Annotated in this window: 548 protein-coding genes, 9 tRNA genes, 93 pseudogenes and 1 riboswitch (2 of these 651 running past the window's edge); of the genes and pseudogenes, 234 read left to right on the top strand and 416 right to left on the bottom strand. The window is 39.8% G+C overall.

The features are described 5' to 3' along the window. From KUH03_RS25375 to KUH03_RS25365, 3 genes are all read left to right on the top strand, one after another. Positions 1-627, top strand: partial view of a bifunctional oligoribonuclease/PAP phosphatase NrnA gene (locus KUH03_RS25375; protein WP_306429159.1) — the 3' portion only. Its footprint begins 207 nt before the window's first position; 627 of the gene's 834 nt are visible here — the last part of the coding sequence; its start codon lies beyond the left edge, outside the window; its stop codon occupies positions 625-627. Between the two features lie 85 nt (positions 628-712). Next, positions 713-1,135, top strand: a complete 423-nt coding sequence (locus tag KUH03_RS25370; RefSeq protein WP_257087357.1) for a hypothetical protein — start codon at positions 713-715, stop codon at positions 1,133-1,135. 47 nt (positions 1,136-1,182) lie between these two features. Then, on the top strand, positions 1,183-1,722 hold the full coding sequence (locus tag KUH03_RS25365; RefSeq protein ID WP_257087356.1) for an FKBP-type peptidyl-prolyl cis-trans isomerase: 540 nt from the start codon (positions 1,183-1,185) through the stop codon (positions 1,720-1,722). Between the two features lie 516 nt (positions 1,723-2,238). Here KUH03_RS25365 and KUH03_RS25360 read toward each other — a convergent pair. The 10 genes from KUH03_RS25360 to KUH03_RS25315 all read right to left on the bottom strand — a co-directional run bounded on the left by KUH03_RS25360 (position 2,239) and on the right by KUH03_RS25315 (position 9,574). Beyond that, positions 2,239-3,069, bottom strand: coding sequence for a hypothetical protein (locus tag KUH03_RS25360; protein ID WP_257087355.1), 831 nt, complete (start codon positions 3,067-3,069; stop codon positions 2,239-2,241). Positions 3,070-3,559: 490 nt separating this feature from the next. Next, a complete protein-coding gene (locus KUH03_RS25355) occupies positions 3,560-3,904 on the bottom strand; it encodes a hypothetical protein (protein ID WP_257087354.1) in 345 nt (114 codons plus the stop codon). Then, positions 3,901-4,362 (bottom strand): hypothetical protein, encoded by a 462-nt coding sequence (locus KUH03_RS25350; RefSeq protein ID WP_257087353.1) that lies wholly within the window; start codon positions 4,360-4,362, stop codon positions 3,901-3,903. Before KUH03_RS25350 ends, KUH03_RS25355 begins: the two co-directional genes overlap by 4 nt. A 79-nt stretch (positions 4,363-4,441) precedes the next feature. Then, the gene (locus KUH03_RS25345; RefSeq protein ID WP_257087352.1) at positions 4,442-4,906 is read right to left on the bottom strand and encodes a hypothetical protein; all 465 of its coding nucleotides are present in this window, start codon (positions 4,904-4,906) and stop codon (positions 4,442-4,444) included. Next, on the bottom strand, positions 4,885-5,529 hold the full coding sequence (locus KUH03_RS25340) for a hypothetical protein (protein WP_257087351.1): 645 nt from the start codon (positions 5,527-5,529) through the stop codon (positions 4,885-4,887). Before KUH03_RS25340 ends, KUH03_RS25345 begins: the two co-directional genes overlap by 22 nt. A 31-nt stretch (positions 5,530-5,560) precedes the next feature. Beyond that, positions 5,561-6,544: a hypothetical protein gene (locus KUH03_RS25335; RefSeq protein WP_257087350.1), complete on the bottom strand. Its 984-nt coding sequence runs from the start codon at positions 6,542-6,544 to the stop codon at positions 5,561-5,563. Between the two features lie 384 nt (positions 6,545-6,928). Then, complete coding sequence (locus tag KUH03_RS25330; RefSeq protein WP_257087349.1) at positions 6,929-7,735, bottom strand: lanthionine synthetase LanC family protein; 807 nt, start codon at positions 7,733-7,735, stop codon at positions 6,929-6,931. Positions 7,736-7,758: 23 nt separating this feature from the next. Next, on the bottom strand, positions 7,759-7,956 hold the full coding sequence (locus KUH03_RS25325; RefSeq protein ID WP_257087348.1) for a hypothetical protein: 198 nt from the start codon (positions 7,954-7,956) through the stop codon (positions 7,759-7,761). Between the two features lie 345 nt (positions 7,957-8,301). Then, a complete protein-coding gene (locus tag KUH03_RS25320; protein WP_257087347.1) occupies positions 8,302-8,877 on the bottom strand; it encodes a type 2 lanthipeptide synthetase LanM in 576 nt (191 codons plus the stop codon). Between the two features lie 235 nt (positions 8,878-9,112). After that, positions 9,113-9,574 (bottom strand): hypothetical protein, encoded by a 462-nt coding sequence (locus KUH03_RS25315; protein ID WP_257087346.1) that lies wholly within the window; start codon positions 9,572-9,574, stop codon positions 9,113-9,115. A gap of 965 nt (positions 9,575-10,539) precedes the next feature. Here KUH03_RS25315 and KUH03_RS25310 point away from each other — a divergent pair. Continuing rightward, positions 10,540-11,640, top strand: coding sequence for a glycosyltransferase family A protein (locus tag KUH03_RS25310; RefSeq protein WP_257087345.1), 1,101 nt, complete (start codon positions 10,540-10,542; stop codon positions 11,638-11,640). Positions 11,641-12,411: 771 nt separating this feature from the next. Here KUH03_RS25310 and KUH03_RS25305 read toward each other — a convergent pair. The 9 genes and pseudogenes from KUH03_RS25305 to KUH03_RS25265 form a co-directional block, all read right to left on the bottom strand. Then, positions 12,412-13,515 (bottom strand): annotated as a pseudogene (locus KUH03_RS25305) (ABC transporter permease). Positions 13,516-13,592: 77 nt separating this feature from the next. Then, entirely contained in the window at positions 13,593-13,736 is a 144-nt protein-coding gene (locus tag KUH03_RS25300) for a hypothetical protein (protein ID WP_257087344.1), read from the bottom strand. Beyond that, entirely contained in the window at positions 13,733-14,386 is a 654-nt protein-coding gene (locus tag KUH03_RS25295) for an HlyD family secretion protein (protein WP_257087343.1), read from the bottom strand. Before KUH03_RS25295 ends, KUH03_RS25300 begins: the two co-directional genes overlap by 4 nt. After that, on the bottom strand, positions 14,356-14,556 hold the full coding sequence (locus KUH03_RS25290) for a hypothetical protein (protein WP_257087342.1): 201 nt from the start codon (positions 14,554-14,556) through the stop codon (positions 14,356-14,358). Before KUH03_RS25290 ends, KUH03_RS25295 begins: the two co-directional genes overlap by 31 nt. After that, a complete protein-coding gene (locus KUH03_RS25285; RefSeq protein WP_257087341.1) occupies positions 14,549-14,812 on the bottom strand; it encodes a TolC family protein in 264 nt (87 codons plus the stop codon). The genes KUH03_RS25290 and KUH03_RS25285 overlap by 8 nt, the downstream gene beginning before the upstream one ends. 112 nt (positions 14,813-14,924) lie before the next feature. Beyond that, on the bottom strand, positions 14,925-15,107 hold the full coding sequence (locus KUH03_RS25280) for a hypothetical protein (protein WP_257087340.1): 183 nt from the start codon (positions 15,105-15,107) through the stop codon (positions 14,925-14,927). Beyond that, positions 15,094-15,255 (bottom strand): hypothetical protein, encoded by a 162-nt coding sequence (locus KUH03_RS25275; protein WP_257087339.1) that lies wholly within the window; start codon positions 15,253-15,255, stop codon positions 15,094-15,096. The genes KUH03_RS25280 and KUH03_RS25275 overlap by 14 nt, the downstream gene beginning before the upstream one ends. 40 nt (positions 15,256-15,295) lie before the next feature. Continuing rightward, positions 15,296-15,613, bottom strand: coding sequence for a TolC family protein (locus KUH03_RS25270; protein WP_257087338.1), 318 nt, complete (start codon positions 15,611-15,613; stop codon positions 15,296-15,298). Next, positions 15,577-15,888: a hypothetical protein gene (locus KUH03_RS25265; protein ID WP_257087337.1), complete on the bottom strand. Its 312-nt coding sequence runs from the start codon at positions 15,886-15,888 to the stop codon at positions 15,577-15,579. The genes KUH03_RS25270 and KUH03_RS25265 overlap by 37 nt, the downstream gene beginning before the upstream one ends. Before the next feature lie 365 nt (positions 15,889-16,253). Between KUH03_RS25265 and KUH03_RS25260 the strand changes: the two are divergent. Both KUH03_RS25260 and KUH03_RS25255 read left to right on the top strand, forming a co-directional pair. Continuing rightward, positions 16,254-16,954: pseudogene (locus KUH03_RS25260) on the top strand (TatD family hydrolase); the annotation flags it as partial. Positions 16,955-17,033: 79 nt separating this feature from the next. Beyond that, positions 17,034-18,052: pseudogene (locus KUH03_RS25255) on the top strand (asparaginase). A gap of 309 nt (positions 18,053-18,361) precedes the next feature. Here the strand turns inward: KUH03_RS25255 and KUH03_RS25250 are convergent. From KUH03_RS25250 to KUH03_RS25150, 22 genes and pseudogenes are all read right to left on the bottom strand, one after another. Beyond that, the gene (locus KUH03_RS25250) at positions 18,362-19,222 is read right to left on the bottom strand and encodes a folylpolyglutamate synthase/dihydrofolate synthase family protein (RefSeq protein ID WP_306429158.1); all 861 of its coding nucleotides are present in this window, start codon (positions 19,220-19,222) and stop codon (positions 18,362-18,364) included. A gap of 2 nt (positions 19,223-19,224) precedes the next feature. Continuing rightward, positions 19,225-19,602 carry a hypothetical protein gene (locus KUH03_RS46660; RefSeq protein WP_306429157.1) on the bottom strand — a complete coding sequence of 126 codons (378 nt, stop codon included), beginning with the start codon at positions 19,600-19,602 and terminating at the stop codon, positions 19,225-19,227. An 11-nt stretch (positions 19,603-19,613) separates the two neighbouring features. After that, a complete protein-coding gene (locus KUH03_RS25245; protein WP_120260060.1) occupies positions 19,614-20,441 on the bottom strand; it encodes an energy transducer TonB in 828 nt (275 codons plus the stop codon). 48 nt (positions 20,442-20,489) lie between these two features. Beyond that, a complete protein-coding gene (locus tag KUH03_RS25240) occupies positions 20,490-20,909 on the bottom strand; it encodes a biopolymer transporter ExbD (protein WP_257087336.1) in 420 nt (139 codons plus the stop codon). Further along, positions 20,909-21,615, bottom strand: a pseudogene (locus KUH03_RS25235) (MotA/TolQ/ExbB proton channel family protein). Before KUH03_RS25235 ends, KUH03_RS25240 begins: the two are co-directional and overlap by 1 nt. 25 nt (positions 21,616-21,640) lie before the next feature. Continuing rightward, positions 21,641-22,021: an SPOR domain-containing protein gene (locus KUH03_RS25230; protein ID WP_257087335.1), complete on the bottom strand. Its 381-nt coding sequence runs from the start codon at positions 22,019-22,021 to the stop codon at positions 21,641-21,643. 68 nt (positions 22,022-22,089) lie between these two features. Continuing rightward, complete coding sequence (locus tag KUH03_RS25225; protein ID WP_257087334.1) at positions 22,090-22,575, bottom strand: hypothetical protein; 486 nt, start codon at positions 22,573-22,575, stop codon at positions 22,090-22,092. Next, positions 22,488-23,057: a hypothetical protein gene (locus KUH03_RS25220; protein ID WP_257087333.1), complete on the bottom strand. Its 570-nt coding sequence runs from the start codon at positions 23,055-23,057 to the stop codon at positions 22,488-22,490. The genes KUH03_RS25225 and KUH03_RS25220 overlap by 88 nt, the downstream gene beginning before the upstream one ends. A 135-nt stretch (positions 23,058-23,192) precedes the next feature. Further along, positions 23,193-23,486: a hypothetical protein gene (locus KUH03_RS25215; protein ID WP_257087332.1), complete on the bottom strand. Its 294-nt coding sequence runs from the start codon at positions 23,484-23,486 to the stop codon at positions 23,193-23,195. After that, entirely contained in the window at positions 23,474-23,983 is a 510-nt protein-coding gene (locus KUH03_RS25210; protein ID WP_257087331.1) for a hypothetical protein, read from the bottom strand. The genes KUH03_RS25215 and KUH03_RS25210 overlap by 13 nt, the downstream gene beginning before the upstream one ends. Continuing rightward, positions 23,973-24,845 carry a hypothetical protein gene (locus KUH03_RS25205; RefSeq protein WP_257087330.1) on the bottom strand — a complete coding sequence of 291 codons (873 nt, stop codon included), beginning with the start codon at positions 24,843-24,845 and terminating at the stop codon, positions 23,973-23,975. Before KUH03_RS25205 ends, KUH03_RS25210 begins: the two co-directional genes overlap by 11 nt. 32 nt (positions 24,846-24,877) lie before the next feature. After that, positions 24,878-25,393, bottom strand: coding sequence for a tol-pal system YbgF family protein (locus KUH03_RS25200; protein ID WP_257087329.1), 516 nt, complete (start codon positions 25,391-25,393; stop codon positions 24,878-24,880). Next, positions 25,387-26,673, bottom strand: a complete 1,287-nt coding sequence (locus tag KUH03_RS25195; RefSeq protein ID WP_373564493.1) for a tol-pal system YbgF family protein — start codon at positions 26,671-26,673, stop codon at positions 25,387-25,389. Before KUH03_RS25195 ends, KUH03_RS25200 begins: the two co-directional genes overlap by 7 nt. Before the next feature lie 203 nt (positions 26,674-26,876). Next, positions 26,877-27,500 (bottom strand): lipopolysaccharide assembly protein LapB, encoded by a 624-nt coding sequence (locus tag KUH03_RS25190; protein ID WP_257087328.1) that lies wholly within the window; start codon positions 27,498-27,500, stop codon positions 26,877-26,879. An 86-nt stretch (positions 27,501-27,586) separates the two neighbouring features. Continuing rightward, positions 27,587-27,865, bottom strand: coding sequence for a hypothetical protein (locus KUH03_RS25185; RefSeq protein ID WP_257087327.1), 279 nt, complete (start codon positions 27,863-27,865; stop codon positions 27,587-27,589). A gap of 412 nt (positions 27,866-28,277) precedes the next feature. After that, positions 28,278-29,212 (bottom strand): annotated as a pseudogene (locus tag KUH03_RS25180) (aspartate carbamoyltransferase catalytic subunit). 73 nt (positions 29,213-29,285) lie between these two features. Further along, the gene (pyrR, locus tag KUH03_RS25175; protein ID WP_257087326.1) at positions 29,286-29,873 is read right to left on the bottom strand and encodes a bifunctional pyr operon transcriptional regulator/uracil phosphoribosyltransferase PyrR; all 588 of its coding nucleotides are present in this window, start codon (positions 29,871-29,873) and stop codon (positions 29,286-29,288) included. Between the two features lie 281 nt (positions 29,874-30,154). Further along, positions 30,155-30,877 carry an APC family permease gene (locus KUH03_RS25170; protein WP_257087325.1) on the bottom strand — a complete coding sequence of 241 codons (723 nt, stop codon included), beginning with the start codon at positions 30,875-30,877 and terminating at the stop codon, positions 30,155-30,157. Beyond that, on the bottom strand, positions 30,835-31,545 hold the full coding sequence (locus KUH03_RS25165) for an APC family permease (protein WP_257087324.1): 711 nt from the start codon (positions 31,543-31,545) through the stop codon (positions 30,835-30,837). The genes KUH03_RS25170 and KUH03_RS25165 overlap by 43 nt, the downstream gene beginning before the upstream one ends. Before the next feature lie 135 nt (positions 31,546-31,680). Beyond that, complete coding sequence (locus KUH03_RS25160; RefSeq protein WP_257087323.1) at positions 31,681-33,033, bottom strand: hypothetical protein; 1,353 nt, start codon at positions 33,031-33,033, stop codon at positions 31,681-31,683. Continuing rightward, positions 32,994-33,830, bottom strand: coding sequence for a hypothetical protein (locus KUH03_RS25155; RefSeq protein ID WP_257087322.1), 837 nt, complete (start codon positions 33,828-33,830; stop codon positions 32,994-32,996). Before KUH03_RS25155 ends, KUH03_RS25160 begins: the two co-directional genes overlap by 40 nt. A 103-nt stretch (positions 33,831-33,933) precedes the next feature. Further along, positions 33,934-34,622 (bottom strand): annotated as a pseudogene (locus KUH03_RS25150) (DUF2723 domain-containing protein). 865 nt (positions 34,623-35,487) lie between these two features. On the opposite strand from KUH03_RS25150, the pseudogene KUH03_RS25145 reads away from it, so the two are divergent. The 3 genes and pseudogenes from KUH03_RS25145 to pth all read left to right on the top strand — a co-directional run bounded on the left by KUH03_RS25145 (position 35,488) and on the right by pth (position 38,073). Further along, positions 35,488-36,443, top strand: a pseudogene (locus KUH03_RS25145) (ribose-phosphate pyrophosphokinase). Positions 36,444-36,836: 393 nt separating this feature from the next. Continuing rightward, positions 36,837-37,432 (top strand): annotated as a pseudogene (locus KUH03_RS25140) (50S ribosomal protein L25). Positions 37,433-37,509: 77 nt separating this feature from the next. Continuing rightward, positions 37,510-38,073, top strand: coding sequence for an aminoacyl-tRNA hydrolase (gene pth / locus KUH03_RS25135; protein ID WP_104383967.1), 564 nt, complete (start codon positions 37,510-37,512; stop codon positions 38,071-38,073). 151 nt (positions 38,074-38,224) lie between these two features. Here the strand turns inward: pth and KUH03_RS25130 are convergent, their stop codons facing one another. The 3 genes from KUH03_RS25130 to KUH03_RS25120 form a co-directional block, all read right to left on the bottom strand. After that, the gene (locus tag KUH03_RS25130) at positions 38,225-40,012 is read right to left on the bottom strand and encodes a TonB-dependent receptor plug domain-containing protein (protein ID WP_257087321.1); all 1,788 of its coding nucleotides are present in this window, start codon (positions 40,010-40,012) and stop codon (positions 38,225-38,227) included. 29 nt (positions 40,013-40,041) lie between these two features. Next, a complete protein-coding gene (locus tag KUH03_RS25125; RefSeq protein WP_257087320.1) occupies positions 40,042-40,203 on the bottom strand; it encodes a hypothetical protein in 162 nt (53 codons plus the stop codon). A gap of 72 nt (positions 40,204-40,275) precedes the next feature. Beyond that, complete coding sequence (locus KUH03_RS25120; RefSeq protein ID WP_257087319.1) at positions 40,276-40,572, bottom strand: BlaI/MecI/CopY family transcriptional regulator; 297 nt, start codon at positions 40,570-40,572, stop codon at positions 40,276-40,278. A 679-nt stretch (positions 40,573-41,251) separates the two neighbouring features. Here KUH03_RS25120 and KUH03_RS25115 point away from each other — a divergent pair. The 18 genes and pseudogenes from KUH03_RS25115 (at position 41,252) to KUH03_RS25035 (ending at position 55,688) form a co-directional block, all read left to right on the top strand. Next, positions 41,252-42,259 (top strand): hypothetical protein, encoded by a 1,008-nt coding sequence (locus KUH03_RS25115; protein WP_257087318.1) that lies wholly within the window; start codon positions 41,252-41,254, stop codon positions 42,257-42,259. 5 nt (positions 42,260-42,264) lie between these two features. Beyond that, positions 42,265-43,280 (top strand): annotated as a pseudogene (locus KUH03_RS25105) (SPFH domain-containing protein). Further along, entirely contained in the window at positions 43,277-43,486 is a 210-nt protein-coding gene (locus KUH03_RS25100) for a hypothetical protein (RefSeq protein ID WP_257087315.1), read from the top strand. The pseudogene KUH03_RS25105 and the gene KUH03_RS25100 overlap by 4 nt, the downstream one beginning before the upstream one ends. 228 nt (positions 43,487-43,714) lie before the next feature. After that, positions 43,715-45,001 carry a citrate synthase gene (locus KUH03_RS25095; RefSeq protein ID WP_108635060.1) on the top strand — a complete coding sequence of 429 codons (1,287 nt, stop codon included), beginning with the start codon at positions 43,715-43,717 and terminating at the stop codon, positions 44,999-45,001. Between the two features lie 334 nt (positions 45,002-45,335). Then, positions 45,336-46,389, top strand: a pseudogene (gene nuoH / locus KUH03_RS25090) (NADH-quinone oxidoreductase subunit NuoH). A 3-nt stretch (positions 46,390-46,392) separates the two neighbouring features. Beyond that, positions 46,393-46,602 carry a hypothetical protein gene (locus KUH03_RS25085; RefSeq protein WP_257087314.1) on the top strand — a complete coding sequence of 70 codons (210 nt, stop codon included), beginning with the start codon at positions 46,393-46,395 and terminating at the stop codon, positions 46,600-46,602. Further along, complete coding sequence (locus tag KUH03_RS25080) at positions 46,593-47,501, top strand: NADH-quinone oxidoreductase subunit J (protein ID WP_257087313.1); 909 nt, start codon at positions 46,593-46,595, stop codon at positions 47,499-47,501. The genes KUH03_RS25085 and KUH03_RS25080 overlap by 10 nt, the downstream gene beginning before the upstream one ends. Next, positions 47,498-47,806 carry an NADH-quinone oxidoreductase subunit NuoK gene (nuoK, locus tag KUH03_RS25075; RefSeq protein WP_104383957.1) on the top strand — a complete coding sequence of 103 codons (309 nt, stop codon included), beginning with the start codon at positions 47,498-47,500 and terminating at the stop codon, positions 47,804-47,806. Before KUH03_RS25080 ends, nuoK begins: the two co-directional genes overlap by 4 nt. 2 nt (positions 47,807-47,808) lie before the next feature. Further along, on the top strand, positions 47,809-49,533 hold the full coding sequence (locus tag KUH03_RS25070; protein WP_306429797.1) for an NADH-quinone oxidoreductase subunit L: 1,725 nt from the start codon (positions 47,809-47,811) through the stop codon (positions 49,531-49,533). A gap of 616 nt (positions 49,534-50,149) precedes the next feature. Further along, on the top strand, positions 50,150-50,632 hold the full coding sequence (locus KUH03_RS46655) for a proton-conducting transporter membrane subunit (RefSeq protein WP_306429154.1): 483 nt from the start codon (positions 50,150-50,152) through the stop codon (positions 50,630-50,632). Then, a complete protein-coding gene (locus KUH03_RS46650; protein ID WP_306429153.1) occupies positions 50,542-51,321 on the top strand; it encodes a NuoM family protein in 780 nt (259 codons plus the stop codon). Before KUH03_RS46655 ends, KUH03_RS46650 begins: the two co-directional genes overlap by 91 nt. Continuing rightward, positions 51,318-51,464: a hypothetical protein gene (locus KUH03_RS46645; protein WP_306429152.1), complete on the top strand. Its 147-nt coding sequence runs from the start codon at positions 51,318-51,320 to the stop codon at positions 51,462-51,464. Before KUH03_RS46650 ends, KUH03_RS46645 begins: the two co-directional genes overlap by 4 nt. Before the next feature lie 6 nt (positions 51,465-51,470). Then, a complete protein-coding gene (locus KUH03_RS25060) occupies positions 51,471-53,021 on the top strand; it encodes an NADH-quinone oxidoreductase subunit N (RefSeq protein WP_257087312.1) in 1,551 nt (516 codons plus the stop codon). A gap of 39 nt (positions 53,022-53,060) precedes the next feature. Further along, a complete protein-coding gene (locus tag KUH03_RS25055) occupies positions 53,061-53,666 on the top strand; it encodes a DUF4254 domain-containing protein (RefSeq protein WP_120260081.1) in 606 nt (201 codons plus the stop codon). Positions 53,667-53,676: 10 nt separating this feature from the next. Next, complete coding sequence (locus tag KUH03_RS25050; protein ID WP_257087311.1) at positions 53,677-54,243, top strand: glycosyltransferase family 9 protein; 567 nt, start codon at positions 53,677-53,679, stop codon at positions 54,241-54,243. A gap of 19 nt (positions 54,244-54,262) precedes the next feature. Continuing rightward, entirely contained in the window at positions 54,263-54,694 is a 432-nt protein-coding gene (locus KUH03_RS25045; RefSeq protein ID WP_257087310.1) for a glycosyltransferase family 9 protein, read from the top strand. After that, positions 54,691-54,993: a hypothetical protein gene (locus tag KUH03_RS25040; protein WP_257087309.1), complete on the top strand. Its 303-nt coding sequence runs from the start codon at positions 54,691-54,693 to the stop codon at positions 54,991-54,993. Before KUH03_RS25045 ends, KUH03_RS25040 begins: the two co-directional genes overlap by 4 nt. A gap of 29 nt (positions 54,994-55,022) precedes the next feature. After that, entirely contained in the window at positions 55,023-55,688 is a 666-nt protein-coding gene (locus KUH03_RS25035; protein ID WP_257087308.1) for a glycosyltransferase family 1 protein, read from the top strand. A 106-nt stretch (positions 55,689-55,794) separates the two neighbouring features. Here KUH03_RS25035 and KUH03_RS25030 read toward each other — a convergent pair whose 3' ends face one another. The 4 genes from KUH03_RS25030 to KUH03_RS25015 all read right to left on the bottom strand — a co-directional run bounded on the left by KUH03_RS25030 (position 55,795) and on the right by KUH03_RS25015 (position 58,815). Further along, positions 55,795-56,007, bottom strand: coding sequence for a hypothetical protein (locus KUH03_RS25030; RefSeq protein ID WP_257087307.1), 213 nt, complete (start codon positions 56,005-56,007; stop codon positions 55,795-55,797). A gap of 188 nt (positions 56,008-56,195) precedes the next feature. Beyond that, the gene (locus KUH03_RS25025; protein ID WP_257087306.1) at positions 56,196-56,459 is read right to left on the bottom strand and encodes a glycosyltransferase family 32 protein; all 264 of its coding nucleotides are present in this window, start codon (positions 56,457-56,459) and stop codon (positions 56,196-56,198) included. A gap of 4 nt (positions 56,460-56,463) precedes the next feature. Beyond that, on the bottom strand, positions 56,464-57,534 hold the full coding sequence (locus tag KUH03_RS25020; RefSeq protein WP_257087305.1) for a glycosyltransferase family 1 protein: 1,071 nt from the start codon (positions 57,532-57,534) through the stop codon (positions 56,464-56,466). 180 nt (positions 57,535-57,714) lie between these two features. Continuing rightward, complete coding sequence (locus KUH03_RS25015) at positions 57,715-58,815, bottom strand: glycosyltransferase family 4 protein (RefSeq protein ID WP_257087304.1); 1,101 nt, start codon at positions 58,813-58,815, stop codon at positions 57,715-57,717. Positions 58,816-59,159: 344 nt separating this feature from the next. Between KUH03_RS25015 and KUH03_RS25010 the strand changes: the two genes are divergently transcribed. From KUH03_RS25010 to KUH03_RS24980, 7 genes and pseudogenes are all read left to right on the top strand, one after another. Next, the gene (locus tag KUH03_RS25010; protein WP_257087303.1) at positions 59,160-59,375 is read left to right on the top strand and encodes a hypothetical protein; all 216 of its coding nucleotides are present in this window, start codon (positions 59,160-59,162) and stop codon (positions 59,373-59,375) included. A gap of 420 nt (positions 59,376-59,795) precedes the next feature. Continuing rightward, positions 59,796-60,323, top strand: a pseudogene (locus tag KUH03_RS25005) (glycosyltransferase family 4 protein); the annotation flags it as partial. Positions 60,324-60,342: 19 nt separating this feature from the next. Beyond that, entirely contained in the window at positions 60,343-61,074 is a 732-nt protein-coding gene (locus KUH03_RS25000) for a glycosyltransferase (RefSeq protein ID WP_306429796.1), read from the top strand. Next, complete coding sequence (locus tag KUH03_RS24995) at positions 61,068-61,343, top strand: hypothetical protein (protein WP_257087302.1); 276 nt, start codon at positions 61,068-61,070, stop codon at positions 61,341-61,343. Before KUH03_RS25000 ends, KUH03_RS24995 begins: the two co-directional genes overlap by 7 nt. A gap of 2 nt (positions 61,344-61,345) precedes the next feature. Next, entirely contained in the window at positions 61,346-61,717 is a 372-nt protein-coding gene (locus KUH03_RS24990) for a hypothetical protein (protein ID WP_257087301.1), read from the top strand. Then, positions 61,696-62,202 (top strand): alpha-1,2-fucosyltransferase, encoded by a 507-nt coding sequence (locus KUH03_RS24985; RefSeq protein ID WP_306429795.1) that lies wholly within the window; start codon positions 61,696-61,698, stop codon positions 62,200-62,202. The genes KUH03_RS24990 and KUH03_RS24985 overlap by 22 nt, the downstream gene beginning before the upstream one ends. Before the next feature lie 19 nt (positions 62,203-62,221). Beyond that, the gene (locus KUH03_RS24980; protein ID WP_257087300.1) at positions 62,222-63,103 is read left to right on the top strand and encodes a DUF6492 family protein; all 882 of its coding nucleotides are present in this window, start codon (positions 62,222-62,224) and stop codon (positions 63,101-63,103) included. A gap of 48 nt (positions 63,104-63,151) precedes the next feature. Here KUH03_RS24980 and KUH03_RS49150 read toward each other — a convergent pair. From KUH03_RS49150 to KUH03_RS24955, 3 genes and pseudogenes are all read right to left on the bottom strand, one after another. Then, positions 63,152-64,194, bottom strand: a pseudogene (locus KUH03_RS49150) (DegT/DnrJ/EryC1/StrS family aminotransferase). A gap of 7 nt (positions 64,195-64,201) precedes the next feature. Beyond that, a pseudogene (locus KUH03_RS24960) lies at positions 64,202-64,602 on the bottom strand (FdtA/QdtA family cupin domain-containing protein). 276 nt (positions 64,603-64,878) lie between these two features. Beyond that, complete coding sequence (locus tag KUH03_RS24955) at positions 64,879-65,445, bottom strand: hypothetical protein (RefSeq protein WP_257087296.1); 567 nt, start codon at positions 65,443-65,445, stop codon at positions 64,879-64,881. A 228-nt stretch (positions 65,446-65,673) separates the two neighbouring features. Between KUH03_RS24955 and KUH03_RS24950 the strand changes: the two genes are divergently transcribed. Next, entirely contained in the window at positions 65,674-66,210 is a 537-nt protein-coding gene (locus KUH03_RS24950) for a histidine phosphatase family protein (RefSeq protein WP_257087295.1), read from the top strand. Positions 66,211-66,257: 47 nt separating this feature from the next. On the opposite strand, the pseudogene KUH03_RS24945 reads toward KUH03_RS24950, so the two are convergent. The 19 genes and pseudogenes from KUH03_RS24945 to KUH03_RS24855 all read right to left on the bottom strand — a co-directional run bounded on the left by KUH03_RS24945 (position 66,258) and on the right by KUH03_RS24855 (position 77,230). Further along, positions 66,258-67,120, bottom strand: a pseudogene (locus KUH03_RS24945) (bifunctional lysylphosphatidylglycerol flippase/synthetase MprF). A 177-nt stretch (positions 67,121-67,297) separates the two neighbouring features. Beyond that, the gene (locus KUH03_RS24940; protein WP_257087294.1) at positions 67,298-67,711 is read right to left on the bottom strand and encodes a hypothetical protein; all 414 of its coding nucleotides are present in this window, start codon (positions 67,709-67,711) and stop codon (positions 67,298-67,300) included. Further along, positions 67,690-67,911 (bottom strand): hypothetical protein, encoded by a 222-nt coding sequence (locus KUH03_RS24935; RefSeq protein WP_257087293.1) that lies wholly within the window; start codon positions 67,909-67,911, stop codon positions 67,690-67,692. The genes KUH03_RS24940 and KUH03_RS24935 overlap by 22 nt, the downstream gene beginning before the upstream one ends. Further along, positions 67,908-68,825: a lysylphosphatidylglycerol synthase transmembrane domain-containing protein gene (locus tag KUH03_RS24930; protein ID WP_257087292.1), complete on the bottom strand. Its 918-nt coding sequence runs from the start codon at positions 68,823-68,825 to the stop codon at positions 67,908-67,910. The genes KUH03_RS24935 and KUH03_RS24930 overlap by 4 nt, the downstream gene beginning before the upstream one ends. A 78-nt stretch (positions 68,826-68,903) precedes the next feature. Then, positions 68,904-69,176: a hypothetical protein gene (locus KUH03_RS24925; RefSeq protein WP_257087291.1), complete on the bottom strand. Its 273-nt coding sequence runs from the start codon at positions 69,174-69,176 to the stop codon at positions 68,904-68,906. Positions 69,177-69,199: 23 nt separating this feature from the next. Then, the gene (locus KUH03_RS24920; protein WP_257087290.1) at positions 69,200-69,967 is read right to left on the bottom strand and encodes a hypothetical protein; all 768 of its coding nucleotides are present in this window, start codon (positions 69,965-69,967) and stop codon (positions 69,200-69,202) included. Positions 69,968-70,181: 214 nt separating this feature from the next. Further along, on the bottom strand, positions 70,182-70,358 hold the full coding sequence (locus tag KUH03_RS24915) for a hypothetical protein (protein WP_257087289.1): 177 nt from the start codon (positions 70,356-70,358) through the stop codon (positions 70,182-70,184). Further along, positions 70,346-70,600 (bottom strand): annotated as a pseudogene (locus tag KUH03_RS24910) (DUF5686 family protein); the annotation flags it as partial. The pseudogene KUH03_RS24910 and the gene KUH03_RS24915, both read right to left, overlap by 13 nt. A 139-nt stretch (positions 70,601-70,739) precedes the next feature. Then, positions 70,740-71,036, bottom strand: coding sequence for a hypothetical protein (locus tag KUH03_RS24905; RefSeq protein WP_257087288.1), 297 nt, complete (start codon positions 71,034-71,036; stop codon positions 70,740-70,742). Beyond that, complete coding sequence (locus KUH03_RS24900; RefSeq protein ID WP_257087287.1) at positions 71,027-71,377, bottom strand: carboxypeptidase-like regulatory domain-containing protein; 351 nt, start codon at positions 71,375-71,377, stop codon at positions 71,027-71,029. The genes KUH03_RS24905 and KUH03_RS24900 overlap by 10 nt, the downstream gene beginning before the upstream one ends. Positions 71,378-71,469: 92 nt before the next feature. Continuing rightward, positions 71,470-71,739 (bottom strand): AcvB/VirJ family lysyl-phosphatidylglycerol hydrolase, encoded by a 270-nt coding sequence (locus KUH03_RS24895; protein ID WP_306429151.1) that lies wholly within the window; start codon positions 71,737-71,739, stop codon positions 71,470-71,472. A 16-nt stretch (positions 71,740-71,755) separates the two neighbouring features. Next, entirely contained in the window at positions 71,756-72,163 is a 408-nt protein-coding gene (locus KUH03_RS24890) for a virulence factor (protein ID WP_257087286.1), read from the bottom strand. A 33-nt stretch (positions 72,164-72,196) separates the two neighbouring features. Beyond that, positions 72,197-72,397, bottom strand: coding sequence for a hypothetical protein (locus KUH03_RS24885; protein ID WP_257087285.1), 201 nt, complete (start codon positions 72,395-72,397; stop codon positions 72,197-72,199). Continuing rightward, complete coding sequence (locus tag KUH03_RS24880) at positions 72,397-72,954, bottom strand: hypothetical protein (RefSeq protein ID WP_257087284.1); 558 nt, start codon at positions 72,952-72,954, stop codon at positions 72,397-72,399. Before KUH03_RS24880 ends, KUH03_RS24885 begins: the two co-directional genes overlap by 1 nt. Before the next feature lie 69 nt (positions 72,955-73,023). Continuing rightward, positions 73,024-73,899 (bottom strand): TonB-dependent receptor, encoded by an 876-nt coding sequence (locus KUH03_RS24875; protein ID WP_257087283.1) that lies wholly within the window; start codon positions 73,897-73,899, stop codon positions 73,024-73,026. A 183-nt stretch (positions 73,900-74,082) separates the two neighbouring features. After that, positions 74,083-75,585 (bottom strand): TonB-dependent receptor, encoded by a 1,503-nt coding sequence (locus tag KUH03_RS24870; RefSeq protein WP_257087282.1) that lies wholly within the window; start codon positions 75,583-75,585, stop codon positions 74,083-74,085. 18 nt (positions 75,586-75,603) lie between these two features. Then, entirely contained in the window at positions 75,604-75,960 is a 357-nt protein-coding gene (locus tag KUH03_RS24865) for a FecR domain-containing protein (RefSeq protein WP_257087281.1), read from the bottom strand. Continuing rightward, positions 75,951-76,613: a FecR domain-containing protein gene (locus KUH03_RS24860; protein WP_257087280.1), complete on the bottom strand. Its 663-nt coding sequence runs from the start codon at positions 76,611-76,613 to the stop codon at positions 75,951-75,953. Before KUH03_RS24860 ends, KUH03_RS24865 begins: the two co-directional genes overlap by 10 nt. Positions 76,614-76,615: 2 nt before the next feature. Then, on the bottom strand, positions 76,616-77,230 hold the full coding sequence (locus KUH03_RS24855) for an RNA polymerase sigma factor (RefSeq protein WP_223582039.1): 615 nt from the start codon (positions 77,228-77,230) through the stop codon (positions 76,616-76,618). Positions 77,231-77,464: 234 nt separating this feature from the next. On the opposite strand from KUH03_RS24855, the gene KUH03_RS46640 reads away from it, so the two are divergent. The 11 genes from KUH03_RS46640 (at position 77,465) to KUH03_RS24815 (ending at position 85,759) form a co-directional block, all read left to right on the top strand. Continuing rightward, on the top strand, positions 77,465-78,451 hold the full coding sequence (locus KUH03_RS46640; RefSeq protein ID WP_306429150.1) for a thioredoxin domain-containing protein: 987 nt from the start codon (positions 77,465-77,467) through the stop codon (positions 78,449-78,451). After that, on the top strand, positions 78,411-79,037 hold the full coding sequence (locus tag KUH03_RS46635; protein WP_306429149.1) for a beta-L-arabinofuranosidase domain-containing protein: 627 nt from the start codon (positions 78,411-78,413) through the stop codon (positions 79,035-79,037). Before KUH03_RS46640 ends, KUH03_RS46635 begins: the two co-directional genes overlap by 41 nt. A gap of 20 nt (positions 79,038-79,057) precedes the next feature. Then, positions 79,058-79,462 (top strand): hypothetical protein, encoded by a 405-nt coding sequence (locus KUH03_RS46630; protein WP_306429148.1) that lies wholly within the window; start codon positions 79,058-79,060, stop codon positions 79,460-79,462. A gap of 37 nt (positions 79,463-79,499) precedes the next feature. Beyond that, positions 79,500-79,997 carry a peptidylprolyl isomerase gene (locus KUH03_RS24845; protein ID WP_077438840.1) on the top strand — a complete coding sequence of 166 codons (498 nt, stop codon included), beginning with the start codon at positions 79,500-79,502 and terminating at the stop codon, positions 79,995-79,997. 625 nt (positions 79,998-80,622) lie between these two features. Continuing rightward, the gene (locus KUH03_RS24840) at positions 80,623-81,459 is read left to right on the top strand and encodes a S41 family peptidase (RefSeq protein WP_306429794.1); all 837 of its coding nucleotides are present in this window, start codon (positions 80,623-80,625) and stop codon (positions 81,457-81,459) included. Positions 81,460-81,667: 208 nt separating this feature from the next. Then, the gene (locus tag KUH03_RS24835; protein WP_257087279.1) at positions 81,668-82,054 is read left to right on the top strand and encodes a hypothetical protein; all 387 of its coding nucleotides are present in this window, start codon (positions 81,668-81,670) and stop codon (positions 82,052-82,054) included. Continuing rightward, positions 82,051-83,136: an MAC/perforin domain-containing protein gene (locus tag KUH03_RS24830; protein ID WP_257087278.1), complete on the top strand. Its 1,086-nt coding sequence runs from the start codon at positions 82,051-82,053 to the stop codon at positions 83,134-83,136. Before KUH03_RS24835 ends, KUH03_RS24830 begins: the two co-directional genes overlap by 4 nt. Before the next feature lie 554 nt (positions 83,137-83,690). Beyond that, positions 83,691-84,071, top strand: a complete 381-nt coding sequence (locus KUH03_RS49145) for a uracil-DNA glycosylase family protein (protein WP_373564492.1) — start codon at positions 83,691-83,693, stop codon at positions 84,069-84,071. A gap of 168 nt (positions 84,072-84,239) precedes the next feature. Next, complete coding sequence (locus tag KUH03_RS49140) at positions 84,240-84,377, top strand: hypothetical protein (RefSeq protein ID WP_373564491.1); 138 nt, start codon at positions 84,240-84,242, stop codon at positions 84,375-84,377. A gap of 648 nt (positions 84,378-85,025) precedes the next feature. Continuing rightward, positions 85,026-85,496: a hypothetical protein gene (locus KUH03_RS24820; RefSeq protein ID WP_257087277.1), complete on the top strand. Its 471-nt coding sequence runs from the start codon at positions 85,026-85,028 to the stop codon at positions 85,494-85,496. A gap of 20 nt (positions 85,497-85,516) precedes the next feature. After that, complete coding sequence (locus KUH03_RS24815; protein ID WP_257087276.1) at positions 85,517-85,759, top strand: hypothetical protein; 243 nt, start codon at positions 85,517-85,519, stop codon at positions 85,757-85,759. Positions 85,760-85,983: 224 nt separating this feature from the next. On the opposite strand, the gene KUH03_RS24810 is transcribed toward KUH03_RS24815, so the two are convergent. The 11 genes and pseudogenes from KUH03_RS24810 to mnmD form a co-directional block, all read right to left on the bottom strand. Continuing rightward, positions 85,984-86,586, bottom strand: coding sequence for a metallophosphoesterase (locus KUH03_RS24810; RefSeq protein WP_257087275.1), 603 nt, complete (start codon positions 86,584-86,586; stop codon positions 85,984-85,986). Continuing rightward, complete coding sequence (locus KUH03_RS24805) at positions 86,559-87,026, bottom strand: metallophosphoesterase (protein WP_257087274.1); 468 nt, start codon at positions 87,024-87,026, stop codon at positions 86,559-86,561. The genes KUH03_RS24810 and KUH03_RS24805 overlap by 28 nt, the downstream gene beginning before the upstream one ends. A 112-nt stretch (positions 87,027-87,138) precedes the next feature. Continuing rightward, the gene (locus tag KUH03_RS24800; RefSeq protein ID WP_257087273.1) at positions 87,139-87,687 is read right to left on the bottom strand and encodes a RagB/SusD family nutrient uptake outer membrane protein; all 549 of its coding nucleotides are present in this window, start codon (positions 87,685-87,687) and stop codon (positions 87,139-87,141) included. After that, positions 87,648-88,589 (bottom strand): RagB/SusD family nutrient uptake outer membrane protein, encoded by a 942-nt coding sequence (locus tag KUH03_RS24795; protein WP_257087272.1) that lies wholly within the window; start codon positions 88,587-88,589, stop codon positions 87,648-87,650. The genes KUH03_RS24800 and KUH03_RS24795 overlap by 40 nt, the downstream gene beginning before the upstream one ends. Before the next feature lie 148 nt (positions 88,590-88,737). Continuing rightward, entirely contained in the window at positions 88,738-89,844 is a 1,107-nt protein-coding gene (locus KUH03_RS24790; RefSeq protein ID WP_257087271.1) for a TonB-dependent receptor, read from the bottom strand. Beyond that, complete coding sequence (locus KUH03_RS24785; protein WP_257087270.1) at positions 89,832-90,602, bottom strand: hypothetical protein; 771 nt, start codon at positions 90,600-90,602, stop codon at positions 89,832-89,834. Before KUH03_RS24785 ends, KUH03_RS24790 begins: the two co-directional genes overlap by 13 nt. Before the next feature lie 18 nt (positions 90,603-90,620). Next, positions 90,621-91,811 (bottom strand): TonB-dependent receptor plug domain-containing protein, encoded by a 1,191-nt coding sequence (locus KUH03_RS24780; protein ID WP_373564490.1) that lies wholly within the window; start codon positions 91,809-91,811, stop codon positions 90,621-90,623. A gap of 41 nt (positions 91,812-91,852) precedes the next feature. Continuing rightward, the gene (locus tag KUH03_RS24775; protein WP_257087269.1) at positions 91,853-92,044 is read right to left on the bottom strand and encodes a hypothetical protein; all 192 of its coding nucleotides are present in this window, start codon (positions 92,042-92,044) and stop codon (positions 91,853-91,855) included. Positions 92,045-92,178: 134 nt separating this feature from the next. Next, positions 92,179-93,288 (bottom strand): FecR family protein, encoded by a 1,110-nt coding sequence (locus tag KUH03_RS24770; RefSeq protein ID WP_257087268.1) that lies wholly within the window; start codon positions 93,286-93,288, stop codon positions 92,179-92,181. Between the two features lie 279 nt (positions 93,289-93,567). Continuing rightward, positions 93,568-94,146: an RNA polymerase sigma factor gene (locus KUH03_RS24765; RefSeq protein WP_257087267.1), complete on the bottom strand. Its 579-nt coding sequence runs from the start codon at positions 94,144-94,146 to the stop codon at positions 93,568-93,570. Positions 94,147-94,257: 111 nt separating this feature from the next. Beyond that, positions 94,258-94,922 (bottom strand): annotated as a pseudogene (mnmD, locus tag KUH03_RS24760) (tRNA (5-methylaminomethyl-2-thiouridine)(34)-methyltransferase MnmD). Between the two features lie 570 nt (positions 94,923-95,492). Here mnmD and KUH03_RS24750 point away from each other — a divergent pair. From KUH03_RS24750 to KUH03_RS24740, 3 genes are read left to right on the top strand one after another with little or no spacing between them, the layout of a single operon-like run. Continuing rightward, entirely contained in the window at positions 95,493-95,747 is a 255-nt protein-coding gene (locus KUH03_RS24750) for a hypothetical protein (RefSeq protein WP_257087265.1), read from the top strand. Then, positions 95,732-96,415: a dicarboxylate/amino acid:cation symporter gene (locus KUH03_RS24745; protein ID WP_257087264.1), complete on the top strand. Its 684-nt coding sequence runs from the start codon at positions 95,732-95,734 to the stop codon at positions 96,413-96,415. Before KUH03_RS24750 ends, KUH03_RS24745 begins: the two co-directional genes overlap by 16 nt. After that, the gene (locus KUH03_RS24740) at positions 96,409-96,669 is read left to right on the top strand and encodes a hypothetical protein (RefSeq protein ID WP_257087263.1); all 261 of its coding nucleotides are present in this window, start codon (positions 96,409-96,411) and stop codon (positions 96,667-96,669) included. Before KUH03_RS24745 ends, KUH03_RS24740 begins: the two co-directional genes overlap by 7 nt. Here KUH03_RS24740 and KUH03_RS24735 read toward each other — a convergent pair. Beyond that, positions 96,596-97,477, bottom strand: a complete 882-nt coding sequence (locus KUH03_RS24735) for a lipid A deacylase LpxR family protein (protein WP_257087262.1) — start codon at positions 97,475-97,477, stop codon at positions 96,596-96,598. The two genes, KUH03_RS24740 and KUH03_RS24735, sit on opposite strands and share 74 nt — an antisense overlap. 582 nt (positions 97,478-98,059) lie before the next feature. Between KUH03_RS24735 and KUH03_RS24730 the strand changes: the two genes are divergently transcribed. From KUH03_RS24730 to KUH03_RS24715, 5 genes are all read left to right on the top strand, one after another. After that, positions 98,060-98,452, top strand: a complete 393-nt coding sequence (locus tag KUH03_RS24730) for a cytochrome c maturation protein CcmE (RefSeq protein WP_257097281.1) — start codon at positions 98,060-98,062, stop codon at positions 98,450-98,452. 154 nt (positions 98,453-98,606) lie between these two features. Further along, positions 98,607-98,993 (top strand): hypothetical protein, encoded by a 387-nt coding sequence (locus KUH03_RS46625; protein WP_306429147.1) that lies wholly within the window; start codon positions 98,607-98,609, stop codon positions 98,991-98,993. Between the two features lie 63 nt (positions 98,994-99,056). Continuing rightward, positions 99,057-100,928, top strand: coding sequence for a cytochrome c biogenesis protein CcsA (gene ccsA / locus KUH03_RS24725; protein ID WP_306429146.1), 1,872 nt, complete (start codon positions 99,057-99,059; stop codon positions 100,926-100,928). Continuing rightward, a complete protein-coding gene (locus tag KUH03_RS24720) occupies positions 100,928-101,689 on the top strand; it encodes a Rossmann-like and DUF2520 domain-containing protein (protein WP_257087261.1) in 762 nt (253 codons plus the stop codon). The genes ccsA and KUH03_RS24720 overlap by 1 nt, the downstream gene beginning before the upstream one ends. Positions 101,690-101,875: 186 nt before the next feature. Further along, complete coding sequence (locus KUH03_RS24715) at positions 101,876-103,432, top strand: FMN-binding glutamate synthase family protein (RefSeq protein ID WP_120260122.1); 1,557 nt, start codon at positions 101,876-101,878, stop codon at positions 103,430-103,432. A gap of 134 nt (positions 103,433-103,566) precedes the next feature. On the opposite strand, the gene KUH03_RS24710 is transcribed toward KUH03_RS24715, so the two are convergent. The 3 genes and pseudogenes from KUH03_RS24710 to KUH03_RS24700 all read right to left on the bottom strand — a co-directional run bounded on the left by KUH03_RS24710 (position 103,567) and on the right by KUH03_RS24700 (position 106,121). Then, on the bottom strand, positions 103,567-104,010 hold the full coding sequence (locus KUH03_RS24710) for a MarR family winged helix-turn-helix transcriptional regulator (RefSeq protein ID WP_257087260.1): 444 nt from the start codon (positions 104,008-104,010) through the stop codon (positions 103,567-103,569). A gap of 286 nt (positions 104,011-104,296) precedes the next feature. Further along, a pseudogene (locus KUH03_RS24705) lies at positions 104,297-105,072 on the bottom strand (amidohydrolase). Positions 105,073-105,154: 82 nt separating this feature from the next. Further along, positions 105,155-106,121: pseudogene (locus KUH03_RS24700) on the bottom strand (polyprenyl synthetase family protein). Positions 106,122-106,213: 92 nt separating this feature from the next. Here KUH03_RS24700 and KUH03_RS24695 point away from each other — a divergent pair. From KUH03_RS24695 to KUH03_RS24680, 4 genes and pseudogenes are all read left to right on the top strand, one after another. Continuing rightward, positions 106,214-106,384 (top strand): hypothetical protein, encoded by a 171-nt coding sequence (locus tag KUH03_RS24695; protein WP_257087259.1) that lies wholly within the window; start codon positions 106,214-106,216, stop codon positions 106,382-106,384. Positions 106,385-106,415: 31 nt separating this feature from the next. Continuing rightward, positions 106,416-106,811, top strand: coding sequence for a glycosyltransferase (locus tag KUH03_RS24690; RefSeq protein ID WP_306429793.1), 396 nt, complete (start codon positions 106,416-106,418; stop codon positions 106,809-106,811). Positions 106,812-106,861: 50 nt separating this feature from the next. Next, a pseudogene (locus KUH03_RS24685) lies at positions 106,862-107,398 on the top strand (glycosyltransferase family 4 protein); the annotation flags it as partial. Between the two features lie 11 nt (positions 107,399-107,409). Next, positions 107,410-107,724, top strand: a complete 315-nt coding sequence (locus tag KUH03_RS24680; RefSeq protein ID WP_373564841.1) for an iron-sulfur cluster assembly protein — start codon at positions 107,410-107,412, stop codon at positions 107,722-107,724. A 120-nt stretch (positions 107,725-107,844) separates the two neighbouring features. On the opposite strand, the gene KUH03_RS24675 is transcribed toward KUH03_RS24680, so the two are convergent. The 3 genes from KUH03_RS24675 to KUH03_RS24665 all read right to left on the bottom strand — a co-directional run bounded on the left by KUH03_RS24675 (position 107,845) and on the right by KUH03_RS24665 (position 109,566). Then, complete coding sequence (locus KUH03_RS24675) at positions 107,845-107,991, bottom strand: hypothetical protein (protein WP_257087258.1); 147 nt, start codon at positions 107,989-107,991, stop codon at positions 107,845-107,847. Next, the gene (locus KUH03_RS24670) at positions 107,976-108,854 is read right to left on the bottom strand and encodes a cation:proton antiporter (protein WP_257087257.1); all 879 of its coding nucleotides are present in this window, start codon (positions 108,852-108,854) and stop codon (positions 107,976-107,978) included. Before KUH03_RS24670 ends, KUH03_RS24675 begins: the two co-directional genes overlap by 16 nt. 232 nt (positions 108,855-109,086) lie before the next feature. Then, on the bottom strand, positions 109,087-109,566 hold the full coding sequence (locus tag KUH03_RS24665; RefSeq protein ID WP_077438826.1) for a cation:proton antiporter regulatory subunit: 480 nt from the start codon (positions 109,564-109,566) through the stop codon (positions 109,087-109,089). Positions 109,567-110,047: 481 nt separating this feature from the next. Between KUH03_RS24665 and KUH03_RS24660 the strand changes: the two genes are divergently transcribed. From KUH03_RS24660 to KUH03_RS24635, 6 genes are all read left to right on the top strand, one after another. Further along, on the top strand, positions 110,048-111,577 hold the full coding sequence (locus tag KUH03_RS24660; RefSeq protein WP_257087256.1) for a SusC/RagA family TonB-linked outer membrane protein: 1,530 nt from the start codon (positions 110,048-110,050) through the stop codon (positions 111,575-111,577). Further along, on the top strand, positions 111,574-113,076 hold the full coding sequence (locus tag KUH03_RS24655) for a SusC/RagA family TonB-linked outer membrane protein (protein WP_257097277.1): 1,503 nt from the start codon (positions 111,574-111,576) through the stop codon (positions 113,074-113,076). Before KUH03_RS24660 ends, KUH03_RS24655 begins: the two co-directional genes overlap by 4 nt. A 75-nt stretch (positions 113,077-113,151) precedes the next feature. Then, the gene (locus KUH03_RS24650; RefSeq protein WP_257087255.1) at positions 113,152-113,754 is read left to right on the top strand and encodes a RagB/SusD family nutrient uptake outer membrane protein; all 603 of its coding nucleotides are present in this window, start codon (positions 113,152-113,154) and stop codon (positions 113,752-113,754) included. Then, complete coding sequence (locus tag KUH03_RS24645) at positions 113,751-114,137, top strand: hypothetical protein (protein ID WP_257087254.1); 387 nt, start codon at positions 113,751-113,753, stop codon at positions 114,135-114,137. Before KUH03_RS24650 ends, KUH03_RS24645 begins: the two co-directional genes overlap by 4 nt. Continuing rightward, positions 114,130-114,336: a hypothetical protein gene (locus KUH03_RS24640; protein WP_257087253.1), complete on the top strand. Its 207-nt coding sequence runs from the start codon at positions 114,130-114,132 to the stop codon at positions 114,334-114,336. The genes KUH03_RS24645 and KUH03_RS24640 overlap by 8 nt, the downstream gene beginning before the upstream one ends. Continuing rightward, positions 114,333-114,707 carry a RagB/SusD family nutrient uptake outer membrane protein gene (locus KUH03_RS24635; RefSeq protein ID WP_257087252.1) on the top strand — a complete coding sequence of 125 codons (375 nt, stop codon included), beginning with the start codon at positions 114,333-114,335 and terminating at the stop codon, positions 114,705-114,707. Before KUH03_RS24640 ends, KUH03_RS24635 begins: the two co-directional genes overlap by 4 nt. 75 nt (positions 114,708-114,782) lie before the next feature. Here KUH03_RS24635 and KUH03_RS46620 read toward each other — a convergent pair whose 3' ends face one another. The 3 genes from KUH03_RS46620 to KUH03_RS46610 are packed head-to-tail and all read right to left on the bottom strand — an operon-like array spanning position 114,783 to position 115,583. Beyond that, entirely contained in the window at positions 114,783-114,953 is a 171-nt protein-coding gene (locus KUH03_RS46620) for a hypothetical protein (protein ID WP_306429145.1), read from the bottom strand. Positions 114,954-114,978: 25 nt separating this feature from the next. Then, complete coding sequence (locus tag KUH03_RS46615; RefSeq protein ID WP_306429144.1) at positions 114,979-115,404, bottom strand: MBL fold metallo-hydrolase; 426 nt, start codon at positions 115,402-115,404, stop codon at positions 114,979-114,981. Positions 115,405-115,424: 20 nt separating this feature from the next. Further along, positions 115,425-115,583: a hypothetical protein gene (locus KUH03_RS46610; protein WP_306429143.1), complete on the bottom strand. Its 159-nt coding sequence runs from the start codon at positions 115,581-115,583 to the stop codon at positions 115,425-115,427. A gap of 277 nt (positions 115,584-115,860) precedes the next feature. Between KUH03_RS46610 and recJ the strand changes: the two genes are divergently transcribed. The 5 genes and pseudogenes from recJ (at position 115,861) to KUH03_RS24610 (ending at position 121,391) form a co-directional block, all read left to right on the top strand. After that, the gene (recJ, locus tag KUH03_RS24625; RefSeq protein WP_306429142.1) at positions 115,861-117,180 is read left to right on the top strand and encodes a single-stranded-DNA-specific exonuclease RecJ; all 1,320 of its coding nucleotides are present in this window, start codon (positions 115,861-115,863) and stop codon (positions 117,178-117,180) included. A gap of 17 nt (positions 117,181-117,197) precedes the next feature. Beyond that, the gene (locus KUH03_RS46605) at positions 117,198-117,371 is read left to right on the top strand and encodes a hypothetical protein (RefSeq protein ID WP_306429141.1); all 174 of its coding nucleotides are present in this window, start codon (positions 117,198-117,200) and stop codon (positions 117,369-117,371) included. 149 nt (positions 117,372-117,520) lie between these two features. Further along, positions 117,521-118,252 (top strand): annotated as a pseudogene (gene lptB, locus KUH03_RS24620) (LPS export ABC transporter ATP-binding protein). A gap of 19 nt (positions 118,253-118,271) precedes the next feature. Continuing rightward, positions 118,272-119,784 (top strand): annotated as a pseudogene (locus KUH03_RS24615) (GH3 auxin-responsive promoter family protein). Positions 119,785-120,321: 537 nt separating this feature from the next. Further along, a pseudogene (locus tag KUH03_RS24610) lies at positions 120,322-121,391 on the top strand (branched-chain amino acid aminotransferase). 138 nt (positions 121,392-121,529) lie between these two features. On the opposite strand, the gene KUH03_RS46600 reads toward KUH03_RS24610, so the two are convergent. From KUH03_RS46600 to pdxA, 7 genes and pseudogenes are all read right to left on the bottom strand, one after another. After that, positions 121,530-121,862, bottom strand: a complete 333-nt coding sequence (locus tag KUH03_RS46600) for a tRNA dimethylallyltransferase (protein WP_306429140.1) — start codon at positions 121,860-121,862, stop codon at positions 121,530-121,532. A 38-nt stretch (positions 121,863-121,900) separates the two neighbouring features. Next, positions 121,901-122,395 (bottom strand): tRNA (adenosine(37)-N6)-dimethylallyltransferase MiaA, encoded by a 495-nt coding sequence (locus tag KUH03_RS46595; RefSeq protein WP_306429139.1) that lies wholly within the window; start codon positions 122,393-122,395, stop codon positions 121,901-121,903. Between the two features lie 100 nt (positions 122,396-122,495). After that, complete coding sequence (locus KUH03_RS24600) at positions 122,496-122,858, bottom strand: plasmid pRiA4b ORF-3 family protein (protein ID WP_257097275.1); 363 nt, start codon at positions 122,856-122,858, stop codon at positions 122,496-122,498. Positions 122,859-123,262: 404 nt separating this feature from the next. Continuing rightward, positions 123,263-123,871, bottom strand: coding sequence for an HD domain-containing protein (locus tag KUH03_RS49135; protein WP_373564489.1), 609 nt, complete (start codon positions 123,869-123,871; stop codon positions 123,263-123,265). A 2-nt stretch (positions 123,872-123,873) separates the two neighbouring features. Continuing rightward, on the bottom strand, positions 123,874-124,239 hold the full coding sequence (locus tag KUH03_RS49130; protein ID WP_373564488.1) for a hypothetical protein: 366 nt from the start codon (positions 124,237-124,239) through the stop codon (positions 123,874-123,876). 11 nt (positions 124,240-124,250) lie between these two features. Beyond that, positions 124,251-124,457 (bottom strand): hypothetical protein, encoded by a 207-nt coding sequence (locus KUH03_RS49125; protein WP_373564487.1) that lies wholly within the window; start codon positions 124,455-124,457, stop codon positions 124,251-124,253. A gap of 341 nt (positions 124,458-124,798) precedes the next feature. Then, positions 124,799-125,852: pseudogene (pdxA, locus tag KUH03_RS24590) on the bottom strand (4-hydroxythreonine-4-phosphate dehydrogenase PdxA). A 166-nt stretch (positions 125,853-126,018) separates the two neighbouring features. Between pdxA and rsmA the strand changes: the two are divergent. From rsmA to KUH03_RS24565, 6 genes are all read left to right on the top strand, one after another. Continuing rightward, positions 126,019-126,798 carry a 16S rRNA (adenine(1518)-N(6)/adenine(1519)-N(6))-dimethyltransferase RsmA gene (rsmA, locus tag KUH03_RS24585; protein WP_120260139.1) on the top strand — a complete coding sequence of 260 codons (780 nt, stop codon included), beginning with the start codon at positions 126,019-126,021 and terminating at the stop codon, positions 126,796-126,798. Between the two features lies 1 nt (position 126,799). After that, positions 126,800-127,204: an FAD-dependent monooxygenase gene (locus tag KUH03_RS24580; protein ID WP_257087251.1), complete on the top strand. Its 405-nt coding sequence runs from the start codon at positions 126,800-126,802 to the stop codon at positions 127,202-127,204. A 242-nt stretch (positions 127,205-127,446) separates the two neighbouring features. Next, entirely contained in the window at positions 127,447-127,680 is a 234-nt protein-coding gene (locus KUH03_RS24575; RefSeq protein WP_257087250.1) for a hypothetical protein, read from the top strand. Next, positions 127,641-127,973: a hypothetical protein gene (locus tag KUH03_RS24570; protein WP_257087249.1), complete on the top strand. Its 333-nt coding sequence runs from the start codon at positions 127,641-127,643 to the stop codon at positions 127,971-127,973. Before KUH03_RS24575 ends, KUH03_RS24570 begins: the two co-directional genes overlap by 40 nt. Beyond that, the gene (locus tag KUH03_RS46585) at positions 127,963-128,235 is read left to right on the top strand and encodes a hypothetical protein (protein ID WP_306429136.1); all 273 of its coding nucleotides are present in this window, start codon (positions 127,963-127,965) and stop codon (positions 128,233-128,235) included. Before KUH03_RS24570 ends, KUH03_RS46585 begins: the two co-directional genes overlap by 11 nt. Further along, positions 128,187-128,870, top strand: a complete 684-nt coding sequence (locus tag KUH03_RS24565) for an NAD(P)-dependent oxidoreductase (protein WP_306429135.1) — start codon at positions 128,187-128,189, stop codon at positions 128,868-128,870. Before KUH03_RS46585 ends, KUH03_RS24565 begins: the two co-directional genes overlap by 49 nt. 82 nt (positions 128,871-128,952) lie before the next feature. Here the strand turns inward: KUH03_RS24565 and KUH03_RS24560 are convergent, their stop codons facing one another. Together KUH03_RS24560 and KUH03_RS24555 are read right to left on the bottom strand one after the other, a co-directional pair. After that, on the bottom strand, positions 128,953-129,573 hold the full coding sequence (locus KUH03_RS24560) for a hypothetical protein (protein ID WP_257087248.1): 621 nt from the start codon (positions 129,571-129,573) through the stop codon (positions 128,953-128,955). Beyond that, entirely contained in the window at positions 129,573-129,818 is a 246-nt protein-coding gene (locus KUH03_RS24555; protein WP_257087247.1) for a hypothetical protein, read from the bottom strand. Before KUH03_RS24555 ends, KUH03_RS24560 begins: the two co-directional genes overlap by 1 nt. A gap of 185 nt (positions 129,819-130,003) precedes the next feature. Between KUH03_RS24555 and acs the strand changes: the two genes are divergently transcribed. Beyond that, on the top strand, positions 130,004-131,920 hold the full coding sequence (gene acs / locus KUH03_RS24550; RefSeq protein ID WP_223581973.1) for an acetate--CoA ligase: 1,917 nt from the start codon (positions 130,004-130,006) through the stop codon (positions 131,918-131,920). Between the two features lie 69 nt (positions 131,921-131,989). Here acs and KUH03_RS24545 read toward each other — a convergent pair whose 3' ends face one another. The 41 genes and pseudogenes from KUH03_RS24545 to KUH03_RS24350 form a co-directional block, all read right to left on the bottom strand. Beyond that, positions 131,990-133,273 carry an HlyD family secretion protein gene (locus KUH03_RS24545; RefSeq protein WP_223581971.1) on the bottom strand — a complete coding sequence of 428 codons (1,284 nt, stop codon included), beginning with the start codon at positions 133,271-133,273 and terminating at the stop codon, positions 131,990-131,992. A 163-nt stretch (positions 133,274-133,436) separates the two neighbouring features. Further along, a complete protein-coding gene (locus KUH03_RS24540; protein WP_257087246.1) occupies positions 133,437-133,973 on the bottom strand; it encodes an ATP-binding cassette domain-containing protein in 537 nt (178 codons plus the stop codon). Positions 133,974-133,988: 15 nt separating this feature from the next. Beyond that, positions 133,989-134,186 carry a hypothetical protein gene (locus KUH03_RS24535; RefSeq protein ID WP_257087245.1) on the bottom strand — a complete coding sequence of 66 codons (198 nt, stop codon included), beginning with the start codon at positions 134,184-134,186 and terminating at the stop codon, positions 133,989-133,991. A 55-nt stretch (positions 134,187-134,241) separates the two neighbouring features. Further along, positions 134,242-134,478 (bottom strand): hypothetical protein, encoded by a 237-nt coding sequence (locus tag KUH03_RS24530; RefSeq protein ID WP_257087244.1) that lies wholly within the window; start codon positions 134,476-134,478, stop codon positions 134,242-134,244. Beyond that, positions 134,475-134,924, bottom strand: coding sequence for an ABC transporter transmembrane domain-containing protein (locus KUH03_RS24525; protein ID WP_257087243.1), 450 nt, complete (start codon positions 134,922-134,924; stop codon positions 134,475-134,477). The genes KUH03_RS24530 and KUH03_RS24525 overlap by 4 nt, the downstream gene beginning before the upstream one ends. 14 nt (positions 134,925-134,938) lie before the next feature. Beyond that, positions 134,939-135,390: pseudogene (locus KUH03_RS24520) on the bottom strand (cysteine peptidase family C39 domain-containing protein). A 498-nt stretch (positions 135,391-135,888) separates the two neighbouring features. Further along, positions 135,889-136,362 carry an energy transducer TonB gene (locus tag KUH03_RS24515; RefSeq protein WP_257087242.1) on the bottom strand — a complete coding sequence of 158 codons (474 nt, stop codon included), beginning with the start codon at positions 136,360-136,362 and terminating at the stop codon, positions 135,889-135,891. Between the two features lie 738 nt (positions 136,363-137,100). Beyond that, positions 137,101-137,286, bottom strand: coding sequence for a hypothetical protein (locus tag KUH03_RS24510; protein ID WP_257087241.1), 186 nt, complete (start codon positions 137,284-137,286; stop codon positions 137,101-137,103). Beyond that, the gene (locus tag KUH03_RS24505; protein ID WP_257087240.1) at positions 137,283-137,531 is read right to left on the bottom strand and encodes a hypothetical protein; all 249 of its coding nucleotides are present in this window, start codon (positions 137,529-137,531) and stop codon (positions 137,283-137,285) included. Before KUH03_RS24505 ends, KUH03_RS24510 begins: the two co-directional genes overlap by 4 nt. Positions 137,532-138,930: 1,399 nt before the next feature. Continuing rightward, entirely contained in the window at positions 138,931-139,365 is a 435-nt protein-coding gene (locus KUH03_RS24500) for a hypothetical protein (protein WP_257087239.1), read from the bottom strand. Beyond that, positions 139,335-139,622 carry a hypothetical protein gene (locus KUH03_RS24495; RefSeq protein WP_257087238.1) on the bottom strand — a complete coding sequence of 96 codons (288 nt, stop codon included), beginning with the start codon at positions 139,620-139,622 and terminating at the stop codon, positions 139,335-139,337. The genes KUH03_RS24500 and KUH03_RS24495 overlap by 31 nt, the downstream gene beginning before the upstream one ends. A 14-nt stretch (positions 139,623-139,636) precedes the next feature. Further along, a pseudogene (locus KUH03_RS24490) lies at positions 139,637-140,187 on the bottom strand (DUF4302 domain-containing protein). Positions 140,188-140,276: 89 nt separating this feature from the next. Next, entirely contained in the window at positions 140,277-140,810 is a 534-nt protein-coding gene (locus tag KUH03_RS24485; RefSeq protein ID WP_257087236.1) for a hypothetical protein, read from the bottom strand. Then, a complete protein-coding gene (locus KUH03_RS24480; RefSeq protein ID WP_257087235.1) occupies positions 140,807-141,700 on the bottom strand; it encodes a substrate import-associated zinc metallohydrolase lipoprotein in 894 nt (297 codons plus the stop codon). The genes KUH03_RS24485 and KUH03_RS24480 overlap by 4 nt, the downstream gene beginning before the upstream one ends. Before the next feature lie 11 nt (positions 141,701-141,711). Further along, positions 141,712-142,317: a RagB/SusD family nutrient uptake outer membrane protein gene (locus KUH03_RS24475; protein WP_257087234.1), complete on the bottom strand. Its 606-nt coding sequence runs from the start codon at positions 142,315-142,317 to the stop codon at positions 141,712-141,714. Next, positions 142,289-143,116 (bottom strand): RagB/SusD family nutrient uptake outer membrane protein, encoded by an 828-nt coding sequence (locus KUH03_RS24470; RefSeq protein WP_257087233.1) that lies wholly within the window; start codon positions 143,114-143,116, stop codon positions 142,289-142,291. The genes KUH03_RS24475 and KUH03_RS24470 overlap by 29 nt, the downstream gene beginning before the upstream one ends. Positions 143,117-143,220: 104 nt before the next feature. Beyond that, complete coding sequence (locus KUH03_RS24465) at positions 143,221-144,090, bottom strand: hypothetical protein (RefSeq protein WP_257087232.1); 870 nt, start codon at positions 144,088-144,090, stop codon at positions 143,221-143,223. Then, positions 144,087-144,755, bottom strand: a complete 669-nt coding sequence (locus KUH03_RS24460) for a hypothetical protein (RefSeq protein WP_373564486.1) — start codon at positions 144,753-144,755, stop codon at positions 144,087-144,089. Before KUH03_RS24460 ends, KUH03_RS24465 begins: the two co-directional genes overlap by 4 nt. A gap of 50 nt (positions 144,756-144,805) precedes the next feature. Continuing rightward, positions 144,806-145,834: a hypothetical protein gene (locus tag KUH03_RS24455; RefSeq protein WP_257087231.1), complete on the bottom strand. Its 1,029-nt coding sequence runs from the start codon at positions 145,832-145,834 to the stop codon at positions 144,806-144,808. Further along, entirely contained in the window at positions 145,831-145,944 is a 114-nt protein-coding gene (locus KUH03_RS24450; protein WP_257097273.1) for a TonB-dependent receptor plug domain-containing protein, read from the bottom strand. The genes KUH03_RS24455 and KUH03_RS24450 overlap by 4 nt, the downstream gene beginning before the upstream one ends. Continuing rightward, positions 145,918-146,097, bottom strand: a pseudogene (locus tag KUH03_RS24445) (hypothetical protein); the annotation flags it as partial. The gene KUH03_RS24450 and the pseudogene KUH03_RS24445, both read right to left, overlap by 27 nt. Before the next feature lie 236 nt (positions 146,098-146,333). Next, positions 146,334-146,765: pseudogene (locus KUH03_RS24440) on the bottom strand (carboxypeptidase-like regulatory domain-containing protein); the annotation flags it as partial. Positions 146,766-147,097: 332 nt separating this feature from the next. Next, positions 147,098-147,178, bottom strand: a complete 81-nt coding sequence (locus KUH03_RS49120; protein WP_373564840.1) for a hypothetical protein — start codon at positions 147,176-147,178, stop codon at positions 147,098-147,100. Next, positions 147,154-148,254, bottom strand: a complete 1,101-nt coding sequence (locus KUH03_RS24435; RefSeq protein ID WP_257087230.1) for a FecR family protein — start codon at positions 148,252-148,254, stop codon at positions 147,154-147,156. The genes KUH03_RS49120 and KUH03_RS24435 overlap by 25 nt, the downstream gene beginning before the upstream one ends. A 57-nt stretch (positions 148,255-148,311) precedes the next feature. Then, positions 148,312-148,827, bottom strand: a complete 516-nt coding sequence (locus KUH03_RS24430) for an RNA polymerase sigma factor (protein WP_257087229.1) — start codon at positions 148,825-148,827, stop codon at positions 148,312-148,314. 380 nt (positions 148,828-149,207) lie between these two features. Then, positions 149,208-149,447, bottom strand: a complete 240-nt coding sequence (locus KUH03_RS24425; RefSeq protein WP_257087228.1) for a hypothetical protein — start codon at positions 149,445-149,447, stop codon at positions 149,208-149,210. After that, the gene (locus KUH03_RS24420) at positions 149,411-150,334 is read right to left on the bottom strand and encodes a DUF4302 domain-containing protein (protein WP_257087227.1); all 924 of its coding nucleotides are present in this window, start codon (positions 150,332-150,334) and stop codon (positions 149,411-149,413) included. The genes KUH03_RS24425 and KUH03_RS24420 overlap by 37 nt, the downstream gene beginning before the upstream one ends. Further along, positions 150,331-150,498 (bottom strand): hypothetical protein, encoded by a 168-nt coding sequence (locus KUH03_RS24415; RefSeq protein WP_257087226.1) that lies wholly within the window; start codon positions 150,496-150,498, stop codon positions 150,331-150,333. Before KUH03_RS24415 ends, KUH03_RS24420 begins: the two co-directional genes overlap by 4 nt. Before the next feature lie 6 nt (positions 150,499-150,504). Continuing rightward, complete coding sequence (locus KUH03_RS24410; protein ID WP_257087225.1) at positions 150,505-151,110, bottom strand: substrate import-associated zinc metallohydrolase lipoprotein; 606 nt, start codon at positions 151,108-151,110, stop codon at positions 150,505-150,507. Between the two features lie 5 nt (positions 151,111-151,115). Further along, positions 151,116-151,394: a putative zinc-binding metallopeptidase gene (locus tag KUH03_RS24405; protein ID WP_257087224.1), complete on the bottom strand. Its 279-nt coding sequence runs from the start codon at positions 151,392-151,394 to the stop codon at positions 151,116-151,118. Between the two features lie 2 nt (positions 151,395-151,396). Next, a complete protein-coding gene (locus KUH03_RS24400) occupies positions 151,397-151,909 on the bottom strand; it encodes a RagB/SusD family nutrient uptake outer membrane protein (protein WP_257087223.1) in 513 nt (170 codons plus the stop codon). Further along, on the bottom strand, positions 151,843-152,352 hold the full coding sequence (locus KUH03_RS24395) for a hypothetical protein (protein ID WP_257087222.1): 510 nt from the start codon (positions 152,350-152,352) through the stop codon (positions 151,843-151,845). Before KUH03_RS24395 ends, KUH03_RS24400 begins: the two co-directional genes overlap by 67 nt. Further along, positions 152,349-152,906 (bottom strand): RagB/SusD family nutrient uptake outer membrane protein, encoded by a 558-nt coding sequence (locus KUH03_RS24390; protein WP_257087221.1) that lies wholly within the window; start codon positions 152,904-152,906, stop codon positions 152,349-152,351. Before KUH03_RS24390 ends, KUH03_RS24395 begins: the two co-directional genes overlap by 4 nt. Before the next feature lie 107 nt (positions 152,907-153,013). After that, the gene (locus tag KUH03_RS24385; protein ID WP_257087220.1) at positions 153,014-154,513 is read right to left on the bottom strand and encodes a TonB-dependent receptor; all 1,500 of its coding nucleotides are present in this window, start codon (positions 154,511-154,513) and stop codon (positions 153,014-153,016) included. Between the two features lie 58 nt (positions 154,514-154,571). Next, on the bottom strand, positions 154,572-155,360 hold the full coding sequence (locus tag KUH03_RS24380; RefSeq protein ID WP_257087219.1) for a hypothetical protein: 789 nt from the start codon (positions 155,358-155,360) through the stop codon (positions 154,572-154,574). Next, positions 155,357-156,025: a TonB-dependent receptor plug domain-containing protein gene (locus tag KUH03_RS24375; protein WP_257087218.1), complete on the bottom strand. Its 669-nt coding sequence runs from the start codon at positions 156,023-156,025 to the stop codon at positions 155,357-155,359. The genes KUH03_RS24380 and KUH03_RS24375 overlap by 4 nt, the downstream gene beginning before the upstream one ends. After that, on the bottom strand, positions 155,955-156,599 hold the full coding sequence (locus tag KUH03_RS24370) for an STN domain-containing protein (protein WP_257087217.1): 645 nt from the start codon (positions 156,597-156,599) through the stop codon (positions 155,955-155,957). The genes KUH03_RS24375 and KUH03_RS24370 overlap by 71 nt, the downstream gene beginning before the upstream one ends. Positions 156,600-156,845: 246 nt before the next feature. Next, positions 156,846-157,661, bottom strand: a complete 816-nt coding sequence (locus tag KUH03_RS24365; RefSeq protein WP_257087216.1) for a FecR family protein — start codon at positions 157,659-157,661, stop codon at positions 156,846-156,848. A 144-nt stretch (positions 157,662-157,805) separates the two neighbouring features. Beyond that, positions 157,806-157,982 carry a hypothetical protein gene (locus KUH03_RS24360; protein WP_257087215.1) on the bottom strand — a complete coding sequence of 59 codons (177 nt, stop codon included), beginning with the start codon at positions 157,980-157,982 and terminating at the stop codon, positions 157,806-157,808. 51 nt (positions 157,983-158,033) lie between these two features. Beyond that, positions 158,034-158,417 carry a sigma-70 family RNA polymerase sigma factor gene (locus KUH03_RS24355; protein WP_257087214.1) on the bottom strand — a complete coding sequence of 128 codons (384 nt, stop codon included), beginning with the start codon at positions 158,415-158,417 and terminating at the stop codon, positions 158,034-158,036. Then, positions 158,354-158,554 carry a sigma factor gene (locus tag KUH03_RS24350; RefSeq protein ID WP_257087213.1) on the bottom strand — a complete coding sequence of 67 codons (201 nt, stop codon included), beginning with the start codon at positions 158,552-158,554 and terminating at the stop codon, positions 158,354-158,356. The genes KUH03_RS24355 and KUH03_RS24350 overlap by 64 nt, the downstream gene beginning before the upstream one ends. Positions 158,555-158,901: 347 nt before the next feature. Between KUH03_RS24350 and KUH03_RS49115 the strand changes: the two are divergent. The 11 genes and pseudogenes from KUH03_RS49115 to mnhG all read left to right on the top strand — a co-directional run bounded on the left by KUH03_RS49115 (position 158,902) and on the right by mnhG (position 164,673). Beyond that, positions 158,902-160,337: pseudogene (locus KUH03_RS49115) on the top strand (proton-conducting transporter membrane subunit). 82 nt (positions 160,338-160,419) lie between these two features. After that, a complete protein-coding gene (locus KUH03_RS24335; RefSeq protein WP_257087210.1) occupies positions 160,420-160,704 on the top strand; it encodes a hypothetical protein in 285 nt (94 codons plus the stop codon). After that, positions 160,668-161,207 carry a hydrogen gas-evolving membrane-bound hydrogenase subunit E gene (mbhE, locus tag KUH03_RS24330; protein WP_257087209.1) on the top strand — a complete coding sequence of 180 codons (540 nt, stop codon included), beginning with the start codon at positions 160,668-160,670 and terminating at the stop codon, positions 161,205-161,207. Before KUH03_RS24335 ends, mbhE begins: the two co-directional genes overlap by 37 nt. A gap of 101 nt (positions 161,208-161,308) precedes the next feature. After that, positions 161,309-161,727 (top strand): annotated as a pseudogene (locus tag KUH03_RS24325) (Na+/H+ antiporter subunit B). Then, positions 161,727-161,894 carry an NADH-quinone oxidoreductase subunit K gene (locus KUH03_RS49110; protein ID WP_373564485.1) on the top strand — a complete coding sequence of 56 codons (168 nt, stop codon included), beginning with the start codon at positions 161,727-161,729 and terminating at the stop codon, positions 161,892-161,894. Before KUH03_RS24325 ends, KUH03_RS49110 begins: the two are co-directional and overlap by 1 nt. After that, positions 161,858-162,082 carry an NADH-quinone oxidoreductase subunit K gene (locus KUH03_RS24315; RefSeq protein WP_257087206.1) on the top strand — a complete coding sequence of 75 codons (225 nt, stop codon included), beginning with the start codon at positions 161,858-161,860 and terminating at the stop codon, positions 162,080-162,082. Before KUH03_RS49110 ends, KUH03_RS24315 begins: the two co-directional genes overlap by 37 nt. Positions 162,083-162,450: 368 nt before the next feature. Beyond that, positions 162,451-162,600, top strand: a complete 150-nt coding sequence (locus KUH03_RS24310; RefSeq protein WP_257087205.1) for a hypothetical protein — start codon at positions 162,451-162,453, stop codon at positions 162,598-162,600. Then, positions 162,597-163,580, top strand: a pseudogene (locus KUH03_RS24305) (proton-conducting transporter membrane subunit). Before KUH03_RS24310 ends, KUH03_RS24305 begins: the two are co-directional and overlap by 4 nt. A 1-nt stretch (position 163,581) precedes the next feature. Next, positions 163,582-164,058: a Na+/H+ antiporter subunit E gene (locus tag KUH03_RS24300; RefSeq protein ID WP_120260162.1), complete on the top strand. Its 477-nt coding sequence runs from the start codon at positions 163,582-163,584 to the stop codon at positions 164,056-164,058. Then, the gene (locus tag KUH03_RS24295) at positions 164,055-164,330 is read left to right on the top strand and encodes a monovalent cation/H+ antiporter complex subunit F (RefSeq protein WP_120260163.1); all 276 of its coding nucleotides are present in this window, start codon (positions 164,055-164,057) and stop codon (positions 164,328-164,330) included. Before KUH03_RS24300 ends, KUH03_RS24295 begins: the two co-directional genes overlap by 4 nt. Continuing rightward, positions 164,320-164,673 carry a monovalent cation/H(+) antiporter subunit G gene (gene mnhG / locus KUH03_RS24290; protein ID WP_223581928.1) on the top strand — a complete coding sequence of 118 codons (354 nt, stop codon included), beginning with the start codon at positions 164,320-164,322 and terminating at the stop codon, positions 164,671-164,673. Before KUH03_RS24295 ends, mnhG begins: the two co-directional genes overlap by 11 nt. A gap of 140 nt (positions 164,674-164,813) precedes the next feature. On the opposite strand, the pseudogene KUH03_RS24285 reads toward mnhG, so the two are convergent. Beyond that, positions 164,814-165,166, bottom strand: a pseudogene (locus tag KUH03_RS24285) (lactonase family protein). A gap of 40 nt (positions 165,167-165,206) precedes the next feature. After that, on the bottom strand, positions 165,207-165,902 hold the full coding sequence (locus KUH03_RS24280; protein ID WP_257087204.1) for a lactonase family protein: 696 nt from the start codon (positions 165,900-165,902) through the stop codon (positions 165,207-165,209). Positions 165,903-166,346: 444 nt separating this feature from the next. Here KUH03_RS24280 and KUH03_RS24275 point away from each other — a divergent pair, with 444 nt between their 5' ends. Continuing rightward, positions 166,347-167,666, top strand: a complete 1,320-nt coding sequence (locus tag KUH03_RS24275; RefSeq protein ID WP_257087203.1) for a peptidylprolyl isomerase — start codon at positions 166,347-166,349, stop codon at positions 167,664-167,666. A gap of 79 nt (positions 167,667-167,745) precedes the next feature. Here KUH03_RS24275 and KUH03_RS24270 read toward each other — a convergent pair whose 3' ends face one another. From KUH03_RS24270 to KUH03_RS24225, 10 genes and pseudogenes are all read right to left on the bottom strand, one after another. Next, positions 167,746-168,333 (bottom strand): nuclear transport factor 2 family protein, encoded by a 588-nt coding sequence (locus KUH03_RS24270; RefSeq protein ID WP_257087202.1) that lies wholly within the window; start codon positions 168,331-168,333, stop codon positions 167,746-167,748. Further along, positions 168,330-168,629 (bottom strand): hypothetical protein, encoded by a 300-nt coding sequence (locus tag KUH03_RS24265; RefSeq protein ID WP_257087201.1) that lies wholly within the window; start codon positions 168,627-168,629, stop codon positions 168,330-168,332. Before KUH03_RS24265 ends, KUH03_RS24270 begins: the two co-directional genes overlap by 4 nt. Before the next feature lie 171 nt (positions 168,630-168,800). Next, positions 168,801-170,265 (bottom strand): annotated as a pseudogene (gene cysS, locus KUH03_RS24260) (cysteine--tRNA ligase). 21 nt (positions 170,266-170,286) lie between these two features. After that, positions 170,287-171,587 (bottom strand): annotated as a pseudogene (der, locus tag KUH03_RS24255) (ribosome biogenesis GTPase Der). Between the two features lie 250 nt (positions 171,588-171,837). Then, the gene (locus tag KUH03_RS24250; RefSeq protein WP_257087200.1) at positions 171,838-172,728 is read right to left on the bottom strand and encodes a RagB/SusD family nutrient uptake outer membrane protein; all 891 of its coding nucleotides are present in this window, start codon (positions 172,726-172,728) and stop codon (positions 171,838-171,840) included. 17 nt (positions 172,729-172,745) lie between these two features. Then, a complete protein-coding gene (locus tag KUH03_RS24245; RefSeq protein WP_257087199.1) occupies positions 172,746-173,381 on the bottom strand; it encodes a RagB/SusD family nutrient uptake outer membrane protein in 636 nt (211 codons plus the stop codon). 10 nt (positions 173,382-173,391) lie between these two features. Next, positions 173,392-173,586, bottom strand: a complete 195-nt coding sequence (locus KUH03_RS24240) for a hypothetical protein (protein ID WP_257087198.1) — start codon at positions 173,584-173,586, stop codon at positions 173,392-173,394. Positions 173,587-173,597: 11 nt separating this feature from the next. Then, the gene (locus KUH03_RS24235; protein WP_257097270.1) at positions 173,598-175,631 is read right to left on the bottom strand and encodes a TonB-dependent receptor; all 2,034 of its coding nucleotides are present in this window, start codon (positions 175,629-175,631) and stop codon (positions 173,598-173,600) included. Between the two features lie 14 nt (positions 175,632-175,645). After that, positions 175,646-175,834: pseudogene (locus tag KUH03_RS24230) on the bottom strand (TonB-dependent receptor plug domain-containing protein); the annotation flags it as partial. Between the two features lie 91 nt (positions 175,835-175,925). Continuing rightward, the gene (locus KUH03_RS24225; RefSeq protein ID WP_257087197.1) at positions 175,926-176,372 is read right to left on the bottom strand and encodes a carboxypeptidase-like regulatory domain-containing protein; all 447 of its coding nucleotides are present in this window, start codon (positions 176,370-176,372) and stop codon (positions 175,926-175,928) included. Positions 176,373-177,121: 749 nt separating this feature from the next. On the opposite strand from KUH03_RS24225, the gene KUH03_RS24220 reads away from it, so the two are divergent. Beyond that, the gene (locus tag KUH03_RS24220) at positions 177,122-177,436 is read left to right on the top strand and encodes a Ran-binding zinc finger domain-containing protein (RefSeq protein WP_257087196.1); all 315 of its coding nucleotides are present in this window, start codon (positions 177,122-177,124) and stop codon (positions 177,434-177,436) included. 64 nt (positions 177,437-177,500) lie between these two features. Here KUH03_RS24220 and KUH03_RS24215 read toward each other — a convergent pair. The 5 genes from KUH03_RS24215 to KUH03_RS24195 form a co-directional block, all read right to left on the bottom strand. Further along, positions 177,501-177,570: transfer RNA gene (locus tag KUH03_RS24215), tRNA-Met, on the bottom strand. A gap of 57 nt (positions 177,571-177,627) precedes the next feature. After that, positions 177,628-177,700, bottom strand: a tRNA-Met gene (locus tag KUH03_RS24210). Between the two features lie 56 nt (positions 177,701-177,756). After that, a tRNA-Met gene (locus KUH03_RS24205) sits at positions 177,757-177,829 on the bottom strand. A gap of 56 nt (positions 177,830-177,885) precedes the next feature. Then, positions 177,886-177,958, bottom strand: a tRNA-Met gene (locus KUH03_RS24200). A gap of 58 nt (positions 177,959-178,016) precedes the next feature. Next, a tRNA-Met gene (locus KUH03_RS24195) sits at positions 178,017-178,089 on the bottom strand. 114 nt (positions 178,090-178,203) lie between these two features. On the opposite strand from KUH03_RS24195, the gene era reads away from it, so the two are divergent. Continuing rightward, positions 178,204-179,082, top strand: coding sequence for a GTPase Era (gene era / locus KUH03_RS24190; RefSeq protein ID WP_223581911.1), 879 nt, complete (start codon positions 178,204-178,206; stop codon positions 179,080-179,082). 51 nt (positions 179,083-179,133) lie between these two features. On the opposite strand, the pseudogene uvrC reads toward era, so the two are convergent. The 8 genes and pseudogenes from uvrC to KUH03_RS24170 form a co-directional block, all read right to left on the bottom strand. After that, positions 179,134-180,988 (bottom strand): annotated as a pseudogene (gene uvrC, locus KUH03_RS24185) (excinuclease ABC subunit UvrC). Positions 180,989-181,161: 173 nt separating this feature from the next. Next, positions 181,162-181,353, bottom strand: a complete 192-nt coding sequence (locus tag KUH03_RS49105) for a hypothetical protein (RefSeq protein WP_373564484.1) — start codon at positions 181,351-181,353, stop codon at positions 181,162-181,164. Then, positions 181,323-181,955, bottom strand: a complete 633-nt coding sequence (locus KUH03_RS49100) for a penicillin-binding transpeptidase domain-containing protein (RefSeq protein WP_373564483.1) — start codon at positions 181,953-181,955, stop codon at positions 181,323-181,325. The genes KUH03_RS49105 and KUH03_RS49100 overlap by 31 nt, the downstream gene beginning before the upstream one ends. After that, positions 181,910-182,257, bottom strand: a complete 348-nt coding sequence (locus KUH03_RS49095; protein ID WP_373564482.1) for a penicillin-binding transpeptidase domain-containing protein — start codon at positions 182,255-182,257, stop codon at positions 181,910-181,912. The genes KUH03_RS49100 and KUH03_RS49095 overlap by 46 nt, the downstream gene beginning before the upstream one ends. Then, positions 182,254-182,943, bottom strand: a complete 690-nt coding sequence (locus KUH03_RS49090) for a transglycosylase domain-containing protein (protein ID WP_373564481.1) — start codon at positions 182,941-182,943, stop codon at positions 182,254-182,256. The genes KUH03_RS49095 and KUH03_RS49090 overlap by 4 nt, the downstream gene beginning before the upstream one ends. Before the next feature lie 29 nt (positions 182,944-182,972). Beyond that, entirely contained in the window at positions 182,973-183,197 is a 225-nt protein-coding gene (locus KUH03_RS49085; RefSeq protein ID WP_373564480.1) for a transglycosylase domain-containing protein, read from the bottom strand. A gap of 515 nt (positions 183,198-183,712) precedes the next feature. After that, positions 183,713-184,192 (bottom strand): 2-C-methyl-D-erythritol 2,4-cyclodiphosphate synthase, encoded by a 480-nt coding sequence (gene ispF / locus KUH03_RS24175; RefSeq protein WP_223581907.1) that lies wholly within the window; start codon positions 184,190-184,192, stop codon positions 183,713-183,715. A 444-nt stretch (positions 184,193-184,636) separates the two neighbouring features. After that, positions 184,637-185,455: a glycogen/starch synthase gene (locus KUH03_RS24170; protein ID WP_120260175.1), complete on the bottom strand. Its 819-nt coding sequence runs from the start codon at positions 185,453-185,455 to the stop codon at positions 184,637-184,639. Positions 185,456-185,576: 121 nt separating this feature from the next. On the opposite strand from KUH03_RS24170, the gene panC reads away from it, so the two are divergent. The 9 genes from panC to KUH03_RS49080 all read left to right on the top strand — a co-directional run bounded on the left by panC (position 185,577) and on the right by KUH03_RS49080 (position 192,135). Then, positions 185,577-186,449 (top strand): pantoate--beta-alanine ligase, encoded by an 873-nt coding sequence (panC, locus tag KUH03_RS24165; RefSeq protein ID WP_257087195.1) that lies wholly within the window; start codon positions 185,577-185,579, stop codon positions 186,447-186,449. Positions 186,450-186,472: 23 nt separating this feature from the next. Then, complete coding sequence (panD, locus tag KUH03_RS24160) at positions 186,473-186,823, top strand: aspartate 1-decarboxylase (protein ID WP_104383850.1); 351 nt, start codon at positions 186,473-186,475, stop codon at positions 186,821-186,823. A gap of 109 nt (positions 186,824-186,932) precedes the next feature. After that, positions 186,933-187,133: a hypothetical protein gene (locus tag KUH03_RS24155; RefSeq protein WP_257087194.1), complete on the top strand. Its 201-nt coding sequence runs from the start codon at positions 186,933-186,935 to the stop codon at positions 187,131-187,133. Positions 187,134-187,614: 481 nt separating this feature from the next. Next, a complete protein-coding gene (locus KUH03_RS24150) occupies positions 187,615-187,860 on the top strand; it encodes a hypothetical protein (RefSeq protein ID WP_257087193.1) in 246 nt (81 codons plus the stop codon). After that, on the top strand, positions 187,776-189,593 hold the full coding sequence (locus tag KUH03_RS24145) for a TonB-dependent receptor domain-containing protein (RefSeq protein ID WP_257097268.1): 1,818 nt from the start codon (positions 187,776-187,778) through the stop codon (positions 189,591-189,593). Before KUH03_RS24150 ends, KUH03_RS24145 begins: the two co-directional genes overlap by 85 nt. Positions 189,594-189,667: 74 nt before the next feature. Further along, a complete protein-coding gene (locus KUH03_RS24140) occupies positions 189,668-189,901 on the top strand; it encodes a hypothetical protein (RefSeq protein ID WP_257087192.1) in 234 nt (77 codons plus the stop codon). A gap of 135 nt (positions 189,902-190,036) precedes the next feature. Next, positions 190,037-190,471, top strand: a complete 435-nt coding sequence (locus KUH03_RS24135; protein WP_257087191.1) for a thioredoxin family protein — start codon at positions 190,037-190,039, stop codon at positions 190,469-190,471. A 393-nt stretch (positions 190,472-190,864) separates the two neighbouring features. Next, positions 190,865-191,254 carry a hypothetical protein gene (locus KUH03_RS24130; RefSeq protein ID WP_257087190.1) on the top strand — a complete coding sequence of 130 codons (390 nt, stop codon included), beginning with the start codon at positions 190,865-190,867 and terminating at the stop codon, positions 191,252-191,254. 782 nt (positions 191,255-192,036) lie between these two features. Continuing rightward, the gene (locus KUH03_RS49080) at positions 192,037-192,135 is read left to right on the top strand and encodes a hypothetical protein (RefSeq protein ID WP_373564479.1); all 99 of its coding nucleotides are present in this window, start codon (positions 192,037-192,039) and stop codon (positions 192,133-192,135) included. A gap of 171 nt (positions 192,136-192,306) precedes the next feature. On the opposite strand, the gene KUH03_RS24120 is transcribed toward KUH03_RS49080, so the two are convergent. The 6 genes from KUH03_RS24120 to KUH03_RS24095 all read right to left on the bottom strand — a co-directional run bounded on the left by KUH03_RS24120 (position 192,307) and on the right by KUH03_RS24095 (position 197,290). Continuing rightward, complete coding sequence (locus tag KUH03_RS24120) at positions 192,307-192,690, bottom strand: hypothetical protein (RefSeq protein ID WP_257087187.1); 384 nt, start codon at positions 192,688-192,690, stop codon at positions 192,307-192,309. A 274-nt stretch (positions 192,691-192,964) separates the two neighbouring features. Continuing rightward, positions 192,965-194,146, bottom strand: coding sequence for an outer membrane beta-barrel family protein (locus KUH03_RS24115; RefSeq protein ID WP_257087186.1), 1,182 nt, complete (start codon positions 194,144-194,146; stop codon positions 192,965-192,967). Between the two features lie 250 nt (positions 194,147-194,396). Further along, positions 194,397-195,323, bottom strand: a complete 927-nt coding sequence (locus KUH03_RS24110) for a hypothetical protein (RefSeq protein ID WP_257087185.1) — start codon at positions 195,321-195,323, stop codon at positions 194,397-194,399. Between the two features lie 276 nt (positions 195,324-195,599). Further along, a complete protein-coding gene (locus tag KUH03_RS24105; RefSeq protein ID WP_257087184.1) occupies positions 195,600-196,091 on the bottom strand; it encodes a hypothetical protein in 492 nt (163 codons plus the stop codon). 441 nt (positions 196,092-196,532) lie between these two features. Further along, complete coding sequence (locus KUH03_RS24100) at positions 196,533-196,796, bottom strand: hypothetical protein (RefSeq protein ID WP_257087183.1); 264 nt, start codon at positions 196,794-196,796, stop codon at positions 196,533-196,535. Further along, positions 196,775-197,290, bottom strand: coding sequence for a hypothetical protein (locus KUH03_RS24095; protein WP_257087182.1), 516 nt, complete (start codon positions 197,288-197,290; stop codon positions 196,775-196,777). The genes KUH03_RS24100 and KUH03_RS24095 overlap by 22 nt, the downstream gene beginning before the upstream one ends. An 838-nt stretch (positions 197,291-198,128) precedes the next feature. Between KUH03_RS24095 and KUH03_RS46580 the strand changes: the two genes are divergently transcribed. The 3 genes and pseudogenes from KUH03_RS46580 (at position 198,129) to KUH03_RS24085 (ending at position 200,631) form a co-directional block, all read left to right on the top strand. Beyond that, a complete protein-coding gene (locus KUH03_RS46580) occupies positions 198,129-198,542 on the top strand; it encodes a nitrilase-related carbon-nitrogen hydrolase (protein WP_306429133.1) in 414 nt (137 codons plus the stop codon). 80 nt (positions 198,543-198,622) lie between these two features. Beyond that, a pseudogene (locus tag KUH03_RS49075) lies at positions 198,623-199,770 on the top strand (NAD+ synthase). A gap of 261 nt (positions 199,771-200,031) precedes the next feature. Continuing rightward, on the top strand, positions 200,032-200,631 hold the full coding sequence (locus KUH03_RS24085) for a DUF4136 domain-containing protein (RefSeq protein ID WP_257087181.1): 600 nt from the start codon (positions 200,032-200,034) through the stop codon (positions 200,629-200,631). 57 nt (positions 200,632-200,688) lie between these two features. Here KUH03_RS24085 and KUH03_RS46565 read toward each other — a convergent pair whose 3' ends face one another. The 3 genes from KUH03_RS46565 to KUH03_RS46555 all read right to left on the bottom strand — a co-directional run bounded on the left by KUH03_RS46565 (position 200,689) and on the right by KUH03_RS46555 (position 201,722). Next, on the bottom strand, positions 200,689-201,096 hold the full coding sequence (locus KUH03_RS46565; RefSeq protein ID WP_306429130.1) for a hypothetical protein: 408 nt from the start codon (positions 201,094-201,096) through the stop codon (positions 200,689-200,691). A 17-nt stretch (positions 201,097-201,113) separates the two neighbouring features. After that, positions 201,114-201,356 (bottom strand): hypothetical protein, encoded by a 243-nt coding sequence (locus tag KUH03_RS46560; protein ID WP_306429129.1) that lies wholly within the window; start codon positions 201,354-201,356, stop codon positions 201,114-201,116. A 66-nt stretch (positions 201,357-201,422) separates the two neighbouring features. Then, positions 201,423-201,722 (bottom strand): GntR family transcriptional regulator, encoded by a 300-nt coding sequence (locus KUH03_RS46555; protein ID WP_306429128.1) that lies wholly within the window; start codon positions 201,720-201,722, stop codon positions 201,423-201,425. Positions 201,723-201,999: 277 nt separating this feature from the next. Between KUH03_RS46555 and rbsK the strand changes: the two are divergent. From rbsK to KUH03_RS49065, 9 genes and pseudogenes are all read left to right on the top strand, one after another. After that, a pseudogene (gene rbsK / locus KUH03_RS49070) lies at positions 202,000-202,916 on the top strand (ribokinase). Positions 202,917-202,988: 72 nt separating this feature from the next. Next, a complete protein-coding gene (locus tag KUH03_RS24065) occupies positions 202,989-203,579 on the top strand; it encodes a glycoside hydrolase family 127 protein (RefSeq protein ID WP_257087178.1) in 591 nt (196 codons plus the stop codon). A gap of 21 nt (positions 203,580-203,600) precedes the next feature. Then, a complete protein-coding gene (locus KUH03_RS24060; RefSeq protein ID WP_257087177.1) occupies positions 203,601-203,780 on the top strand; it encodes a hypothetical protein in 180 nt (59 codons plus the stop codon). Further along, entirely contained in the window at positions 203,768-204,166 is a 399-nt protein-coding gene (locus KUH03_RS24055) for a glycoside hydrolase family 127 protein (RefSeq protein ID WP_257087176.1), read from the top strand. Before KUH03_RS24060 ends, KUH03_RS24055 begins: the two co-directional genes overlap by 13 nt. Then, positions 204,121-204,807 (top strand): glycoside hydrolase family 127 protein, encoded by a 687-nt coding sequence (locus tag KUH03_RS24050; protein ID WP_257087175.1) that lies wholly within the window; start codon positions 204,121-204,123, stop codon positions 204,805-204,807. The genes KUH03_RS24055 and KUH03_RS24050 overlap by 46 nt, the downstream gene beginning before the upstream one ends. Positions 204,808-204,848: 41 nt before the next feature. Further along, positions 204,849-205,160, top strand: coding sequence for a hypothetical protein (locus tag KUH03_RS24045; protein ID WP_257087174.1), 312 nt, complete (start codon positions 204,849-204,851; stop codon positions 205,158-205,160). 4 nt (positions 205,161-205,164) lie between these two features. Continuing rightward, the gene (locus KUH03_RS24040; protein WP_257087173.1) at positions 205,165-205,323 is read left to right on the top strand and encodes a hypothetical protein; all 159 of its coding nucleotides are present in this window, start codon (positions 205,165-205,167) and stop codon (positions 205,321-205,323) included. A gap of 95 nt (positions 205,324-205,418) precedes the next feature. Further along, positions 205,419-205,667, top strand: coding sequence for a hypothetical protein (locus KUH03_RS24035; protein ID WP_257087172.1), 249 nt, complete (start codon positions 205,419-205,421; stop codon positions 205,665-205,667). Between the two features lie 652 nt (positions 205,668-206,319). Further along, positions 206,320-207,160 (top strand): annotated as a pseudogene (locus KUH03_RS49065) (acetylxylan esterase). Positions 207,161-207,435: 275 nt separating this feature from the next. On the opposite strand, the gene KUH03_RS24020 reads toward KUH03_RS49065, so the two are convergent. From KUH03_RS24020 to KUH03_RS23825, 43 genes and pseudogenes are all read right to left on the bottom strand, one after another. Beyond that, entirely contained in the window at positions 207,436-207,795 is a 360-nt protein-coding gene (locus tag KUH03_RS24020) for a hypothetical protein (RefSeq protein ID WP_257087169.1), read from the bottom strand. Between the two features lie 8 nt (positions 207,796-207,803). Beyond that, positions 207,804-208,544, bottom strand: a complete 741-nt coding sequence (locus KUH03_RS24015; protein ID WP_257087168.1) for a right-handed parallel beta-helix repeat-containing protein — start codon at positions 208,542-208,544, stop codon at positions 207,804-207,806. Positions 208,545-208,608: 64 nt separating this feature from the next. Continuing rightward, positions 208,609-209,550 (bottom strand): hypothetical protein, encoded by a 942-nt coding sequence (locus KUH03_RS24010; protein ID WP_257087167.1) that lies wholly within the window; start codon positions 209,548-209,550, stop codon positions 208,609-208,611. A gap of 76 nt (positions 209,551-209,626) precedes the next feature. After that, positions 209,627-209,896: a hypothetical protein gene (locus tag KUH03_RS49060; RefSeq protein WP_373564940.1), complete on the bottom strand. Its 270-nt coding sequence runs from the start codon at positions 209,894-209,896 to the stop codon at positions 209,627-209,629. Beyond that, positions 209,821-210,180, bottom strand: coding sequence for a M28 family peptidase (locus KUH03_RS49055; protein ID WP_373564478.1), 360 nt, complete (start codon positions 210,178-210,180; stop codon positions 209,821-209,823). The genes KUH03_RS49060 and KUH03_RS49055 overlap by 76 nt, the downstream gene beginning before the upstream one ends. 174 nt (positions 210,181-210,354) lie before the next feature. Then, a complete protein-coding gene (locus KUH03_RS24000) occupies positions 210,355-210,669 on the bottom strand; it encodes a hypothetical protein (protein WP_257087166.1) in 315 nt (104 codons plus the stop codon). A 298-nt stretch (positions 210,670-210,967) separates the two neighbouring features. Further along, on the bottom strand, positions 210,968-211,555 hold the full coding sequence (locus KUH03_RS23995; RefSeq protein ID WP_257087165.1) for a CocE/NonD family hydrolase: 588 nt from the start codon (positions 211,553-211,555) through the stop codon (positions 210,968-210,970). Positions 211,556-211,568: 13 nt separating this feature from the next. Further along, positions 211,569-211,922 carry a CocE/NonD family hydrolase gene (locus tag KUH03_RS23990; RefSeq protein ID WP_257087164.1) on the bottom strand — a complete coding sequence of 118 codons (354 nt, stop codon included), beginning with the start codon at positions 211,920-211,922 and terminating at the stop codon, positions 211,569-211,571. Between the two features lie 25 nt (positions 211,923-211,947). After that, on the bottom strand, positions 211,948-212,394 hold the full coding sequence (locus KUH03_RS23985; RefSeq protein ID WP_257087163.1) for a CocE/NonD family hydrolase: 447 nt from the start codon (positions 212,392-212,394) through the stop codon (positions 211,948-211,950). Between the two features lie 333 nt (positions 212,395-212,727). Next, positions 212,728-212,967 (bottom strand): hypothetical protein, encoded by a 240-nt coding sequence (locus tag KUH03_RS23980; protein WP_257087162.1) that lies wholly within the window; start codon positions 212,965-212,967, stop codon positions 212,728-212,730. A 25-nt stretch (positions 212,968-212,992) separates the two neighbouring features. Further along, on the bottom strand, positions 212,993-213,343 hold the full coding sequence (locus KUH03_RS23975) for a hypothetical protein (protein WP_257087161.1): 351 nt from the start codon (positions 213,341-213,343) through the stop codon (positions 212,993-212,995). After that, positions 213,340-214,158 (bottom strand): glycoside hydrolase family 28 protein, encoded by an 819-nt coding sequence (locus KUH03_RS23970; RefSeq protein WP_257087160.1) that lies wholly within the window; start codon positions 214,156-214,158, stop codon positions 213,340-213,342. Before KUH03_RS23970 ends, KUH03_RS23975 begins: the two co-directional genes overlap by 4 nt. A 48-nt stretch (positions 214,159-214,206) precedes the next feature. Continuing rightward, positions 214,207-214,389, bottom strand: coding sequence for a hypothetical protein (locus KUH03_RS23965; protein ID WP_257087159.1), 183 nt, complete (start codon positions 214,387-214,389; stop codon positions 214,207-214,209). A 40-nt stretch (positions 214,390-214,429) separates the two neighbouring features. Next, positions 214,430-214,678 (bottom strand): hypothetical protein, encoded by a 249-nt coding sequence (locus KUH03_RS23960; RefSeq protein ID WP_257087158.1) that lies wholly within the window; start codon positions 214,676-214,678, stop codon positions 214,430-214,432. 323 nt (positions 214,679-215,001) lie between these two features. After that, complete coding sequence (locus KUH03_RS23955) at positions 215,002-215,631, bottom strand: hypothetical protein (RefSeq protein ID WP_257087157.1); 630 nt, start codon at positions 215,629-215,631, stop codon at positions 215,002-215,004. Between the two features lie 11 nt (positions 215,632-215,642). Continuing rightward, positions 215,643-216,281: a glycoside hydrolase family 28 protein gene (locus KUH03_RS23950; protein WP_257087156.1), complete on the bottom strand. Its 639-nt coding sequence runs from the start codon at positions 216,279-216,281 to the stop codon at positions 215,643-215,645. Positions 216,282-216,423: 142 nt separating this feature from the next. Next, on the bottom strand, positions 216,424-216,696 hold the full coding sequence (locus KUH03_RS23945) for a hypothetical protein (protein ID WP_257087155.1): 273 nt from the start codon (positions 216,694-216,696) through the stop codon (positions 216,424-216,426). Beyond that, positions 216,693-216,863, bottom strand: coding sequence for a hypothetical protein (locus KUH03_RS23940; RefSeq protein WP_257087154.1), 171 nt, complete (start codon positions 216,861-216,863; stop codon positions 216,693-216,695). The genes KUH03_RS23945 and KUH03_RS23940 overlap by 4 nt, the downstream gene beginning before the upstream one ends. 223 nt (positions 216,864-217,086) lie before the next feature. After that, positions 217,087-217,230, bottom strand: coding sequence for a hypothetical protein (locus KUH03_RS23935; RefSeq protein ID WP_257087153.1), 144 nt, complete (start codon positions 217,228-217,230; stop codon positions 217,087-217,089). Positions 217,231-217,292: 62 nt separating this feature from the next. After that, entirely contained in the window at positions 217,293-217,457 is a 165-nt protein-coding gene (locus tag KUH03_RS23930) for a hypothetical protein (RefSeq protein WP_257087152.1), read from the bottom strand. A 38-nt stretch (positions 217,458-217,495) separates the two neighbouring features. Then, complete coding sequence (locus tag KUH03_RS23925) at positions 217,496-218,029, bottom strand: glycosyl hydrolase (RefSeq protein ID WP_257087151.1); 534 nt, start codon at positions 218,027-218,029, stop codon at positions 217,496-217,498. Beyond that, a complete protein-coding gene (locus tag KUH03_RS23920) occupies positions 217,987-218,607 on the bottom strand; it encodes a glycosyl hydrolase (RefSeq protein ID WP_257087150.1) in 621 nt (206 codons plus the stop codon). Before KUH03_RS23920 ends, KUH03_RS23925 begins: the two co-directional genes overlap by 43 nt. Next, positions 218,589-218,954, bottom strand: coding sequence for a hypothetical protein (locus KUH03_RS23915; protein WP_257087149.1), 366 nt, complete (start codon positions 218,952-218,954; stop codon positions 218,589-218,591). Before KUH03_RS23915 ends, KUH03_RS23920 begins: the two co-directional genes overlap by 19 nt. Positions 218,955-218,980: 26 nt before the next feature. After that, positions 218,981-219,244, bottom strand: coding sequence for a hypothetical protein (locus KUH03_RS23910; RefSeq protein ID WP_257087148.1), 264 nt, complete (start codon positions 219,242-219,244; stop codon positions 218,981-218,983). 47 nt (positions 219,245-219,291) lie between these two features. Then, positions 219,292-219,609, bottom strand: coding sequence for a hypothetical protein (locus tag KUH03_RS23905; protein ID WP_257087147.1), 318 nt, complete (start codon positions 219,607-219,609; stop codon positions 219,292-219,294). Next, entirely contained in the window at positions 219,582-220,172 is a 591-nt protein-coding gene (locus KUH03_RS23900; RefSeq protein ID WP_257087146.1) for a sugar phosphate isomerase/epimerase, read from the bottom strand. Before KUH03_RS23900 ends, KUH03_RS23905 begins: the two co-directional genes overlap by 28 nt. Then, the gene (locus tag KUH03_RS23895) at positions 220,157-220,933 is read right to left on the bottom strand and encodes a phytanoyl-CoA dioxygenase family protein (protein WP_257087145.1); all 777 of its coding nucleotides are present in this window, start codon (positions 220,931-220,933) and stop codon (positions 220,157-220,159) included. The genes KUH03_RS23900 and KUH03_RS23895 overlap by 16 nt, the downstream gene beginning before the upstream one ends. 174 nt (positions 220,934-221,107) lie before the next feature. Continuing rightward, positions 221,108-221,560 (bottom strand): RagB/SusD family nutrient uptake outer membrane protein, encoded by a 453-nt coding sequence (locus tag KUH03_RS23890; protein WP_257087144.1) that lies wholly within the window; start codon positions 221,558-221,560, stop codon positions 221,108-221,110. Further along, positions 221,488-221,967, bottom strand: coding sequence for a hypothetical protein (locus KUH03_RS23885; protein ID WP_257087143.1), 480 nt, complete (start codon positions 221,965-221,967; stop codon positions 221,488-221,490). The genes KUH03_RS23890 and KUH03_RS23885 overlap by 73 nt, the downstream gene beginning before the upstream one ends. Positions 221,968-221,975: 8 nt before the next feature. Next, positions 221,976-222,692, bottom strand: coding sequence for a RagB/SusD family nutrient uptake outer membrane protein (locus KUH03_RS23880; protein ID WP_257087142.1), 717 nt, complete (start codon positions 222,690-222,692; stop codon positions 221,976-221,978). A 136-nt stretch (positions 222,693-222,828) separates the two neighbouring features. Next, positions 222,829-223,224 (bottom strand): hypothetical protein, encoded by a 396-nt coding sequence (locus KUH03_RS23875; RefSeq protein ID WP_373564477.1) that lies wholly within the window; start codon positions 223,222-223,224, stop codon positions 222,829-222,831. Next, a complete protein-coding gene (locus KUH03_RS23870) occupies positions 223,178-223,621 on the bottom strand; it encodes a hypothetical protein (protein ID WP_257087140.1) in 444 nt (147 codons plus the stop codon). The genes KUH03_RS23875 and KUH03_RS23870 overlap by 47 nt, the downstream gene beginning before the upstream one ends. Positions 223,622-223,755: 134 nt before the next feature. Then, positions 223,756-224,457, bottom strand: a complete 702-nt coding sequence (locus KUH03_RS23865; protein WP_257087139.1) for a hypothetical protein — start codon at positions 224,455-224,457, stop codon at positions 223,756-223,758. Between the two features lie 38 nt (positions 224,458-224,495). Beyond that, positions 224,496-224,846 carry a hypothetical protein gene (locus tag KUH03_RS23860; protein ID WP_257087138.1) on the bottom strand — a complete coding sequence of 117 codons (351 nt, stop codon included), beginning with the start codon at positions 224,844-224,846 and terminating at the stop codon, positions 224,496-224,498. Next, on the bottom strand, positions 224,807-225,289 hold the full coding sequence (locus KUH03_RS23855; protein ID WP_257087137.1) for a hypothetical protein: 483 nt from the start codon (positions 225,287-225,289) through the stop codon (positions 224,807-224,809). Before KUH03_RS23855 ends, KUH03_RS23860 begins: the two co-directional genes overlap by 40 nt. 8 nt (positions 225,290-225,297) lie before the next feature. Beyond that, positions 225,298-226,194: a TonB-dependent receptor plug domain-containing protein gene (locus tag KUH03_RS23850; protein WP_257087136.1), complete on the bottom strand. Its 897-nt coding sequence runs from the start codon at positions 226,192-226,194 to the stop codon at positions 225,298-225,300. Positions 226,195-226,405: 211 nt separating this feature from the next. After that, positions 226,406-227,176 (bottom strand): FGGY-family carbohydrate kinase, encoded by a 771-nt coding sequence (locus KUH03_RS46550; protein WP_306429127.1) that lies wholly within the window; start codon positions 227,174-227,176, stop codon positions 226,406-226,408. Positions 227,177-227,390: 214 nt separating this feature from the next. Next, positions 227,391-227,780 carry an FGGY family carbohydrate kinase gene (locus KUH03_RS46545; RefSeq protein WP_306429126.1) on the bottom strand — a complete coding sequence of 130 codons (390 nt, stop codon included), beginning with the start codon at positions 227,778-227,780 and terminating at the stop codon, positions 227,391-227,393. Beyond that, positions 227,781-229,053, bottom strand: a pseudogene (locus tag KUH03_RS23840) (TIM barrel protein). Positions 229,054-229,133: 80 nt separating this feature from the next. Further along, positions 229,134-231,249 (bottom strand): annotated as a pseudogene (locus KUH03_RS23830) (bifunctional aldolase/short-chain dehydrogenase). 15 nt (positions 231,250-231,264) lie between these two features. Beyond that, positions 231,265-231,420 carry a hypothetical protein gene (locus tag KUH03_RS46540; RefSeq protein ID WP_306429125.1) on the bottom strand — a complete coding sequence of 52 codons (156 nt, stop codon included), beginning with the start codon at positions 231,418-231,420 and terminating at the stop codon, positions 231,265-231,267. Continuing rightward, entirely contained in the window at positions 231,375-231,533 is a 159-nt protein-coding gene (locus KUH03_RS46535; protein ID WP_306429124.1) for an L-rhamnose/proton symporter RhaT, read from the bottom strand. Before KUH03_RS46535 ends, KUH03_RS46540 begins: the two co-directional genes overlap by 46 nt. A gap of 86 nt (positions 231,534-231,619) precedes the next feature. Further along, positions 231,620-232,338: pseudogene (locus KUH03_RS23825) on the bottom strand (L-rhamnose/proton symporter RhaT); the annotation flags it as partial. A 151-nt stretch (positions 232,339-232,489) separates the two neighbouring features. On the opposite strand from KUH03_RS23825, the gene KUH03_RS23820 reads away from it, so the two are divergent. From KUH03_RS23820 to KUH03_RS49045, 24 genes and pseudogenes are all read left to right on the top strand, one after another. After that, a complete protein-coding gene (locus KUH03_RS23820) occupies positions 232,490-232,717 on the top strand; it encodes a hypothetical protein (RefSeq protein ID WP_257087134.1) in 228 nt (75 codons plus the stop codon). A gap of 6 nt (positions 232,718-232,723) precedes the next feature. Continuing rightward, positions 232,724-233,110: a hypothetical protein gene (locus KUH03_RS23815; protein WP_257087133.1), complete on the top strand. Its 387-nt coding sequence runs from the start codon at positions 232,724-232,726 to the stop codon at positions 233,108-233,110. An 8-nt stretch (positions 233,111-233,118) separates the two neighbouring features. Continuing rightward, the gene (locus KUH03_RS23810; protein ID WP_257087132.1) at positions 233,119-233,538 is read left to right on the top strand and encodes a hypothetical protein; all 420 of its coding nucleotides are present in this window, start codon (positions 233,119-233,121) and stop codon (positions 233,536-233,538) included. Beyond that, positions 233,532-234,632, top strand: coding sequence for a DUF294 nucleotidyltransferase-like domain-containing protein (locus KUH03_RS23805; protein ID WP_257087131.1), 1,101 nt, complete (start codon positions 233,532-233,534; stop codon positions 234,630-234,632). The genes KUH03_RS23810 and KUH03_RS23805 overlap by 7 nt, the downstream gene beginning before the upstream one ends. Beyond that, positions 234,607-235,029, top strand: coding sequence for a putative nucleotidyltransferase substrate binding domain-containing protein (locus tag KUH03_RS23800; protein ID WP_257087130.1), 423 nt, complete (start codon positions 234,607-234,609; stop codon positions 235,027-235,029). The genes KUH03_RS23805 and KUH03_RS23800 overlap by 26 nt, the downstream gene beginning before the upstream one ends. A 188-nt stretch (positions 235,030-235,217) precedes the next feature. Next, on the top strand, positions 235,218-235,487 hold the full coding sequence (locus KUH03_RS23795; protein WP_257087129.1) for a hypothetical protein: 270 nt from the start codon (positions 235,218-235,220) through the stop codon (positions 235,485-235,487). 140 nt (positions 235,488-235,627) lie between these two features. After that, positions 235,628-235,879 carry a hypothetical protein gene (locus tag KUH03_RS23790; RefSeq protein ID WP_257087127.1) on the top strand — a complete coding sequence of 84 codons (252 nt, stop codon included), beginning with the start codon at positions 235,628-235,630 and terminating at the stop codon, positions 235,877-235,879. Between the two features lie 354 nt (positions 235,880-236,233). After that, a pseudogene (gene atpD, locus KUH03_RS23785) lies at positions 236,234-237,735 on the top strand (F0F1 ATP synthase subunit beta). Between the two features lie 109 nt (positions 237,736-237,844). Further along, positions 237,845-238,093 (top strand): ATP synthase F1 subunit epsilon, encoded by a 249-nt coding sequence (atpC, locus tag KUH03_RS23780; RefSeq protein ID WP_028071934.1) that lies wholly within the window; start codon positions 237,845-237,847, stop codon positions 238,091-238,093. A gap of 394 nt (positions 238,094-238,487) precedes the next feature. Continuing rightward, positions 238,488-239,378: a branched-chain amino acid transaminase gene (locus KUH03_RS23775; RefSeq protein ID WP_120260204.1), complete on the top strand. Its 891-nt coding sequence runs from the start codon at positions 238,488-238,490 to the stop codon at positions 239,376-239,378. After that, positions 239,362-241,061 (top strand): annotated as a pseudogene (ilvD, locus tag KUH03_RS23770) (dihydroxy-acid dehydratase). The gene KUH03_RS23775 and the pseudogene ilvD overlap by 17 nt, the downstream one beginning before the upstream one ends. A 103-nt stretch (positions 241,062-241,164) precedes the next feature. Continuing rightward, positions 241,165-242,906 (top strand): annotated as a pseudogene (gene ilvB, locus KUH03_RS23765) (biosynthetic-type acetolactate synthase large subunit). A gap of 8 nt (positions 242,907-242,914) precedes the next feature. After that, positions 242,915-243,504 (top strand): annotated as a pseudogene (gene ilvN / locus KUH03_RS23760) (acetolactate synthase small subunit). Then, on the top strand, positions 243,464-243,970 hold the full coding sequence (locus KUH03_RS23755) for a DinB family protein (RefSeq protein WP_306429123.1): 507 nt from the start codon (positions 243,464-243,466) through the stop codon (positions 243,968-243,970). The pseudogene ilvN and the gene KUH03_RS23755 overlap by 41 nt, the downstream one beginning before the upstream one ends. Positions 243,971-244,083: 113 nt before the next feature. Next, a complete protein-coding gene (gene ilvC / locus KUH03_RS23750) occupies positions 244,084-245,565 on the top strand; it encodes a ketol-acid reductoisomerase (RefSeq protein ID WP_257087125.1) in 1,482 nt (493 codons plus the stop codon). Positions 245,566-245,744: 179 nt separating this feature from the next. Further along, positions 245,745-247,139 (top strand): annotated as a pseudogene (leuC, locus tag KUH03_RS23745) (3-isopropylmalate dehydratase large subunit). A gap of 105 nt (positions 247,140-247,244) precedes the next feature. Further along, positions 247,245-247,834, top strand: a pseudogene (gene leuD / locus KUH03_RS23740) (3-isopropylmalate dehydratase small subunit). After that, positions 247,828-248,151 (top strand): ABC transporter ATP-binding protein, encoded by a 324-nt coding sequence (locus KUH03_RS23735; RefSeq protein ID WP_257087124.1) that lies wholly within the window; start codon positions 247,828-247,830, stop codon positions 248,149-248,151. Before leuD ends, KUH03_RS23735 begins: the two are co-directional and overlap by 7 nt. A 145-nt stretch (positions 248,152-248,296) precedes the next feature. After that, the gene (locus KUH03_RS23730) at positions 248,297-248,824 is read left to right on the top strand and encodes an ATP-binding cassette domain-containing protein (RefSeq protein ID WP_257087123.1); all 528 of its coding nucleotides are present in this window, start codon (positions 248,297-248,299) and stop codon (positions 248,822-248,824) included. Positions 248,825-248,870: 46 nt separating this feature from the next. Continuing rightward, complete coding sequence (locus KUH03_RS23725; RefSeq protein ID WP_257087122.1) at positions 248,871-249,320, top strand: ATP-binding cassette domain-containing protein; 450 nt, start codon at positions 248,871-248,873, stop codon at positions 249,318-249,320. A gap of 114 nt (positions 249,321-249,434) precedes the next feature. Further along, positions 249,435-250,494, top strand: a pseudogene (gene leuB, locus KUH03_RS23720) (3-isopropylmalate dehydrogenase). 66 nt (positions 250,495-250,560) lie between these two features. After that, the gene (locus KUH03_RS23715; protein ID WP_257087121.1) at positions 250,561-251,697 is read left to right on the top strand and encodes a 2-isopropylmalate synthase; all 1,137 of its coding nucleotides are present in this window, start codon (positions 250,561-250,563) and stop codon (positions 251,695-251,697) included. A 248-nt stretch (positions 251,698-251,945) separates the two neighbouring features. Further along, positions 251,946-253,191: pseudogene (ilvA, locus tag KUH03_RS49050) on the top strand (threonine ammonia-lyase IlvA). 315 nt (positions 253,192-253,506) lie between these two features. Beyond that, positions 253,507-254,021 (top strand): annotated as a pseudogene (locus KUH03_RS49045) (DUF2911 domain-containing protein). Between the two features lie 117 nt (positions 254,022-254,138). Here the strand turns inward: KUH03_RS49045 and KUH03_RS23695 are convergent. The 20 genes and pseudogenes from KUH03_RS23695 to KUH03_RS23610 form a co-directional block, all read right to left on the bottom strand. Then, entirely contained in the window at positions 254,139-254,555 is a 417-nt protein-coding gene (locus KUH03_RS23695) for a hypothetical protein (protein ID WP_257087119.1), read from the bottom strand. A gap of 69 nt (positions 254,556-254,624) precedes the next feature. After that, positions 254,625-255,272: a hypothetical protein gene (locus tag KUH03_RS23690; protein WP_257087118.1), complete on the bottom strand. Its 648-nt coding sequence runs from the start codon at positions 255,270-255,272 to the stop codon at positions 254,625-254,627. Continuing rightward, entirely contained in the window at positions 255,221-255,619 is a 399-nt protein-coding gene (locus KUH03_RS23685) for a hypothetical protein (protein ID WP_257087117.1), read from the bottom strand. Before KUH03_RS23685 ends, KUH03_RS23690 begins: the two co-directional genes overlap by 52 nt. After that, the gene (locus KUH03_RS23680; protein ID WP_257087116.1) at positions 255,597-255,767 is read right to left on the bottom strand and encodes a hypothetical protein; all 171 of its coding nucleotides are present in this window, start codon (positions 255,765-255,767) and stop codon (positions 255,597-255,599) included. The genes KUH03_RS23685 and KUH03_RS23680 overlap by 23 nt, the downstream gene beginning before the upstream one ends. A gap of 410 nt (positions 255,768-256,177) precedes the next feature. Beyond that, positions 256,178-256,624 carry a hypothetical protein gene (locus tag KUH03_RS23675; RefSeq protein ID WP_257087115.1) on the bottom strand — a complete coding sequence of 149 codons (447 nt, stop codon included), beginning with the start codon at positions 256,622-256,624 and terminating at the stop codon, positions 256,178-256,180. 29 nt (positions 256,625-256,653) lie between these two features. After that, entirely contained in the window at positions 256,654-256,980 is a 327-nt protein-coding gene (locus KUH03_RS23670) for an endonuclease/exonuclease/phosphatase family protein (protein WP_257087114.1), read from the bottom strand. Positions 256,981-257,126: 146 nt separating this feature from the next. Next, positions 257,127-257,348 carry a hypothetical protein gene (locus KUH03_RS46520; RefSeq protein ID WP_306429122.1) on the bottom strand — a complete coding sequence of 74 codons (222 nt, stop codon included), beginning with the start codon at positions 257,346-257,348 and terminating at the stop codon, positions 257,127-257,129. A 106-nt stretch (positions 257,349-257,454) separates the two neighbouring features. Continuing rightward, the gene (locus tag KUH03_RS46515) at positions 257,455-257,655 is read right to left on the bottom strand and encodes a hypothetical protein (protein WP_306429121.1); all 201 of its coding nucleotides are present in this window, start codon (positions 257,653-257,655) and stop codon (positions 257,455-257,457) included. Between the two features lie 150 nt (positions 257,656-257,805). Continuing rightward, positions 257,806-258,351, bottom strand: coding sequence for a hypothetical protein (locus KUH03_RS46510; protein WP_306429120.1), 546 nt, complete (start codon positions 258,349-258,351; stop codon positions 257,806-257,808). A gap of 87 nt (positions 258,352-258,438) precedes the next feature. Then, positions 258,439-260,171, bottom strand: a pseudogene (locus tag KUH03_RS23660) (aryl-sulfate sulfotransferase). A gap of 189 nt (positions 260,172-260,360) precedes the next feature. Further along, positions 260,361-260,977: pseudogene (locus tag KUH03_RS23655) on the bottom strand (RagB/SusD family nutrient uptake outer membrane protein). 404 nt (positions 260,978-261,381) lie between these two features. Then, a pseudogene (locus tag KUH03_RS23650) lies at positions 261,382-261,546 on the bottom strand (RagB/SusD family nutrient uptake outer membrane protein); the annotation flags it as partial. A 5-nt stretch (positions 261,547-261,551) separates the two neighbouring features. Continuing rightward, a complete protein-coding gene (locus tag KUH03_RS23645) occupies positions 261,552-261,983 on the bottom strand; it encodes a hypothetical protein (protein WP_257087113.1) in 432 nt (143 codons plus the stop codon). A gap of 52 nt (positions 261,984-262,035) precedes the next feature. Then, a complete protein-coding gene (locus KUH03_RS23640) occupies positions 262,036-263,859 on the bottom strand; it encodes a SusC/RagA family TonB-linked outer membrane protein (RefSeq protein ID WP_257087112.1) in 1,824 nt (607 codons plus the stop codon). Beyond that, positions 263,856-264,011, bottom strand: coding sequence for a hypothetical protein (locus KUH03_RS23635; RefSeq protein WP_257087111.1), 156 nt, complete (start codon positions 264,009-264,011; stop codon positions 263,856-263,858). The genes KUH03_RS23640 and KUH03_RS23635 overlap by 4 nt, the downstream gene beginning before the upstream one ends. 103 nt (positions 264,012-264,114) lie before the next feature. After that, a complete protein-coding gene (locus KUH03_RS23630; protein WP_257087110.1) occupies positions 264,115-264,822 on the bottom strand; it encodes a TonB-dependent receptor plug domain-containing protein in 708 nt (235 codons plus the stop codon). 702 nt (positions 264,823-265,524) lie between these two features. Next, positions 265,525-266,394 carry an AraC family transcriptional regulator gene (locus tag KUH03_RS23625; protein ID WP_120260223.1) on the bottom strand — a complete coding sequence of 290 codons (870 nt, stop codon included), beginning with the start codon at positions 266,392-266,394 and terminating at the stop codon, positions 265,525-265,527. Between the two features lie 426 nt (positions 266,395-266,820). Continuing rightward, complete coding sequence (locus KUH03_RS23620) at positions 266,821-267,504, bottom strand: S9 family peptidase (RefSeq protein ID WP_257087109.1); 684 nt, start codon at positions 267,502-267,504, stop codon at positions 266,821-266,823. After that, entirely contained in the window at positions 267,501-268,715 is a 1,215-nt protein-coding gene (locus tag KUH03_RS23615; RefSeq protein ID WP_257087108.1) for a hypothetical protein, read from the bottom strand. The genes KUH03_RS23620 and KUH03_RS23615 overlap by 4 nt, the downstream gene beginning before the upstream one ends. Then, positions 268,694-269,221, bottom strand: coding sequence for a hypothetical protein (locus tag KUH03_RS23610; protein WP_257087107.1), 528 nt, complete (start codon positions 269,219-269,221; stop codon positions 268,694-268,696). Before KUH03_RS23610 ends, KUH03_RS23615 begins: the two co-directional genes overlap by 22 nt. A 355-nt stretch (positions 269,222-269,576) precedes the next feature. Here KUH03_RS23610 and KUH03_RS23605 point away from each other — a divergent pair, with 355 nt between their 5' ends. The 6 genes and pseudogenes from KUH03_RS23605 to nrdF all read left to right on the top strand — a co-directional run bounded on the left by KUH03_RS23605 (position 269,577) and on the right by nrdF (position 273,435). Beyond that, on the top strand, positions 269,577-269,810 hold the full coding sequence (locus KUH03_RS23605) for a co-chaperone YbbN (protein WP_257087106.1): 234 nt from the start codon (positions 269,577-269,579) through the stop codon (positions 269,808-269,810). A 35-nt stretch (positions 269,811-269,845) separates the two neighbouring features. Next, positions 269,846-270,043, top strand: a complete 198-nt coding sequence (locus tag KUH03_RS23600) for a class Ib ribonucleoside-diphosphate reductase assembly flavoprotein NrdI (RefSeq protein WP_257087105.1) — start codon at positions 269,846-269,848, stop codon at positions 270,041-270,043. Continuing rightward, positions 270,027-270,254, top strand: coding sequence for a class Ib ribonucleoside-diphosphate reductase assembly flavoprotein NrdI (locus tag KUH03_RS23595; RefSeq protein ID WP_257087104.1), 228 nt, complete (start codon positions 270,027-270,029; stop codon positions 270,252-270,254). The genes KUH03_RS23600 and KUH03_RS23595 overlap by 17 nt, the downstream gene beginning before the upstream one ends. Before the next feature lie 10 nt (positions 270,255-270,264). Next, the gene (locus tag KUH03_RS23590; protein ID WP_257087103.1) at positions 270,265-270,630 is read left to right on the top strand and encodes a hypothetical protein; all 366 of its coding nucleotides are present in this window, start codon (positions 270,265-270,267) and stop codon (positions 270,628-270,630) included. A 14-nt stretch (positions 270,631-270,644) separates the two neighbouring features. Further along, positions 270,645-272,315, top strand: a pseudogene (nrdE, locus tag KUH03_RS49040) (class 1b ribonucleoside-diphosphate reductase subunit alpha). A gap of 133 nt (positions 272,316-272,448) precedes the next feature. Next, a complete protein-coding gene (nrdF, locus tag KUH03_RS23570; protein ID WP_257087099.1) occupies positions 272,449-273,435 on the top strand; it encodes a class 1b ribonucleoside-diphosphate reductase subunit beta in 987 nt (328 codons plus the stop codon). Between the two features lie 202 nt (positions 273,436-273,637). On the opposite strand, the gene KUH03_RS23565 is transcribed toward nrdF, so the two are convergent. The 24 genes and pseudogenes from KUH03_RS23565 to KUH03_RS23455 all read right to left on the bottom strand — a co-directional run bounded on the left by KUH03_RS23565 (position 273,638) and on the right by KUH03_RS23455 (position 288,730). Then, entirely contained in the window at positions 273,638-274,015 is a 378-nt protein-coding gene (locus tag KUH03_RS23565; RefSeq protein WP_257097265.1) for an alkaline phosphatase, read from the bottom strand. Continuing rightward, on the bottom strand, positions 273,967-274,116 hold the full coding sequence (locus KUH03_RS23560; RefSeq protein WP_257087098.1) for a hypothetical protein: 150 nt from the start codon (positions 274,114-274,116) through the stop codon (positions 273,967-273,969). The genes KUH03_RS23565 and KUH03_RS23560 overlap by 49 nt, the downstream gene beginning before the upstream one ends. Before the next feature lie 100 nt (positions 274,117-274,216). Then, entirely contained in the window at positions 274,217-274,528 is a 312-nt protein-coding gene (locus KUH03_RS23555; protein WP_257087097.1) for an alkaline phosphatase family protein, read from the bottom strand. A 213-nt stretch (positions 274,529-274,741) separates the two neighbouring features. Beyond that, entirely contained in the window at positions 274,742-274,945 is a 204-nt protein-coding gene (locus tag KUH03_RS23550; RefSeq protein ID WP_257087096.1) for a RagB/SusD family nutrient uptake outer membrane protein, read from the bottom strand. Between the two features lie 37 nt (positions 274,946-274,982). Continuing rightward, positions 274,983-275,336, bottom strand: a complete 354-nt coding sequence (locus KUH03_RS23545) for a RagB/SusD family nutrient uptake outer membrane protein (RefSeq protein WP_257087095.1) — start codon at positions 275,334-275,336, stop codon at positions 274,983-274,985. Continuing rightward, on the bottom strand, positions 275,329-275,547 hold the full coding sequence (locus KUH03_RS23540) for a hypothetical protein (RefSeq protein ID WP_257087094.1): 219 nt from the start codon (positions 275,545-275,547) through the stop codon (positions 275,329-275,331). The genes KUH03_RS23545 and KUH03_RS23540 overlap by 8 nt, the downstream gene beginning before the upstream one ends. Next, positions 275,537-276,028: a RagB/SusD family nutrient uptake outer membrane protein gene (locus tag KUH03_RS23535; protein WP_257087093.1), complete on the bottom strand. Its 492-nt coding sequence runs from the start codon at positions 276,026-276,028 to the stop codon at positions 275,537-275,539. The genes KUH03_RS23540 and KUH03_RS23535 overlap by 11 nt, the downstream gene beginning before the upstream one ends. Next, positions 276,028-276,375 carry a hypothetical protein gene (locus tag KUH03_RS23530; protein ID WP_257087092.1) on the bottom strand — a complete coding sequence of 116 codons (348 nt, stop codon included), beginning with the start codon at positions 276,373-276,375 and terminating at the stop codon, positions 276,028-276,030. The genes KUH03_RS23535 and KUH03_RS23530 overlap by 1 nt, the downstream gene beginning before the upstream one ends. Before the next feature lie 18 nt (positions 276,376-276,393). Beyond that, positions 276,394-277,581 (bottom strand): TonB-dependent receptor, encoded by a 1,188-nt coding sequence (locus KUH03_RS23525; RefSeq protein ID WP_257087091.1) that lies wholly within the window; start codon positions 277,579-277,581, stop codon positions 276,394-276,396. Between the two features lie 133 nt (positions 277,582-277,714). Then, positions 277,715-277,855 carry a hypothetical protein gene (locus KUH03_RS23515; RefSeq protein WP_257087090.1) on the bottom strand — a complete coding sequence of 47 codons (141 nt, stop codon included), beginning with the start codon at positions 277,853-277,855 and terminating at the stop codon, positions 277,715-277,717. Positions 277,856-277,920: 65 nt separating this feature from the next. Next, complete coding sequence (locus tag KUH03_RS23510; protein ID WP_257087089.1) at positions 277,921-278,601, bottom strand: hypothetical protein; 681 nt, start codon at positions 278,599-278,601, stop codon at positions 277,921-277,923. Next, positions 278,601-279,122, bottom strand: coding sequence for a TonB-dependent receptor plug domain-containing protein (locus tag KUH03_RS23505; protein ID WP_257087088.1), 522 nt, complete (start codon positions 279,120-279,122; stop codon positions 278,601-278,603). Before KUH03_RS23505 ends, KUH03_RS23510 begins: the two co-directional genes overlap by 1 nt. Beyond that, positions 279,107-279,457: a carboxypeptidase-like regulatory domain-containing protein gene (locus tag KUH03_RS23500; protein ID WP_257087087.1), complete on the bottom strand. Its 351-nt coding sequence runs from the start codon at positions 279,455-279,457 to the stop codon at positions 279,107-279,109. The genes KUH03_RS23505 and KUH03_RS23500 overlap by 16 nt, the downstream gene beginning before the upstream one ends. Positions 279,458-279,960: 503 nt before the next feature. Further along, on the bottom strand, positions 279,961-280,077 hold the full coding sequence (locus KUH03_RS49035; RefSeq protein WP_373564476.1) for a RagB/SusD family nutrient uptake outer membrane protein: 117 nt from the start codon (positions 280,075-280,077) through the stop codon (positions 279,961-279,963). 41 nt (positions 280,078-280,118) lie between these two features. Further along, a complete protein-coding gene (locus KUH03_RS23495; protein WP_257087086.1) occupies positions 280,119-281,522 on the bottom strand; it encodes a RagB/SusD family nutrient uptake outer membrane protein in 1,404 nt (467 codons plus the stop codon). Between the two features lie 31 nt (positions 281,523-281,553). Then, on the bottom strand, positions 281,554-282,315 hold the full coding sequence (locus KUH03_RS23490) for a hypothetical protein (protein ID WP_257087085.1): 762 nt from the start codon (positions 282,313-282,315) through the stop codon (positions 281,554-281,556). Continuing rightward, positions 282,312-284,714, bottom strand: a complete 2,403-nt coding sequence (locus tag KUH03_RS23485) for a SusC/RagA family TonB-linked outer membrane protein (protein WP_257087084.1) — start codon at positions 284,712-284,714, stop codon at positions 282,312-282,314. Before KUH03_RS23485 ends, KUH03_RS23490 begins: the two co-directional genes overlap by 4 nt. A 363-nt stretch (positions 284,715-285,077) precedes the next feature. After that, positions 285,078-286,816, bottom strand: a pseudogene (locus KUH03_RS23480) (GMC oxidoreductase). Positions 286,817-286,822: 6 nt separating this feature from the next. Continuing rightward, positions 286,823-286,909, bottom strand: a complete 87-nt coding sequence (locus KUH03_RS49030) for a hypothetical protein (protein ID WP_373564839.1) — start codon at positions 286,907-286,909, stop codon at positions 286,823-286,825. After that, complete coding sequence (locus tag KUH03_RS23475) at positions 286,906-287,091, bottom strand: hypothetical protein (protein ID WP_373564838.1); 186 nt, start codon at positions 287,089-287,091, stop codon at positions 286,906-286,908. The genes KUH03_RS49030 and KUH03_RS23475 overlap by 4 nt, the downstream gene beginning before the upstream one ends. A 23-nt stretch (positions 287,092-287,114) precedes the next feature. After that, positions 287,115-287,309 carry a gluconate 2-dehydrogenase subunit 3 family protein gene (locus KUH03_RS23470; protein ID WP_257087082.1) on the bottom strand — a complete coding sequence of 65 codons (195 nt, stop codon included), beginning with the start codon at positions 287,307-287,309 and terminating at the stop codon, positions 287,115-287,117. Positions 287,310-287,396: 87 nt separating this feature from the next. Continuing rightward, a complete protein-coding gene (locus tag KUH03_RS23465) occupies positions 287,397-287,681 on the bottom strand; it encodes an HAD family hydrolase (RefSeq protein ID WP_257087081.1) in 285 nt (94 codons plus the stop codon). Then, positions 287,617-288,057 (bottom strand): HAD family phosphatase, encoded by a 441-nt coding sequence (locus tag KUH03_RS23460; protein WP_257087080.1) that lies wholly within the window; start codon positions 288,055-288,057, stop codon positions 287,617-287,619. Before KUH03_RS23460 ends, KUH03_RS23465 begins: the two co-directional genes overlap by 65 nt. Before the next feature lie 112 nt (positions 288,058-288,169). Next, positions 288,170-288,730 carry a hypothetical protein gene (locus KUH03_RS23455; protein ID WP_257087079.1) on the bottom strand — a complete coding sequence of 187 codons (561 nt, stop codon included), beginning with the start codon at positions 288,728-288,730 and terminating at the stop codon, positions 288,170-288,172. 359 nt (positions 288,731-289,089) lie between these two features. On the opposite strand from KUH03_RS23455, the gene KUH03_RS23450 reads away from it, so the two are divergent. The 5 genes and pseudogenes from KUH03_RS23450 (at position 289,090) to KUH03_RS23430 (ending at position 293,589) form a co-directional block, all read left to right on the top strand. Next, entirely contained in the window at positions 289,090-289,701 is a 612-nt protein-coding gene (locus tag KUH03_RS23450) for a fumarylacetoacetate hydrolase family protein (protein WP_257097262.1), read from the top strand. A 47-nt stretch (positions 289,702-289,748) separates the two neighbouring features. Beyond that, positions 289,749-290,240 carry a M23 family metallopeptidase gene (locus KUH03_RS23445; protein ID WP_257087078.1) on the top strand — a complete coding sequence of 164 codons (492 nt, stop codon included), beginning with the start codon at positions 289,749-289,751 and terminating at the stop codon, positions 290,238-290,240. Further along, a complete protein-coding gene (locus KUH03_RS23440) occupies positions 290,237-291,433 on the top strand; it encodes a M23 family peptidase (protein WP_257087077.1) in 1,197 nt (398 codons plus the stop codon). The genes KUH03_RS23445 and KUH03_RS23440 overlap by 4 nt, the downstream gene beginning before the upstream one ends. Positions 291,434-291,562: 129 nt before the next feature. Then, a complete protein-coding gene (bcp, locus tag KUH03_RS23435; protein WP_120260235.1) occupies positions 291,563-292,030 on the top strand; it encodes a thioredoxin-dependent thiol peroxidase in 468 nt (155 codons plus the stop codon). A 90-nt stretch (positions 292,031-292,120) separates the two neighbouring features. Further along, positions 292,121-293,589, top strand: a pseudogene (locus KUH03_RS23430) (glycine--tRNA ligase). 145 nt (positions 293,590-293,734) lie between these two features. On the opposite strand, the gene KUH03_RS23425 reads toward KUH03_RS23430, so the two are convergent. The 21 genes from KUH03_RS23425 to KUH03_RS23330 form a co-directional block, all read right to left on the bottom strand. After that, complete coding sequence (locus KUH03_RS23425) at positions 293,735-295,177, bottom strand: hypothetical protein (RefSeq protein WP_257087076.1); 1,443 nt, start codon at positions 295,175-295,177, stop codon at positions 293,735-293,737. A gap of 57 nt (positions 295,178-295,234) precedes the next feature. Then, positions 295,235-295,570 carry a hypothetical protein gene (locus tag KUH03_RS23420; RefSeq protein ID WP_257087075.1) on the bottom strand — a complete coding sequence of 112 codons (336 nt, stop codon included), beginning with the start codon at positions 295,568-295,570 and terminating at the stop codon, positions 295,235-295,237. After that, positions 295,549-296,109 (bottom strand): hypothetical protein, encoded by a 561-nt coding sequence (locus KUH03_RS23415; RefSeq protein ID WP_257087074.1) that lies wholly within the window; start codon positions 296,107-296,109, stop codon positions 295,549-295,551. Before KUH03_RS23415 ends, KUH03_RS23420 begins: the two co-directional genes overlap by 22 nt. Beyond that, positions 296,067-296,711: a M64 family metallopeptidase gene (locus tag KUH03_RS23410; RefSeq protein ID WP_373564837.1), complete on the bottom strand. Its 645-nt coding sequence runs from the start codon at positions 296,709-296,711 to the stop codon at positions 296,067-296,069. Before KUH03_RS23410 ends, KUH03_RS23415 begins: the two co-directional genes overlap by 43 nt. 41 nt (positions 296,712-296,752) lie before the next feature. Further along, on the bottom strand, positions 296,753-296,968 hold the full coding sequence (locus tag KUH03_RS23405; protein WP_257087072.1) for a hypothetical protein: 216 nt from the start codon (positions 296,966-296,968) through the stop codon (positions 296,753-296,755). A gap of 158 nt (positions 296,969-297,126) precedes the next feature. Next, complete coding sequence (locus KUH03_RS23400) at positions 297,127-297,453, bottom strand: AraC family transcriptional regulator (protein WP_257087071.1); 327 nt, start codon at positions 297,451-297,453, stop codon at positions 297,127-297,129. Between the two features lie 180 nt (positions 297,454-297,633). Continuing rightward, positions 297,634-297,984, bottom strand: a complete 351-nt coding sequence (locus KUH03_RS23395) for an AraC family ligand binding domain-containing protein (RefSeq protein ID WP_257087070.1) — start codon at positions 297,982-297,984, stop codon at positions 297,634-297,636. Between the two features lie 65 nt (positions 297,985-298,049). Continuing rightward, positions 298,050-298,313: a thioredoxin family protein gene (locus tag KUH03_RS23390; RefSeq protein WP_257087069.1), complete on the bottom strand. Its 264-nt coding sequence runs from the start codon at positions 298,311-298,313 to the stop codon at positions 298,050-298,052. 5 nt (positions 298,314-298,318) lie between these two features. After that, entirely contained in the window at positions 298,319-298,501 is a 183-nt protein-coding gene (locus tag KUH03_RS23385) for a hypothetical protein (protein WP_257087068.1), read from the bottom strand. A 5-nt stretch (positions 298,502-298,506) separates the two neighbouring features. Continuing rightward, complete coding sequence (locus KUH03_RS23380; protein WP_257087067.1) at positions 298,507-298,824, bottom strand: hypothetical protein; 318 nt, start codon at positions 298,822-298,824, stop codon at positions 298,507-298,509. A 101-nt stretch (positions 298,825-298,925) separates the two neighbouring features. Beyond that, positions 298,926-299,096, bottom strand: coding sequence for a hypothetical protein (locus KUH03_RS23375; RefSeq protein WP_257087066.1), 171 nt, complete (start codon positions 299,094-299,096; stop codon positions 298,926-298,928). A 135-nt stretch (positions 299,097-299,231) separates the two neighbouring features. Then, the gene (locus KUH03_RS23370; protein WP_257087065.1) at positions 299,232-299,579 is read right to left on the bottom strand and encodes a glycoside hydrolase family 95-like protein; all 348 of its coding nucleotides are present in this window, start codon (positions 299,577-299,579) and stop codon (positions 299,232-299,234) included. Next, on the bottom strand, positions 299,573-300,004 hold the full coding sequence (locus KUH03_RS49025; protein ID WP_373564475.1) for a hypothetical protein: 432 nt from the start codon (positions 300,002-300,004) through the stop codon (positions 299,573-299,575). Before KUH03_RS49025 ends, KUH03_RS23370 begins: the two co-directional genes overlap by 7 nt. Before the next feature lie 35 nt (positions 300,005-300,039). Continuing rightward, positions 300,040-300,162 (bottom strand): hypothetical protein, encoded by a 123-nt coding sequence (locus KUH03_RS49020; protein WP_373564474.1) that lies wholly within the window; start codon positions 300,160-300,162, stop codon positions 300,040-300,042. 204 nt (positions 300,163-300,366) lie between these two features. Next, on the bottom strand, positions 300,367-300,858 hold the full coding sequence (locus KUH03_RS23360; protein ID WP_257087063.1) for a hypothetical protein: 492 nt from the start codon (positions 300,856-300,858) through the stop codon (positions 300,367-300,369). A gap of 11 nt (positions 300,859-300,869) precedes the next feature. Further along, the gene (locus tag KUH03_RS23355; protein ID WP_257087062.1) at positions 300,870-301,565 is read right to left on the bottom strand and encodes a glycoside hydrolase family 95 protein; all 696 of its coding nucleotides are present in this window, start codon (positions 301,563-301,565) and stop codon (positions 300,870-300,872) included. A 21-nt stretch (positions 301,566-301,586) separates the two neighbouring features. Beyond that, a complete protein-coding gene (locus tag KUH03_RS23350) occupies positions 301,587-301,838 on the bottom strand; it encodes a discoidin domain-containing protein (protein WP_257087061.1) in 252 nt (83 codons plus the stop codon). A gap of 46 nt (positions 301,839-301,884) precedes the next feature. Next, the gene (locus KUH03_RS23345) at positions 301,885-302,346 is read right to left on the bottom strand and encodes a discoidin domain-containing protein (protein WP_257097261.1); all 462 of its coding nucleotides are present in this window, start codon (positions 302,344-302,346) and stop codon (positions 301,885-301,887) included. Between the two features lie 14 nt (positions 302,347-302,360). After that, complete coding sequence (locus KUH03_RS23340; protein WP_257087060.1) at positions 302,361-302,597, bottom strand: alpha-L-fucosidase; 237 nt, start codon at positions 302,595-302,597, stop codon at positions 302,361-302,363. After that, positions 302,594-303,085: an alpha-L-fucosidase gene (locus KUH03_RS23335; RefSeq protein WP_257087059.1), complete on the bottom strand. Its 492-nt coding sequence runs from the start codon at positions 303,083-303,085 to the stop codon at positions 302,594-302,596. The genes KUH03_RS23340 and KUH03_RS23335 overlap by 4 nt, the downstream gene beginning before the upstream one ends. Then, complete coding sequence (locus KUH03_RS23330) at positions 303,058-303,429, bottom strand: alpha-L-fucosidase (protein WP_257087058.1); 372 nt, start codon at positions 303,427-303,429, stop codon at positions 303,058-303,060. Before KUH03_RS23330 ends, KUH03_RS23335 begins: the two co-directional genes overlap by 28 nt. A 413-nt stretch (positions 303,430-303,842) precedes the next feature. Here KUH03_RS23330 and KUH03_RS23325 point away from each other — a divergent pair, with 413 nt between their 5' ends. Further along, a complete protein-coding gene (locus KUH03_RS23325) occupies positions 303,843-304,331 on the top strand; it encodes an META domain-containing protein (RefSeq protein ID WP_120260243.1) in 489 nt (162 codons plus the stop codon). Positions 304,332-304,551: 220 nt separating this feature from the next. Here the strand turns inward: KUH03_RS23325 and KUH03_RS23320 are convergent, their stop codons facing one another. After that, positions 304,552-305,055 carry a hypothetical protein gene (locus tag KUH03_RS23320; protein WP_257087057.1) on the bottom strand — a complete coding sequence of 168 codons (504 nt, stop codon included), beginning with the start codon at positions 305,053-305,055 and terminating at the stop codon, positions 304,552-304,554. Positions 305,056-305,265: 210 nt separating this feature from the next. Between KUH03_RS23320 and KUH03_RS23315 the strand changes: the two are divergent. Then, positions 305,266-306,460: pseudogene (locus tag KUH03_RS23315) on the top strand (PLP-dependent aspartate aminotransferase family protein). Between the two features lie 119 nt (positions 306,461-306,579). Here the strand turns inward: KUH03_RS23315 and tpx are convergent. After that, complete coding sequence (gene tpx / locus KUH03_RS23310; protein ID WP_257087056.1) at positions 306,580-307,080, bottom strand: thiol peroxidase; 501 nt, start codon at positions 307,078-307,080, stop codon at positions 306,580-306,582. 146 nt (positions 307,081-307,226) lie between these two features. On the opposite strand from tpx, the gene KUH03_RS23305 reads away from it, so the two are divergent. From KUH03_RS23305 to KUH03_RS23285, 5 genes are all read left to right on the top strand, one after another. Further along, positions 307,227-307,433, top strand: coding sequence for an outer membrane protein transport protein (locus KUH03_RS23305; protein ID WP_257087055.1), 207 nt, complete (start codon positions 307,227-307,229; stop codon positions 307,431-307,433). After that, complete coding sequence (locus KUH03_RS23300; protein ID WP_257087054.1) at positions 307,433-308,167, top strand: OmpP1/FadL family transporter; 735 nt, start codon at positions 307,433-307,435, stop codon at positions 308,165-308,167. Before KUH03_RS23305 ends, KUH03_RS23300 begins: the two co-directional genes overlap by 1 nt. Then, positions 308,164-308,445, top strand: coding sequence for an OmpP1/FadL family transporter (locus KUH03_RS23295; RefSeq protein ID WP_257087053.1), 282 nt, complete (start codon positions 308,164-308,166; stop codon positions 308,443-308,445). Before KUH03_RS23300 ends, KUH03_RS23295 begins: the two co-directional genes overlap by 4 nt. Before the next feature lie 6 nt (positions 308,446-308,451). After that, positions 308,452-309,810, top strand: a complete 1,359-nt coding sequence (locus tag KUH03_RS23290) for an SGNH/GDSL hydrolase family protein (RefSeq protein ID WP_257087052.1) — start codon at positions 308,452-308,454, stop codon at positions 309,808-309,810. Positions 309,811-310,031: 221 nt separating this feature from the next. Continuing rightward, positions 310,032-310,448: an OsmC family protein gene (locus tag KUH03_RS23285; RefSeq protein ID WP_257087051.1), complete on the top strand. Its 417-nt coding sequence runs from the start codon at positions 310,032-310,034 to the stop codon at positions 310,446-310,448. A gap of 78 nt (positions 310,449-310,526) precedes the next feature. Here the strand turns inward: KUH03_RS23285 and KUH03_RS23280 are convergent. From KUH03_RS23280 to KUH03_RS23270, 3 genes and pseudogenes are all read right to left on the bottom strand, one after another. Then, positions 310,527-311,626 (bottom strand): annotated as a pseudogene (locus tag KUH03_RS23280) (outer membrane beta-barrel family protein). Between the two features lie 37 nt (positions 311,627-311,663). Beyond that, entirely contained in the window at positions 311,664-312,077 is a 414-nt protein-coding gene (locus KUH03_RS23275; protein ID WP_257087050.1) for a hypothetical protein, read from the bottom strand. A gap of 133 nt (positions 312,078-312,210) precedes the next feature. Beyond that, complete coding sequence (locus KUH03_RS23270; protein WP_257087049.1) at positions 312,211-312,894, bottom strand: carboxypeptidase-like regulatory domain-containing protein; 684 nt, start codon at positions 312,892-312,894, stop codon at positions 312,211-312,213. Positions 312,895-313,007: 113 nt separating this feature from the next. Between KUH03_RS23270 and KUH03_RS23265 the strand changes: the two genes are divergently transcribed. From KUH03_RS23265 to KUH03_RS23250, 4 genes and pseudogenes are all read left to right on the top strand, one after another. Then, on the top strand, positions 313,008-313,334 hold the full coding sequence (locus KUH03_RS23265; RefSeq protein WP_257087048.1) for a hypothetical protein: 327 nt from the start codon (positions 313,008-313,010) through the stop codon (positions 313,332-313,334). A gap of 2 nt (positions 313,335-313,336) precedes the next feature. Next, complete coding sequence (locus KUH03_RS23260; protein WP_257087047.1) at positions 313,337-314,326, top strand: sensor histidine kinase KdpD; 990 nt, start codon at positions 313,337-313,339, stop codon at positions 314,324-314,326. A 55-nt stretch (positions 314,327-314,381) separates the two neighbouring features. Continuing rightward, a pseudogene (locus KUH03_RS23255) lies at positions 314,382-314,740 on the top strand (response regulator); the annotation flags it as partial. Further along, a complete protein-coding gene (locus KUH03_RS23250; RefSeq protein ID WP_257087045.1) occupies positions 314,735-315,133 on the top strand; it encodes a response regulator transcription factor in 399 nt (132 codons plus the stop codon). The pseudogene KUH03_RS23255 and the gene KUH03_RS23250, both read left to right, overlap by 6 nt. A 56-nt stretch (positions 315,134-315,189) precedes the next feature. Here KUH03_RS23250 and KUH03_RS23245 read toward each other — a convergent pair whose 3' ends face one another. Genes KUH03_RS23245 through KUH03_RS23230 form a run of 4 tightly spaced genes read right to left on the bottom strand, consistent with a single transcriptional unit; the run spans position 315,190 to position 316,242 of the window. Continuing rightward, on the bottom strand, positions 315,190-315,357 hold the full coding sequence (locus KUH03_RS23245) for a hypothetical protein (protein WP_257087044.1): 168 nt from the start codon (positions 315,355-315,357) through the stop codon (positions 315,190-315,192). After that, positions 315,333-315,650: a hypothetical protein gene (locus KUH03_RS23240; RefSeq protein WP_257087043.1), complete on the bottom strand. Its 318-nt coding sequence runs from the start codon at positions 315,648-315,650 to the stop codon at positions 315,333-315,335. Before KUH03_RS23240 ends, KUH03_RS23245 begins: the two co-directional genes overlap by 25 nt. After that, a complete protein-coding gene (locus KUH03_RS23235; RefSeq protein ID WP_257087042.1) occupies positions 315,647-315,883 on the bottom strand; it encodes a hypothetical protein in 237 nt (78 codons plus the stop codon). The genes KUH03_RS23240 and KUH03_RS23235 overlap by 4 nt, the downstream gene beginning before the upstream one ends. Then, positions 315,880-316,242, bottom strand: coding sequence for a hypothetical protein (locus KUH03_RS23230; protein WP_257087041.1), 363 nt, complete (start codon positions 316,240-316,242; stop codon positions 315,880-315,882). The genes KUH03_RS23235 and KUH03_RS23230 overlap by 4 nt, the downstream gene beginning before the upstream one ends. 336 nt (positions 316,243-316,578) lie before the next feature. On the opposite strand from KUH03_RS23230, the pseudogene uvrA reads away from it, so the two are divergent. From uvrA to KUH03_RS23190, 9 genes and pseudogenes are all read left to right on the top strand, one after another. Further along, positions 316,579-319,414 (top strand): annotated as a pseudogene (gene uvrA / locus KUH03_RS23225) (excinuclease ABC subunit UvrA). A 207-nt stretch (positions 319,415-319,621) separates the two neighbouring features. Further along, a complete protein-coding gene (gene mutL, locus KUH03_RS23220; RefSeq protein ID WP_257097259.1) occupies positions 319,622-320,923 on the top strand; it encodes a DNA mismatch repair endonuclease MutL in 1,302 nt (433 codons plus the stop codon). Beyond that, complete coding sequence (locus KUH03_RS23215) at positions 320,883-321,500, top strand: hypothetical protein (RefSeq protein ID WP_257087040.1); 618 nt, start codon at positions 320,883-320,885, stop codon at positions 321,498-321,500. Before mutL ends, KUH03_RS23215 begins: the two co-directional genes overlap by 41 nt. Positions 321,501-321,513: 13 nt before the next feature. Continuing rightward, positions 321,514-321,891 carry a rhomboid family intramembrane serine protease gene (locus tag KUH03_RS23210; RefSeq protein ID WP_257087039.1) on the top strand — a complete coding sequence of 126 codons (378 nt, stop codon included), beginning with the start codon at positions 321,514-321,516 and terminating at the stop codon, positions 321,889-321,891. Next, entirely contained in the window at positions 321,879-322,190 is a 312-nt protein-coding gene (locus KUH03_RS23205) for a rhomboid family intramembrane serine protease (RefSeq protein ID WP_257087038.1), read from the top strand. Before KUH03_RS23210 ends, KUH03_RS23205 begins: the two co-directional genes overlap by 13 nt. Positions 322,191-322,199: 9 nt before the next feature. Beyond that, a complete protein-coding gene (locus KUH03_RS49015; RefSeq protein WP_373564473.1) occupies positions 322,200-322,682 on the top strand; it encodes a rhomboid family intramembrane serine protease in 483 nt (160 codons plus the stop codon). After that, positions 322,636-322,896, top strand: coding sequence for a hypothetical protein (locus tag KUH03_RS23200; RefSeq protein WP_257087037.1), 261 nt, complete (start codon positions 322,636-322,638; stop codon positions 322,894-322,896). The genes KUH03_RS49015 and KUH03_RS23200 overlap by 47 nt, the downstream gene beginning before the upstream one ends. Then, positions 322,893-323,075, top strand: coding sequence for a DUF6576 domain-containing protein (locus KUH03_RS23195; protein ID WP_257087036.1), 183 nt, complete (start codon positions 322,893-322,895; stop codon positions 323,073-323,075). The genes KUH03_RS23200 and KUH03_RS23195 overlap by 4 nt, the downstream gene beginning before the upstream one ends. 395 nt (positions 323,076-323,470) lie before the next feature. Further along, the gene (locus KUH03_RS23190; protein ID WP_306429790.1) at positions 323,471-324,073 is read left to right on the top strand and encodes an endonuclease/exonuclease/phosphatase family protein; all 603 of its coding nucleotides are present in this window, start codon (positions 323,471-323,473) and stop codon (positions 324,071-324,073) included. A gap of 95 nt (positions 324,074-324,168) precedes the next feature. Here KUH03_RS23190 and KUH03_RS23185 read toward each other — a convergent pair whose 3' ends face one another. From KUH03_RS23185 to KUH03_RS23175, 3 genes are read right to left on the bottom strand one after another with little or no spacing between them, the layout of a single operon-like run. Then, positions 324,169-324,552 (bottom strand): hypothetical protein, encoded by a 384-nt coding sequence (locus KUH03_RS23185; RefSeq protein ID WP_257087035.1) that lies wholly within the window; start codon positions 324,550-324,552, stop codon positions 324,169-324,171. Continuing rightward, positions 324,540-325,310, bottom strand: coding sequence for a S41 family peptidase (locus KUH03_RS23180; RefSeq protein WP_257087034.1), 771 nt, complete (start codon positions 325,308-325,310; stop codon positions 324,540-324,542). The genes KUH03_RS23185 and KUH03_RS23180 overlap by 13 nt, the downstream gene beginning before the upstream one ends. Beyond that, positions 325,283-325,777, bottom strand: coding sequence for a S41 family peptidase (locus KUH03_RS23175; protein ID WP_257087033.1), 495 nt, complete (start codon positions 325,775-325,777; stop codon positions 325,283-325,285). Before KUH03_RS23175 ends, KUH03_RS23180 begins: the two co-directional genes overlap by 28 nt. A 255-nt stretch (positions 325,778-326,032) precedes the next feature. On the opposite strand from KUH03_RS23175, the pseudogene KUH03_RS23170 reads away from it, so the two are divergent. The 6 genes and pseudogenes from KUH03_RS23170 to KUH03_RS23145 form a co-directional block, all read left to right on the top strand. Continuing rightward, positions 326,033-326,601, top strand: a pseudogene (locus KUH03_RS23170) (hypothetical protein). A 293-nt stretch (positions 326,602-326,894) separates the two neighbouring features. After that, a complete protein-coding gene (fumC, locus tag KUH03_RS23165; protein WP_257087032.1) occupies positions 326,895-328,292 on the top strand; it encodes a class II fumarate hydratase in 1,398 nt (465 codons plus the stop codon). A gap of 105 nt (positions 328,293-328,397) precedes the next feature. Next, positions 328,398-328,826, top strand: coding sequence for a fumarate hydratase (locus tag KUH03_RS23160; RefSeq protein ID WP_257087031.1), 429 nt, complete (start codon positions 328,398-328,400; stop codon positions 328,824-328,826). Between the two features lie 216 nt (positions 328,827-329,042). Continuing rightward, positions 329,043-330,194 (top strand): MFS transporter, encoded by a 1,152-nt coding sequence (locus KUH03_RS23155; RefSeq protein WP_257087030.1) that lies wholly within the window; start codon positions 329,043-329,045, stop codon positions 330,192-330,194. Between the two features lie 69 nt (positions 330,195-330,263). After that, positions 330,264-330,761, top strand: a complete 498-nt coding sequence (locus tag KUH03_RS23150) for an acyltransferase (protein WP_257087029.1) — start codon at positions 330,264-330,266, stop codon at positions 330,759-330,761. 64 nt (positions 330,762-330,825) lie between these two features. After that, positions 330,826-331,215, top strand: a pseudogene (locus KUH03_RS23145) (acyltransferase family protein); the annotation flags it as partial. An 18-nt stretch (positions 331,216-331,233) separates the two neighbouring features. Here KUH03_RS23145 and KUH03_RS23140 read toward each other — a convergent pair. The 3 genes and pseudogenes from KUH03_RS23140 to KUH03_RS23130 form a co-directional block, all read right to left on the bottom strand. Further along, a pseudogene (locus KUH03_RS23140) lies at positions 331,234-331,469 on the bottom strand (copper resistance protein NlpE N-terminal domain-containing protein); the annotation flags it as partial. Further along, positions 331,446-331,616 carry a copper resistance protein NlpE gene (locus KUH03_RS23135; RefSeq protein ID WP_257087027.1) on the bottom strand — a complete coding sequence of 57 codons (171 nt, stop codon included), beginning with the start codon at positions 331,614-331,616 and terminating at the stop codon, positions 331,446-331,448. The gene KUH03_RS23135 and the pseudogene KUH03_RS23140, both read right to left, overlap by 24 nt. Before the next feature lie 371 nt (positions 331,617-331,987). Further along, positions 331,988-332,361: pseudogene (locus KUH03_RS23130) on the bottom strand (DUF3127 domain-containing protein). A gap of 139 nt (positions 332,362-332,500) precedes the next feature. On the opposite strand from KUH03_RS23130, the gene KUH03_RS49010 reads away from it, so the two are divergent. The 12 genes and pseudogenes from KUH03_RS49010 to KUH03_RS23075 all read left to right on the top strand — a co-directional run bounded on the left by KUH03_RS49010 (position 332,501) and on the right by KUH03_RS23075 (position 339,090). Further along, positions 332,501-332,986: a THUMP domain-containing protein gene (locus KUH03_RS49010; protein ID WP_373564472.1), complete on the top strand. Its 486-nt coding sequence runs from the start codon at positions 332,501-332,503 to the stop codon at positions 332,984-332,986. Further along, entirely contained in the window at positions 332,971-333,612 is a 642-nt protein-coding gene (locus KUH03_RS49005; RefSeq protein ID WP_373564471.1) for a class I SAM-dependent RNA methyltransferase, read from the top strand. The genes KUH03_RS49010 and KUH03_RS49005 overlap by 16 nt, the downstream gene beginning before the upstream one ends. After that, positions 333,609-334,247, top strand: a pseudogene (locus KUH03_RS23120) (HD domain-containing protein); the annotation flags it as partial. The gene KUH03_RS49005 and the pseudogene KUH03_RS23120, both read left to right, overlap by 4 nt. A gap of 118 nt (positions 334,248-334,365) precedes the next feature. Next, entirely contained in the window at positions 334,366-334,707 is a 342-nt protein-coding gene (locus KUH03_RS23115) for a glycerophosphodiester phosphodiesterase family protein (RefSeq protein ID WP_257087026.1), read from the top strand. After that, positions 334,674-335,015: a hypothetical protein gene (locus KUH03_RS23110; RefSeq protein ID WP_257087025.1), complete on the top strand. Its 342-nt coding sequence runs from the start codon at positions 334,674-334,676 to the stop codon at positions 335,013-335,015. Before KUH03_RS23115 ends, KUH03_RS23110 begins: the two co-directional genes overlap by 34 nt. Further along, complete coding sequence (locus KUH03_RS23105) at positions 335,012-335,131, top strand: hypothetical protein (RefSeq protein WP_257087024.1); 120 nt, start codon at positions 335,012-335,014, stop codon at positions 335,129-335,131. Before KUH03_RS23110 ends, KUH03_RS23105 begins: the two co-directional genes overlap by 4 nt. A gap of 49 nt (positions 335,132-335,180) precedes the next feature. Then, a complete protein-coding gene (locus tag KUH03_RS23100; protein WP_257087023.1) occupies positions 335,181-335,507 on the top strand; it encodes a hypothetical protein in 327 nt (108 codons plus the stop codon). Beyond that, positions 335,432-335,878, top strand: a complete 447-nt coding sequence (locus KUH03_RS23095) for a hypothetical protein (protein ID WP_257087022.1) — start codon at positions 335,432-335,434, stop codon at positions 335,876-335,878. The genes KUH03_RS23100 and KUH03_RS23095 overlap by 76 nt, the downstream gene beginning before the upstream one ends. Before the next feature lie 375 nt (positions 335,879-336,253). Next, positions 336,254-336,553, top strand: a complete 300-nt coding sequence (locus KUH03_RS23090; RefSeq protein WP_257087021.1) for a hypothetical protein — start codon at positions 336,254-336,256, stop codon at positions 336,551-336,553. Positions 336,554-336,623: 70 nt separating this feature from the next. After that, a complete protein-coding gene (locus KUH03_RS23085; RefSeq protein ID WP_257087020.1) occupies positions 336,624-337,109 on the top strand; it encodes a DUF4197 domain-containing protein in 486 nt (161 codons plus the stop codon). A gap of 129 nt (positions 337,110-337,238) precedes the next feature. Then, positions 337,239-338,499: pseudogene (gene pepT / locus KUH03_RS23080) on the top strand (peptidase T). 27 nt (positions 338,500-338,526) lie between these two features. Further along, positions 338,527-339,090, top strand: a complete 564-nt coding sequence (locus KUH03_RS23075; RefSeq protein WP_257087019.1) for a nitroreductase — start codon at positions 338,527-338,529, stop codon at positions 339,088-339,090. A 147-nt stretch (positions 339,091-339,237) separates the two neighbouring features. On the opposite strand, the gene KUH03_RS23070 is transcribed toward KUH03_RS23075, so the two are convergent. From KUH03_RS23070 to KUH03_RS23010, 13 genes and pseudogenes are all read right to left on the bottom strand, one after another. Then, positions 339,238-339,396 (bottom strand): hypothetical protein, encoded by a 159-nt coding sequence (locus KUH03_RS23070; protein WP_257087018.1) that lies wholly within the window; start codon positions 339,394-339,396, stop codon positions 339,238-339,240. After that, complete coding sequence (locus KUH03_RS23065) at positions 339,368-339,718, bottom strand: hypothetical protein (RefSeq protein ID WP_257087017.1); 351 nt, start codon at positions 339,716-339,718, stop codon at positions 339,368-339,370. The genes KUH03_RS23070 and KUH03_RS23065 overlap by 29 nt, the downstream gene beginning before the upstream one ends. Positions 339,719-339,838: 120 nt before the next feature. Beyond that, positions 339,839-340,386 (bottom strand): annotated as a pseudogene (locus KUH03_RS49000) (RNA polymerase sigma factor). A 303-nt stretch (positions 340,387-340,689) separates the two neighbouring features. Then, positions 340,690-341,848 (bottom strand): annotated as a pseudogene (locus tag KUH03_RS48995) (TonB-dependent receptor). Positions 341,849-341,943: 95 nt separating this feature from the next. Then, positions 341,944-342,219, bottom strand: a complete 276-nt coding sequence (locus KUH03_RS23050) for a hypothetical protein (RefSeq protein WP_257087016.1) — start codon at positions 342,217-342,219, stop codon at positions 341,944-341,946. A gap of 104 nt (positions 342,220-342,323) precedes the next feature. Continuing rightward, entirely contained in the window at positions 342,324-343,115 is a 792-nt protein-coding gene (locus tag KUH03_RS23045; RefSeq protein WP_257087015.1) for a carboxypeptidase-like regulatory domain-containing protein, read from the bottom strand. A 49-nt stretch (positions 343,116-343,164) separates the two neighbouring features. Then, on the bottom strand, positions 343,165-343,410 hold the full coding sequence (locus KUH03_RS23040; protein ID WP_257087014.1) for a hypothetical protein: 246 nt from the start codon (positions 343,408-343,410) through the stop codon (positions 343,165-343,167). A 509-nt stretch (positions 343,411-343,919) separates the two neighbouring features. Further along, a pseudogene (locus KUH03_RS23035) lies at positions 343,920-345,114 on the bottom strand (YeiH family protein). Positions 345,115-345,235: 121 nt separating this feature from the next. After that, positions 345,236-347,016, bottom strand: a pseudogene (locus KUH03_RS23030) (acyl-CoA dehydrogenase family protein). Between the two features lie 134 nt (positions 347,017-347,150). Beyond that, positions 347,151-348,323: pseudogene (locus KUH03_RS23025) on the bottom strand (acetyl-CoA C-acyltransferase). Between the two features lie 54 nt (positions 348,324-348,377). After that, the gene (locus KUH03_RS23020; protein ID WP_257087013.1) at positions 348,378-348,710 is read right to left on the bottom strand and encodes a four helix bundle protein; all 333 of its coding nucleotides are present in this window, start codon (positions 348,708-348,710) and stop codon (positions 348,378-348,380) included. 64 nt (positions 348,711-348,774) lie between these two features. Further along, a pseudogene (locus KUH03_RS23015) lies at positions 348,775-351,196 on the bottom strand (3-hydroxyacyl-CoA dehydrogenase NAD-binding domain-containing protein). A gap of 40 nt (positions 351,197-351,236) precedes the next feature. Then, positions 351,237-351,674, bottom strand: a pseudogene (locus KUH03_RS23010) (MarR family winged helix-turn-helix transcriptional regulator). Between the two features lie 278 nt (positions 351,675-351,952). On the opposite strand from KUH03_RS23010, the pseudogene KUH03_RS23005 reads away from it, so the two are divergent. Beyond that, positions 351,953-352,914, top strand: a pseudogene (locus tag KUH03_RS23005) (isopenicillin N synthase family dioxygenase). 154 nt (positions 352,915-353,068) lie between these two features. Here the strand turns inward: KUH03_RS23005 and KUH03_RS23000 are convergent. The 6 genes and pseudogenes from KUH03_RS23000 to KUH03_RS22975 form a co-directional block, all read right to left on the bottom strand. Beyond that, entirely contained in the window at positions 353,069-353,551 is a 483-nt protein-coding gene (locus tag KUH03_RS23000; protein ID WP_257087012.1) for a PorT family protein, read from the bottom strand. A 198-nt stretch (positions 353,552-353,749) separates the two neighbouring features. After that, positions 353,750-354,225: pseudogene (locus KUH03_RS22995) on the bottom strand (PCMD domain-containing protein). A 23-nt stretch (positions 354,226-354,248) separates the two neighbouring features. Beyond that, positions 354,249-354,407: a hypothetical protein gene (locus KUH03_RS22990; RefSeq protein WP_257087011.1), complete on the bottom strand. Its 159-nt coding sequence runs from the start codon at positions 354,405-354,407 to the stop codon at positions 354,249-354,251. Continuing rightward, a complete protein-coding gene (locus KUH03_RS22985) occupies positions 354,404-355,027 on the bottom strand; it encodes a hypothetical protein (RefSeq protein ID WP_257087010.1) in 624 nt (207 codons plus the stop codon). The genes KUH03_RS22990 and KUH03_RS22985 overlap by 4 nt, the downstream gene beginning before the upstream one ends. A 62-nt stretch (positions 355,028-355,089) precedes the next feature. Continuing rightward, positions 355,090-355,341, bottom strand: a complete 252-nt coding sequence (locus tag KUH03_RS22980) for an MmcQ/YjbR family DNA-binding protein (RefSeq protein WP_257087009.1) — start codon at positions 355,339-355,341, stop codon at positions 355,090-355,092. Further along, complete coding sequence (locus tag KUH03_RS22975) at positions 355,329-355,451, bottom strand: hypothetical protein (protein ID WP_257087008.1); 123 nt, start codon at positions 355,449-355,451, stop codon at positions 355,329-355,331. Before KUH03_RS22975 ends, KUH03_RS22980 begins: the two co-directional genes overlap by 13 nt. 251 nt (positions 355,452-355,702) lie before the next feature. On the opposite strand from KUH03_RS22975, the gene KUH03_RS22970 reads away from it, so the two are divergent. Continuing rightward, on the top strand, positions 355,703-356,077 hold the full coding sequence (locus KUH03_RS22970; RefSeq protein WP_257087007.1) for an ankyrin repeat domain-containing protein: 375 nt from the start codon (positions 355,703-355,705) through the stop codon (positions 356,075-356,077). After that, entirely contained in the window at positions 355,972-356,283 is a 312-nt protein-coding gene (locus tag KUH03_RS22965; protein ID WP_257097256.1) for an ankyrin repeat domain-containing protein, read from the top strand. Before KUH03_RS22970 ends, KUH03_RS22965 begins: the two co-directional genes overlap by 106 nt. 82 nt (positions 356,284-356,365) lie before the next feature. Here the strand turns inward: KUH03_RS22965 and KUH03_RS22960 are convergent, their stop codons facing one another. Continuing rightward, positions 356,366-356,920 carry a thioredoxin family protein gene (locus KUH03_RS22960; protein ID WP_257087006.1) on the bottom strand — a complete coding sequence of 185 codons (555 nt, stop codon included), beginning with the start codon at positions 356,918-356,920 and terminating at the stop codon, positions 356,366-356,368. Between the two features lie 138 nt (positions 356,921-357,058). On the opposite strand from KUH03_RS22960, the gene KUH03_RS22955 reads away from it, so the two are divergent. The 8 genes from KUH03_RS22955 to dnaK all read left to right on the top strand — a co-directional run bounded on the left by KUH03_RS22955 (position 357,059) and on the right by dnaK (position 362,644). Then, on the top strand, positions 357,059-357,439 hold the full coding sequence (locus KUH03_RS22955) for a carboxypeptidase-like regulatory domain-containing protein (protein ID WP_257087005.1): 381 nt from the start codon (positions 357,059-357,061) through the stop codon (positions 357,437-357,439). A 61-nt stretch (positions 357,440-357,500) separates the two neighbouring features. After that, positions 357,501-357,638 (top strand): hypothetical protein, encoded by a 138-nt coding sequence (locus tag KUH03_RS22950; RefSeq protein ID WP_257087004.1) that lies wholly within the window; start codon positions 357,501-357,503, stop codon positions 357,636-357,638. Positions 357,639-357,649: 11 nt separating this feature from the next. After that, complete coding sequence (locus KUH03_RS22945) at positions 357,650-358,351, top strand: hypothetical protein (protein ID WP_257087003.1); 702 nt, start codon at positions 357,650-357,652, stop codon at positions 358,349-358,351. 484 nt (positions 358,352-358,835) lie between these two features. Further along, positions 358,836-359,291: an outer membrane beta-barrel family protein gene (locus KUH03_RS22940; RefSeq protein ID WP_257087002.1), complete on the top strand. Its 456-nt coding sequence runs from the start codon at positions 358,836-358,838 to the stop codon at positions 359,289-359,291. A 50-nt stretch (positions 359,292-359,341) separates the two neighbouring features. After that, positions 359,342-359,737, top strand: a complete 396-nt coding sequence (locus KUH03_RS22935) for an outer membrane beta-barrel protein (protein ID WP_373564470.1) — start codon at positions 359,342-359,344, stop codon at positions 359,735-359,737. Beyond that, the gene (locus KUH03_RS22930) at positions 359,730-360,119 is read left to right on the top strand and encodes a hypothetical protein (protein WP_257087001.1); all 390 of its coding nucleotides are present in this window, start codon (positions 359,730-359,732) and stop codon (positions 360,117-360,119) included. Before KUH03_RS22935 ends, KUH03_RS22930 begins: the two co-directional genes overlap by 8 nt. Beyond that, positions 360,119-360,508 carry a GLPGLI family protein gene (locus KUH03_RS22925; RefSeq protein WP_257087000.1) on the top strand — a complete coding sequence of 130 codons (390 nt, stop codon included), beginning with the start codon at positions 360,119-360,121 and terminating at the stop codon, positions 360,506-360,508. Before KUH03_RS22930 ends, KUH03_RS22925 begins: the two co-directional genes overlap by 1 nt. Positions 360,509-360,739: 231 nt before the next feature. Continuing rightward, on the top strand, positions 360,740-362,644 hold the full coding sequence (gene dnaK, locus KUH03_RS22920; protein WP_257086999.1) for a molecular chaperone DnaK: 1,905 nt from the start codon (positions 360,740-360,742) through the stop codon (positions 362,642-362,644). A 132-nt stretch (positions 362,645-362,776) separates the two neighbouring features. On the opposite strand, the gene KUH03_RS22915 is transcribed toward dnaK, so the two are convergent. The 4 genes and pseudogenes from KUH03_RS22915 to KUH03_RS22900 all read right to left on the bottom strand — a co-directional run bounded on the left by KUH03_RS22915 (position 362,777) and on the right by KUH03_RS22900 (position 366,078). After that, entirely contained in the window at positions 362,777-363,079 is a 303-nt protein-coding gene (locus KUH03_RS22915) for a DUF2459 domain-containing protein (protein ID WP_257086998.1), read from the bottom strand. Next, on the bottom strand, positions 363,066-363,455 hold the full coding sequence (locus KUH03_RS22910; protein WP_257086997.1) for a DUF2459 domain-containing protein: 390 nt from the start codon (positions 363,453-363,455) through the stop codon (positions 363,066-363,068). Before KUH03_RS22910 ends, KUH03_RS22915 begins: the two co-directional genes overlap by 14 nt. Positions 363,456-363,629: 174 nt before the next feature. Then, positions 363,630-364,541, bottom strand: a complete 912-nt coding sequence (locus KUH03_RS22905; RefSeq protein WP_257086996.1) for a sugar phosphate nucleotidyltransferase — start codon at positions 364,539-364,541, stop codon at positions 363,630-363,632. Between the two features lie 91 nt (positions 364,542-364,632). Beyond that, positions 364,633-366,078 (bottom strand): annotated as a pseudogene (locus tag KUH03_RS22900) (helicase HerA-like domain-containing protein). Between the two features lie 302 nt (positions 366,079-366,380). Here KUH03_RS22900 and KUH03_RS22895 point away from each other — a divergent pair. The 4 genes and pseudogenes from KUH03_RS22895 to KUH03_RS22875 all read left to right on the top strand — a co-directional run bounded on the left by KUH03_RS22895 (position 366,381) and on the right by KUH03_RS22875 (position 371,005). Continuing rightward, entirely contained in the window at positions 366,381-366,716 is a 336-nt protein-coding gene (locus KUH03_RS22895) for a hypothetical protein (protein ID WP_223581658.1), read from the top strand. Between the two features lie 181 nt (positions 366,717-366,897). Continuing rightward, positions 366,898-368,432, top strand: a pseudogene (locus tag KUH03_RS48990) (SulP family inorganic anion transporter). 86 nt (positions 368,433-368,518) lie between these two features. Continuing rightward, on the top strand, positions 368,519-369,166 hold the full coding sequence (locus KUH03_RS22880; protein ID WP_120260292.1) for a carbonic anhydrase: 648 nt from the start codon (positions 368,519-368,521) through the stop codon (positions 369,164-369,166). A 171-nt stretch (positions 369,167-369,337) separates the two neighbouring features. Then, positions 369,338-371,005, top strand: a pseudogene (locus tag KUH03_RS22875) (glutamine--tRNA ligase/YqeY domain fusion protein). 54 nt (positions 371,006-371,059) lie between these two features. Here the strand turns inward: KUH03_RS22875 and KUH03_RS22870 are convergent. The 11 genes and pseudogenes from KUH03_RS22870 to KUH03_RS22815 all read right to left on the bottom strand — a co-directional run bounded on the left by KUH03_RS22870 (position 371,060) and on the right by KUH03_RS22815 (position 378,779). Continuing rightward, positions 371,060-372,007, bottom strand: coding sequence for a hypothetical protein (locus tag KUH03_RS22870; RefSeq protein WP_257086993.1), 948 nt, complete (start codon positions 372,005-372,007; stop codon positions 371,060-371,062). Beyond that, a complete protein-coding gene (locus tag KUH03_RS22865) occupies positions 371,992-372,552 on the bottom strand; it encodes a hypothetical protein (protein WP_257086992.1) in 561 nt (186 codons plus the stop codon). The genes KUH03_RS22870 and KUH03_RS22865 overlap by 16 nt, the downstream gene beginning before the upstream one ends. Beyond that, positions 372,543-373,202: a hypothetical protein gene (locus tag KUH03_RS22860; protein WP_257086991.1), complete on the bottom strand. Its 660-nt coding sequence runs from the start codon at positions 373,200-373,202 to the stop codon at positions 372,543-372,545. Before KUH03_RS22860 ends, KUH03_RS22865 begins: the two co-directional genes overlap by 10 nt. A 14-nt stretch (positions 373,203-373,216) precedes the next feature. Continuing rightward, positions 373,217-374,080 (bottom strand): DUF2723 domain-containing protein, encoded by an 864-nt coding sequence (locus KUH03_RS22855; RefSeq protein ID WP_257086990.1) that lies wholly within the window; start codon positions 374,078-374,080, stop codon positions 373,217-373,219. A 307-nt stretch (positions 374,081-374,387) separates the two neighbouring features. After that, a pseudogene (locus KUH03_RS22850) lies at positions 374,388-375,337 on the bottom strand (methylenetetrahydrofolate reductase). A 71-nt stretch (positions 375,338-375,408) separates the two neighbouring features. Then, positions 375,409-375,510, bottom strand: a riboswitch (SAM riboswitch). Between the two features lie 101 nt (positions 375,511-375,611). Further along, complete coding sequence (locus KUH03_RS22845) at positions 375,612-376,106, bottom strand: hypothetical protein (RefSeq protein WP_257086989.1); 495 nt, start codon at positions 376,104-376,106, stop codon at positions 375,612-375,614. Positions 376,107-376,131: 25 nt separating this feature from the next. Continuing rightward, positions 376,132-376,461 carry a hypothetical protein gene (locus KUH03_RS22840; RefSeq protein ID WP_257086988.1) on the bottom strand — a complete coding sequence of 110 codons (330 nt, stop codon included), beginning with the start codon at positions 376,459-376,461 and terminating at the stop codon, positions 376,132-376,134. Between the two features lie 387 nt (positions 376,462-376,848). Then, positions 376,849-377,145 (bottom strand): ribosome maturation factor RimM, encoded by a 297-nt coding sequence (locus tag KUH03_RS22835; protein WP_257086987.1) that lies wholly within the window; start codon positions 377,143-377,145, stop codon positions 376,849-376,851. Between the two features lie 338 nt (positions 377,146-377,483). Next, a pseudogene (locus tag KUH03_RS48985) lies at positions 377,484-378,000 on the bottom strand (30S ribosomal protein S16). Between the two features lie 76 nt (positions 378,001-378,076). After that, positions 378,077-378,229 carry a hypothetical protein gene (locus KUH03_RS22820; RefSeq protein WP_257086985.1) on the bottom strand — a complete coding sequence of 51 codons (153 nt, stop codon included), beginning with the start codon at positions 378,227-378,229 and terminating at the stop codon, positions 378,077-378,079. 121 nt (positions 378,230-378,350) lie between these two features. Continuing rightward, a complete protein-coding gene (locus tag KUH03_RS22815) occupies positions 378,351-378,779 on the bottom strand; it encodes a hypothetical protein (protein ID WP_257086984.1) in 429 nt (142 codons plus the stop codon). Between the two features lie 329 nt (positions 378,780-379,108). Here KUH03_RS22815 and KUH03_RS22810 point away from each other — a divergent pair, with 329 nt between their 5' ends. Genes KUH03_RS22810 through KUH03_RS22785 form a run of 6 tightly spaced genes read left to right on the top strand, consistent with a single transcriptional unit; the run spans position 379,109 to position 385,360 of the window. Beyond that, a complete protein-coding gene (locus tag KUH03_RS22810; protein ID WP_257086983.1) occupies positions 379,109-379,651 on the top strand; it encodes a UvrD-helicase domain-containing protein in 543 nt (180 codons plus the stop codon). Continuing rightward, a complete protein-coding gene (locus tag KUH03_RS22805; RefSeq protein WP_257086982.1) occupies positions 379,617-380,399 on the top strand; it encodes a hypothetical protein in 783 nt (260 codons plus the stop codon). Before KUH03_RS22810 ends, KUH03_RS22805 begins: the two co-directional genes overlap by 35 nt. After that, positions 380,338-381,057: a UvrD-helicase domain-containing protein gene (locus tag KUH03_RS22800; protein ID WP_257086981.1), complete on the top strand. Its 720-nt coding sequence runs from the start codon at positions 380,338-380,340 to the stop codon at positions 381,055-381,057. The genes KUH03_RS22805 and KUH03_RS22800 overlap by 62 nt, the downstream gene beginning before the upstream one ends. Then, positions 381,027-382,466: a 3'-5' exonuclease gene (locus KUH03_RS22795; protein WP_257086980.1), complete on the top strand. Its 1,440-nt coding sequence runs from the start codon at positions 381,027-381,029 to the stop codon at positions 382,464-382,466. Before KUH03_RS22800 ends, KUH03_RS22795 begins: the two co-directional genes overlap by 31 nt. Before the next feature lie 9 nt (positions 382,467-382,475). After that, positions 382,476-383,579, top strand: coding sequence for a hypothetical protein (locus tag KUH03_RS22790; RefSeq protein WP_257086979.1), 1,104 nt, complete (start codon positions 382,476-382,478; stop codon positions 383,577-383,579). Further along, positions 383,564-385,360, top strand: a complete 1,797-nt coding sequence (locus KUH03_RS22785; RefSeq protein WP_257086978.1) for a PD-(D/E)XK nuclease family protein — start codon at positions 383,564-383,566, stop codon at positions 385,358-385,360. The genes KUH03_RS22790 and KUH03_RS22785 overlap by 16 nt, the downstream gene beginning before the upstream one ends. 76 nt (positions 385,361-385,436) lie before the next feature. Here KUH03_RS22785 and KUH03_RS22780 read toward each other — a convergent pair whose 3' ends face one another. From KUH03_RS22780 to KUH03_RS22770, 4 genes are all read right to left on the bottom strand, one after another. Next, complete coding sequence (locus KUH03_RS22780) at positions 385,437-386,225, bottom strand: cupin-like domain-containing protein (protein WP_257086977.1); 789 nt, start codon at positions 386,223-386,225, stop codon at positions 385,437-385,439. 520 nt (positions 386,226-386,745) lie between these two features. Beyond that, positions 386,746-387,516: a uroporphyrinogen-III synthase gene (locus KUH03_RS22775; protein WP_077437140.1), complete on the bottom strand. Its 771-nt coding sequence runs from the start codon at positions 387,514-387,516 to the stop codon at positions 386,746-386,748. A gap of 11 nt (positions 387,517-387,527) precedes the next feature. Beyond that, positions 387,528-387,965 (bottom strand): DUF4271 domain-containing protein, encoded by a 438-nt coding sequence (locus KUH03_RS48980; RefSeq protein WP_373564469.1) that lies wholly within the window; start codon positions 387,963-387,965, stop codon positions 387,528-387,530. Then, the gene (locus KUH03_RS22770; RefSeq protein WP_257086976.1) at positions 387,926-388,498 is read right to left on the bottom strand and encodes a hypothetical protein; all 573 of its coding nucleotides are present in this window, start codon (positions 388,496-388,498) and stop codon (positions 387,926-387,928) included. Before KUH03_RS22770 ends, KUH03_RS48980 begins: the two co-directional genes overlap by 40 nt. A 119-nt stretch (positions 388,499-388,617) precedes the next feature. Between KUH03_RS22770 and KUH03_RS22765 the strand changes: the two are divergent. Next, positions 388,618-389,216 (top strand): annotated as a pseudogene (locus tag KUH03_RS22765) (DNA-3-methyladenine glycosylase I). A gap of 99 nt (positions 389,217-389,315) precedes the next feature. On the opposite strand, the gene KUH03_RS22760 reads toward KUH03_RS22765, so the two are convergent. The 5 genes and pseudogenes from KUH03_RS22760 to KUH03_RS22740 all read right to left on the bottom strand — a co-directional run bounded on the left by KUH03_RS22760 (position 389,316) and on the right by KUH03_RS22740 (position 392,203). After that, positions 389,316-389,855: a phosphoribosyltransferase gene (locus KUH03_RS22760; protein ID WP_121120772.1), complete on the bottom strand. Its 540-nt coding sequence runs from the start codon at positions 389,853-389,855 to the stop codon at positions 389,316-389,318. Between the two features lie 303 nt (positions 389,856-390,158). Continuing rightward, positions 390,159-390,371 carry a hypothetical protein gene (locus KUH03_RS22755; protein WP_257086975.1) on the bottom strand — a complete coding sequence of 71 codons (213 nt, stop codon included), beginning with the start codon at positions 390,369-390,371 and terminating at the stop codon, positions 390,159-390,161. Beyond that, a pseudogene (locus KUH03_RS22750) lies at positions 390,368-390,909 on the bottom strand (biosynthetic peptidoglycan transglycosylase). Before KUH03_RS22750 ends, KUH03_RS22755 begins: the two are co-directional and overlap by 4 nt. 149 nt (positions 390,910-391,058) lie before the next feature. Continuing rightward, positions 391,059-391,745, bottom strand: coding sequence for a hypothetical protein (locus KUH03_RS22745; RefSeq protein WP_257086974.1), 687 nt, complete (start codon positions 391,743-391,745; stop codon positions 391,059-391,061). Further along, complete coding sequence (locus KUH03_RS22740; RefSeq protein WP_257086973.1) at positions 391,718-392,203, bottom strand: hypothetical protein; 486 nt, start codon at positions 392,201-392,203, stop codon at positions 391,718-391,720. The genes KUH03_RS22745 and KUH03_RS22740 overlap by 28 nt, the downstream gene beginning before the upstream one ends. Before the next feature lie 366 nt (positions 392,204-392,569). Here KUH03_RS22740 and KUH03_RS22735 point away from each other — a divergent pair, with 366 nt between their 5' ends. Beyond that, positions 392,570-393,628, top strand: a complete 1,059-nt coding sequence (locus KUH03_RS22735) for an Mrp/NBP35 family ATP-binding protein (RefSeq protein WP_257086972.1) — start codon at positions 392,570-392,572, stop codon at positions 393,626-393,628. Between the two features lie 226 nt (positions 393,629-393,854). On the opposite strand, the pseudogene KUH03_RS22730 reads toward KUH03_RS22735, so the two are convergent. The 8 genes and pseudogenes from KUH03_RS22730 to KUH03_RS46475 all read right to left on the bottom strand — a co-directional run bounded on the left by KUH03_RS22730 (position 393,855) and on the right by KUH03_RS46475 (position 398,506). Continuing rightward, positions 393,855-394,621 (bottom strand): annotated as a pseudogene (locus KUH03_RS22730) (exodeoxyribonuclease III). Between the two features lie 48 nt (positions 394,622-394,669). Beyond that, complete coding sequence (locus tag KUH03_RS46490) at positions 394,670-395,146, bottom strand: peptidylprolyl isomerase (RefSeq protein ID WP_306429115.1); 477 nt, start codon at positions 395,144-395,146, stop codon at positions 394,670-394,672. Positions 395,147-395,162: 16 nt separating this feature from the next. Beyond that, a pseudogene (locus KUH03_RS46485) lies at positions 395,163-395,231 on the bottom strand (peptidylprolyl isomerase); the annotation flags it as partial. Beyond that, a complete protein-coding gene (locus KUH03_RS46480; protein WP_306429933.1) occupies positions 395,201-395,374 on the bottom strand; it encodes a hypothetical protein in 174 nt (57 codons plus the stop codon). The pseudogene KUH03_RS46485 and the gene KUH03_RS46480, both read right to left, overlap by 31 nt. Positions 395,375-395,428: 54 nt before the next feature. Next, the gene (locus tag KUH03_RS22720; RefSeq protein ID WP_120260307.1) at positions 395,429-395,776 is read right to left on the bottom strand and encodes a hypothetical protein; all 348 of its coding nucleotides are present in this window, start codon (positions 395,774-395,776) and stop codon (positions 395,429-395,431) included. A gap of 163 nt (positions 395,777-395,939) precedes the next feature. Next, a complete protein-coding gene (locus KUH03_RS22715) occupies positions 395,940-396,383 on the bottom strand; it encodes a low molecular weight protein-tyrosine-phosphatase (RefSeq protein WP_257086971.1) in 444 nt (147 codons plus the stop codon). Positions 396,384-396,947: 564 nt separating this feature from the next. Then, positions 396,948-398,351: a trypsin-like peptidase domain-containing protein gene (locus KUH03_RS22710; protein ID WP_306429114.1), complete on the bottom strand. Its 1,404-nt coding sequence runs from the start codon at positions 398,349-398,351 to the stop codon at positions 396,948-396,950. Next, positions 398,351-398,506 carry a hypothetical protein gene (locus tag KUH03_RS46475; RefSeq protein WP_306429113.1) on the bottom strand — a complete coding sequence of 52 codons (156 nt, stop codon included), beginning with the start codon at positions 398,504-398,506 and terminating at the stop codon, positions 398,351-398,353. The genes KUH03_RS22710 and KUH03_RS46475 overlap by 1 nt, the downstream gene beginning before the upstream one ends. Positions 398,507-398,736: 230 nt before the next feature. Between KUH03_RS46475 and KUH03_RS22705 the strand changes: the two genes are divergently transcribed. The 4 genes from KUH03_RS22705 to KUH03_RS22700 all read left to right on the top strand — a co-directional run bounded on the left by KUH03_RS22705 (position 398,737) and on the right by KUH03_RS22700 (position 402,585). Next, entirely contained in the window at positions 398,737-399,264 is a 528-nt protein-coding gene (locus KUH03_RS22705) for a hypothetical protein (RefSeq protein ID WP_306429112.1), read from the top strand. Between the two features lie 92 nt (positions 399,265-399,356). Continuing rightward, positions 399,357-399,515, top strand: coding sequence for a hypothetical protein (locus KUH03_RS48975; protein ID WP_373564468.1), 159 nt, complete (start codon positions 399,357-399,359; stop codon positions 399,513-399,515). Between the two features lie 185 nt (positions 399,516-399,700). Beyond that, positions 399,701-400,399 carry a hypothetical protein gene (locus KUH03_RS46465; protein WP_306429111.1) on the top strand — a complete coding sequence of 233 codons (699 nt, stop codon included), beginning with the start codon at positions 399,701-399,703 and terminating at the stop codon, positions 400,397-400,399. Then, the gene (locus tag KUH03_RS22700) at positions 400,396-402,585 is read left to right on the top strand and encodes a DEAD/DEAH box helicase (protein ID WP_306429110.1); all 2,190 of its coding nucleotides are present in this window, start codon (positions 400,396-400,398) and stop codon (positions 402,583-402,585) included. Before KUH03_RS46465 ends, KUH03_RS22700 begins: the two co-directional genes overlap by 4 nt. Positions 402,586-402,595: 10 nt before the next feature. Here KUH03_RS22700 and KUH03_RS22695 read toward each other — a convergent pair whose 3' ends face one another. After that, positions 402,596-403,405, bottom strand: coding sequence for an AraC family transcriptional regulator (locus KUH03_RS22695; RefSeq protein ID WP_257086970.1), 810 nt, complete (start codon positions 403,403-403,405; stop codon positions 402,596-402,598). Positions 403,406-403,677: 272 nt separating this feature from the next. On the opposite strand from KUH03_RS22695, the gene KUH03_RS22690 reads away from it, so the two are divergent. From KUH03_RS22690 to KUH03_RS22675, 4 genes are all read left to right on the top strand, one after another. After that, a complete protein-coding gene (locus tag KUH03_RS22690; RefSeq protein ID WP_257086969.1) occupies positions 403,678-404,727 on the top strand; it encodes an HlyD family secretion protein in 1,050 nt (349 codons plus the stop codon). 6 nt (positions 404,728-404,733) lie between these two features. Continuing rightward, positions 404,734-405,033, top strand: a complete 300-nt coding sequence (locus KUH03_RS22685; protein WP_257086968.1) for a hypothetical protein — start codon at positions 404,734-404,736, stop codon at positions 405,031-405,033. 23 nt (positions 405,034-405,056) lie between these two features. Then, positions 405,057-405,707, top strand: a complete 651-nt coding sequence (locus tag KUH03_RS22680; protein WP_257086967.1) for a hypothetical protein — start codon at positions 405,057-405,059, stop codon at positions 405,705-405,707. Positions 405,708-405,841: 134 nt separating this feature from the next. Continuing rightward, a complete protein-coding gene (locus KUH03_RS22675; RefSeq protein WP_257086966.1) occupies positions 405,842-406,309 on the top strand; it encodes a hypothetical protein in 468 nt (155 codons plus the stop codon). 54 nt (positions 406,310-406,363) lie between these two features. On the opposite strand, the pseudogene gltX reads toward KUH03_RS22675, so the two are convergent. Further along, positions 406,364-407,881, bottom strand: a pseudogene (gene gltX, locus KUH03_RS22670) (glutamate--tRNA ligase). Positions 407,882-408,002: 121 nt separating this feature from the next. Between gltX and KUH03_RS46460 the strand changes: the two are divergent. The 9 genes and pseudogenes from KUH03_RS46460 to KUH03_RS48970 all read left to right on the top strand — a co-directional run bounded on the left by KUH03_RS46460 (position 408,003) and on the right by KUH03_RS48970 (position 412,693). Beyond that, a complete protein-coding gene (locus tag KUH03_RS46460; protein WP_306429109.1) occupies positions 408,003-408,413 on the top strand; it encodes a hypothetical protein in 411 nt (136 codons plus the stop codon). A 2-nt stretch (positions 408,414-408,415) separates the two neighbouring features. Beyond that, the gene (locus tag KUH03_RS46455; RefSeq protein WP_306429108.1) at positions 408,416-408,718 is read left to right on the top strand and encodes a hypothetical protein; all 303 of its coding nucleotides are present in this window, start codon (positions 408,416-408,418) and stop codon (positions 408,716-408,718) included. A gap of 40 nt (positions 408,719-408,758) precedes the next feature. Beyond that, a complete protein-coding gene (locus tag KUH03_RS46450) occupies positions 408,759-408,929 on the top strand; it encodes a hypothetical protein (protein ID WP_306429107.1) in 171 nt (56 codons plus the stop codon). Positions 408,930-408,951: 22 nt separating this feature from the next. Then, positions 408,952-409,227, top strand: a complete 276-nt coding sequence (locus KUH03_RS46445) for an ATP-binding protein (protein ID WP_306429788.1) — start codon at positions 408,952-408,954, stop codon at positions 409,225-409,227. Further along, the gene (locus KUH03_RS46440; RefSeq protein WP_306429106.1) at positions 409,208-409,990 is read left to right on the top strand and encodes a DinB family protein; all 783 of its coding nucleotides are present in this window, start codon (positions 409,208-409,210) and stop codon (positions 409,988-409,990) included. Before KUH03_RS46445 ends, KUH03_RS46440 begins: the two co-directional genes overlap by 20 nt. Continuing rightward, positions 409,929-410,144 carry a hotdog fold thioesterase gene (locus KUH03_RS46435; RefSeq protein ID WP_306429105.1) on the top strand — a complete coding sequence of 72 codons (216 nt, stop codon included), beginning with the start codon at positions 409,929-409,931 and terminating at the stop codon, positions 410,142-410,144. Before KUH03_RS46440 ends, KUH03_RS46435 begins: the two co-directional genes overlap by 62 nt. Positions 410,145-410,424: 280 nt before the next feature. After that, positions 410,425-411,132: an MFS transporter gene (locus KUH03_RS22650; RefSeq protein ID WP_257086965.1), complete on the top strand. Its 708-nt coding sequence runs from the start codon at positions 410,425-410,427 to the stop codon at positions 411,130-411,132. Between the two features lie 175 nt (positions 411,133-411,307). Further along, positions 411,308-411,868, top strand: a complete 561-nt coding sequence (locus KUH03_RS22645; RefSeq protein WP_257086964.1) for a hypothetical protein — start codon at positions 411,308-411,310, stop codon at positions 411,866-411,868. A gap of 77 nt (positions 411,869-411,945) precedes the next feature. Beyond that, positions 411,946-412,693 (top strand): annotated as a pseudogene (locus KUH03_RS48970) (DUF2911 domain-containing protein). Positions 412,694-412,931: 238 nt separating this feature from the next. Here the strand turns inward: KUH03_RS48970 and cdaA are convergent. After that, positions 412,932-413,725, bottom strand: a pseudogene (cdaA, locus tag KUH03_RS22630) (diadenylate cyclase CdaA). A gap of 60 nt (positions 413,726-413,785) precedes the next feature. Between cdaA and KUH03_RS22625 the strand changes: the two are divergent. Continuing rightward, a pseudogene (locus KUH03_RS22625) lies at positions 413,786-414,501 on the top strand (pyridoxine 5'-phosphate synthase). Between the two features lie 132 nt (positions 414,502-414,633). Here the strand turns inward: KUH03_RS22625 and lepB (KUH03_RS46430) are convergent. From lepB (KUH03_RS46430) to KUH03_RS22600, 6 genes and pseudogenes are all read right to left on the bottom strand, one after another. Continuing rightward, positions 414,634-415,269 carry a signal peptidase I gene (gene lepB, locus KUH03_RS46430; RefSeq protein ID WP_306429104.1) on the bottom strand — a complete coding sequence of 212 codons (636 nt, stop codon included), beginning with the start codon at positions 415,267-415,269 and terminating at the stop codon, positions 414,634-414,636. Then, positions 415,266-416,201 carry a signal peptidase I gene (gene lepB / locus KUH03_RS46425; protein ID WP_306429103.1) on the bottom strand — a complete coding sequence of 312 codons (936 nt, stop codon included), beginning with the start codon at positions 416,199-416,201 and terminating at the stop codon, positions 415,266-415,268. The genes lepB (KUH03_RS46430) and lepB (KUH03_RS46425) overlap by 4 nt, the downstream gene beginning before the upstream one ends. A 16-nt stretch (positions 416,202-416,217) precedes the next feature. Next, positions 416,218-416,960: pseudogene (dapB, locus tag KUH03_RS22615) on the bottom strand (4-hydroxy-tetrahydrodipicolinate reductase). A gap of 173 nt (positions 416,961-417,133) precedes the next feature. Further along, positions 417,134-417,856, bottom strand: a complete 723-nt coding sequence (locus KUH03_RS22610; protein ID WP_257086961.1) for a DUF5683 domain-containing protein — start codon at positions 417,854-417,856, stop codon at positions 417,134-417,136. 1 nt (position 417,857) lies between these two features. Beyond that, positions 417,858-418,790: pseudogene (locus KUH03_RS22605) on the bottom strand (ParB/RepB/Spo0J family partition protein). A gap of 29 nt (positions 418,791-418,819) precedes the next feature. Continuing rightward, positions 418,820-419,587 (bottom strand): ParA family protein, encoded by a 768-nt coding sequence (locus tag KUH03_RS22600; RefSeq protein WP_257086959.1) that lies wholly within the window; start codon positions 419,585-419,587, stop codon positions 418,820-418,822. A 358-nt stretch (positions 419,588-419,945) separates the two neighbouring features. On the opposite strand from KUH03_RS22600, the gene KUH03_RS46420 reads away from it, so the two are divergent. After that, complete coding sequence (locus KUH03_RS46420; RefSeq protein ID WP_306429787.1) at positions 419,946-420,173, top strand: NAD(P)H-dependent oxidoreductase; 228 nt, start codon at positions 419,946-419,948, stop codon at positions 420,171-420,173. Continuing rightward, positions 420,128-420,334, top strand: coding sequence for an NADPH-dependent FMN reductase (locus tag KUH03_RS46415; protein ID WP_306429102.1), 207 nt, complete (start codon positions 420,128-420,130; stop codon positions 420,332-420,334). The genes KUH03_RS46420 and KUH03_RS46415 overlap by 46 nt, the downstream gene beginning before the upstream one ends. Positions 420,335-420,663: 329 nt before the next feature. Here KUH03_RS46415 and KUH03_RS22590 read toward each other — a convergent pair whose 3' ends face one another. The 5 genes from KUH03_RS22590 to KUH03_RS22570 form a co-directional block, all read right to left on the bottom strand. Continuing rightward, positions 420,664-421,320: a M16 family metallopeptidase gene (locus tag KUH03_RS22590; RefSeq protein WP_373564467.1), complete on the bottom strand. Its 657-nt coding sequence runs from the start codon at positions 421,318-421,320 to the stop codon at positions 420,664-420,666. Beyond that, positions 421,260-421,859, bottom strand: a complete 600-nt coding sequence (locus KUH03_RS22585; protein WP_257086958.1) for a hypothetical protein — start codon at positions 421,857-421,859, stop codon at positions 421,260-421,262. Before KUH03_RS22585 ends, KUH03_RS22590 begins: the two co-directional genes overlap by 61 nt. A gap of 139 nt (positions 421,860-421,998) precedes the next feature. Continuing rightward, a complete protein-coding gene (locus KUH03_RS22580) occupies positions 421,999-422,235 on the bottom strand; it encodes a hypothetical protein (RefSeq protein WP_257086957.1) in 237 nt (78 codons plus the stop codon). Further along, positions 422,235-423,251 carry a pitrilysin family protein gene (locus KUH03_RS22575; RefSeq protein WP_257086956.1) on the bottom strand — a complete coding sequence of 339 codons (1,017 nt, stop codon included), beginning with the start codon at positions 423,249-423,251 and terminating at the stop codon, positions 422,235-422,237. Before KUH03_RS22575 ends, KUH03_RS22580 begins: the two co-directional genes overlap by 1 nt. 378 nt (positions 423,252-423,629) lie before the next feature. Beyond that, positions 423,630-423,755 (bottom strand): hypothetical protein, encoded by a 126-nt coding sequence (locus KUH03_RS22570; RefSeq protein WP_257086955.1) that lies wholly within the window; start codon positions 423,753-423,755, stop codon positions 423,630-423,632. A gap of 77 nt (positions 423,756-423,832) precedes the next feature. On the opposite strand from KUH03_RS22570, the gene KUH03_RS22565 reads away from it, so the two are divergent. Continuing rightward, entirely contained in the window at positions 423,833-425,053 is a 1,221-nt protein-coding gene (locus KUH03_RS22565) for an acyloxyacyl hydrolase (protein WP_257086954.1), read from the top strand. 78 nt (positions 425,054-425,131) lie between these two features. Here KUH03_RS22565 and KUH03_RS22560 read toward each other — a convergent pair. The 47 genes and pseudogenes from KUH03_RS22560 to KUH03_RS22335 all read right to left on the bottom strand — a co-directional run bounded on the left by KUH03_RS22560 (position 425,132) and on the right by KUH03_RS22335 (position 454,609). Beyond that, a tRNA-Val gene (locus tag KUH03_RS22560) sits at positions 425,132-425,205 on the bottom strand. A 40-nt stretch (positions 425,206-425,245) separates the two neighbouring features. Beyond that, positions 425,246-425,320 (bottom strand) — tRNA-Val (locus KUH03_RS22555). A 9-nt stretch (positions 425,321-425,329) separates the two neighbouring features. Continuing rightward, positions 425,330-425,407, bottom strand: a tRNA-Val gene (locus tag KUH03_RS22550). A 9-nt stretch (positions 425,408-425,416) separates the two neighbouring features. Then, positions 425,417-425,494, bottom strand: a tRNA-Val gene (locus tag KUH03_RS22545). A 138-nt stretch (positions 425,495-425,632) separates the two neighbouring features. Beyond that, complete coding sequence (locus KUH03_RS22540) at positions 425,633-426,343, bottom strand: putative porin (protein ID WP_257086953.1); 711 nt, start codon at positions 426,341-426,343, stop codon at positions 425,633-425,635. Positions 426,344-426,353: 10 nt separating this feature from the next. Continuing rightward, positions 426,354-427,328 carry a putative porin gene (locus KUH03_RS22535; protein WP_257086952.1) on the bottom strand — a complete coding sequence of 325 codons (975 nt, stop codon included), beginning with the start codon at positions 427,326-427,328 and terminating at the stop codon, positions 426,354-426,356. An 8-nt stretch (positions 427,329-427,336) separates the two neighbouring features. After that, on the bottom strand, positions 427,337-427,615 hold the full coding sequence (locus tag KUH03_RS22530) for a hypothetical protein (RefSeq protein WP_257086951.1): 279 nt from the start codon (positions 427,613-427,615) through the stop codon (positions 427,337-427,339). Positions 427,616-427,721: 106 nt separating this feature from the next. Beyond that, complete coding sequence (locus KUH03_RS22525) at positions 427,722-428,537, bottom strand: purine-nucleoside phosphorylase (protein ID WP_257086950.1); 816 nt, start codon at positions 428,535-428,537, stop codon at positions 427,722-427,724. Then, on the bottom strand, positions 428,522-428,938 hold the full coding sequence (locus tag KUH03_RS22520; RefSeq protein WP_257086949.1) for a hypothetical protein: 417 nt from the start codon (positions 428,936-428,938) through the stop codon (positions 428,522-428,524). The genes KUH03_RS22525 and KUH03_RS22520 overlap by 16 nt, the downstream gene beginning before the upstream one ends. 25 nt (positions 428,939-428,963) lie before the next feature. Next, a complete protein-coding gene (locus KUH03_RS22515) occupies positions 428,964-429,275 on the bottom strand; it encodes a hypothetical protein (RefSeq protein ID WP_257086948.1) in 312 nt (103 codons plus the stop codon). Between the two features lie 79 nt (positions 429,276-429,354). Then, the gene (locus KUH03_RS22510; RefSeq protein WP_257086947.1) at positions 429,355-430,092 is read right to left on the bottom strand and encodes a hypothetical protein; all 738 of its coding nucleotides are present in this window, start codon (positions 430,090-430,092) and stop codon (positions 429,355-429,357) included. 37 nt (positions 430,093-430,129) lie between these two features. Beyond that, positions 430,130-430,941 (bottom strand): annotated as a pseudogene (murQ, locus tag KUH03_RS22505) (N-acetylmuramic acid 6-phosphate etherase). A 26-nt stretch (positions 430,942-430,967) separates the two neighbouring features. Beyond that, positions 430,968-431,315, bottom strand: a complete 348-nt coding sequence (locus KUH03_RS22500; RefSeq protein ID WP_257086946.1) for a hypothetical protein — start codon at positions 431,313-431,315, stop codon at positions 430,968-430,970. After that, on the bottom strand, positions 431,275-433,317 hold the full coding sequence (locus tag KUH03_RS22495; RefSeq protein WP_257097251.1) for a glycoside hydrolase family 9 protein: 2,043 nt from the start codon (positions 433,315-433,317) through the stop codon (positions 431,275-431,277). Before KUH03_RS22495 ends, KUH03_RS22500 begins: the two co-directional genes overlap by 41 nt. A gap of 208 nt (positions 433,318-433,525) precedes the next feature. After that, the gene (locus KUH03_RS22490; RefSeq protein WP_257086945.1) at positions 433,526-434,344 is read right to left on the bottom strand and encodes a PQQ-binding-like beta-propeller repeat protein; all 819 of its coding nucleotides are present in this window, start codon (positions 434,342-434,344) and stop codon (positions 433,526-433,528) included. 345 nt (positions 434,345-434,689) lie between these two features. Next, positions 434,690-434,974 carry a metallophosphoesterase gene (locus KUH03_RS22485; RefSeq protein WP_257086944.1) on the bottom strand — a complete coding sequence of 95 codons (285 nt, stop codon included), beginning with the start codon at positions 434,972-434,974 and terminating at the stop codon, positions 434,690-434,692. Then, positions 434,971-435,378, bottom strand: a complete 408-nt coding sequence (locus KUH03_RS22480) for a metallophosphoesterase (protein ID WP_257086943.1) — start codon at positions 435,376-435,378, stop codon at positions 434,971-434,973. Before KUH03_RS22480 ends, KUH03_RS22485 begins: the two co-directional genes overlap by 4 nt. Positions 435,379-435,549: 171 nt before the next feature. After that, a complete protein-coding gene (locus KUH03_RS22475; RefSeq protein ID WP_257098059.1) occupies positions 435,550-435,798 on the bottom strand; it encodes a hypothetical protein in 249 nt (82 codons plus the stop codon). Next, positions 435,771-436,037, bottom strand: coding sequence for a RagB/SusD family nutrient uptake outer membrane protein (locus KUH03_RS22470; RefSeq protein ID WP_257086942.1), 267 nt, complete (start codon positions 436,035-436,037; stop codon positions 435,771-435,773). Before KUH03_RS22470 ends, KUH03_RS22475 begins: the two co-directional genes overlap by 28 nt. A gap of 298 nt (positions 436,038-436,335) precedes the next feature. Further along, positions 436,336-437,148 carry a RagB/SusD family nutrient uptake outer membrane protein gene (locus KUH03_RS22465; RefSeq protein ID WP_257086941.1) on the bottom strand — a complete coding sequence of 271 codons (813 nt, stop codon included), beginning with the start codon at positions 437,146-437,148 and terminating at the stop codon, positions 436,336-436,338. After that, positions 437,145-437,390: a hypothetical protein gene (locus KUH03_RS22460; protein WP_257086940.1), complete on the bottom strand. Its 246-nt coding sequence runs from the start codon at positions 437,388-437,390 to the stop codon at positions 437,145-437,147. The genes KUH03_RS22465 and KUH03_RS22460 overlap by 4 nt, the downstream gene beginning before the upstream one ends. 19 nt (positions 437,391-437,409) lie before the next feature. Next, on the bottom strand, positions 437,410-439,089 hold the full coding sequence (locus tag KUH03_RS22455; RefSeq protein ID WP_257097249.1) for a SusC/RagA family TonB-linked outer membrane protein: 1,680 nt from the start codon (positions 439,087-439,089) through the stop codon (positions 437,410-437,412). A gap of 22 nt (positions 439,090-439,111) precedes the next feature. Further along, positions 439,112-440,854 carry a TonB-dependent receptor plug domain-containing protein gene (locus KUH03_RS22450; RefSeq protein ID WP_257086939.1) on the bottom strand — a complete coding sequence of 581 codons (1,743 nt, stop codon included), beginning with the start codon at positions 440,852-440,854 and terminating at the stop codon, positions 439,112-439,114. A 170-nt stretch (positions 440,855-441,024) separates the two neighbouring features. Beyond that, on the bottom strand, positions 441,025-441,732 hold the full coding sequence (locus tag KUH03_RS22445; RefSeq protein ID WP_257086938.1) for a DUF1343 domain-containing protein: 708 nt from the start codon (positions 441,730-441,732) through the stop codon (positions 441,025-441,027). Next, positions 441,732-441,962 (bottom strand): DUF1343 domain-containing protein, encoded by a 231-nt coding sequence (locus tag KUH03_RS22440; RefSeq protein WP_257086937.1) that lies wholly within the window; start codon positions 441,960-441,962, stop codon positions 441,732-441,734. Before KUH03_RS22440 ends, KUH03_RS22445 begins: the two co-directional genes overlap by 1 nt. Continuing rightward, positions 441,938-442,207: a hypothetical protein gene (locus tag KUH03_RS22435; RefSeq protein WP_257086936.1), complete on the bottom strand. Its 270-nt coding sequence runs from the start codon at positions 442,205-442,207 to the stop codon at positions 441,938-441,940. Before KUH03_RS22435 ends, KUH03_RS22440 begins: the two co-directional genes overlap by 25 nt. 333 nt (positions 442,208-442,540) lie before the next feature. Further along, positions 442,541-443,317 carry a phosphodiester glycosidase family protein gene (locus tag KUH03_RS22430; protein WP_257086935.1) on the bottom strand — a complete coding sequence of 259 codons (777 nt, stop codon included), beginning with the start codon at positions 443,315-443,317 and terminating at the stop codon, positions 442,541-442,543. A 217-nt stretch (positions 443,318-443,534) separates the two neighbouring features. Then, a complete protein-coding gene (locus tag KUH03_RS22425; protein WP_257086934.1) occupies positions 443,535-444,290 on the bottom strand; it encodes a DUF4397 domain-containing protein in 756 nt (251 codons plus the stop codon). Between the two features lie 66 nt (positions 444,291-444,356). After that, a complete protein-coding gene (locus KUH03_RS22420) occupies positions 444,357-444,977 on the bottom strand; it encodes a SusD/RagB family nutrient-binding outer membrane lipoprotein (RefSeq protein WP_257086933.1) in 621 nt (206 codons plus the stop codon). A gap of 11 nt (positions 444,978-444,988) precedes the next feature. Further along, the gene (locus KUH03_RS22415; RefSeq protein WP_257086932.1) at positions 444,989-445,357 is read right to left on the bottom strand and encodes a SusD/RagB family nutrient-binding outer membrane lipoprotein; all 369 of its coding nucleotides are present in this window, start codon (positions 445,355-445,357) and stop codon (positions 444,989-444,991) included. A gap of 14 nt (positions 445,358-445,371) precedes the next feature. Beyond that, the gene (locus KUH03_RS22410; RefSeq protein ID WP_257097239.1) at positions 445,372-445,521 is read right to left on the bottom strand and encodes a hypothetical protein; all 150 of its coding nucleotides are present in this window, start codon (positions 445,519-445,521) and stop codon (positions 445,372-445,374) included. 91 nt (positions 445,522-445,612) lie between these two features. Then, the gene (locus tag KUH03_RS22405) at positions 445,613-445,921 is read right to left on the bottom strand and encodes a hypothetical protein (RefSeq protein ID WP_257086931.1); all 309 of its coding nucleotides are present in this window, start codon (positions 445,919-445,921) and stop codon (positions 445,613-445,615) included. A gap of 95 nt (positions 445,922-446,016) precedes the next feature. Continuing rightward, a complete protein-coding gene (locus KUH03_RS22400) occupies positions 446,017-446,973 on the bottom strand; it encodes a hypothetical protein (RefSeq protein ID WP_257097237.1) in 957 nt (318 codons plus the stop codon). Continuing rightward, positions 446,970-447,839: a hypothetical protein gene (locus KUH03_RS22395; RefSeq protein ID WP_257086930.1), complete on the bottom strand. Its 870-nt coding sequence runs from the start codon at positions 447,837-447,839 to the stop codon at positions 446,970-446,972. Before KUH03_RS22395 ends, KUH03_RS22400 begins: the two co-directional genes overlap by 4 nt. Further along, a complete protein-coding gene (locus KUH03_RS22390; RefSeq protein WP_257086929.1) occupies positions 447,839-448,024 on the bottom strand; it encodes a hypothetical protein in 186 nt (61 codons plus the stop codon). Before KUH03_RS22390 ends, KUH03_RS22395 begins: the two co-directional genes overlap by 1 nt. Further along, a complete protein-coding gene (locus tag KUH03_RS22385) occupies positions 448,021-448,158 on the bottom strand; it encodes a hypothetical protein (protein ID WP_257086928.1) in 138 nt (45 codons plus the stop codon). Before KUH03_RS22385 ends, KUH03_RS22390 begins: the two co-directional genes overlap by 4 nt. Positions 448,159-448,167: 9 nt before the next feature. Continuing rightward, positions 448,168-448,380 (bottom strand): hypothetical protein, encoded by a 213-nt coding sequence (locus KUH03_RS22380; protein ID WP_257086927.1) that lies wholly within the window; start codon positions 448,378-448,380, stop codon positions 448,168-448,170. Then, positions 448,338-448,547, bottom strand: coding sequence for a Plug domain-containing protein (locus KUH03_RS22375; RefSeq protein WP_257086926.1), 210 nt, complete (start codon positions 448,545-448,547; stop codon positions 448,338-448,340). The genes KUH03_RS22380 and KUH03_RS22375 overlap by 43 nt, the downstream gene beginning before the upstream one ends. Then, positions 448,469-449,008 carry a carboxypeptidase-like regulatory domain-containing protein gene (locus tag KUH03_RS22370; protein WP_257086925.1) on the bottom strand — a complete coding sequence of 180 codons (540 nt, stop codon included), beginning with the start codon at positions 449,006-449,008 and terminating at the stop codon, positions 448,469-448,471. Before KUH03_RS22370 ends, KUH03_RS22375 begins: the two co-directional genes overlap by 79 nt. 298 nt (positions 449,009-449,306) lie before the next feature. After that, positions 449,307-449,927: a peptidoglycan recognition family protein gene (locus KUH03_RS22365; protein ID WP_257086924.1), complete on the bottom strand. Its 621-nt coding sequence runs from the start codon at positions 449,925-449,927 to the stop codon at positions 449,307-449,309. A gap of 83 nt (positions 449,928-450,010) precedes the next feature. After that, positions 450,011-450,967 (bottom strand): annotated as a pseudogene (locus KUH03_RS46410) (SusD/RagB family nutrient-binding outer membrane lipoprotein); the annotation flags it as partial. Positions 450,968-451,108: 141 nt separating this feature from the next. Beyond that, positions 451,109-451,567, bottom strand: a complete 459-nt coding sequence (locus KUH03_RS46405; RefSeq protein ID WP_306429101.1) for a SusD/RagB family nutrient-binding outer membrane lipoprotein — start codon at positions 451,565-451,567, stop codon at positions 451,109-451,111. A 161-nt stretch (positions 451,568-451,728) separates the two neighbouring features. Next, on the bottom strand, positions 451,729-452,025 hold the full coding sequence (locus KUH03_RS22355) for a hypothetical protein (protein WP_257086923.1): 297 nt from the start codon (positions 452,023-452,025) through the stop codon (positions 451,729-451,731). After that, positions 452,022-452,231, bottom strand: coding sequence for a hypothetical protein (locus KUH03_RS22350; protein WP_257086922.1), 210 nt, complete (start codon positions 452,229-452,231; stop codon positions 452,022-452,024). Before KUH03_RS22350 ends, KUH03_RS22355 begins: the two co-directional genes overlap by 4 nt. A 261-nt stretch (positions 452,232-452,492) precedes the next feature. Beyond that, positions 452,493-453,095 carry a TonB-dependent receptor domain-containing protein gene (locus tag KUH03_RS22345; RefSeq protein WP_257086921.1) on the bottom strand — a complete coding sequence of 201 codons (603 nt, stop codon included), beginning with the start codon at positions 453,093-453,095 and terminating at the stop codon, positions 452,493-452,495. 4 nt (positions 453,096-453,099) lie between these two features. Continuing rightward, positions 453,100-453,759 (bottom strand): hypothetical protein, encoded by a 660-nt coding sequence (locus tag KUH03_RS22340; protein ID WP_257086920.1) that lies wholly within the window; start codon positions 453,757-453,759, stop codon positions 453,100-453,102. A gap of 112 nt (positions 453,760-453,871) precedes the next feature. Beyond that, on the bottom strand, positions 453,872-454,609 hold the full coding sequence (locus KUH03_RS22335) for a TonB-dependent receptor plug domain-containing protein (RefSeq protein WP_257097235.1): 738 nt from the start codon (positions 454,607-454,609) through the stop codon (positions 453,872-453,874). Between the two features lie 454 nt (positions 454,610-455,063). Here KUH03_RS22335 and KUH03_RS22330 point away from each other — a divergent pair, with 454 nt between their 5' ends. The 6 genes from KUH03_RS22330 to KUH03_RS22305 all read left to right on the top strand — a co-directional run bounded on the left by KUH03_RS22330 (position 455,064) and on the right by KUH03_RS22305 (position 459,353). Continuing rightward, positions 455,064-455,783 carry a carboxypeptidase-like regulatory domain-containing protein gene (locus tag KUH03_RS22330; protein ID WP_257097226.1) on the top strand — a complete coding sequence of 240 codons (720 nt, stop codon included), beginning with the start codon at positions 455,064-455,066 and terminating at the stop codon, positions 455,781-455,783. A 149-nt stretch (positions 455,784-455,932) separates the two neighbouring features. Further along, entirely contained in the window at positions 455,933-456,478 is a 546-nt protein-coding gene (locus tag KUH03_RS22325) for a hypothetical protein (RefSeq protein WP_257086919.1), read from the top strand. Positions 456,479-456,581: 103 nt separating this feature from the next. Further along, positions 456,582-457,349 (top strand): TonB-dependent receptor, encoded by a 768-nt coding sequence (locus KUH03_RS22320; RefSeq protein ID WP_257086918.1) that lies wholly within the window; start codon positions 456,582-456,584, stop codon positions 457,347-457,349. Positions 457,350-457,515: 166 nt separating this feature from the next. Beyond that, the gene (locus tag KUH03_RS22315; protein ID WP_257086917.1) at positions 457,516-457,812 is read left to right on the top strand and encodes a hypothetical protein; all 297 of its coding nucleotides are present in this window, start codon (positions 457,516-457,518) and stop codon (positions 457,810-457,812) included. Between the two features lie 247 nt (positions 457,813-458,059). Next, a complete protein-coding gene (locus tag KUH03_RS22310) occupies positions 458,060-458,668 on the top strand; it encodes a RagB/SusD family nutrient uptake outer membrane protein (protein ID WP_257096672.1) in 609 nt (202 codons plus the stop codon). Between the two features lie 175 nt (positions 458,669-458,843). Then, positions 458,844-459,353 carry a RagB/SusD family nutrient uptake outer membrane protein gene (locus tag KUH03_RS22305; protein ID WP_257096670.1) on the top strand — a complete coding sequence of 170 codons (510 nt, stop codon included), beginning with the start codon at positions 458,844-458,846 and terminating at the stop codon, positions 459,351-459,353. Between the two features lie 32 nt (positions 459,354-459,385). On the opposite strand, the gene KUH03_RS22300 is transcribed toward KUH03_RS22305, so the two are convergent. From KUH03_RS22300 to KUH03_RS22280, 5 genes and pseudogenes are all read right to left on the bottom strand, one after another. Continuing rightward, positions 459,386-459,940, bottom strand: a complete 555-nt coding sequence (locus KUH03_RS22300) for an acyl-CoA thioesterase (RefSeq protein ID WP_257096669.1) — start codon at positions 459,938-459,940, stop codon at positions 459,386-459,388. A 214-nt stretch (positions 459,941-460,154) separates the two neighbouring features. Then, positions 460,155-460,493 (bottom strand): hypothetical protein, encoded by a 339-nt coding sequence (locus KUH03_RS22295; RefSeq protein WP_257096667.1) that lies wholly within the window; start codon positions 460,491-460,493, stop codon positions 460,155-460,157. Positions 460,494-460,506: 13 nt separating this feature from the next. Then, positions 460,507-460,866 carry a family 10 glycosylhydrolase gene (locus KUH03_RS22290; protein ID WP_257096665.1) on the bottom strand — a complete coding sequence of 120 codons (360 nt, stop codon included), beginning with the start codon at positions 460,864-460,866 and terminating at the stop codon, positions 460,507-460,509. Next, a complete protein-coding gene (locus tag KUH03_RS22285; protein WP_257096663.1) occupies positions 460,863-461,201 on the bottom strand; it encodes a family 10 glycosylhydrolase in 339 nt (112 codons plus the stop codon). The genes KUH03_RS22290 and KUH03_RS22285 overlap by 4 nt, the downstream gene beginning before the upstream one ends. Positions 461,202-461,236: 35 nt before the next feature. After that, positions 461,237-461,373, bottom strand: a pseudogene (locus KUH03_RS22280) (hypothetical protein) (its annotated part continues 1 nt past the right edge of the window); the annotation flags it as partial.

The following is a 461,373-nucleotide window of genomic DNA, read 5'->3' as shown; positions in this document are numbered from 1 at the left end:
CAAGCAAAAGGGATCAAATGCATGATTGATCATCATTTGGATCCGGAAGGGTTTGAAGATTATGCATTTTGGGATCCATCTGCAGCTGCGACTGCACAATTGATCTATCGCTTTTTGGTGAATGAGATGCAAGATGCAAACAATATTAGCGCTGATATGGCTACTTGTTTATATACCGGGATTATGACCGATACAGGATCTTTTCGTTTTCGTTCTACCACTTCAGAAATTCACCGTATCATCGCAACGTTGATTGATTGTGGCGCACAAAACTGGGCGATCCACGAAGAAATATACAATAGCTCTTCGGAAAGCCGTCTCAAGTTCCTTGGATTTTGCCTGCTCAACCGTCTTGAAGTTATTCATGAATATAATACGGCAGTCATTCATGTCACCAAAGAAGACCTCAATCAATTTCAGGTCATCACTGGAGATACAGAAGGTTTGGTCAATTACGCACTTTCCATTAAAGGAATTAGATTAGCTGCGTTAATTATTGACAGAAATGAACAAATTAAACTATCTTTGCGATCGATTGGAGAAGTTCCTTGTAATGAAATCTGTAAATTGTATTTCAATGGGGAGGTCACCTCAATGCTTCAGGCGGAAATTCGAAAGATAGCCTAGCTGTTGTGATCGCAAAATTCAAATCGATTTTACCAAATTATAAAGAAATATTAACAAAATAAGATATCGTAACATACATTAGAAAATGAAGAAAGCAATTCTATTTTTCGCGGCTGCCGGTCTTTTGATGACGTCATGCCAAAAATTCAAAAAGGCTGAAGGTGGTCTTGAGTATAAAATCGTGGATGATAATGCAAAAGAGAAAGCAGTATCAGGCGATTTATTAGCAATTGACATTGTACAATCGACAGATAGAGACTCTGTAATGAGCAGCACTTACGAAATGGGTATTCCTCAGATCGTTCAATTATATCCAGATAGTATTATTGCAAAAAATCCTGGAGACCCTACCGGTCTATTTAAATATGTTGGTGAAGGCGATAGCTTGGTATTCAAAATTAATTTGGATTCTATGGCAGCAAAAACACATCAACCAAAACCAGAATTTGCTGACAAGTTTTTAGTTTTCTCAATTAAAGTCAAAAACACTTCAAAAAAGGAAAATTAACAGATCAACAATTAGGCGAACAAGTTCAAAAATATTTTGAAGAAGAATTGAACAAACACAAAACTGCTGAGCCTGCAAAATTGGATAAATACATCAAAGATAAAAGCTTAAAAACAACAAAAACAGCTTCAGGACTTCAATATGTAATTACTAAACCTGGAACAGGAGCAAATGCTAAAGTAGGTGATTCTATCCATGTTAATTATGTAGGTTCATTGACTACTGGAAAAGTATTTGACACGAACCTTCCGGATATCGCAAAGAAAGAAGGTATTTTTATGCCACAACGTCCTTACGAAGCATTGAAATTCCAATTGGGTGTTGACGGTGTTATCCCAGGATGGACTGAAGCATTCCAATTGTTTAACAAAGGTACTAAAGCAACCTTAGTAATCCCTTCATCATTGGCTTATGGCGATCGTCCTCAAGGTAAAATTCCTCCATATGCACCATTGGTATTTGAAGTTGAGGTATTGGATATCAAACCAGGAAAAGTTCCAGCTCCAACACCAGCGGCAACAACGCCAGGTGTAGGCGCACCAACTGCTACTGCCCCTACGGCAAAAGCTCCAGCAGCAAAGAAATAACTCTTTTAAAGATACAAGAGTTTTTTGACTCTTGTATCTTTTGCTCTTTCTCCCTTATGATAAGATTAGATACGTTTTCAAACATATAATAATCCCATTATTATTCAACTCTTCCTAAACCTTATTATAAAAATGCAATATTAAACGATCAGATGCTGGTTATTTAAATTGTTTAACATTTTTATTTGTTTCAATTATAATTTCACTTTCTGCGACATCCACTCGATGAGAAATTAATGCAATCTGTGTTTCCTGCTCCACCGCTTGCTGTATCTAAATCACCTCGATTTAGCAGTCGTCAAATTTTTAAATATCAGAATTTGGCATAGAAATAATCAAACTTCAATCTTTTCGAAGTCTTACAATTTATTAAGCCAGCTGTCAAAAAGTTGGATAAAAGTATTGATACATTAGTATTCCCTAAAGTAGTTAGTGGCGTGATATTATTCACAATCAAAAAATTATTCAGATAATAATCATTACCTTCCAATTCTTCATCTATAAAATAAGATGTATTCAATTTCCTTTTAAAAAGTTCTTTTTATATATGTCATCGATTTTAATAAGTTTGTCGTATGGAATGACCAATTCGAAGTGGTTTGATTTTACGTCCAGGAAAGCATTATAAAATTGCCTATGTTCGAAAATAATAAATGGGTTAATAATGATACATAAATTATTCCCAACGCAATCCAACAATTGCTGTATGCCCCGCAATTTAAACATATAATCTCCAGGTATATTTTCAATTTCCGACTTCTCTTCAGAATAAATACAGAGATTATAATCACAAAAATATCGTTCGAAATATCTTATTTGGACTTCAATTTGCTCCTTCGTACAATTTTCTTGGCATATAAATATAACATAACTTCCGTATAATGATTTCAGAGTACAATTTCTTGCAGATTTGATCGCCTCCACATATTTAATGGTACATTTCGTAAAGTCGTATTTATCCAGGTCATGATCCTCGAAAGGGGTGTAATTGATGTATTTTGATTTATAAAAATAGTGTTCGGATTGTTGTGCTGTAACACCAGCATTATGCAAGATTTTAGTATTATGCCATCTATTTACAGGTTGATAAGGCCAGCAAAAATCCAGCTCGCTATTAATTTCAAGATTAAATCCAAAATAGATACCATTTAACACCATTGACCACATATCGGCACACCACTCCTGTAGTTTTTCAAAATTTACCTCTTTGTTCGAAGCATAATCAATCAGAAGTGACTTGAATATAGGCTTATTATGTTTTATATAATTGTATATCGCTTCACTATCTTTTTCATGTTTATTCCAAAAAGTATAGTTAACACCTCTTATGACGTACTGAGCCCCCAAAATTTTCTATATTCTCTAATCCTTCATCAATAGGTAAGCCAACAATATTACATAAAGAGCTAATGATACTGGAACCAAATGAATTTAAATGCGCTAGCCCTATATAGTCCAACGTATTGGATAGATGCCAATTATAACTATCTGAAAAGTCTTTTCATCTATTTTTTCTCTAAAAATAATATCGGCATCGTGATAAAAATTTGCTTCTGCTCAAGCCATGGATATTGATCAAAATGTTTCTTTATTAAATGTGGTCGTATGGTAGGTGCATAGTAATGATCTTCCCGGGTATCTGGATAGAAAAAAAAGAAGCCAAATCCTTATTTCTTTCAGCTAAATCTAAGACATCGGTATTAGATGTCTCGGATAAAATAACGTGGATATTTTCCTTTGGAATTCCAATCGTGTAAAAATTGTGAATATAGACTTGGATTTGCCAAGCAAAATAAAGATCCGATGGCTGAGCTGCTATATATATCATTGTTGATAATTAATCAAATAAATTAAACACAAAACCAATACTTTGCAAATCAGAACTTTTATAAATTGATTTATCCAAGAATAGTAGAGATAACTTACCATTTACCAAAGACCAGTTACCAGTTGTCATTACCATTAACTTTACTTTCTCAATTATATTATCGTCGTCATAAAGGTCACTTACCTGATATGTCGTTCTTATTAAACTCGAAAGTGATTGCCCTGCGTATAACATATGTTCCATTCTATTTTTTATAACGCTCAAACAAGCATCCTGTTGGGTAATCTTCCAAAGCATTACAAGATTATCAATTGAAAGAAAATCGAATTGTTCGATCGACAGATTCTCGGTCATATTTTTATCAACACTAGAATATTTCCAAATTCCTCATTACCGCTTCGTACAAAACAGGTCGCTGCAAAGAAACAGTTATAGATGAACAGAATATTATCTTCCCGTAATATAATGTCAGATAATTCCAAAATCATTTCTTGCCAAATAGTATGAAGGTCCAAATAATCAAATCCAATATAGGCGTAACAAGTGAAATATTTACTTCTTACCATTTTATTTGCCGAACACTTATATCTATTTGGAATTAAGCTTGTTAAAGTGTTTTCTTCTATTTCAATAAAATCGTTTTCATGAAGAAACTTCAAGAGAACAACTAAGATCCAAATATCCTTGTCATTACACTCTTGATTGTTCTTACATTTATTAATGATGTCCTGAAGCTTCAACATTCCCCTCTCATAGATAGATGTTTCTTCGTTAATCATGCCAAACAAGACCATCGATACACTTAGTCCCAATTCCCTGTAAAAAAATCGGTTTTATGAAAGAAATATCTATTATGTGATAACGCTTCGTCAATTATTTTCCGTAACATAGTTAATTCTCTTCAAAGAATTGTTCAACTTTTTGTTTAAATGCTACAAAAGCATTTATAGTTTTAGTATCATTGATTTTTTGAACGAAATATTCTGTAATATAGAGCCATTTAATAAACCCAACACATCCTAATGACATTAACGACTTTGAAATCATCATAGAATATTGGCTTGCTGCTAGGGCATATTCTAAGCGCGATTGTGGCTCCATTGCACAGAAAATTTTTAATAAGAGTTTCGCTTTGGAATTGATAATAGCAATTTTATATTTATTAAGTATTAGAAAACGGCAAAAGTCAAACAATAAAAACATAAGTTCGGCCTTATTAAAATTGTCATTCGTCCCTTGCAACACAAGCATTCTTTGCTGTAGAGACTTACTAAACCAATAGTACTGATCAACGCTTTTTGTCCATGTCTTAGCATATAATCTAAATGCAGTAGCTAAGTATTGTTCACATACCAAATTAGGTATTTTTCCCTAAATAAATCTCGTAAATAGCAGCTTTTAAACGTTGTGTAATGAGCTAAACCGTAATTATTATATACTCGCTCACAATAAACTCCGATTCTCATATAGGTAGAAGCGAGTAAATTATTCGCATGCAATAACAGTAGATGGTTTTGGCTAAATCCGCGTACCACATCAAGCAGATATCTCAAGGAAGACCTCCGATCGCCATTAAGATCGAAGCATTGTGAAATTTGCAACTTGATAAATTGAACATTCACATAAGTTCCTATATCTGTCATCATTTTTAAATGTTTGAGAACCTGATGGAAAAGGTAATTCGCAATCAAATATTGTTTATTTATAAAACTAACAAATGAACTTATATAGAGTTCAAATGATGAGTTAAGCCTTCTATTTAATAAAAGCGTATTTATATTACCTAAATCTTCGTCATAAAATCTAAACGTAGACAACTCAAATATATCAGTCTGTTTAAAGATACGTGGAAGCTCAATAACTTTTGAAAGATAAAAATTATAAATATCATTTTCATTTTTAGAATATGAATCAAAATCTTTCTTTTCCTGACGTTTGCTTAGAGCAAAAAACAAATTATTCTTATAAGTTTCGGTCATTTTTCGAATATAATTACCTCAATTTCATCAATTAAACGTTCTTTGGTAATAAGACTTTTCGGGCAAGCTCAACCAATAAATTGTCGTCATTAATATTAGGGTTATAATAGAGAGCAAGCAATTCATCCAGCCCAAATTTCCGCCGAATATATTCGCAAACCACAGCAGCGATGGTGTACGAGGGCACATTATTTTTCGCATTAGATATTTCCCTATTATATAGTTTCTCAAAATTATATAATGCCTTTCTATAACCTTCCTGCAATTCCATTCTTCCTTCATAATAGCTTATTTGCGGAGATACTCCACCATATAATGTAGGTATGCCCTCACCCAATATATACCCCATTCCACTTCTTTTTCCTAGTATCAAATGAACAAATTCATGTTTATGGATAGGCGAATCATAGGCATATACAGCATATTTCTCCTCCATATTAGTAAAACCGCCCACATATCCATAATATTTAGTCATATTACTAAGAATATCCATTTCCTCTATATTTGAACACATAAATATCTTAAACTTTTCTTTGTTCTGGCCGGGTCTCAAAACATTATACAGTGAATCCACGGTTTTACTAGCCGAAGTTAAAGCACTTCTGGAAATTGTATGATATGGGGAAATATAAAAGTCGAGATATTCAGTAGGGACATTCTGAAAGCGAGACAATTCGTATGGCAGACAGTTATCGAAAAATAATTTTCCATTAATATCAATAATAAAATATTTGTAAGTTAAATAATGCAGTCCATCCAGTGTAAAAACTTCTATCTTACAATAAGATAATGTATCATTTAGCATTTCTAATTCAGAAATCAACAATTTATTATTTTTCCGTATATCTTTAGGGCTGAAATTTCTAGACACCGCATCAATAAATACTGCATAATTATAGTCTTTTTTTTTGTTGGTATTTTGGGTGCCAGAATTCTTTTGCTTGCTCTCTGTCGCCTGCAAAATAATTACGAATAAAATTAATCCTAGCTTCGATTTTGATATCAGTCGAATCAATTACTTCGTAGACATTCTGTGCTTTTAAATAATTGCCACAAAGTAATATTATATTCCAAAATAAAAACAATAGTATTTTTCTCATCTTAAATTGTTTTATATTTCTACGCATTACATATATAACATCGAAGGTAACGAGGTATTCTTGTAATTTTTCAGTAATCCATAGCCGATCCCTGCAATACCATAAAAAAACCATTTAAAACTTGGTGTTTATTCCATCCCCACATTTAACCATAGATAAATCCTTAACAACATCTGTATATTTTTGTCTCCAAACTTGTGTTATATTGTCTTTTCCCAAGACTGTCTCATAAATCTCCAGAATACCAAAAAATCCGGAACAAAGACTGTGGTCAAGGTCAACATATAACATTCCAACATCTATAAGTATCTTTTGGCTTCTTCAATCTCGAAATGCAAAAAATCATTTGTATAGAAATTTGAAATCAAATGGCGGCTAAGAAGAATTCCTGCGACTCCGCTTGCCCATCCATGATGAACCTCTCCAACAAAATCCTCCGTTTTTTGCCAAAAACCCAGTTCCTTATTATAAAGAGATTGATCATATTTGAGAGCCTCGACACCAGCATCAAAGTATCTTTTATTTCCTGTTAGATCATGAACTTTAAATAGAAAGTAGCTTGTTGATGCTGTACCATGAGCGAAACCACCCCATTTATTAAAAGAAGTTGTTTCCCAGGTAATACCAAAGTTCTTTGCTAGCGAGGATTTCTCAAGTAAATATTCAGCAATTTCTTCAATCAGATATCTGATTTTATGTGGAAAAGAAGACTCCTTTTCAAACTCAATAAGAAGTAAACCGACACCAGTAGCCCCAAAAAGATAATCTCTTTTTTCATCTTTATGAAGTTTTAACTCAATATATTCGATCAACATTCCCTCAGTTTCAGGCGCTAGGGCAAATGAAAACCTATTGTCTATTTGTCGATAGAGCATGCTCATATAGAGTATGGATATTGGAAAATGAAACGTGCCAATGTCTGTCGTAGGATTATCTTTTATTTCATTCCAGCAATCCAAAAAATATTCAACACTTTGATCGTATATTTTCGTTGCACTAGACAAATATCTTTTATCGTCGCTTTCTTTATAATAAGCTAAAAGAAAGAGTCCAATTCCGGGAATACCATTAAATAAGTCGGAGTCCTGAATTCCTTGATTCCACATACTATCTTTTGTAATCGTGTAATCTATATACGTGAAATACCTATCGTTTGAAGCCCCAGATTAAGCAAATATTCAGCTATCGACTCAACAAGATTATCTTTGCCCAGTCCTGAAACAATACCATTTTCAAGTTTCAAATTAACATTTTCATGAATAGTAAACGATCTTTTTATGGTATTTAACTGGATCTGATAATTCTCCTCAATTTCAAAATTTCTCATCTTTTCGATGGCAAAATCCAGCCCAGTCTTATTAAAAATTTTTTGAAAACAATTTCACCATCTGGTCCTAATAGGTCTGTAGAATCTGACCACACCTGAAAAAATGGAATATCCCCATTTAATAACTGATCAATTTCAGATTGAATAACCTCCGCAGGCATATGAACAGGATGGTAACCTCGCCAAAGCATTTCCAATAAATACGCTTCTGCGGTGAAGCTTTGTAAAAAGTCTGTGTAGATAACTTTGTCAAAAGCCGGGTATATATATTGGTATATCGAATCAATACGCGACAGATAATCGGATCACTGCTTTTAATCTGTTTTTCAACAATTTCTTTATTTTTCAAGATAAAAGAGTGCATATATTCAAATCCCGACAAAAATTTTCCACATATTGATCAATTCCAATCTGCTTCGATTTATATATTGGAATATTGCTGTGCCTTTGATGATCTTCTAAAATCGATAACCCGCCATTGCTATACCCAGAATCGTTAATTGTCTCAAACCCAAACTGGGGCAAAAGTCCTGTTTTAAGAATGCCATTTATAAACAATACAGAAGTCTGCGAACTATCTTTATAGTTATTTCCTCGCTGGTATTTCGGATGGAGCAAAATCTCCAAATCAAAAAAACATGGGGTCTCTCCAACGGCAATTATATTATCAACGATTAAGTCTTGTATACCAAAAATATAAGCTAGATAACAGTTGATTCCTTGATTAAAATAAAATGAGCTGGCTTGTTCGACAAACTCCAGTTCTTTCTCGCGAATACCTTTATGCCATGAATAACTCATTTTATCGATTGAAGTAATTTCCACGAGTGATTTTGGCAGGCCCGTCTGCCATAAATTATTCATCAAACTAAAAAAATACTTTTCCCCTGGACGAACGTGCTTTATAGAATACTTCGACATTGTTCTCGAAAATTATTCCGATTGTAGACTGACAATTATTATGAAAATCCCCAAATTTGGCTTGATATCAATTATCTTCGGGTTCTCTAAATCACTTAATAACTCGAGTATAATCTGATCAATATCAGCAGTGAGTCTAGAAAAAAATTATTAATATGCTGAATATAATGATTTAGAATCTTATGAACACGATCGAAAAATACAGGATATTTATCAAATAAATAGTTATACCATTCTATAGATTCGAAGCTTCCAAAACAAATAAACGTTCCGTTTCAATTGTTCGCATGGCTTGAAGTTCATTAATATATATCTTCAATTCTTCCTCTAGAATTCCATGATATGAGTTATAAAACTTTTCAATTATTGAATCTATAACTTTATATATGATCTTATCGTCCGATAGCATCGAACTGGGTCGAATGTAAGTTAATGCGTAATTCGAAAACGGGATAAATAAAAAGTGAAGGGGAGATTCCGTAATAGAAATTTGATCCTTAAGCAAAAAAAAGTCAAATCGTTCGTATAAAAAGAGGACTTCAGCTCTAAAAGCATCCAGTTTCTTCTTTGACTCTATTCCTCTAGGGAAAGTTAGATATTCATCAACAGATAAATACCCTCTATCTTTCAATAATCCTTCTCTCAGTGCTTTAACCTTATTATCGTCAAAAAAACTAGAAATTTTCTCCCAATTCATTCGTATGCAGATATAAAAAAGGATTATAGTTAAAGACAACTTTACTATAATCCTTTAGAATGTTAAATTAATTTAAGGTCGGGTTCCACAGCAAAATGTCTGACAAACACAAGTACCGTCACAACAAACGTCACCACTGGTGGAACTGGAAGAGCCGCCACCGGCATTAACTGAAGTTCCTCCCACGATAAGCATTAATTCTTCATCGCTCAATTCTTTCTGCAAGTCAATTGTTAACTTTTGCTTCTTAATGTTTTTTAGATTTCTCATAATTAAACTGATTTATATATCTAAATATAATATTTTTTTATAATATTAAAACACTATAAGAAAAAAATTAACACAACTATCTCATGACATATAATCAGACAACCCTTTATTATTTTATATCAATTTCAAACCATTAAAGGAAATAAAAATGTTATAGCTCAAAACTCAGTATAAGAATATCCAACTAATAGTGTAATAAATGAAAATTTTTAGCTATATTAGATAGATAGAGATATTTTATAAATCTGTATGCAAATATATTGTTCAAACAAATTAACGAGTACTTAGTAAAATGGGCACATTTAGTCAGGACGTATTTTACCATGTTCATCCGTTAGATTCTGTCAGAGACATCAGTAATATAACTTTTAAAAAAACTAGACGTGATTTCGAATATTGATTGCAATAGTGCAATTATTACTGAATACACTATTTTTATAATCTTATTTAATAATAAAACGCCATCCACATGAACTTATAATCTCAATTAAACAATGTAAAGTGATCTGCCGAATCAGTATATATATTCCAGCCCGGATTGACTGTTCTTATAAAGATAGACATTGTAACTATAAAAGATGTAAAACTAAAAGATAAATTATTAAAATTTCAATCGGTTAATTCAAGATGTTAAACAAATATATGATTGTATGTCAATAGAAAATGAGTATTATATCCCTTCATACAAACTTTCGATGAATGATAACGAAACCTTATCACATTTGAAATCGTATTTGAAAGATGCCATTTCAAATGAGCATGATATCGTATATTTTTATGAAGACGAAGCTATATATCACCATCATATTTTCGAAAATATAAATTTAATCGTGGATCACAGAATTCACTTCATCTCAAATAGAGTGATAACATCAGGTCCTTTGTTACCAATATCAAATAACATTTATTTCACTTATCGACTAGAGAAAGTAAAATCTTTTTACTTAACCTCCCCAATATTTAAATTACTGCTCCTATCAATCGAAGAAAATAGATTCAATAATATAATTGAATTATTAAGTGGCAGCATCCTAAGAAAGTTTGTCATAGGCAGTAAACAGCCTCAGTTATCAGAGCAGGAAATTATTATTATTGTACCATTTAGAAATTGTATTAATTTTATAGATGCGTGCTATGAAAGCTTAACAAAACAAAATTATTCAAACTATCGTATTCTTTTGATAGATGACTGCTCTACCGATGGAACATCAACATATATCGAAAAATTCCGAAATGAGAGAATAACTATTATTAGAAATCCAAAACAGCTATTTGCGATTGAGAGCATTGTATCTGTCTTAGCAAACCTAGCGCCTGAAAGTAAGAGTTCAATTATCACAATAGTAGATGGAGATGATATATTGCTCCACAATTTTGTTCTTCAAACGATCAATTGGTATTATTCTTTTTATCGTTGTAAACTTACCTATGGCTCATATATTTCCCTTTCCAACGGACAACTTCACTCATCAAGTTATTCGAAAGATGATTTTAATAATATAAGAAATGCTCGTTGGAATGCTTCGCATCTAAAAACTTTTCAATACGATCTTTTTCATACGTTACAAAGAACTCCAAATTTCGACATGAATTTTAAAAATGACAAAGGCTACTTTTTAAAAGCTCCGTATGATATGGCGCTCATGTTTCCTCTTTTAGAATTAGCTGGCCATATCCATAGTAAACACATCGAATATCCATTGTATGGTTATAGGATCCATTCAAATAATGATCATATAATGAACAGAAAGGAACAAGAAGATGGAGAGAGAATACTCAGAGAAAAAAGAATATAACTTGCTAGCTGTATTCGAATGACTACTATAAACACCAATATTCCATACGTATTCCATCAAATTATCGGACCCAACATAACATCTACGATCATTACATAGAATCCTGTAAACAAGTACTTACTCATAAATTCGAGTTAAAATTTGGAATGATCTGACAATTGACGAATTTATATCTAAAAATATACTTTTTCCTTTGAAGCTTTCATTAATGCCAGAAATCACGCAGAAGCAGCGAATATTATGTGGATTGGGATATCGAATTATTGGACATAAATACTTTCTTACACGCTCTTCCCTGTACAAAAATCGGGACTTGCTTATTGCCACTATGAATGGGACCCTAGCTTCAGAATATTTTTGTTCGAATATTCACTGAAACTAAAAAAAAATTACTCCCTTTAAAAATAATTGATTGTGTTAAAGTTCAAGGACGCCATAGTACTCGGAACCGTATCGGATGAGAGACAGCTTTGCAAAACAAAACCTACCGTAATGACAGTAATACCTGTCAAAGAAGTATTTGTCTAAGACTATTCTGAGATTCGGAATTCCGTCGAACCGAAACCAAAACGACCACTAATACATTATTGGGTACATTCTTGGATAAAATCGAACATGATGTGGAAAAAAATATTCTACAATATACTCACATCCTAAAATTCAATAAAAACCGAAGTATAAACTGTCTTTTAAGAATTTACGATGCGAGAGAATTTAACAACAAATCAAAATAATTTTATTTCATGTTTCACAGTATTTTATATCTATTGCTTAACTCGACTTTTCACCTAAAGCCTGCTTTAATTTTCTTATCTTCCACCAAAGTACAGCAACCGCCAGTACAAAACTAATAATCATAATAATAGTCAATGCGATTAAGGGTTTATGGGTATGATAGTTTTCAGCATGCTGGATAAATAGCAATCTAAAAATCCGAAGATAATGTGTAGAAGGGATAACATTCGCAATAGCTTGCACCCAACCCGGCATTAGACTCGAAGGCCAAGTAAAACCGCTCAGAATAAAAGCTGGTGTTGCGATCACCATTAATACTTCCGTTGATTTTAGTTGGGACGGTAAAACCATACTCACAAGCACACCTATAAAACATACAGCCAACAAAAACACGAAGGTACACAGTACAAAACGGCCAAAGTCTGCTTGGAGTGGCATTCGATAGTACTTACCAAAAGCCCAATACAACAGCAATATCCCGATAGACATTAAAACATAAGGCAATATCTTTACGAGAATAAGCCCAATCGGATTGGAAACTTTTTGACAAGTTCAGCGAACGTGTTCCCTTCAAATTCTGAAGAAAAGATAGAGCCAAGCCCAATAACAACACTTGTTGCAATACGGTGATAAGTACCCTGGTAGCATAAAATAGAGGTAATTCCCACTTCGAATATTTTGCTTAACTATTGTTGTCTTAAAGGGCTCATACTGTTGGGCGGCCACTTTTGCCGGTACCCCACGCTTCATTTGCGATTGAATCTGTATACCTGCCTTAAGCGTCATCGCACAGACATTGACAGCCATTAAGGCTGTATTTGAAGTTAATGTATTCGCCCCATCAACAAACACGGTCACCTCTGGCAAACGGCTCTGCTGCACACCTGCAGCAAATCCTTTGGGGATATGAACAATTGTCGTTGCATCATATTGAATAGCGACATCCTTAGAATCAAACAAGGAAGGCAATACCTTTGCAACCTGAATACTCTCATTGTCCGAAAGCATATCTATAAATGAACTGCTTAAAGGACTGTTATCTTCATCCACTACGATTACAGGCATTTCGGTCACCTTGCCCTGTTGATAAACATGCCCAACTAAGACACCATACAGTACCGGTGCTCCTAGAAAGAGCATCAGCAGAACCTTATTATTAAAAAAGAGCTTAAACTCCCGTTGAATTAATTCTAGAAATCTTTTCACATCCATTCACTTTAATTCGCTTGGAGAACCACGAGCGTTTTTGTTAACAAATCTTTCGTTCCAGCCATATCCTCAGGGACGATCTTTAATTCAAATACAGCCTGCTGCGGGTCAAAATCAGGGTACGCTGAAGCGATATTGGCATAGGAATTCAATGCCTTGATACTAACGATCTTGGCGGGCACCTTTTATGGTTCAAATAAGGTACTTCAACCGTTACTGTAGCACCTTTTTGTAATTTTCCGATCTGATTTTCAGGCAATGTAAATCTAAAATAAGTAGAACGATCAAGGTATCCATTAACAATTGGATAGCCAGCCATCGCCAGTTCACCAACTTTTAGATTGATTGTCTCGACGCTCATATCCTGCGGTGCAATCACGTATTTCTCCTGTGCAGCAACATTAACCTCAGATACAGCTCCAAGTGCTCTTTCCTTTTGCCCCAAAGCCATCACCTGCTGTTCTTGTCGGGCACCAGTCCTAGCTTCGGCCATTTCTGCCTGTGCAGCAAGATATTGGTTTTTAGCACCTTGATACTTTGCATAAGTCTCATCATACTTCTGCTGAGGGATCAGACTATCCTGCAATAGCGCCTCAAGTCTTCCGATTGACTTCCTCGCAAACTCGTATTGTTCTTTCAAACCATCGACTTTTGCCTGCAATTGGATCAGCTGCCCTTTGGTAGCGCCTTTAACAGCCATATTATATTGTGCATCAGCAGATTGCAGTGCTCCTTTTGCCTGCTCCTCCTTGGCGTCCACTTCAGGAATGCTTAAAATAGCCAAAGTGTCACCAGCATGCACAAAATCCCCTCTGCAACAAAGATCTTCGCGATTTTACCGGGTACTTTTGTGACTACGGTCACCTGCTCTCGCTCCACTTTACCCTCGATGGGTTTTTCTTTCACTTGATTTGTACAGGAAACAAAAATAGACAAGGATAATATCCCATATAAATTTTTCATGTTACTCATGTATAGTTTGTAATAATTTTCCGGATGTGTGTAATAATTCAACTGCAGCATTTCGTTGTTGCAAAACGTTGTTAAAATAACCCAAATTGACTTTATACCAGTCATTTTCTGCTGCCAACAATTCTGTCACATCAATCAATCCCGCCTGATATTGCTTTACGGCCATAGATAAGTTGTTTTCAGCAACCTTCAGCTGTTGTTCACCTACTTTCACTTTCTGATTTCCAGTACCATAGCCAACTTTATTTTTACGCAATAACAGATTTAGTTTTTCTTCTGTATCTTCCTTTTTGTAGCATTAATGGTTTGATCAAGTTTGACCTGTTTGATCTTGTTATGATGCTCTCCACCTGTATAAAGATCCCATTTTACTCCGAGTCCAACCAAGAGATTTGGGCTCCCTTAATCGAATTTAGTGGAAGGTTGACTGTTCCCAATAACGGTTGGTCTTTTACACTCAATTTTGAATTGAATACATTTAAGTAATTTGCCGATCCAAAGGCAAAAACTGCTGGAAGGGCACCTCCTTTTTCCTTTTTATAGGTATTCATAGGCTTTTGATGAAGCCTCCAAGGCCTTAAGTTCTGATCGTTGCTCAACATCATTCGGGATCTCCGATAAAAATATCGGTTTTAATCCATAATGAATTCCACTGACTTCCTGAAAAGGAACACCAGCTTCCTGTTGAATTTTTGACAAAGGAGATCCCGGTTTCCAGCTACCTCAACTTTCTTCTCCTCTAGTTCAAGCAGAGCCAGTTTGAGTTTATCACGATCATAAGGAATAGCCAATCCATGTTGAATTGCTTTATTGACCTTTTCTTGTTCTTTTTTAATCTTTTCTCCGAATCGACAATAAGTTTATCGACTTCGTCTAGAAGCATTAACTGATCAAAAGAAGCGATAATATCTTTTGACAGTGTCTCACGGCTTGCAGATTCTAAATATTGCTGTGCAACGGCCTTCTCTTTTAAGGCCTTTATTCCATTAGGTATTTGTAATCCTGAAAAGATAATTTGTTTCACCGAAACACCCGCATATGCCGCCTGTCCATGCATGCTAAATCCCGTCGCCCCTCAAAAAGCCCTAAATTCAAGAGCGGAACATTCACGGTAGGAATATCCACACTACCGTTGCTATGCACATATCCGTATAGTCCTAAGGCCGATACATGTGGTAGTCTGTTCGCTTTTACACCCTCTGCCTCCAACCGTGCTTTGTCAACTTCATATGCCTTTAGTTTTAGTTCCTTATTTGTTTGGAAGGCCTTTTGAATAATATCTTTTACCGATGGGTCGACCAGCGACTGCGCATGCAGCTTATTTAAACACATAACCGATACAAAGGCAAACAACCCTATGCATAGTTTCTTATTCATCATATGATTCATTTATTCTTTAAAAAATAGGGCAACAACCGTTCTTCTGTTTAACAGCAAATAATAAAGTATGTTTTACCACATGTTATTTTTTCCAAGATAAGAAAAAAGTATAGCCCATATATGACTCAAATTCTCCTTTTTGGTTTTTCCAGCTCAATTATCCGGCAATAAGAGAATCCGTTATTAATTTTCATTTTGTTAATTAATAAGTTATCTTTGGAGAACGAATTGAAATTTTGGTAATGAAGCCTACCTCTTTATTCGATAATAATAAAAGAAGTTTTACCTAATCCGCTTTTGCCTCCACGCAGAAAACTATGTTGCTTACTGATACACATACACACATTTACTACCACGCCGGTACCAATAAACTACAAGAATACTTACAACGTTGTTTAGACAACCATATAGAAAGACTCTTTTTACCAAACGTAAATAGTGCTTCCATCAAACCTGTATTCGATACGGTTGCAGCTTACCCTGAACACTGTTTTCCTATGTTGGGACTACATCCCTGTGATGTTAAGGAAAACTATATAGACGAATTAAACAACATCCAAAAGAGCTTGGAGAATAACAAAGTCCATGCCATAGGTGAAATTGGATTAGATCTTTATTGGGATAAAAGCACATTGGAAATTCAAAAGATGCTTTTCGAACACAAGTGCAATGGGCTAAGGACCTTAATTTACCCATCGACATTCATTGCCGAGAAGCCTTCACAGAATTATTTGAGTTGCTGGAAGAACTTCATGACGAAAAGTTGTTTGGCATACTACACTGCTTCACCGGAACATTGGAGCAAGCCCAGCATGCAATTGACTTAGGTTTTGCGCTTGGCATAGGTGGTGTGGTCACCTTTAAAAAGGCAGGATTGGACAACGTCGTCAGAGAGATCGATTTAAAGCATATTGTATTGGAAACGGACGCTCCTTACCTTGCTCCTGTTCCCTACCGCGGCAAAGAAAACGAAAGCAGCTACCTAGTTTATGTTGCCCAAAAAGTTGCCGATCTACATGCGATGTCGATTGAAGAGGTGGCAGAAATCACAACAGCAAATTCAAAACGTATTTTTGGTATATAATCTATAGAATCCCATGCACAATATCTTTATTATCTACACTGGCGGAACCATTGGAATGGTCAAAGACGAAACAGGCACTTTTGTACCCTTCGATTTTGAACTGATCAAGCGTAATCTCCTGATTTAAGCCGTCTGGATTATAAATTGACCGTACACTCTTTCGAACCGATCATCGATTCTTCCAACATGAAGCCAGAGATCTGGATAGAAATGGCCCAGATCATCAAGGATAATTATGCCAATTATGATGGCTTTGTTATTTTACATGGTTCGGATACAATGGCATTCACAGCTTCTGTATTGAGTTTTATGTTAGAGGGGCTTCAAAAACCAGTAATCCTTTCGGGGTCGCAATTGCCTATTGGAGAGATCCGTACCGATGCGCGCGAGAATATGATGACGGCATTGGAAATTGCTTCCGCAAAACAAGATGGTGTTTCCATTATCCAGGAAGTATGTATCCTTTTTGACAATAAGTTATTCCGTGGAAATCGCTCTTTCAAATATAACTCAGCTAAATTTGAAGCATTCAGATCGCCCAATTACCCCGTGCTCGTGGAGGCTGGCATCCACCTTAAATACAATACGGATGCATTATTGAATAACATTGATAAAGAATTTATCCTACATACCAAGTTAGACAACCGGGTTGCTGTATTGAAACTTTTTCCGGGAATATCCGCACAGACAATCAAATCGGTTCTTGATTCGGATGTAAGATCTATTGTGATGGAAACTTTTGGATCGGGTAATACGACTACAGACAGCTGGTTTCTGGATTTACTAAAAGGAGCTATAGAACAGGGAAAAAATATCCTCAATATTTCACAATGTAAGGTTGGCTCAGTTGAATTGGGGAGATATGAAACCTCACAAGGCCTGAAAGCTATTGGTGTACTCAATGGATATGACCTTACATTTGAAGCTGCAGTAACCAAATTGATGTATCTTCAAGGCGAACTCGAAGATCAAAAAGAAGTTGCGTACTGGGCCGAAAAAGATATTCGTGGAGAATTGACTGTTAATGATTAGAAAAAAGTAACAAAACCTTCATCCTCTCACAAGCATCAACTGCCATGAAAATTGATGGAAGGCTCTTTCTGAACAATAAGCCGAACGTAGCGGGTTCATTGATAACTTAAAGAAAAAATACGAATCAATAAAACCAGATAATTCAGAAAGAAAATACTGTATAAAAATTAAGGAAAAAGGATCATAGACTGTGTAGATTAGCTTAAGCTGACAAACCCAGTATCTCTGATCCTTATTCTTTACATTATAATCCCTTATCTACTGCGACCAAGACTTCAGCCACCACAAAATTACTACCACCCACAAAAATCAGGTCGCCATCTTCATAAGCAGCTTTAGCAGCCACAAAAGCTTCCTGTACTGAGGAGTAGTCTCCCCATGCAAATCAAAGGCCTCAGCCTCCTCACGGAGCAAATCTGAAGGCATTGCTCTTGGCATATCCGGCGCTGAGAAATAATAAGCAGCGTCTTTCGGTAGATACGGTAACATGTGCGATAGATCTTTATCCCGCATAGCACCAATGACAAAGTGTAATTTGTTATAGCTGGTGCTGTTCAGATTTTTTATAACCTCATGAATTCCATCTTCATTGTGCCCTGTATCACAGATTATAAAAGGATCTTTGGATAACTGTTGCCAACGCCCCTGAATACCTGTAGTAGATTGCACCTTTTTCAAGGCTTCATGCACATGAAGGTGACTGATTTGAAATCCTTGCTTACGCAATTCGTCAACAGCCAAAAGAACACCAGCAAGATTCTTCACCTGATAGGAACCTTTGAGGTCAAGTTGATAAATTTCTTCGGCACCATTTTCATCAATAACTTCAATACGCAGGTAATCCTGGTCGACACTCTGCATCTTTGTTTGATACATCTGGGAAGCAAATTGGATAGGAGCATGTTCTACCTGGGCTTTATCCAAGAATACCGATGCTGTTTCAGCAGCATATTCAGAAATCACCACCGGCGTGTTTCTTTTTATAATACCTGCTTTCTCACTAGCAATCTCAGCTAATGTATTTCCAAGCATATTCATGTGGTCAAACCCGATGTTGGTGATTACAGACAGTAATGGCTGGATAATATTCGTGCTGTCCAATCGTCCACCGAGTCCTACTTCAATAACAGCAATATCGACTTTACTTTTCTCAAAATAATCAAAAGCCATCGCTACAGTAATTTCAAAAAAGAAGGATTTACCTCTTCTATCAAAGCCTTGTGGGTTTGAACAAAATCCGTAACAAAATCCTGTTCACACATCACACCATTGACACGGATACGTTCTCTGAAATCCAGTAAATGTGGTGAAGTATAGAGCCCGGTCTTATAACCTGCTTCGCTCAATATAGCCGCAAGCATATGGGATGTAGATCCCTTTCCATTGGTACCAGCGATATGTAAGGTTTTGAATTTTTGCTGCGGGTTGTCCAGCGCGTTGCAAAGTTTGATGGTATTGTCAACGTCTTTTTTGAAGGCCGAGGCGCCATCCCTTGTAAACATAGGTAATCGAGTATATAAATACTCGATTACCTCCTTATAAGCATTCATCTGAATGATTTTTATCTTAATCTAAAATTGAATACAATCCGCCCTGTTTGGGTATCAGGGGCATTAGGCAGTTGATTTAGTCGCGCCCCTCTGACGGCACGTTCACATTTCTCCAACAGAGAAGGATCTGTGATCGTCGTGCCCTTTACACCAGCACGGGCATACGTAATAACACCTTGCTTATTCACTCTGAATTCCACCGCAACCTTTCCAGCTTGCTGGCCATTATCATCAATGCTTGGTCGTTGTGTAAAACTACGGTTTTCAATGGACAACATCATGTTGCCATTGCCTGATCCTCCTTCGCCATAATTGCTAGCCAAAGGATCCCCTAATTTAGAACCTTGATTTCCTGGAGTTGTACCTGTACCGTCGCCAGCACCCTTACCGTTATTTTTATTTCCTTTGAAAAGCGCTTTTGCATTTGCTTGAGGCGCCACTGCTTTCGTTTCTTTGGTCGTTTCAGGCGCTTTTGACACCACCTTCTTTTCGGTTTTTGTTACAGCAGGTGCCTCTTCTAGATCCTGTGTGACAACTGCCTTTTCAGCAACTTGTTGTGTTGGTGTTGGCGTTGGGGTTTCCACGGGGTCTATACGATCTGGGCGCTCATTATTTGCATTGGGATCTACAGAAGGTTCTTCTACACTCATGTAATCATCTCCCATTCCTTCAGGAGAGGTGCCATAGTTGACGATCATACCGCCCATACCATACTCATCCGGTGCTTGTGCTTTAAAGACCACAAAGAAGCCAATCAACAGCAGCGATGCCATGACCAATGTAGATATCCCCAAGGCCTTGGGGAAATTATTTTCTTCATGTTGAAGATGATATCTCATTGTATAAATCTCCTATATTAACATATGAACAATAAACTTCGAAAAAGTTTAATTGTTCCTATTTATCTTTTTTGGTTCCGTTGCCAAGACCACCTTCACTTTCAGACGATTGGCTACATCCATAACCGAAATGACATTTTGGATAGGAACAGTATTATCGACGTAAAGCATAATCGTCAATTCTTCTCCACCAGCCATTTGCGACTGGATAGCCGCCTCCAAGCCCTCTACAGGGACCGGATTTTTATCAATGAAATAGCCCAATTCCTTTGTGATGGATACTGTAAGCGTCTTTTTCGCAACAGATTGTTCACCTGCACTCGACTTTGGCAACAATAGCTTGACCACTTGTGGATTCGAAACCGCCGATGCCAACAGGAAAAACAACATCAGGAAAAACATGATGTCGTTTAACGCTGAAGTATGGACTTCGGCAGATGGTTTATTTTTTCTACTTCGTAAGTTCATTATCTTCCTGGTTCATCCAATAAATCAATAAATTCTACTGCATCAGTTTCCATCCGTAAAATCAATCGTTCAACCATCATATTTAAGATATGATAGCCTAAATAAGCCAAGATACCGACAGCAAGACCCGAAGCTGAAGACACCATTTTCACATATAGACCACCGGATACGGACGCGATGTCTATACCACCCGCCAATTCTACCTCATGAAAAATCCTGATTACCCCAAAGATGGTACCGACGAAACCAAGCATTGGCGCGATACCCGCGATAATACCAAGGATATTGATGTTTTTCTCCAACTTGGCAACTTCTAATTTACCAACGTTTTCAATCGCGCCTTCAATATCTTTGATTGGTCTACCTACACGTAATAGGCCCTTCTGCAACATACGTCCTAAGGCCGAGTTACTGGAACGACATACAGCCAAAGCTGAGTCTAAATTTCCCGATAATACATTTGCTTTCACTTGAGACATCAAACTATTATCGTATTTGGCTGCTCTGCGAATAGTCAGATAGCGTTCAAAAAAGATAACCAACCCAATAAAGAACAGTAATAGGATTGGAACCATTATCCATCCCCTTTGATCATCATATCGATCAAACTCATGTTTTCTGTACTAGCAGCAGCAGGTAACGGTTGTTGCGCAGCTTGATTAAACGTATCTACAGCAGCCCTTGCTGTATCTTGCACTAATGACATAATTATTAATAGTTTTATATAGTTTCTATAATGTTTCTACCCAAGCACCTTCAATTTTTTTCTCTACAGATTTTTGAGCGAGGTCAGCCTCCGCTTTTGTCATGTAGGTATTCAGGATGATTTTCTTTCTATTCCTTTTAAACTTACCCTCTACTGCGCGCGCAGTTTTATAACCTAGGGCCCGAAGACGTTTTGCCTCTTCCTCTGCCTGTGCCATTGTACGGGCAGAACCGATAACGAGCTGATACTTTGGCTGTGCAACAGGAATAGATTCTTTGATAACTGGATCGGCCTGCAAAACCGGAGTTTTTTCAGTTGTTTTCTTTTCAGCGACTACTGCAGTACCTTTTAATGAATCAGGAGTCGTTTTTGCCAGAGAATCTACCTTCTTTAAACTGTCCGCCACTAATGTGTTGGATGTAGTATCATTGATTGGTAAATTATTTTTCTGAACAATTGTATCACCAGCAGGTTTTAAGGCCGGTTGTGTCCCCCAAACAGTGAATTTTTCAGGCCCGGATTTGTATAAAGGACGCCCACTGCAATCATGACCAATACAATGGCCGCTGTTATCCAATACCAGATTGCATTCGAATTGCGCGGTTCCTCTTCATAAATATTGGGAGCATAAGCAGAATTTGCAGCAGCAATAGCACCAACTTCCTTCTCCGCAATTTTCTCATCTTCGGCAACTTCCTGGCTATCGTTCTGGTCAATCGGTGTCGAAACAGCTACAGTATCTAAAAGTTCTGCTTCAACCTTGGCTTTCTCCTCCACGGTATTTTCCGCTAGCGTATCCTGCTCCACGATCGGAGTGATAGGTTCTACCAATTCGGCTACAGATTCAGTCGGTGTAAAATTGTCATCATTTTCTAAATCCTGTGGCTCTCGCTGTTCGTTTGCAGTTTCCTCTTCGGTTTCAACGTCATTCCCAACAACAGCATTTGCCTCATTAACCAATTCTTCAGCGGTTCTGACACTAGGGCTTCGTCTGACTCAGCAAGTCCATGTTCATCTTCCCGTACCGGAATAACCGTTTCAATTTCAGGACCGACTAAATTAACAACGGGTTGAAAATTAAAGCCAGATAAATCTAAAGGCTTAAATACCAAACTTGAACCGTAGCTAATCAATAGACCAAGATCATCCAGTTTTACCTGTCCAAATTGCCCTAAGTCATTTCTTAAGCTGCCCACAGTATCGTCCAGAATTTGCTGCGCCTGCCCCAAACTTAAGTTTTCCTGTTGTTGAATATAATGCACGATATTGAATCCATGTTGTGCAGAATAGTCCAGTTCGACATAGGATATAGGTGGCAAAAACACATTATTCTGTTTATCAAATTGAGCCGGAGAATGAATTCTTTTGAACACACCTATTCCGGGCACGTATACTTCCGCATAGCGTCTTAATAAACTATTGATGTTTTTGCCTAGATTCATTGTTCTATGATTTAAAATGCAAATTTATAATCTTAATTCGTTAAAACGAATAATTAAGACCACCAATTACATTGAATCCCAATCTTGGGTAATACATGTAACGCTGATATTCCTTCCCAAAGATATTATTTGCTTTCACGAAAACACCAAATTGTTTTTAATTCGGTATTCAGCACCAGCATTTAAATCCGCAAAGGAAGCAATCGTAACCTTATGACCACTATCTGCTACACGGCTGCCATCGGTATTATAATCGTAAACATATGCATAAGTATTACCTTGGCTAGAAAGCTCCGCGTCCACAAAGAATTTATCCGAGATATTGAAACGCGCATTGGCTTGCAACCTAAATTTAGGTAAGCCCCATGCCTCTTCTTCATCACTCAGATTATAGTCATCAATAAATACTTTACCGCCTAGGTTAACCAATTGTGATAAGCGTACATTAATCTCCCTTCCAATCCCATATGTTTAGCTTTATTGATCTGACCATCATAGACCACATCAAAAGCCCAAGGAATATATCCACCTTGATTATCGCCAAACGCACTATTTTTAAACAAAGGCAGTCCTTCGATCTGCTTGTAAAATACCTTTACTTTATAACCAAATGTCGCACCCGCATTCCCTTTTAAACCACCATATACATTCAATTTTTCGATGGAGTTGGCAATTCTAACGTTTGGTGCCAAATAAGGGTTTTCCTTTGCAAAGTTACGGAATGAACCTTGTCTCACATTCCCGTTAACACCGGCAAATAAAGAGATATATTCTGGAGCCAAAGAAAAATCGGCTTCCACTGATGGGAAAACATTGAAACGGGATTCGTCACCAAATTCCGAAGTCAGGTTGGCACCCAAAGTTACATTATAGTTATCTCCTTTGAATCGAATGTAAGGATTGATCAAAAACAAATTATTTTTCATTCGCTGTGTCATTTTCGTTTTTGACATCGTTCATGGTCACGCTCACGTTGGCGCCAACATTGAAAGCACTCATGCGTTTATTCAAATATCCCGATAGGGCAAAGGAATTTTCCTTCGCTTTATAAGCATCCTTGAATAGGTAACCATCTACTTTAGCAGAGTAGCTCACAGATTGCTCATTCTTCGGATCAACATTACTTGCTAGCTCACCATTTAAATAAATATCAGTAAATGTTTGTTTGTCTGGTGATGTATTCAATAATGTTGTCCCTGGTTGGTCAAAAGTTTGACCGTAGAAATTCGTACCATATCGATTGTAACCGATTGTACCTTTTACGGTCACGGCATCCAATACACGACGTCCAAAAATACCAATGTCCTGCGTGCTAAATTTCTGACCATCGATATTCCCCTTTTGGCTTAAGTGTTTCGCAAATAATCCAAAACGAGTATTTTCAAACTGCTCGGAAGCTAAATACGCTTCGCCTAAAATGGTATTATAGTTACCCACACCAAATTTGACATAGTTACTGCTGTGTTCAAAAGGTTGTGCAAATGGAATCTCCTGCACATTCAATTGTTTCAGACCTGTATTGATATCTAATTTCTTATCAATAATATTACCATAGTTTAATTTTGGTTGATATTCCCGTTTGTTGGTCATATCAGGACTACGACGGATTTTTACAGCATCTGCAAGAATCGGTTTGTAATCACGAACAACATCAAAAGAATCAATAGTGACCGGTTTTTCAGGATCGTTTTTCTTGCCTGTTTCTTGTGCAAAAGAATTCAATCCCACGCCCATCAAAAGCGCTGCTAAGGTATATTTCTTCACATTTCTATTTTGCAACTTCTTCATTGTATCCTATTTCTTTTTGTTGTTCAATTTATTTAGACGCTCTTTTGCCGCAGGCAAAATATCATCTTTCGCATCGTAATTATCCACAATTGATTCAAGTGTTGCTTTCGCTTGGAATGCATCGCCTTTACCAGCATAGGCATCTGCCATTGTGATAAAGCTTTTGCCACCCAATATTCATAAGAAGAGAAATTGTCAGACAAATCCATTGCCGTTTTGATACAGGCATCGTATTGTTTGTTCTCTAATTGAATGACAGCAACATTGTATTTCGCTTCAGCACCAAATACGGTACGGCTCTTCAAAGCAGCTAAGCTAAACTCTTTCATAGCCTCCGTTTTTTTGTTCTGCTTGATATAGCATTTACCAGCATATAAAAACGCATTAGCAATCTCCTCTTCAGAAGACTTTTCGTAATTCTTAACAGCGTTGGTATAATTTAAAGCTTCCTTATAATCTCCAATTTGGTAATAGGAAACCATCAGGTTATTGATCGCAAAACCATAATTAGACTTATATTCAGAAGTCAGCTCCAGTTTTTTCAACAACTGAGTTGCCTCATTATATTTTTTTGTTTCAAATATAAATTTGATACCGAAATCAATGTACGTTCAGTATAAGGAGAAGTCCAGTCATTCAAGATAATATTGTAATCGTGTAAGGCATCTTCTGTATTTCCCAATGCTGCATTACTTTCTGCACGCACAAAACGCGCATATTTTTCTTGGTTTGGTTTCGGAAACTTATCGAAATACGCATTTACAGCTTCTACAGCGCCTTGGTAATTTCCACGGGAGAATAAGGTTGTTGCTGTCGAGAACGAACGTGAATCTTGCTCAGATTTCGAAACGTCACCCAAATTTGTTCCTGTTGCATATTTGATATATCCAGTCGCATCCCCTTTATCCAGATAGATATTCTCGATCGAGCGCATGGCCTGTCTTGCCTCGTCTGTAGATGCATATTGGTCAACGACACGTTGGAATGTTGCTAGCGCAGCATCATTATTATCCTGGTTATATTGAACCAAACCAATTGTTACCAAAGCACGTGGCACATAACTGCTTCGTGGGTATTTTTCCACCATCGATTGAAGTCCAGAAATTGCCTGATCGCTCTCACCCATTAAGAAACGAGTATAAGGAATTTCAAAAGCAATATCATCCGCATAATTCGAGCTCGGAAATTGTGCGATGACAGCATTCAATGTTGAGATCTTACCATTATTATCTCCCTGTAATCCTTGGATAACACCACGTTGGAACAAGGCATAATCTTGGCTTGGTGCTTTTGAAGAGATCAGCTTATTATATTCCGTCAAGGCTCTACCATAGTTTTTAGAAGAGAAATAAGAGTCACCCAGACGCGCGATCGCATCATTACGGGTATTGATCTCTAAACCTTTTGAACCACCCGAGGCCAAGAAACGTTCAAAATAATTCGCTGCTGTATTGTAGTTTCCATTACGGAAAGCGGCATAGGCTAAAGCATAATTTGCGTAACCGTATACATCTGTTTTATTTGCACCTGGCAAACGTAAGAACTTATTGAAGTTTGTTACTGCTTCACCATATTTACGCACCTCATACATCGCTTCAGCTTTCCAATAGGTCGCCAAGGCGTAGATTTCTTCATCATAACGGTGCTGTTCAGAACGCAGGAACAAAGAAATTGCATTTTCAAAAGCACGCTCGTTATAAAACTCCAAACCTCTGTAATACGTTACTTTTTGGTAAGCAGCATTTGCTTCTTTACCGCGTTTTGGAATAGACTCCAAGATATCGACCGCCTCACGGTAATTTTTCGTACTTAACAAGACTTCTGCCAATAAGGTTTTTGCCTCCTCTTGACGTTTCGATTTTGGATAAGTTTTTAGATATTCCTGTGTAGAAGCCAGAGCAACTTGGTGGAACTCAATTCGTAAGAAAGCTTTGCGTAGTTGAACAAACCCTCTTCTTTCATGGCTGGATCAAAGTCCAGTTTTGATGCTCTAAAGAAGGCATTACGTGCAGACTGTTTGTTCCCTTTTTTTCAAGAAGCTATCCCCAAGGTAATCATAGCAGATTGGTAATAAGCATCAGGCTCTGTCATTTTTTCCAGTTCCGTAATTGCCTTATCGTAATCCTTTAATTTATAAGCGATATAACCGATCTGATAACTATCTTGGTTATTCTGAGTCTTGCCTTGATCTTGTGCCTGGAATTTATCGTAATAATCTTTTGATGTTTTTAGGTCACCTTTAATAAAGTAGGTTGCGGCGATAATACGAAACATCTCAGTCTCATTTTCCTGCTTGGTGCGCGACAAGATTGGCAATGCGTAGTCCAATACATCATCGTAGCGTTTATCTAAGAAATATAGCGCCGTAATGTAGTAAGGATAACTGTTTTCGAATTGTTTGGAACCATTCAAACGCTCAAATTCATTTAAAGCAGTTTTGTACTCTGCATCTAAATAACATAAATAAGCAAAGTAGTAGATTGATGCCTCCTGAAATTCAGTTTTCTGATCTTTTAATCCCTCAAATAATGGTTTTGCTGTCTTATAATCTTTTGTCATAAAAGAAGCATAACCTAATTTAAAGCGATATTCTACATTCTCTTTACCAGCAAGGTTTTTACTATCGATCTTTGTAAACCACTCAATCGCTTTCACATAATCTTTTTTGGCATAATATGATTTACCGATCTGAAAATAAGCAGCTTTAGAATTGGCGCTAACAGGGAAATCTTGAATATATTTTAGAAACGATTTTCAGCATTTGACTCGCCCAATTCCAGGGCGCAAACAGCTTGATAATACCGTACATTTTCCTTTAATAAAGATAGCTCTTCTGTCTCATCCAATTGTAGATTGGATTTCGTCCGTAAGGCCTCTACACGATCAAATTGCGCTGACGCAGAACCAAATTTCCCACGTTCATACAATTCCATTCCTGTTTTGTAAGCCTTGTTGATTTGTTGCCATTCTGTCTGTTGCGCTAATGCTGGCGTCGCCATAACGGTTAGTGCAACTCCCACCTGGTAAATCTTCTTATACATAATATGTGAAACCTAAATATGTTATTTATCTGCAAATGTAAATGAATCTCCTTTCAAACCCTGATAAATTTGCCCTGAAATATAAATTTATCGCCTACTCCGCCGCCATTTAAAGCTTTAAGATCAGTCAAAATTTATTGAAAATCAGTTCAAATCTCTGCAATCCTGGGAGATAGTTTTATTCATTTTACTAAATTATACTTTAATTGAGCTATTTTACACAAAAGTTATTAACATCTGTGAATAATCCAGTATTATAACGGAAATTTTGCACAAAAATATGCCCGACCAAAAATAAAGTCAGGCATAATATTGTCGATTGAAGAATCATTCGATTTGGTTATTCCGCATCGATGACTCTGCCTTATCGGCTCCGCTATTGAAACACCAATTAACCGCGTTGTCCAGCCAATAGGTACAATACTGCCATGCGGACAGCAACTCCATTTTCAACCTGATCTAAGATAATGGAATGCTCACTATCGGCTACATCCGAAGTGATTTCAACCCCACGGTTGATTGGTCCGGGGTGCATAATTGTAATGGGTTTTTCTAAGGAATCCAAAATTTCCTTATTTAAGCCATATAGCATGGAATATTCTCTTAGCGAGGGAAAATAGGCAATATCTTGTCGTTCCAATTGGATACGCAACATATTTGCAACATCGCACCAATTCAATGCTTTTCTCAAATCGTGCTCAACCTTTACACCTAAAGAAGTGATATGCTTTGGAATAAGGGTGGTCGGTCCACAGACCATGACTTCTGCCCCTGTTTTTGAAGACACAGAATATTAGATAGCGCAACCCTTGAATGCGTAATATCACCGATAATAGCAACTTTACGCCCAGCAACATCACCAAAACGCTCGCGTATGGAAAAAGAGTCCAACAAAGCTTGCGTAGGGTGCTCATGTGCCCCATCGCCTGCATTCACAATTTGAGCATCGACATGTTTACTTAAAAACACACCAGCCCCAGCATAAGGATGTCGCATCACGATCATATCAACCTTCATAGCGAGAATATTATTGACTGTATCGATCAATGTCTCGCCTTTACTCACAGATGAAGATGAAGCTGCAAAATTAACGATATCTGCAGATAGTCTTTTTCAGCAAGTTCGAAAGAAAGCCGCGTACGTGTTGAATTTTCAAAAACACATTGGCAATGGTGATATCGCGTAAAGAAGGGACCTTTTGATGGGTCTATTTAATACTTCTTTGAAATTACTCGCGGTATCCAGAATCAATTGGATATCTTTCTCATTTAGATCTTTGATTCCCAATAAATGGCGAGTACTTAATTGTTCTACTGCAGATGACATTTTATAGTATATTCAAGTATTTACTAATCATTTTTTAATCGGACGGTTCGTTCCCAAAGGCCAATTAGAACCTTCAGCCATTTTTACTGAACTTGCTCCTAATCATTACCCGAAGTTTTTTCTCCGTGACCAAGATAATGCTATCCTGATCGTCAGATTCCTTCCAATTCACAATCACTTTCTGTGAATCTATAGAATCAACTTGTATTCCAATATAATCGGGTTGAATCGGAATCTGTCTAGAGAATCGACGATCGACCAAAACAAGCAGTTCAATTCTTCTTGCCCTTCCAAATGCCTGTACAGCATCCATCGCCGCCCGAATGGTACGTCCTGTCCATAAGACATCATCAATAAAAATGACATCTTTACCTTCTACAATAAAATTGATATTTGTGCTATTTGCTAACAACGGACCAGCATTACCTTTTGTACGGAAATCATCGCGATAGAATGTAATATCCAGATCACCGACCAAGATCGGTTTTTCGATCATGCGTTCAAGTTCTTTGACAATACGTTTAGCTAAGAAAGTTCCTCTTGGTTGAATACCTATGACGACAGCATTTGAAAAATCACCGTGATTCTCAATCAATTGACGACATAGTCTTTGAATGGTGATTTGAAATTTTGGTCCGTCTAATAAAATCGACTGTTTCATTATGGGAATGTTTGAGCAAAGCTACACTTTTTTGACAAAAACACGGTTTATACGCCAATTAATTTCAATATTTCAATTCTCCACAGGAGAATTAATAAGCACTAAAGCAACGTGCCATTAGCGCGATTGAGTTACTCCACAGACATCCCTTCCAGAACAATCCAGCTTTTTTTTTCCGCCCTTGACCTATTCGTCCGTTTTCTTTTGATTACCCTACACAAAAAAAAAGAATGTCCCCTCAGTCGCCACTAGCATATAGCCCCTATTAACAGCAGCCCCTTTTAATCATTCTTTTTATTGCCTCGTGCAAAATAATACACAGGCAATCCAATCAATACCAATATAAAACCTGGCCAGGTATACTGTGGTTTATAGATAATGAGTAGTACACAAAATACAGTACCAATCAGGAGATAGATAATCGGTGTTAAGGGGAATAAAAATGTCTTATACGAACGTTCGATTTCAGGCTTTCGAACACGTTGAATAATAACTCCCAATACCGTAATCATATAGAATATCACAATAACGAAAGAGATCATATCCAACAGATTACCATATTGACCGCTTAAACAAAGTAAGGAAGCCCATATCCCCTGCAACCATAGCGATCTAGCCGGCACATCAAATTTGTTATTAGGAATAGCCTGTTTCAGGAATAAGCCATCTTTGGCCATCGTCTGAAAAACTCGCGCTCCTGACAGCGCAAGACCATTGACGCAGCCAAACGTTGATATCATCACCAAAATGGCCATTGCAATCGTACCAGTATGCCCCAGCATCTTTTCAGCCGCTGCAATAGCCACGCGATCATTTGTCGCAAAAGCGATCTCTTCGCGGCTCAATGCAGAAAGATAAATGTAATTACAACAGATATACAAAATCATAACAAGACTGGTTCCGATGACAAGCGCACGAACCACATTGCGCTGCGGATTCACAATCTCGCCAGACACAAAAGTCACGTTCTCCCAGGCAACACTGCTAAATACAGAACCGACCATAGCTGCGGCCAACGCCCCATTAAAGCACCACCGGAAATCCCCATCCAGCCCTCACCTTTCAAATTTTGAAAAGCATCCCAGCTATAAGCCATATTTTCCGAAAAATGATTCTCCTTAATGAGAAACAAGCCTCCTATGATCAATAAAACCAATGCAATAATCTTTGCTGATGTAAAGAAAGATTGTACCGACTTACCACTTTTTATTCCGCGGGTATTGATATACGTCAACAAGAGAATCACGCCCATAGCCAACACCTGTATCCAGGTAATCTTAAACTCTCCACGTTGAAATATTGGTGCGGCATCATTCAATTGGGGGATTAAGTAAGCCGTAAACTTCCCAAAGGCAACGGCAACCGCTGCGATTGTGCCAGTCTGTATAACAGTAAATAAACTCCAACCATATAAAAAACCTATCGGTTTCCCGAAAACTTCCGTGAGATATGTATACTGTCCACCTGCTTTGGGATACATGGAAGAAAGCTCACCATAGCAAATCGCGGCCGCCACCGTAGCAACCGCCGTCAACAACCATACGATTGCCAACCAGTATCCTGAGCCCAGTTGCCGCATCATATCACTCGACACAATAAAGATCCCACTTCCGATCATCGAGCCCATGACCAGCATAATCGCATCCCACAATTTCAGTTGACGTTTCATCATAATATCAGGTTGGTTTTATGCCGTTAAGCTAAGAAAAAATAATCAAAAAAGAGCTGTCCTTTTTATATGCTTTTCAAATTAAATTTTGAGCAACATACAAAAAGGACAGCTCTTTATAAAACAGGGCTTGAACGATTATTCTACACCATATTGTTGTTTATAAGACTTCTCCAGCTCCGTCACTTGTTGTAGCAACTGCTTCTCCGAAGTCGATGCCAGAATGCTCTTATATGCACCCAAAGCACGTAGTGCTGTTCCGATATTTGAATATTCCAGTTCCGCTTTCGTTTGTGCAATATCCTGATACCAACGCATATTTTGTGTCATAAATTTCAGATTGCGATTGACAATCTCATTTGCACGTTTATTCTCACCAGTTTCATACAATACGTTAATGATTGGAATATAGCCCAAAATATCACGCATCAAGTACACACGTTTTGGCATTTTCTCATACGTCTCAACAGCTATTTTACGCGCTTCATCTTTATGACCTTCCATCATTAACTGTGTTGCCGTTCCTCCCATCACGGTATTGGTGATCATGGTGATCATTCGATAGGATTCAGGGTCTAAATAAGAGGCATTCGCCATGTTACCCCATTGATATTTCGTAGTAATATCTTTGAATGCAGATTGTGTATCCACCAAGGTTCCCTCTGCTCCTGCAGGAGTTGCAATAGGCATCAAACGCAAGGCAAAACCTTCTTGTACTAAATATTTATCCAATCCAAGATAGTTGTCATTTGGAACAGTCGCAGCAAAATAAATCGGACGTTTCCAGTTATTATTGAGCAGCACATTCAGCATAGACAACTCCGCTCTAGTAATGTAATTTTTATTATACGTCCAACTCATCGTATCCACAATAGATTCCTGCCATGCTTTTGGAACAACACTATTTTTTAACACCGCTTCTCTATCCACCGGAAGGCTAAAATTTTTAGTCGGCAAGAAGTTCTCAAATTTACCACCACGCAATTCCAATTTATTCTTTTGATCATCAGACAACAAGATCTGCATGACCAAATCAAGATCCACATGACCCGGCACTTTCATATCTTGATAATAGAGTATCTCACGAACACCTTTTTTGAACTTTTCGTTATCAATATTGATCGGTAAGCCATCTGCCTGATTTACCTTTTGTTTCATCTGACGCATATACCAATCAGAACTCAACAAACTTAAATTGACGACCCGAACATCCGGACGATAATTTTCAACTTCTTGCACATACCACAATGGGTAGGTGTCGTTATCACCATAGGTAAATAAAATTGCATTTGGTGCACAGGAAGCCAAGTAGTTTTTCGCCAAATCACGTGCGGTTGTTTTCTCTGAACGATCGTGATCATCCCAGTTTTGGAAGGCCAATAATAGAGGAGCACCCAACAAACAAGCAGCTGTCGCTATCCCTGCAGCTATCTTCCCATCAACCTTTTTGCCTAGGTAATCCGCAATGGCAAATACCCCAGACCAATCCATATCGCAAAGGCATAGAATGAACCTGCATACGCATAATCACGTTCACGTGGCTGAAGCGGGCTTTGATTCAAGTACAATACAATCGCTAGACCAGTGAAGAAGAATAATAAGCCCACAATACCAGCATCTCGTTGTCTTTTACCAAAATGCCAGAATGCACCAATCAAACCAATAATCAAAGGCAAAAAATAATATTTATTGTTTGAAGGATCTGTTTTCAATGAGTCTGGAATAGCATTTTGTCCGCCCACATGCATCTGGTCTACAGGTTTAGCCCCTGAGATCCAGTTCCCCTCAGTGAAGGAACCCTGTCCTTGTTGGTCATTTTGACGTCCGGCAAAATTCCAAAGAAAATAACGACCGTACATGTGTCCGATCTGATAGCTAAAGAAGAACTTTAAGTTATCCCCAAATGTTGGCGATTGTCCTTCAGGAATCTTTAGGTAATCGCGATAATAATCTATATGATTTTGGTCTCTTGAGCTATAAACACGAGGAAATAACATGGTCTTATCGTATTTATAATTCATACCATTCTCTACTTTCGTGTATTTATCACTGTCTTTTCGATAAGTATAAGTTGCCTCAGCATCCACCACTTGAGCATCAAAGGTTGGCCCACTTAATAGTGGTTCACTAGTATATTGCTCCCGCCCCAAATAACTGACAAATGAAAACGCGTTATCTGGATCACTATTATTTAAGGTAGGGTTTGCTTTGGCACGTACCATGATCATTGCAAAGGAACTATAACCGAAGATAATAAATGCTGTACTGATTAAGATCAGGTTCAACATCGGTTTTACTTTTTTGACCGAGTACCAAATACCATAAACAAAAAGAGCAATTACCAATATAAAAACAGATTAAATCCGGTTCCAAAACCCATGCCTAGACTATTCACAAAGAACAAGTCAAAATATGCGGCAGCTTTGACTGTATATTGATGATACCCCATAAAATTAAGGCCAGCACAACCACACCGATCAAGAATGCTTTCGTTGCTCCCGAAGAAGTTACTGTTTTAGAGCGTTTAAAATAAATTACCAAGGCTATAGCAGGGATCACAAGTAAGTTCAATAAGTGAACCCCAATTGATAGTCCCATCACATAGGCTATAAAGATCAACCAACGGTCAGAACCAGCTTCATCTGCATGGTTTTCCCATTTTAATATCCCCAAAAGACAACAGCCGTACAAAGCGAAGACATCGCATACACCTCAGATTCAACCGCGGAAAACCAAAATGTATCCGTAAATGCATAAGCCAATGCGCCGACAGCACCTGAACCAAATATTTTGATCAAGTCAGCTGAAGTATAGGACTCGCCAACTCCTTTTGCAACGACCTTCTTTGCTAGCGCTGTGATCGTCCAGAACAAAAATAAGATTGTCAGACCACTACATACAGCAGATCCCACATTCATCCAAAAAGCGATCCGTGTTACATCACCTCCAGCAAGATTTGAGAAGATGTTTTGAATCATTAAGAATAAAGGTGCCCCTGGCTGGTGCACAATTTGAAGTTTAAAGGCTGAGGCGATAAACTCACCGCAGTCCCACCAACTCGTCGATCGTTCGGCAGTCATGACATATGCTACTGTTGCAATGAGCGCACATATCCATCCTAAAAGATTGTTGATTTTAGTATAGTTCATAAAATGATAACTGTAAAAGTATTATAATACGGCTCGAAAATAAGGATAAGTTAATAAGAAATGAACTTTATTCTGATTTTTTAACACATATTGATTGAAAAAATTTCATTATGCGATGCAATATTGGCTGTAAAGAAAGCAGCACAAAGGCATTCATGCGCTTGACTAGACTAATACCGGTACAAAAAAGCCGCAAGCATGAAGTAAATTTTAGGGCAAAACAAAAATTATTTATTTGAAAATCAAGCCCAATGCACTTTACAGTACATTTTTATTTGCAGAAACAAGAATAGTCCGTATATTTGCATCATCAAATGTGAACGACATCATCACGATAACGAACACTTTGAATTGTTTGTCCGATAGTATAAGGGTAGTACAACAGTTTTTGGTTCTGTTTGTCTTGGTTCGAATCCAGGTCGGACAACAAACAATAGAAAAGGCTTGCAATCGCAGGCCTTTTCTGCGTTATATGCAAGGCTTATTTTTTATAAAAGGTTTAGATTTTTTTAATTTGAATTTTGATTTTTAAAACAAATCTCTATCTTTGCGTCGTCAAAAGAAAAAAGACGGAAACGTTCACTTCTGAAAGACATTGTCCGATAGTATAAGGGTAGTACGACAGTTTTTGGTTCTGTTTGTCTTGGTTCGAATCCAGGTCGGACAACTTTTAAAGTTAAGAGTATATGGATTGTGCAAACAATCCATTTTTTTAATGTTTAACTTTAAAAAATATTAGGGAATAAAAATATTGAATAAACGACAATACAATAACCCAACATAAATATACAAAACCATGCCTTTGCAATTCAACACGGTTAAATTATTTGCAGGTTCTGGCACTACAGAACTAGCCGAGAAAATCGCACAATCTTACGGAAACCTCTAGGAGACAAAACATTATCGCGTTTTAGCGACGGTGAGATTCAACCATTCTACAATGAATCTGTTCGTGGAGCCGATGTATTTATCATCCAATCTACCAACCAACCTACCGACAATCTTTTTGAATTATTGTTGATGACTGATGCTGCAAAGAGAGCCTCAGCGCACTACATCACTGCAGTGGTCCCTTATTTCGGTTTCGCAAGACAAGATCGAAAAGACAAACCAAGAGTTGCTATTGGCGCCAAAATGATTGCCAATCTTTTGACTGCAGCCGGAATTCACCGTATCATGACGATGGATTTACACGCTGCACAGATCCAAGGATTTTTCGATATCCCTGTTGATCACCTAGATGGCTCCATTATTTTTGTTCCTTACATCAAATCCTTAAAACTTCCAAACTTGACAATTGCTTCACCTGACATGGGTGGATCGTACAGAGCGCGTACTTTTGCTAAATTCTTCAATGCAGAAGTTATCATCTGTGACAAACGTCGTAAACGTGCAAATGAAATCGAGTCGATGTCTATCATTGGGGATGTAACGGGTCAAGATGTTGTATTGATCGACGATATCTGCGATACTGCAGGTACACTTTCTAAAGCCGCTGCTTTGATCATGGAGAATGGTGCAAGATCTGTAAGAGCAGTTTGTACACACGCGGTGTTATCGGGTAAGGCCTATGAAACAATTGAAAATTCGGTATTGTCAGAAATGATTGTGACAGACACCATTCAATTGGATCCGGAAAAAGCAAAACAATCAACAAAAATCAAAGTGTTGTCTACGGCTGATTTGTTCGCAAAAGCAATCACTAGCGTCAACCAACATACATCTATCTCAGATTTATTTGACGTTGAATAGTCTTTTTAGTATAGCGTATTAAGATATTAGTATTTAGACTCTGGTATGGTAAGCCTACGGCTGAAATACTGGAGTCTTTTTAGTATTAAGTATTGAGATATGAGTATTTAGATCCTGGTATGGTAAGCCGGAGGCTAGAAAGTTTGTTTTTATTCTTGTCCCACACAATAGCCTCTTAAAACAAGCATCTAAGGACAACCAAGATTACAATTCAACAGCCCCTCCTCAAATTAATATAATAACCGTTCACCACGTTATCCCCAAGATTTGTTTCAAGTCGGCAACTTACAAAATAGCATAAGGGATCTTAGTCCCTCAATATCAGCAGCTATTTTTTTGATAATACCAAAATTAAACTATCTTTGCACCTCAAAATTTATAAAAAATTAAAAGATGAAATCAATTGTTATTAGCGGTTCTGTAAGACAGAACGTAGGGAAAAGAGATGCGAAAGAGTTACGCTACCAAGGTTTAGTACCAGCAGTACTTTACGGAGGTAAGGAACAAACTGCTCTTGCTGTATCCGCAGCTGATTTGAAACCAGTTCTTTACACTGCTGATGTTGTAATCGTAGAATTAAACATTGACGGTCAAACAAAAAGAGCTATCGTTCAAGACGCACAATTCCACCCATTAACTGACCTAGTTACTCACGTTGACTTTTTAGAATTATTTGATGATAAAGAAGTATCATTAAATATTCCTATCAAATTAACTGGAACATCTCCAGGTGTTAAAATGGGGGTAAATTAGTTCAAAAATTGCGTAATTTACGTGTAAAAGCATTACCTGCTAACTTACCACAAGAAATTGAAGTACCAATGGAATCATTAGAAGTTGGTAAATCATACCGTGTGGCTCAAGTTCAATTAGAAAATGCAAAAGTATTGAACAACTCTGACGATACAATCGTTTCAGTTATCATGTCTCGTGCATTGCGTCAAGTTGAACAAGAAGCAGCTAAAGCAGCTAAAGGTGGTAAAAAATAATCTGAACAAGATTTTTATACTACAGAAAGCACCGAAATTCGGTGCTTTTTTGTTTATTAAATTTTTATTTTTGCAACATGAATTATCTTATCGTTGGATTGGGCAATATCGGCAGCGAATACGCCGACACACGACATAACATTGGCTTTATGGTTGCAGACGAATTGGTCAAACAGGCCGGTGCAAGCTTTTCTTTATTGAAATTAGCCTACTACAGTGAATTTAAACAGAGAGGGCACAATGTAACCGTCATCAAACCGACCACCTATATGAACCTCAGTGGCAAAGCGGTTAATTATTATATGCAACAATGTAAAGTGCCTATTCAAAATGTATTGGTGATTGTTGATGACCTCGCGATTCCATTTGGTTCTCTACGTATGAAACCCAAAGGCAGCAGTGCTGGCCACAATGGGCTTAAATCCATCGAACAGCTTTGCGGAGGACAGGTTTACCCGCGTCTACGCTTTGGTATCGGAGATAATTACCCCAAAGGTAGACAGGTCGACTATGTCCTTGGCCCATTTGACAAAGATGAGCAAGCTGAACTGCCTGCGCTAATAGATCATTCTGTCAAAATGATCCAAAGTTTTGTCAATATCGGCATCGAGCTGACCATGACAAACCTGAATACAAAATAAAAGGGACATCAGTCCTTTTATTTTATTCCACCAAAATATTATGGTTACTACCCTTTGGCAGCTTCAGCACGTTTTCTTTCGGCATCAAGCTCAGTCTTGATTGTTTTCTTTATCTTGACGTCCAAACTTTCGCCCTTATCATCTGTTTCTTTTAATTGAGCGGCATTCTTCTTCGTAGTGATAATAATAACTCCATTCCCCCTGCAGCACCGTATAAAGCTGTAGCATTTTGATCTTTAAGAATCGAAATCGATTGAATATCCGAGGCATTCAAATCATCTATGTCTATTAGCTGCACCTGACCGTCCACAATAAATAATGGCTTTTCCTTTCCTGATAACCCACGGAGTCGAACAGCATCTTTACCTACGATAAGTTCGGAAGTCACTGAATGCGTCACTCCTCTACCAGTAAACGTAGTTGCTTTGCCTTGACTCCCATCTGTTTTGGATTTCCCCTCAAATGTTACCGTCTTAACATCCTGCTTGTCTTCATTCGCTTTATAAAAGGCAGCAAGTGGCAGAGTCTCTCCTACTTTATTTTCAGACTTGAGTTCCTTAGCAACTTTACTGACCTTATCCGGATTTTCCCTAGCCCATTTTTTTGTGGTCACTTCAATAACACCATTTTTCCCTTCACGTCCATATTTTACCATAGCTGAAGCATCCTTTAAAACATTAATACTTTCAATATTATTGGGATCAACACCCTTCATATCCTCAGAACTCATCTTAACCCCATCAATCACATACAAAACATCAACAGGATACTTTATCGTATGGGATTTTGTTGTACCAACGGAGTCCTGCTTAACTTGAAAACCCACCACCTTGCCCTGAAGGTTATTTTCAGATTTTTTTGTGGCATTTCCGGCTTTAGTCGTAAGCAACACAACACCTTTTTCTCCTTTTTCTCCATAGATTGCTGTAGCTGACTTGTCTTTCAATACAGTTATTGATTCTATTCGTTCCTGAGCAACTGCATCCAGTTCCTTTTTGCTAACAACTACCCCATCCAACACAAATAATGGATTTCCAATTACGGCAGAAGTACCTCTCAGTCTCAGAGAACCAATCTGATCGCTTAATAAATCAGTTGTATTCTTTGATCGGCTTGTATCGATCTTCACCGTATCCGTCCCCATAACCTCTTTCAATAACTTTCCTGCTTCGCCAGCCATCTTCACTGACAACGTGGAATCCCGCTGTTGATCGTCCAATTTAAGAAGCGTAGTTTCATTAGCCTTTTCAACAACCCCTTCTATGCTGCCCTCCGCTTTGCTTACAGTAAATGCTGCCCCCATTAGTAAGAATATAGGCAAAAGGAAGGCATATTTACTCAGTTCTATCTTGGATGATCTTTTCTTATTCATCATCATAATGCGACGTTTTAATAGTTTAAAATTAAATTGATTGCTCAACCCTATTGAAGTGCCCTTTTTGGACACATTCAACAGGCTATATTGGTACGTCTGTTTGTCAATTCCTTTATTGAGCACCTGTTGATCAGTCAGAAACTCCAAATTTTGGCGAATGGCCCTGCGCATGAACCAGACGAAAGGATTGTACCAACAACACACCAATATCATTTCAAACAATAAAATATCCAAGCTGTGAAGGCCTTTCACATGGATATCCTCATGCTTAAAAATATCTTTCAGTTCAGCATCCATATGCTGCCCTTTATTGACATAGATTTTATTTAAAAACGAAAATGGAACAATAGGAATAAACACATTCCGAAAAAAATATGTTTTCCATTGATCCGCAGTGGAATGAAAATGAATCCTCAATAAACTCAATAATTGAAATAGGAACTTCAGCAATAACAACACTGCCCCCAAAATAAACACCATCTCCACCAATCCCGCCAATGTAAGCTTTTCTTGAACCTCTTGTTCCTCTATATAAAATGAAATCTGCTCACCGACCAAGCCCATGTCTAACCCACGCTGTACAAACAATGATTTTAAATCCAAAAAGGGTAAATAAAAGCAAATAATCCGCCTATTAAAAAATAGCCTCTATTTAATGAATAGAATGTCAAACCCTTCAATAGCCCTACATAACCTAAGTAGATTATGCTCAACAACAGATTGACTTGTATGATATAGGTCAGTAGATTTTCCATTGTATTAAGATTTGTTGTTTTTGATCATATCCATGATCTCCTTAAGTTCGCCCTCAGTCAGCTTTTCCTCTTTCACGAAAAAAAAGAAACCATCTCTTTGTAAGAATTCTTGAAATAATCACCCACAAAAGAATTCATAAACTTAGCTTTATAATCCTGCTCACTGACCATAGGCTCATAACGTTTTGCATTAGCATAACGCACCGCTTTCACAAAGTCCTTACGCTCCAAATTCTTTACTGTCGAGGCCAGTGTCGTATAAGGCATTTTCTCGCCCTTGACATTATCTAAGATCTCTTTAATAAAACCTCCATTTAGGCTCCAGATAGATTGCATTGCCTGCTCTTCTTGTGCTGTTAACTTTTCCATGTCTTAATCTTTCTTTACTATTCTTTCACCAATCTACGAATAATTCGTAAATATCAAAAATATATTTTTATTTATCATGTAACCTATCTAAGCGGGTCATAGCCCAAATATTCTTTGTAACATTACAATCGCTATCATTTCTCGACGTATTTAAAATCAGTCCCATCGAATATAAGTTGACTGGCCGAAAATTTGCTATTCCTTATTTATTATTTATAACTTTCACCTGTAAATCATATTCTTCCAATACACAAATTCCATCTTGGTAGAAATGATATTTTAAACAGCGGTAATTCAAAACAAATACAACAAGATAAATGGCCAAAAGCATCAAAGCGATCAAATGTCCTCATTGTGGCAGCATAAAAGTCAGCACAATACGCCCCGACTATTACAAATGTGACAGTTGTGGAACGGAGTTTTTCTTAGATAGCGATGATATCAATATCAATCACAATTACAACTATCCGCGCAACAACCCGGATCAGTATAAACCAATACGTATCGTATTATTTGCTGTTGTGGGCTTTATTGCCCTCATGTTTTTAATCGGAGCCTTAAGTGCCATTTTTTCTAAAAAACCTGAACCGAATTATTCGACCTATAGTTCGTCCAACACTGCCGACAAAAAGAAGAAGCCATTACCCTGGAATGGAATTATGCCTCAAACGAATTATTTTTGGATAAAAACAATATTCCCCATATTGTCGTGGTGGGCAATGTCCGGAATTCAAAAGCAAGATTTGACGAAGGCAAAGACAATAAAGTCTATATCGGATTATTTGACCCTAAAACTGGTAAAAAGGAATGGATAAAACAATTGATGGATACTCCCGTCGAATTATCGAGTAGCGACGTTAAATTACAGGTCTTTGAAGACCAAAACCTATACATCATCGTCAAATCCAAGTATATCTATCAATTGGACAGAAATAGCCTAACCTACAAAAGTGTTCTTGAAAATTATGTCAAAGATGCACCATCACTCAGCACGGGCATTGCCAAAGTTGAATTTAAATACGAAGATTATGGATCTTCCTATCAAATTATAAACAATGAAGGGCAAAATCTTGCCTATTACCCTTTAATCAATAAATCTATACCGGATAAGCAACTTTACGATGAAAGAAGGAAAAAACTTCCCAATCCAACGACAAAAACGGAATTCACTTTTTCAAGTAAATCCAGTTATTACCCCGAGGAAAAAATTCAGTTAATCCAATACAGTTACCAATATCAATATGGATTTCCCAAAGATAGTCCGCGCTTTTCCTGGGATAAAGATTATGGCGGATCAGGCATTTTTACCGACCGCGATCCTTACAAAAAGGTACTGATCAATCCTTGGCAATTTAAAGGAGCCCGTCTGATTAGCTTTAAAGATTTCACACCGGGAAGACTCTATTTTGAACCTGTCGTGCTTGCTCAGAATGACAAAACACTTTTGATTGCATACAAACCAACACCAGCGGAAGATGATCCTCTACAAATCCAACTATTGGATATTTCTACTGGTGCTATACAGAAAACAATCAGCACAGAACTTAAATCCATTTATGGAAATGGCTCCCTGCTCAAAGATGGTTTTATTGTCAAAGGTTCAAGCGACTATTACTATTTTGATAATAGCGGAAAACAAATCAATAAATTCGAAGGGTATAATCCCAAATTCGACTCATTAAATTAAACATTATGGGACTATTCAATCTTTTTAACAACCAACTATCAGAGGTCATTGAGTGGAAAAATCAAGACCCCCGTGTATTATGGTATAAATTTCCTTCCGAAAGAAATGAAATTAAAAATTCCAGTAAACTTATTCTTGCCCCAGGACAGGGCTGTATCCTTGTTTATGAAGGGAAAGGTGAAAGCTTGCTCACAGAGGCCGGTACCTATAATTTAAAAACGGATAACCACCCTTTCTTTACAACCTTGGCCAGGTTGAGACAAAATTTTGAGTCTGAACACAAGCTGTATATTTACTTCTTTCGTACTGCAGCTATTGTCAATCAGTCTTGGGGACAGGAAATCCAATAAAATACATTGACCCACAATATAATCTTCCAGTGGAAATAGGCTTGAACGGTACTTTTTCTTACATTATCAAAGAACCCGTACATTTCTATAAAAACATCGTTGCCAATCAAAACACAGTCAGCACAGCAGCGATTCAGGATGTTATCAACAATCGGATTCCGCAACAGATTATCGCGCAGATTGCCCAAAAGAAATTGGGTTATAATGAAATCGATAGCCAACTCCCCGTTTTGTCCATTGGCATAAAAGCGGCTGTCGAACAGGATTTTAAAGATCTCGGATTAGAAATTACAGATTTTAAGATCCTAGGAACTCAGTTTGACGCGAACACACAACGTAGAATTGGTGAAATTGCTGATTTGACGACGCAAAATCAGGCCGCGCAGCAAGCAGGCTTGAGCTATGTGGAATTGGAAAAATTGCGCGCGCTCCGGGATGCCGCAAAAAATGAAGGTGGTCTGGCCGGCATTGGCGCACAACTGGGTGTCGGCATGGAGCTGGGAAAGCAATTTGATCTTCAAAAAGAAGATATCAAAGACAATATACAAGAAGAGGGTGATTTTGTCGAAAAACTGCAAAAACTACAATTACTGCTACGTGAAAACATCATCACACAGGACGAATTCGACACACTCAAAAACAGATTCTCAACAAAATATAACCCATCATGAAATACATCTTTGGTATATTATTCACCTTGGTTATCCTATTTGTAGCCACCTATTTTCTATTGGGGCTCTGGGGTATCCATTTCCTGGATGCTGAAAATTTCAGCAAGATCCTATGGACAACAGGTATCCTTACCCTTACATCTATTATTTTGGTCTGCTTCGTTATCTTGCCTTTTTTTTGGTTCGGGCAAAAACGGAAAATATGAGGATAAAGGAAAAGTCGCCCAGCGAAAAATAGATTAACGTTTTAGGTATAATAAGATAGTGTTAAATTTGAATAAACTATTTGCTTATTTGAGTAAATAGTTATTCAATATTATCCAAAATGACGCAATGATGTCATTTAAATTCCAAAAGAACTTTCAGTTTTAAATATCAAATAGTTAAATTTGTGAGATTAGCATACAAAATCAGATATAAGATAACATATAAACATGTCAGATAAAGCATCTATAAATTTAGACGGCACTTCTTATGACCTTCCGGTCATTGTCGGTACTGAAAATGAAAAAGCAGTTGATATTTCAAAATTAAGAGATCTAAGCGGATTTATTACGTTAGACCCAGGATACAAAAACACGGGTGCAACAAAAAGTGCGATTACTTTCCTTGACGGTGAAACAGGTATATTGAGATATAGAGGATATCCAATTGAGCAATTGGCAGAGAAGTCTACGTTCTTGGAAGTTGCTTATTTATTGATCTACGGAGAACTTCCGAAAAAAGAGGTATTGGAAAAATTCAGAGCTGACATCAAAAAGCAAATGATGATCCACGAAGATATGAAGAATTTCTTCGCTGGATTCCCATCCAAATCCCACCCAATGGGCCAACTTTCTTGTTTAGTGGGCGCATTATCAGCATTTTATCCTGAATCTTTAAATCCAAACTTAACTGACGAAGAAGAAGATCAAACGATTATCAATCTTTTGGCTAAAATGCCTACTATCGTTTCCTGGATTCAAAAGAAATCTTTAGGTCATCCAGTAGTTTACCCTAAAAACAATTTGGGTTATATTGACAACTTCTTGAATATGCTATTCGGCGAAGTTAACGACGAAAAAACATTCGATCCGGTTGTCATCGATGCTATGCACAAATTGCTTATTTTACATGCTGACCACGAACAAAACTGTTCGACATCAACAGTTCGTATCGTAGGCTCATCCAATGCGAATCTTTATGCTTCTGTTGCCTCTGGTATCAATGCATTATGGGGTCCTTTACATGGTGGTGCCAATCAAGCGGTAATCGAAATGTTGGAAGCGATCAAAAATGATGGTGGTGATGCTGAAAAATACCTTGCAAAAGCCAAAGATAAAAATGATCCATTCCGTTTAATGGGATTCGGTCACCGTGTATACAAAAACTTCGATCCACGTGCTAAAATTATCAAAAAAGCATGTGACGATATTTTAGAAAAATTAGGTGTTCAAGACCCAGTATTGGATATTGCTAAGAAACTAGAAGAAGCAGCATTGAATGATCAATACTTTATCGATAGAAAACTTTATCCAAACGTCGATTTCTATTCAGGTATCATCTATCGTGCGTTAGGATTTAAAGCAGATATGTTTACCGTATTATTTGCTTTGGGTCGTCTTCCAGGATGGATCGCACAATGGAAAGAAATGCGTGAAAACAAAGAGCCTATCGGCCGTCCAAGACAAGTATATGTTGGACATACCGAACGTAATTACGTTGAGTTCTCAAATCGTTAATTCGATTGATCTCCATAAAAAAAGCATCCCAAGGGATGCTTTTTTTATGGAGATCAGGTTACAGCGTCTATTCAAAAACACTATGCGATAGCATGTTATATAAACAAAATGTGTATTATATTTATGAGAATATCATCAGCCAGCGGCTTACACAATCGAAATCTTAATACTCAAATCTAAATACTAGCATCCCTAATATGTCACGATAATCTACTTGTTAAGTATATTTTAATTTTTCCCTATCGAAATTCCCTGTTTTTCGTTAAGTTTGCGTATTCATTGGACGCTTATTAAAAATCATTATAAATAAGACTTGTTAGATACAATACTACATATCTTGGTTCCCATTGCTATTTTCACCTTTATAGCAGCATTTACCTTATTTGCAGTATATGCCGAACGTAAGATTGCGGGATTTGTCCAAGATCGTCTCGGACCAATGGAAACCGGGAAATATGGCAGTCTCCAGACCATAGCCGATATCCTTAAATTGCTTCAAAAAGAATTAATCACCCCTTCTTTAGCCGATAAAGTTCTCTTTAGAATTGCCCCAATTATTATTTTTGTAGCAGTCTTTACTGGATTTGCTGTTATTCCTTGGGCCAAAGATTTTATTCCAGCCAATACACACACGGGATTATTCTTTATCATGGCTATTATCTCTATTGATGCCTTAGGGATTCTAATGGCTGGTTGGGGATCCAACAACAAATATTCACTGCTCGGATCCATGCGTGCAATTGCCCAAATGGTATCCTATGAAATACCGGTCGGGCTCTCATTGATCACCGTAGTGATGCTAACACAGACCCTAAACCTCAATGAAATTGCTATTGGTCAAGGCATTCTGACCAACGGAAGCATCAAGTTTTTAGGCTTTTGGGAAGTCAATGAGATTGGTGGTTTCTTCGCTTGGAATATTTTTCAAGCCCCACATTTAATTATAACCTACATCATATTTTTTATCGCAACACTTGCTGAATGTAACCGGGCTCCCTTTGATATTCCGGAAGCGGAATCCGAATTGGTTGGTGGTTTTCACACGGAATATGGTGGGATTCAATTTGCCTTTATTTTCCTTGCCGAGTATGCCATGATGTTTTTGGTAGCGATGCTGGGTGTTGTCCTGTTCCTAGGTGGCTGGAATACACCTCTCCCAAATATTGGGGCGATACGATTGGCAGATTGGACAACAGGCCTAGCCTGGGGAATCTTTTGGACCTTAGCCAAGTCATTATTTATTGTAGGGGTACAAATGTGGATTCGGTGGACTTTACCCCGATTACGTGCCGATCAATTGATGAGCTTATGTTGGAAGGTATTGACACCCTTAGCTTTTTATTTGCATGGCAATTTCGGCCATTTGGAGAATTTTAATTATAGCATAAGATATGATATTTAAGACGGCTTCCCACGCATTTCGTACGGCAATCAAAGGATTATCTTTGACTGTCAAACACTTGTTTGGCGCTCGACGTTCGCGTCAGGAATTAAATATCAAAAACGACAACTACTTCGACCGTCAAGAGGGCATTGTCACCGTACAATATCCCGCCGAAAAATGCCTATCCCCGAAGTCGCTCGCTATCAATTGCAAGTAGATATTGATGATTGCATCGTCTGTGACCTTTGTGCCAAAGCATGTCCTGTAGATTGTATTGAAATTGAAGCAATCAAATCACCAGAAGCGATCGGAAAGACTTCAGACGGTAGCGTCAAGCGGTTATATCCAGCCAAGTTCAATATTGATATGGCCAAATGTATGTATTGTGGACTATGTACGGTTGTCTGCCCTACCGAATGCATTGTCATGACCAATGAATATGATCGTAGCTCGCAAAAGCTAACTGATCTGATCTATGGCTTTTCAGACATGACCGACGAACAAGTTGCACAACGAAAAGCAGAATGGACACAATTTCAAGCTGAAAGGAGGCGGCAAAGCAAAAATAAAAGTATGGAAACTATTTTATTTTATGCCTTTGCCACACTGGCAATCGGATCTGCCCTTTTACTGGTAAATCTTAAAAATATAGCCCGCGCCTTATTTCTATTTTTCATTGTACTCTTTGCCATGGCTGGCCTATACCTATTTGCACTGGCAGATTTTGTTGCTATCACACAGATCATGGTCTATGTAGGCGGTGTGCTGATCCTTATGCTATTTGCCTTTATGCTTTCCAACAAAGAACTATTGAAAGATCTTCAAGACAGCAGTGGCTCATTTTTGAGCATGCCCAGGTGGCAAGCAGTTGTATTGGCAATAGGTTTTCTAATACTCATGATCTTTGGTATTGCAGAATGGCATCAGTCCATTCCTACCTGGATCCAACAAGCCAAAGAAAATAATACTGAGATTATTCCAACAGATAATAATATCCAACAAATTGGATTACGGTTTATGACCTTTTATGTACTACCCTTTGAAGTCATATCGGTCTTTTTAATGATGGCGCTTATTGGAGCATCACATTTATCCAGAAAGGAGCGCAACAGATGATTACATTAACGCATTTTTTAGTTGTCAGTGCTTGCATCTTCTGTATCGGCCTTTATACCGTTCTTTCCAAGAAAAATGCCATTATGATTTTGGTAGGTATCGAATTGATGATTAATGCGGCTATTCTAAACTTTGTAGCTTTCGGCAAATACGATAAGGTCAGTTATGGCGGACAGATTTTCGCCCTATTTGCTATTGTTCTTGCTGCTGCTGCGGTTGCGGTTGGCTTAGCATTGGTGTTAAATGTCTATAGACACTATAAAACCATCAATCCGGATGAAATCAATGAATTAAAAGATAAGTAAGAATTGGATCAACTGGCTCACATATCACCTCTATACACAGCACTGTTTACAGTCGCTGCGCCATTTATTGCATTTCTATATCAGGCAGTAGCGGGCAAGCGCGATCAGTCAGGGATTATCTCCTGATCGCCATTATCTTTAGTTTTATATTTGGCGGACTTACCTGGTTAGCAATCTGGAATAATCCAATGGTCTCTGCCCAAATAAACTGGTTTACCATCGGTGAAGCTACTTTTAAAGTCGGCATCCTATTAAATAACCTGAATGTACTCATGCTGTTTCTGGTCCCAACAGTTGCCCTTCCGGTACACATCTATTCGAGAGCGTATATGAAAGGGGATTCGGGAATCCATCGCTATTGGATGTATCTTAGTCTCTTCTGTTTTGCTATGTTGGGATTGGTCGTTATGGATAGCCTATTGCTCATGTATATCTTTTGGGAATTGGTAGGTTTCGCCTCTTACCTCCTTATTGGTTTCTGGTTCACACGCGAAACGGCTGTACAGGCCAACAAGAAAGCATTTATCGTAAACCGCATCGGGGACCTCGGTTTTCTGATCGGCCTAGCCATAATATTTACACAATTTAAAACCCTCAATCTGGTCGACCTTTTTGGTGAAGGAGGTCTTATTTATCAATCTAGCATCACTGGCGGACTATGGGTTTCTCCGGTCAACAGCATGGACCAGATTTGGTTAACGATAGCCGGACTGGCATTTTTCCTTGCCGCTATGGCCAAGTCAGCTCAATTTCCTTTACATGTATGGCTACCTGATGCCATGGAAGGGCCAACATCAGTATCTTCACTCATCCATGCTGCCACAATGGTTGCAGCAGGTGTGTTTTTACTCGCCACCGTATTTCCGTTATTCAACGAAAGCGCTTTGTTGTTTATTGCTATCATAGGTACGATTACAGCGGCTTCCGCTGCTTATTTTGCATTAGGTCAATACGATATTAAACGTATCCTAGCCTTTTCAACTATTTCACAATTGGGCTTTATGATGGTGGGAATTGGGATAGGAACCTGGGATGCAGCATTATTCCATTTGGTCACACACGCCTTCTTTAAATGTCTCTTGTTCCTGTCCGCGGGAGCTATTATTCATGAGATGGCACATCTCAAATCACACAGCCAGCTTGACTTCGATCCACAAGACCTGAGGAACATGGGCGGACTGAAGAAATACATGCCGAAAACTTTTATCCTGATGAGTATTGCCTCATTGGCACTAGCTGGGTTTCCACTCACATCAGGTTACCTTTCCAAAGATAGTATTATCATATCTTCCTTTGAATGGGCTTTGTCAAAAGGCGACTTGTATCTCATTATACCAATAAGTCTTATTACAGTCAGTATTCTAACCGCGTTTTATATTGGTCGCTTAATCCTTAAGGCATTTTTCGGCGATTTTCGAATGCTGGAGCAAGTCAAGGGTAAATTGCATGGAACCGTCCTGCATGAAGCACCAAAAACCATGTTGATCCCTATGTTTATATTGGGTATTTGTTGCCTATTCCCACTATTTTCACTCAATCCATTATCCTACCACGACTCCTGGTTGATGGATGGTCTATTATTGGATGAATATACCTTTGCTCCAAGCCATAGCGCTCACCTGATTATTCCATTGATCTTATTGATCGGTTCCGCCATCAGTTGGACAATCGGCTGGAAATGGTATGTACAACATAAATACCCCTCAACGCAAATAGTTTTGCACTGAAAGCATCGCTCAATCAAGGTTATATCAATGAGCTATACCAATGGATATTTGTTAATGGCACACTAAAACTGGCTCAGTTCTGTTATTGGTTTGATCGCTTTGTTGTAGATGCCCTAGTCGCTTTTATTCAGTTTATCGTCTTATCCTTCTCCCAGTTGAGTGTGTGGATAGACAAATATATTGTAGACGGCTTTGTCAATGCTGTTGCTTCTGTAGCCTACTGGACTGGTAACCAAGTTCGCTTGGTACAGAACGGCAAACTACAGACGACATTGTATTCCGTTTTTCTATTCGTTTTACTTGGTTTAATTTATCTTATATTTTTTTAGGAAATGCCTATTTTATCCTTACTGATATTTTTACCGCTTCTGGCGACGGCGTTTATCCTCGCCCTACCGACACGATATAAATCGAGTTACAAATATATTGCCTTAGCATTTACAGCAGTGCAATTTGTACTTGCGGGCATATGCTATGCAAAATTTGACGCGAGCCAAACAGGGATCCAGGACTTGGCAGGATACCAATTTGTTGAACAACTTCCTGGATTCGTCTGAATCTGGGCGCTATCGGAAAACTAGAAATAGATTATCTCATCGGAATAGACGGTATTTCCATGCCATTATTACTCTTGAGCGCTTTTGTCATGCTGATGGCGATCGGTGCCTCCTGGAATATACAGAAAAGCCCCAAAGGATATTTCGCCTTACTTATGGTACTCAACATGGCTGTAATGGGTATTTTCTGTGCGTTGGATTTCTTCCTGTTTTATTTATTCTATGAGGTCATGCTCCTGCCACTCTACTTCCTGATTGGTATCTGGGGCGGGGCGCGCCGTGAATATGCTGCCATAAAATTCTTTCTCTATACACTCTTTGGTTCGGTATTTATGCTATTGATCATTGTAGGCTTATATTTTTCGGTTATCAACCCCGTAACCGGAGCACATACCTTCAATATGATCTACATGATGAATCCCCAGAACTATTTAGGAGACTCGATCTTCTCTTGGGATGGTTATCAGGAAATATTGGGTATTTCGGCCAGATTGATTGGTTTTGTGGTGCTCTTTTTGCTTTTGCGATCAAAGTACCGATAGTACCATTACACACCTGGCTACCTGACGCACACGTAGAGGCACCAACACCAGTATCCATTATTTTAGCAGGTATCCTGTTGAAAATCGGTGGCTATGGTATTATCCGCATCTGCTATAGCATCTTCCCGGACATGGCTGCACTATCCAATTGGTGGCTTGGACTGATCGGCGTCATCTCCATTATCTATGGGGCATTAAACGCCCTGACTCAAAAAGATTTAAAAAGGATGATCGCCTATTCATCGGTCTCTCATATGGGTTTTGTATTGCTTGGCATAGCCTCATTGACAGCCGAAGGGGTTTCTGGTGCGATGTTCCAGATGATTTCCCATGGTTTTCTATCAGCGGCACTTTTCTTTCTTGTTGGCGTGGTTTATGACCGTGTGCATGATCGAAACATCTATAGCTTCAGAGGTTTAGCCCAGCTCATGCCCAAGTATACCGGCTATGTTGCTATTGCTTTCTTTGCTTCATTGGGTCTTCCTGGGTTCTCCGCATTTATCGGTGAGGCATTTGTTATCATCGGTTCGTTCAATGCGGCGAGTGTCGGTACGGGGCTCCCTCGCTGGATGGCCTTAGCAGGTTCAATTGGTATCCTCTTGAGTGCTGCCTATTTGCTATGGACACTTCAACGGATGTTTTTGGCGAGATCAGGCTCAAAGGTGGCGAATCTTGGGCCAATAAATTGACCGATGTCAACAGCCGTGAACAACTGATTCTATTTCCTACCTTGGCTCTTGCTCTTTTACTGGGTATTATGCCATCCTTGGTATTTAGCAATCTAAATGCAAGTGTATTGAATCTCGTCAGCTTTATCCAACAATTTATTTAAACCCGCATGCTCGCATTCAGTCCATATATCAGTTCATTTATTGATCAAATTATCGTTAGTATTCCCTATTTCAAACCAGAATTAACGCTGATCATTACTTTTATAGGCATTATTATCGCGAGTCTTTTCGTTGATAAATACTGGGACAAAGCATCTTTTACGCTTACAATAGCTGGATTATTGTTGAGTGGTTGTTACCTATTGGGACAAGGATTAAGCCATGTGGAGATGGTTGGATTCTTCGATATGATCCACATTGATACATTCGCAACATCGGCACGCATGATCATCCTGCTGTCGACCCTACTGATTACGATCTTTATTCAACAACGTCATCAGCATGATCGTCCTTTGGGCGATTTGTATGCGGTTGTATTGACCGCAACCTTGGGATTGAACCTCTTGACCATGTCGAGCAACTGGCTGATGATCTTCATCGCAGTAGAGACAGTATCGATCAGTTCTTACATTATGGTCGGTTATTTTTCGTCCAATAAAGTACAGTCCGAAGCAGCGATGAAATATGTCCTCTTTGGATCCATATGTGCTGCCGTTATGCTCTATGGCCTATCGCTGCTTTACGGTTTCACGGGGAACTTAAATTTTGATGCGCCAAGCCATATTGCAGGGCTGATGGAGGCCCCTAAGCTAATGATCAGTATTGCCCTCCTGTTTTTATTGACTGGTATTGGTTTTAAACTGAGTTTTTTCCCGTTTCATGTTTGGAGCCCTGACGTTTATCAAGGGGCACCGACTGTGATTACCACGTACTTAGCGACCGTACCTAAAATTGCCGTTGTCGTCCTGCTATCCAAGTTGCTTGCTGCCTGGCTTGCAGTATCCTTTTATTTCAGTGATTTCTTGGCTTATGTTATCATCATTATAGCTATTGCGACCATGTTGATTGGTAATCTGGCGGCCCTGCGTCAACAGGATGCCAAGCGCATGATGGCCTATTCTTCTATTGGCCACACGGGCATATTGTTGATGGCAGTACTGGTTTATCAAAACAATGAGTCAAACGTTTTGCTGTTCTATTTATCAATTTATGCATTGATGAATATCGCTGTTTTTATATTTATAGACAGCTTGGAGGTCAGTCTAGGCAACACTTCAATAGACTCTTATAAAGGATTGGGCAAACAATCACCTCTATTGTTCACCTCATTTTCGATCGTCTTAATCGCATTGATAGGCTTGCCCCCTACTGCGGGATTTGTCGGAAAGCTACTCATATTTTCAAAAGTATTCGAGCAGTATCAAAACTTCCAATCCTTTGGTTTACTTGCCTTATTAATTGTAGGAGCACTAACATCCGTGATTTCACTTTTCTATTACTTTAAGATTCCGCTGAATGCCTTCTTAAGAGACAATGTAGACCATTATTCGGTCAAGTCCAATCCTTTACTCCTCGGTATTGGTCTATTTTGTACGATTGCCGTGATCTTACTTGGTTATTCCCAGACATCTTACTGTCTCTATTTTAAAAAACATTTTAATTCTTTTCTTAATACTTGGTTTTTCCAATTCATTTTACTGTTTTTATACGGCACCTGAAGTTAAGGATAACTCCATAATATATTTTATATTTGTAACATGATTAGTGCAATAGCAAATCCCATTTTTCAACGTGCTATCCAGGATTACCACGTATACGATCAGATTGATCATCCAATCCAGAATCCGTATGACAAACAATCCCTAGAACATCTACTGTACCTAAAGTGCTGGATTGATACCGTACAATGGCACATGGAAGATGTTGTACGTAATCCTGCCATTGATCCCAAGGACGGTTTATATTGGAAGCGACGCATCGATGAGTCTAACCAGTACCGCACAGATACTGTAGAATATATCGACAGCTACTTTTTACAGAAATATCAAACTATCGAAACACTGCCTTCGGCGAAAATCAACACTGAAAGTCCAGCGTGGGCCATTGACAGACTGTCCATTCTGGCGCTAAAGATTTATCATATGGAGCAGGAGACACTTCGTTCAGATGCTTCTGAAGCGCATATTTCTGCTTGTCAGCAAAAATTGAACATCTTGCTGGAACAACGTACAGATCTTTCACAAAGTATCGACGAATTGTTAACAGCGATTGAATCAGGTGAAAAATACATGAAGGTCTATAAACAGATGAAAATGTATAACGATCCTGAACTGAACCCTGTACTTTATACATCCGGAAAATAAAGACATGTCTTTGCCGCAGCGAATCATAGTAACCCGGTTTTCGGCCATGGGCGATGTCGCCATGGTGGCTTCTGTATTGAAAGAATTTTGTCAACAATACCCCACGGTAGAGATTATCATGGTGAGCCGTCCTTTCTTTGCCCCATTCTTTGATGGCATAAAGAATGTCAAATTTCATGCAATTGAACCCAAGACAACCCATAAAGGCCTTTTGGGATTAATCAGATTAAAAAATGAGCTGGCTAAATATCGTGCGGAAGCTGTAGCTGATCTACATTTTAATTTACGTTCGCGTATATTAGATGTATTATTTTCTCTTTCTGGAATAAAGGTCAAACAACTGGACAAAGGTCGCGCAGAAAAGAAAGCCCTGACGCGCAAAGAACATAAGGTTAAGCATCCATTGAAGCTAACTGTAGAACGCTACGCAGATGTATTCCGTGCTTTAGGTTTTCACTTCGAACTGAGTCACAAATTGGCTTCCAATTTGCAGGATGTCCCAAAGCAGCATTTAGCATGTTTGGCAATTTCGAACGAAAAAAATTGGTATCGCGGCTTTTGCGCAACACCGATATAAAATCCTGTCACTCGTAACGATGGGACAGATCATAGACCATCTGACACATCATGGGTATGACGTACTGCTCTTTGGAGGAGGTAAGGAAGAGTTTCAAATCGCGCAAAACTGGACTGAAAGTTTTCCAAACACCTACAATACCATTGGAAAATTTACGTTGAGAGAGGAACTGGATATCATATCAAATCTGGATCTGATGATCAGCATGGATTCCTCTGGGTTGCACATGGCTTCTTTGATGGGAATACGATGTCTATCACTATGGGGCGCGACTCACCCATACGCGGGATTTACCGGCTATGGGCAACAATATGATGACTGTATCCAAGTGGAACATCCCAACCGTCCGAGTGCTGTCTATGGGAACAAACCTTGTGATTGCGATGGTACAGAGGCGATTGATTTAATTACAGCAGAAATGGTGATCGAAAAAATAACAGCGCTACGATGAGGATAGGATTTGATGCAAAGCGTTTTTTCAACAACGCGTCAGGCTTGGGCAATTATAGCCGGGATCTGATACGCATTTTATCAACGTTTGCTCCGCAAAATGACTATATCCTCTATACACCCAGTACCTCTGTCGAAAGGTATACTGATCTCGTCAACCCTGAGCAGATTAAGACGCCAAAAGGATATATTAATCAAAATTTTCCAAACCTCTGGCGCACAAAAAGAATAGTATCGGATTTGAAAAAGACCAGATCAATATTTTTCACGGTCTTTCTGGAGAAATCCCTGTTGACTTAGCTCCTGCTAAAATTAAATCCGTTGTTAGTATGCACGATTTAATCTTTATGCGTTACCCAAATCTCTATCATCCGATAGATCGTTGGATCTACAAAAAGAAATTCGCGCATGCCTGCCGACGGGCAGATAAAATCGTTGCGATTAGTAAACAGACCAAAAATGATATTGTTGAGTTTTTTAATATTCCGCAAGAAAAAATAGAAATCATCTATCAGGGCTGTCATGAGGCGTTTAAAATTCTAAAAACAGATGCGGAAAAGCAACAGCTTAAGAATAGTTTAGGCCTCCCGGATGAATTTCTATTAAATGTAGGAACGATAGAAGAACGTAAAAATGCACTATCAATTGTAAAAGCGATTGAGCACATCGATATTCCCTTAGTTATCGTGGGCAGAAGCACGAAATACCAGCTTCAGCTACAAGAATTTATCCATAAACATCGGATGGAAAACAGAGTGTACTTTCTTAGTGGTTTGAATATGCAGGAACTTTCGGTTCTATATTCCTCAGCACTTGCATTTATCTATCCATCTATTTATGAGGGTTTCGGTATTCCTATTATTGAAGCCTTATATTCCGGTACACCTGTAATTACGACGGATTCGGGCGTTTTCCAGAAGCTGGTGGCCCAGCTTCGTTATATGTACGACCGCACGATATTGGTCAGATTCAGCATGCAATTGAATCTATTTTAAGCGACAGCAATTTACAGCAGGAAATGTCTGTAAAAGGATTAGCCTACGCACAACAGTTTAACGATGACAATCTCGCTGCACAATGGGAAAAACAATATTTAACACTTTAGTCCTCCAATTTCAAAACAGTTACTACTTTCTGTAGTTTTTTCCAGTGTTGAGACCGGTCTCCATAAATCAATAATTTGCCAAGCTTGTATTTAAATTTCATTATTCCTTTATAGTCATCGGCTACAATGCGATAAGAAACTGTTGGGTCTTCATGGATGATATCATTGACGGCCCTCGTATAAACTGTTGGTCCGGTCATGCCATGCACGTCATGTGGGTATTTATTTTGCTGAATATTTTCAACAATATACTTTATTGTTCGCTCCAGAAAAGGATGTCCTTTTTCAAATACCAGCGCCCATTGCGCAAAAAGATTTTGGTGGTTCTTTTCGCGCGTGATGACGGCTTGGTCATCCTCTTGCAGGTATTTATCTAGATTAACGAGAATGTCACTATCTAGATCCAGGTATACTCCCCATATATATATAAGACGGCATATCGAAAAAAATCAGCTTTTGCCGCTCCGATCTGCAATCTACTATACGCTTTATACACCTCTTTATCAAATGATTCCTTTATAAATGCATCTACGCGCTGGTCATCATAAAACTCATAGCGGTAGCTTTTATTCTTACGTCTAAAGCGCTTGATATATAACTTCGTTAACCAAGGGATTTGGTTCGTCTTAAATGTCTGATAGATTACTTTTGGTATTGCCATTCCCTTATTTCAAAAGTTTCTTATAAAGTTCCCAATATTCACCTGCTGCTTTATCCCATGAAAACTGGGCAGCCCAAGATTTAATTTCAGGTGTACGATCCTCACCATGGATAATATCCATCAGCCTGGATTTCCCAAATTCGATCAAATATTCTGGGTCTGTGGATTCCAAAAAGAAAGCTTCAGGACCACCTATTTCAGGTAGACAGGTATAGTTAGATAGCAGAACCTTTTTACCAAAGGACATGGCTTCAATAACCGGTAATCCAAAGCCTTCTGCAATTGAAGGAAAAGCAAATAAAGCACAATTTTTTAAATAATTATATTTCTCTGCTTCTGTTATCGGCCCAGTGAGCCGCAGACGTTCCGCAACCCCAAGTTTAGCGGCTAAATCAAGGATATATTGATTATAATCTGGTTCTGCTATAATGCCACTAATGATCAATTCCAAATCATTCCCAACCAATAAATAAAGCAACGTATGAAAATTTTTCTTACGGTTTATGGTGCCAATAGAATAAATGAAAGGTTTATGCTCATCACTTTTGTGCGATGGATCTAACTGATCCAAATATTTCTGTTCAATATTATTTCCATTATAAATCACATGAAGTGGCTTTCCTTGTAAACTACAATAATCTGCGAGGTCTTTCTTTACATAATGGGAAATTGCTACAATAACATCTGCTTTATCCAAATTATTCTGCAAGCTTTTTAAATATTTTTTTTTTTTTTCGACCGACTTATTTTCTTTTAGGAAGTTCAGGTCATGGATGGTAGAAAGGACCTTAATTTTATTATTTCGTGGAAAATATGAACTAAGTTGGAACGTAGAATGCCAAAGATCACTATTGGAAAATCGCGGCATACAGAATTTCTGCAGCGATTTTTGCTGATAATAGCTTGCCTTGGAGCCAAAATCTTCATTGGCAGGATTATTTGTATAAAATACCATTGCATAAGGATCGGCCGTCTTGTTCAATAAAGCATTTCCTAGTTGTTTACAAAAGTGATATAAGCCCGTATGAGGATATTTCATCCGTTCGGCATCAAATATAATCTGTTTTTTCTTCATTCGCTATCGTTAAACAAAGATAGGCTGTTCGGTTTGTTTTTCATATTTTTTATCCCAAATCATCATTTAAAATTCTGGGACGGGGTCTACTTATTGAATTATTTTATCGATGGCCGGATAAAAACGTTGCGTTCAAAAACTCTTCTTCCTGTGCTATGGTATGATTACCAGCAAAATATGCTAAACCTTCTTGACGGATTTTATGATAATAAGGCTCATCCAAAAAAGGCGATTGACTGCTGACGCAAATTCCTGCCCGGACTGAGTTACAATACAACCATTCTGTTTTTTATTAAATAAACCATCTATTCCGCGCGGGTTAGTAACGACAGGTAGGCCATAGGACAAGGCTTCTACAACCTTGATTTTTATTCCGGTACCGCTGATCATCGGACATATCGCTACTTTGGAATCTCGATACTGTGCATCTAGATCATCTACCATTCCTAATTTTACAATCTGTTCGGTATCGGGAAAATACCCACATATTTTACCGATCACAACAATCTTTATATTGGCATCGATATATTGTAAAGCATTTTTCAGGAACCAATCCGCTCCTCTAACATTATGTGGGTTATCGCTGGCGATATAGATAAGTTTAGCAGAGGTACTGTCCTCTTGTCCTTCTAAAATATTTTGTTTAAATGAAATGGGAAGCTGCAGTACTGAACGACTAGTAAATTGCTCAAAAATATATTTTTCCTCAACCGAATAGGTCCATATCTCATCAAATTGATTGAGAATCTTGAGTTCGTTCTTGAAGATACCCGATATTTTCGAATGATTTCCTTTATGGCAGGTGGCGTATTGGCCGGTGATAAAATCGTGCGTGTCAATAATCGCCTTTTTGTAATTTTTCAGCTCCTTGATCAGATTTCCCCAATGAACATAGCTGATTATCGCAAAATCATATATTTCATCCTTCGTAATCGACCTAAAATTCTTCTTTAGATACCAGGTTGTAAAATCTATTTTATGTCTAAAGTAATTGAACAATACTTCGGGTATTTTATATTTGAATAAGTACTGAAGAAAAGTCGATCGCGGAACTTTACGGTCAATTATTTTAAGGTTGATTGTGGGATAAGCAATCCTAAATTTTTCAATAGAGGCATCATCCCAATTTCCCCAGAGTCGCTCAGTCACATAGTCTACTGTAAATTCTTGGTTATGGTGATTAAAATAATCAAGCATCTGAGTGAATCGAGTGATATTACCCGCTCGACCCTGATAAGGATTATCTGGCACAAAGTAGAGGATCTTTTTCTTGTTAGACATTTTAGTTTAAGATCTATGAATGTAAAGTCATTTTAACTATCGAAATAGGGTTTACCGATTTCAACTACTTACATGATTGTTATCATTAATAACGGCAATAACAACAAAAATGTGACAATGAAATAAAACAATTCTTCTATAGTTCGACTTCGGTAAAACACAGTAGTAAATATTTAGATATTACGCTAGTTAATTGCTGCTAATGAACACCTCTTTAAAATTCCCATATCCATTGTATAAAATTCCTTTAAATATTTAGTATTTTTATAAGCGATTTTTTTCGAAATAATCTTTGTAAAGATATTAAAACTCCACACCTTATCCCACTAAATAGATCATTGGAAATGCATAAATTAAAAAAATGGGCACTAACGATTTCTTCATTAGTCAAGTATCCCGTTATCAAACGAAAAATAAAAGCTATTGATTCCGAAATAATCTTTATTTTCCCGGTAATGGATATTGGAGGTGCTGAAAGAGTACATATAGAGATTATGAAAACCATCGGAGATAAGCATCCAACCTGCATTATTACAAATCATTCAAAAATAATGATTTGAGGCCAGAATTTGAAGCTGTTGCTCACATTATTGAACTAGAGCGATGGGGGTGGAAAGCAAATTTTCGTAAAAAAATGGCAAAAGAACTAGCCAAAAAAATCAACTCTAATCCAAATAGTGTGGTATTTAGTTCAAATAATTACTTTTTTATGATCTTCTTCCTTATCTAGATGATAACATTTTGAAGATAGATCTTTCACATGCCTTTGTTGGAGAAAATACAGCTTCTTTTGACAACTATTCACTACCTTATATTAGTAAGATAGACAAAAGGATAATCTTAGGCGAAAATCAAAGAAAAAAACAGATCCAATTCTATATAGAAAAAAATATAGACCCCACATTTCAATCAAGGATCAAAATCGTTAGGAATAAGATAGAAAAGCCAAATGATGTTCCAAAAAAGATTATTCGAAAGATCTTACTATTTTATTCATAGCGAGGAACTCATATGAAAAGCGACCAGGGCTCTTAGTTGAGATTGCAAATATCTGCTATAATCTGAAATTACCTTTTAATTTTAAGATAATTGGCGATTTTGAGAATTTTAAGTCAGAAATTTCACAAAATACAGAGATTATTGGAAGAATTTCGGACAGAAAACAACTAAACGAGTACTATAAATCTGCACATCTGATTGCCATAACTTCACTTTTTGAAGGTTTTCCAATGGTCTTACTTGAAGGTATGTCTCTAGGTGTTATTCCAATTAGTACTAATGTAGGCGAAATCGCTTGTTTTATTAGCGAGCAAAGTGAAAATGGTTTTATTATAGAAAATACAATGGACGATAACGACATTATCAATGCTTTTATTGATAAACTAAAATATATTAATGACAATCGCTCTCTATTAAATTGCTTTAGTACGAATGCCATGAAATTGGTAGATGAGGAATTTAGCGAAACTATGTTTAACAAACAGTACAGAGGGTTATTAATTAAATAAAAATGTTAAAAAAGCAGCTATCAAAACACCTCCTATTATAACCGTATTTATGCCTGCCTATAACGCAGGAAAATACATTAAGGAATCCATCTCCAGTATTTTAAATCAGACATATACCCACTTTGAGCTTTTAATTATAAATGATGGATCGACAGATAATACACTTGAAATTATTAGCGGCTTTAGTGATCAGCGAATTCGAGTAATTAATAATGCTCAAAATATGGGGTTGCTGTATACACGAAATCTAGCATTAATAGAGGTAAATACCGAATTTATTGCTATTATGGACAGTGATGATGTTGCAATGCCAGAACGATTAGCAATCCAATTAAAAGAGTTATATGACAATCCAAATATTGCATTAATAGGATCACAAGCATCCATGATCGACGAAAATGGGAAAATTATCCAAGAAAAAATGTATCCGGTAATAGATGAAGAGCTGTTAAAGGCTTCTATTCCCTTTTATAATGCATTTGTCCATTCTTCAGTAATGATAAGAAGTAATGTTTTGAGAGATTTAGGTGGATATAAAGAAGATTATGCTGAAGATTATGATCTATTTCTAAGAGCCGCTACTCAATATCGAATAAAGAATCTACCGGATATTCTTATTCATTACCGAAATCATGTTTCAGGTATATCAAAGGAGCAAGTTGATCAAATGGATGGTAATATCGAGAAAATTAAAGCAAAATATCTTTCTCTTTTACAACTGCCTTCCGAAAAAAATACCAGAAAATGCTAACACCGCCGTTTATATGGGATAATATTGAAATTAATGAATACAAAAAATTCTATATTCAATTGTTTGATCGTATTACTGACTCAAATAAACGTCCACTTTCAGTTCAAAAATTTATATTTGAAAAATGGCATGATGTGATCATGAAAAATGGAGGAAAGGATACGCTCATTTTATTTTTTACCAAACCATTCTTTAATTGGAGTTATTCAACAGTTAAGCAGTTAAGAAGAGCTTTCAAAAATTCCATTAAAAATATACTAGAAAAATAGAAATGAAGATTGTTAAATTTTTAGGAGGCTTGGGTAACCAGCTATTTCAGTATGCTTTCTTTTTGGCATTACAACAGAAGTTTAAGCATGTAAAAGCCGATTTAATAGATTTTGAAGATTATCATTTACATAATGGATTTGAATTAGAGCGTGTATTTAATATCAGCCTTCCAGAGCTAAGCACATTCGAAACAAATATTTATACCAGAAACAATAACAAATGGCTATGGCGAAAATTAAGGCGATTATATAATACAAAACATATCTATATCGAGGAAACGATTCCGTTTTCTTATATGAAAGAAATTTTTGAGGATAAAAAAGCCACTACTATTGGGGATACTGGCAACATATCGAATATATTAATCAAGTAGCTCCAATTCTCCGCCAGCAGCTTAAATTCCCCACCTTGGAGGGCGCTGAAAACATACGTGTACAACATTTAATTCAACAACAGAACGCAATTTCATTACACGTCCGAAGAGGAGATTACCTTCAGGAATCACTATTTAAAGATATCTGTACAGAAGAATACTATCAAAAGAGCATACAGTATATGCTTGAAACAAATGAATCACCACTATTTATAATATTTTCCAATGATATAGACTGGTGCAAAACTCATTTTAAAGATTTAAATGCAATTTTTGTTGAACACAATAGTGGAAATAATAGTTTCAGAGATCTACAATTAATGTCACAGTGTAATCATCATATTATTGCCAATAGCAGCTTCAGTTGGTGGGGTGCCTGGCTAAATGATAGTCCTGACAAAATTGTTGTCTCCCCACGAAAATGGGTAAATGACCCCACTTTAGATACGTCTGGCCTAGTTTTACCAACATTTATTACTTTTTAACTTGTTTTAATTACTATTAATGCAATCATTAGCTAATAATTTACACTACGATGTAGTCATCTGCGTCGGCCCACAACACATCGAAATTGCGAAGATCGTGATCAATCAGGTTAAGCGATTTTTTCAAGCACAACAAATCTATGTCATAACACACGCTTCTCATTTCGAAAAATTTCAGGTTTTAAGTCTATCCAACTTAGTTCTTGTTAACGAAAATGAATTATTTGACCAATTCAATTTTCAATCCGTTGCTGATTTTCTAAAACAAAGAATAAATAATGGAGATCGCGCCGGCTGGTACTTCCAGCAGTTCTTAAAAATGGAAATTTCCAAAATTATCCAAAGTGATTATTATCTGATATGGGATGCAGACACCATCCCATTAAAACCAATCGATTTCTTTGATAAAGAAGAAAGGGCACTTATCCACAAAAGTGAAGAAAATCACAATCCTTATTTTGAAACATTGGAACATATTCTTGGCCTGAAAAAAACAGTCAACTACTCGTTTATATCTGAACATTTTATGGTTCAAACTAAACTGATGCAAAACATGTTACTTGAGATCAGCACAAACGCTGGGAATCAGGCCTGGCCATATTATATCCTTGAAAACATAACCACCAAAGATCTCGCACTTTCGGGATTCTCAGAGTATGAAACTTATGGTAATTTTCTTAATTCAACCTACCCAGACAATTTTCGCTTACGGACCTCACCTTCGGAATTACTAAATACAACCAGAAATGGCAGCATGATTTTGGGCACGCTACCAAACACAAAAGACCTCAATTTTTTAGAGGTCTTAGGTTTACATTATGCGACGTTCGAAATCTGGCAAGATATTAATCCTAAAAAGATTAAAACCAACAAAAGACGTATTGCCTTATTTTTTTCCTGAGAAAAATTCCCTTGATAAAATCTCTGCGAAAATCAATCATAAAAAGATTTAGGAAAACTTATTCATTACCTCAATCACCCTATTAATATCCTCCTCTGTATGGCCGTAGGAAATAGGAAGGCTAAGTACTGTTCGATGAATTTCTTCTGAGATTGGATAGCTTGCTCCGGATAAAATTCCGTTCATAGCTTTCTGTTGGTGTGGAGCTATTGGATAATGAATCTCTGTTCCAATATTGTTATTTAGTAAATACTTTTTTAGCCGATCTCGCTCAGCATGGCGTATAGCGAAAATATGGTAAACATCCTCAAAACCAGCTTGTACGCCTGGAAGAATAAAATCAGATTTTAGTTCTCGTCGATAAATTGCGGCTAATTTCTGTTTATGTGCCGTAATCTTATCCAAATACTTCAATTTTACAGATAAGAAAGCTGCTTGAAGCTCATCAAGCCGAGTTGTAGCCCACTTCATCAAATACATATTTAGCTGAAGAACCATAATTCCGTAATGTACGAATAGATTTATTTAGTTCATGATCTTTACAGGTGATAGCTCCCGCATCCCCAAGGCCCCTAAATTCTTTGTTGGATAAAAGCTGAATGCACCAAAATCGCCAAATGAGCCGGCCTTTTGTCCTTTGTAAATAGCCCCATGCGCTTGCGCACAATCCTCAACAACTTTTAAATCATATTGTTCCGCAAGCAGTAAAATGGGATCCATGTCACACATCTTTCCATAAAGATGTACGACAAGAATCGCTCTCGTACGTACTGTAATAGCAGATTCAATTTTTCTGGATCAATGTTGTAAGTCGTTACATCGGGTTCTACCAAAACTGGTTTTAGGCCAACCTGCATAATCGCGAGTATCGATGCGATATAGGTATTTGCCGGAACAATTACTTCGTCTCCCGGCTTAAAACCAAAATAACGTAACGACAAAACCAGCGCGTCCAACCCTGATGCTACTCCAATACAGTGTTCAACACCGCAATAGCTCGCAAATGATTGTTCGAACTGCGCAACCTCTTTTCCCAAAATATACCAGCCTCCATGCAATACCCTCTGGAAAACTTCGGTATATTCATCCATAAATTCCTTATTGACTTGCTGCAAGCTCTCGTAAGCGATCATGTATAAAATAGGGTTCGTAAATATAATCTGTTAAATCAAAATATTCGGAAGCAAGAACCATAAGAATGGCATCTTCTGAGAAGTCAAACATCTGATGCCAGTCCTTGGGTTCCAAAATCAGGCATTGATCTGGTGAATTCAATTCAAAAACGCGTTCATTAATTCCGTCCTGGTTATAAATAGCACAACTTCCTTTCAGGCAAATTGCCGCCTGTATTGTTTGATGATGTCGATGTCCCCACGGGTAGATCCATCTACACCATAGATATAAAATATCCGCTTCACATCGAAAGGAATTACTTTTTCGATCACCGTTAGATGCCCCCGATCATCGGTGAATGTTTTTAGATCAATTTGGTAAGCCATTATCTTAAAAAGTAGGATTGGTGGTAATAGTGTTGAAATTTTCCGAATACATACAACTTAAACATACGGCGAAGTGAGGTTGTAATGCGCGGAATTCTATCTGTTTCATGAAATTTTAGAGAATGCGATAGTAATCTGATCTCTCGACCAGCATCTCTCAAAACTCTTATATAGGGTTTGTATAAAAATTCTATATCATTGTCGCTAATTGCATATCCTCCCGCTAGTGTAAATGAGTTTTTTCTGCATATTTTAAAGCTTGAAAATGATAGAATATCACAGGAAATAATTGTTGGCTAGCAAGTTCTTTACCCCAAATCTGACCGATTTTTCGTTCGAAATCATATTGCTGAACATTCCAGGGGCTACCCCTCCACCTAAATGTTCCAGGACATGTATGCCTGTAAACATTGTCGTCCATAGATCCAGGTATTTTTGATCGCCAAAACGGCCTGGCTCCCTCCGATTATAGCACCATTCTATACAGGCTGCACGCCACCACTCCAACACTGCTATACCCTCAGATGAATTCTTAAAGTAAACAAACTGGACACAGTAGGTTCCACCCGATTCACTATCCTCATACATTGGCGTATATCGGTGTGGGGTTATAATTACCGACGCACCCTTAGCCTCTTCTATTAACACTATAGGATCAGCATAGAAAAATAAATCGGCATCTAAATAAGTGCAGTTGGATAAACCAAACTTTCGAATGCTATATAAAATAATCGAAGGTGTGCATGTCCAACAATATTCGCCTGCTGTACGTGTAGGTTTTATAGCCAGTAATTGCTCGTCTTCAAAATCTGACAAGGGAATAATAGTTGCTTTGGGAAGCATCAATCTTATCAGTGTATCATAACATTCATCATCAAATGCAAAAATATACAGATGAAAGTCCCGCGCGCACTTTTCAAGCGAACGGTACATAGCCAATCCCCTTGACAGATACAAGGAATTAAATAGGGTGCAAAAATTATTCATATATTATGTACTTTTTCAAAACTTCGTTTATTATTATTTGTATTCATATGCAATACTCGCTTCTCTTCTCTCAAACACAATGAAATGGGGAACAAAAGCGTTAATAGTATAGAATCAAAAATTTTAATCATGGACAACAGTAAAAAACTTTATATCATCCGACATGCCAAAGCCGAAACTATTCCCGGGATAAATGACTTTGATCGTGCATTGACATCCGAAGGCATACAACATGCAAAACAGGTCGCGGAGAAGCTGGCAGCTAAAGTGACACTCAATGAAAATAGTGTCGTTATCAGTTCTCCTGCCAATAGAGCCTTACAGACCGCCCGTGTTTTTTTGGATGTAATGGGATCTCCTTCTTTTGATATTCAAATTGAAGAATCCATTTATGAATGCACCTACAAACACTTACTTTCGGTCATCAATACCATCCCAGATCATATTGATCATGTCTTACTCTTTGGCCACAATCCCACATTGACCGACCTGGTTGAATTTCTAACCAGAAAGTCAGCCTACCTCCGTACTTCATCATTTGCGGAGATTAAACTCGATACCGGTTTTACTTTTCAAATGCTCAGTGGCAATTGTGCCGATCTTGTACAGATCATTGATTAAAATTCTATTCAAAGAACAAATTTGTCTACTGACAATTGATCGTCTTATCACTTCACGGCAGTTGATTTCATAGCCTTATCAATCACTAAAGGCACTGTTATCAAATCCAGATCATGTGAATAAACCACAAACTTCTCCACCCAACAGGGATCGAATTTTTCTTTAAATTCCCTCAAACCTTTGGGTTGACGGAAGTATGTATTATTCTCATATAAGAAGTTGATAAGACGTTCCACAAGCCCTTTCTTCTTGTCGAATCCAGAGAAAGGAGCCAACCCCATATTCAAATACGAATAGCCTTCTTCTTTGCAATACTCCAAAAAACGGATAATTAACACATCCATATTCCCTCCAGGGCATCCTGCAATTTGCGTATCAGATCATAAGTCGCTTCATCTGGAGCATAGTTGGGAATGATATTCAGAAATGCCAAAATCCGACCTTCGTTGTCTTCCAATGTAATTACGTGGCTATTTTTAATCTTTCCAAGATCAAACATTCCCTGTGAGAAAACACGCTCCGAACGTTTCATATCCCTCAACCAATGGTCTGAAACAACCTGCAATTTCTGAAGTAAGCCATTTGACAAAGGAGCGCGATATAAATTGGATACAAATCCCTTCTTTTCAATACTATTTACCGCATTCCGCAATGACTTTCGTTTCTTGCCTTCCAATGAAAAGCTGTCTACATTTACAATAGCTTCCTCGCCGATTAAAAATGATTTCTTCCCTAGCTGTTTGAAAATTCCTAAGTATTTCCCATCAACACGATAGTATGCTGTTTTTAAACTCGATCGACGACAGTACCGCTCAAAGGAATTAATCAGTTCTTTTATCACAGACTCTCTATCCTCACAGACTGGTCCCTCCAGGACAATGGCAAAACCATAACATTTTTTGTAGGCTATAAACCCAGTTTCTTCATCATTCAGAAAAATTTCTTTGTCACCATAGGTCTTAAAATAGTCTACGGAGATTTACCATAACGTTCAAGCAACTTTTGAGCAAGTTCTATTTTCCTTCCACCTCCACTACAGCTGCCTGACAGGGATTGACCAGCCAATAAAATAATGCGGAAAGACTAACTACACTGAAAAAGTTAATAGAATACAAAAATATTGCCCGATAGCAGTCTGCGGTTCGGCTACATCTCCATTCAATAGTACAAAACTGTGTAATGTACTAGCTACTGCATTTACGATCGTAAAATCCATATTGAAATGCCTGGCGTTAAGGAAGTAAAATCCGATGATCCCATAGAGCAACACAACGCCAATAGGCCATAAAACCAAACCTAGATTAGGCATCGTCAGCTTACGGTTGCTCTGTACAAAATAATGTCGCGATGAATAAAGCAACATTAGCAATACCAGAAAGGCAAACCAAGCTTCTTCAAAATCAAGTCCTTTGGATAGATTAGCAACAATGGAAAGTGAACACAATGCAACCGCAACGTACCAGGCCGTACGAAGGCCTTTTAGTAAAAATCCCGAGCACATAACCAGCAAAATGCCAAAAACAGTACTGCGGCATTGGAAAAGTTGAGCGCATCATAGGATATAAACTGTTTGAGCACCGCAATCCGGCTATGAATTGCGGGCGTTAACACCGAAATAATATTGATGATACCCATCGCGAAGATAAAAACCGAAGGAAGTATCCGCACGAAAATATTGTTTTTATTAACGAAGAAGCTCATTCCACCCAATGCAAGCGGCCCCAAAACTCAAATAGACGGTATAACAATGAGATTGAAATAGCCTGCTCTTCGGTGTACCCAAAGCTGCACAAAACTACGACCATGGAAACTTCAATTAGCCCTACACCCTTCATCAGTGGAGAAAAACAATAAACCAATGTTCCCACAGCATAGGTCACAGTACAAGCCAACAAGGAAGTGTCAAAACCGAGCGCAAGCATAGCAATGTATATATGCAATATACCCACAAATTCAATCGCTGTTGCCCAGAGTAAACTTTGAAAAACAGCTTTAAAGTCTACACCATTTTCCCTGAGTTCTTCCCAGATTGTCGCTACCGAAGGAAAATAGCGTACAGTTAAATGAAATGCTTGCCCCTGCTGATAAAATGAGCGGCAATACCATCCAAAGGCAACCAACAACGCCGTAAAAGCGAGCATTATCCCAACCAATTGCAAGTTGAGCCCAGCGATTCCTATAAAAAGAAAAACTACGAGGCAAAGTATAAAGAGAGAAACCAAGCTAATAACTGCATAAATCACTGAGGCAAGATTGGTACTCGAATCAGAGATCCCTTCTTGATTAACCTCCCTCTTGAAAAATGCTAAGGAAGTAAATCCACCTGCAGGTAAGAATACACTAATAAAGTTTCTTTTCAGAAACAAGCGAGTAGCCCCACCAAGTGAAAGTTTTTGTCGCAAAGATTTGAAACTATAGACGTAAACCAACCCCTGCATAGCGATATAGGCTAAAGAAATCACAATACCTACTGCGATCCAAAATAGGGAACTCGATTGGATAAGCTGTAAAGAAGAGGCAAGTTCCTGCCGTTGATTGGCAAAAAAGTATAAGGCTCCAAAGATCATTAATAGTCCCAGAAAGGATTTCCAGATCAACATTTTGTTCTTCATCATGCTACTGCGCTACTGTTGTTTCTTACTGCTATTTATGTAATGACACCATTTCTTGTAAATAGTCCCAATACATTTTTTCTATTTAAAAATCGACACCAATTTTCGCCCGTACACCCCAGGGCGATACCCCGGATTGTCCAGATAGGTAAAACGACGAACCAGATCTACACGCAGGATCTTGAAGATATTACTCAGCCCCACGCTACCTTCCACATAAGCCCCACGATTGAGTGAAAATAACTGCGGTTCGCTGGGATGCTTAGGAGTTGTATCAAAGTTTTTGGTATAGCGATTGGATGCATCCACTCTGCCATAAAGCACTTTTACTGAAGCGATTTCACGAAGGTCCAACTTCTTAAGGAGTGGAATCTTATTCAGAAAAAACCGTTGAAAGAGTGCTGTAGCAACAGCGATGTATATTTATCACTCATAAATTCCATCGAATTCATCAAATTATACGAATTCAACTGATAGGAATAGGTCTGGTTTGCACGATGGATAATCATGAGCGGATAGGGAACCTTGCCAAACTGCACCCCAGACTCGAACACAGCATCTGTAAAACCAAACTGTGATGCGTAAAATCGCTTATTTGCGTTAAAGATAAAACGTTGATAATTGTAATCTCCGCCCAAAATGCCCTTCACACCTATCTGTGCCGCCAATGTAAAAACAGGTTTCCCTGTATTAATGATACGTCTATAGCGTTTTCCCTGATAAAGTTTTTCCTCAGGAGCCCAACGCAGCTCTCCCGTAAAAGCTGAGGTCCACAACTCGTTGTCATGACTCCGTCTGAATGCGCTATGGTCAAACTTGAGAATCCCCGCAGGACTTAAAATCTGATTGAAGAAACCCAGTTTAAACGAAAGATGGTTTTCAAATTCCTGAAAGTATTCCACCTGTCTCCGTTGCAGATAAAACATCTTATCATTTTCGCCCCGTCTAAAAGAAAGCAGAAAATTATCATTGTCAATAAAATTAAGATCCTGCCCCGGTACCTGAACTTCTTTATTCACTTTTACACTGAGCAGCTTAACCGGAAACTTGTACACGGATTGCTTATTAAAAGAATAGGTTGCACCCAGATTATATTTCCATTGCCTATCTCTGGTACCGTATGCTGCATACCCTTCCAATAGCAAGGTTTTACTAAATGCATCAGTTGTATTGCCCCAAACTTAAACCGGCTACCCTCTATTGGATTAAAACTGTAAAATGAAGGAACAGATCCAATCTCAATCACACCACGACCATAGTAGCCCGACATGATAAAAGATCCTAAAGCCATCAGGTTTTTAAAAGACCTGGATTGTTTTAAACTGTCAATATTCGTAAAAGCCTGCTGTTCCAGCTTACTTAACTTTTCAGGCCTTGCCTGTTCCCAATTGACAGCATTGGGGTTCTCAGTCCCCGACCGGTTACACCTTTTACATTCAATGCTAGTTGTAGAGAATCCTGCACAGAGCGAGTGGTTACTTTCTCACCAAACAATCCCATACCATCCTTGAAAATCCCTAGATCTATCCGAAGCACACCTCTACTGAGAAAAAACGGTGCGCTTTATTTTCCGTATAATTTAACTCAATATTCAGACCCCGCACCCAATTGATGTTCGTAGCTTCATTGATCGATAGTTCAGCCTGGTCCAAGGCATAGGTACCATCCAACCGAATATAGATATATCCCGAAAACAACGCATCTTCCTTATTTCGTGGCTCCACCCTAATTTTAACGTGCCATGGCTTTTTCTCTTTTAAAGTATCCACCAGATAATATTTATAAAGGACGGCCCCAGTGTGGCAATGGGGCTTAAAAAGCGTCTATTTCCTATTGACACATCCGTATCATAGATATTTGTTTCGCCGTAGATCTTATCCAGGTATTCATCAATACCATCTTCATCCAGATATTGGTCTACACGTGATTGGTTCTCCCCAATAATACAAACGTATTTCCCTTGGCCTTATCCAATTGGCGCTGTCCGATTTTTTCGTCCATAAATATCGGCACCAATGATCTACCAGGATATTTCAAAGTATCCATACCCTGTTTTAAAAAACCAAAACGTTTCAATAAACGGGATTTATCTACTTTTTGATTCTGGATAGCGAGCGACATAGAAAGCTTCTCGTATTCTCGGTAGTTGCCAATGGCTGCATTCAAAGCATTATTTTCATCGCGCCTTTCGATCACTTTACGGATCAAATCCACCGTTGGATTATGTTTATTTGAGTATTTTTTCTCTTGGGTGCAAGTACGACAACCTCATCCAAGCTTTGTTGCTCATCTTCCAATCGGATGATAAGCACTTTCTTTCCTTGTGCAACACTCATCGGGAATAGCTGTTTTTTGTAACCCACGGCGCTGAATATCAACGTCCAGTTATCGGGCATAGAAGACATTGAAAACTGTCCCTCTTTGTTTGTACCAACAGATTTTGTGGTATTGGAAAGCTTTACTGTTACACCTTGGATTGGTTTTTCGGTTGTAGCGTCCAGGACAATACCTGTCAGTGAAGCTCCTTGTCCAAATATTCGAGAAGTAAAGAACACTAAAATCAATAAAAAACGATATCGCATAAAAAAACCTTGCATCTAAATTCAGTAAGATGACAAGGTTTATCTAAAAAGTCCTAATAAGAATCTTATCTTAATCGAATGGTATTGTATATTGTTTTAAAATCGCGATTGTAGTTATGTGGTCCGGCCAATACATCGACTTTTAGTCCCGCATTTCGGTACATTTTCACAAGATCTTCCTCTCCCTCACGACAAAACACATAAGTAGCCGGAAATTGCTTTAGTTTCATAATTTCAGCGAGCACATCATAGCCATTTGCTTTCTGCTTCCAGTTGAGCATGGTCGAAATTGTTACCTCAAAACTCGCATACTGATCTGGTGATAAAAAAGTCACATGTCTGATCGTTTTTTTAAAGGATCTGAAAAGTTACTGAGGACAAAAGGTAACACACCCGCTGAAAATGAATGACCGATAATGTAGATCTGATCGCAATTCCATTCCTTTTGAAATGATCAATATACCGTTCAAAATCCCGCCCAGCTTCCTGTGGATCTTTCCTCTTCCAAAAATATTTTTTAGCATCAATCACCAGCCGGGGATATCCCTCCTGTGTAAAATAAGCAAGTAAACTCTTGCTAAAATCATTATAGCCACCATCCCCTGTGATAAATACCAGCATGGTTTTCTGTTTATTCGTGTTATCCTTAAGTGGTATTACATAGTTTGGAAGATTGCCTGCCTGGATAAATCCACTCAAACATAAGCAGAAAAACAAAAGCATAAGTAGCCTGACCGCTCTAAATTGTTCAGTTTTCATTGTTGTAAAATGATAAATTGGGTATATATAAAATTATTTGCTGTTTCTAATATCTTTTATCGGGATCGTCTTATAAACTCCATCCATAACATAGAAAAAGCCAAGCGTATTACCTGAAACATTTCCTTCCACATTTGCAGGAACCGCAGACAATAGGCCCTTCCATTCCGTCTCTTGAAAGAGGTTGTAAAGGAATCGTGCATAGCGTGGTGACACAGAAAGCTTAAACACCATCAGACTATCCTTTTTGACATCTCGTAATTATAGGTACGTCCAAGCAATGTATTGAGTACATTAGGGGCTCCTAAGCGATAGCTATAACTAAACGGTAACCGGAAGGTAGAGATATCTTCATTTGAAAAATCTTTCTGAGGTATAATCAACCATTTATTGGAAGTTTTCATACCAAATAGATGTTTGCTGACCTTCACTTCCCAACTGTTATTTATGCCTCTCTTTTCAACTGGCAAAAACGCCTTTTCAATAGGGACAGTTGGCACCAATTGGTCCTGTGCTTCATACACCTTACCGTTCAATGTTATCCGTAACTGAAAGATATTTCCGACTGTATCCTTCAAGTTAAATAGCTCACCCATATAGAGCCCTTCTCCCAATTCTTTGAATTCGATTGTATTTGGTCCGTTAACGATCTGCACAGTAGCACCAGTAACCCCGACAGCCATCCCATTTGAATGCAATCCATCTAATTTTTTCAATTGAATATACTGTTCTTTATACATCGTATTGATCCCACCTTCGACGATCATATCATAGGACTGTCCTGTATCCACCTCTGATTTCTTGCAAGAAAGTAGCAGGCAACAAGCGATAAAAATCAAAAACACTCTCATATTAAAACCTCATTGCGTAACTGATTGATGGTACCCGTCCAGAGAACGAGTTTTTTTGATAGCTAAGTTTCCATTACTATCTTCCGAAAAACTATAATAAAGCGGATTCCGCTGATTAAAAACATTGTATAAACCAAAATTCAATGTATGCCGTGTACCCCGTTGCCGCTGTTGACTAGTTTCCAGATCTACTGAGCAATTCAGATCCAATCGACTAAAAGTGGGCATACGCTGAGAATTACGGCTGGAATAAACGGGTACGTAGATCCCCTCGTATTCCATAAATCCAATTGGATAAGTTAAAGGTCTTCCAGTATGAATTGTATAGAAAGCACTAAAATGAACACTGCGTCCCAAGTCATAAGACAAATTACTCTTAAGCACGTGAGGGATATCAAAGTTAGCTACATATTCCTTCCCTTTGTTGATCCCATTTATCTTGCGGAAAGACCTCGACCAACTATAGAGCATACTAGCCGACAGATCTCCAAAGCGCTGGTTGATGGACAATTCCAATCCATAAGCCCGACCATTTCCCTGTCGCAACTGCGTTTCGATAAAAGGATTGAGAATGAGCTGTGCATGGTCAATCAACTCAACCTGATTTCCCATTTTCTTCCAATAGCCTTCCAAACCAATATTGCCTTTATACATTAATCTATTGACACGAAAAGAAAATACATCCGCATACTGCGGTTTTATATTTGGCCCCGCGGGTACCCATGCCTCCAAAGAGGAAAATGCGAGCTCATCATTTTGCAAGAGTTGCAAGTATTGATAGCTCCGACTATAACCCAATCGTAATGCATAATCTGCTCCCAATTTATATTGTAGCGAGAGGCGAGGCTCCAAACCATAATACGATTTCTTTTTTTTCAGCATCATTTGCCAATGGTTTTGATTGCCCAGTACCAAGAAGATAATAACGTCCAAAAGACGTATTAAAGAAAGCATTTACCCTGGTCCCAATGATAACGCGAAATGCAGAATCTACTTTCCAGTTGAAAGAAATATAACCCGCATAATCATAGGCCTGTGCCCTAAAGATATTATCTTCGTTATTGCTATTTATAGGAGATATCTCCCTGGTTTAAAACGATGCAGTGTCCCCTGAAGTCCAAAATCCAAGGTACGGTCTAAAGCCATAAAATAGGTGAAATCCGATTTCAAACTGAGATCACGTATTCGAGTCAGCCAGATTTGATTATCCGGAGATTCCGGCTTACTGATATCCAACTTATTATGGTAATCGCTGAATATCGCGGAGAGGTTTAGAAACAATCGCGAACTATGCACATGGTTCCAACGTAAGGTTGAGGTCCAATTGCCCCAGCGATTTGTATTTTTATTCGATGAGGTAACTTTATCCTGGCCATAATACCCAGATAAATAGATACGATTTCTATTGTCAAGTGTATAGTTCAATTTGATATTATAGTCGCTGTAGTTACCTTTTACATTGAACAGGCGATAATCCGTATTCAATACATTGGATAGACTGGTCCGTGCAGTAGCAATAAAGGCACCTTTACCTTTTTTAATAAAGGGTCCCTCTGCTCCTAGTCGTGTAACAAGCAAACTGGCTCCACCAAAAACATGGAAATTATTGGCATCACCATCCCTCGTGCTCATATCCATAATGGAGGAAAGACGTCCACCTAAATTTGCAGGAAGTGCATCTTTATACACTTGCGTATTTTTTAAGATATCTGAATTAAAAACAGAGGTTAAACCAAATAAATGCGAAGGATTATAGACCACCGCCTCATCAAGAAGAATCAAATTCTGATCCTTACCACTCCCGCGAACAAATAAATTACTTCCTCCTTCCGTCAATCCGTTGATACCATTTTGCATTTGTAAAACCTTCATAATATCGGCCTCACCTTTATAAAATGCATTTCTGCGCGCTCGAGGCCAGTTGATTTTATCAGTAAAATGACCGGTATATTGGACTATCAACGAAGAATCTATATCCACCACAACCTCATTTAGGCTCAAACCAGCAGGTGCAAGCTTAATAAGTACGTAGCCATCCTCCAGTTGGGAGTTCAATCGAACCGCACGGGTCTTATAACCCAAATAGCTAACAAAACAACTGTAATCTCCTTGCGGAAGCGTAAGTGAATAAAATCCATATTTATTGCTCAGGCTGCTTTTATTCTTCTCAGGGATCATTAAGGTCGCACCGATCAAACTCTCCCCACTTAAACTATCAACAACACGTCCTTTAATGGTAAAATCCTTATCTTCCTTATAGAAAATCAATGCCCGATTGATCATTGTAAAACCGATTCTAGAATCCCTCAGCAAATAATGTAGTACTTCCTCCAGGCTGGACTTATTGAAATTTCTGCCATAGATGATATTTTTATTGAAAATCTGCTCATCGTACGACATTGACAGACCATAGTTTCGATGAATCTCTGTCAAAATCTGAATAATCTCTTTATTTTGGGTGTCAATGGAGACTTGGATATCAGCTAGATTATTTTGACCCAGTGATTTCGAACCAGTCAAAATAAACAGCCCGAAAAAAAGGAGAAAACGATACAGAACAATACCCTTCATATCAATAATCCCTGGTCGCTATTCGTAGATACTATACCCTTTTTTACTCGCTTTCCATTTCACATTTAAAGTCTTGGAAAGAATCTGCACAATTTCATTAAGCGATTGCCCATCGAAATACATACTCAGCTTCCGTGCTTTCAGCTCCTCACCGACCACAATGATATTCGATTGAAAACGCTTTTCAAGATCCAAACAGATATTATCTAAGCGTTCATTTGAATAGCTAAGTTTCTGCGCTACTTTATGATCATTGTCCAGAGGGCCAAGGTCAATCTTTGACAGAGATGCTGTCTCACGTTTAAAAAATCCCTTTTCATTCTTTTGCAGAATCAGTTCTTTTGCTGCAGGTCCTTTTCCGCCACTCAAGGCCACAACCCCTCTTTCACCAAGACTTCTACATCTTCGGCGATCAAATTGATTTCAAAGGCAGTCCCTATATCGCGTACATAATTATTGGCCAGGTCGACCACAAAGGGAGATGTCCTCCCATGCTTCACATCAAAAAATGCTTTTCCTTTTTTTAGTTCTACAAAACGTTTCTGGTCGAACGTACGCTTATTGAATACAGCTTCAGCACCAGCATGTAGTATCATGACCGAACTATCGGGCAATATAATAGGCTCCTCTGCAGCTGACCCATATAATCTGACCTCATAGCCCATCCAGCGATCGAAGTTCAGGTAGCTAGCAAACCCAATCAATAACAACACTGCCGCTGCAACGAGTTTCATCCAGGGTTCCAGATCGTTTTTATAGGAGTAAGTTTTGTTCCTCTTTATCTGTGGTCTTTTTATCCAACTGTTGTTTAAATCTTTCCCATTGATTATTGGCATCCACTTTTTATACTGCTCCAACACTATAAGGTCACTGGATATCATGCTGACTTCATCATATAGCTTACGATTCTCCAGATCCTCAGAAAGCCAACGTTCAAGCAACAGCCTTTCCTCTGCGGAAATAACCCCATCCAATTCTTTCTGGATCAGATCATAAGGAATAAATCTTGAAGTATTGTTTTCTTCCATATCTATAAGATAATAAACTGAACAAAAAGTCCTAATGAAAAAAATAAAAAGCCAATTAAGAGCAACAGGTATGTTCTTTGTTTGGCCAATGCGACCCGAATTTTATCATAGGCAATGGTCAAATGATTTTTAACGGTTTTGATGGAAATCCCCAATTGATCGGCAATTTCCTGCTGCTTCATCTTATCATACTTACTCATCAGAACGATTTTTCGACACTGAGGAGGTAGACTCTCCAGTATACTTTCGATCATCAACAGTTTAGATTCGTATAGCGCAGCGAAATCGGCTTGATCTTCATCGTCCGTCAGATCCAGATCCTTGATATAATCATTATTTCGATCCAGCAGACGTTGATTCTTTTTGAGGTGAGTAAGGGAGAGATTGATGACACTGCGTGATAGATAAGCTCCGAGTGATAGATTAATAGCTAGCTTGCCCGCATTTTCCCATAACATCATAAACACATCGTTTGTCAACTCTTCGGCGATCGCTTCATCTCTCACGTACCGAAAAGACAATGTATACAATTTACGGAAATGGGCTTTATAAATAGTTTCAAAAGCATCTCTATCTTTATGAACTATCTTTTTGAGCAGGTCAACGTCGTTTGACATAGGACTTCGGTAAAGCTAATAATAATCGCATGTAAAAGTAATGAAATTCATCAAATTAACCTGTTCTTATTGAAATGAAAAAATAAAGTTCTTTTCTTGCGAAAACAAGACATTCTCCAAGACAACACGTTAAATAACAATCAGATTTCTTTTTCTGAATATCTCTTCCTAAACGAAGAAACAGAAAGCTATGCTACAACAAAATCTTTCCTCCATTTTCACTACCTTCGTCTTATGGCGAATCAACTGCAGTTTGAAAACTCCCCTTATCTTAAGCAGCATGCACACAATCCAGTGGATTGGATGCCATGGGGAGCCGAAGCCTTAAAAAAGGCGAAAGACGAAAATAAACTTATCATTGTTAGCATAGGTTATTCGGCCTGCCATTGGTGTCATGTGATGGAACGAGAAAGTTTTGAAAATTCGGCTATTGCTCAGACCATGAACAAATTTTTCGTGTCCATCAAAATCGACCGAGAAGAACGTCCAGATATTGATCAAGTCTATATGCTCGCCGTCCAACTGATGACCAATGCCGGCGGGTGGCCTTTGAACTGTATATGTCTACCTGATGGCCGTCCGATTTATGGCGGCACCTATTTCAAACCGCACGATTGGCAGAATATCCTGTTACAAATTGCTCAAATGTGGGAAGAGAAACCTGAAGTCGCTTTGGATTATGCCAATAAGTTAACCAGTGGCATCCAACGAGCAGAGAAACTTCCCATCAACCCCATTCCCGAACAATACACAACCAAAGATCTCGAAGAAATCATCGGCCCTTGGAGCGAAACCTTCGATAAGAAAGAAGGCGGCTATACAAGAGCTCCTAAATTTCCGCTCCCCAACAACTGGTCTTTCTTTTTAAAATATGCTGTACTCACTGGCGATCAAGCTATATTGGATCATGTACATTTTACGCTGAAAAAAATTGGTTCTGGAGGAATCTATGATCAGATTGGTGGTGGTTTTGCCCGCTATTCAGTAGACCACTATTGGCATATCCCTCATTTTGAAAAAATGCTGTATGACAACGGCCAGCTACTTTCGCTTTATGCCGAAGCTTATCAACAAAATAAGGATCCATTCTATAAAAGAATAATCGAAGAAACGGCTATCTGGATTGAGCGTGAAATGCTTGCCCCCAATCATGGCTTTTACAGCGCATTGGACGCCGATAGTGAAGGAATCGAAGGGAAATACTCTTTTTTCAAAAGCTGAATTCGACGAAATTCTGGGTGAAGACGCGGCGTTGTTCATTCAATATTTTAATATCACCGAAGGTGGCAACTGGGAAGAAGAGCGTACAAATGTCCCCATTTGCGCCATTAATGCAGACCAGTTAGCGACAAAGGTCAATATGTCAGCTGACGAATGGGCAGGTTTTTTAAAAATTACGAAGCAAAAACTTTTTGATTACCGCGAACAACGTGTTCGACCGGGACTCGATCATAAACAATTGACGACCTGGAATGCCCTCTTATTGAAAGGACTAATAGACGCTTACCGCAGCCTTGGCTCGAAGCATCTATTAGATCTCGCGCTAAATAATGCCGCGTTTATTTGTGCGGAACTCATTCGGGACAACAATTATTTATTGCATCAACCAAAAGATGAAAATCGTGCAATAGCGGGGTTTTTAGATGACTATGCATTTACAGTAGAGGCCTTTATAGCCCTCTATGAAGCTACATTTGACCTAAAATGGTTGACCATTGCCCGGCAATTGGCAGACAGGGCTATTGCATTATTTTATGATGTGAAGCAAAAACATTTTACTATACTTCGGCCGAAGCCGAAGAACTGATCGCTCGAAAAAGTGAGATCATGGACAATGTGATCCCTTCCTCTTCCTCAACAATGGTGCGTCAGTTGAAGCGCTTAGGTTTGCTTTTTGATAATGAAAATTATACCGCAATAGCTGATCAATTACTAGCTAATGTATTTCCGCAAATCAAGACTTATGGTTCCGCCTATTCAAATTGGGCAATATTATTGCTAGAAGAGATACATGGGATCAATGAGATCGCGTTGACGGGTGAGGATGCACTAGCTTTTCGCAAGGAACTGGATCAACATTATATCCCTAACAAAATTGTGCTCGGCGGCATGGAAGAAAATCTTCCATTGTTAGAGAACAGAATCGGAAAGGAAACAAAAGCATATCTTTGTAAAAATAAGACTTGCAGTCTTCCGCAAGATTCCATAACAGCGTTAATAAATTATATTTAATAAACGGTAGCCTCAGGCTCCCAAAAATCAAAATCAGATGGCTATAAAAGCAAACGACGTCGTAGCATTGACGTACAGACTTCACACAGTAGAAAACGGTGAAAAAGTTTTCGTTGAAGAAACAACTGCAGAACAACCTCTAGACTTCTTATATGGTGTAGGTATGATGTTGCCTAAATTTGAAGAAAACATCGCTGACTTAAACGTGGGTGACAAAATTTCTTTCGAATTGGCACCAGAAGATGCTTACGGTGAAAAAGACGAAAGAGCATTCGCGCAATTGCCAGTAGATATGTTCAAAGAAACAGGTTTACCTCCAGTAGGTGAAGTATTGCCTTTGCAAGATAACCAAGGAAACCAATTCCGTGCTGTAGTTGCAGAAGTAACTCCAGAAATTGTTATTGCAGACTTAAACCACCCAATGGCTGGTAAAACGTTGAATTTCGATATCGAAATCTTAACTGTACGTCCTGCTACTGAAGAGGAATTGTCTCACGGACATTCTCATGGTGTAGATGGCACGCAAGGTCACTAATAAGAGACTTAGATATAAACAGGAAAAGGGCGTCAATTGACGCCCTTTTCCTGTTTATTATAAAATGACATATCCTCGATTTATATGACCTAAACTCTTTAAAATAATTCGACCAATACTAACTGGCCAATCCGCCGACATTTACTTCCAATGAAAATTTTTAAGAAATATATTAAGATCTTATATTTGACCTATGAAAATTTTCAATTGGCCCAAATTAAAGAGCAACAGTTTTATATATCTGACAATAATAACCTTTCTTATAGGTATTTCCTCATGTAAAAAGGATAAAAAAGGACGAAAATATCTCTCCAAAAACAGGATCGAGAACTGAACTAACAATAGATTCATTGTATCTTTATGCAAAGGAAATTTACCTATGGAACGATGCGCTCCCTAGTTATGGCTCCTTCTCGCCCAGAGAGAAATATGCGTATATATCACCGGAAATAAATGCATTAAATAAGGAGTTATTTGATATATCACAGCTAAAGATTAACGAGAACACCAAATTACCTTTTGAATATTCATATGCTGGAATTCCTCGATATAGCTATTTGGAAACGAATTTTAATCGCGATATCAGAGCTGAAACGAAAACGATTTCCAATATAAAAATAATGATATAATAGTTTCTTACAGCAATGATGTAGTATATTTTGCGATATCATCTTTCCCTAAATTGGATATCCTAAAGAAGGATCTAGACAATATATTCATTGATATCGCTGAACGACATCCTTCGACGATCATCCTTGATTTGCGCTACAATAGAGGAGGTTATATCGAAACTACAGAATATCTCGCCAACCTGATTGCACCGAGCAAATTACATGGTAAAATAATGTATTATGAAAAGTTCAATGATATACTAAGTACCGGAAATACCAAAATACTGAAATATCAGCCCTATCTAGATGTTAACGGTAATTACGTGAAGATAAATGGAAGGCAGGCAACGATGGCTGACGTTGATTTTAGTGAAAAGGGAAATACCTATCATTTTAGTAAACAAGGAAAATTAGAGAGTATAGAAAACATATATTTCATAACATCAGGATCAACTGCTTCAGCAAGTGAATTATTAATCAGTATTTTTAAACCCTATTTCAAAGTAAAAACAGTAGGGCAGAAAACTTTCGGAAAACCGGTAGGTTTTTTCCCAATTGATATTGATCGATATTCACTATATCTCAGCAGTTTTCTATTAAAAAATGCGGATGGTTGGTTTGATTATTTTAATGGTATCGAACCAAATATTATTGTAGACCTTCCGAGCAGCCCTATTCTCGGGGATCCAGATGAAATCGGTTTTAGAAGCATACTGTTAGATTTAGGAATGAGTAGGAAACATGCATCTAAAACAAAAGATGCATCGCCAAAAATCAAAAAGATAAAAATAGAAACAAATCTCCTTCCAAAAGAAACACTTTCTATTGAAAATAGATTTAAATTAAAGTAAGACTTATCCTTCCACATAAAAAACTTAAAAACCTATTTAAAAGAAAACAACAACAATCTATTGATAACCCTAAAGTAAAAAAAAATTTTAAAAACATTTAATTTCAAAAATTAAAATAAAGTGATCAATAATATTAAAATATAAATATTATTGCGTTAATTTAAATAAAAATAACGTAATGATGAAAAGAATTAATCTAATTTACACGTTGATAGCTTCAACAATGTTTCTTACTAACTGTAAGAAAAATGAAATTCCGCAAGACAAACTACTCAACAACAATTCCGAAAAGAAAGCCAGCGGTGGCGACGGCAAATGGGATGTTTTGGGATATGGATTAGATGTTACTGGCGATATACTCAATATCAACAGCATATCTGATGCCCCTATTTTTGATATGAAAAAGTTTGAAAATGACTATATACATAGAATTGATGTAAATTCGACTACCGAAAATGGGGACTACTTCTATATTGGAGCATCGGCCTATGACTATTTAAAAGAGATTAGTACAGGCAAATCCTTTGGAGCTGGTGACACTGCAACTATTAAGGAACAGCATCTCCATCAGGAGAAGTCGCTACTGATATATTGAACTTTAAAGGCAGTATAAACAAAAATAGCTCAGACCAAAGCATTAACACGTACTCAAGTAAATATTCATATGCTACATACGAAGTTACACAACGGATAAAAAGAATACGATTCAATCAAGATGTCGACTTAAATTTGCTAATCCAATATTTAACCCCAGAATTTCTAAACAATATTACGAATCAAAATGCTGATGCCCTTGTACAAAGATATGGAACCCATGTGATGTTGGACATTAGTATTGGTGGTCGATTAAGATTTAACTACAGCGGTGCAATTTTTAATGAAAGTAGTTATGAAAACAAGAAAGAAGCTGTAAAATTAGGGTTAGGAATTAGTTTGTTCAATGTTATCGGTTTAAACATCACCTCAAATAAAACGAAAGAAGAAATAACAAAAATTGTCAACGAAACTCGCAGTAAAGAATATACAGGACAATTCTTTGGAGGAACAAACTCAGGCAGGTCAATAACAATTGATAATAATGGTAATTCAAGTGAAACAATTAACATCGCAAATTGGCAGCAAAGCATTACCGATCGAAACGCCGCATTGATTTCTGTAGGTAAAACAATTTTCCTCTATGATTTGATAACCAATCCAACCAAAAAGGCTTTGGTTAAAACTGCTGTCGAAAAACACATTAAAAACGCTCAAGTGAAGCTTGCAGCAATGGAGGTGTATGGTTTCTATAATCAAAGTGCAGGAAGGAATGCTTACTCTCTAGACCCTAATATGCATGATAAATATCCCGGTTCTGGATGGTCGCCCGACAATCAATCATTCAAAGCATATCCCTTCCCATACTACAGCGCTGTCCCGATTTATCAGTTCATGAGCCATACATATAACAACAGAATATTAACACCGAATATAAATTTAAATAAAGCAACTTACCAATATGATGGAATTATGTTCTATGGATATACTTCACAGGTACTGGGATCTATACCAATTTATCAATTTCAATTTCCAACTAGTAAAGGTGGACCAAACTATTTTTATAGCTCAAACCCCAACGCCACAAATGCTTGGCCGGGATGGATTAAAGAAGGTGTTGCTTTCTATGCATTTCCAAATTAAGCTCACCTCGCGTGACAATTACTTAATTAAACTAGGTTAGATATTTACTGAAAACACAAATCTGAAAATAGCCTATTTTTTTAAATGCCTCAAAAAGTCAAGCACTTTTGAGGCATTTTTATTGTAAAAGAAACGATAATTGAGACACACGAAACCAATCGGTTCCCCTTACCCCCAAAACATAGCACTAAAACAACCATCAGTATGTTCATAACATTCCTTCACGAGACATCTGAGCAGTTTTCTACTGAAAAATACAGATGAGTGGCTTAACCATATTGAATCAAATATAATTGTAAGTCTTCCAGTCAGCCCTGTTAAGGGATCCTAATGAATTGATTTTAGGCGTATATGTTTGATAAAGCAGCCCAGAGACGTAAATCAAAGAAGTACTTCCCATCAGAAAAAAACTTCAAAAATTATTTAAATGACAACAACAACCTATTAATAACCATAGATGTGCTTTATTAAAATTTGGTGATATCTTTGACATACCACTCGATCAATACTATTTTCCTCTTTTAAATGACTATCTTTCTGCTAAAGCATCCATTATGGTCACATTTGCTCAAAAAGTAATCACATTTAACAGACAGCTCCATTATTCGGGAAAACTTCCAGCGGATTTTAATGTCATCAACCCCTACCTCGACAATCCTGAGACATTGGTCGTCATGCAGCAATTTTACAATAAGTATTATAACGACAATCTCAAACGTAAATTTATCATTGGGATCAACCCCAGCAGACATGGTGCGGGCGTAACAGGTGTTCCTTTTACCGACACCAAACGATTGTACAGTGCATGTGGCATAAAAATGCAATCTGCCCATACACATGAAATTTCCTCGGTCTTTATGTATGATATGATTGAAGCTTATGGCGGCCCTGAAACCTTTTATAAACAATTTTATATCAACTCCCTTTCCCGCTAGCAATCGTTAGACATACAAAACCTGACAATTGGATTAATGCAAACTATTACGACGATAAACAGCTCTTCGAAATGGTCAGATCATTTATGGTTGAATCCCTAAAAAACATATCAACATGGGACTCGAAACGGAGGAAGTATTTGTTCTAGGAAAAAGAATGCCACCTTTTTGGCAAAAATCAATCAGAAAGAGAAACTATTCGGAAAAATGACCATTTTGGATCATCCGCGTTATATCCAACAATATAAATCAAAAGATAAACAATTATACATTGACAATTATATCCGACTATTAAGCGGCTTGTAAAATGTGGAAAATCATGTTAATTAACTTAAAACCAACATCAATGATGTTGATAAGATGAATTGCAAACAATACGATACACTACGCTAACAAGACAAGTAAAACACATCAAACTAACGTGTATTTAAAATCTAAACAAAATAATAGAATTGTTGAAATAATTCAAATTAAATCAATAGAAATTAAATACAAATACATATAATATATAATTATTTAAAAATTAATACTACACATACGAACCGTTTTTCAGAACGAAGTCCGTGTTATGCAAGCTATTTGACCATCCATCGGGAGGGATTCGGGACATCTTTGGGCCTTATTTGTATCTTAAAGCAGGTAAGAGCATGATCTTACCATAGTGCCACCATCATATATCCGTGTAAGACTCGGACTCACCACGGACTCATATCGCTCGCATCACGTATGCAATCTGACGCAGTGACGACGATGGGTCAAAGCAAGTACGAAACACGATCATAATAACTTGCATGCCGTCGAATCTAATTCCTAACAACTTATCCATTATCAATTTAACAATTGGCCTTCGACAACAATTATCAAATTTAAAATACGTAGCAAAGCCCTATTTTCAATTCGCTAAAAATAAATAATTATTTGTTTTACAGTTACTTAAATATTTAAATTTGAATTATGGCAATAATAGAAAATGGAAATCTGAAAGGCTTAGTTGGAAACGTGGTCTTTCGACAATCGAACGACAAAACAATCGTACAAACAAATCCTCGCCCTAAATCAAAACAGAGTAAAGGGACGAAAATCGCTGCAACAGGCTTTGGAGATACCAGTTCAATAGGGGCGTACATTCGACGTATGATGGCTGAAGTACATGTGGATTTACATGATAGCAGTATGCACAATCGGTTGATTACACACCTTCAAAGAGCATTGGGCCCGAGGGGACAGCTAAGTAAGGAAGAAGCCATACGTAGCCCTAAGATAAACCGCTTGGTTAATTTTCAATTCAACGAAAAATGCCATCTGCAAGACTTTATGCATTTCGATCCAGAATTCAAATTATTGGACAATAAACAACTTACCATCCAGTTCCCAAAATTTGATAAACAAAAGGACTTACGCCAGCCAAAAAATTGTGATCTTTAATCATCAACCTCTCCGTTGCTATGCTCAACTTTGATAAACAACAATATATTCAGGTCCATAGTCCTCAGATCCCCATCAACTTGCATACGCGGCCCAAAATGGTCGAATTAGAACAGCTATCTTTTGATGTAAACGATAAAGATGCTACAACCGTACTGGTTGGTATGAACATCGAATATTATGGATTCCATCGTCAAAAACATCTATTACTAAATAATAAAAGCTTCCACCCAGCCGCAATTGTGGGCGCTTGGTCTATTTGATTACAAGTCATCCGAATCACACAACAATAATCTCACCATACGCTTGCGGGTGCCACGGACTTAGACAGAAGAAGACTACCTAATGGGAATATAATAAACATCAACAGTTTTCGAATTTCTTTAATTATTCATGGTAAAGAACGCAGATGCACATAACTAATAACCCAAAAAGGCCAGAATTATTAAATTCCGGCCTTTTATCATTACTGCGATGCCTAAGCGATCTAATTTATTACTTTATTCTTGGTAATATCATCGTAGATTACCTTAATTTTACCGCCCTCAATGAGCAGCCCTCGGCTACGTCCTTTCAGTCGGTTGGATTCGTTACTGACGTTCACACCGTACACTTTCCCTTCATAAAAACTACTTACATCAGGGAAAATGGTATGCCCTACAAAAATCTGCTTAGCACCATATATTTTCATCATGTTATTCAAATCCTCTTCACCCAACGGATGGTATTTTTCCTCCTTTACCACCATACCACGGTACCATAATGGACCTTCGCTACCAAAAAGAAATGATGCCGCCTCCGACTGCTGCCGCTCTTCTTTCGTGTGGAACAGATAACGGCGAACAGAATCATTGACTGCAGGAATAGTCCATTTTGGATCCAACATTGCCGTACTCAGCCCCGCATGGACAAAAAGATAATCACCTATTTTCTCCATCGTATTCTTGCTCTGCAGCCATCGTCCCAATTCCGTCTCTGATGACCAAAAATCACGGTAGCTTCTACCAATGGAATCCGCTAACACCTTATATTTATCCTGCGTATATTTATAATTCCCACGCATCAACATTTCCTCATGATTGCCCAGCAAAAATGAACCTGTCCACCAGCCTTAACAGCTTCATGTTCCAATTTATAGATCAGCCAAAAAATAGGCAGGACATCTTTTCCCCGATCAAACACATCTCCTATAACGACTAGCTGATTATTTCCAAAAGTCCACCCATAGTTCGCATTAACCACCTTTTGCGCCTTTAAAATAGCATAAAAAGAGGCAAAGTCACCATGCGGATCGGAAAGTACCATGATCTTGTCGCTAGGACGATAAACCTCTTTGGGAACTGTTATAGGATGGCGCGAAACCTCAAAGTGATACTGACCATCTTCGGTGGACACCGAGAAAGGTTCTTTAAGTGAATTATCGACTTGTATCTTTCCATCAACTACGCGTACAGATTTGGTATTCCCCGCTTCGTAGAAGAAATAAGGGCCATCATGTTGCCCCAACTGCTGTTGAGTCTGTGCATGCAACTGCTGAAAACCAAACAATATAAAAAGTAAAAAGTACCTGTACTGATCCAAACTGGATCAGTACATAGGTGTTTAAGATTATATTTCCGATTGTTTTGCATCGTGACGTATTTTAATAGCCGGTATTTTGAACAATATTTGGATTTACGTCTATTTCCCTTCTCGGAATAGCCATCTGCGTTTTGAAGTATGTTCGGTCAAATGACTTTGTCTCAGGTCGCAATAAGGGCGAAACGTGCGCCTTACCTTTACGTTCTATCCGTAGGTTATTACGCATTGCATCAAATAAACGATGACCTTCACCAACGAGCTCACGACGACGTTCTTCCATCACACGGTTCAGGTCTACCGTTCCACTTACCGACTTGGCCGGATTGGCGCGCTTGACAATGGCATTTAAATAATTAAGTGCATTGCTATTATCACCCAATTTCACCGCTGCCTCAGCCGCAATCAGATATGCTTCCGATAGCCGAAGAACCGGAATATCAGCAAATTCAGGATTTTCATTCTCCGCCGTGTTGCCCGGATATTTATTCAAATAGTAATAATCGACCTGCTTGCTGGTATATTTGGTAATCACTTTCTGACGCACATCATTCGGATCATCTTTCAGCAAATTCAAATAATCATCTGAAAGAATAATGTCATTGTAGCCCAAGCGCCATAACAGGTTTCCAATCCCCTCTTTTGAGTCACTGGCCTCCACTTTGGTATTAGACAACTGAAACAATATTTCGCTTGTAAAGTCCTTCGACCACACCGTCGCATATTCCTCATTTTTCCACAATTGGTACTGCCCTTTTTTGAACTTGCCGCAGCTTCAGCATTTTTAATCAATGTGGCTGCCATAGCAAAGGCTTTCGCATTTTCTCCTGTATACAGGTAGGCACGTGCCAATACTTGCTCTGCAGCAAATCTATTCAACTTACCATCATTTCTTGCCGTACTCAACAAGCTGTCAGCACCTTCAAGATCGGTGATAATCTGGGCATATACCTCTTTAACGGTATTTCGAGCCGGTTTGCTTGTAGACACATGCTTCTCCGTCTCAATAGGCACCCCTAAAGAAGCGCCTTGATTTACGGCATATGGCGCTCCAAATACTTTGACCAAGTCAAAATGGGCCATTGCACGCATGGTTAATGCCTGTCCCTTGATGTCCTTGAGCACATCGGTCATTTGGTCGGCAGACACACCATTTACATAGGCCAATACTCCGTTGGCATTACGGATCACACGGTAAGGTTGATACCAAAGTGAGGATGGTGTATTATCCTTATTAAAGTCAAAAAGATAATAACCTGCAGCACGCTTTGTGTCACCATTGGCGAGCATATCCTCGCCAGTGACATCAGCGTAGTACGTCATGCGCGCACCATAATATTCATAGCCACGCATAATATCGTAAATACCATTTAATGCGTAACTCGCCTCATTTGCCGATTTAATGGCCTCCGAACTTTCGGTTGAGGTGCTTGGCTGTGCTGTCTCCAGCCATTTGTTGCCACAGCCTGTCAGCAATGCACAGGACAATAACGCTATTGATACTATATTCTTCATCTCTATTTTATTTTTTCCCATCATACCGATGGGGTGATTACCATGATCATATTTTAAAATTCCTTTCTTCTGAAAAATGAAATTATAATCATGAACGAATCAGTGCTTACTCCTTAAAATTTAACATCCAAACCGAAGGTTACAGTCTTCAATTTAGGGATTCGAAATATACCACTCCATTTACAGGTACTTCGGGGTCGTAGTTTTTATAAGCCGCAAAGGTCAGTAAGTTCATACCGGAACAGAAAGCCCGAATATTACTCACTTTTAGTCTACGGGAGATATGCTGCGGAATAGAAACCCCGAAAGTCAGATTTTTCAAACGGATATGGTCCGTAGAATGCACACGACGTGTATTGGCCACGCTGCTCATGTCATATTTATTTCCGACCATAAACATCTCGATATCGGTTTCATCACCCGGTTTTTGCCATCTCCGCTCGTAATATTTTGGAATATTGTCATAACCCGTTTTACCACCCAACTCCGTTTTCTGCGCACCACTGTCATAGGAATTTCCACCCAATGAATAAGTCCAAGTGAAATTCAGATCCAAAAATTTATAACGGAATGTATTCGTAAAACCACCCACCAACTTGGGATCCGCACTCTTATACAATATCCGCGTTGCAGCAGTATAATCTTCGGTGGTTTCTCTGGAACCTGGATTCGCGGGATCATTGATATAATATTGTGGCACACCTGTTTCCTTATTGATCCCTGCAAATTCGATTAAATAATAGCTATACCATGGTTGTCCAATGCGGTGAATCTGTGTTCCATCCCGCAGTTCCGAACTACCATCAGATAAGGCAATCGTTTTATTACGGTTCATTCCAAAGTTTAAACTCGACGTCCATTTAAATGCCCCATTTCGCAGAATATCTGCATTCAGGTCGAGCTCAATACCCGAATTGCGAATCGTTCCAATATTGCTCAGATAGGATGAGAATCCCGTTGTATAAGATGTAGGAACATCGTTCAACAAATCCGATGACTGACGTTGGTACCATTCAAAGGTAAGCCCCAGTCTTTCAAACAAACGTAAATCCAATCCTATATTGAGGTTATTCTGTTTTTCCCATTTCAGACCCGGATTTCCAATCTGGATCTCCCGCATACCAGGATTGTTCCTGTACGGAAAACCAAAGCCTGTCAAATCCATATAGGTATAAAATTCGGATGGCAAGGTTCCATTGGTACCATAAGAAACACGGATTTTACCGTCACTGATCACATCATTTAAAGATGCCATAAAGTCTTCTTTTGTAAACTTCCAAGCTCCCGACAATGACCAAAATGTCCCCAACGGTTGCTGCGGTGGATACGTGAGCTACCATCCATACGGATACTACCTCCTAAAAAGTACTTGTCATCATAATTATAATTCGCACGTGACAGGTAAGACAGCAAACGCCACTCCATATTAGATCCAGACGCATTTGTCAAAACCGAACCGTTGGACAACACTGTTTTATCCACGGTTGGAAAATTGTCCTTAGCACCATTAATTCCTTCCCGACGATAGGTATTTACCTCATAACCGCCCAATATATCCAGATGATGCTTCTCCGCCAATGTTTTGGTGTAGGTTAGACTATTGCGCCATACCATTTGTTTATAGTCCGAAAAACTTGTGGTCAAGGAACCATTCGTCTTTTCGCCATCCGAGGTGCGAGGATCCGACCAAGAGTTGTAACGCGTTGTTGTATGATCTAAGCTAAAAGTTGTATTAAAAACTAGCCCATCAATAAATTTATAGTTGGCAAAAACCGTATTGAATGAGCGGTCACCTTTTTCCCGTCGGAAATTGTACAAGGAAGAAGCCTTGGGATTACGTGGGCCATTAGAAAAGAAATCCAGGAAGAAAGATCCATCTTCGTTATAAACCGGCTCTGATGCTGTAATCTTATGACGCGAAGAATAGATTGGCGAGGTATAGCCTCCCCTTCGGAATTGACATCCTGTGTAATATTGGAATACAAAATATTGGCCCCAACTCCATCTTTTCACTCATTTTGTACTTGACGTTCAGTCTTCCAGTGAGACGTTCGAAGCCCGACTGATAGGATAATCCCGTCTGATTGGTATACCCCATGGATGTATAATAGGAAAGCTTGCTATCTCCACCCGAAGCAGATATATCTGCATTTCTGAAAGGCGAGTTGCGACGAAACAGTTCTTTTTCCAATCTGCCCAGCCGCTTGTCGGAATAGGTGCATATTTATCAATATTCGCCTGCGCATAATCTTCAATCTGGGTCTCATCCGTTAACTTATCTAAATAGCGAGCTCTATTGCGCAAGCCTTCCAAAAGCATCTCACGTCGTTGTGGCCCATCCATCACTTCGCGAAAATCTGTTGCCTGACTGGATAGCCCATAATCTCCCTTCACTGAAAACACGGGTTTACCTGCTTTACCGGATTTGGTGGTAATTAAGATCACACCGCCCGCCGCACGTGAACCGTAAAGGGAAGCTGCAGCAGCATCTTTAATAACAGTAATTTGCTCGATATCGGAGCTATTTATGGTCGACATGACATCCAATCCAGCATTATTCGACTCACTTGAAGCAATATTTTCGGACATTACGGGTACGCCATCAATGACAAACAAAGGTTTGTTTGAGGCGTTAATGGATCCCATACCACGAATACGGATATCGGTCGCTCCTCCGGGTTGTCCCGATAAGGAGTTCACCTGAACACCGGGTGCATTGCCCTGTAACATGGTTGAGAAGTTTACTGCCGGAACATCTGCCATGCGATCGGTCCGAATCGTCGAAGCCGATCCCGTATAATCTGCCTTCTTAAAAGTTCCATAGCCCGTGACAACTACTTCCTCCAGATTGGATTGGCTAAACTGCAGGCTCACGTTGAGCGTTTCCCCGCTCACTTCAACCTCCTTGCGATCGTAGCCTAAAAAACTGAAAACTAGCGTCGCCCCGCTGTTGGCAGCAATCGAATAATTTCCGTTTTGATCGGTACCGACAGTCGCTTTTGTACCCTTTACGGTAACACTTACACCTGAAAGGACCTTACCTTGCTGATCGGTGACCTGACCATGAATATTCTTTTGCAGCTCAAGCATGTTGTCTTTCGCCGTGCTATGCGAGCGATCAATCGCCAAATCAGTCTTTCCAGCCTTAACAACGATTGATTTTCCCTCCTTAAAATAGGTTAAACCATGTGGAGTAAGGAGCTCTGTCAACGCACGATCCAAAGGAACGTTATTGAAATCAACCGTAATAGCAGGTGTATTATTTACGATTTCTGATTTGCACAGAACAGTATATCCGGTCTGTTTTTGATTTCACGAAATACGTTGACGATCGAACTATTCTTCTTTTTAATATTTACTGTCTGGGCAAAACTTCCGGCATGGAGCTGTCCCAGTGTAAATAAAAGAAGCATAATAATCATTTTCATAATAATGAGGTATTTATACTTTTTCATTACATTTGATTGGTTTGTTAGTTTAATAAACAGTTAAGCGCGTTTCATAAAATTTCGGACCAAAATGTGCTGGGGAAGTACCACCTTCCTCAGCTTTTTGATAGACGAAATAGGATATAGGTAATTTTTGGTTCTTATTTCATCAATCGGACCCTCCTTCCTTCGATTTGAACCTTAATTTTATCATCGGTCATCTTTATGATTTTTAACACTTTATCAAAATTATCAAGTCGTGAAACTGATCCCCATAGTTTCATCTTGGCTACACTTGGGTCAATCTCAATATCAATATCGTACCAGCGTGCTACCTGAGCCAGTGCTGTTCCCAAAGGCTCGTTGTTGAACATAAATTCGTCATTCTTCCAGGCAATACTTTCATCCACAGGTACCTGTTGTACAGAGAGCTCTTCTCCTTGTACCGAAGCTTGTTCCCCTGGCTGAAGTAGCCTTGTCTTTCCTGCAGGAACGGAGACTTTTACTTTACCCTCCAGCAGAGAAACTTTAGACTCCTTCTCTTTTGGAAAAGAATAGACATTGAAATGAGTTCCCAATACTTCCACTTTTTCCTTTGCCGTAACAACGATGAATGGCTTTCCAGCCGCTTTGGCTACTTCAAAATAAGCTTCCCCATCCAGTTCGACCACACGTTGTTTATCCGTAAATTTATTGGGGTAGTGCAGGCGTGTATCAGCATTGAGCCAAACCTTGGTCCCATCTGCAAGGGCGATCTGATATTGTCCACCACGGGGAGTTGACAAGATCATCATGCGTTTTTCATCTTTTGCAGTCGCCAGGGCAACTGAACCATCTGTATAGGTAATCTCATCGCCCATCACAATCCCCACCTGCTGTTGATCAAGTCCGATACCGGTACCATCCGCAAGCTGAAGGGTGGCTCTATTTCCACCGGGAAGAAGATTTTCTGCTAATTTAACCGCATCAACAGGAGTAGCTGGATCCGACGTATCTATCCCATCTCGTTTATTTATTTGCCATATTCCCAGGCCAACAACAGCAATAAAACAAGCCGCGGCAGCGTACCAACCATACTGCATCCATCGGCGTTTGGGCTGTTGATCTACCTGGGCCTCGATTTTATCCATAATATTCGACAGAATCCTTTGTTCTTGCGCCGGATCTGACGTTGAAAACTCTTCATAAGCCTGTAATTCCTCGCGCAAATTTGCCGGATCTTCCAATTTCTTAGCCAAGTCCTGTAATTCCGGATATTTTTCAAGCAGCATGCCTAATTCGGCATGCTCATTAGGAGAATCTCCCCTTTTAGGTAAGCTTGAAGTAATTGAATAATATGATCTATCGTATACATGATGTTCTTTTCATTTCCTTGTTGACGATAGAAACACGAAGCATAAGATTATCTTACAGAAAAAACATAAAAAGAATTAAAATACTGTGTATCAGATAAATATTTTCAAAAAAAAAAAAAAAAGACATTAAACCCTATATTGCATAAGCAATAGATTCTGTTAAACTTTGATTTCCGGGTTTCTACTTGCTGTCTGTTACTTACTGACAAAGGATAGGAATGCAATAAGTGTTAAAGCATCCTTTGCCCCCAAAAGCCCTCTAATCGTACTCACTGCGCGGGAGCGGTTCGTGTATACAGCGGCTGGACTCATCTGCAGCTGGTCTGCAATTTCTTCTACAGTCTTGTCCTCCAGATAAGTTAGGTTAAAGACTTCTTTTTGCTTTTCCGGCAATTTTTCAACTTCATTAAAGATGGCATGTACCAGCTCTGCATGAATCATCTTTGAAAAAGCATCGCGATCATCCGTAAGTAGATCCTCATAATTGGATAAAGGTTCCTGAATACCCTTTGTACGTTTGTCCCGAATAGCGTTGAGACTGGCGTGTTTTGCCGTAATATAAATAAAAGCCCTCAGACTTTCCATGGAATGAAAATCGGATCGGCGGGACCATACCTTGACAAAAACATCCGCTACGATCTCTTCAGCGACATCGACCTCTTTCAGGTAACGCAAAACAAAGAAAAGCAGCTGTTTATAATGCTTATGATAAATAGCCACAAACCCTGTCTGGTTGTCTTCCTTCAAACTGTCTATCAACTGTGAATCTGTCATGAGGTAGTGGAAAGTGAACTATTAGGTTAGCCTTAATATCAAGGCTAAATTAGAAAACACTTTTAGATTATCAAACAGTTAACAATAATTTAAAATAGAACAATAGGCCGTTTAAAGTTTTGTAGCCCGCAACATTTCTCTTTTTCCAGGTGCACCCGGAGCCTTTTCAATGGAAAAGCCCAAAGATTTCATACTGCGTTTGAGATTACCTGTAATGGCATAAGTAACAAAAACACCACCTGGTTTAACGAATTGCGCGACATGCGCCAATGCCACATCGCTCCACATTTCGGGCTGATGTATGGCTGCAAAAGCATCAAAATACACCACATCAAATCTTTTTTCGGATTGGAAATCCATCAATAACGTATGGGCAATGCTGAGTTGTAACCGCTCGTGAATTTGCACCTGCTGCAGCAACGCGGCTTCATAGTTATCCAGATAAGCCGACCAGACAGGTGCAGCTACGTTCTCATTATACCCTGTCTCAGCGATGGTCACCAGTGGTAATGGAAAACCTTCAATTCCGACATAGTCTACCTGATACGACTTGTCCCCAATGTGTTCAGCTGTTTGCAGAAAGTTCAGTCCGGTACCAAATCCCACTTCCAAAATAGCAACCTTTGAAGCCCCGTTTGTTGTACGAAATGATCCAAACCAGTTTTGATAAATACGTGTTTACTTTCCTGAACAGCACCATGCTTAGAATGGTAACATTCACCTATCTCCGCATTGTACAATGTTTTGGAACCATCTGCGGTTGTTACAAAATCCATTTTCGTCATTATATTTTTGATAAAGTAAATATCCCCTACACATCACCCGATCTAACAAGCGGTGCAGCAGACCACCACAACAACAGTGTAAGCCCGTAAAGTAGGCCGTGTTCACATTTCCAGGTTCCACAGCAATAGTGATGGTCTTCTGTAGGTATATCCGCCCAAAGATAAAAAGCTGGCTCAAATAAATCCCAATTAATCTTTATCCAGGCATTATGAAGTGAAACTATCGCGATTTAACTCAAACTGAGGGAACCGAACGAATTGAGTTCACGAATACCCTAAAATACCCATTAACAGCGTAAACGAGTTCATTTATGCCAATACGACTAACACTTATAATTCATTTAAATGGATAGAAATAATAGATAAAAAGATTATTTTAGCGTCATAAACGCTAAACAATCACAGAACCTAATGGAATACTCTACAAAAACTTTTATACAGAACTATGGCAGCATCCTGCTCCTACTTCTTGGCATCGGTATCGGAAGTTTAATTGGGGTCTTTTTCCACATTTTGTGAATAATCTGAAGCCAATTGGGGATATCTTCCTAAATCTGCTCTTTGTCAGCGTCATACCGCTGGTCTTTTTTTGCCATAGCTTCATCTGTAGCCAATATCGAAGGTGACAGCGTATTGGGCCGTATTATCGGCATGATGTCACTCGTATTTGTAATCGGCATTGTGGTTGCAGGTGTAACAAGTGTTATTTTCCTTTACCTATTTCCTGTCAGTTCCGATCTCCTATCGAACAAGCGAAGGAAATCATTGACACCGCCACACAGGACTCCTGGGGCGAAAAAATGGTCCGGTTCCTGACTGTAAGTGAATTTTCCAGTCTATTGTCCCGGCAAAATATGCTGGCCTTTGTTATATTTTCATTTTTAGTGGGGATTGCGACACGTAAATCGGGATCCGCAGCGGATATGTTCCGAAAATTTATCAACTCCGGCAATGCTGTCATGGGCAATTTATTGGTCATGGTCATGAAGCTGGCCCCCATCGGACTGGGAGCCTATTTTGCCTATCAGGTTGGAACACTTGGCCCACAGCTCTTCGGTTTCTATGCCAAACCCATTGGTCTGTACTATATTTTTGGTCTATTCTATTTCTTTACAATATTTAGTTTATTTGCGTTTCTTGCATTCGGCATCAAAGGAGTCAAACGCTACTGGCAAAACAATATCCTCCCCTCGCTGACAGCACTGAGTAGCTGCAGCAGCCTCGCCACCATGCCGGCCAACTTACTGGCTGCAAAACAAATCGGCATACCCGATACTGTTGCAAGCGTGGTCATCCCTTTGGGCACAACGCTGCATAAACATGGCTCAGCCATTGCTTGTATTTTTAAAATTTATATCGCTTTACTGTTGAGTGGAAAGGATTTTTTTGATCCAACCAACCTGATCATGGCTGTAGGGATCACCTTATTGGTCAGCATCGTGGCCGGCGGAATTCCTAATGGGGATATATCGGCGAAATGCTGATCATATCAGTTTATCAGATGCCCACAGAAGTCATTCCCTCCATTATGATTATTGCGACATTGGTAGATCCACTAGCCACCATGCTCAATGCCACTGGCGATACCGTTGCAGCCATGTTGACCACCAGGCTAATCGGACAGAGGCTCTCCGACACGGTCGCTGAAAAACAGTTAGCAGTGGTTAAAACCGATAGGCAAAGAATAGCTGTCCATATTGATGCCGGTGAAACACCGACTTTAGTTCCTTGGAATTGAAAATATAATTAATACCATAATTGACCTTGTGATTGGACCAACTGAACCCTATTCGGTGGCTTAGCATCCAAGGTTCAATCTGGTATAATTCGCCTATAGGATCATCTTGCCCCAGCCCTCCTTGTATCGTTGAATTATAAAAGATCCGGGCCAAACTAGGTTGATAAACAAAGTACCATTCTTTGTCGTCATTACCTCTAGCCTTTGTCAAATGCCCATGTGTAAAGGTCGATGCATGGTACGATTTAAGTTTACCTGCACGGATAGGAATTCCGACCTCCATATTTGTATTGTTCATCCCCAGAGCACCTCTACCCATTATCCCGAGATCAAATGCTCCTGCTTGATCCCGATAAATTCCTTTCAAATATTTCGCCTGCAGATCTACACCAAAGGCATTGCGCAATGCGGTATCCCAGCCCGTAGCTTCATACATTCCAAAAAGATGGTGGATAAACTTTTGTGCACCTTCACCATAAGATCGGGAACCGATCTGTCCCAATTCGACTTTAAGTTCAATCACTTGATCGGCTTTCAAAAAACGAGTCCCTGAGGCGCTCAAATAAAGGTATCCTGCAAATGGTCTGTCATATTTCTTATTCTGTCTACGATAATCTATAATACTAATACCATTGTAGATGCGCTGTCCGACTTCAAAGTCCAATACGGTATTCGAAATCTCTGAAGCCCCTCTTGGTGGTAGTGCAATACGGTAATTGACATTGATACCGTTGGTATAATATCGGTCCTGGCCAATCAATAGATAGACATCATTGTCATTTTGAAGAGAAACCTCTTGATTGCGCAACCTCACCTGCCCAAAAACCAAAAAAAAATGGAAATATAACTCCATATAAGAGCAGTAAAGACCGCAAAGCAACACTCATATTAACAGGCAATTGTAAAATTCATGCGATATAAACTGCAACAAAATATTAAATCTCAACTTAAATTATTCAAAAGCATCCAAATATACCTCATTTTTTCAGGGACAACAACCTATTTAGAACAAATATAAATAATGTCGAAAAGTTGCATTATTCCTTTCTTCGCAAATCTATTTGTAATTTTGCATTCGATTAAGTGTCAGCTTTTGTCAGAATCAATGATTATAAGGGATTCATTGCGATCGATACACAAGCTTTTACTGGGAACATGAAAATCTCCGAAGGTTGGCACAATAGCATAAACAAATCATACGAATGAAACCGTCATCAGTTTTAGTTAGTTCAGATCAGCGTTCGAACAATTGCTCTTGACAGCTTCATTACCGATAAAAACAAATAATACTAATGAAACCATCATGATTTATTCAATCACATCGTGGAATGAGTAAATCTGATAGCTTCATCGCAAACAAAAAACAAATTAAACGGATGAAAAAAGTTCCATCATTCTAATCGCTATTATTGCAGTGGCTATTGCCATGATACTTGTCATCTATACGGATTCAAGTACCTACTCGACATTTACCGAGGCAAAAGAAAAGAAAACAGAACTATATGTGGTCGGCCAGCTCAACAAAGACAAGGTACTTCATTATGACCCGAAAACAGATGCCAACAAATTCAGCTTTTTCATGTATGACAATGAAGGTACAGAATGTGAAGTTGTATTCAGAGGTGCAAAACCTCAGGACATTGAGCGTTCAGAACAAATTGTATTGACGGGCAAAATGGACGGGAATGTGTTTAGAGCGAGTAAAATATTGATGAAATGTCCATCGAAATACAACGATAAATCGGTCGTGACGGAAATCAATGCCACAGCTTTCAATAATTAATTTGTAAAATCAATTTTTCAATGGACGTTAATTACGTTGGTGAGCACCTGCTACCTGGGCAGATCGGACAATTCTTTATTGTTCTTTCCTTTGGTGCCGCACTTTTATCTTGTATCGCTTATTTTTTCGCGACTAAAAACCCTGAAGAGACTTCATGGAAAAAGATCGCCCGCATTGGATTCTGGGTGAATGCAGTCTCCGTCGTAGCAGTCGGCGCAACTTTATTTTATATTATTTACAACCACTTTTTGAATATAATTACGCGTTTGCACACTCTTCGAGAGACTTACCTACCTATTATATCATTTCCAGTTTTTGGGAAGGACAAGAGGGTAGTTTCTGGCTCTGGATGTTCTGGCAGACCGTATTAGGGGCCATATTGCTCTTTAAAGCCAAGAGCTGGGAAACTTCCGTCATGACTTTTGTGATGCTCTGTCAAGCTTTTTTAGCCTCGATGATCATAGGGGTTGAATTACTGGGATTACGTATTGAAGCTCCCCATTCATCCTCTTACGTGATGCGATGGATTTCCCTATACTAAAGCAAGCAAACTATTTGTCCCTAATTAAAGACGGTAACGGCTTAAATCCACTTTACAAAATTATTGGATGGTGATTCACCCACCGACCCTATTCCTTGGTTTTGCTTCCATGATTGTTCCTTTGCTTATGCGACTGGAGCGCTATGGACCAAACGCTACAAGGAATGGATCAGTGCCACACTTCCGTGGGCGCTATTTGCTGTTATGATTCTTGGAGCTGGGATTATTATGGGTTCATTTTGGGCATACGAAGCACTTAACTTTGGAGGCTTCTGGGCCTGGGATCCTGTGGAAAATGCGTCTATTATTCCTTGGTTTACCTTGATCGCCGCAGTTCACGTGATGATCGCCTATAAAAACTCGGGACATTCTTATTTCACCGCGACATTCCTGGCTATGATCAGCTTTGTACTGGTGATCTATGCCTCCTACCTAACACGTAGTGGCGTCCTAGGTGAGACTTCGGTGCACTCGTTCACCGATTTAGGTATGAGTGGGCAGTTGATTTTGTTCAATGTAGCATTTTTAGTAATTATGGTCGTCTTTCTTGTCATTAAGAAGAAAGAGATGCCGATTACCGAAAAAGACGAAGAGATTTATTCGAGAGAGTTCTGGATGTTTATTGGTGCTTTGGTCCTGACTGTTGCCTGTGCACAGATCATCGCCTCCACTTCTATTCCGGTATTTAACAAAATATTCGGCACCAAGGTCGCACCTCCTTTAGATCCAATCCAACATTATAATAAATGGCAATCCGGATTCGCCGTTATTGTCATGATCATGACTGGCTTTACCCAGTTTTTAAAATACAAACGCAGCGATAGCCGTAAATTTTTGGCTTCTACTGTAGCATCTCTCGCTGTAGCCATTATCCTGACAGCAATTATTTCATATTTTACCAAAACATATACCAACCTGATCTATATCCTGATCACCTTTGCCAGCATCTTCTGTATTCTGGCGAATATCCGGGTATTGGGTGATGCAGTCAAAGGTAAATGGAAATTGGCGGGTTCTTCCGTCGCTCATATCGGTTTTGGACTATTACTTATCGGAGCTATGGTTGCCGCAGCAACAAACGAGGTTATCTCTGTCAACAATACGGGCTATATCGCTGTATCTGGCTTTGACAAAGTCGAAAAGCCGGGAGAGAACCTATTCTTAACCGAAGGAGAACCTGTACAAATGGGCGAATATAAAATCACCTATATCGGTGATAGCATTGCTGCGCCAAATACCTATTACAAAATCAAATACGAACGCGTTGATGAGGAAACAGGTAAAGTAAAAGAACAATTTGTACTACAACCTTTCGCACAAAACAATGCCAAAATGGGTGGTTTGATAGGTACTCCAGCAACCAAACATTACATCACGCATGACGTATATACGTTGATTACTGCTGCGGCAGCGGAGAGTCAGGCACAACACTCGAAAACAGCGAACGAAGAGAAAACAGGCTTTGAGGATTACGAAGAACCTGCGACCTATCAAGTCAATATCGGTGACACCTTACGTTACCGCAATGGGTATTATGTGATTGAAGGGCTCAATAAAGAGGCTCAATTGGAGAAAATCCCAAAAGGTCCTAACGACGTCATGGTCGGATTAAAAATAAAAGTGGTTGCGGCGGATAATAAACAATACGACGTACAGCCCATTTACTTGATTAAGGATGGTGGAATCTATGATTTTAATAAAGATGTCACTGATCAAGGCCTTAAATTTAGGTTTACAGGTATCAAGCCGGACAAAGATAAATTGGAAATTATGGTCTATCAAAAGCCGTTACCTGAGAAAAAATGGGTAGTCTTCAAGGCAATCAAATTTCCATACATCAACTTCTTTTGGTGTGGAACGATTATCATGACCATCGGTTTTATCATGTCCATTGTCAGAAGAAATAAGGAAGAGAAACGAAAATTAGCGAAATAATGAACATTGCCATTTTAGGGAGCGGAAATGCCGCAACACATTTTGGACAAGCGTTTCAAGCGCTAGGACACAGGATCGTTCAGATCTATAGTAAAACAAAGGCCAATGCGGATGCATTGGCCTTTGCGCTTCATTGTCCCAGCACAGATCAGCTCAGCCAACTGCAGCGTGATGCAGATCTTTATCTTATCGCTGTGTCAGACCAGGCTATTCCTGCCCTTGCAGAAACGATGCCACAAGACATCAACGGGATTGTAGTACATTGTTCAGGAGCAACGGATCTAAATATCCTGGAGCGATTTAAGAATGCTGGTGTTATCTATCCACCACAATCGCTATCCAAAAATAAAACTATTGATTTTTCGGTGATTCCATTTTGTGTTGAAGGCAATAATGAAGGCAATACGGAGATTTTACTCCAGCTTGCACGTACCTTTTCAACTCGTAGTATCTATTGCAATTCAAAGCAACGGCTAGCAATCCATCTGTCTTCGGTCATGGTCAATAACTTCTCGAATATCCTTTATCAGTTTGCCTATGAGCTATTGGAAGAGCATAATATTTCCTTTGACCTGGTCAGACCGATCATTTTAGAAACGGCAGAAAAAGTACAAAATCATGTTCCAATAACAGTTCAGACAGGTCCTGCAATCCGAGGCGATGAAGTGACACAGCAAAAACATTTGAAATTTATTAGTAATAAACCGGATTTACAGCAAATCTATCAACTTTTATCGCAACAGATTACTAAAAGAAAATAGTTTATTAGAAACAGTTATAAACTTGTCAAAACTTATTCTAGCATAGTAATTATATCCATTTACTTGGGGAACTTTAGTACATTTGCTGTGTCCAAAAGCGCATTTTGGAATGCTAATTGAGCAGTAATATATTCAATTGGACTAAACATTAAAATAGCGAATTAAAACTAAACAATCGTATTTTCTATGGAAGTTAGAAAACTCATTATTTCAATAATGGTTGTGATTAATTTAATCATTGTATCATTTGGCTTTATATTTACATCAAGCTGGTTTTGGTTGTTGATCTTTCCATTCCCATTATTATTGATCGCCCTATACCATAGTTTCCAAACCAAACATGCGATTTTGCGAAACTACCCTCTTGTTGGATACTTTCGTTATATCTTCGAATCGATCCGCCCTGAATTGAGACAGTACTTTTGGGAATCGGATATGGATGGTCGTCCATTCAACAGAAGACAGCGTTCCATTGTCTATCAACGGGCAAAAAATCAACGTGAGACCGTCGCATTTGGTATGCAGACTGATCCACAGGCAGTCGGTAACGAATGGGCTGCACATTCCGTTTTCCCTTGTCATATCGAAAATCACGATTTACGTACGACTGTTGGAAATGAATCCTGTAAAAAGCCTTATAGCTTAAGCGTTTTCAATATCTCAGCGATGAGTTATGGTGCTTTGAGTAAAACGGCTATTACTGCATTAAACAAAGGTGCCGCCTTACAAAATTTCGCGCACAACACCGGAGAAGGTGGTATCAGTGACTATCACAATAACGGTGGTGATCTGATCTGGCAGGTTGGTACAGGTTATTTCGGCTGTCGTAATTCAGAAGGTAAGTTTGATGCTGAGCTATTTCGGGAGAAATCAAACCGTGAAAATGTCAAAATGATTGAGCTCAAGCTCTCACAGGGTGCGAAACCTGGTCACGGAGGTATTTTACCAGCCGCAAAAAATACACCTGAGGTTGCAGCAATACGCCACGTTATCCCTGGTACGGACGTCATGTCTCCTCCAGCACACAGTGCATTCTCTTCACCAACAGAAATGATGCATTTCATCCAGCACATGCGGGAATTATCTGGAGGAAAACCAATCGGATTTAAAATATGTATTGGTGACAAACACGAGTTTATGGACATCTGTCATGCCATGCAGAATACGCAGATCTTCCCAGATTTTATCTCGGTCGATGGTTCTGAAGGTGGTACAGGTGCTGCTCCCTTGGAATTTACGGACAACCTGGGGATGCCGCTTTACGATGCGTTAGCTTTTGTAACCAAAACGTTGATCGCATTTGGTTTGAAAAAACACATCAAAGTGATTGTATCAAGCCGTATTGTTACAGGTTTTGATATCCTAAAAGTGATTGCATTAGGTGCTGACGCCTGCTATAGTGCACGTGGAATGATGTTCGCTTTAGGTTGTATTCAGGCCTTAAAATGTAATGAAGACGTTTGTCCAGTAGGTGTTGCAACGCAACAACCGCACCTGTACAAAGGACTGGATGTTAATGACAAGTATGTACGCGTAGCCCAATTCCATCGCAATACATTGCGCGCTACCGTTGAGATTATGGAGGCCTGTGGTTTCAAAACCTTATCCGAAGTATCCGCAGATAAGTTCTACCGCAAAGTAGATGCGATACGGACCTTAAGTTTCCAAGAAATCTATTTTGGTACGGAAGGAAAACTGGTCAATAGTCATACGGATTTTGAAAGCAAACTTTTCGAAGACTAACCTTTCGATAAATACGATATACAAGAAGCCCTCAGTCGTTGTTAACGCTGAGGGCTTCCTATTTTTTTCTTTCCCCTATTGGTCTTTCGACCTAGATAATTTCATAATCAATGTGATCAGTAATTTATTCAATACTATTTCAGATTAAATAATACACGATGTAAGGCCGTATGAGATAGAGCAATCTGATCATCGGTCAGTCCACCCAAAGCCTGTTCGATCGTATTCGTAGCTTGCTTCATCCCCTCGTCTTTCATCTTCCGGCCAATTTTGGTTAAATAGATCAAATTAGATCGTCTATCATTTTTGTCATTGACACGGATCACCAGATTAAGTCGCTCCAGATTATTGATCAGGCGCGTTACACTCGGTTTATCCCGGAATGTCCGGATAGCTAATTCCTGCTGGGTCAGTCCCTCCTCTACCCACAGATTGTACATAATGCTCCATTGCTCCGAAGTAATACTTAATCCCGCTTCCTTGAGATTACGCTGTAACCTCCGCATCACTGCTATTGAGTACTTTCCAGTCAGGAAATTATAAAAATACTCTTGCGATACTAAATCTTGGTCTAACATATAAATAATGGTTATGGTTGTTTACGCAACTTATGTTGCTAATAAATATCATGCTCAAATCAAAACAAAGAAAACTAAACTTATTTTGGCTAATATTTAGCCTAAATTACGTTTTTCTACAGTTGTGTCAAACAAATTTTATCAACATGCAATAAATAGATGTTAATAAATCATCATAAACGATTTACAGTAGACTGAATTTAGGAATAAAAAGGAGACAAACAAAATAAATTGCTTGTCTTTATACCTAAATTATAAGAAAGATTAATCCGATTTTAAGAAAGAATTATCCGATTGTAAATGAATCTGAATCTCTTAAGAATGGGAATTTTTCCCGAGCTTCCAAGAGGTCATTCGGATTTAATGTAAAGGTATATAGATCTTCATCTTCTGGCTTATAATAGACGACATCACCTAATGGTGATATACACATTGATCCTCCAGAGTAATAGATATCGTTACCATCGTGTCCCACGCGGTTCACACCGACGACATAAGATTGGTTTTCAATGGCACGTGCCGGGATTAGTGCTCTCCAATGTGCAGAACGTTTATCTGGCCAGCTTGCTGTATAAACCAAGATATCGTAAGCCGCATTTTGATTCTTGGACCAAACCGGGAATCGGAGGTCGTAACAGATCATAGGGCAAATTTTCCAACCCTTGATATCCACTAAGATACGTTCATTACCAGGTTCAAAATATTCGCTTTCCTTAGACATGCCAAAAGATGGCGCTTATCGTATTTTACATATTTGCCATCAGGAAACATCCATAAAAAACGGTTGTAGTATTTCCCATCCTCTTCAATGATTAATGAACCTGCAACAACACAGTTTAATGAACTTGCCATTTCAAACAGCCATCTTGTGGTAGGACCATTGGCAGGTTCGGCACATTTCTCAACGTTATTCGTGAATCCCGTATTAAACATCTCCGGTAAGATAATCAAATCTGTTTTCTCACGTAAAGATGAAAGTCGCAACGCCAGATTATTCAGATTTTTTTCAATATTTTCCCAGAATAAATATGCTTGAAATACCGTGATTTTTAAAGGATCCATGAACGTTATCTAAAATTTATTTAATTATTTAGTACAAAATAGCCATTTATTGGCAAAATACGAATTTTAATAGAATTTCTATCTACTGTTGTCTTACCAAAAGATTGTTTGCTAACAGTAATAACGCTTCTTTACGTTCATTTGGTACATCTAGCGCATCCATTTTTTCAAATGCGCGCTGCGTGTATATATCTTTTAATTCATCCGCTACTTCCCGGACCCGATACTTATCATATAAGGTCAGCATATCTTCAACTTTTGTCGGAACGGACTCCACAGTTGAATGTAATAAGTGTTGCATCGTAGGAACATCCTCCTCGGCAATAACTTCCATCAGTTTAACCAATAGAAAGGTTTTCTTATTGATCATAATATCGCCACCGACGATTTTCCCGAAGGTATCCGGATCACCATAGGCATCCAATATGTCATCTTGCAATTGGAAGGCCAAACCAACATTTTCCCAAAATCGTAGATCAATTGTTGTTGTTGCTCGTTCGCTCCGGAAAGAATGGCGCCCAATTGTAACGCTCCGCCCAATAGTACCGATGTTTTCAAACGAATCATTTCCAGATATTCGGGCATAGATAATGATGCACGGCTTTCATAGTCCATATCCAATTGTTGGCCCTCACAGACCTCCATGGCTACTTTACTTAAAATCCGCAAAGTTGCGGGCAAATAAACCGGATTACATTTGGAGATTTCCTCATAAGCCTTCACCAATAATCCATCTCCAGAGAGAATGGCAATATTAGCATCCCATTTTTCATGGACAGTAGTTTTCCTCTTCGTAAAGGAGCTTTATCCATCAGGTCATCATGTATCAAGGAAAAGTTATGAAAAAACTCTACAGCCTTTGCTGCCGGAATAATTTCGTCCATCTCTTGCATACCGAATAACTCGGCCGCCATCAATGTTAGCACTGGCCTAACCCTCTTGCCGCCCAAAGTCAATATATACCGTATGGGATCATATAAATTTGTTGGAGTTTCAGGAAATTGACTTGTCTCTATCGCCTCTATCACGAGCTGTTGTAAGTGTTGCATATATCTTTACGATCGAATCATGCGAATATAGCAATAATCATATAGAAATGGCAATTTTGTGCCGCCAAAGCATTCGGGGCAAAATCGTACATTTGTATAAGTCTTTTGTTATGCGCATCCTAATTATCCATACATATTATCAAACAGCAGGTGGAGAAGACACTGTCTTTCAACAGGAATTGTCACTCCTCTCGCAAGATCACCAGGTACACACCCTGACCTTTCAAAATAAAAAAGCTGGCGAGGTGCCTTACAGACCTTAGGTTCCATCTGGAATATTTTCGCTGCGAATAGATTAAAAAAACAATCCGGGAATTCAGACCTGATGTCGTCCATCTCCACAATACACATTATGCCGCTGGACCAATTCTACTACGTACGATCGCCAAACAAGGTATTCCGCAAGTGATGACCCTGCACAATTTTAGGTTACTTTGCCCTTCAGCAACACTCTATCATCACAATCATCTGTTTCTGGATTCGCTAAAAGAAGAATTTCCCTGGACGGCAGTTAAGGAAAAAGCATTTAATGATTCCGTTATTAAAACATTCCTACTTGCCTTTAACTACTGGTTTCACCGCAAAATAGGTACATGGCAAAAGGTCAATCGTTATATTAACCTAAGCAGCTTTGCAAAGTCGATATTTGTTGACTCGACGTTAAGAGTACCAGAAAAAAGTTTGAAGTAAAAGCCAATTTTGTTTTCCCTTCAACTTTATCGGCAGAAAACCCGCAACCATATTTTATTTATGTTGGCAGACTGTCGGACGAAAAAGGCATATTAAATCTGATTGAGTCCGTAAAAGGAACGAATCTAGCGCTCCACATTATTGGCGGAGGGCCTCTTGAGGAGGAGGTCAAAAAAAGGATAGCAGATCATTCCAACATCAACTACCTCGGATTTAAACCCCGTTCCGAGATTTTACCACTCGTTGCCGTAGCACAAGCCCTTATCGTCCCCTCCATCTGTTTCGAGGGAATGCCAATCACAATCCTCGAGGCCTACTCCGTGGGAACTCCGGTACTCTGCTCAAACCTTGGGCCTTTACCTGAAATGATTATCCCGAATAAAACCGGGCAGACATTTGATCCACACAATAGAAACGAAATTGTAGCTTGCCTAACGCAATGGAATGCCAAACCAACCGATGAAAAAGATGAGATAAGAAAGACCTCTATGGCCTATTATTTTAGTAATTTTACTCCTGATATAAATGAGAGTAAATTATTAGCGATCTATAAAAACGCTATTGAAGATAAAAACATAAACAAATGAGTATTATTGTAATGGATAAACTGGGTTTGGCACCTCAAATCCAAGCGACACTGGAAACGATCTATGATCCTGAATTAAAACCAGCAAATATTGTCGATCTGGGACTTGTCTATGAAATTATTACCAAGGAAGATGGCATAGCAAAAATTGTCATGACACTAACGGCTCCGGGCTGTCCAGTTGCAGGAGAAATCATGAATGAAGTGCAGGAAAAAGTTGCTGGAATAGAAGGTATTAAAGAAGCCTTGGTGGAATTAACTTTTGATCCACCTTGGACCAAAGATATGATGTCTGAAGAAGCAAAGCTTGAACTTGGATTCCTGTAGACATTGTTTTAGAAAATATGAAATGCCTCCAAAAGACTATTTAGGAGGCATTCTTATGATGATGCTATTTTAGATATATCGTGCTTACTAGAGATCAGTGCGAAAAAAATAGCATTAGAATTATCCTGTACTATTATTTTCCAGATCGCTCAATTTCTTCAGCGGTTTGGCTGTATTGGCATCACTTCCAAATAGTAATTTCCATAGATTGCGGGATTCTTTGGTCAAGAGTGGCGACACGATGGAAAGGATCAAAACGTAAACCACAACAAATGATTGGATAACAGGGAGCAAAGCCCCGCTTTCCCGATATTGGCCATGATAATCGAAAATTCTCCCCGTGCAGACAGGGTAAAACCAATGTCAAAAGATGTTTTCGGTTTCATCCCAGAAAATTTCGCGGCAAAATAACCCGAGGCGAGATTACCCATCACAGTTACTAAGGCCGCTATCGATGCCCAAAATACAGCTCCTCCCAGCGACATGATATCTATGGATAGTCCGAAGCTAAAGAAAAACATCGCCCCAAAGAAGTCTTTATAAGGTAGCACCATTGCTTCAATTTTTTTGATATACTGCGAATCCGCCAGTACCAATCCTGCCATTAATGCACCAATAGCCTCGGCAACATGTATGGTCTCCGAAAATCCGGCAACGATAAAAAGCAATGCAAAGATGACCAGTATAAATAGTTCAGAAGTTTTTTCCTTTAACAAACGGTCTATTGCAGGTACCAACTTGCGTCCCAAAACCAAAAAGGCTAAGATAAAGCCCAATGCCAATAGGGAAGTCCCTGCAACAGTCCAAAATGAGCTACTACCTGTCAATATCAATCCCGAAAGAAAGGAAATATGCATGGCAATAAAGAGATCATCAAACATGATCATTCCCATAATAACCTCTGTCTCCGGATTTGCCGTCCGTTTAAGATCAGTGAGGACCTTCGCCACAATTGCTGTCGAAGAGCTCGTCATGATCCCACAAAGGACCATCATCTCCTTAAAAGGCATATCCATCAACCAGCCAATCAACAATCCCGAGGTAAAGTTAAGCAGGACATAGATTGTTCCTCCAGTTACGATGGCTTTACCAGATTTAATAAGCCGATTGACTGAAAATTCCAGGCCCAAATAAAACAGAAGAAATAATACCCTAGCCTGCCCATAAAATCTATAAAGGGTTTGCTTTCGGTAAATGTCAGATCCACCAACCCAATCTGCGGTGCGTGTTGACCCAAAACCATTCCTATAATAATGAAAAAGGAATAACGGAAAACTTAAGCTTGTTGGCAATCAATCCAACAATAGCAACAAGTCCGACAGCGATTCCAATTTCCAGTATTAAGGTGTGTGATAGCATAGATTACAGTAAAATTTCCTTTAAAAGTTTGATATTGTTTTTCTTTCCAGCAATAACCAAGGTCGTTCCTGGAGTAATCAGATAAGATGGTCCGGGATTGATGACCGTTTCGTCGTCTCTAATTCCAGCAATAATGGACGCTCCAGTACGTTGTCGTACCTCCAGTTCACCAATTGTTTTTCCTGCTCCTTCCCATTTGCCCTCTAGCTTGTACCATTCGATACGCAAGTCATCCAAAGCCACTTCAATTGTTTCCAATGCCTTGGGCTTATAGGATAGACCACCTATAATACCCGCTATCTGACGTGATTCATCATCATTGAGTGTCATCACACAACGCGATTCATGTTCTTCGTCATCATAACGATACAGTTCCCGTCGACCATCATCGTGGATCACAACAACCATATTGTCACCCGCATCGGTTTCAATTTGAAATTTCTTTCCAATTCCTATCAGATCGGACTCTCTTACAATAGACATAATCTTCTATTTAAATAAATACCAATAATAACAGCGCAATGCCATTTTACCAAAAACAAATTTAACCAAAAATTCAATCTTAAACGAATCCTCGTCGTGCGACGGTAGGGAATGTGAACATGCAGATTACCCCAAAATACTAAAAAGACCAGAAAAACGAGTTTTTATAGGTTCTATTTTAATTCAAATGAATAAGGTCATCTGCATACCGAGGTTTTTACGCGACTGCAGGCCTGCCTCGAATCTGCAATACTTTCCAAGAACCTGAAAACACAACTACCCTTCTACCGCAAGCAATTTTCAGTCTCAAATCTTCTAGTTAAGATCAAAAAATCCATTATTCCCTTTTTTATTACAAAGATGAATTTCTATAACGTTTTCGTAGTTAGTGCAATCGTTTGTTCAAAGATGCAAAGAAACGGCTCCGCTTAATTTCTTTATACTTGCCGCCAATAAAACTAGCGAATCTAAATTACACACTATGGTCAAAAAGAGTCACCTCATTCTACTGACACCCCTAACAATTCTTTCAGTAGCAACGCCTTTTTATGTAGCAGCGCGTCCCAATAATCCTAAGACTGCCATTGCCCAAGCTGTCCCTCAACAATCCATTTCGGGAAAAGTAGTGGACGAAACTGGAAAACCTATCAGCGGAGTTACAGTATCAGAGAAAGGCAAAACAGCAGCCACCACGACTGGACAAGATGGTAGATTTACACTGGCAGTCACATCACAAAATGCCACATTGGTCTTTAATTCCATCGGATTTATTGCACAGGAATTACCAGCTTCTCAAGCCGCTGAAGTAACCCTGAAAAAATCCGAAGACATGCTGGAAGAGGTTGTCGTTGTTGGTTATGGTAAACAGAAGAAAAGCGACCTTACTGGTAGTGTTGCTACTGTGGAAGCGAAGTCCTTAGATCGGATCAACTCTCCGAATATCGTGGACAAGCTACAGGGCAAGGTTTCTGGCTTAGCCATCAATTCTGGAAATGCTAAACCAGGAGAAACTGCAGCGATAAATATACGTGGTGAAAATTCAATCTCCGCTTCCAACAGTCCATTGATAATTTTGGATGGTATCCCTTTCAGCGGATCATTAGGTGATATCTCCTCGAATACTATTGCTAGCATTTCCGTATTAAAAGATGCTTCTTCTACCGCAATCTATGGATCACGTGCGGCAAATGGCGTCATCCTAATCACTTCCAAAAAGGGTGCTGCCGGAAAAGCACGCATCAATTACAATGGTTATTTTGGATTGCAGAGTGTAGAACGTCGTTTGAAATTGATGAATGGTCCACAATACATTCAATTTATGCGTGACTATCAAGCCTCTAAAGGCAAAACAGGTGATCAGCTTAATCCCGAAAACTACCTTTTTGCGAATGTACTGGAACAATATAAGAAAGGTGAAGAAGTCAATTGGCAAAATGAAGCCTTTAACAGTGCAGCTCCCATTCACGAACATCAGCTCAGTTTTTCGGGCGGTACTGATAAATCCGATTATTATGCATCGGTAAGTTACCTCAATCAGGATGGTGTGGTTAAAAACACACCATACGAACGCTATAATGTCAATCTAAATCTCAATCAAAGCCTAAATTCATGGCTCAAACTGGGTATGACTATGCAAGCTTCACAGGGCAACCGTGATGGTATACAACCCAACTTGGAAAGCGTTGTAAAACTAGCTCCTTATAGCAAAAATCGGGATGAAAACGGTACAGCTGTCACCTATCCAATGTATGCACAAACACTATGGGGTCACCCTTTCGCCGACGAAAATGGTCAATGGGATGAAACTAGACGGACTGTCTATGCAAACTCTTGGTTAGATGTCAAACTTCCGATTGAAGGGCTAAGCTTTAAGTCTACATTTGGTACGAACTACAGAAATATCAATGAAAACTCTTATTATGGTTCAAATACCTTGACAGGTCGCGGTGTGAATGGACGGGGAGAGATAAAAATGATCATTTCTGGGATTGGACATGGGAGAATCTCCTGACTTACGACCGCACTTTTGGTGATCATAAAATTAATGTAGTCGGGCTTTATTCCTCTCAAAAGACCAACCTCAAGACATCTAAAATGACTGGAGATGATTTTGTTTCAGACGCCGGCTACAACAACATGGCTTCTGCTTCTAAAAATCTGAAAATGGAATCCAAGCTGGAGAACACTGCGATGATCTCTTATATGGGACGGATCAACTATTCATTCAAAGATCGCTATTTATTAACTTTAACAGGCCGCTCGGATGGTTATAGCGCTTTTTCTGTTGATAATAGGTATGCCTTTTTCCCTTCTGTCGCTGGAGCATGGGTAATTTCCAAAGAAGGTAATGTACAAGATTACTTTGATTTGTTAAAACTACGAGCTTCGTATGGTAAAAATGGAAACCAAGCCGTATCTCCCTATCAGACGTATGATCGCTTGACGAACGTAGACTACATATATGGATTAGATCCTGTCAAAGGACTCGTGATGAATTTCAATGGACGAGGGAGCAATTTGACATGGGAAACGACCTCTTCCTTAAATGTCGGTTTAGATTTTGGCATTCTCAAAAATCGTCTTTCTGGAACAATTGATTATTATACCTCCAAGACAACAGATCTCTTACTGAGCGAACAGGTCCCAGTGATGAATGGTTACAATACAATTTTGAATAATATTGGTGAAACTTCCAATAAGGGATTTGAGGTCACATTGAATGCTGTTCCCATCAAAAACGACAATTTCCAATGGAATACAACGGCTAATTTTGCGTACAACAACAATAAGATAACCAAATTGCGTGCAGATGGAAAGGATGATTTGACTAATGCCTGGCTTATTGGCAAACCAATACGTATCTTTTATGATTACAAAGTAATCGGGGTATGGCAGGAAGGTGACGATATTGCAAACTCTTATCAGCCAAAAGCGAAAGCGGGTGATGCAAAATTAGCAGATTTAAATAATGATGGTAAAATAGATGCGAATGACCGCACGGTCATGGGCAACAAGATTTCACCTTACACCCTTGGCATCGGTAATGATTTTACCTACAAAAACTTCTCCCTTTCCATTTTTATGAACGGTGCCTTTGGCGGTACAAAAGTGGATGATTTTAAAAATATAGAACGTTTTTTACCGAATAACGGCGCTAATTATCTCGCAGATATGCCTTACTGGACACCAGAGAATCCAAGTACAGACATACCTTCTCCAGGTTACACGCCTGTCAACAACCATACTTATTACATCAATTCAGCCTATTGGCGGATTCGTGATTTGAGTCTGGGCTATACATTTGAAGGCGATTTTCTACAACGATTGAATCTTTCCTCTGTCAGAGCATTTATCAACGCCCGCAATATCTACACATTCTCCAAAATAAAAGGATACAATGTAGAGGCATTGGGTGTCAGTTCAACAACGGGAAATCCAACGACAACAAATATCGCCTACCCTTATCCTGTTGCCCGAACAGTCTCATTGGGATTAAATGTTCAATTTTAAACATCTCTACATCATGAAGAAAAGAAATACAACTTTATATGCATTCCTTGCCGGTATAAGCTTAATCTTTATCGGTTGCAGCAAAAACTTTTTAAACGAAGACACCAGCAGTTTTCAATCGCCAGACAATACCTACATCAATACAAAAGGTTTCGAAACTGGGTTGAATGGCCTTTACTCTTATGCACGGATGGAATTCTGGACCTGGAACGGAAGTATATTCTCTCAGGGGCTACTCCACAGGAGGCTTTACAAGTCGGTACAGACATTGTTGCGATCAAAACCACCGGAACCGATGCAACTTTAGCACCTTTTAGCAATTACAGTCTAAATCCGGCTTCGTCGTATGTTCGCAATTATTGGAAGTATGCCTATGGTTTTATCGGAAATACCAATATTATCTTGGAAGCATTAACTAAAAACACGATCCAATGGACAGATAAAGAGAATGATCCAAAACGTGTAGAAGCTACAGCCCGTTTCTTCCGTGCCTATAGCTATCGTTATTTAGTCAACCTCTATGGAGATGTGCCTTGGGTAGATAAGGTTTCGGCAACGCCGCGTCGCGATTTTACCCGAGCACCCAAAGCTGAGATATTGGCACATATGATTGATGACCTCAAATATGCTGGAGACAACCTCCCGGACAACCCAGGAACTGTACAGGAAGGAAATTGACAAAATGGGCCGCATTACATTACCTTGCAGAGGCCTATATTGAAGCAGGGAAGCCAGATCTGGCCGCTGAAGCAGCTAACAAAGTGATTCAAAGCGGCTATTTTAAGTTGAACGATCAACGCTTTGGAGCTGAGAAAGATAAAGCCGGCGACTATTTTCACGACATGTTTATCGAAAACAATCAAAATCGCTCATCCGGCAATCAAGAAACCATTTGGGCAATCCAATTGGAATACAATACGCAAGGAGGTGGAGACAATTATACGGACTGGAGCAAACGCGCATGGGTTCCTTTTTATTCCCAACAAAAAGGTTTTGTTCTTGCCGACTCACTTGGCGGAAGGGGCTTGGTCACGTACGTCCTACCAATGGTGGTTGGATAGTTATGAAAAACAAGATGTTAGAAATTCTCCTTACAATATCAAACGAGACTGGTATTATAATGATCCTTCCGTTCTTGAACTTTACGGTAAGAAGATTGAGCTAACCGATGCAATCATCGCTTCGGGCAATGTATTTCCAACCATTACCAAATTTTTCTATGGAAAACGGCTGCAAACCCTGCATTTGAAGGCAATATGAAAGATCGGGTCAAAATACGATTGGCAGAAACCTATCTTTTACTGGCTGAGGCATACATGCGAGCGAATAAACCCGACCTTGCAAAAGATGCCATCAATGCTGTACGTGCCCGTGCCAAAGCTTCTCCAATAAATACCTCGGCAATCAACGAAGATTTTATATTGGATGAACGTGCAAGAGAGCTTATGGGCGAAGAAATGCGGAGAATGACATTATCTCGTTTCGGGGCCGATGTTTTCCTACGCCGTGTACAAGCGCTTAACCCACAATCTAAAGACGTGGTCAAGAAAGAATTTATTCTTTGGCCTATTCCACAGGAAGTCATCGACAGCAATACTGGCGCTGCTTTCCCGCAGAATGCCGGATATTAACTCTTACATCAAAGCCTCATAGATCCGAAAGTCTATGAGGCTTTTTTGTTGGCATATCATCCACTTCCGCCCGCACTACTGTGCTTCAACCAGTTTATAACTTCCATCGGGCCGCAGTTGGCTACGGCCAATGGTTATATTTTTGGAGTGATAGAATAAAAAGGTCCAACCTTCTGGAGCTCCTTCTCCCCAATAAGCTTGCCGTAGCTCCTTCGAGCGTCGACCATCATAATCATATTTAGCCACATAATTATGAAAAATTTCCTCAGGCTCAGGTAGTACATCGCCCCGAAAAATAATGTTCTCCTCCAGTGTGGATGTGAAACGCTTGGTGATGTGGCGTATGTCCACCATTAAGAGCATAACTGATTTCAGTATTTACCTGCCCCGCTCCTTCTACCAATACTAAGTTCCCACTTCGTTGGACAACATCAAAAATTTCTGTACGGTAAGAGCTCGAAATCCCAGAATAAGCATCCTCCCATTCTCCCCTTTGCACAATATATTCAGCTTCGGGAAATGCAATGCGAGGGGAACCACCTTCCATACTTACCATACCACCGGCATGATCCTTATGCAGGTGCGACATTAACACGTATTTCACATCATCTGGCTCATAACCCAATTTGCGGATATTGTTGTGCAACTCCAGCACACCACGGTCATCGGTATGCCCCAAACCTGTATCACAGATCACAAGACCTGATTCTGTTTTGATCAAAAAGGATGGACATGGATAAACATGGATCCCGGACGGTCTTTCGGGTCATCCACGGATGGATCAAAGGGAACGAATTTTCTACTTTTATCGACAGAAAAAGAACCTTCATATAGAGAATAAGCCTGCACCATATTTAAAACATTGGGAATATGCACGTTAAGCGACAGGCGGTCAATACCAGGTTTAGGAATTAGGTAAGTCCAGCCTTAAAACGTATATTTACACTTAAAATATTGTGCAAAGATATGCAAAAAAGGTGGGTACTAAAATCTAAAACTGATGTCAAAATAACCAACAAACTGCGCGAGGAATTAAATATCAACGCTGTGTTAGCGGAATTGCTCGTCAACAGGGGAATGGAAGTTTTGACGAAGCGAAACAGTTTTTTAGGCCACAATTGTCAGACTTGCACGATCCTTTTTGATGAAGGATATGGAAAAAGCCATATCTAGAATCATCCAGGCTATCGGTAACAAAGAAAAGATCCTGATCTATGGTGATTACGATGTCGATGGCACCACAGCAGTTGCTGTAGTCTACAGTTTTTTCAGAGAATTTCATAGTCAACTGGAGTTTTATATTCCGGATCGTTATGCGGAAGGTTATGGCATATCTACCCAGGGCATTGATTATGCTGCTGCCAATGGCTTTTCTTTAATTATTGCATTAGACTGTGGAATAAAGGCCATTGATAAAATTGACTATGCCAACACGAAGGGGATAGACTTTATCATTGGCGACCACCATCTCCCAGGTGAAGAACTCCCAAAGGCTTTCGCTGTCTTAGATCCCAAACGTGTAGATTGTGATTATCCCTACAAGGAACTTTCTGGTTGCGGTATAGGCTTCAAAATCATTCAGGCGTTCATCCTGACCAACGGAATGGATATCAATGCTTGTTATCAGTTTTTAGATCTGGTTGCAGTGAGTATAGCATCAGATATCGTCCCAATCACTGGTGAGAATAGAATCTTAAGCCATTTTGGGTTGATTAAGCTCAACACCAATCCCTGCGTGGGATTAAAAGCATTGATTGACCTATCCAATAATAGAACAAAGATTTTTACGGTCAACGACATTGTGTTCCAGATCGGCCCGCGCATCAATGCCGCCGGCCGCATTGACCACGCTAAGGATGCCGTCAAATTATTAATTTCAAAATCCCTACAGGAAGCGAAAGACTTTAGTTCGAGCATTGATGATCAAAACAATGTCCGCAAGGATTTTGACCTCAAAATAACCGAAGAGGCTCTGGCGCTCATTGAAGAAAATGTTGTTCTCAAGAGTCGAAAATCTACGGTATTATACAAATCAGACTGGCATAAAGGTGTAATCGGAATTGTCGCTTCACGATTGACTGAGAAATATTACCGTCCCACTATTATATTAACGGAAACGAATGGCCATATAGCGGGCTCTTGTCGATCAGTAATCGGATTTGATCTATATGAAGCGTTAAACGAATGTGCTGATTTACTTGAACAATTTGGAGGGCACAAATATGCCGCTGGACTGACCATGTCACTGGACAATGTAAGCTTGTTCCAAGATCGATTTGAAGAAGTCGTGGCTCGTAGGATCAGTCCCGAAATGCTGACACAAGAAATTCAGATCGATGCCAAGCTCCATCTGAAGGATATAGACGCTAAATTTTTCCGCATACTCCAACAGTTTGAACCTTTTGGCCCACAAAATGAGTCACCAATTTTCTTGAGTAAGAAAGTGAGTTCAGTAGGGCCGGCTTTCCTGTAGGTACAAATCATTTAAAAATGACAGTTGTTCAGGAAGACTCGCCATCTTTTGATTGCATCGGTTTCGGATTAGCAGAACATATTGATCATATCAATTCGGGGCAGAGTTTTGATATCTGTTATAGCATTGAAGAGAATGTGTGGCGCAATAAGAGAAACTTACAGCTTAACATCAAGGGAATTCGATATTAGCGTTTTAGCGTCTAAATACTTAATACTAAGAAGATATTAAATATATTTACCATAGATTTGCATTCAAATGCTCCAACGGTAAATTCAACATTATTTGGCATTTTGCGGAATAAGTAGAGCAGAAACTAGTGACAAGATAAATCAAGAAGATGATTTTAAAGGCAGAACATCTCATAAAAAATATAAACAACGTACTGTTGTTAACAACGTATCCTTTCATGTTGAACAAGGAGAGATTGTCGGATTATTGGGGCCAAATGGTGCTGGTAAAACGACCTCTTTTTATATGATTGTAGGTTTGATCAAACCCAATGACGGAAAGGTATTTTTAGATGATCAAGAGATCACGCAAGATGCGATGTATCAACGTGCGCAGCGTGGAATAGGTTATTTGGCACAGGAAGCTTCTGTTTTCCGCAAGTTATCCGTAGAAAACAATATCCTCGCAGTATTAGAGATCCACTACCCCAATAAAGAAGAACGTATGGCAAAGTTGGAAGAATTGCTATCCGAATTCAGCTTGCATCGTGTCCGTAAAAACAGAGGTGATCTTTTGTCAGGGGTGAGCGTCGACGTACGGAAATCGCTCGAGCATTGGCAGCAAATCCATCGTTTATCCTATTGGATGAGCCATTTGCAGGAGTTGACCCTATTGCCGTAGAGGAAATTCAAACAATTGTTGCTAAACTCAAAACACGTAATATTGGTATCTTAATCACCGACCACAACGTACAGGAAACTTTATCCATTACGGATAGGGCCTACCTTTTGACCGAGGAAAGATTATGCTTACAGGTACACCTGAAGAAATCGCGGATAATGAACTGGCACGGAAATTCTATCTTGGTCGCCATTTTGAATTAAGAAGGAAAAAATTTTAAAGTATAACGAATACCCTCTATGGCCTTATTAAACTCCATTTTTACTTGGTTCATGAAAAAAGGATTCACCAAATCGAGCTTTTCATGAAATATCCCCACGATGTACAAGAGGAATGGTTCCAAAGTTTAATTTCTACTGCCGAAGCGACGGAATGGGGAAAAAAATACGACTACACGAGCATACTCACCCCAGAAATCTTCAAAGAGCGTGTGCCTATACAGGATTATGACGATATCAAAGGTTATGTAGATCGGATGATCAAAGGTGAGCAGAATATTCTGTGGCCTTCGGATATCAAATGGTTTGCAAAATCATCTGGAACAACCTCTGATCGCAGCAAATTTATACCGGTGAGCGAAGAGGCCTTAGAAGAATGTCACTTCCAGGGAGGAAAGGACATGTTGACGATATACTGTCACAATAGACCTGAAAACCGTGTTTTTACCGGAAAGTCTGTTGTCATCGGTGGCTCATCACAGATCAACAACTTCAGCCCAGACTCCTATTATGGAGATCTATCTTCCATCCTGATCCGCAACCTTCCATTTTGGGCGGAATTCAAACGAACCCCAACATGGAGGTGACTTTAAATCCCAATTTTGAAGAGAAAATTGAGCAGATCGCGCAAATTACCATCAAAGAAAATGTCACTAGTCTGGCTGGTGTACCAACCTGGAATATTGTGATGGCCAAACGTGTATTGGAAATCACAGGCAAAAACAATCTATTGGAAGTATGGCCAAACCTTGAATTTTATGGTCATGGAGGTGTGAGTTTCAAGCCCTACCGCGAGCAGTTCCAAAAACTGATTCCTTCAGATAAGATGTACTATCTAGAAAACTACAATGCCTCAGAAGGGTATTTTGGGCTACAGGATGAATCGGACTCTGAAGATCTTTTGCTCATGCTGGATTATGGGATATATTACGAATTCCTTCCCACAGAACGTATGCATGAGGAAAACCCGACAACCCTGCGTTTGGATCAGGTAGAAATCGGCAAGAACTATGCGCTGATCATTTCCACCAATGCCGGATTATGGCGTTATAAAATAGGCGATACAATCAAGTTTACGTCTTTGTCTCCCTACCGTTTTCAGATATCGGGACGTACAAAACAATATATCAATACATTTGGTGAAGAAGTGATCGTGGACAATGCCGAGCAAGCACTTGCTGAAGCAAGCAAGCTGACAAATGCGCGTATAAAAGATTATACCGCAGGACCCGTATATTTTAGGGATGCCGAAGCGGGAGCACACGAATGGGTCATTGAATTTGACCAGCAACCCAACGATTTTAAACGTTTTTGTGAAATATTGGATGCCAAGTTGAGAGAAATCAATTCAGATTACGACGCAAAACGATTCAAGAACATGGCACTTCGACCGCCAATTGTTCATAATGCACCATCAGATACTTTTTATAAGTGGATGAAGTCGAGAGGTAAATTGGGTGGACAGAATAAAGTCCCTCGATTGAGCAATAATAGAGAATATCTTGACCCGCTTTTAAAGATTTTGCAAGATTGACCGCACGTCTATTCTTGTGGAGATTAGCCAAGATTTTATGATATCTTGGCTAATCCTGTTTTTTAGGGTTTAATTGCAGTTTTATACAAAAACACAAAAAAACCAAGGATAAAATTCACAGAAATACCTTTCTTTTGAATTTCAACATCACGCTGTAACAATTCGAGTTTCACCCGATGTTACTTCATTGCTTTTGTTAAGACGGTGAGTCAATTCCATACTAAGTTTATTTTATGATAAGTGATTTTATAGCGTAAGCGACCCAATGCCCATCTATGGTCGCAGTCTTTATTTCCAAACTTTATGCCACAAATACATGAACCGTATTAATTAACACAAAATTAATACAATTAATTAAAAACAGGTTACCCCTATAAATTTTGTCGGTTTATTTTTCATTTTCATAGGTATAGTGTAGTAAATCGGAGAATGACTGTCCGAAATAAAAGGCATTTTTCCGAACGGGAAATTATCATAGCAAAGTGCAATTTATATTTCAATTTTTCCTAACTTAGCCTAAGTAATATAAAAAATAAGATGAACGCGACAGAGAACTATTCAATTCGCGTAGAGCCAACTCAAAATTCAAGACTCTCGCAAGTAGATTTCGACAATCTAAAATTCGGAAAGATATTATCCGACCACATGCTGGTCGCAGACTATGATGATGGTGAATGGAAAGATGTCAGCATCGTCCCTTACGGAGATATCAGTATCAGTCCTTCTATGTCAGCTTTACATTATGGTCAAGCAATCTTTGAAGGTATTAAAGCCTATAAATTCGCAGATGGTACAGTGAGTATCTTTCGTCCAGACAGGAACTGGGAAAGATTCAACAAATCTGCAGCACGCCTTCAGATGCCTGAGGTTCCTGAGGAAATTTTTATGGATGGTCTGAACAAACTATTGGATATTGATCGCAATTGGGTTCCTGCTAAAGAAGGTTCTTCTTTGTATATACGTCCATTTATGTTCGCTACTGAAGCCGCATTGGGCGTACATCCATCCAAATCATACAAGTTTATCATTATCACGGGCCCAGTTGGTGCTTACTATAGTAAACCGATTAGCTTAAAAGTTGAAACGTACTATACACGTGCTGCTGAAGGTGGTGTTGGGTTCTCGAAAAATGCCGGTAATTATGCGTTGTCGCTTTATCCGACCCAATTGGCTAACGATGAAGGCTACGATCAAATTATGTGGACTGATGCTTCAGAACACAAATATATCGAAGAAGCAGGTACCGCAAACCTAATTTTCCGTATTGGTGATACCATTATCACGCCACATGGCGATACGATCTTACATGGTGTAACCCGTCGTACAATTATGGAATTGGCAGAGAAATGGGGTATAAAACTGAACAACGGAAAGTATCCGTACAGGAACTTATCGATGGTATTAAAGCAGGTACAGTTACTGAGGCATTTGCTGCAGGAACAGCTGCAACGATCACCGACATTAGCCGGATCGGTTTTGAAGGTCAAGACTACAATTTACCTCCAGTTGAGGGCCGTGAGTTCTCCAATAGAGTTTTACATTATCTGAATGAATTGCGTTATGGTAAAGTAGCAGATCCATTTGGATGGAATTACTTGGTAAAATAAACGGGTAATTGCAATAGAAAAAGCAGTTGGTAATCGCCAACTGCTTTTTTTTTGTATTGATCACAAAGAATCTTCAGTTAATTTTTATAGCTGTAGGTCCTCGTGAGAGCATGAAGCTTTTATTGCATCAGATGCTGCTTAACTCATTGCGTCCCCGTCAAGTAGCTTAGCGTTTATGAAATCAATAATCGTCCCTGTTTCATCAGGCTGAAACCACAAAGTATTGCCATATTTTTTAAACCAAGTAATCTGCCGCTTTGCGTAGCGTCTTGAATTTTGCTGGATTCTCTCCACAGCTTCTTCCAAAGAGATATTTCCATCGAGGTAATCAAACAATTCCGCGTAGCCTACCGTCAACAAGGCTGGTTTGCTCCTAAAAGGAACTAATGACTTCACTTCCTCCAACAATCCCATTTCCATCATCCGTTCCACCCGAAGATTAATCCGTTCGTACAACCGCGAGCGTTCCATATTCAATCCGATCGTCAGGATATCAAATGGTCTCTTACTTAGGTCTTTTTGTGATAAAAGGACATGGGTTTACCTGTTGCCTCAAATACTTCCAAGGCGCGAACGACACGCTGTGGATTATCGATATCTGCGATTTGATAATAGGCTGGATCAATTATTTTTAATCGCTCCTTCATCTGTTCAAGCCCCAACTGTGCCATTTCATTGTTGAGTCTCTCGCGTACCTCATCTCCTGCTTTAGGTAGATCATCCAAGCCTTCGCAGAGCGCACGGACAAATAGCCCAGACCCTCCTACCATAACAACCACATCATGTTGTCGGAATAGTTCATCCAACTTGTCTAAGGCTTCCCGTTCAAAATCTCCCGCGGAATAATCTTGGGTAATGGAATGTGAATTTATAAAATGGTGCTGGGCACTAGCCAGTTCTTCTGAATCCGGCTTTGCTGTACCAATCGTCATCTCGCGATAGAACTGCCGGGAATCGGCAGAAATAATTTCGGTCTTAAAATATTGAGCTAATGAAATAGCCATTGCAGTTTTTCCAACAGCAGTCGGACCTACAATGGCTATCAGTGTTTTCTTTTTGCCATAATATTTGCTTCAAATGCTCAAATATGCATTGAAAGCATGTTCAATTAATATTCGTCTTCGTAGCCGCTAGATCCCTCGCGCTCTTCCTCGCCTTCCCCTCTTCGTCTTCATCTTCGCTATCAAAGCCATCTAGTTCATCCTCGTCATCTACACCATATTGTGTATCATCCTCCTCAACATATTCATCCTCCTCAACAGCATCGGATACCGGGAAATTAGCAGCAGTCATTGTTTTAGGTACTTGACCAACAGACTTGAATAAGGCCGGATAGTCTTTACCCGCTTCCTCTTTCAAAATCTTGATCAGCTCCACTTGAAAATCATATGGGCGGTCAAAATTATAGACGTAATAAAACTTTTGGTGAGGATCATCAATAAACTTGCTCAGGCGAATATTCTCCATCAACAAAACTTCAACATCTTTTTTCGCTGGGTCGGTTTAAACGCTATTTCCGTCCCTTTTTCCATTGATCATTGCTCACGTAAAAAGAGGAAGAAGTATCCGTCGCATAACCTGTCGTTTTGTGGATTTCCTCGTGCATGTCTAAAATGTACTTTTCGAAGGCATATCAATTTCACGATATACATCTTCATAATCTTCAAAAGTAACTCTAAATCTATAAATTGCCATCTTCTATGTATTCTTCTTTTTAGCAGTTTAAAATTAATACTATATTTTAAGAATTGGAAATTTCCAACTGGATTTCTTGTTTGACCTCCAAGCCCATGCCTACTGCTTTTTCACTAAATATTGATAAGCTTCAATCCGGGAATTTGGAATCTCGCCTTCCAAAATAGCCTCGCGGATCAAGTTTTTAACTGTCCAACAGCACGTCCGGGCGTTAATCCGAAAAGTATCATAATATCTTCACCACTGATCGGCGGCTGCCAATTTCGGATCTTGTCACGTTCCTCTACATCCTTTAGTTTCTGCTTGACAAGTTCAAAATTTTGGCGATACTTTTTCTTTTTAAACTCATTCTTCGTTGTCACATCGGCGTGGCACAGCATCATTAATGCATCAATGTCATCACCTGCTTCAAATAATAAACGTCTGACAGCAGAATCTGTAACAATATCCTGAGCAAGGACAATCGGACGAAGATGCAATTGTACAAGTTTCTGTACAAATTTCATCTTTTCGTGTAACGGCAATTTTAGTTCAGCAAAAAGCTTCGGTACCATACGTGCACCTCGGTCTTCATGCCCATGAAATGTCCAGCCTAATTTCTTATCAAAACGTTTTGTCGCAGGTTTGGCGATATCGTGCATAATAGCAGCCCAACGCAACCAGAGATCATCTGACAATTCACACACATTATCCAATACTTCCAATGTGTGGTAGAAATTATCTTTATGTCCTTTTCCATCAATAATATCAACTCCATGCAGGTTGTACATAGCCGGAAAAATCAATTCTAATAGACCCGTATCAAAAGGTATTTAAAACCCACTGAAGGTTTAGGTGAAAGAATGATCTTATTGATCTCATCGATAATCCGTTCCTTTGAAATGATCTTAATACGTTCTTTTGTATCAGTAATTGCTGTAATGGCCTCAATGTCAATCTTGAAATTTAGCTGGGTTGCAAACCGGATCGCACGCATCATACGTAAGGGATCATCCGAGAAAGTTTCAATTGGATCGAGAGGTGTCCGGATAATACGGTGTTCGAGATCCTTTACACCATCGAAGGGGTCTACCAAAGTACCGTAATCGGCTTTATTCAACGAAAAGGCCATGGCATTGATGGTAAAATCACGACGGTTTTGATCATCGGTCAATGTGCCATCCTCTACGATCGGTTTCCGGGAGTTCGCTCGGTAAGATTCCTCCGCGCACCCACAAACTCTACATTCAAACCCTCAAAAACGAGCATTGCAGTTCCAAAATTCTTATAGACCGCCACTTTCGTATGAAGCCTTTCACCTAGTAACGTTGCAAATTCAATACCACTTCCCACTACAACAATATCCACATCGTTCTTGAATGGACGCTTCATAATGTAATCGCGCACATACCCCCAATGACATAACACTCCGTATTTGTCTGCTCGGCGAGCTCTTTGATGATAGAAAATATTGGATGTTGTAAATTATCGCACATAGTTAGAACAGCAGGTAAAAAACCAAACAGTTTGCAAAAGTAATACTTTTTTTAGTATTAAGTATGGAGATATAAGAATTGAGATTTTGATCTTACAAGCTGTAAGCCGATACGATTTCTGTTTTATCTTATCACTGGAGAATCATTATGATCCTTAATGAAGGATAGGATTCTCGTCATCTGCCTAACTTGATTTATATAACTTTATAGATCAAAAAATCATCAACTATTACAACCCTAATCTCGATCTTTGGACAATTTGCGGAATGCCAATGGATTTTTAGCAATTCTGCCTGTTCCCTTCTGCGTTTTACAATATGGACTGCAGTGAAAATTGCTTCCACAAATGAGCTTGGTGAAGCCAGGTTTTTTCCAGCAATATCGTAACCTGTACCATGATCCGGTGAAGTACGTACTATAGATAGTCCTGCAGTGTAATTGACACCAGCACCTTTCGCGATATGCTTAAATGGAATTAACCCTTGATCGTGGTACATAGCCAATACCGCATCAAACTTTTCATAAGCTCCTTTTGCAAAAAAACCATCCGCCGGATAAGGGCCAAAACAAAAGATCCCTTGTTCATTTGCTTTTTCTACGGTTGGTCGAATAATCTGGTCATCCTCCGTACCGATAATCCCGTGATCTCCAGCATGTGGGTTAAGCCCTAAAACAGCTATTTTGGGCTTTTCTACCCAGAAATCCTTTTTCAAAGACTCATTCATGAGGATCAACTTTTTCAGTATCGCTTCTTCGGTGATATTCGCAGCCACATCATGTAGTGGAATATGTCCTGTCACTACACCAATGCGTAGTTCATCACAGACCATAAACATCAACACATCATCAGCTTCAACTTTAGCCTGTAAATATTCGGTATGACCAGGAAATTGGAATCCCTCCTGTTGAATATTATGCTTATTGATCGGCGCAGTCACTAAAGCATCTATTTTACCGGCTTTCAAATCCTCAATCGCTCTTTCCAAAGACAAAAAGCATATTTTCCGCCAATTTCGTTCTCCTCTCCCAAAGAGATCTTGACATCTTCCTGCCAGCAATTGATCATATTCGCCCTTTTAGAATGGGCCTGTTCAGCATCATTGATTACATTAAAACTAAAATCGTTTATTCCTACCGCTTTCCGATGAAAAGAGGCAACTTTTGTATTTCCATAAACAATTGGTGTAAAAAAATCGCACATACGTTGATCTACCAGTGACTTGATAACTACTTCAAGTCCAATACCATTAATATCCCCTACGGTAATTCCGATTTTTAGTTTATCACTCATCCTTTTTAAATGCTTTGAATCAAAAATAGGGATTTTTTTTTAGTATTGCGTAGTTAGATATGCGTATTGAGATTTTGGTCAGAGAAGCCTATGGCTTGCAAACTGTCTCTACTTTTTAATTTTGACTTTTTACTTTATAAAGCTTTTTAATTTCTAATTTTGCATCATGAGTACAGTTAGAGCAAAAAAACATCTAGGACAGCATTTTTTAAACGATAAGAATGCCGCACAACGTATTGTAGAGGCATTGGATCCTAAATTGGGTTTCAGCCAAGTACTCGAAGTTGGTCCGGGAATGGGTGTCCTCTCTGACTTTCTATTACAGAAAGAAGAATATGAGACCTATCTGATCGATGTTGATGAGGAATCGATTGCCTATTTGGATGATAAATACCCACAATTGGGGAAAAGATTAATCCATGGCGATTTTCTAAACCTTGATTTTTCGCAATATTTTGGCGAAAAGATGGCTGTCATCGGCAACTTTCCTTATAATATTTCCTCTCAGATTCTCTTCAAAATTCTGGACGAACGTCAACGTGTTGTTCAAATGACAGGGATGTTTCAAAAAGAAGTCGCTGAGCGCTGTACAGCGAAAGCAGGCAGTAAAGAATATGGAATTCTGAGTGTGTTTTTACAAGCTTACTATAAAGTAGAATACCTCTTTACCGTAAAGGCTGGCGCTTTTAATCCGCCGCCTAAGGTACTGTCGGGTGTCATCCGTATGACCCGCAATGACCGCGAGCAACTGGCTTGTGATGAGAAGTTGTTTTGGCGTGTCGTCAAAGCAGGGTTCAATCAACGTCGCAAAACTTTACGCAATTCCCTCTCAGGGGTTGTCCCGAAAGATAAAATGTCAGATAATCCGCTTTATGAGCTGCGAGCCGAACGGTTAACTGTAGACGATTTTGTCAGCTTGACTAACGAGATCGCGAATTGCCTTTGATATGAATTTTGCAGATAACACTTTTATTATTGTTGGCGGTGGGATCGCTGGATTATGTGCCGCGATAGGCCTTCAAAAATTGGGTCTTAAAGCCCATGTTTATGAAAGTGTAGCTGAACTTAAAGGTATAGGTGCAGGTTTTGGACTCGCTGCCAATGCCATGCAGGCCCTAGATCATCTGGGATTAAAAGATGAAATCAGTCAAATTGGACATTATCTGGGTTCCTATAATGTGTTGGATCAAAAGGAAATATTCTGGTCGAACCGAATACCAAATCCATCAGCAAAAAATACAATCAGGACAATTTTGCCATACATCGGGCGGACCTGCACCAGTTTCTTTTATCAAAAATTCCCGATAGTCAGGTTCACCTTGGCAAACGCGCGACTTCCTTTGAACGGTTAGGGGAACAAGTCTGTGTTCATTTTACCGACGGAAGCCAAGCTGTAGGAGCTGCATTACTTATTGCCGATGGTGTACATTCACGATTACGTCAACAATTGATACCGGCCTCAAGCCCCGTTATTCAGGTTATACCTGCTGGCGGGCAACAATAGATAACAGCAGTATCCAACTCAAAAAAGCACTGAAACCTGGGGTTCAAAAGGTAGATTTGGAATGACACCCCTTGTTGGCAATCGTGTATATTGGTATGCCTGCATCAACAGCATACAGCAAAATCCGACGCTAAAAACTGGACCACAGCAGAATTATTGAACAACTTCAAGGAATACCACGATCCTATTCCAACGATTCTGTCCGAGACCAAGGATACCGAACTGATCTGGAACGACATTATAGATATCGCACCATTACAACAGCTTGCTTTTGACAATATCCTTTGCTCGGAGATGCTGGTCACGCCACTACCCCCAATTTAGGACAGGGCGCCTGTCAAGCAATAGAAGATGTTGCGGTGTTGCTGGATGAGCTGAAAACAGCCGCATCCATTCAACAAGCCTTCTCGCGATTTGAAACGCGTCGATTGGATCGCGTCAACTATATCAGTAATACTTCCTGGCAGATTGGCAAAATCGCCCAATGGGAAAATCCCCTTTTGATTGGCATGCGCAATTTTTTTATGAAAATAATGCCCAACGGGCTCAAACAGCAACAATTAAACAAACTATTGTCAGTAGATTTTATGCAAATTAACCGTAATCATGAAGACTAATATTTTGATTGTCGATGACATCCACGAAATTATGTTGGAGAAATTTGCGCAGGCGGGTATCGCTTATGATTACCGCCCCGATATCGACCGTGCAGAAACCGAAAAGATCGTTGCTAACTACTCCGGAATGGTCATTCGTTCGAAATTTCAGGTAGATAAGCCGTTTTTGACTTTGCATCCAACCTCCGTTTTATCGCACGTGCTGGAGCAGGAATGGACAATATCGACGATGAAATTGCCATTCAAAAGCAGGTTACCTTGATTCCCGCCAATGAGGGAAACCGAGATGCAGTGGGCGAACATATGATCGGAATGTTATTGAGTCTGATGAACAATCTCAACCGCAGTGATCAACAAGTGAGAGCTGGTCAATGGTTGCGTGAAGCCAACCGTGGTTATGAGCTTAAAGGTCGTACTGTTGGTTTGATCGGTTATGGCCATAATGGTATGGCGATGGCCAAAAAGCTTTCTGGTTTTGACGTGAAGGTACTGGCTTACGACAAATACCGGACGAATTATACTGACGAGTATGCAGAAGAAGCAAGCATGGAAAATATTTACGAACAAGCCAATATTATTAGTTTCCATATCCCATTGACTGCCGAGACAAAGGGAATGATCGATGATGCGTATTTATCGAAGTTTAACAAACCTATCTTTTTCCTGTTGGGTGCCAGAGGTGAGATTGTACAAGTTCCGGCCGTACTAAACGGTCTTGATAAGGGCCGTATCCTGGGAGCAGCTTTTGATGTACTCCCTGTTGAAAAATTCCCCAAACTTGGGGAACAGACCTGGTATCCCGACCTTATCAGTAGGGATAACGTCATTTTATCGCCCCATGTAGCGGGCTGGACTTTTGAAAGCTATTACAAATTATCAGAAGTTGCTTGCAGATAAGATTATCGCATTTTTAAAGCAGCAGGGCAAATATTAAAAATAAAAACTTTAATCCATCATCGGATGATGAAAGCAATATTACCTAGTAAATACTAAATAAGACTACGATCAAAAATTGGAGCACCAGACTACCATCCAATAAGTAGGCATAGTGGTAGTGATCTTTCGTTTTGAAGACAGCCAGCTTTAGGAGTGCATAAATCAGTATATTGGTTAAGATCAGCCCCAATTTGATCCATAACAGATAAGGAGCGATAAGGATTAAGAGACTATGTAACAGCAATAAAGTATAGGTAAGTCTTTTTGCCTTTTGCTCCCCTAACATATTGGGCAATGTCCTCAAATGATAGTAGGAATCCTGTTGAATATCGCGTATATCAAAAGGTAGTGTGCAAATAATCAAAAATATAAATTTTAGCACACAAAGTGCAACAAGTACCCAAGAGTCTATCCTGTCCCCGATATTGAGCAATTCGACATAAGGAAGCACGACACTACTGCATACCCAAACCAAGGCGATATGGAAGATTTTCGCTCCAGGAACTTGCCGAAGCCCAACTTTGCGATCATGAAAAGTAAACAGCGGCATCCCATACAACAAGCTCAAGATTCCAATAAAACCTAGGAATAAGAACGAATAAATATGGATGTGCAACAAACAGTAACCAAGAATAATTAATGCGATGACATTATTTAGCCACATCACCCACTCGTGATTAAATATCCAGCGCGTGCGGGCAAATTTTGATTCTTTTGGGTTTTGGGGTTTAGACCACCATAAGCTAAAGTTGTAGAGCAATAATGTTGCTGCCCCTCAACCAAGACAATAGACCAATTGATCGGACGTTCAAATATGATATAGGTCAGTGCACATTGAGCCATGGCGGCCAATGCAATCAAAATATTCGTATAAATGCTGATATAGAATATCTTTCTTAGAAACAACATCTGTGTTTAATCTTGCTGCAATATAACAATCTTGATAGATAAAAGTAGTTTAACATTATATTAAACATCAAATTGTTGATAAAATGGGCAAAAACCGCTAAATTGTACACCGAAATTGAGCTATTAAAAACAATTTCGCAACGATAACTTTATAAATTAAAATAATTCATAATAATCCTATAACAATGAGCCTACAAATAAAATCATTTGAAGAATATCAAAGTGAATATAAGCGAAGTGTAGAACAACCTGAGGAGTTTTGGGCGAGCATAGCGGATCATTTTTTCTGGAAGAGAAAATGGAATAAAGTGCTAAACTGGAACTTTGAGGAACCTAATATCAAATGGTTTGATGGTGCAAAATTAAATATTACCGAAAACTGCCTGGACCGTCATATTTATGCGAATGGCGATAAACCAGCGATTATCTGGGAGCCAAATGACCCAAATGAAGCACATCGTATCCTTTCCTATAAACAATTGTTGCAGAAGGTTGAACAATTTGCTAATGTATTAAAGAATAACAATATCAAAAAGGGTGACCGTGTCTGCATTTATTTACCGATGGTTCCTGAATTGGTGATTGCGGTATTGGCCTGTGCCCGTATAGGCGCTATCCACTCGGTTGTCTTTGGTGGATTCTCGGCACGTTCCATCGCCGATCGTATCGTGGATGCGGAATGCAAATTGATCGTTACTTCCGATGGCAGCTACCGTGGTAATAAAACCATTGGACTTAAAAATATTGTTGATGATGCTTTGATGCAATGTGATACTGTAGAGAAAGTCATTGTATTAACACGTACACGTACACCGGTATCCATGATCAAAGGCCGTGATGTATGGTGGGAAGATGAGATCAAGAAAGTGGAAACCCAAGGCAATCCAGCCTGCCCAGCAGAAGAAATGGATGCTGAGGATACCCTGTTTATCCTTTACACGTCTGGATCTACAGGTAAACCTAAAGGAGTTGTACATACCTGTGGTGGCTATATGGTCTACACGGGATACACCTTTATGAATACCTTCCAGTATCAACCAAATGATGTATTTTTCTGTACAGCTGACATCGGTTGGATTACTGGCCATAGCTATATTGTTTACGGGCCACTATCCCAAGGTGCCACTTCATTGATGTTTGAAGGTATCCCAACATTCCCAGATGCCAGCCGTTATTGGGATATTGTTGACAAATTTAAAGTCAATATCATTTACACGTCCCCTACAGCGCTACGTTCATTAATGGCTTTTGGCGATCAGTTTGTAGATAAAAACGATCTTTCCTCACTACGTGTACTAGGTTCAGTAGGCGAACCTATCAATGAAGAAGCATGGAACTGGTTTAATGAAAAGGTCGGTAAAAAGAACTGTCCTGTCGTTGATACTTATTGGCAAACGGAGAATGGTGGTCACCTGATCACTTCTTTAGCTGGTGTTACACCAGAAAAAGCAAGTTATGCGATGTTCCCAATGCCTGGTGTACAACCGGCGTTGATGGACGAAAATGGAAAAGAAATCGAGGGCAATGATGTCACCGGAAATCTATGTATCAAATTCCCTTGGCCGGGTATGCTACGGACGACCTGGGGCGACCATGATCGCTGTAGACAAACGTACTTCTCCACTTACAAAGACATGTATTTTACGGGCGATGGCTGTTACCGCAGTCCAGAAGGATATTACAAAATCACAGGCCGTGTGGACGATGTATTGAATGTATCTGGACACCGTATCGGTACTGCGGAGGTAGAGAACGCGATCAATATGCATGCTGACGTTGTGGAATCTGCTATCGTCGGTTATCCACATCCGGTAAAAGGCCAGGGTATCTATGCTTACGTTATCGCTAATCACCACACGGATGCAGAAGCAACCAAGAAAGATATCATGGAAACTGTTTCGCGCATTATTGGTCCTATTGCCAAACCAGATATTATCCAGTTTGTCAATGACCTTCCAAAGACACGTTCCGGAAAGATCATGCGCCGTATTCTACGCAAGATTGCGGAGGGAGATATCAGTAATTTAGGTGACACATCTACTTTGCAGGATCCGACAGTAGTCGAAGGTATCATACAAGGTGCTGAAGGCCTGAAAAAATAGTTCCACAAGAACCTTTAACAAAGAAAGCCCTGCAATATATTTTTGACAGGGCTTTTTGTTGCAATTCCATCAGTTTTTAAACCTCAAATTTTTTGTCAGATTGTTCCAGATACGTCTAAAAATAGATTTATCTTCGGTAATGATCTCACCATCTCCAAATAACCCAGGTTTAAGTTGGATCAATGGATTGCTACCCGTCGTATCAAGACCAACAGTCGTAAAGAACACACTGTCCCGAATCGGAATATCTGAAATATATTCCACCTTCCCTCTTAAATAACCGTATTCTTCAAAGGGATATCCGTTCACTTTAATCAAAACTTTTTGACCTTTCTTCACTTTCGCTGAAGCAGTTTGGGGCAATAATACCTCGCCATAATATTTTTCACTTTTGGGATTGATATAGAATAATTTTTGTCCGACGGCAACCTGTTGATTTATCTGTAAGAATTCTCCATAAATTAGCTTTCCACTGACGGGGCTCGTCATGACATATTGTTTTTTCCAGTTCTCCGCTTCACTGATAAAGCTATTTAATGCTTGTATAAATTTTTTCTGTTCTTCTCCGATCTGATTTTCAATTTCCGCCAGTTCCTTATTTTTAGACAGGATATTTCCTTCATAACTGATCAAACTATTTTCCATTTGGGGAATAATCTGGCGTTTTGCCAACAACAGCGCTTCCTTTTCCTGAAGTTCGGCAGGACTGATCACCTTCTTTTCAGCCAGTAATTTGTACTTTTCGTATTCTTTCTCTGCCAGATCAAGTTGCTGCTTCTGCAATTCAAAAGACTGACTATTCTTTTTATATTGTTCATTCACATTCGTAACTTCTTGATTGATCACCGACCGACGCTTTTGGTATATTCCTTGATCCCGGGCGGAGACATAACTCAGATAGGAAAGATAGAAGTTTTGATAAGCACCTTGTAGTTCTCCTAAATTGAGATTCTTTGGCTCGATCAATGCCTCCAGATTATAAGTGGCATTCGGTTGTTGACGTATTTGTTGAAGCTTATCCAAAAGCACCACAATCTGATCATGATCTGCTGTGCTCTCTAAATAGGCTAATGGTCCACCTGCTTCTACCCAGTCACCGTCTTTCTTTAAAAGTTTCACCAGACTTCCATTGACCTTAGCAGAAAGGACTTTGGGAGCATCTGTTGTATTAAATCTAATCTTACTATCCACAGTTTCAGGATAACGTATAAATACAGACATCCCCAGAATAAGCAATACTGTCAACAGGATAAATGTTATCCCTCTTCTTAAAAGCCAAGATGGCGGTTTGGCGATAATATCCTGTAAATCTTCTGAATGGATATCTGATTCTATAATCGATGATTCTTTCATAGCTATTTAATTCCCCAATTCCAATTGGTTTCTTACTAATTCGAAATATTTCCCTTTGACGCCGTAAGTTCAGTGTGCGTTCCCTGCTCAACAACATTTCCCTTTTCCAATACGATAATATTATCGGCATTTTTGACGGTGCTAAGTCTGTGGGCAACAACAATTACTGTTCTTTTTGAAAGAAACGGTCAAGGTTTTCAATAATTACCTTTTCATTATTGGCATCGAGCGAATTGGTCGCTTCATCCAAAAATATAAATTGAGGTTCCTTGTACACTGCCCGGGCAATCATCAGACGTTGTCGTTGTCCCTGACTCACTCCTTTACCTGCTGTACCAATTTTGGTCGCCAAACCAAAGGGTTGCTCCGCGATAAATTCATTTAGATTAGCAATTTCAATCGCAGTATCCAACCGCTGCTGGTCTGGAAACTCTTCGTTGACAGTAATATTACGTTCTATTGTATCTGCATATACATAGTTATCCTGTAACACTGCTCCGCATTTATCTCGCCAAAGAGAGAAATCAAACTGCTCTAATCGTTTTCCACCGATAAGAATTTCCCCCTCTTCGTATTCATAAAACCGTAATAGTAATTTTAGAATAGTGGTTTTCCCACTTCCACTGGTTCCTACAATGGCTGTGGTTTTACCGGCGGAAAATTCAAGTTCAGACGATTGAAAATCGGTTCGTTTCAGCACCGTAGTAGCGAAAAGTCAGATTACGGATCTCGATATCCTTTTTCTCTGGCAAATTGTCCAGATAATCCTTTTCACATCTTCCTCGTCTTCCGTTTCATAAATTTCATTAAGCCGTTCCATACTGATCTTAGCGTCCTGAAAAGATTGCATAAAACCGAGTAACGATTCCACTGGGCTACTGACCATTCCTACGATATATTGAACAGCCATCATCCCCCAAGTGTCATATCACCATCAATAACTGCCTTAGCACTGATAAAGGTGATAATTATACCTTTGTCTGATTGATGGCCATAGAACCAATAGATTGGTATTGGGACAGTGCCAAGCTTTTTACTTTAAATTTAAAGAGCCTTGCCTGCAAGGCCTCCCAGCCCCAACGTTTTTGTTTCTGCGCATTATTTAATTTTATGTCTTTGATACTCTGGATCATCTCGACCATATAAGTCTGATTTTCAGATGATATCTTAAACCGCTTATTGTCCAATTCGCGTCTATACTTCATAAAAACAGGATCCATAGCGTATAAAGTATAGTTGCCGCAAAGAATACCAAAAATATGATTTTGTTATAAACAATAAGCAGAGCCCCAAAGATCAGCATATTCACTATGGAAAACAGTGTATTCAATGTACTCCCCGTCAGGAAAGATTCGATTCGTTGTTGATCGGCCATGCGCTGCATCAGATCTCCATGTGTTTTTATATCAAAGAAGTTCATCGGTAACTTCATGATTTTTATAAGTAGATCCGTCAGAATCGAGATATTTACTCGTGTACTGATATGCAGCAAAATCCAGGATCGAATAAATGATACGGCAGTACTACCGACAAACAGCATTAATTGAGCGATCAGTATCAGGTTGATAAAGCTGATATTTTTGGTATTAATTCCTATATCAACGACAGACTGTGTCAGGAATGGGGTGACCAATTGCAAAATGGTTCCCAATACCATCCCTAATATCAGTTGGGTAAAAAGACGTTTATACTTATAAAAATATCTAAACATCTTCCCCATTTTAAGGATAGGTCGGGCTCCTCCTCATCAAGTTGGTAAAACTCAGGGCCTGGGCTCAAGACCAGTGAAAGACCAGAATGCAGTTCTTTTGCCGAGTACCAGTTTTGCACAAATTCCTTACTGTCATAAGTAACAAGTCCAAGTGCAGGATCCGAAATGTAATATTTATCCCGTTTTACTTTATATAGTACCACAAAATGGTTCTGGTTCCAATGCAAAATACAAGGAAGTTCAATTTCCTGAAGCTGTTCTAGTGTCAATCTAACGCCATAGGTTCGAAAACCAAGTTTTTCAGCAGCTTCACTTATTCCCAACAAGTTAACTCCGGTATTTTTGTCTGACAGAGTTTACGAATTTTATGGATAGATACAGACTGGCCGTAGTATTTAAAGATCATACGAAGGCAAGTGGCACCACAGTCCATCACATCCATTTGTTTATAATTGGGAAATTTAGAAATCACGGTTAAGTTATTATTGATATAAAACAAAACAGCACTTAAGAATTAGCAAAACATATGTTTAGATAAAAACAATATATTGATACTAAAAAGCATCATAAGCACTACGATAAATATAAACTTTTTTTCATAATTATCGTTTAGCAAAATACTTTTTAGGATAAATTGGAAAGAGAACAGAGATATCAATAATTTAAGTGACATATCTACTTTGGCTAGATCCGACAGTAGTCGAAAGTATTATACAGGAGGCTGAAGGCCTGAAAAAATAGTTCTGCGAGAACCTTTAACAAAGAAAGCCTCCCAATGGGAGGCTTTTTAGCTTTAAATGAGTTTCTGATTTTTATCTCATTAAATTCAATCGTATTGGCAGTGTATATGCAACACGTACAGGCTTCCCTCGTCGCATTCCCGGTTTCCATTTCCCTAGTTTTTTCACAACACGTATACCTGCTTCCCAGTACCAAAACCCAAATCCTGTTTGACTTTAATATCCTCGACCTGGCCAACTTTATTAATAACAAAACCTATCTCCAAAATACCGCTTACACCATTTTTCATTGCCTCTTTTGGGTAGTCAAAATTATTAGCAACAAAAGTCATCATCTTGTATGTTCCTCCCGGATACTCTGGATTGACTTTATATGTTGTTGAATCATATTGAATAATAGCGCCATCCTCTTTTATTAAAGTACCTGATAATAACCGATCCTGATTATAGTTTTCTACAAAGGAATCTTGTCCGGCCCTTCCTTTCCACTCTCCCTCACGTAAATTATTAACAATTTCACCTTCTTCATACTCCTCTTTTCCTTCTACATTAAAGCGAATACGTCCATTTCCATTCTCCAATGTCTTGTTCTGAAGAGAATCATAATATACAATGTAGATCGGTTTTTTAACCTGCAACTTCTTTTTGTAAAGTTCACTGGGATAAAAACCATCATTTTCAACTTATTATTGGGATATAAGTAAAATGCAGAATCTACGAGTTCTCCTTCATCGGTAAAATTCTCTAGGCTCTTTAATGTACCATTTTCATAGAATTCATATTTTTACCTTGAAATTGGAATGGGTTACGTGCATTCTTACTGACACCGTTGAGTTTGATAGAGTCGTTACGCAGATAATACTCCTCAATTCGATAGATTTTATCTTTGCCCTTGGCATCCACATGGACTGTCCTTAAAAATAGGCAGAATCTTTTTGTTCTGTTTCATCACCATCTTTTTTATGATATGTGGTAAAGGCGATTTGTGCTGAAAGACTCAATCCACACAGATTGAATAGAAGAAAACAAATAAGTTTGACTGACAAATGCAGATAATATTTCATAATAGTTCTTAATATCCGCGCAATTTAATAAATCTCTTAAGTAAATTAGAAATTGACAGGTTAAATAATCATTACCTATATTCAACATAACTACAATTAAAGAAGCTATGTTTTCCACACAATGTTAATAACTATGTTTAAAACCCAAAAACATGACAACCCAATCTTTTCCTCGAACTTAACTATCTCCAATAACGCGGTAGGTCGATTTAAGCTTTAGGCTTATTGAAGTCTTTATATCAGTTAACAAAAAAATAGCCACATCATCACGACGTGGCCAAAAATAAACATATGAATTTAATTAAACAGTTGCTATTTGTATGAGTTTACCGAACTCGCGACCTTCCAGCTACCGGCTTCATTTACCAAGGTAACCAGATCGGTTTTGGTAAATGTTTCGAACTTCATCGTAATCCGCGCCACCATATAATTTTCGGACTCCTCTAGGATCTCTGTATTGGTACTACAGTTTAGTTTTTCACCTTTTTGTTTTTTCAAAAAGAAATGACCTCTGAACGTGTATTGGTACGTCTAGTTTCGCCTTGAATCTTTTGGCTGAAATCGGAAGCGAATAGTTGCTCAACACCACCCGATATACCTTCTGTCATGACAGATACATAGCTATCAATAGCTAAGTCTGCAGTGGATAGGTTCAATGTTTTACCAGGGTTACCTGCAGCCATTGTAAATGTTGATACTGCCATCAAAGCTGCTGCTGCAAATGTCTTTACTAAAGTTTTCATAATCGTTTCTACTTTATATTGTTAGTTTTTTATTGTCTCTTTCCTAGTAGTCGTAGGGATGTTGATTTTGTTGCAACATTTCCTTCAACTTTCATTCTTTAATTTTTTTCTTATTGGCAATGAAGCTATCATGAGCAAAAGGTCCGATCTTTTTATTAGTAAGTTGATATAGCTCATGATGGTTTCTGATTCAAAATTAAGACAACGCAGCCTACGATTTTATTACATTTAGACTAACAAGAGGAAAAAGTCGGCGAATGAGGGGATCGGACGGTAAAAGATAATGGCCGTAGAAAAATTGCATTACATTTAATTCGAGGTGAATTTCTTGTTAAGCGACCTTAATACCTTGATGATCAAGATGACTGTCATTTCCGAGGAAATCATTTCGACAGCATGGCATCCATAACGAATAGCGAAGTAAAGTGTAAGATTACACTCCGAATGCTCGATTTCGCGCTCCAACTTTGACATTTCCCCGAGTATCTGAACGATTTAGTCCTGTAGCGAAACCAATCCGACGGACCGGAGTTTAACATTTTCACAGGCCAGAATGAATTAGTTGCCCGTCAGAATGAACAAGTCTCCTGTTTGTATGGCACTGACTGGAGGATTGTTCGCTTAGATAGGCGTCGAAATGAAACAGACAGAAGAGAAAACGATTCCGCCGGACGGCGAAATGAAAATTCCCCTGACAAAATACCACCAACCTAGGGCGAAACAATCTAGAAACAGGGGCGTATCAACATCTTGTTCCGCAAAATGACACCGCCATAGTGCAATTTGAAGCATTTTCACGCCGTAGTCATCCAAACCATCTTAAAAACAAGTTTTCCACATCGTTATTAACACAATGTGGAAAACTCAGAATACGATGCACTAGACTCTCGTTAAAAACCACCCTGCAAAATCATCGATTTTATCTTTATGAATCAATTTAAACAAAATAGTTACTCAAATAAACGTCAATAAAACTAAATTGGTTAAGTGTGTTAGATATGACAAAACAACGTACTATTCACATATAAAAAAGCCGATTTAGACTTCGCTATATTGCTTGTTTATGGAAAAGAAATAGCATATGATTTTACTAAGGAATCTCCTGAAATAGAGGCATGTTTACTCGAAAGAAACAATAAAAACAGACCGCGATAAATGGAAAGAAGACATTACACTGTTTTAGAAAAATGCAATGATCTTCTGGAAAATAAAAAATTCTGACAATAATAACAACTAGCAGAAATATTGTTTCTCAAACTTATTGTACGACACCCTTAATTAATCACTTACTGAGATCTTGGTTACCTTTACAAAAAACGCCAAGACTACAATTGATATAGTCTTGGCGATTTCTCCATTATAATTCTAATTTATCCACAATTAGCAGAAACAATATCCATTATTGGATCTGCAACTTACCATAAAGCATATTTGTCGGATTAGCGACAGACCGGATTGCCGCTACCGGAAGTTTTACATTGGAATCCGAACTGAAGACCCAATCAAACTTAAATTCCAGTTCTTTTGAACCATCTCCGAATAGATCATCAACAGGTTTTACCTGTGTTGCCCTTGTACTCCAATTATTTCCACCATCAATACCAGTGCGTTTCAAATAAATTCGATCTGCTTCCCGTCTATAGGTATAAGTTGCCGAAGCAATAAACGTTGAGGTTCCAGACGTATAATTGATATAGAAGATGGCTGAACTGCTATTTGTCATTGTAAAGTACATATTGTTAATCGTACGTCCACTTGCCTTGAACAGTTCGTTTACCCGATCAAAAATAGCGACGTTTGCATCTACACCATTGACTTTACCTCTGCTAACCATCTTTTAAACGGTTTACTATTTCCAAAGGCATCCGACACGCTATAAAGTGCGGGAGACGTCTGGCTTTTCAATGTTATCGCGGTATTGTCCGTACTTTCACCCTCAATCGCACTTCCCTTTATCACAAAGCTTCTGATCTGTTTATCCACAATCTTAACGGGCTTAACCAAATTGTAAGATGAAGAGGTTGTGTAATAAGAAGTCTGATAGACACTATCAATTCCACCGGAAGAATTAACGTAGACAAAATTAGCCATCTTACCAACATAATCTATTTCAAGGCTGATCTTTCCCCGCCGGCATTATCAAAGTAAGTAAAGCCGTAGTTATTGTTCAAGAGATTTGTAAAATCAGTATTGAATTTGTTCAATCCCCCATTTAAATAGCTTTCTTGTTCTTCTTTTGAAAGCCTGATCAATGTAAAAGGCTGACGGTATTTTTTACCCGTAAAGAATAGTGTATCCGCATTGTGTCGTTCATAAAGAAACTCAATATCACTTTTAAATCCTGATCCGGCGGCACCGCCGGCATCTGGAGCCGGATCCTGCATAATCGTAATATAATTGTAGGTATCAAAAATCAGCGTTGGTGTAAATAGAGGCGAAACACGATAGGTGGATGATTTTAATTCATTCCCAGAAGAAGTCGAGTAATCACTCAACATATCCACGGTCTGATCATTTTTAAAATTAAAATAGAATCCAAATCCACCTTTTGCTCCGGTAGAAAATCCCCCTTCCAACCATTGGGTGCTTTGACCAATTCATTTCTGATAAAAGTAAGCGTATCGGAAATACGCTCTTCTGGTTTTTGTCCAAACACATTCTCGACATCGTCCTTCTTACATGCTACAGCAAAAAGAAGACAACCCGCCAAAAATTCAAAAATATCCTGTTCATATTATTTAAGTTCTATTGGTCCATAAAAATAATTTGCTGTAGCTCCTTTTCATAAAATCCACCGTAGGTGCGGTATAGTGGATCAGTTGAACTGATTCCAGATGGAAGCCAATCAGCAATAAAAATCCTATTTGTAAAATATGGCAGTAGAAATCGTTCAAAATGATCTTTGAAATATACAGTACCACCATTGCCATGTGCCGTCGTGGTACCTTCCGGCATACGTTTACTAAAAATCACTTCTCCATTACTAGTATTTGATTTAAGATCGAAATCATAATCTGCAAACAACGTAGAAGTCTGTGCGTTATTTAAGTAAGTAACACGAAGTGTCATGATATTATCCGATGAAAAACGCAGCTGTAATGTCTGTGGATAACGTCTATTTCCTGAAGGCTCCTGTGTAGAAACAGCATTTTTAAAGTTGTTCCAGACCGTTTTGAATGTTGAAGATATCCCATATTTGTCATAAATTGGAGAATTCGGATCAAAAGTAATTGTAGCAACTTTATTGGTATTGATCCAATTGGCCAAAGTTTGTGTCAAGTCATTTGGATCTTTTGCATTATATAATGTTTTGAAAGCATTCTGAACTTCGGTTTGTAATACCCGAAAGTCAACATCAAAAGCATCTTTGAAATAACGAACCACAATTTCTTCTTTTTGCGCAATTTCTGCTGGGCAGCTAGTGGTGCTGAAACGACATAATTATCAAACCAGACCTGTCCTTCGACCAAAAGATGAGCAGTCATCTCCGCAAAATCTTCTGAATACTGTCCCCGGGCGTAACGGCTTACAAAACCCAAAGATTTCGCTACCGCATCTGTATTGGACGAGTTCGTCCAATCTGCATAATAATCACCTTTAGTCACAGCCTCAAAATCTGATGGAATAGGCACATTCTGATTTAGAATATGGGTAAATTCATGATGTATTGTTCTTAATTTACGACGTACACCATTATCTCCTTCTACTGTTGCAGAATTGAAGCTATTAACTCCATATAGTGTCACCTTCCGCCCTCCATCAGCTGTACCTAAGGTAACAGATCCATTTGTATTGTAAGAAACCGAGCCATATAATAGGTACTGTTTCGGAGCAAGTGTTTTGATAAATTTATTCCCTGCAACCTTTTGATAAGGTTTCAGATAAAGGTTTAATACTGCCTCCATCATCGGTTTAACTTTATCTATGGCAACCGGGGCAATATCTTTGGAGACATCAGTCAAGTTACGATCAAAACGGTAAATCACTTCTATATTAAAGGGATCCGTCAATTCGCTCATCAGCCATTGATCCACTTCACTGTTTCCCTCGGGATCAGTGTTAAAACTATTCATGTCAACATCCAGCTTATCACTATCTTTAGAACAGGATGTAATTGTCATTATTGCAAGCACACAGCCTGTAATAATATATTGGAAATATCTTTTCATAACATCAATATCTATCTTGGGTTAGCAGGAATTCCAGTATTAATAGCATCTTGAGGAATTTGAAATACTCGTCTTGGATCATTTTTATCCAATGTTTGGAATGTTTCGTTTCCACTTGCTTCTATAAAATTGTGTTTTACAGTCAAGCCATGTCTTAGAATATCCATCCAGCGAATTCCTTCCTGCATAAATGCAATACGTTTTATTTCAAGAATAGCCATGATCACCGCATCTTTATCCGATAAATTACTTATGCCAGCATTAGTCTGAAAATAATCCTTAATTTTCGGAATAGTCAAGGTGTGCGCTGTAGGGTTATACGCATCTATATTGGCTGTACCAAAGTCATTGAGATCCTTTAAAGCCAAATCATAACTTCCTTTTTGCACATATGCCTCAGCACGATTCAATAATACCTCATCGGCAGTTAAAAGCGGTGCCATAATGTAAGGATACCCAGTTCCCGCTTGAAAGTTTGTGTAATAGAATAATTCATTAAACTTGTTTGTCGTATAGTTTGGTGCTGTATATACCCCAAATTTATTGATCAATTTAGCACCATAGACTGTATTACCGGTATAGATATTTTTACCGTCTCCCCAAACTATAGCGCGCATTTCCAGCCCCACTACCGCGCTGAAAAACGGAATATGTATTCGCTAATAGCAGATTCCATGACTTGCTTGCCTTTGTATACTCTTGCCGATATTCCGCATAGGATCTCGGATTTAAATCCGTTACATACTGACGGATATTTCCTTTGAAATTGCCATCTGGATAAACAGCTGAGGCATATTGAATCGCTTTATCCCAGTTACCTTTGAAGAGGTAAAAACGTGTTGCGAAAGCAAATGCTGCCTGTTGCGTAAAATGGTAATGAGGAACTTCGTATTTTGCGCCTTTTAATAGTGATAAACCTTGCTCAAGGTCTTTTTCTATCTGTGCGTAAGTTGATTCTACGGTCCCACGCTCATAAACCGGTCTGGTCGTTGTCTCAGGCTTTAGCGGGTATGGAATTCCTAAGCCCGAATTGTCTCCTCCAATATGATATGGATTGCTAAAGAAAATGGATAGCATAAAAATTGAATATGCTCTGGCTACCAAAGCTTCGCCTTTATATTGGTCCGCGGCGGCACCGAAATTCTCTTTTTCTATCGCAGCCAAGGCTTCATTAGTAACAGCTACTGCACGGTAGCAAGCATTCCAGTACTCAGTTGGCGAACCATTTCCTGTCTCTTGTACGACATTCCAATTGTAAAGACTGATAAAAGGCTCATTATTATGGCCAGCCAAAGCTGCACTTTTATCTTCAGCGTTATCCGAAGCTGTTTCCGCAAACGTATAATAATTCCTATCCGGATAGGCTGTCACCAAAAGCTGTGAAAGCTTCTCCACGGTGTTAATCTGCGTACGCATATCAGTTCTTCTTCGAGGTATTTGTTACAGCTTGTATTCAACACCGAGAGACCTAATGTTAAGAGTATAATTTGTTTATAGTTTCTTTTCATCTTGTTCATTTTTTAGAATCCCAATTTCACGGCCAATGTGTACTGTCTAGGAATTGGCATCGCTACACCACCATTATTAAAAAACTCGGGGTCAGCACCATTCAGTTTTTTATCAGAATATAGTAGGGCTATATTATTTCCCACCAGCGAAATCTGCGCTGTACTGAATCGCAGCTTTGACACCAAAGTTTTGGGCAACTCATAGGATATGGCTACATTTTTTAAACGAATAAAATCGCCCTTGGCAACCCGCTGATCGGAGTAGTTGTATACATTATACGGATAGATCGCATCTGTTGTTGATCCATTCGGTCTATATATCCTGTTATCTGCCGTGAACTTATCCAATATCGCTGGGATATTGGTCACCCTTTCATCTCCGGGCATTTGCCAGCGGTTGATCATATCCTTTGACATGGAATTCATATCAGAATAGGTCGCGGAGAAAGTTGGCTGTAACCGCACATAATTGCCTGTTGCAAATGTGAAGAGTGTCGATAAGGTGAAAGCCTTGTACGAAAAATTATTATAAAATCCACCAGTAAATGTCGGATCTACCGGACCGTGATATTTCAGGTATTTAACATCGGTCGTGTTCTGCAGATAAATATAAGGCTCATTCCGTTCTCCATTTACACCAACGTATGTTGGATAACCATATTGGGGATTTAACCCATCAAATTGGAGTGAAAACAATCCGCGCTGCGCATATCCTTTCATTGGAGCCCCTTCAGCACGAACGAGATTCCAGATGTTCGGGTTTACCTCAAGCTCCGTGATCTTGTTCGTATTATAAGCAAAATTAAACTGGGTTCGCCATTTAAATGACTCTCTTCTTATAGGAGTTCCCGCGATGGTAAACTCGAAACCCGAAGACTTCATTTTCCATAATTCGCATATTTGGTATTTTGGCCACCGATTCCCGAAGTTTTCAAATTACCCAAAAGATCGAAGATATTTCTTCTATAGTAATCCATGGTGATATTCACCTTGTCATTGAACAAACCGATATCAGTACCGACATTGAATTCATACAATTTCTCCCATGTAAGCTGACTATTGGCTAAACTGGAAATATTGATTGATGTCTCCTTTTCATTCTCGTAAGGGCGGTAGGTAATCCGATTATAATATAATGTTGTAGAATTGGAAGCATCGCCCATATTGGCCACTAAACCATAAGTACCTCTCAGACGTAAGGAACTGAACACATCACTTTTATTGAAGAAGTCTTCCTGATCTATGTTCCACGCTCCTGAGATGTTCCAGGTTGGCAACCATCGCACATTACTTGTCGATCCCATTTTATTGGAGCCATCGTATCGAACGGTCGCATTGATAGAATATTTTTCAGCAAAACTGTAGGCCCCACGTAGCATAAAAGCGACGTTTCGATCTTTCCCATGATTCATACCAAAATAAGCATCACCGGTTTCGATCATTTTTTTGAAATATTTATAATTCGGATTCACCAATCCACCGTTTGCAAATTGATATCCTACCCCGTCATAATCCGAATTTTGACGATCAGCCATTCTGATCTCCATTGAGCCAAATAAATTAAGACGATGGTCTTTGTTAAATTGTTTATCGAATTCTAAATTATGTCTGAAATAGTAATTTTTGATATCGTTATTGGTTGTATTGAAGAAACCCCATTAGGCAAAATAACAACGGATGGGTCGTTTGGAAAATCAGGATCTTTATACAAGAAATTATTACCATCATTGACGATTGTATTTGCATTTGCACGAAACGTCGAGGCCATATTGGAGTTCTCCAAGACGGAATGATTTCTTTCAGAAAGCGCGTAACGATAAGCCGCATCAATCGAGTAAACCAAAGATGGCATGATCCGATACTTGATACCACCTTGTATCTTCAAATCAATCATTCGCAGCTGCATATAATTTGTATTCAACTCGTTAATAATGTTGAAAGGAGCATAGTTTCGGGTAAAATATTCTAAACTACCATCTTCATTATATGGTGTTATCAACCTACTGGTATTTAATGCATACGAATAAGGATTGATATCAAAATCTCTTGAGTAAGAACCGTAAACTGGATCCGATTGACGCGTCAATGTACCCGGTGCTTTCTGATCCCGAATTGAACCATTGATCAATAGTTCCGCTGAAAATTTATCTGAGAATTTAACGTTTTGGCGTATATTCCCTGTAAAACGTTTCACATTGTCGACTAAAGTCTGTCCATTATCTCCTGTGTAACTTGTCGAAATATAGGTCTGTGCTTTGCTCGATCCCGAAGTGATACTCAATGAATGTTCTTGTAGTAATGAATTCTTAAAAAGCACATCAAACCAATCCGTATTGGCTTTGGTGTATCTTTCTAAAAATTTAAGTCTTTCGCCCCGAGTGTTTTTCAATGCAAAAGAATCCGTATTTTCATCATAAACATACATTTGATTATACATTTTTGTAAAAACACCCCCATTTGCAGCATTGGCGACCGCAGCGTGGTCCAGATAGCCTTTATTTTCCATTTCCAGCAAAACAGACATCTGTTCGGCCGAATTCATGATATCAAACTGACTATAGCTCGGCTTTAAATAAGTCGTAAATGTTCCAGAATAATTTACTTTCGCTTTACCTTCGGTATTCACCCCTCTTTTGTATTGACCACAATGACACCATTCATGGCACGTGCACCATACATCGCTGTTGCCGCTGCATCTTTTAGAATGGTAAAGGAGGCAATATCATCCGGATTCAAGCCCGCCACCGATGACCCTAGTAAGGTATTGGCATCTCCCGAAGAAAGGGCCTCATTGGAAATATTGACCACATCTTCCAAGATAATTCCATCAACGACCCACAAAGGCTTATTATCTCCAGACAATGAAGTCGCTCCCCTGACGCGAACTTTAGGTGCAGCCCCAAAGGTTCCGGAAACGTTCTGAACAGAAACTCCGGCTGCCTGCCCTCTAACATTCTCGTAATATCGGGGACACCGCTCCGTTCAGCATCCTTTGCATTTATTTTGGAGGATGCTCCCGTGAACAATTTACGATCGATATTTTGGTAACCAGTAGCGACAACATCAACAACATCTAGCTGGTTGTCTAAGGACGTTAAAACTATAGGAACATTTGCCCGGCCATTTACAGCGACTTCCATTTCGGTAAATCCGACATATCTGACAATTAATGTGGCAGTACTGGGGGCATTGATCTTAAATCGTCCCTGTTCATCGGTTTGAGTAGAAACTGAAGTTCCTTTTACAGTTACTGTAGCACCACTCAGTCCTTTTCCGTCTTTATCCCTAACTGTGCCAGTAATAGCTTGCTGTAACGATGCAGTGGATGTATTTGAATTGGTAGATTTTAAATTACTGTTGACAGAGATTGTATTGGCAATAATCTTATAGTCAATATTATTATTTTTCAATACAGCGTTGAGAGCTTCCTCAACAGTGGCGTTCTTGACATTGACCGAAATTCTCGCTTTCGAATTCAGATTTTCACTGTACAATACGCGCAGATGAGACTGCTTGGAGATTGCAGATAATGCCTCTTCAATGCGTGCATTTCGCATGTTTAAGGTGACTTTCTGGGCAGTGCCTTTAGCATGTACACCTGTAACAAATGCGAATAGAAGACATGTACTAATTTTCATAATACGCAGGGGTTTACAAAAACGTGGATCTTGAGGGATCAAGGACCACCTTTTGCTAAATGGTAAGTTATTCATACATTTACACTTTGTGGTTAATTGGGGTTTAATTGTTCACTTTTTAATTTAGGACCTGATAATCACATTTTCTGAACAGGGATGCGCTAACATTCCTGTTCTCTTTTCTAAGGTCTTTTGGATAGGTATTAATTTGTCATAAGCAGCCGGTTTGGGTTTAGTTCAGGATTATATTTCTAGCTTTTCGTTTCTATAATCAATTGTTTTCCATCCACTTCAAATTTGAGGTTACTTACATAGGATAACATTTCCAGCACTTGCGATAATTTAACATCTCGCTCGATACTTCCGGTATACTCCTTATCCAGCTGTACATTTCCCTGAATTTCACATCCAGATCATACCATCTCGATAATTGATGTGCGATATCTACGATCGTTTCCTTCTTGAAATAAAACTCGTTATTGTGCCAGGACAGATCGCGTTGCAAATCCGCCTCTCCCTTGATCAGATTATCCCTTGAAGACCATACATATTCTCCGGGTGATAATTCCACATGCTGGTTATTTCTTATTACTTCAACTTTTCCTTCTGCGAGCGTTGTACGAACCTGCTCAGAATAAGAATTCACATTAAAATGTGTCCCTAACACTTTGATTTCATTCCCTTTGGACTCAACAATAAAGGGTTGATTCGGATTGTGTGCAACTTCAAAATAAGCCTCGCCGTCCAGAAAGACCCGGCGTTCTGTTTTTGAAAATTGCGCAGGAAATTTCAGTTGAGAAAGTGCATTGACCCAAACTCTTGTACCATCAGCCAACGTCATTTTATAGAAACTCGCCTTTGGGACAATTAATGAATTATATTGTACAGGAATAGCTTGATCTGTGCCTTTAACGATCAATTCATTGCTATTGCCAATAAGATTATTGTTTTTAGTCAGTGTTTTCGTAGAATCGTTATTCAGTGGGATTTTTGTTCCGTCAGCCAGCACTAAGATTGCCCCACTTGTCGCTGGCGCAATATCTTGTTTCTGTATAGCAACAACAGGTCTTTCTTTTGGGATATTAGCCGTCAATTCTGTTCGCCATAGTGCAAAACATCCAATTAAAAATGTAAGGGAAGCGGCAATTCCCAAAGACCACTTTCTGATTGATTTTACTCCAGTACGATTTTTATTATTTAGTTTGTCCCAAGCCTTATTCGCATCCAATTTGCGAACAATGGACAAATCTTCCTCTATATTCGTTGCTTGGCGAAAAGATTCCAAAAATTGTTTATTCTGCGGACTAGCATTTAACCAATCATCAAACTGGTTTTGCTCTTCTTCGGTCAAGTTACCACTCAGGAACTTCCGAAGTATTTTTGCAATATGTCCTGTGTTTTCTTTCATATATTACATTAAAGAAACGCAAGACTAAAAAAGGGGTGACAAGAATTTAAATATTTTTTAACAAAAAAATAACAAGCGGATAAATTCAGGGTTTAGGCGTTTTAGCAGCATTTTCATACCGCGTTGTTTTTGAGTTTTCACGGTGTTAATGCTAATTTGGAGTTCTTTAGTGATCTCCAGATTAGACAGACCTTCAAGGTATCCTAACCGAAAGACCTGCTGACAAGAGGCTGGCATTTGTTCAATAATTTTATAGATCTCCTGAATGAGCTCACTATGAATCATATTCAATTCAAGCGCCGTATTATCCTCTTCAGTAAAACCCACTACATTCCAATACTTCTGACGCACCTTTTCATGGCGTATGTGATTATAGCAGGCAAAACGTACCGAACTATACAGATAATTTTTTATTGCAATCTCATTATCACTGACTTGGTCCGTATGTTTAAAATAGGCGATAAACGCATCTTGCACCAGGTCCTCTGCGATCGTAAGATCACCTAATATCTTCCACGCAAAATGACATAGCCCATTGTAATGTGTTTTGAATAATACTTCTTCCTTCTGCATAGTTAGATTACTTCCTCTCCCAGCTATTGTATTCTATAGGTGGATATTTTAGGACATATATGTACATCTTATGAGGATGTTTAATAATTGTGCTATAAAAATGGCTAATATTTTTATTATTTACAAGAAAAATATTTCAAAAGGAATATTTTTCATTTTTCCCTGGGATCACATCGCTCATATTTATTATAAAACGAAAAAGGAACCGCCTTGAGGTGATTAAAAACAAAATATTAGCGAATAGTGAAATATTAAGAGAGATGACAATATTTTTGGATTTTATTGTCACAAAATATTAACGAGACAAAAAGAATCCTCAACAATTTGTTGAGGATTCTTCAATTTAAATCTAAAATTTTTGTTTAGATAAATAGCTATACTTAATTGTTCAATGGATCATCAATATCATCCAACGTCAATTTAAATGTATTACTAGGAATTCCAATATCTGTTAACGTAATAGTTGTCGGTTTCATCGCATCTTCAGAAGTAATCTTAAATGTTCTTCTGTTAAATGGTGTAGCTAACGTATTTATTCCTCCGTTCCAATAAGCACCGGTGAAATTTCCGATCCCATACCCTTCTAGTTCAATATAGACTTGATCTTCAGTTTCTTCCACGGGATCAAGGAAAAAGGTGATACCACCAAAAACGGCTCCATTCTGTAAAACAAAAATAAGCCCTGTATTCCCTGAATACTACCGATATAAGCATTATTGACAATAATTCCATTTTTATCTAATGAAACTTTAGCAGCATTCCAGTAGGTTTTACCCAATGTTCCGGTATTTTTATAGGACATAGACCATAAGTTATTTACGAACCAACGGTTAAGCGGTGTTGGAGCCGGAATTATCTTCAAAGTCTTATCCTTATCCGTATAATACCCATATGGATACGCATTTGTTGGCGCAACATAATCAACACGTTCTACCGATTTCCCTGCTATCGTATACGGCTGATAGAATTCCAAACCACCTGGAACTACTCGAAACGATATATCTTTTGCTGAAGGATCATTTGGATTACTAAATACACGCATTTTCGGATCGAAACCTAGCTCGACAACTTTGTTTCCAGCTGTTTCTAATTGATAAATCTCAAACTCCTTAAATTTGATTGCGGCTTCTTGATAAGATGCAGACATACTCTCAAACTCAGTTCCCTTTAAAGGTAACATCACTAAATGGCTCCCACTTTTCTTTCCTTTCAACACCACTGAATCCGCTGTCGCTTTAAGTACTATAAACTCAAAATCACCACGCATACCACTATCATCTGCTCCAATCCCGCCGTTATCCTTTCCAGGCTCTGAAAACCAGTGAATGTTCTTATTGTAACCGTCAAATGAAAGCACCGGACCTGATTCCGGGTTGACCGAATAGGTACTTGTTTTAAAACCGGAAAAAGGATCAGAAGCGACAATTACTTCTTCCTTAGATATAAATTTACTGAAGATTGTATAACCGCCAAATTCCTGGTTGTTGCTTGGATAAAACTTCATCATCCATCCGGCTTTGTTTGCCTGTAAGACCGTATATGCTGCTGCTGCACGGCTTCAGTCATACGGACTGTCGCATTAGCATCAAATATTCTATCCTCGTCCCGTTTACATGAAGTAGCCAATAAAAACGGAAGTAAGATTAAGATCATTAAATATTTCAATTTCATAATTTCTTATTTTAAAGATGTCTGATCAAAGTTGGGTAAATCCGCTTGTCTAGCTAAAATCTCATCACGTAGCTCATCCAAATTAATATTCCATACATTTTGGAAATAAGTACGTACGATATCAAGTTTTGCTTCGATCAATGCTTTACCTTCTGCTCCGCCACTACTTATGCGTTGGTTCCATTGTGCTGGTGACAAGGTAATGTAATATGAATAAGTCTCTACAAAATCCTCGTTTGGCTCTTTTGAAGCATAAGGAGAAACAAAACCCGCCGCCGCGGCATCGGAATCAATTTCATAGATATCACTCCATGAATCGGAGACATAACTGGCTCCAGTAATCTGTTCAAAAGAAGCGGGATATCCCTTAGTTTGGTGTAAAATATGACCAAATTCATGGTGCATGGTATGAAAATAATATTCATTGAGAAAAGCGACATCTTTCCCCGTTTCCTCGTTCAATTCATTCAACAAATAAAGGGTGATCTTAACACCGCCTTCCGCTGTACCCAATACAAATGTTCCATTATTTCGATACGCAGGCGAGCCAATGTAGTTTAATAACTTAGGAAATATTTTTGATAAAGTCCTTACTCCCTGTAATTTTATCATAGGGTTCAATACCGAGATAAATACAATAATTTGGTCATTCGGACAGAGCTTTCATAGCTCGCTGGACTCAAATTATAATTTAAATCCGACTCCTTTTCAACAAACTTATAAAGTATAGCAATATTATAATCCTTTGTATATTTTTGTTGAATATAATTATCTAATTCATTGCGTTCTGCCTTCTTATCTACAAATATGCTATCCGGGCTCAATTTTTCTTCAGAGCATGAAAATAAGAGCACCGAAAAAAACAACAATACATTAATCTTATTTAATATTTTCATAATTATCTTGGATTAGGGGTTAAACCTGCGGCAATAACTTCAGATGGTATTTGTAAAGCTGCTCTCTTATCCCGTGCAATCAATTTTGTTTCTGTCTCCACAGAAGCCACTGCACCAGATGAACTCAACACACGTCTTTCTACTTCAATACCATAGCGTTTAACATCAAACCACCTCAAGCCCATATGCAATGTTTCTACACGTCGTAAAAAGAGTAGCGCATGGAGCATATTTTCCTGCGTACCAGCCTCAAAAGAAATCATCTTAGGATCCAATTTTTTCTTAGCTGTGGGTATTCTGGCAGAAGAATAATTTATCCCGTTCGCCCACGTATTAATTGTAGCTACATTAAAAGTTGCCGGAGGTCTTACCAATGCATTGTCCACCCATCGCTTCATATCCACGACTGCTTCATCATAACGTTTGAGATGAATAAGTGCTTCGGCTCTTACCAACATTGTTTCTTCCGTTGTAAATGGCGCATACGCTCCACGTGCATATCCAATTCCCGCCACAGGATCCGTATACTCAAACATATAAGAAACACGGGGAATAATACCTTATCTAAATTTGTTCCTGCATAAACAAAAGCACGTAATACATAACCAGTGGAAGCTAATTGTCCATAAGGTCCGGCTGCCATTGTTGTTTCTGTGTCCCCTAGTAGTGCACCATGTGAGTATCTCGATCCAAAAGAATATGGCCCAAATATTACGCCATGCTGTGTCCCTGCAGTTGCTACCATCAGATTAGACTTTTCTTCACTTTTGTTATAGGATATTGCTCCATTTGGGAATCCTCTAGTCCCCACAGCCTCAGCGGCGATCCTAGCGTAATTTCGTTGTAAACTTACTGGATTGACACCTATAGCTGCATTTGAGAAACTGACAGCTTTCTCCCAGTCCTGCATGTATAATGCAATTCGTGCTCTTAAAGCATTGGCAGCTCTGGAATTCATATGATATTTGGGGTAGATCCAAAGGAAGAGTCGTCTATTAATGGAATAGCCTCATCTAAATCCTTGATCAGATGATCGTATACCTCCTGTACTGTATTACGCTGGTATTTTGGATCCAGCACAACCTCAGGTTCTGTCATATACGTGACACCTAAATCTGTTGCTGCATTTTCTTTAGTATAATGCTGTGCAAACAAATTAACAAGTATAAAATGATTGTATGCTCGTACTGCCAAAGCCTCTCCCCGTTGTGGGCTCAAACTGCTGGGATTTCCCATTTCTTGTATTGCTTGTAAGGAGGCATTCGCACTTGCGATTGCTGTATAGCAGGCTTCCCAAACATCTTTAGGCACCTCATCCTGATTGTCAGTGATTTCCTTCCATCGAAACAACTCCTCCATAAAACGTTCTCCATTTGGATTGGTAGGGCCATAATCATCCACATTATCAGATGATAGCTCTGCACTCACTAAATAAGCTGTTTGTGGATATGCGGATACCAATAATTTGTCAATTTTTGCTTCGGTATCGAGTTTTGCACGATTGTCGGGCATTTCATCAAGGAATTTATTGCAAGACGACAAATTCACTCCACAGATCAGTGCAATTGTTATATATATTCTATTATTTCTTTTCATTTTAATTAGATCTAAAATTTCGCTTAAAGTCCTAAACGTAAAGTCAACGTGTATTGTCTTGCTATAGGAGCGGCAACACCACCCGCATTGACAAACTCAGGATCCTGTCCATTTAGCTTTTTATCCGCATACAACAGGAACAAATTGGTCGCGTTAAAACGTAAACCTAAGGAATTTATCTTCCACGCTCTTATCAAATCTTTCGGAAACTCATAGCTCAAAGACACATCTTTCATTCGAATAAAATCGCCTTTAGCAGTTCGTACAGAGGAATAGTTATATGCGCTATAAGCATATCTTAAGTTATTACCATACGCCCTATTCTGTCCGGTGGTAGCAATAATAGGTACATTTGTAAATGCCTCGTCTCCTGCTACCATCCAACGATCCGCAAATTCTTTGGTTGATGCCGTTAAGTCGGAATATTGGTTAGAAAAAACCGGGTTCAAACGCACCACATTACCGAAGGAATAAGTCATAAATACATTTAAACTAAAATTCTTATAACTAAATGTATTTCCAAAACCACCTGTATGAATAGGATCTGTAGGGCCTTCATATTTTAGAAAGCCTATTTTATCCCGTTCCTGAAAATTAATACTGGTAACCGTTTCCTGATTCTCGGTATTTAGGAAAATAGGTAAGCCTTCATCATTCAACCGTACAAATGGAATAGAATATAATCCGCGTACAGGGCCACCCTCAAGAGCAAATCCAGTCCCTGTTATTAGGTCCATAACTTGGCTTCGGGTATCCAAACGTGTTACTTTTGTCTTTACATTTGCATAGGTAAATGTCGAATTCCATTTAAAATTCCGATCACGTAAGATATGTGCAGTCAAATTTAATTCGACACCGTGAGATTTCATATCTGCCACATTTCCAAATTTGGAAATCTGGCCTCCCAATCCTTGTGTATTGATGACACCGATCAAATCAAAATTGTTGCGCTTAAACCAATCAAAATCTACATTAATCCGATTATCCAAAAATCCCATGGATGTTCCGATATTCAATTCGTGTTTTTTCTCGTAAGTCAGTCCATTATTTGCTAAATCAGCGATTTCTAAACCCGATTCCGCATCACCTGCTGTCGGTCTCCATGGGGTATAAGAGCGATAGACAGCGTAGGAGTTTGTCACAGTCGATGGACCTCTATCACCAGTTAAACTATAAGAACCTTTCAATGTAAAATGAGAAAATGTCGGTCTTAAATTTTCAAAGAAATTTTCTTCATGTGCATTCCACGCCCCGGACAGGTTCCAGCTAGGCATCCATCTTGCAGAAGTCGCTTCGCCTAATTTATTTGCACCTTCATATCTGAATGTACCATTCAGAATATATTTTCCTGCATAAGAATAGGTAACATTCGTAAAAAATGCTGCTTGCCTATACCTTATATTTGTTGGATCATTTCTTCCATTTCGATTCACCGAGAAATAAGGGGAATTTTCTTCTTGTCCACGTTTAAATACCCGATAATCTGTAAAAGGGCTTTCTCCTAAGTCATATTGGAGCCCCAACCTCTAAACCAGGTATTATCTCTTTGAGATGAGGTAAGTTCAGAACCGGCAAAAACATTCAGAAGATGATTCTCGTTAAAAGTTTTATTGTATTGCGCAGTAAAACGGAAGAGCTGCTCAAACATCGTATAATCCGTTCGATTATAGATTCCCCCTCAGGTAATACAGAAATCGGTCTTGCATAAGGATCGTCCGGATCGGTATATAAAAATGGGTTATTGTCACGAATTGTCGTGTTTTCAGGTTCAGAAATCCCAGCACGATAAGCCATTGCCTGATTGGACCGATCTTTAACATAATGATGCTGTGTTGTCGATTGGTAACGAACAGACCCAAACGCCCCTAATTCTAACCCAGGAATCACTTTCCATTTCAGATCACCTTGAAAACGCAAATCAGCTACATTTATATCCATGTAATTGTTCTCCAGTTCGTGAAGGATATTAAAGGCAGCATAATTACGCGTATAGAATGTATTGGGATCCAAGGTCCGCGAGGTATTCATCGCATAAGCATAAGGATTAATATCAAAATCACGTTTTACTTGCCCAAAGACAACATCCTTCGACTGCCCTAGGGTACCGGGAGCTTGTTGTTGCCGATAGGAACCGTTGGTAATGATATTTAATTTAAGCTTGTCAGAAATATTATAGTTTGCATTTAGATTACCTGTATAACGATTTACTTTACTGCGTTTTGTCCATCCCGGATCAACTAATGCACTTAAAGAAGAATAATATTGGGATTTCTCTGTTCCCGATGACATGCTGAGCGAGTGATTATGTTGAAGACTAGGTTGAAATAACTCTCCAAACCAATCGGTATTGCGATACTCAGCTTCTTTCAAAAAATTATTGACATTGTGTCTATCCGTAAATAGATCATTCGAATTTCACCTCTTTGTATACGCTTATATAAATCACCATATACACCACTGTTGCTTGCTACGGGCAGATCTGCAAATCCAATATAACCTTTATTGTACATATCATCATATACAGACATCTGCTCCTGAGAATTCATAATATTGAATTCTGAATAACGAGGGGTAGCACGTGTTGTATATTCGCCCGTATAATTTAGTGAACTCCGACCTGCTACTCCTTTTTTCGTTGTAATTACAATTACTCCAGCCATCGCTCTAGCGCCATAAATTGACGTTGCTGAACCATCTTTTAAAATTTGAAAGGATTCAATATCATGCGCATTTAATCCGGCAACGGCGGAACTAATTAACGTCAATGCATCACCCGATGACAGCTCATCTGAATTTACGTCAGCAACATCCTCTATAATAACTCCATCAACGACCCACAACGGTTTTGAACTGCCATAGATAGATGTTGCACCACGCACGCGAATCTTAGGTGCCGTACCGAAAGTTCCGGTTACATTTTGAACCGAAACCCCTGCCACTCTTCCTTCTAAACCACGACTAGGGTCAATCTGTCCGCCTATTTGCGCCGCTTCCCCGAAATCTGTGAGGTCGCCCCGTAAATAGACGTTTATCAAGACGCTGCCCCATACCAGTCACAACGACCTCTTCAATCTGTCTCTCATCCGATGCCAACACAATTGGAACAACATTCCGTCCTTTAACGCCCACCTCAACAGCTCCATAGCCAACATAGCGAACCACTAAAGTGGCTTCCGCTCCAGCATTTATTCTAAAACTACCATCACTGGCTGTCTGCGTAGTGATAGCAGTTCCTTTGACAGTCACTGTTGCCCCAGCCAGCGCGTTTCCATTTTTATCTTTTACGGTACCAGAGACTCCTTGCTGCACAATATTACTTGATCTAGCACCGTCAGTTTTTCCATTAACAGAAATCGTGTTGGCTATTATCTTATAGTCTATGTGATTATTACGCAAGACAGAGTTCAGTGCTTCTTCCACCGAAGCATCTTTCAGATTGACATTAACCCTCGCTTTGGAATCAATATTTTCTCCATAAAATAGCTGCAAATTGGACTGTTTTGAGATCGCGTTCAGCGCTTCCTCAATCCGTGCATTTTTCATTTTCAACGTAACTTTCTGCGCAACGCCATTGGCTTGACTCCGGTCACAAAGGCGAAAAGAAGGCAAGTACTAATTTTCATAATACGTAAAGGTTTGCAAAACCGCGGGTCATGAGGTATCAGTCGCCACGTTTTGCCAAATGGTAAGTTATTCATACATTTACTCTTTGTGGTTAATTGGGTTTACTTAATTCGCTTTTTTAAATTTTTTAGCCTTTTTAATCATCTACGGACAGGGATGCTGCAACATTCCTGTTCTATTTTTTTCTAGGCTATTTGGTTAGGTATTGATCGATTACATAAGCACTCCTTTTTATTTATTTTCTATTGTTAGTTCCTTTCCATTAAGTTCAAACTTCAGATTACATACATAGGTCAACATTTCTAGCACTTCCGAAAGCTTAACATCGCGCTTAAAATTCCCTGTATAAACTTTATTTAATGCCACATCTTGCTTAAATTTAACCTGGATATCATACCATTTGGAGAGTGTGGACGCAATCTCCACAATAGTCTCTTTCTTAAAATAAAACTGATTATTATGCCAGGATAAATCGTGTTCTAAATCGGCTTTTCCTTTACTAAGTCTTCCACCAACAAAATTGGCATATTCACCAGGTTCCAAAAACAAAATCTCTCCCGAATGACTTACTTGTACACGTCCAGAAGAAAGAGTTGTACGCACATCAGCGTTATAGGCATTGATATTAAAATGTGTGCCCAATACTTTGACTTCATTCCCCTTAGATTCGACATAAAATGGTCGTTTTGTATCATGCGAAACTTCAAAATATGCTTCTCCTTCCAATACAACACGACGTTCATTTTTATCAAACTTGACAGGAAATTTGAGTTGTGAATTTGCATTGACCCAAACTTGTGTACCATCTTCCAGAGATAATTTATAGAAATGTCCTTTGGGTACGACTAATGTATTGTATTCGATTGAGGGCTCAGTAGTTGGCATTGCTGTTGCACCAGCCCCGCTATAATAGTTTTTGGATCTATTGTCTTCACCGAATTCTCCAAAGGTACTACAGACCCATCGGCCATCAGTAATAAAGCGCCAGACTGTGCTGGCAAAATGTCCTTTTAAGAACTTTCTTTGCAGCCATTTTACCCGAATCATTTATTTCTTTGTCGCGCAGGTAAAACATTACTGCACCAAATATCATCACGAAAACTGCAGCAATACGTAGAAAAGGCCGATAATTCATCTTTTTGCTATGTCTAACAGCATCTACTTTTCGCCAAGCTTCTCCCTCGTCGAGATCTACAAAAAATTCAGGTCCTGTTCAATATTTTTTGCTTCCCGAAAATCCTCAATCAGATTATCATTTCTTTTATCAGATTTGCGCCAATGCTCAATTGAATCACGCTCAGCAACAGTTTCCTGTCCACGAAGTAACTTTTGAATTAATTTGGCTATGTAATTGGTGTTAGCTTTCATATCTATAGGTTAGAAACCCTATAGAACAATATGGGGTGACAAAATTTAAAATTATTTTAATAAAAAAATAATAAAGGGCAAAAATTCAGGATGCAGCTTGTCCAACAGCATCTTCATACCACGTTGTTTTTGGGTTTTAACGGTATTAACACTGATCTGAAGCCTTTCGGTAATCTCTAAATTGGACAAACCTTCCAAATATCCCAGCGTGAAAATTTGCTGACAGGCAGTTGGCATCTCTTGAATAATCCGGTAAACTTCATTTATTACTTCTGTATGAATTACAGATAGTTCAACAGAATGATCATCTTCTTCTTTAAAACCAACCTGCAACCAATATTTTTCTTTTACCCTCTCGTGTCGGATATATTTTAAACAAGAAAACCGTACAGCAGTATATAAATAATTGCGAACAAAACTCTCCGATTCATCCATACGCTGTTTTTCCCTAAAAATGTAATAAAAGCTTCCTGTACCAGATCTTCTGCAACAGACGATTCTCCTACAAATTTCCAGGCAAAGTGGCACAAGCTTTTATAATGCTGTCTAAATAACTTTTCTTCAGGTCCCATAACGTAAAACGGGTATATAAAACAATTGATTAGTCACGATTGATGGAGTTCGGTAAACTAGTCTAGCGTAAAGATAGAATTTTAATCTTACTTTAACAATTATTAACATGTTTATTACATATATTGCAAAAACACCACATAAAACACTACTTATCAATAAACTACCACCAACCCTTCCCAAGACTATTTCCACCACTGCTTCACTTTCATCCATAAATAAATCTTGCCTTCAACAAAAACAAAACCTCAGTTTTTCGTATTTATTCTAAGCAAAACATGCAAAACGCTCCCGTTTTTCGAGTTTTTTACTATATTGTAGACTTTCAAAAATTTAAAACAAAGACTAAATGCTATTTACTGTTCTATCAGGATTAATAACATCGAGCCTTATTGTTCCATTTGGTAGATTCCTAAAAACCAAATGGGGTTTTATTCTCGCATTTTTACCGGTACTTTTATTTCTGTATTATATAAAACTTGTGGTCCCCATTAGTCAGGGATCCTATTTTGTACAATCGACAGCATGGGTCCCCTCACTAGGCATTAATCTGGATTTCAAATTAGATGGTCTGTCACTGCTCTTTACATTAATGATTACCGGAATTGGAGCTTGCATCTTTTTTTATGCAAATACCTATCTGAAGGGACATAAATACATCGACCGTTTTTTCGGCTACCTCTGCTTGTTTATGTCAGCCATGTTGGGTCTTGTGCTTTCGGATAACATGCTATTGCTCTTTATATTTTGGGAATTAACATCGATCAGTTCCTTTTTTCTAATCGGATTCAACAACGATAATGCTGATTCCAGAAAAAGTGCAATGACCGCGCTATCCATTACAGGTCTAGGCGGTTTCTTTTTACTTGCTGGTTTTATATTAATGGGCAATATCGCCGGCACCTATAATATCACCGAACTTGTGGGCAAGGTTGCATTGATTCAACAACATCCACTCTTTCCGCTTATTTTTGGATTGGTAGCACTTGGTGCTGTCACAAAATCGGCACAGTTCCCATTTCATTTTTGGTTGCCTGGGGCGATGAAGGCACCCACTCCGGTATCTGCATACTTGCACTCAGCCACCATGGTGAAAGCAGGAATATACCTGCTGGCTCGCTTTTCACCGATCTTGGGCGGAAACCCAATCTGGACATATTCACTTATGATCATCGGTGGTATTACCATGCTCTACGCTGCATTTCACTCACTTTTCAGAACGGATCTCAAGGGGTACTCGCCTATTCTACAATATCCGCATTGGGGATCTTGGTTTTCTTACTCGGTCTTGGATCCAAAGAAGCAGTTATTGCAGCAAGTGTATTTATCCTTGTACATGCTTTGTACAAAGCAGCGCTGTTCTTAATTACGGGTATTATCGACCATGAAACCGGAACACGTGACTTAACTGTCTTGCGCGGATTACGCAAGGTCTTAGCTCCTGTCGCTATTGCAGGGTTCCTAGCAGCATTGTCAAGTGCGGGAGTACCCTTGACCTTTGGATTTATCGGAAAAGATCTGATCTACGACGCCACTTTACAAAGTGATTCACAATTATTCTTTTATTTGACGGCTGCCGCAGTACTGACGAACATCCTCCTGGTATCTGCTGGATTTATGGCCGGAATCAAACCCTTTGTAGGCAAATTACCAGAACAGTTTGCCCATGTGCACCTGCCCTATAAATCCATGTGGATTCCCCATTATTGCTTGCTGTATTGGGGATCATATTCGGCTGTATGCCGGGACTTATTGGCGACTGGATCTCCGACCAACCGCAAATAGCATCTTAGCTCAACAGGAAGTTTTTCACCTAAAGATATGGCATGGTTTTAATCTGATACTTTTACTGAGCGCCATAACAATTGTGGTCGGAACACTTGTATTTATTTCAAACCAACCAAGTGCGAAGAAATTGGCTTGGATAACTACTTTTGATAAAATTTCCCCAGAGCATATTATTAAGGTCTGTGCACAGGAGATTGTCCTATTCTCCGCTTTTTTCACAAACAAGATGCACAACGGTTACCTACGTTCATATCTTTTGAAAATCATCTTATTTGCTGAATTATTAATTGGCTATCAGCTATACCTAGGAGGACCACTTCATATCAAATGGGAAACCTTGTCCCCGTCAGCTTTTATGAAGTGACAACAGTATGTATTCTGATTGGCGCTATTGTATTAACGATCCGAACTTCATCAAGGTTAACCGCAGTCGTAGCAACTAGTGTCGTTGGCTATGCAATATGTCTCATCTTTGTTTTTTATAGCGCCCCAGATTTAGCAATGACTCAATTTACGATCGACACCCTAACCGTTGTTCTGTTTGTATTGGTCTTGTTTAAATTGCCTTCTTTTCTAAACTTGGCAAACCGGCGTACCATCATTCGAGATGCAATAGTAGCTATTATATTTGGCAGTATGCTGTCTATGGTCGCTTTACGTGTATTACATGAACCAACCACTACCAATATCAGCAAGTTCTATGGTGATTATGCATACGTACTGGCGAAAGGAAAGAATGTTGTCAATGTACTGCTTGTTGACTTTAGAGGTTTTGATACCATGTTTGAAATTGTGGTATTGAGCATCGCTGCACTTGGAGTGTACAGTTTATTGAAATTACGTCTAAAATCATCTGATAAAGAATAAAAATAAAAGGTTAAAAATTAAGTAAAAAAGAGAATCAGTTGGAATGCCACAGGCTTGCACAACCAAAATCTCAATACTCAAATCTAACTACTCAATACTAAATGAATAGTACCATATTACAAACCGCAACGCGGTATCTCTTACCGATACTTTTATTGTTTTCGGTATTTCTCTTGCTTCGGGGGCATTATTATCCCGGAGGAGGATTTGTAGGTGGTTTGGTTGCATCCATAGCCTTTGTGTTGCATAGTTTTGCTTTTGGCCCTCAAAACACCATGAAGCTCATTCAATACAAACCCTTATCCCTTATTCCCATTGGATTGGGAATTGCTGCTGTGAGCATGTTTCTACCTACCTTTTTGGTTACCCAGTCATGACTGGGCTTTGGCTGGAAGAAAAGATTCCCGTCATTGGCATGATTGGCACAGCTTTATTCTTCGATCTCGGTGTATACTTTGTCGTCATCGGGGTTGTATTAACTATTTTATTCACAATTGCTTTAAATACAGAGGAGGAATAATGGAGCTGATTCTCGTTTTATTGATCGGTATTCTATATGCCGCTGGGATATACCTCATCTTGCGTCGCAGCATGGTGAAACTGTTATTAGGAATTATGTTATTGGGAAATGGGACCAATATATTGATCTTTTGTTGGGGAATATTGTCAAAGGCAAGCCGCCAATAATCGGCCCTGACTTAAAGGTATTTACGGATATTTATGCCGATCCCATACCACAAGCCCTTATTTTAACCGCAATCGTTATCAGTTTTGGACTGACTTCGTTTGCTATTGTACTACTTAAACGCGTTTACGCCTTATTGGGCACAGATGATTTGGATAATTTGAACACGCCTGAGGAAGAAGATATATGATAGACAACCAGATTATTGCCACGGTTATCGTGCACCTTTTATTGCAATTGTCCAGCTAATACTCTGGCGAAAATCTACTGCGCAACGTTTTCTGAGCGTCGGTGGGAGTCTCTTGGCCCTTATTCTTGCATTTAAGTTATTTTTCAAAGTTTATGATGGGGAAATCTTGACCATGAATGCTGCCAATTGAAAGCACCATTTGGAATCGTCTTTGTCGCTGATCTTTTTAGTAGTACCCTGGTCGTCCTCACCTCAATTGCCGGACTTGCAGTTTCGATTTTTTCTTGTGTTGGTGTTGGAAGACAACGTATTTTATATGGCTATTTCCTATTTTTCATTTCTTGATGATGGGATTAAATGGGGCATTTTTGACCGGAGATATTTTTAATCTTTATGTCTGGTTTGAGGTGATCATTATTTCTTCCTTTGTGCTGATGACGCTCGGCGGTCGTAAATCGCAATTGGAAGGCGCCGTAAAATATATGGCCATGAATATATTGGCCTCCACTTTTTCTTGACAGGAATTGGTATTCTTTATGGCATCTCGGGCTCCCTCAATATGGCTGACCTAGCGCTACGTATCCCTAAGATACAAAATCAAGCACTCGTAGAAATTACAGCTACTTTTTTCCTTATCGGCTTTGGAATCAAATCGGCTGTATTTCCGCTGTATTTTTGGCTTCCTTCCTCTTATCACACACCGCCTTCGGCTGTTGCCGCAACTTTCGGTGGTCTATTGACCAAAGTTGGGATTTATGCCTTATTCAGGGTATTTTCGCTATTGTTTATTCCAAACCAATTCACCAAAGAACTGTTGATCATATTGGCAATACTCACTATTTTGACAGGCGCCTTTGGTGCATTGATTAAAACCAATATCCGCAGGTTATTTTCCTACTTGATTGTCTGCCATATTGGTTTTATGATTGGTGGTTTAGGTTTATACAGCAAATGGGCGCTGTTAGGTGCTATTTTTATCTTATTCACGATATCATGGTAAAAACCAACTTATTCTTAATGGCAGGTGTTATTCGACAGCTTCGGGGACCATGGATATGAACAAGCTGGGGGACTATATGCACAATACCCCAAGATTTCATTACTTTTTGCAATCGTACTTTTCTCCTTGGTCGGTATCCCGCCCTTATCAGGTTTCTGGCCCAAAGTCTATCTTTTTAAAGATGCCTTTCAATTGGAAAAATATGCTTTCGCAGGAGCATTGATTATCGGTAGTTTTATTACGCTCTATGTTATTGCCAAAATGTGGGCCCAGGTATTTTGGAAGGATGCTCCCGAGCCTGAGATCATCGAAGATAAATTTGCTGGAATGATAGGCTATAAAAGAACAATGCTACTCTTACCTGTCATAATATTGGCATCAGCATCTCTTTATATCGGATTTAATGCCGAAGCCATTATACATGTCGCAGATAAGATAGCCACACAATTACTGGATACTTCACCTTATATAAATGCTGTATTAGGAGGGCAGAATTGATATGATAAAACAGTTTCTAATGAACCTCATGCTATCTTTTATTTGGGTAGCACTGACAGGATCAATGTATTATACGAATTTCATGTTCGGTTTTTTACTTGGTTTCGCGATTCTTTGGATCATGAACAAAAACGAAGCCGATCAACGTTATTTCTATCGTGTTCCCAAAACGGTGAGTTTTATTCTATTTTTCTTATGGGAAATGATTGTCGCTAATGTGCAAGTTGCTTATGATGTGATCACCCCTAAGTTTTTTATTAAACCAGCGATCGTCAAGTATCCGATGGATGCCAAGACAGATCTGGAGATCAATCTGCTTTCAACTTTTATATCACTAACACCCGGTACGCTTATTTTGGATGTGAGTGAGGATAAGAAGACTCTCTTTATCCATGTTATGTACATGAAGAGCAAAGAACAATTTGTCTCGACCCTAAAAAACAATGTTGAACGAAGACTTTTAGAACTCTTACGATGACTTTAACTACTTACTTCGATTACGTTATCCTACCGATATTAACCTTATCGGTTATTCTGGCTTTTATCCGCTTATACAAAGGTCCGCAGATCTTTGATCGCGTCATTGCCCTGGATCTCATTATCACAATTGGAATTGGAATTATTACAGTCTATAGTATACGTACTTCGCAGGAAGTATTTTTAGATATTGCCATGATTTTGGCACTGATCGCATTTCTAGGAACTATAGCCTTTTCATTTTATTTAGAAAAACAAAGCAATGATGACTGATATTACGTTAGCAATTTTAAGCACCATCGGCGCACTGGCCATATTGTTCGCTTCAATAGGCATATTACGGATGCCTGATTTCTATTTGCGGCTTTCAGTGACCGTAAAAGCAGCAACCCTAGGCGTCGGTCTCTTATTGATCTGCGCCGCAATGACATTTCCGGATGTCTCCGTGACGACTAAAGCAATAGCAATTGGTTTCTTTTTAATCTTGACCGCACCTGTTGCGGCCCACATGATTGGACGAGCCGCTTACATACAGCGTGTAAAGACCTGGAAAGGGACAACCTTAAACGATTTGGAAAAAGAAGGCCAACTGGATTGTCGGAAAGAAGATTTTTAGACTCTTCCGCAGATATTCGTAAAAATATTACCATCAGCAAGAGTTCTTCACAAACAATTAAGGCATCAAAACCCGGTTTTGATGCCTTAATTGTTTAGGACCCTTTCAATGGGAGAGCCTCTCTTCTTTGGCTCGGAATACTAAAATATGATACAGACCGGAGCCGGAACTTTAATTTCCTTGCCCGCATCTGTCAACAACCCAGTCTTTGTATCTCGACTAAACAGTACGATATTATTGGTATACTGATTGGCCACAAGCAAGTATTTTCCGTCGGGAGAAAGATTAAAATTCCGCGGCCCTTTACCCTTTACGGATGTATTGGACAGTTTATTTAAGCCCCCGTCTTTTCCACCGAGAAAGTTGCTATTGTATTTGCGTCACCGCGGTTAGTCGCATATAAAAATTTGCCGTCATCAGAAATTTTTATGTCTGCCCCACCATTTTGTCCCTTGAAGCCCTCAGGGTTGATTTCGTAAGTACTCTGATACATCCAGTCATCACCCTCCTTTTATAACTAGCAACCTGTCCTGTCATTTCCAATACGACGTAAAGAAATTTTTCCTTTTATCAAAAGCGATATGACGAGGTCCTCCACCTGCGGGTGTAAAGAAATCTTCAGATTCTTCAGCGAGACTGTATGCAGTTCCAGATTTATTAACAGGAAATACAGAAATTTGATCTAACCCTAGATCCTGTACATATAAACGATCGCCCTTACTGGAAAAAAAAGTTGAATGCACATGTGGTTTCTCCTGACGGACTGGATCGACACCTTTGCCTTCATGCTGGATCAACCGATTTCTTTTACTCAAGACACCATTTGTTTCGAGATCAAATAGTGCCGCCGATCCGTCGGTGTAATTTGCTACTGCCAATAGATTACCTTTAGGATGCACTTCAACAAAACACGGTGATTCCCCGCCCGTAGGAAGTGAGTTCAGAAAAGTCAGCTGTCCTTCCTTAAAAGAAAAGGCAGACACTGTACCCTCCTGATTTGGAAGTTCATTGACAGCATAGATAAAATTATTATTTCGAGCCAGAAAAGAAGGGTCCTTACTTTCTTGGGTGCTGACCAAGGTGGCTTCACCTGTTTTTGTATCGAAATTATAGATATAGATACCTTTGCTTTCTGTTTTGTTTGTATAGGTCCCAACAAACATTGGGATCTGTTGTGCAAAACTCGCCAAAGGCAGGAATGTCATCAGATAAATAAAAGCTTTTTTCATGTGTATACAATTTATTAAAAATAATTGTTCGAATTTCCCTCGTTGCTCGCTATGTAGCACAAAAAAATAAAGATACCTTCCTAAGTCATTACTATGGTAGATAAACTTGTTAAATTAGGTTAAAACCGCCCTTTCTAATAGGCAAATCCGTATTTTTAGCGAATCAATTTTAACAAGTCTAAAATCTCCTTTTGAAATATTGGGATTATAAAAATATTGTTAAATAAAAATACGAATAATTCATATAATCTGATAATTTTGTGCTGTTGTTCAAAATAGTCTATATTGAACGATAGAATTGAGAGATTATTAGTGATTTAGATGAATCCGCTGTGACATCAATCTGTACAATTGGTACGTGATTTAAAACGGTTCATAGTTGCTTCATCAACGTTTAGAAACATATTATTTAGATGAAAAAAACATATATATATTGTTTTTTTGTTGCTGTTTGTATCAATTCAGGCCAGCCTTGCACAACGTCAGATTATTGACCGTGTAGTGGCAACAGTTGGTTCAGGAATTATTCTGCAGTCCGATCTGGACATGCAATACTCACAATGGCTTGCCCAAGGGAATAAACCTGATGAGAAGTTTAAATGTGGTGTTCTTGAGCAATTGATCATTCAGAAATTACTTTCCCAACAGGCGGTAATTGACTCGATTGACGTCACGGAAACAGAGGTGGATGACAACTTAAATTCCCGTTTGCGCCATATGTCCCAACAAGCTGGTGGCCAAGAGCGTTTGGAGAAATTCCTGAACCGTTCTTTGTTACAATACAAGGAAGAAATGCGTGCAAGTGTTTTTGAACAGCTGAAGGCAAATAAAATGCAACAAAATATCGTGCAGAAAGTGGATGTAACACCATTGGAAGTAAAACGTTATTTTGAGGGATTGAATAAAGATAGTCTTCCCTATTTCAATACAGAAGTTGAAATCGGTGAAATTGTCATGATGCCGAAATTGACCGACGAAGAGAAAAAGGAACAACGGGAGAAAATCGAAGGTATTCGCAAACAGATTGTTGATGGTTCGGATTTCGGAACAATGGCGCGTCTGTACTCGCAAGATCCGGGTTCTGCGCCTTATGGTGGTGACCTAGGCTTCGGTACGCGTGATAACTATGTAAAAGAGTTCTCCGCAATGGCGTTTAAATTAAAACCAGGAGAGATATCACCTATAGTAGAGTCAAAATACGGATTTCACATCATCCAGGTATTGGAAAGACGTGGAGAAGAGGTGCATACCCGCCATATCTTGATGAAAATGAATCCGGGTGCTGCTGCACTGGAACGAACCAAAAATAAACTGGACAGTATCTACAAATTGGTGGTGGATAAGAAATTAGATTTTTACCATGCTGCGACCAACAACTCTGATGCTGAAGAAAGCAAATTTAATGGTGGTATGGTCTTAAATCCACAAGGATCTAGTCGTACAACTTTAATTCCTATGGATGGATTGGAAAAAGCCGTATTTACAACCATTGACCCATTAAAACCAGGGGAGTATTCCAAACCGGAGCAATTCACAGACAAAACTGGAGATGTGGGTTACCGTTTCAATTATTTAAAAACCCGTATCGCACCACATAAAGCAAATTTGGATCAGGACTTCACAAAGATCAAAGATGCCGCGAAAGAAGATAAAGTACGTCGTAACCTGAGCAAATGGTTTGACGACAAGGCGAAGAACACATTCATTGATATCAGTGATGACTTTGACACCTGTGATGAACTCGCAAAATGGAGAAAGAAATAAAATACTTTTTTCTATCATAAAATAAGGCCTGAATATTTATATTCAGGCCTTATTTATTTAATAATCACGTGCGTTTGATTTATTTCTCAAACATCATTTCTATCAGGATATTCCAGTTGGCTTTCTTCACATCATCCTTCGCTAATTCGCTTAACTGCCATACCCGAATATAATTATACTTGACAACTTTATCTTTTTGTCGCACTGTTGCAGTTCCCTTTGTATAGGCAAAATCTCCGCTATAAGAACGTTTGACCTCCTCCGGCACTGTTTCTATCGTCATACGTTGTTTCTTCAGATAAGCCATCATTTTGTCCTTTCCTTCCATTGGACTGGTCCAAGGAAACAAAAAGCGAACATCCTCACTCAAAAATTCTTTATATGCGGTAGGATTGTCTGCCTTAAGGACAGTAGACATCAACTTATCTGTTTCCAGTACAATATCCTCCCGTTGGTTCAGGCGTACTTTAGAGCGATGCTTTAAGTACCAGGAATCAGTTGGTTCAATATATTCCAGGTCAAATTCACCATCCTTACCGTTATTTTCTACTTCGGCACGAATATCGACTAACCACTTGCCTTTCTTGTTACGTTTCCAAACTGTCAAGTACTCACCGTGACGCAGCCTCGCTCCCACTTTCTGAAAATCCAGGGAACCAGATGTCACACCAACTCCAAGCTCTTCGCGACAAGCGCAAAAGTAGGCTGCCAATTTAATACATCTGGAATATTCGGTCTATTATTAAGATAATTGTATGCATTTACCGCTGAAGGAACATAAAATGTGGACTCCTTGTCGATAATAGATAAAAACGCTTGATGCGGTGTAGAAGCTTTCGCTAATGCGGCAGCATCTTTATCTGCCTGCAGTAAGCTACCTACTTTTTCGGGTATCTGTGCGTACAATGTTGTCCCCACTGTACTCATTAACGCAACAATGGATAACCTATTCCAAAAATTCATATGCAAATGATTATTTATCAGGGTTCATCCTAATTATTTTAAATAAACTCATTACACTCGGGTTTTATTTTAGAGGCAACAGGAAATATCTTTTGGTTTCAAAAGTATCTAGACTTTCTAACAATAAATATTCCCTTTAATTCCCTCTTTTTTAATTCGATCTTTTATCTATCAAATCTTATTCCAAAGTGTTCCTTCTTTACTATCTTTCAGTTGGATACCAATTGCATTAAGTTCATCACGGATACGATCCGAAGTGACAAAATCTTTATTTGCCTTCGCTTCATTGCGTAATCTGATCACCAGATTCATCACATCATCAATATCATCTGTTCCAGAAGCTTGGTCATTTCTCAGCCCAAGGATATCCTCCACAAACTCTTTCAAGAAAACTTTTAGTTTTTCCAATCCCTCTTCAGATACCTTTGCTTTGCCGTCATAGATGGAATTGATGATCCGCACAAGCTCAAACAGTTCGGCAATCAAAACCGGACTATTGAAATCATCATCCATTGCCGCATAACATTTATTCCGGATCTCAGCCAGATTGAATGAATCAGCTCCCTTTGAAACTTTTAGTTTATCCAATAGTCCAATAGCACTCATCAAGCGCTTATAGCCCTTATCTGCTGCATCAAGTGCTTCATTAGAAAAATCCAATGTACTTCTATAGTGAGCCTGCAACATAAAGAAGCGAACGGCCATCGGCGAATATCCTCTATTTAACAAAGGGTGGTTACCCGTGAACAATTCACCTGGTAAGAATCCATTTCCTGCAGATTTGGACATCCGTGCACCATTGACTGTCAACATATTGGTATGCATCCAATATTTGGCAGGTGCAGTATGATTACAGGCTTCGGACTGCGCGATTTCGTTGGTATGGTGTGTAGCAGCCAGATCCATACCACCACCGTGGATATCAAACTGATCTCCTAAATACTTCCTACTCATCGCCGAACATTCGATGTGCCATCCTGGAAATCCAACACTCCAAGGAGCTGGCCAGCGCATAATCGTTTCCGGCTTAGCCTTGATCCAAAGCGCAAAATCCAAACGCCCTTTTTCTCATCCTGACCACTCAGCTCACGTGTATTGTTCAACATATCTTCCAATTTACGATTGGTCAATACGGTATAATCATACTGTTGTACATATTTCTCCACATCGAAATAGACAGTACCATTTGTTTCGTAGGCATAGCCGTTATTGATGATCTGTTCAATCATTTCGATCTGCTCCGAAATATGTCCTGTCGCAGTAGGTTCAATGCTAGGGGCAATGTATTAAACAGGCGCAAAACATCATGAAAACCAATGGTATATTTCTGTACAATTTCCATTGGTTCGAGCTGTTCCAATTTAGCCTTTTTCGCAAACTTGTCATCTCCTTCGTCACGATCGCCCTCTAAATGCCCTGCATCTGTAATATTCCGTACATAACGCACTTTATAGCCCAAATGACGTAGATATCTAAAAATCAAATCAAAAGAAACAAAAGTTCGGCAGTTACCTAAGTGCACATCGCTGTAGACGGTAGGTCCACAGACATATATTCCAACGAGGTTGGGGTGAATCGGTTCGAATTTTTCTTTTGTTCGCGAAAGCGTATTGTATAAAAAGAGATTATGGTCCATGTTTGTTATCTGCTTGGAAATCTATTTTTGTCTGAAATATATTTGAATAGGCACGCCTGTAAAATCAAAGTGCTCACGCAATTTGTTTTCGATAAAGCGTTTATATGGATCTTTGATGTATTGTGGCAAATTACAGAAGAAAGCAAACATAGGTGTTCTTCCCGGCAATTGTGTCACATATTTAATTTTGATATATTTTCCTTTTAGGGATGGTGGCGGATAATTCTCGATAATGTCCAACATCACTTCATTCAACTTCGATGTCGGGATCTTTTTGTTTTGTTTGCGTAGACCTTATCAGCCACTTCCAATACTTTTAGGACACGTTGTTTTTCAGTTACGGAAGTAAAGATAATCGGCACATCAGTAAACGGTGCAATTTTCTCCCGGATACGGTCTTCAAAAGCTTTCATGGTCTTGTTGTCTTTTTCGATCAAATCCCATTTATTGACGACAATCACAATACCTTTACGGTTCTTTTCTGCCAGATTGAAGATGTTTACATCTTGAGCCTCTAGGCCATCCTGCGCATCCAGCATCAAAATCGTCACATCAGAATCCTCTAGAGCTTTGATGGTACGCATGACCGAATAGAACTCGATATCTTCGTTTACTTTTGACTTACGACGAAGACCAGCGGTATCAATCAAAAGGAAATTATGTCCATATTGATTGTAGTGAATACGGATAGAATCACGCGTTGTACCCGCCATTGGCGTTACAATATTACGGTCTTTACCGATCAAAGCATTTGTAAGTGAAGATTTACCCACATTTGGGCGACCTACGATCGTATATTTCGGTAAAGCTTCATCTTCTTCTTGCTCCTCTTCAAAGTGAGAAACTACAGCATCCAGTAATTCTCCTGTACCAGAACCAGTAGCAGAAGATATATTAAATACCTCACCTAAACCGAAAGCATAGAATTCGGCTGATTCATGATGCAATTTAGCATGGTCAACTTTGTTGGCAACCACATATACAGGTTTGGAACTTCTTCTGAGAATATCAGCGATTTCATCATCCAGATCAGTAATACCAGTAGTAACATCTACCATGAATATAACGACTGACGCTTCTTCAATCGCGATATATACCTGATCCCGGATTGCTTCTTCAAAGACATCATCCGAACCATGTACAAAACCACCTGTATCGATTACTGTAAATTTCTTTCCGATCCACTCTGCCGTCTCATAATGACGGTCGCGCGTCACTCCGCTAAAGTCATCAACAATCGCTTTTCTACTTTCCGTAAGACGATTGAATAAGGTAGATTTACCAACATTTGGACGACCAACAATTGCAACAATATTTGCCATATTTATTTTATTTGATCCATCCACTATCACAGCAGATGGCACTTTTATGCTAAATTATAGTTAAGGGTACAAAGATACGGATTCAAAAGGGATTATGGAGACAGAAAAAAAAAATGGCTTTACCGTGAGGTAAAGCCATTTATAATTTATAGCAAATATTGTTATGGATTTTGCTTCAAAATACCATGTGTTAATGTAATCTGCTGCTCCGGAATATAATCAATAACTTCGTTTGATTTTGCTTCAACTGTCAAAAAGAATTTGAATTTGCAATATGCGTACCTGGATATCTTCGATCTAGGGTAAATCCATTTCTGAAAACATCGAACTTCCGATGCCCTTCCCAAGCTAATTCAAGCTTGCGTTCTGATAATACGATATCAAGGGCAGTTTTCGTTCCAAGATTCGATGTTGTCCATAATCCCGCAGTCGGAATTCCAGCTCTTTTTCGAATAACATTCACATCGTCTAACGCTTGTTGAGTACGCCCCAATTTCGCATTTGCTTCCGCACGGATCAGATATAATTCCGCCAATCTAGATATCACTGGGGACCAAAGGTGGCCTTGTCCTTCTTGCCCGGAACATTTAAGAATAAAATATTTCAGATAACCATTCCGATCTTCCAATTTCTTATCAATCAACACGGTTCTCCTTTTATTTCCGATTTCAATATAATATTGAAAGGATCCTGCGCCATTAGACTCCTTAATTAAAGCTATTTTGTTATTACCTGAAGTATAGGTATAATCGGAACCATTCTTCTCCACGATCACACTATTATATTTGTAATTATCATCCACATAATAAGCGTGTAACTCATTCGCCTTAGCCACCACTGGCTCAACAAAACTATAACGAACATCTTCAGGATATTTACGAACTTCTTCTAAATAAGATCTGGACGCATACATTTCGCCCCACCCTGCTCCATTTATTGTCGCATACATTGAACCTATTGTATACCATCCATTGTCAGAATAATCTACATCTTTTAGAAATTTGATAGCAAAAATAGTTTCTGGATTATTTTCAGGCGCCGCTTTTGCTATATCTGTATACTTATCTCCTGATAATAGCGTAAACTTGCCCGAATTGATTACTTTATCTGCATAACTTGCTGCTTTATCATTTTCACCCATAAATAAATATACACGAGCTAATAAAGCTTGAGTAGAATATAAACTCGCATAAATATTTCCTTTATATGATTTAAAAGAGCTTCTGCTTTCAGCAAGTCAGAAACAAGTTGCTGATAGACCTCTTTGACAGTATTACGCGGTAACACTTCAAATGGATCCGCATTAAGTTTAAGTGGAACCGCTAAATTTGCGTCAGGATTCTGATTATACGGACGTCCAAAAACATTTGTCAGATAGAAATACATTAAACTTCTTAAATAAAGATTTTCAGCGATAATCTGATCATTCTTATCTGAACTACCTTCTTCTATTTGACCTAAAATATTATTTGTCCCAGCTATAATTTTGTAAGAATTTTCCCAGTAACTATTCACCCGACCATTATTAACGATACGATTATAATTGTAGTTATAGAAAAATGCATCAGTGGTAGTACCACTCAACGCAACCTCATCTGTCGGATATTCAGTAACCCGGTGCCAATTCTCAACCCAGCTCTTTAATGTATGGTAATTACCTAAGTTCAACGCATCGATTGCACCTTCTGTCTTTTCTATTGACTCGTTTGTCAAATCTGTATAAGGCTCCTTATTAAGTGAACAGGAACTCAATAAGAAAAATATAATTGATGAATATAAAAGTTTATTTTTCATGTGATTTAATTTAGAATGTAAAGTTAACACCAGCTATTACACGCTTAGGCGATGGATATTGTGAAGTTGCATCACCAAATAAAGCTGCTTCTGGATCAAGTCCTGTAAACTTTGTTGATAACCACAAATTGTCTGCTGCGAGGAAAACGTTTACACTCTTCAACTTCAGCTTGCTTAATAACTGTGGTTTAAAATCATAAGCCAACGTTACATTCCTTAACCTAAAAAAGACGCATCTTCCAAATATCTAGAAGATGTTTTATTGGAACCACTGTTGTTATTATAGGAAGCCACTGGGTGTGTCGCTTCGGTATTAGTTGGTGACCATCTCGACCAACCATCAGACAAGACCATCTGATTATAAGAAGGGTATGCTCCATCCGAATCAAATAGTTCTCTACCCATATTGTAAGCATATGCCCCATGTAAATAGGAAAAAGTAGCTGTCAGGGAAATCCCCTTATACAAAAAGCTTGTATTTATACCGCCTTGATATTTAGGAGTCGAAGTACCCACAAATTGCAAGGTTGCTTTATTATAGTTCGACGTAGTAGAAATTTCGCCAGTGTTCGCATCCACAACTTCCCATAAAGGTGCACCATTTTCCTCATTAACACCGGTCCATTTACGCATATACCAAGAGTCTATATCACGGCCTTCCGAATAACGTTTGTTCCCAGCAGGTACATCTGTACCATCTTTAAGATTTTTCACTCTATTTTTATTGGTCGCCCAATTAGCTCCTATGTTCCATTGAAATGGACTTTCTGGATCGAGTACTCGTGCATTAATAGCTAACTCAAGACCTTTATTATTAATAGACCCAATATTATACCAATAACCTTCCCACCCAGCAGTAGCAGGAAATCTCACATAGGAAAGCAGACCATCCGTATTTTTATTGTAAGCATCTACCGTTAAATCTATTCGATTAAATAAACCTAACTCTAACCCTAAATTGACATCTCTAGACTTCTCCCAACTAACATTTCTGTTATTATACTGATTAGGAATAGCAGCTGGTTCACCATTATACTGTCCGTTCAATCCATAAAGTGAATATGATGCATAGAGTGAAGTCGGTGTATTACCCACTTCGCCATAAGAAGCTCTCAATCTCAACAGATTAATTTGATCTACATGAAAGAAATCCTCTTTATAAATATTCCATGCTCCACTCAAAGCGAAGAAACCACCATATCGATTATTTGCACCAAAACGCGACGCACCATCTATCCGATAAGACCCTTGAAAATTATAACGTTCGTCGTATTTATAATTTACTTGAATAAGGCCCGATTGAAACGCATAATCATTTTTCGTACCGGATTGAGATAGGAAATTGGCTGCATTATCTATAATTTTAGAACCACCAGATATACCTTTACCAGCCGCACCTACACTCGTATATACATAATCCGAATATTCATATGCCGCTAATGCTGACACTTCGTGTTTACCAAAGTGTTCATTATACTTCAACATTTGATTGAAAAATCGAGTAATACGCTTATCTGAAAATTGAGATACAGAACCTTTGTTTTCTAGACCTGAATTTGATTTAGGATCGGTATATGACATCGTAGTTTGATTATAGTATGCCAAACTATTCATAGACTCAAATGTAAATCTATCCGAAATCTTTAATGAAAAATCAAGATTAGATTGCATATCAAATGTTTGGCCTTCTCCATAATTGTATTGAAGATCATATAGATAATTATTATTATCTCTACCATACCAAAGCATCATCATCACCTTAGTATTTTTCAGAGAACCATCGGCATAAAAAGGCGTATCCCAAGGCATATTAAGATACATGTCATACAATGAATGTTGACGATCTTTATAGCTTGTGTAGGACGCATTAATCTTCGGTTTAAAGGTAAGGTTCTTCGTTAATTTATGTTCGATATTCAGTCTTCCTGTAAGCCTATTATAATCATACCCTTTTACAGATCCTTTTTCATCGTAATAATTCCCACTTGCATAAATAGATGTTTCTTCTGTTTTACCCAAATAGTTGGCACTAAAGTCATTAACTCCGCCATTTTGAGTACCATTAGCCAACCAATCGAAATCAGTCTTCAAAACATCAGAGTTTATACTATTAGGTATTGCATTTTGATTATTAAAGGATTGATAAAGATCCCACATCTGTTGGGAATCCATCACTTTAAATTTCCCTGGATTAAATTTTGAAATCCCTGAAGATAAATTGAAAGAAAATAGATGCTCTCCGGGCTTCAGAGCTCTTTTGGTCGTTACAACGATAACACCACTAGCCCCCTAGAACCGTATTGTGTAGTTGCAGCAGCATCTTTAAGCACAGATACTGTCTCAATATCATTTGGATTTATATTTGGAGTTCCATGCATAATTACACCATCCACAACCCATAAAGGACTAATATTAGAGTTAATAGAATTTCTTCCCCTAACACGGATGTTTGCATTCGACCCTGGTCTTCAGAACCAGAAACAACGTCTACACCTGCAATTTTACTTTGCAATAAAGTAGAAACGTTAGGTGATTTCACATCTTTTAATGTTTTTGATCGATGGAAACTACCGAAGCGGAAACTTCAGTTTTCTTCTGGCGCGAATACCCAGTTACCACGACTTCTTCCAAAGCTTCGTCATTGGTCTCAAGATTAATATTGACAACAGGACCTGCTACTGTCACTTCTTTTGTTTTGTAACCAATACTATTGATTACTAAAATGTCCCCATTTTTAGCTTCAATGCTAAAACTTCCATCTGCTCCAGCAGATATAGATCGTGAAGTACCTTTGACACTAATGGTTGCACCCGCTAACGGGCCTTCTGTCGATTGTATTTTTCCGTTTATTTTTTGCTGAAAAACAGCATTATTCAACAAAATGTTGTGATCCGGAAATTTAAGACCATTAGCCTCAGCCGAATTACCTGCAATAAGTAGAGCCAATGATAACAGACTCAACTTGTGATTGCTAAGAATCTTTGAAATCATAATATTTTAATAGTTAGAGTTTAAAAATTGATTAGCGCACTAATCAAAATTTAGGTACATGATGCTAAAACTAGAATAAGATATGGGGATATCAAAATTAAACAACAACGAAATCGATTGCGCTATTTCAAACAAACGATTGCATAAACATATATTTATAACACAGTCCACTCGATAATTGAGTCATATATATATGCATGCTTAAAACAGTAGACTATTTTCCAGAAAAGACATGGAGGAAAGAGTTTAAGTATAAAGAGGGGGGAAATTGCAAAAAAATCAAAAGATCGACAACCAGCACACCCAAATCAACTTAAATATTTCATAAACCAACATTTACTATAATAAATTAAGTAAAAAAACATTAATACAAAAAAATATTTAAAACTTAATTATAAAAACTTTTGAAAACAAGAATATTTCTATTAAATTAGAAAAAGAAATATAAACAACATAAAAAAATAAGTTATGAAAAATTTAACAACAGTAAAGATAAGGATAATCATCCTATCGATAACATTATTAAATTTGTTATCCGTACAAGCAAAAACAACAGATCCACCTTTTCGAAAAACAAACCTAACGTTGAGCAATGAATTCACATTATTCCAAAATATACAGACTTACCTAGATCCCACGGGGAATTTACTATCGAAGGTGAAATTTTTTGTCCGACTGCCGCAACATACACCTTCGAGTTTGCATTTACTGGTGTTGGTTCATATATCGGCTATTTATCTGATGGAATATTGAGACCTCAGATAGGTGAAAAGGCAAGAAAGACAGTTACAGCCAATCTTCATGCCGGAACCAACCAACTAAGTCTGAAAGTCCTCTTTTCAAAACCAAATCAAAGTGCTTATGCTAGGCTAGTTATCGATAAAATTAATGGACAGAATTTAGGTTCTGAACAAGGATATGTAGATTTAGTCGCACAAGGGACAAGCCAACTCCAAGATCCTCTTTCTGGCAAAGCATATCATTGGGTATGCAAAAAATGTAATATGATTAATTCAGAAGTGTCAAGCAAGTGCATTGGCTGTGGAACTGCAAGATATAATTAAACTGTTTATCCGACCATAGGAAATGAAAAAAGCCAAGGTTTTCACCTCGGCTTTTTCTTTTAGTAGCGGGACCAGACTCGAACTAGTGACCTTCGGGTTATGAGCCCGACGAGCTACCAACTGCTCCACCCCGCAATGTATTTTTAGTTTCTTTAAAAAGAACCGGTCATTGCAACCGGCTCTCTCTTTAGTAGCGGGGACCAGACTCGAACTAGTGACCTTCGGGTTATGAGCCCGACGAGCTACCAACTGCTCCACCCCGCAATGTATTTTTAGTTTTTTAAAAAGAACCGGTCATTGCAAACCGGCTCTCTCTTTAGTAGCGGGGACCAGACTCGAACTAGTGACCTTCGGGTTATGAGCCCGACGAGCTACCAACTGCTCCACCCCGCAATGTATTTTTAGTTTCTTTAAAAGAACCGGTCATTGCAACCGGCTCTTTCCTTTAGTAGCGGGGACCAGACTCGAACTAGTGACCTTCGGGTTATGAGCCCGACGAGCTACCAACTGCTCCACCCCGCAATGTATTTTTAGTTTCTTTAAAAAGAACCGGTCATTGCAAACCGGCTCTTTCCTTTAGTAGCGGGGACCAGACTCGAACTAGTGACCTTCGGGTTATGAGCCCGACGAGCTACCAACTGCTCCACCCCGCAATATATTTTTGAACAAAATTGCTTTTTCTTTTGAAAAAACAAGATTATGATCCTTCCGAATTGGAGTACAAAGATATATTTTGTTTCTTTGTAATCCTAATAAAATTTAGAAAAATGTCACATAAAGCAGGATTCGTAAGTATCATCGGAAAGCCAAATGCTGGTAAGTCCACCCTAATGAACGCTTTAGTAGGTGAAAAGATGTCTATCATCACACCTAAAGCGCAAACGACAAGACACCGCATTATCGGTATTGTAAACGATGAAGACCATCAAATTGTGTTTTCCGACACACCGGGCGTCATCAAACCAAACTATTCTCTACAGGAATCAATGATGAACTTTGTCCAGGGATCGCTTATTGATGCGGACATTATTTTATTTGTGACTGATATCCACGAGAAATACGATGAGAATGACGTATTGGAAAAACTGCGTAAGACGAACTCTCCAGTAGCTGTCCTGATCAACAAAATAGATAAATCTTCTGAAGAAGAAGTAAAAGCCAAAATCGAGTTCTGGCAAGAGAAACTAAATCCAGATACGATCTTTGCTATTTCAGCCAAATTGGATCATAATGTAGCGGCTGTCATGCAGTACATCAAAGATAAGTTGCCGATCCATGAAGCTTACTACGAAAAAGATGAACTGACAGACAAGTCCATGCGCTTCTTTGTTTCTGAGATGATCCGGGAGAAAGTATTCAAATTATACGACAAGGAGATTCCTTACAGTACCGAAGTCATTGTTACATCCTACAAAGAGGAAGCAAATATCACCCGCATCGCCGCAGAGATTATTGTCGAACGTGATTCACAAAAAAACATTATTATAGGCAAAGCTGGTGCAATGATTAAGAAAGTAGGTACCTATGCCCGTCAGGATATCGAAGAATTTATTGACGGAAAGGTTTTCTTGGAACTCTTCGTTAAGGTAATCCCTGATTGGAGAAGCAAAAAGAACTACCTTAAACGTTTTGGCTATGACGATTAATTGAGTATTGAGATAGTAGAATTGAGTATTGAGATTTTGGTTGTGCAAGTCTTAGCTCGATAAGCTCGTTTCACTAAAATATACACGAAGTGCTTTAATCTGTTTCAGATTAAGCACTTTTTTAGGTCCTCATCTGAAGCTTCTTTCACCCTTTTTACCGATTTAAATTCAGTCAATACTTTTTCCACGGTTGTCTTTCCGATTCCAGGAATATTTTCCAGTTCAGAGACAAAGGTCTTCCGACTACGCTGATTACGGTGAAAAGTGATCCCAAAGCGGTGAGCCTCATCACGCAGATGCTGGATTATTTTTAAGGTTTCCGACTTTTTATCTAAATACAGCGGATATTGGTCTCCGGGATAGAAAAGTTCTTCCAGTCGCTTGGCGATACCGATAACTGTTACTTTACGTTCTATCCCCAATAAACGCAAACTCTTCAATGCCGCACCTAATTGCCCTTTACCGCCGTCGATAATAATCAATTGAGGCAATGGCTGATCTTCGTCCAATAATCTCCTGTAACGCCTAAAAACTGCCTCCTCCATGGTCGCAAAATCGTTTGGCCCCTCCACTGTTTTCACATTAAAATGTCTATAATCTTTTTTGAAGGCTTTGCATCTTTAAATACCACGATAGCCGATACAGGATAATTTCCTGGATATTGGAGTTATCAAAACATTCGATATGCTGTGGCAACACATTCATGCGAAGATCTTTCTGCATCTGTTTTAAAATACGTTCCGTACGAATATCCGGATTCAGCTTTTCATATTGCAACAGGCGTTCTTTTCTGAAAAAAGCCACATTTTTCTGAGACAGTTCCAACAACTTTTTCTTCTCGCCCAGTTTGGGAATCGTAAAACGTATCCGCTCATTTTCCTCGATATCCAATTCAAACGGAACAATAATCTCCCGCGACAGGCTTTTGAACCGTTCCCGTATTTCAGGTATCGCCAGTGACAGCAATTCCTGCTCGCTCTCGTCCAAACGGCGCTTCATTTCCAGCGTCTGTGTCTGAATAATAACACCATTCATTACCTTTAGATAATTTACAAAGGCATATCCGTCGTCTGAGGCGATACTAAATACATCCACATTGGTAATCGAAGAATTAACTACGGTCGATTTACTCTGATAATTATCCAGTTTATCGAGTTTCGCTTTAATCAATTGTGCTCGTTCAAAATCCAGTGAAGCTGCTGCTGCTGCGATACCTTCCTTTAACCTATTGGTGACGACAGAAATCTTACCATTTAAAATATCCTTAATATCGCTCAAATTTTGATCATAATCTTCCTCAGACTGATAGCCTTCACAAGGCCCTTTACAATTCCCAATCTGATATTCAAGACAAATCTTAAATTTTCCCTTTCGGATATTCTCCTGCGTAAGCGCAAGGTTACATGTCCGAAGCGGAAATAACTCACGGATCAGATCCAGTACGATATGCATCATACTTACAGAAGGATACGGCCCATAATAACGGGAGCCGTCCTTAATGTATTGCCTGGTCCAAAAAAACACGAGGAAAGGGTTCGTTCTTGATGACAATCCATGGATAGGTCTTGTCATCTTTGAGCATAACATTATATTTTGGCTTATGTTTCTTGATTAGTGAATTCTCAAGCAACCAAGCATCAATTTCGGTATCTACTATAGTAAAAGAAATACGATTGATCTTACGAACCAAAACACGGGTCTTACCATTCAACTGATTTTCATTGACAAAATATGACCCTACTCGGTTACGAAGGTCTTTCGCCTTACCGATATAGATCAATTCATCATGTTTATCAAAATATTGATAGACTCCCGGTCGATGAGGTATCTTCTTTAATTCTTCTCTATAGTCAAATGTCAAAACTTTAAAATTAAAAGTAAAAAACGAACACAGCCTATAAGCCATAGGCTTATCGAACTAGCGCCCTTATGCTTTAATCTTTGAAAAACAAGCTTGTATAACCAAAGTCTCCATACTCAGATCTGAAAAGTCAAAACAAGAAAGTGAAAACAGCTTGTAAGTCTCAGGTTTGTCCAACCAAAATCTCAATACTCAATTCTACTATCTCCATACTAAAATTAAAATCCCAAACGATCATCCTTGAGTTTCGGATCCTCCTTGCTACTTGAGTCTGTAGATCCATCTTCGACATCAGAGCCACCACCGCCCCAATACTGGTTACAGTCAATGACACGGGTCAGTCCACCCTGAGGTTGTTCGAAATCACCTTTTGTATATTTTAAATTTGAATCTTTATAGACTTTTTGCATAAAGAAAGCAAACACCGGCATCGCTGCAGCAGCCCCTGCCCATATTCCATTCGGTCAAAACTGATTCCCCGATCTTCTGCCCCTGTCCAAACACCGGTGACCAGTTCTGGTGTGATACCAATAAACCAGGCATCGGAGTTATCATTGGTTGTACCCGTTTTACCGCCAATCGGATTGGTGAGGTTATATTTCCATTGAATACGTCGAGCCGTACCCTGAGATACCACTTTTTTCAGCATATCCACAATAATATAAGCAGATTCGCTATTCAGGGCTTTCACTACTTTCGGCGCCTTATCATAGATAGGTGTGCCATTTTTATCTTCAATACGTAAAATCGCTGTTGGTTCGATCCAGGTTCCCTGGTTAACGAAAGCAGAATAAGCACCAACCATATCAAAAACAGATGCTTCGTACGCCCCTAAAGAGATGGAAGGATAATTCGGCACGTCACTCGTTATACCCATACGTTTAGTCAATGCAGCTACCTCTGCCGCTCCTACTTCATGTACCAGGTAAGCTGTCGCAAAATTTTGTGAATAAGCTAATGCCTTCGCTAAAGTAATCGGATTTCCTCCTGTGCATTTCCTCTTGGCGTCCAACCATTGTAAGTTTGTTGGTAATTCGGAATACTATAACAAGGTGAATAACCATTATCGATAGCGACCGCATAAGTAAACGGCTTAGCTGTGGATCCAACTTGTCGTGTCCCCATTTTAACCTGATCGTATTTGAAATGGTCAAAATCAATACCGCCGACCCAAGCTTTAATATGCCCTGTTTTTGGCTCCATGGACATCATTGCATTCCTTAGCATCAACTTGTTGTACTTAATAGAATCCATTGGGGTCATCATCGTATCCTTACTGCCCTTCCAGGTAAAGATATTCATCGGAACCTTCACATTAAAGGCTTTTTGATCTCATCATCGTTCAATCCCTCCTCGCGCAAAATGCGGTAACGATCAGAACGTTTCATTCCACTGATCAACAACTTCGCTTTATCACCTTTGAACGGATCTCTATTTTTCCACTGCGCCGAAAACTTTGATTGTAGCTGCTTCATCCATTCCTTTTGGGCATCCTCAGCATACTGTTGCATCGACATATTGATGGTCGTATAGATCTTTAATCCATCACGATCTAAGTCATAAGGTGTACCGTCAGCTCTGACGATCTTAAGATTAGCAAATTCTTTCTTAATCTGATCTTTTAATACCGCCCTGAAATAAGGGCCTAATCCCTCACCATAGTTTGCGATCTTGAGTTCTAGTCCGAGTGGTTTCTCCTTTGCATTAGATGCTTCTTCCGCTGAAATAAAATTGGCGGCAACCATATTATTTAATACCGTATTACGACGTGTTTTTGATTTCTCAGGAAATCTCACCGGCGAATAGGCACCAGGGCCTTTCAGCATCCCGACCAAGAGTGCAGCCTGGTCAGCAGTCAGCTTATCTGGCGTAGTATTGAAATAGGTCCGCGCAGCAGATTTTATCCCAAACGTATTGTATGCACCAAAATCCACTGTATTAAAGTACATCGTAACGATTTCGTCCTTAGTATAATTTCTTTCCAGGCGAACCGCTGTCACCCACTCTTGAAATTTCTGAATGATACGTTTTAGAAAGTTTTTCTGACGGCCATCAGAAAAAGATTAAGCGCCAACTGTTGTGTTATCGTACTTCCCCCTTGCTTATTGCCCGTCAGCGTATGGAAAATAACCGTAAACGTACGGGAATAATCTATCCCTGAATGATCATAAAACCGTTTACTCTGTAGATACGAGCGCTTTAACCAGATACGGCGATAATTCACTGTATTTAACATTCGACCGGTTCTGTACATAATAAGTCCCTAATACTTTATGATCATCCGTAATGACTTCAGACGCTAAATTGCTTTTGGATTTTCCAAATCGCTAAACGAAGGTAATTTTCCGAATAACCCAAGACGTATACTCAATATAAATAGGAATCCAAGGGCTACAATGCCAATGATGATCTTCCAAAAATTGAACGTATATCGTTTAATATCGCCTTCAGTAAGTTGATTTTTTTTTTGATACTCGTTTCATCTATTTACTAAATTTCATGTGCAAATATTATTCACCTATGCTTGTTTTCATTGGCATTTATGAATGTGCTGCATTTTGTATTTAAAGGCTACATGGAATATCCAATCTTTTGATCCGTATGTATCTTTTTTAATTGGATATTTCGCTATTCCCTCTTACATAGACCTCAATATGATTTTAATGTCCACTCTATCAGATAGTGTGCCAAAGAATGCTTCATGGCAAAGGTATTACTAATTCATTCAAAAGTGTACATTAAACCATGAAAATGTTTGCCTATCCGACATTAAACACGTTCAATTAAGCAGACAGCGTAGGCGACAACCCCCTCTTGCCGACCAATGAAACCCATTGTTTCGTTGGTCGTTGCCTTAATGGAGATATCATCTATATCTAGACCGGTCACTTCCGCTAATTTGATCTTCATTTGAGGAATATAAGGTTTGATCTTGGGTGCTTCAAGGCAAAGCATGGCATCAATGTTACCGAGTTGGTATCCTTTGGCCTGAATCAACCCCATACACTCTTTCAACAACAGCAAGCTACTAATCCCTTTCCAACGCATATCTGTATTGGGAAAATGATACCCGATATCTTCCAAGTTTGCTGCGCCCAAAATGGCATCACAGATAGCATGCACCAACACATCAGCATCCGAATGACCAAAAGCTCCAGCATGATGCTCCAATTGTACACCACCAACAATAAATGGGTGTCCTTCTTTTATCTGATGAACATCAAACCCAAATCCTACCTTAATTTTCATTGTTATAATTATATTATGAGCATACGTTTTTCAACGTAATAAATAAACTCGTTCTATGCCGTTTATCCTGTAATAGCATACTAGCATACTTTCCATCTTAAGCTGGTTATTTGCCCCAAGGGCCTATCTACGCTTATGACGCTTCGTTGCTACGAAGATACCATTTTAGTGCCGATATTTTGAACTGGAGTTTTATTATCGGGCATTGTGTCCCTGTAAGAATACGAAGCGTTAAGAAATGTATTAAAATCACCAAAGACCAGGAAAATCGACCATAAGTTCTTTCCGACCAATAAACCAAGCCTAGCAAGCTCATGGATATCTCAATAATAAAATGCAATAAAAACAGACAATTCAGAAAAAGCAAAAGGACTATTTCATCGGAAATAGCCCTTTTAATAATTTATTGTCTGTTTGTTTTACGCAGATCCTCAAGAAAAGGGTCTATGCTTCCACTTCTTCAGGCGCGAACTGATCATACACCTCTCCGAAAGCATCATAGTCCTGATCACCGTTAGGCTCAAAAACCTGAATATCTTTGGATCTCGCGAAATCAACAATCTCAGTATTGACATTTTCATCAGCTACGACAACCATATCCGTAAAATGTAATGCACCTTTATAGATTGCTTCATAACTACCATCGCCGTACACTTGTGCATCTGCAGCTTTAAAAGCACCCTCTGGTGCCATTTCAGCATACTTTGAACCCAATGTGCCTTTAAATTCTTCGTTAAACAAAGAATACATCACTTTTGCATCCTTAAATGTAGGATCATCTTTATACGTTGTTTTCACGTAAGCAGGTACCAAAGCAGAGAACCAGCCATGACAGTGTACTACATCGGGCGACCAGCCTAATTTCTTAACAGTTTCTAACGCTCCTTTACAGAAGAACACCGAACGCTCATTATTGTCTGCAAAGAATTCGCCATGCTCATCACTAAAAACTTTTTTACGCTGAAAGTAGTCCTCGTTATCCAAGAAATACACCTGCATCCGAGCTGCAGGCAGTGAAGCTACTTTAATAATTAGCGGATTATCATTATTATCCACAACAATGTTCAAGCCTGAAAGACGAATCACCTCATGCAATCTATTTCTACGCTCATTGATATTCCCAAAACGAGGCATCAAGATACGGATTTCAAAACCCTTCTCTTGCATCGCTTGAGGCAGTTGACGTGTAATTTCAGAAATTTTGGTTAATTCGAGGAAAGGCGACATCTCGTGAGTAATAAACAATATCTTCGTTTTTGCCATCTCCAGTTATTTTTATTTATTATTTTCGAACAGTAAAATCGGTCTACAAAGGTACAAAAAAATACTTACCATGCAATTTACTATCAATCATCGTTTTATATTCCCAAAATAATATGCAACTTTGCGAACAAAAACTATTCAGCAAAGTGGAAATTTTCAAAACGAAAGCATCCTCCAAGCACATCTCCAAAAAGCACGCTCGGCAGGTAAAAAGATAGCCTTGATCCCCACCATGGGAGCACTTCATGAAGGACATTTATCGTTATTAGATTATGCGAAACCCATTAGTGATATTCGTGTTTGTAGCATTTTTGTTAATCCTACACAGTTTAATGACCCCAAAGACCTAGAAAAATATCCGCGTCCAATTGAAAATGACATCAAGCTTTTGGAATCCGTCGATTGTGACATTTTATTTATGCCAAGTGTAGAAGAAATGTATCCCGACCAAGATGAAAATTGGCATATTGATCTTGGTGAATTGGATCAAATCTGGGAAGGTGAAAAACGTCCGGGTCATTTTCAGGGTGTAACACAAGTGGTCTATAAATTGTTCACCTTAGTACAGCCCGATATCGCCTGTTTTGGACAGAAAGACTTCCAACAAGTGATGGTCATCAAACGCATGATCGAGATCAAAGATCTTCCGATCCAGTTGGCAATCTGTCCCATCATCAGGGATCAACATGGCTTAGCACTGAGTTCACGGAATATGCGCCTGAGCGAAGAAGGAAAAACAAAAGCTCTGGCACTTTCCCGTTCATTACAATATGTGAAAGATCATATTTCGGACAATGCCGGATTACAAGAAATTAAGAATAATGCTTTAGCGATTTTGACAGATACGGCGGGAGTAACCGTCGAATATTTTGCAATCTGCGAAAGCAGTTCCTTACAAGAAGTCCAACAGATTGATCCAAGCAAGCAACATGTTGCGCTGGTCACAGCATGGGTAGAAGGTGTCCGTCTTATTGATAATATGATATTAGCTTAATAAAAAAATTCTACCTTTGCGCCATGGTAATAGAAGTAATGAAATCCAAGATTCACCGCGTGAAAGTCACACAGGCGGAATTGAATTACGTGGGTAGTATCACGATAGATGAAGATTTGATGGACGCTGCAAATATCATCGCTAACGAGAAAGTTCAAATCGTAAATAATAACAATGGGGCCCGTCTGGAAACCTATGTCATTCCAGGACAACGCGGATCGGGCACGATCTGTCTAAACGGAGCTGCAGCACGTCTAGTGCAGGTTGGTGATATTGTTATTATTATTTCATATGCTACAATGGATTTTGAGGAAGCGAAGCAGTTTAAACCATCTTTAGTATTCCCGGATGACAACAATCATTTGATCAGATAGTATTGAGCCACATGCGCAATACTTAATAATAATTTTATCAAGTATACTTATATACTGCTAAATAAAAATTGTATTTTTGAAGCGTTACTCTAACAAGTAGCGCTTTTTTATGCAATCGAAAATAACAAGAAATCTGCGTCAGCTTATCGCATCATTCCAATTGGCTTTGATGTCGCTGATTATTCTTTCGGGTGTTATTTTTATGCACAAAGAGGTAAAATCAAATGGGGAAATCGTGATGCACACGCACCCTTATGATTTTACAAAAAAGAAAAACCACAAGAGACCGACGATCAGATCGATTATCTGAATGTCATTTATCAAAACAATTACGTACAGACCGATTTCATTATTCTCGAGCTTCCTATACCAAAGGAAATTCAGCTAACGGATTATTGTTCGATCTGCCCAGAAGTTACCAACATCACAAGCAGTCCCTATTACCTCCGGGGCCTCCTAGCTTAGCATAACACAATTCATTTTTATTCTGACGTACATCCAGTAAAATAGGTTAAGACAACGCTTTTAGCACTTGTCGTTGTATCTATTTTCAGGTTCGCCGGAACGGAATTAAAGGCTTTGGTTTCAATAGACCATAAGTACAAAAACCGATGTCTTCATTTTAAAAAAGAAAGTGGAAGAATTCCGCTCATATACTTATATCATAGCATCTTAGCAAGTTTCAAGACGAAGGCATGCCCTAGCGATACAATACACCTAATGGACTAGATATGAAAGACTAGTATCTACACCTAAGGCAAAAAAGTATACCCTATGGGAGCTACAAGCTTGTGCAGCCAAGATCTCAATACGAAATACTCAATACGATAAAAATGCTAAAGCAATACACGTTACTGGCTACACTATTGGCCGGAACATCCTCAATATATGCACAGTCACCACTAGAAGGATATTTAATCAATAAAAACCGGGAAGCCATTGCTTCGGGGACATTAGCTATAAAAATAGCAAATCAGCCACCACATCGGACGCTGATGGACACTTTAAATTCAACACCGTTGTTACCCCAAAAGTAACGTTAAATATCTCCGCCGTGGGCTATCGTTCGCTGACGAAGGTAGTCGCTTTGGATACCTTAAAATCACCATTACAGATCCAGCTCGAAGAAGACAACCTTAATCTCGATGAGGTGGTGGTCTCCGCAACCCGTTACGGTGTAAAACGCAAGGATGCACCTGTTGTAGTCAATGTCATCGGCCCCAAACTATTTAATGCTACACAGTCTGTAGCGATGTCTGAGACCCTGAATTACCAGCCCGGCGTGCGCGTGGAAAACAATTGTCAAAACTGTGGTTTTTCACAAGTTAGGCTCAATGGTCTGGAAGGCCCATATTCACAGATATTGATTAACAGCAGAGCTGTATTTTCGGCGTTAAACAGTGTCTACGGATTGGATCAGATCCCCACCAGTATGATCGACAGGATCGAGGTCGTACGTAGTGGCGGTTCAGCACTTTTTGGAGCCAATGCCATTGCCGGAACCATTAATATCATTACAAAAGATCCCGTCGAAAGTGATTGGCAGGTAAAGTCCACCAATTCACTGATTGGAGGCAAAAGCTGGGATAATACCGTAGACTTCAATACATCCCTTGTTGCTGAGGACCTAAATACCGGTGCAACATTTTATGGTATGCACCGTAATAGAGAATCCTATGATGCCAATGGGGATGGGTTTTCGGAGATCACCAAGCTTCGAAACACCACCTTTGGCACCAAATTATTTTACAAACCAAGCGACCTCGATAAAATTACGGTAGATTTTAGCACCGTCAATGAATTTCGTCGTGGCGGAGACCAACTCGATAAAGCTCCGCACCTGACCCAGATTACCGAACAGTTGCAAACCAGTTCTATCGTTGGTGGAATTACTTATGACCGTTATTCCGAAGACTTTAAACACAAGATTTCGGCGTATGGTTCCGTCCAGAAAACCGTTCGTGATAGTTATTATGGCGGACTTGGTGGCGGGACAACACTAGCAGACAGTACGCTAGCATCCAATTCATATGGAAAGACAAACGATATTGCACTGGTTGTAGGAAGTCAGTATACCTACAATTTTGAAAAAGATGTGTTTACTGCAGGTGTGGAGTTCTCCTACAATGACACACAGGATGAAATCCCCGGTTATAAGCGGACAATTGATCAGCAGAATAAAGGATTGGGAACCTATGCTCAATACGAATGGAAGCCCTTTGAGACATTTAAAACCCTGATCGGTGCACGATACGATTATACCTATGTCGATGGCAAATACAGCTTGGCTGGGATAAACCGCAGTTCGGATCAACGTTTCGGAACATTCAGCCCACGGTTAACGATCCTATATGATCTGACAAAAGATCTACAGTTTAGAGGTGGCTACGCACGTGGTTTCAGGGCCCCACAGGCATTTAACGAAGACATGCACGTGACTTCCATTGGTGGCAACCAGGTATTTGTCCTGATCGGTGAAAACTTGAAAACAGAATATTCCAATGCCTATACCGGGTCGTTTAGTTACAATAAGAATTTTGGAAATGTACAAACGAGTTTTCTAGTTGAAGGTTTCTACACCGACCTCAATAATCAGTTTGTCAATGTCATGGCCTCAGAAAAAGATGGCCTAATCATTCAGGAGATGCAAAATGGCGAAGGTGCACGTGTATATGGTTCCAACATTGAAATCAATGTTGCTCCGTCATCGTGGTTATCGTTTCAAGCTGGTGGAACAATCCAACGCTCGCGTTATAAAAAGACCAGCTGATCTACGAAGGTAAAGACGATTCGCACGATATCTGGACAAAGCAATATGTGCGTACGCCCAATGTTTACGGCTATATGAATACAAATCTGAAAGCGACGAAGCGGTTCGCTGTCGACCTGACAGGAGTATATACAGGCAAAATGATTGTACCACATATCCAGCAAGATATCATGACGCTCAAAAACGCACGTGATTTTGTTGAATTAAATCTTCGTCTGGGCTATACACTACCTGTGCACAAGGATTTTAGTATCGAATTTTTTTGGTGGCGTACAGAATATGTTCAACGCCTTTCAAAAGGATTTTGACAAAGGTGCATTACGGGATTCAGACTACATCTATGGTCCTACACGTCCACGAACATATACCTTTGGTCTTCGGGTAGGACATTTTCATTAGGACATGCGTACTGGGACAAATTTCCCATAAACAAAAGGAGAACAATGAAATATTTTAGGAAAATAAGCACCCTGATGATCAGCTTACTTTATCCGCTCTTCCATTTTGGGCAAGAGCGGATAAATTGGGTCAGCTTTGAACAGCTCGACTCCCTGCTGGCTGTAGCACCACGGGAGACCCTAATTTTTATCCATACCGATTGGTGCAGCTATTGCCGAAAAATGGAACGGGAAATATTTACAAAGCCGGATCTTGTTACAGTAATCAATAAAAGTTACTACGCGGTCCAACTGGATGCAGAATCTGTGCAGGAAATTACCTTTGATCAGAGCATTTGGAAAGCAAAATCCGCAAAAAAAAGAACTGGACAATATCATGCGCTGGCCTTACAGCTATTAAGTGGAAAACGAATAATTTTCCCGAGTATTCTTCGATTTGACAAGGAATTTCGCTTAAAAATATACAACAAAAATACCTGAACTCAAAAGAGTTAAATGATTTTTTAGAATAATTTAACATATTTGTGTAGCGAAACCAAGCGATAGTGCGTTTTGAGTTTTATAATTAATACACACTTTAAGAAATTATGAAAAATATCACGAAATTTTTAATGGCATTTTTGTGTCTGGGAATGATCTTCGCGTCTTGTAACAAAGATAACATCGATTATGATGAGTTGAATAGACAACAAATAGAAGCTGCCAGAAAAGAAAAAGCGTAGAGATTCACTTTTAAGAATTCAAGCTCCTCAATTAGAGCAATATGCTAAAACCAAATGGGGTTCAGACGCAAAATATTCTGATTCTACAGGCATTTGGTACAAGGTCGAACTTGCAACGGGCAATACAACCCCTTATACTTATACTGGAAGTATGGGTTACTATGGACCTCAAATAAATACATGGTCTGCAACTTTAAATTTTAGAGGCGAATTAATGAACGGAACTCTATTTGACAAGAATACAGATGGCATTCCTAAAGTCTACAATAATATTAGTCAAGCTATTTCTATCTACAAACAAGCTTGGGTTCAAGCATTTGCTCCTACGATTATTAATATTCAAGGCCAGGATAGAAGATTTGAAGGCTTATTACCTAAAGGATTACAAAAAGGTGATAAGATTAGTTTTATTTCCCCTTCTTACTACACTTTTGATCAAACAGAATACACTGCTGGAAGCGAAAAAGTAACTGTTCCTAAAAACACGCCAGTGGTATATACAATCGATTTGGTAGCTATTGGAGCTGCAACTTCTAATTAATAAAATAGATAATTTATGAAAACCATTCTCATGTTGAGAATGGTTTTTTTGAACACCTCGATGCTATAGTACAAATGCTGTTGCTATCAAAAATTTAGTTGAAGTACTAAGTAATGATCACAGCACAATTTTGTCTAATATTTCGATCTGCCAACGAATGTTAATTACTGTATCAAAATGTTAATTATTGAAGTAACAGCACATGAAAACAAAAAATAATATACATTTGCTAGAGACCATTTTTAAAATCAAAATGTTTTTTTAAAACCATCAAATAACACTATGAAAAAATTCTTATCGCCATTATTTCTAGGAATCGCAGCTCTTGCTTTATTTACTGTTAGTTGTAGTAAAAGCGAAGATGCTCCTGTTTATGACGCAGAGGGGCAATTTAAGACGGATTCTACATTGCTTAAAAATTATGTTGACAGCAAATATCCTAATGCACAATACGATTCAGAAAAGGGAATTTGGTATGAAATTTTAGCCGAAGGCGAAGGAAATTATCAATATAAAATCGTGGACACTCTAAATGCCAAACTCTTTAAAGTTCAGCCAACTGTAAAATATACTGGTAGACTATTAAATGGCAGTATTTTCGACCAAACCGAAACTGATAAAACAGCGAGCTTTGAGATCCTCACCAATACCGGTTATTATTATCCTTTTGAGAGCACGATTATACCTGCTTGGACATTTGCCTTTGCACCAAAGAAAATTGGCGACTTGAAACTAGGGGACTTACCGAAAAAGGACTTCAAAAGGGTTCCAAGATTCATATTATGGTTCCTTCTAAATGGGGTTATGCAAACCGTGCAATGGGAAAAATTCCAGCTAATTCTCCTTTAGATTTTGTTATCGAAGTTGTAGATATAAAATAATCTACTCACTAATAACTACAGAGTCCAATTACCAATGGCCTCTGTAGTTTCTTATTCATATCGATATAAACGATAACCTATTCTTTTATTACACCTAGCAGATAATAAAAAAATTCTCGTACTTCTACTAAATAGGCTTTCTTATCTTCAAATTGACTTTTAACCCTTCACCTACATAACTAGCACCTCCACCTTTAAAAGCCCCCATTTTACGTAGTAAAAATCTAACTTTCCTCCCTTCATATATACTATTGGGTAAATGAAGTCAAAGCTATTGCCAGCATTTGTTACAGGCCCATTGAAATATGGCCCAACTCCAACTTCAGTACTGCTCTCGTAATTTGCTTTTATCCAAATAAAATTACCATCTTCCCCTGTTGGAATATACCTAATAAAAGCCTTAAACTCTATTAAAGAATTTCTACTAGGATCATTGGGATCATAATAATAACCAGTCTGTGTATTTGAATACAAATCCGCAGGAGCAAAGACCCCGCCTTGAAGTTCATTACTGCTACGGAACAAGGTAATGTTACCTGGGAGAACATTTGACATTCCAGAAACAGGCTTTCTACTTGAATCGAAAGATAATATATCAAATTTAACCAGACAATACCAATTACCATCTGCTCCTTTCGTGCTTCCATGATCTTTGAAGCCACAACCCGATCTGAACTATTTGCCAAATATAAAGGTTTGTTAGTTGGGGTTCCTTCGAGCGGTAATTGGTTTTGTTGAGAGAAGCTCTTAAATGAGATCAAAACAAACAAAAAAATACAAAATTTTTCATTAATTAAAATTTAAATTGTTATTAATACTATTTTATAAACTAGGATTTCAAATTTTGAAACTTATAAGTGATATTCAATAGAAAATATCTTCCAATCAGATTTGACCTAGATTCCCTCCTAATCAAGAAATCATTTTTCAAAATCTTGTTTTGTCTCATCTGATTAAACAGGTCAAAAATATTTAAACTGGCCTCTAGCTTGCCTTTAAAATACTTCTGAGATAGCGTTACATCTGTACGGTTATTTTCAAATGAAATTCCGGACGAGTTGATGACATTATAGTTATTACTAATCTCCAAATTAAAAAGAGCAAAATAATTCAGCTTAGCTGTTGTTGAAATGGATTGACTCAGCGTCCGAAAAGTACTAGAAAGTTGATTTTCCTCTGCGCTTATAAAGCTATTGTGATTTAAAGAAAGGTTGTACAAGATATTTGCAGAGAATCCTTCTCGATAATAAAAGGTATTTATATTAGCAGAATACGTAGTTGATTTATCTGAAAAACTCTTATCATTTATGTACCTATCTGTTGCGCTAATAGAATAAGATAATCCGTTTTGCAGGTTTAAATTCGGTATAAAAAGATTGTTTTTAACATAAGTTAATACTAGATTGGAATTTGGACTATTCGTGTTTTTAGAATTAGCATATGATAATAATCTAATCCCTTTAATAAAATCTACTCCCGAAATAGTAGTATCGTTCTTCAAAACAGATAGGTTTTCTATAATCTTATTTCTATTTAATGAAGTTGAAAAGCCTAGATTTAAATTATCAGCGTTTTTAAGTTGATAGTTGGAACTCCAGTTAAAATTAAATACAGATTGATTTTTCAGATCGGGGTTACCAATACTAGAATAATTGTCAGACAATGTTACATTTGTCGGATTTTTTTGGGAAAGCGTAGGATAAATAATTACTTTTCCAAAAGTAAACGTGTTATTTAAACGGGACTTTAAACCTCTAACTATCAAAGAAGAATTATACAATAGGCCTTTGTTCCGCATTGTTGATTTGTGTTCTAAATCATTTTCAAATTTATTGTTCGATCTTTCATAATAAATATTTGTATTAAAATCAAACTTAGATTTTGACCACCTAAATGTTGTCCCAATATTTTGAATTTGATTTTTCAGTTTAACCTCTACCGATTCTGCGGAATTTATTTGATTTGTTGATACAGCATTTGAGCGATTAAGATTATAATATACGTCTCCCAAAAAACCTTGCTAAAATTAAATTTCAAAGATATTTTACTTTGAATATAATCGCTTTTACTGCGACCGGATAAGCTATTGAAAATACTGTCATTTTGATAATTATTCTCATTGACGGATTTGTTTTGTCCAAACGAAGTGCTTGTAACCAAAAAGAGCTGATTTTTATAAAGCTTATAACCAACATTTATTCCTCCATTGTAACCCTCTATTTCAGACGAATCATTCGAAAGAAAATCGTTAGCGGTATCATTTAAATTACTATTACTACTCTTGAATCTATCTTTTGAGCACTCAATGTTACATCAAAATAAAACTTATCGAACACCTGGTTTAATGTAGAATTAACGTTAAAGCTTCGATTGAAACTTTTCTGCACTCTTTCAATACCTCCGCCATTTATCGACGCTTGCAATACGGCTAAACTATCAATATAGTAATCTTTGGAAAGCATATTATTATGAGCATAACCAGCCTTTATAGAAAGGTCTCCATTTTTAAACTTCGTTGTATTTTGAACTGAAATCTTACTATTGACCACTTTATTCAAATTTTCCCCAACATCCGCTCCCCAATCCCAAGAATTGTTATTCAAGTTCAAATCAAACAAAGTGGTTGTATTATTTTTGAAATAAATCGTATTGCCAAGAAAGTCGTATTTCTTCCGAAAATTATATTTCATTGCCATATTTCCTAGCACACCAGATATTTTTCCATTAGGCGTACGAAGATCAATTGAATTAATAACAAGATTCTCATTCCCCCAAAACTTATTCAATGGATCTGTATATGGGTCCAAATTAAAAGAAGAGAGGATACTTGAAGGGAACATTTTCAATAATTCAACCGGAGAAGTGAAATTAAAAACTTGTCCATTGACTTTTATAGTTGTCAGTAATTTCCCTTGATAATAAACACCATCATCTTCAAATTTAAAATTAGGATCGTTTTTTAACAGATCATATGCTGTGGAGAAATTTTTTTCTTTTATATCATCTATAGTTATTGTCCTATAATTCCGAGTAATATTGACAGTATCTAAAATATTTTCCTTCAAACTATCTTGTACACTCGAAATCACTCGTGATAAAATACGAGATTCATTTTGACCAAAACTTGATGCGAGAAAAAGAAAAAAGAAAAAAACAAAGAAAACAGCTTTCATATAAAAACGCATCACTACATAATAGATCAGAATCTAATTATTTTTCAAAGAAACAATGCAAGAGGTCACCTTTATCCCAAATCATTCACAATATCTAGAAATTTGTCATCAAGTTACGAAACAGCCCACATTTCGTAATAATAATCACCTTTTGTTATAACTATTGCAAATATAAATCTCAAAAAAATAAAAGGAATTGCTAAAATGTTGTATCTCATTCGATACAAAATCTATTTCGCATATTAAAAACAGAAGCCATATTATCCAAATATGACTTCTGTTTTCTCAAAATTAATTGCTAGGTCGACTTATTACCAAATCAATTTTCAAAGGTTCTTGGCGCGGCCCTAAATAACCGTTAGGATAAGTTTCCATTCTAACATACCAATTCACAAAGCGACCTTTATATGCAGAGATGGAATATATTATATCATATTCATTACCTCCCATATAATTCGGCAAAGGTATACTGTTAGCTCCAGGATTTGGAACTATCCCAATTTGGGTAGCAGTACCATAATTTGCTTTTAACCATATAAAAAAACCATTTTCACCGGTTGGACCATATTGATTATAACATTTATATTTTGACACCTCATTTCTCCCCGAGATATTTGGGTCATAACTTGTGTAGTGGAAACAACGATAATATTGTTTGTTTGCTGGGTCTGAGGACAAGCCGCTATTATCCAAAATGTAAACTGTGTTATAAAACGATGGAGCCTCATCATAATTAGTAATATCAGGTCTATTATTTTTAACATTTAGCGCTTCTAATTTCACAAGACAATACCAATTCCCATCATTGCCTTTTTTAGCTTCAACAATCTTAGTTGCCCTGAAATTATCAGGGAGCTGTAATTAAACGTGGGATTATCAGTCGGAGCTGGACCAATAGGAGCAGAGGTTTGAGCAAATGTTGTAATAGAAAACAACATTAAAAAATAAATAAATAAAGTGTTTTTTCATAATTAACAAAATTTAAAATTATAGCTAGCTATCGCAAATATAGTTCTCTATTATTAAAAAAACAAAACAACATGAAAAAAAAGAAAACAAAAACCAAGACATAGCTATTAAAACGAAATAAAAACAGTAAAAACCACTTAAACAATATTTTTATTAAAAAAAAGAATACATAAAAAACAAAACAAATAATCAAACAACAACCATTTAAACAGAACAACAATAAAATCAGATTATTAGAAATCAACACTTAAAACATTAACAAAATATTCTAACAAACGAAACTGCATTATACTTCCCCTTCACTACTGGAAAATAGGAGCCTGCAATCTGCTCAAAATAACACACTCCAACTAAAACAATAAGTGCATTCCCCAACTTAGGAATCCAGCCGAACGAAATCTTTATACCCGGAATAGGCCGAACATTGGATAAGGCATGATGATCGGATCGCCAGACTATTGGCTCTATCTGCGCTGGAATGGCCGCACCAAATTCTATCACGGCAAACACCAATTGCACATGTGTACTCGTTTCATAACGTCGAATTCGTTGAGCGGGAATAAATGCTGGTATCGCAACGATACCCTCTCCTTTGTGACATCAAATGATACATGAATATCAGTCAAAACCTGGTCTTTAAACTTGAAATTCCGATTGGTTTCCAATCCACCTAATAATTCTAGCCCCCGCCCAGTGACAATACGCGCTCCTCTCCGATGTACTGGATCTGATTTCAAAACCATAGACATGCGGCTCACAAGCCTATTAAAAAAACTTTTATCTGTACATTGAAACAGAATATCCTGTAATCGCTGCTTTAACAGTTTGCAATTCTTCATCGTTCGTCCAAATTCTTGCGCATTTTCTTTCGTCCGCTGAAAACGGGGATCCGTCTCAATTTGTTTTTTTGTTGCGCCAGTCTTTTTACGTACCAACTGTACTCCTGCACTTTCATAAAAGCTAAGATCTCCGATACTTCCTTTTATTTTAATTATTCCAATTTGTCTTGCCATAGCATAAATATCAGACAAGATCCCATAAGCAATGTCCCAAATGTCCCTAAATGGGGTCAAATGTCCCTAAATGTCCCTAAATGTCCACTTGGAATGTAACATAAGAAAAACACCCAACAACCAAACAGTCAACATATTATAAAACATTTTCAGAAAAGAAACAGCACTAACCACAATGTACAGGTAAAAGCAGGTTTCAGTATACGTACAGTATGGATTAAGTATTCATAAAGTATCACTATGGTACCTATGTAATGATAGGACAGCAATCCTATAACACTAGTTCTAACCTGTGATAAATCTAAATGACGATCGAAATGAGTGAATAAGAAAGGTTTTTAAATAACAAAAGCTCGAAGTGGGGAACTCCGAGCTTTACCTAACCAATTATTAACCTAAATTATGAAAAGTTCTTTATATATTATTTTGTATATATCTTTCTGTTTTGATATATCAAAGGTAAGACACATTTCCGTTCATGTCAAGAAATTTAACAGCATTTAACGTTGTTAAAATTATGTTAAAACAATTTAGCACTATATTACAAGCAAACATGATCTTTTCCATCTGCAATATTTTTAATCATTATGCAAGGGAATCGACAGATTAGCATCATCCGTGCGGATCTGGTGCAAAAGAGATAAATAAACACACTAATGGCATGCATGGATTCTTTAAAAAACAGTGATCAATAAAAGAAACACTTTCAATAAAAAGGAATAAATTTGTAGATAGACACTGCAATGTATTAGGATCTACTATCCCGATAATGAGAACCGGAAACCATCCTGTTTTTTCAAACAACCTTGCGGATCTAATAAAAAAAAAATAAATACGGATGAAAATAGCTTTAGCACAATTGAATTACCATATCGGTAATTTTGAAGCAAATACAGCGGAAATAATTCAAGCAATCAACCAAGCCAAAGAAGCATCGGCAGACCTTATCATCTTTTCGGAGCTTGCTATTGGCGGCTATCCCGCCAAAGACTTATTGCGAAGTAAAGTATTTAAGCAACAGTGTAATGAGGCTATTCACCAGATTGCCGCTCACTGTAAGGAAATTGCCTGTATTATTGGAGCTCCGGTCACAAACAGTGATCCCGAAGGAAAGGAACTTTACAATACCGCAGTATTTATCGAACAGGGTGCTGTTCGAAATATCGTAAAAAAGGCCTGCTACCCGATTATGATGTATTTGATGAATACCGTTATTTCGAACCCAACAAGCGTTTCGACTGCATCATATTGAATGGTGTAAAAATTGCCCTGACAGTTTGTGAGGATCTCTGGGACGACGATGAGGGTGGCAACTCCTACGTGGGTGATCCCATGGCCGAACTCCGAAAAGAGGACCCGGATCTTTTGATCAATATTGCTGCCTCACCATTTTCCTACACGCACTTTGATGAACGTGTCAAAGTACTCTCCCGGCAAGTCAAAAAATCCAACCGTCCACTAATCTATGTGAACCAGGTGGGGGCACATATGGATATTATCTTTGATGGCAGATCACTTGCACTTAGTAATGACGGAACAAAGGTTGCCGAATTAAAACGATTTGATAGTGATCTGCAATATGTCACCTATCATCAAAAAAATATTACCTCAACCACGGCATCCATCAAAGATCCGGTAGCTGAAATTGCATTGATCCATGATGCGTTGATCCTAGGCTTGCGTGATTATTTCCGAAAATCAGGTTTCAAAAGAGCGATCCTCGGTTTATCTGGTGGATTGGACTCTGCCTTAGTAGCGGCTCTGGCCTGTGAAGCCCTCGGCGCTGACAATGTGCTCTCCATTTTAATGCCTTCCGTGTACTCCTCAGACCATTCGATCAAAGATGCCTAGATCTGGTGAACAATACGGGATGCAAACACCATATTGTCCCCATAAAAGATATCGCTTCGGCTTACGAGAACACACTTGCCCCTATTTTTGAGGGCTTAAAGCCTGATACCGCAGAGGAAAACATACAAGCTCGTGCGCGTGCGGTTATCTTGATGGCCATATCCAACAAGTTTGGTCATATCCTATTAAATACTTCAAATAAAAGCGAAGCTGCCGTTGGCTATGGCACCTTATATGGCGACATGGCTGGCTCCATTTCGGTTATTGGTGATGTCTATAAATCTAAAGCGTACGACCTGGCACGTTATATCAACCGCGAGCGTGAGATTATCCCCGTCAATACCATCGAAAAAGCGCCTTCTGCTGAATTACGACCTGATCAGAAAGACTCGGATTCACTACCAGAGTACGACCTGCTGGACAAGATCTTATTTGAGTTGATTGAAAATGAAAAGAGCGGTTCCGAAGTTGTAGCAATGGGATTCGAAAAAACGTTAGTAGAGAGAGTAAGTAAATTGGTTAATAATGCTGAATTTAAACGCTTTCAGGCACCGCCAATCCTCCGGATCAGCCCAAAAGCTTTTGGCTCAGGAAGACAGATTCCATTGGTGGCAAAATATCCATATTAATTTTACAATTAGGATTAAACCATATTTATAGTTTTTTGTCTAACATTAGAGAATAATTCCAGTGCATACAGCACAGACAACAAATTGCCATAATGCTTTGAGTCATAGAAAGGCAGTAAAAGCAGATAGATGAGAAATTAAAACAAGTTAAATAAATATAAAAGTTCCATATAGGCCATGAAACCATCATGAGTATAATGCTTAAAAGCAAAACAGTATATTCATGGTAGATTCATCACAGTTAATAAACAAATTACTACGATGAAAAAGATTCTATTATTTTTGGTGCTTTGCATCGCGCTTGCATCATGTTCGTCTTATCAATATAATACCACTCGGGTAGAAAAGATGGATTTCACTCCTTTCAAAACGTATGCCTGGCTACCGCCGGTAGACTCGCTTTCGAAATCTTATTTTGACAATGACATTGCCAAAACTAATATTTTGGATGCTGCAAATACGGCTTTAGAGGCAAAGGGACTCCAATATTCAAAAGATAATCCAGATTTATTATTCCGTTATATTACCATCGTCAACAACAAAAGCCGTTTGGTCTATGGCGGTGGCGGATATTATGGCTGGGGTGGTCCTTGGGGCTGGTACAGACCATGGTTCTCACCTTACTTTTATGGTGGTGGATATTACCCTGTTGCAAAAGAGCGTTATCGTTATGGTCACCTGATCATCGAGGCTATCGACCGCAAAACAAATGCGGTGATCTGGCAAGCACGCGGTTCGGGTGATGTGGATAATCCTGAAAAGGCGATCAACAACATCAGTAAAGTAGCGAAAGGTGTGATTGATTTGTTCCCCGTAAAAACAGTAAAAAATAAAACAGCACGCCAGCAAAATGGGTGCTAGCTGGCAATAAAAGTAAAAGCCTGATTTCATCAGAAATCAGGCTTTTACTTTTATTCACTAGATCGATGGTCGAAGTTTCAAATAAAATGGAACTTCCACACGGTCCTTTGATTTATTTTTGATCAATTCCGCAGCCAATCGCCCCATCATCTCAAAATCGGTCGATATTGTGGTAATACCGTTAAGGATAAACTTCTTTAATGGCGTTTCATTATAAGAGATCACGCCGACATCAGTACCTATGACCAATTTCTTTTGGATAATCTTGTTCAATAACTTGACAAGATCGTCTTCAATGATATTAATGTAGCAGGTCTCTTTGATCACCTTCTCCCGATGCAGATCGGCAACCAATTCATGCTCAAAGGCGTATTGCTGACAAAACTTATAAAAGCCCTTGATAATGGCTTTTGGAAAATCACTATGATCTGGGAAGACAAGCTTAAGCATTTGGTATTTACTCAAGGATTCATTTGCTTCCTCTAACGCATTATAGATATCCTGTTCATAATTTTCATAGACCGCAGGAAACTCCCCGGAACATCTTCAATAAACTTACCCAACAACATCAATTTCTCCGTGGGGATCTTACGGATAACATCTGGCGCTTTATCCCGTCCTTCTTTAAAATGTGGGAATAGTACATAATGATCATATGTTTTGGTCAGACTTCCCAACAGGGTATTCAAATAGGACAGGTCGGAGTTGTAGACAAAGAGATCCAAATTGGCATAATCCCCCAGCTCGCGTGCAAAGGAGTCATAAACAATCTTTTTGTGTGCTGAGCTTATTTAAAAAAGGGCAATTTTGAGTTTAGACTGCACATCAATTTTATTGATGTAATATCCCTTTCCAGGATTGGAGGCAATGATCTCCTGATGTTTAAGATAGCGATAGGCTTTTTCGACTGTGTCCCGTGATATATCCAAATAGGTACTTAGTTCATTGATCGATGGCAACATATCATCTTTCGACAAGATTTCATTTTTAACAGCATCGACAATCGTATTCGCTAATTGTAAGTATTTGGGTGTGGCCGAAAAATCACTAATTTCCAGTGTTTTTAAAAACTGAGCTATTGCATTGGTCATATTCATGGCTTGGATATCTACATTATAAGCACGATAAGAAACTTTTAGGTTTCAATTGGTATATCCTCCGGTTGAAATTACACACAAAGGAGCCTCTCGTCTCCTCAGTCAGAAGAATACACTAAGATACCTTATATACATCAAAAAAATAGGAAATATCTTCCCTCAACTATCCTGCCCTTACCTGAACGAAAAAAATGGTAACAATAATTAACCAAGACATGAATTCTGTACTTTTGACTAGTAATCAAGTAATAACGCGTAAACCTGATATTTTATGAGCAGAACAAATATTGTCGTGCTAGGCAGTTCCAATACAGATATGGTTATCAAAGCCTCTCATCTTCCTGTACCAGGGGAAACAGTGCTAGGTGGGCAGTTTTTCATGGCCCCTGGTGGAAAAGGAGCCAATCAGGCTGTTGCCGCAGCCAGAGCTGGTGCACAGGTCTCTTTTATTGCCAAAGTTGGGAACGACATCTTTGGTCAACAAGCCATTACCCATTACCGACAGGAAGGCATTCAGGTTGACACAATCTTTCAGGATCCGACAAATCCCTCCGGTATCGCACTTATATCTGTAGATGCCCAAGGCGAAAACTGTATTCTCGTTGCCCCGGATCAAATGCGGCGCTGCTACCACAAGAAGTGCAGGCGGTTCAGAACGTCATCTGCGAAGCTGCAGTACTACTCATACAGCTGGAAATCCCCATAGCTACAATAGAAGAAGCCAGTACGATTGCAACGCAGCACGATACCAAAATTATCTTAAATACCGCTCCTGCACAGCCACTTCCAGACAGTATTTTAAACCGAATTGATATACTGATATTAAACACGTCGGAAGCCCAATATTACACCGAAGTCATGGTTGAAAATTGGGCGACAGCTCGTCTGGCTGCCGATGCGATCAGTCAGAAATGTCCAGGCACTATTATCATTACTATGGGCGCAAAAGGATCACTTATCAAGGAAGAAAACAACTATTTCCAAGTCCCCGCCGAAAAAGTCAATGCAGTTGACAGTACAGCCGCCGGCGATACCTTCTGTGGCGTTTTGGCCAGTGCCATCGCTAGGAATATGCCTGTCCTAGATGCCGTTAGACTGGCTTCAAATGCTGCTGCAATCTCCGTTACACGCCTAGGAGCACAGACCTCTATTCCGTACTGGCGGGAATACAGTACAGCATCCAATTAAAACCTTTTATAATCAATTATTCATCCTATTTAAATCAACATGTCTATTCGTATTTTTTTATCAACAACCGTCTTGCTTCTGACGACCATCCAACTGAGTATAGCACAGCTGATCACAACAGCGGCGATACCGAAAGTAGATTACGTTGTGCCTTCTCAATATGATCTCGCGATTCCTCAAACGGATATACTGAGCGGTTACCTAGGTAATCGTTACCAGCTCAACCTGGAAAAGAGGCTCCTCCAAGTCGATGAAGAGGGCTTATTGGAAGGTTTTCACAGCCGACCAGGAAAGCAACGCTGGATCGGTGAACATATTGGCAAATACCTCGAAGCAGCGGCCAATACCTGGCTTGTCACCAAAGATAGCCGGCTGAAACAACAGATGGACCGGATGTTTCATCGCTTGCTTGAAACACAAGGTGAAGATGGCTATCTCGGCACCTACCTACCCGAAAACCGCTGGACGTCATGGGATGTTTGGGTGCACAAATACGACCTCTTCGGGTTGCTTGCTTACTATGGTGCTGTAGGTGATCCAAAAGCACTAAAGCCGCAACACAAATCGGAGATTTGCTCTACAACACCTTCGGCGATACCCCGGCAAAAAAAATATCCTCAAATCTGGATCACACGTGGGTATGGCAGCCACCTCTGTCATTGATCCCATGTTGGATTTATACCGATGGACCGGAGACAAAAATACCTTGATTTTTGCCGCTATATCATCCGTGCTTACGACTTCGAAGGTGGCCCAGCCATCGTCACCTCCATTTTAAAACATAAACGCGTGGACAAAGTCGCCAATGCCAAAGCCTACGAGATGCTTTCCAATATCGTGGGATTGGTAAAATGTATCGTTTAACCGGCGATAAAGATCTTTTGAATGTAATCAATTACACTTTCGATGATATCAGTGCCAACCGTTTGTTTGTAACCGGTACGTCAAGCGACCACGAACGTTTTCAGGATGATCATTATTTACTGGCAGATACTTCAGCACACATGGGTGAAGGCTGCGTCACCACAACCTGGTTACAGTTCAATACACAACTATTCTCCATTACAGGCGATTTAAAATATTACAATGAAATCGAGAAGACAATTTACAACCATCTACTGGGTGCCGAAAACCCGCAAACAGGTTGTGTGAGCTATTATACGCCACTGATTGGCGAAAAACCTTACCGCTGTAATATCACCTGTTGTCTGAGCAGTGTCCCTCGGGGATCGCACTTATTCCTTACCTGAATTTTGGTCAATTAAACCATATTCCAACCATATTGCTCTACGAGCCGGCACAGATCAAGGAAAAGATTAAAACTTCATCACAACAAACAATTCCGTTGGAGTTGACCCTGACGACTGAGTTTCCGAGAAAAGGCACCGCAACTTTGCAGGTAAACCTCCCACAATCAGCACAGTTCCCACTACAATTACGGGTTCCGGAATGGGCGACAAACTATACCGCAACAGTAAATGGAAAAACCTACAAATCTGAACCCAACCAACTCCTAAAAATAGTGCGTCAGTGGAAGGACAACGATAAAATCAGCATATCTTTTGATATTCGAACAGAAATCGTCAACGGTGGAAAGACCTATCCCGGAAGCTTTACCTTAAAAAGAGGACCACAGATCTTTGCCCTAGATCAGTCGTTAAACCCACAAGTAGATTTCGAAACCGCCAAATTGGTTTACCCCGAAAAGGCGGCGATCAAGCTCACCGAAGCACAGGATAAATTGCCTAAAAATTGGGTGGGTACTTTGGCTTATTCAACCGACATCAGTACGGGTGACAATAAGAAACAATCTATTCTCCTGGTACCCTATGCGGACGCAAGTCAAACCGGTGGTTTTTCTAAGGTATGGATACCAACAACAGGACGATAATAAGCGATAACTTAATAAATTAACGGATCAAATATCACCCTATGTTTATTGTAAGCAGCTATGCACAGGCCATATTTTTCTGCATCATCACAATGCTTTGCTGGGGTTCCTGGGCAAACACTCAAAAATTAGCGAACAAAAACTGGCGCTACGAACTTTTCTATTGGGATTACATACTAGGTATTTTTCTGCTTTCGCTGATCTTTGCCTTTACATTGGGTAGCCATGGCGAGCTCGGCAGGCCTTTTGTCGCGGATTTGAAACAGGCGGAATCCCAGCATATTTTCAATGCCCTATTGGGGGAATTATTTTTAATGCCGCCAATATCCTTCTTTCTTCGGCCATCGCGCTAGCGGGATGGCTGTGGCATTCCCCGTCGGTATCGGGACTGCATTGATTTTAGGTGTACTGATCAACTATATTGCTGCAACCAAAGGAAACCCTACTCTCCTATTCATAGGGGTCATCTGTATCGCTATTGCCATTATCATCAATGCCATTGCATACAAAAAGTAACAAAAACACAGAACAACCGCTCTTCCAAAGGGCTATTATTAAGCCTCCTGGCTGGGCTTCTGATGTCGCTTTTTTATCGCTTTATTGCTTCTGCCATGGACCTTGATAATTTTGAGGCACCTGCAAGCGGAAAGATGACCCCATATACCGCCGTATTTATCTTTTCGGCGGGTATTTTATTGAGCAATTTTATTTTTAACACTTTGCTGATGAAAAAACCATTAAATGGCCCACCTTTGAGCTATAAAGAATATTTCAACGGAAATTTTAGCGTACATACTGTCGGTCTCCTAGGGGTATCATCTGGGGATTGGCAACTCGCTCAACCTTATTGCGGCCGGTAAAGCCGGACCAGCCATTTCCTATGGACTGGGGCAGGGTGCGACATTGGTCGCTGCACTCTGGGGTGTATTTATCTGGCGGAATTTAAAGGTGCCTCCAGGCAGGTCGTTATATTGCTGACGCTCATGTTTATCTTATTTATTATCGGACTTCTGCTTCTTATTGAAGCGGGTAAATAATCTCTTTAGAATCGCTTATCATGCAACAGATCAACAAATTTTTCCTCTCAATACTATTCTTGCTTTGTGTCTTCAGTAGCAGAGGCCAGTCCGAAAAACTAGCTATTGAAATTAAGACTGCCTATGCTGACTGGCTTGCGAAACCAGGAGATCAAGTCATTTTTGATATCAGTATCCAAGCTAACGGGCAACCCTTCAAAGGTGATAGTGTTTCCTATGAGATTGGGCCCGAAATGGTAAATCCCTTTGTCAAAGAACAGATTCGAGATTTTTCAGGACATTTTAAAAGTGACGCTTTTACCTTAAAAAAGCCGGGATTTTTACGCTGTACAGTCGTCGTAACCCAAAATGGAAAGCAGACAAAAAAACTCTGCACCATCGGTTTCTCACCCGAAAAGATTGTGGCAACACAGCATACACCTAATGACTTTGATTCTTTTTGGGATAAGGCTATTTCGAACTCAAATCTGTTCCCATGCTGGCAACGAAGACCTTATTGCCAGACAAAAGCACAGTGGAAGTTGATGTCTTCCGAGTATCTTTCAACAACATCGGAAACAGTAAAATCTATGGAATACTTAGTGTCCCTTCCGATCCGGGCAAATATCCCGCCGTCTTACGTGTACCTGGAGCTGGGGTCCGTCCCTATGGTCCGGAGATTGAACTGGCCTCCAAAGGGATGATTGTGTTGAGCATCGGAATACATGGCATTCCGGTGGATTTGGATTCCGTCGTTTACAAAGATCTCGCTGCCGGGGCCCTGCGTGCATATTATAACAATAACCTCCAGGATAAAGATCAATTTTACTATAAACGGGTTTATTTAGGTTGTATACGGGCCAATGACTATCTATCCTCCCTGCCAGAATGGGATGGAAAAAACCTGATCGTCATGGGGAAGCCAAGGCGGTGCCCTAAGCATCGTAACCACCGCATTGGATAAACGTGTTACAGCGGTAGCTGCACTTTATCCTGCACTATCAGATGTCACAGGTTATCTGCATCATCGTGCGGGTGGATGGCCCCATTATTTTGCCCCCAACAACTACAGCGTTTTGAAGAAGATCAATGGTCTTGAAAATACACTCTCCTATTATGATGTGGTCAACTTCGCTAAACGTATTCGTGTACCGGGCTTCTATTCCTGGGGATTCAATGATGTCGTATGTCCGCCAACTTCCATGTATGCCAGCTACAATGGGATCAGTGCACCAAAAGCATTACGTATCTATAAGGAAACCGGACATTGGACGCATCCCGATCAAAAAAATGAATGGTTCGACTGGATAAGAAAGCAAACCGAAAAAATGAAATAATAACAAAAAACGGAATCTAGTATCATTAGATTCCGTTTTTCCTAAAGTACCCCCAGCAGATATCGATAGTTCTTTTCTATCTTTTTCTAAGTATCAATACATTGGTTTCAATCCCATTTGTCCTTTAACACATCCGTTTTTACCGCTAGAAATATACTCATCTTGCGCAATTTTTAAGCTTCTCCGGCAAGATCTATTGCTCTTGACGGCCAAGTGCAATCCCAACTGTCCTGATAAGGAATTCGTTTATTTCACAAACAGTTAGCACGCTATCGCTATTGTGGCCCAATATGCTCAATGGGAATATGCTGCTGTGTCGCTTGGCTTTGTAAGGTTTTCTTTAAATCTTTTAAATTCATCCTCTGGTAATCTTGCACGAGACTAGGCAGATATTTCGCCGCATTACTTTGATCCCAGGCCAACCATTTTCTTTTTCCTTTTAAAGTTCGTTTGCAATTATAAAAGCGGTTATCCTGAAAAACATTTCCACTTGGTCTCCCGCCACGATCGAATTGTAATGCCAGTTCTGGATAGGCACTGCGATAGGGATCCATTAGATAACGTACACCGACCAGGCGATCATAAAACAGATTGCCCGATCCATATACATTGAGCTTCTTCAACCAGTTTTCCAAACGATTGTCTACACGAACGGCCCACCTTCCCGCAGCAACAAATAAGTTATTGACATACCTGTTATCTGATCCGCCCCGATAAATGCGGATCGCTCGCCCGCATTCACAAAAATATTCCCAACGACTGTTGTTCCACTGGAAGCATCGTCGTGGTATATCCCTGAAGTTCTTAGTTTTTTCGGGATGTTTACCAGCAAATTATACTGGATAAGATTATTTCGCTCCGAAGGATCCCGTCCAATATAAATCGCGCCCTGATCGTCAACTTCCTGTGCCACACGATGGATGTAATTGTATTCAATGGTATGTTCATTACCGTGGATAAGAATGGCCATACTTGGCAGATCGGCGATCTCACAATTTTTGACCACATTCCCTACCCCATAGAGTGCAATTGCTGGGCGGTAGGATTTTTCCAAGCGATTCAAATCCGAGAAAACACAATGTTCAATGCGATTGTTACCTTTGCTGAGTTCCAAACGATTTCCTCCTGATAAGGAAACACCACCGGCGCCCAAGCGATAAAAATGACACCGACGGATCACATTGGACTCTCCACCCTGATGATCAAATGTGGGATGACTATAGATATGTTGATGAAGGTCTCCGATACTGTTATCTTGTGGTTCACCTGAACCTTCATGTTGCATCTGCTCAAAGGGCTTGATTCCAAATCCGACGGCAATACCCAAACTGCCTAAATTACGGAATGTACAGTCTTCGATGAGCACCTGTTTCGTATCGCGCATATAAACCCCCATTCCCTGGATTCTTCAAATTGAATACCTTTGATTTTTACAAATTCAGTTCCGATCAGACTAAAAAAGGTTCTTCCAACACCGAATAGCTCAATTTTGTAATTGGCTTATCCTGCGCGAATGAGAGTGTCCCTAGCTTTCTATCTACATAAAACTCACCCACAGTATCCAGTTCAACCAATAGGTTGACACCATACCATTGTCTATATTTTTTCTTGTAATCAAAGCCATATAAGGTCGGTTCAAGCGTTGTAATGGTCCGTTTCTCCCGGTCAATACTCTTCACACGAACCATATCATCAGCATATCCCCATTTGAAATAACCAGCAACCCAAGGATCATCCTCTTGTGCCCACCGATCAATGCGCGAGTCCTTATACCGAAAAACTCCGCCCCGATGACTCAGATCTTTATTTCGTGGAATAGAACCCGCATCGATAACCTTACCCATGGCAACCATCCCTTGATTGGGCCAACGCGCAAGATGGAAGGCTGTGCCATTGACAAACAACTCGCCTGCGGCATTGCCACTTGCACGGGAGAAACCAACGTTACGCAATTTACCAAGATCCCTTACTCCATGTTGTAGCAGATTTATCTCGTAATAACTGATACCGTCACTTTCCCGTAGCTTATTCAAAGCTGTAGGAGCCAAATCCACTGAACCTTTAAAAGTGACGGATTCTTTACCATAGGCCTGAATCAGGGTGTTATTATCCTTGCTGTCCAGTGAAATTCCATGTACAAAAGCGTACGTTCCTTCCCGTACCTGTATAATTGCCATCCCCTCATGATCCGTAGTTCTCCGCTCCCGAAGCAACTCGATTGCACGCTCCAGGCTTGCTACCGGACGATCCATACTGCCTGTGGATTTATCATCACCGTTCATGGAAACAAACACTTCCAGTTGTGCATAGGCAGCCACGGTAATCAAACTCAGCAAACAATAGACAAATGCGATACGGATGAATCTCAAATAATTATGATGTTGTGTCATAACAGGTCATTTAGTTACCGGGCAAAAGGATCATTGCGATCCATAAGCGACTATATGGTTTTGATAAAGTCAATCATCAACCGCACATACTCATTAAATCGTGTAAAAGGTAATGTTTCATAGCGATCATAAATATCGTGATAGGCAGCGATGCCCCTAGCGTATAGATAAAAATGACGGAACTCCTTCGCATAAAAAGATAGTGGTCACTTCGGTTCATCGGGCCACGTACTTTGACTTCAGGTAGATATTTTTTCTCCTTATTAATGGCTACCAATTGTTCAAATTGGTCTTTAAAGATCGTACCATTGACGACCTGAATTCCATCGTCCCCTGTTCCGGCCATATCAAAATTGAGTAAAAACTTAATTTTCCGCAGATCGATGAGCGGATTATCCGCAAAAAAGTGGAACCGAGCAAACCGCTTTCTTCGCCTGAAAAAGCCAAGAATACGGTATTATATTTTGGTGGATACTGCCGATAGTGGGTCGTCAGATATAAAAGTAGGGCCGTACCACTGGCATTATCATTTGCACCTGTAAATACCACTCGTTTACCGATGGCACCAACATGATCATAATGTGCTGTGATCACAATCAGAGAATCAGATTCGCTCGTGCCCTTTATCATCCCACAGACATTATTGGTCAGGTAATTTTCCTGAAAAACCGCATGTACCTTGAGCTGTATAACCTTTCCTCCAGTGGAATAACACTATTATTTTTCACATAGACAATTGGTCGATTAAGTTGGTTTATCGCTCCGCGCCAAAGCAATTTTTGATCGGTCTGCACCAAAATTCCTTTATAGTACCCCGGAAGCAAGGCGCAGCAAGGTCATTCGAAACTGATCGGCCTTCATCGTTGCTAAGGCGGCACGCTCATCTACGACCAGAAATTTATCCTTGAATAGCGGGTTATGAATCAACTGATCCAAAGCGACAGGATCTGTAGGAACCGTAATTTCGGTCAGCATAAATTTACCGTTGACGGAAGGACTTGCGGCCTCAATCAGTGCCTGCTCGCCCAGCTTGAGTTTTCGGCCATCCACCACTATTTTTACGTCTTTGGGAAAAACATTTGCGGGCATGGAAAAAGGTTGATAATAGTTAGTACCCAAAGGTAAAAGTCCATTTTTTGATATTCAGCAGCAATAAAAGCTGCTGCCTTTCGGTCACCGTCAAATACATAGCCCCTTCCAGCATAAGCCTTGGAGGCTAAAACCTTTACCACGGACCGCGCATAATCAACCTGCGCACACAGCGGGAAGATGCCACTGAGCAAAAGAATAAACAAATAAAAATCTTAGTTTTCATGAGAATTAACAATCGGTAATAAAATAAAGGATGCATATTTACCCTGACAATAAATCCGTTGTTCCTGCTTTTTGAAGTCGGCATCCGACGCCTCATAAATATTCATAAACTGCTGTGGATTTCGATCCACCAACGGAAACCAGGAGCTCTGCACCTGCACCATAATCTTGTGCCCTTTTTGAACACATGTGCTGCATCCTGCATATCAAAGCGAATTTCGTGAATCCGGTTGGGTTTCATCGGCTCCGGATGGGAAAAACTTTTTCTATACTTGGCCCGCATCACCTCGGCGCGAATCAGACATTGACAATCGGAGAGCTTATCGCCTTTTGCATGGGGGTACACATCAATCAATTTAACGACGAAATCAGCATCCGTACCGCTACTACTGACAAACAAATTTGCCTGTATATTACCCATTAATTTAAGGTCCTCAGTCAAAACATCGGTTTCGAAAACCAGTACATCCGGTCGCTGCCCAGCAAAATATTGATCTTCATACATATACTTATACCCTCTTAAAACCGTTTTCTCCCTTGTGTAGGGAACGGGCTTATTGGGATCCGAATAATAGGATACATATGACGAGGGTGCCTTGGCAGCTTGCTGAAAACTCAATTTCATCTCCGTTGTAAAAATAACGGTTGTACCTTGGTACTGACAGTAGGCCAAGTCTCGTGTGTGGACCATTTATTCTCACCGGTCACAAATATGGTAGCTGCAGCCAGCGTATCTCTTCCTTTTGCTTTAAGGTGGTTGACAAAAAGGGTAGTTCGACTTCCTTACGATAATAAACAGCCGTATTCTGGCCAAAGTCCAGGCTATCCAAATTTCGACCCGTACCCTTGGTCCAGGAGCCGTGATACCAGGGGCCCATCACCAGTTTGACACGATCAGGTGCTATCTTCCGCAAAGCCGCATATGTTTTCAGCGGACCGTATAAATCCTCTTGATCAAACCAACCTCCGACCACAAGTACCTGTGGTTTTACTTCACGGATATGGGACAAATAAGCCCGGTCTTGCCAATAGTCGTTGTAATCGGCATTGATCATCATGTCGTTCCACAGTATGCTCTCCCCTTCAAAAACGCGTATTCAGATTTTTGAGCGCTCCAGCTTTGAGAAAAAACGAATAGGCATTGTCTGTTCCATAACCCGAAAAACCTGCTGGTCCTCTGATTCCGATGGAATCTCGTTTCTTTCCGAAAGAGGAAAGGAAGGAAAAACTCCCCATCAACATAAAAGCACCATTGTGATGCCGATCATCTCCAAGAAACCAATCGGTCACGGGCGCTTGCGGAGAGACGGCCGCCAACGCGGGATGGGAATCAATCAATGACATGGAAGCATACATTCCTGGGGAAGAAATGCCCCAAATACCCACTTTCCCATTGGACTTCAACTGTCTGACGAGCCAGTCAATGCTATCGTACGTATCCGTGGATTCATTGGTCTGTGCTGGACTACCTTTGACGGTATAGGGCCTATTGGCAACAAAATCACCTTCAGATTTATACTTACCCCGCACATCTTGGTATACAAAGATGAATTTTTCTTTGCAAACTCCATACTGGGACCAATTGGGATACGAAAGGACTGCTCACCATAGGGCGCGATGCTATACGGCGTACGTGTCATCAAAATCGGATAGCTTATCGAGGTATCCTTTGGCATATAAATGGCCGTATAGAGCTTGACCCCATCCCGCATTGGGATGTAGACCTCCTTTTGGTATAATGTGCATAGACATATACGGAATCTTGCGCTGTATTCTGCGCGGAGACTCTTGTCATTGACAATAAAAAAATCAGTACCCAATAGCATCGCATATTATTTCTTTTTAGCGGATTATAGAATCAGCTCAGGGTTTTATTTTTTTGGAATCCACCGCAACGAGCTCCTTTTTACCTTTTGCCCCCAACTGCTTCACCTGTGACAGTGAGTAACCATTTACATCATCAAAGACCAGCATCGGTCGATACTCCTTGTCTTTTAATCTTAACACGACCCGGTCAAAATGTATATTTTCCGCATGCCGCACATAGAATCCCCATGCTGGAAGTTCTTTAAATTGCGAAAACTCCGGATAAGCTGCCTCCATCTCCGGAATGCTGTCCAGTTCAGCTTTACTTGTCCCCGATAGGCATAATTTGGATTTGATCCCCAGGATAAGTGATTTCTATATTACGGAATATCACATTGCGAATGGGTGCATCTTTTAGCCCGACAATACTTGATGGGGAGGTATTTCTCGGATTATCCTCAATAGGCCCCTCATAAGAGTAACCGCTATCCGGTTTATCTTTTGCGACTTCCACCTTTACATTCTGAATCAGAATATTATTGATAGACCCTATTCTTCCCTTATTCCAACGAGCGCCAATACGCAGATAAAAGGGATTTCCGGTATTAAATGCAGATAAGCTGTCGACAACAATATCTTCCACAAGTCCTCCATCGGGTGTGGCAATTGTCAATGCCGAACGAAAGGTGTCATATACCTTATTATTAATGATCTTGATATTCTTATAGCCCCAGCAGATACAGTTCCAAATTTGATTCCATTAGCACTAGAACGTGCCGTACAGTTTCGGATTTCTACGTCTTCACAGATCTTGGCAGCATCGTGGGATTTTAGGCAGATGGCATCATCCGATGCATCGATAAATGAATTCAACAACTTAAAATTTCGGCAGTCTACAATATCGATACCGTCATTATTCCAAAAGGCCTTGCTATCAACTGTAATGCTGTCAACAACCGTATTGACACATTGATCATAAACCTGCACCCAATCAGCTGAATTTCGGATCGTAATACCATGAATACGCACATTTTCACAAGACCGCATATAAATTGCTTTTGGTCTTCTATTCCGTGGACGATCATAATCCAGCGGATCTTTCAGCACACCACTCTGAATCTGTGCCAACAGATTATAGGCGACCTCCCGACCTTGCCCATCGATGACACCCTTGCCTTTTATCGTCACATTATTCGCCCCATTGGCATAGATCAATGCACAATTGGGCACATCAATATTATAATCGTAAATATTGGTTGAGCCCACCAAAATAGCTCCTTCTTCCAATTGGATATGTACATTTTCTTTCATCACAAGTGTACCTGTAAGATAGCGTCCCACATAAAACCGTAAGGTTCCACCACCTTGCTCGTGAATAAAATCGATCGCCCGTTGAATGGACGTTGTATTGAGTGTTGTTCCATTCGATTTGATGCCAAACAGAGAGGCATTATATTCTTTGGCATTTAAGGTCACCATCCCCCACATAGGAAGATCATGACCATGATGATATTGATTTTCATATTCTTTCCCATTTTAGATAGATTTTCCATTAGCCAGGCGACTGTTTTCTTTCGTCAGCCCCTGGTTTCCTTCGCTTTCGACCAACGCGCTCTCGATGGCCCTAAAAAAGATATTGGACAGGATTACTTTATTGGAATTTCTAACGTATACGCCAATACCACCCGGACAATTAATATCCAGACCCTGGAATGTCACATCTTCACATCGATCGACAAACTGCGCTGCCCCGGCAGATTCAGTTCCATGATACCTTTACCTGAATCTGTTTGGAGTCCTGCAAATAAATCAGACTGATATCTTCAGGTTGATCTGATAATGAGATGTATCCTTTTTGACGTAATGCTGTTAAGTGGGTTTGCAGCAATTGTTGCTGCCCGTCAATAACGCCTTTTCCTTTGATCTGAATATTGGATTGGCCAACAGCAGTGATCAGCGCTCTTTTTCCATTCAGGCTACTGTAGTCGAAAACATTGCTGCTCCCCAACAATACAGCCCCTTCATGTAATTCAATGGAAACGTTGGATTTTAAGCTAAAAGAGCCAGTTAGGTAACGCCCTACATAAAAATGTAATGTTCCGCCGCCTTTTTGGCGATATAGTCTATGGCATATTGAATGGAGCCCGTGTTATTGGTTATTCCATCGGACTTACATCCAAAAAGAGATGCATTGTAATCCTGGGCGAATAACCTAAAACAGCTCGCCCATAAAAAAATTAAAAATAGATACTTTTTCATGATGCGCGATCTAATTGGTTTTGATTTCTTTTGACTGATGTAAATGGAAACTATCCTTCAATACTTGTCCATTTAGATAGGATTTAAAATCCCAGACTCCCCCTCCAGGTCATCGGCGACAATGGTGGGACGATAATCCGTACTCTTTATGCGAAAGGAAACGTTTTTCAGATTGATCTGTTTTGCATGGCGTATATATAGTCCCCAGGCCGGCAGTTCCTTGAATTGCGAAAACTCAGGATAGGCATTTGCCATCTCTGGGATCCCATCCAAGGATTTCGCATCCGTACCACGATAAGCGTAAAGGGCATTTCCACCTCCGGGATAGACCATTTCAATATTTTCAAGGGTAACGTTTTCAATCTTATGATCAGGCAGCCCTATAATGCTTGCCGGCGAAATGTTCCGTGGCATATCTTCGACAGGACCTTCATAGCTATAGCCCAGGTCAGGTTTATTTGCTGGAACCTCAGCATATACATTCCGGATGGTGATATTCTTCATAAAAGGCTTCTTGCCTTTGCTCCAGCGGTCACCGATACGCAGGAAAATAACATTTCCAGTATTGATGCTGCGTACGCCATCCACCAGAATGTTTTCAACAAAACCGCCATCCACCGCAGCAAAGGTAATGGCGGATCGATAGGTATCGTACACCACCAGATTTTTGACAACAAAATTTCGAAAGCCCCCACGGGACACTGTCCCAAATTTTAAAGCACTGGCACTTGAGCGGGCGGTGCAGTTTTCGACAAGTACATTTTCACAGACGGCATTCGCATCATGAGATTTAAAACAGATGGCGTCATCTGCCGCATCAAAAAGCAGTTCCGGATCACCACATTCTTACAGTCCACCACATCGATACCATCATTGTTCCAATACGATTTACTATCTACGTAAATGCCTTCGACATGAAGATCTTCACATTGATCATAAGTCTGGTTCCAGCTTCCTGGATCCCGTAGCGTAATATCCTTTATCACAACATGCTTACACTCGCGGAAGTAAATATTTTCCGGGCGGTTCCACTCGCGCAGGCGATCGAGTTTCAGTTCATCCTGTACAATTCCTTTATGCACGTTCTGAAGCGCATTCATAGCCGTTTGAAATCCACGACCATTGATCGTCCCCTTCCCTACGATGCCAATATTGTGTTGCCGGATGGCATAGATCATCGATTGCCAGTTGACCACTGTATCTTTATGATAATCGAAGGGATTGTTTGACCCCAGTAGGTTTGCGCCCTGCTCGAGATGCAAAGTCACATTGGATTTTAAATAAAACGATCCGGTAACATAATTGCCGGGGTAAAGCGCAATGTTCCCCGCCTTTGTCCGTAATGTAGTCAATGGCAGCCTGAATAGAACGTGTATTAAGCGCCTGGCCGTCGCCATTGATACCAAAATCCATGGCTTTATAATCCTGGGCAACCGCCAATCGAAACGTCAGCGCCTGGATGATAATCAAAAAAATAGGTAATATCTTCATAAGTTAGCTTGTATATAAAGTAACTGGACCGATCAAGCCCATCGATTGCATTTCTTGTTCTCTCCCCTTGCGGTTGACCCAATACTGGGCATTTTCATTGTCCTTGAGTGTTTTCATATAATTCCCCATGGTTGTGGTAATGCGGATTTCGATTTGATTATCGCCCTGCTTGAGGCTCCCTATGAGATTATAGATCCGTCTTCCATACCATTTTACCCCAAGTGATTTTCCATTGACAAAAACTTCAGAGACACCCGCTACACGACCTAAATTCAACAGAACATTGTCCCCGCTGACCAGGAAAACGAACGCCGATAAATGGCCGTTCCCGAAAACCACATCAAACGCTCATCGTCTTTAAAATCAACTAGACGAGATAGGAGAATTTGTTTTGAACCGCCCTCCTGTTTATGCAGCAGCTCAACATTCCACTGGGTAGTCAAATCCAGGGTATTGTTTCCCGTAGTGGACAGCGGTTGCCAAGTATCGCCCCACGGTGCTGATCAAATACAAAAAGATAGGCATCTGTTGGGCCGAGATCTAACAACAAACTATTCTCCTTGTCTAGTTCTACGCGAAAGCGTTTACCACTATCTAAATCCCATAACCAACAATTCTGCTTTCGAATTTCAGGTGCCGTAAACGAAATATTTATAGTGGTACTGTTCAGTCGATGCGCATTTTGGATAAAATAACATTCACTTCCATCATGCGCATATAACGCATCTGCATGACATAACGGTCTGGCTGATCCATCCTTAAATAATGCGGAAGCTGATACTTCCGCATGAGGAGACGGTACCAGTCCATAAAATTATTGTCCTGCGGCTTTTTGACCGCTGTAAAACGATCGGGATAAGATTGTAATCGTTTTAATAGTTGGCGTACTTCTTCATCCTTTTTATGTAATCTTGTAGGCCTAAACTCTGCTGCGGGAGCGTTTCTATCGCGATAACACGTCCTCCAGCTATTACAAATTCCACCAACCGCGACATCGCAGCGGGTGACATACGTTTGATCCCCGGTAGAAACAGCACGCTGTATCGTCTTTTACCATAACAAAGTTTTCCTTTTTCTACTGTGCAGTCCTGTAAAATGATTTCGGTGATATAGTCCGCATTCCCCCATTTTTACTGATGGCTTCCCAAAGCAATGAGGTATAAGGAACATTCAGTTTCTCAGGGAAAGGATCGGTCTGTACACCGTTTTCCGTCCACAGGTCATAGTTTGCTGGTAGAATCGCCATGTCGGCATAATAATCTCCCTGCTGAAGCTGCGAAGAAAGACGGGCTTTATAATCATTTAAATATTTAAAATACGGCCACCAGTTGTTGCGTTCGTTGTAAAAGGAGCCATATTGAATCCAGCCTGGAAAAGGCGCTTCCAGTGGCGAATAATTGAATCCATGCCAGACGGAATGTGTAATACCCGACAAAGCACTCTGATCGGAGCCCAACTTGAGTAGCTCCAGTTGTGTATTAAAAACAAGGTAGGTATTGGTCATTTCCTCACAGCTGACAAGCCGCTTTCCTTTGAGATGTGCTGCCGAAGAAACATACTTATCGATCATGGTATAGCCACGCCCCCGACGGTAATCCTCGTCAGACATCTCCTCCCCAGCTTGTGCCGCAAGTAGTTTGTCGTCCATGATTCTCCTTCTGGAATATCATACTCCAGGCTGCTCTCCAGTGGAAAAAATCCCCGCCCATAGGCTTGCGCCCTTGACTTAACCCCAAGTGAACGACACCAATTGACATAGGTATCGGTAAAACGTTCTTTTAATAAGCATGCTTTGGTAAATTCATAATCAAAACGTACACGGCTCAAGAGCTCGCTGAGCTCTTTGCTTTTCTTGGCACCATAGTTTTCATCCACAACAGCACCCAACCTTCCTACTTTGAATAAGATAAAGGGTAAATAAGGCATCAGATCATATCCTCGCCGGCGCTCAAATTCGACAGCAAAATCATCACACCAATTACATCCCTCCAGCTCCATACTGTCAGTAAACAGCGCCCGCACATAATCTTTTAGTGGGCCGATCTGCTCCTGCATACGGGTAGACATCCGATCCAAATAACGGGTTACAGTCTGCTTATCCATATGATTTAGGATGGATCCAGCTGCTCCTGGTGCGCCATTGATAACTGACGCAAATGCTTTAAATTTCACCAGTACATACAGCACGTAATTACCTGGGGAACATCAATCTCAATTTTATCCGCACTGATCCTGTCCGTATAATCGATCACTTCGGTCATCGATTCCATGGGATCTTTGACCAGTTTGACCGACAGGATCTCTGGGTTTCGCAACGGATTCTTATCCGTGACCGCGGGATCGATCATATTGAAAATATGGTAGGGTCTGACCGCATAACGTGTGGGCCCTTCAATGGATTCACAATGAACCAGTACAACTTGGGCGGTCTCTTCTTCTTTCAGGTCTTCGGAACCAAAAGGCCAACCGGATCCGACAATAAGGTCGGCAGTCAGTCCGATTTTCTTGCTCTCCGTAGCTGCATACTGCACCATATCAATCCATTCTGGACTCAGCCATTTCAGCGAGGGAATCCTAGATCATCTGTTCGCTTGGGAAAAGAAATCGGATTGATCTCCACCCCACCTATCCCCGCCTCTTTGAGTAACATCAGTTCACGACGCAGTTCATTCTTGTTGACCTTATTTCCATTCCACCACCAGCGTACAAAAGGCCTATTACCCGTTGAGGGAGCCTGAAACAAATTAAAATAAGGGTCTGTATCCGCATGGCTATTGCTACCGAAGGCCTTTAAATTCTTGGCAAGAAAAAAAGGAGGCTCCAAGTAGACTGCTCTGCTGTAAAAATAGTCTTCGCTTCATAATATAGAATTTAGGTGATGAGATGCCTCGATAAGTATCTCTTCATCCAAAGGTTTTGCTGCCATTGCCGTTCATTGTCCCTTTCGCGGTTTCCAGACGAAATAAGATAAGGCGGCGGACCGAATTCGGTCGTTATGGTCAAGCAGGATTTGCTTTTATTCAGGTTTATCCATTGTTGCCAAAGGGTCAGGTGGACAGCAACAATATCGCGGTACATCTTCTTTCTGACATCGGGGACCTGCGGTCCCTGTGTATAACCGACCCGTGCATGTATATGTCTCACCTGCGGCAAGATGCGGGCTAGTTCCTCCTGCCGATCTTCCAGCAAACTTTCCGAAACACAAAACCAATGGAAATATCCAAGGTAAGCTTCAGATCCGGATAGCTTTCCAACATTGGTATCACGGTATGCAAGCCATAACTCCACTTATTACGGTGGGTTTCCTGAAAGATTTCGATTCCATACTGCTTTTCGATTCTTTCACATAGGCGCAAACCTTGTAGGACATCGACAGGAGAAAAGTATTCTCGTCCCATCTGTACCGAAATAAATTCAGGTGCAGCATATGCTTTCGCCAACTTCCCATAATAGGCAAGTTGTTCCTCCAATAGTTTAAAATAAGCCGCCGTTGTGTCAAAGCCTTGCAGCACACAAGTGACGATGCTATATTTTAATTTATACTTACTTAGCAACTGCAGCACCGATATTGGGTCTATGTTTTCTCCGAAAGGAAACCACTCCACCCCAGAATAACCCGCTGCCCGAACACGTTCGAGGAAATCTGCCCAAGGAATATGTTCACTTCCCCATCTTGGATAAAAGAAATCCAGTTTTACCATGCTGTATGGTAGATTGGGATTTTGTTCATCATTGTTCAATAAGTCACCCACCTGTAATGTCCCCGATAATCATCCGGTAGGATGTTTGCCTGTCCATTGTAGACATTCCCATCAGGCATATATGCACAGGTCATAGCCCGTCTAAATCCATTGGTCATATTAGGGCCAGCACCATGGATTGTCAATCCATTGTGAAAGGTACAACTGCCCGCTTTAAGCGGTGTTGCCACAGGATTTACCTTTGCCATTTGCGGGTAATGTTCAAAAATTGTCCCCATATTTTTTCCGATACCCAGATTTTCAAATCCCGTATGTTTATACGACTGGGGAACGAAATACATACATCCATTTTCTAGGGTAGAATCGTCCAGAGCAATCCATATCGAGAGCGCTTTACGGTCGAAAAAGGACCAAAAAGGTGTATCGAGGTGCCAAGCTGTAGGATTCGCAAAGGGGCGCTTAAAGAGCGCTTGATCGTGCCAGATGCGGATACCATCAACGCCAGCAAGTTTCGCCGCCATCTCACCGATACGCTTATCCACCATCAGTTCCTTTACCTGATCGCTCGTCTGCCAGAGATTCAATAACTGGTCAAATACTTTTCCGAAATAGTCGGCATCTTTATTAATACCATCATCTTCCCCTACTTTTGCCTCCTTTCCGGGCATCTTCTTTCCGGCACGCTGCTCCACCGCATCGAAAACAATTCTTTGCCATGTTGCTAACTCTTCCGCGTCCAGAAAATCTGCTATAACGATGTAACCATTCTCTTGGTAAAATGCAATCTGTTCTTCGGTCAATTGGTTCTTCATATCATTAAATTTTAGGTTTTATGGAGTTATATTCAGCTACTTCAAATTACGCAAGATCGAACGAAATTGTATCCTGAACTATCCTGCAAATAATCAGCACAGCTTGCATGCCCCAAATGATAAGATCATGCAAGTGTCTGATTATGTAAGCATCATTGTCCCATTTTGATTTGGTTAGTTTTGCACCATTTTATTGTTGTACAACATTTCATCCAATGGAATCTGTAAGGTCATTTTATTAACAGGATAGCTAGATTTATCCACGTGCGTAGGTGATGCGGCACGGTTGATAGCGATATTCCAGCGTTTGTTGTTATAAAATTCGCGTCCTCCTTCGCCCCAGAGTTCTAACCTTGTTTGAAACTGTACCATCTCCAAGGCCGAAAGACCTTGCATGGAAGTATAGTTATCGCAGGTCAATGGCGTTGTCCCAGATTTTGTGCGTGCAGCCAACAAAGTATTGAGTGTTTGTTTCGCACCCTGATCATCCTTATTCTGCGCTTGGGCCTCCGCTTTCATCAGCAGGATTTCCGAACTGCGCATATAGTAACAACTCACACGGCCGACATTCTTTTTGTCATCACTGCCCAGACCGTGGGTAGCAGCAAATTTGAGATTCGTATACAAAGGTATTGTCCTTTTATCGCCATTTGTTGGATAAGTATAATCCCCCAATCTGAAGCCATAAAACAATTTACACGGTAGTCACGATTATCTATTTGGGCATATAAACGGTTGTCTATACGTTGGAACCCTTGACCAATCCCACCATTGCCTTCAGCAAAACAGTTCATCCACCAATTATGCACTGTTACTGCCTCGCCCAGAGCAAAACCAAAAAGTACTTCGGGATTGATGCTGATGTTGAGAAAACCATTTTGCTCCGGCCTCATTTCAGGAGTGGCCTGTGTTCCCTTATTGGTCGCACCGTACATGGCTTGGCTCATCAAGGTTGGGTACTTGCTCAGAATTTCATTGCTGGCACTGATGGTAGTATTCCAATCGCCTGTCCATAACGACACCTTAGCCAACATAAAATTGGCTACACCAAGATCAAAGTCAGAGGGATCTGCTGTAAAACCAATTCCTGCTTCTTTAAATAGTCGAATAGCCTCGTTGATGTCATTTTTAATGAAAGCATACGTTTCGTCCGCTGTGGATCGGGCCTTGCTTTCCTGAACTGGAGAATAAGTATCATAGAGTGGCATGCCCAATTTGCTCTTCCCCCCTGTAGGTAGGCATTCTGATAGTTTTCCATCAGATAGTTGTACGCATAGGCACGTAAGATCAACCCGCGGCCTTTGTATTCCTGCAGTTTTTTATTGGTGCCAACCGTTGTTGGATTAAGATAATTCAGCATTTTATTGGCTGTATTAACCATATTCCAAGCATAGTTCCAGTAAGGTGTGTTTTTGTCGGAAGCATCAGAAATAAAATCCAGCAGATTGTATTCATCCGAACCGAAAATATTTAATAATCTATTTCCAAGAACAATATCATTCCCTTCCAGATTACGCATCACATCAAATCCCTGGTTGCTGCCATAACGTGATTCGGAGGACAGTGCCCCAAAATTGATCAATTTAGGCATATTGTTGGCCATACCACCAAGCACCGCCTGGATCTTCTTTTCGTCACCACTTTCGAGCAGCTTCCGAATCTGTTCATCCGTAATACTATTTGGCGGAGCAATATCCAGATCCTTGCTACAAGAAAACAATAATGTCACTGCCAATGCACATAAAAATATCTTTTTCATCTGTATAATTTTTTATTCAGTTATGATGAAGCTATCAGATTTATTCATCGAGTGTATGTTTTAAGCGGCATTCATGTACTCGCTTTGCTCGGTTTGAATAAATCATGATGGTTTCATAGTCGAATTCATTTTAACATTAAAACTCCAGACTGACACCACCCGAGAATGTCCGCATAGTAGGATAAGAATAGGCCGCCACTTCAAATCCACCCACCAGTGATTGACGTGGATCGATTCCCGAATGGGCCGTTTTCATAAAAAGATTATCCCCTGAAGCGAATATTCTGAGTTTCTTGATCTTCATTTTTGCCAGTACATTTTCCGGCAAAGTGTACCCAATAGTGATATTCTTAAAATTAAGGTACGAAGCACTAAACAGGCCGAGATCACTGTACAACCAGCTCCCTGTGGTAGCACCATTACCATAAGTATTACCATACATCACCATCGGGAATTTTGCACCTGTATTATTTGGTGTCCATGTGTTACCAATAAGTTCGGAAGAGCGCTTTACCGGGATCCTCGCTGACATACAGGTTGTTTCCATATTCTGTGCTGAAAAACTTTCCTCCCAGCTGATAAGCCAAAGCAAGATATAGGTCAAAGTTCTTATAGCGTAAAGAAGTGCTAAATCCGCCAATCCATTTAGGAAGCGCACTTCCCATTTCATATCGGCTTGCTTTTGAATAGTCTGTAGTTGTCAGACTCTCGCCCTCCTTATATCCAGGATAAGTACCCGCATCGACATCGGCTTTGGTGACCTGATGGTAAAATAGCGGTAAGCCTGTAGCCTGATCTACGCCACCGTATTTTAACATATAGAGGTTAAAGAAATCTTTATTTACCCCACGTAAGTAAGTAATATTGGTCACAGCACTGGTTCCCGCAGCTGCCCAGGCATCTGTACCTGCAGTCCAATTCCCACCCAACGCATCTGACCCTACACCATTGGGTACTGCTTTTAATTTTGTTGTATAATGTGTTCCGTTGGTGGATACTGTCCAATTGAAATCCGGCTTCTTAATGATATCAACAGAGAGATCAATTTCAAATCCCTTGTTACCTATTTTTGCTGAATTCGTTGCGATCGAAGACTGTCCTTTGAAATGGCTATTGGCTGGTTCCAGATGGCATTCACCGTAACACGGTTATAATAATCAAGCGATCCACGTACCCGTCCAAGGAAACTAAAATCAATACCCGCATCCATCGTATGGATATTTTCCCAAGTCAATTGATCATTAACATAGGCATTTTGATTTAGTGTAATATTAGCAGGTATGCCAGTTCCATTTGTGGTCTGGGTGTAGGTGGCTGAATAACTCCAGGTCTGATACCCCGAATAATTGGAGATACCATTTTGGTTTCCGATCACCCCATAACTGCCCCGTATTTTCAGGAGATCAATCCAGTTTTTGGCATTTTGCATAAATGACTCGCTATCGATACGCCAACCTCCACCAACGGACCAGAAAGTGCCCCAACGTTTGTCTTTCAGTTTGAACTTCGACGATCCATCCCGACGTACGGAACCCTGGAAAAAGTACCTATCATTGTAGTTATAGTTGATTCTAGAAAAATAACTTTCCATCGTCCGTTTGTCCTCGCCGCCTCCGGGATTAGGGAAGGTACCACCATCATAACGTCCTACAAAATTGATATACGATGGAAATTCATCGATCAAGGAATAAGATGAGCGATAATTGAGTTGCTCGTTTTTGAACGAATCATACTCATGTCCCAACAGTCCCTCAAAATTATGCAAGCCAATTGTTTTTGAATAGTTAAGCAATTGTTGAAGATTCAGGATCGTTGTATTGATGCTGTTTTGCCAAAAGCACCTATACCGGCAGCCTGTCCTGATTCGCTATTCCAATAGCGGGTACGCATTTCGTTGAACTTGTCCATCGAAACATTCGCTGTAAATGTAAAATCATTGAGAAATTTAGCCTGCCCATAAACCCGTGTTGTCCAGTCATCAGATACACGTCGATCCAGATCATTGTCTAATACTGTCAACACATTCGTCGATGAAAGCGCAGCTGAGGTCAGACCAAGTGGAGAATAGGTATCTCCCGCAAGCACATGCACTTTATTTTCTCCATTTTCATTAATCAATGCGCCATTCTGATCACGTGCATACAGCTGAACCAAGGGTTTTGCCCGTTTATAAAACGAAATACATTTGCTGTTGAGCTACCTGGATTCCGTCCAAAGCGTGTCGCTGGCGATTGGGTGGTTCGATTGGAATAACCAATGTTAGCGCCTAGTTTCAACCAGGTATTGACCTGCGCATCAAAATTGGCACGACCGTTATAGCGCTTAAAAGAAGAGCCGCGGATATACGAAGGATCCTCAAGGTATCCGCCAGAAAGAAAGTAACTTACTTTCTCATTACCACCAGAAGCTGACAGGTCGTAATCCTGCCGTAGTCTATTCTCCAGCAAGTAATCGTCATAACGATCGCTAAAAAGCAGACGCGCATTGGGATTTAATTTACCATCCGTATTCACGAGATAAGAACCACTCATGGTTGAACTCGCATCGGCACCCGTACCAGATGGCGTATAAACGGCACCGGGAACATCATATAACATCCAGTTTCCTAAGCTGTTCCGCTGAAATTTAGTAGTTGAACCGATATAATCAAACAGGTGAGCACTCGCAAATTCGGCGGCCTGTTCATGTGACATATTGGGATTCTGCACATTGGTGGTATATCTTTTGAGATTCCCGTTCCATCCACTCCGTAGCGTGCTGAATTATAAATCGAAAGCCAGGCAAATTCATAAATATCTTTTGGATCAGAGATTTTGTCAAACTGGTAGGGACCTACCTGATTGACGCCTAATTTGCCTTCAAATGAAATCCGTGTTTTGCCGGACATCCCTTTCTTTGTTGTCACCAAAACCACACCGTTTGCTCCCCGTGCACCATATAGTGCTGTGGATGCAGCATCTTTCAAGACAGATATACTTTGGATATCCTTTGGATTTAGTGTTGCTAGTGGGTTATCATTTTGCGCGGGCACACCATCGATCACAACGAGTGCATTTGACGTATTCTGACTAGCGGAACCGATACCACGCACCCGAATCCCCATGTCTATCCCCGGTTGACCATCTACCGCTGAAACCTGTATACCCGGAGCGGCCCCTTCCAGCGCCCGGCTGACGGTAGAATTGGATTGCATGTTTAATGCCCTATTATCGATCGTCGATACAGATCCCGTCAGGTCTTTCTTTTTAGCTTCCCCATAAGCTACCACCACAACTTCATCCAGTATCGTATTATCCTCCTGTAGTTCGACACGAAGCGGGGTACCGACAATACCTTCAACACTTTTGGTCATGTACCCCACATATTGGACTGAAAGAACAACCTTGTTGTTACTTACGGACAGGGTAAAATCACCATTTTCATTGGTTGAACTGGCATTTTTACCGCCGACTTCTTTAACCGAGACACCGGCAATGGGCTGGCCATTCTTGCTATTGACCATGACCTTGAATAGTTTTCGCGATCTGGGCAATTAACGTGAACGGCATCCCCATCAGCATTGTCACGCAAAGAACTAATGAGTAATGTTTTAATTTACTTTCCATTCTGATTAGAGGTTTAATTAATTTTGGTTTAATTTGTTCGTAATTCTATATCGAAGTAATAGAAAACAAACTGAATAGCCGTACCGTACTATCCTGTTCTAAAATGATTTACGAAATATTGTGCGACGTAAATAATTTCAATTCCAATAAATTGGCTGGTATGGTAGATGTATTCCAATGTTGATGCATAAGTAGTGCGGCACCCAAGGCTGTCGCTTGGGGCATCGTTGCCGCAAACACCTCAATATCCAGAAACTCGCGAGCCATTAGGCTCATGTATATGGGGTTTTTACTAAATCCACCATCAACGAATATCCGTGATACAGCTGTGCCCTGCAATACTAATTTGGTCGCTGCAACTTGTGCTTTCACCAAATGAAATAACAGGCTATGATAGGCTATTTCATAATTGTCATAACGCTTTAAGTCTATTTTTTCAAAAGACTTTAATTCAGTGGTATGATCTTCAGCTTCCAAACAGGCAATAATGCCCCAGTCAATTTCCATTAATCTGAATTTGGCTGTTGTCACCTGATAGAAATCCGCAATACGTTTTGATTGTATTTCATGTTCATATCCGGCAAATAAGCGCGATGCCTTTACCGGCTTACCCAAATAAGACAAATAGAATAAACAGTCCTGTTGAAGTTCGCTCATCGTCAATCTGGTTTCATTAAAGGGATTCAGGGAAATACACCAGGTCCCGGTAGAAATTAAGACAAAAGGTTCCTGAAAGAACAGAAGATAAGGGATCAATGCTGCAGAGCTGTCATGTAAGCCCACACCTACCAGATAAGATTTCCCTAAGAACGTACTTTCAAATGCCGTATCGCCAGGAAATATCTTCGGAAAGACATTGACCAGTCCTTCATCCTCCACCCATTGGTGGTAGTTATTTTATTGAAGTCCCAAAGTGCAGTATGACAACCTATGCTGGTCAAGTCCGCACAAAGTTGGCCCGAAACCAAGAAGCTTAAATACTGGGGCAGGTGCATCGCATGGGCAATATGCCGAAACAAATCAGGTCGCTCGCGCTTAAGGCGCAAAAGCTGTAAACCGGAATTAAGACTTCCTAATGGCGGGGATGCAGTCTCTAAGGCAAAAACGGTCTCTCCGCCATAAGTATTGTAGAGTTGTTGTTGAATAGCAAATGGAAATTCCTTAAGGTAATTATACAGGGAGTTAAAGGTTTCCCATCGACATCAACATACACCAGACTGGCGCCATACGACGCAAAATTAATTGCACGGATATCAAATTCATGCTTACGCAGCACCTCATGTAGGGCATCAAATATAGATAGACGCAGGCTCTCCAAATTTTCGCAGGGATCCCCATCTTCGTCTACAGTTTCCATAAATCGAGCAGAACGCTCCCAGACTACTTGATAATTTTGATCAAATAAGAGCAGTTTTTTATTTGTTTTTCCAACATCAAATACGGCAACGACAGGTATAGGTTTATTTTCCATGTCGGTTGTCATTTAAAGGCCTGTCGCTACACTATTACGTCCTCTTTCTTCTACCAGTTTTCCCGTATACACAACGTTCTAAATAAACTTATCGGATCGAGTGCAGCACCAGTGCGCAAGCGGGCTTCGGCTAGCAGCGGCCTCACATCTGTACGAAAAGCCTGTTGTAAAATCTCCTGGGCGGCAACAACATCATTTTGGTTTTGAGCCTCCCGAAGGGACTTCCGATCGATCAATAAGGCCTGTGCATAGGCGATTTTAATGGCTTCCACAGATTGTAATAAATCCACCAAAGGATCCTTCAGGTTATGCGAGGCATCAATCATCCATCCCAACCCCGAATCGTGGGCTATTCCTTTTTCATCCATGCCATCAATCAGTTCGCTGAAAATCAAAAACAGCTGGTAAGGTTTCATACATCCTGCCGTGAGGTCATCATCGCCATACTTGCTATCATTGAAATGAAAACCACCCAATTTACCTTCCATCAACAAGAGGGAGACAATCTGTTCAATATTTGCATTGGGAAGATGATGTCCCAGATCAACCAGCGTGAATGCTTTGGGGCCGAGCTTATTTGTCAACAAGAGGGATTGTCCCCAATCGCCAATGGTTGTCGAATAAAAGTAAGGTTCGAAAGCCTTGTATTCGACAAATAACTTCCAATCCGCTGGCAGATGACGATAGATTTCCTGCAGGCTGGAAAGTGTATGTTGAAATGCCTGACGAAAATTCAACTGTCCGGGAAATGATGAACCATCAGCTAGCCATACCGATAAACATTTGGATCCAAGCTCTTCACCATAACGTATCACTTCGATATTATGGTCAATAGCCTGCTGGCGAACAGCTGGGGCAACATGGTGCAATGATCCAAACTTATAGCTGTGTTGCTGCCCCTGTTGATCTTGAAAAGTATTTGAATTCATCGCGTCAAAGTGGATACCCAAACCACTCGCGAATTGTTTTAATCTATTTGCATCCTTGGGGATATCCCAGGGGATGTGCAAAGAAATTGCATCACTCGACCTATTCAATGCATGGAGCAAGCCCACGTCTTCAATTTTTTGTTCTAATGTGGCGGGCTCACCAGCGCCAGAGAAACGTCCAAAACGTGTACCTCCAGTACCTAGTGCCCAACTGGGAATCGCGATCTGAAATTTTTGTAGCTTTTCTAAGATGTCTTCAATGTGTGAAATTTCATGAGAAACAAAGTCAAAGGCACGCCGATGTTTCCCCGGAGCCGGTCATTATGTACTTCAATAGCACATGGGTCTAAAATCATAATAATTGCGTTTTCGGTTTATTTAAAATAGGGTACTGAGTTTCCTTTAGTACAGAAACTCAGTACCGAAGATAGCTAAATTAGCGGACAAATGCCATGGCAACACCACCATCCACATTGAGAACATTCCCCGTGGATTTTGATAGTAGACCGCCTACAAAAGAGAAGCAAGCATTTGCTATATCCTCCGGTAAAATAACTTCATTCAACAATGTCCGCTTGGCATAATAGGCCGGCAGCTCTTCTACACGGATCCCATAAGCTTTGGCTCGACCTTCTGCCCATCCCCGGCCCAAATATTACTATCCGAGATGACCGCATCTGGATTCACGACATTAACACGAATCTTAAAAGGTCCTAACTCTGCTGCACAGAGCCTGCTCAAGTGCAATTGTGCTCCCTTAGCACTCCCGTAGCCGGCATTGTTGGGCCCACTGACCAATGCATTTTTACTGACAATATTAATAATATCACCACCGACACCCTGTTGTTTCAGTATCGGAACCGTGGCCTGTGTCACCAAAAACTGCCCTTTAACCAATACATCAAATAGGAGATCCCAATCCGCCTGACTATGCTCTTCTATAGATTTTGAAATGGACAGCCCGGCATTATTGACGATAATATCAATTCCGCCAAAAGCCAGTAATGTACGTTGTAGTGCCTGCAGGATCTGCTGTTCATCTTTCACGTCCATCGCTACCGAGATAACCGAATCTCTTCCAAATTCGCCGACGAACTCCTGCTCACAGCCCGCAAGACGCTCCGTATTGACATCGGTCAGGACAATGACTGCCCCTTCTTGCACCATTTTTCGCGCGATGGCTTTACCTATCCCGCCGCCGCTACCGGTCACGAAGGCAATTTTACCCGAAAGCGCCTTGGGTTTAGGCATGCGTTGTAGTTTTGCTTCTTCCAATAGCCAGTACTCGATGTCGAACGCTTCCTGTCTCGGCAAGGCCGTGTACGCGCTTATGGCTTCGGCTCCTTTCATCACGTTTATGGCATTCATATAGAATTCGGCAGCGACCCTGGCTGTCTGCTTGTCTTTGGCGAAGGAAAACAAACCAACACCGGGATACAGTACAATCACCGGATTTTGATCTCTGATGGCAGGACTATCGGCGTGTTTACACTGCTCATAATAGGCCGTATACATGGCGCGATAAGCAGTAAACAGTGGTTCAAGTTTCGTGGTGAGTGCTGCGCTATCGTCCAGATTCTCGGATCTATCCAGATTTAATACCAGCGGTTGAATTTTGGTTCGTAAGAAATGATCCGGACAGCTTGTCCCCAAAGGTGCCAATCGTTCCAAATCATTTGAATTGATAAACTCCAAAACGCGTACATCATCTGTAAAATGACCGATCATATGACGTTCGCTAGAACAGAATCCACGCAATATTGGCATCAATTTCACCGCTTGAGATTCCCGTCCGGCCTGATCCAGACTGTCATTCTTTTGACCACCAAACACGGGACCTTTCTTTCCATAATTTTGTTCGAGGTAAGCGGCGCAACGTTCGATCACATCCAACGAATTCACATAACAGGCATAGGCTGTATCACCCCAGGTAAATAAACCGTGCGAACCAAGCATAATACCCCTTATCCCTGGGTTTTCTTCGAGACAGGCCCGTAATTGCAGCCCTAGATCGAAGCCCGGCCGTTGCCAGTCGACCCAGCCGATGGTCCCTTCAAATAACTGCTGGGTAATTTCTTTTCCATCTTTGGCTGCGGCAATCGCAATCGCAGCGTCCGGATGCAAATGATCAATATGTTTGAACGGCAAAAAAAGCGTGTAAAGGCGTATCTATTGAAGGCGCCTTGGAAGCGAGGTCGAAAATACAATGATTGAACAGCTCGACCATTTCATCTTCCTGCTGTATCCCCTTATATACTCTTTCAAGATTATGCAGGCGCTCCAGATACAAAGCAGCAAGTCCCGATTTTTTCAGGGTCCCAATATCACCGCCGGAACCTTTTATCCACATCACCTCGACATCTTCACCAGTCAGTGGATCCACCATATTGACTTTACAGGAAGTATTTCCACCACCATAGTTGGTGATGCGAAGGTCGCGCCCAAAATATTGGAACGGTACAACAGCAATGCAACCTCATCCTCGCCAAGCGATTTTGCTTTTGTTCATCCCATAAATTGTTTACGTATTTGTATGTTTTCACTTCTTCCATATTTATATTTTTACACTAATTTTCCAATGTTTTTGCAAAGCCCACGACACAGATGGACAAGATGATGGTGATTATACCAGCGATAATAGATCGGTGGGTAACCCGGTCGACCCCTTTCCACTCTTTCAATAAAATACCCCAGGCATTTGAAATGAGAATAATAAAGGCCATATGTAAAATCCACGAGCTTGCGCCATTTCCAAGGCGGCTTTCCCCATTCCATAGAAAAAGAACTGCAGATACCAGGTTGTACCAGCCAAGGCGCAAAGCAGGAGATTCCGCATTTTGGGAACTTCTTTTTTGTATACTCCGAAAAGGTTTTATTTTTAAGTAAGAGGTAAAGGCACCAGAGAAAGTTGGTTGTAAAACCGCCCCAAAGGATGACGATATAGGTTACGTTATTTTGATATAAAAATTCTCCTTGTTCCGGATGGTTAGCTTTCCATAGCACATTGGCCACGTCAGCCATCGGCTTTCCCGCCTCAATGCCAAAATTAAAACAGGCGCTCAGAATGCCCGATATAATCGCCACGGTAATACCCAAGCCGAAATTGTAATCGGAGCTCCCTGTTTTCGAAAACGAAGCAAGATGTCTTTCTTTCGATACCCCTGCCTTTCCGCAGAGATAAACACCCAGCACACATAAGGCGAGCCCCAAGAGAATACATAACCCAGCATTACTGGTGAAAAAGTAGTCTATTCCGTGCTTACCCGTTGTTGGATAAATGAAATAATAAATGCTTGGCATTAATGAGCCGAAAACCATGCTTAGACCCAAAATAATGCTGCTTCCCAACGAGACACCTAGATAGCGTACGCCCAGTCCATAGGTCAGCCCACCTATTCCCCAGAGGAGACCAAAAAGAAATGTATAGCCAATAATGCTGTTACTGCTTCCCTTTATAATGTCCATAAAATTGGGTATGGTCAGCATCGCCGCTACAGGAGGAATGATGATCCAAGAAAAAGACCGCCAAGAATCCACATGGTTTCCCAGGACCACCCTTTAACCTTCTTATAGGGTACATAAAAACTTCCTGAGGCAAAACCGCCTATAAAATGAAATAAAACTCCAAAAACAGCATTCATAATAATCGTTTAGGTATTACGAAAACTAAAATATATCATTCCATCGGCTCAACTGTTATGAACTGTTATGGGCTTCTGAGAATACCTTTCTTGTCATTGCATATAAAAAGGATTTTAACTAAGTTTAGCTAGAATTAATACACTGAAATTTTTGAAGAAATATCTTTTATTCCTGGATACCGAAACCTCTGGCTTGCCAAAAAAATGGGATCGAAAATATACGGATAGTGAAAACTGGCCGCATGTACTCCAATTGGCCTGGATTATTTTTGATGAAGAACAGCAAGAGGTCAAACGTAGCAATAAATATATCTATGAGCCATTGATTCCGATCAGTCCGGCTTCTGAACAGATCCATGGTCTTACACCCTCTTTTTGATGAAACATGGTCAAAAGAAGAAGGATGTACTCCGCAAGCTCGCTCACGATATCAAAAATACCAGCCTCAGCTGATTGGCCATTTTCTTTCTTTCGACCTCCAGGTGCTCTGCGCGGAATATCATCGGGTGAACTTACCGATTCCGTTTTATGGGTTGAATTACTTTTGCACCTTGTTACACAGCAAAAATATGTGCGCAACCCCAACATGGTACACCTTCCATTGGCCTTACTACACGAAGCACTGTTCTCCGAAGCCCCTACAGCAATACACAATGCCGAAAAAGATGCTGCGATTACAGCAAAATGCTATTTTGAAATGATGCAGCGGGCAGAGCTCAGTGAAGAGGATATCAGCAAGCAGCAAGGAGAATTCAATAACATCTTATCATGATATCTACTATGAAAAATGCGGAAGACATCCTCGCCTTGCTAAAGTCAACCCACCCCTTTAAAGTACTACCCGAAACTGTTCAGATCAGTCTGATTGAACTGATGTATCCCCACCGTTTCACAAAAGACACTTTGGTCTATCGGCAGAATATTACCGACATGGAAGGCGTCGACCTTATACAGAAAGGTGAGTATGAAACTTTTTTCTTAGATAGTTCGGACAACAAAAGGCTGATTGAAATCCATCATACCCCCTACTGTTTTGGTGGAATCTCGGTATTATTGAATAGAACAAAAGCACTCAAATCTGTTATTGCAAAAAAGGAACGGTCATTTATCGGTTACCACGGAAGAATTTTATTGAACTCTGCAATGCCAATGAAGAATTCTTTCAATTCTTTACCAATTCCTTTGGAAAACGGATGTTAGATGAAGAGTTCGCCCATTTTGTTAAATCACCAGCCAGCTTCGAGGAAAGCTATTTTGCGGCAGATCAGCTCTATTCCCGCAAAATCGAACATATTGTATATAAGGATATTGTTGCTTGTACATCCGACACCCCAATTTATGAGGTTGCACGAACCATGGCTCAGCATAAAGTGAGCTGTGCGTTCATCAAAGATGAGGACCATATCATTGGCTATGTCACCGACATGACCTTGAGAGATCGTGTTATAGCACAGCAGGTCGCTGCTACAGCACCTATCGTTTCGGTCATGGACAACCCCATAGTCAGCATTTCCAATCAGGCCTACCTGTATGAAGCTGTACTTAAAATGTTTCATACTAAGTCTAGGTATCTTCTCGTTGAAAAAGAAGGTAAATACGTCGGCTTTCTAAGTCGCAATCGGCTCCTGAGCGAACAGGGACAATCTCCGCTGGTTTTTATCCAATCAGTAAAGCTTGCTGAAACAGGCGACGAGTTACGTGATAAATGGAACAATGTCCCCGAAATCATTCATCAGTTATTGGCTAGAGGAGTCAATGCCGAAATTGCCAATCAAGTCATCACCACCGTTGCAGACAGCATCGCCTTAAAGGTGATCGAGAAAGTTATCAAAGCAATGGGCGAGCCACCGGCCAAGTTTGTATTTATGGTCACAGGAAGTGAAGGACGCAAAGAGCAGACACTGATGACTGACCAGGACAACGCTATCATATATGAAGACAAGGCCAACGAACAGCGGGAATATGTAAGAGATTATTTTCTAAAATTTGCGCGTGAGGTTTCTGACCAGCTGAATACCATTGGTTTTAGCTATTGTACTGGGGGCTATATGGCTAGCAATCCAGAGTGGACACATTCCCTTTCCCATTGGAAAAACAATTATAAGATGTGGATTGAAGAAAGCATTCCGGAGAATGCGATTAAGTTCTCCACCTTTTTCGATTGTCGGAGGTTATATGGTGATCAGCACATCATAGACCAACTGAAAGACTTTCTGACAGTCGAATTGCGGAAACCCAACGAACGATTTTTTGCGTTCATCGCGAAAAATGCGCTGCAATACGAACCTCCCTGACTTTTTCAAAACAATAAAAACACAAACTATTGGGTCAACAGAAGTATTTAATATTAAAAAAGCAATGACACCCATCGTCGACCTCGTGCGTGTCTATGCGCTGAAAAATCAAATTTATGAAGAGAATACCGGCGGTAGGTTGAAGGCATTGTTAAATCTTGGAATATTTACTCAAGAACAATATGATGAGCTCCATCAATCGTATTATTACCTGATGTCCATTCGGCTGAAAAACCAAACAAATCAGATTCGGATTGCGAAGTTGAATCCAGACAACTATATTGCGATAGAAAACCTAACAAAAATTGAGAAAGCTACATTAAAGGAAATATTTAAAACAATAGGCAATTTCCAATTGGGCATCAAGTTGAAGTTTACAAATAATATTTTCGGATAATAGCGGAACAACCAGGGGCCAGTCGCACATTGAATCTATTTTAGTTTTATTGTCCTTTAATGGTTTACTGAAATATATTTCACTTTCAATTTTCGTTTTTTCAATAATTCCTTATATTTATCACAGGCATATGCTAGCTTTGTAGCTGGAATATCCGAATTAAACTTATTATAATAACGATAAACAACATGAGCAAATTGAGATTAGCATTTGTATTTTTTACGATTTTATTTATTTCATCGTACACTTTATTACAGGCTCAAACTCCTGCAGCAGCGCCAGTTACTGCCACTCAGCAGGCTAATGACGCTTACAAATACAGCCCGGATGGATTAAGAAAAGGGAGTTTGGCAAATCAGTTTGATCACTTAAATTATATATCAAAAAACAATTATGATTTCAAGATGGTCCGCAAAACCAACCTTGATATTGTAAAAAGAACGTTGTTGATACTGTAGCCAAGTTACGCAAGGAAATAAATACACTCAAATCTTCATCCAGCAACTATACCTCCAATACCAAAAACTTACAGGATTCTATTCAGATACTAAAAGATCAGCTTGCGCAGGAACAGCAAAAAACAGATAGTTTTTCATTCTTGGGCATCAATACATCCAAAGGTTTATATAGTACAGTAGTCTGGACCATCATTGGAGTCTTGGCTGTCGCGACCTTTATCTTCCTATTCTCTTATCGGAAAGCCAAGGTTGACACCGTAGAATTTCAAAAAACAGCGGAACAATCGCAAGAAGAATTTGCGACATTCCGTAAAAAGGCGATGGAAAAAGAGCAATTGCTGAAACGTCAATTGCAAGATGAATTAAATAAAAGATATAGTCATAGTCTTTAAAAGACTATACTCGGCTATTCTTTATCGACCTGAAGCGGCGCTTAATCGTAACCTCGCTTCAGGTCGATCACATTTAGATACCATGCGAATCTAATTGTATGTCCATTCGAAAAAGGAAGGGCTGATGTTAAAAAATAGATGACCAATACCTCGGAAAAAGTATATTTGTAGCTTCAAGAATCGAAACTAACAGAATTACAAGAGATAACATTTTGACCTCCATTAATAAAATTGTAATTTAATTGCAAATTCTATTTGTTTTTAAAAACGAATAACCTTATTTTTGCTGACCAAAAAAGAGGCCTTTTATGTCTCTTATATAAAATTGATTAATAAATATTTAGTCCCTATAATATGCCCAAGATTGGTAAAATAGCGCAGATTATCGGCCCAGTTGTTGACGTCAACTTCGCCGACAGTGAAAATCTACCTAAAATTTACGATGCATTGTACATTCAAAAGAAAATGGACAACGTGTTGTATTGGAAGTTCAACAACACTTAGGTCAGGATCGTGTACGTACAATTGCCATGGACGCAACTGAAGGTTTGGTTCGCGGAATGGAAGTTGTTGATACTGGTGCTCCTATCAAAATGCCTGTTGGTGAAGAAATCAAAGGTCGTGTATTCAATGTAGTTGGTGATGCCATCGATGGTATCCAAAATTTGAGTAAAGAGAATGGTCGTCCTATCCACAACGTCCCTCCTAAATTCGAAGATCTATCTACTGAATCAGAAGTACTTTTTACTGGTATCAAAGTTATTGACCTTCTAGAACCATATGCTAAAGGTGGTAAAATTGGTTTATTCGGTGGTGCCGGTGTAGGTAAAACTGTATTAATCCAAGAGTTGATCAACAACATCGCTAAAGGTCACGGTGGTCTTTCTGTATTTGCCGGTGTAGGTGAACGTACACGTGAAGGTAATGACTTATTGCGTGAGATGTTGGAATCAGGTATCATCAAATATGGTGAGCATTTTATGGAAGGCATGGAAAAAGGTGAATGGCCTTTGGACACTGTTGACCACGAATTAATGAAAGACTCTAAATGTACTTTCGTATTCGGTCAAATGAATGAGCCTCCAGGTGCACGTGCACGTGTTGCTTTGTCAGGTTTGACTGTTGCAGAATATTTCCGTGATGGAGATGGCGAAGGTCAAGGTCGTGACGTTCTATTCTTTATCGATAACATCTTCCGTTTTACACAAGCAGGTTCTGAAGTATCCGCACTTTTAGGCCGTATGCCTTCAGCGGTAGGTTACCAACCAACCTTAGCAACAGAGATGGGTTTGATGCAAGAGCGTATCACTTCAACTAAAAACGGATCGATCACTTCAGTACAAGCGGTATATGTACCTGCCGATGACTTAACTGACCCTGCTCCAGCGACAACATTTGCTCACTTGGATGCTACAACAGTATTGTCTCGTAAAATTGCTGAGTTAGGTATCTACCCTGCTGTGGATCCTTTGGATTCTACATCTCGTATCCTTTCTCCTGCTGTTTTAGGTGCTGAACATTATGATACTGCACAACGTGTAAAAGAAATTCTTCAACGTTATAAAGAACTACAAGATATCATCGCCATCTTAGGTATGGACGAATTATCTGAAGAAGATAAATTAACCGTTCACCGCGCTCGCCGTGTACAACGTTTCTTGTCACAACCTTTCCACGTAGCAGAGCAATTTACAGGTTTAAAAGGTGTATTGGTAGACATCAAAGATACCATCAAAGGTTTCAACATGATCATTGATGGCGAGGTTGATGAATATCCAGAGGCCGCCTTCAACTTGGTAGGTAACATTGATGATGCTATCGAAAAAGGTAAGAAATTATTAGCAGAAGCAGTTTAATTTAGATATTAGACCATAGGTATGAGATAATAGACTTTCGATTATCTCATATCTATTTGAAAACCTAAAGTTCTCAAATCTCATATCTCAAATCTTATATCTAAGAATAATGAAATTAACAATTATCACTCCCGACAAATTAGTATACGAAGGCGAAGTAACATCTGTTACTGTCCCTGGTTCTGCGGGCTCTTTCCAAATTTTGAAAGACCACGCGGCAATTGTTTCTACTTTGGAAGATGGAAAAGTAATTATTCAACAAGGTAAAGGTGGACAAGAAGTGTTCATTAAAGGTGGCGTCGTGGAAGCAAAAGACAATGTCATTACCGTGCTTGCTGAAGGAATTATCGGAGATTAAATCAATTGATTTTAAAATATTGAAAAGCTTCCGGTAGAAATATCGGAAGCTTTTTTTTTAAAGTTTTTTTGACAATTTCTTCATTTTAGGAAGAAATTTGCCCTTTGTAACAAAAAATAATTTTTTGATCATGTAGACCAATTTTAAATACGGTATACGACTAACAAAATTTAAAACCGCACAAACCGAATAATAACAGTTTAAAATTTTTTAAAACATGAAAATTTAAAATTTTATTCTAAATAGAAAATTAGCACTTTAGCTATTGCCAATTATTGTAATTCCTGCTACCTTGAGGAAATGAAAATCGAAGGTTTTTACCAAGACCTGAGATAGCATGATTTACCAGCAAAAACCAAAAAGGGAATTATTTAAATAAGGTAAATTTTGGGTTATGAAATATTACGACAAGAACACATTGATTTATTTAGACGGAGCTTTTGTAAAAGCTTCTGAGGCTGCATTGAATCCCTTTGCACAATCGCTTCATTATGGCTATGCTGTATTCGATGGTCTACGCGCGTACAATACCCACAATGGCCCACGTATCTTTAAGGCGGACAAGCATTTTGACCGATTAAAGAAATCTTGTGAAGCGGTTGGAATTCCCTATCAATGGAGCAACCGTGAGCTAATTGACAAATGCTATGAGCTTTTGGCCGTAAACAATTTACGAGAGGCTTATATCCGCCCGCTAGTGCTCACAGGATCCAATATGCACCTGACCTCCTCTACAGAAGCCAATCTAATGATTGCCGCCTGGGAATGGGGACCTTATCTTGGTCAGAACCTGCTCCGTGTGTGTATCTCCGATATCAAAAGACCTAATCCAAAATCTTTTAAAACTGACTCGAAGATATCAGGACAGTATGTAAACTCTATTCTGGCAACAACAGAAGCTATAAACAGGGGTTTCGACGAAGCACTTATGCTTGACCATGAAGGTTTCGTTGCACAAGCTTCCAGTGAGAATATTTTTATTGAGAAAGATTTCAAAATCTATACGCCGCCAGCGAAGAATATATTTCCCGGCATTACAAGGCAGACTGTTAAAAACATCTGTAAAAAGCTGAATTTCGAAGTCATTGAAAAACAATTGACGGTAGAAGATATCTATACTGCAGATAGCGCATTCCTCTGTGGTACTGCAGCAGAAATTATCGGAATCAAACAAGTCGACGATGTGATCTATCAAGAAGAGTGGGAACACAGTATAGGTGCGTCGATCCAAAGAAGATATAAAAATTTAGTATTAGAGAACGAAAATTATGAAGTCATCATCTAACGGCGAAAATGCAATGAACAAATACAGCCGTACATTTACACAAGACGAAACGCAACCTGCTGCTAAAGCGATGCTTTATGGTATCGGTTTGACAGATGCCGATATGGACAAGGCGCAGGTCGGTATTGCCAGCATGGGATATGATGGTAATACGTGTAATATGCACCTCAATGATTTGGCACAAATCGTCAAAAAGGTGTTTGGAACAATGACTTAGTCGGTTTGACCTTTGGCACCATCGGTGTCAGTGACGGTATGAGCAATGGTACAGATGGTATGCGTTACTCGTTGGTCAGTCGTGATGTGATCGCTGACAGTATCGAAACGATCTGTGGTGGTCAATATTACGATGGTCTGATCTCTATTCCTGGATGTGATAAAAACATGCCCGGCGCTATTATCGCAATGGCCCGTTTGGACCGCCCGTCTTTAATGGTCTATGGCGGTACAATTGCACCTGGACATTATAAAGGGGAGGAATTAAACATTGTCTCTGCCTTTGAAGCCTTAGGACAACGCATCTGTGGCAATCTCTCCGATGAAGATTACGAGGGTATTATCAAACATACCTGTCCCGGTGCTGGTGCTTGTGGCGGTATGTATACTGCAAATACAATGGCTTCCGCAATTGAGGCATTGGGAATGAGCTTGCCTTACTCTTCTTCTAATCCGGCAATCTCTGAAGCAAAGAAAAATGAATGTTTAGATGCGGGTAAATACATCCGTACCTTACTGGAAAAAGATATTAAACCTTCCGATATCATGACGCGTAAAGCATTCGAGAATGCATTACGTGCGATCGTTATCTTAGGTGGAAGCACCAATGCGGTACTTCACTTTATTGCAATCGGCAAAGCGGTAGGCGTTGACATTTCTCAGGATGATTTCCAACGTATGAGTGATGAAACACCGGTACTGGCAGATTTTAAACCTTCCGGTAAATACCTAATGCAGGATCTTCAACAATATGGTGGAACTCCTGCCGTAATGAGATATCTTCTGGATGAAGGTTTATTGCATGGCGATTGCATTACTGTAACCGGCAAAACGGTTGCTGAAAATTTAGCTGATGTAAAATCCATTATGGCGTATGATCAGCCTATTATCAAACCGTTGAGCGACCCAATCAAAGCAACAGGACATTTACAGATTCTTTATGGAAACCTAGCTGAAAAAGGTTCGGTAGCAAAAATATCAGGCAAAGAAGGCGAAAAATTCACTGGCCCGGCACGTGTATTCGACGGCGAACATGATTTAGTCGCTGGTATTGCCTCGGGTAGAATTAAACAGGGAGATGTGGTCGTTATTAAAAACGAAGGCCCAATAGGCGCTCCAGGTATGCCTGAGATGCTTAAACCAACTTCATTAATTATCGGTGCTGGTTTAGGTAAATCTGTAGCATTGATCACAGACGGTCGTTTCTCTGGTGGAACGCATGGTTTCGTCGTAGGTCACATTACACCTGAATCCTACAAAGGTGGATTAATCGGCTTGGTACATGATGACGATATCATCGAGATTGACGCTGTTAATAATACAATCAATGTGAAACTTTCTGATGAAGAGATTGCTCAACGTCGTGCGGCTTGGGTACAACCTGCGTTAAAAGTGAGCAAAGGGGTGTTATACAAATACGCTAAAACCGTGGCTGATGCTTCAGAAGGATGTGTGACAGACTTATAGAAAAGTAAACAGTTCAAATTAAAAAAATGGAAAGACTGTCAAGCGTTAGGCTTGCACAAGAATAATCTCAATACTCAATACTAATATCTCAATACTAATCAATATGAGTACACTGGAAATAACAGAAAATAAGGCCGCTAAAGAGCAGCAAACTCCGACACAGATTTCGGGATCAAAAGCTGTTTTGGAAGCCTTATTGAGCGAAGGAGTTGATACCGTATTTGGTTATCCTGGAGGCGCAATTATGCCAATCTATGATGCCCTTTATGATTATACGGATCGTCTGAAGCATATTTTAGTGCGCCATGAACAAGGTGGAATCCACGCGGCGCAAGGTTATGCAAGAACTTCAGGTCGTACTGGCGTCGTCTTCGCGACAAGTGGTCCTGGAGCAACAAACCTAGTTACAGGACTGGCTGATGCCATGATCGACAGTAACCCGATTGTCTGTATTACAGGCCAGGTCTTTGCTTCACTATTGGGGACAGATGCTTTTCAGGAAACAGATGTCATCAATATTACCGCACCGGTCACGAAATGGAACTACCAAGTCACTGACGCAACTGAAATTCCAGCTGCACTCGCAAAAGCATTTTATATCGCCAGCACCGGTCGTCCAGGCCCGGTACTGATCGATATCACCAAAAATGCGCAAATACAATTGTTCGATTACTTCGGTTACGAAAATGCAATCACGTACGCAGTTATAGACCTGCACCACAGGTCCGCAAAGAGTATGTGGAACAAGCTGCTGAATTAATCAACAATGCAAAAAAACCATTTATACTTTTCGGTCAGGGAATTATTTTAGGTAAAGCCGAGGCGGAATTCAAAGCTTTTATCGAAAAAACGGGCATTCCTTCCGCAGCAACTGTCATGGGATTGAGCGCCCTTCCAACGGACCACAAACTTCATGTTGGTATGCTGGGTATGCATGGCAATTATGCACCAAATGTCATGACCAATGAGTGTGATGTTTTAATCGCAATCGGTATGCGCTTCGATGACCGTGTCACGGGCCGATTGGACAAATATGCCAAACAGGCGAAAGTGATCCATTTGGATATTGACCCTGCTGAGATCGACAAAAACGTACAAACTACTGTACCAGTATGGGGTGACTGTAAAGAATCACTTCCAATGCTTACCGAATTGGTAAATGCTGTGGATCATTCTGCATGGTTAGCACAATTCCGTCAGCTTGAACAGGAAGAAATCAAAGAAGTCATCCAAAATGAACTTCATCCGCAAACGGATATCATGACCATGGGTGAGGTAATCAATGTGCTGAATGAATTGACTGGTGGTGATGCCATTATCACAACAGACGTAGGTCAGCATCAGATGGTGTCCTGTCGTTATGCTAAATTTAACAACAGTAAATCCAACGTAACATCAGGAGGACTGGGAACCATGGGCTTTGGTCTTCCGGCTGCGATCGGCGCCTGGTATGGCGCACCAGAGAAAACTGTCGTAGCAATCATCGGTGACGGTGGTATCCAAATGACCATTCAGGAATTGGGAACTATCATGCAGTTTGGCGCGAAGGTGAAGATCATGATCTTGAACAACGAGTTCTTAGGTATGGTACGTCAATGGCAACAACTGTTTCATGACAAGCGCTATTCATTCGTGAATATCACCAGTCCTGACTTTGTTGCAGTTGCCAAAGGATATTATATCGATGGACAGAAAATTTCAGAACGCAAAGATCTTCGCAATGCCCTTCAGACCATGCTTGAACACGATGGTGCTTACCTATTGGAAGTTATGGTAGGAAAGGAAAACAATGTATTCCCGATGGTTGCACAAGGAACATCCGTATCAGAGATCCGCTTAAAGTAAAATTTAAAATGGAAAAACAAGAATATACCATTACCCTATATACAGAGAATTCTATCGGTCTTATCGGCAGGATCTCAACGATTTTTTCAAGAAGAAAAATCAATATCGAAAGCTTGAATACTTCCCCTTCTGAAGTAGAAGGCATACATCGGTTTACCATTGTCATTACAGAGGCTGAAGATGTTTTGCGCAAGCTTTGTCGCCAGCTGGAAAAACAGATTGATATTCTTAAAGCCTACTACAACACCAATGACGAAGTGATCTGGCAAGAACAGGCTTTATATAAAGTCCCTGCAGACGTTGTCAATGAGAAGGTATATGTTGAGCGTTTACTACGTCAATATGGAGCCAATGTAGTTGTGATACGTAACGATTATATCGTTTTCGAAACTGCAGGTCACCGCGAGGAAATCGATAAGTTGACAGAAGAATTAACCAAGTATGGTTTGATCGAATTTGTACGGGAGCACGTATCGCTATCATTAAAGATAGCGCCGGTTTCCACTCCAAATTGGTTCAGTTTGAAGCAAAGGAACCGTCAATTGAAATCGTTGAAAATGAATATCTCGACAAACGGGATGATGTATTTACTATGTAATCAGATGCAAGAAACGTTTAAATTTATCTTACAGGCACGCCAAAAATTCATTGAATTGGTGGATAGCCTTTCCATAGAGCAACTCAACAAAATCCCTACTGGATTTAATAATAATATTATCTGGAATTTCGGACATATCGTCGTGAGTACACAGACTTTAGTTTATGTTCGCACGGGTGTCAAAGCTGACACTTCTTGGGTGAAATACAACGAAGATTACAGAAAAGATACCAAACCCACACGTTTTGTGGAGCAGGCTGAAATTGATGAATTAAAGGCAATCGCTATCCAAAGTATCGAACAGATCGCCAAAGACTACGAAAATGGTGTTTTCGGAGAGATTACTTCTTTTTCTACAGCGACCTATGGTTATCCGATGGACACAGTTGAAGAAGTTATCGCTTTGACCTCTGGCCATGATAATGTTCATTATGGCTATGCTTTGGCACAACGCAGATGCTTATAAATTAAAAAAATAGAAATTAAAAAAAAAAAGAAGAAAGAAAGCTGGTAAGCCATAAGCTTGAAAAACCAAAATCTCAATTCTCATATCTCATTACTCAATACTAAATCAAAACAATGGCAAATTATTTCAACACCTTACCGCTTAGAGAGCAGTTAGAACAATTAAGTCACGCTGAATTCATGGATAATACTGAATTCACCGATGGTGTAAATGCTTTAAAAGGTAAAAAAATCGTAATCGTAGGATGTGGTGCTCAAGGCTTGAACCAAGGTTTAAACTTAAGAGATAGCGGATTGGACGTATCTTATGCTTTACGTAAAGAAGCTATTGAACAAAAAAGAGATTCTTGGAAAAACGCGACGGACAATAACTTCAATGTAGGAACTTATGAAGAGTTGATTCCAACAGCAGATTTAGTCATTAATTTGACTCCAGATAAACAACATACTTCGGTTATCACTGCTGTTATGCCGTTGATGAAAGAAGGCGCAACCCTATCTTATTCACACGGTTTCAACATTGTTGAAGAAGGCATGCAAATCCGTAAAGACATCACAGTAATCATGGTCGCTCCAAAATGTCCAGGATCTGAAGTACGTGCTGAATACCTTCGTGGATTTGGTGTACCTACTTTGATCGCTGTTCACCCAGAGAATGATCCTCAAGGAAAAGGTTGGGCTGAAGCTAAAGCATACTGTGTCGGAACAGGTGGTCACAAAGCTGGTGTATTGAAATCCTCATTCGTAGCGGAAGTAAAATCAGATCTAATGGGTGAGCAAACTATTCTTTGTGGTTTGTTGCAAACAGGTTCTATTTTATCTTTCGACAAAATGATCGAAAAAGGAATTGAAGCTGGATACGCATCTAAATTGGTACAATATGGTGTTGAGGTGATTACTGAAGCCTTGAAACATGGTGGTGTAAGTGGTATGATGGACCGTTTGAGCAACCCTGCAAAAGTGAAAGCTTTCGAGATCTCTGAAGAACTGAAAGATATCATGCGTCCATTGTTCCAAAAACACCAAGACGATATCATGTCAGGTCACTTCAGCAAGACGATGATGGAAGATTGGGCAAATGGAGATGCTAACTTATTGAAATGGAGAGCTGAAACAGGTGAAACTGCATTCGAGAAAACGCCTGCTGGTGATGTTAAAATCAACGAGCAAGAATACTTCGACAATTATACCTTGATGGTCGCTTTCATTCGTGCTGGGGTAGAATTGGCATTTGAAACTATGGTTGAAGCTGGTATCAAACCAGAGTCTGCTTATTACGAATCATTGCACGAAACACCATTGATCGCAAATACGATCGCACGTAAGAAATTGTTTGAAATGAACCGTGTCATTTCTGATACAGCAGAATACGGTTGTTACCTATTTGATCAAGCTTGTAAACCTTTATTGGCTGATTTCATGAAAACTGTTGATACAGATTTAGTAGGTAAAAACTTTAACGAAAACAAAGATGCAGCAGTTGATAATGCACAATTAGTTGTTATCAACGAGATTTTACGTGATCATCCAGTAGAAATCGTTGGCCGTAAATTGCGTAAAGCAATGACTGCCATGAAAGCGATCAAAACTGTTTAAAAATTCATACGAATTATCTGTTTTTTAACGGCCGTATGGAATATCCCAGTGAATTCAATAGACATATGTGCGCTGAAATCATGAAAATTTCGTAATTTAGTATATTAAAACCAAGGTGATATTGAGACATTTACAATATCACCTTGGTTAATATAAAAATAACATAAGAGAGATTAAAAATGTCAAAAACATTAGTAGAAAAGATTTGGGATGCTCACGTCGTCAAGCGTGAAGAAGGGTTTCCGGATATCCTGTATATCGATACCCACTTGATTCACGAGGTTACTTCACCTCAAGCTTTTGATGGCTTACGCAAAAGAGGAATTCCAGTCTTTCGTCCAAAGCAAACGGTAGCTACTGCCGACCATAACGTACCGACCCTCAACCAACATTTACCGATCAAAGAAGAGCTATCGCGCTATCAAGTCGATATGCTGACCAAAAATTGTGCTGAATTTGGTATTGAATTATATGGTTTGGGACATCCTTACCAAGGAATTGTACACGTAATTGGTCCAGAGTTAGGTATCACACTGCCCGGTAAAACCATGGTCTGTGGAGATAGCCATACCTCAACACATGGTGCCTTTGGAGCTATTGCTTTTGGTATTGGAACTTCTCAGGTTGAACAGGTTTTGCGACGCAATGTTTATTGCAGTCCAAGCCTAAAACAATGAAAATTGAAGTCAATGGCACCTTGCAAAAAGGGGTTGGCGCAAAAGATATTATCCTCTATATTATCGCCAAGATTTCTGCAGCAGGTGGTACAGGCTATTTTATCGAATATGCCGGTTCAGCAATCCGCTCTTTGAGCATGGAAGCACGTATGACCATCTGTAACATGAGTATCGAAATGGGCGCACGCGGTGGACTTATTGCACCGGATCAAATCACATTTGACTATGTAGAAGGTCGTGAATTCGCCCCAAAAGAGAAGAATGGGACAGCGCCTTAGCCTACTGGAAAACATTGTATTCAGACGAAGATGCCATCTTTGATAAAGTATTGACCTTTGATGCAGCAGATATCGCCCCAATGATTACCTACGGTACAAATCCAGGCATGGGTATGGGTATTGCCGAACATATCCCAGCAACAAGTGCACAACCTGAATCAGAAAGGCCATCGTATCAAAAAGCCTTAGACTATATGGGCTTTAAAGACGACTCCACGGTCTTGGGTAACCGTGTTGATTATGTATTCATTGGAAGCTGTACCAACTCCCGTATCGAAGATTTACGCGAAGTAGCTTCATTCGTTAAGGGAAAACAAAAAGCACAGGATGTCGAAGTATGGATTGTACCAGGCTCCAAGCAGGTAGAAAAACAAGCCAAAGAAGAAGGTTTGGATAAAATATTTGAAGCGGCTGGATTCCAATTGCGGGAGCCTGGATGTTCAGCATGTTTAGGTATGAACGAAGACAAAATTCCTGCGGGTAAATATTGTGTTTCAACCTCAAATAGAAACTTCGAAGGACGCCAAGGCCTAACGCGCGCACCATGTTGGTATCACCACTGACAGCAGCGGCGGCAGCAGTAACTGGTAAAGTAACAGATGTTAGAGAGTTAATATAGTATTGAGATGAGAGAATTGAGTATTGAGACCCTGATTGTCCAAGCTTTCAGCTTATAACTAGCTCCATTTTTTAATTTTTAATTCTGACTTACTAAATTTTTGATATGAAAAAATTTGAAACATTAACATCACAGGTAGTTCCATTGCCTATTGAAAATATTGATACTGACCAAATTATTCCAGCACGCTTTCTAAAAGCGACCACTCGAGAAGGCTTTGGAGACAACCTTTTCCGTGACTGGCGTTTTGATAGCGAGAATCAGCCTAAAGCAGATTTCGTATTGAATAGCCCTACCTATTCGGGAAAGATATTGGTTGCCGGTAAAAACTTTGGTTGCGGCTCTAGCCGTGAGCATGCTGCATGGGCGATTCAAGACTATGGTTTTGATGTGGTCATCAGTTCGTTTTTTGCAGATATCTTTAAAGGTAACGCCCTTAATAATGGCGTATTGCCGATACAGGTTTCGGAAGAATTTTTAGCGAAAATCTTCGAATTGGTGCACCAAAACCCAAACACAGAAATTATCGTTGATCTCGAAAAACAAACCGTTATGTTGACAGAGACAGGCGATCAATTTGAATTTGAAATCAATCCATACAAAAATCATGCTTGATTAATGGATACGATGATATCGATTTCATCCTTAATCAAAAAGATTTAATTGAATCATTTGAAACAACAAGAAAATGGTAGACCCAGTCGTCCATATTGCCAATTTAACTATTCAACATGGTAAGGATACCGTGCTGCAAGATTTAAATTGGCAAATTTTTCCTGGTGAACAATGGATCCTGGGAGGTCCAAGTGGCACTGGAAAAACAACGCTTGCGAAAGTAATTGCGGGACAACTAAAATATCAGGGCAGCCTATCCTTCCATTTGGATATGGATAGCCCCTTACCAGCTCTTGTGCATTACGTCTCCAATTGGTTTCAATTTACCAATCTGGAGGGTGACCGCAATTTCTATTACCAACAACGCTACAATAAATTTGCAAAAACGATACACTAACGGTTTTTGCTGAATTAAAACATTTTGCAAAGGAACAACAGCTTGCCTTTGAAGATGTAGCACCTTACCTCGCTATCTTTGGATTTGAAAACTTCAAAGATCAACAGTTGATCGAACTTTCCAGTGGCGAACATAAAGGCTACAGTTGGTCAAAGCACTGTGGCTTCAACCTCAGCTATTGATTATCGACCAGCCTTATACCGGATTGGATGTACAATCCAGAAAAGATCTGAATCAGGTCTTTGATCAGCTTGCAGAAAAAGGTGTATCACTGCTGCTGATCAGTAATGATGACGAGCAGCCTGATTGCATCAATCGTTTTGCTGAAATCCAAGATGGGAAAATAGTCATTCGTCAAAACAGTGGTGAAATTTCAAAAGGAATACCACGAAAGCGAAAGGAATTACCTTATTTCTTGCAACAATCACCTAAAGTCTCCGCTCCCATCATGGTAAAGATGAAGCAGATTCATATTTCCTATGGCGAAAAGCAAGTCTTAAAAAACATTGACTGGGAAGTTAAAGCCGGTGAAAAATGGTTGTTGCAAGGACATAATGGCTCCGGAAAATCGACCTTATTAAGTCTGATCAATGGAGATCATCCGCAGGCCTATGCAAATGATATCTACCTTTTGGTAAAAAAGAGGATCAGGAGAAAGTATCTGGGAAATTAAGGAACACCTTGGTATCATTTCTCCCGAATTACATTGGTACTACGATATGAATGCCAATGTAGGACAAACAATCGCTTCGGGGTTCTTCGACTCAATGAGTCTCTATCAGAAATTAGGGTACGAGCAACAGCAGAAACTGGAACAGGTACTTCATTTTTTCGATCTCAAAGAAGTGAAGCATAAAACATTAGGATCTTTACCTTTAGGCCAGCAACGATTAGCCTTACTAGCACGAACCATCGTAAAACATCCAGAATTGCTTATATTAGATGAACCTTGTCAGGGATTAGATCAGGAACAATCGCAATATTTCAATGATGTGATCGATGACCTGAGCAAGAATGGCCAGACCCTTATTTATGTTGGTCATTTCCAAAGCCAATTACCGACCTGTATAGATAACAAGATGGTACTGGAAAAGGGTGAAATTAAATCCGTAGAACGAGTTATCCACAAAAAGAAGCTTTATCAACATAGAAATTGTGGAAAACGATAATTAACAATAGATATTAGACAATAGACATGAGTGGATGGATATTCAAAATTTATAAAAATAGCATCTCAATACTCATATCTCAATACGCAATACTAAGAAAACAATGAAAAAAACATATTAATCATCCCCGGAGATGGCATTGGCCAAGAAGTAACAACATGGGGTAAAAAGTTTTAGAAAAGATTGGTGAAAATTATGGTCATGAATTCAGTTTCGATGAAGCGATCATGGGACACACTGCGATTGAGGCTACAGGAAATCCGCTTCCGGATGAAACTTTAGCGAAAGCAAAAGCATCAGATGCGATCCTTTTTGGTGCGATCGGACATATTAAATACGACAACGATCCATCTGCTAAAGTAAGACCTGAACAAGGCTTATTGAAGATCCGTAAAGAATTGGGTTTATATGCTAATCTTCGTCCTATCCTTCTATTTGATGAATTATTGGATGCGTCGAGTTTAAAGCCTGAAATCCTGCAAGGAACAGATATTCTTTTCTTCCGCGAGTTGACGGGTGACGTTTATTTCGGGAGAAAAACCGCAATGAGGATAATACATTCGCTTCGGATTTGATGAACTACCACCGTTATGAAGTAGAGCGTATCGCGCGTAAAGCGTATGATGCTGCCCGTACCCGTAACAAGAGATTATGCTCAGTTGATAAAGCCAATGTATTGGAAACTTCCCGTTTATGGAGAGAAGTTGTCCAAGAAATTGCAAAAGAATACCCTGATGTTGAAACAGAACACATGTTTATCGACAATGCAGCAATGCAATTGGTTAAGAATCCGAAGAAATTTGATGTTGTATTAACAGCGAATCTTTTTGGCGATATCTTGACAGATGAAGCATCGCAGATTGCCGGGTCAATGGGCATGTTGGCCTCAGCGTCAGTGGGTGATGGCACAGGTTTCTTCGAGCCTATCCACGGTTCGGCACATGATATCGCAGGCCAAAATAAAGCGAATCCGCTTGCCTCAATTCTATCGGCGGCATTAATGCTTGACATTAGCTTTGGTCTTCAGGAAGAAGCTAAAGCAGTTACCAATGCTGTTGCTGAAACACTAAAAGCAGGTTGGAGAACGGGAGATATCGCCAATGCCCACACCGAAGCTTCTAAAGTCCTGGGTACGCAGGAAATGGGTGAAAAAGTATTAGCGTTTATTAAATAGTAATGAGATATGGGTAGGGAGTTTTACTTCTTACGTTTTTTTATAAATCTTTTGAATTAAGAAATTATGTTACACGATCCTAATCATCTTTACATCTTCGACACCACATTACGTGATGGCGAACAGGTACCAGGATGCCAATTAACTACTCCAGAGAAAATTGAGATCGCGAAGGATTTAGAAAAACTAGGTGTCGATATTATCGAAGCTGGTTTTCCTGTTTCCAGCCCCGGAGATTTTCAATCTGTCGTAGCGTTATCCCAGGCGGTGAATGATGTTATTATATGTGCATTAACCCGTGCTAATCAAAACGATATTGACGTCGCTGCCGAAGCATTGAAATATGCCAAGCGCCCACGTATCCATACCGGCATCGGTTCTTCAGATATGCATATCAAATATAAATTCAATAGTACGCGTGAAGAAATTTTAGAGCGTGCGGTAGCGGCTGTAAAACATGCGAAATCCTATGTGGAAGATGTCGAGTTTTATGCAGAGGATGCGGGCCGTGCAGATCTGGAATTTTTAGCTAAAATGATTGAATCAGTGATTGCTGCTGGTGCGACAGTGGTGAATATTCCAGACACCAACGGATATTGCTTACCTGACCAATATGGTGCTAAAATAAAGTATCTCAAGGAGAATGTACGTAATATTGATCAAGCAATCATCTCTGCACACTGTCACAATGATTTGGGACTAGCTACAGCCAACTCCATTGCTGCAATACAAAACGGTGCCCGCCAGGTAGAATGTACCATCAATGGTATCGGTGAACGTGCGGGTAATACCTCCTTGGAAGAAGTTGCGATGATCCTTAAAGTACACAACCAATCTTTCGGTAGCTTAACTTCAAACATCGATAGCCGTATGTTTACCTATCTATCACGTAAAGTGAGTGAAATGATGAACATGCCTGTGCAACCCAATAAAGCGATTGTTGGCCGGAATGCCTTTGCCCATAGTTCAGGTATCCACCAAGATGGCTTCTTGAAGCACCGCGAAAATTATGAAATTATCAGACCCGAAGATGTGGGTCTTGATGAAGCAGATATCATCCTAACTGCCCGTTCAGGAAGACATGCACTTAAACACCATTTAGAGCGCTTGGGTTTCCATCTTGAAAAGATGATCTTGCAGATTGCTATCAACGCTTTTTGGTTTTGGCCGACGAAAAGAAAAATATTTGTGATGATGACCTAAAAGCCTCATCCAAGAAAAGATATAAAAAAGGAAAGGCTGCTGATGCAGCCTTTTTTTATCAAGAACATATTTTTTAAAAGGATTTCACAATCACATGGATAAACTTTTTTGTTCTATTCACGCGTGGTCTTTCTCATAAAAATCAACTAAATTTAAATCAACTTTTAAACACGGTATAGGTAGTATCTCCAGTATAGCGGTGGATACCCCGCTTTCTTTACTACCTTCATTAGACATATCATCTAACTATGGATCTATCAACCCTAAACATCGATTCCGAAGCTACACTTGAGCGCATCAAATCTGTGGTCAATCGTACCCCCTACAATATAATCGGCATTTATCCGAAAAATATGACGCAGAAGTCTATCTCAAAAGAGAAGATTTGCAAGTCGTACGTTCTTATAAATTACGTGGTGCCTACAATAAGATTATTTCGTTGACAGATGAAGAAAGGCAACGTGGTGTAGTCTGTGCAAGTGCAGGTAATCATGCCCAGGGTGTAGCCTTTTCATGTAACAAATTAGACATTAAGGGTGTTATATTTATGCCTGGACCGACCCCTCGTCAAAAAATCTCGCAGACCGAAATGTGGGGTAATGGCAATGTTGAAATTATATTGACCGGTGATACATTTGATGACTGTCAAAAAGCTGCTCTGGCGTACACGGAAGAACATGGTATGACTTTCATTCCGCCATTTGATGATCTCAAAGTTGTGGAAGGACAAGGTACCGTAGCCGTTGAAGCATTGCAGGATCTTCCGGATATGGACGCCATATTTATTCCGATCGGTGGTGGTGGACTAGCTGCCGGAGCAAGCTATTACCTGAAAAGCAAAAACAAAGCGATCAAGTGTTACGGTGTAGAGCCTGAAGGTGCCCCATCGATGCAGGCTGCACTTGAAAACGACGCACCCTTTGAATTAGAGCACATCAACAAGTTTGTGGATGGAGCTGCTGTAAAAAAATAGGAGCGACAACATTCGCCATTGCTAAGCAACTACTCGATGATACACGCTCTATTCCTGAAGGTAAAATATGTACCTGCATTTTGGAGTTATACAATAAAGATGCAATCGTCGTTGAACCTGCAGGAGCACTTTCTGTTGCCGCATTGGAGTTCCACAAAGATGAAATTAAAGGGAAGAAAGTAGTCTGTATTATTTCAGGTGGCAACAATGATATTGACCGCATGAGTGAGATCAAAGAACTGTCTCTACTTTATGAAGGATACAAGCACTATTTTATCGTTCGCTTTCCACAGCGCCCCGGAGCATTAAAACTTTTCGTTTCCGAGGTTCTTGGTCCTAAAGACGATATCACCCGGTTTGAGTTTATCAAAAAAACAGAACGCGAAAGGGGTCCAGCCCTAGTCGGTATTGAGCTCAACAAGCCTGAAGATTACGAAACATTGATCGAACGAATGAAAGAATACAAATTCGATGTCATTGAAATCAATAAAGATCAAACATTATTCGAATATCTGGTCTAAGACATAAAAAGCTGCGATTTAAATGCAGTGAAAAAGAAACACATTTAAAATTAGAGAATGGACCACAGCCCAAAAGTTAGACAAAAAACTTTTGGGCTGTATTATTATGAGCGAACAGACATTTGAAGATAAACTCGTCCTTTTTTCAATGGACTAGCTTGAGTAATAATAGGAAACGGGAACTGTATTTATATTTCCGACAAGATTAAAAATCGGTTTGAACAATTTTCCCAGTCATCTATATCTCTTAAAATTAATACTATTTTCATCACATAAAAATCTTATATTTAAGTGTTTAATCAAAAATAAGCACAGATGAGAGTACTAATTTTAACGATTTTGACCCTAATAGGTCAACTTAGCTTCGCCCAGACAGACAAAAGCAAACGTCCAAGTCCTCCGGACAACACCAAGGTAACAACAACCGATGGTGTTACCATCGACATCAATTACAGTCGTCCTTCACTCAAAGGTCGCAAGCTCGGTGTTGATATTGTTCCTGCCGGTGTAGTCTGGCGTACAGGCGCCAATGAAGCCACTACGATCGAATTCAATAAAGATGTATTGGTTGAAGGAAAAAACTAGCCGCAGGGAAATATGGTCTTTATAGTATCCCTGGAGAACACGAAACAACCCTTATGTTCAGCAAAGTGTGGAATCAATGGGGTACAAAATATGATGCTAAAGACGATGCGCTACGCGTTTCAGTCAGTAATGGCAAGTCCGATAACAGTCAGGAGCAGTTCAAAATAAATGCGACTCCCGAAGGTAATATTTCACTGGAATGGGGAGAATACGTCATTCCTTTTAAGGTCAAAGCAAGTAATTAGCTGACCTATAGGTCTTTTTATAAAAATAGGCTACCGGTCAAACTACGACGGGTAGCCTATTTTTATAGGATCGAAAGGCTTTTATATAGTCAAAAAGCAGTTCGTATGGTTAATCAATTACGTCTTTTCTATAGCGGTCTTAGTTGTTTTATTCAACCCATACTTTACCATAAAGGCATTATACTCTTCCTCATCACGATTCATTTTATCATACCAGTTCTTTTTCAGTATAAGTGTAGTAATACCTAATATCAAGATTGTTGCGAGTAAGCCTTGTCCTTGTTTGATCACAATATACATGGGCACCAAGGTCAGACAACATTGCCATACAATGCCAACGACCACATTGACCATATCCCGTTTAAAATGATCATTCTTCTTGAGATCCGGATATTTCGCTAGGGCTTTTTGATGAATTGGGGCCCACAATCCCCAAGGACGCACACGCACATAAAAGTCTACCAACACTTCCTCTTCGGTGGGTCGGGATAACCATGTTCCTGCAAAACAACCCAATAAAGATAGGACAAACAAAAAGGAAAGAAATACAGTGGCAGTGTATCCGGAAAAACCTGCGGTAATATAATCGCTCGAATATACCTGCTAGCATTCCCCAAAAAATCCGGCACCATTAAAACGCCACCAATGCCATTTCAATACGTTTGCGGCAATATAACCGCCATATAAGGCGGAGACAATCCATTGTAAAACGGAATTTATATTCTGCACATATAAGCCAATAATAGTGCTACAGACGACCACAGTGATTGATACAACATAACTCAGACGGATCTGCTTTTTGGATGAAGCAGACCGGTACATAAACTTCAACAACACGTCATTTACCAGATAAGCCTGAGCAGCATTTACCGTTGAAGCAAATGAAGACATGAATGCCGCCAATAGCCCAGCTAGCAATAGCCCCGTCAACCCAACCTTGCCGAAGCGGCTGATAGCTTTCGGCAGAATAATTTCAAAATCCATCTGATTGCCCATATGTGCAAATTCATCCCGAAAAAACACAAGCGCTAATACCGTGAACCCCATAATCATTAGATACCGTGGGATAAGTAGAATGACCGACACCGAACCACTCATTAAGGCCGCCTCTTTAGGGGATCTACAGGCCAGTATCTTCTGCATGTCATAGTTGGCAGCCGGTCCTGCCATGCTCATAAATATCCCTTTAAATAACATCATCATGACAAATACCGTGAAAAGATTATATTGATCATCGGCGATCCGATCCATGATGGAGGGAAGTAAAGTACTCCAATCCAAATCCAATTGCCAGCCGAAAAAGGTGAATCCCATCCTTCCGGTGTGTTTGCCGCCAATAGTTCAGGGCTAACCTGCTGCATGGCTATAACAGCGATGGCAATCCCCGAAATAATCATAATAGCAAACTTGACCATATCTGCCCACACAATACTGTGCATCCCACCAAGCATGACGTAAAAAGTCGTAATCGCTGTAAAGAAAATACCATACAATTGAGGAGCCATCGCTGGATCAATCGTCAATGGAATAAAGCGAGATACCTGTTCCCATGGAAAAAAACTTCCATGAATTTCCCTATCCCGATAAAGCCGTAACACAAAAACCCATTACCGCAACAATGGCATATAGAATGACGATGGTATAGGCCCCATCAGCTCCCCGACCATGACCAAAACGAGTACGGATCCATTCTGCTCCGGTAAGGACATTGGATCGCCGCAGCCAGACCGACAAATAGACCATCAAAAAATCTGATTAAAAACAGGCCATAACCAAGGGATCCACATGCTTTTTAAGCCATATACAAAAGCAAGGTAGACCATCCACATGGTTCCTGAGATGTCAAACATGCCCGATGCATCAGAAATACCGAGCATGTAATAGGGAAGCGTTTTCCGCCTAAAAATAGGAATCAAGATTCTTGGCGGCTCGCTTTTTAAGGATCAAACCGATTACAATCATCGCAAGCAAATAACTGACGATGATAACTATATCTATTACGGAAATTTCCATGAATATTCTTTTCGTGGTCATCCGCAATCTACAATTATATTTCTATTTCTCCAATTGATCAATCACGACCGAAACAGGGTAGTGATCAGATATCCCCTCCAGTGCAGGACCATTATGAACTTGCACCTGCTTCACATGAGATGCTAAAGGGTCAGACAACAAGATATAATCAAGACGTTCGGAAACACCAGCCAACCGGGAGTCTCCCATTTCCAATTGTAAAGCGTCGCTGCGGGGTAGCTGGCACGTCTGATTTCAGGAAAGACATACCGTCCGATACAATCGTCAAAACCGGCAGCCAGAAAAGTTGATAATACACGATAATCAAATCTACCGCCGTTCATATTGCCATACTGTGGATGCTCCTGATCCCATTTCATCAAATTTGTCTTCAATACAGATTGTGTTTCTAGCCAAATGGCGTCCAATGGGGAATAGGCATTTAGGTCTCCCATAATAATACAACTGTCCAGGCGATTATTCTTTACATATTCCACAATTTGTCTTGCCTCTCCAAGCCGATATTTCCAGGAAAAAGGGCTTAGATGTGTTACGATAAGATCTAAATTTTTGATCTTCACATGCAGCATCCCATGCCAAAACTGATCTACTTGTGCTTTTACAAGTCTGATCGGATAACGTGAGGAAATACCGACAGGGTAACCTTGCTCTTTAACAAAACCGTGTAAGTATGCCCATATGTTTTAGCCAATTGCGCGAGATCTGTTTGCTTAAAATCGACCAGTTCCTGCAATGCCACAATATCAGGCTGCTCTTTTCGCATCCAATCACTAAATTTATCCTTTCGATCCTGTTGCTTCTCAAAACCATTCCAGATATTATAAGAGATAATTTTTAAGGTACCCGATTCTTGAGCCCGCACAGAAAACGCCAAATTGAAAAGACTGATCAAAGCGAGAATTCTAACACAAACATTCTTTAACATAGCATTGGTTTTTTCATTGCACATTTTGTTATCATATATTTCATCGCGCCTTTGCATAACGTGCGCTAAGCATACTATTTTAGGCATACAATTTACGATCATTTCCTTTAACTCGGGTACACTTTGTATTTCTTCCAGATCGAGTATTATTGTGAAAGATGACCAACCCCGCCCCGACTCTTATTGTTTATATAGTGCATATTATGATCAATCAGATTAATCACCTTACGCAATGATTCCGCTGAGCGAAGTCCGTCCGCTGGTGTATTCAGGCAATAATCCAGCAATTTCGTCACAGAAGAAACTGCAACATGTGTCCGCGTATCGCTGGAGGCGTAATAAATATACACGGTACCATCTGCATCCATAATCCAACCGTTACAAAAAGCACATTGGAAACATCTCCCACCCTTTCCTCACCTTCGGGAGCCATGAGATAACCCGCAGGCTCTGCAATTAATTCACTTGGATCCGCTAGGCTCGTGAGATAGAGGTATAATACATAACGTAAGCCCGCTGCAGTACCCTGACTCCGTGTGCAAGGTGCAACCAGCCTTTCTCCGTCCGTAGTGGCGCCGGTCCCTCCCCATTTTTAAGCTCCTTTATCGTATGATAGGAACGTTTATTAATAATCTTTTCCTCCTGGATAACAGCTTTGGTGATATCCTCCACCAAGGCCCATCCAATACCACCACCACTTTTTGCCAGAATAAAATCATCCTGGGGCGTGTATAAAACGCGTATTTTCCTTGCACAAACTCAGGATGCAGCACCACATTGCGTTGCTGACTGTCCGCCTTTAAATTAGGAGACGTTCCCAATGTATCAGATCTTTTGACCGAATGATCCCGGCAGAAGCGACGGCACTAGAAAGATCGCCTGGAGCAGCATCAGACGCACGTCGTTCACTGCAAAAATTCCATAGACCCAGCCGTCATCATGTGCCGTAAGCCGAAGATCATAGACATTGGTTTCATCAGATTCCGAATCCGGAAGTGAGACTGGATGATCCCAGAAGCGAAATTGATCTATTCCATTGTCACTTTCGGCAATTGCAAAGAAAGACTTTCGGTCTACGCCCTCCACACGAACGAATAGCAGGTACTTTCCTTTCCAATAGATTGCTCCAGCATTCATAGTTGAGTTGAAGGCAATTCGTTCCAAAAAATGAGGATTTGTCAATGGATTGAAATCGTAACGCCAGGTAAGCGGAATATGTTCTTTGGTGACAACAGGATTAAAATAGCGTGTAACAATTCTTCCCGGACTGGATAATCCAACGTTTGCTTTTTCTAATAATAAACGTTGTGTTTCGATAATATAAGCTTTTTGGCGTTCAAAGGATTCGGACATAAAATTGCGTAAGTTCAAAAAATAGTTATTTATAAATTCGTTGGATAAAGTGGTATACGTGTTACCCTGTGAAATGCTGTTCCGCTACCGGTAGCTATTTCAAGTTCAAACAAAACTTCCTTTGTCTTCGGATCGATTTCCATCACACGGCCTCCGGTTCCTATGCTTGTTTTTACCCCATACCTGGGAAAAACAAAATATTACCGGTCTGCGGCAGGTATTGTACCCCGATAAAGCTTGAGAAAATGCATTTGCACCTCTTTCCTTACCATAGGACCAAAGTTGTTGCACTGTTTTCTTGGCCGCATCAATTTTATATTCGACCACTCGGCTATAATTATTTACACCCGTTCCAAAATTGGGGATCCAGCTTCGATTATAGCCATTATCAAAGACTAAAATACGATCTTCGGAAAGTGCCACTGGTGTATGAGGGCCCCAGGGCCAGTCAAATCCCGCGATGCTTGCATCACCATTGATGACAGCAGGATCGGTAATAACTGTACCATCTTCGGCAATAGGTTTCAGCAACAACGATTGATAATTGGCACCCCAGAATTTATGTGGTGAAATCATCCATTGAGTCTGTCCTGCGTGATTAAAACGCACAATACCCTGATAACGTAAGGTCGCCAACAAGTCATTTCCTATTTCGGCAATGGAGTTGTTGTGTGCCCAGTTATTTGCCGTCTGTGAAAATGCAGGAGGAGTAATACCGTCGGGTTTTACGTAACGGGTAGTATCCAGTTGCTTGGCCAGATCCCATTCATTGACTAAACTCCTGTTTGGGGATTCAATTCAACGATAAAGTCATTGATACGGGGTTCACCATTAACCAAACGTGCGGCTGTTTTTGTGACAGTTATTAAAAAATTTCCGTTGGCAGCCTCTGTAATTTCATGATGAAATCCAAATCCTAGTTTAGCAAGATCCCATTCCCGCTTCAGATTACCGAACATATCAATTTCCACTACCCTTTGCTGCGCCTGGTCACCCGCAATAAAAGTTCCACTTTTAGTACGTTTGAGGCCAATGGAGTAAGAGAGTCGATTTAGTTCGGGAGATGATTTGAGCTGCAGAAGCCAGCGCAATTCCCCTTCCTGATCGATCATATAAGGAAGTGAAACATCGGCTTCGCTCTGACCTGGATAATGAACCAGATTGACACCCGGTTCCATTTTACCGGCTTGGGCTTTTACAATCTTCCACCTTGGAAAATCCTGCAGACTCAATGCCGCAGTCTGGATATGTATCGTCGTTTTCCCTCTTTCATTGCCTTCCCGATCGGTAAAAATCAGATCGACAACATTATCGTGATCAGGATATAAGCCCAGCACAGGCACACTTTGTCGCGGAATATCGGTATGGCACAAATGTGTAATTGCACCCGCAGCTCCATTTTTTCCTTTCACGGTCACCTTCACACGACCATAAGTAGGTAACCACACATCAACCATCGCCGCCAACGGATTATACCCTGAGGGATTGAGCTTGATCTTTTCAATAATATAATCGAGTGATGTACCTTTCGTCGGAACGACCAATTTGGAACCGTCACTGAACGTCAGATCAGTACGCCAGCGGGTCAGTTCAGGTTCTATTCTTGAAATATCCGCCAATGGAATGTTTATACTTCCTTTTTCAAAATTGAAGATATACTCATCCACTTTCTTCGTGACGTCCAGTAGCAATTCGCCATCCTTGACCTTTACATCTAGGGAAAGCTTAGCTGTTGATTCTACTGCTGTCTCCCGATCTTTCTTACAAGAAACAAACAGCAACACTAAGGTTGCTCCATATAAGAACAAATCTGTAAAAGTACTACCTATTTTTCTCATTGCTATCATACGTTTATGTCGTTAAATTCGAGCTTCTCTAATATTCCAGCAGCAGGAATGCTGCTGCTGGAGAAAAAATTTAGGTTTATGTATGCAGTATTATACTATCAATTACTGCTTTTTGGGGACATTTTTAATTAGATAACTTGCCATGTTCAGTGTCAACCGAAGCCATACGCTATCTCACACCTATCGCCACAATGGATGCTGCTGAATTTTTGAATTTGTATTGATTTCAGCTTCTGGAATCGGTAAATAGTAATGCTTAGGCTGGAAATTATTAGCACCCTGCTTTTTATTATCGACAAAGATCTGTTTCATTTGTACTGGTGTATACCAGCGTTTTAAATCGAAAAAGCGATGTCCTTCGAAGAAAAATTCCAGCTCATTTTGTTTGATCACTTCCTTCATCAACTCATCGGCATTAGCCCATGTTTTATTTGCTAGACCCGCACGATCACGAACACGCTTCAAACTAGATGCAGCTCCGGCTGTGTTTCCATTTTTGCACAGGCTTCGGCATGCAACAACAATACTTCAGCAAAACGGAATACGCGAAGGTTATTATTCCGGTTAGCGGCGTCATACATACTATTCGCTCCGGAGACATTTCTATAAAAGTTAGTATATTTCTTAATTAGGAAACGTCCGGTTTTACCATCAATTGCCGGGAAAGTAGGTTCACCGCGTTGACGTTTAGGTCCAGCATTGCTCCACATAAGGTCGAAAGATTGATTACCAAACCAAGCTCCATCGGTAAGCCCTGTTTCATAATCAGAATATTTCCAAAAGAAACTCGTATACATTCTTTTATCAAAGCGCGTGTCAGAGCCTGCAGGACGCTCTTCGGAAATAAAATCACGAACGACAGCTGCCCCGGCATTAATTTAAACCAAGCACCTGTACCATCTGGTCCAGCAAAATTAGGTAGAACAAACCCCATTGCACAAGAAGCACAATCTACACCCCAATTTCCATCTCCTCCAAATTTGCTATCGTAGACTATTTCCCAAACTGACTCTTTATTAAGCTTGGTTGTTTCCTTGAAATTATCTTCAAAATTAGTCGTCAAATCGTAAGTATAGGGTGCTGTCAATAAGGTTTTCAGTTCGGCTTCCGCCTCAGCATACTGCTTGGTGTATACAAGTGCCTTACCTAGATAGGCAATCGCTGCCCCCTTTGTAATTCGGCCAGCTTCGGCTGCAGATCGTGTTAGCGGTAGATTGTCCTTCGCTATTTTAAAATCTGCAATAACCTGTTTCCATACTTCGGCTTCGGCAGCGGAAGGCTTGCTCGCACCATCTGGATCATCATCTGTTGGCAACAATCTCAAAGGCACATCACCATAATTTGCGGCCAGCAGGAAATAATACATTCCTCTTAAAAAGCTCGCTTCCCGATCAATTCCTTCTTCCTGTTTTCATCCATCGAAACACGTGGAATATTTTTCAAAAATACATTCGCTCTGTTTATCCCATTATATAAGCTACCGAAATCGCTCTCTGGTGTACCTGCCGAATTGAGAAAATTGATATATTCCCAGGTAAATGCTTCTTCACCACTGAGAAACCACATATCATCCGCCCTATTCATCGTTTGATAACCACCATATGCTCCGTAATAGCCTGACATTTGTGAGCGAATTGGCGAATAAATAGTAGCCATGGCAGATTGAGCATCGGATTCAATTCTCCAATAGGTTTCCTCAATAGGTAAATTAGGATTGGTGCGATCCAAAAAATCTGACTTGCAACCTCCTAAGAACAACAAGGACGCTGCTATAACCGTATATTTTTTTATTGAAAAGTTCATCTATATCGTATTTAAAACATAAAATTTATTTATATAACAGATCGATTATCCGTTAAAAATTAGCTTGGACACCAAACATAATGGTTCGTGCCAATGGAAAACGGCCATGATCTGTACCAGCTGTTAATACACCCGATGGTGTTCCATTATCACCATTACTTTGACCTAAATCTGGTGTATAGCCTTTATATTTTGTCACTGTAAACAAATTGTCCCCAGCCAGAAATACGCGTGCATTTTTCAAAGTAGCCTTACTTAGCCATTGGGCTGGCAATGTATATCCTACTTCAATAGTTTTTAAACGGAAGAAAGCTCCGCTCTCAATCCAACGGTCACTGACCCGGCGCTTATTGTCATTTGGATCCTGTCTAGTGTAACGAGGAATGTCGGTATTCGTATTGCTGGGTGTCCAAGACTCTAATAAACGAGCGGAATGATTATTCACTTCGTTGGTTTGTTCCATGCGAGCTCGTGTATAATTATAAATCTTATTACCGTACATACCATCAAAAAAGACAGCCATATCGAATCCTTTATAATCTAGACCTCCTCGAATACCATAGGCAAGACTTGGAAAAGGGCTACCAACATACTGGCGGTCATTATTGTCGATACGACCATCTTTGTTATAATCTACAAATTTGATGTCCCCGGCAGCAGCATTTGGTTGAATTACTTTGCCATCTGCTGATTTATAGGCTTGTGCTTCTGCATCTGACTGGAAAAGTCCATCGGTTTGAATCACCCAGAAACCGCCAATTGGATAACCAACTTTGGCCCAAGTAATTGTTCCCTCACCTTGTGGATTATAGCCACCAAATTCCTGAACATTACCTACTGTAACTGCTTTCACTTTATTTTTCACCGTAGAAGCATTCACGCCAATGTTATAGTTCAATTCTCCAACAGAATTCTTGTATGTCGCTAATAACTCAAAACCTTTATTGCTAATTGTTCCCGCATTCATTACTGGTGTTCCTTTAAGTCCAGCGGAAGGAGGTTGATTGATACCTAAAAGAATATTCTTGGTCTCACGTACGTAATAATCAGCACTGATGTTCAATTTCTTTTGCATAAATGCTAAATCCAATCCAATATTGCTTGTCGCAGTTTCTTCCCAAGTCAGGTTTCGAGGCGAAACCCAGTTAATGCCTGTACTTGCTCCCTGCCACCAGGTACCACCTTGTAAGTAATTGATACCGTAAGTAGTTATCCGTTGTGTAGTGTAATTTGCAATTTCCTGATTACCTAGTCGACCATAACTAGCACGTAGTTTAAATTCATTAACTGTACCTTTTGCTGTTTCGAAGAATTTCTCATTCATCACATTCCAGCCCAAAGCGATAGACGGGAATACCCCATATCGTGCTCCATCTGCGAATTTGGAAGAACCATCGCGACGTATTGTAGCTGTAAGTAGGTAACGGCTATCATAACTATACATTATCCGTCCAAATTGAGAGATCAATGCAGCCTCATTTAGGCTTCCAGAAGTCGTTTGTTCTGTTGGAGAAGCGGCATCAATAGCATCAGTCCCCAATGGGAGATTATTTCTTCCCACACCAAAACCTCGATTCGTATTTTCCTGTGCGGAATAACCCGCTAAAGCTGAAATAGTGTGTTTGTCAAACGTGTTATCGTAATGTAATGTATTTTCGACTAACCATTGATTGTTAAAAAATGCGCTTTCATTGAGAAAAGATTTACGCACATCGGTACCATAGGTATAGGCATCCCCTTTATTATAATTTCTGCCAGTTGTCTTGTTAACCCCAACATTTAATTTATATTTCAGTCCTTTAACAAATAAATCTACTTCAGCATATCCATTGAGCATAAGATCTGTCTGATATACATGTCGGTTAAATAGGTTCAAAACCCCACTGGATTGTCCAAGTTCTTCATCCACGGAGCATAAGTAGCATATCCTCCAACTAAATTGGCATCATAAATAGGTACCAGCGCGTTTTGTCGTAAGATATCTGTAATGGTCAGGTCTGAAAATTTTCGGTCACCTGATTTTATCAAAAGGTATTTCCTACCCGTAAGTGGTTGTTAAAAAAACTGAAGGTATTTTTTGTACGTAAATTGAATGCTTTATAACCGGTAGTCTTCAAAATACCTTGTTGATTTAAATAACCTCCGGACACACTATAGGTAGACTGTTCTCCCCACCCGAAATATCTAGGTTGACCTTATTAACTGGGGCTGTATGAAATACCTCGTCTTGCCAATTTGTATTCGTATTCAGATTTTGCGCTTCCGTTGGTAGATACCCGTTATCCTGTTGAAACTGTTTCCATTGTGGGCCATCCATCAAATCCATTTTTTTAGGAAGACTTTGAATACCCGTGTATGCATTTACGCTTAAAGTCGCTGGAGTTGCTTTTCTACCGCCTTTTGTGGTAATGATAACAACACCATTGGCCGCCCGAGATCCATAGATCGCAGCCGCTGAAGCATCTTTCAAAACTTCCAGTGAAGAAATATCATTGGGATCGACCATATTGATATCGCCAAATACCCCATCAATGACATAAAGAGGTGCATTATTCCCCATAGAACTTAGGCCACGGACATTAATACTCATACCTGCTCCTGGCGTTCCGCTAGCACTAGATACCGTTACCCCTGCAACTCTTCCCTGCAAAGCACCTGCCGCGCTTTTGGCTAAGTTTGCCTGTAGATCTTTTCCTGTAACAGATGCTACAGCGCCCGTCAGATCACTTTTTTTCACTGTACCATATCCAATAACAACAACTTCATCCAAGTCGGTTCCTGATTGAAGCACAATACTATAAGTTGATGCATCATTGACAAGAATCTCCTGTTCCTTCATCCCCACATAGGTAATTTTAAGGTTTTCCCTTTCTGAACATCAAGCGCAAACGAGCCATCAGCATCAGTTTTTGTCCCCCGGTGCTACCTTTGATGTTTACCGTGGCCCCCGCCACGGGCTTATTATCTGCATCAAGGACTTTCCCCTTACTTTTTGGGATTGTTGTGCCCAAGCAAATGTGCCATAAGCCGAAAGTAAAAGCAGTAGAGCTGTTTTCTCATATTTTGTGTATTTAAGGTTTACAATAAATAGATAGATTGTATATAATATGTCTATACTTAATTGGGTATACTATTATTGGTCTATAGAACGAAATTAGAGAAAAGGAAAAGTCGGGAATAGCAAGATCAGGTCATTTGTATTGCACTTTTACTTCATATTTCAGGTAAATGGGCTTTAACAAAAACGAACGCAAACGATTGCGCGCTCCTAAAAGGAAAGGCGATTTAGGAAAATATGCGCTGGCTCAGTGAAAAATTCAATACACTGAAAAACAACACATTAAAAACAACACAACAATAATTCGTTGAACTCTGAAGTCATTTCTATTGAATTATTCCACAGTATTGAACAACACTATGCAATCGTTTATCAGGCAATATGGTCATTGTCAGACAAATTACCTTTGCTTGCCCATTGCTATCATTATGCTAAAAAAATGTACTCAGAATCTGAGTATAAGAGTAGGTTGCGGCCAGATCGCTAGATAATCATCTGCTGCTTCCGCAGGCTATTTCTGTATTCAATCGGGGTTATTCCCTTTTTCTTCTTGAATACACGGTAGAAATAAGAAACACTATTAAAACCACATTGCTCGACAATATCAGCAATTGGAGTCTCCTCTTTTAACAGCCGAACGGCCATATTGATCCGGAAGTCAAGTAAGTAGTCTGTAAAATTCAATGTTGTAGCTGATTTCAGGAAGCGAGAGAAGGTCGATTTGCTCATGTTCATAATTGCTGCCACCATAGGCAGACTCAATTCCTTGTTGATATTCGCAACAACATATTCCTGTAAGCGTCCCATAAGCAACTCACTATTGCTCAAGACAGAATTTGTCGCTGTCGATAATACACGGATGTCCTCACCTTTTGATAATTCATAAAGCAGGACAAGCAACTTCATGACTGAATAAAACCCATCACGCTCCAAGGTCAATATGCGAAGCAAAGGAAGCACCCGGTCAACTGTATCTTTACCGAATACAACACCGCGCGATGCTTTTGACAAAAGCTGCTGTATACTTGCAAATTGCTTTTTGTCTAGATATTGATCAATAAGTGAAGGGTGAAACTGTATCGTAATTTCATGGATATCATTCGATTGACATTCACCATCTTTCCAGGCATGTTCAAGCTCCGGACTCGCAATCAGTACCAGATCCTGCTCACCGATCGTTTCTACAGAATTACCAATGATACGCTGGGCACCCGAAGCCCCCTCCACATAGTTGAGCTCATATTCAGGATGGATATGTACCGGAAAAGTGAAAGAAGATTTTCGCCTGTCAAAGACCACAAAGCAATCATCAGAGGACAATGGTGATTTTTCTCGAAATATATCAGGTCTCATAATCAGTTCTTTTTTTCCCTTTGGTAAATTACCCAAACTTAACTAAAATTATATGCATAATCAATGTTTTCTTCCTGTCAAGAAACATTTCAACTCAGCAACAATACACTGGTTTTACCTATTGTCTCCCAGGAATTCAGGTATTGATCATCAACTTACAACACAGCACAAACGCACTACCCTACATTTTATACAGTCAGAAAGTACCTGATGAGACTTTATTCTCCTTATAGGATAGTTAAAAAAATAGGCTGTCTTGAGACAGCCTATTTTTTCTGAATTGTCGTTTTTATTGATTCTATTTTTCCATTAAGGCATCAATGATCTCCCTATAGCCGATTTATGGATCAGAAAGAACCTTCAGTCAATTTTCATAATGGCTGGTACTCGCCAAAGCATGCAGGTTTTATCATTCAAATACAACGACTAGTTCTTTAAGTATTTTTCAAGGAATTGATCCTGCTCCCATAGGAGGTGAAAGATATTCTCCTTCGCGACATAACCATGGGCCTCACGCGGCAAAATCACCATGCGCACAGGAGCACCCAAATTCTTTAGGGCCTGAAAATAACGTTCCGTTTGTAGGGTAAATGTTCCTGGATTATTGTCCGCTCCACCATGAATGAGCAGCAATGGCGTCTTCATCCGATCAGCACTGACAAATGGAGACATCGTCATGTACAGCGCTGGGTCATCCCAAAAGTTACGTTGCTCACTTTGGAAACCAAATGGTGTTAATGTCCTATTATAAGCTCCCGAACGCGCTATCCCAGCTGCAAATAATTTTGAATTAGACAATAAGTGTGCAGTCATAAAGGCTCCATACGAATGCCCGCCCACAGCAACCTTTTTTCGATCAATATAGCCCAGTTTATCTACGGCATTAATTGCCGCTTCTGCATTAGCCACCAATTGCTCAATAAAGCTATCATTCGGTTCTTTCTTTCCTTCCCCTACAATCGGAAATGCGGCATTATCCAAGACCGCATAGCCTTTTGATACCCAATAAATAAATGATCCATAGCTTGGAAAAGTAAATTCCTTTGGGTTCGCCGTGCTTTGACCAGCTGTATTTTTGTCTTTATATTCCCTTGGATAAGCCCAAATCAATAAGGGTAATTTCTCCTTTTATTCAGATCATAGCCAGCCGGCAGATATAATGTACCCGAAAGCGCTACCCCATCCTTACGTTTATAGTTTAAGATTTCTTTATGAACTTTTTCAAGTGATTTAAATGGATTTTCCAATGTTGTCAATGCAACCTGTTTGCCTGATTTCATGTTTTTCAGGTAATAATTTGGATAGACTGATGCCGATTGAAGCGAGATCAACAATTCGCCGGTTTTTGGATTGACAATCTCTCCAATCCGTTCCTGTAGCTCCGAGGCCGCTGCCGTATATAAACGTTTTTTCTTTAACGTTTGCAAATCCAACTCTTCCACAAAAGGAAACTCACCTTCTTTGGTAAAACCCTTACCCACAAACAAAGTTTTGTCCTTTTCAATATACATACTGTATGTTCCGAGCGCATTTTTTTGCTGATATACTGTACCCGGATCATTATAGACATCTTGGCTATTGCGATCATGCAACAACTTGGATTCACCTGTGGAAGGATTGACAACAAAGGTTTTCGCATTACGGGTATCATACCATTGCGAATAAACCAATGCATATTTATCGTTACCCCAAACAACCCCAGCATAGCGATCCTTAGTTTTGAAAATCAGCTTCCCCGCACCTGTATAAGGGAAGTCCAATGTATAAAGTGCATCGCGAAATTCTGCAGGTTTGTTGGCATCACCACCATCCAGCGCTTCAACATAAGCTAAGGTTGCCGGCTGGTCATCACGCCATTGCAAAGAACGTCTGCCCGGACGTGTAGAAGAGAATCCTTTAGGCATGACCTCCGTTAGTGGTACTTCATTAACCAGTGCAATCTCTTTTCCAGATAGATCATAGACCCGCGTCTGCTGTGGAAAACGTGAGGCTGGTACCACATAAGAATAAGGCTTTGTGATTGTTGTTACCATGACATAAGCACCATTCGGCGAAAAAGATACTCCTGTATAAATACCTTTATCTTTAAAATTGGAAATTGTACCCTCCAAATCCACAAACTGTAAATTGGACTGTACCAATGTTTCAAAATTCCGTTCGTCCTGTGGATTCTTCAATAAATCTTGGTATGTCCTAAGTTGGGATACTTTACCATCGCTTGTGGACACCACCGGTCCTGTTGGCAGATCCTTGGCAGGATCTAATAAAGCATTTTTTTCCTTTGGCAGCGCCGTTATAATCAATCGTGTTGAACTGCCCAACCATTGAAAAGGAGCATCAATGTTGCATTCAGATTATAAGCTGTCAACTGTTTCGCTGTCCGTGTTGTTAAATCCAATACAAACAGTGCAGTTCCAGATTCATTTGTATTGGTAAATGCCAAGCGGTTATTATCTGGGGAGAATGCAAAATTTGACAAAGAGGGGTTTTCTGGCATTCCAACAAACACCGTTTCTTCTAATTGTTCTCCGATTTTCTTCAGGCCAATCTTATTGTAAAAGACTGTTGAACTTTCCATATTTGTACGCGGATTGATACGCAATCCGGCCAATTTCATTTCTTCCTGTCCCAGTTCCTCCAAGCTCTTATAGGTCGAACGGTAAGTGAATAACATCCACTTGTTGTCACTTGACATTTTTATTTGGGGCGGTCGAATAAAATCGGCCAAAGCCAAAATTTCGGAAGTCGGTTTTTTGAACGTGATATTCTCTTGCGCTTGTGCTTTTAGAGACAATAATAGCAAGAGACCATAGCATAGCTTCTTCATAAATATATTTTGCAAATTAGGGCAATAAAATGTAATAAATTTATGAAAAAAACCAAGTATTGTAGCCGTTTTATGACACTAAAATTAAACTTAAATTGTTTCGTAAAAAACAGGTAAAATTTCTTGATTTAAAGTTATCCACATTCATATCTACCACTACACCAAGTACTTAACACAACCAACAAGCAGTAAACGCATCCTATGACAAACTTTTACCCAAAATGTGGAAAAGTCAAACTACCGCTTCGCAAGAAAATATATGATATTTGTTAAGCTAATGAAAGAATTGGCAATTCAACGAAGTAACAACCTTTCTTTTTCTACGAAGATTGGATAAAAAAATAAACATACAAACATGGCAAGAATTATCAAATTTGAGAAAAACGATTGTGCTCCTTGTGCACAAGTATCGGCTTATTTGGATCAAAAAGGTATCCAATATGAAACGGTTAATCCTTTTGATGAACCTGACTTGGCCGCAAAATTCAAAATCCGTACGGTACCAACAGTAATCGTAGTGGAAGATGAAGAAATTCAACACCGTATCATTGGCTTTAAACCAGAAGAATTGGCTGCCATTGCACTTTAATAAATCGAGGGTATCATTAAATTAAAGACAGCAGTATGATACACATTTATTACGATTCCAGAACGGGTAACGTACAGCGTTTTATGGATAAAGTCGCACAGATCACTGGCTGGCAGATCCATAAAATTAGCGCTGACCTTGAGGTAAATCAGCCGGGCCATTTGGTCACATTTACCACGAATTTTGGACAGGTGCCCGAAAACACAAAAAGAATTCATGAAACGAGAAGCTAAAAATATCTATTCCGTAACTTCCAGTGGCAACCGCAACTGGGGACCAAATTTCGGTCTGGCAGCTGATCGTATTTCACAGGATTTCGACATTCCATTGGCATTCAAATTTGAACTGTCCGGAACAATGGAAGACATAAACCAATTTATTGACATCTTAAAGAACTTTTGCGATGGTAGCAAACGAAGTAGCAAAAAACTGGATATTGCTTAATAATGAAATCATGATTAAGCATGATGACGAGTTCAGCTTACATAAAGATAAAGAAGCTGTTCGCGCATATTTCCTGGAATATGTAAATAAGAACACGGTGTTCTTTTATACATTGAAAGAAAAAATAGACTATTTGATAGAGAACAACTATTATATTGATTTTTACCAATGGTTTACATTTGAAGAAATAGAAGAGGTATTCAATTATGTGTATGCCAAAAAATTCCGTTTCGAATCCTTTATGGCAGCCTTTAAATTTTTCCAGAGCTATGCGCTTCGCGACGACTCTGGTGAAAAATTCTTGGAGCGCTATGAAGACCGTGTGGTCGCAGTATCCCTATTCTTAGCACGCGAAGAAGGTGTGAAAAAGCGATAGAATACGCCGAGATCATGATCAACCAAGAGTACCAACCTGCTACACCAACATTCTTGAATGCAGGTAAAAAACGCTCTGGGGAATTGGTATCCTGCTTCTTGGATGAAATTGGTGACAACCTGAACGGTATCGGTTATGCGGTTGATTCAGCCATGAAATTATCCTCTATCGGTGGCGGGGTTTCATTCAATATCTCTAAAATCCGTGCACGTGGCGAAGCGATCAAAGGTGTTGAAGGCCGTGCAGGTGGTGTACTTCCGATCATGAAAATCATGGAAGATACCTTCTCTTATGCAAATCAATTAGGACAACGTCCTGGTGCTGGAGCAGTATACTTAAATATCTTCCACTCTGATATTGAAGAGTTCCTTGATTGTAAAAAAATCAATGTGGACGAAAAGTACGTATCAAGTCACTTTCAATCGGTATTATCGTTCCGGATAAGTTCATGGAACTAGCGGAGAAAGATGAGCCTTGCTATTTGATCTACCCACATACGGTGATGCAAGAGTATGGACAATTCTTGGATGAAATGGATATGGACAAGATGTACGATGAGTTGATCACCAATCCAAATGTCAAAAAAAAAAATCAACGCACGTCACCTGTTGGTTAAGATCGCACAAACACAAAAAGAATCAGGTTACCCTTATATCTTCTTCAAAGAAAACACCAATCGTGTACATGCTTTGAATGAAATTGGTCAGGTGAAATTCTCCAATCTATGTACTGAGATCATGCAGGTATCACAAGTATCCGATATCGAGATCTACGGTAAACAAGATACGATCCGTTACGGCATCTCCTGTAATCTTGGTTCGTTGAATATCGCTACGGTGATGGACAACAAACGCATCAAAGAAACAGTGAAAACAGCAATGCGTGCGCTAACAGTGGTCACTGATGTAACCAACATCGATATGGTACCTTCAATTGCAAAAGCAAACCGCGAATTGCACTCTGTAGGACTTGGTGCGATGAACCTACACGGTTACCTTGCGAAAAGCTTTATCATGTACGAATCTAATGAAGCCTTGGATTTTGCCAATACGTTCTTCATGATGATGAACTACTATTCATTGGAAGCATCCATGGAAATTGCCAAAGAACGTGGAAAAACATTTGTTGGATTTGAGAAATCAGCCTATGCAGATGGCACTTATTTCAATAATTACATAAACCGTGATTACATTCCAAAAACAGCTAAGGTAACAGAGTTGTTTGAAGGTATACACATTCCAACTGTTGAAGATTGGTTAGAATTAAAAGCAAAAATCAAAGAATATGGTATCTACCATGCATACCGTTTGGCGATTGCTCCAAATCAATCAACTTCCTATATCATGAATGCGACAGCGTCGGTCATGCCAATTGTGGATATTATTGAAGTGCGTGAATATGGTGATAGTACAACTTACTACCCAATGCCATATTTGACAAACGATAACTATTTCTACTTCAAATCGGCTTATGATATGGATCAGTTCAAAGTATTGAAATTGATTTCGGTCATCCAACGTCATATCGACCAAGGGGTATCTACAATTTTGCATACCAATTCGAAAGACTCCACAAGAGATTTGTCTAGATATTACATCTATGCACATAAATTGGGATTAAAATCCCTTTATTACACACGGACAAGAAAATCGACCATCGACGAATGTGTCTCTTGTTCAGCCTAATCTTGAGATTTTTGTATTTGGATATATAATGTGAATAGGTCAAAAGTTGCCAAATTATCGGCAACTTTTGGCTTAATCAACAGATCAGAAATTCAAATACATGATAATAAATGCCTAATACTTTAAAATAAAAATGAGTAAAACATATAAAGCTGTCAATTGGAATACTCCTGAGAACGATTATGTATTGATGTTCTGGGAACAAAACATTCGTCAATTCTGGATTGACACTGAATACATTCCATCAAAAGATATCGATAGTTGGAAACGTATCAGCCCAGAAATGAAAGATGCCTATAAAAAAGCATTAGGTGGTTTGACCCTGTTAGATACCTTACAGAGTCATACAGGTATGCCAAAAATCATCGACCACATAGATACTTTACAGAATAAAGCTGTATTATCCTATATGTGTATGATGGAGGCCATTCACGCGAAATCATATTCTACTATTTTCACAACGGTTTCAACGACAGCTGAAATCAATGATATCTTCGAGTGGGTTCAACAAAATAAATACCTACAGTACAAAGCGCAGATGATTGACGGTTATTACCGTGCTATCGATAAAGAAGATGCCTCCGATGAGGAGATCTACATGGCTATGGCTGCTTCCGTATTATTGGAATCTTTCTTGTTCTATTCGGGATTCTTCCTACCATTGTGGTTATGTGGTCAAGGTGAAATGGTTGCTTCTGCCGATATCATCAAGAAAATCGTTGCTGACGAATCTATTCACGGTGTATTCGTAGGATTGATGGCACAGGATCAATTCAAAAAATTAAAAAATCAAGATCAGGTAAAAGCACGTTTCTTGGCTTTACTTTATAACTTGTATGAAAACGAGTTGAAGTATACAGAAGAGATCTACACTGAGGTAGGCTTGACTGCTGAGGTGAAAGAATATGTTCGTTACAATGCAAACAAAGCATTGATGAACTTAGGTTTTGATCCGATCTTTGAAGTAAAACAAGTCAACCCAATTGTATTGAATGGCTTGAATACAGAAACGACACAACACGACTTCTTCTCTAAGAAATCGACAAACTACGAAAAAGCGACAGAGATCGTCCATCTAAAAGATGATGACTTCAAAATGGATGTAGTTGTTGATATATAACGATTATCAATAGTTCAATAAAAAATCCCCAGAAGCGAAAACTTCTGGGGATTTTTTATTTCTGCATTGTCTGCTTTTTATTTTTCACCAAGGTATCAATGCGCTTGCTACGTTCAGTTTATTCGCAGAAAGAACCTTCAGTCGACTTTCATAGCTATTGAGGTTTGTGAAAACTAAAGGTTTTTTATTGGGCAAATGTATGTTATTGCTGAAAAGCTTTAATTGCCTGACCACGCCAAGCAGCATCAAGCGGTGCGCCAAGCAACCAGGTCAATGTAGGTGCGATATCATAAATCATGACCGTCCCTTTGATCTCTTTACCTTTGGGTACGCCCGGCCCCGTCATCACCCAAGGAATCTCAACTTCTGCCAAGGATTTACCGCCATGGCCTTTACCCGTTCCACCATGGTCTGCAGCAACAACAAAGATGGTTTCATCAGCGATACCTGCATCCTTGACGGCTTGTTGTAAAGTTCCGATCCGTCGGTCAACATTTTTTAGTTCAGCGTAGTATTCTGGCGTATCATGCCCTATATTATGACCAACGCCATCGGGTTGGTCGAAATGTACAAAAGTAATCGTCGGTTTCTCTTTTTGATGATATCGACAGTGGTATTCAATGCTGCTTCATCATCATCCTTGGTATTAATGATTTTTTGAACGACTTTATTGTCAATCAAATATCCTATCCCAGGCCAGCTATGTACCCAGCAAATTGAGCTTTAGGATTTTTCTGGGCTACAGCATTAAACAAAGAAGGAAACATTCCATTTTCAGTTTTCACAGTTGAAGGGATTTCAGGCGTCTTACTATCCCATTCGGTATAACCATGTGTTGTCGGCCCAGCCCCATCAACATGGAAGCCCAGTTCACCGCACTTGACGAAGGTAAAACGGTACGCACATGTGTACTATAGGTTCCGTCTTGCATCATCTTTTTAAGATTTGGCATTTCAGCTTTAGGCAAGGCATAAGCACCGAATCCATCGAATCCCACTAAAACGACATGTTTGATTTTTTTACTTTGTGCCATCACACCCGAGGTAGATAGACCTATCAAAAGGAATGGCAATAATAAATTTCTAATTTTCATAATTGTTGAGCTTTCAAAGACTTAATAATTCAAAAATAAAAACTTTATTTTATCTATTATGTTAAGTAAACATTATTTAATATACCTAACCAACATGTTACAGAGGATTCCCGGTGCAAAAAAACCGCTAGAAAAAAAAATCCTAGCGGCTTTCTCAAAGACATTGTAGCCAATAATAGGCTAATTTCCGTGGTTTATTATTTTATTTAAATACTAATAACCCGGATTTTGCTTTAAGTTGGGATTTAAATCCAATTGCCTTTGTGGGATTGGATACAGCACTTTGCTTTCATTTGAAGGCTTATGATCCCACCATGATTCCGAATAGAACTTGCCAAACCGAATCAGATCATCTCTTCTAAACCCTTCAAATATAAATTCCCTTCCCCTTTCAGCCAAAAGCTCCGTTAGGGTCAATGTCGCTGTTGTATAGCTGAATAAAGGCCAATCGGCTTCAGAAAAAGCTCTCTTTTTTACAGCTGTTAATTAAATCAACTGCTTCCTGTGGAGCTGTCCCGCCATTCTTACGGATCAGCGCTTCCGCCTTCGCAAAATAAATCCAGGTCAACCGGTAAATATTCCAATCTGTATTATTGTAATTGGGATCTACCGCTGTGCCATCAAATCCTTTTACTTGATTTCCAAGTTTATATTTATTGAATCGCACACCACTATTTTCTTCCCCTTCGCTCATATTTGAAACAGTAGAGCCTTTAGAATTACGCTGAATATTGTCGACAAAGACCAATTGTTTTCCTGCGTATTCTTCGGATCCGGTAACTGGTGCATTTGTTTCGAAATTAACCATTGGACCTTCCCAAAACCATTGTTTTTACGCAAATCAGCGTCCTCATATTTGCTGAATACCCTGGAATCAATACGATTCCGTCATTACCATTCCGTCCACCACCATAAATTTCACGCTGCTTGAAATGATAAAATTCACCTGTCCAAGAGGGCTCAAATTTAGCTGTTGTGTAATCGTAGGCTATTGAAAAGATAACTTCTTTAGAGATCATTTGTTGTTATAAATTGATCGCTAATATTTTTATCTAATGCCATTGTTCCATTTTGTGCGCCCCCACCATTGATAAGTTTGTTTGCTGCATTAATACAGTCATCCCAACGTGCTTTTCCTGTCCATACTTCGGCATTTAAATACAACTCCACGAGCATTGCATACGCTCCGGCCTGCGACATCCGCCCCATCATCGCCTTCGATAGCTTGGGTGCGTTATTTATATTATCCAAAATTTCTTTCTCAATAAAATTGAACACTTCAGTTCTGGACAATGTTTCGGGCTGTAAAGGCTCACCAACCTTTGTCACCACAGGTATATTGCCAAACAAGTCCATCAATTTAAGATAATGAAATGCTCTTAGAAGTCTCAATTCCGCGATAAACGATGCTTTCTCCGTTTCTGAAATTCCCATTTTCGAGGCTTCCCGCTTTTCAATATTCTCGATGGGATCGGTGCAGAGTCCCATTCCCCAATACATCAGAGACCATGCGTTGTTGAGCCCCCTTCATCAACAGTCCAGGTATGATAATGGAATCGTTTCCACTTCCCACCGTCTTCGCCATGACGGCCTTTTGTTGGCCAAGCCAATTGATCACCTGAGAGCTCGGCGGCCCGCCACCACCCATCTTGGCCAGAAGGCGTAACCCAAGCATTCGCATGCGTATAAGGTCTTAATACAGCTGAAAGTACCTCATTTTTATTATTATAAAAATCATCTGTCAACATTTCATCATATGCTTTCTCTTTAAGATCAGTACAACCATAGAAAGAAATAGCCCCTAAAGCGAATATCAGTTTAGTATATTTTAGAAATTTTATTTTCATTTTTTTATTCCTTAATGTTTAAAAATTTAAGTTTAAGCCCAATAAGAATGATCTTGTACTCGGATAAGCTCCCCTATTGTCAATTCCCAAGGCTCGGCCATTTGCATCGGTATTCCCCATACCTGTATCAGATATAAAATCAGGGTCACTGCCTGAATACTTCGTAATGGTAATCAGATTTTGGCCCGTAAAATAAACACGTAGATTTCTGATTGCCTTGTTTGCAAATCGGAAATTATACCCCAAAGTAATTTCATCAATTTTCCAATGACTACCATTTTCCAAATAATAATCTGAATACATATATGTATCATTAATACCTGCATATTTTGTAAAGGTGTCTTTTAAAAGGTTACCGCTCCAGGTTTTATTTCCATAAGTCAATGCCGCAGTATTTAAAATCTTATAATCAAATTTACCCCTCATAAAAACACGTAGATCAAAGGCTTTGTACTGGAAATTATTGGTGAAACTTAAATAATACTTTGGAACGGCATTACCCAATACTTGATAATCTGACTGCGACAAATCATTTCGCGACACATTGATATCGGCATTTAAGACCTTGTTACCATCCCGATCATAAAACAGCCATTTACCATCATCATTAAATCCGGCGAATTTCTTTCCAAAAAACTCACCTATTTTATGTCCTTCATAGGTCGTATAAGCATCACCGAGGTCACCGGCACCACCAATGCCACCAAATGTCTTATATTTTACCTTATAAATATCATTGGAGTAGGAATCCAGTGTATTTTTATTGGTACTAGCCGCAATATCAAAGTTCCATCTAAAATCAGGTCCAGTTATTGCCTTGTAATTAAATGCCAGCTCGATCCCTTTGGATGTTATCTGGCCAACATTCGCATAGATTGTGCTTTGGATATAAGGTGGTTGCGGCGTGGTATAGGTATCCAACAAATCTTTTGTAGTCCGGTTGTACAAATCCAACGCACCCGTCAATTTATTGTTGAATAAAGTAAAATCCAATCCAATATTTGTTTCACGCTTTGTTTCCCATCTCAAGTTTGGATTTGGATTTCGCGTTGGTCCATAGGTTTCCCGGTACTGGCCATCAGGATATAAATACCTTCCTCCGCCGCCAAGCGTCACCCGCGAAGCATTGTTTGCAAAACCTGAATTTCCTGTCACACCATAACCTACCCTGAGCTTTAAGAAATTAATAAAAGTTAGATCTTTCATAAAATCCTCGTTGAAATATTCCAACCTGCGGATACCGCTGGGAAACTACCCCATTTATTATTATCTCCAAACCTGGAAGACCCTTCTCTTCGTAAAATAAACTGTAACAGGTATTTATCTGCAAAACTATAATTTAACCGACCAAAAAGGCAATGGTTTTATTATCATTCTTAAAACTTGACAATCCTGATTTACCTGTTATCAAGGCGGTTCCTTCACCCAGATTATCCTCATGGAAGATATCGTTGATGAATCCTCTATTTTCACCTCCCATTCCCTCTTCGATATAATAACGGTAACTGTAACCAGCGATTGCTGTGATATTATGATTGGTATTGATCAGTTTATTATATTGTAAGGTCGGTTCGAAAGCATAGGATTGAGATAAAAATCACTCTTAGCCGCCCAGCCTCCTTCAGGAAAATCTGTATTTTCCACCGAATTCTCACTCAATTGGCTTGCATATTGGCTATCATTATATGAATTTCGCTGAAAAGAGCCGAAAATGCTTCCCCGTAAACCCGAAATAATATCAATATCAGCTTTTATATCGCCTGAAGAAGTTTGCTGTTTCCTTTTAGAGGTTTCCTGTTGTAATCGAGCATATTCGTTCGTACTTGTTAAATCGAAACGATATGTTCCATCCGGATTGAAATTTGATAAGGTCGGGTTTTTGTAGGCTTCGCTTTCCCAACCACCTCCACCGAGTAAATTTGCGTTATTGATATTGGTCGCCAAATTCAATTGTATGTTTAGCCGGTTATTGAGTCCCCTTTGATTAACGTTTATCCGTCCACCATATTCTTTTCGCCCATTCTCCAAAGCGATTCCCTGAAGATTACGATAAAATGCACTCGCTCGATAACTACTATTTTCACCACCTCCCATCATCGAAAAATTTTGGTAGTTCGAAATATTATCATCGTTAATTAAATCTCCAAAAAAATCAGTACTCGATCCAAAATCAGTTTGGTTAATTTCACCACCGTTAATTTTATCTCTAAATTCCTGCGGCGTCATTACATCGGGTTTTCTTGCCAAAAATTCCTTCCGAACATAACTATTGTAAGAGAATTGCGAGACACCACGTTTTCCTTTTTTGTAGTAATTAAAATCACACCCGCATTGGCACTAGATCCGTAAATTGCCGCCCCTGAACCATCTTTAAGGACGTCGATGGATTCAATATCATCTTGTTGGAGCAGATCCATATTACCGCCGGGAATTCCATCTATAACATACAGTGGAGATTGCGATCCTGTTACTGATACAACTCCCCGCAGTTGAACCGCCGGACTTGAATTAGGATTAGCCCCACCCGTCCTGGTAACCTGCAGACCGGCGACTTTTCCTGCAATTAAATCCAAAGGATTTCTAGCTCCACCTTGATTAAATTGCGTAGAGTCAACATGCGCGACTGCTGAGGTGACTTCTTTGGATTTTAATGTTCCATAACCGACCACAACAACCTCTTCGAGTTGATCTGATTCAGCTGAAATTTTCACCACCATACCCGACACAGTGGTTATTGGCACTTCCATCGGCTTATATCCAATCGAAGAAATGGTAAGTATCGCGCCAACTTTAGCATCAATGTTGAAATCTCCTGCGCGTTAGTTTGAGTCGCCAGCGTTGTCCCTTTGACACGGATGGAGACACCTGAAACAGGTTTTCCTGTTGATTCGTCTACTATTCGGCCTTTGATTTCTTGCTGAAGTTTGTTCAGCGTCTTGGAAGTTCTTTTCATCGAAATTCTACTGTTCGAATAAGTAACAGCAGCAGCCTGATGAATTGTTCCTGCGATAACGACTAAAGAGAAAAATAATTTTGTCTGTTTTCCTAGTCGCGCAACTGTTTTTAATTCAATTTTGCTCATATAAATTAGTGATTTGGGTTTATAAAACGATTTAGCATTAGTAATAAAACGTTTTATCAATTAGTGTTTCATTCATAATTATTGGATCGAATGTTGCTAATTATACACCTTGCGGCATAGCTTACATTTCGAGTGGCAATTATTTTTCAAAAAATCATAAAAATTTACCTTGAATATAGACAACCGATACACCACCGATTTAAGTGTTGCAAAAACGGTTTTGCTACCTAAATAAAAAAACGAAAAGTTCATTAGGTGTCGTGTCGATTTTTCTCCTTTGGTTTATTTTTTTTAGTTTAAGTGTCTGATTATGATGTTAAGGTAGGTATTTTTAAACTTAAATCAAAAAGGCATTTTAAAATAAATATTATACGTATTTCGAATTGATCCAAAGGAAAATACTTCATATTTGAGCTAAATAAAAATGGATTCATCGAGAAGAGGCAAACCTCTAATCAATGAACCCAATTCTATTCGCTAAGGAAGCTAACGCTTACTTTTTTCTATTGATACCCTGGATTCTGGGTCAATTTATTGTTACGTTGGATCTCATCAGGCGAGATAGGCCACAATAAATCAGATTCTTTAAAAGTTGCTCCAGAGGCGTTTTTCGCGCCCACTAAAGGAACGAAATCTATTTTACCAGCTTCTGTCGTAGAAATTACAGGAACATCTTCGTCCGTAGGATATCATCCCACATCTTGAATTCCAATGGGAACTCCCGCAACCGTTCTCTCCAACATTCTTTGACAAAATCATCTGCGGATAAGGCCTGTAATTCTGTTGTCCATGTGGCAACTGTTTTTCCTTCGGTATTTGCACGAGCCTTTACCTGAGCTAGATAACCAGCTGCTTCTGCACTAACGCCAGTTGATTTGGCAATACCTTCTGCTGCGGTCAACAAGGCTTCAGGGAAACGGTAGAAATTCCAGTCTTTGGTTCCGCGACCCGTTACGGTTGCCGCTTGCTCGTCAAAGTAATACCAAATGCCCGGTACATCCGAAGTCCAGGTTTTACCATTTACCGGATTGGTGTATTTATAATGGAAAAACTGATTCGGTTGAATACGTAAATCTTTCGTATTATAGGCATTCAAGAACTGATTAGTCGGGCCATAAATTCGTTCAAAAATTGAATATTTGTCAAAAACCGAAGTAGCCGAAGAACTAAAAGCATAAGTTGTCCACCAACCACTATTGTTGATTGTCGCATCATACTCTTGTGCGTAAATTACTTCTTCAAGATCATCGGTAGTGCGCAACTTATTGTACGCGCTATTGAATTGCAGATCCACATTGGCTGTCATCTTATGTGGTGAATTGATGACGATCTTAGCCGCAGCTGCCGCATCAGCATATTTACCTTGTTGCAAATAAACACTCGCCAGGGTCATTGCGGCGACATACTTCCCAATACGGTGTCCCCTTGCAGCAAAGGTAGCCGCAGGCAAATCAGCGACAGCATCTTTCAGATCCGTTTCAATCAGCTCATAAACTTTAGCAACATCTGTTCTATCTAAATAAAGCTCGTCTGCCAGCGTCTCATTTGGTTTCACTGATAGCGGAATTGCACCAAATGTTTTAACCAGATAAAAATAATTGTACGCTCTGAAGAACTTTGTTTCGGCCAATAAGGTCTTTTTCCGGGATTCATCCATATTGATCCCAGGTATATATTTGACACCCGCATTGGCGATATTGATCGCTTTATAGCTTTCATCCCAAATCGTATTCATCGTGCTCGATACCACACTGGTATTTTGTTGTCTTGTCAGCTGTCTCGCAAACAAACAGATTTGCTCCTGACCTTCATAGGTATTGATAAAATAACCAGTGAGCATCGTGTTAATTGAAGCTGTAGGCCCCACATAAGCACTTGCGGCAACAGAGTAGCGTGATGGAGCCCCACGGCGGTAAAGCGAATTCACCGTTGCCATTGCTTGGCCATCATTTGCATAATACTGTTCCAAGGATAAATTGGACCTTGGCTCCTCTTCCAAAAATTTATTGCAAGATGTTGTCAAAGCCATGCCGGCTAGCAACAACAGAAATAATTTATTTTTCATTTTTGATAAGTTCTAGATTAAAATGTAACATTTACCCCAACGAGAAAGTTTTCGCTCTTGGATATGCGAAAAAGGTCATATTTTGTCCAAATTTACCTTCCCCTTGCGAAGTACTCTCTGGATCATACCCTTTGAAATCGTTCGAAGTAAATAAGAACGGATTGTTCGCATTTGCATAGATTCTTAATCGCTGTAGACCAATACGTTTCAGCGCATCAGGTTTAAAGGTATACCCAAGCTGAATTAAATTGACACGCAGGTAAGATCCATCTGCAATCCAAGCATCGTCAACATTAGAGTCCTGTCCACGGTGTCCGCCATTGGTTAGATAAATCGCTTGCTCCTTTGTATTCGGATTTGAACCATTATAAGCGTCTGTCAAGATCTCTTTCAAGCCGTTGGTAATACCAAAACGGTCATAAGTGGAGTGGAAGAATTGCTGCATAATCTCTACGCCTTTCACAAATTGAAGATCGAGTGTAAAGTCAAAATTCTTGTATCTTAAATTATTCACGAAGCTTCCCGTCCAATCTGGTAATCCTTTACCAATAATTTCCTTCTCTTTGGTGCGTTTCGCTCGGCCAATATCTTCCAGTTTCGCTTCTCCGGCATCCACGTCAGCCTGTGTATAAACACCTAACCTTCTATAACCATAAAAGCTATTTAAGTTTTCACCCACGCGAATAATACTATTCGCACCGCCTACCCAGCTATTCATCAGGATGTCCGCATTATTCTCACCCAATGTCAATACTTTATTTTTATTGTAGTTGGCATTCACGGACGCTTTCAATTGAAGTCTTCGTTGTCTATAATCGTTCCGTTAACCATAATATCCAAACCCTGGTTTTGGACAGAACCGATATTTTTCATGACAGTACTAAATCCAGAAGCCGTTGGTAACGGTGCATCCAACAATAGATCTGTGGTTTTTTTACGATAATAAGAAACGTCAAAATTCAACCGGTTCTGCCATAATCCCAATTCTACACCAACATCAAACTGCGCTGTTTTCTCCCATTTTAGATCGGGATTGGCAATGGTATTGACAAAAGAATATGGTGCCCGATTATTATCTAACAAGATGGTTCCAGCATCCACAATAGCCAGTGATTTGTACGGATCGATCTCAGAGTTACCCGTCATACCAAAACTGGTATGCAATTTCATATTGCTGACAGATTCACTTCCTTTCAAGAAGTCTTCATTGGAGACATTCCATGCTAAACCTACGGATGGGAAAAAGGCATATTTGTTGTTTTTACCAAATTTGGACGAACCATCGTAACGGCCTGTAACGGTCGCTGAATAACGGTCATCGTATGAATAGGCCGCACGCAGGAAATAGGAGTTCATCGCCCATCTGTTCCAGGCTGATGCTGGTGGATCAGGTGTAATACCGATGCCTAAGTTATTATATTCGTAAAAATCATCAAAGAAACCTGTTGTCCTTGAACGGTCATTATCGTAAGTTCTTGCCTGCCATGACAAACCGGCCATTGCATTGATCCGATGTTTGTCGAATTGCTTATTATAGGTCAAATAAGTTTCTTCTTGCCAGTAAAGCGTATTGGTATTATTGATTTCAGCCCATCCATTTGGTCTGGAAATATTGTTCAAGGATATCGAAGAGTACCCCTTATAGATTTTTCGGTGGCTATCTATCCCCAATTGGGTCTTCAGATCCAAGCCATCTGCCAAGTGGAAGGTCAATGCGGCATTTCCAAAGATTTGTGTATTGTAACGCATTCTCTTTTGTAGATCCAAGATGGACACCGGATTCGCCATTCCTTCAAACCCTAATTTCTCGGAAACCGTAGAAGAGGAGGAATTGGTATATTGACCATTCTGATCATATACAGGATACCAAGGCAGCATTTCGATCATCGTCCGACGCGCTTCCTGACCGCCTCCATCTTCAGGGGTATACCGTCCCCAAGTATGATTAACCGTCATATTAATAGCTGTAGACAACCAAGAGGTAGGCTTGGCATCATAAGATAGCTTCCCATTCACACGTTTGTTCCAGGTATTGTTTACTACACCCTGTTGATCCGTATAGTTTAAGAAAGCGCCTACCGACGACTTCTCATCACCTTGCTGTACATTTAACTGGTGATTATGTGAAATGGCCGTTCTTGTTGCTTCCCGCTGCCAATCTGTATCATATAATGGATTTCCATTGCCATCAAAGTAGTTTGGATCATTGAACCAGTCTTTTTTATTTAATGACCAAGGGGTCCAGTTTTTATCTCTATCTTTTAAAAATTGTGCAGCATATTTATTTTCATTTTCCAGACCGATCATGAAGGCATCAACCCATTCCTGTGCATTCAATACATCCATATAGCGCTGTACAGAACTTACACCAGCCGATCCTTGATAACTGATTGTACGTGTTCCGTCTTTACTTCCACGTTTTGTTGTTACTAAGATAACACCGTTCGCTCCACGAGCACCGTAGATGGCTGCTGAAGAGGCATCTTTTAAGACTTCGATGTTTTCAATATCATTCGGATTCAGCAAATGGAAATCCTCCATCACAACACCATCCACTACATATAGTGGGTTTGAAGAGGAGTTGATTGTCGCAACACCACGAATCACCACCCTATTCGCATAAGCGCCAGGCTGGCTCGAATTAGAGAAAATGTTTACCCCTGATGCTTTACCTCTCAAAGCATCCAAAGGGCTAAAACTTTGATCTTTAATCATGTCAGCACCTTTGACCATCGCAATGGAACCGGTTACATCCGATTTGCGCATTGTACCGTAACCAACAACAACGACTTCATCCAATTGGCCCTGATCCTCTTCCAATTGTACGGTGATGGTAGTACCGGCCACTGTCACCTCTTTCGATTTATAACCGACAGAAGTAACAACCAGCACGTCACCAGATTTTGCTTCCACAGAGAAATTCCCCTGTGCGTCTGATTGGGTACCATTCGAGGTTCCCTTAACTGCTACAGTGGCTCCTACAAGAGGTTTTCCGGTAGCATCCAGTACTTTTCCCTTCAATTGTTGCTGCAGATTACGAACTTCTTTTACGAAGGATTTACCTTCGTAATTTGCTGAAGTTGCTACAGCGGCATTGACTTGTTGAAATGTACCAGCAATGACAGCTAATGAAAAAAATAACTTTGATTTTTTCCCAAGCTGCACAAATGATTTTACGTCAACTGTGCTCATATTAATAGTGATTTGGTTTATAAAAACGTTTTAGCAAATAATACTAGAAACGTTTAGTTTAATTTAGTTTTCCCTTATAATCGATTACAATAAAAGGTTTTAGCTCATAATCCCTTCCATTATAATTTTTTCGATTTAATATCCCTTCCCTCAAAGCATCAATTTTATCTCAGTTTAATTGATCGCCATAAGTACAGAAAAAATGCTAAATCGCTTTTGCTTTTTTGTAAAAAAAATTTGGTTTGTTCGTTTGGTTTATACTGTTTAGTTTCTGTTTTTCTTTTCTTACTTGGTTATGTTTTTCTGGTGTTAATATCTTAATTAAGGCTGTAATTTAGTGTTTTAATTTCAACTGGGAAAGATTTATTTCCAAAATCTTTCCCAGTTGAAGCTATATATTTCCTTCTTCATTTCACTGATGGCATAATCCACGGAACGTGCTGAGAACGCCATGTAGGTCAATGAAGGATTTTGCGTTGATGTTGAAGTCATACAGGCACCATCCGTAACGAAAACATTTTTTACCGCATGCATCTGGTTCCATTTGTTCAATACAGATGTTTTCGGATCGTGCCCCATGCGTGCGCCGCCCATCTCATGGATGTCCAGCCCCGGAGCTTGCCAATGTGTATCCGGTCGAATATTCGTGAAACCGGCATCGGTAAACATTTCGGTCATGACCGAAATATAATCTTTTTCATTTTTTCGTCATTGTCATCATAATCGACGGCAATCTTCAACAATGGAATTCCCCAATCATCTGTTTTACTAGCATCTAAAGACACCATGCCTGATTCTTTTGGTATGGTCTCACCCATCATATGTGAACCAACCTGCCAAATCCCCAATTTCGGGTTTAACAAATTCTCTTTAAGTCCTAATCCTAAGCCAGAGCGGTCTGATTCTTTACTACGCGATGCACCAAAACCTGCCGCATAGCCGCGTAAAAATCTGTTTCCTGTTTATGTAGGTTGCGGAAGCGAGGGATATATCCACCGCCGGCAGGATTTCTCCCTTCTGCGGTGTAATCCAACAGTCCTTCGTATTCGGCATAAATACGTGCACTATAGTTGTGGAAAGCGACAAATTTACCCAATACTCCACTGTCATTTCCTAAACCATTTGGAAAGCGGTTAGATTTGGAATTCAACAAGATCAGATTGGTATTGATGGCAGCTGCATTGACAAAAATCAATTTTGCATAGAAATCAATCTCCTCTTTGGAATCTGTATCAATGACCCGAACACCTACAGCTTTTCCTTTCTGTTCATCGTACAGGATAGAATGAACCACCGAATGTGGACGAAGAGTCATATTTCCGGTTTTAGCAGCCCAAGGAATTGTCGTTGCATTGGAACTGAAATACCCTCCAAAAGGACATCCTCTCTGACAGAGTACACGATTTTGGCATTGTACACGGCCTTGATCGATGTGAATCTGGTTGGGCTTGGAAAGGTGTGCACAACGTGCAGAGATCACCTTACGTTCCGGGAATTTTTTCTGAACTTTCTCTTTAAATACTTCTCTACAATATTTAACGGATAACCGGGCAAAAATTCACCATCTGGCAGTTCTGGCAGTCCATCATGATCTCCGGCGATACCGGCAAACTTCTCTGCATAAGCATACCAAGGCGCTAAATCAGCATAGCGTATAGGCCAATCTACGGCAAAACCATCACGCGCGGGACCTTCAAAGTCAAAGTCTGACCAACGTTGCGTCTGTCTCGCCCATAGCAAAGATTTTCCGCCAACCTGATATCCTCGGATCCAATCAAAAGGTTTTTCCTGTATATAGGGGTGCTCCTTATCTTTCACAAAGAAATGTGCGGCATCTTCATGAAAAGCATAACATTTGCTGACAATCGGATTCTCCTCTTTCACCTTATAAGGCATCTCATTTCGATGTTCAAACTCCCAAGGCATCATATTCGTGGTTGGATAATCCTTAATATGCTGCACATCACGTCCACGTTCCAATACCAGGGTCTTTAGTCCTTTCTCACATAATTCCTTTGCAGACCAGCCGCCACTAATTCCCGAACCTATCACGATAGCATCATAGGTCCTATTTTTTCACTGTCAATATTTAGATTTGCCATATTGATTTATCCATTAATTTTCACCGCACCATTGTACGGTCCCGGAATAAGCTTATAGATCACCTTATTCTTCATCACATATTCTGAATTCATATAGCCCTGGATCGCACGTGATTTAAAGATGTCAAAAAAGTCTTTTCATCCGTTTTATCGCTCAGGTTGGCTAATTTATTCTCTGTCTCTTTGCCATTGGCCAAATTCAGCTGTTTTCTGAGTTTGTTAAAACCAGAGACAAATTTCTCCTGGTTTTCCGGCGACTCACAATCATCCACCATCTTGATCACAAACAGGTGCAGGTTTAGATCCTTCCTCCCGGAGTATCCGTTTTTGGGATAAGGACATCCACCAGATCAGCTAAAAACTGCTCATCTTCTGCTGATAATTTCAGCTTATTTAATACAATAGACGCACCACCATCATTCAGGCAGGATGACAAAATAGTCAGTCCGCCTGCGATAATGAAAAATTGCTTTATTGCGGTTCTACGGTTCATAATCAGAGTTCCCTTTACAATTCGGTAATATTACATATATCCGAATAAAATTACAAATGCTAAAACGATTAAATTATACGATTACCCTTAAATCCAGTCGGATAATAGCTGCTTTGCCTGCTGCAAGTTTTCCACAATGTTATCCACAGCTGTTAGTCTAGCACGCTCCACCTGTTGTTTTGTGACAGCAATCAACTGTAAACCAGCCCCCAAAGCAGATTTACTTCCTGTTATCGTATCTTCAATTGCGACACAGGACGCTCCCGGTAAATCCAATTTCGACAGTGCCAAACGATAAGGCTCCGGATTAGGCTTCGGGAACTCCACACATTCCCTTGTCACAAAAAAATTCAAAGTAATCCAACAATCCATGTTTTCCCAAAACTGTATCCACTGTACTGCGGTAACTCGAGGTCACCAGTCCAATCCGGATGTTATTTTCCTTGAGGTAGACCAAGATATCTTTGGCAAAAGGCATCAATTCGATACCGCTCATATTAGAATCAGCATAGGCTGCACGCGTCCTTTTCCACATGTGCTCTTCGGTCGTATCGTACCCATAGTCTTCAACTAAACGTTTTACATTATGTGCTAAAGTATGCCCGGCAAAATCCCGAATCCAATCTTCATAATTTATTTCTAGATCAAATTCTTGTTTTAAGATAGGTGCCCAATTTTTAAAATAGAAATATTCTGAATCAATTAAGGTACCATCCAAATCAAACAATACGGCTTGTAGTTTATTCATAGTGTTAAAGATACACAAGTCCCCTGAAAAATCCTATTACACAAGGCCACAATAGGTAGAATTTGAAAACTCGCCTAATAAGGTATCCCATACACAAACATACACGTGATAATCAAATTTTTTTCAGGCTCAAGCCAGGGATCCTGAGTGAACTAGACCCCTTATTTACCTCGGCTATCGCAGTTTTCATATCACCGGGTGCATCGAGATTGATCAGCGCCAGATTGACCTTAAATAGATGATCGTCATAGATCGGGTCAACTGTCCATTTCAGATGAAGCATATCGTCCTCTTTCTCAATCTGACAATCGGCTAACGGTGGCAAGTTACCTGCAAACACAAGGAGTTTCTCTGGGTTGACAAACGGCTTATTCTCCGCGTCGAGTTCCAGTGTTTCGGTAAAAACATGCCGTTGTGCAAGCTGGAAAGCTCCAATCCGATCACCCTTTTTGACTTGGTATTGATAGCCAAAATCCAATATAGGACGATTATATTTAGCAAATTCGCCAGCGACTTTCTGTTTCCTGCGGTTCAACAATTCTTTTTCTGTCGGTGGAGAAGTACGTCTCTTACGCGGTCCCCGCGCAACATTCTGGCCATTTAGCATATATGCATTGACTGATCCAAATTTACCTGTGATTGGACCATTTGGCCCATGATGTAAGATTGCCATATAATTACATTTATTGTATTCAACAATTCGTTCTAACACAGAAACACCTCCATCGCAACAAGGTTTTATCTAAAACTGTTGTAACTACATTTTTACAGGGTATTTACTTAGGGTTAACAGTGATTTACCCCTGTTATACCCTTATTATCCCCTATTAACCCCCTGTTATTCCCATATTATTTTCAATGATGATATTAACCAGGAGTTAAGAAAACAGGAGGGCATTGCCTTACTTTTTGGATAAACATGGTACATTTGCTAAGTTTGTTGATTCAAAGGGTAAACAGAATGGTATCCGAAACATGCTACTTCGCCGTTCAGCCCTTGAGATTCGACACAGTCATTATATATTTATATCCATGAAAATAATTGCTATAGGTCGCAATTACATCGACCACGCGAAAGAGCTCAATAATCCAGTACCCGAAAATCCCATCATATTTTTAAAACCTGATACTGCGGTTTTAAAGGACAATAAAGATTTCTATTACCCAGAATTTTCCAAAAACATTCAGTTTGAGACTGAAGTTGTTCTCCGGATCTGCAAGGAAGGTAAACATGTAACGCCCAAGTTCGCCTCAACCTATTATGACGCGATCGGTCTGGGAATCGACTTCACGGCAAGAGATCTACAGCAGGAACTTAAAGCGAAAAGTCTTCCCTGGGAACTGGCAAAAGCCTTTGACCATTCCGCTGTGATCAGCAATTTAATCCCGAAAGAAGAAATCGGTGCTGTCGATGCCATTGATTTCTCTCTGCAACAAAATGGACAAACTGTCCAACAGGGCAATACTAAGGATATGATTTTCTCCTTTGAAGACCTAATTGTCTATACGTCCAAATTTATTACCTTACGCAAAGGGGACCTGATCTATACCGGTACCCCGGTTGGTGTTGGGTCGGTCGCAATCGGTGATCTCTTGGAAGGATTTATTGGGGAACAAAAGATGTTTAGCTGTAAAATCAAATAGGGAGGAGAGATGATAAAAAAACAGCAATTTTACTTGGTGTACTGACCTTGGCCTTTAGCCTCGCCCAAGCACAGGATATTATCAAAAGTCGCAATTATCCGCAGAATTATTTTGTACGGCCAATGGATATCGCTCCCCAAGCATCGGGCTCATTTGGTGAGTTGCGGGCAACACATTTCCATGGTGGCGACGATTATCGCACCCAACAGCGCATCAATATTCCTGTACACGCGGCGGCGGAAGGTTTTGTGTCCCGTGTACGTGTACAGATCGGTGGCGGCGGCAATTACGTGTATATTGACCATCCAAATGGATTTACCTCCGTGTATATGCACTTGGAGAGCTTCAATGCTGATCTGGCAAAAATTATAAAAGACGAGCAGTACAAACAAAAACGCTTTGATGTTGATGTCTTTCTCAAGCCAAATCAAGTACCCGTCAAAAAGGTGAGTTTATTGCCAACTCGGGAAATACTGGTGGTTCAGCGGGACCACACCTGCATTTTGAGATCCGCGATACCAAAGCACAACTGCCATTGAATCCCCAATTGTTTGGGCTGTTATTTCCGGATGGAGTAAAACCATTGATCAGAGGTATAACAGTTTATGACCTTGGCCGTGAAATCTTTGATGAGAACACCCCGCGCAGGCACCAGACGATCAGATCCATCGGTGATGGAAATTATAGTTTGACATCAGGTGCCCCTATTCCGGTCAATGGCACCTTTGGTCTTGGTATCAATACTGTAGACAGACGTGGTGGCATTTCCTTTACCTATGGTGTTTATTCGATTGAATTATTCCTTGACAATAAAAATATCAGCACCGTACTCTTCGAATCCATCCCCTTTGACCAGACCCGTGCGATTCAATCGTATATAGACTACCCTTATCTAAAGAAATCTGGCGTCCGTGTACAGAAGAGTTTTAAAGACCCTAATAATCCGATCAATATCTATAAACATCTGGACAACCTGGGTATGATCGAATTAAAGGACAATGAGGTGCATGATGTAAAATACGTCGTCAAAGATGTGCAGGGCAACAAAAGCGAACTTAATTTTAAGGTACAGAACAACCCTTCTTTAGCGATCAGCCGTAAGTCAGCCGAAGGGCTCAAAATGTTTCATTATGCTGATGAAAACAAATATGAGGCTGAAAACGCCCGCGTTTATATGGGTAAAAACATCCTCTATAACGACCTTTATTTCAATTATTCCCAAGGTGCTAAACCAGCCAAAGGCTACTCAGCGGCGCATTACATCCACAACTCTTATACACCTGTATTCGGCTATTACAAACTGATGATCAAACCAGATTATAGCTTACCAGAGAGCTTATATAGCAAGGCGCTGATCGTCTCCACGGATGGTGGAGCGCAGGGTGGGAAATACGAAAATGGCTGGGTTGTTGCCAATGTGCGCGAATTTGGCGGCTTTTATGTGGCTGTTGATACCATTGCCCCAACCATCAGTGCACGTAACCTGAGCGATGGCAAGAATGTTTCCAATCAACGCTCCATAGATTTTACCATCAGTGATAATCTTTCAGGAATAGATACCTTCGATGCCTATATAGATGGCAAATGGGCCTTGATGAAATATGATCCCAAAACAAGACATCTGTGGCATGACTTTGAATCCAATCTGAGCAGCGGCACCCACAGTTTCAAATTAGAGGTTAAAGACAATAAAGGAAATTTAAAAACATACGAAACCTCTTTCAGCAGATAGTTTATCTGCTGTACGTGGTACATCCTTCATGTGCTTTTATTCTTGGATCATTTTTAGAAACAAGTCTAATGCACATGCTGGATTTTCATCAAATAATATTGTATCTTAATAGGCTAAATAAAACTACATATGGCAACACTAGAAATAGGACAACAGGCACCGGATTTCAGTGCAAAAAATCAAAATGGTGAAACGGTCCATCTTTCAGATTTCAAAGGAAAAAAAGTGATTCTCTACTTCTATCCGAAAGACAATACTCCGGGCTGCACGACCGAAGCCTGCAATTTTAGAGACAACTATCAATCACTGAAAAAAGATGGCTTTGAAATTATTGGTGTTAGCGTTGACAACGAGGCTTCGCATCAAAAGTTTATCAACAAACACGAGCTACCATTTCAACTTCTTGTGGATGAAGACAAAAGCCTTGTAGAGGCCTATGGTGTATGGGTTGAGAAGAACATGTACGGGAAAAAATATATGGGTACAGCACGCACTACCTTTGTGATCGATGAGCAGGGCATCATTCAGCACATCATCAAAAAAGTGGACAACAAGAATGCATCCCAACAGATACGTGATTTAGGGATAACTAAATAAGTCTCAGGCTTGAATAAAGAATAGGGAGAAAATCTAAATACTCAATACGCAATACTAAAATCTAAATACTAATATCTATATTTGCCACTTATGAGCAAACAGACAGACGATTTTTTCAAAAGTGTAGTATCACACGCGAAGGAATACGGTTTTGTATTCCAATCGAGCGAAATATATGACGGATTAAGTGCCGTTTACGATTACGGTCAATTAGGTTCTGAACTTAAAAACAACCTAAAGACTTATTGGTGGAAATCCATGGTGCAATTGCACGAAAATATTGTCGGTATCGACGCGGCAATTTTCATGCATCCAACCACATGGAAAGCATCTGGTCACGTGGATGGGTTCAATGATCCAATGATTGATAATAAAGATTCCAAAAAGCGTTACCGTGCCGACCAATTGATCGAAGACAAAATTGCACGTTATGAAGCAGACGGAAAGGCGACAGAAGCAGCAGCGCTTTTAGAAGCGTTAAACACGGCATTGAACGCGGACGATCTGGCTGGTTTAAAATCAATCATTGAAGAGCATAATATCGTTTGTCCGGTTTCAGGCACCAAAAATTGGACTGAAGTACGTCAATTCAATTTGATGTTTGCCACACAGATGGGCGCCATGGCAGATGGGGCAGATCAGGTTTATCTTCGTCCGGAAACTGCCCAAGGTATTTTTGTTAACTTTCTGAACGTTCAGAAGACAGGTCGTATGAAAATTCCTTTTGGTATTGCTCAGATCGGAAAAGCTTTCCGTAACGAAGTCATTGCACGCCAGTTTATCATGCGTATGCGTGAGTTTGAACAAATGGAAATGCAATTCTTCTGCCGTCCGGGCACTGAACTGGAGTGGTACAACAAATGGAAAGAAACACGTTTAAAATGGCATTTAGCGCTAGGATTTGATCCGGCTAACTACCGTTACCACGACCACGATAAATTGGCGCATTATGCCAATGCAGCTGTGGATATCGAGTTTAACTTCCCATTCGGATTTAAAGAAGTGGAAGGTATCCACTCCCGTACGGATTTTGACTTGAAACAGCATCAGGAATTTTCGAAAAGAAAATGCAATATTTTGATCCGGAGATCAATCAAAATTACATTCCTTATGTCATCGAGACTTCCATCGGATTGGATCGTTTGTTCTTAACTGTTCTATGTAATTCTTTGGTAACAGAAGATCTTTCTACAGCGGACAAACAAGATTCTCGTGTTGTATTGAAATTCCCTGCAGCATTGGCACCAGTGAAAGCTGCTATTTTGCCTTTGACGAAGAAAGACGGTTTACCAGAAAAAGCACGTGAGATCCTGAATACATTAAAATTGGATTACAATGTCCAATATGATGAAAAAGATGCGATCGGAAAACGTTACCGTCGCCAGGATGCAATCGGTACGCCAATCTGTATTACTGTTGACTACGATTCTTTGGAAGATAATACCGTAACAATCCGTCACCGTGATACCATGGAACAAGAGCGCGTAGCGATCGCTGATCTTGAACGAATCTTAAATGATTTAGCAGGTTGGAATACTTTGCTAAAAAAATTGTTATAACAAATAAGCAAAAGCCCCTTACGAAGAATAGCCTATCAAAAAGACGCTAAGGGGATACTAATAAAATTAAATAAAATAGGGTTGTCCGAACGGGATAACCCTATTTTATTTAATTCAAATTGGCGCGTTGGATTGACTTTTTTAATCAGTATTCTATGACTACATTATCGCGCCATTTTTCATTTTTCATTACCTGAAAGCCTTGACTTCCATTTGCTCCATCGAGCAGTTTTCCCTTAAATAGAAGCTGTACATTATTTCGAATTTCACTGCCCAGGTCAAATGTGCGCATAAGTTCCCCCTTTCTGAAAATGTGCAACTCGTATTTGACTATCTTATTTTCTGGGAGATCACCCATAAACTGATTAAACACAAAACTTTTCGAGCTGCTGCTGAAATTGGGAATAATACGTAAGAGAGTCTTATCCACTTGTTCATCTGCCCCAGTTGCAAAAGGATAATATCGGAAGGGTTTATGCAGCTGTTTGATCTGAATGCTGTCGACAAGATCCAGCCCCTCGACATCCGTGCATTCAAATTTAACCTCGCTATAAATACGACTCATCGTCAATACTCTTTCCATGGATTCTTTCACATCAAAAGTATCGCGTACCGCAAATATCGCAGCAGACTGCTCACTGAAAGCATTAGATACTGATAGACTCCTAAGATCCGTCACTGATGCCGGAATCATTAAGGGCAGACCTGAATTTTTGGATAGTAGGCTCAGGTAGTACGTTCCCATCGGTAAAGCGATATTAAACTTTTCTTTTGCATTGAGTGTACCCGCCTTCACCAGCAGCTTGCTATTGGCATCGAAGATATGGTAATACAATTTATCGGGCAGAACCGATTGATCTGTCGTCCCCATAATCTTGACATTGTCCATTTTAAATGTTCCTGTACTCTCGTTATAGTTACTTCCGCCTTCCCTATTGCCCGAAAATAAGGCGATTTTTAACCAACACTCCCGAGCGGCTACCAGATTAATCGACCGAAGCGACTGTTCCACGACAAATTTGGCGGAGGTAGTGAGATTTGGCGGATAATGTAGGGTATCCGTGAGGTTTTTGAATGTTGCCCCTTGATCTGTTGAATAACTCAACAGTAAAGCACGAGGCCCAGTGCCGGAGCTATTGGCGTCAAAAGACAGACTTGCTAACGTAGCGATACCCGAACCAGGTATCTTGATCAAAACCTCTTTGGCCCCTTTGAAACTAATGCCTTTTCCGGACGTTGGCCAACCGGCGACATAGCTATAGTCGGTTTTACCATTGTTGTAATCAATGACAGCGGCATCCTCAAGCGCCAGGGTCGGGTCCGCGTTACCGTTATCAAAATTCCAATGGTAGAGGAGTTGATTTTCGGTGGTGCTTCCGGTGGTCGAAGCACTTTTAAACCTAGGCGATTGTGCTTTCAAGGGTGTGACAATCGTTTCAAAATCCTTGATTTTGAAGGTTACTGCATGTGTTTTCTCATTGCTTTCATCAGGAAGTTTTGTATTTTTCTTACAGGATGGTGCTACGGCTAAAATCACGATGAATAGGCACGAAAAAATTCCCCAAGTAGACTGGGTTTTCGTTTTCATAATTATGAATGATTTATAAGTTAACTAACCGGCAGATTAAAATTAACTTATAAATCACTAGGTACCAACAGTGTAACTAAAAATTACTTCCGTGCGATCACTTTTACAGGTTGTTTCTTTGTCTACCTTTTGGACGTAAACTTTTCGGCCAGTAGCAGTCCGTTCCAAGACGAGCATATTATTTGCACCCGTCGGACGTACATATTCTCCATTGAATTCGTCCCATTCATAGATTGGTTTACCGGCGGCATCTGACCAGATGTAATTGTAACGTGCATCCACTTTATCTTGTATGATCAACTGTACCTTATTTTTCTTTTTGTTAATCTTGACACGGATATCTCTGGGTTTCTCCACTTTGGGCAGTGTTTTCAATAAGACTTCCGATTGCACTGAATGCTTGTCTTTCCAATGTGCAATGACATGATATTTTTGGAGGCGGAGACCTTTTGGATCACCACATTGTTTCCTGTTCCGATAGGTACAGCAGTCAGGGTCTCAAACCAATGGTAGACAAGTCCAGCGATAGGCTTTTTAACCGTAATCACCTGATCTCCACCAAAACAGGTTTCGAGTGTATCTCCCCAGGTATTGATAGGTTTCGCAAGCTCATAGGATTTAAGCTGATTAAATTTCCATACAATGGAATCCCTATGGTTTACATACTTCGGATCACGGAGCAGATCTGTTGTATCTTGAATAATCACTTTCAATTCGTTCGCTCCAATGTTCAGCATTCCCGGATCCAAATAGATCGAATCGATATCATGGGCGATAGCTTCATTATTTAAGGACCATACCAGCTTAAATGTATTCGGCGACGGTTTTGCTAACTGTAATGTAAATTTCTGAACGCTATCTAAGGTCAATACATTATTCAACACCGGTTTTACCGCAATAAAAGGGCTAGATTTTTGCTTGATTGACGCCACAAATTGCTCTTGGCAGACGGGGCAAAAAGGGGCAACAAGATATTGCATTTTACAATACTCATGTGGCCTGAACCAGTTGGACGGAGATCCTTCCCGCCATAGGAATAGATCCCTACACCATCTTTTCCAAGCCAATGTTTCCAGGGAACAGCATTTGCAGCGGCCGTTTGAGAGCGGTTGACAGATTCAATAGCATATTGATTTCCTGCCCAATATTCATCAGCCAGCTGAGCAAAGGAATGCCCGATCTCATGGACAGCGATGTCATTGCTTTTAAAGTTGACCGTCGAGGTGGCCCACTTTCCACCCGATCCACCATAAAATGGTGAATTGACCAATATCACCACTTGTGTATAGTTGGGGATATGTGTTTTTAGCACTTCTTCAATACGCTCGTTTTTTTGAGGCACTACAAGGCGGTGTAGTCCACCATTGTCAAAGCTGCTTCCAAAAATAGTATTGGGATGCGTGACTGGCACAGCATGATCTCTGGTGAATTTATTGTAGCGTCTTGGATATTTGCTGAGATCGGTGTCACCGTGTACACAATCGCTTGCTTTACAATCATGCGTAGCACCGGATTCTTCAGATATCGTCCGAATCGCAAATACATTAAAGAAACTGCTGTATTGTTTAAAAGGTTCTATTGAAAAAAATAATTTGTGAACTGCTTGGAATCTTCTGCGTAATCGTCTAGTTGATCTTTTGTATAACCATCGCCCAAAATGACCAGGTTCACTATATTTTTGGCTGTCCCTTGGTATTGCAAGGTGTCAATCTTGAAATTTTGAGATTGCGCTGTTGCAGGCATCAGATAGCTCAATAACGCAAACAGGACAAAAATTAAATTTTTATTCATCGGAGTAACAATCGTTAGACTCCAAATTTAAGGTTTTCGTATCCCTAATCGTTACATTTTATTGCCGAGTGCTTCTCCGATATTGTCCACTGACGGGATCTGTAAGGTCATACTAAGCACCTCTTTTCGAACAATATTTTCAGTGTACCAACGATGGCTTAATCCCGCATCCGATGCTCCTGTACATATTCACTTGGGGAATGCTTTGTGATCTTCTTAAATACCCTATTAAAATTGACCACATTGTTAAACCCTGTTTTAAATGCAATATTGGAAACGCTTTCGGAGGACTCGTCAATCAACATCTTGCAGGCCCGTTCAATTCGGATTTCATTCAGGAAGGTCACATAAGTCTTGCGGGTGTGCTTTTTAAAATACTTACAAAATGCGTGCGGAGTCATGTGAGCTACTGCTGCGATATCTTCAAGCGAGATTTTATCACCAAAATGCTGAAAGGTATATTGAAATATTTCGTTGATACGCAAGCCTTCCGCGTCCGAAAATTTCTTCTGGGGAATTCCCGTATATAGGGAGGTCCATTGATCGACCTTTTACTCAAAAAATTGATCAGTTTTACAAAGGATAATAAGCGATCTATTCCGGCGCTTGTATTGATCTGTACAAATTTATCCTTGAGGGCAATAGCATGTTCGGCATCCAGTTTCTTACTGACATTGATGTGTTCCAAAATATTTGACATCGTCAAATTCAGGGAAATCCAGAAAAGATTTAAAATGCTCGTAGTCGAAGAAAATATGAATCGCATGAATGCCGTCCTTAATATCCTCTCCTGTTTTAAACATATGTGGTTCATCTGCATCAACGATATAGATTTCATCCTCTTCAAAACTATGGGTAAAGTTGCCGATCATAAAGGTCCCACGCCCTTTTAAGATATAGGTCAATTGGATCTCTTTATGCCGATGGTAATTGCTATAGAAGGAGGGCAAGATATCCTCTTGCACGCAAATAGATCCTTGATAAACCACCGGAACCGTAAATTGAACAACTTTCATCGTCTATTGAAATAACAAATATTAAACCGTTAATTCAAATATACCATTTTTTAAGACAATAATCGTTAATTTTTAACCAAAAACTCCTTAACCTTACCAATGAACTTCGGTAAAGTCGGATCTTCACCAGTGAGTGACAAGATTTTGAAGGTCTGTGGATTGATCCATAAATAACTTGGCGAACGGTCTATACCAAAGTCATTTTCCATTGTTGCCCGATCATTTGTATTCAAATAATAACTATGAGACCCCAGAACGAGGGAGTTGCTGGTTTTAATCCAGGCATCTTGGTCAGCATCTAACGAAAAGTAAATAACCCGCACTCCCATTGCCTTTAACTGCGCCTCTTTTTGCGTAGTTCAGTAACATCAGAAACACTGTATTTACTAGCGGCTTTCCAGAATGCCGCGATCAACATTTTGGCATTTGAAAATTCACTGATTTTTAGCGAGTCCCGTTGGACATTCATTGGCGTGATGGGTGGAAAGACAGGCATATTCTCGTAAAAATCTTTCACCCGGTCTACTTTCTCACGCGCAAATTTATAATAAGGGTGTTTTTGCAGGGTTGCATCGAACCGCTGTAGTGCAGTATCAAATTTTTTGAAGTTATCCGCATCGACGGAGACATATTTGAAAAAGTAAGGAGAACTAAAGACGATTGATGTGTGCTATCAAGAATAAAATCAGCATATAAATTGCGAAGATTATAAGGTTTACCAGCCGACAATCGTTGTATTTCATCAATAGTTTTCTCGTAAGATCCATCGTTGCGTAGGGCCATCGCTGAGAGCTGCCCATTTAGTCCACCGATTCTGGCGGTCTTATTTTCTTCATTCAATTTTTCTTCTTTTTCACGTTGGCGATAGCGTTGCGTAAACTGAACAAATTCCGTTGCATTACTGGAGGTTGTAGTCAGGGTAAAGCCGCCTTTATTTTCTTTCAGCTCATAGTCACTTCCCCTTCTAAAAACAGGATGTAAGGCTCTCCGCCACTAATCTGAATTGCATAAAAACCAGTCATTGCCAATTCACCTTCCAAGACAAATTGCCCGTTTGTCACACTTGTTTTTGTAAACTGTTGCATTTTGTTTTCTGGATCGATGAGGGTCACTGAGCTCCCTCCGCAGCACTTGTCTGCCCTGTAATTTTATAAGCGAACGTTTTCAAAAGTTCTTCTTTTTTGGCTTTGTCTGTTTTCTGGGAACAACTGCTTGTTCCCAGAAAAATAAATAGAAAGCAAAAATAGCTAAAGGACTTTATAGTTCTTATAGGTTCCATTTTCAAATATGCGAACATTTCCTTTTTTTCCCTTTATGTTAAGCTTGACAATTTTCCCATTTTCCCAGCTCATATCCACGGTGTAATTTCCTCTGGCTTTTAGCCCTTTGACCTGTCCTTTAGACCAAGCTCTAGGCAGGGCTGGTAGCAGATGGATATATCCATTATGGCTTTGAATCAACATCTCTGCGATACCAGCAGCGCCGCCAAAGTTGCCATCAATCTGAAACGGTGGATGGGCACAGAATAAGTTGGGATAGGTGCCGGCGCCTACACCCTGATACGTTGTTTCACTGGCAAAAGCCGGTTTCAGCAACTGACGAAGGATTTCCAAGGCATGATCGCCATCCTGCAATCTTGCCCAAAACAATATTTTCCAGGCTCTTGACCAGCCTGTTCCTTCATCTCCCTGACAGCAAGCGTTTTTCGTGCAGCTTCGGCCCAAGTCGGAGTCGTTTGGGGAGAAATAAATGCTGCAGGATATAGACCATAAAGATGGGATACATGACGGTGTTTGGGTTCAACCTCCTGATAATCTTCAAGCCATTCCATCACACGTCCAGATTTACTAACCACTACTGCTGGAGGAATCTCTTTTAATTTTCCCTTCAAGCTAGCTACAAAACTATCCTTGACAGCCAAAATAGAATCTGCCTGAATAACGGCTTGATACAGCTCGCGTACAATCTGATTGTCGATTGTGGGGCCCATCACCACTGCTGCGACTTTTCCATTGGGCATCCGAAACGCATTTTCGGGTGATACCGATGGTGAAGTTACCCACCAGCCCGTTTTTGATCTTGCACCAATGTATGGTTGTAGAATTCTGCCGCACCTTTGAGTATCGGATAGATTTCTTTCAGATACCCTTGGTCTCCTGTAAAAGATAATGCTCCCACAAGTGGTTACACAGCCAACCGGAGGCTGTACTTGCCCCCAAGAAGCCTGTTCTCCTGGCGCTGAATATCCCCAGATATTGGTCATCATATAAACAACCCATCCAGGTGCGTTATAATAGGCTTTTGCAGTTTGCTCTCCTGTTTTTGCGATCCGTTTTATCAGCTCGATAAAAGGTTGATGATATTCACTTAGATTGTTTACTTCTACCCCCAGTGATTCATCTGCGCATTGATATTTAGATGATAATCACCATTCCAAGGCGTTTGGATCTGATTGGCCCATAAGCCCTGTAAGTTTGGCGGAAGTGCATTTGTATTTTTCGGCGCTGAGCTTGAAATATTCAAATAACGACCATACTGATAATAAATCGTTGCCAAATCCGGATCCTGTGCTGGGGCCTTATAAAAATTTGCAATCCGTTCATTGGTCGGAATATTCGTATGTGCTTTATTCCCAAAAAGGTTAAGCTCCACGCGGTTAAAAATCCGTTGATAGGAATTCACATGATTGCGGTACATTTTAGCTGCATCGGATTGCTGTACCGCAGCAATAGTCGCCTTTGCTGTAGCTAGCGGATCCTGTCCATAATAGGATGTACTTGCCGTGAGATAGATTGAGAGATTTCCTGCTGCTGAAACTTCCAGCACCTGATCTTTTCTGTTGACCTGAAGATGTTTACCTTGTACTTTCAACAAGCCGACAAATTTTAGGTTCTTGCCCCTTTACCATCCGGTAGCGACCCTTCGACCAAAATACCATCATCCAACAGGGTGTAGCGGTCTATATTCTCCTTCCGCTCAAAAGAAATACTAACGGTCTGTCTGGCGTCGCTGTTCTGATTCAATTGAATAACACCAACATTCTTGTCAAAGGAGGTGTAGTAGGTACGTTGAATTTTTGTGTTTCCGGCACGAAAAGAAGTCTGTGCTGTCGCCGTGGCCAGATCCAGTGATCTTGTATAGTCTTCAATAGGCGAAGATGGCAGTTGATAGTGCAAAAGTAGGTCTCCGAGTAACTGATAACAGCCATAAGGAACATTAGCGCCATCGCCAAAGCCGGAACCTTTGCCACTGGTGACAAAAGTTTCATTGACCAATTTTTCGGCTTCATCATTTTTACCGGCTTTCAGTAAAGCCTGAATGGCGTTGACATTTTTGTGCGCGTCATAGTTATTGGGATCCTCCGGGCTTCCGGACCACATACTGATCTCATTCAGTACAATTTTTTCCTGCGTTGGATTTCCATCAGGCATCATACCAATTAGCCCATTACCCAACGGCAGGGTTTCTTCCCAGATTTTGGCAGGCTTATTATACCAAAGACGAAGTGGATTTTGTTGTGCAAACAAAAGCGTGGTCTGACAGATGCAGACCACGAAAAGTGTTAAAATTCTATTTCCCATAAAGTTCAAGCTCGGCAATTGTCAGCTCATTCCCTTCAATAAATTGCGTTGGTTCAAATTTGATAAACTTGGTATTATTGCTTGTTTCAAAAATACCTGCTGCAAAATTGGATTTGCTTTGATATTGGAGAATTCACCTTCTTTCACGCTTGTCCATTTTTTACCGTCTACACTGGTTGAGATCCTGTATTTTGTCGGGATACCGCTTGTCTTTTTATCCTGACGTGGTAAGAAACCAATACCCGAGGTTGCGCCATTTGTTTCAATGACCAAGACTCCTGATCACCCACAGTTGCAAAGGTATTTGCATTACCATCTGTTATATAGGCCTTGTCGGTCGTACCTGTTGTCTGTAATTTAAAGCCCGTTTGTTTTTAAGCTCTTTTGTATCGAAGGCAAAAGATTCATTATACTCCTTGAATAGACCAAAATCACTTAAAGTAATTGCTACCGGCGCATAAATATGTAACCGTAAGCGTGTCGTTGTCGTTGGTTGTTCAAGCTTTATCAAGCGATTCGCACCAATACTGGTTGCTCTGGCCAATGGCTTCCAGGTGTTGTCAGCCCATTGTTCCACAACAACGCTGTCAATCCGTTGTCCCAATTTGATGTTTTCGCGCAATTGAATAAGATCGAACGTCGCCGCTGACTTTAGCTTAATTTCAAGTGTAGCTGAAGTTTTTGTATCATCGGTCGCCCAATAGCTATAACGGTCATTATCCGTAATCAGCGATGTGGCATATGTTTTAGTGTCGGCATTACGTGTATTTGAGGCCGTTATGGTGGCGCCTTTTGCTAGATTGGCACGGAAAGTTTCTTTGATCTTTTACCAAAAGCCTTTAGGGATTTCACATCATTTTCATGGAGTGTACCTGAAGGCATAGGAGCCAGACCAAGATTCATACTGGCACCTCGACCCACCGATTTCAGATAGATTTCAAACAGTTGATTGGGTGTTTTCACCCGGCCATTCTGTTCCTCATGATAAAACCATCCTGGACGTTGAGGAACATCACATTCCGCCGGAATCAATATTTTCCATTCCGGTCACCCGATTCGGCATTATGCGATTCGGTCGCTCCGGGTACCGCTACTTTTCCATTGAGCCCTATTGGTGTAAATGTCGCCCAAGAGGTTTCGGCAGCAAAACCATGTTCATTACCTACCCAGCGCATATCTGGTCCAATATCCGAGAAAATCACCGCATTAGGTTGAAGTTTACGCACAATTGGCCAAGTTTTCTCATGCCACTCATAATAGGTTGTCCGGTCTATAATCCGTTTCCCATGTCCACCATAGTAACCATCACCACCGTTTGCACCGTCATGCCAAGAAGTAAACAAGGGACCATAATTGCTCATCAATTCGGTCAGTTGCTGTCTGTAGGCATCGGCATAAGCTGGTGTACCATAATGTTCATCGTGACGGTCCCATGCGGATAGATATACACCGAACTTCATTCCATTACGGTGTGTCGCTTCCATAAATTCCTTCACCATATCGCCTTTTCCATTTTCCATGGAGAGGAGGCAATACTGTAGGAGGTTGTTTTGGTAGGCCATAAACAAAATCCATCATGATGTTTGGCAACACTGATCAGGCCTCTGAAACCTCCATCCGCTGCTGCTTTGGCAATCTGATTTGCATTAAATGCCGAAGGATTAAACAAAGCAGGCTGTGCATCACCATAACCCCATTCTTTATTTTGAAAAGTTGTGGGCGTATAATGGATCAAGCAGTAAGTTTCCATCTCCTGCCATTTTAATTGGCGTTCGGTTGGTAAAGCTCCATAAGGTTTTAACGTATCTGGTTTAGCTACCGTACCGCTGGAAAGTAAGATGGAGGATAACAAAATTGTGAACATATTCTTTATTATAAGTACTAGAAAATTAGGTTGTAAAGCCCTAATATAAGAAGTTTTATAAAATTATCTATGTAACATTTGCGTACGGAAATAGGCTGGAAAAATCTAAAAGGTATTCTAGTCGTCGATAATTAGCCTTATTCAATCAAATCAATCGATTGATCTAAAACATCTCACTGAAACAGTAAAATAGTTTATTGGGGCTTTGCCGCTGTTCTTTTTAGTATGATCCGACCAAAATGAACTTATTTACCTATTGGAGTGCAAACAAAAACCCACATTTGTTATTAATAGAGGATAAAGAAGTTAGCTGTACTATAATAGGTGATTGGATGCTATTGGGACAAGATTGGCATGATAATTATAAGTTGTAGTGCAGAAAAAGGAATGTTTATATATTATTAGAAATTATTATGAAAGTAAATTTAATGATTTTAGCAGTTGCATTGGCATTTTCAACTGTCGCATGCAACACAACAGGGAAAAAATCTGAAGCAACAGGAGCTGGCGATACCGCAACTACAGTCCAAAAACCAAGTGTAGTGGATAACGCATCTTTGGAAGGAACATGGGAGCTTAAGTCTATTACCACACCAGAGACAGCAGGAAAAGCACTGAAGGAATTGTATAAGGACAAAATCCCAACATTAACTTTCACAAGCAAAGACCACAAAGTAGAAGGTAACAACGGTTGTAATGGTATCGGTGGTACTTACGAAAGTGAAAAAGGCAATTCCATTAAAATCGGTGATAAATTGGTATCTACCATGATGCACTGCGAAAATGCGGCTTACAATGAATTTATGAATGGCTTAAAATCTACGACAAACTTTGACGTTAGAGATAATGAGTTAACATTTATTTCTGGCGATATTGTCGTGATGCAATTTGTAAAAAAATAAGGAAATACTCAATTGAATGAATAGGTCCCCAATACTAGGGCCTATTTTTTTGATTTTGCTTTTAGCCTTTGCAAGCTCTTTTAGCTATTAATTCTTGATTGCTTCGATAAGGTTTGTTCTATAACCTTCTTATTTTAAGAAAACTCCCCTTTAATTTAAAAAAGTTGCGCTCCCCATGTTCGCTCCCCTCCGAATGTTCGCTCGCCAGATTCGGATATGCTTATGATTGTTTTTTTAAATAATTATTTCGGGACAATGCTCTTGGTAACAGCTCTTCCAATACCATGATTCCTTTTATTTTATTAGGTTTTTTATCATAGTCAGTAAATATCTCAACGGACTTGTGGGTGTAAGTGTTATGACTTACGACGAGACTATCCAGATTTCCTACAGCATTATAATAAAATGTTCTTCTGGATAAGAACTGACCGTCCTTATAAAGTTGCTCTTCTTTCAATAAGTCGCCATTATATTCATACGTATAGATAATGGGCGTATTCGTCTTTTCGAAAATTTTCCGTTCGACGATTTTGTTTCCCTGATAACGGAGTTCATGTTTATCTGAAAATGTGACCGACTTATCAACGCTCTTTTTTCTAATGTTACCTGATTGCCGTTTACAGCCACATTCCAATAAACCTGATCCGTGAAAAGCATGCGGAATCCGTCCACCATAGGCATAAAAGTAAATCCACCAGTAATACGAGTCAGCTGCCCCCATCATAACTCAGCTTAATTTTATCTACAGTAGGGACAAACGATGCGTTTGTCGGTGACTCCAGGTAAAAAATCGGAATTTCTTTCAATCCCTGACCTAAATTAATTTCTCCATCTTTCGAACATGAAAAACAGGTCAATAACGACAACGTACAGACAGATAGCCAGATTTTTTCATAAAATGGGTCATTTCATTGGCAATTATACGAATATAAAAATTTCATCTCGTAACTTTACACATCATGAAAAAGATCAATCTAAAATCATACGTGAACAGGTCGATCGTTCAGCACTTCGCGAACATTCGACTCCTTTATACCTCACATCAAGTTTTATCTTCGACAGCGCTGAACAAGGTCGGGCGGTCTTTGCTGGAGAAGAGGATGCAATGATTTATTCCCGCTATGCAAACCCGAATACTTCCGAGTTCATCAACAAGGTCTGTATAATGGAAGGTGCTGAATCGGGCTTATCTTTCGCATCTGGTATGGCTGCCGTATTTGCATCCTTTGCTGCAATTATCGAAAGTGGAGACCATATCGTTTCTTCACGTGCGATATTTGGTTCTACCCATCAGTTATTTACGGAACTTTTTCCGCGTTGGGGTGTTACCACAACTTATGTAGACGCAGCTAATCCTGAGGAATGGGAAAAGGCTATACAGCCAAATACGAAAATTATATTTTGGAATCACCATCCAATCCCGGATTGGAATTGGTTGATTTAGAATGGTTGGGCAAGTTCAAAGAAAAATATCCGAATATCATTCTTTCAATCGACAACTGTTTTGCGACACCATATCTTCAGAAACCAATTCAATATGGATTTGACTTGGTCATCCATTCGGCGACTAAATACATGGATGGACAGGGACGTGTTTTGGGTGGTATTGTCGTTGGAAAACAGGAATTGATAGACAAATTGATGTTCTTTATCCGTCACACAGGCCCTGCATTGTCACCATTCAATGCTTGGATTATTTCAAAAGTCTAGACACCCTAGGTATCCGTATGGATCGCCATTGTTCCAATGCACTCGCACTGGCACAAGCGTTAGAAAATCATCCGGAGATTGAAGATGTAAAATACCCTTTTCTACCAAGCCATCCACAATATGAGCTAGCTAAGAAGCAGATGAAAGCAGGCGGTGGTATTGTTACACTGGTTGTCAAGGGTGGTTTTGAACGTGCAAAAGCTTTTGTTGACCAATTGGAAATGATTTTATACACATCCAACTTAGGTGATTCCAGATCAATCGCTACGCATCCAGCATCCACGACACACTCCAAGCTGTCTGAAGACGAACGACTGAACTTAGGTATACAACCGGGCAGTATTCGATTGTCGGTTGGATTAGAAGATCAGGAAGATATTATCAACGATATCTTACAAGCCCTAGAGAAGACGAAATAAATACTAAAAAAGCGTGCTAAGCACGCTTTTTTAGTATTTAGTATTAAGATATGAGATGCTGGTTGTATAAGTCTTTCGGCTAATAGTTCTGCCTTCTTTATCCTCGTACTACTCATTTCCTAGTTTAACGAAGCAATCGCTGCGGCATAGTTTGGTTCGTCAGCAATTTCGGCAACTTGCTCTTCGTACAAGACTTTACCATTCTCGTCCAAAGTAATCACAACGCGGCTCAATAGACCTGCTAATGGTCCCTCGGCGATTGCCAATTGATAAGCATCAGAGAAATTTGAATCTTTATATTCTGATAATGTCACCACATTGCTCAAGCCTTCGGCTGCGCAAAAACGACCTTGTGCAAATGGCAAGTCTTTTGATATACATAATACAACCGTATTGTCCAATTGAGATGCTTCTTTGTTAAACGCACGTACAGATGCTGCACAAGTTCCCGTATCCACACTAGGAAAAATATTTAACACAATTTTTTTTCCTTTGAAGTCTGCGAGTGACTTATCTGAAAGATCTCCTGCAGTTAATTTAAAATCAGGCGCTTGTTCACCAACTTGTGGTAAATTGCCTTTAGTGTTCACAGGATTGCCCTTAAAAGTGATTGTAGCCATAAAATATGATCGTTTAATTTTTAGTTTCCTTGCTCTTAAAGGTACGAGCAAAAAAATATTACACAACATTTATTAATATTAGCCAAACATTTATTATGTTAGCATTGTATTTTAAAGAGGAATGTTAACCAACAATAAACACTAGTATGAAGAAATTATTATTCTCAATACTTTGTGCATCACCATCACTGCTCTTTGCACAAGGGTCTCAAGTGAACACGCAGGGCGTACGAGCATTAGGTATGGCTGGTGCTGGATCTGCACTATTCACAGACGAAACAAGTATATTCTACAATCCGGGAGGTTTAGCAAAAATGGACCACAATGCGGTATCTGCAGGATATCTACGGTAATGTATCGATCAGCCTTCAAAGAATCAGGAAGCAATCAAGTCTACAACACTCGTTCGCAAGTTACCCCACCATTTTCTGTCTTTGCTACATTTGGCCCTGACAATGCGCGTTGGAAAGCGGGTCTAGGTGTTTACACACCTTACGGTGGAGCAGTGGATTGGGGAGACAGTTGGCCTGGAAAATACGAGCTCAACCACCTCAAGTTGCGCGCGATTTACATACAGCCTACCATTAGTTATAAACTTACCGACAACTTAAGTGTGGGTGCCGGATTCGTGTACAACATCGGTATGGTCGATCTAGCGCGGTCATTACCTTTGTTTTTAGCTGACGGATCTTCTGCAAGCGCTAAATTAACCGGTACCGGTACTGGTATAGGTTACAACGTTGGTGCACATTACAATTTTGACAACAACGTCGCGATCTCCCTATCTTACCGATCGAAAGTCGTTACCAAACTGAAAAAAGGGGATGCTGATTTTACGGTACCTGATGCTGTTGCAGCCTCGTTTCCTGACACTAAATTCAGTGCAGAGCTTCCTTTACCGGCATCACTCAACCTAGGCATTTCGGTCCCGGTTAGTGACAAAGTGGATGTTGTTGCCGATGGAACTTTTATCCAATATAATATTTATAAAAAGTTAGTATTTGATTATGCAGACAATACACCGCTGCTACAAGATACTGAGCAGATAAAAATTATAAGAATGCATTTTCAGGGAAAATTGGGGTGAATTATAAAGCCTGCGAGCATTTGGCTGTACGTGCCGGAGTAGGTTATGTAAAAACACCGGTTGACAAAGACCATGTTTATGCGGAGACTCCGGACAACGACCGTATCATGGGGGCACTGGGATTGTCTTATGCAATTAACGACAAATTCAGCCTGCATGCAGCTTATGTTTTACAGAAATTGAAAGAGCGTACTGTCGTAAGCCCAGTTACACAAATTGAGGGTGCTTACAAAACTAACATTCATGCTCCTTCAATTTCATTCACCTATAAATGGTAATAGATTATGAAAAGATTTCAAAAAAATATTAAGCTTTATATTGGTTTTGCGGCGATAGCATTGGCTGCGTCCTGTAAACCGTCTATCGACCTTGACACCAAAGGTGGAAATCCCGAAAATGTAGATTTCAGCAAATATATAGCTGTTGGTAACTCACTAACTTCTGGCTACGCCAATAGTGGACTCAGTCTCAAGGGTCAGGAACAATCTTTCCCGAATATGCTTGCTCAAGAAATGAAAAAAGTAGGCGGAGGAGAGTTTTTGCAACCTTATTTTCCTGCGGAAAACTATAATGGTAGTGGGTTCTTATATTTAAAGGCTCTGGTGAACGGTCAACCGCAATTGGGTACAGTTACTGACCACCTGGCCATCCGTGGACAAACGGAAGACAAAAAGCCGCTTTACATCAAATACACTGGTCCCATCAATAATCTGGGCGTACCGGGAATGCGTTTGGATATGGCATTTGCGCCAGGAATAGGTACCACAAAAGGGAATCCTTATTTTGAGCGATTGCTACCCGACAATGCGCCAGTTACCACAACTTATGTAGATTATGCAACGACCAAAGACCATACCTTCTTTTCCTTCTCATTAGGAAATAATGATGTATTGGGCTATGCAACAAATGGTGCCGTGACTACTGATGCCACAAACACCTTGATTTCTGAACAGGACTTTGCGAGGTTTTATACCGGCTTTATCACCAAATTGACCAGCAAAGAACAAAAAGGAGTTGTTGCGACGATTCCTGATGTAACGGCGGTTCCTTACTTCACAACAGTAACACGTCAGGCATTATTGGCTGCAGCGAATGCGGCATTAAAAGCGCAAGATCCCAATGCCGCACCACTCACGGATATCTACATTAAAACAAAGACAGTCCCTTTTCGTCCAGCAACGGATAAAGACATGTTTATTCTGCCATTTTCTTCGGCTGGCTTATTGGGCAGACGAGATCTCAAAGATCCTGTAACTGGCGTTGTCAATCCGGCTCCTTACGGTCTACATCCGGCAAATCCTGTTGGCGACAATTTTGTATTGGATGAGGCTGAGGCAAAAATGGTCCAAGATCGTATCGTCGCGCTAAACACAACGATCAAACAGATTGCGGACAGCAAAAAACTTGCAGTAGCGGATATCTACAGCTTCTTGAACAAAGTAAAATCGGGCTATCAGATTAACGGTATCGCCATCAGTAACAAATATATCACTGGTAATATATTTTCGTTGGATGGAGTTCACTTAACACCTATGGGCTATGCCATTATGGCCAATGTTTTTGTTGATGCGATCAATGCAAAATATAGCACCAAATTAGGGAAAGTAAATGTCAGCCAGTATGGTGGAGTTGCCTTACCTTAATGCTATAAATTAGTCAAAGGATAACAAAAAGGTCATTTGAATTGAACATTCAGATGACCTTTTTTGTTAGACAATGTTTATTTTTGTTTAACATTCATCCGCTTCAAAAGCTACACCTAACAAATCTGCATAGGATAAGATTGGTACAGTGGAAGTCATTATAGTGGCCGCGTGGATGTGTTAACAGAGAAATACAATACGCGTAGTAAATAATTATTCTTATGAAAATCAAATTAAACCGTGTCAACCAAGCTGTGCATTTCGAAGCCAGCAGTGAATTATCTTCCGTCAAAGTCAACATCGATGGTTCCGAAGCGATTGGTGGTGAAGGAAAAGGTGTTCGCCCCATGGAATTGGTATTGATGGCATTGGGTTCTTGTAGCGTTTTTGACCTACATAGTATCCTGGTAAAACAACGTCAGCAAGTTGATGATGTCCAGGTGGAAGTAGAAGGAAAGCGTCGCGAAGAAGTGCCCCAAGTGTTTACGGATATTCATATCAACTTTTTCCTCAAAGGGGAAATTGATGAAGTGAAGGCGGCGAAAGCAGCCGAGCTAGCTGTGAAAAAATATTGTTCAGTACATGATATGCTTGCGGCGGGTGGTATCAACATCACTTATTCGCTAAAAATAAACTAAGATTTCAGTATGTCTGTCCTTCATATTTCAAACGAATCTGACATATGAAGGATAGACAGTTATTTAAAGAATAGCGGACTAAAGTCTTGTTTGCTCTTCGGTCTTATTTGGTTGGTTGCCGCTCTTGACCTTTTGGTTCCCAAAGTGATACCGCAATGTCACATTTACCTTTCTTGTATCCCGATAATCATCAAAATAATTGTTTTGATCGGCATATTTTGACGATATTCTCATTTTCTCTGTCCTAAAAATATCCATAAACGCAAGGTTGACCTCTAATCGCTTATTAAAAAACTTTCGATTGCTCATCACATAGGTACTGGAGTAGCCTGTAATCCGAAATGGTCCCTGAATAGTAGGTGAGGTAAACGTATTGCCGAGTTCCAGATTCCAACCCGCATTTTTGTCCAGGACATAGTTTGAACTGATGTTACCATTGCCGATATAAACATCGTTCTTATGCAGCACTGCATCGGCCCCCATAAAATAATTCTCATTGTACATTCCTTCCAGTTGAAGATTTAATCCCCAACGGGATGTCAATTGAAAGCTCTTCCCCAGATCTATCCCTGCCCCTTGCCCTTTCTTAATATTGGTATATTGAAAGACCAATTGGTGGTTGACATTATCCTGCAAAGCAATTTCCATATTAGGCCATTTTTCAAAGCGATAAAATAGATCCACATTCCAATTATCCTTTGTCCAGGTCAGGTTGAGATTATGCACAATCGTGGCCCTCAAGCGGGGATCTCCTGGAAATATGAAAACAGGTTATAATAGGATTTCGCAGGATTAAGCCATGAATAAGCGGGGCGGCTGATGCGTTTACCATAGGAAAATCCGAATTGCTGCTGATCCGAGAGCGCATATTGCATATAGAAAGTAGGAAATAACACAAAATAATCCTTTTTATTCATGTCCTCAGGTTCTGAAACCCGTCCTTCTAGATCGGTATACTCCCCTCTTAACCCCGCTTTCCAGCTCCATTTCTTCCAGCTATAGTTAATCGATGTATATAAGGCGCCATTACGCTCCTTATAATCAAACAGGCTGCTCTTGTCGGGCCGGTATTGAAGGGTACCTGATTCATCGTCCGAAAATATTAAGTCACTTGTTGTTTTGACAGCGCTAAACTTTCCACCAAACTCAACATCTAGTCCTTTAATCTTTCCCGTAATATCTATTTGTGTGGAAAAAAGCCGGTTTTCACTATCGTTATTGCTGATAAAACGCGTACTCGATGGTTTTTCCCTTAAAATTCAATGCTGTCAAAACATCTTGATCGTTGGTCGCATTGCTGGACGTGAAATAAGAAGACCAATTAATATTCCATTTGGAACTGAGCTTCTTGGCCACCTGGAGATATAGATTGTTGTTTTTATTGGACCGTTCATGATCATTTGTTGTAAAATAGCTAGATTCCTGCACATGGTCTTTGTTATAGATTACTGTAGGTACCTCATAGATGCCGTAGGACCTCGGCCCATAATAACCTGTTAAGCCCATATTGATTGACCATGTTGTGTCTGGTGTATATTCCATTGAAAGCACATAACTATTTTGGCTATTATTGGTATCGAAACGATCCATCGTGCCTTCCCATGAAGTCTGTTCCTTCGGGTAATACACGTAGTTTGTTTCATAACGGGCATAGGTACCGCGTCCAAAATTGTATGTTGCCCGTAGATTGAATTTTTCATTCTTGTAATACTGTGCAGTCCAAACAACTGTTTCCAGGTCGTGCTTTTCTCCGCCAACCCCACTAACGTACCCCGATAGCCATATAAGGTAGATTTGGAAAGCTTGATGTTAATGATTGTACTTCCCTCAGCTTCATATTTTGCAGGGGATTTGTAATCACCTCGATGGACTGGACATCGGTGCCAGCTGTATTCTCCAGATAGGTTTTCAGTTCCTCACCACTGAGCAGAATCTTGCGGTCATTGATCAGCACCATAATCTTTTTACTTCCGCGCACCATTAAGTCCGAGCCACTCGCCATCACCAAAGGTGTACGTTTAAGGATGTCCCAGGTATTGAGCGCAGAGAGGTTACTATGCTGTACGTTAAATTCTAGGCGATCCAACTTGCGGATCAATCGGGGTTGCCGGCCTACAACATTCACTTCCTCAAGCTCTTTCGCCTTGGGAAGAAGGGTCACGATCAACGGGCTTTTTATGGTATCGCTGTAAAAAAATAATTCTTTGGTACCAAAATTCAAATGTGATGCTTTGAGATAGTATTTCGTATGCTGTGCTAATGCTAATTCAAACTTCCCGGAAAGATCAGTCTTCATTTCGCGAATCTGTTGATAAGTGCTATCCAATAACACAATAGATACATCAGCCAGTCCCTCGCTATTTCCATTTTGAATTTGTCCCCCTACTTGCCTAGTCTGTGCTGTAGAAAGCAAAGGAGCTAAGAGCAAAAATAATAATCCTTTCATATTTTGGTATTTAATACCCCAAAATTGTCCATTACCCCCGCTAAATATGGTTAATGAAGAGTTAATGCTGTGTTAAGGTGTCTGATGTTGCTTGCAAGCAATTATATTTGTATATGGAATTGAAACCTAAAAACTATATTATTCTTTTCATCTTATTTTTTGCTGTTCTTATCGGCATCCAAGGTTATCAATTATACAACACCTACCAACTCAAACAACGTGAGATGCTCGCGATGGTCAAAAAGAATCTGGACAACTTAGACGACTCAAATCTTATTTTTGACCACAACTTATTAAGTAAGGATATCGCCAGAGATTACTACATCAAACTGGTCAAGAAAGAAATCACGGAAGAAGGCCTAAAAAACAGTATCAAACCTACGCACAGAAAACTTCCAAGGAGCTTACCAAATATGTCGACAGTATATTCCAGCCCTTAGGAATGCATGTCATCCTTAAGCAGGAAATATTAGGTATTTATTATAAAGATGCTGTAAAACCATTGGTCAGTGGACCGATCATCGTCTATACAACAAATGGTACCTTTCACAATCCAACGGAATTATCCACAAGCAAATGGGTTACGGAAAAAACAGAAACAAATAAGATAGCGGATCGTATCGAGAGCAAAGAAATATTATATGTTTTTTCAGTTCCGCGAAAGACTTCCTTTGAAGTGGTCAATTTGGGCTGGATTTTATTTAAGGAGCTGGCTTCCCTCCTGTTGAGCACCTTATTGATTCTAGCAGCATTTATCTGGCTATTTTATCGAACTATCACGAATCTCCGAAAACAAGACAAACAGATTGCGGTATTACATGATGTCGTAGACAATATTTCGCATGAACTAAAGACACCGGTTGCGACCCTAAAAATTGCGGCTAAAACACTCCGAAAGTCTCCCGATGACAACATCATCACGGTGATTGAACGCCAAGTAAGCCGCTTAGAGCAAACCCTAGATCCATTAAGTGAGCATCAAAGCGCAACAAGCCTATCCCCAATAACGGCGGATGAGTTACAGGCCATTTTTAGCGATTTTCAGTTATGCAATCCAACTGTCAAGCTTATTGTGGAACTAGGCTCTAACCTACAAATTTGCCTTAACCCCACTGATGCTACGACATTCTTTTACAACTTGATGAATAATGCGGTTAAATACGGTGCCACAGCGTTGGGCATTCGTTTTGAAGAACAGAAAAACTATCTATCCATTCAGTTCAGGGACAATGGCCAAGGTATGGATGAAAGCGAATTGCCTTATATTTTTGAAAAGTTTTATCGTATCCAAAAAGACAATATCCATGACACAAAGGGATTAGGGATCGGTCTGTTCCTTGTTAAGAATATCATCAAGAAATATGGTGGAGAGATCAAGGTCATCAGTAAATTGCAACAGGGGACAACTTTTACAGTGCTCTTACCACGCTAATTTATCGGGTTATAAAGTTCATCTTAAACATGGGGATAAAGGGTGTTAAATTTGGATGGGGCAGAGACAAGGAGATCATAATAAGGATGAGAAACAAAGGGGCCAAACATCCGTTAGACAAAACGAAGAAATGAAGAATAAACTATTACTGGTAGAGGATGATCCGGATTTTGGGTTTATGTTGAAGCAATACCTAGAACTTTCGGATTTTAAGGTGGATTGGATTGCACAACCGAAGGATCTTACAGCCGATTTTCAAAGGCTGACGGGATATGATTTAATTATTTTGGATGTTATGCTTCCACAGGTAAGCGGTTTCACTTTAGCAAAAGAGATCAACACGCTTTTTCCTTTACTTCCATTTATTTTTTAACGGCCAAGGAGCAAAAGATCGATAAACTAACGGGCTTGAAAATCGGTGCAGATGATTACATCACCAAACCCTGTGATCCCGAAGAGTTATTACTTCGCATACAAAATATATTAAAGCGTAATCAAAAACATGTTTCTTCAGGGTCCATTTCAATTGGTTCATATCTATTTTCACCGGACCAACTGCTGTTAAGTCACGCTCTTGAACACTATAAACTCACAGAACGCGAAGCACAGTTGCTGTTATTCCTCTGTCAACACAATGGTCAACTCGTGACACGGGAAGATATCCTCGAAAAAGTATGGGGAACTGCTGATTTTTTTACGGGTAGAAGCATGGACGTCTTTATCACACGTATTCGAAAATACCTGAGCCATGACCCCACTCTTAGCATTACTTCGAATCGTGGTATAGGGTTTACCGTTCATTTCTGAAAAGTACACCAGATGTTGTTTTTAACAATACCATCCATCTGAGGATTCAATTGTTATTAGCTTCCAAGCTCCTCTTTTCGTCTATTCCATAATTTCTCTGCCCAGCGTCCGACAAACCAAAAGGAAACTGCCAGGATCAAGAAAAATACAGCTCTATTGATGTTATCCCATAGGTACTCGACGTAGCGTGTATAGATATTCAGTACCAAAAACACAAACCCCACCTCACGGGTGACATTATCTTTGCTTTTAGCCCATAAATAACCAGAAAAGCGGACACGGCAGTAGATAAAATACCCCAATAAAACATATGGTATTGACGGACGGTGGTCCATTCATAAAAATCCGAATAGTTACCAAAAATGGATAGTGCCCATAAAGAGACCATGAGGTAAATCAATCCGATGATATAACTGATCGGCTGAAAGATCTGCAAGCGTTCGAAACGCGGTTGTAACCAAACCGCTGCTGCTGTGATGATTGCACCGAAAATAGTAAAGCGCAACGGATAATTCATTCCCAGAATTTAAATCCCCAATTGCTATGATAAGCTGTTTCGGTAGCGAACCAAACCCCAAGGGCCAAAAGCATAAAAGTCCAGATCAGCTTGCTATCGAGCTTTACTGCAAGAATACCATAGATCGCAACAGACAATAAAAATAAAAGTGAATAATGCATGGTATCCTTATCCAATACCTTGCCCATAAATCCGATGCAGGCGGCGGTTCCGAACACTCCGATCAACATCATTGTCTCTGTGGAAAGATTCTTGTAGGGATAACGCTTTTTATAACGAAACCCAAGCGTGTAGAACAGTACAGCGACCGCAGCAAAAAGAAGCAGAATAAAATATTGGGTGCTTCATAAAGGGTATCCACAAAAGCTAGGAAAGAAGCATCTGTAAATAGCGAAAAAACAGCGAATACCAAAGAAGCCAAGGCGATCCAGAAAGCATAACGCGCCAGTTGTCCCCAGTCAAAACTTTTAACATCGAGGCTATCCATCAGTTCACTGGCCTTTTGTTCATCCAATAGATTCTCCTTTTTCCAAAATTGGACAATATCTTCGATGGATTGTTTCTCCTGTTTGCTGACGTCGTATTTTCGCATTATTGTTGTATTGAGTATAGAGCATGGAGACCTTAGTTGAAACATAACGCTGGTTTACAAACTCATTGAATTGGTTTTTTAATTTTAACGTTTTATTTTCGAGACACTTCCTGTATATACTTACAACATACAAGGTTGTCATAACGATCTAAATCGATCACAAGATAACAATAACCTTCGTAACTTTCCTAAATCATTACAGCATCACAAGAGCTCCGCATCACCTGTATATCACATTTTATTCCAAAAGTCAGATAGGCTCGCATAATTCCTTTAAAATCTGTAATTTTGCATGTTTTGCATTTTATCCCTTTTCAAGGGTTTTAAGGAGTTTTCATGGCAGTAAAAAGAAGCCCAGATTTGGGCGAACAGAGTGAAGTTCAAGTATTTGGTGCGCGTGCGCACAATCTAAAAAATATAGATGTATCTTTTCCGAGAAATGAATTGGTTGTCATCACCGGTTTAAGCGGCAGTGGAAAGTCTTCCTTGGCTTTTGACACCATTTATGCAGAGGGACAGCGTCGGTATATGGAAACTTTTAGTGCCTATAGCCGTCAGTTTTTGGGGGTATGGAGCGTCCGGATGTGGACAAGATATCGGGTTTGAGCCCTGTGATTTCCATTGAACAGAAAACAACGAGCAAAAATCCAAGGTCAACCGTAGGAACCATCACTGAAGTATATGATTTTATGCGTCTTTTGTTTGCCCGCGCAGGTGAAGCATTCTCCTATGTCACTGGCAAAAAAATGGAACGCATGTCTGACGATCAGGTGATCGACCGTATTTTGGACGAGTTTGAAGGGCAAGCGTTAAATATCCTCGCTCCTGTTGTAAAAGGACGTAAAGGACATTATCGGGAGCTTTTTGAACAAATTCGTAAACAGGGTTATGTCAAAGTACGTGTAGACGGTGAAATACTGGACCTTGTTCCAAAAATGCAAGTAGACCGCTATAAGATTCACGATATTGAGATTGTCGTTGACCGTTTGAAAATAGAACGTGATGACAAAAAGCGGCTACAGACTTCGGTTATGCAAGCCATGAAAACGGCAAAAGGCATTATCAAAGTGTCTACAAAAGACAATCAGGAGCAATTTTATAGCCGCTATCTGATGGATGCTGAATCCGGCATCTCTTATGATGAACCACAGCCAAACACCTTCTCATTCAACTCACCTTATGGTGCCTGTCCGACATGTGATGGATTAGGTTATATCTTTGAGATTGATAAAAATGCCGTCATTCCTGACAAGAAACTCAGTATTCAAAAAGGAGGGCTGGCACCATTGGGGCCAACCCGGGAGAACTGGACTTTTGAGGTGCTTAAAGCCGTCGCCAAAAATTGGATTTTGCGGTAACAACACCATTGGAAAAATTGAGCGATGAGCAGATTGATCAGCTTTTGTTTGGCAATAAAGAAGAACCTATCGTCGTCACCGTATCCTATGGAAGTTATGGTACCCGTGAATATCGTGTGGAATTTGAAGGATCTTCAAAATGCTTGAGGAATTTTCCGGAAAATCTTCTGATGAAGCCCCTTCACTGGATGATTTCAGAACCAAAGTTACCTGTCCTACTTGCGAAGGAGCACGGTTGAAGAAAGAATCGCTGCACTTTATGATCGCAGACAAGAATATCCATGAACTATCGACATTAGATATTTCTGCGTTAAAAGAATGGTTCGATCAGGTAGAGGGCAAACTGGATGAACGCCAATTGGTCATTGCTACAGAAATACTTAAAGAAATAAGGGCCCGTTTGGGCTTTCTACTGGATGTAGGCTTGAATTACCTGACATTGGATCGTACGGCAAAAACCTTATCTGGAGGGGAAGCGCAACGGATCCGTTTAGCCACCCAGATTGGTTCACAATTGGTCAACGTCCTTTATATTCTGGATGAACCAAGCATTGATTACATCAACGCGACAACGAACGTCTCATTAAGGCGCTCAAAAACTTACGTGATATTGGCAATTCGGTCTTGGTTGTTGAACATGATAAGGATATGATCCTACATGCGGATTATGTGATTGATATGGGCCCGGCGGCGGGTGTCCATGGTGGTACAGTCGTTGCTGAAGGACAACCCGATGAGATCTTAAAATCCGATTCCTTGACCGCGGCTTATCTTAATGGGAAAAAGCGGTTAAGATCCCAGAAAAACGTCGTGAAGGCAATAGCAAAACGCTGACCATTCATGGCGCTACAGGGCATAATCTCAAAAACCTGACCGTAACCTTTCCGCTCGGTAAATTGATCGTCGTATCGGGTGTTTCAGGCTCTGGTAAATCGAGTTTAATTACTGGTACATTGTACCCGATCTTAAACAAACATTTCTTCCGGGCAAAAGCGACTCCACTTCCATTCAAAAAGATTGAGGGCTTGGAGCATATTGATAAAGTCATTGAAATCGATCAAAGTCCTATTGGCCGTACGCCACGCTCCAATCCTTCAACCTATACAGGCGTATTCTCCGATATACGCACGCTCTTTGTTCAGCTTCCCGAAGCAAAAATCAGAGGGTATAAACCCGGTCGTTTTTCATTCAATGTCAAAGGCGGACGCTGTGAAACTTGTCAGGGTGCAGGCTTGAAAGTAATTGAAATGAATTTCCTTCCTGATGTACAGGTTCCTTGTGAAACATGTCACGGAAAGCGTTATAACCGAGAAACTTTGGAAGTACGCTACAAGGGTAAATCTATTTCAGATGTACTTGACATGAGCATCAATGATGCTGTTGATTTCTTTGAAAATGTACCGAGCATTTACAGAAAAATCAAAACCTTACAGGATGTAGGTTTAGGTTATATTACCTTGGGTCAATCGTCTACGACCTTATCTGGAGGAGAGGCACAGCGGGTGAAACTTGCCACAGAACTTTCCAAGAAAGATACCGGAAACACATTTTACATCCTCGACGAACCGACAACAGGACTTCATTTTGAAGACGTCAATGTGCTCATGGGTGTAATCAACCGACTGGTGGACCGTGGAAATACGGTATTGATTATCGAACACAACCTTGATGTTGTCAAATCCGCGGACTGGGTGGTTGATATCGGTCCTGAAGGTGGGAAAGAGGGTGGTCAAGTATTATTTGAGGGAACCCCAGAAAATTTAATTAAAAACAAGAAAAGCGAAACCGCACGTTTCCTAAAACTGGAGATGTAACCAGATCAGACTATTATGGGGTATGCCTGATGTTTGACAGTTCCGGTTGGAAACATCGGCTTATACTTACTATTTGTTTGTTCATCACATTATGTTTAAAAGCATGTATATCGTCATAGACGGTTTTAGAAGCCATCTGGAATATCCAGTTGATTTTCATTTGTGTTTGTGCTTTCTAAATATGGATATTTCGTAACTTTGTATTATATGTCGGATATTATTCAATTACTTCCAGATAATGTTGCTAATCAGATTGCGGCGGGAGAAGTGGTGCAGCGACCAGCGTCTGCCATTAAAGAATTGATTGAGAATGCCATTGATGCTGGAGCTGACAAAATAAAACTTATTGTTAAAGACGCGGGCAAATCGTTGATCCAAGTCATTGACAATGGCTGTGGCATGAGCGTAACAGATGCTCGCCTTTGCTTTGAACGTCATGCGACGTCAAAGATCCGGAAAGCTGAAGATTTATTTGCTATTCGCACCATGGGTTTCCGTGGAGAAGCGATGGCGTCCATCGCTGCGATAGCACAAGTAGAACTAAAAACACGCCGTATCGAAGATGAACTTGGTACTGTGGTCGAAATAGAAGGATCAAAAGTTGTCAATCAATATCCAGAAGCTGTTGCTGCTGGAACAAATATTTTAGTCAAAAACCTTTTTTACAATATCCCTGCTCGCAGGAATTTCTTAAAGAGCAATTCTGTTGAAATGCGCCATATCATTGACGAATTTCAGCGTATTGCCTTATCCAATCCACAGATTTTCCTTTCCCTGCATAGTGATGGAAATGAAATATACCATCTCCCTGCTGAAACATTGAAACAACGGATTGTCCATATCTTCGGGAACAACTACAACCAACGACTGGTCCCTGTGGAAGAGGATACATCCATTATTAAAGTGGAAGGTTTTGTCGGAAAGCCTGAATTTGCAAAGAAAACACGTGGCGAACAGTTTTTCTTTGTCAACAGACGATTTGTCCGTGACCCTTATCTGCACCATGCGGTTATGAATGCGTACGAGGATATTATGCAAGCGGAAACTTTTCCGTTTTATGTTCTATTTATCGACATAGATCCTGCTCGTATTGATATCAATGTACACCCAACAAAGACCGAAATCAAATATGAGGATGACAAGGCAATTTATGCTATCATCCGTTCAGCGGTGAAAAGGTCATTGGGACGCTATAATATCATGCCTTCTTTGGATTTTGAACAGGAGACAAGCTTCACCAATCTGATCACAAAGAAATCATTGGATGAGATTATTGCGCCGACAGTCACCTTCAATCCAGACTTCAACCCCTTTGACACAGACAAGTCCAAATCATCCTATTCCAGATCGGATAGTTACGCGGAAGGCTTTGCAAAAAAACAGGGGAATACCAAGCAATTGGGATTCATTGTACGAAATCGTCGAAAAGGAGGAGTCTGTACAGCTTCCTTTGCATACAGGTTCAGAATTGGAGACGGATCGTCCACAGGCCATCCAAGTGGAAGATAAAACTTCATCTAAATTATTTTTTCAGCTGCACAACAAGTATATTGTTTCACAGATCCATTCTGGTTTTATCCTTATTGACCAACAAGCTGCCCACGAACGTATTTTATTTGAACAGTTTCTGGAACAGCTCGATCAGCATAAAGGTTTAAGTCAACAAAGCTTATTCCCGCAGACCATAGATCTCAACCCTGCTGATAATGAGTTGATGAAAGACTTATTGGATGACATCAACGGTCTAGGTTTTCAGATTCGTGAATTTGGAAAAAATTCCTATATTATTGACGGAATTCCAGCAGACTTGGGAACAGGCTTTGATGAGATCAAAATGATTGAAAAAATATTGGAAGATTATAAAAATAATCAATCCGAATACAAGCTAGCTAAACGCGAGAATCTCGCAAAAAGCCTTGCTCGTAATGCTGCGATCAAACCAGGCACACAGCTTGACAACACTGCTATGGCAGAATTGGTCGACAAGCTTTTTGCCTGTCAATCACCGAATATCTCCATCTATGGCAACCCTGTTATCGTAACATTTACATTGCAGGAATTAGCAGAAAAATTTGGTAAAAACTAGAAGATAGAACTATATGTTTCAACAATTGACACCCGTTATCAAGAATTTACTGATCGTAAATATTGTATTCTTTTTAGGATCACAATTTGTGCCCATTGCCTATAATTATCTTCCGGTTTTCTACCCGGATTCCCCATATTTTAAAATATGGCAGGTAATCACGCATATGTTTATGCATGCTGACCTCGGTCATATCTTCTTCAATATGTTTTCTTTGGTCATCTTTGGCCCCATGATCGAGCAAGTACTTGGTCCAAAACGTTTTTTGAATTTCTACCTGATTTCGGGTATCGGTGCATGGCTATTGCAAATGGGGTTCAGGGTTTTGAAATATATAATGCAACCGGAAGCTTCTTCCCGTTGCACCAAAGTTTGGACATGTCTACGCTAAACACAGCTAACCCAGGTTTGGTACAAGAGATCTATACTTCACGTATGCTGGGTGCTTCTGGCGCTGTATACGGTGTATTGCTTGCTTTTGCTTACCTTTTTCCAAACATACCGCTTCAATTTTTGTTTATTCCTGTACCAGTCAAAGCCAAATATATGATCGGAGGCTTTATTTTGATCGAGATCTATATGAGCTTATCTAGGCCCGGAGATTCTGTAGCCCATCTAGCGCACGTTGGTGGCGCACTGTTTGGTTACTTGCTGCTCAAATTTTGGAGGATTAGAAAGGGAATTTATTAATAGCGCGTCATGAATAGCATTGGTTTAAAAGATTTTTGGAGACAAACATATAAAACAGGTTCGCCGATTCCGGTTGTGATCAGTATTCAGGTATGTTTATTTGTTCTCATTTATTTTTTGGACCTGCTCTTTGAGCTGAAATTCATCTCTCAAAGTTTCCTACAGCCTATCGTTAAGCATTTGAGCTTACCAAGCAATTTTTCGGTTTTCTTAGCACAACCTTGGTCTCTGATTTCGTCCAATTTTGTCTATGTTCAGCTTTTAAATTTAATTTTTGACAGCCTATGGCTGTATTGGGTAGGCCAGATATTCTTCACATTCCTAAACAAGAGGCAGTTTTTCTTTGTCTACATTGCCTCATGGCTCCTAAGTAGCACGCTCTATGTGGGTTTTGGCACACTTATTCCTCCGCCTACAGATCTGCATTTAATGGGGAGCTCATCCATTGGCAGCGATACTCGCAGCAATTGTCACTTTAATTCCAAACTATGAATTGCGACTATTACTTTTTGGTACTGTTAAATTAAAAATAGTAGCCATCGTCTATTTTGCATTGGAATTTCTATTTTTCGCTATTGGCAACAGACCTGCTGCAGTCTCTTATTTTGCCGTCGTTCTCTTTGGGATGGCTTTTACCTATGCTCTAAGATCTGGCATGGACTGGTCAACACTTTTTCAGAAAAAACAAAAAAGCCCGCAAAAATGAAAGTTGTTGTGGGCAATCATATACCGACAAATCGGAAACATCGTTATGACTTACCTAACCAGGATGAAATTGATACTATCCTAGACAAGATTTCAGTATCTGGTTATGAAAGTCTGACACACCATGAAAAAGAAACGCTCTTTAGGGCAAGCAATAGTGGCGACAAGGTTGATGGATAGAAGGACATTTTTAAGAAGAAAACTGGGATTTATAAGCAAAACAATGTTCCTGGCAAATATGCTTGCGATCATTGCATTGCTCATGAGTTACGCTGCAACCTTCATCAATCCGAAATCTTTTGGCCCATTGCATTTATGGGACTGGGCTATCTCCCTATTCTGATCGTCAATATTGGTTTTATCTGCTACTGGTTACTGCGTAAACGAAAGGTTGCCCTCTACTCTCTGGCAGCAATCTTATTGGGTTGGCCCTTTTTAACCAAACATTGGAATATCCGCAAAGAAAACCCGCCTGTGCCATCTGAAACACGTACATTACGTATCATGACTTTCAATGCCCATTTGTTCAAAAAGGTTAATGAAGAAAAAAGAACTTTAAAGCCGACGTTGTCCGTATCATTGATAGCATCTCACCTGATGTCATTTGCTTTCAGGAATATATCAGTAAAATCAAAGGGAAACATGTTTTCTCCGAAGAGTTTAAGGATAAATTGGGTTACGATTATTTCTTCTTTGAACCGAGTTCCAAAAATGACTACGAAGCCTATGGCATGGCTGTTTTATCTCGTTTTCCCATCTACGATTCGGGCACTATTCGTGACAACGACTATGGCATCAACAGAATATGTTATGTGGACATCAAAAAGCAGGACACCTTGGTACGCATCTATAATATCCACCTGCGATCCTTCGCGCTACAGAATGAAGACAAGGAGTTTATTCAAAATCTGTCTAACAAGACTGAAACCGACAATACGGCTACTCGCCGGTTGAGCAGAAAGCTAAAAAATGCATTTGAACTCCGCAGTGAACAGGCGCATTCGCTGAAAAAACATATGAATGACTGTCAGTACCCTTATATTGCCGTTGGTGATTTTAACGATACGCCCATGAGTTATTCGGTGAATCTCATTGGAGATGGCATGTATAATGCCTTTAAGGAAAAAGGAAATGGATGGGGTGACCCACCACGCACTTTTGCCAATTTTTCAGATTGACTATATCTTTGCCAGTCCAAAATTTCAGGTTATGAATTATCAGGTTGTCAAACAAAAGCTATCCGACCACTATCCAGTGTGGTCAGATCTACGGCTTAAACCTTAGGCATCTGATAGCCTAAAGATTTGAGACCTATTTCGATAAATTTATCCCTTCTATTTTTTATTTTGTAATAAGCTTCACGGCCAAAATAGTATCTTCCGACCAAGGCTTCAATATCTGACTGAATCAGATCATGCAGATTTTTTGCTTCATTTGCGTTCACCGGAATCCGCTTTTGCGTATTCAGAAATGAAATAAAAAGATCAAACTCTGCCGCGGGTAAATGATAACCACTGATAAAGTTTTCAATGGAATATGCTGGTAGATGTTTGGTGAACCGGTCATACACAAATTCCTCGATTGAATTGGAATGGTAGATCTCCCGATACTTCGCACTTGTTTCATTAGTGTCAATTGGGATATTCACATCCGGCAAAATTCCGCCGCCACCAAAAACCAGTTTGCCCTTGCTTGTTGTGAACATTTCCTTTGACGAAATTCAGTATCGAGCGTCCAAAGATCAAAACCCGTCATATATTTTGCGGCATCAAAATTTGCCCGGCTATATTTGCGTTGAATACACCTTCCTAATGGCGTATAATAACGCGCGACAGTCAAATTTACGGCGGATCCATCCGAGAAGTCAAACTGTTCCTGAACTAAACCCTTTCCATACGAGCGTCTTCCTACGACAGTGGCCCGATCTAAATCCTGTAAAGCACCACTCAGAATCTCACTCGCTGATGCCGTACTTTCGTTGATCAATATGACCACACGACCATCCCCAAACTCGCCCGTTTTCTCCGAATAATAATCTTGACGTTGTTCATTAGCTCCTTCGGTATACATCAACAGTCTCTTTTCTTTAAAAAACTGTCCCGCCAGATCTATCGCAGTATGCACAAATCCACCACCATTATTACGTAGATCCAAGATAAGATCCTGTGCACCACTTTTCCGGAGATCAATCAGTGACTGTTTAAATTCATCCGCAGTCTTATGTCCAAAGCGGCGTATCTTGATGTAAGCCGTCTTGGGAGCGATCATATAGGAGGCATCCAAGCTGGTTACGTTTACCTGGTCACGAATGACTTTCAACGGATTAACGAGCGTTTGTCCATTCCGTTGGATCGAAATAAGTACCGCTGTTCCTTTCTTTCCACGGATCAATTTTTCAATTTCTGCCTCGGGCACCTTTTTCCCCGCAAGATCTTTGTTTCCGATTTTAGAATACGATCACCGATCCGCATACCACTTTTCTCCGCTGGACCAGCGGATACCATTCCTACAACAAGCAGTGTATCCTTCAAACGAAAATATTCTACCCCTATTCCATCGAAGGAACCTTCCAGCGTTTCCTGCTTGGCGAGCACCTGATTAGGTCGTAAAAATGTGGAGAAAGGATCAAGGCGAGAAACAACGTGTTCAATGGCTTCATCTTGCACAGTGTCGACACTAATATTGTCAACGTAATTTTCAGAGATCAGCTGGACCAGGTATTGCAATTTGTCCGAATTTCCATTGGAGCCTAGACTTGAAAAGGTTGTTTTCTGATTGCTCCCCTGTTCTTCGGCATAATTCTGTCCCAACAGCAAGCCAAGAAGCAATACTGCAGCATATGTAGCGGCTACAAAAATATTTCGCTTAATACTCTTTTGCATTGGAAAAACCCAGTGTTTATAAAAGATAAACCGAGCCTGTGCGCTCATGAAATTACGTCTCAAAAGTAACAAGTTTATTCGGTTTAATCTGTAAACAGCCGTATAATTTTACATTAAAAACAAAAAATTGTCGCTGACTGTTTACGTCTAGAAGTTCCGCACACTTACTTTGACAGAAAACACGAAATAGCAGCAATGAAACTTGCAAATAAGCGCAAATTTATCTTAGTTTGAACTTGGAAAGGAATTTAATATATGCACGAAATCGAACCTTATTACAATTGGCGCGACTATTATATCGCTGCCGAAGACGAACAATCACCATTTTATGGTACGGTCTACAGCGAATTCGATTTCGACAAGCAGATCTATAACTTTTTGCTGCATCCACAATGGGATGAATTCGTTCGCTCACGCTGTATCTAAAGGTATTATTTGTCGATTATGAAAAACAATACTGTATTATCGAGTTGATCGGCGAATGGAACGATGCCATATACAATGATATCATGTTACTGAAAAGAGAACTTATCGATGTCATGATCAGTCAGGGTATAAAATATTTCATCCTCATTGGGGAGAATGTATTGAATTTCCATGCTTCAGATGACTCCTATTATGAGGAATGGTTTCAGGATATCGACGATGGCTGGATTGCGGGCGTAGGCTTCCGTGACCATGTAATCGAAGAGTTTCAACAACAAAATATTGATTATTACATCAATTTTGGCGGTGCACTCAATGAACTATCTTGGCGTGCCTTAAAACCAAAGCAGGTATTTCATCATGTGAATGAATTCCTGACCAAGCGTCTTGGTTTGTGAGTATTGAGTAATGAGTATTGAGTATTGAGTAATGGGTATATAGATTTTGGTTATACAAGCTTATGGCTTACTAACTGTTTCCAGCTTTTGATGATTAGCTTTTAATTTTTATTTCTCAGCGTGAGAAGCAAAATCTTGGTTCTACAAGTCGATGGCTTACTAATTGTTTCAATTTTTGATTTTTACCTTTTAATTTTTACTTTTTACTATATTATCCGTTAACTTTGTGATCGATGTGTTTAGTGCTTTGCACGAATACAGATAATTTTTACGTTTTATTTATACAAAACAATATGTCATTCAGAATTGAAAAAGATACGATGGGTGAAGTTCAAGTACCTGCAGATAAATACTGGGGTGCACAAACAGAACGTTCACGCAACAACTTCAAAATCGGACCGGCAGCTTCTATGCCACATGAGATCGTTGCAGGTTTTGCTTACTTGAAAAAAGCAGCAGCCTATGCAAACCACGAATTGGGTGTTTTACCTATTGAAAAACGTGATGCTATTGCAGCTGTATGTGATGAGATCCTAGCAGGTAAACTTGATGATCAGTTTCCATTGGTGATCTGGCAAACTGGTTCGGGAACACAATCCAACATGAATGTGAATGAAGTTGTGGCAAACCGTGCCCAAGTATTGGCTGGACATAAGATTGGTGAAGGAGAACCTGTATTAAAAGCGAATGATGATGTAAACAAATCACAGTCATCAAATGATACGTTCCCTACCGGAATGCATATTGCGGCTTATAAAGCTGTTGCCGAAGTAACTATCCCCGGTGTTGAAAAACTACGTGATACGTTGGCTAAAAAAGCTGAAGAGTTCAAGAATGTTGTTAAAATCGGTCGTACACACTTAATGGATGCGACACCTTTGACATTAGGTCAAGAGATTTCTGGCTATGTGGCACAATTAAACCATGGCCTAAAAGCACTAAGAAATACACTTTCACATCTATCTGAGGTAGCATTAGGCGGTACGGCTGTAGGAACTGGTTTAAATACACCTACTGGTTATGATGTTGTTGTTGCAAAATACATCGCTGAATTTACAGGTCTTCCTTTTGTTACTGCGGAGAACAAATTTGAAGCTTTGGCAGCACACGATGCCATCGTAGAGACGCATGGCGCTTTGAAACAATTGGCTGTAGCATTGAATAAAATTGCCAACGACATCCGTATGTTGGCTTCTGGTCCTCGTTCAGGTATCGGTGAAATCCTTATTCCAGAAAATGAACCGGGATCATCTATTATGCCAGGTAAAGTGAATCCTACACAATGTGAAGCGTTAACAATGGTCGCTGCCCAAGTTATGGGGAACGATGTTGCGATCACCATTGGTGGTACGCAAGGACATTATGAGTTGAATGTATTCAAACCATTGATGGCAGCGAACTTCTTGCAGTCTGCACGTTTATTGGGCGACGCTTGTATTTCTTTTGAAGAGCACTGTGCTGCCGGTATCGAGCCTAACTACAAACGCATCAAAGAATTGGTTGACAACTCATTGATGTTGGTCACTGCGCTAAACACGAAAATTGGTTATTACAAAGCTGCTGAAATTGCTCAAACGGCACATAAAAACGGTACTACACTTAAAGAAGAAGCAGTACGTTTGGGTTATGTGACTCCGGAAGATTTTGATGCTTGGGTAAAACCTGAGGAAATGGTTGGAAGTTTAAAATAAGCTGTGGCAATAATTTCAATAAAAATATATCATCAAAAACATACCTACTGGCTCTTGCCATAGGTATGTTTTTCTTTTTTTACCGCCTGCAAATTTAATTCAGATATGCAGGGTGAAGGAGCTTCGTTTTTACAGGGCGAGTGGGTACAGGACAGTATTCCGGGACAGCAGCAGATGATGCAGTATACCTTGACTGAATTTAAGTTTACCTGTGATTCGGTTTATGCGACAATGCATGTGAACAACAAAGTACAGACTATCCCTGATAGTTGTTATAAAAACGGTTCCTGGACAGAACATGCCAAAGGTATTTATGTGCTACGTGGTGATTCCGTTATCGTAGACGGAATATACACCAAAGAAAATGGCAAGCAGAAGATCTCAGGTTGTTATCTTTCGGGGCAATATATCCCACGTTTTAAGGTTGTCTATCATTCTGCGGACTCCGTCGTACTGGAAAGTCGGTTTGATCAACGCCCTATTGTCCTTAGAAAGACCAAAGATATTACCTGCGTACCTAAAAAGAGATATTAGTATTTAGACTTTACTTGTTCAAGCCAGCGGCTTACGAGCACTGTCTTTAATCCTTGCTCCTTAATCTTTGTTCTCTATGCAAGCCTTTGGTGGTCTACTTCAACCTGATCTTGATCGATTGGCTCGCTGCAAGGGATTATTACATCGATAGATAAATCAACATGTAATAACCCGTTTTTTATTTTTACTTTTGACTATCAACTTCCAACCATCCATATGAACAAAGGAATTATTGCCTTAGCTTTTGGGGGACTTGCCATCGGGATGACTGAATTTACGATGATGGGTATTCTACCTGATATTGCGAAGGATCTGCATATCGAAATCCCTACTGCGGCTCACCTTATTGCCCTGTATGCGCTCGGTGTAGTTGTAGGTGCTCCTACATTAGTCTTATTCACGGGTAAATATCCTCCAAAGAAGGTTTTGCTCTTTTTGATGTTACTATTTTTTATTTTCAACGGTTTATTCAGTATTGCACCGGGACAGTTTCTGATCAGTCTTTCGCGTTTTATGGCTGGACTTCCACACGGAGCATTCTTTGGCGTAGGATCTGTTGTTGCAGCTAAGCTTGCTCCGAAAGGAAAAGAGGCTCAGGCCATCTCGATCATGTTTACGGGCATGACTATAGCCAACCTTGCCGGAGTTCCGTTAGGAACCTATCTCGGTCATCATTATTCCTGGCGTCTGACTTACGGCATTATCAGTATACTGGGACTAGTTACCTTTGCCGCAATATATGCCTGGATGCCGAAAATTGAGGCTTCTAAAGGAAATAATATATTCAATCAGCTTAGTTTTTTCAACAAAAAGATTGCTTGGTTATTAATGGCGATTATTGCTATCGGCACAGGTGGATTATTTGCCTGGATCAGTTATATTGCTCCCTTGGCAACTAAAGTTTCTGGCGTTCCAGCTGACCGGGTACCACTGATTATGATCTTGATAGGTGTTGGTATGTTTTTCGGAAATCTGATCGGCGGGAAATTGGCAGACAGCATTTCACCCACTAAAGCAGCTATCGCGAGTTTTTCGGCTATGGCACTCTGTTTGGTCATGGTCTATTTTGTTTCGCCTCTGGGCTGGACAGCCTATCCTTTGGCCTTTATTACAGGTTTGGTATCCTTCACCATCGGTTCACCAACACAACTGATGTTAATTCGGGCTTCGAAAGATTCCGCAACATTAGCCGCAGCAGGCGGACAGGCAGCATTTAATCTTGGCAATACTCTTGGTGCATTTCTAGGTGGCATTCCCATCACCATGGGATTAGCATACAATACCCCCTCCCTGGTAGGTGTAGGTATGGCAAGTATCGGCGCTTTGTTGACCTTGTTGTATCTCAAGGTCTATGACAATAAACGTTAACACATAAAAAAAAACGATTCTAATGGCCCGAAGTAGTTATATCAGTGTATTGCGTATCATAGCAATCTTTTGATTATTCTAATCCACTCTTCTTCGGGCTATTTAAATAGTAACGACTTTGATTCTTTTGATTGGGATTATGCCAATTGGATCAACAGCTTTTCGCGCTTTGCAGTCCCTCTTTTTGTCATCATCTCCGGTGCATTGCTTTTGCAAAGGGATGAAGATACAGGCACATTCTACAAAAAACGGCTGTTTAAAATTATTCCGCCATTTGTTTTTTGGACCATTGTATACCTGATCTATTATTTTATCCGTTATATTGATTTTGAGTATGTTGGTTTTCCACAAGTTATTAACATTGTGTTAATTCGCTTAAAGTCAGGAAGCAACGCACACCTATGGTACCTCTACATGCTTATCGGACTCTATCTAGCGATACCCTTTTTGCGAAAAATGATCCGGAACTGTTCAAAAGAGAAATTGAGATTTTCTTATGCCTATGGTTTGCTTCACTGTTTTTCAGCAACAAATGGTTTAATGCATACCTTCCAAATTTTGACCTAACTTTCTTTACAGGCTACATGGGTTATCTCGTCTTGGGTTACTATCTCTACAATCATCCACTCCCCAGTTAAGATGGTCTAGCCTCCCCTTCTTTATAGGTTGTTGTCTGATTACAGGTTGGGGAACTTATTATCTCAGTGTGGAAAAAGGCGAATTTGACCCTACATTGTATAATTATCTTTCACCCAATATTGCATTAAGTGCTGGCTTATTGTTTGTATTTATTCAATGTCTAAAACTCCCAGAACGGTTGAGTGCATTCTGGGAATTCATCGACATCCATAGTTTTGGCATCTATTTAAGCCATATCTTGTTTTTGAACTATATTCATCCACTGCTACCATTAGCGACGCTGTGGAAAATACCGGCAGCAGCGATTCTCACTTTACTCGCCAGTGCTTTGCTGACGTATTGCCTGCGAAAGATCCCGTTTGGGAAATATGTGAGTGGTTAATTCGATTTGATCCAGCTATTATTTTTCGCCTTCGACCTTATTGTAAATATAGCGATCCGCATTAGGTCCACCGATCTCTTTACCTTCCTGATCCAGTCCGATCAGTCTATTTTCACCGACCTTTAATTTCATATTGGTTTCTTTGCCCGTCAGGTGCACAACAGAACCATTGTCATGCCACATGACTTTACCTGAATCTTCAACTTTGGTGTTCTTATTGATATATTCACTTACAATCGAGAAAGTATTGTCATTTTTAAGGTAATATTTGTTTTGATACCTTCACAATCCGCACAGGGAATGGTTGCTTCATATTTACCGGGCCAGTCCAACGAATTTTGAGATGTATGGACGGTATCTGCTGTCATCGTTGTATGATCGGACGAATCTGCTGCTACCACTTGTTGATTTTCCTTTTTGTTTGATTACATGCACTTAAAGAAAGTGCTGCCAGGCAAATAAATAATACTGATGATTTCATAATGTGCTGTTTTGATTTAAATATACCCCATATCAAGCAATTTCGGCGCCAAGAAAATAATTTATGTGATTCAAAAAATTGCATGCCATAAAATAACGAGTGGTAACAAAAGCGTACAGCGAAGCAGCTGAGTTTCGAATAAGGCTTAGAAACCGAGGTGGAATGTTTACAAAATAAAAAGGACTGTCCAAACTGGGCAGTCCAATCTATATGATATACTGTACGGCAAAATACGATACATACAATGCATGTATCGGCAATGCTGACAGGATTTGAATGTCTTATTTCAGACTAGAATGGTAAATCATCATCATCTGATGAACCAGACAAATCTACAGGAGCAGGCATATCCGCATAACCTGGAGTAGATGGTGCTGGAGCAGCATTTCCTAGTTTTGTTACACGCCATGCAACCAATGAATTGAAATATGTCGTTACGCCATCTTTATTTGTCCAAGGACGACCACGAAGATTAAAAGATACCTCTACCTCTTCGCCAATAGCTAGGTTATCAAAAATTGAAGTTCTGTCTTGTGTTGATTCAAAACGGATATATTCAACAAATTGTGGGTTTTCGGCATAAGCTACAATCATATCACGTTTTTGAATGATTCTGTCACTTGTTGTGTCGCTCCTATCTCGTGTACTTTTCCTCTAATTTCCATAATCAAAAAAATAAATATTAAAGCGTAAAATTAAGCAATTTTTGAGGAAGAGTTTAATTAACTTTGTACAAAATATGATGGAAGTTTTCAACACCCCAATAAAGTTATCATTACGTGCAATAAACGCTTATCGCCGTATTTGCAACAGGAAGTTAAAGAGTTAGGTTTTGACATCGTCAGAGCATTTCCTACCGGAGTCGAATTGAAAGTCAGCGTAAATGATACGATCAAGCTCAATCTGAACTTGCGTACCGCCTCGCAGATTCTATATTCGTTAAAGGAATTTTCAGCGAACAATCCTACTGAGCTCTACGAAGAGCTGAGCACGATTGCTTGGGAAGAGCTCATTCAATTCGATGGTTATTTCTCTGTGAGTTCCAATGTGGACAATGAAACAATTAGCACGCCTTTATTTGCGAATGTCAAAGTGAAAGATGCGATTGTAGATCGTATTAAAGATAAAAAGGTATGCGCCCGAATTCTGGTCCGGAAAACAACAAAGCTGTCGTTCACCTCTACTGGAAGGATGACCGTGCTGAAATTTTCATTGATACCTCTGGAGAAACACTGGCCAAGCATGGTTACCGTAAGATTCCGGGCAAGGCGCCCATGCTGGAGGCCTTAGCAGCCTCAACAATTATTGCTTCAAAATGGGATGGCGAATCCGCTTTTGTCAATCCGATGTGCGGATCAGGAACATTGGCCATTGAAGCGGCATTGATTGCAACCAATAGAAAACCGGGACTACTGCGTATGAATTATTCATTCATGCATTTCATCGGTTATGATGAAACTGTCTTCTTCCAGGAACGTCGCCTATTAAAAGATCAGATTAATAAAAAAGCAGCTCCTCAAATTATTGCTACGGATATCTCCGAAGAAGCGATCAACGTTTCCAAGATGAACGCCCGCACTGCAGGGGTAGAACAATTAATTTCATTTGAAGTATGCGATTTTGCCGAAACGCACGTTCCTAAAGAAGGAGGTGTCATCTTATTCAATCCAGAATACGGTGAACGTTTAGGTACGCATACCAAGTTGGAGATTACCTACAAACGTATGGGTGATTTTATGAAACAGGAGTGCAAAGGTTATAGAGGCTATATATTTACCGGTAATCCGGATCTTGCAAAGAAAATTGGACTCCGTGCGTCCAGACGTATAGAATTTTATAACGGTAAATTAGATTGTAGATTATTAGAATACGAATTATACGAGGGTACTCGCGAAAAAAACAAAAGTATTGTATGAATAACATTATTGAACGCACAGTCGCATTTGTGCAAGATCGTTTGAAATTTGCAGAAGCAGGCCATGATTGGTCGCATATTCAACGCGTATGGAACAATACGAAGTTAATTTTAGAAGATGAAGAAGCTGATGTCATGGTCTGCGAATTGGCAGCGCTCCTGCATGACATTGCGGACAGCAAATTCCATGACGGTGACGAAACAATTGGCCCTCGCGTTGCTGGAGAGTTTTTGGCAAGTCTAGAAATTTCTCCTGAAATCATTGACCATGTCAAAAAAATCATCTTTAACATGTCTTTCAAAGCAAGTTTGGGTGAAGTTTCTTTTCATTCCAAAGAGATGGAAATTGTACAGGATGCCGATCGTTTGGACGCCATCGGTGCAATAGGTATTGCGCGTGCATTTAGTTTCGGCGGGAATAAAGGCCGGGAAATGTACAACCCCAACATTCCGGTACAGGAGTATAAAGACAAAGAAGCTTACAAACATTCTGAAGCTCCGACAATTAATCACTTCTATGAGAAGCTGCTTTTGTTGAAAGATAAAATGAATACACAGGCCGCAAAAAGAATTGCGGAACACCGTCACCAATATATGCTTGGATTCTTGGAAGAGTTCATGGCAGAATGGAATGGTAAAAATAAATTACAGTTAACAATAACTACATATAAAAGTGGTACTTTAGATCTTGTGAATCAGGATAAAAAGTACCACTTTTTTTATGCTGTAAAAATCAGCTTTCAAACTAACACATATGAAAAAACACATTTTTAGCTGTCTGACGTTGGCTATGGTCATTTCATCGGCAACACTATTTGCACAGACCAAAGCAATTGCACATCGTGGCGTATGGAAAAACAGTCACCTCCCTCAAAATTCCATAGCCTCTTTAAAAGCCGCACATGAGCTTAAACTCTTTGGATCTGAGTTTGATGTACACCTCACCAAAGACAATATTCTTGTCGTCAACCACGACAATGATTTCTATGGGATTGACATCGCAACCGCGACATACGCAGAACTCTTAGCAAAAAACATCCGAATGGGGAATCTATCCCAACATTGGAAGAGTATATCAAAGCAGGGAAAAAATTAAAGGGCCTACGTCTGATCTTGGAGTTAAAAACCAACAAATTGGGTGTAGAACGGACGCTAGAGGCAGCAACAAAGTCTGTTGAAATGGTAAAAAATCTGAAAGCAGAGAAAATAACAGATTATATTGCATTCAGTTTTGAGGCTTGCCAAAAGATTCATGAGCTTGCTCCAAAAGCGAATATCCAATACCTAAATGGGGATAAATCGCCTGCTGATGTGAATGCCGCAGGAATTAATGGCCTAGACTACCATTTTCGGTCTTCAAAAAGAATGCAAACTGGCTGCAGGAAGCCCATCAATTGGGTATGAAAGTGAATGCCTGGACAGTCAATACGGAAGAAGAAATGAGCAATCTAATTGGACAAAAGATCGACTTCATCACAACAGATGAACCTGAATTGCTGCTTCAGGTATTGAAAAAATAAAGGTTATCCCTGAGATCAACAAAACAAACTGAAGAACAAATTAACATAGATGAAAAAATACTTTATTCTCACAGCAGCATTATGCATATCGTATATCTCCTATGCGCAAGACTTTATTGCAGCTACATACAATATTAGACAAAGAAATACGGTAGACACCGGTAATATGTGGGTTGACCGCAAAGTTCCTTTGACCAACCTGATTAAATATCATGGTTTTGATATATTCGGTGTTCAGGAAGCTTTTCATGATCAGGTTCAGGATCTAAAACGCTACTTCCGGGATTCGATTATGTCGGTGTGGGGCGTGATGACGGCGCACAGGAGGGTGAGCACTCGGCAATTTATTACAACACCAATCGGTTCAAAGCCATAAAAAGTGGCACATTCTGGCTTTCTGCAACAGATACCGAACATCCGAACAAAGGTTGGGACGCGGCCTTACCACGTATCTGTACCTGGGGAATTTTTGAAGACAAAGCCAATAAAAAGCGTTTTATCTTTATGAATACCCATTTTGACCATATCGGACATACAGCCCGCACGGAAAGTGCAAAATTGATCCTGGCCAAAGCAAAAGAATTTGCGAAGGATCTTCCGCTGATCTTAACAGGTGATTTCAATGTAGACGAAAAAGATGAAGCCTATTTTACACTTGCCAAAAGCAATGTAGTCACAGATGTACATGAAGTATCTCCGCTTAAATATGAACCCAACTCTTCTTTCAATGGTTGGGGAAAAGCCTAAGAGCTTCTGGTCGTATCGACCATATCTTTATCACCAAGCCTTTCCAGGCAAAAAAATATGGCATTTTGACAGACACTTACCTGAGTAAGTTTCCTTCTGACCACTTCCCTGTTGTGACAACGCTTTCGTGGAAATAACCCGTATAGGATTAAAAAAATTATTATATAACGGATAAAGCGCTCCTTTTGGGGCGTTTTATTGTTAGACCTTTTCCCTTCCGACATAGACTGCTGTGACAATGCGCAGCTTTCTTTACTTTAAGATTGTGGCGTATCTGCTACGGATACGGACAATGTAATGGAAAGAACAGCCGACAATTTAAACTTTTACAAAAATTAACGGTCGATATCCTTAATTTTGACAGCAAAACATATCATGATGAAATTTCCATTACTATATTGTACCCTATTTGTTTCGGGGCTTTTATTTTCCAACAACAGTGAAGCGCAAATCTTTAAAAAGATCAACGATGCGTTGAATAAAGCAAATCAGAGTCAAACTGATAGCACCAAAAAGACGAATTCGTCAACCGCGAGCTCTTCAACAACTAGTTCGAACAAGTCGAACCCCTTGGCTTCATTATCAAATAAAGATGCTTCATTGGGTATCAAACAAGCTTTAAGCAATGGTCTTAACCTGAGTATTGAGTCTTTGGCAAAAAAGATGGCTTCTTAGGTGATGCAGCGGTAAAGATTTTAATGCCTGCGGAGGCCCAAAAGTAGAAAAAACACTTCGTGCAGTCGGCATGGGCAAGCTTTGTGATCAATTTATTCAAAGCATGAACAGAGCCGCTGAGGGTGCAGTAAAAGAAGCCGCTCCGGTATTCGTAAATGCATTGTCTAAAATGACTATCACTGATGCAACCAATATTCTATTGGGTAGCAAGCAAGATGCCGCAACAACATTTTTCAAAACAAATACATCAACCGAATTAACGAACAAGTTTAGTCCGGTCATTCAATCGGCTATGGGTGTAAATAATGTTGACCAATATTGGACACAGCTGACCAGTGCCTATAATAACTTGCCGCTAGGCAATAAGGTGGAAACAAATCTGACGGCTTATGTTACACAAAAGGCCATAGATGGTTTGTTTATCAAAGTAGCTGATCAGGAATCAAAAATCAGAAACAATATCGGCGGAAGCAGAAATACAAATATCCTTCAGAAAGTATTTGGCTACGCCGACGACAAAAATAAGCTAAACCCAGGATTAACCCCAAAAAGATAAAAGAGGTTAGCGGAATATCACCTCTAGTAAACAAGACTTGTCAGTTTATTGACAAGTCTTGTTTGTTTTTGGCCGAAGCCCGTTAGAATTTGTAAATTTGGTCACCCTTATCACATTAAGGCGATTAGCATGAGCACATTTGAGATTAATAACATAAGTGACTTTTCAGTTTCGGAAAGATTTCAACGCTACGTACAGATTGACACACAATCTGATGTAAATTCACCAACATGTCCATCTACCGAAAAACAGAAAAATCTGGGTAAATTATTGGTAACAGAACTCTTATCATTGGGCATTTCGGATGCCGCTATGGATGAAAATGGTTACATCTATGCGACCATCCCTTCCAATACGTCCAAGAAAGTTCCAGTTATCTGTTTCTGCTCGCATATGGACACTTCTCCGGATTCTTCGGGCAAAGATGTAAAACCATTGGTACACCGTAATTACCAAGGACAAGATTTGGTACTTCCGGATGATAATAGCATTGTGATCAAATATGCAGAACATCCCGATTTAGCCAATCAAATCGGAAACGATGTAATCACGGCAAGCGGAACAACGCTATTAGGAGCAGACGATAAGGCTGGTATCGCTGAGATCATGGATGCTGCACGCCTATTGATGAAACACCCGGAGATTAAACATGGTGATATCAAGATTTTATTCACGCCAGACGAAGAAATCGGCCGTGGGGTTGATAAAGCAGACTTAAAGCGTCTGGCAGCAGACTTTGCCTACACCATGGACGGCGAAAAAGCCGGTACAATCGAGGATGAGACATTCTCGGCAGATGGAGCAACTTTAACAATCCATGGCGTATCTGTGCACCCTGGTTTTGCAAAAGGAAAAATGCAGAGTGCAATTAAAATCGCAAGTGCCGTCATTGATGCATTACCGAAAGACAGACTTTCCCCAGAAAGCACTAATAAAAAGACGGTTTTGTGCACCCCGTGAATATCAGTGGGTCGGTTGAAAAAGCTGAGATTCAATTTATCATCCGTGATCATGCAACAGCTAATCTAAAAAACACGAAGATGAACTGGAAGCAATAGCAAAATCTATTGTTGAGCGCTATCCAAATTGCACCTATACATTCACTGTAAAAGAGCAATACCGCAACATGAAAGAAGTCCTTGATCAGTATCCAGAAATTATGGAAATTGGCATGGAAGCTATTACAAGAGCAGGTATGGTCGCGGAAAGAAGAAGTATCCGTGGTGGTACCGATGGATCACGCCTATCATTTATGGGGCTTCCATGTCCTAATATCTTTGCGGGTGGACATGCATTTCATGGAAAGCAGGAATGGGTATCAGCACAAGATATGGAAAAAGCGGTCAAAACAATTTTGCATATTGTATCTTTATGGGAAGAAAAAGCATAAGTACATTCTAAAATCAACATATTTTTAATGAAAAACGACGTTTTAAAAGCAATACACTACAGAAGATCGGTATTTCAAGCTTCTTTTACCGAAGAAGAAGTAAGCAAAGAGGATATCCTTAGCATTTTAGAAGCAGCTAATGCTGCTCCAACACATAAACGGACACAACCTTGGCGTTTTGTGATCTTTCGTAAAGAAGGACTTCAACGCTTGGGTACTGAATTATCGCGCATCTATAAATCGGTTACACCGGCGGAGAAATATACGGAAGCGACAGAGATCACCATGGGCAAGAAAGCAACACAATCAAATGTTGCCATTGCACTTATCGTCAATTATACGGGTGAAGTTCCTGAATGGGAAGAATTGGCGTGTACTGCTGCTGCTGTAGAAAATATGTGGCTCGCTGCACATTCGTTGAATATTGGCGGTTACTGGGCAACACCAGGCTTAATCAATCATTTGAGTGGTTTTCTTAATCTAGAAGAGAACCAAAAATGCATCGGCCTATTTTACCTAGGACATCATGAATCAGATGCGCGCGAACCTGTACGCACACCTATCGAAGAAAAAATTCGCTGGGAAGAATAAGGTACTGTAACATACGATAAAAACTAACAAGGGCTCGAATCATTCGGGCCCTTACTAGTTATTTCTTTTCTATCCCAAAACAATGTGGTGGTTTGATGATATTCGACTGGGCAGAATTCTTCATCTCTTTCAGCGGAAAAGTGATTTTCAAGCGGCCTTTCGTTCCCTGCCATTTACCCCCGACTGAAGAAGCCGTATAGCCTCGTCGACAAGCGCTTGCTCGGGTGTTCCTTCTGCGTGGATCTGGTTAGGCAATCCATCCTTTCCGATTGTGAAATTAACAATAATCTCCCCCTTTTCCACCATCTCTCACCTGATTGTTTAAATATTGTTCAAAGGCTTTCCATCCACCGACCGGAGCAGCATCACCACCATCCAACAGAGGCTCGATCGCTACAAGATTTTCTGGTTCACTCAGCGTGACATCTGTCGTCCGTTCAGCTTTACCATTGAAATGTTTAAAATATAGAAGCGCTAATAAAACAACAAACAAAACCCCCGCTGCGCCAATGGCTAAACGTTGCCAAGTAAAATATTGTGCATGTCTTGTCGCTATGGTATTTTCAATCCGACGGCTAAGTCGCTGCTGTAGCAAACTTAATTGCTTTGCATCAACGCCATTCTGCAATCGATATCCATCTATGGCATCCTGTAAAAAGGATCTTCCAATGCTTCTTTTTCCAGTTGAAACATTTCCTCCCTGCTCATTAGGCCATGGATGTAATTATGAATTCGCGATAATTGATAATTATTTTCCATTTTCTTTCCTTTCCATACAGATTTTCAGATTGCGTTTTCCATTCTGGATCGCACTCTTGACTTTATTCAAATCATATCCTGTTAAATCTGCGATATCTTTATAGCACTTTTGTTCCAGATAAAACAAACGTACACATTCTTTTTGCTCTTCATTTAAAGTCTGCATACAACCTTCTAATTTTTCAAAATCCCGCTCTTCCCATTTTGCCTCTTCACTGGTATTGAGTTTTTGTTCGCTTTCAAACAAATTATCTTCAATATCCACCTGTGTCATCCGTTTATCTTTCCGTAATTGCATTAAACAATAGTTCTTACTGTATACGTGCAACCAGCTTTTAAAATTATCAACCTCGTAATGACGCAGTTTCGAATCAGTTCTTCAAAGATTTGCATAACTGCATCCTGGCTACGATCGGGATCTTGCAAATACTTGAAGCACACACCATAAAGCAAGGACATATAAGGCGAATATAATTTCCCCAGCGCAGACAGGTCTCCTGTTGTTTTATAATGTTGTAATAGTTCTTTTTCGTTCATGCGCAAATCTTTCACCTTAATGATGAATTAAGATACGGTTTTCCATAAATAAAGCAAGTAGAGCTTGCAAATTATCATCGATAAAATTTCTATCAACACAATCTCTCTTTTCGGACACAAAAAAACCGTCTCTAAATAAATCAGAGACGGCTAATGAAAATATGTTATGAATTACGGTCCTAATTTCCCTGTTTCCAATGTACCGGAGCGTTACGCCGTAGGTTCTCGGATCAGCTACGACTCCAGCATATTGGCCATAACTGCCCGGAGCTGCAAGCAATTGCTCATAGTAATCTTTATTTGTCAAATTTCTGCTCCACACAAAAACTGAAACGCCATTCGACCCCTAAAGCCCAAACGTGCATTCAGCAAAGTATAAGCATCTATATTCAAATATTGTGATGGAGATGAGCTTGAAGAAAATTTGGAGCGATGGAAAAGATCTGCTCCCAAGAAGTAGGAGCCATTGATACCGATCAGTTTGCCGCTCTGATTAACTTCTCCACCCAAAGACCAAGACCATTTGGATACACCTGGAAGCACTCCACCCGAAATATCTTTGAAAGCCTGCGGCCCACCAACTTCTTCCAGCGGAACTGGTGCATTTGTAAATTTCACGTATTTTGCATCTGTATAGGCCAGGGCACCATTCAGCCGCAGAAAGTGACCAATATTAATATTACCGTCGAGTTCCACCTTTGACACGTACTTTCTCAGCATTGGCCAAGTAACCCCGATTTACTCCGGGTTCAGGCGTTTGTACCTGGGTTTGATAATCTTTGATATCAGTTTGGTAAACGGATAAGTTAAGGATCGAATTGCGTGTTGGGTTTGTTTTCACGCCCAACTCTTTGTGGCGAACCGCTTCTGGTTTTACTTCAGCTAGATCTAGCAGCACAGCACCATTTGCTGTTGGCAATCCGCCAACATTGATTCCAATTGGCTTATAGCTGATGGAATAAGTAGCATACGCATTGATCTTGGGGTTGAAACGGTATTTCGCAGAAAGTTGTCCCGAGAAATTATCCGCATCCGCATTTATATCAAAAGTTTGGTTGGTATAGACCCCATTTTTGAGTGCCAACAGCGCCGGATCGGATGTCTGTAGCCCACCATAGGTCTGTCTATCATAGTTTGCTTTCTTTTTGTCGTAGTTATAGCGCAGCCCTGGTAAGATATGAAGTTTGGAGGTCACCTCCCAGTCAATCTGTGTATAAGCGGCTAAACTTGTGCTTTTGATTCCATAGACAGTCTTAATCCCGAAATTGTCAAATAGCCCTGGAGTCTCCCATAAAGCGCTCGTCGAACTTTTCTGAAAACGCCAGAATGCGGATCCCGTCTCCTCTGTATGCACAGGATCGGTACCAAGATCCTGCCAAAGGCCAAATAAGCCGACTACACCACTTACTTTCTCACTGATTTTGCCCGAATACCTAAATTCTTGCGACCATTGATTATGCACTGAATTGCCTGCGGAAACCGTATAGACAGGAAGGCCTAGATAATCCCGGTCATTGAGTGGCACCCAAGTCCATTTTCGCCAAGCGGAAGTAGACGTCAATGTTCCCTCTCAATTTTGATGTCCGCATTCAGCGCTACACCGCCCAATTTATTATCAGCTTTAGATTGTGTATCGAGATCAATCTTACGTTCAAATGCACTTTTGTAAGGTAACTCATAACCTAGATCTTTGATAATAGCATCAAATTGTCGGTAATCAGCACGTTGGGTTTTGACCACACCTGCGACTGCCCAACCATATCCATCGGGCTTTTGAGAAGAGACATCTCCTGAGAGTACCAATTTGATATTCTCAGTTGGTGTAAACAGCAATTGTCCTCTAAATCCGAGGTTATTGATATCATTGATTTTTCGATTGGTATGAACATTAAACAGATTACCATCCCGTTGTGTGCCCGAAAAGGAAGCCCGAGCAGCTAGATTCTTAGCCAGCGGTCCGGAGATGGATGTCTTTGCCTGAATAAATCCCTGATTGCCATAACTAACTTCAACATTAGCCTCAGGTGTAAATTGGGGTAGCCGTGAAGTAATATTAAAGGCGCCAGCGGTGGTATTTTTACCAAAGAGTGTACCCTGTGGCCCCGTAATACTTCGATCTGATCAATATCAATAAAATCCAACCAAGTTGCTGCTGGCCTCGCGATGTAAACACCGTCCAGATAGAATCCGACACCTGGGTCGATACCGTCATTGGTAAGGCCGTAAGTTGAACCAAGTCCACGGATATTTAGTGTCGTGTTACGTGCATTTGAAGAATACAGTTGTACCGTCGGGACAAGTTCTTTCAGCCGGTTGACGTTAAAGGCTCCAGCATCTTCCAATGCCGCTCCACGGATAATAGAAACGGGAATCGGTACATCCTGCAATTGCTCCTTGCGTCTACGGGCAGTCACAACTACTTGGTCTAAGGCTTCCAACCGGGGTGTCAGTTCGATCACAGTAGGCGATTGGTCCACGATAATCCGTCGTGTTTGATACCCTACAATGGATACAATAAGTGAAAAAGGCAGTTTTTGTCCGGTAACAAATTGAAATACGCCTTTACTATCGGTCTTCACCTGGTGAGTAACTGCTTCAATTTGAACAGTTACACCTTGCAGAGGCTCTTTTGAAACCGCATCAACCACAGTACCTGTTAATGAAGCATTTATAATGGGTTTAGGATTTTCTACCTGCGCATAAGTCTGATAAGAACCAGCCAAAAGCAAGCTAAAAATGACGCTAATTCGAAAAATAGCATTTTTTTCATAAATTTATTCAGTTTAATAGTGAAAATAAACAAGTGCCAACGCCAATAGAACTTGTTTCATTGTTAAAACTTTGTTTAAAAAGGAAGCCTCGGCTTCCCTTTTCTAATATAAGAGAGTGTAAGAGAGAAATTTTAACAACACATTCGTTTTCACTATTTCTTAGGGTAGTAAAAACCACTTCCAATGAAGTAATCTGTAAGCTTGTTTTTAAAAAGTATTCTTTTTCATTCTTTCCATAATTAAGTATGCTCATTTTTTTTTGCCAGCCCTCATGACTCACTGTAAATCAGGACGACAGTACAAATATAGAAATATTTTTTAAAAGACTACTAATTTGATAGATTTTATAAATATTTTTCACAAAACATCATTAACCACTAACTAACAGACACTTACAACATAAAAAATAGATTTTATACATTATATTTTTGTATAAACCATTCAGATCTATTCCTGTACATGAGATTTCCCCTTAGGTTTAGCTTTGCTTTTTCATGTGCGACCAACATTGTCTTATCCGACAACCTAAACACTTTAGTAAGAAAAAATTGCATCTTCTATTTTCTTGGAAGCCATTTGGCGTGACTATTACTAGATCTAGAAAATGAAAAAGGCTAGAATAAAAAGTCCGCCAAGGATGGCAGACTTTTTTAAAAATGTTATTTAGCTCCGAAAGTATTCGGCCCATATACTTACCAATAAGCTATCGGAACAGCACCAATGCGATCAACAAAGTCACTACGACATTAAAGGTCTGCGCAATCAAAAATGCATAAAGGGGTTTCTTATTATCTTGTACAAAAAGGTCTTTGAAATTTGTTTCCAGACCGATCGAAGTAAATGCCAAGGTAAACCAGAGTCCTGCAGGTTTTTCAGACTACCTTTGACGACATCAATTTTTTCAGGAGAAATTACAAAGGAAAATAATAGCGATGCAAATACAAACCCAAGCACAAATTTAGGAAAGCGTTCCCAGATAATCTTTAACGTCGGTTTATCCCGCTTTGTTTCGTCATCCACAGATTTTGCATAGGTCCAATAAATACTGATCGCAAATGCTGCTAGTCCCAACAATACGTTTTGCGAGAATTTGACAATTGTACTGATCTTTAAAGCCTCCTCTCCAACAAGGGATCCTGAAGCAACAACAGCTCCTGTTGTATCGATACTACCCCCTAGCCACGCGCCGGTCACTTCCTGTGACAAGCCCATCCATTCAGCCATATAGGGCATAAAAATCATCATTGGAATTGCGGTGATCAGCACCAAAGAAATCACATAAGAGAGTTTTTTACTATCACCTTTAATGGCTCCGGAAGTAGCAATAGCCGCTGAAACACCACAAATAGAAACTGCACTGGACAACATCAGAGACATCTCCTTGTCTATTTTCAATTTTTGCAGAGCCAAAAGCGAAATACCACACTGACAACACAACTGCCAAAGCTTGGATAAGCCCTAAAGAGCCCGCTTTAAGGATATCCCCAAAGATGACGGTGGTACCCAATAGGATCAATCCGATCTTGACATATAGTTCTGTACTTAAGGCTTCTTTAAACCAAGCAGGTAGCTTAAAACAATTGCTAATGACCAAACCTATAATCAAACTAAAAATAACAGCCTCGAGATTATATTCTTTCACTGTCGAATTGCCCGCTAATATCAGCGCGAATACAGTCAAAATAAACACTACAGGAAATACGACCAGTAGATATTTAACAGATTTACCGAGCAAAAATGCCCCCAAAATACCTGTCACAAAGACAAAGATAAACTGCTGGAAAATCTTGTTGAGGTTGGCCGAATCAAAAATTGTGGAGGTCAATTCGGAAGAGTTACTCCAGGAAAAATTAGGTACAGGTGCAAAAATACCTGAAAGTGCTAAAAAAATGGTAGCAAGTCCCAAAACGACGACTACCCAGTCTTCTGTAAGTGCAAATGATCTTGACGATGCCATATAACGGTTAGTATTAAAAGGCTAAATTTAATATAATTGCTGCTACTTTTCGGTATTGTAACACAAAAATGGCCGAAGATTTCTCTCCGGCCACACAACCAAAACCAATAATCATTATCAATCAAAAACAATATTTATTTTCTTCTATTAATTTTTTGGCAATCCGCTGACGTGCATCTTTGATATTAAATGGCTGCGCTTTGGTGAACCTACGTAATCCAACGAGCATCATATTCAACTCATCGCCCTCACCAAAAGAATACAGAGCTTCTTTACCCGCTGCGTTTATTTTATCGATCGCACCATAGAGATAGATCTTCGCCATATCTGTCGCGTACTCGGCCTTTTCAGAACCAGTATGGACAAGCTTTTCCGCACGTAACAGTACAGATTCCGCAATGTATACGTAACCGATAATATCTGCGATATTCATCAGGATCTCTTCTTCTTTTGAAAGCGACATCATCAGCTTTTGAACGGCGGCTCCAGCAATGAGTAAGCCTGCTTTTTTGAGGTTAGCGACAATTTTCTTCTCTGCTGCGAATGGTGCATCATCTTCTTCTCCGAAGTCAGGAATAGCCAACAGTTCACTTGCCACTGCCTGCGCTGGCCCCATCAGATCCAGCTCACCTTTCATTGCCCGTTTTAACAACATATCTACAACAAGCAGTCTATTCACCTCATTGGTTCCCTCGAAGATCCGGTTGATACGTGAATCGCGATAAGCACGCTCCATCGGCGCATCAGCTGAATAACCCATTCCACCATAGATCTGCACACCTTCATCCACCACATAATCTAACATCTCGGAACACCATACTTTGATAATGGCGCACTCGATCGCAAATTGTTCAACGGATTTCAACTTGGCCTTTGCTTCGTCCATACCACCCGCAATCAATGCATCATAGGCATCATCAATATTTTGACCCGCACGATAGGATGCTGATTCCACAGCAAATAAACGTGTCGCCATCTCTGCCAGTTTGTATCGAATAGCACCAAACTTAGAAATCGGCAAGTTAAACTGCACACGTTCATTGGCATATTGGACCGCATGATTGATCACCATACGAGCTGAACCATTTGTCGCAGCCCCCAACTTGATCCGTCCAATATTCAGGATATTTACGGCAATCTTAAATCCATTTTCCCGCTCGGATAGCATGTTTTCAACCGGGACAGCGCAATCATTAAAGAAAATTTGGCGTGTAGAGGATCCCTTGATGCCCAATTTATGTTCTTCGGGGTTCATGGTGATCCCACCAAAATCTTTTTCGACAATAAATGCTGTCAGGTTTTTATCATCATCGATTTTTGCAAACACAATAAAGATATCTGCAAATCCACCATTGGTAATCCACATTTTCTGACCGTTGATCAGATAATGGGTTCCTTCAGCATTTAGTTTTGCGGAAGTGCGGCCAGAATTGGCATCCGATCCCGCATTTGGTTCTGTCAGACAATAGGAAGCCTTCCATTCGCCTGTGGCGAGCTTGGGAATATATTTCGCTTTCTGCTCCGCATTACCATAATAAAGGATAGGCAAAGTACCAATACCCGTATGTGCAGACAAAGCGACGGCAAAAGAAAAACCTCCGCCCACGGCCTCTGCTACGAGCATCGAGGTATTGAAGTTCTTGCCAAACCCACCATACTCTTCTGGGATCGACACCCCAAGCATTCCCAGTTCACCCGCTTTATCCATCAAGCTAGGCATCAAGCCCTCTTCCTGTGCGTCAATACGATCAAGTTTATTTAGCACTTCGGTATCTAAGAAATCCAAACAGGTCTGACGAATCATTTTCGCTTCTTCATCAAACTCCTCTGGAATAAAAATAGCTGTATAGGAGTCTCTCTAATAACGAACTCACCGCCTTTGATTGCTTTATTTTCGCTCATTGTTTTTTAGATTTGAGGTGCAAGCCCTGAGTGGCTTTTGGCCACCCAGGTTTACACAATATTTTGAATATTTTTTTACCCGCTATGAGACTAGCAAATAAAATGGTTTATACTGTTATTTTTAGTGTTCGAACTTAGTCCAGTAGTTCAAAGATACCGGCCGCTCCTTGACCAGTTCCAACACACATGGTCACCATACCATATTTTTTGCCACGACGTTTCAATTCATGCAAAACCTGCACGGTCAACTTCGCTCCTGTACAGCCTAGTGGATGCCCCAAGGCTATCGCCCCGCCATTGACATTGACTTTTTCCTCATCAAGTCCCAACTCACGAATAACAGCCAAAGACTGAGAAGCGAAAGCTTCATTCAATTCAAATAAATCAATATCTTCTTTTTAAGACCCGCCCGCTCCAAAGCTTTTGGTATCGCATAGATTGGTCCGATTCCCATGATCCGTGGCGGCACCCTGCAACAGCAAAACTGACCAACTTGGCAATGGGTTTAACCCCTAGCTCTTTCACTTTTGCCTCCGACATGACCAACACAAATGCCGCTCCATCCGAGGTCTGCGATGAATTTCCTGCTGTCACTGAACCATTGGCTGCGAAGACAGGCCTCAACTTACCCAGAGCTTCCAAGGATGTGTCTGCACGAGGCCCCTCATCGGTATCTACAACATATTCACGTGTCGTGATCTTCCCGTCTTTCAGATAGTTTTCTTTGACAGTGATCGGCACAATACCATCTTTAAGGTGACCATTTTGAATAGCTGCTATTGCTTTTTGATTGGATTTAAGAGCAAAGGCATCTTGATCTTCACGGGAAACATTGTAGTCTTTCGCTACAGCCTCCGCAGTCAGCCCCATACCCCAATACCAATCGGGATGCTCTTTGGCCACCTCAGGATTGGGAACAATCTTCCAGCCCCGAAAGGCATTCCGGACATCACTTCAACACCTCCTGCGATAATGACATCAGCCATCCCCGTTTTGATCTTTGCAACCGCCGTAGCGATAGTCTCCAATCCAGAGGCACAATATCGATTGACAGTGACACCAGGCACCTTATCTGTATCTAACCCCATCAGGGAAATAAAACGTGCCATGTTCAGTCCCTGTTCTGCCTCAGGCATTGCATTACCCACAATGACATCATCTATATCTTCTTTATTTAAGTTCGGCACAGTGGACACAAGATGTTTAATTACATCTGATGCTAAATCATCAGCCCGCATAAAGCGAAATCCTCCTCGAGGCGCTTTACCTACTGCTGTACGAAATCCTGCTACTATGTATGCTTCCATTATTTGAGTATTAAGATGTGAGATTGGAGATATGAGATTTGAGATATTCCAATGTCACATATTAGTTTTTAAATTTTTAAGAAATCCAAAAATCATCTTTTGAATCTCATCTATATGAGAACACAATTGTTCTACTTTCTCCTTACTTATTAAACCCAGGTTATGAGCTATAATTAGCTGAGTCTGCAACTCGAAAGAAGATCCATTTGCAATACCGAGAAAATGAACAAATTCATTTTTCGAATTTCTTCCTGCTCCTTCAGCAATATTAGATGCAATAGACACAACCGAACGTTTAATTTGAGATGTAAGCCCATATTTTTCATCCATTGGAAAATCTACCACAGCTTTATATACCGCTGTGGATAATTCTATTGTCTTTGCCAAACTTTCAATTCTTTCAATGCATGCATGATCTCTTATCTCAAATCTAATAGCTCACATCTACAATCTAATTCCTTAAAGGCTTTCCTTTCGTCAACATGTACTGGATTCTTTCAAGTGTTTTACGCTCAGCACAGAGTTCGAGGAAGGTTTTGCGTTCAAGATCCAACAAGTACTGCTCGGAGACTTCTGTTGGCGATGACAGATTGCCACCACACATCACCCAACCTAGTTTTTCCGATATTTTGCGATCGTAATCAGAGATATAATTTCCTTCACGCATGGATGATGCACCCACATATACAATCCCTAAACCTTGATTACCCAACACTTTGATATCGTTTCGTGGTGCAGGCTGAACATAACCGTCATCCGCCAACTCCAATGCCTTTGCCTTTGCATCGGCAAGTAGGCGCGCACGGTTCATCGTGATCGCAAACTTATCTTTTGTAGATACCCCAGTTCGTAGGCCTCGTAAGCAGAAGTCGAGACTTTCGCCTGGCCAATGGTCAGGAATTTGTCCTTTAAGGTATTTTGAACGATTTGGTCATCTTTAAATTCTTCGGAAGCACGCAATGCAAATTCCTTAGTTCCGCCGCCACCTGGGATAACACCTACCCCAGTTCCACTAAGCCCATATAGGTTTCGGCGTGAGCCTGCACAAAATCGGCATGCATCGAAAATTCACATCCACCACCCAAGGTCATCTGAAATGGTGCTACGACAACCGGAATGGATGAATAACGCAAGCGCATTGAAGTATTTTGAAAGGCTCGAACAGCCATATTTAACTCATCAAAATCCTGTTCCACAGCCATCATAAAAATCATCCCGATATTTGCTCCAGCAGAGAAATTTTTCCCGTCATTGGAAACCACTAGTCCACGATATTCCTTTTCCGCAAGATCTATTGCCTTATTCAATCCCTGGATCACATCACCACCGATGGTATTCATTTTGGTATGGAACTCACAATTGATGATTCCATCACCGAGATCAATAATTGAAACACCTGTATTTTTCCAGATTGTTTTGCTTTCACGGATATGATCTAACACAATCAAATCCTCTGTTCCAGGAATAGCTTTATAGGATTTGGATGCAATATCATAATAATGGCGAACGCCATTTTCTATCTTATAGAAAGATTCATGTCCCGCATCCAACATTTCATGCACCCAGGATGCTACCTCACCATCCTGGCCCGGCAACCGTTTCTCTTCAGCCTTAATCTTAGCCAAGGTCTCACGCACACCTAAAGCATCCCATACTTCAAATGGCCCGAGTTCCCAGCCAAAGCCAGCACGCATCGCATCATCAATACGGAAGAAATCATCTGTAATCTCAGGAACACGGCGTGAAACGTATTCAAACAATGTAGTGCATGGCACGGAAAAGCTCCGCCGCCTTGTCTGTCCCTTGTTCATAGACTTTCATCCGCTTACGAATATCTTCAACTGGCTTAGTAGCCTCTAAAGTTGTTGACTTAACTTTTTGTTGTGAGCCAAATGTTAATGTTTTAAGATTTAGGAAAGAATTTCAGAATTACCATCAGCGGCTTTTACCTTTTCGTAAAATCCTTTTTTGTTTTTTCACCCAGCCACTTATTTTCAACCATCTTACTGATAAAGGCAGGAAGCTGGAAGACACCTTTGGCTTCATCTTCAGGCGCATTCTGTGCCAGCCCATTGGCTACATTCACCAAGGTATCAAGACCTACAACATCCGCAGTACGGAAAGTTGCTGATTTAGGATGTCCCATCGCGGGGCCAGTATATTTATCCACTTCCTCCACTGTCAAACCCAAAGGTTCGACCAGATGAGTCACTGCCAACATCGAATAAACGCCTATCCGGTTACCGATAAATGCGGGGTATCTTTACATAGAACGACTGTCTTCCCTAATATCTTATCGCCAAAATGAAGAACGAAATCGACAACCTCTGGCTTGGTATGCGGCGTCGGAATTACCTCCAATAAAGGTAGATAACGCGGCGGGTTGAAGAAGTGTGTCCCACAAAAATGATCTTTAAAATCTTCACTACGTCCCTCTGTCATGAGATGAATAGGAATACCAGAAGTATTGGAAGTAATCAATGTACCCGGTTTACGGAACTGTTCTACTCGATCAAAAACAGATTTTTAATATCCAAGCGCTCCACAACCACTTCAATGATCCAGTCCACTTGCGCGATATCTTGGAGGTTATCATCAAAATTTCCTGTTTTGATACGTTTTACAAATGATTTGCTGTAAATTGGTGAAGGATTTGTCTTTAATGCAGTCTCTAACGAACTGTTAACAATCCGATCCCGAACGGCCTTACTCTCTAACGTTAGACCCTTAGCTTGTTCTGCTGGCAGCAGTTCGCGGGGAACAATATCCAACAGCAAAACCTCGACACCAATGTTAGCAAAATGACAAGCAATTCGCGAGCCCATAACACCCGAACCGAGAACTGCCACTTTTCTAATATTTCTGTTCATCATAACATATTTATCATGCACATCTGTACATTTGGTTTAACTTCTATACGATTACTTCTTCCTTATAACTAGTCGCCAGTTCATTGAGCTTAGCCAAAGAAGCAATCAATTGATCACGTTCATTTTCCGAAAAATTATCAGCGAGGTACTGATTAAAGTTGCGCACCACATCCTTGGCTATCCTTCTTTTCTCCCGACCCAGATCTGTCAGATACACCTTTACAGAGCGTTTATCCGTTTCGCTGGTCTCCTGTAAATGAATCCTAAGGATTCTAAGTTATTTAACACCCGGGACAAACTCGTTGTTTTGACCCCCGTCAAATTCAATCTGAGAAACAGGAGTACCCTCTTTATGGATATTGATTAAAATATAACCAGCAGCTTGGGTAAAGCCATATTGCGAGGCAATTTGATTATATTTATTGGCAATCGTTTGCCAACCTGTTTTTAAAAAATAGTCGATTGTCTGATTTTGGTCCATAGCGTAATCACAAGCGATTTATTATTATGCTTGCATAACAAATATAATAGTTAAGAATTAGAATAACAAGCTAGAAAATGTAATTTTTATGAATTATAGCCTAGTACCTTCCAAGGAGTGTATTTCTTGCATTTTTATGACCAAAACCCAATTGTGGAAAACTTTTAACAACTGAAACACAGATAAATAAAGTAAAACGTAAAACTTTTATTAACAATCGATGTGTAATATTCAAAATTAATTGCGTTAAATTTGTCCTAAACAAACATCAACTTCGTATGGCTTTAGTAAACATACCTCGCTTGGACTTGTTGCATTACACACAAGGAACCCAAGAACAACGAAATCAATTCATTCAGGATATTGGCAAGGCTTTTAATGAGACAGGCTTTGTAACGATTGCAAACCATGGTTTATCAAAAGAATTAATTGAAGAATTATATCAGGTCGTTCCAGAATTCTTTGGTTTGCCAACTGAAACAAAAGAAAAGTATGAATTTCCTGAACTTGCGGGTCAACGTGGATATACTGCTAAGGGAAGAGAAAAAGCGAAAGATGCTAAAACACCAGATTTAAAAGAATTCTGGCAACGTGGTCAAACTATCGTTGGTGAAGAATATTCAAAAGCTGACTTTCCAGACAATCCTCAAGTGGAAGAAATTCCGCGTTTTAATGGCGTAACGGCTGAAGTTTATAAAAACTAGAAGACACAGGTCGCGAACTACTAAAAGCTATTGCCACTTATTTAGATCTTGAAGAAAGTTATTTTGAGAAATTTGTGATCAATGGTAACTCAATTTTGCGTGCAATCCATTATTTTCCAATTGCAGATCCAGACGCATTAGCTCCTGATGCAGTACGTGCAGGTGCTCATGAAGACATCAATTTGATTACACTATTAATTGGTGCTAGCGCCGATGGACTAGAAGTCTTAACAAAAGATGGTGAATGGTTCCCGATCAAAGCGAAGGGCGAAGATATTGTCATCAACGTGGGAGATATGTTGCAGCGTTTGACCAACAACAAACTGAAGTCAACAACTCACCGTGTAGTCAATCCTCCGCGTGAAAAAATGGGTACTTCCCGCTTTTCGATTCCTTTCTTTTTACATCCAAAATCTTCTATGAGCTTAGCTTCGTTGGACTCTTGTATTGACGCAGCTCATCCAAAGGCCTATGAAGACTATACCGCAGGTGAATATCTGGATGAAAGATTGAGAGAGATCGGTTTAAAAATGTAAAACAAAATTCATCTTTACTGAATGTTATCATAAAAAAGCCGATCGGATGATCGGCTTTTTTATGATAACATTCTAAATTATTTCAGTTTGTAACCAACTCCTACATTCATAAAGATATTATGCAGCCCGAAACTGATACTTTCAAAACCATTCTTCATAATATTATTGAAACCATAATCAAGTTGAGCCAATGCAAAAATTTACGATTGACCGCATATTGAGTACCCAGACTTAGTCCAACATCAATATTCCGTACGCTTTCTTTAAAATCATAATCTGCATTATCTACAATAATCTTGTCACCAGTAGGCTGCTCATGCCGTAGATATCCGTTATAAGCTTCTCCATAAAACTCTTTTTTTACTGCAAAAGAAATATATGGACCAGCTTGAACATTCCAATGGTTAGAGAGTTGGTAGGTCGCCTGAATGGGCACAGAAAGATAAAGATTATGTACTTTTGTAGTAATATCTCCTGTATAGTATCCTCTTAGCTCATCTTTTGAATCATTGACAGCGTTAAACGTTGTTTTATATCCTTTTACTGTTGCTTTGGTATCCATCCCCTTACCTTCAAAGGTGAGCCCCAAAGACAGTCCCCATTTGGAATCAATGTGATAATTCGCTTTTGCGCCCACAAAAAAGGCACATTCGGGCTGTAACTTTTAATCTTCCGAATTTCTCTCGGTAAAGACAATGGAGCCGCTCCCCTATCTTGGTCCCCAACATGACCTGAACATCTAATCTATCATCCTTACTATCTATTTGCTGAGCATTTACAAGCGTTGAAATAGAAGCCATTACGGCTAATAAAACTATATATATATAAATTTTCATTATTTCTGGGTTACAATTTTGAGATCATCTACGATCAACTTACTACCAACAGCTCCGATAAAATTATCACCGTATTTACTTGAAGACATGACAATAGCGATGCTGTAATCTAAATTCGTGACATCCGATCCCGTCACCTTCGCCGAATATTTAAATGGTAAAACAAACTTTACAAAGTTATTACCAGCTGTGGCTCCGCCATTTTCTAGCCGGGCAATAGCAACAATACTCGGATCTGTCAAAATATTATGTCCTGTTAAATATGACACCCTATTTTCAGGTTTAGGCTCCGAAGCCATCAACTTTTTCCGATTGTAGAATACAGCATATATATCACATGAATCCTTCATATTTACAGGCTTTAAATTTTCATCCGTTACATTCGCTCCTGCAGTATACTTATAATACCCTCTAAAGCTAAAGGAATCTGATTAAAGGGGAGACCAAATTGCGTTGCAGACAAAGGATCCGTCAATACGGGACCTGTATCAAATGATCCTATAAATAGATTACCTGCTGCAATAGGTTTTTAAACATTGCCCCAAAAGATCCCGTGAGTTTTGTCTCCAATAAAGCTGCCTTAGTTCCAGAATGAGCATCTGTTGTGGTTTTCGTTGGATAGGATTCTGGCTCCTTTACGCCTCCACCGAAACTCAAAGTAAGTGAAAACTTGGGTTTCCCGAGCCCCAGTTGTAAAAATCCTCGCCATCTATTTTATTAAAGAAAACAGTATATTTCTCATCTTTATCAATTGAAATATCTTCAAATCCATATTCTGTAGGGACAAAACCGCCATCTGTTTTAACTAACTTAATGAGGTAATTCTTTTCAAACTTTTTATCTTGTGAAATAACTTTGTAATATACTCCGTTCTTCAATAATTGATCTATTATGACTTTATTAACATCCTGTTCACCAGCCGGCATTTTCAAAGAATCTTGTAACAGTTCAATAGAAGCACCTGGAGTTAAATCAAACTTCATATTCAACTTTTTCAAATCATGGATACTCGGTTGAAGATAAACGGTGACCTGGTTATTCGTAATCACTGGGTTCAGAAGAAAAATATCTTCCTCTGCTTGAATCCCGACTATATCAGCCTCCATATTTAATGCTTCTTCTTTTATGCAACTCCCCAGACTAAAAAGTAGCATAAAACAAATTACCCAAAGGTAAATTCGTCTTTGTTTCATAAAAAATAGTATTAGTATAAATATATTCCCAATGCGTTCGATTACGCATTGAGATGACGGCAAAGCTACCATTATAGCCCCCAAGAAAAGTCATTTCTATCACCTTTTCCTTCAAAGCAACTAATTCTTTACACTCCAGAAGGCTACTAACCCGCCTGAATTTCCTGTTTAACTTTAGTCGGCAAACTTTCAAAAATCAGACTATAACTGTGCAAAACAAGTTCTTCCAGTGCCCGATCATTCAGTTCACGATTCGCAACGACGGTATTCCAGTGCTTTTTGTTCATATGATACCCCGGAAATACAGTCTGATCATATCTTTCCCTGAGTTCCACCGCTTTCTCTGGATCGCATTTTACATTAAATCGCAGCATATCGACCTGATCTAACCCAACCAATAAAAATATCTTACCCCAACCTTAAACACCAGCGTATCTGGCCCGAAAGGTGTCTCCTCTGTAACTGGCCCAATGGACAAACAATAATCTCTTAGATCTTCAATATTCATATCTCCTTAATTTAAGTTCACTCATTTTCAATCACTAACAAATAGATTTATATATAAATTTGACAATATTCAATATAAATCTAACAAAACAACAGCGTAGTTTGTGCCTAAATTTGTAGTATATCAAAAAGCATACAAAGAAACTAAAATGAATAAGAAAGATTATTAACCCATTTCTCAAAATGAAAAATTTATACATTAAAATAGTGTTACTCGCTATCATATCAACACTTTCAGTACAGTGCAAAAGTATGGACACAACAAATCAAGACAATATCGCCCCGAACGACATCATTGAAGCCGTTTCCAAGGGCCAAATCAGCACCGTAAAAACACTATTGGACAATGGAGCGAATGCAAACCAAAAAGGTAAGGATTCAAAACCGCTGTTGTTGATCGCCACAGAAAAGAAAGACCTCGCTATGGCGAAATTACTTATACAATATGGTGCGAATGTGAATCAGCAGGACAATATCTTAGATAGCCCCTTTTATATGCTGGCGCTTCGGGCTATACTGAACTGGTTAAACTTTACCTCGATCACGGTGCGGATTTCAAGATTTTCAATCGGTACAATGGGACAGCACTTATTCCGGCCTGTGAACGCGGTCATGTGGAGACTGTAAGACTATTGGCTAATACAACAGGGTTCCCTATTGACCATATCAATAGACTGGGCTGGACCGCGCTATTAGAGGCAATTATACTTGGAGATGGCAGTCAAAAATATGTGGATATTGTCCAGATACTACTGGACGCCAACAGCGATAAAAATATCGCCGACAATGAAGGTGTAACACCGCTTCAGCACGCGAGAAAAAAAAGGGTTTAATAAAATTGTAACACTACTAGAGGCAAAGAGCAGTATAAAGCAATAGCTGGGTTTCCGAAAATAAACCTTTATCACCCCTCTTCTATTTCTGCAAAAGAGCCTGAATCTCTTTTTGGATCTCCGTTCCCTTATCCGTGTTATACCATTTTTGGATCTCTTCTTTAATATCAGAGAAATCTTTCCCTTGTTCCTTCAGGCTCAAGAATAGGTCTTGACAGCCCTTTGGTCGTGGTCCCCAGACAGCTAAATCTGCACCATCCTGATTTCGGATTACTAGAATCGGAATTGATTTTCCGCCATTTGTTAAATACGAATCTATTAAAAAGGGAGCGCTATCACGCAATTGGATATCGACAGTAATATTGGGTTTTTGGGCCGCCATCTTAGCAAGCATTGGGACAGCGTGTGCCGCATCGCCACACCAAGGCTCCGTAATAATGATCCATTGTTGTCGTTCCGAAATCGTGTCAATAAACTGTTGAAAAGCCTCATTTGGTTCAAAACGTTTTAACCAACGGCCCATCCTTGTCCAGTTCATTTTAGTGTATTGATAGTACTCGTCATCCTGGTAGGTGGGGTGATTTTCAGGATGATTCAATATATCTTCGAAGTGTTGCAAATAATTTTCAAACGTCATAACATCAATTTTGTGCAAAGGTAATTTTTAGTTCCTAATTTGTCAAAAATCTCTATACCAAAGATTTTACACTCCTTGACAATAATTTCACATTTATTAACAATTAACTAAATTATCTTTGGCACATACAACCAGTAAATGAAAAGATTAATTCAATTATTCCTATTATTTTTTGTTATCAGCACAGCTTATTCCCAGACAAGCATAAAGGGGAAAATTTTAGATAAAGCTGACAATAAGCCATTGACCAATGCATCAATCATCCTATTGAATAAGGACTCTGTACTGCGTTATTTTAACAGAGCCAATGAAGAAGGGAAATTTCTGATCAAAAATATCAAACCCGGAAGCTATATACTTTTAGCCACCTACCCAAAGTTTGAACTTTATAGCGATACCATCGACATCAAGGATAAGGAAATCGACCTCAGTGATATTAAGATCAATTCGCAAAAAATGTCCTTGAAGAAGTTATCATTACACGTAGACTGCCCATCACACTCAAAGGAGACACGATAGAATATGATGCCGCGAGTTTTGCAACCGAGAAAACGCAAAACTCGAAGATCTTTTTCGACGATTGCCAGGTTTCACAGTGTCTGGAGATGGAAATATCACCGCTCAGGGTAAAGCAGTACAGAAAGTCTTTATTGATGGCGAAGAATTTTTGGTTATGACCCTAAAATTGCCATACGCAACGTCCGGGCTGATGCAGTAGACAAAGTACAATTGTATGAGAAAAAATCAGAAGAGGCCGAACTTTCGGGTATAGATGACGGTGTACGTATTCAGACCGTCAATGTGGTTTTAAAAGAAAAGGCCAGAAAGGGTATCTTCGGAAACGCAGAACTATTAGGCGGTACCAAGGAGCTCTACGCTGGAAATTTGTTTGCAGCCAAATTCAATCAGACGGAACGGATTGGCATCACCGCCAATCACAATAATATGGGGAGCTCTAATAGTCGTGAAGGCTCTTTGCGGATGAACAACCAGATTACAGGGCAACCACTAAATACATCCCTCGGCGCTAACTACGAAAACCAGTTTCTCAAAAAGGCTTTAAAGGTAAACGCCAATTATAATTACAATAACAGCAGCAACAAAAATCAGTCGGAAAATTACAACAAAAACATCCTCCCCGATAACTCGATCTTAGAACGAAATAGCAAAAATTACAACGAAAATAGTGCAAGAAGCAATGGTGTCAGATCCAATCTCTCCATGCGACTGGATTCAACCCAAAATATAGAACTACAGACCAACGGAAATTGGTCCAATAATTTCAGTTTAAGTCAGTCGGAAAGTGCCACCAATGATGGCGCCGGTGCCGCTGTTAGCTCCTTTAATGAAAAAAATGAATCAAATACTTCAAGCCAAAGCAATAATTTTCGTCTTAATTATAGAAAAGACTCAAAGCCGGCAGTTCATTAAATTTAATGGTCGGCAACAACTATAATGAATCAACTTCGGACAGCAAGGTTAACTCAGAAACAATTATCCATCAGAGCAATGACACCACGCGTATTAACCAAAATAGATGGGGCAATAACAAAGGCAACAACTTTTCTACTTCATTGAATTTCAATAACAGGCTCAATGATGCCATGAATTTAGCATTAGGCTACAGCTTCAATCAGTCAAACAACAGGAACGAACAGGTATCAACAGACATAGAAACTAAAGAGAAAGATCCCTTATACTCTAAAAATCAGATCGACAATAATACCAACCAGGGAGTTAATGTCCATTTGTCTTATCGGAAGGATAAATTTGAGGTCAATCTCTCCAACCGAACATTCTACAAAAATCAAAAGTTAAGCGATAGTGACCGGGATATAAACCTTTCAAGGAATTTTTGGGACAACAATCTAAACTTTGATGCCAATTACCGGATTTCAAACAGTAAAATATCCGATTGGCTTACCAGAGTTCGAATATCATTCCTTCATTTGATCAGTTACAACCGCTACAACCTCAAACGAATCCATTGTTCCAACAGATCGGTAATCCAGACCTCAAACGGGCTGTCAACAACAACATCTCTGCAAATTATAATGCGTTCAGTTTGCTGAAGGGAACCAATATTAATATTAACGGAAATTTCTCTTTCGTCAATAACCCAATTGTCAATAAGACAACAGTCATGGAGAATTCGGCCCAGATTAGTAGCTATGAAAATTTATCGGGTAAATCAAACTGGAACGGTGGATTAAACATCAATCATATGCAACCCCTGGCCAATCGTCGCATTAACTTCAATAAAAGTGCAAATATCCGGTACAACAACAGTTACAGCTACACAAAGTTTGAAAGTGGTCAATCTCAAGGTGAGTTTCTCTTGAACAATTCAAAAACACCTCCTTCGGCCTAGGCTCAAGTTTAAATGAACAAGATTCAGAAGGATTTGATTTTGACATATCTTTGAATGCTGGCCTTAATGCCCAGCAAAATTCGATCAACACACAATATAACGCAATAAACTTTGAAGGTGGGGCTTCGGGATATATCAAATATTTTCTACCGAAGAAATTCAACATCATGACCAATGTTTACTATAGTTACACCGGACCTACCAAGCTCTACAAGAAATCAATTAATCAATTTTATACCAATTTGGAGCTGGAAAAAAAGGTATTGAAAGATGAAAGTCTGACAGTCAGCCTTAAGGCCTTTGACCTCTTTAACACATTTAATAATACACGTCGGAATGGCAGTGATACCAATTATTCAGAATCCACCCAACAGGTATTGACGCAGTATTTTTTAGTTGGAGTCAAATGGGATTTCAATAAGTATTTAGGAAAAAGCAATGATTAGAACATATTTAACCATTATTATATTTTGTCTAAGCGGATTATCTCTGCAGGCACAATACGCCTATTTTGGTAATAGGGGTACCATTAGTTTTGACAAGGTGACGTATACAAAAGCCCGCATGCGACAAATGTCCAATGACATGAACTCAAAAATGATGGGTCGGGGAATAGACTTCATGGAGCACCTAGATAAAATGCCGGACTCGCATACAGATCGACTGAACTTCTACTTTGATGAGAACGCGACCGTTCTTATGCCCGAAGAAAGCACAAGTACCGAAAAGCCGAATGGAGAAGGCAAAATGCGTGCGCCAAGTATCACTGCAAGTGGGCGCGGTGGTAGAAAAGGGGTGGTTCGCGAGGTGGAGGAAACCAGCGTGTGATGCTCAGAGGTGGAGCCAGCAAAAATGGAAAAGTGCTCTACCAAGATTTAAAAGCTGGAAAGGCCGATATCCAGCTCGATATCGATGAGAAATATTTGCTTTCTGAAACCTTGGATAGTATCACTTGGCGCTTTACGGAGGAATTTCGCAATATCGCCGGCATCAACTGTCGAAGGGTGAATGGAGCGACCAAGGACTCTCTCTACCTGATTGCTTATTATGCCGAAGAAATACCCGTGTCAGCAGGACCGGCTTTGAGCCATGGTCTGCCGGGCATGATATTGGGGCTGGTCATCCCCGAGATGCATATCCAATACTGGGCAACAAATATCGCCTATACCAATAATCTCGTCCCCACAGATTGGCGGGACAAAAATCAAAACAGATGAAACTGGAAGAATTTACAGCGCTCTTTGGCAGATATATGCCACGCAATCGTCAAAATGAGTCAGCAAAAAAACGAATCTTGGAGCAACTTGTCTATTGAAAATGTCAGTTTGGCAGTACCTAACGACAAATTGATGACAAATAGTGATTTTTTTACAAAACTTTCGGATTGGCATAAGGGTTGATAATAGAGTGATAGAATTTATTTAAGTAAAAAAATTAAAATACAAGATATGTCTAAAATTATAGGAATTGACTTAGGTACTACAAACTCATGTGTTGCCGTAATGGAAGGTAACGAGCCTGTAGTAATTACGAACAACGAAGGTAAACGTACTACTCCTTCCATTGTAGCTTTCGTAGAAGGTGGTGAGCGTAAAGTGGGTGACCCAGCTAAACGTCAAGCAATTACTAATCCACATAAAACTATTTATTCTATTAAACGTTTTATGGGACTTTCATATGATGAGGCAATAAAAGAAGCTGAACACGTACCTTATAACATCGTTAAAGGTGATAACAATACACCACGCGTAGAAATCGACGACCGTAAATATACTCCACAAGAAATCTCTGCAATGATTCTTCAAAAAATGAAGAAAACTGCTGAAGACTTCTTAGGTCAAGAAGTAACTGAAGCTGTTATTACAGTACCTGCATACTTTAATGACGCACAACGTCAAGCAACAAAAGAAGCTGGTGAAATCGCTGGTTTATCTGTTAAACGTATCATCAACGAACCTACTGCTGCTGCTTTAGCTTACGGTTTGGACAAAGCCCACAAAGATATGAAAATCGTTGTGTTTGACTGTGGTGGTGGTACACATGACGTTTCCGTATTGGAATTAGGTGATGGTGTATTTGAAGTAAAATCTACTGACGGTGATACTCACTTAGGTGGTGATGACTTCGATAACGTAATCATCAACTGGTTGAATGAAGAATTTAAAAATGAAAACAATGGTTTTGATCTGAAAAAAGATCCAATGGCATTGCAACGTTTGAAAGAAGCTGCTGAAAAAGCTAAAATTGAATTATCAAGTGCAACTTCTACTGAAATCAACTTACCATATATCACAGCAGATGCTACTGGTCCAAAACACTTAGTTCGCTCATTATCACGTGCTAAATTTGAAGCTTTGGCAGCTGACTTGATCAAAAGAACAATTGCTCCTTGTGAGTCTGCATTGAAAAACGCTGGTTTCAGCAAATCAGATATCGACGAAATTATCTTAGTGGGTGGTTCTACACGTATCCCTGCAATCGTTGATGCCGTAAAAGCGTTCTTCGGAAAAGAGCCTTCTAAAGGTGTAAACCCTGACGAAGTTGTTGCTTTAGGTGCTGCAATTCAAGGTGGTGTATTAACTGGTGAAGTAAAAGACGTTTTATTATTGGATGTAACTCCACTTTCATTGGGTATCGAAACAATGGGTGGTGTAATGACTAAATTGATTGAAGCAAATACAACTATCCCGACTAAAAAATCGGAAACATTCTCAACAGCTTCAGACAATCAACCATCTGTGGAAATCCACATCTTACAAGGTGAGCGTCCAATGGCAAGCCAAAACCGTACAATCGGTCGCTTCCATTTGAACGATATTCCACCAGCACCTCGTGGTGTGCCTCAAATTGAAGTTACTTTTGATATTGATGCCAATGGTATCATCAAAGTATCTGCAAAAGATAAAGCAACTGGTAAAGAGCAAAACATCCGTATTGAAGCATCTTCAGGTTTATCTGATGACGAAATCAAACGTATGAGAGAAGAAGCTGAAGCAAATGCTGATGCTGATAAAAAAATGAAAGAAGAAGCTGACAAAGTCAATGCAGCTGATGCCTTAATCTTCTCAACTGAAAAACAATTGAAAGAATATGGCGACAAAATTTCCGCAGATAAGAAAGCTCCTATTGAAGCTGGCTTAACGAAATTAAAAGCTGCCTACGAAGCGAAAAACTTCGCAGATATTGATGCTGCTTCCGAAGAATTACAAAATGCTTGGAATGCTGCTTCTGAAGAAATGTACGCTGCTTCTCAAGGTGGTGCACAACAACCTCAAGGAGATGCTGGTCAAGCACAAGGTGGAAACCAAGGTGGTGATGACGTAACTGACGTAGATTACGAAGAAGTGAAATAATCACTCCTGCTGATAAATAAAAAGCTCCGGGTAGATAACCCGGAGCTTTTTGTTTATAAGAAACATCTCCACTAGGAACGCAAAAGAACTGCTTAGCTATGGCAATTGCCCAAAGGAATCTAATAAGCCCAGCTATTTCCGATAATGGCTCAATATTCCTTTATCCAATGTCGCCCAAACTCCGGCTGGCATATCTGCCTTCTTTAAAGCATTGTTTGTCCATGTATTACAGGAATAGAACATGCTATATGCTCCTTTGGCTTCATAAAAGGCATCCGCATCATCGTACTGTGCATCCGTCTCAACCAATATAGGTTTACCTTCATGCAAATCCAAAGAATCATAGATATACTTTACGAGTGCGCGATACTGTTCCGCATTTATTTTATACCCAAAACATAGCTCATTCTCCCGAATGGAATTATAGTAGGTCACAGTGTATTGCAGACTGCCCCAATCCAAAGGCCGCCACAAAAGCCGTTGATGCCTTGAGATCTTTCCATTCCGGTGTATCCAAATAAAATCCTTTGTCGCCCCAGCCTATACCCATATATTGATAACCGGCTTTTTTTCCCACCGTGTTGGCATAAGGAAATATGTTGGACCAATCCATCTCTTGCACGATGACCGGCAAAACAATATCAGTATGCACACCGTTGGATTTGACAAATACCTGAATCGTCTGATCCTTCGAGGCCTCTTTGGATGATGCCGGGAGTCGTGACAGACAGTACTCAGCAACAATATATAAAACACAAAACCCAATAATTCCTAAAATAATATACCCTAACACCTTAAGTATTTTTTTCATTTAAAATAATTCGCTTTTCTATCATAATCTAATGTATCGGTTTAATTTTAGCTGCACCCAATACCTCGTCTCCTGAAACAACACGCCCCCATCCACAGCACCTGCACTGTTAAGCACAAAAAAACCTGTATTGTTTGACAATACAGGTTCAATATAAGCTATTTCTCTTAGCTCTTAAAATAACTTTTCAGGATATACACCATCGGCAACCAATTTTGAAATTGATTCTTGAACGATAGGTTTATCTTCTTTATAGGTTACACCAAACCATTTCGATGATGTCGGGATTACTTTGAAATCCGCCAGTTTATGTTTCACCATGTAATCTGGAACTGAAGGAATAAAGAATTCCGCTTTCAAGTTCTCTTTGTTTTCTTCAACGAAAGCTGGAAACATCGCCTGTGCTACTTCAAAGATTTTTGGCGTAAAGCCCCAAAAATTCATCGATACACGCGTTTCAGGATCTAAATCGTTTTCAACGCCGTTTTCCTCATAAACGATTTTGCGATCGTCACCCTCACCTTTGTAATAGATGTTTGTACGCTCTGTGACGCTGTCCATATGTCCTGTTGGACTAACTTCACAGACACCACGTGATACATAGCCGTAATCAGACATTGTATTACCGACCTGAAAGCCCATCAATGACATTTGTTGATCTGAGACTTCGGTGGTCAAAAACTTCGCCATTTTGTCAAAAGAATCTGAACCATAGAAATCGTCTGCATTGATTACACAGAATGGTTCATTTACTTTATCCTTAGCGCTCATGACAGCATGTGCTGTACCCCAAGGTTTCGTTCTTTCAATGACGTGATTCACGCCAAATTTCGTTAAATCAAAATCTTGAAAAGCGTAATCAACTTCTATTTTACCTTCCAATTTTTTATCAAAAACTTCTTTCATTTTCTCCAGGAATTCTTCCCGAATAATGAATACAACTTTTCCAAATCCTGCACGAATGGCATCATAGATTGAATAGTCAATAATTGTCTCGCCGTGTGGGCCAAAACCATCTACTTGTTTTAAAGAACCATACCGGCTAGCCATTCCTGCTGCCAAAATCAAAAGGGTTGGTTTACTCATATTTAAATTGCGTTAATAGAACTTTCGTTTCGTCCGCAAACTTAGCTAAATTTGCCCTTAAAAGCAAATTTAGCTAAGTGCTGATCACTGTCTAAAAATAGTGTATCGGGACGAAAATTATCAATAAATTTGTGTTATTTCTTTTTAAGAATGCATTCAATAGACCGGTTGCTAATTTCCCTAAAAGCTTGACACCTTCTCTTGCGAGCGTCGTTGTCGCAGTACGCTGCGCAGCTTCTAATGGCGTCTGCCTTCTTGATGTCGGTCGATCAGCTTTGGCGGTCTCTTTTTCCGCTGCTGCACGCTGTTCTTCCTGCTGTACCACCTGCATTTTCTCATCGATCATCTCAGCCGCAGAACGATTTTCCTGTCTTTCCTGATATTTTGTCTTTAAGTCCGACTGATTAATAATCTGATTGATTGTCGCATCATCTGCAGGCCCATTACAGCACGGGCTGGTACTAGATGAGTTGCTACGACTTCCGTAGGAATACCTTTATCATTCAAAACCGTAATCAAGGCCTGACCTGTACCCAAAGAGGTCAAAATCTGATCAATCTCATAGAAATCCGATTTGGGGTAGGTTTTCACTGTTTTTTTAGGTTTTCGGCATCGTTAGGTGTAAAGGCCCGCAAAGCGTGCTGCACCCTATTTCCCAATTGGGCCAATACCGATTCCGGAACATCTGTCGGAGATTGTGTACAGAAAAACACACCGATTCCTTTGGAGCGGATAAGACGGATAATCTGATCCACCTGAGTTAAAAAGGCCTTGAAGCTCCGTTAAAAAGAAGATGCGCCTCGTCAAAGAAAAACACCAATTTTGGCTGATCCAAATCCCCTACTTCAGGCATATTCTTAAACAGTTGAGCGAGCAGGCTCAACAAAAATGTAGAATAGAGTACCGGCTGATCCTGTACATCGGAAATGTTCAGTAAACTGATTATACCCTTCCCGTCAACTTTCTGAAATAAGTCATTGATGTCAAATTCCTTCTCTCCAAAGATATGTGCTAGCCCTTGTTGCTCTAAGGCCACGATCTTACGCAAAATCGTTCCCGAACTTGCGGAACTGATCTTACCATAGTCATTTTTGATTTCCTCGCTTCCTGGGCCGTCAGAAAGATAGGTTAACAGCTTTTTGGTATCTGTAAAGTCTATTAATGGCATCTGATGGTCCTGCGCATATTTAAACATCGCAGCCAAAACCCCAGTCTGTGTGTCATTCAATTCCAGGATTCTCCCCAACAAGACAGGCCCAAAATCATCGATCGTAATGCGCATCGGAATTCCTTTGTTTCCTGACAGGGAATAGAGCTCTACAGGAAAGCTCGCTGGTTCGAAGGGCACTCCTACCGCATTTCCACGATCCAACAGCGCTTGATTGGTCACTCCCGGGACAGCAAGACCAGATAGATCACCTTTTACATCCAGCATAAATACCGGTACAGATGCATCTGATAATTGCTCAGCTATCAATTGTAGCGTCCTAGTTTTACCTGTCCCTGTCGCACCGGCAATCAGCCCGTGGCGATTCATCATTTTCAGTGCCAGATTGACCTTTGCATCCGCTAAAATCTCACCATTCAAAATACCCGCTCCCAAATATATAAAAGCCCCTTGGGGTTATAAGAAGCTTGAACCTTCTCGATAAATTGTTCTTTATTTGCCATAGAAAAGGCTTAATATTTATAGTTCATAAATGATATTGAAAACTCTACAAAAATAATCTTTTCGTCACAATTTCGTGCCAAAATTGATTTTTTATGCACTTTTAATTTGAAATTAACATAGAATTGCTATTTTTACCATGTAAAACAACACCATTAAAGGTACTAAAAATGTTAAATAAGAGATTTAGATTTGTGGCAGCATTCTTATGTGCGATCATCTTTTTCACAAAGATGGCCATCTCTATATCGCCTATTTTTTCCAATAGCTTAGACCAGAATACCATTTTACAAATTGTTTTACAAATAGAAATCGAGAACAATAATGGCGCAAGCACTGATACGCTTGAAACTGCCTCAAAATTTTTCAATACAAAAACAGACGAACCCATTGTATTCGAGACCATCATTGTTGAGAACCAAGGAAAACAAAAGAATTACCTTAAAAACGAGAAAAGCATTTTAGCTTTCCATCCTACGGTTCCAACGCCGCCTCCTAACTGTTAATAAAGGCATCCCTATGGGATGTTTTCCAATTGTCCCCATGCTGAATCCCAGTATGCGGCTTCTTATTGATTTTTTCTGGAAGCACAGCGCCCATTGGCATCAAAGACCTTTCAATTGGTATCTATTGCTATGGTGGCAGGTGGCGTCAGGAAGATTTATTATACAGATAAACACAAATTTTATGTTTGGAACTCGTACGTCGGCTTTTCTGAAACTTTCGAAAAGAGACTTAAAATATGATTTCCCTGCTAGTGTTGTGGTGTTTTTGGTGGCACTTCCATTATGTTTGGGAATTGCAATGGCCTCAGGTGCGCCATTGTTTGCAGGATTATTGACTGGTGTAATTGGTGGAATCGTTGTTGCTTCAATCAGTAAATCACCACTCAGTGTCAGTGGGCCAGCTGCTGGTCTCACAGTTATTGTTCTAGGGGCTATCCAGAGTTTAGGCGCCTATGAAACCTTTCTCCTTGCGGTCGTCATCGCAGGTGTTGTACAAGTGGTTCTCGGAATTCTAAAAGCGGGGATGATCGGGAATTATTTCCCATCCGCAGTTATCGTCGGCATGTTGGCTGCGATCGGTATTACCATTATCATGAAACAAATCCCTTTGGCTTTGGGATTGATCGAAACACACGCTTTTGAACTGGACAATGGGCACGGTATAGGTGCATATTTTGATACCGTTGCCTCAGCCATCAATTTTGGTGCATTGATTATCTGTGCTCTATCATTAGGGATTCTGATCTTTTGGCCAGCAATTCCTAAATTGAATAAAGTGCCCGCTCCGTTGGTAGTCGTTATTGTCGGTGTCACTCTGGCTTATCTTTTAATGGTTCCTTTTTTCAATTACACGATAAACAATTTGTACTCGTGCCAATTGTAGGGTCATTTGCAGAGTTTACAGGTTTATTCACATTACCTGACTTCACCCAAATCGTCAATAAAGATGTTTGGATAGCCGCATTTACCATTGCCATTATTGCTAGCTTGGAAACCCTATTGAGTATTGAAGCAGTAGACAAGATTGATCCTTATAAACGCAATACACCGACCAACCGCGAATTAGTCGCTCAGGGGATCGGTAATATGACAAGTGGACTCTTGGGCGGGCTGCCATTAACCTCTGTTATTGTACGATCATCAGCCAATGTCAATGCTGGTGGAAAGACAAGACAGTCCGCAATCCTACACGGTATCTGGCTGCTCGTTGCCATGTTGGCTATTCCAACAATGTTAAATATGATTCCGCTAGCATGTCTTGCCGCAATACTATTACATACTGGGTATAAATTGGCTAAACCAAGCTTATTTACCTCAATGTATCGAAAAGGTCTGGATCAATTCATTCCATTTTTCGTAACTATTGTTGCTATCGTATTTACCGACCTATTAATGGGTGTTGGAATTGGAATCGTTGTGGCAACATTCTATATTCTAAGAGCAAATATGAAAAATGCTTTTAAATATAATATCGAAAAGGATAACGAAGAGGATAAGGCTGTCATCACATTAGCAGAGGAAGTTTCATTTTTGAACAAAGTTCCTATCCAGCAAAAGCTATATAGTTTACCAAAATCAGTCAGTAAGATCCGTATCGATGGGACATTCAGTAAATTTATCGACAAGGATGTTATCGAAGTCATTAAAGACTTTGAACAGAATGCAAAAAGTAAAGGCAAGGAGATCGAACTTTTACAGGTTGTTTATAAAAAATAAAGTTGTTTCAAGTAAACAATAAACTAAGAAATTTGTATTATTTTATCGAAAAAGAGCTCTAGAGCAAAGTGATATTAAAAAGGAATATGGAAAATAAAGATTTAAAAACAGGATTTGACAATATTATTAAGGGAAATCAAGAATGGATGGATTTTGTAAAAAATGATACCACAGGACGTTTCCAACAACTTGCAAAAGGTCAAAATCCTGAAATTCTTTGGATCGGCTGTGCAGACAGTCGTGTACCAGCCAACGAGTTGACCGGTACAAAGCCAGGTGAGGTTTTCGTACACCGTAATATCGCCAATATGGTTATCCACTCAGACATGAGTTTATTAAGTGTTCTAGATTATGCCGTCAATGTATTAAAAGTACAACAGGTCATCGTTGCTGGACACTATGGTTGCGGTGGGGTTGCGGCATCTTTAAGTCGCAATCAATATGGTATTATTGATAACTGGCTGGGTCACATCAAAGATGTATACCGTTTGCATAGCGAAGAGATTGATGGCATCGAAGATAACGAAAAGAAAGTAGACCGCTTAGTTGAACTCAATGTCAAAGAACAGGTTTTTAATCTTTGTTCTACTTCCATCATTCAAAATGCATGGAAAAATGGCCAGGCACTGGCTGTGCATGGTATGGTAATCAATATCGGAACAGGTCAATTGATTGATCAAAGCTGTACATTTACAAGCAATGAATCCCTCGGAAAGGTGTTCGCTTTCAAATAGTAACAAATCGGTAAAAAGGGACGGATCTTCGTCCCTTTTTTATTTCAAGTAATCGCTGTGCCAGCAGTCGCAACTATAGTAGGTGTTTGTCGGTTGATTACCTGTTCAAACTAAGCTGAATATCTATCATCTCCTAGCTAATATCTCGCTTCTAATAATTAACTTTGTATTATGAGTGAAGAAAAATCATTAAATTTTATCGAGGAAATTGTCGAAGAAGATCTTCGTACAGGAAAACATGGCGGACGTGTATTGACACGTTTTCCTCCTGAACCAAATGGTTACCTCCACATTGGTCACGCCAAATCCATCTGCTTAAATTTTGGATTAGCACAGCAGTATAACGGCAAGACTAATCTACGTTTTGATGACACTAACCCTGTGACTGAGGATACCGAGTATGTTGAAAGTATCAAGAAAGATATTCAATGGCTAGCATTCCAGTGGGCAGAAGAACTATATACTTCGGATTATTTTGAAACACTTTACAGCTACGCTGTTGAACTCATAAAAAGGGTTTAGCATACGTGGACGATAGTACAGCGGAAGAAATTGCAGCAGCAAAAGGTACGCCTACAGAACCAGGTGTTCCGACACCTTACCGCGCCCGATCTATAGACGAAAATCTGACCCTATTCGCAGATATGAGAGCTGGGAAATATAAGGATGGCGAGAAAGTGCTCCGTGCAAAAATAGATTTGGCTAGTCCAAATATGCACCTGCGTGATCCTTTGTTATACCGCATCAAGCATGCCCACCATCACCGGACAGGCAATCAATGGTGCATCTACCCAATGTATGATTTTGCACACGGACAATCGGATTCAATTGAGAAAATCACCCATTCGATCTGTACCCTTGAATTTATCCCACACCGTCCTCTTTATGACTGGTGTATCGATAAACTGGAAATTTTCCCATCCAAGCAATATGAATTTGCACGCTTAAACATGACATATACGGTCATGAGCAAGCGTAAATTATTGCAATTGGTCAATGATAAATTTGTTGAAAGCTGGGATGACCCTCGTATGCCAACGATCTCCGGCTTGAGGAGAAGAGGATATACACCGGCAAGTATTCGCAACTTCTGTGAAAAGATCGGAGTTCAAAAACGCGAAAATATGATCGACGTCAGTCTACTGGAGTTTTGCATCCGGGAGGATCTCAACAAAACTGCCTGGCGTAGAATGGCTGTCCTTGATCCGATCAAATTAGTGATCACAAACTATCCGGATGGTCAAGTGGAAGATTTAGTCGGCGAGAATAACCCTGAAGTTGAAGGGGTGAAGGTGCTCGGATCATACCTTTTTCCAAAGAACTTTGGATAGAACGTGAAGATTTTATGGAAGATGCTCCAAAAAAATTCTTCCGTCTCGGCCCAGGACTTTCCGTTCGTCTAAAACACGCTTATATCGTTATCTGCAACGATTTCGTCAAAGATGAAAATGGAAAGGTAACAGAAGTACATTGTACCTACGTGCCTAATTCCAAATCAGGTGAAGATACTTCCGGATTAAAAGTAAAAGGAACAATCCATTGGATTTCTGTTCCTCATGCTAAGGAAGCTGAAGTAAGATTATACGACAGGTTGTTCAATGATGAAAACCCTGCGGCAGCTGAAAACTTTAAAGATTCCATCAATCCTGAAAGTTTGCATGTGATTGAACGTGCCTATATCGAGCCCGATCTGGCTACTGCTACTCCTGGAAAAGGGTATCAATTCATCCGTTTAGGTATTTTACATTAGACACACATTCTACTCCAGAACACCTGGTCTTTAACCGTACAGTTACGTTGAAAGATTCTTGGGGAAAAGAAGTGAAGAAAAATGGATAAGTAAACGATTACATAAAAAAAGGTCGGAAACAATTCCGACCTTTTTTTTTTATTCTATACCATACCATTGCTGATACTGTTTCTAAGTCCCTCGACACGTGCCAACCGCTTAGTATCATTTGCCTCCAATAGGATATCTCGATAACGATCGACCGAGTCAAGTGCTAGCTGCATATCGTTCCATTCAAAACCTAAATTTTTCTTATCCAATACCAGCTGATGTAGATATTCCATATTTTGTGAAACATAGTCCAAATTTCGATCGACTACATTTCCAGCCAGGTATCCCTGTCCGGAACGATATAGGCTATCAATGATATCTACATAATTAATCGCATCCGACATCGCATATACACGATCAGGCAATTGGTCGTATGCTTTCTTGGCCACTTCTCCAGCTTGTTTAAGCTGTCCTTTTTCCAATAGCAACCGTGCTGTCTTTCCAAAAATATCCCGTGCATACATACTTGAGAAGCGAAAGGAATCGGTATCTAAATATTTTGCATTCTTGGTATTCCCCCAATTGTATTTATGCATGATATTATCATATAAGGCTTCCACATTGACCAAAGCTGCCATCTCGCCAGCAGGCGCCTGCTGTTCACTGGTCGCAGCAACGGGCATCAACCTTGAAGCGAAGCCCTCGTTGACAAGGTATTTGTCCAAGCCCAACTTAATATCACTAGGGAGCATATTCGAAAAATAGATCGGTCGATCCCAATGATTATTTTCAAGGAGGGACAACAAAGTCAGATCCGATCGGGATAAGTGGTCAGCGGGGATTTCCCATTCCATTGTTGAAACGACGGCATTCTGGAAATAAGCGGGCACAGCATTCTTTTTCAAAATCTCGGCTTTGTTAATGGCCAATTTGACCTTCTTAGTCGGAAAATAATTCTCCAGATTTCCCGAATTCAACTGTACTTTATAATCAGGGTCATCAGAAGTAACAAACTGCAATAACTGCTGGATATCCACGGCTTCATTCAACTGTCTATCCACAAAAGGGATATAATCACGAATACCCTTTTTGTTTTTTCCGCAGGAATCGCAATCGGAAGTCCTGCAGCTTTATAAGTTGCTTTCTTGGCCTGCTGCATATACCAATCTCCCGTTAAATAACTCAGCACAACAATCCGTACATCTGGACGAACTCCTTCTACTTCCTGCAGATACCATAATGGAAAAGTATCGTGATCACCATAGGTAAACAAGATTGCATTTGGTGCACAGGTTTCTAGGTAATTACGGGCCACATCCCGAGCCAAGGATTTCTCAGAACGATTATGATCATCCCAATTCTGATGCGCCAGAATAATTGGCCCACCCAACAGCGCAAAAGATAACCCCGTAGCCATGGCATAGCGATTACTGAGAAACCGTTTAAAAAAGCGCATGAGTGCAATTGTACCCAGTCCGATCCAGATCGCAAAAGCATAAAAAGATCCGGCATAAGCATAATCACGTTCACGGGGTTGCAGTGGTGTCTGATTGAGATATACAACAATCGCTATACCCGTAAAAACAAACAGCAAGGTCAATACCAAAGTATAGGGTTTATTGTTTTGTACATCCAGATCGCTCCAGCTATCCCTAATAACAAAGGCAAGAAAAAATACGTGTTTCGGCTTGGATCATGTTGCTGTGACTCCGAAAGATGATGTTGCCCACCAAGGCGCCAATTATCCAGCGTTTTCACTCCAGAGAGCCAATTCCCCTCCGTATAGGATCCATAGCCTTGCTTGTCATTCTGCCTGCCAACAAAATTCCATAAGAAGTAACGTGCATACATTTCCCCCAATTGAAAATTAAAGAAAAACTTAAAGTTATCGGAGAACTGTGGTCTTTCGCCCTCTTTTAACTTGAGATAACTTCTATAGTAGGCTTGATGATTTTCATCCTGGCTATAGATACGTGGAAAAAATGTTTCACGATCAAATGCATACTTATCAACCTGTGTAAATGCTGTATAATTGGATTCATCTTTCCGATAACTGGTTTTGCTTTGAACATCCACAGCCTTTGAATCATAGTATGGTCCTTTAACCAGAGGTTCCCGCGTATACTGTTCTCGCCCTAAGTAACCTAAAAACGAAAAGACATTATCTGGCGCATTGTTATTTAAGGATGGATTTGCCTTTCCACGGATCAGCACCATGGTATAGGAACTATAACCAAACAGAATAAAGCAAAACACCAATAAAGCTGTATTTAATGTATACTTGCGTTTTCTATGGGAATAAAAAGACCATATACAATTGTGACACCAAAAAGCAAGCATAGGAAAAGAATTCCTGTACCAAATCCCAGTCCAAAAGAATTCACAAACAATAGATCTATTTTGGAAGCAAAACCGATCAGCCACTGAATAACACCCCAAAGGATTGCTGCAAGAACTAATATTCCTAATAGAAATGCCTTTATAATGCCTTTAAAATTAATTTCTGAAGTCCTTTTAAAATACACCACCATGGCTATAGCCGGAATAGCCAAAAGATTTAATAGGTGGACTCCAATTGAAAGCCCCATGACAAAAGCGATAAAAATCAGCCAGCGATCACTTCCGTCCTGGTCCGCACGCGCCTCCCATTTAAAAATCGCCCAGAAAACCACCGCAGTACAAAGTGAGGACATCGCATACACTTCGGATTCTACGGCCGAATACCAGAAGGTATCACTGAAACTAAAGGCCATAGCCCCCACTGCACCCGCTCCAAAGATCTGTAAATAGTAAGAAAAAGCAGATTGCTGTGGCTTCTTTAAAATCTTCCGGGCAATCGCTGTAATTGTCCAAAACAAAAATGTCACCGTCAGACCACTACAGACTGCCGAACCAATATTCATCCAGTAAGCGACTTGCCCTGTATTACCGAAAGCCAGATTGGAAAAAACATTCTGAATAAGTAGAAATAGCGGGGCACCAGGTTGATGTGCCACCTCAAGTTTGTACGCGCAGGCGATAAATTCACCACAATCCCACCAGCTCACGGTCTTTTCAACAGTAGCAATGTAGACAACAGTAGCAATGAGGCCACAGGCCAAACCAAATAGCGAGTTTAATTTATTATACGTCATAAGGACAATTGGTCTATATCTTAGTTCCTTTTAGTACCTCAAATTAAATAGTTATCTCGATTTAAAAATGTTAATTAACACTATTTAACACTACTGTTTAACAAAAATATTTTTTGAAAGAGAGCACTTCTATAGTGAAAAGAGAAATGCTGGTTTTGAAAGCAGGGGTAATGGCAAACTTCATCTCAAAAGCTGCATATGGCCATGGAATAAAAGAGGATTCAATTCACAAGTACAAAGCAGTATACCGTCGATAGAAGTAATAAAAAAGCGAGGGGTTTTCCTCGCTCCTCTTGTATTTTTTAGGCTAACTTCTCGACAATCTTTTCGTTGGCCCAGGATTACTCATGGTATAAAAGTGCAATACTGGAGCACCAAATTTTATCAGCTCCTGACATTGTTGCACAAGCCATTCTTCACCTACTTGCCTTACATCAGCATTGGTTTTACATGCTGCGACAGCATCACTCAATTCCTCAGGAATATCCAGGTGGAAAATTCTTGGCAAAGTAACCAGTTGCTTTTTGGTCGTCAATGGTTTGAGTCCCGGAATGATAGGCACATGGATTCCATTGTCCCGGCATTTGGTCACAAATTCCTTATATTTCTCCACGTTAAAGAACATCTGAGTTACAATAAACTCAGCACCCATATCCACTTTTTGCTTCAGATATTTAAAATCAGTATTGAAATTAGGAGATTCAAAATGCTTCTCCGGATATCCTGCGACACCGATACAAAAATCGGTTTTTTCAGATGTGATAATATCTTCGTGAAGATACTTTCCTTTATTCATATCCGTTACCTGTTGCAATAGATCCGTTGCAAAAGCATGTCCGCCTTCACTTGGAATAAAATCAGCATCTCCTTTGCGTGCATCACCTCGTAATACCAATACGTTATCGATACCCAAGAAATTTAAGTCGATCAAGGCATTTTCAGTTTCCTCTTTGGTAAAGCCACCACATATCAGATGGGGCACTGCGTCCACTTTATACTTATTCATGATCGCAGCACAGATCGCCACCGTTCCTGGTCGCTTACGATAAGATACACGTTCCAACAGCCCGCTTGCATGTTCCTTATAGATATAATCTTCCCGATGATAGGTTACATCAATAAAGGGCGGTTTAAATTCCATCAGTTCATCCATTGTCTTAAAAATACTTTGGATGCCCTGTCCCTTTGCAGGAGGCAATAGCTCAAAAGAAAACAATGTTTTCCTTTAGCATTCTGGATATGGTCGATAATCTTCATTAAAAAACTGTTTTAAGTTTGGGTTGGCTTACATCGAAACGCACAAGTCGAGGATATGTCTATCTGCATGTAACTTATCTTTCCCACATGGAGCAGGGTAGAATTTAGCACCTTGAACAATACAGGTTGCTAAGGCTTCACTGGGTCTAGTCCTCGGCCTTTCTCTATAAGCGTTGCTAATATCGTCTTAAAAAATCAAACAACAAAAACATTTTTTCGAAAAGCTATAAATTATAGTAACAAAGCTGTCTTTTTCCAGATCTTCCCATACAAATTATTTCAAAGTTGAAAGAGAATTACGTAGATTCTTTAAATAGAATGTGATCAGCAGTAAGCCAGAGACACTATATTTCTCCTTCTCTCCATACTTAAACCCATCCATTAAATATTTATAGGCAACCAATGCATTCTCCTCATTGTAAAACAGCTCTTTCCATGAGACAGGAACATCTTCCCATTGTTTTAATACAATGCCATTTTGCGCATAAGTAATTGGAGATTCAACCCCATCTATCTTATAATCACTATGGACGCCAGAATTTGAGATGTGCTGAAAGTATGCTATAGAATAATCTAAAAAGTTTAATGCGCGGGCCTTTACCTCTTGATCATTTTCAGCACTTGTCGGAATATTACGCCAAAGATTGACTACACTATCAAATTTACTAGGCTGCTCGCGAAGTGGTGTTTTGTCTAATTCGAAATTGAGAAACAACCGTTCCGTATTTGGCAAATGGGCTGAATTGAATTGGGAGAAATCACCTTTCAATTGTATGAAATTCTTTTTACTTGAATTATATCCAAAGAGATGGTTCCCTTTTATCATCCACCAATTCAATTTTATTCCCTTCAAATCTATATCTGCCATAGAGCAAGATATCACCTATCGCAAGGACAAATTGTCCCTTATCCCGAAGGGAGAGAAAAGAACGATAATGAAGCGGATGATCGCAATATGCATCAGGTTCAATATTTAGCGGATCCTTAGCTTTGGCCTCTAGGTAGCCGTCATTGGTATAACCGCAAATAACTTGATAATTTCCGATCGGAAATTCTTTGTTCTTCCCAAAGAAAGCACAAGAGGATAAGAATATCGTTGAAATAATTAGCAGTAATAGTTTCAAGACAGATCGTTTATAGTGGTCAATATATTGATTATTCAGTACCAATTTAAACAAAATCCATCAGAGTAAGAGATCCCTGACTGTCCCAAAACAAAAATTTTGTCAGATGAAGCGAAATATGATTTAAAACCTCAACTTATTGAATCGAAAAAGGTCTAAATTCCTTTACGAACTTAGACCTTTTTCATTCAAATTTATGGGAATTAAGAACGATGCTCTAAAGTAAATCCCGATTTGCAATCAGGGATAATTTACGAGAGGTCCGTCCACTTTTATTCTTTATAAAGATCGACTAGTCCTTCAGGCAATTCTACTTCAATAATCTCCTCTTCACCATCTATGCCAACGATTAAATCATCGGATAGGGGAACATCAATTCTTTACCATTCATATCAACTGTCGCGACGAATTGCTGTGGAAATTCCTGTACATCCGTAATTTCCCCAGTTCACCATGGGTTTCATCGATCACCAAAAATCCGATTAAATCCGTATATCTAAAATCATCGGGATCCCGTTCTGGCATTTTATCATTGGGTAGATAAACCTTTTTGTGAACAAGCACCTGTGCCTTGTCGATATGATCAACATCTTCAAATGTCACGTAGGCGGTACTATTTTTCTGCAGTTTTATAGCATCGATAAAATAAGGTACAAGTTTTTGTTGACCTCCAAAAGACGACATCTATATCCAAACTCTCATAGTCTTCAAATTCGAAAAACAATTGCATCTCGCCTTTTAGACCTCGCGTTTTGCTGATATAGCCTATATAAAAACTTTGATCGATAGTCATTTTGTAATATTGCGTATTAGGATATTAGTATTGAGATGCTTTTCCTTTCGGCTTCCACTATATATACAGCATCTGTTTTATTTTCACTTTTTTGTATAGCGATAGGATAATATGCTCGGCCTTCTATTTTAAATTAGAGCAATCAGCATCACATTTTAACACATAAACTATTTTATTAAAAAAGCCGGCTCAAGATTGAGTCGGCTTTCTCGAATACTTTATGAAAGAATTAACCTTCAGTTTCTTCTGATGCAGGAGCTTCAGTCTCTTCTGCGGCAGGTTCTTCTGCTACAGGAGCATTTTTAGCAGCTACAGCAGCAGCTTTTTCTTCTTTTTCTTCGCTTCAGCAGCTAAAGCAGCTTTCTTAGCATCAGCTTTAGATTGAGCTAAACCATCTTTTTACCAGAGATTCTAGCTTCGTTAGCTTCAGTCCAAGCAGTGAATTTAGCTTCAGCAGCAGTTTCATCAAAAGCACCTTTTTCACACCACCTTGTAAGTGTTTTTGTAAAGAACACCTTTGTAAGAAAGGATAGCACGAGCTGTGTCAGTAGGTTGAGCACCTTTATTCATCCAATCCAAAGCTTTTTCAAAATCCAAAACAATAGTTGCAGGATTTGTGTTTGGGTTGTAAGAACCGATACGTTCGATGAATTTACCATCACGTGGAGCGCGAGAATCCGCTACGACTACGTGGTAAAAGGACGTCCTTTTTTACCATGTCTTTGCAATCTGATTTTAGTTGCCATTTCTTAATTTTATTTTATGTATTCAACATATCCCCGAGCTTCATACTAGAGGGGATGCAAAGATAGTTATTTTTTTTTATTCATAGACATAATTTAATAAAACTTCGCTGAAAATGACATCTTTAACTCCTTCAAAATCCCCTTTAACAACATAATTCATTGCTGTAGGTTTGCCACTAGCGTCCAAGGTAATTTTTACAGCTGTTTTCTTTGTCCAATCCGGCTGCATTTCCTGATTGGTCCTTCCCTGAATTAGGGCAGAGAAAAAAGCGTTTTCTAAATTTTTGATACCACCTGATTAATATCAATCGGATTAAACCCCATTTGTTTATAAATAGGATAAAGAGGGTTTAGCGTCGTAGAATATTGAAAAAAGAGAATAACGTGAATTCAAGTTTAGGGTCTCCGGGATTATTGAAAAGCGGTGAGAAATATAGAAAGCTTTTCAGTTTTTGGATATTATCGCCATTATAGGCAAAAGTCAACTCCTGCTCATCTCCAATTTGTTCATAGAATTTTTCCAGTTTCCGATAGACAATTTTGGAGGGTACAGACATGTTCGAAGTATAAGAATAGCTTGTCAATAATTTATCTTTAATGAGCGATTCAGCGCCTACAGTGTTTATTCCATCTTTAATCGGTGCGCTCTTATTATACAAACTATCAACAAATACACTCTTCAGACGATTCTGTTCGTCCCAATGATAGCTTAAACGCACGATCTTCACCCGTTCAATTCCGCCCGTTTTATCCTGAAGCGCAATACGCGAATAATCCACTCGCCCATTTGCCCCATAATGGAACTGCTGTTCATTTACTTTTGTTACCCACCCTTGGTCATCATATTCAAGTAGATAACTAGTTTCGGCGCCATTTGAAGCGGATAAGGTTGTATTTTTAAATTCGATAAGCCTACTATTATCCTTTTCAGATCCATCTTTTTACAAGAATAATTAAAGGTAATACATAATAATACAAGGATACCCACTGTATATTTCATAAAACAATAATTTGGTCAATAAATTAGAAGCAAATTAAGTATATTTTCTCAATTAAAATAATCTTCGGCATTTTTGCCAATTTACATTTTACTTTCTACCTTCATTCCATGAAATCTGTTGCGCCATTAAAAATACTCAAAGCTTCGGCCGGTTCTGGAAAAACCTTTAGTCTGACACTACATTATCTAACATTATTGCTGTCCAATGAAAACAGCTATAAGGAGATATTGGCGGTAACGTTTACCAACAAGGCCACCGCAGAAATGAAAGAGCGCATACTCTCTGTGCTCCACGGCCTAGCTATTGGCGATCCCAGTCCCAAAATCGAAGATTTCAGAAAATTATTGCTGCAGCAACAACCCGATTGGACAAGCTATTTGATCCAGGAGAAATCCTACCGTGTCTACCGTCGGATCTTACACGACTACAGTCATTTTACCATCAGTACGATTGATGGTTTTTCTCAAAAAGTTATCCGTGCTTTCACATACGAACTCAACCTCGATGCGGCCTACAAGATAGAAATGAATGTCAATAAAGTCAAAAATGAATTGACAGTCATGCTCAATCAGTTGTTGGATGAACGCCCCGATCTCCTTGATTGGATCATCGCCTATGCGGAGAAAAAAAAAAAAAATAGCCAAAAATGAAAACTGGAACTATCGACAACAATTGATGGGCCTAGCCAATCTTATTTTCTCTGAAAATTTCCAGGAATTTGACAGCTATATTAATTCAGCAAACCCAAGAGAAGTTTTCAACCTCCTGAATCAAGAAATCGAACAAAAAATAAATGCCTTTACCGAAGCACTTTCGCTGACCATCGAAACTTTCAATGATACGTTCAAAAGATTCAACATCAGTGAAAATGAGCTCAAGGGAAAATCACGCAATAAGATTATCTCAGCTAGCAAGACCAGTAAAAAGACAGACAAGTTAAGTTCTTCAGAAATTGCCAAAATATTGGACAAATATGTACAATTGATAGATAATGAGGACGCATTTACAGATAGCGACAAAAATATACGCTACGACCTCCAATTAGCGCTTGCTCCCATCTTACAGTCTTTTCAGGCACTACAGGAGAATCTAGCAGCTTACATTGCTTATCAGGCGGTACAAAACAATCTCTATTACCTACGTTTGCTCAAAGAAATGAGCGACTTACTGACCCAATGGCGTAAGGAAAACGGCGCTCAATTAATCTCCGATTCACAGATCCTGTTAAATAAACTTGGGATCGATGAGAACAACGATCCGACATTCATCTGGGAAAAGATCGGCAATCGCTTCAATTATTTTTATTCGACGAATTTCAGGATACCTCGCGCATCCAATGGAAAAACTACAGCCCCTATTGATCAATGCACTTGCAGATGCCAATGGTACACTAAGTGAGCATCTCATTGTTGGAGATGTCAAACAGAGTATATACCGTTGGCGGAACGGAGATTGGCGCATATTACTCCAACAGGTCGAACAGCAAATTGGTCATGCCTTCCACTTGGATGAGAGCAGCAAAATCAGTTTTATAGAAAATGGTAGTCTTGAGACCAATTTTAGAAGTCTCCCAAATATTATCCAGCTAAACAACTATCTTTTTAACAGTATCCCTCAGCATCTACAGCGTGTTCTCAATGAAAAAGTAGACGAAAACTTAGACGAAGAGGGGAAACATTGGTGGGCAGCCTCAGGCAATGATAATATGCTTGTTAAAGCTTATGAAAATAGTCAACAGGAAATCCCTGCACACAAAAAAGGGAATCTCGATAAGTTGGGATCCATCGAGATTTCGTATATCCCTGTGTCTGACGGTCGCTACAGGAGAAATCAGGTCATCGAGGAGTCTCTTCATCTTTTATGTAAGAAGATAGGTGAATGGTTTCATACTGGCCGATATCAAGCCAAACAAATAGGGATCCTTGTACGTAGTAATGCACAAGCGAAATTAGTTATCCAGAAATTGATGGATTTCAAAAAGAGGAGAATCTTAGCTTTGAGGTCATCTCCGGAGATGCGCTATCCTTGGCCAGCAACGACGCTGTACTCCTCCTGATTGAAACATTAAAAGCGCTCGTATACAATTCGGACAAACATAGTATACATAAAGCAAAAATCGTCTATCTCTATCAGACCATCCAGAAAAATACGGTCAATCAAACCGCTTGGCTAACCTTCGCTTCAAACGACATCCGTGCGTTGAAAGATTTTCTTCCCCACGCATTGATCGACTCCTGGGAAATTTGGCAAAAACAGCCTTTGGTTCATTTGATAGAAAAACTCATCGAAATCTATGGCTTCACGACTGAACAGAACATTCACCTTCCCTACCTATTGGCATTCAAGGATATGATTTCGGCTTTCTCGACCAATGGTGAGCGTGGAATTATTCAGTTTCTAGAATTCTGGGAAGAAGATGGCAATCGCGCAGTACTACCTTCTAATGGTGATATAAACGCTATTGAAGTAACAACAATCCATAAATCAAAAGGTCTTGCCTATGATGTTGTCATGCTCCCGTTCTGTTCCTGGGATCTGGACGGGATGATCAATGGAGATTTCTGGATCGACACTTACGATACGCCATTTGCCCAGTTAGGAAAAATTCCCATAAAATATACCACGACAGTTGGAAAGTCTGTGTTCTTCAAACAATATTTTGAGGAAATGCTATTCAATTATATGGATGCGCTAAATACGTTCTATGTAGCGACAACACGTGCCGTTGAACACCTCTATATTACTGCTCCATCATTTAAAGAGTCCGTGGACAAAAAGACCGGCGAAATTACAGGATATGATATCAAAGATGAATATATCAGCGATATCCTCTATCAAGTATTGGATTCCTCTATTGCTCCATTTACTTTAGAAGATGCCCAAATAAAGGTTGATCAGACTATCGAACGAGTCACCCCTAAAAGTCAAGAAGACAATATCATTGCACTCAGCCACTACCCTATTTCCAAAGAGCTGGAGATGGCCTTAGAGAAATCCAGCACACGTACAATCAACGATATTATGATGCTGGAAAAAGCAGCACAATATGGGATACTGGCCCATGAAATCATGTCTCAGATCGCTAAAGAAAAAAAAGATATTTCCAGATTAGTCCGTCAGCTGATTCAGGAAGGTATACTCTCAAAAGAGGATGAACCCTACCTTATGCAAGAAATCAACCTGATCTGGAACCATCCCATCATCAATCAGTGGCTTACCGGAAAATATAAAATCTGGAATGAAGCCAGTATCATTACCGCTAAAGGAGAAACCATCCGCCCTGATAAAGTCTTCACATCAGAGGAAGAGACAATTGTCCTCGACTTTAAATTTACACAAACGGATTACATCGGACATAAATATCAGGTTGACAACTATAAGAAAAACTTGGAGAACCTAGGCTACAACAATGTCAAAGCCTACCTCTACTATGCTAAATCAAATCAATTAATTGAAGTAAAATAAACGATCACGATGCAAACAGCCTTTTTAAAATTAGTAGCAGCGGATATTCAACAACGTTTTGGAAACGATTTGAGTGAGATTGCCATCGTGTTTAACAATAAACGTCCGATTACATATCTCAAAAAACATCTTGCCGAGGTCTATGGACAGGCCATCTGGTCTCCACAGTTTTTTACTATACAGGAATTCTTCAAATTATCGACCAATGATGCCGAGGCTAGCCCCTTGGGACAGTTCTTTCAGCTGTTTAAAATCCATAACGAACTTTTGGCCGCTGAGGGTAAAGAACCGGAAACATTAGAAGAATTTTATCCTATTGCAGAGATTATATTGAGTGACTTTGGACAACTGGATTATGATCTGGTCCCCATCGATCAGCTCTATATGGAGCTTTATGATAACACCAAAATTGATATTGCCTTCCAACACCTTACACAAGAACAGCAAGGGTTTATCCGTCAGTTTTGGCAATCCTTTTCCATTGCTGGCCATAGCGGTGTACAAGAGCGGTTTCTACAATTATGGAAAAGACTGCCAATATTATACACAAAGTTTAAAGAAACGCTTAAAGCAGCCGGTCAAACTAATTATCCGACGATTTATCGAGATCTAGTCGAGAGCAAAGCTACCCTTCAGGATTTTACATCATCCTTTAAACAGATTCTTTTTGTTGGATTCAATGCACTGAATAGGGCCGAAGCTAAATTATTCCGTCAATGGCAAGAAGAAGGAAAGGCACTATTTTACTTCGATGCAGACTCCTATTACCTGGACGACAATATGCAAGAAGCAGGTTTGTTCATTCGGCGAAATATCTTTCAGACCGGACTTGTCAACGCGCTCGGCAGTAGCCCCAATATAATAGGCAACAGAACCTCAACGGTAAACTTGTATGCAAGCACAGGAAAAATAAGTCAGACAAAACTACTTTATGACATTCTTGAAAAACAAAATAACAAAGAGCAAACTTCGGCTATTTTATTAGCCGATGAGAACCTATTGGTTCCTTTATTGCAAAGTCTTCCTGATGTTAACCCCAATATTACTACCGGTTATCCCTTAACCCAATCCCTATTTATGGTATATTGGATTTATGGATGGAAGTGCATTTAGAAATTTCGCAGTTAAAGAGGAACAAGATCTCTTATCAGACCATTGAGACATTCATCAATCATCCCTTGACACAGGTTTCTTTGGAAGACAAGCTGCAAATTCAGAAAGAAATCGCCGATAAGCAATTATTTGAAATCGCATTGGAAGAACTCCATTTCAAAAGCGCACTACCTCAATTTTTCGTTCCGATTGTACACGCGGCGCAATTGATTCCTTCACTCATTACAATTGTTGACGATCTGCTGCATAGTATTTCCGCACATGAACGCATCCGTCAGATTGACAACAATTTACTAATAGAAACCAAAAAGACACTCAACCAATTACTTTTGGGATTTGAGACAGTGGCACCTTTAAGTATCAGCTTCCAGATTGGCCTGATCAAGAAAGCCATATCGCCGATAAATTCTGCGATAGAAGGAAATCCACTGGAGGGTATCCAGATTATGGGACTTCTGGAAAGCCGTTGTTTAAATTTTGACAATGTATATATTTTAGGTGCAAATGAGGGTATCCTACCCAAAACATCCAATTCCCCAACCTTTATCCCCAACAGCCTGCGAAGAGCCTATGGGTTACCAATATTGGAAAATCAAGATGCACTGTCAGCCTATTTGTTTTATAGGCACTTTCAATATAGCGAGGGGATCCATATTTTTTACAATGGGCTTGTAGACGAAAGTTCAACAGGAGAGGAAAGTAGATTTATCAAACAACTTGAGTTCGAGAGCAAGTTTAATTTTGAACGCAAAATTCAACAACAAACGATCCAGTTCGCCGACAAAACAACAGAGATTATCATCGAAAAACAGGGCGAAGTATGGGAAAAGATGTATCAGGACTTTATTGTCGACCAGAAGAGAATATCAGCAACGGCACTCACAACCTATCTACAATCGCCATTGCAATTTTTCCTCAAGCATATCGCGAATATCAAAGAGCCACCTTCCATTTCACAGGAATTTGAGATGAACAAGTTGGGAACTGTTATCCACAATGTTATGGAGAAAATATTCCTGCCGTTCAAAGATGAAAAAGACTTTACACCTACGAATATCCTGCAACAGCACTTTAATCAGATCGAATCTTTTGTTGTTCGGGAAATAGGCTTTCAATATCAGGTTGAATTAAATTCCACAAGCGATTTAAATAGTCTACAGCGCATCATGTTAAAGATCGCTTGTGAATATATCAAAATGTATCTTGAATATGATATCGCCAATTATAAGGCCTTCCGCATTATAGAACTCGAGAACGACACAGATTACACGCTTCCATTCCCTATTTCTATAAATGGTAAAGAAGAACAGGTTACTTTATACGGTATCATCGACCGTGTCGACGAAGTCCTCACCCATGATGATCGGATCATCAGTCGGATTGTCGATTACAAAACAGGAGGTGATTCAGTTATATTTAGAGAGATCGATCAAGTGTTTGCACCTAATACCGAAAATAAAGCGCTGATACAAACACTTTTCTATGCCTATGTATTTGAGCAAAAGACAGGTCGGAAGCAACTGGAGCCACATCTATATGTTGCCCGAAAAATGCGTGAGGAAGGAACTCTGTTTAATGGCAAAGAAGGTGTATTAACCGCCGACTTTCTCGCCTTTCAGAAAGAGAACTTTGTCGGATTCCTAAGCAATATACTCAGTGAGATTTTTAATCCTGAAATTCCATTTAGACATAATCCGGATGCGACCATCTATCCCAGTGATCCTTATACACTGTTCTATAGAGAAGCGAGCAAATGGGCAGAAAATGAAGAATCGGTCTAGGAAAGATCGTTATCCTGTAGATCAAACAGCTGTAAACGATAAAAATAAAGGGATATCAATTGATATCCCCTTTATTTTATCGTTTACTTCTCTTAATGGCATTATTTGCGCGGCGCTTGGCTGTATTTATTTTGTAATGAAACCAATGATCCTTAAAGATCTTCCGCATCGTATTATCAAAATGTCTTGTTATAAAAAGATTTCGTGCCCCTTGCAATTTCTCGCTGATCGAATTAGCCAGCGCCCTTACTGAAATCGAATATCCTTCGGTCTCATATTGTATATAGTGCCACCATCCTGCAGGCATGTACAATGTTTCTCCGGGATGGATTACAGCTTCATATCCGTCCAGATATTCTATTCCCGGAAATTCCTCCACATTACTATACTTCGGATTAGCAATACTATGAAAGTTGTACGGTAACTTATACATCAGATCCGATTGATCATTCGGAAAAAGCCAGATCCGTTTTAGTCCCTGAAATTGTGAAATGAACACATGAGACATATCAATATCAAAGTGATTTCGGGTACTAGACCCTTCTCCTCCGAAAAACATAAATGGTAGCCATTGCAACACTTTTCCTCCGGTCACATCATTATAAATAACATCCTGCTTTAATTCAGGACGTATTTTAAGCAGATTGAACAGAAACAATCGCAATTCGGTAGGTTCCTTGGTAATCAGATCCAAATATTCCGCAAATGTCATTTGCCCCACAGGAGCACTGGCAGCACGGTCCATTGAATCTTCTTCTTTTCCATAGACATCAATCTTAATATCCCCGGCTATTTCCTTAAAGTAATCATAACTCCATTTCTTCAATGCTGGACTATCAGCACTAATAAAATCTGTGATGACCACCGGAAACCCTGGTTTCAGATAGTTTTTAAAAAGTCCTCTGATCGAATGCCCGAAATTTTATCAACTTGCTTTAACTTCACGACTGACTAATTTTGCTTAATTACAAACATAAAAAAATATCTCTACCAAATTTTAAAAATAACGTCTACACCTTATTTTTAATTGGAACAAATAACCCCATTACAATTTAATAGAAATATAATTAAAATCTCAATGACATCTGTCACTTTTATTACATTTCATCCTACAACAACCCGGATCTACTTTATAGAACCTTATTTTAACAAACCAAATGAATCATCTGTTATAGCAACTCAATTATCTACAAACTGTATGCCTCGATCGAGTTCATAACAGGTTTCTTTATCAACCGCATGAAAACTAAGCGACTATTTTTTATTGTGATTGTATTACATAGGCAAACTCAATGCAATCATAATCCTTTGAATCCCAAAGAATAACCAAATCCAACAAAAAAGGGTTTAAAAAACCCTTTATATCATCAACCTAAGATAGGTTATTATTTATTTACTTTTTTAATGTATTCTTCTACAGCCATCGTCATACTAGGTGCTTTTGGTGTAGGAGCAGGAATATCCAATATCAATCCATGTTCTAAGAGAGCCTGTTGCGTCGAAGCTCCAAACGCAGCGATACGGGTATTGTTTTGCTTAAAGTCCGGGAAGTTGTCATATAGCGACTGAACACTAGAAGGACTGAAGAATACAATTACATCATAAAATACATCTTTAAGATCACTCAGATCACTTACTACAGTTCTAAAAAGAACTGCCGGAGTAAACTTATAGCCATTTTGCTGTAACCAATTACTTGTTTCTTCATTAGCAACATCCGAGCAAGGAAACAGGAAGTTTTCAGCCTTATGTTTTTTCAAAACCTCTTCCAGATCTTTAGCCGTTTGTTTACCAAAGAAAATTTTGCGCTTTCTATATTGAATATATTTTTGAAGATAGAGGGCAATCGTCTCTGAAATGCAGAAATATTTCATTTCTGCCGACACTTCAAACCGCATTTCTTCACATATCCTAAAATAATGATCTACAGCATTTCTACTTGTAAATATTACCGCAGTGTGATCTGCTAAATTAACTTTATCCCTACGCACATCTTTGGCAGGAACCCCTTCTACGTGTATAAAACCTCGAAAGTCTAATTTTAACCCGTATTTCTTTGCTAAATCATAATAAGGGGACTTATCGTTTTCAGGTTTTGGTAAAGTCACCAGTACACTTTTTACCTTCTTTGCTCTTTCTACGTCTGAAGTTTGCATATTAACCAGTTTTAGCTCAATAATCTTAACAGTATTAATATTGGTGCTATTTCTAGGCAACAAAGGTACAAAATTAAATAGGAAATTGAAAATTTATACATCGACATAATATGCGCCGCTGTCTTGAGAAATCTATATAAGAATAACAGGATTGCTCCAATAATAGCCAAATGTAAAACGACACCAACAGCGCTTAAAGGGACAAGACTCAATATTAATAACACAGGAAGCATCAAAAAGAGCGTGTTAAAATAAATCAGATACAACACTGTCACATATTCTTTTACTAGCTTCCTTATTTCAAAAACAAAGGATAAAAATCGGATAAAGCCAATTTTTAAGGCAAATAGCGCTCCGACCATACCTACGGTTTTAATATAATTGGGAAAGGTAATAAAATCAAAGCGGTTCAATTCATAAGCATAAAACAAACTAACAAAGAGTGCCATTGCCCCGAAAATAATACAAACAGGAAAATGAACGGCCAAGAGGTTAGGATCGTATCTTCTTTACTAACCGACAACAACACCCGGTCATCGAAATAACCTTGAAAGACCAATTTTAAATCGGAAGGAAAAAATATGCGAATTAAACCAACTCCAAATATCAAAAAGAGCACAGTAAATAATATCCAGTTCTCCCGATGCGGCTTAGGAGTTCCATATTGTCGTGTCAAAGCATTATTACTCGGTTCACCTTTAAAATACTGTTTCACATCATAGTCATAGATATTGTGAACAACCAGCCCCTCCGCTTCTACAGTGACAATCCGATATTGCTTTTGCAGGGCCGGATTTAAAGATGCCAGCACCTCCTGATTAGGCGATAGAATAGAATCTCTTAAAATACCTGTACTATCGGGTATGGATACGCTATCTTGGGCAACATGTCGCAATGCCCGTCGTTGTGCACTCAACTGTACAGCCGAAAACACAAAGAGGATTACAAAGACAATAAAATATTTAAAGATGTTAACTTTCATTGAAATAAACTGCTCCTTATCGGCGATGAAGAAATCACAGACCGTTTAAATTCGAAACTTTTTATGGTCGTAAAGTTAGGATAAAAAGTTATATTGCATTCAAAAAATCTTTATAGAACATGCCAAAAGAAATTATACGCTGCCAGTGGTGCGGATCTGATGAACAGTATGTCAACTATCACGATAAAGAATGGGGACGACAAGTCAAGGATGATAAAACCTTATTTGAATTTTTAGTACTGGAGTCAGCTCAGGCTGGTTTGAGCTGGATTACGATCCTCCGCCGAAGATCGGCTTATCAGCAAGCATTTGCCAATTTTGATGTCAGTAAAGTCGCTATTTATACAGCAGATCATGTCGAAGCACTCCTGAAAGATTCCGGTATTATCAAACATCGAAATAAGATAGAATCGACCATTACAAATGCACGGCTATTTAAAAAATTCAACTGGAATATGGCAGCTTTTACAATTACCTGTATTCATTTTTACCAGAACAGCAACCGTTGACCAACCATTGGCCTAGTTTGCAACATGTACCTGCAACGACCGAAATTTCCGATAAAATAGCAAAAGACATGAAGAAAAGAGGTTTCAAGTTTTTGGTTCCACGATTTGTTATGCATACATGCAAGCAGTGGGTATGGTCAATGATCATATTGAAACTTGTTCTTTTAAATACTAAGCTACATTGTTATAGGATTAAGGAACAAAGATAAAAACGGGCTACCTCGCTAAAGGATGTTTTACCCTTTGTTCCTTGATCTATTTCTAATAGCAAAACAGATCTTACGAGACCAAAATTTCAATATTAAAATCTAAACAGGAACATTCTTATAAATATCTGGCAAGTTGCGGCACAGACCGTTAAAATCCATCCCGTAACCCACGACAAACTCCTTGCTAATCTCAAAACCAACATAGGTCAACTCTTCAAAATGATATTGCAGTGCTTCAGGCTTAACCAAAAGTGCACATGCAATGACGCTGGCTGGATTTAATCTTTTCACGGCATCCAATGTATGTTTCAGCGAATGTCCGGAGTCTACAATATCTTCCACGATAATCACATCACGTCCCTCTAGATCAATACCTAAACCCAAAAGCTCATTCAATTCAGATTGACCGGTACCGATATAGGAGGCCAATTTAATAAAAGACATCTCACAGGGAACTTCTATTTGTTTAAGCAAATCCGCCATAAACATAAAACAACCATTCAAAACTCCTATAAAAACAGGTTGCTTATGCTCATATCGCAGACTAATGTCTATCCCCATCAAACGAACTCTTTTCTGAATCTGTTCTTCTTCAAAAAGGGGTTCAAAAAGCAATCCGTCAATTTCTATTTTTTTCATTCCACTATATTATTTTTATCGGTATCATTTCTTTTCTCCAGACAGATTTTCCAAGGTATTGAGCAAGCTAATTTTTTGATTCTACATCCCATATAACAAATCAAAAGCTTTATCAATATGAAAGCAATCAACCATGAACCTATTTTATCAGGTTATTTCTGTTCCTTTTTCGGGTTCTTTGTCGTTTCGTCTTCCGTTTTTCCCTTATCTTCCTTATTCCGACCTAGGATCTTATCGAAAATAGATCGCTTATGTTTTCCGGTTCGGCCGTTTCCTCGTCCTGTTTTTCAGGATGAGACATCTTTATGGTTTTAGGAAGAGAAACACCTTCCAGATTATCAGCGGCACCTCCGTTCCCCAGATCATCGAATAACAATGGATCATCCCCATATCCAATGTGTCTATAGAATCTACAACTGCAGGTCTGGCAGCACGCAGATGCGGCTGCAATAGGACCTCATAGAAACCATAGGCTGATGTGGTCGAATCAACACCTATCTGTCCCGTTTTAGTCATGATATGGCCATAGATATTAAAATAGCGCAGCATATTTCCCTTAAGATGCCCAGTCCAATCAAAAAGTTAAGTCCTTTCTTCGGACGTGGCACAATACTGGACAAAAAGATACTTTCTCCAAGTCCGAGTTGAGCTGGAGTTTTTCCAAAATAATAGCGGGCCGCTTCGGTGATTCCATAGACATTATTACCCCACTCGATAACATTGAGATAAACCTCATACATCCGTTTTTTACTGACCTGCTGCGAACGTTCCATCAGCCAAACCAATAGGATCTCCTCGAGTTTCCGGACGACGGTCTTATTACGGTTCAGAAACACATTTTTCACCAATTGCATTGATATCGTACTTGCCCCCGCTTAAAGCCTTTTTCTTTGATATTTGTGACAATAGAGAGTTTGAAAGCCTTTTCTTCAAAGCCCTTATGTTTAAAGAAAAAGGGATCTTCGGTATTGATCAGACTAATCTGCATATAACGGGAGATCTGATCCAAAGGTGTAAAATTCGGGTTTTGCGGTCCGACCACAATCTCACGCATCGGTTTACCATCTTCATAAGCTGTATAGGTAAAAGGTGTATTTAACATCCCAATATTAGCCTCGCCCCATTTCACGACTTGCAGATCTTTATCATCCACTTTGGACGAAAAAAGAAGTTTGTCAGGTTTTTTTAATTCCAAAGCAAAATTTAGATCGTATTGAATATGCCCCTCAACCTGTATGCCATCCAACCCCGGAAACAACCCAACCGGCATTGCATCAAAAAGTCCTGTGCCTTGATTTTATCTGTGTGAATAGCCAAAAAAACTTCCTTCTCTGGCTTATGTACATATTTTAAATAAGGAGAAAAAACAAAATCTTTGACTTGTACCGTACTCTCCTTGCTGACTTCAATAGAAGAAGCGCCAATATTGAGCGCCCCCTGCATGGTCGCTTCAGGGAAAATAACGTCTTTGCTGGAGATACGCCAATGATTTATCTTCAGGTTTTTAAAGCCCCATTGCCCATGTAATTCCAGCAACTCCTTATTGCGCCGATTGGCCTTGTCCAATCGAAAGGATATCTCATCAAAACTAACGGCCAGACCAAACTTGCGCTGCAATAGTGGAAGATTCACCTCCTTCTTATCTGAAAAAAGCCGTAGATCACATTCCTGATTATCCGAATCTATTGTTCCTGTTAGGTTCCAGGCAGCCTCATGATCATTTAGCAAAAACTTAGATTCCATATCACCGCCATCAATGACAGCAGAGGGTATAACAATACGTTGTGAAGTACTGTCATCCTTATAAGAAAGCTCAAGATTTTTAAGATCTAGATCATTCGGGATTTTAAAGAATACGTTCTTTAGTAGACGGTCCGCCAATGCCGCCAAATTCTGTTTCGGATTATCATTCTCGACTGTGTCCTTCTTTTGTTTCTTAAACAGGAAATCGTAGTTGCTAATGGTGTCTTTCTTGACCAAAGACACTGTTGCATTGTCCAGAATAACTTCCCTAGCTTTACATCACCAAATAAAAGGGGCCATAGTTTAACAGATACCGTCAGATCATTAATCTGTGCCAGTGGCTCCCTATTTTTAGGTAACAACTGTATATTTTTAAACTGCACCGCATTAATTCCCTGAAAAGCATAATATTGAATTTTCAAATCCATATCATACTTTTCCAGCAGCTTAGCTTTTGCTTTATTGATGGCCCCCATGAGCATCCCGTCTCTCTTTTGGTAAGCATAAGTGCCTACCGCGATTACTAAAATCAAGAAAACAGCCAAAGTAATGTAAAGCCATCGCCACTTGCGGGACTTCAGAGATGTTATAAATCGATCGGACATAATTACAATTTCATGCAAATCCATGCATATCAATAGTCAAACTTAGATAAATTTGCCTTCATATACAATTATAATTACACGGAAACCAGACAAAGTACAACTCTTCCACAACAGCATTTAAAAGGTATATAATATGGCCTATCTAATTCCCGAATACACAAAAATACCACTCCTCCCATTACCGAATTAGAGACACGCAATACAGCGAAGTAGGCTCCTCGTTAATTTTCTCTGAGGTTGTAGGAAAACCTTATTCATCAATAATGCATAGATATATGGATCTTAATTCCATTAAAAACAAACAAATGACATGAAATTGGTCAGCAATGAGTAGTTTTGTATTCCATGATTTCAAATGAATAATAGATGGTTACCAAAGAACAAATATTAAATGCATTATCCTATGTTGAAGAGCCTGATCTAAAAAATCTTGTAACATTGAATATGATTCAAAATATTCAGATCGAAGACCAAAAAATTGCCTTCGATGTTATATTGACTACTCCCGCCTGCCCATTAAAAGATCATATAGAGCATGCCTGCCGCAACGCCATAGCACATTTTATTGATAAAAATCTTGAAGTCCAGATCAACATGACTTCCAATGTGGTCGGCAAACAGGGTGCTCAGGTTTCAGGGATTAAAAACATCATTCTGGTTTCATCGGGTAAGGGCGGTGTCGGAAAATCAACGGTCGCTGCCAATTTGGCCCTTGCACTTCATGCAAAGGGTGCAAAAACAGGTCTATTGGATGCCGATATCTATGGTCCATCACTACCGATGATGTTCGGATTGGAAGGAGCCAAACCCGGATCTGTGGAGATGCCTGACGGCCATGTTAAAATTGAACCACTTGAAAAATTTGGCATAAAACTACTTTCAATCGGTTTCTTTACGGATCCCAATCAACCTATTCCATGGCGTGGTCCCATGACCACTTCGGCAATCAAACAACTTTTCAATGATGCCAATTGGGGTGAACTGGATTATCTAGTTGTCGATATGCCACCGGGAACCGGTGACATTCATATCACGGTATCACAGACTTTCCCAATCGCTGGAGCAGTTATTGTCACCACACCCCAGCAGGTAGCGCTAGCCGATGCTGTCAAAGGAATCGGCATGTTTTTAATGGACAGTATCAATATCCCACTCTTGGGAGTTGTTGAAAATATGGCTTATTTTACACCGGCAGAACTACCAGATAACAAATACTATATCTTTGGTAAAGACGGCGGTAAACGTTTAGCCGAAGAATATAAAGTACCATTCCTTGGTGAAATACCTTTGCTTAAAGGGATTTCTGATGCCGGAGACAACGGCTTCCCTGTCGCAATAGATCAAGAAGATCCTGTAACAAAATCGTTCCTGACGATTGCGGAGAAGGTTGCTCAACAACTCTCCATCATCCATAGTCAGGTTTAAATATGACAGCTATTGAGGCATCGGCTTAACAAAACAGTCGAACTCCATCTAAATGGATTGATCAACATGCCACTTTTATAAAAAACAGGGTTATCCAAAAAGTTCGGATAACCCTGTTTTTCTTTAATTTTATTTGTATCTCCACAGCAACTTTCCAAATATTCAATGCATAGAAGTTTCTCTGTTACTTTTTAGACCGCATATTTTTTATTAGGATCACTCTTATCTACACATCCAGTTCCAGCAAAACCGGACAGTGATCGGAATGAACTGCGTTTGCTAAAATCTGCGAAGATGTGATCTGCGCCCCTAGCGGCTTTGACACCATATTATAATCGATGCGCCAGCCCAGATTTCGGGCACGTGCACCTGCACGATAACTCCACCAAGTGTAGTTATGTGGTTCTGGATTCAAATGACGGAACGAGTCGATATATCCCGAATTGATAAAGTTTTCCATCCATTCACGTTCTTCAGGCAAAAATCCCGAAGAGTTTGCATTCGATTTAGGATTATGGATATCAATAGCACGATGACAGATATTATAGTCTCCACATACAACTAAATTAGGCTTTTCAACCAACAACTTATTGCTATATAACTGGAAATCATCCAAAAACGATATTTAAAATCCTGTCGGACATCTCCTGTTGTTCCAGAAGGAAAATAAGTACTCATCACTGACACTTTATCAAAATCAGCACGAATGATACGCCCTTCAAAATCATAGTCTTCATGACCACAACCATATTCGACATGTGTAGGAGTAATTTTGCTAAAGATGGCCACGCCACTATATCCCTTTTTCTGCGCCGGATACCAGTAATGCTCATACCCCATTTCTTCCAGCAAAGCAACTTCCGGGATTTGATCAGGAGTGGCTTTAATTTCTTGAAGACATATGACATCTGCATCCACATTTTTCAACCAGCCTAACCAATCTTTCTTTAAAGCTGCCCGCAAACCGTTCACATTATAGGTTACTATTTTCATTTGTTTAGATATGAGTATTGAGATATTAGATTTGAAACTTTATACTTTTTAATAATCTTTAGATGAGAAAAGATCACCTATCTTGGTAAAGAAACCTGTTTGAGGCTTCAGACCTTTCAGTTCGCGTTCCAGGTTAAGCGCTTCACGTCTGGTCAACACATGCATGCTCATTTTTTGGTCTACCTCCGGTCGATCATGTTTGTCGGTCTTCACAGCCGCAATCTGGTCGATCATTTCTATCCCTTTAACCAATTCACCAAATACCGTATAGTTCCAGTCCAGATGTGGGGCTCCACCTACGGTTGTATACGCTTGACGTTGCCCTTCAGAAAATTTCTTTCCATTCATCCGGGTCTGCTCTAAGCGGCTGAGATCCTCAGGGGTAAATACTTTGCCCTGAACAAGGTAGAATTGAGAACCAGAAGATGCTTTCGCGGGATTATTGTCCCGGGCGGCACCTATTGTTCCTTTCTTGTGGAATTCCATCCTGGATTTCCGACGGAATAGTATAACCGGGACCTCCATTGCCTAGCTGAGCTCCGCCGACCGCATTTCTTGAATCTGGGTCACCACCCTGTATCATAAAATTCTGAATAACCCGATGGAACAAAGTACCATCATAATATTTGCTTTTGCTAATTTCACAAAGTTGTCCCGATGTTTTGGTGTTGCGTTATACAAACGCAAGACACAGGTTCCTTTATCCGTAACGATCTGCACATATTTATACTCCGGTTTAGCTGCAAATGCCATGATTTGCAAAAAACAAAATACTGTTACTAAACAAACTTTCAAAAATCTCATACCCTAGATGACGTTTAACTCTTCAAAATAATCAATAATCAGGGACTTCATAATAAGTTCCTGCTCCAATAAGGTGTAGTTAGGAATAGGTTTCACCAACTCCCAGTGTGGCCATCCTTCTTCATCCAGTCCCTTTAGGGTATAGAACCCCATTGCGCTGAACAAACGACAGGTTGCGATATGCATCAACTCCTCTTTTTGTCGCTTTGAGAAAGTCTGTGGACCTTTTCCCAATTCCTGCACACCAATAAGGAATAAACATACCTTGATGTCAGGCTTTTCCATATCAAATAAAGAAGCGATTTCACCCTGCAAGGTGCTCCACTTCTTGTTTACTTCTGCTGCTTTCATTTTATTTCTTTAAACAAAAAGACAAATTCACCTGTAAAGGCTTGTCATATTACCCTTTATAAAACATATTCCCCGATCTCTCCAAAAGTTTTCCGCTCCTTGGAATTTTTGACCACCGAAAATTAGGAATTAATTCACGATATTCAGATAATATCAATGTCATTTACGAGGAGGGGGATACCTTTGCGATCACCTCTGTACAACGCTTGTCAATCATCTGAAAAACGGGGTCAAACAAATTATCATCAAAATACGGATCAGGAACGATATCATTATCTAAAAACAATTGCACCTTCTCCAAATCATCTTTGTTTTCCGCCTGTGCACAGACATCCGCAAAATTCTGACGATCCATGACAAAAATAAGATCATATTCATTAAAAAATGCAGGTTGGAAATGTCTTGCCCGTTGTCCGGAGATATCGACCCCATATTTTTTTGCAATTGCAATTGCCCTTCGATCGGGCGCCTCACCAATATGCCAGTCACCTGTACCAGCAGATTCCACAATCCAGTTTAATTGTTTATCTTTTACTTTTTGCTTCAATATCCCATGTGCCAATGGCGAACGACAGATATTTCCCAAACAGACCATTAAAATTTTCATCGAAATACTTTTTTAAAACCATGCAACCTAAAGAGCAATACGATAAGTCGACTATCCCCATTGCTATCAACATTCGGACAGATCGTTTGTTATTGACTTCCTAATAGCCCTCTAAACTTTCATGGGTATAATTATACAACAATAACCCTAAACTTGTTCCAGCTCATTTTTCAAACGGGACCAGTTTCTCTCAACATTCTTGCACAAAATAACTAAACTTCCTATTAAAGAAACAAGCCTGATGAAATCGTACTTTCCAGTTACAATTGAAACATCATATGAGCCCTAATATCCACGCATGTCCAATTAAATTTTCATGCATTCAACCATCCACACAAAGGTTTATGACGGAGTGCACAATAGACGATGATATTTATGTACCATAATCTTCATCTCCGGATGCTAGGAAAGGATATTATTCCATAATAAATGCACCAAAATCCGTAAAGATCCTGCTGCCTCCAAGGACAAAAACGACACCCTTGAATATGAATAAAAAGGTGGCCTAACCTTACGGTTAGAACCACCTAAACTATATTAATCAACCAATTCTTAATTCATTTTTTAATATTCCACTGGGAAGCTGAGTTGAACGGCTCCACCTTGCGGAGATACACCTTTTAAGCGTACAATATTACGCTGAGTGGCACCCAATGCAGATTCTACATCATCAACACTATTGACAGCTTTTCCATTGATCTCCGTAATGACCAAGCCTCTTTCGACACCGAAGTAATCAAATATACCACCACGGTTTACTTGTGTCACCACAACACCGGAGTTTACACCCAATTCTTTCTTCTTCGCTGCAGAAGCAGGAATAAAGCTTGCACCTAATTTGTTGTAGATTTCAGTTGCGCTTTTCGAAGCTTTTCCGCTCGCGCCAGAAGCTGATTTCAGCGACTCCTCACCTTTCAATGTCAAAGAAACCTGTTTTTCCTTACCCTCACGTTTGTAGGTAATATTCACTTTATCACCCGGACGTAAGCGGCCGATAGTTTCACTTAATACAGGGGAACCTGTAATCACCTTACCATTGACCTTCGTTAAGATGTCTCCCTTTTTAATACCAGCAGCTTCAGCAGCTCCACCAGCGACTGCCTCATCCACATATAATCCATTAATCTCTGTAATACCTTTTTCTTTGGCCAATTCCGAGGTTATAGGCACATAACTAACACCAATATAACCACGTTTTACATTACCAAATTCAACAAAATCATCCGCAATTTTTTTCACCAGATTAACTGGGATCGCGAATCCATAACCGGCATATACCCCTGTTGGTGACGCAATAGCCGAGTTGATACCTATTAATTCACCAGAAGCATTTGTTAATGCCCCACCACTATTCCCTTTGTTGATTACAGCATCTGTCTGTATAAAAGACTCGATAGCCGAGCTCGCAAGTGGTTGTTCAGGATTCCCTCCAAAAGGATTACCGCGTTGCTGTTGTCCCTCTCTTAATATACCGATATCGCGGCCTGTAGCACTGACGATACCCGCAGTCACCGTAGACTGTAAACCAAGCGGATAACCAAAGGCCAGTACCCATTCACCCACATTGACGTTATCCGAATTACCCATCTTAACTACTGGAAGACCTTTACCTGCAACTTTCAATAGTGCAATATCAGTATTGGGATCACGTCCAATCAATTTTGCTTCAAATGTACGTTTGTCTGTCAGTACAACCTCGATCTTATCCGCATCCTCTACCACATGGTTATTGGTAACGATATAACCGTCATCCGAAATAATAACACCTGATCCGGATGCCTGTACTGGCTGTGCCTGCATCTGGCGGCGTCCACCACCCTGTGGCATTCCGAAAAATTCTTCAAACATATCAAAAGGAGAGCCCTGCGATTGTTGGGAACCTTTTCTACTATATGTTGTCTTAATATGCACTACACCTGGGGATACTGCCGAAGCCTGGGTAAAATCAGGATTGCCTGTCGAAGACATTACCCTGTACCTGTAGGGTTATTGGCAAAATAAACTTTCTGTTTGTCTTCGAAAGACATACCATCGAGTTTTTTATTCTCAATAAGCTTGTAACCACCTAATGCTACTGCTCCACCGAAAACAGCTGTTAATAGCGTTAAACCGACCTTATTCATAAACTTATCTATATTTTAAATTGTCTTAATATAAGCTGATAATTTTTGCTCTTAAAATTACCGATTTTATTCGGATATGTTCAAATGTAATACCATTTCAAGGCCTTCGGAAAATCCGACACGTTAAAAAATGTTAATTGCTAGACAAATGCAATAATTTTAACAAATCTTAACTTTCCGCCGATTTTTTGTAACAAAAAAACGTATTTTTGTTACTACAAATCAACATAATGGCATCGAAAGTAAGATTTTCAAAATATCAAGGAGCGGGAAATGATTTCATTTTAGTGGACAATCGCAACAATTCCTTTAACCGGGCAGATGAAGCACTGGTCAAAAACCTTTGTGACCGCAGATTTGGCATTGGTGCAGATGGTCTTATGCTGCTCCAAAACAAAGAAAATTACGACTTTGAGATGATCTATTATAATGCAGATGGACGTGAAGGCAGCATGTGCGGCAATGGCGGACGTTGTATTGTAGCGTTTGCTCATGACCTAGGCATTATTACTGACAATACTGCCTTTTTGGCAGTAGATGGTATACATCACGCTTCCTTATCATCCGATCTTGTCAACCTACAAATGATTGATGTCACCGAATTTGATCGCGACGGCGACGCCTACATCTTGCAGACCGGCTCACCCCACTATGTCTCCTTCGTTACAAACCTGAAAGAGAAAATGTTTTTCAAGACGGTTTTTCGATCCGCAACAACACGACCTATGCCAAAGAAGGTATTAACGTCAACTTTATAGAAAAAGAAGAAGATGGTTATTTCCTCCGTACATTTGAGCGCGGTGTAGAAGACGAAACTTATGCCTGTGGCACCGGTGCTACTGCAGCAGCAATGGCGGTAGCGCTGCAAGCAGATCTTCAAGGCGATATCAATATCCCAATTCGTGTATTGGGCGGCCAACTGTATGTTTCCTTCCATAAAGACGGACACCATTTTACAGAGGTTTTCCTCAAAGGACCAGCCCAATTTGTTTTTGAAGGCATTTTTTAGTCGTTAGATAGAAATTTACCCAATTGATACATTCAAGCCTATGAATAGGCTATCTATATATTTACTTGAGCTTTTATCCACATCTTCCGCTAGCTATATTTTTTAATTTTCGTTCGGCAAATTGTGATTAATGGTATATTTTATTGTATATTAGATACCTTTATTTACAAGGTCCGCTATTTTTAATGCAACAGTCAAAGTCATTTCCAGTATATAAAATCGTTTATTCTATCTGTGAGCATCCCTATCTTGGCTATCTCATTGAGCCACACATGGTCAAACTAAATCCCAATGGGACTTACTCACTACGATATCAACGTATATTTAGCAATACTGTAGATGCTTATGCCGCAGAATTGGATGAGGTAGACTACAAACTCATCCGACTGCTCGATGATATCGAACAGACAAACCTCATCAAAAAGTACTATAAAAAAGCAATCAGACCCGTAGACTTCTTCTCTAAAGTTTTTGACAAAAAACTCTATGACCTGTTGCGCCCAAAGATTGATGAAAAGATGATTCAATTCTTTGAGTCTATCGGAGATAAGCCTCTTTTCATGATGAGTAAAGATGGTTATCCAGCAGATCAGGAAATTAAACGCGCAACATCAGCGGCCTCTATCTTATTTCACTTTCGGCGAACCGAAGAAGAAACACGTTACTTCCCAACCATAAAGTACGAAAACCAGCGCTTGGAGTTTATGTTTAAAAATGCTATTGTATTAACCAATGCACAGGCATGGCTAATTTTAAACAATACACTATACTATTTTGATCAGGCCCTGGAAGGGAAAAAATTAAGCCCTTTTCTCAATAAACGATACATTTCTGTTGGAAGAAGTACTGAAAAAAATATTTTGAAACTTTTGTCTGTGGCTTGATCGAACGTTACCATGTTTATGCGGAAGGTTTTGAAATACAGACCCATCAGCATCAGGCTATCCCTCTACTGCATTTAATCTACGTGGAGGAAGGTGCTTCACAATTACAATTGCAATTCAAATATGGCCCCCATACCTTTACCGCAGGTGCTGAAAATAAGGTGACCGTCCGAATGGAGTATAATGAGGAGAAAGACCAGTATATCTTTCATCGGGTCAAACGATCTTTACAATGGGAGGAACAACAGCAGGAGAATCTTAAATCCTTGGGCTTAGAGGACCTTGACCGCCAACTTGGATTGCTTGCACCATCTATCCAATCCGGAAAACGCATTTCAATATTTGATTGGATAAATAATCATCAGGAACAAATAAAGGCCCTGGGATTTCAAATTATACAAAACAGTGAACAAAAACGCTTTTTCATCGGACATACCTCATTGGACATCGCTATTGATGAGGATAATGACTGGTTTGACATCAGCGCTATCGCTAAATTCGGCCCCTATGAAATCCCCTTTATTCAGTTAAGAAATCATATTCTAAACAATATTAAAGAATTCATCCTGCCAAATGGTGAAATCGCCATGATTCCTGAAGAATGGTTTGCACAATACAACCATCTCTTTCAGTTTTCTGCCGACAGACATGAGCTTAAATTAAACAAAGTCCATATCGGACTGCTCTTTGAAATCAGCGAACATACCAAATTGGTTTTCAATCGTAAATTGCAAAATCTCGCCACTTTCGAAGAAATTGCGGATATTCCTGAGCCAAAGCACTTCAAAGGTAATCTCCGGCCTTATCAGAAAGCAGGATATAACTGGTTCAACTTTCTGAAACAATATAAATTTGGGGGCTGTCTTGCGGATGACATGGGATTGGGTAAAACCATACAAACCTTAGCCTTATTGCAACAACAGAAAGAACAGATTGTCGATCAGCAGGAAATACATACATCACTCCTGGTACTACCGACCTCACTTGTTTACAACTGGCAGAAAGAAGCACATCAATTTGCTCCCCAGCTCAAAATCCATTTGCATACGGGAAACAATCGTATCAAAGATGCCGCATTGTTCTCCAAATACGATCTAATTATCACAACCTACGGCATTGCACGTATTGATGAAGATATATTGAGTAGCTTCTATTTTAATTATATCATCTTGGATGAAAGCCAGAATATTAAAAATCCGACATCAAAATCTTTTAAGGCCATAAAAAGTCTGAAGAGCAAAAATAAACTGGCTTTAAGCGGAACACCTGTTGAAAACTCTGTTTCTGATCTTTGGGCCCAAATGCACTTTACAAATCCCGGTTTATTGGGAAGTTACACCTACTTTCAAAAAGAGTTTGTACAACCTATTGAAAAGAGAAAGGATGAAGAAAAAGCGCAACGCCTTCAGGCGATTGTCAAACCTTTCATCCTAAGACGTACAAAAGATCAGGTCGCAAAAGAACTACCGCCCAAAACAGAACAAGTACTCTATTGTGAAATGACCGATAAACAATCGGAACTTTATGAAAAGGTCAAATCTGAGTATCGCAATGCCATTCTTGATGGACAATTGGACAACAAACCAAAATCAACGCAGATTGCACTATTACAGGGACTGACTAAACTTCGTCAGCTCGCCAATCACCCTAGAATGGTCGACGAGGACTTCTTGGGTGATTCGGGAAAATTTGACGCCGTCATTGAGACCCTTGAAATGGTGATGCAACGAGGGAATAAGGTCCTTATTTTCTCCCAGTTTGTCAAACAGCTCAATATCTTTAGGCAATATTTTGATAAGAAGGGGACAAACTATGCCTACCTGGATGGAGGCACCAAAAACCGCGATGAAGCGGTGAGCCAATTCCGCAAAAATAACAACACCAAATTGTTCTTAATATCGATCAAAGCTGGTGGTGTAGGACTCAACCTGATTGAAGCGGATTATGTTTTTATACTAGATCCATGGTGGAATCCTGCGGTAGAACAACAAGCCGTAGACCGTTCACATCGTATTGGACAGACACGGAATGTATTCATCTATAAATTTATCAGTAAGGATACGGTAGAAGAGAAAATATTGGCGCTACAGAACCGGAAGAAATCCATTGCACAAAGCCTCATTACGACAGAAGAGAGTTTTATAAAATCACTTTCTCAGGAAGATTTACACGAGCTTTTGGCATAATCTAAAGCGATCAATTTTTATATTCATTAATTTTCGACATATAAACCGAAGGACGAATACCCGTTACACGCGTAAAGATGTTACTGAAAGATGATAATTCGCTGTAGCCAATCCGCATAGCAATTTCTAGAATAGAATAGGTATTTTCAGCCATTAGCTCCAAGGCTTTTGCAATACGTATAGCTCTTAAAAACCGAATATAGCTGATACCCATGTCTTCCTTAAAAAGTCGGGAAAGGGATCTACTGCTCATTCCAAACTGCGCCGCCACTTGTTCGATAGTAAAGGCTTGATCAATATACATGTTTAAATATCGGGCAATACGCCGAAGCTTTTCGCTTTTAGGATAAGGATGTTGCATAGGAAATGCATCTATCGGCGGACTCATCTCAGGAATAATAGCCATCATCGCCCGTAGTAAACAATACCTTGAATAGCTGGTCTTTCTACTGATTCCCCCTTTCCAATCTCTCGCAAACAAGAACATCTCTCGCATCAGGTCGTTGCTTAAAAATATATTGGGATCTAAAAGAACCGGATGAACTCCCTCCTGCTCTTTAAAGTAAAAGCTATACAAGTGAATATGAGAACTAGAACTTTCCAGATGATAAGCAGTATTGGCGGGAATCCACATGTAAAACCGCCCCGGCAAATACCAATGTTTCGTGGCAGTAAAAACATGTATAATACCACCGTCCGCATAAAGTAATCGTGCTTTCTGATGTATATATTCACGGGAATCAATCCGATCTACATGTGTATGACACACATAAAAGTCGTATTCATTGTCATCAATAGCCCCTAATTGTTCCTGTTCCATGATTTAAAATTACATTTTTTTGTCATGTGGCGCAAATGAACAAATATCCGTCCGACTATACAAAACTAAACTCCAATCGACAGCAGTATCTTTGTACACCGTTTCACTCCTTGCTTACAGTTGTATTCTATACAGCGCATCCAGGCAATCTCGATTCATGAACAATTTGTCATCCTATTTTGGAAATTGCTGGTTGAAACATGGGATACAAATCACCCATACCTTACCAGGAGAGTGGATGAAAAAGCATTTAAATATTCATAAAAACAATAATGGGTAAAGAAAAGAATAAAGATAAGACAAAGGGATTTAATAAAGTTTTAGTTGTATTTGCCGTGACCTTACTGCTCGTAGGGATCGGCATTTTGGGTAGACATCTGCTATTTACTAGTCAGCACGTAACGACAAACGATGCTCAGATAGATCAGTACGTTACACCAGTTGCAAGTCGAATAGCAGGCTTTGTGAAAGAAGTCAGATTTGAAGAAAATCAATATGTACATCGTGGCGACACCTTATTACTCATCGATGCCAGCGAGTATCAGACCAAAGTAGATATGGCGAATGCCGAACTTCGAAGTAGTCAGCGGAATGCCGAAGTGATTGTCAAAAGCACAAATGTTACCGCCAATAGCATTTCTGTCCAAAAAGCAAAATTAGAAGCTGCCAAAGTGAGTGTATGGCAAACGGAACAAGATTATAGACGATTTAAAAATTTGTTTGAAGCAGATGCTGTAGCCAAACAACAATACGATAATGCCAAGGCAGCATATGAAATTTCTTTGGCGCAACTCAATGCCATACAGGAAGAATACAACGCTGCACAATTAAATACAAGCAAAGAAAAAGCCAACGAGCTACCTGCCAGAGCAAATATCGATATTAAAAAAGCTGCAAAAAACAATGCGGAGGTCTTCCTTTCCTATACCATAGTGACTGCACCTTACAATGGTTTTGTTGGGAGAAGAACAATCCAACCTGGACAATTTGTTAAAGAAGGACAAACTTTAGTCAATGTTGTCAGTGAAGAAAAATGGATAAATGCGAATTTTAGAGAGACCCAACTAGCGAATCTCACCGAGGGTACCGAGGTAAATATACAAGTAGATGCCTTCCCAAATTTACATCTCAAAGGAATCATTCACTCTTTTTCTCCAGCCTCGGGGTCTAGATTTTCGGTCATACCTCAGGATAACGCAACCGGAAACTTCGTTAAAATTGAACAGCGCATACCGATCAAAATTATCTTTTCACCAAGACAGGACCTGACAAAACTACGTGCTGGAATGAACGTCGTAGTTCATGCCGCTCACCAATCTTAATCATTCATGAGTTCAAATACATCTTTATATTATAAGTGGGTACCCGAATGGATTAAACTTCCCATGATGATTTTGGCCATGTTTCCACATCTCATGTTAATGTCCCTTTTTCATTCCAATACAGCGTTTACAGCTTCCACATTAGCGATCGAAATGGAGGATATACAGTATTTTCTTTCATTGATGTATGGTGCTATTGTTGTAGCACTATTGATATTTCACCGACTATTTGCATTCTTTCGGGTAAGGACATATATACTTCTGACCTGCACGGTATCCATCCTCATTCTATTTGCCATCTCCTGACCAGAGATCCATTTGTCATTGCTGTGCTCAGAGTGCTTGAAGGCATTTTCTGTGTACTTGAAGGGGCCTGTTTTCTTCCCTTGCTAATGATGCAAATCCGGCATTCCAAAAGTCGAACCATTGCCTATTTCTTCTTGTACACTTTTATGCTGACAGGTGGTACCATAACAACATCCCTTCTAAAAGAAAGTATTATGGATTATGGCTGGGAAGATATGATTCATGTTGTACTCTATTGGCATTTGATGGTCATCGCCATTGCTTTACTACTCTTGAATAACAACAGATTAAGCCGAAAATTCCCACTTCATCAATTGGATCTGGTCAGCTGTCTCTTCCTGTTACTTTCGTTAAGTTGTGGTGGATATGTGTTAATTTATGGCCGAAAATATTATTGGTTCGAAAATGAGACAATCTCGATTAACCTCGCACTTTTCCTTATTTTTGGTGCACTTTTTATCATCAAACAACATCTCGTAAAACGACCCCTATTTCATTTTGAAATTTTGAGCTATAAGAACATTATTTTTGGTGTTATCCTATTTTTCTTATTTTATTTAATCCGAAGCAGTCTCAACAATGTCTACACCGTCATGGCCAATGTATGGAAATGGCCCTGGCATTACATCGTCGATATCCAATACATTAATGTACTGGGGACCATAGTGGGGTAGGTAGCTCAGGCATACTCTTACTGCGTGATGTATCACCGAAATACATTTTCGGTCTGGGGTTCCTGCTGTTGACCACATCCTGCTTTTTGTTTGTTCCCACGTTCTACCCCGATACTACAGTTTGGGTTATAGGATTGCCACTATTTATTCAGGGAACCGGACAGGGCTGGCTCTTTACACCACTTGTGATCTATATTATAACAGGGGTTGCTCCACATCATACGGGCAATGCAGGTTTAATGGGTACAACCGTTAGATTCTGGAGTACCAATATTGGTTTTGCGCTGATTCAGAACATCAGTTACACCTTAAATCAAAAACATTTCATCCAGATCGAACAACACTTAAATATGAGCAATCCGATCACGGTCGCCTATTGGAGCGCTTTGGTCGAAAAATACCTGGGAACATCCAGCGATCAATGGGCAACTAATCTCGCCAGCAAAAGTCTACAGGCAACACTTAGTCAACAGGCATCTCTGATCAGTAATATGGAGATATTTACTTATCTCGGGATATTGGGAGCATTTATCACGCTGATCATTTTTCTATTTACCCCAGCGAAAGCAATGTTCATGCGGTTGCGAATTCCATACCTATAAAAAAAGCTGTTGCAATAAGTCGCAACAGCTTTTTTACTATATATATTTTAGTGTTTAAGCGTCAAATTCTTGAAGTGCTTTCTTGATACGTTCAATGACTTCGCCTTGGCCAAGTAACTCAACGATTTGGAATACATCAGGGCCAAATTTACCACCTACCAGCATAATCCGGAATGGCATCATCAATTCCCCATCTTCATTCCTGAGTTTTGAATTGCTTCTTTAAAGAATGACTCGAGCTCTGCTGCTTTCCATTCCGTAAATCCTTCAAATGATGTCATCATATTTTCAAAGAATACTGTCTTCTCAGCAGACCACTTTGGTTTTACCGCATTTAGATCATATTCAACGGGCTGCACAAAAAGAAAGAAGCCTGGGTCCAGAAATCCTCAACAAAGGTTAAACGCTCTTTGACGGCTGCCAAAACACGATTTACATAACCTTCTTCAGCGACTACCTGATGGTGAGCCAATACTTCCTTGATCTGTGGCAATAAAGAATCGCTTGAAGAACGTTTAATCCATTCGTGATTGAACCATTTTGCCTTCTCAAAATCAAATTTTGCTCCGGCTTTGCTGATGCGATCAACACTGAATTTTTGGATTAACTCCTCCAAAGAGAATAGTTCCTGTTCTGTACCATCATTCCAACCCAATACACCAAGCATATTGACAAAAGCTTCTGGCAAGAATCCCATCTCACGGAATCCTTTGGTTGTATCGCCAGATTTGGCATCTGTCCAGTTCATAGCATACACAGGAAATCCTAAACGGTCTCCATCACGTTTACTTAATTTACCATTACCATCAGGCTTCAGGATTAACGGGAGATGTGCCCATTGTGGCATGCTGTCCCCCATCCCAGGTATTCCCACAATAGGACATGAATCGGCGCAGAAGGCAACCATTCTTCACCCCGGAAAACATGCGAGATCTCCATCGCCTTATCATCCACGACTACGGCTAAGTGATACGTTGGCATTCCATCTGCTTTAAGCAAAACCTTATCATCGACAAGATTGGTATCAAAAGCAACTTTCCCACGGATCATATCTGTGAAAGACAACGTTTCATCCGTTGGAATCTTTATTCGGATTGTATGCGGTGTTCCCGCCTCTAATAATTGTTGAGTTTCGGTCTCACTAAGGCTCAAAGAATTACGCAATTGCAACCTATTTTCATGGCTATAGCGGAAGTTAGGTTGCAGCTTACGCTGCTCTTCCAACTCCTCAGCGGTATCGAATGCGTAATAAGCATATCCATTCTTAATTAGCTGTTCAGCATATTTGCGGTAAGTCGGTTTTCGTTCACTTTGACGGTAAGGGCCATATTGACCACCTTTCAACGGACTTTCATCCGGAGTCAGGCCACACCAAGCCAAACATTCGTTGATGTACTCCTCGGCTCCTGGGACAAAACGAGTTTGATCCGTATCTTCGACACGTAAAATAAAATCTCCTTGATGCTGACGTGCATAGAGAAAATTAAACAAAGCTGTACGTACGCCTCCAAGGTGCAGACCACCAGTAGGACTCGGTGCAAATCGCACTCTTACTCTTCTTTCTGAACTCATGCCGCAAAATTACCACAAAATTTTTGATTTGGATAACAGGATGACTTCTAAGGTGAAATAAAAGTGCAGAAAACAGACATTTATTCATTAATTTGCAATAGAAGTACACTAATAAGGAATCATGAAACCCTCTCAGATAAGCCAACAACGCTGGAAATTTATTTTGCTCATCTTTGCAGCAATCATTGCCATAGCATCATTGGTTTACACCAATTACCTTGTCCGGAATCTTGCCCACGCCGAACGTTCAAAAGCCGAAGTATGGGCCATGAGCACCAAAAATATTATGACCATGCCCGATGTCGATGATGAATTCATTACATTCATCTACGCAGTCAGGGATAGCCTAAATTTGCCGGCAATTATCACAGACGATAAAAACGATATTATTTTCTGGCGCAATCTAGATTCCACCAAGACTAATATCAAGCCGATCCATGGCGACAGTGTTACAAATGACCTTGATTATGATCCCGTTTATTTCCAGAAACAGCTTGCCTTTATGAAGAAGAGCCATCCCCCATTACCTTAGAATTGGGAAATGGTCAAAAATGGCATGTTTACTACAAAGATTCCTGGTTTTTGCAACAATTGCGGGTATTCCCTTATGTTCAATTATCGCTGATTGCCCTCTTTCTTATTATTGCCTATACTGTTTTCAATTCCATTCGAAAATCTGAGCAGAATCTAGTCTGGGTGGGACTGACAAAAGAAGCCGCCCATCAGCTGGGTACTCCAATATCTTCATTAATGGGCTGGCTGGAGCTTATTCGGATCAAATTTGACGCCGAAGAAGACGATACGCTCAATGAAATGGAAAACGATATTAAAGATTAGAAATCGTGGCCGATCGTTTTTCAAAAATAGGATCAACCCCGTGTTGACCAATCACAACCTCTATAAGGTCATCAAAAATTACATGGATTATTTCCGAATACGGACCAGTAACAAGATTACTTTCGAATTACTTGGAGACACACATGTGGAGGCCAAACTCAATATTCCACTCTTCGATTGGATCATTGAAAATTTATTGAAAAACGGGTAAATGCTATTGGTACAGAGGAAAGATAACTGTTAATATTTCAGAAAATATTGCGAAAGAAGAAATTTTTATAGACATTAGTGATACGGGCAAAGGAATTCCAAGGTTAAATTTTGAATCTGTCTTCCAGCCAGGTTTTACAACACGCAAAAGAGGTTGGGGACTTGGCCTTAGCTTAACCAAACGAATGGTACGATATCATCAAGGACAAATCTTTGTTAAAGAATCTGAAATAGGTAAAGGAACAACATTTCGAATAATCTTAAAAAGCAACTTAAAATATGAAGCCACTCAAATCTGACGAATATCCGGCAGTCTACGCTCCCTATATTGAGACTGTAGTCGATAACGTATTAGATGCATTGGAAGAACAGACGCTCTCCTTTCCTGCATTTCTGGATGCTATTCCAGAAGAAAGAGGCAATTTCAAATATGCCGAAGATAAATGGACAATCAAAGAGGTCGTCGGGCATGTCATCGACAATGAGCGTATCATGGCCTACCGTGCATTACGTTTTTCGCGCAACGATCTGAAAGAGCTTGCCGGGTATGACCAGGACTACCTTATTCAATATTCCCGTTACAATGACCGTACGTTGGAAAGTCTAAGTAAGGAATTTACTTACCTACGCAAAGCCAACCTCATGTTGTTCAACAGCTTTAACGATGCTGAATTAGAACGCAAGGGCATGGCCTCAGAGCGCCTCACGAGTGTCAAAGCATTATTGTATGTGATTGCTGGGCACCTCAATCATCACCGTATTATCATTCAAGAACGTTATTTAAATTCAGACGATGTCAAAATTTGGTTTCAGCCTTACAACATTGAGGAAATAAATGTCTTTTTCAATAAATACCTCTCGGGACTATTGGAAATCAAGGCAACCGAAATAGATGATAACAGTATTACAGCAACCATGCCGGTCACAGATAATGTGAAACAACCCCATGGCATTCTGCATGGTGGCGCTTCAGTAGTACTTGCAGAATCTTTAGGGAGTATTGCTTCTAATTTGGTGGTTGACCCCGACAAATACCGGGGTAGGACTCGAAGTCAATGCTAATCACATCCGCCCAGTAAGTAGTGGAATTATCACAGCAAAATGCAGCCCAATACATATTGGTCGGTCAACCCATATCTGGGAGATAAAAATGTACGATCGATTCGATAAATTGAATTGTATCTCAAGACTTACAGTAGCTATCGTACCAAAGTAAGCTGAAGTCTGCTAACTCGATTTATCAATCCCATGTAATTCGAAATCAACAATATTTGCAACTAAAGAAGGATAATATTCACAATTTATTCTTCTTTTTTTTTGCCAAATAATTATCAAAATACCCCTTTATTTATTTCCGATATTCAAGAAAATTAAGTAGTCTTGTAAGATGGATATTTTAAAAAACAACAAAAATAGCATGCAATCGTTTGTCTAAAGCTGTTTTTTTGACTGATTTCCAATCATTGAACGATAACTTAACTAAATATAATTAAAAAATGACCACTAATCCTAATTCGGGTAAAACAGCGATAGTTCCTATGCTTATTTGCTGTGCATTATTTTTTATTCTGGGGTATATCACCTGGGCCAATGGGGCCTTGATCCCATTTGTGCGATTGGCATTTAATTTGGAGACAGATACGCAAGCGTTTTTAATCCTTTTTGCATCGTATATCGCTTATTTTTTCCTGGCATTACCGAGTTCATGGATTTTAGGTAAAATAGGTTTTAAAAATGGCCTTGTTGCTAGTTTGGTCTTAATTATTATTGGTGCAATTATCATTATTCCAGCCGCATCAAACCTAAGCTATCAGCTCTTCCTTGTTGCGATCTTTGTCCAAGCTTCAGGTATGGCGCTATTGCAGACTGCGATCAACCCATACCTCAGTATCATCGGGCCAATAGAAAGTGCGGCCCAACGGATCTCTATTGTAGGGATTTTCAATAAAACAGCCGGTATGATCGTACCCGTGGTTTTAGGAAGCATTTTATTAAAAGATTACGACAGTATTTCCAGCAAAATCAAAGAACTGAAAGCTGGTGCAGAGCATGATGCTTTACTAGCTGAATTATCGGAAAGACTTCACGGTCCTTATATTGGCGTAGCCATTGGTGTTGCGATTCTAGCTATTGTCGTATTCGCCGTAAAAATGCCAGAAGTTGATGTTAATAAAGAAGAGAAACAACAGATGAAGCTGCTGTAACAAGCACAAAAAAGACAAGTATATTCCAATTCCCACATCTATTTTTAGGATTTCTCGCTATTTTCTTCTGTGTAGCAGTGGAAGTGATGGCTGGTGATATCATCGGAACTTATGGAAGATTATTGTCTCTACCCCGTTTTTTGTTAAATATGGTACAACTTTCACGCTTGTCTGCATGCTTGTTGGTTATTTTATTGGTATTATCTCCATTCCAAAATTTGTATCGCAACAGACAGCTTTGCGTATCTGTACAATTGTCGGAATTACCTTCACCGCAATTTCTGCGTTTTCTACAGGTCTGACGTCCTATATCTTTGTTGCCCTATTAGGTATCGCAAATGCATTGATGTGGCCTGCTATTTTCCCACTTGGAATCAAAGGACTGGGACGATTTACAAAAACAGGATCTGGTATTATGATTATGGGTATTGCCGGAGGAGCAATCTGGCCTTTGATTTATGGATATCTGAAAGACACTTTACATGTTGATTTTCAACATGCATTTCTCTTGCAATGGTTCCAGCATACTTATATATCTTGTTTTTTGCCACAAAAGGGCACAAAATCGGAAAAGAAAATTAATATCAAAACAAAATATTGGTATAACAAAAGGGCATCTAAAAATAGATGCCCTTTTTTGAAATTCTTCCTATTTTTAAGTGATGAATCTTCGTTCGATCGCAACAGAGATCATTCCACATGCCATGATGTAGAGTGCCTCATCCGAAATAAATGAGCCTCAACCATTAATTCGCAAAATTCTATATTCATAAATAATCGAGCAAACAAGCTCACAATGTAATTATCGAACAAATGAAAAAGAAATTCTTTGCCATTGCTTTTGCAGCAGCCCTGATGTTTACTGCAAATGAATCCTTTGCCCAGTTAAAACTCCCTGCAGCAAGTAGTGCTCAAACAATCACACAGGGATTAGGGATTGAAAATGTAACGCTAAACTATAGTCGTCCAAGCATGAACGGCCGTAAGATTTTTGGTGAACTCGTGCCTTATAATGAAGTATGGCGTACAGGTGCCAATACCAACACTACCTTAACATTTGAAGGTGATGTTAGCCTAAATGGACACAAACTCACTGCGGAACCTATGCATTATTTACCATTCCTAATAAGAACGAATGGACTGTTATTATTAGCAAGAATACCAAGCAATGGGGGCCTACACTTACAATCAATCTGAAGATGCATTTCGTTTCAATGTAAAACCACAAAACTTGAGCGCTCCGGTCGAAACATTTACGATCTCTTTTGACAATGTTACACCGACAGATGCAGTACTAACTATTGCTTGGGAGAAAACAGCAATAAAAGTTGACCTTAAAGTCAATCAACAGGCAAAAATTATCGCTTCCATTGATGAAGCCATGAAAGGTGAGAAAAAACCTTATTTCGCTGCTGCCCAATATTATTTCAACAATAATCTGGATCAAAATAAAGCATTAACCTGGTTTGATGAAGCCGCCAAAGCACAGCCTAAAGCTGCCCACGTACTATACTGGAAAGCAAAAGCACAATTAAAAGCCGGCGATAAAAAGGCGCTATAGAAACCGCTACCAAAGGAGTTGAAGTCGCTACTGAAGGTAAGAATAGCGAATACATCAAATTGAATACACAAATAATCAATGCGGCAAAAAAATAACGCATAGGAAACTGTATAGCGAAAATGGGAGTATCCGAGAAAGTCGGTACCCCATTTTTTGTTCAGTTCTTTTGTATGTCTCTCCCCACTCTTATTGAATATTCCATGCACAGCCGCTCCCGTTACTTTTGACCGACGTCATTTTATAACTCATCTTTCAGCAATTGTTCCAGTTCTTCGGGAGAAACATTCATATTCACATTACCATCCTTTGCGAAAGAGATTTCCCCAGTTTCCTCAGAGACAATGACCGCTATGGCATCGGAGATTTCCGTCACCCCAATTGCCGCACGATGCCGCAAACCAAATTGCAGCGGTAAATCCTCACTATCTGACAATGGCAGTACACAAGAGGCTGTCATAATCTTGAAATCAACAATCACGAGTGCCCCATCATGCAACGGGCTGTTTTTATGAAATATACTCTCAATTAGACGTTTTGAAATATGTGCATCGATATATTCACCACTGCTCTGATAATATTCCTCATCAAAATATTTTGAAAAAACCAGGAGTGCTCCGGTTCGTGTACGCGACATACTTCTGCAAGCTTCCACAATCGGCCTTAAATCCTCCGTCAGGTCCTTCTGTATCGCTTTCTTATTTCCTAAAAAGGACCAGAAAACCTTTTTCGCTTCATCGATATATTCTTGCCCACATGGAGCAAAAAGCGTCTTATTTCCTGCTGGAATACCACAATAAGCGCAATGGAGCCTACAGATATAAATCCACCAAATATTTCGGTCAATAGACGCATGTGCATCTGTTTGACAACAATATAGACCCCATAAAACAGGGCAACCCCGATCAAGATATTCACGGCAATGGTACCCCGGATCAGACTATAGATATAGTAGATAATAATCGCCACCAATATAATATCGATAACATCCAATAGGCGAAAGCCACTAAACAAGCTATAATCGATTCCATCCATATATGCAAGTTAAAAAAAAATAGATATTATTTGTATTTTTACCGTATAACATACAGGAAAATGACTAGACTTTCAGTAAATATCAATAAAATTGCAACGCTCAGAAATTCCAGAGGAGGTAATAATCCTAATCTCGTAGCTGCTGCATTAGCCTGTGAACGTTTTGGTGCACAAGGCATCACTGTCCACCCAAGACCGGACGAAAGGCATATCCGCTATCAGGATGTATTTGACTTAAAAGCCGAAATTCAGACCGAACTCAATATCGAGGGCAATTGCCAGGAACAGAAATTTATCGATCTTGTCCTGGCCAACAAACCTGCTCAGGTAACCTTGGTTCCTGATGCCGAAGGCCAGCTGACTTCAATCACGGCTGGGATACGATCAAAAACAAAGCCTATCTTAAGGATATGTGCCAATTGTTCAAAGATGCTGGCATCCGTGTATCAATCTTTGTAGATCCTGTAGAGGAGATGGTCGAAGCGGCAGCAGAAACAGGCACAGACCGCATAGAGTTATATACCGAAGGTTTTGCCAATGAATATGGTTTTGATAAAGAAGCCGCTATCAAACCCTACTTCAAAGCTGCGTTAAAAGCGCGCGAGGTTGGCTTAGGTTTAAATGCAGGCCATGACCTAGATTTAAACAATCTCCAGTATTTCAATCAACATATACCCGAATTACTGGAAGTAAGCATTGGACATGCCTTGATTTCAGATGCCTTATACCTTGGACTGGAGGAAACAATCAAACGTTATCTGACCTGTCTAAAATAAATGATACGATGAAGGCTGGATGCCTTAACCAATAGTTACTACAAATAGAAAAGGCTTTCCTGTAGGAAAGCCTTTTCTATTTTGATTCAAGTCCACTATCAAAAGAAAATGGATTCTTCCTAATAGCTACTATTAATGAATTCCTTTAAATATACGGTTCCAACGGATTTTAGAAAGACCTGTACCTATTTCGTCCCAACTCATCCAGGTAAATAATGCCTTACCCACGATATGGTCTTCAGGCACAAATCCCCACCCTCTGGAATCCAGGGAATTATGACGGTTATCTCCCATCATCCAGAAATAGTCCATTTTAAAGGTATAGTTATCCGCTTTAACATCATTGATGTAGATACCATCAGCACGTTTCTCCAATTTGTTATTTTCATAAACACGAATAGCACGCTCATAGATGGGTAAGGTCTGTGCATTCAAAGCAACAGTCCAGCCCTTTTTCGGAATCAAGATTGGTCCAAAGTTATCAAAATCCCATTTATACTGAGGATCGTACGGATAAGCACCTTCACCAGCTGGACTTCTTCTGATTTCCTTTACATTTGACCATGATTTCACAAGCGCGACCTCATCATCTGTCATATACAATTCATATACACCAGGTTGCTGATCAGATCCACCACCTTCAATACGTAGTTCACGTAGACGCTCCATATCCAATGGAGTACCATCTGTCAACACATAATAATTCAACTGGCTTTCAGGTGGATCAAATCCAGGTTGATCATTGATAAAAAGCTTGGCATCCTTCATTGAGATCTTATCCCCGGTAATCCTACACAACGCTTGATATAATTTTCACGTTTGTCTATTGGTCGGGCCTGAATGGTAAACTGTGAATTAACAGTCTGCCAGCCGTAGGCTCTGACAAGGTCATAATAACTCGCATTCTGATTTTCTAGGGCTACAGTATCACCTGCCGGGAAGTTAAAGACAACAACATCATTGCGCTCTATCTTTTGAAATCCTGGCAATCGTTTGTAAGGCAGCTCAATCAACTCAGAGTAAGCTTTTCCACCTGTTATTGGCATCGTATGATGTGCAAAAGGAAACGCAATCGGCGTATTAGGCACACGAGGGCCATAATTCAATTTACTCACAAATAAGAAATCCCCAATCAATAAGGTACGTTCCATTGATCCTGTCGGAATCATATACGCTTCAATTAAAAATCCGCGAATAAGCGAGGCTGCAACAGTTGCAAATACGATTGCATCAGCCCATTCACGCACCATAGATTTCTTGTACGGATATTTGATTTTATACTCTTTGTAGGAAGCTTGTTCAATTTCCGCAAGCTTCTCTTCGGTCAATTCCACACCTTCCTGTGCAGCGGTCTTCAGGTTTTTAGCATACAAACCATTCAAGAAACGCACATTGGTATCTTTTGCCCACATGGGTAACACAATAAATGGCACCAAAACAGCCGCAGCATTTTCCCAAAAACGGCGCTTGCCAAAACAATGGATAAAGTCGAGGTAAAGGTTATAGAAAACAAAAATATTGACAATAGGAATCAACAATAAGATCACCCACCATGTTGGTCTTCCTGTTAATTTAGCCTGTATATATTGACTATAAAAAGGTACGATTGCTTCCCAGCCTTTTCTGCCAGCTTTAACAAACAATTGCCACAATCCATATCCCGCTATTGCTGTTAAAACCGCAAAGATAATTAACCACATAATCTATTAATTAGTACTATTTATTAAAATCGAAAATTTCAGTTACTTGATAGAATCCTTTCTTACCATTCAACCATTCGGCGGCAACGACAGCGCCCAAGGCAAAGCCATCCCGACTATGCGCAGTATGTTTAAATTCTATCTGATCCACTTCAGAACTGTACAGCACGGTATGTGTACCCGAACTTCCTCAATCCGATGGCTCTCTATGAGAAGTTCCTGTGGCTTAGGAATAATTTCGTCTTGCTCACCCACAACAGTATTGACCCAGTTTGTTTTCACATCACTGTGATCCAGGATACCCTCTGCAATGGTAATCGCTGTACCACTAGGCGCATCCAATTTGTGGATATGGTGGATTTCTTCCACCTGAACATCATATTGTTTATAAGGTTGTAAGGCTTGCGCCAACATTCGGTTGATATGGAAAAACACATTCACACCAATCGAATAATTTGAACCATATAAAATAGTTCCATCTGAGTCCAGACATTTTTCTCTGACACTTTCCAATTGATCATACCAGCCCGTTGTCCCAACTACAATTGGCACACCCGCTTCCAAACAAAGGTTCATATTATCCAAAGCAGCAGATGGTACACTAAAATCAATAGCTACATCAGCTCCCTTGATATCATCAACTGTCAGACCGGGACGATTATTTTCATCCACTATTAAAAAAATCTGATGGCCTCTTTTCAGTGCATACCTTTCGATAATCTGCCCCATTTTGCCATATCCCAAGAGAATGATGTTCATATATCTAGAAAATAAAGTATAGTTTATTTTTAAAATTAAAAAATTCCATTGAAAAACAGACACAAAACCGTGATTAACAACGATTTTTTTATTACAAGCGTCCGTATTCAAAGATCAATGAGAACCCGAAATCGTCAGCCATCACACATGTTACAGGCTGCGACACAAGGTTTTTAATTGAATTTCATGGACAATTTTAATCCGACTGTAGGTTTAAAAGTAAACGATCCCGATGCGAGACTTGCATCCATTAATGTAGGTCCGATAGAAAAAGCTGTCTTTTTGGGCTTATCATCACCGATACTCCAGCGATATTTTAGCATAGAATCAATATAGGCTTCGGCAACGTTCAATCCATAGACTCCAAGCGTAAGCAGCACCATCAGATCCCGGTTTCGCCTTGCATTATCCTTTGCCCGTATAATTGACTGATCAGGGATTCTCTCATAAAAAGGATCCACCGGTCGACCTTCTGCCCTATCCTGCAATACACCCAAAAGTTCTTTGTAATATTTATTATTGAAATCAAAAACGAGCACCGTCGTTGCCAATCCACCATAGATCACAGGTACTTTAATCCACCACACACCACCATTGGTATACTGACCCCAGCCCGGCAATACCAGGGAACGCTTCCAGGCCTGTTTATTTTTTGCTTCAATAGCCAATCGGGTAGAATCTTTAAACACGACCTTCTCCTTTGCCTTGGCTTCTTCTTTTTCTCGCTTCTTACGTTCTTTGCGGGATTCCTTTTTAACAGTATCCTGTGCTGCTTTAGGCTTCAAGCTATCTGTTTTGACAGTTTGAACCTGTTTTTTGGGAATTGTATCGACAGTCTGGGCCTGTACCATCAGTACAGCAAATACGGCAAAAAGCAGACTCATTAATTTGGTCATATTACCAATCTAAAAGTTCAAGAATACGGCTCAGATCATCCTCTGATTCAAAAGGAATCTCGATAGCTCCCTTACCTTTGGTACTCTTCAAATTCAATTTGACTCTCGACGAAAATTTCGATGCCAGATCATCTTCAATTTTTGCAACTGAAATGACATCGCAGTTTTCTCCTTGCCAGCTTTTTCTTCCCTCCTTTTTGAAGTTCACGAACAAGCTCTTCGGCTTTTCTAACAGATAACCCTGATCAATGATCAATTTAAAGATATATAACTGCTTATCTACTTCTGGAATATTGATCAGTGCACGAGCGTGTCCCATGGTCAATGCGCCATCCCGTATCGCCGCCTGAATGACAGGTGGGAGTTTCAATAAACGGAGGTAGTTTGTCACTGTAGAACGGTTTTTACTGACACGTTCTCCCAGTTCCTCCTGCTTTAAATTACATTCCTCGATCATGCGCTGGAAGCTCAAAGCTACCTCAATGGCGTTTAAGTTTTCGCGTTGGATATTTTCGATCAATGCCATTTCCAGCATCTGCTGATCATTGGCAGTGCGGATATAGGCTGGAATTTCAGTAATACCGGCCAATCTCGAAGCACGGAGACGCCGCTCCCCTGAGATCAACTGATAGTTGCCATCCGAAATCTTACGTACTGTAATCGGTTGGATTAAACCCTGTAAAATAATGGATTCGGACAATTCCTGTAAGGCAACCGGATCAAATTCGGTACGGGGTTGAAATGGATTCACTGCTATTTCTTCTACCCGGACATGGCTGATACTGCCATTTTCTTTGCTTGTATGTACTGTAGAAGAAGTCACAAGCGGTGACTCCTCAACTTGCTGATTACTTTTAGCAGGAGCTTCTACACTATCGTTTAATAGCGCACCTAAACCTCTTCCCAGTCCTGTTTTACGCTGATGTGCTGCCATATTATGCGGTTACTGTTGTATTCATTTCATTAAGATGCCCGTTTTTCTGCAATATCTCGCGCCAAATTCAAATAGTTGATCGCTCCTTTACAGGAAGCGTCGTGCATGATAACAGAGATACCAAAGCTAGGAGCTTCACTTAAACGGGTATTACGTTGAATGATGGTATCAAAAACTAAATCCGTAAAATGCGTTTTCACCTCTTCTACAACCTGATTGGAGAGTCTTAAACGAACATCATACATCGTCAATAAAATACCCTCGATCTCCAAGCTAGTATTTAAACGGTTTTGAACGATTTTAATTGTGTTCAGTAATTTACCAAGTCCCTCTAATGCAAAATATTCACACTGAACGGGTATGATAACCGAATCAGATGCAGACAGGGCATTAATGGTGATCAAACCCAAGGAAGGAGAACAGTCAATGATAATAAAATCATAATCATCTTTGACCTGATCCAAGATCTTTTTCATCTTGTACTCCCTTTCGTGCATATTGATCATCTCAATCTCCGCACCCACCAGGTCGATATGAGCAGGTAAAAGATCAAGATTTGGCGTTTCAGTTGACTGAATCGCGTCTCTCGGGTTTAAATCATTGACCAAACATTCGTATATACTTTCATTGATCGTACGAGGGTCAAAACCAATCCCAGAAGTAGAGTTTGCTTGTGGATCTGCATCCACCAACAATGTTTTATATTCTAAAACCGCCAAACTAGCCGCCAAGTTAATTGACGTTGTGGTTTTTCCTACCCCACCCTTTTGGTTTGCGATTGCGATTATTTTTCCCATCTTGAATGAAAACCTTTCTTAATTAAAATGTCATTTTACACTACATTTCACTTTCCCGAAGATCAATTTGTCCAAATATTTACGCTAAATTTAAATTAGCCTAACAAATTCAGCATATTTCGTACTTTTGATTGATCAAAGGCACATATCCTCAGGATGCTAAGATACAAAAAATCAAGATATGTATCCACTTTGAAATAGTGCTTTTTATAAGTATCAACAACACAATGATTTTAATAATATCCGGAACAAACCGTCCCAATAGTAAGACGTTAAAAATAGCAAAATGCTACCAACAGCTTCTTAATCGTAAATCCATTGAGAGTGAGATTTTTCGCTATCAGATCTTCCTCCAAATATCTTAGAGACAGATCTTTATGGAAAAAGAAGCTCCGCTTTTGAACCGATTCAACAAAAGGTTAGTCAGGCCGATATGTTTATTTTCGTAGCGCCCGAATACAATGGAAGCATCCCTGGCGCGCTCAAACTTTTTATTGACTGCTGCACCTTTCCGATTAGTTTTTACCACAAAAAGTTGCATTGGTCGGATTGTCTTCCGGGAGATATGGCAACCTACGCGGGATAGATCATCTCACCGGAATATGCCACTACCTCAGAATGCATGTCCTCCCCCTCAAGATATTTCTTCCCAATGTACAACAGGAATTGAACGAAAATGGTGAGTTATTTAAAGAGGATACTTTACAGTTTATCAACGAACAGATTGAGGAAATCATCCGATTTTAAGCGCTCATGACCAAGACCAAACATAATTAAGTAGATCAGAAAAAGTTGATCATATACTTTTGATTAGCGCAAGGCTAGCTTATCGATAGGATAAGAATACAGACAGCAATTAGACAAACAACGGGAAAACCCACCCCAAAAATAAAACACCCACGAAGCATTACATAGCTAAAAATGATTATCAGGGTAGAAAATAAAAACGGGGCTGTCATATTAGACAGTCCCGTTTCATGTTAAAGTAAGATCAGAAACGAGAACAATAATTTATCAGCCAAAGGCCTAAAAAACTATTATCTCAAATACCATATCTAGATCTAATATGTAAAAATTTAATAACCAAATATCTCTTTTAAGTCCAGTTTTTTCACCTCGCCCAATCTGGCAAGATCTTCTGGTTTGAGACTATCTTCCTTCGCTACGATACAGTATACATAAGGCTTCTGGCTCATCTCTTTCTTATGGAACATATTCAAGTCAGCATAAGTCAGCTTAGGAGCCTGCTCATAAACAACTTTACGAATATCAGTTGTATTCCCCAAACGTTGCGCACTTAAATAGCTACCTAAAATAGAGGCATTTAGCACACGTTCACTCGCAATAGATTTTTGCAAACTCACCTTCGCAATGTCCAAACCTTTCGAACTTTCAGGTAGCACATCCAACAACTCATTCATACCTTTGATAGCCTCATTGAATTTATCAGCTTGTGTACCGACATAAGCACCCACTGTATAATGATTTTCTTTTTTATAAGGCTGACCGTAGAATGCATAAGTAGAATAAGCCAGTGCTTTCGACTCACGAATAGTCTGGAACACAATACTTCCCATACCACCACCAAAATAATTATTGAACAATGACACGGTTGGTGTAAGCGGATTGGAGTAAGCGTCTGATGTTCTGTACCAGAATACTTCCGCTTGTTTCATATCAAAATCAGCAAACAACACTTGATTTTTATTGGTTGGCTGCTCCGCAAATACCAAGCTTTTTGTACCTTGTACATAGTCCCCGAACCTTGTTTTAATGGTTTTGCCTTCGCCACAAATTCACTCGCGCTCAATGGTCCAAAATAAAGCAACGTATGTTTCATATTGGCCAGATCATGTAATGCTTTTACAAGATCTTCAGCTTTCAGTGCATCCAGTTCCGCATCTGTAAAAACATTATTGAATGGGTTCTTAGCACCGTATTTTGCATAAGATTTCAATCCCTCCATAATTGCACCTTTGTTTTCCTTTGCATTCGCTCTGGACTTCTTAAGGCGTGCAATATACATTTTGAATGCCTCTTGGTCAGTCACACAATTGCGCAATAGATCCTGAATTAAAGATTGCGTGGATATAAAATTCGAATTCAAACCCGAAATTGAAACCAATGTTTCTTCATTTCCCGCCGAGACCGAGAAATCAGATGCCAATTGATAAAAGTCTTTGCTGAATTGCTCGCTGGACTTATCTTTAGTACCCAAAAATTCCAGATAACCGGCTGCCAACGACAACAATTTATTGCTCCATTTCCCCACATCAAAACGATAAGACAGGAGAATAACTCATTATCACTATTCTTCACAGCAAGCACTGGCAAACCATTTGCAGTAGCTTTCTGAACATCTTTATTGTAGTCTACCCAAACCGGTAGGATCTTATCCTCTGGCATTGCCTCTACTTTTTCAAGAAATCAGATTGATCGTCACGGTTTACAGTGACAGGTGTAATTTCCGGTTTCACTACTTTGACAACATTATTGTCTACCCCTTTTCGCTTATAAACCACGACGTAGTTATTATCATTCAAATATTTATTGGCAAAATTGACAATATCTTGTTTTGTAATCTTATTCAAACCATCCGAATAACTAACCACCGACGACCAGTCCTGTCCCGATGTAAAAGCATCCATTAATGCTTCTGCACGGTCACCATAACTTTCATTCTGTTTGATCTCTTCTTTTTCGCGTTATTGACAATTGCTCCGATCAAATCATCAGAAAATTCACCTTTACGCAATTTATCCAGTTCTTTTAACAGCAACTGTTGCACCTCCTCCAAGCGCTGTCCCTGTCCCGGATTTCCTTGTAGAATCAATAGCGAATAATCTTTCAACACATACGGGAAGGCTCCAGCACCTAATAGCTTCTGGTTTTTCACCAAATCCAGATCAATCAGACCTGCCGAACCGTTCGTCAAAATCTGGCTCATCAGATTTAATAGCTGCGCATCCTTGGTTGCTGCACCCGGAAAACGGAATCCCATAAACATAAATTCAGCATCCGGTCCTTTTACCTCCCGAACAATTGGACTTAAAATAGGCTTCTCTGGATCAAAAGTATATGGCGGTATCTCTTTGGGCTGCATGAAAGCAAAACTCTTATCCACCTTTTTCACAACTTCTGTAGGATCAAAATCACCGGACATGATCACACCCATATTGTTAGGCACATAATAGGTATTAAAATATTCTCGGATCGCTTTTAACGATGGATTTTTTAGATGTTCTACCGTACCGATAGTGGTCTGCTTACCATAGTTGTTATTTGGAAAAGCTGCTTCAAACATTGCTTCAATAGCCCTACGGCTATCTTTATCCAATCCGATATTTTTCTCCTCATAGACGGCTTCCAGTTCCGTATGGAACAGGCGGAGTATCGGATTTCTAAAACGCTCGGCCTGTACTGCAAGATACTTATCCATCACATTGCTCGGAATCTGCTCCTGGTAAACCGTTTGTTCAAACGACGTAAAGGCATTTGTGCCTTCCGCACCCATGGATGCCATCAGTTTATCGTATTCATTGGCGATAGCATACTTAGCGGCTTCGCCAGAAACACGGTCAATTTCCTTGTATATCGCTTTCCGTTGTACTTCATCGGTCGTACCGTTATACTTTTCATAAAGTGCATCAATTTGATCCAACAAAGGTTTTCCTTCGCCCAATCTTTGGAGCCAAATTTATCTGTCCCCTTAAAGAGCATATGTTCCAGATAGTGAGCCAAACCTGTATGATCTTTTGGATCGGTTTTACTTCCGGCTTTTGTCGCGATGTAAGTTTGGATACGCGGTTCTTTTTGGTTGGACTTAGGATAACGGTTAGACCATTTTTGAGTTTGTAAAACCTCGAATGGGTAGGGTCATTGGTCACATACTTGTAGGTATACCCGCCTTCAGAAGATTCTTTCCAGTCAAATTTGGCGTTCTGGGCAAACAAAGTACCCCCTGCTGTTGTTAGAGCAAACGTAACAGCAGTAATTTTAAATAGATTTTTAATCATATTTCCTTTTTCTTTTCAGCTCAAACTTAGATAAATTGCTGTGGATATGCAATATAATTACGTAGATATAAAAACAATTTATTGCCGCCCGTCACTATTGCACTTTCTTCTTTGTAGCTGAAATACGGCAATTTGTCATCTGTATTTCCCATATGCTTAATGAATATTGTTACAATGGTTTATCATTCTTATTTTTGCAAAATTTTAAAAAACGCTAACGTTTTATTTCATGAGATCAAGCATACTTGTTTTTGTGATCTTCGCACTTCTTTCCTTTCATACACATGCGCAGGTCACTCCCAGAATAGAAAATCAGAAAGACACATCAAACAACCGTACTCCCGCAAAAACAAGGTTAATATTTCAACTTGAGCATGAAAGTGGGGGCGAGCTCAAATTTAACGAACGTTCGAAGCAAACCCTGGAAGACTCCTATTACAGTGGCCTTAATTTTCGCGTTGGCTTCCAAACACAATTTCAGGATTCGTTAAAAAGCATTTATAACGAAATATATAACTATCCTATTTATGGTGTCGGCATCTATAGCAGCACTTTTGGCCAGGAGCACCTAGGCCAACCTTTTGCTCTCTATGGCTTTGTTGCAATTCCCATAAAACCGAAAGTCAACAGCCGATGGAATTTCAATTACCGGATTGCATTGGGACTTTCCGGCAGGTTCAACCCTTACAACGAAGAGGACAACCCTTTCAATCTACTTATTGGAAGCAAAAACAATGTATTTATTGACCTTGGACTTCAGGCAAACTACCGATTAAGCCAAAAATTTCAGATCGGTGCCGGCGTGGCGTTCCACCATTTCAGCAATGGCGCATTGGCTTTGCCAAACACCGGAATAAACCTCCTGCCATTGAGTTTATCCGTCTCCTATACGCCAACGAGCAAACCATTTGATTTCAGAAAACGCACGGTTCCAAAAATGGAAGAAACGGAGGAACTACATTTCAACTATGCTTTTGGATTTAAACAGATCGATCGGGAGCACGATGGCCAGTATTTCAAATCGACCCTAGGGGCCTATTATAGCAAGCATTTTGGATACAAATGGCGTCTTGGTGCCGGAATGGATGCATTCTATTCAGCAAGTGGTAACGACGAAAATATCGCTGGGGATAAAGCAGGTAAATTCTCCGCATTATTTTCCTATGGGCCCGCTTTCTATATTGACCACGTGTTAAATTCCAGACTATATATCAATGGAAATGTCGGCGTATACTTACACCGTAATAAATTCAATGGTGAAAGCACACCCGTATACCTAAGAGCAGGTGTACGCTATAAAGTGTATAAAGATTTCTTTGCTGGAGTTTCCATTAAAGCACATGGTGGTAAAGCAGACTTTATCGAATGGACAACAGGCTATGGCTTTAAGTTAGGTAAAAAACGGGGACTCCAACCAGCAACTAACACATGCGCTCTATGGCTCCGATAACAGAGGCAAATACATTGGCACTATAGAAAGCCATATTAACAGCATAAAAAAAGCGTTCATAAGAACGCTTTTTTATTGTGGGGATTACTGGGTTCGAACCAGTGACCCCTACCTTGTCGAGGTAGTGCTCTAAACCAGCTGAGCTAAACCCCTAACGAAAAAAAAAAAAAAGCACCATTTTATGATGCTTTGTGGAGGCTACAGGATTCGAACCTGTGACCCTCTGCTTGTAAGGCAGATGCTCTGAACCAGCTGAGCTAAGCCTCCGTTTTGGATTGGTGGAGAATACTGGATTCGAACCAGTGACCCTCTGCTTGTAAGGCAGATGCTCTGAACCAGCTGAGCTAATTCTCCGACTTTGTATGGTGGAGGCTACAGGATTCGAACCTGTGACCCTCTGCTTGTAAGGCAGATGCTCTGAACCAGCTGAGCTAAGCCTCCATACTTTTTTAAAGAACGCCGTTCCCTAATTGCGTGTGCAAATATAGCTTAAAAATTCTATTCTCAAAATTATTTTCAAAGATTTTCTACATTTAAAACCGCAACAAGCTAAAAACACCCACATAATTTTCATAGCTATTAATCGTAGAACTTCCACGAAATACCAAATCTAAAATTAGCTGTATTCATTGGATAACGTCGTACAGTATAATAACCATTCGGGTAGAAATTCTGATTTAGGAAATTATAACTTAAAAACATATTGACCCGCTGTATATTGGCCGTGATCCATAAATCCATAATCGGATAAGTAGAAAATTCTATCTGCTGATAAGCGTTATAAAACTGTCCTGTTCCTATTGAGTAATTTGGATTGGCATAAGGTGTATTAAATTTGGCATCAATACCTATACTATAATCAATGACTTTATAAAAGAGATTGCTATAATAAAGACTATGCCAAGTATAAACCTCAGGAATAGCCAATACGCTCTGTTGATCAGTTTTTTGATAAACCACCAAGTTATCAAATGTAAAATGATTGAGTTTAAATTTCTGTCCCACACTCACTTTCAATAAATTGGCGTTATCCAGTTGCGCTGGATTAATCCATTTATCCTTCTTACGGTCGTTTTGCGGATTCGGCAGCTCTTCAAAATAGGTATAGTTATTCATCAAAAAATACTCAACTTTCCCGTTGAACCCCAATGTAGGATTACGGTATTGAAACGCCACATTTTGAATTTTGGTCTTTTTCAATCCCAGATCATTCCAGTTACCATAAGTATAGTTCAGGTTCTCAAAAATCATTTCAGGAGATTTGTTCTGCGAATAGGCCGAAAGAGTCACCTTTCCGATTTTATCCCCATGGAAATATCCGCCTTTGCTTCATAGAGGAAATCCCTATATTATGACCAAAAACAATCTGGTTGGCTTTTAAGCTAAAATCTAACCGGTCTGAAAATTTGTAACCCAACTCTCCCTTGACAATTCCATTTTGATAGAAACGATCAAATGTTGTGCTATCTGGCAATTTCTTAAGCGGTTCAGGATACGCGGTCTGATTACTATAGTAACGCATTGAGTCTACCTGGCTCTGCTCCACCCAGTTCATATCATGTTGAAAAGCGAGGTTCAGCTTAGCTTCATTTTTAAAGATTGATTTACCGCGCAGAAAGAAATTATACTCAAACTCATTGGAAACATTAGTGATCGCTGTTTTATCATTATTCAGCGCAAGTGCTTTATTATTGTAAGGCATTGCAGCAGCCCGGTCGTTCATGTTCTTGAAGAAGTTATAGGTCTGCCTTCTTACCCGCGTGTTATGCGCCATACTGTTTGTCGGATAGATCTGCATAGTCGGCTTACCCTTATCTACGGTATCAATCCGACCTACATAGAGTGACTGACGTAGGAACAGCGAGTTGTCCCACCACTTTGATCTTGGCACAGTAGCATTACTAGCATCCTGAAATTTGACAGGAAACCGATCCGGGGACTGTTTGTTTTCGGGAGCAAATGGACGATCTTCAATAGTAGAGCCATTTTCCATCGCATCTAAGCGGTTAAAAACCGCGTTGATCAATAAGTTATAACGATTATTTTTAGACTCGTACCACGATGCAATGGATGCCTTCAGGTCCGAATAATTCTGATTAAGATAAAATCCATCTGTTTTCGTCGAATGGAAATCAACATTCATGTTCCATTGCGAATTTATATTCTGTGCTACCCGGGCCCTAAAAACCTGATCATTGAAAAAGAATCCCACCGCTGACAGTTCGGAATAACGTGCCCGAGCCCTAAAATATTGAACAGAGTCAGGATTTAACAAATAACGTTCTAAGGCAGTGAATCCAGACTGAAATCCAATTGTCTTTTGGGCTGGAATAATAAGTCACGTGTGGCAAGACCATATGATCCTAGATTCACACTGGGATTCCAGGGTAGATTTTGGGGATTGTAATATTGATAATTACGATGTGATGTATCTATTTGCCTTGTGTAGGTTCCTTTTTTAAGCATATCCAATGTCGCATAACGGATATACTTCGCAGAAAGGATAACCGAATCTTTTTCCCATCTTCTTTGGCTCTCGCCGAATCCAATGCGCTGCTCCACTCTTCTTTGCTTTGCGCAATAACATCCATGGAACAAACAAGTAAGACACACAGTGCGGCTAATACGCGTACGATCAACTTCATCTAAAATTGTATATAGTCTAAATTTACTGCAAAGCTATCAATTCTTTCAAAATTAATGTCATCTTAGGTTCCGCTTTCTCAGCGACAGCGACGATTTCCTGCAACGACACAGGTTTTAACACATCGTGAAAGCCCTCATCCGTAACAACAGAGATCGCGAACACCGGAAGAGCCATATGATTGGCAACAATCACCTCTGGTACCGTACTCATGCCGACTACATCCCCACCAATAATTCGCATAAAGCGGTATTCAGCCTTTGTTTCCAGGTTTGGTCCCTGCGAGGAGACATACACAACCTTTCGTGCCGAAATCCCATGCTTTGACGCAATTTCCAGCGCCTGTTCAATCATCGCACGGTTATAAGGTTCACTCATATCCGGAAAACGAGGCCCAAATTCAGTCAGGTTTTGCCCACGCAATGGATTGTCGGGCAAGAGATTGATATGATCTTCAATGATTCCCAGATCTCCATTTCTGACCTCCGGATTCAGCGATCCCGCGGCATTTGACACAAAGAGTTTTTTGACGCCCAGTACTTTCATGATCCGAATAGGAAAAGTAATCTGCTGCATATCATAACCCTCATAATAATGAAGTCGTCCCTGCATGGCAACCACATTCTTACCATTCAACTTTCCAAAAATCAATTTACCGGAATGGAATTCTACTGTAGAGATCGGGAAATTAGGAATATTGGAATACATCAGCTGATATTCGATCTCTATCTCATCAACCAATTTACCTAAGCCAGTACCCAGGATGATACCGAATTCTGGAGTAAAATCTCCAATTTTTCTACGGATAAACTCCGTAGTCTCATTTATGCTATGATACATACGTACAAAAAAACTAAGTATCTCAAACTTAACTTAATTTTTTTGTACGTACAAATCAAATATCGCAGCTTAGTTATGCGAAAGCGCCTTTTCACTCCCTTGCCCGGAGAACTGACCAAAAGCATCAGAAAAGTGATAAAACCATTGATGATAATCAGATCCAGTCCGATCACATATGGCGTATACACCTCAATCACATAAGTTTTCAGTAAATACAATATAGTTGGTGAAAGCACACAGATATAAGGCACCGCTTTGTCCCGAACAGCAGATTTTGTGAAGATTCCAAAAACAAACAATCCCAGCAATGGACCATAGGTGTAACTCGCTGCGGTAAATATCGCATTCACCACCGAGTCATCATTGATCAACTTAAATACGAGTATCACCAATAGCATCACAATCGAAAAGCCAAAGTGTACATAATTACGCTTTTGACAAGAGCTGGATCATTTGGATTTTCCTTTTATTGAAGTTCAGGAAATCCACACAGAACGAAGTTGTCAATGCTGTAAGTGCACTATCGGTTGTTGCAAATGTAGCCGCTGTCAGCCCCATCATAAAGATGATTGCTGGAACGATAGCCAGGTGATTCAATGCAATCTCTGGGTAGAGGTAGTCGCGTGTCGCCAGTTGTGAAACATCAATACCGTTTTTGGCTGCATAGATATATAATAGGGCGCCCACTGCCAAAAAGAAAATATTGATCACCACAAATACACTTGTGAATGTAATCATATTTTTTGCGCTTCTTTGATCGTTCCCATTGACAGGTTCTTTTGCATCAGGTCCTGATCAAGTCCCGTCATGGCAATCGTTACAAAAATTCCACCCAAGAATTGTTTCCAAAAATTTGCTTTACTACCAACAAAGTCATCCCAAAGAAGATTTTGGAATAGCTGCTTTCTTTGACTGCCTCAAAGGTATCTACTATTCCAAAATCCAAGCCCTTAGCCATAAAATAGATCGAAAGGATAACGGCTGTCACTAAAAAGGTAGTCTGTAGGGTATCTGTTACAATGATGGTTTTTAATCCTCCTTTATTGGTATATAGCCAGATAAGCACCAGGCAGATCACTACCGTGATCGCGAAAGGCACATTCCAGGCATCAAAAATAAAATGCTGTAGGACAATTGCAACCAGGTATAAACGAAAGGCTGAACCAATGGTACGGGAAATCAGAAAAATAGCAGCTCCGGTTTTATAGGTTGTGTGCCCAAAACGTTCTTCCAGATAGGTGTAGATGGAGGTCAGGTTCATCCGGTAGTAAAGCGGAAGCAATACATAAGCGATGATAATGAAGCCAACAGCATTCCCTAACACAAATTGAAAATAGCTAAATTCCGAAGCGCCAACAGCACCGGGAACAGAAATAAAAGTTACACCGGAAAGCGCCGTACCGATCATCCCGAAAGCGACCATATACCATTTCGAATTTCGGTTAGCGACAAAGAAGGTAGAGTTGTCGGAAGATCCTTTTGAAGTGAAGTGCGCTACAGCGAGTAAGACCGCAAAATAGATCACAATAAAGGATAATAATATAACTGGTGACATAGTTTGTTTTTAATAGGTGATTGTGATGCTGATAGTTTTAATGTGTTGCCTGGTAGGCTTCGATTGCTTGCCTTACATTGCCAAATTGTTCCAACAAAGCTGCGGCATCCTCTTCAGTTGCCCCAGTCTGATCCATAATAATGCGCACACCCCGGCCGACCAATTTGTGATTCGACAATTGCATGTCAACCATTTTATTCCCCTTAACGCGGCCCAGCTGAATCATTACTGCGGTACTGAACATATTTAATACAAGCTTTTGTGCTGTACCAGACTTCATACGGGTAGACCCGGTCACAAATTCTGGCCCTACAATGACCTCAACAGGATATTGTGCAATTTCAGCAATCGGAGAACCGCCATTACAAACGATACAACCTGTTATCAGCCCTTTTTCATTTGCAGTCTTCAAGCCTCCAATGACGTAAGGCGTAGTACCCGAAGCGGCAATACCGATCACGACATCATTCTCATCAATATCATAAGCTTCCATATCCTTCCAGGCCTGCTCCAGATCATCTTCAGCAAATTCCACAGCTTTACGGATCGCTGTATCCCCACCAGCAATCAACCCAATGATCCACTCAAATGGCACACCATAAGTCGGAGGCAATTCAGATGCATCTAAAACCCCAGTCGACCACTTGTACCAGCTCCGATATAAAATGTCCGACCGCCTGCCTTCATTTTCTCTACCGTAACCTTAACCAATGCTTCGATCTGAGGAATAGACCTTTCAACAGCTAGTGGCACAGATTTATCCTCGTTATTGATATTAGTCAATAACTCATGTACAGACATCTTGTCCAAATCCTGATAATTCGAATCTTTCTCCGTTGTATTAACCATTCTTAATATATATTGTATTTCTTAATTCAATAAACTAGGGATATCCACGATTTGATAACCCTTCTTTTTAATATCTTAATTATATCGTCCAAATGGCGATATAGCTTATCTTTCCGTCTGTCATCCGTCCCCATATGGATTAGTACCATAAAACCATTCAGGCCAGATTTCACTTCATGAGACCAAAGGCCTTCCAAAATTGCGGCAGAAGACAGATAACGTTTCCCCATTTCGGGATACGTATAATCTGCAGCGGTCCGTATTCCGGGTGTATAATTGATTGAAGACAACCCTACTTCTTCTGCCCACGCTACCGTCTGGCTATTATACCATTCATAAGAAGGAATATAATAGTGTAGCTTGCTTGTATCCACCCCCCGAAAGCGCCAATTCAATCAAATTAGCTTTCAAATCCCGCAGGAACGAATCCCGGCTGATCAGCAATTTATCCCGGCTCTCCCAATCACTGACCAGGAGATGCTTATCTGAATGTCCCGATACCAAATGTCCGTCTTTCAACATCTGCCGGATATAAGGCTTGAAACTTGCATTCCGTAGATAATCTCCTGTTAAGAAAAAATTCCCCTTCACATGATGATGCTTCAAACTTTTCAAAACCACCGCTGTTCCTTCTGACAAATCATGTCCTGTAAAAAGCAAGGCAACTTTTTTTGTTGTCGAATCGCCACGGACAACAGCACCAAAGACATCCCTGATTACTTTTTTTCCAACAGGCTCCTCCAATGCCTTTCCTTCTTTAGCCGCTAGCAAGTAGATCAATGAAGCTGTTCCATCCATGGTGGGTTCATTGGTACTGTAGTCGCCATAATCATCATGGTAGACAGCCAGGTCACTCTGAAAATCCGCATAGCTATCAGGGTTGTTTAGTTTAATACCGATCAAATTACGGTAAGTAGAGGCCATTATTGGGCCATCTACCAAGCCACCATCAATCGGATGTTTACCCAAATAGGTAAAAGCAGAATGGGGATCAACTGGTGTATCGCCCCAAGATGGAAGACCATAGACCATACTTGTTCCCCATGGATTGGCACCAAAGAGCCAATCGAAATTTGCCTGCTCCAGTTCATCAAACCGATTATCCCCTGTCAGCTCTTTATACCAAAGGCATTGCATTGCGAAAGAAGCCGTTAGATTGTTACTGCACCAGATAAAAGGAACCCCTCTTAAAAATGCATTTTGCTCCGCACGTTTATTGACCTCTTCGATACCTTGTCTATAATATGAAACAATCTCCTCGCGATCCTGTCCTTTCAATTTTTTTGCCAATTCATAATGTCCCAAGTTGATAAAAGGATACCACTGATAATGTGCAGCAGTATCTGTTATCATCCAGGGTGTTACTTTTTCTTGTCTGGCATACTGCATAGCTTCTTCGGCAAACTTGTTTTTCTTTGTTACCGAAAGTCCCATTGCCGCTGCCAGCTGCATATCATCCACCCAATTGTCTTCGGCATAGATATAAGGTGATTTGATCGAAACCGTCTGTGTCACCCCGGGTTTTATATTTGCATACGCATAAGCTGTCTCCGCTTTCTGTGACAGCAATTTTGCATATTTTTTATCCTCTTTCCCAAAAAGCACAGATCCCAAACGGAAAGCACTGCTAAATTTCCCCGCTGTAGAACTTGTTCCGGTGGTGTTATTCATAAACTTGCCCCTTTGTTGCGGCTCGCCATCTATGAAATACACTGGGCGTTCAAATCCACGACCATAATAAGGATCCTCCTTGGGCATGCGCATACTGGCATGATCCCGGTCATCCGCAATCTGATTATACATCTGATTTGCTTTGGGATGCATCTTCAACAACCAGTCCAGTCCCCATTTAGCTTCATCCAATATATCAGCACGGCCGTTCTTCCCATCCAGACCATTTGCCTGCTTTTGATCTGCAAACACCTTGGGAAAGTCCCGATAAGCCGCCAGCAGATGAAATGTTGCATTTGCCGAAGTCGTCGCGTATTGCAAATAATCAGAAGCATCATGCCAACCTCCACCAGCATCTATATGCGAGCTATCCGCTACACCCACTTTACCTGCATACAATGTAAAACCATCGTGCGTATGACAACTGTCTTTTAAAAAGGGATTGAACAATGTTCGTTGTTGACGCATATACCGCAACACAAAGTCCGCTGCACCCTTATAGACATCGCGGGCTATCCTAAAATGAGGAGATTTGATTTCTCCCACCTGGATAAAAAACCTTCCTGTATCCTGTAATGCCGAGAAATCGAATCGAAAACTCTGCACAAAAGGGCCGTAAGCACCATAATCTTTCCCTACGGGATGAACATACACTGTCTTACCTGTCTTTGCATCTTTAACCTCAAAAGAACGAAGCTGCCTGATTGATTTCCCGCCCCATACCGCGACCTTTTACCTGCCGGTGTATAACCTAATTGGTTTATTCGAATCCAAGCATTTTGCTGTGCTTCCGCAAAGTTACAAACAAAACATGCAAAAACAAGCAAAAAGCTTGACGTAAATTTAAGAAGTTTAGACATTCTTTTATCATAATAAGGCATTTATTTTTAATAAAATCAACTCAAACGGTTGTTTAAAACCTCAAAGAAACTATTTTACCGTCCATCGTGCTTGCAACAACCTCATTACTACCGTTTACAGCAACAGGATTGACCATTCCATTGGAAATTTTATATTGCCACATTATATCGCCTGTTTTTGCATCAACAGCCGAAAGCAAACCCGAATGACTCGGCACAAACACCAATTTGCGATTTGTTTTTATCGCTGATGGAGTCAATTCATAAGGCAATTTTAGTTTTGCTTTCCAAATTACATCCATTTTCTCATCTGAAGAAGAGATCCCAAGCAAATCGCCATCCATTGTCTTCACGTAAACCTGTTTTTTATTTACGGCCAGTCCCATAGACTCACGCACACGTATGCTGTCCTTCTTTTCTCGCCAGACCACAGTCCCATTCTTTGCATCCAATGCCGTCATAAATCGATCCGGCGCAACAACAAATACACGATTATTTACCCCAACGGGATTGCAGGCAGCAGCCGAAAACATCCGGTTGGCATGACCATTGTTCCATTCCCAGGATAGTTTTCCAGTTTTGGCATCCAATGCATAAAATCCATTTCCCCAAGAACCGAAGATGATATTACCCAAATAATACGTTGGCAAGGTAGACACAAACCCTTTGACCTGATCAAAACTCCATCTTAATTTACCAGTCTTTATATCCAAGGCCCTAAATTTACCATCCGAACCACCAATAAAAGCAACCCCATCATGCAGCAGTGGCGAACCCAATACTGCCTTATCTGTCTGCACCTTCCAGAGAAGTTTTCCATTTTCCGCATTGACAGCATATACAAAGTGATCCGAAGAACCGGCGACAACCATACCCTTCCAAACCGCTGGCGTGGAGTACACTTTCCTCCCGTCCGGTAAGCCCAAAGTTTTTTACCGGATTTAAGATCCAGCGCAAAGATATCCCCGCAGTATTGGAGGTAACAACCTTGTTTTTATAGATTGTCAGCCCTGCACCAATGTCGCTCGCATCTTCAAAAGTCCAATTCACATGAACAGCACTTGCATACTTTTCATTGACCGCATAACTCGGACGTGGATAAGTCGCAGTTTCGCGGTCATAGTGATGATCAAACAAAGGCACTTCTAACCAAGGTTTTTCTTGTGTACCAATTCCTGGATTACGCTCTTGATAAGTCGCTTTTCCATCAGCGATGGTTACAATATTATAGCCCCGATAGGTTTATTTGCACGTAGATTGGATCGGCCCATCACACCCGGAATTCCCTCCCAGTCGTAAGCCTTGTTCGCATGTCCATGTCCGCAGAAGGCCAATTGCACATTGCGTGTTTTAACGCGCTTCAACGCATCAAACCAATTGTTCAGGGAGGAGTCTTGTGGATAATGGTTAATATAAATTAGCGGTGTTTGCCTGTCAGGATTCGCAGCAAAGATGGAATCCATCCACACCAGATTTTCACGTGGTATCTGCCCCGGACTCATGCGCATATTCGGCCCAGAGTTTGTTCCGATAAATTCATACCCCTTATGTTTAAAGAAAAAGTCTCCCCACCAAAGACGGTACGAAAGGTATTGGCTCCATTTTCAGACCAATTCCCATCGTGGTTACCCGGAATAACGTACCAGGGCAGCTGCAGGCTATCCAAAATCCGCTTTGCCAATTTCAGTTCCTGATCAGCTCCAAATTCAGTGATATCTCCCGAGAGTATAACAAAATCGATGTCTTTCAATGTATTAAGATCCTTTACTGTAAGTCGCAGATCTTCCTCCCCTGTTGCACCACCAACATGTGTATCCGTGACATGGGCAAATTTAAATGACTGCGCAAAGGAAATATTGATAATGCACAATAATGCACTAATTAAGGCTATAAGCTTCGGTTTCATGGATAAAGTTTTCTTAAAAATAGCGTTTTTATGCGTAAACATAAAACATAAATGCGTTTTTATGCATGATATTTTTGATACAACAAACATATTGCCTATTTCTTTTCCAATAGATTTACAAAAAAGCCTTGTCTAATTCTTAGACAAGGCTTAATAGTATTAAGAATCGAATTACCAGCCCTTTGTTTGGGTCAGTTTATAACCGCGCTGCTCATATTCGACCATTTGCGCCTGACCAACAGGAGCCAGATAATTCTTATCCATTATCGCATTTCTGTTTGAAGCATTTTGTACGACAATAAAGCCAACCATTTCAGCAGCATTTGATCCATTGTAAGTCACAATAGTACCATCTGCCTTTCTAACTTTGGTAACATTAATATAATTTGCTTTCAAAAAATCTGGAGCTTGTTTTGCCACATCAACCCAGATACCCGTAAAGTAATCAGTATTTTTGAAAAATCCATATAATTCAGTTTCTTCCATCTTCTAAGATCCATTAAACGTGAATACTCAAAAACAAACTCCATGCGACGTTCACGACGGATCTCCCACATCAAGGGCGATACATCTCCATCACGCAAAGGATCATTCGCGATAGCCCCTAATTGAAGCGCGGCCGTTTTCTTCACCCCTCTTGCTACCGCTATTTCATCCAAAGGCCTGCTACGAATCGCATTAATTGACTTATCTATATCCGACTGGCCAACAGCAGCTCCCCAAAGAATTCTGCCAGAATCTGCTTTGCTTCCAACCAGTTTAACACGACTTCCGCATAGCGGATAACAGGAGCATCAGAAGTATTTGTATTGGAATTCCATTTTGAATAATCCGGGTTTGCACTTGGAATTTTATACCCATTTCGTGCAACATACTTGGTTCCATAAACAAAAGTGGAAGCCTTAGAGTTTAGATCAGTATCAAATGAAGCCTCAAACCGCGGATCGCGCGTTTTTGCTAAATTTGCCAGGGAAAATCCGAGGCATTTTCTACAGTAGATGAAGCAAATGGCTTACCATCAACACAAATAAACTCCTTGATCAGCTTCAAGTTTGGAGCTGCCGCCTGTGCCTCTATACCATTTTGATAAGAACCGATAGCATGAAACACATTGACAGAAGCGTCATACTTACGATAAAGGATAACCTCCTTGTTGCTATTCAAATCTTGCGAAGAAAACAAGCTTTTAAAATCCGAACCAAAGGAAAATTTACCAGAATTCATCACAATCTCAGCAGCACTTTGCGCCAATTCCAAATATTTTTTTGCTTTAGCCTGATCCAAACCGTGGTATTTTTGCCAAGATCCTTCAAATAGCATCAAACGCGAAATAAAAGAAGCCGCCACGTATTTATTCAGGACATTTACCCCGTCATCATTACGCATATTTTGCAGCACAAATACAAAGTCATCATACACGTGATCCATTACTTCGCCACGATTCGTACGATCTTTATACTGAGTATCAAAATCAGCTGCAGGTATTTCTTTCTCAAAATAAGGCACATCACCAAACACAGAAACCAAGCGTGCATATTCAAATCCTTTGAAAAAACGAGCCACGGCAGTCCAATGATTATACTGTTCTGGTGTTAAATTAGGCTTAGCCATATTCTCTAGACGGTCTAAGAAAATATTAGACTTACGTACCCAGGAAAAATTCCAGGTTGGTCCTGCATAACCGCTCAACCAATCACCAGCTTCAGCAACAGAATATCTCGAATCTGGAATAGAGTTTTCAAAACTAGTCTGTTGACCACTAAAAGTCAAATCATCAGAAAGGGTATACCCCTAACAGGTGTATAATCCGTTGTATAGGAACTATTATAACCATTGAAATACTGCGTATAAAATCCATTCGCAAACAGCCTGAGATCATTTTCATCCCGCCAGTAAAGACCTTGTCCGTCTGTAATTTTATCCAGAGCTGGGCGATCCAACAAACTGTTACAGCTTGTCAGCCCCATTGAAACCCCTAATAATATATATATAAATTTTGCTTTTATTTTCATGATAATTTCAATTAGAATGTCAATTGAACCCCACAGATGCCGATTTAAAAGTTGGCGTCCCAACTCCAGTACGACCACTGTTGTAATTATTTTTCGCCGCATCAACAAACATATTCACACCGTCCACAGCCTCCGGATCGATTGGCAGTCCCTTCAACTTATCCCAGGTAAAGAAATTTTCCAACGCAGTGTAAACTCTCAGGTTACTGATACCGATTCGTTTTAAGGTACCTGCCGGAACCGTATAACCGAGCGTCAGATTCTTCACCCGCAGATAAGACATATCTAGCAAATAACGGCTTTGAATCTGCATATTATTGATATCATTCGTTCCACCATTATTAAAAGGAGCCGGATAAAACGCACCTGTACGATCTTTAGTCCAGTAGTTTGAAGACATTACCGCTGGCATAGCACCATCTGAAGAATTAAAGCCTGCCTGCGCTAAGAAACCTGTCCCCCATACCTGTCTACTACCTACACCCTGAAAGAATGCCGAAACATCAAATCCTTTAAAATCAGCGCCCAATCTAAAGCCATACTCATATCGCGGGGTCGAATTACCAATAACTTTCAAATCACCATGATCCGCCAATGTCTTCTTACCATTATCGATCTTACCATCTCCGTTCAGGTCCTTGAATTTAACATCACCTGGGCCAAATCGGAATGTAGCGGAATTTTGCACCCAGCTTTGGTAAGCTCCATTTGGATCCGACAACTTATTCATTGTCTTACCATCTATAATGGTAGTAACTAAATCATTTCCATTATAGACGAAATCGCTGTTTTGATATAAACGATCTGTTTCATATCCCCAAATTTCGCCATACGTCTTACCACTATAGTTTTCAGTAACAATCGTTGTTGTTCCATATTCCGTGATAACAGACTTCGCATCAGAAATATTAGCACGCAAGTTGATACCCAGGCCATTTTCAAATCGATGATTAAAATCGACAGCAAATTCCCATCCACGAGTGCGCAATGCGCCAAAATTACCCATCGGAGCTTTAGATCCAAATGTCGGCGCAACGCCCTCCATTGGCACAATCATATTCTTTGTATCCCGTTGATACCAATCAAATACAAAACCCAGTTTATTTTTAAAGAAACGTGCATCAAAACCAACATCTAATGTTGCGATATCTTGCCAGCCGATAGCAGATAAAACCGCCGCCGGCGTTCCGACAAACCAATTCCTATCACCGGCATTGCCTATCCATGTAGATTGCGAGTTTTCCATAAAACTTGTGTATAACGCATTGGAAACAGATTGATCTCCAATACTACCCCAAGATCCCCGGATTTTAAATTGATTCATAAAATCACTAGACCAATCCATAAAAGACTCTTGCGACACTACCCATCCCGCGGACACCGATGGATACCACTTCCATCTTAAGTTTGTCGGGAATTTTGAAGATCCATCTCTACGCAAATTAGCTTCAAAAAGATATTTATCTTTATACGCATAATTCACACGACCAAAGAAGCCGATTTGTGATTCCCAAAATTTCGCACCCGATCCAGTCACAGTCCCTGAACCAAATGTCAATTGCGGATTCTTAATATCTAGCAATTTAGTAACTTGAGTCCAAGAACTTTCTGTTTTCTCCGCGATACGGTTTAGACCTAACATAAATTTAAAATCATGACCACCATCAAGATTTAAATTATACGTCGTAAAAGCGTTGATCGTGTGACGTAGAATATTTGAATTATCTCTGCGGTAGATCCGGATTAGCTCCGGATGCTGTATATGTAAAATAGTCTAAATCATAAGCAGGCACAGCACCTGTAGCTGAAGCATCCACATAGTTACCCGACCCATCCACATATCTCTGATTGCCAGCAGCATCTAATTTTTTCACTGGTGCACCCCATGAATTACCAGCAGTAAAACGAGTTCCCGGCTGGTTCCAGAGCATTTCCTGATTTGACAAGGTATAATCAAAATCAAGCTTCCAGTTTTTCATAAAGTTTACAGTAGCACCTGCATTAAAATTCATGTAATTCTTCACTTGACTGGCAACATTTGCCGCCCCAGTCTCATAGGCCGGACTACGGATCGGATCGCCGTCACCATCATTTCCGTACGGATACAATGAACTCCATCGATACATATAAAGCCACGGATCAGCCGTGGTTGAATTTGTTGCATAAGGATACTGTTTATTCGTTCGAGAATAGATCGCACCTGCACGCGCTGTAATATACTTGTTCAATTCACTTGTAACTCTTACTGACGCATTGTAACGCGAGAATTGATCTGTATTTGTTTTTAACATACCGGACTGATCGAGCATCCCCAACCCAACATTATAACCCGTTTTACCAGTCTTCCCTGACAGTGACAGATTATGCTGCTGTGTTGGAGCCCATTCACGAATCATATAATCAAATGGATCGTAAGTCCTGACACCATATTTATATCCTGTAGCGGGATCAAAATACCAGTCACGCTCATATAAGGTTGGATCGTCTTTACCAATAGAACCGCCATACTTTTCCTGCCATTCGACAGCTCTCTTGTAGCTCTCTTCGTTGATTTTATAGAAAGCCCCAACAAAATTGTTTCCTTCTCGTTTTCCAGCATCCAACGAATACCTCAAGGCATCCACTGTCCCCATTTCATATTTCTTGAATGGATTCTGAAAAGAGAAATTATTGGAATAACTGATTGTATTGCTTTCCGTTTTTGCCCCCTGCTTAGTCGTTATCAAAACAACACCAAATGCCGCCTTAGCACCATAAATAGAAGAAGCAGCAGCATCTTTTAAAACAGTAATTGACTCAATATCATCAGGATTGACAACATTAATGCTTGGGATTTCAACATTATCCAATAAGATCAATGGATTGCTAGATCCATTAATAGATCCTATTTGTCCCCGGATCTTAATTGTCGGATCAGATCCAACCTCGCCATTAGGGATAGTAACACTCAAACCTGGCGTACTCCCTTGCATTGCCCGACCAGCGTCGGCAATTGGCCGTCCCTGCATCGTCTCTTTGATATTAATAGAAGCAACTGCTCCTGTCAAATTACCTTTCTTTTGTGTACCATAACCGACAACAACAACCTCTTCCAAAGATTGATTATCATCCACCAAAGTCACATTAACTGTATTTGACGTAACAGTAACATCTTGCGCAACATACCCAATGGATGAAAAACGCAGCTTACTTCCCACAGCGGCTGTAATCTTGAAATGCCCCTGTGCATCGGTTTTAGTAGACGCGGTCCCGCCAATGACAGAAACGCTTACTTCTGAGACTGGGCCTTTTCCATCCGTTACAGTACCTTGCACCGTATTTTGAACCGAAGTCTTCGATGAAGAGCGAAGAAGAGCACTTGTCAAGTTAGCATTGCTCAAAGCGCCCTCTTTCTTTACGAAAGAATAGGATTCAGAAGGAAAACTCAATCCAAGAGCAACAGAAAATAGTACAAATTTTCTCATTGATTATAGAGTTTTAAAAATAAATGATTCTAGTTAGTATTGTTTATTCGTTAGTATTGTTCGCAATAGGTTATTCAAAATCGCTATACAACAGGTACTTTTTGCGCATTTGCTTGTAAACCTTCAAATCTGCAGCCCAAGAAGCGCGAATCTGTCCTCGGACTCTCCTGCTATAATTTGTTTGCGCAATAGATCTGTCCCGGCCAGCTTATCAAAAAATTCCGGTCGAGCAAAAACGTCGTCTTATCCGGTGTCTTATTATAAAAATCCAGCAAGTATTTTAGTGTAAATTTTTGTTTATCAGGATTCAGGCTACGTAGGTCGATACCATAATTCATAGCACCCTTTCCCTCTACATGCTTTGACATACCATGACGTTCACCCGGAGTAAACGTAAAAGATCCATAAACAGGATTTGTATATCCCAACACCTGAAAGGGCCAGTCGGTACCGCGACCTACCGAAATATCTGTACCCTCAAACAAACAGAGGGAGAGATATAAACGTACCGAAAGCTGATTGGGCAAGCTTGGGGATGGAATAACAGGCAGATCATACATCTTAGCATGATCCCAGTTCTGCACCTTTACAACCTGCACATCAGCCTGACGACCATTCTCCAGCCATTTCTCGCCATTAATCATCTGCGCGAGTTCGCCTATGGTCAATCCATGAATCATGGCAATTTTATGCCAGGAAACATCTGACTTAAATTTATCATCATGACGCACAGGCCCATCTACCTGATCTCCGTTTGGATTAGGGCGATCCAAAACAATAAGTTTCTTATTGTGCTTCGCACATAATTCCATGACACGGTGTAAAGAAGTAATGTACGTATAGAATCGTGCTCCCACATCCTGTAAGTCAAAAATCATCACATCGATGGAATTGACAATCGAATCTTGTTTTTATTACCGCCGTAAAGAGTAAATAAAGGTAATCCAGTTTTTTGATCAATATCGTTTCCAAATTTCTCTCCACGCTCGACATTCCCACGAAAACCATGTTCCGGAGCGAAAGCAAACTTCAGATCTACTTTATTTTCAAGCAAAACATCCACTAAATGCTTTTTATCATCCCCTACAATGGAAGTTTGATTCCCCATAATACCAACTTTTTGCCTTTTAGTTGCGGCAAATACAGCGACAATTGATCCGCCCCAGGAATAATAGTAGCACCGACACTCCCTTTCACATCATCCATAGCATTCGTTTCGTTCAGGACAGCGGTTCTTCGCGCATTACCACAAGAAGCCAGGGAGAGAAGAGAGACCACGAAGGTTAATCTTAGTAAGGTATGTTTCATCATAAATAGACCATTAGACCATGCATAAAATGCAGTTTTATGCATGAATAATTGAAAATCAGGATAAAAGTAAGTAGATTTTTTCGTTTTATAAACGAAACAAATTAAAAAACGCAAAATAAAGTAAGTGTTCACTAAGTATTCTACCCAAGCCTCCAAGATCAAAAACCCTTATATTCGACTAAAAAAATAAGAAAAAGACATTTTCATAAACAAAAACACCTCAAATATATTTTTAAAAAAACATACGCATTAAACAGGCCATAAAAAAACACTCACAATAAAGCATAATAACGCACTCCTTTATCCTGACCGCAGCCCAATAAAAAAGTCGGAAGGTTTTCTTCCGACTTTTTACGCAATATATTTTAATTGATATTACTTCATTTTCACAAAACCAACTCCATTTAAACTACCAATCATACTCACAGGCGGCCTATTCACAACGTTCCACGACGCCAGCCCGACCGAACCTGCAGAAAGCTGCCGCTGAGCCATCACACTAGCAGCACCGCTATTAACCACAAAAGCATCATAAGAGCCGATTGCCTTCATTATCCGAGCCAAATCATTAAAAGTGACACCCACTGAAAAACTACTATTTGCCCCATCTACAACAACGGCATATAAAGTAGATCTATCAGAAGATAAGCCAAGAGCTGTATTTGCCTGCACCACTGCCGAAGTAGACACAATAACTCCTCCTCTATACTGCAGCCAGCCTGTCCCAGAAATCAAACCCTTAAATTTATTTATATCATAAGGCTCAAAATTAAACTGCAAAGTATCAAAACAATTTCCAATATACGCAGCCCCGTCAGATTGAACAGCAAAGAACGGCCTGGTCTTTTCCTTTCCTGAAGTAGTAGAAATATTGATCTTACGTCCATTTTTTATATAGGAATAAGTAGCAGTAGTAGCCCCATTAATCGCAGCCAGGATCTCCCCGCCAGATGAAATCTCATTATATTTAGCCATATCCGAAACCGGCTGCGCGACATAAAGATGATCATCGAACGAACTCATCACATAAGGAACAATCTTCTTCTTGAGATCTATTTCTAAGATTTGAATGCTCGTCGGTTGATTTAATTTATTGAGAAACCGAATATGCGTCCTTTCTAATCCATCAGCCAGGCTAACTGTAGAATCCATCTGAAAACCCCAACCACATCAGCCTGATCCATAATTTTCTGGGTAATTTTTTTCGATTTTATCGTCTGGAGGAATAACATCTTCTGGCACAAGCCCTTCTTTTTGTCATCAAATTTAGGATAATCATCCCTTTTCTTACAGGAAACAAAGGAGATCAAAAACAAGACACACATCAAGCTGATCTTAATTGGGCAATATAATATATTCTTTTTCATAACTATCGGACTAAGAAAAATGAAAGATAAGGCTTCATAATCGCCGTCGTAAATCCATTATACCCCAACGCATACACAGTATAGGACCTTCTATCAAGAACAGCACCCGCATTCGAATAAAATGCAATAACCGAAGCATTTGTAACTGGAGCACCGGCAGGCCGGATCTTCCAGGTCCTCGTCGCAATACGATTCAATTCAAAATAAGGGCTACTCTCAAGGTATTGGATATTTTTTGCGACCAAAGAATCTTGGGTCGGCTCTGCGGCAGTTGCCGCCGCTCCATAGTACAAGTCTATCGCAGGAACATTAGGCATCAGATTCGTGAATCGATAACGAGCCTGCGTAGAGTCTGGCCGTGACAAATCTTCTTCATTCAAAATCATCTTGGTATTATTAGCTGTATCGGTCACATGTAATGTATACCTTTTCCCTGCTTCGAAATTCACCTGCGTTTCATACAAAACTATTGAGTCCCTACCATCATCTATACGATAAGGAAGCCCCACCTGAACCTTAATATTACCAGCCTTATATTTCAAAAAATCAGGCCGAGAATCCCCTCTTGTATTATAACCACCACCCGGAAATGGCTCTCGACCCCTGATTAGCGAAGTAACCCGTTGCCCATCAAATTTAACATACATATAGCGATCATCAGGATAAATAGAAGCCATATTTATTTTAACAATAACATCACTACTACCCAAGAACTCCACTTGACCGAAGTCTTGAATAGATTTTTTACAAGCGACCATTCCGAATGCCGCTAGTCCAAAAATATAGTTTTATATAAAAATTTCATAATGTTCAATCTATTTTCATCAATTCTCAGTAGTAACAAACCAGGTTGGTTTAGTAATATATTCAGGTTCCAATGCACCCCAACGATCCAATTCTTTTTCATTCCAGACATATTCTGAATTATAACGCGGCCGCACCCTGTAACAATAATCATTATAAGTAAGCTGACTGCCACTTAATGGAATATACTGTCTAAAGATCTCTGGACTGTAACGATATTTTCGAAGATCACACCATTGTTCCAGACCACCCCATCCCCATTGCACAATATATTTCTGCCCCATAATATCAGCCAAAGTCAAGTCCGCAGCAGATTTTGCAACTTCCCCTCCTTCCAGATAAGCCTTCATATCATTCAGCGAAATCGCAACTTCTTTGTTATCTATATATTTATTCACAAAGTTCATATGTGCCACAATTCCTTTTTGATAAGCATCATAAGCTCCAGATTTGTCTCCTTTAACAAACAGCGCTTCGGCTTTCACCAACTGCAATTGCGCATGTGTCATTAAGGGAAAATCGACCGCATTTCTAAAGATGAATTTCCCCTGATAGGTATTGTTCACAAATTCTCCAAGAATATTTGGCACGGTACTATTTGTAACATTTGGCTCCCCGCCGATATAAATACTATCCCTCACATTATTTATCATCAGCATGCGGGACAAACGAGGATCAGTAGATGATTTTGGATTCTCAATTGGCGTACCACGAAGTCCCCCGTAAGGTAACTGACAATAGGCTTCCCTGCACGGTTATAATAGGAAGTTGTATAGATCCCAAACAAAGCACTTACCACATTCGCATTCGCAGACTTATCTCCAGTAAACTTGACTCCTGCATCGTCTGCGATAGATTGAAAGGACAGATCAACAAATTTTGCCACAGAATCGGCATATTTACTTTTAAAATCCTGCTTATTGACCAAATGAATATATTGTATCGCTTTCAAACCATACACAAAACGCCGCCACTGCTCCATATTACCCCGATATAAATTATCTCCTTTTATAGAATTCAATGAAGCACTATAATCTATCGGACTTTTTTATCGAGGTATAACAATGCCGAATCACACCATTGCCTTACTTTTGCATAGACCTCCGGCTGGTCATTGTATTTGAACGAAAGTTGGTTTGAGCGAAATGCCTCATCTAGGATAACCGGCCCATGATAGTCCGTCAGAGATTGGTACCCCCAAGCTTTTATCGCATAACCAATCGCCGCATACTCATATTTTCATTCTCCAACGCATCTTTTATCATTCGCTCCAGATTCAATCCCAGATCAAAATATACCATACGCCACATGACACCCCAACATCACTTCTTTCCGGGAAACCGTGTTTTTCCCAAATTTTGGAAGAAACATCACTACTCCCACCAAGAATTGTCTGATTAAATTTATTCATCTGACGCTGATCCTGCGAATATCCACTTGCCATTTGCGCTATAATAGGCGCCAACAACAATTCCGCTTTCACCAACTGTGGATTAGACGGATTTTCATTTATATCCAGGTATTTTTTGCAACCACTCATCAGCATGAGTACAGCAACAACGATTAAATAGAAACGTTTACGCATCTCTTTTTCCTCCTATAATTTTAAAGTAAGACCAAAGTTAAAACCCCTAGGTTTCGCCATGTTTCCAAAGTCGATACCATAACCACCAATACCACCTAAGCCAGGGTATTCATATTACTTTCAGGATCTAATCCCGTATAATTTGTAAACAAAAAAACATCAGTAGCTGTAACAAATACGCTCAGACCAGCTTGTGCTCCAATTTTTCGTGTCAGATGCTTCGGCAGGTTATACCTCAACGTAACATCACGTAAACGCACCGTATAGATATCCTTTTCTATAAACATCTGCGGCTCTGTATTGACCGTATAATACCCAGAAGAAGAATAAGGAGTCACAGCAATCCGATTAATTGTTGGATTTTCGCTATTCTGCAAACCATCCTCCAGCACCCCTGCAATCACCCGGGGCTCCTCTCTATTCAGCGTTTTAGAGGACATACCATTGATATACAACCTATAATCCAAACCATTCAATACATCTCCACCTTTCCGCCAGTCCCACAAAAATGTAAGGTAAAAATCTTTATAGGTTAATTTATTGACTATTCCAAGCGTAAAATCAGGGATTCGATCTCCAATAGGATAATAACGATCCGTACCCGCTATTGGCAAGCCTGTTTGCGCATTGATCAAAACATCTCCACGATCATTTCTTTTGAATCGAGTGCCCGTCAAAGTACCGATACTATATCCAGGAACCACGCCAGAGCGAACACCACCCAATACCTGCGTATCCGATTCATAAAGCTCCGGAAGGTCCTCCGCCAGCGACAGCACCTTACCTTTATACTGTGTAAAGTTGAACGTTAGATCCCATTTTAGATTATCCCTACGGATCGGGTTAATCGTTGTCTGCAATTCCGTACCATAAGTTTTCACCTCGCCTCCGTTCATCATGCGCAGTACAAATCCGGAACCATAGCTCAATCTAGGCATAATAATCTGGCCGGTACTTAACCGATTAAAATAACTAAAATCAAAGGTCAACCTACGATCCAACAACGCCAGTTCTAAACCTGTTTCAAAATCCCTCGTTTTTTCCGCCTTCAGATTAGGATTCCCGCCATTGACACCATAAGCAAACCCGCCCCTGTCGTATTCTTTGGTTCAAAATTTGAGAGCGTATAGTAACTCTTATACGGCGCTTTTCCTGTAGTACCTACTGAAATCCGATACTTTCCATTGGTCATCCAAGAAACCTTGTCCTTGAAAAAATCCAGATCAGTAAAATTAAAAGCCAATGAAGCAGAAGGATAGGCAAAATATGGATTATTAGGCATCATACGCGAGGCCGCATCCAAACGCCCTGTCAAATTCAGGTAAACCATATCGTTTAAATATCCAAATCCGGTCTGCGCCATAAATCCTACTGTTCGAAAATTTGCAGCAGCACTCCTTACAAGTCTTGAACTTGGAAATGTATTATTAATACTATAAAAATCCGGATCATAGAAATCCTCACCATATTGTGAATTTGTCAAAAAGTCATAGTCTTTAAATTCAGCACCTAGATTTGCACGAAAAGAAAAATCCTTTGATAAATTCTTTTTCACATTTGCCATGAACGAGCCCGAAAGAATACGTCCATTTACAGTGTATTCATTAATTGAACCATTCCTCATAGCCGTACTGGAACCAGAACCCGAAAATGACTGTGGATGATACACACTCTGCCCTAATGTATTCGAAAAATCGATACCGATAATCCCATTCAAGCTCAACCAGCTGTTTGCACGATAGGAGATATTGGAGGTCGCAAGCACACGATTAACCACGTCATACGCTGTATTCCGATAAACATCCCAAAAAGGATTATCTCTTTCATTAAAAATATCGGAATTATGAAGCACCCGATTACCTTTATCATCTATCCAATCACGTACATCAAAAATCGGATTGAAACTCATTAATGTCATCAGATAGCCAGAAGCCCCCGTCTAACCTTATCATTTTTTGAATAAATATAATTCAATGAGGTATTGAACTCTAATTTATCACCAAACTTAGCCGTGCTGTTTAACCGTGTTGAAAAACGTTTATACAAGGTATTGGGTACTACACCGGTATTGTTATTATATTCATTTGACCAGCGATAAGTCACTTTTTCGGTTCCCCTTCAAAAGCCAAACTATGTTTTTGGTTATAGCCTGTAGTGAAGAAATTTTTTACATTATCTTCATAGATATGAACACCTTCGATAGCGCGGGCCAAGCGCAGTCGACGCTGTTCCATCATAGGAGCCATTCAACCCCTGCGCATACACATACTGTCTTTCAGGAAATTTATTAACGCTTTCAACACGTCCCGAGAAGGTATAATTCGCAGTAAACTTGCCAGCTTTTCCTTTTTTGTAGTAATTAAAATTGCGCCACCAGCACCTTGACTACCAAACTGAGCTGTAGCTTCAGGCCCCTTCAAAACTGTATAGGTCTCGATATCATCTGGATTGATATCCATAGCTCTATTGAATAATCCAAACTCTGGTTAGCCCCATTACTTGCAAGATCATTCTCATTGATGGTAGAATTATTGATCGGTATCCCATCTACAACAATAAGCGCATTATTATCTCCTGATATGGATGCAAACCCTCTAAGTACAATTTGCGCGGAAGCACCGGGCAAACCACTTGTACTATTAATAGATAAACCTGGGACACGACCTTGGAGGCCTTGAAAAAGGATTCCCGTTGGGTATCTGAGACATCCTCACCTGAAACAATTGGCGTTGAATACCCTAAGGACTTCCTATCCCTCTTGATACCATAGGCCGTCACGATGACCTCGTCTATTGCGGCACTGTTATCAGAGAGCACAACATTAATTACCGATCGACCCTGAATATTCTCTTCGGTAGACGTATAGCCTACAGATCGAAAAATCAATGTCGCACCGTCACTTACTGTAATTTTGTAAGCACCGATAGAACTGGTAGCAGTTTGCGTGTTCTTTCCTTTTTCTTGAACAGTAACGCCTTTTAACGCTTCACCTTTTGTATCAGTCACTTTACCTGTAATGACTTTTTGGGAAAAAGCAGTACAGTACATACATAGTAAGCTCATTAGCAAGAGCAGACTTCTTTTCATACTTAAACAATTTAATTCGTTAACTAGGTTTTATAACTTTAAAACTCCCCTTCCCAGCAAGTAGCTTAGATTGGGAAATTTCTCAAATCCTCAATTATTTACAAAATGAATCTCAGGCAAAATATTGGTTTATATATTTCTTTAATCAAATATAGCATAAAAACGCATATATTAAAACAAAAATAGTTTTAAAACGCGCAATAACGAAAAAGCCGAATAAACAGGATTTATTCGGCTTAATAATGTAAAAAAATAACCTACGGCATTTTATTTAATTGCAGATCAACTAAACGTCCCCTCAGCGCATGCATAAATTTATCCCCGGGATCATCTTTACCAGTGATATATTTAGGATCAGTTTCCTTCCACCAGGAAGTTTTTTAAAGCGTTGATATTCATGGTGCCCGATCACATATTCAATAGCGTGTTTTTTACGAAGGTAGCGGATCAGTTCTTCATTTGCTTTCAATTGCGCATCCGTCAAAGGATTCTGGCGGCTGCCTATATTTTCGATACCAATTGCACAATAATTGAGACCAATGGTATGTCGGGCAAAGATAGTATCGGGCAGAAATTGATAGATTGTTCCATCACGGTCGATTACAAATTGAGAAGATACATTCAAGGGGCTCGCCTTTGTCAGTTCAGGTCTGCCCGGCAGTTTCACAGGATTGAAGGTGTTGAATGTTGCTTTTACACTGTTGTTAGCCGTCCAATGCACAACAACCATCTTAGGCTGTATCGTTGGTGCAGCTTGACTTAGCCCATGTCTATTTTTCAGATAATCCAGAGACAGCTGTATGCGCTCTTGATTCCAGGTGATAGGCTTTTGAACAATCTTGGGCGATTGAGCAAATAAAACTGTCACAAACAGACAGTGAACAAATAACAAAAAGATCTCATCATACAAATCTAACAATTTTAACATTTAGACCAATAAACACGACAGCAGTAAAAAGGCTTGAAGGAAAACTTCAAGCCTTTAAAAAGATAAATTCAATATTATTTCTTATCCCAAAACACTGGTTTAGCCGTATAGGTTACATTCTGCACATCTGGATCTGCAGCAATCACTTGAGCGTAATTATATTGAATCCCATATGTGGGCACATTAAATCGTCTTGGCCATAAATCTTGAGTAGGAAACGCAACTGTATACGCAAAACCAGGACGAATAAAACCTTTATAAATACCTTGAGTTTCGTTATAGGCACCGGATGCATCCGTACAATAATCCAAACGTCGTACATCATTGAACATTTCAGGCGAATAGGATAAAGCAATGTATTTTTGAATCATTATATGACTCAATGTCAATACATTTACATCTTGAACAACAGATGAGCTCGCTAAAAATGCGACAGAATTAACACCAAGCAAGTCACAATGTGCTTTGATGCCATCTTTATATGCTTGAAGCGCTTGAACTTTATTTCCCTGTCTAAAATAAACCTCCGATTTGACAAAGAACATTTCAGCATTCGTCAACAAAAGACCTTTTGCGCTTTTAGTTGTATACCAAGTTCCGGTACTTGTAGCAGAAGATCTTAAAGCGCCATATTTAGGTTCAGAAGAAGGAAAACCATTAGCAGATAAAGTCGACAGATCTACCCCCACTGTACGAGACTGAGCACCATTTGTGATAATATTAGGTATCAATAAGGAAGCCCGGGGATCCTCTACACTATTATTTCCTTTCGGTGCACCAGTATAGTTATTCAAGATATAATTGAGATACAACTGGCTTAAACGATTTGTATTATTATTCGCATATTGCAATGAATTTGTTGCGGCATTCCCTGAAACAGCTTCATCCTGATATTGGTATATAGCAGATTCGGCCGTCGTTTTAGGCGCTTTTTCAATATTTGCCAATATTGCAGTCGGATCGTATTTATTAGTTTTAGACAAATGATTTAACATTCTTACCTTTAAACCATAAGCCAACTTAATCCACTTTTGAACATCCCCCCATACAGATAATCTCCCTTTGCAAGCTCCGGAGCTCCTTCATTTTGACTTTTTGCAAATATTCGATCCCTAGATCCAATTCCTTCAACGCTTTTTCATAGATATATTCACCTTGATCATATTTAGGCGTCATATTCCCCCAACAAATGCCTCATCATAGGGAACCATTCCATACATATCCGCAAGGTTAGCAAAACCCCAAGCCCACATGACTTTTCCCACGCCATAATAGTGATTCGCTCCAGCTTTCTCCGCTGCTTTTAACATATCAGGGATATTTACCGCGCAATAGACATACCACGATTGATAAGGCCAGTTAATGGATGCACTGGTAATATTCCACTGCGTCAAATTCCAGTTATTAGCTGAATTATTGGCCGAAACAAGTTGCTGCGATAAAATTGCTCCTCGAGTTCCTGCACTCTCATAACCGTCTACAAACTGAGCTAAAATTGGAGGAAGCCTAAGATCGGCAGTGGGAACAGAAGTATTTGGATTATTCGGATTATCATTTACATCCATCCAGTCTTTACATGAAGTAATCAAAGCCCCGCCAATCGCTATACATAACAATATTTTACTTTTCATTCGATTAGAATTTTAAATTAACACCAAACGTCACACTCTTCGTATTAGGCACCCCAGCATAATCCACCCCAACAGAACCGGAGCCCCTTACACCAGCGCCAGCAGCGCTGACCTCTGATCCATACCTGAATAATTTGTAAACAACAATAAATTAGTCGCATTCAGTGTAAAGTTCGCCCCTTGATCCACTTCACGCTCTGGAAGACAGAACTTGGCAAATCATAAGACAAGTTAACAGAACGTAAACGCAACCAATTCACTGTTTCGACAAAATTCGCGGTTTGTTGTGCATAGATATTTTGATAATAATATTGGTCCAAAGTAATCTCCCGCGTAACTTGCTCGAGTTGTTTTGTTGCCGGATTAGTAGCAACCCCAGTTAGCAACATTTTATCACCTCTATTTTCAGTATTTTTACTCAGACCGTAGTACGCTAGCTGATATTCTGTTCCATTCAATATATCTCCCCTTTTCTAAAATCAAATAAAAACGAAAGGTTCCAATTTTTATATGTGAAACTATTATTCAATCCGCCCAAGAATTTAGGTTCACGATTTCCAACCTGATAAGTTGCATTCCCATCCGATGACGGATATCCTGTAGTCCAATCTAACAATAATTCACCATTTTCATTTGTTCTCCATTTTTTACCACTTATCCCCATGAAGTCACCATCATTAAAGGAAGCTGCTTTACCATCCGCAACCTGAACATCTGTTACATATAATATCGCTAACCCCCAGGTAAAGCATTTACTTTGCCTTTATTATGAGACATATTCAATGCTAGATCCCACGAAAAATTTTCTCTTTTTATTGGTGTAGCATTGATTGTCAGCTCTAAACCTTTATTCTGCAAATTACCTGCATTTACATATTGAAAGATACCCCAGTAGCATTATCAACTCTTGGAGACAGGATCTGATCTACGGACTTATTATTGTAATAAGTAAATTCAACACCCAAGCGATTGCGCAAAATTTCAAATCCGTACCGATCTCAAAAGATTGTGTTTTTTCAGGCTTAAGATTCGAATTCCCTAAAGTCCATGAGTTACGGAAACCTCCTCCTATAGTATTCTGTGGAATCTCAAGATAAGAGTTTGTTTGATAAGCTGGCGCATCCTTACCTACTTCTGCCCAAGAAGCCCTTAACTTACCATATGTAAAAACATCATTTTTTGGCAGTAATTCAGAAAAGATCAAACTTCCACTAAAAGAAGGATACATAAATGACCGATTCTGTATTGGCAAGGTTGAGGACCAGTCATTCCTCAGCGTCGCACCTAAGTACGCAAAATTTTTATAGCCAACCTTAAAATCTCCGAATACCCCTAATCGGCGAATTTGGGTCAGGTTATCATAAACAAATTTGTCTTTATCGGCCGCATTATTAAACGCATAAAAGTTCGGCAAAATAAACCGTTGCGCTTTAGTCGCATTAGTTTTAGTATTTAAGTCTTCTGTAGCAACCCCCAGTAATAAACTCAAATCCCAATTTTGGGCCACTACTTTATGCGCATTCAGCAAGAAGTTATGGTTTGTAAACGTATACTACTGGTAACATTTTGTGACAACATCCCTTTTTGATATTGTTCCACAACAGATGATCCCGCTGAAATTTTTGAAGTATAGGTTGAGGTATAATTATCAATCCTAACCGATAGGTAAAATCTAACCAATCGGTGAATTTAGCATTCGTATAGAAAGTTCCCAGAAACCTGTTTGTTTTATCCGTTTGCGGATTCATATTAACAGTCCAATACGGATTATCAATATTTGCTTCCAGGGAAATCGCCGGAAGCAATAAATTTTGACTACCGTCAGCGTTCTGCCAGTTCTTCATATTAGCATTACGTGGATAAGCAATAATAGATTCCAAATAACCATTACCTCCTGTTCCCCACAGCCCCGTCCCAGTCAAAGTTTTAGTTGTTTTACTCTGTGAGAAAGCCGCATTACCTCCAAAAGTCATTATCCCTAAACGCTGTTCTCCGTTTAAACGAAAGTTTGTTCGATCATAATCTGTTGTCGGAATAATTCCCGTCTGTTTGAGATTACCTCCTGACAAATAAAAGTTACCATTTTTATTACCACCGGTTACATTAAAATTGTTGTCATAGGTATAACCAGTCTTAAAGAAGTCACGCAAATTATCATAAACTGTCTCACCATCAGCAAATTTATTCCCCAAGAAAAGTTACTATTTGGATCGACAGTTCCGGACAAACTAGTCCCCTGTTTGTAAATTCCTTGTTGTTTCGGTAATTTATTTACCCAATTTGCACTTACACGCGAGTTTACCCCTATTGAAACGGCACCATCTTTACCTTTTTCGTCGTAATCACTATCGCTCCGGCCGCTGCTCGAATACCGTACAAAGCCGCCGCAGTCGGCCCTTTGAGAACAGAGATAGATTCAATATCTTCTGGATTTATATCCATCGCCCTATTTCCTGAGGTTGTCGAAATATTCGTTGAACCATCAAATGCAGACATATCTCCGACACCTGTCGAATTGTCTATCGGCATACCATCAATGACAAATAAAGGTTGATTATCTCGCTCTAGGAAGTTCCCCACGGATAATAATAGAAGCTGAAGCTCCCGGGGCGCCCCAGAATTCGTAATATTTAAACCAGCAATCTTTCCATTCAATGAATTGATTACATTCGGATTCTTATTCTTCATCAATTCATCAGCCTTGATATCTTGAACAGCATAACCTAAAGCTTTCTTCTCCTTCTTAATCCCCATTGCCGTGACAACAACCTCCTCTAAAGCTTCTTCACTGCCTGACAAAGCAATATTGACGGTAGCATCCGTACCAACAGCTTGTTGTTGTTCTTTAGAACCCACAGCCCTAAAGATCAAAATATCCCCGGGCTCGGCTTTAATCGTAAAACTTCCATCTGGATTAGTTTGTGTGCTGACAGGTTTACCTTTGATGCTGACAGTAACATTTGCCATAGACCCACCATCTGAGGCATTCGTCACCTTACCTGTAATCGTTTTGGTCTGTGCCCATAAACTGGTAGATAGCATCACTCCTGAACAGAATAAAGAGTAATTTTTTATTCATGGTATTTAGTTAGTTGTTAATAACTGATCATAACGGAGGTTCCAGCCCGAGGTTTACACCAATTATAATACAATACTATAAAAAGCAGTTTAGTTATGCAAGTTTATGCATAAGTATTTGAAAAAGAATTAAAAATAATCGAACTACCGCATCCCCAAACAGCAAAACACCCCAGAAATACACTTAAAAACACATAAAAACGCAAAATATAGCAAGAAAATTACAAAACAGCATAGACAAGCTATTTAAAATCCTATATTTATATCAAATAAGACCACAATAGGCATTCTATTGGCTTAAAATCTGAATTTATGATAAAACACTTACTAACCAGCAAAGCACCTTATCGCTATTATGCGCTTTTAATGCTGCTCGGAGCAAGCTCCGCCGCATTAGCACAGCAAAAAAAAATACACGATCAAAGGTAAAGTGACAGATTCCCGCACCGGACAATCTGTCCCCGGAACAACCATTAAACTCAAAGGAACTAACCAGTCCGTTAGCACCAATGCCAATGGAGAGTTTACATTAACCACATCCATCAATCCTGGAAAGTACGATCTTGTATTATCCAATGTAGGCTATGCTCCGACTACGACCAGCATCGAACTGGGAAACCAGACAACCCTTACCCTCACTCCAAGTCTCCAGGAGGATTTAGTACGGATGAATGAGGTAATTGTTATCGGTAACGCTGTTGGAACAAGCCGTAAGGTCTTAGGCAATGCCGTATCGACCGTCAACGCCAAGGATATTGCCAATAGTAATGCAACCTCCATTGACCAGGCCTTAACCGGAAAAGTCGCCGGCGCACTAATCTCCCAAAACTCCGGGAACCCTGCCGGCGGTATCAGCGTGCAATTACGCGGCCCTAGTTCCATCGTTGGGAGTGGCAGTCCACTGTATATTGTGGATGGTGTTATTGTCAACAACTCTTCTGCGGAGCTATTGGACCTAGGTGGCTATAGTCAAAACAGATTGGTCGACATCAATCCCGCTGACATTGAAAACTTTGAGATTATCAAAGGTGCCGCAGCGGCCGCCATCTATGGTTCCCGGGCCAGCAATGGTGTCGTGCTGATTACAACAAAAAGGGAAAAGAAGGAAAACCTACTTTTACCTTTAGCTCAAGCCTGAAAACCTCTTCTTTACGAAAAAAACTTCCGTACAACACCTACAACAAAACATTTGTCAATACAACCGCTACCGATCTGACGCAAACTGATGTCACAAGATACGATTACCAGGACAAAATCTTTCAGACCGGTATTGGTACGGATAACAACATGTCTATTTCAGGTGGAACCGCCGGTACAAAATACTATATCAGTGGCACGTACCTCAATAATCAGGGGATTATCAAGAATACCGATTTTACCCGTGCTGGACTCCGCGCTCGTTTGGACCAAGATCTCAACTCCTGGCTGAAACTTGGTGCGGGGATGAATTATGTGTATAGCCATTCCAACGAAATACCTAATGGCGGTATGACCGAGGCTTATGGTGCATTAACAGGGTTTATTTTCAGCAATAATTTTATTAATCCCGAAAAAGACCAAAATGGGAAATACCCTTCCACAACACCTGTCGCTGTTGTAAAACGTACCAACCCATTAGAGGCGATTAACAACTTCAAGTTTGCACAACGCACAAGTCGCTTTATTGGAAATCTATCCTTACAGGCGAAACCTACTGAAGGGTTAACATTAAATTATGTGCTTGGTTTTGACAACACCAATTCTCTCGGACAGCCTACATCCCACCAGGGAACACAACACCATCCTACGAGCAGGGCTACGCACAACGCGCAGACATCAGCACCTTTATGCTAAACAACGATTTTAATGCCTCTTACCAGACAAAGATTGGAGACTGGCTGGAGTCGACTTCCGGTGCGGGTCTAACTTTTCAAACTGAAAAAACATGTCGACCAACATGAAGGCCACACAAATGGGATATGGCGGTGAAACAGTCAATAATGGCGTCGTTGTACCAACGGAACTCCGCTCTGATATGAATATTTTCGGTGCCTTCTTCCAACAAACATTCGGGATCAAAGAGAAACTGTACCTAACAGGTGCTATTCGCTATGATATGTCCTCTGTTTTTGGAAGCGAGAATCGTAGCCAATTCTATCCAAAGGTAAGCGGAAGCTATGTCTTATCCAATGAACAATTCTGGCAGAATTCGGCCATCAACAATGTTTTCTCAAGTTTTAAGATTCGGGCCTCTTATGGTCAATCGGGAAACCTTACCGCATTGAGCCCCTTCAGTAGATACACCAATTATTCGCCGCTGAACACTGGCGGCATTAATGGAATTATTCCCACGGACCTCATGGGCAATGAAGGCGTAAAACCCGAACGTCAGGAAGAGTTCGAAGTAGGGACAGACCTCAGCATGTTCCATGATCGTTTAGGGCTAGAGTTTTCCTATTATCGAAAAAATGTCAAAGATCTCCTTATGAACATCAACTTGACACCTTCCACAGGTTATATGTCTCAATACGCAAACATTGGAACAATGACCAATCGGGGAATGGAGCTCTTATTACGAGGTGTCCCTATCCTAAAAGAAAACTTCAAATGGAATATTACGGCTGTTTACTCCCATAACAAAAACGTCGTCAATAATGTCCCAGGAGGAATATTAATGTACGCTGCCGGATTCGGGCAAGTTGCAGCAGTCAACGGATCCCCTTAGGCGCCTTCTACGCGACTTACTTTGCTCGAAATGAGGATGGATCCATTTATCACAATGCGGCTGGTCTTCCGACAACAGCCAAAGTCGGAAAAGACAACAATGGTGTCCCTACAGGTGCCACACTTAAAAAGTCATTGGCGACCCTAATCCAGACTGGACTGGATCCTTGATCAACGAAATCAATGTCGGATCAAAATGGACTTTTAGAGCTCAATTGGATGCCGTCGTCGGACAGGATGTCTTTAATTTCACCAGACGTGTCGGTGACCGTGACTTATATGGTGGTCTTGCAGGCTATGAACCAGAGCTACGTGGCGAAGTCCCCAAAGGCACCTCCGCAGCATTATTCTCCATTATGGAAAACTGGATTGAACAAGGATCCTTTGTCAAAGTAAGAGAAGTGTCCGCATCTTACAATTGGGCACGTCCAAACTCAAAGATTAAAAATATCCGTTTTCTCTAGCTGGCCGCAATTTATTCTCTTTCGACAATTATAGCGGCTGGGATCCTGAAGTTAATGCTGCAGGCCAGAGCAATGCTGTCCGTGGATTCGATTTCGTTGAAGTTCCACTGCCAAGACAGGTTATTGCAGGAGTTAATCTAACATTTTAACTTAACAATATAGGATAACCATGATGTTTAGAGACCCTCGGATCGTTGAATGAATAAAACCATTCGCAGGTATTATATCATCCTTAAAAAATATTTCAATGAAAAAGATTTTCAACTATAAACTGTTCCTATTTGCAGCACTGGCCATGAGCCTCAATAGCTGTAAAATGGATGTCCCAAATATAAATCAACCAAGTGGAAGTGCTGTTCCAACAACTCGGGAAGGGATTATTGCCATTAGCGCGGGTTTACAGATGTACTATTCGACAAATGGGATAGCCGCAACTTATTTTTACCCCGCAGTCACAGCGCGTGAACTCAAAGGCGTTGCCACATTTACCAACACGTTAGAACTCGAAGCAGGAGGCACCGAATTACCCACTGCAAATGGAAATATTCTGACATTATGGTCCAGTATGCAAAAACTCCTTGGTATGAGTGAAAGTGTGCTGAACAACGCTTCATCTATCAGCACCTTAACGGGCGGAACACTATCCGGCACATTGGCAAATGCTCATTTATACAGAGCAATAGCACTTGGCGCACTGGCAACAAGTTTTGAAAAAGCGAATACACAGACTCAAAAGGATGGCAAAGTAGCTTTCGTTGATAGACAAGCTGTTCTTGCGGAAGCAATCAAATCCTTGAACACGGCAATTGCCCTGGTACAACAAACCCCATATCATCGGAATTTACATCGACGGTAACGGGCTCAACCATTAACTTGCTGAATTGCCTACACGCTTTCAATGCTCGCTTCAACCTCATGGCCGGAAATTTCCAGCAGGCCTATAGCGAAGCTAACCTTGTTGATTTAACGAAGAAAAGTACGTTCACCTATACAGCAATAAGCGTTAACCCCTTTGGAATCAGACCAGTATTTTGAAATATTACGTTGTTAGGGAAAACTTAGGCCTCCCGACAGGTCTATTTGAAACTGGTGATAAACGTCTTGACTTCTACACTAAACTTAATGGCACAACACTCCAGCTTAAAGGCTTTTCGGAGACACAGAATGGAGAAGTTCCCGTTTACTTACCCGACGAAATGAAACTGATCAAAGCCGAAGCCTTATTACGCAACAACGGTTCATTGACCGAGGCACGCGATCTGATCAATGAAGTTCGCACCCAAACGGCCGGCGATCTATTCAATGTCAACGCCGGGTTGCCCGCATATGCTGGAGCCATCAACAAAAATGATCTACTGCTCGAAGTCTATAAACAACGCTGTGCAGAATTGTTTATGTCAGGCTTACGACTGGAAGATAGCAGGCGATTTGGTCGTCCTGCCCCACCACAAAATACAGCCGAACGCAACCGGAATTTCTATCCTTACCCGGATCAGGAAAGAATCGGTAATCCGAATACACCTGCAGATCCAGAAATCTAAAAAATAGCGGGCTATCACAACAAGATAACCCGCTATTTTTTTAATGCAATCCTGACATCATAATGCGCCCTGATATAAGCCTGTTGCTCTAAGGAGTCCTGCTCCAGATCATGAATCGCACGATCACGTTCTTTATCCACTTCCATCTTTACCACACAGCGATAAAAACGAAACACGTCTTTCTCATTCTCTAGAATCAACCGAGGCACCCGCGCAGGTTTACCCGTTTCATCTTTAGCGACCATGGTAAAATAAGAGGAGTTGCAATGTTTTGTTTCACCTGTTTGGATGTTCATTGCCTCCACCCGAATCCCCACCTCCATAGACGAATTGCCTACGTAATTAACCGAAGCGATCAAGGTCACCAGCTCGCCTACCTCAATCGGCTTCAAAAAATCAACCTTACCAACAGAAGCCGTCACACAATAATGTGCCGAAAACTTAGAGGCCACCGCAAAGGCTATTTGATCCATCAAGGACAAAATATAGCCTCCATGGATCTTTCCGCCAAAATTAGCATTGGATGGTAACATCAACTGTGAAATTCGGATCACCGAATCACTAACGGTTTTATATATCTCTTCCATATCCCTAAATTTACCCCAGACAGATTGAAATTCAAAACAAAATCACTGTGTTTCAGCAAATCCCACTATTTCTGATCAAAAAAATACAAATCATCCCGATCAACCGAAATCTACCGGAATGATATCCGAAGATGAGGATTTAACCATCCGTAAAGAAACGAGGGCTATCCGAACAGATTCAGATAGCCCTCGTTTAAATCATATAAAAATGTCGCTATTTTACCTTTTCAGCAATATAAGGACTTTCATTGCTCAAACGATCGATCGCTTTAACCGCAACATATTGCAGTTTTTTATTATTCAATGTCGTCGGTACATCTTTCGTTGTTACGCCTGGTTCCAAGATCTCATACGTCCATTGACCACCATAGTTCAGGTATAACACCCATTTTGCCACCTGGTCCACTTGTTGATGCTGCCATTTCAAGAAAATATTATTCCCCTGTGGCGTCAGCAATAAGCTCGGTTTCAACAACGGGTTCGCATTGAGCCATGGTGTTGTTGGTACCAAGGCTTTAGTTTGATAAGGTCCATCCACAAGCGCCTGCGTCATTGCCGGATTTTTGTTAGACCAGCCAAACTCCAGTGAATAACACCTTCACGATTATTCGGTAAAGATCCCTTGCCGCAGCAACCTGATTGACAATCTCCTGTACATATTCCGGGCCACGTCTCCCAACGGTATTGATCCCCGGCCAAAGGTGACGACCCATTGTATTTTCACTTTCCCACCATTTCAACAAAGCCGTATAACTTTGCTTTGCCGGTTGGATAGGCCAATAAAGCTGTGGTGCAAAATAATCGATCCAGCCTTTGTTCAACCAAAGTTTAGCATCAGCATATAACATATCGTATTGACTTGATCCTTGTATTCCCGCAGGATAACCCGGTTTCCAGATCCCAAAAGGACTGATCCCAAATTTCACAAAGTTCTTTTCTTTTTGATATCCTTGTAGATACGTTCGATAAAGGTATTCACGCTGTTTCTTCTAAAATCACCACGCGACAGGCTGCCACCATTACGTTTAAACTCATTATAGCTATCCGAATCCGGAAAGTCCTGGCCACCATTGTATTCAGCATAAGGATAGAAATAGTCATCAAAATGCACCCCATCAATATCATAGCGCTTAACAATATCCATGACCACACGGGCAGCATGATCCTGTGTCGACTGTTTTGATGGGTCAAACCAATAGTAGCCCTGTTTTAATTTCACAACAGATTCCGGCATCTTGCGTGCCATTGATGCCGAAGTCACCGCACCACCGGCGGTATGGTGCGCACGATAAGGGTTTAACCAAACATGAAGTTCGATCCCCGTTTGTGTGCCTGTTCAACCCAAAATTCAAGTGGATCATAATAGGGTGATGGCGCCTGACCTTCAGTTCCTGTCAAAAAATAAGACCAAGGTTCAAGATCACTTTTATAAA

The sequence above is a fragment of the Sphingobacterium sp. E70 genome, assembly GCF_019285695.1.
Classification (GTDB): domain Bacteria; phylum Bacteroidota; class Bacteroidia; order Sphingobacteriales; family Sphingobacteriaceae; genus Sphingobacterium; species Sphingobacterium detergens.
The sequence above is the reverse complement of the archived record's forward strand: the minus strand, read 5'-3'. Positions and strand labels throughout refer to the sequence as shown.

Coding starts and splice junctions, on each gene's coding strand:
- KUH03_RS25370 (WP_257087357.1), top strand. CDS start 713: ATGAAGAAAGCAATTCTATTTTTCGCGGCTGCCGGTCTTTTGATGACG.
- KUH03_RS25355 (WP_257087354.1), bottom strand. CDS start 3,904: ATGACCGAGAATCTGTCGATCGAACAATTCGATTTTCTTTCAATTGAT.
- KUH03_RS25340 (WP_257087351.1), bottom strand. CDS start 5,529: ATGACCGAAACTTATAAGAATAATTTGTTTTTTGCTCTAAGCAAACGT.
- KUH03_RS25330 (WP_257087349.1), bottom strand. CDS start 7,735: ATGTGGAATCAAGGAATTCAGGACTCCGACTTATTTAATGGTATTCCC.
- KUH03_RS25325 (WP_257087348.1), bottom strand. CDS start 7,956: ATGAGAAATTTTGAAATTGAGGAGAATTATCAGATCCAGTTAAATACC.
- KUH03_RS25320 (WP_257087347.1), bottom strand. CDS start 8,877: ATGTCGAAGTATTCTATAAAGCACGTTCGTCCAGGGGAAAAGTATTTT.
- KUH03_RS25315 (WP_257087346.1), bottom strand. CDS start 9,574: ATGAATTGGGAGAAAATTTCTAGTTTTTTTGACGATAATAAGGTTAAA.
- KUH03_RS25310 (WP_257087345.1), top strand. CDS start 10,540: ATGAATGATAACGAAACCTTATCACATTTGAAATCGTATTTGAAAGAT.
- KUH03_RS25290 (WP_257087342.1), bottom strand. CDS start 14,556: ATGAGTAACATGAAAAATTTATATGGGATATTATCCTTGTCTATTTTT.
- KUH03_RS25280 (WP_257087340.1), bottom strand. CDS start 15,107: ATGAATACCTATAAAAAGGAAAAAGGAGGTGCCCTTCCAGCAGTTTTT.
- KUH03_RS25270 (WP_257087338.1), bottom strand. CDS start 15,613: ATGCATGGACAGGCGGCATATGCGGGTGTTTCGGTGAAACAAATTATC.
- KUH03_RS25265 (WP_257087337.1), bottom strand. CDS start 15,888: ATGTGTTTAAATAAGCTGCATGCGCAGTCGCTGGTCGACCCATCGGTA.
- KUH03_RS25250 (WP_306429158.1), bottom strand. CDS start 19,222: ATGGCTTTTGATTATTTTGAGAAAAGTAAAGTCGATATTGCTGTTATT.
- KUH03_RS46660 (WP_306429157.1), bottom strand. CDS start 19,602: ATGAATGCTTATAAGGAGGTAATCGAGTATTTATATACTCGATTACCT.
- KUH03_RS25245 (WP_120260060.1), bottom strand. CDS start 20,441: ATGAGATATCATCTTCAACATGAAGAAAATAATTTCCCCAAGGCCTTG.
- KUH03_RS25240 (WP_257087336.1), bottom strand. CDS start 20,909: ATGAACTTACGAAGTAGAAAAAATAAACCATCTGCCGAAGTCCATACT.
- KUH03_RS25220 (WP_257087333.1), bottom strand. CDS start 23,057: ATGAATCTAGGCAAAAACATCAATAGTTTATTAAGACGCTATGCGGAA.
- KUH03_RS25210 (WP_257087331.1), bottom strand. CDS start 23,983: ATGAAAAATAATTTGTTTTTGATCAATCCTTACATTCGATTCAAAGGA.
- KUH03_RS25205 (WP_257087330.1), bottom strand. CDS start 24,845: ATGAAGAAGTTGCAAAATAGAAATGTGAAGAAATATACCTTAGCAGCG.
- pyrR (WP_257087326.1), bottom strand. CDS start 29,873: ATGAAACAGTCGATTTTATTAGACGGACCAAAATTTCAAATCACCATT.
- KUH03_RS25170 (WP_257087325.1), bottom strand. CDS start 30,877: ATGGTCGGTTCTGTATTTAGCAGTGTTGCCTGGGAGAACGTGACTTTT.
- KUH03_RS25165 (WP_257087324.1), bottom strand. CDS start 31,545: ATGATGAAACGTCAACTGAAATTGTGGGATGCGATTATGCTGGTCATG.
- KUH03_RS25160 (WP_257087323.1), bottom strand. CDS start 33,033: ATGGATTGGTCTGGGGTATTTGCCATTGCGGATTACCTAGGCAAAAAG.
- KUH03_RS25155 (WP_257087322.1), bottom strand. CDS start 33,830: ATGTTGAACCTGATCTTAATCAGTACAGCATTTATTATCTTCGGTTAT.
- pth (WP_104383967.1), top strand. CDS start 37,510: ATGAATTATCTTATCGTTGGATTGGGCAATATCGGCAGCGAATACGCC.
- KUH03_RS25130 (WP_257087321.1), bottom strand. CDS start 40,012: ATGGGCTTGGTCGGTGAGCAGATTTCATTTTATATAGAGGAACAAGAG.
- KUH03_RS25125 (WP_257087320.1), bottom strand. CDS start 40,203: ATGGAAAATCTACTGACCTATATCATACAAGTCAATCTGTTGTTGAGC.
- KUH03_RS25120 (WP_257087319.1), bottom strand. CDS start 40,572: ATGGAAAAGTTAACAGCACAAGAAGAGCAGGCAATGCAATCTATCTGG.
- KUH03_RS25100 (WP_257087315.1), top strand. CDS start 43,277: ATGAAATACATCTTTGGTATATTATTCACCTTGGTTATCCTATTTGTA.
- KUH03_RS25095 (WP_108635060.1), top strand. CDS start 43,715: ATGTCAGATAAAGCATCTATAAATTTAGACGGCACTTCTTATGACCTT.
- KUH03_RS25085 (WP_257087314.1), top strand. CDS start 46,393: ATGATATTTAAGACGGCTTCCCACGCATTTCGTACGGCAATCAAAGGA.
- nuoK (WP_104383957.1), top strand. CDS start 47,498: ATGATTACATTAACGCATTTTTTAGTTGTCAGTGCTTGCATCTTCTGT.
- KUH03_RS46655 (WP_306429154.1), top strand. CDS start 50,150: ATGCCATTATTACTCTTGAGCGCTTTTGTCATGCTGATGGCGATCGGT.
- KUH03_RS25060 (WP_257087312.1), top strand. CDS start 51,471: ATGCTCGCATTCAGTCCATATATCAGTTCATTTATTGATCAAATTATC.
- KUH03_RS25055 (WP_120260081.1), top strand. CDS start 53,061: ATGATTAGTGCAATAGCAAATCCCATTTTTCAACGTGCTATCCAGGAT.
- KUH03_RS25045 (WP_257087310.1), top strand. CDS start 54,263: ATGGGACAGATCATAGACCATCTGACACATCATGGGTATGACGTACTG.
- KUH03_RS25040 (WP_257087309.1), top strand. CDS start 54,691: ATGAGGATAGGATTTGATGCAAAGCGTTTTTTCAACAACGCGTCAGGC.
- KUH03_RS25035 (WP_257087308.1), top strand. CDS start 55,023: ATGCACGATTTAATCTTTATGCGTTACCCAAATCTCTATCATCCGATA.
- KUH03_RS25025 (WP_257087306.1), bottom strand. CDS start 56,459: ATGGCAATACCAAAAGTAATCTATCAGACATTTAAGACGAACCAAATC.
- KUH03_RS25020 (WP_257087305.1), bottom strand. CDS start 57,534: ATGAAGAAAAAACAGATTATATTTGATGCCGAACGGATGAAATATCCT.
- KUH03_RS25015 (WP_257087304.1), bottom strand. CDS start 58,815: ATGTCTAACAAGAAAAAGATCCTCTACTTTGTGCCAGATAATCCTTAT.
- KUH03_RS25010 (WP_257087303.1), top strand. CDS start 59,160: ATGCATAAATTAAAAAAATGGGCACTAACGATTTCTTCATTAGTCAAG.
- KUH03_RS24995 (WP_257087302.1), top strand. CDS start 61,068: ATGCTAACACCGCCGTTTATATGGGATAATATTGAAATTAATGAATAC.
- KUH03_RS24990 (WP_257087301.1), top strand. CDS start 61,346: ATGAAGATTGTTAAATTTTTAGGAGGCTTGGGTAACCAGCTATTTCAG.
- KUH03_RS24980 (WP_257087300.1), top strand. CDS start 62,222: ATGCAATCATTAGCTAATAATTTACACTACGATGTAGTCATCTGCGTC.
- KUH03_RS24955 (WP_257087296.1), bottom strand. CDS start 65,445: ATGCTTCCCAAAGCAACTATTATTCCCTTGTCAGATTTTGAAGACGAG.
- KUH03_RS24950 (WP_257087295.1), top strand. CDS start 65,674: ATGGGGAACAAAAGCGTTAATAGTATAGAATCAAAAATTTTAATCATG.
- KUH03_RS24940 (WP_257087294.1), bottom strand. CDS start 67,711: ATGTGCTCGGGATTTTTACTAAAAGGCCTTCGTACGGCCTGGTACGTT.
- KUH03_RS24935 (WP_257087293.1), bottom strand. CDS start 67,911: ATGAGCTTCTTCGTTAATAAAAACAATATTTTCGTGCGGATACTTCCT.
- KUH03_RS24930 (WP_257087292.1), bottom strand. CDS start 68,825: ATGATGAAGAACAAAATGTTGATCTGGAAATCCTTTCTGGGACTATTA.
- KUH03_RS24890 (WP_257087286.1), bottom strand. CDS start 72,163: ATGAAAACTGAACAATTTAGAGCGGTCAGGCTACTTATGCTTTTGTTT.
- KUH03_RS24885 (WP_257087285.1), bottom strand. CDS start 72,397: ATGGTGTTTAAGCTTTCTGTGTCACCACGCTATGCACGATTCCTTTAC.
- KUH03_RS24875 (WP_257087283.1), bottom strand. CDS start 73,899: ATGATGCTGAAAAAAAAGAAATCGTATTATGGTTTGGAGCCTCGCCTC.
- KUH03_RS24870 (WP_257087282.1), bottom strand. CDS start 75,585: ATGAAGGGTATTGTTCTGTATCGTTTTCTCCTTTTTTTCGGGCTGTTT.
- KUH03_RS24860 (WP_257087280.1), bottom strand. CDS start 76,613: ATGGAAGAAAACAATACTTCAAGATTTATTCCTTATGATCTGATCCAG.
- KUH03_RS24855 (WP_223582039.1), bottom strand. CDS start 77,230: ATGTCAAACGACGTTGACCTGCTCAAAAAGATAGTTCATAAAGATAGA.
- KUH03_RS46640 (WP_306429150.1), top strand. CDS start 77,465: ATGGCGAATCAACTGCAGTTTGAAAACTCCCCTTATCTTAAGCAGCAT.
- KUH03_RS46630 (WP_306429148.1), top strand. CDS start 79,058: ATGGACAATGTGATCCCTTCCTCTTCCTCAACAATGGTGCGTCAGTTG.
- KUH03_RS24845 (WP_077438840.1), top strand. CDS start 79,500: ATGGCTATAAAAGCAAACGACGTCGTAGCATTGACGTACAGACTTCAC.
- KUH03_RS49145 (WP_373564492.1), top strand. CDS start 83,691: ATGGTCACATTTGCTCAAAAAGTAATCACATTTAACAGACAGCTCCAT.
- KUH03_RS24820 (WP_257087277.1), top strand. CDS start 85,026: ATGGCAATAATAGAAAATGGAAATCTGAAAGGCTTAGTTGGAAACGTG.
- KUH03_RS24815 (WP_257087276.1), top strand. CDS start 85,517: ATGCTCAACTTTGATAAACAACAATATATTCAGGTCCATAGTCCTCAG.
- KUH03_RS24795 (WP_257087272.1), bottom strand. CDS start 88,589: ATGAAGAATATAGTATCAATAGCGTTATTGTCCTGTGCATTGCTGACA.
- KUH03_RS24790 (WP_257087271.1), bottom strand. CDS start 89,844: ATGGCATCTTTAAATGATGTGATCAGTGACGGTAAAATCCGTGTTTCT.
- KUH03_RS24775 (WP_257087269.1), bottom strand. CDS start 92,044: ATGAAAAAGTATAAATACCTCATTATTATGAAAATGATTATTATGCTT.
- KUH03_RS24770 (WP_257087268.1), bottom strand. CDS start 93,288: ATGCTGCTTGAAAAATATCCGGAATTACAGGACTTGGCTAAGAAATTG.
- KUH03_RS24765 (WP_257087267.1), bottom strand. CDS start 94,146: ATGACAGATTCACAGTTGATAGACAGTTTGAAGGAAGACAACCAGACA.
- KUH03_RS24745 (WP_257087264.1), top strand. CDS start 95,732: ATGGTCCGGTTCCTGACTGTAAGTGAATTTTCCAGTCTATTGTCCCGG.
- KUH03_RS24740 (WP_257087263.1), top strand. CDS start 96,409: ATGCTGATCATATCAGTTTATCAGATGCCCACAGAAGTCATTCCCTCC.
- KUH03_RS46625 (WP_306429147.1), top strand. CDS start 98,607: ATGGAAAAAGATCGCCCGCATTGGATTCTGGGTGAATGCAGTCTCCGT.
- KUH03_RS24720 (WP_257087261.1), top strand. CDS start 100,928: ATGAACATTGCCATTTTAGGGAGCGGAAATGCCGCAACACATTTTGGA.
- KUH03_RS24715 (WP_120260122.1), top strand. CDS start 101,876: ATGGAAGTTAGAAAACTCATTATTTCAATAATGGTTGTGATTAATTTA.
- KUH03_RS24710 (WP_257087260.1), bottom strand. CDS start 104,010: ATGTTAGACCAAGATTTAGTATCGCAAGAGTATTTTTATAATTTCCTG.
- KUH03_RS24680 (WP_373564841.1), top strand. CDS start 107,410: ATGGATAAACTGGGTTTGGCACCTCAAATCCAAGCGACACTGGAAACG.
- KUH03_RS24665 (WP_077438826.1), bottom strand. CDS start 109,566: ATGTCTATTGTAAGAGAGTCCGATCTGATAGGAATTGGAAAGAAATTT.
- KUH03_RS24660 (WP_257087256.1), top strand. CDS start 110,048: ATGGTCAAAAAGAGTCACCTCATTCTACTGACACCCCTAACAATTCTT.
- KUH03_RS24635 (WP_257087252.1), top strand. CDS start 114,333: ATGAAAGATCGGGTCAAAATACGATTGGCAGAAACCTATCTTTTACTG.
- recJ (WP_306429142.1), top strand. CDS start 115,861: ATGGAAAAAGCCATATCTAGAATCATCCAGGCTATCGGTAACAAAGAA.
- KUH03_RS46605 (WP_306429141.1), top strand. CDS start 117,198: ATGACAGTTGTTCAGGAAGACTCGCCATCTTTTGATTGCATCGGTTTC.
- KUH03_RS46600 (WP_306429140.1), bottom strand. CDS start 121,862: ATGGAACGCTCGCGGTTGTACGAACGGATTAATCTTCGGGTGGAACGG.
- KUH03_RS46595 (WP_306429139.1), bottom strand. CDS start 122,395: ATGGCTATTTCATTAGCTCAATATTTTAAGACCGAAATTATTTCTGCC.
- KUH03_RS24600 (WP_257097275.1), bottom strand. CDS start 122,858: ATGGAGAATATTCGCCTGAGCAAGTTTATTGATGATCCTCACCAAAAG.
- KUH03_RS49125 (WP_373564487.1), bottom strand. CDS start 124,457: ATGAAGCGTCCATTCAAGAACGATGTGGATATTGTTGTAGTGGGAAGT.
- rsmA (WP_120260139.1), top strand. CDS start 126,019: ATGAGTACAGTTAGAGCAAAAAAACATCTAGGACAGCATTTTTTAAAC.
- KUH03_RS24580 (WP_257087251.1), top strand. CDS start 126,800: ATGAATTTTGCAGATAACACTTTTATTATTGTTGGCGGTGGGATCGCT.
- KUH03_RS46585 (WP_306429136.1), top strand. CDS start 127,963: ATGAAGACTAATATTTTGATTGTCGATGACATCCACGAAATTATGTTG.
- KUH03_RS24565 (WP_306429135.1), top strand. CDS start 128,187: ATGGACAATATCGACGATGAAATTGCCATTCAAAAGCAGGTTACCTTG.
- KUH03_RS24560 (WP_257087248.1), bottom strand. CDS start 129,573: ATGTGGCTAAATAATGTCATCGCATTAATTATTCTTGGTTACTGTTTG.
- KUH03_RS24555 (WP_257087247.1), bottom strand. CDS start 129,818: ATGTTGTTTCTAAGAAAGATATTCTATATCAGCATTTATACGAATATT.
- acs (WP_223581973.1), top strand. CDS start 130,004: ATGAGCCTACAAATAAAATCATTTGAAGAATATCAAAGTGAATATAAG.
- KUH03_RS24545 (WP_223581971.1), bottom strand. CDS start 133,273: ATGAAAGAATCATCGATTATAGAATCAGATATCCATTCAGAAGATTTA.
- KUH03_RS24535 (WP_257087245.1), bottom strand. CDS start 134,186: ATGATGGCTGTTCAATATATCGTAGGAATGGTCAGTAGCCCAGTGGAA.
- KUH03_RS24530 (WP_257087244.1), bottom strand. CDS start 134,478: ATGAAGTATAGACGCGAATTGGACAATAAGCGGTTTAAGATATCATCT.
- KUH03_RS24505 (WP_257087240.1), bottom strand. CDS start 137,531: ATGAAAACTTTAGTAAAGACATTTGCAGCAGCAGCTTTGATGGCAGTA.
- KUH03_RS24500 (WP_257087239.1), bottom strand. CDS start 139,365: ATGGTTAGCAGAGGTAAAGTCAATGGTGTAGATGCAAACGTCGCTATT.
- KUH03_RS24495 (WP_257087238.1), bottom strand. CDS start 139,622: ATGGCTAATTTTGTCTACGTTAATTCTTCCGGTGGAATTGATAGTGTC.
- KUH03_RS24480 (WP_257087235.1), bottom strand. CDS start 141,700: ATGAAAAGATATTTCCAATATATTATTACAGGCTGTGTGCTTGCAATA.
- KUH03_RS24475 (WP_257087234.1), bottom strand. CDS start 142,317: ATGCGCGCTATAGTTTGGGGAGACGGTAAAAATATCTATACCGGTAAT.
- KUH03_RS24470 (WP_257087233.1), bottom strand. CDS start 143,116: ATGCGTACGCAGATTAACACCGTGGAGAAGCTTTCACAGCTTTTGGTG.
- KUH03_RS24465 (WP_257087232.1), bottom strand. CDS start 144,090: ATGAAGTCTTCGGGTTTCGAGTTTACCATCGCGGGAACTCCTATAAGA.
- KUH03_RS24460 (WP_373564486.1), bottom strand. CDS start 144,755: ATGGAGATCAGAATGGCTGATCGTCAAAATTCGGATTATGACGGGGTA.
- KUH03_RS24435 (WP_257087230.1), bottom strand. CDS start 148,254: ATGAAAGAAAACACAGGACATATTGCAAAAATACTTCGGAAGTTCCTG.
- KUH03_RS24430 (WP_257087229.1), bottom strand. CDS start 148,827: ATGCAGAAGGAAGAAGTATTATTCAAAACACATTACAATGGGCTATGT.
- KUH03_RS24420 (WP_257087227.1), bottom strand. CDS start 150,334: ATGATGAAGTTTTATCCAAGCAACAACCAGGAATTTGGCGGTTATACA.
- KUH03_RS24415 (WP_257087226.1), bottom strand. CDS start 150,498: ATGAAATTGAAATATTTAATGATCTTAATCTTACTTCCGTTTTTATTG.
- KUH03_RS24410 (WP_257087225.1), bottom strand. CDS start 151,110: ATGATAAAATTACAGGGAGTAAGGACTTTATCAAAAATATTTCCTAAG.
- KUH03_RS24405 (WP_257087224.1), bottom strand. CDS start 151,394: ATGAAAATATTAAATAAGATTAATGTATTGTTGTTTTTTTCGGTGCTC.
- KUH03_RS24395 (WP_257087222.1), bottom strand. CDS start 152,352: ATGAATTCCAGAGCTGCCAATGCTTTAAGAGCACGAATTGCATTATAC.
- KUH03_RS24390 (WP_257087221.1), bottom strand. CDS start 152,906: ATGCCCGACAATCGTGCAAAACTCGATACCGAAGCAAAAATTGACAAA.
- KUH03_RS24365 (WP_257087216.1), bottom strand. CDS start 157,661: ATGATTCGGGTAAAATGGCTGCAAAGAAAGTTCTTAAAAGGACATTTT.
- KUH03_RS24360 (WP_257087215.1), bottom strand. CDS start 157,982: ATGAAAGCTAACACCAATTACATAGCCAAATTAATTCAAAAGTTACTT.
- KUH03_RS24355 (WP_257087214.1), bottom strand. CDS start 158,417: ATGGATGAATCGGAGAGTTTTGTTCGCAATTATTTATATACTGCTGTA.
- KUH03_RS24350 (WP_257087213.1), bottom strand. CDS start 158,554: ATGGGACCTGAAGAAAAGTTATTTAGACAGCATTATAAAAGCTTGTGC.
- mbhE (WP_257087209.1), top strand. CDS start 160,668: ATGGGAAACCTTGTCCCCGTCAGCTTTTATGAAGTGACAACAGTATGT.
- KUH03_RS49110 (WP_373564485.1), top strand. CDS start 161,727: ATGGAGCTGATTCTCGTTTTATTGATCGGTATTCTATATGCCGCTGGG.
- KUH03_RS24300 (WP_120260162.1), top strand. CDS start 163,582: ATGATAAAACAGTTTCTAATGAACCTCATGCTATCTTTTATTTGGGTA.
- KUH03_RS24295 (WP_120260163.1), top strand. CDS start 164,055: ATGACTTTAACTACTTACTTCGATTACGTTATCCTACCGATATTAACC.
- mnhG (WP_223581928.1), top strand. CDS start 164,320: ATGATGACTGATATTACGTTAGCAATTTTAAGCACCATCGGCGCACTG.
- KUH03_RS24280 (WP_257087204.1), bottom strand. CDS start 165,902: ATGAAAAAAGCTTTTATTTATCTGATGACATTCCTGCCTTTGGCGAGT.
- KUH03_RS24265 (WP_257087201.1), bottom strand. CDS start 168,629: ATGAATTTTTGGAATAGGTTATCCATTGTTGCGTTAATGAGTACAGTG.
- KUH03_RS24250 (WP_257087200.1), bottom strand. CDS start 172,728: ATGGGTGAAAATGATAAAGCAGCAAGTTATGCAGATAAAGTAATCAAT.
- KUH03_RS24245 (WP_257087199.1), bottom strand. CDS start 173,381: ATGAAAAATAAACTTTTATATTCATCAATTATATTTTTCTTATTGAGT.
- KUH03_RS24225 (WP_257087197.1), bottom strand. CDS start 176,372: ATGATTTCAAAGATTCTTAGCAATCACAAGTTGAGTCTGTTATCATTG.
- era (WP_223581911.1), top strand. CDS start 178,204: ATGTCACATAAAGCAGGATTCGTAAGTATCATCGGAAAGCCAAATGCT.
- KUH03_RS49105 (WP_373564484.1), bottom strand. CDS start 181,353: ATGCAAAAAGTCTATAAAGATTCAAATTTAAAATATACAAAAGGTGAT.
- KUH03_RS49085 (WP_373564480.1), bottom strand. CDS start 183,197: ATGTACAGAACCGGTCGAATGTTAAATACAGTGAATTATCGCCGTATC.
- ispF (WP_223581907.1), bottom strand. CDS start 184,192: ATGAAAATTAAGGTAGGATTTGGGTTTGATGTTCATCAGATAAAAGAA.
- KUH03_RS24170 (WP_120260175.1), bottom strand. CDS start 185,455: ATGGCAAAAACGAAGATATTGTTTATTACTCACGAGATGTCGCCTTTC.
- panD (WP_104383850.1), top strand. CDS start 186,473: ATGGTAATAGAAGTAATGAAATCCAAGATTCACCGCGTGAAAGTCACA.
- KUH03_RS24155 (WP_257087194.1), top strand. CDS start 186,933: ATGCAATCGAAAATAACAAGAAATCTGCGTCAGCTTATCGCATCATTC.
- KUH03_RS24140 (WP_257087192.1), top strand. CDS start 189,668: ATGAATACAAATCTGAAAGCGACGAAGCGGTTCGCTGTCGACCTGACA.
- KUH03_RS24135 (WP_257087191.1), top strand. CDS start 190,037: ATGAAATATTTTAGGAAAATAAGCACCCTGATGATCAGCTTACTTTAT.
- KUH03_RS24130 (WP_257087190.1), top strand. CDS start 190,865: ATGGGTTACTATGGACCTCAAATAAATACATGGTCTGCAACTTTAAAT.
- KUH03_RS49080 (WP_373564479.1), top strand. CDS start 192,037: ATGGTTCCTTCTAAATGGGGTTATGCAAACCGTGCAATGGGAAAAATT.
- KUH03_RS24120 (WP_257087187.1), bottom strand. CDS start 192,690: ATGTCAAATGTTCTCCCAGGTAACATTACCTTGTTCCGTAGCAGTAAT.
- KUH03_RS24095 (WP_257087182.1), bottom strand. CDS start 197,290: ATGGCAAGACAAATTGGAATAATTAAAATAAAAGGAAGTATCGGAGAT.
- KUH03_RS46580 (WP_306429133.1), top strand. CDS start 198,129: ATGAAAATAGCTTTAGCACAATTGAATTACCATATCGGTAATTTTGAA.
- KUH03_RS24085 (WP_257087181.1), top strand. CDS start 200,032: ATGAAAAAGATTCTATTATTTTTGGTGCTTTGCATCGCGCTTGCATCA.
- KUH03_RS46555 (WP_306429128.1), bottom strand. CDS start 201,722: ATGACCAATGCAATAGCTCAGTTTTTAAAAACACTGGAAATTAGTGAT.
- KUH03_RS24060 (WP_257087177.1), top strand. CDS start 203,601: ATGGACCGGAGACAAAAATACCTTGATTTTTGCCGCTATATCATCCGT.
- KUH03_RS24055 (WP_257087176.1), top strand. CDS start 203,768: ATGTATCGTTTAACCGGCGATAAAGATCTTTTGAATGTAATCAATTAC.
- KUH03_RS24045 (WP_257087174.1), top strand. CDS start 204,849: ATGTTTATTGTAAGCAGCTATGCACAGGCCATATTTTTCTGCATCATC.
- KUH03_RS24040 (WP_257087173.1), top strand. CDS start 205,165: ATGGCTGTGGCATTCCCCGTCGGTATCGGGACTGCATTGATTTTAGGT.
- KUH03_RS24035 (WP_257087172.1), top strand. CDS start 205,419: ATGGACCTTGATAATTTTGAGGCACCTGCAAGCGGAAAGATGACCCCA.
- KUH03_RS24015 (WP_257087168.1), bottom strand. CDS start 208,544: ATGCGCGATACGAAACAGGTGCTCATCGAAGACTGTACATTCCGTAAT.
- KUH03_RS24010 (WP_257087167.1), bottom strand. CDS start 209,550: ATGACACAACATCATAATTATTTGAGATTCATCCGTATCGCATTTGTC.
- KUH03_RS49060 (WP_373564940.1), bottom strand. CDS start 209,896: ATGGCCGGAACAGGGGACGATGGAATTCAGGTCGTCAATGGTACGATC.
- KUH03_RS49055 (WP_373564478.1), bottom strand. CDS start 210,180: ATGATAAAGGGCACGAGCGAATCTGATTCTCTGATTGTGATCACAGCA.
- KUH03_RS23995 (WP_257087165.1), bottom strand. CDS start 211,555: ATGGTCCACACACGAGACTTGGCCTACTGTCAGTACCAAGGTACAACC.
- KUH03_RS23990 (WP_257087164.1), bottom strand. CDS start 211,922: ATGATGATCAATGCCGATTACAACGACTATTGGCAAGACCGGGCTTAT.
- KUH03_RS23980 (WP_257087162.1), bottom strand. CDS start 212,967: ATGGAGGCAGCTTATCCGGAGTTTTCGCAATTTAAAGAACTTCCAGCA.
- KUH03_RS23970 (WP_257087160.1), bottom strand. CDS start 214,158: ATGTGGGGGATGGTGACCTTAAATGCCAAAGAATATAATGCCTCTCTG.
- KUH03_RS23935 (WP_257087153.1), bottom strand. CDS start 217,230: ATGGACTGGTACCGTCTCCTCATGCGGAAGTATCAGCTTCCGCATTAT.
- KUH03_RS23925 (WP_257087151.1), bottom strand. CDS start 218,029: ATGTCTGACGAGGATTACCGTCGGGGGCGTGGCTATACCATGATCGAT.
- KUH03_RS23915 (WP_257087149.1), bottom strand. CDS start 218,954: ATGGTGCAGTATGCAGCTACGGAGAGCAAGAAAATCGGACTGACTGCC.
- KUH03_RS23895 (WP_257087145.1), bottom strand. CDS start 220,933: ATGAAGAACCAATTGACCGAAGAACAGATTGCATTTTACCAAGAGAAT.
- KUH03_RS23885 (WP_257087143.1), bottom strand. CDS start 221,967: ATGTTGGCTAAGGTGTCGTTATGGACAGGCGATTGGAATACTACCATC.
- KUH03_RS23880 (WP_257087142.1), bottom strand. CDS start 222,692: ATGAAAAAGATATTTTTATGTGCATTGGCAGTGACATTATTGTTTTCT.
- KUH03_RS23875 (WP_373564477.1), bottom strand. CDS start 223,224: ATGTCAGCGAGGATCCCGGTAAAGCGCTCTTCCGAACTTATTGGTAAC.
- KUH03_RS23855 (WP_257087137.1), bottom strand. CDS start 225,289: ATGTTATATGATGTTCCCGGTGCCGTTTATACGCCATCTGGTACGGGT.
- KUH03_RS23850 (WP_257087136.1), bottom strand. CDS start 226,194: ATGGTCAATAGCAAGAATGGCCAGCCCATTGCCGGTGTCTCGGTTAAA.
- KUH03_RS46545 (WP_306429126.1), bottom strand. CDS start 227,780: ATGACAACCGACATGGAAAATAAACCTATACCTGTCGTTGCCGTATTT.
- KUH03_RS46540 (WP_306429125.1), bottom strand. CDS start 231,420: ATGGCCTTTATTATTCTCATTTCAAATGCCTGGGGTATTTTATTGAAA.
- KUH03_RS46535 (WP_306429124.1), bottom strand. CDS start 231,533: ATGCGGAATCTCCTGCTTTGCGCCTTGGCTGGTACAACCTGGTATCTG.
- KUH03_RS23815 (WP_257087133.1), top strand. CDS start 232,724: ATGGTCAAAAGAAGAAGGATGTACTCCGCAAGCTCGCTCACGATATCA.
- KUH03_RS23810 (WP_257087132.1), top strand. CDS start 233,119: ATGAAAAATGCGGAAGACATCCTCGCCTTGCTAAAGTCAACCCACCCC.
- KUH03_RS23805 (WP_257087131.1), top strand. CDS start 233,532: ATGTTAGATGAAGAGTTCGCCCATTTTGTTAAATCACCAGCCAGCTTC.
- KUH03_RS23800 (WP_257087130.1), top strand. CDS start 234,607: ATGCGCTGCAATACGAACCTCCCTGACTTTTTCAAAACAATAAAAACA.
- KUH03_RS23795 (WP_257087129.1), top strand. CDS start 235,218: ATGAGCAAATTGAGATTAGCATTTGTATTTTTTACGATTTTATTTATT.
- atpC (WP_028071934.1), top strand. CDS start 237,845: ATGAAATTAACAATTATCACTCCCGACAAATTAGTATACGAAGGCGAA.
- KUH03_RS23775 (WP_120260204.1), top strand. CDS start 238,488: ATGAAATATTACGACAAGAACACATTGATTTATTTAGACGGAGCTTTT.
- KUH03_RS23755 (WP_306429123.1), top strand. CDS start 243,464: ATGAATATCTCGACAAACGGGATGATGTATTTACTATGTAATCAGATG.
- ilvC (WP_257087125.1), top strand. CDS start 244,084: ATGGCAAATTATTTCAACACCTTACCGCTTAGAGAGCAGTTAGAACAA.
- KUH03_RS23735 (WP_257087124.1), top strand. CDS start 247,828: ATGGTAGACCCAGTCGTCCATATTGCCAATTTAACTATTCAACATGGT.
- KUH03_RS23725 (WP_257087122.1), top strand. CDS start 248,871: ATGAATGCCAATGTAGGACAAACAATCGCTTCGGGGTTCTTCGACTCA.
- KUH03_RS23715 (WP_257087121.1), top strand. CDS start 250,561: ATGTTACACGATCCTAATCATCTTTACATCTTCGACACCACATTACGT.
- KUH03_RS23690 (WP_257087118.1), bottom strand. CDS start 255,272: ATGGATCGGATCGCCGATGATCAATATAATCTTTTCACGGTATTTGTC.
- KUH03_RS23675 (WP_257087115.1), bottom strand. CDS start 256,624: ATGCTGCATGTGAAGATCAAAAATTTAGATCTTATCGTAACACATCTA.
- KUH03_RS23670 (WP_257087114.1), bottom strand. CDS start 256,980: ATGTTAAAGAATGTTTGTGTTAGAATTCTCGCTTTGATCAGTCTTTTC.
- KUH03_RS46520 (WP_306429122.1), bottom strand. CDS start 257,348: ATGGATGCAGATGGTACCGTGTATATTTATTACGCCTCCAGCGATACG.
- KUH03_RS23645 (WP_257087113.1), bottom strand. CDS start 261,983: ATGAACTTTTCAATAAAAAAATATACGGTTATAGCAGCGTCCTTGTTG.
- KUH03_RS23630 (WP_257087110.1), bottom strand. CDS start 264,822: ATGAAGGAACAGGAGATTCTTGTCAATGATGCATCAACTTATAGTATT.
- KUH03_RS23625 (WP_120260223.1), bottom strand. CDS start 266,394: ATGAGACCTGATATATTTCGAGAAAAATCACCATTGTCCTCTGATGAT.
- KUH03_RS23610 (WP_257087107.1), bottom strand. CDS start 269,221: ATGAAGAAGCTATGCTATGGTCTCTTGCTATTATTGTCTCTAAAAGCA.
- KUH03_RS23605 (WP_257087106.1), top strand. CDS start 269,577: ATGGCAAGAATTATCAAATTTGAGAAAAACGATTGTGCTCCTTGTGCA.
- KUH03_RS23600 (WP_257087105.1), top strand. CDS start 269,846: ATGATACACATTTATTACGATTCCAGAACGGGTAACGTACAGCGTTTT.
- KUH03_RS23595 (WP_257087104.1), top strand. CDS start 270,027: ATGAAACGAGAAGCTAAAAATATCTATTCCGTAACTTCCAGTGGCAAC.
- KUH03_RS23590 (WP_257087103.1), top strand. CDS start 270,265: ATGATTAAGCATGATGACGAGTTCAGCTTACATAAAGATAAAGAAGCT.
- nrdF (WP_257087099.1), top strand. CDS start 272,449: ATGAGTAAAACATATAAAGCTGTCAATTGGAATACTCCTGAGAACGAT.
- KUH03_RS23555 (WP_257087097.1), bottom strand. CDS start 274,528: ATGAAAATTAGAAATTTATTATTGCCATTCCTTTTGATAGGTCTATCT.
- KUH03_RS23545 (WP_257087095.1), bottom strand. CDS start 275,336: ATGGTTAATTTCGAAACAAATGCACCAGTTACCGGATCCGAAGAATAC.
- KUH03_RS23540 (WP_257087094.1), bottom strand. CDS start 275,547: ATGATCTCTAAAGAAGTTATCTTTTCAATAGCCTACGATTACACAACA.
- KUH03_RS23535 (WP_257087093.1), bottom strand. CDS start 276,028: ATGTATTGGGGAATGGGACTCTGCACCGATCCCATCGAGAATATTGAA.
- KUH03_RS23530 (WP_257087092.1), bottom strand. CDS start 276,375: ATGAAAATAAAATTTCTAAAATATACTAAACTGATATTCGCTTTAGGG.
- KUH03_RS23525 (WP_257087091.1), bottom strand. CDS start 277,581: ATGAAAGATCTAACTTTTATTAATTTCTTAAAGCTCAGGGTAGGTTAT.
- KUH03_RS23515 (WP_257087090.1), bottom strand. CDS start 277,855: ATGGGAGGTGAAAATAGAGGATTCATCAACGATATCTTCCATGAGGAT.
- KUH03_RS23510 (WP_257087089.1), bottom strand. CDS start 278,601: ATGACGCCGCAGGAATTTAGAGATAAAATTAACGGTGGTGAAATTAAC.
- KUH03_RS23505 (WP_257087088.1), bottom strand. CDS start 279,122: ATGGAAGTGCCAATAACCACTGTGTCGGGTATGGTGGTGAAAATTTCA.
- KUH03_RS23500 (WP_257087087.1), bottom strand. CDS start 279,457: ATGAGCAAAATTGAATTAAAAACAGTTGCGCGACTAGGAAAACAGACA.
- KUH03_RS23495 (WP_257087086.1), bottom strand. CDS start 281,522: ATGAAAAATAAATTATTTCTGTTGTTGCTAGCCGGCATGGCTTTGACA.
- KUH03_RS23485 (WP_257087084.1), bottom strand. CDS start 284,714: ATGAGCACAGTTGACGTAAAATCATTTGTGCAGCTTGGGAAAAAATCA.
- KUH03_RS49030 (WP_373564839.1), bottom strand. CDS start 286,909: ATGAATTCAGAATATGTGATGAAGAATAAGGTGATCTATAAGCTTATT.
- KUH03_RS23475 (WP_373564838.1), bottom strand. CDS start 287,091: ATGGTGGATGATTGTGAGTCGCCGGAAAACCAGGAGAAATTTGTCTCT.
- KUH03_RS23470 (WP_257087082.1), bottom strand. CDS start 287,309: ATGAACCGTAGAACCGCAATAAAGCAATTTTTCATTATCGCAGGCGGA.
- KUH03_RS23465 (WP_257087081.1), bottom strand. CDS start 287,681: ATGGATTGTTGGATTACTTTGAATTTTTTTGTGACAAGGGAATGTGTG.
- KUH03_RS23460 (WP_257087080.1), bottom strand. CDS start 288,057: ATGAATAAACTACAAGCCGTATTGTTTGATTTGGATGGTACCTTAATT.
- KUH03_RS23455 (WP_257087079.1), bottom strand. CDS start 288,730: ATGGCAATCTTACATCATGGGCCAAATGGTCCAATCACAGGTAAATTT.
- KUH03_RS23450 (WP_257097262.1), top strand. CDS start 289,090: ATGAAAATAATTGCTATAGGTCGCAATTACATCGACCACGCGAAAGAG.
- bcp (WP_120260235.1), top strand. CDS start 291,563: ATGGCAACACTAGAAATAGGACAACAGGCACCGGATTTCAGTGCAAAA.
- KUH03_RS23425 (WP_257087076.1), bottom strand. CDS start 295,177: ATGAAAACGAAAACCCAGTCTACTTGGGGAATTTTTTCGTGCCTATTC.
- KUH03_RS23405 (WP_257087072.1), bottom strand. CDS start 296,968: ATGAATAAAAATTTAATTTTTGTCCTGTTTGCGTTATTGAGCTATCTG.
- KUH03_RS23395 (WP_257087070.1), bottom strand. CDS start 297,984: ATGAAAGTTGTTCAATTTACGGTTCCGGTGGTTTATCAAGGATCTATT.
- KUH03_RS23390 (WP_257087069.1), bottom strand. CDS start 298,313: ATGGGAGTGCGGGTTATTTACTTTTCGTTAGATGCTGACCAAGATGCC.
- KUH03_RS49025 (WP_373564475.1), bottom strand. CDS start 300,004: ATGCCCAATGGAAAAGTCGCAGCAGTGGTGATGGGCCCCACAATCGAC.
- KUH03_RS23355 (WP_257087062.1), bottom strand. CDS start 301,565: ATGGGAAATAGAATTTTAACACTTTTCGTGGTCTGCATCTGTCAGACC.
- KUH03_RS23335 (WP_257087059.1), bottom strand. CDS start 303,085: ATGGAAAATGGAAAAGGCGATATGGTGAAGGAATTTATGGAAGCGACA.
- KUH03_RS23330 (WP_257087058.1), bottom strand. CDS start 303,429: ATGTTCACAATTTTGTTATCCTCCATCTTACTTTCCAGCGGTACGGTA.
- KUH03_RS23325 (WP_120260243.1), top strand. CDS start 303,843: ATGAAAGTAAATTTAATGATTTTAGCAGTTGCATTGGCATTTTCAACT.
- KUH03_RS23320 (WP_257087057.1), bottom strand. CDS start 305,055: ATGATGGGGGCAGCTGACTCGTATTACTGGTGGATTTACTTTTATGCC.
- tpx (WP_257087056.1), bottom strand. CDS start 307,080: ATGGCTACAATCACTTTTAAGGGCAATCCTGTGAACACTAAAGGCAAT.
- KUH03_RS23305 (WP_257087055.1), top strand. CDS start 307,227: ATGAAGAAATTATTATTCTCAATACTTTGTGCATCACCATCACTGCTC.
- KUH03_RS23300 (WP_257087054.1), top strand. CDS start 307,433: ATGTATCGATCAGCCTTCAAAGAATCAGGAAGCAATCAAGTCTACAAC.
- KUH03_RS23290 (WP_257087052.1), top strand. CDS start 308,452: ATGAAAAGATTTCAAAAAAATATTAAGCTTTATATTGGTTTTGCGGCG.
- KUH03_RS23285 (WP_257087051.1), top strand. CDS start 310,032: ATGAAAATCAAATTAAACCGTGTCAACCAAGCTGTGCATTTCGAAGCC.
- KUH03_RS23270 (WP_257087049.1), bottom strand. CDS start 312,894: ATGAAAGGATTATTATTTTTGCTCTTAGCTCCTTTGCTTTCTACAGCA.
- KUH03_RS23265 (WP_257087048.1), top strand. CDS start 313,008: ATGGAATTGAAACCTAAAAACTATATTATTCTTTTCATCTTATTTTTT.
- KUH03_RS23260 (WP_257087047.1), top strand. CDS start 313,337: ATGCATGTCATCCTTAAGCAGGAAATATTAGGTATTTATTATAAAGAT.
- KUH03_RS23240 (WP_257087043.1), bottom strand. CDS start 315,650: ATGAATTATCCGTTGCGCTTTACTATTTTCGGTGCAATCATCACAGCA.
- KUH03_RS23235 (WP_257087042.1), bottom strand. CDS start 315,883: ATGATGTTGATCGGAGTGTTCGGAACCGCCGCCTGCATCGGATTTATG.
- KUH03_RS23230 (WP_257087041.1), bottom strand. CDS start 316,242: ATGCGAAAATACGACGTCAGCAAACAGGAGAAACAATCCATCGAAGAT.
- mutL (WP_257097259.1), top strand. CDS start 319,622: ATGTCGGATATTATTCAATTACTTCCAGATAATGTTGCTAATCAGATT.
- KUH03_RS23210 (WP_257087039.1), top strand. CDS start 321,514: ATGTTTCAACAATTGACACCCGTTATCAAGAATTTACTGATCGTAAAT.
- KUH03_RS23205 (WP_257087038.1), top strand. CDS start 321,879: ATGTCTACGCTAAACACAGCTAACCCAGGTTTGGTACAAGAGATCTAT.
- KUH03_RS49015 (WP_373564473.1), top strand. CDS start 322,200: ATGAATAGCATTGGTTTAAAAGATTTTTGGAGACAAACATATAAAACA.
- KUH03_RS23195 (WP_257087036.1), top strand. CDS start 322,893: ATGAAAGTTGTTGTGGGCAATCATATACCGACAAATCGGAAACATCGT.
- KUH03_RS23175 (WP_257087033.1), bottom strand. CDS start 325,777: ATGCAAAAGAGTATTAAGCGAAATATTTTTGTAGCCGCTACATATGCT.
- fumC (WP_257087032.1), top strand. CDS start 326,895: ATGTCATTCAGAATTGAAAAAGATACGATGGGTGAAGTTCAAGTACCT.
- KUH03_RS23160 (WP_257087031.1), top strand. CDS start 328,398: ATGCAGGGTGAAGGAGCTTCGTTTTTACAGGGCGAGTGGGTACAGGAC.
- KUH03_RS23155 (WP_257087030.1), top strand. CDS start 329,043: ATGAACAAAGGAATTATTGCCTTAGCTTTTGGGGGACTTGCCATCGGG.
- KUH03_RS49005 (WP_373564471.1), top strand. CDS start 332,971: ATGCTGGAGGCCTTAGCAGCCTCAACAATTATTGCTTCAAAATGGGAT.
- KUH03_RS23115 (WP_257087026.1), top strand. CDS start 334,366: ATGAAAAAACACATTTTTAGCTGTCTGACGTTGGCTATGGTCATTTCA.
- KUH03_RS23105 (WP_257087024.1), top strand. CDS start 335,012: ATGAAAGTGAATGCCTGGACAGTCAATACGGAAGAAGAAATGAGCAAT.
- KUH03_RS23100 (WP_257087023.1), top strand. CDS start 335,181: ATGAAAAAATACTTTATTCTCACAGCAGCATTATGCATATCGTATATC.
- KUH03_RS23090 (WP_257087021.1), top strand. CDS start 336,254: ATGATGAAATTTCCATTACTATATTGTACCCTATTTGTTTCGGGGCTT.
- KUH03_RS23085 (WP_257087020.1), top strand. CDS start 336,624: ATGGGCAAGCTTTGTGATCAATTTATTCAAAGCATGAACAGAGCCGCT.
- KUH03_RS23075 (WP_257087019.1), top strand. CDS start 338,527: ATGAAAAACGACGTTTTAAAAGCAATACACTACAGAAGATCGGTATTT.
- KUH03_RS23070 (WP_257087018.1), bottom strand. CDS start 339,396: ATGGTGGAAAAGGGGGAGATTATTGTTAATTTCACAATCGGAAAGGAT.
- KUH03_RS23040 (WP_257087014.1), bottom strand. CDS start 343,410: ATGAGCATACTTAATTATGGAAAGAATGAAAAAGAATACTTTTTAAAA.
- KUH03_RS22975 (WP_257087008.1), bottom strand. CDS start 355,451: ATGAATATTGAAGATCTAAGAGATTATTGTTTGTCCATTGGGCCAGTT.
- KUH03_RS22970 (WP_257087007.1), top strand. CDS start 355,703: ATGGACACAACAAATCAAGACAATATCGCCCCGAACGACATCATTGAA.
- KUH03_RS22960 (WP_257087006.1), bottom strand. CDS start 356,920: ATGACGTTTGAAAATTATTTGCAACACTTCGAAGATATATTGAATCAT.
- KUH03_RS22955 (WP_257087005.1), top strand. CDS start 357,059: ATGAAAAGATTAATTCAATTATTCCTATTATTTTTTGTTATCAGCACA.
- KUH03_RS22930 (WP_257087001.1), top strand. CDS start 359,730: ATGATTAGAACATATTTAACCATTATTATATTTTGTCTAAGCGGATTA.
- KUH03_RS22925 (WP_257087000.1), top strand. CDS start 360,119: ATGCTCAGAGGTGGAGCCAGCAAAAATGGAAAAGTGCTCTACCAAGAT.
- dnaK (WP_257086999.1), top strand. CDS start 360,740: ATGTCTAAAATTATAGGAATTGACTTAGGTACTACAAACTCATGTGTT.
- KUH03_RS22910 (WP_257086997.1), bottom strand. CDS start 363,455: ATGAAAAAAATACTTAAGGTGTTAGGGTATATTATTTTAGGAATTATT.
- KUH03_RS22905 (WP_257086996.1), bottom strand. CDS start 364,541: ATGAGTAAACCAACCCTTTTGATTTTGGCAGCAGGAATGGCTAGCCGG.
- KUH03_RS22895 (WP_223581658.1), top strand. CDS start 366,381: ATGTTAAATAAGAGATTTAGATTTGTGGCAGCATTCTTATGTGCGATC.
- KUH03_RS22880 (WP_120260292.1), top strand. CDS start 368,519: ATGGAAAATAAAGATTTAAAAACAGGATTTGACAATATTATTAAGGGA.
- KUH03_RS22855 (WP_257086990.1), bottom strand. CDS start 374,080: ATGACGTATAATAAATTAAACTCGCTATTTGGTTTGGCCTGTGGCCTC.
- KUH03_RS22835 (WP_257086987.1), bottom strand. CDS start 377,145: ATGTCGTCTTTTGGAGGTCAACAAAAACTTGTACCTTATTTTATCGAT.
- KUH03_RS22820 (WP_257086985.1), bottom strand. CDS start 378,229: ATGCAGCCGGATTGGACAAAGAAAACAGCTGTAAAAATTACCTTGGAC.
- KUH03_RS22810 (WP_257086983.1), top strand. CDS start 379,109: ATGAAATCTGTTGCGCCATTAAAAATACTCAAAGCTTCGGCCGGTTCT.
- KUH03_RS22805 (WP_257086982.1), top strand. CDS start 379,617: ATGCGGAGAAAAAAAAAAAAAATAGCCAAAAATGAAAACTGGAACTAT.
- KUH03_RS22800 (WP_257086981.1), top strand. CDS start 380,338: ATGGAAAAACTACAGCCCCTATTGATCAATGCACTTGCAGATGCCAAT.
- KUH03_RS22790 (WP_257086979.1), top strand. CDS start 382,476: ATGCAAACAGCCTTTTTAAAATTAGTAGCAGCGGATATTCAACAACGT.
- KUH03_RS22785 (WP_257086978.1), top strand. CDS start 383,564: ATGGAAGTGCATTTAGAAATTTCGCAGTTAAAGAGGAACAAGATCTCT.
- KUH03_RS22775 (WP_077437140.1), bottom strand. CDS start 387,516: ATGCAAACTTCAGACGTAGAAAGAGCAAAGAAGGTAAAAAGTGTACTG.
- KUH03_RS48980 (WP_373564469.1), bottom strand. CDS start 387,965: ATGGCACTCTTTGTTAGTTTGTTTTATGCTTATGAATTGAACCGCTTT.
- KUH03_RS22770 (WP_257086976.1), bottom strand. CDS start 388,498: ATGAAAGTTAACATCTTTAAATATTTTATTGTCTTTGTAATCCTCTTT.
- KUH03_RS22760 (WP_121120772.1), bottom strand. CDS start 389,855: ATGAAAAAAATAGAAATTGACGGATTGCTTTTTGAACCCCTTTTTGAA.
- KUH03_RS22755 (WP_257086975.1), bottom strand. CDS start 390,371: ATGACTAAAACGGGACAGATAGGTGTTGATTCGACCACATCAGCCTAT.
- KUH03_RS22740 (WP_257086973.1), bottom strand. CDS start 392,203: ATGTCCGATCGATTTATAACATCTCTGAAGTCCCGCAAGTGGCGATGG.
- KUH03_RS22735 (WP_257086972.1), top strand. CDS start 392,570: ATGGTTACCAAAGAACAAATATTAAATGCATTATCCTATGTTGAAGAG.
- KUH03_RS46490 (WP_306429115.1), bottom strand. CDS start 395,146: ATGGAGGTCCCGGTTATACTATTCCGTCGGAAATCCAGGATGGAATTC.
- KUH03_RS46480 (WP_306429933.1), bottom strand. CDS start 395,374: ATGGCATTTGCAGCTAAACCGGAGTATAAATATGTGCAGATCGTTACG.
- KUH03_RS22720 (WP_120260307.1), bottom strand. CDS start 395,776: ATGAAAGCAGCAGAAGTAAACAAGAAGTGGAGCACCTTGCAGGGTGAA.
- KUH03_RS22715 (WP_257086971.1), bottom strand. CDS start 396,383: ATGAAAATTTTAATGGTCTGTTTGGGAAATATCTGTCGTTCGCCATTG.
- KUH03_RS22710 (WP_306429114.1), bottom strand. CDS start 398,351: ATGTCTTCGACAGGCAATCCTGATTTTACCCAGGCTTCGGCAGTATCC.
- KUH03_RS46475 (WP_306429113.1), bottom strand. CDS start 398,506: ATGAATAAGGTCGGTTTAACGCTATTAACAGCTGTTTTCGGTGGAGCA.
- KUH03_RS22705 (WP_306429112.1), top strand. CDS start 398,737: ATGGCATCGAAAGTAAGATTTTCAAAATATCAAGGAGCGGGAAATGAT.
- KUH03_RS48975 (WP_373564468.1), top strand. CDS start 399,357: ATGGCGGTAGCGCTGCAAGCAGATCTTCAAGGCGATATCAATATCCCA.
- KUH03_RS46465 (WP_306429111.1), top strand. CDS start 399,701: ATGCAACAGTCAAAGTCATTTCCAGTATATAAAATCGTTTATTCTATC.
- KUH03_RS22695 (WP_257086970.1), bottom strand. CDS start 403,405: ATGGAACAGGAACAATTAGGGGCTATTGATGACAATGAATACGACTTT.
- KUH03_RS22690 (WP_257086969.1), top strand. CDS start 403,678: ATGGGTAAAGAAAAGAATAAAGATAAGACAAAGGGATTTAATAAAGTT.
- KUH03_RS22685 (WP_257086968.1), top strand. CDS start 404,734: ATGAGTTCAAATACATCTTTATATTATAAGTGGGTACCCGAATGGATT.
- KUH03_RS46460 (WP_306429109.1), top strand. CDS start 408,003: ATGAAACCCTCTCAGATAAGCCAACAACGCTGGAAATTTATTTTGCTC.
- KUH03_RS46440 (WP_306429106.1), top strand. CDS start 409,208: ATGAAGCCACTCAAATCTGACGAATATCCGGCAGTCTACGCTCCCTAT.
- KUH03_RS22650 (WP_257086965.1), top strand. CDS start 410,425: ATGACCACTAATCCTAATTCGGGTAAAACAGCGATAGTTCCTATGCTT.
- KUH03_RS22645 (WP_257086964.1), top strand. CDS start 411,308: ATGCTTGTTGGTTATTTTATTGGTATTATCTCCATTCCAAAATTTGTA.
- lepB (WP_306429104.1), bottom strand. CDS start 415,269: ATGAAGGATGCCAAGCTTTTTATCAATGATCAACCTGGATTTGATCCA.
- lepB (WP_306429103.1), bottom strand. CDS start 416,201: ATGTGGTTAATTATCTTTGCGGTTTTAACAGCAATAGCGGGATATGGA.
- KUH03_RS22610 (WP_257086961.1), bottom strand. CDS start 417,856: ATGACCAAATTAATGAGTCTGCTTTTTGCCGTATTTGCTGTACTGATG.
- KUH03_RS22600 (WP_257086959.1), bottom strand. CDS start 419,587: ATGGGAAAAATAATCGCAATCGCAAACCAAAAGGGTGGGGTAGGAAAA.
- KUH03_RS22580 (WP_257086957.1), bottom strand. CDS start 422,235: ATGGATGCTTTTACATCGGGACAGGACTGGTCGTCGGTGGTTAGTTAT.
- KUH03_RS22570 (WP_257086955.1), bottom strand. CDS start 423,755: ATGGGAAATACAGATGACAAATTGCCGTATTTCAGCTACAAAGAAGAA.
- KUH03_RS22565 (WP_257086954.1), top strand. CDS start 423,833: ATGAGATCAAGCATACTTGTTTTTGTGATCTTCGCACTTCTTTCCTTT.
- KUH03_RS22525 (WP_257086950.1), bottom strand. CDS start 428,537: ATGTATCATAGCATAAATGAGACTACGGAGTTTATCCGTAGAAAAATT.
- KUH03_RS22515 (WP_257086948.1), bottom strand. CDS start 429,275: ATGATTACATTCACAAGTGTATTTGTGGTGATCAATATTTTCTTTTTG.
- KUH03_RS22510 (WP_257086947.1), bottom strand. CDS start 430,092: ATGTCACCAGTTATATTATTATCCTTTATTGTGATCTATTTTGCGGTC.
- KUH03_RS22490 (WP_257086945.1), bottom strand. CDS start 434,344: ATGGTTGTCGCCGGTTCTTCGGATCACTTTGTATATGCTGTCAATGCG.
- KUH03_RS22485 (WP_257086944.1), bottom strand. CDS start 434,974: ATGAGTCCGGGGCAGATACCACGTGAAAATCTGGTGTGGATGGATTCC.
- KUH03_RS22480 (WP_257086943.1), bottom strand. CDS start 435,378: ATGAAACCGAAGCTTATAGCCTTAATTAGTGCATTATTGTGCATTATC.
- KUH03_RS22460 (WP_257086940.1), bottom strand. CDS start 437,390: ATGAAAATAAAAGCAAAATTTATATATATATTATTAGGGGTTTCAATG.
- KUH03_RS22450 (WP_257086939.1), bottom strand. CDS start 440,854: ATGAGAAAATTTGTACTATTTTCTGTTGCTCTTGGATTGAGTTTTCCT.
- KUH03_RS22445 (WP_257086938.1), bottom strand. CDS start 441,732: ATGATTTTTGACTTACAGGATGTGGGAGCACGATTCTATACGTACATT.
- KUH03_RS22440 (WP_257086937.1), bottom strand. CDS start 441,962: ATGGGGAATCAAACTTCCATTGTAGGGGATGATAAAAAGCATTTAGTG.
- KUH03_RS22435 (WP_257086936.1), bottom strand. CDS start 442,207: ATGCATAAAACTGCATTTTATGCATGGTCTAATGGTCTATTTATGATG.
- KUH03_RS22430 (WP_257086935.1), bottom strand. CDS start 443,317: ATGGATTCTACAGTTAGCCTGGCTGATGGATTAGAAAGGACGCATATT.
- KUH03_RS22425 (WP_257086934.1), bottom strand. CDS start 444,290: ATGGTCGCTTGTAAAAAATCTATTCAAGACTTCGGTCAAGTGGAGTTC.
- KUH03_RS22405 (WP_257086931.1), bottom strand. CDS start 445,921: ATGCGTAAACGTTTCTATTTAATCGTTGTTGCTGTACTCATGCTGATG.
- KUH03_RS22395 (WP_257086930.1), bottom strand. CDS start 447,839: ATGACATTAATGAGTTTCAATCCGATTTTTGATGTACGTGATTGGATA.
- KUH03_RS22385 (WP_257086928.1), bottom strand. CDS start 448,158: ATGATGGAACAGCGTCGACTGCGCTTGGCCCGCGCTATCGAAGGTGTT.
- KUH03_RS22380 (WP_257086927.1), bottom strand. CDS start 448,380: ATGGATATCAATCCAGATGATATCGAGACCTATACAGTTTTGAAGGGG.
- KUH03_RS22370 (WP_257086925.1), bottom strand. CDS start 449,008: ATGAAAAGAAGTCTGCTCTTGCTAATGAGCTTACTATGTATGTACTGT.
- KUH03_RS46405 (WP_306429101.1), bottom strand. CDS start 451,567: ATGAAAAGTAAAATATTGTTATGTATAGCGATTGGCGGGGCTTTGATT.
- KUH03_RS22350 (WP_257086922.1), bottom strand. CDS start 452,231: ATGGGGATAAGTGGTAAAAAATGGAGAACAAATGAAAATGGTGAATTA.
- KUH03_RS22335 (WP_257097235.1), bottom strand. CDS start 454,609: ATGCTATCTACCAGTTTATGGGCACAGACCAAAACGATTACAGGTAAG.
- KUH03_RS22325 (WP_257086919.1), top strand. CDS start 455,933: ATGTCTATTTCAGGTGGAACCGCCGGTACAAAATACTATATCAGTGGC.
- KUH03_RS22320 (WP_257086918.1), top strand. CDS start 456,582: ATGAAGGCCACACAAATGGGATATGGCGGTGAAACAGTCAATAATGGC.
- KUH03_RS22310 (WP_257096672.1), top strand. CDS start 458,060: ATGAAAAAGATTTTCAACTATAAACTGTTCCTATTTGCAGCACTGGCC.
- KUH03_RS22300 (WP_257096669.1), bottom strand. CDS start 459,940: ATGGAAGAGATATATAAAACCGTTAGTGATTCGGTGATCCGAATTTCA.
- KUH03_RS22295 (WP_257096667.1), bottom strand. CDS start 460,493: ATGACGCAGGCGCTTGTGGATGGACCTTATCAAACTAAAGCCTTGGTA.